The sequence below is a fragment of the Nonomuraea sp. NPDC054003 genome (assembly GCF_055585125.1).
In genome coordinates, this window is record NZ_JBVJKR010000005.1 from 280,770 (window position 1) to 606,307 (window position 325,538).

A 325,538-nucleotide genomic window follows, 5' to 3' on the forward strand; every position below is an offset into this window, starting at 1 on the left:
TACCGGACCGGGGACCGGGTGGTGCTGGACGCGGAAGGCCGGATCGGCTTCATCGGCCGGCTGGACCGGCAGGTGAAGGTCCAGGGGCAGCGGGTGGAGATCGGCGAGATCGAGGTGGTGCTGCGCGCCCACCCCGAGATCCGCCAGGCCGTCGTGGACGCCGGCACCGGAGCGGGCGGGCTGACGGAACTGGTCGCGTACCTGACCCCGCAGGAGGCCCCGGACCTGGAACGGGTGCGCGCCCACTGCCTGGACAGCGTGCCCGCGTACATGGTCCCCACCCGGGTGCTGCGCCTGCCCGCACTCCCGCTGACACCGGCAGGCAAGGTCGACCTGGCCGCCCTGCGCACCCTCGGCGACCAGCACGCCCACCCCTCCGGCCCCGAGGTCACCACGGAGGAATCCGGCCACCGGCTCGCCCACGAGGAAACCACCAGCACCCATCGGACGGCCCCGCCCACGGCCGACCAGCAGACGACTCCTCGCGACGGCGAGCAGGGGGCCGGTTCGTCTGCGGCCCGCGAGAGCGATCACCTGGGCGGGGGTGAGGTGATGGTGCGGGAGGTGGCCGCGGCCTGGGGGGAGGCGTTCGGGGGTGCGGAGCCGCTGGCGGATGACGACTTCTTCGCCCGCGGGGGCCACTCGCTGCTGGCCATGCGGCTGACCGCGCTGCTGCGGACCCGGCTGGGCCGGGAGCTGGCCGTCGAGGACGTGCTGGCGGGCAGGACCGTGGCCGGGATCGCCCGCCGGGCAGCGGCGGCGCCTCCGCTGCGGGAGGAGCCGCCCGGCGACGGACCGGCGGCGCTGTCGGCGGTGCAACGGCGGATGTGGTTCGTGGAGCGGCTGGCCCCCGGCACGCCGGCGCACAACATCGCCATGGCCCAGCGGCTCACCGGCCCGCTGGACGTGGCGGCGCTGCGCCGGGCGCTGGCGTCGGTGGCCGAACGGCACGAGGTGCTGCGCTGGCGGGTGCCCCAGACGGGCGGCGTCCCGTCCGTGACGGTCACGCCGCCCGGCCCGGTGCCCCTGCCCGTCGAGGACGTGACCGACGCGGAGCTGCGCGAACGGCTGCAGGCCGAGGCGCGGCTGGCGTTCGACCTGGCCGAGGGGCCGCTGTGGCGGGCCAGGCTGCTGCGGCTCGCCCGGGACGAGCACGTGGACGAGCACGTGGAGGAGCACGTGCTCGCCGTCACCGTCCACCACCTGGTGTTCGACGGCTGGTCACAGAAGGTGCTGTACGAGGACATCTCGCGCGCGTACCGGCAGGAGGCGTTCCCGCCGCTGCGCGCCACCTACGGCGGGTACGTTGACTGGCTCGGCCGGCGCGACGGCGAGGCGGACCTGGCCTGGTGGAGCGGGCACCTCGACGGCGCGCCCACGGTGCTGGACCTGCCGCGCGACCATCCGCGCCCGCCGGTGCAGACGTTCGACGGCGAGTCCGTCACCGCCGAGGCGGGCGCCGAGGTCAGCGCCGCCGTGCGGGAGCTGGCCGTGCGGCTCGGCGGCACCCCGTACGCGGTGCTGCTCGCTGCCTACGGGCAGGTCCTGCGGCGGCTGTCCGGCCAGCCCGACCTGATCGTGGGCACCCCCGTCGCGGACCGCCGCGACCCGGCGCTCGACCCGGTGGCCGGGTGCCTGGTGCAGGTGCTGCCAGTGCGGCTGCGGGTGGACGACGGCGCGCCGTTCTCCGCGCACGTCACCCGCTGCCAGGAGGCGCTGTCGGGTGCGCTGGCCCACCTGGACGTGCGGCTGGAGCGGCTGGTGGACCGGCTCGGGCCGGGCCGCGACCTGTCGCGCAACCCGCTCGTGCAGGTGCTGTTCAACATGTACGACTTCACCGAGCCGCGGCTGGACCTGCCCGGCGTCGCGGCGGCCCCGCTGCCTCCCGGGCTGCCCGGCTCCTTGTTCGACCTCACCCTGTACGTGGGGGAGCGCGACGGGTGCTATGTGCTGCAGGCCGTCTACAACCCCAGACTGTTCCGCCGGTCGCGCGTCGACGCGCTGCTGCACGGCTACCTGCGCCTCCTCACCGACCTCACCGCCGACCCAGCGCGTCCCGTACGCGAGTCACGCCTGCGCCCCCGTCCTGGACGAGGTGACGAAGGGCCGCTCCCGGACCCGGCTGAGGTCAAGCCGCTGATCCCGGCAGGGGCGGCCAGCGTCGATGGCGTGGCGGCGACGGCGGGGGCCCAGGCCGGGGTGGTGGGCGTCGGTGATGCGGCCGGGACGCCGGGGGCCCCGGACGGGGTGGTGGTGAGCGCCGGTGACGTGACGGGGGTCCCCGCCGGGGTGGTCGTGGGCGGTGACGTGGTCGAAGTGGCCGGAGTCCACGGCGGGGTGGCGAGTGACGTGGCCAAGGTGACAGGAGTCCACGGCGGGGTGGTGGGCGCCGGTGACATGGCTGAAGTCGCCGAGGTTCAGGGCGGCGAGGTCTTCCGCGACGGCGGAGCGTCGGCGGGGGCGCAGGGCGGTCACGGGGTGTGGGGCGGTGCTTCGCCGGATGTGAGTACGGGGCTCATGGACGCATCCGGGGCGGTCCGGCTGCCGGACGGGACTGCGGTGCTGTCCGGATGGGACGGGGCCGGGGTGGTGGAGCGGGTGCTCAAGCAGGTGGCGGGTGGGCCCGAGCGGGTGGCGGTCAGCGGCGAGGACGGCGAGCTGACGTACGCGGACCTCTCCCGGCTGGCCGATGCGGCGGGCGCGGCCGTGCGGGCGGGGGAGACGGTGGCGATCCTCGCCGAGCGTACGCGCGAGCTGCCGGCCCTGATGCTGGGCGTGCTGGCGGCGGGAGCCCGCTGGGCGGTGCTGGACACGGCGCTGCCGCCCGCCCGGCTCGCGGCCCAAGCCCGCGCGGCCGGCGCCACCAGCATCATCGCCTGCCCCGGCATCCAGATCCCGCCCGACCTGGCATGGCTCCCTCCAGCAGGAGAACCCCGCACCCCCGCTAACGGTGAGAAAGGGCCAGCCGCCCTGGCAGCCCGGAATCTGACCGGTGAGGAAGGGACTGCGGGTCCCGACGTCCTGAACGGAAGTGGTGACCGGGCAGTAGCGGCCACGAACGGCAGTGGGGACCGGACAGGGGCGATCCTGGGCGGGAGCAGCGACGGGGCGGAGGTGGGTTCGGGGCAGGGTGGGACGGCCTGTCGGGTGGTGGCGATGGAGGAGCGGGGGTATCTGGCGTTCACGTCGGGGACCACTGGGGAGCCCAAGCCCGTGCGGACGCCGGAGCGCCCGCTGGCCCGGTTCCTCGACTGGTACCCGCGCGCGTACGGCCTCACCGGGGATGACCGGTTCGCGCTCCTGGCCGGGCTGGCGCACGACCCGCTGCTGCGGGACGCGTTCACCCCGCTGGTGCTCGGCGCCACCCTGCACGTGCCGGGCCCGGACCTGGTGCGGGACCCCGCCAAGCTGGCCGGATGGCTGCGCGGGCGAAGGATCACCGTCGCCCACCTCACCCCGCAGCTCGCCGCGCTCATCGCGGCCGCCGGGGTCCGGCTTCCGGATCTGCGGCTGGTGCTGTTCGGCGGCGACCGGCTCACCTACGCCGACGCCGCCCGGTTCCGCCGCGTCGCCCCGGACGCCCGCCTGGTCAACGCCTACGGCACCACCGAGACCCCCCAGGCGCAGGCCGTGCACGAGATCGGCGACCCGCCGGACCACGGCGACCCGGTTCCCGCCGGGCACGGCGTGGACGGCGCCGAGCTGCTCGTCCTCGACGCGGCCGGCGCGCCCGCGGCCGTCGGCGAGCTGGGCGAGGTCGTGGTCAGGAGCCGCCGCCTGGCGGAGTCGTACCTGGACGAGACCCTCACCCGGGAGCGGTTCGCCCGCGAGCGGGACGGCGAGACGGCCCGCTACCGCACCGGCGACCTCGGCCGCTACGACCCGGACGGCCGCGTCGTGCTCGCCGGCCGGGCCGACGGGCAGGTGAAGATCCGCGGCTACCGGGTGGAGCTCGGCGAGGTCGAGGCCGCGCTCCTGGCCCACCCCGGCGTGCGGGCCGCCGCGGCCACGGTCGCCGAGCGGCCGGGCGGCAGGGTGCCGCTCGCGTACGCGGTCACCGACGGGCCCGCCGTCGGCCAGGCCGAGCTGCGCCGCCACCTGGCCGCGAGCCTGCCCGGCTACGCGCTGCCGGCCGAGCTCGTCCTGCTGCCCGCGCTCCCGCTCACCCCCAACGGCAAGGTGGACCGCGCCCGGCTGCCCGCCCCGCCGCCCCGCCCCGCGCCGGCGAGCGGCCAGGAGCCCGCCACCGGCACCGAACGCCTGGTCGCCGGCGTCTGGCGCGAGGTGCTCGGCCTGCCCAGCATCTCCGCCGGCGCGAACTTCTTCGAGATCGGCGGGCACTCGCTGGCCACCGCGCAGGTCCAGGCCCGCCTGGCCGCCTCGCTCGGCCGCGAGGTGCCGATCGTCGACCTCTTCCGCTTCCCGACCGTACGAGATCTGGCCGCGCACCTCGACGGCGAACGCCGTCCGGCCGGCTGGGACCGAGCCGCCCGGCGGGTCGCCGCGCGGCGGGCACGATCCTCACCCCACCGGCCACAGCAGCCCAGACAGGAGAGCAACGAATGAACCACGAAGAAGGCAACGGGGTCGAGCCGATCGCGGTCGTCGGGCTGGCCTGCCGCCTGCCGGGCGCCGAGGACGTGCCCGCGTTCTGGCGCAACCTGGTGGACGGGGTGGAGTCCGTGAAGTTCCACACCCGGGCCGAGCAGGAGGCGATGGGCGTGCCCGCCCACCTGCTCGACGATCCGATGTTCGTCCCGGCGGCCTCCGTCGCCGACGACTACGGCGCGCTGGACGCCGCCTTCTTCGGCATGTCGCCGCGCGAGGCGGAGCTGCGCGACCCGCAGCAGCGCATGTTCCTGGAGCTGGCCAACACCGCGCTGGAGGACGCCGGCTACGACCCGGCGCGCTACCCCGGCGAGATCGGCGTGTACGGGGCGATCGGCTCCGACGAGTACCAGTGGCTGTACGTGCGGCCCAACACCGAGGTGTTCGCCTCCGTGGGCAACCTGGCCGTCTACACCGGCAACCACCCCGACTACCTGGCCACGCTCGTGTCGTACAAGCTCGACCTGCGCGGCCCGTCGCTCACCCTGCACACGGCCTGCTCGTCCTCGCTGGTGGCGCTGCACGTCGCCTGCGAGGCGCTGCGCGCCGGCGAGTGCGACATGGCGCTGACCGGCGGCGCGTCGCTGGAGCTGCCCGCCGAGTGGGGCTACCTGTACCACCAGGACGGCATCTACTCCCCGGACGGGCACTGCCGGGCCTTCGACGCGTCCGCGCAGGGCACGATCTGGGGCGGTGGCGGCGGCATGGCCGTGCTCAAGCGGCTGTCCGACGCGATCGCCGACGGCGACCACGTGCGCGCCGTCGTCATCGGCAACGCGATCAACAACGACGGCGCCACGAAGGTCGGCTTCTCCGCGCCCAGCGCCGAGGGCCAGGCCGCGGCGGTCTCGCAGGCGCTCGGCGTCGCCCAGATCGACCCGCGCACCGTCACCTACGTCGAGGCGCACGGCACCGGGACCTCGCTCGGCGACCCGATCGAGGTCGCCGCCCTGGCCGGCGTGCTCGGCGCGGCCTCGGAGGAGACCGGCTGGTGCGGCATCGGCTCGGTCAAGACCAACATCGGCCACCTCGGACCGGCCGCGGGCATCGCCGGTTTCATCAAGACCGTGCTCGCGCTGGAGCACGGCATGATCCCGCCCAGCCTCAACTACGAGCGGCCCAACCCGCGCATCGACTTCGAGTCCGGGCCGTTCCGGGTCAACGCCACCCTGACCAAGTGGGAGACGAACGGCCACCCGCGCCGCGCCGGCGTCAGCTCCTTCGGCATCGGCGGCACCAACGCGCACGTCGTCGTCGAGCAGGCGCCGCCCGCCCCGCTGCCGACCGCCCGGCCGCGCCCCGCCCACCTGCTGCAGCTGTCGGCCCGCACCCCGGCCGCGCTCGACGCCGCCGTGCGGCGGCTGGCCGGCCACCTGGAGGACCGGGAGGTCTCCCTCGCCGACGTGGCGCACACGCTGCGCACCGGGCGCAAGCAGCACAAGCACCGGGCGGCCGTGGTCGCCGCCGACCCCGCCGACGCGGTCGCCGCCCTGCGCGACTCACGCCGGGTGACCAAGGCCAAGGCGGGCACGCCCCGGGTGGCGTGGCTGTTCTCCGGCCAGGGCGCCCAGTACGCCGGCATGGGCGCCGGTCTCTACCGCACCGAGCCGGTGTTCGCCGCCGCCGTGGACGAGTGCGCCGCGCTGCTCCGCGACGAGCTCGGCCTGGACCTGCGGACGCTGCTGTTCCCCGGCGACGACGAGCGGGAGGCCGCCGACGAGCGGCTGCGCCAGACGGAGCTGGCCCAGCCCGCGCTGTTCACCGTCGAGTGGGCGCTGGCCCGGCTGTGGTCGTCGTGGGGGATCGAACCGGCCGCCATGATCGGCCACAGCATCGGCGAGTACGTGGCCGCCGCCGTCGCCGGCGTCTTCCCGCTGCCGGACGCGCTGCGCCTGGTCGCCACCCGCGGCCGCCTCATGCAGTCGATGCCGCCCGGCTCGATGCTGGCCGTGCGCCAGGACCACGAGGAGGTCCGCCGCACCCTGCCGGACGGGCTGTCCGTCGCCACCGTGAACGGCCCGGGCACCTGCGTCGTCGCCGGCCCGGCCGAGCTGGTCGAGCGGTACGCGGCCACGCTGGACGAGGCCGAGGTCCAGCACACCGCGCTGCGCACGTCGCACGCCTTCCACTCGGCGATGATGGACCCGATCCTGGGCGACTTCCACGCCGCCGTCGCCGCCGCCACCCGCGACGCGCCCAGGATCCCGTTCCTGTCGAACGTCACCGGCGCCTGGATCACGCCCGAGGAGGCCACCGACCCCGGCTACTGGACCCGCCACCTGCGCGAGGCGGTCCGGTTCGGCGACTGCGTGGCCGCGCTCGCCGCGGAGGGCGAGTGGCGGATGCTCGAATGCGGTCCGGGACGCCAGCTCGCCGGCCTGGCCAGGACGCAGCTGCCGCGCACCGCGCCCGCCCCGCTGCCCAGCCTGCCAGGACCCGCCGACACCAAGTCCGACCTCGAGGTCCTGTACGCGGCCGCGGGCACGCTGTGGGCCGCGGGCGCGCCGCTCGACGTCACCGCGATCACCGAGCCCGCGCGGCGCGTCCCGCTGCCCGCCTACCCGTACGAGCGGACCCGCCACTGGGTGCCGACCGCGGTCGACCCCGAGCTGATCTACCCGAGAGCCGCGCGGACCGGGGCGCTGCCGCAGGAGGAGCGCTTCTCGGTGCCCGCCTGGCGGCAGGCCCCCGTCACCCCCGTCCCGGCGGATTCCCTCGCCGGCGCCCGCTGCCTGGTCTTCGCCGGGCCCGGCGGGGTGCCGCTCCTCGACGCCCTGCGCGCCGCCGGCGCCGACGCGGTCCAGGTCGTCCCCGGCACCGCGTACGGGGTCGCCCCCGACGGCACGGTCACCGTCAGGCCCGCCGAGCGCGAGGACTACGAGGCGCTGATCGCGCAGACCGGCGTCCCCGCCAGGATCGTGCACGCCTGGCCGCTCGACGGCACCCCCGCCGAGGGCATCGCCGCCACCGACGCCGCCCAGGACCTGGGATTCTTCAGCCTGCTCGCCCTCGTCCAGGCGCTCGCCCAGGCCGACCGGGACGGCGGCGTCCATCTCGACATCGTCACCAGGGGCACCCAGGGAGTCGTCGGCGGGGACGTCACCAGGCCCGAGCACGCCACCGTCGCCGGCTTCACCGCCGTCGTCCCGCTGGAAGCCCGCTGGCTGACGGCCCGCCACGTCGACCTGGAGGAGGGCCCGTACGACCCGGCCGCCGTGCTCGCCGAGCTGGCCGCCGAGCCCGGCGAGCCGCCCGAGGGCGAGCCGCCGTCGCCGGTCGCGCTGCGCGCCGGCCGCCGCTGGCTGCGCGGGCACACCCGGGTGCCGCTGCCGCCGCAGGCCGACCCGCTGCGCCGGCACGGCGTGTACGTCATCACCGGCGGGCTCGGCGGCATCGGGCTCACCCTCGCCGAGGACCTGGCCGGTCGGGCGCAGGCCCGGCTCGTCCTGCTCGGCCGGTCGGGGCTGCCGCCCCGGGAGGAGTGGGACACCCTCGACGGCGCCCCCGACCGGGTCCGCCGCGCCGTCGCCGCCGTGCGCCGCATGGAGCGGGCCGGCGCCGAGGTGGTCGTGCTGGCCGCCGACGCCGCGGACCCCGGGGCGCTGCGCCGCGCCAGGACCGAGGCGCTCGACCGGTTCGGCCGCATCGACGGCGTGGTGCACGCGGCCGGGGTTCCCGGCGGCGGCATGGCCGAGGTCAAGGAGCGGGCGGCGGCCGAGGCCGTGCTCGCCCCGAAGCTCGCCGGCACGCTGGCGGTCCGCGAGGTCTTCGGCGACCTGCCGCTCGACTTCGTCATGCTGTGCTCGTCGGTCACCGCCGTGGCCGGCGGCTTCGGCCAGGTCGACTACTGCGGCGCCAACGCCTTCATGGACGCCTGCGCGCACGCCTGGCCCGGCCGGGCGGTCTCGGTCAACTGGGGCGCCTGGCTGGAGGTCGGCATGGCGGCCGAGGTCGCGGCCCCGGCCGCGTTCCGGGCGCTGCAGCGCGGCGACCGGGTCACCAGGATCGACCACCCGGTGCTCGGCCACCGCCACGAGAGCGCCGGCCGCCGGCCCTGGTACGCGGCCACGCTCTCCCCGTCCACGCACTGGCTGCTCGACGAGCACCGGGTGGCGGGCGTGCCCGTCATGCCGGGCACCGGCTACCTGGAGACGGCGCGGGCCGCGTTCGAGGCCGCGGTGCCGAGCCCGGGCCCCGGCCACGCGATCGAGCTGCGCGACGTCGCCTTCGTCGCCCCGCTGCCCGTCGCCGACGGCGCCGCCGCCGAGCTTCGGGTGCTGCTCACCCCGGCGGGCGACGGCATGGACTTCGAGGTGGTCAGCGTGACCGGCGGCGAGGCCACGCAGCACGCCCGCGGCTCGGCCGCCTGGGTCGCCGGGGAGCCGCCGCCGTCGGACCTGGCGGGCGCCCGGCAGCGATGCGTGTACGGCGGCGAGGACGGGCCGAGCCCGTTCGCCTCCGCCTCCGGCCTGGTCACTTTCGGCCCCCGCTGGAACAGCCTGCGCTCGGTGAGCCAGGGCGGGGACGAGCGGCTCGCCCGCCTGGAGGCGGGCCCCGACGTGGCCGCCGACCTGGACCGGCTGCCGCTCCACCCCGCGCTGCTGGACGAGGCGACGGCGTTCATCTCTGTCGCGTCAAGCTCCGTCTCCGGCGGCCACAGCTACCTGCCGCTCGGCTACGGCCGCGTCACCGTGCACGCGCCGCTCCCGGCCCGCCTGTGGAGCCACGCCCGCCACCGCGACACCGGCGGCGGCGAGGTGCTCGCCGCGGACCTCACCCTGTACGACGACGCCGGCGAACCGGTGGTCACCATCGCCGACTTCGTGCTGCGCCGCATCGACAAGGACGCCGTCACGCGGACCGTCGGCGAGGGCGCCCGCCGGCAGGCCGAGGACACCGCCGTCGACGAGGAGTCGGCCGCCGCCGGTCAGGCGCTCGACGTGGACGGCGCCAAGCGCGGCATCAGCCCGGCAGAAGGCGCCGAGGCGTTCCGCCGGCTGCTCGCCGCGAACCTCGGCCCGCAGGTCGTGGTCAACGCCACCGACCTGGCCGAGTACGTCGCCGGCGTGCGCGAGCTGACCCAGGACACGGTCGCCGGCGAGCTGGACGCGGCCGCCGCGGCGGGCGGCGCGGACGAGCTCCCCGACGACCACGTCGCGCCGCGCAACGAGCTGGAGAGCACGCTCGCCGGCCTGTGGGGCGAGGTGCTCGGCGCCCGCCGGGTCAGCGTCGAGCAGGACTTCTTCGACCTGGGCGGCAACTCGCTCGTCGCCGTCCAGCTCATCGCCCTCATCAGGAAGAAGGTCGGGGTCCGGCTGCCGATGCGCAGCCTCTTCCAGGTGCCGACCGTGGCCGGCATGGCCGCGCTCGTGGAGGAGCTGCGCGGCAAGCAGCAGGCCCCCGCCACCGGCACCACCACCATCAGCAGGCTCCCCCGGACGGAAAGGCGCTGACATGCGGGACGGCCAGTACAAGGTCGTGGTCAACGACGAGGAGCAGTACTCGATCTGGTTCGCCGGACGCCCCGTCCCCGACGGCTGGCGGGAGACCGGGTTCGAGGGCGCCAAGCAGAGCTGCCTCGACCACATCGAGCAGGTCTGGACCGACATGCGCCCGCGCAGCCTGCGCGAGGCCATGGACCACCACTAGGAGGACACCGGCCGTGACCGGCACCTACGTCTTGCCTGCCTCGTACGCCCAGGAACGCCTGTGGTTCCTCGCCCGGCTCGACCCGGACGCGCCCGCGCACCACGTCAACGCGGTGATCGAGCTGCCCGGCCGCAGCGACCCGGAGCGGTGCCTGGACGCGCTGCGCCAGGTCGTCGGGCGGCACGAGACGCTGCGCACGTCGCTGGCGACCGAGGACGGCGACCTGGTCCAGGTCGTCCAGGTGGACCTGCCGGTCACGCTGCCCTGCACCGACCTGCGCGGCCTGCCGCCCGAGCGGGCCGAACGCGAGTTCCGCGCCCTGGCCCTGGCCGAGGCGCGCAGGCCGTTCGCCCTGGACCGGCCGCCGCTGTGGCGGGCGCGGCTGGTCCGCATGAGCGACGAGCTGCAGCGGATCGTGCTGGTCGTGCACCACGCGGTGTTCGACGCCCGCTCCGGCGTCGTCTTCACCAGTGAGCTGAAGGAGATCCACGACGCGCTCGGCCAGGGCCGCGAGCCGGACCTGCCCGAACTGCCCATCCAGTACGCCGACTACGCCGCCTGGCAGCGCGAGCACCTCGCCGGGGGCGTGCTCGCCGGCCAGCTCGGCTACTGGCGCGAACGCCTGGCCGGGCTGCCCGGCGACACCGGCCTGCCCACCGACAGGCCGCGCCCGGCGACCCGCGGCCACGCCGGCGACGAGTACGCCCGCACCCTGCCCGGGGATCTCGTCGACGCGCTGGAGGAGCTGGCCAGGCGGCGCGGCGCCACCCTGTTCATGGTGCTGCTGGCCGGGTTCAAGGCGCTGCTCGCCCGCTACGGCGGCCAGGACGACGTCGTGGTCGGCTCGCCGGTCGCCGGCCGGGACCTGCCCGAGTTCGAGCCGGTCATCGGCATGTTCGTCAACACGCTGGTGCTGCGCACGGACCTGTCCGGCGACCCGTCCTTCGACGAGCTGCTGGACCGGGTGCGGGGCACCGTTTTGGAAGCGCTGGACCACGCCGACGTGCCGTTCGACCGGCTGGTGGAGGCGCTGCGGCCGGCCCGCGACCCCAGCCGCACCCCGCTGTACCAGGTGGGCTTCAACCTGCTGCCGATGGACTCGCGCGGCCAGTTCCCCAACGGCACCGCCCAGCACGACCTCGGCCTCGACGTGGTCAGGACCCCTTCCGGCGCGGGCCTCTACTTCGAGTACAGCACCGAGCTGTACGACGCGGACACGGTGGCGCGGCTGGCCGCGGCGTACCGGCTCGTCCTGGAGGCCGCCGCCGCCGACCCGGGCATCCGGGTGTCGCGGCTGCCGCTGATGACGCCGGAACGGGAACGGCAGCTGCTCACCGGCTGGAACGCCACCGCCGCACCGTACCCCGTCGAGACCCTGCACGAGCTGGTCGCCGAGCAGGCCGCGCGCACGCCGGACGCGGTCGCGCTCCGCGACCTCGCCGGCGGCACGCTCACCTACGCCGAGCTGGACGAGCGCGTCCGCGCGCTGGCCGGGCGGCTGGCGGCGGCCGGCGTGGGCGCCGAGACCTGCGTGGCGCTGTGCCTGCCCCGCGACGCCGAACTAGTGGTGGCGCTGCTGGCGGTCCTGCGGGCGGGCGGCCACTACCTGCCGCTGGACCCGGCGTACCCGGCGGAACGGCTGTCGTACATCCTGGCCGACTCCGGCGCGCGGCTGCTGATCACCACCTCGCGCCTGGCCGGCGACCTGCCCGCCGACCGGCCGCCGGTGTTCCTGCTGGACCGGCCGCCGGAAGGGCCGTCCGCGACGCCGGTACGGGTGGGTCCGGACAACCTGGCCTACCTGATCTACACCTCCGGCTCGACCGGGCGGCCCAAGGGCGTCGAGGTGCCGCACCGGGGGGTCGTCAACCTGGTCACCGACGTGATCCGCCGGGTCGGCGGCGGCAGCGCGCTGCTCATGACGTCGCTGTCCTTCGACATCGCCGCGCTGGAGATCTTCACGCCGCTGCTGTCCGGCGGCACCCTCGTCGTCGCCCCCGACGACACCTCCCGCGTGCCCCGCCAGGCCGGTCGCGCGGCAGAAGGGGTGGACCTGGTGCAGCTCACCCCCTCGGTGGCCGGCTTGGTCGCCGGGCACCTGCCGCCCGGCCTGCCGCGCCTCATCCTCGGCGGCGAGCCCCTGCCGCCCGACCTGGCGGCGCGGCTGCTGAAGGTGGCCGGGGAGCTGTGGAACTTCTACGGCCCGACGGAGACCACCATCTGGTCCACCGCCTACCGGGTGCCGCGTGACGCCACCACGATCCTCATCGGCACGCCGGTGGCGAACACGTCGGTGTATGTGGTGGATGGGGGGTTGTGTCCGGTTCCGGTGGGGGTGCCGGGTGAGTTGCTGCTGGGTGGGGTGGGGGTTTCTCGGGGTTATCACGGTCGTGCGGGGTTGACGGGGGAGCGGTTTGTTCCGGATCCGTTCGGTGGTGGTGGGGGGCGGTTGTATCGGACGGGGGATTTGGTGCGGTGGTGTGCGTCGGGGGAGTTGGAGTATCTGGGGCGTGTTGATGATCAGGTGAAGGTGCGGGGGGTGCGGGTCGAGCCTGATGAGGTTGCGGCGGTGCTGGGGGAGTGTCCGGGGGTGGGCCGCGCGGTGGTGGTGGTGCGTGACGATGCTCCGGGTGGTCGTGGTCTGGTGGCATATGTCCAGCCTGGTGCGGGTTCGGGGGTTGATCCTGGTTCGTTGAGGGGGTTTCTGCGGGCGCGGTTGCCGGAGGCGATGATCCCGGCGGCGTTCGTGACGGTGGACGGTTTCCCGGTGCTGCCGAGCGGCAAGCTCGACCGCAACGCGCTCCCACCGCCGCACCCCGGCACCGCCCCCGCCTTCGTGCCCCCGCGCACCCCCGCGGAGGAGACGCTGGCCGCCATCTGGTCCGACCTGCTCGGACGGGACCGCGTCGGAGCGCGCGACGACTTCTTCGAGCTGGGCGGCCACTCCCTGCTCGTGGTCCGCCTCATCGCCCGGATCTCCGACGAACTGGGCGTGGAACTGCCGCTGCGCCGCTGCTTCGACGCCACCACCGTCGAGGAGCAGGCGCTGGCCGTACTCGAGCACGCGCTCGGGACCGATCTGGAGCTTCTTGAGGAGGAGCGGTGAGCGACGCCGAAGGGATCCGCGAGCGCCTGGCCGCGCTCAGCCCGGACCAGCGGGCCGCACTCGAGGCCCGCCTCCTCGGCCGCCGCCGGCCGAGCCCGCCCACTCCGGCGATCCCGCACGCCGACCCCCGGCTGGGCGCCCCGCTGACCGAGGCGCAGCGCCGGCTCTGGGTCGTCGACCAGCTCGACCCCGGCAACCCCGCCTACACCCTGTCCTGGGCGTACCGGATCGACGGCCCGCTGGACGCCGCCGCGCTGGCGGCGGCGTTCGACGCGCTCGTGGACCGCCACCCCGTACTCGGGTACGTGGTCACGCTCAAGGACGGCGAGCCCTGGCAGGCGCCCGGCCCCGTCAGGCCCGCGCTCACCGTCGAACACGTCACCCCCGCCGAGGCGGACGCGGCGGCCCTCGGCGAGGCCGGGCACCGGTTCGCCCTGGACACGGGCCCCCTCACCAGGGCCCGCCTGCTCCGGGTCGCCGAGCGGGAACACCGCCTGATCCTGACCCTGCACCACATCCTGGCCGACCGCTGGTCCGTGGCGATCCTGCTGCGCGACCTGCTGGCGCTGCACGCCGGCGACCCGCTCCCTGCGGCGCCGACCGGCTACGCCGCCTACGCCACCTGGCAGCGGTCGCGCCCCGCCGGCGGGGACGGCGACCTCGCCCACTGGCGCGAGACCCTCGCCGGGCTGCCCGACGTGCTCGACCTGCCCGCCGACCGTCCCCGCCCGCCCGTACGCCACAACACGGGCCGCAGGCTGCCGTTCGACCTGGACCGGCCGACCGCCGACGGGGTGCGCGCGCTGGCGGCCGGACACCGGGCCACCCCGTTCATGGTGCTGGCCGCCGCCGTGCAGACGCTGCTGGCCCGCTACACCGGCCAGACCGACATCCCGATCGGCACGCCCGTCTCGGCCCGCCCCGACCCGTCGCTCGACGACACCGTCGGCCTGTTCCTCAACACCGTGGTGCTGCGCGGCGACCTGTCCGGCGACCCGAGCTTCACCGAGCTGGTGGAGCGCACCCGGGAGCGGGCGCTGGGCGCGTTCGAACACGCTGCCCCGCCGTTCGAGACCCTGGTGGAGGAGCTGTCGGCGGGCCGCGACCTGTCCAGGAACCCGCTGTTCCAGGTGATGCTCGCCTACCAGAACACCCCGCCGCTGCCCGGCGGCGCGCGCGGCCTGCGCCTGGAACGGCTGGACGTGCGGCCCGGCACCGCCATGTTCGACCTGGACCTCATCGTCGAGGAACGCCCCGACGGCCGGCTGCTGTGCGTGCTCGACTACCCCACCGACCTGTTCGACGACGACCGGATGGCCCGCCTGGCCGGCCACCTGCGCACCCTGCTGGCAGCCGCCGTCGCCGATCCCGGCCTGCGCCTGTCGGAGCTTCCGCTCATGCCCGCCGACGAACAGGAGCGCACCCTGCGGGCAGGCGACGGCCCGGCTCTCCCGTACCCGGAACGCGGCGTGCACGAGCTGGTCGCCGAGCAGGCCGCCCGCACCCCGGACGCGCCCGCCGTGGCCGACGCGCACGGCCGCGTCCTGACGTACGCGGAGCTGGAGGCGAAGGCGGCCCGCCTGGCCGCGCGGCTGCGGCGGCTCGGCGTCGGCCCCGAGACCCGGGTGGGCGTGTGCCTGCCCCGCACCCCGGACCTGGTCGCCGCCCTGCTCGGGGTGCTCAAGGCTGGCGGCTGCTACGTCCCCCTGGACCCCGGCTACCCGCCGGAGCGGCTCGCCGGGATCCTCGCCGACTCGGGGGCCGCGCTCGCCGTGACCACGGCCGCACTCCAGGCCCGCCTCCCCGACCGGCCCGGCCGCCTGCTGCTCGAAGACCTCCCCGCGGACGGGGAGGAGTTCGGTACGGGCGCGCACCCGGACCAGGCCGCCTACCTGATCTACACCTCCGGCTCGACCGGCCGGGCCAAGGGCGTCGTGGTGCCGCACCGCGGCCTGGTCAGCCTGCTGGGACACGTCCGCGAGGAGCCCGGCCCGGCGGCGGGGGAGCGGTACCTGTTCCTGACGTCGGTGTCGTTCGACATCGCGATGATCGAGATCTTCGGCCCGCTGGTCACCGGCGGGACCGTCGTGGTGGCCTCCTCCGCCGAGATCGAGCGGGTGCACCGGCTGGTCGGGGACGTGCACACCGTCCAGGCCACCCCGTCCATGCTGGAGGGCCTGCTGCCCGCGCTCGCCGCCCGCGTCCCCCGGATCATCTCCACGGGCGAGGCGCTGCCCGCCGGGCTCGCCGCCCGGCTCCTGAAGGTGACGGACGAGCTGTGGGACCTGTACGGGCCGACCGAGACGACCGTGTGGTCCACCGGGCACCGGGTCACGGGCGACGCAGGCGGCTCCATCGGCACGCCGGTGGCGAATACGTCGGTGTATGTGGTGGATGGGGGGTTGTGTCCGGTTCCGGTGGGGGTGCCGGGTGAGTTGCTGCTGGGTGGGGTGGGGGTTTCTCGGGGTTATCACGGTCGTGCGGGGTTGACGGGGGAGCAATTTGTGCCGGATCCGTTCGGTGGTGGTGGGGGGCGGTTGTATCGGACGGGGGATTTGGTGCGGTGGTGTGCGTCGGGGGAGTTGGAGTATCTGGGGCGTGTTGATGATCAGGTGAAGGTGCGGGGGGTGCGGGTCGAGCCGGATGAGGTTGCGGCGGTGCTGGGGGAGTGTCCGGGGGTGGGTCGTGCGGTGGTGGTGGTGCGTGATGACGCTCCGGGTGGTCGTGGTCTGGTGGCGTATGTCCAGCCTGGTGCGGGTTCGGGGGTTGATCCTGGTTCGTTGAGGGGGTTTCTGCGGGCGCGGTTGCCGGAGGCGATGATCCCGGCCGCGTTCGTGACGGTGGAGGGCTTCCCGGTGCTGCCCAGCGGCAAGCTCGACCGCAAGGCCCTCCCGCCGCCCCCGCCGGAAGAGGCCCGCGAGCAGCGGCCGCCGCGCACGCCGGAGGAGCACACCTTGCACGCCGTCTGGACCGGCCTGCTCGGCAGGGACCGGATCGGCGTGGACGACGACTTCTTCACCCTCGGCGGCCACTCCCTGCTGGCGATGCGGCTCGTGGTCAGGATGCGGGAGGAGTTCGGCGCGCGGGTGACGCTGCGCCGCTGCTTCGAGACGCCGACCATCGCCGGGCTGGCCCCCCTGCTGACCTCGGCGCACGCCGCCTCCATCCCCGCCGCCGAAGGGCCGGTGGAGCCGTCGCACGCCCAGGCCCGCCTGTGGTTCCTGGACCAGCTCGATCCCGGCAACCCCGCCTACAACGTGGCCTGGGCCGAACGCCTGACCGGGCCGCTCGACGTCGAGGCGCTGGCCGCCGCCTTCGACGACCTGGTGGACCGGCACGACGCCCTCCGCCTCGTCATCACCGGCGCCGACGGCGAACCGCACCTCCAAGAGGGCACCCGCAGACCCCGCCTGGCCGTCCGCCCCCTCCCCGCTCCCGGCGGGACGGACGAGGACGAGATCGGGCGCCGGGAGGCCCGCCACCGGTTCGACCTCGCCACCGGCCCCCTCGCCAGAGCCGTCCTCGTCAGGCGGAGCCGGGAGGAGCACGACCTGTTCCTGACCCTGCACCACGTGAGCGCCGACCGGTGGAGCCTGTCGATCCTGCTGCGCGACCTCATGGAGCTCTACCGGGCCCGCGTCACCGGCACCCCGCCGGACCTGCCCGCCCTGCCCGCCGGCTATCGCGACTTCGCCGCCTGGCACCGCCGCCGGGCCGGCGAACGTACGGACGATCTCGCGTACTGGAAGGACACCCTCGCCGGGCTGCCCGCCACCCTGGACCTGCCCGCGGACCGGCACCGGCACGGGCCGGCGGGCATGGCGGGCCGCAGGCTGACGTTCGGCATCGACGCGGACACCGTCGCCGCGGTGCGGGAGTTCGCGGCGGAGCGGCAGGCGACGCCGTTCATGGTGCTGCTGGCGGCGCTGCAGGCGGTGCTGGCCCGCTACACCGGACGCGACGACATCCCGATCGGCACGCCGGTGTCCGGCCGGGCGCACCCGGACGTCGAGGAACTGGCCGGACTGTTCCTCAACACGCTGGTGCTGCGCGGCGACCTGTCCGGCGACCCCGGCTTCGGCGAGCTGGTCCGGCGCACCAGGGAACGGGTGCTCGACGCGCACGACCACGCCGAGCTGCCGTTCGAGGTGCTGGTGCGGGAGCTGGCCGAGGAGCGCGACCTGGCCCGCAACCCGCTGTTCCAGGTGATGCTCGCCTACCAGAACGTGCCGCCCGCCCCGCCCGAGGCGGCCGGGGTGTCGCTGCGCACCCTGGACATCGACCCCGGCGTCACCCAGGCGGACCTGCACCTGGTGATCGAGGAGGCCGGTGACGGGCTGACGGGGGTGCTGCACTACGCCACCGACGTGTTCGACCACGACCGGATGGAGCGGTTCGCGGACCACTTCCGCGCCTTCCTCACCCGGGCGGTGGCCGCGCCCGGGCGTCCCGTGAGCGAGGTGCCGCTGCTCACGCCCGGAGAGCTGGAGACGGTCCTGCGGGCCAACGACACCGCCACCCCGTACGAGAGCGCGACGCTCGCCGGCCTGCTGGCGGACCAGGCGGCGCGCACCCCGCACGCCCCCGCCGTGCGCCACGGGGAGGAGTGGCTCACCTACGAGCAGTTCACCGTCCGGGTCGACCGGCTGGCCCGCACGCTGCGCGCGCTCGGCGCCGGACCCGACCGGGTCGTCGGCGTGTGCCTGGAACGCGGGCCGGACCTGGTGGTCGCCGTGCACGCGGTGATCGCCGCCGGCGCCGCCTACCTGCCGCTGGAGCCGGACCACCCGCCGGCCCGGCTCGCCGCCATGCTGTCCGACTCGGGCGCCCGTCTCGCGATCACGAGCACCACCCACCACGCCCTCCTGCCCTCCGGCATCACCCCCGTCCTCCTCGACGCGACCCCCCTCACGGAGCCCGCCCCCGACACGACGCCGGAGGTCGCCGTCCATCCGGACGCGCTCGCGTACGTGATCTTCACGTCGGGGTCGACGGGACGTCCGAAGGGGGTGGGGGTGTCGCACCGGGCGATCGTCAACCGGCTGCGGTGGATGCAGGACGCCTTCCCGCTGACCGGCGAGGACCGGGTGGCGTTCAAGACGCCGTTCTCGTTCGACGTGTCGGTGTGGGAGCTGTTCTGGCCGCTCATCACCGGCGCCGGGATGGTGGTCGCCGATCCCGGCGGGCACGCCGACCCCGGCTACCTGACCCGCCTGTTCGGCGCCGGGGACGTCAGCACCGTCCACTTCGTGCCGTCCATGCTCGACGCCTACCTCGACGAACCCGGCCTGCCGCCGCTGCGGCGGGTCATCTGCTCGGGCGAGGCGCTGCCCCCGGAGCTGGCCGCCCGCTTCCACGAGCGGATGCCCGGCACGGAGCTGCACAACCTGTACGGCCCCACGGAGGCGGCCGTGGACGTCACCCGGCACGCCTGCCAGCCGGGTGAGACCGTGATCCCCATCGGCGGGCCGGTCGCCAACACCCGCCTGGAGATCCTCGACGAGCGCATGAACCGGGTGCCCGTCGGCGTCCCCGGCACGCTGTGGATCGGCGGCGTCCAGCTCGCCCGCGGCTACGTCGGCCGGCCCGCCCTGACCGCCGAACGGTTCGCGCCCGACCCGCACGGCCCGCCCGGCGGCAGGCTGTACGACACCGGCGACCTGGCCAGATGGCGGCCCGACGGCGAGATCGAGTACCTGGGCCGCGCCGACCACCAGGTCAAGATCCGCGGCATGCGGGTCGAACTGGGCGAGATCGACGCCGCGCTGTCGGCGCTGCCCGGCGTCCGCGCCGCCGCCGCGCGGGCCGTCGCCGACGGGGCCGGCCTGCGACTGGCCGGATACGTGGTGCCGGACCCCGGCGAGCACGACCCGGCGCGGTGGCACGCCCTGCTGCGCGAGCGGCTGCCCGGCCACCTGGTCCCCGCCACGCTGACGATCCTGGACGCGCTGCCGCTCAACCGCAGCGGCAAGCTCGACCGCGACGCGCTGCCCGACCCGTCCGCCCCCGACCCGGCCGCCCACGCCGACCCGGAGGGCGACGCTGAACTGGCCGTCGCCGCCGCCTGGCAGGGCGTGCTCGGCCTCGCGCGGGTGTCGGCGCACGACAACTTCTTCGCCGTCGGCGGCGACTCCATCCGCAGCCTCAAGGTGGTCTCCCGGCTGCGCGAGGCGGGCTACGCCGTACGGCTGGAACAGCTGTTCCTGCACCAGACGGTCAGAGAGCTGGCCGCCCGGCTGGAACCGGCCACGCCGGCCGCCGAACCGCGGGCCGCGGCGCCGTTCGGCCTGCTCGACCCCGAGGACCTGGCACGGATGCTGGAAGGCGAGGCGCGATGACTGTCACGACCGGGGCCCGGGGCCTGGAGGACGCCTACCCCCTGGCCGCTCTCCAGGCGGGCATGCTCTACCACAGCGCCTACGAGCCGGACGCGGCCACCTACCACGACCTGACCACGATCACGCTGCGCGGCCGGTTCGACCGGGAAGCGTTCGAGGCCGCCCTGGCCGAGGTGACCGCCCGGCACCCGGTGCTGCGCACCTCGATCGACATGACCGGGTTCAGCGAGCCGCTGCAGTTCGTGCACCGCTCGGCCACACTGCCGTTCGCCGTGACCGACCTGTCGGGCGTCCCGGACGCGGACGAACGGGTGGCGCGCTGGGCGGAGGAGGAGAAACGGCGCCCCTTCGACTGGTCGCGGCCGCCGCTGGCCCGCGCGCACGCGCACCTGCTGCCCGGCGAGCTGTTCGCGTTCAGCCTGAGCTTCCACCACGCCATCCTCGACGGGTGGAGCGTGGCCACGCTCGTCACCGAGCTGTTCCGCCGCTACCACGCCCGCCTGGCCGGGGAGCCGCTGCCGGTGACCCCGCCCGCCGCGGCCTTCCGCGACCTGGTGGCCCGCGAGCGCGCCGTCGTGGCCTGCGCCCAGACCCGTGACTTCTGGCAGGCCCGGGTGGACGACGCGCCGGACACGCGGCTGCCGCGGCTGCCCGAGCACCGGGACGGCGACGGCGTCGAGGTGCTGCGCCTGCCGCTGGAACCCGCCCTGCTCGCCCGCGTGACCGAGGTGGCCCGCGAGCTCGCCGTCCCGGTGCGCACCGTCATGCTGGCCGCCCACCTGCGGGTGCTGGCTCTGGTCACTGGCGAGGACGAGGTGATGACCGGCCTGGTCACGCACAGCCGGCCGGAGAGCGAGGCGGGAGAGGAGGTGCTCGGCCTCTTCCTCAACACGGTGCCGCTGCGCCTCGACACGGCCGCGCCCACCTGGGGTGAGCTGGTGCGCCGGGTGTTCGACGCCGAGGTGGCGCTGCTGCCGCACCGGCAGTTCCCGCTCTTCGAGATCCAGCGGCTGTCCGGGCGCTCGCCGATGCTGGACGCGCTCTTCGACTACCGCGACTTCCACGTCTACCGCGGCATGCCCGGCGCCGAGATCGTCGGCCAGGAGTTCTTCGAGCAGACCGACCTGCCGTTCACCGCCGCGTTCACCCGCTCGCGCGAGCACGGCGGGTTCGACCTGGTCATCACCTACGACCGGGCCCAGTTCGGCGCCGCGCAGATCGCCCGCGTCGGCGGCCATTACCTGACGGCCCTGCGCCTGGCCACCACGAGCGCCGCCGATCCGCGCCGGGCGGACCCGTTCCTGACGGCGGACGCCGGGGAGATCGGCCGGTGGAACGCCACCGCGCGGCCGTACCCGGAGGCGACCCTCCCGGAGCTGTTCGCCGCGCAGGCCGCCCGCACCCCCACCGCGCCGGCCGTCTGCTACGACGGCACCTGGATCACCTACCGCGAGCTGGCCGCCCGCGCCCGCGCCGTCACCGCCCGGCTGGCCGCCGCCGGCACCTGTCCCGGGGACGTGGTCGGGCTCCACCTGGACCGCGGCCCCGGCCTCCTGCCCGCGCTGCTCGGCGTGCTCGGCGCGGGCGCCGCCTACCTCCCGCTGGAGCCCGGCCTGCCACCGGAACGGCTGGCCCACATGATCGAGGACGCCGGCGCCCGCATCGTCCTCACCGACGGCGACCCGCCGTCGTCCGACGCCGGTCTGCCCGCCGGGGTGGTGGTGCTGCCTCTCGACGGTCCCGCCCCCGACACGACGCCGGAGGTCGCCGTCCATCCGGACGCGCTCGCGTACGTGATCTTCACGTCGGGGTCGACGGGACGTCCGAAGGGGGTGGGGGTGTCGCATCGGGCGATCGTCAACCGGCTGCGGTGGATGCAAGAGACCTTCCCGCTGACCGGCGAGGACCGGGTCCTGCACAAGACGCCGCTGTCGTTCGACGTGTCGGTGTGGGAGCTGTTCTGGCCGCTCATCACCGGCGCCGGGATGGTCGTCGCCGAGCCCGGCGCCCACCGCGACAGCGCCCGCCTGGCCGCCCTCGCCGCCGGGCACCGCGCCGGTGTGGCGCATTTCGTGCCGTCGATGCTGGAGGTGTTCCTGGACGAGCCCGAGCTGCCGCCGCTGCGGCGGGTCATCTGCTCGGGCGAGGCGCTCTCCCCGGAGCTGGCCGCGCGTTTCCACGAGCGGATGCCCGGCACGGAGCTGCACAACCTGTACGGCCCGACAGAGGCGGCCGTGGACGTGACCTGGCACGCCTGCCAGCCGGGCGAGACCGTGATCCCCATCGGCGGGCCGGTCGCCAACACCCGCCTGGAGGTGCTCGACGCCGAGGGCCGCCGGGTGCCGGTCGGCACGCCGGGCGAACTGTGCCTGGGCGGCGTCCAGCTCGCCCGCGGCTACGTCAACCGGCCCGCGCTGACCGCCGAACGCTTCGTACCCGACCCGTACGGCCCGCCCGGCACGCGCCTGTACCGCACCGGGGACGTGGCCCGCTGGCTGCCCACCGGCGAGATCCAGTACCTGGGCCGCACCGACTTCCAGGTGAAGATCCGCGGCCAGCGGGTCGAACTGGGCGAGATCGAGTCCCTGCTGACCGCCCACCCGTCCGTACGCGCCGCCGCCGTCGTCCTGCGCGGCGAACGCCTCGTCGGCTACGTCGTCCCCTACACCCCCGCCGACCCCGCGCAGCCCGAGGATCCCGGTGCCGAGCTGGCTGCCGCGTTACGGCGGCACCTGCCCGATCACATGATCCCGTCGGCGTGGGTGCGGCTGGCCGAGCTGCCCGTCACCACCAGCGGCAAGCTCGACCGGGCCGCGCTGCCCGAGCCCGGCGAGGCCGGGCGGCCCCCGTACCTGCCGCCGCGCGACCCGTTCGAGGCCCGGCTGGCCACCGCCTGGGAGGAGACGCTCGGCGTGGACTCCGTCGGCGTGCACGACGACTTCTTCGCCCTCGGCGGACACTCGCTCCTGGCGCTGCGGCTGACCATGCGGCTGCGCAAGGAGCTGGGCCGCGAGGTGCCGCTGCAGGCCGTGCTCACCGCCCCCACCGTGGCCCTGCTGGCCGCCGAGCTGCGCCGCCCGCACGACAACGACGGCGTTCCCGAGCGGATCGTGCCGCTGCGCCCCACCGGCGACCGGATCCCGATCTTCCTGTTCCACGCGCTGGGCGGCCAGGTGTTCCGCTACCTGCCGCTCGCCCGCCACCTCGGCGCCGACCAGCCCGTGCTCGCCGTCCAGGCCGCCGGGCTCGCCCCCGGCGAGGAGCCGCACAAGACGCTGGAGGAGATGGTCGACGACTACACCGAGCACCTGCTGCGGGTCCGCCCTCAGGGCCCGTACGTGCTCGGCGGCTACTGCATCGGCGGCAACATCGCGCTGGAGACCGCCCGCCGGCTGCGCGAGCGCGGCGAGCGGGTGCCGCTGGTGGTGCTGTTCTACTCCGACGCCGCCGAGCCGGTGCTGCGCGCCTCGCTGGAGGACGACGCCGTGCTGCTCACCCACGCCCTGGCGGGCGGCAGGGTCCAGGTCGACCTGGACGAGCTGCACCGGCTGGACCCCGACGAGCGGCTGCTGGCCGTCATCGACGCCGCCGCCCGCGCCGACACTCTCCAGCCCGACGCGGCCGACCTGCGCCAGGCGCGCCGCTTCGTCTCCGTCTTCCGCGCCAACGCGCACGCCGTCGGCTACTACCGGCACGCCCCCTACGACGGTGACGTGCTGCTGTTCTCGCCCGCCGCCGAGGGCGTGCCGCCCGACGACATGGGCTGGCGCGACGTCGTGACCGGGCGGCTGCGCATCTCGCCCATCCACGGCGAGCGCTTCACCGTCATGTACGAGCCGCGGGTCGCGCGGGCGGCCGCCGAGGTAAGGAGCAGCATCGACAATGGCCTCACCGACGACTGACCGCGCCGGCACCCTGTGGCGCAATCCGGACTTCCTGAAGTTATGGGCGGGTGAGAGCCTGTCCCTGGTCGGCTCTCAGGTGACGGTGCTGGCCATGCCCATCGTCGCCTACCTCCTGCTGAACGCCTCCGTCGCCGAGATGGGCGTGCTCGGCGCGCTGGCCCGCCTGCCGATGGTGCTGTTCTTCGTCGTCGGCGTCTGGGTGGACCGGATGCGGCGCCGGCCCGTGCTGATCTGGAGCGACGTGATCCGCGCCGCCATGCTCTGCACCGTGCCGCTGCTGTTCGTGATGGACATGCTCACGCTCTGGTGGCTGTACGTGGTCGTCCTGGTGATGGGCGTGTTCGGCGTGCTGTTCGAGATCGCCTACCGGTCGTACCTGCCGCTGCTGGTGGCGCCCGAGCATCTGGGCGACGGCAACAGCAAGCTGCAGCTGAGCGACTCGGTGTCCAAGGCGGTCGGGCCCAGCCTGGCCGGGGTGCTGCTGGCGGCCCGCTCCGCGCCGCTGATCATCCTGGTCGACGTCATCAGCTACGTCGCCTCGGCGCTGTGCCTGATCTTCATCCGCAAGAAGGAGGACCCGCCCCCGCCGGACAGCGGCGGCAGCATGATCTCGGCGATCCGGGCCGGGTTCGGTTTCGTGATGAGCCAGCCGATCATCCGGCCGCTGGCGATCGCGAGTGCCGTCTACTCCTTCTTCGACATCGGCATCCTGCAGACCCTCTACATCCCGTACGTGCTCGGTGTCGTGGACCTGCCGGCGGCGGTGGTCGGCGGGGTGCTCGCGGTCGGCGGGATCGGCGCGGTGGCCGGGGCGTGGCTGTCGGTGCGGCTGATGAAGGGGTTCGGGCCGGGGCCGACCATGTTCTGGTCCACGGTGATCGGCAACAGCGCGCTCATCCTGGTGCCGCTGGCCGGCGGGCCGCTGTGGCTGGCGCTCGGCACGCTGGGCCTGTCGCAGCTGCTGGTGGGGCTCTGCACGCAGATCTTCGTGGTCAACAACATCACGGTGCTGCAGTCGGCCGCGCCGCGCGAGCTGGTCGGCCGGGTGATCGCCACCATCTGGGCGATGGGGCTGGTGCCGGCGCCGGTGGGCGCGCTGGTGGCCGGGCTGCTCGGGGAGGCGTTCGGGATGCGGCCGGTGGTGCTGGTGGCGGCGGTGATCGGGGCGCTGGTGCCGATGGTGGTGCTGTGGCGGTCGCCGATCCCGAAGATGCGCGAGCTGCCCTCGGCTCCCGCCGGGAGCTGAGGGTCACGCGGCGAGTTCCGCCAGCCAGGCGAGCTGCTCGGCGCGGTCCTCCAGGGTGGGCGCGTTCAGGCCGACGATCAGCCTGGTCGCGCCCGCCTTGCGGTAGGCGGTCAGCCGCTCGCGCACCCGCTCCGGGGTGCCGCACAGGGTGAGGGCGTCGACCAGGTCATCCGGCAGCTCCTCCACGGCCGCACCCAGGTCGCCGTCGAAGTAGGCGTCCTGGACCCGCCCGGCGGCCGGCCCGAAGCCGAGCCGGTGCGCCAGCCGGTTGTAGAAGTTCACCCCGCGCGTGCCCATCCCGCCCAGGTACAGCGCCAGCATGGGCCGCACCATGTCGCGGGCGTAGTCGGCGTCGTCGTCGACCATGGCCATCACCATGGGCGAGACCTCGACGCGGGAGGCGTCGCGCCCGGCGCGGGCCGCCCCGGCACGGACGTGCTCCAGGGTCTCGGCCACGTGCTCCGGCGGGAAGTGGATGGGCAGCCAGCCGTCGGCGATCTCGCCCGCCAGCCCGGCCGCCTTGGGACCCATGGCGGCCAGGTGGATCGGCAGCGGCCGCTGCACCGGCGCCGCCTGCATGGTCAGCTCCTTGCCGCGGCTGCCGGGCAGCGGCAGCGTGATCTCCGGCCCGTCGTGCCGTACGGGGCGGCCGTCGAGCGCGGTGCGGACCACGGCGACGTAGTCGCGCAGGTGGGCCAGCGGGCGCCGGTAGGGGTGGCCGTGCCAGCCCTCGGCCACCTGCGGTCCCGAGGCGCCGAGCCCGAGCAGGAACCGGCCGTCCGACAGGCGGTCCACGGTGGCCGCGGCCATGGCGGCGGCGATGGCGGTGCGGCCGGTCGCCTGGAGCACCCCGGTGCCCAGGCGGATCCGCTCGGTCCCGGCCGCGAGCCAGGCCAGCGTGGTGGCCGGGTCCACCCCGTACCCCTCCGACGCCCACACCGAGTCGTAGCCGAGCCGCTCGGCCTCCCGGACGAGCGAGAGCTGGGCCTCGTGGGTGGCCGCGACGGGCCCGAGGGTGCCGATGCTGAATCCGAGTCGCACAGTCGCCTCCTCCAAGAATGCCGATCTTGCCCCACTTTCTCCCATCCAGGCGGGTGACGCCAGCGCTGCCGGGCGCGTGAACGGACCGCTTCCGGGTACGTACTGATTAGATGTGCCTCTAATTTGACATGTCTCTAAGTTGTCGGCCATCCTGTCGGAGAAGCTACTTCGACAACTGTCAAAACAGCGCGGACCGTCGCGGCCCGCGGAACCATGAGGAGAAGCACCATGAGCGGATGCTGCGGTCCCACCGCCGTCGAACTCCAGCCGAGTGCGCAGGCCGTGCGGTCCGACGACCTGCCCGTCGCGGTCGTCGGCGCGGGCCCGGTCGGGCTGGCCGCGGCGGCCCACCTGGCCGAACGGGGCCTCGATTTCGTGGTGCTGGAGGCCGGTGAGCAGGCGGGCGCCTCGGTGGCCCAGTGGGGACACGTGCGGGTGTTCAGCCCGTGGAAGTACGACATCGACCCAGCCGCCCGCCGCCTGCTGGAAGCCGATGGCTGGAGCGCCCCCGACCCCGAGTGGCTGCCCACCGGGACCGAGCTGATCGACGACTATCTCGCGCCGCTGGCCAAGCTCTTCGGCGACCGGATCCGTACGGGCGCGAAGGTGAGCGCGATCAGCAGACTCGGCTACGACCGGGTCCGCACGGCGGGCCGCGAGCGGGCGCCGTTCCTGATCCGGCTGGCCGGCGGCGGCGAGCTGCACGCCCGTGCGGTCGTCGACGCCTCCGGCACCTACGCCACCCCGAATGTGCTCGGCGCGTCCGGCCTGCCCGCCCACGGCGAGGCCGACGCGGCGGACCTGGTCGACCACGCGCTGCCTGACGTGCTCGGCGCCGATCGCGAACGGTACGCCGGCAAGCATGTCCTGGTGGTCGGCGCCGGGCACTCGGCCGCCACCACGCTGCTCGCGCTCGCCCAGCTCGACGACACCCCGATCACCTGGGCCATCCGCGCAGGCGACGCCGGCCGTACCTACGGCGGCGGCGAGGCGGACGCGCTGCCCGCCCGCGGCGCGCTCGGCACCCGCCTGCACGCCCACGTCACCTCCGGCCGCATCCGCCTGCTGACCGGCTTCTTCACGCACGCCGTCGAACGCGACGGCGCGCGGGCGCGGGTGATCAGCCGCGATCCGTCCGGCGCCGAGCAGGCCGTCACCGCCGACCGGATCGTGGCCGCCACCGGCTACCGTCCCGACCACGCCATCGCGAGCGAGCTGCGCCTGGACCTGGACGCGGTCCTCGGCTCCACCCGGGCGCTGGCGCCGCTGATCGACCCGAACGCGCACTCCTGCGGCACCGTGCCGCCGCACGGCGCCGACGAGCTCGCGCACCCGGAGGACGGCTACTACGCGGTGGGGGTCAAGAGCTACGGCCGCGCCCCCACCTTCCTGCTGGCCACCGGCTATGAGCAGGCCCGCTCGGTCGTCGCCGCGCTGGCCGGCGACTGGGAGGCCGCCCGGGACGTGCGTCTCGACCTGCCCGAGACCGGCGTGTGCTCCTCCAGCCTGGCCGAGGCCCAGGAGCAGCGCCTCGGCCTGGCCACCGGGATCAGCGGCGGCCTGCTAGGCAGTCCGCTGCCGCTGGCGACCGCCGGAGCCTCGCAGGGCGGCGGCTGCTGCGGCTGATCCCCGACGACCGCCTCTTTTCCAAGGAGCGCTTATGCCGGCCGTCGATCCTCTCTCCGCCGCCTCGGCCGGCGGAGAGAGCGGTGCCCGCCCCGCGCCCGGCCGCGGCCTGGGCAGGGGGTGGCCCCTGGTGGCGGCGCTGGCCCTCACCCAGACCCTCGGGTTCGGCGTGCTGTACTACAGCTTCCCGGTGCTGCTCACGCCGATGAGCCGCGACCTGGCCGCCGACCCCTCGCGGGTCTCGCTCGCGCTGACGGTCTCGGTGCTCATCGCGGCGCTGGGCGCGCCGGTGGCGGGCCGCTGGCTGGACGCGCGCGGCGGCCGCGCCCTGATGACGGCGGGCTCGGTGCTGGGCGCCGTCTCGCTGCTGGCCTGGTCGCAGGTGCGGACCGTGGCCCAGTTGTACGCGGTGTTCGTCCTCATCGGCGTCGCCGCGGCCATGGTGCTGTACGAGGCGGCCTTCGCCGTGATCGTCGCCCGCTTCGCCGCCCCGGCCCGCGCCACGGCGCTGCTCGCGGTCACCGTGGTGGCCGGGTTCGCCTCCTCCATCTTCATGCCGGTGACCGGCGCGCTGGTCCAGGCGTACGGCTGGCGCCAGGCCCTGATCATCCTCGGCGTCGTCTACGGCGCGGCGGCCATTCCGCTGCACCTCCTGGCCGTGGGCCGTCCCCGGACGGGGAAGCCTTCTCCGTCGGACGCGAGTGACTCGGCCCAGGCCGGGGCCGGCGAGCGGGCGGCGCTGGTGCGCGCCGCCACCCGCCAGGCGGCCTTCTCGCTGCTGGCCGCCGCCTTCACCCTGCACAGCGCCGGCACGGCCACCATCTCGGTCCTGCTCATCACCTATCTGATCCACCTCGGCCACCCGCCGCTGCTGGCCGCCGGCGTGGCCGGGCTGCTCGGCGTGCTGTCGGTCACCGGACGGCTGATCACCACCGGGCTGCAGCGCCGCCTGCCCGCCGCGCTGATCGCCGCCGCCATCTTCGCCCTGCAAGCCGTGGGCGCCGCCGCGCTGCCGCTGATCGGCGCCACCACCGCGGGCGCCGTCGCCGCGGTGCTGATGTTCGGGCTCGGCTTCGGCGTGGCCACCATCACCAAGCCGCACCTGCTGACCGAACGCTACGGCACCACCGCCTACGCCAGCCTGTCCGGCCGCCTGGCCCTGCCCGCCGCCCTGGCCAAGGCCGTGAGCCCGGCCGCAGCCCTGGCCCTGGCCCAGGCCGCCGGCTACGGATGGGTCATGGCCGGCGTCGCCTTCACCTGCCTGACCGCCGCCGCGGCGCTGACCCTCTACCACCGCCTATCATTTAGACGAACATCGAAACACCAGTCAGGCCCGGAGGCTTCCGCATGACCGCCACCACCCTGCCCCTCGCCCGAAGCAGCCAGGACGCTCAGGCCGGGACGTGCTGCGCGCCGATCGCCCGCCGGCCGCTCAGCGAAGGCGACGCCGCCGAGCTGGCCGTCCTGCTCAAGGCGGTGGCCGATCCGGTCCGCCTGCGCCTGCTGTCCATGATCGGCTCCCACGCCGGCGGCGAAGCCTGCGTGTGCGACCTGACCGACGCCTTCGACCTGACCGCGCCCACCATCAGCCACCACCTGAAGGTGCTGCGCACCGCCGGCCTGATCGGCAGCGAGCGGCGCGGCACCTGGGTCTACTACTGGATCATCCCCGAGACGGTGAACAAGCTGGGCGCCCTTTTCGCCCCGCTGACCGAGCCCGGCTCCCGCTCCGATCGTCCGGCGGACCTCACGGTCACCCCGACCTGAGCCCCCGAGCACCGGCCCTCGCTCGTTGATCAGTTTCCCCCGAGCGGGACGGTGAGTCCTTCCTCGGCCGCGAACACCTCACCGCCGAACTCCTCGCGGGCGGCGGCCACGGCGGCGGCCCGGTCGTTGCCCGGCCAGAAGTGGGTGAGCATCAACCGGCGGGCGGATGCGCGGCGGGCCCACTGACCGGCCTCCGCGGAGGCGAGCAGATTGCGCGTGGGGCGGTCGGCCTCGCCGTCGCGGTCGGTGGCCTCGACGATGAACAGGTCGGCGTCGCGCCCGAGTTCGGCGAGCGCGGGAGTCGGACCGGTGTCGCCGGTGTAGGCCAGGACGACCCCGTCGGCCTCCAGGCGGATGCCGGCGTTGGGCACATAGTGCGGCAGCGACAATCCCGTGAGGGCGAACGGCCCCACCCGGTGACCGCCCGGCAGCGGACGCACATCGAAGACCGCGTGGAGGTCGGCGTCGGGCTCCAGCCCGCCGATCCGGTCGAGCACGCCCGGCGGGCAGTACAACGGCAGCCGTGGGCCACCGGGGTCGCCGTAGAAACGCATCCGGAACAACCCGTGCAGGTCGACGCAGTGGTCGGGGTGCTCGTGGGTGACGACGACCGCGTCAACCGCGCCGTCCGGCCAGTGCGCGAGCAGGCGCGGCAGCGTGGCGTAGCCCAGGTCGAGCAGCAGCCGGTAACCGTCCCAGTCCACCGCGAACCCGCTGCAGGCACGGCCCGGCTCGGGGAACGCACCACAACTGCCGAGGACGGTCACCTGTCGCACCCGTACAGGATGCCAGTCCCCTGTGACGGTCGTGGAACGGCGAAGGCCCCCGCCGGGTCGGCGGGGGCCTTCAGCCATACGTGTGCGTACCGGTGTGCGTGTCGCCTCTCGGCGAAAGGCTCAACGCGGCTCCAGCCGTACGGTAGTCCGCGAAGGCGATAGGTGAGGCCCGGGGACACTGGGCACACCGGCCACGAGTCATGTAACCACGGGGAGGCCGCGGATGTTCCCCGCGCGGCCGGCCGGTGAAGGGTCACCGGTCGACGGCGTAGGTCGACTGGACGACGCCCGCGCCGAGCACCCGCGTGGACCGGTGGGTCAGCGCGACGTCCTCCTCCAGCGGGCCGGACAGCGGCACGCCCGTGCCGATCAGCACCGGCACGGTGGTGATGGTGAGGTTGTCGATCATCCGGCCCGCATGAACGTCCTGATGACCTGGCCGCCGTCGGCGTAGACGCTCTTCGTGCCGTGGGCGGCCAGGCCGCGCACGAGGGAGCCGAGGTCGCGGTAGACGGTGACACGCGGGTCGGCGTCCTGCTCCAGGGTGGTGCTGAGGACGGCGACGCGCATGCCCTCGTACGGCCAGGGGTCGAAGCCCAGCCTGGTCTCGTACGTGCCGCGGCCCATGACGACGGTGTCGACGCCGTCGGTGAACTCCTGGTAGCCGAGGTCGCCGCCGGCGGCCTCGCCCCTGCTGACGAGCCAGTCGAGGTCGCCGTCGGGCCGGGCGATGAACCCGTCGAGGCTGAGTCAAGTGATCTACTTTGTAAAGGCGCCGGGTCAGTGGACCGAGAAGCCGCCGTCGACGTACAGCAGGTGGCCGGTGACGAACGCGGCGGCGTCGCTCGCCAGGAACACCGCGGCGCCCGCGAAGTCCTGGGGGACGCCGTTGCGGCCGGCCATGTGACGGGCGGCCATCTGCTCGATGCGGCCGGGGATGGCCTGGGCGGGCTCGGTCAGCGGGGTGAGGACGAATCCGGGGATGATCGTGTTGACCGACACTCCCTGGGCGGACCATGCCTCGGCCTGGGAGCGGGTGAGGCCGGCGAGCGCGGCCTTGGCGGCGCCGTAGACGCCGCTGTCGCCGAAGGCGCGGACGCTCTGCTGGGAGCCGATGTTGATGACGCGGCCCCAGCCGCGTGCGGCCATGAGCGGCCCGTAGTGCTGCCCGAGCAGGTAGGGGGCGGTCAGGTTGACCGCGATGGTCTGCGCGTAGTCGTCCTCGGTCAGCTCGGCCATGGGCTTGCGGATGTTGTTGGCCGCGTCGTTGACCAGCACGTCGATGTGGCCGGCCTGCTCGCACACGCGGCGCACGGCCTCGCGGTCGCCGAGGTCGGCCACGATCGTGGCGGCGGTGACGCCGTGTCCGCGCAGCCGTTCGGCGGCGCGGTCGAGCCCGGCCTTGCCGCGGGCGACGATCACCACTTCGGCGCCGGCGCGGCCGAGCGCCTCGGCGATGGCGTAGCCGATGCCGGAGCTGCCGCCGGTGACCAGCGCGCGCCGCCCGGCGAGGGAGAACAGGCTCTGCAGGTAGTCAGGCATGATCGGCAAGCTAGCACGCGGCCCGGCGGAGGCGGTCGGCAGGGAGGCGTTGCCGCGCACGCCGACGGGAGGTAAGCTCGACTGCTCGACGCTTAAGGCAGTCTCCACACGTCTCCCGTAAGGAGTATACCACTTGATGGATAATCGTCAAGATGCTCTCGCCGCGGCCCTTGACACCGAACAGCGGGTCGTGTCGGGCCTCTACGGCAGGCTCGACTCCGCCAGGGAGCGGGCGGAGTCGGCGCTGCGCGCCGTGCACGCCCGGGGCGGCGGCACCCGCCAGGCCATGGTCGAGCGCGAGGCGCTGGCCACGTCGCAGGCCCGCCGCCTGGCGCAGCTGAACGGGGTGGAGCGCGGGCTGTGCTTCGGCCGGGTCGACGACCGCGACGGCCGGAGCGTCTACGTCGGCAGGATCGGCCTGCGCGACGAGGAGGGCTCGGCGGTGCTGATCGACTGGCGGGCTCCGGCCGCGCGCGCGTTCTACCTGGCCACCGCCACCGACCCCGGCTCGCTGGTGCGCCGCCGCCACCTGCACCTGCGGGGCCGCACGGTCACGGGGCTGGACGACGAGGTGTTCGACCTGGAGGGGATGAGCGACGGCGAGCGCCGCACGCTGGTGGGGGAGGCGGCGCTGCTGGCGGCGCTGCGCCGGGGCCGCACCGGCCGCATGGGCGACGTGGTGGCCACCATCCAGACCGAGCAGGACCGGGTGATCCGCGCCTCGCTGCAGGGCGCGCTGGTGGTGCAGGGCGGGCCGGGCACCGGCAAGACGGTGGCGGCGCTGCACCGCGCCGCCTACCTGCTCTACACCCACCGCGACACGCTGGAGCGGCGCGGCGTGCTGGTGGTCGGCCCGAACGCGATGTTCCTGCGCTACATCGGCCAGGTGCTGCCGTCGCTGGGGGAGACGCAGGTGGTGATGGCGACGCTCGGCGAGCTGTTCCCGGGGGTGCGTGCGACGGCCGCCGACCCGCCGGCGGCCGCGGTCGTCAAGGGCGACATCCGGATGGCCGGGGTGGTGGCCGCGGCGGTGCGCGATCGCCAGCGGGTGCCGGACGGCGAGCTGGTGGTGGAGCTCGACGGGTTGCGGCTGCGGGTCCCGCACGAGACCTGCGCCCGGCACCGGGCGCGGGCGCGCGCGGTGCGGCTGACGCACAACATGGCACGCAAGCTGTACGTGACGGAGATGCTCAAGGAGCTGGCCAGGGCCGAGGCGCGGGCGCTGGAGGAGGGGCTGCGCCTGGCGGAGATGGAGCTGGAGGACCCGGAGCTGGCCGGGCCGCTGGACCTGGAGTCCGACCTGGACGAGATCGACCTGGCGGTGGCGTCGGAGCGGCTGTGGGCGCAGCCGGAGGTGCGGGAGGCGCTCGACGCGCTGTGGCCGGAGCTGACGCCGTCGCGGCTGATCGGCGAGCTGCTGTCCTCGCCGGAGACGCTGGAGGCGCTGTGCCCGCCGGACCTGGACTGGCGGGCGCTGGTGCGGCCCGCCGGCGCCGCCTGGACGGCCGGTGACGTGCCGCTGCTCGACGAGGCGGCCGAGCTGCTGGGCCAGGACGACTCGGCGGCGCGGGCGGCGGGCCGCCGGGCGGAGGAGGACCTGCGCGAGCGTCACCTGTTCGCCCGGGAGGTGCTGCAGACCACCGGCGTGCTGGAGGAGGGCATCTTCGAACGGGCCGACGTGCTGGCCGAGCGGCACGCCGACGACGGGTCCGAGCTGACGACGGCCGACCGGGCGGCGCGGGACCGCACCTGGGCGTACGGGCACGTGATCGTGGACGAGGCGCAGGAGCTGTCGGCGATGGCCTGGCGGCTGGTGATGCGCCGGGTGCCGGCCAAGTCGCTCACGGTGGTCGGCGACCTCGCGCAGACGGGTTCGGCGGCGGGGGCCCGCTCGTGGGGCGAGGTGCTGGATCCGTACCTGGAGGGCCGCTGGCGGGAGGAGCGGCTGGAGGTGAACTACCGCACCCCGGCCGAGATCATGGAGGTGGCGGCGGACGTGCTGGCGGCGATCGACCCGTCGCTGACGCCGCCGCGCTCGGTGCGCGACGGCGGCGCGCCTCCCCGAGCGGTGCGGGCGGGGCTGGCGGACCTGCCGGAGCTGGCCCGCGAGGAGCTGGCGGCGATCGGCGAGGGCCGGGTGGGCGTGGTGGTCCCGGACACGCTGTACGGGCGGGCGGCGGCGCTGTTCCCCGGGCAGGACCTGGACGCGCCGGTGACGGTGCTGACGGTGACGAGGGCCAAGGGGCTGGAATTCGACGCGGTGATCGTGGCGGATCCCGCCGCGATCCTGGCCCAGTCGCCGAACGGGGCGCAGGACCTGTACGTGGCGATCACGCGGGCGACGCGCCGGCTGACGGTGGCCTGCGAGGGTGAGCTGCCGTCGTCGCTGTCCCGCCTGACCAGCTGATCTACATTGTAAAGGCGCCGGGCGGGGGTCGCGATCTCCCCTACGGAGGAAACCCCCGCTACGACGCCCGATGCAGCTCGGCGGCGGCTTCGTGGAGGCGGACGGTCACGTGGTGCAGGCAGCGGAGCGTCTCGGTGTCGAGGTGGTTCATGATCCGGCGGTACTGCTTGAGGCCGGCGTCGTTGATCTCCTCGATGAGGGTGCGGCCGGCGGGGGTGAGCTCGACCCGGCGCACGCGCCGGTCGTGGGGGTCCTCGTGGCGGCTGACCAGGCCGTGGGCGACCAGGCGGTCGACGAGGCCGGTGACGGTGCCGAGGGTGACGCCGAGGTTGTGGGAGAGGTCCTGGCCGGTGGCCGAGCCGTTGGCGGCGACGAGCATGATGACCTTGAGCTGGCGCATCGTGAGGTTGGAGGAGAACAGCGGCGACTGGTGGCGGGCGAGGGCCCGGCCGAGGTCGCGCTGGATCTGCATGATCTGGTGGATCAGATCGTCGCGTTCGTCGTTCACGTACACCTCTCGCTTTCCTGAGAAGGTTATCAGGAACGTCGTGCGACGTTAAATATTCGTCCAAGGCGAAGTGTTAGTCTGGGGCCGAAATCTTGAAGGGAACCGACTCCATGACCGCACTCGCCCGGTTGAGCCTTGCCAACCGCAGTCTAGTGATCTTGATCGCGGTCGTGCTCAGCGCCTTCGGCCTGTTCACGATCCCGCAGCTGAAGCAGCAGTTGCTGCCGTCGCTGAGCTTTCCCGGCGCCTTCGTGGTGGCGGCTTATCCGGGCGCGTCGCCGGACATCGTGGAAGAACAGGTCACCGAGCCCCTGGAGGACTCCTTCCAGGGGCTCGACGGCATGGAGTCGATGACCTCGACGTCGAAGGAGGGGCTGGCGCAGATCCAGGTCGCCTTCGAGTACGGCACCGACGTCGACGCGTCGATCAGCCGGATGCAGCAGGCGGTCAACCGGATCGGCGGCCAGCTCCCGGCGAACGTGGAGCCGCAGGTCGTGGCGGGCAGCACCGACGACATCCCGGTGCTGGTGCTGGCGGTGGGCGACGGCGGCGACCCGCGGGAGATGGCCGACAAGCTGCGCGGCATCGTGCTGCCGGAGCTGCGGGCCGTCGACGGCGTGCGCGAGGCGCAGGTGACCGGCACCCGCGACGAGGTCGTGACGATCACGCCGGATCTGGGGAAGATGGCGCTGGCCGGGGTGTCGGCGGCGCAGATCCCCGAGGCGCTGCGCGCCAACGGCACGCCGGTCCCGGCCGGTTCGCTGGTGGAGGACGGCACGTCGCTGACCGTCCAGGTCGGCACGCGCGTCGAGTCGGTCGAGGACATCCGCGACCTCTACCTCACGCCCGCCCAGCCGCAGCCCCAGGCCCAGCCGCAGCAGCAGCAGGCTCAGAACGCGCAGCAGCCGCAGGCGCCGCAGCAGGCCGTGCAGCAGCGCGCGCCGAAGCCGGTCAAGCTCGGCGACGTGGCGACCGTGGAGCGCGGCCTGTCCGACGCCACCACGATCACCCGCACCGACGGCCACACGAGCCTGGGCGTGTCGGTCACCATGGTGCCCGACGGCAACGCGGTGGCGATCTCCCACGAGGTGCGCGAGAAGCTGCCCGAGCTGACCCGCGCGCTCGGCGACGGCTCCGACACCGCGATCGAGGTGGTCTTCGACCAGGCCCCGTACGTGGAGGAGTCGATCGAGAACCTCACCACCGAGGGCATCCTCGGCCTGGTGTTCGCGGTGCTGGTCATCCTGGTGTTCCTGCTGTCGGTGCGCTCCACGCTGGTGACGGCGGTGTCGATCCCGCTGTCGGTGGTGATCGCGCTGCTGGTGCTGTGGCTGGGCGACTACTCGCTCAACATGCTGACGCTGGGCGCGCTGACGATCGCGATCGGCCGGGTGGTGGACGACTCGATCGTGGTGCTGGAGAACATCAAGCGGCATCTCAGCTACGGCGAGGCCAGGCGGTCGGCGATCCTGACGGGCGTGCGCGAGGTGGCGGGCGCGGTGACGGCGTCGACGCTGACCACGGTGGCGGTGTTCGCGCCGATCGCGATCGTCGGCGGCATGGTGGGCGAGCTGTTCGCGCCGTTCGCGATCACGGTGACGGTGGCGCTGCTGGCCTCGCTGGTGGTGTCGCTGACGGTGGTGCCGGTGCTGGCCTACTGGTTCCTCGGGACGCGCGGGCTGACGCCGGAGGAGGCCAGGGCGCAGCGGGAGAAGGCGGAGGCCAAGGAGCTGCGCTCGCCGCTGCAGCGCGCCTACCTGCCGGTGCTGCGTTTCGCCACCCGCTTCAAGGTCGTGACGCTGCTGATCGGCGTGGTGGTGTTCGCCGGCACGATGGGGCTGGCGGGCAGCCTGCAGACGAACTTCCTGGACTCCTCGGGCCAGGACACGATCTCGATGAGCCAGCGGATGCCGGTGGGCACCGACCTGAAGACCACCGACAAGGCGGCGGCCAAGGTCGAGGAGGTGCTGGAGCAGGTCGACTCGGTCGAGTCCTACCAGGTGAACGTCGGTGGCGGCAATGCCATGATGGGCGGGACCGGGGGCGGCGCCGACCGTGCCTCCTACTCGATCACGATCAAGGACGGCAGCGACACTCCGGCGGTGGAGCAGGAGCTGCGTGACCGGCTGGCCGAGGTGTCGGGCATCGGCGAGGTGACGGTGGGCGGCGCGTCGGCCGCGGGGTTCTCCTCCGACAGCGTCCAGGTGATCGTGCGCGCTCCCGACATCGGCGCGCTGCGCTCGGCCGCCGACGCGGTGACGGGCGCCATGGGCCAGGTGGAGGGGCTGCGGGACGTGTCCTCGAACCTGGAGACGAGCGCCCCGCGGATCGAGGTGCGGGTGGACCGTGAGAAGGCTGCCGCGCGCGGCCTGACCGAGGCGCAGATCGGGCAGACGGTGGCGCAGGCGTTCCGCGGCGCCCCGCTGGGCCAGCTCACGCTGGACGGCCGGGCGAGCGACCTGGTGCTGCGCGTCGGCGACGCGCCCGACGACGTCAAGGCGGTGCGCGACCTGCGGCTGCCGACGGCGTCCGGGCTGGTGAAGCTGTCGTCGGTGGCCGAGGTGGAGAAGGTGGACGGTCCCACCCAGATCACCCGGATCGACGGTGAGCGTTCGGCCACCGTCTCGGCCAAGGCCACGGCCGCCGACCTGGGCAGCGTCACCGCCGAGCTGACGCGCGAGCTGGACGGGCTGGGCCTGTCGGCCGGCGCCGCGTACGAGATCGGCGGCGCTTCGGCGGACCAGGAGGAGGCGTTCGCGGACCTGGGGATGGCGATGCTGGCGGCGATCGCCATCGTCTTCATGATCATGGTGGCGACGTTCCGCAGCTTCGTGCAGCCGCTGATCCTGCTGGTGTCGATCCCGTTCGCGGCGACCGGCGCGGTGGGGCTGCTGGTGGCCACGGACACGGCGATGGGCGTGCCGGCGCTGATCGGCATGCTGATGCTCATCGGCATCGTGGTGACGAACGCGATCGTGCTGATCGACCTGATCAACCAGTACCGCGCCCAGGGCATGGGGATCGTGGAGGCGGTCGTGGAGGGCGGCCGGCGGCGGTTGCGGCCGATCCTCATGACGGCGGTGGCGACGATCTGCGCGCTGGTGCCGATGGCGCTCGGCGTGACGGGTCACGGCGGGTTCATCTCGCAGCCGCTGGCGATCGTGGTGATCGGCGGTCTGATCAGCTCGACGTTGCTGACGCTGGTGCTGGTGCCGACGCTGTACACGATGGTGGAGCGGGGCAAGGAGCGGATGCGGCGCACCCCGCCGGAGGCGAAGCCGGAGCCGAAGGTGCTGGAGACGGCGGCGCCCTGACGGGCGTGTCCGCCCGTGCGGCCCGGTGCCGTGCGGGCGGACGCCCCCGCTAGCCGCTCGTGGCGATGCGGTCGAGCCAGTCGGCCAGCAGGGCGCGTTCCGGCGCGTTGAGCGCGGTGGTGCGGGGCAGCACCGCGCGCAGCGCGACGGCGGCTGCGACCGGCCCGCCGTCCGGCGTCGCGCCGGGCGGCGGGCCGGTGGTGATGGTGGCGATGACCGAGTCGCGGGCGGTGGCCGACAGGGCCGGGTCGCGCTGCTCCTCGGGCATGGAGATGAGGGTGAGGGTGATCCCGCGGCCGGCGGCGTGCACGAGGAGGGCGGCGCGTTCCTCGGTCATGGCGAGGCGGCCCGCCTCGGCGATGCGGTGGATCATGCCCGAGAGGATCTCCGACGCCTGGCGGGCGGCGGGTGACTCGCCGGGGCGCGGGTCGCCGTAGATGAGGCTGTAGAGGGCGGGGTGCGCCAGGCCGAAGCCGACGTGCAGGTCCCAGCCGCGGCGCAGGTCGGCGACCGGGTCGTCGGTGACGGGGTTGTCCTTCTTGCTGCGCAGGTAGGTCTGGAAGCCGTGGCCGGCCACGGCGTCGAGCAGGCCCTGTTTGTCGCCGAAGACGCGGTAGATCGCCGGGGCCTGCACCCCGGCGGCGGCGCTCACGGCGCGGGTCGAGACCGCGTCGCGCCCGCCCGCGGTGAGCAGGGCCGAGGCGGCTTCGATGATGCGGTCCCGGTGGGTCTTCGCCATGTTTCCGATGGTAACAGGATGATGTTATCGATTTGGCCCGTGCCGGTCAGCGTTCGCTGTCCAGGTGGGCCATCGCCGGGGCGGCGTAGCGCGCGCCGGAGGCGGCGCCGGCGGGCACCGCGCGCTCGATGTCCGCGAGGTCCTGCTCGGTGAGGTGGACGCCGGTGGCGGCGAGGGATTCGGCCAGCCGGGCCCGGGTGCGGGCGCCGACGAGCGGCACGATGTCCTGGCCCTGCCGGCTCACCCAGGCGATCGCGGCCTGGGCGGCGGTCACGCCCTTGCGTTCGGCGACGCCGCGCAGGGCCTCCGCCAGTGCCAGGTTGCGCTCCAGGTTGCCGCCCTGGAAGCGCGGGCTGGCGGTGCGGAAGTCGCCGGCGGCGAGGTTTCTGTCCGGGGTCCAGTGGCCGCTCAGCAGGCCGCGCGACAGCACGCCGTAGGCCGTGACGCCGATGCCGAGCTCTCGCGCGGTGGGCAGGATCTCGGCCTCGATGCCGCGTGACAGCAGTGAGTACTCGATCTGCAGGTCGCTGATCGGGTGCACGGCGGCGGCCCTGCGCAGGGTGTCGGCGCCGACCTCGGACAGGCCGATGTGGCGGATGTATCCGGCCTGGACCAGCTCGGCGAGCGCGCCGACGGTCTCCTCGATGGGCACTTCGGGGTCGAGCCGGGCGGGCCGGTAGACGTCGATGTGGTCGGTGCCGAGCCGCCGCAGGCTGTAGGCGAGGAAGGTCTTGGTCGCGGCCGGGCTGGTGTCGTAGCCGAGCCAGCCGCCGTCGGGGCCGCGCAGCGCGCCGAACTTGACGCTGATCACGACGCGGTCGCGGCCGGCGCCGCGCAGGGCGTCGCGCAGCAGCAGCTCGTTGTGGCCCATGCCGTAGAAGTCGCCGGTGTCCAGCAGTGTGACGCCCGCTTCGAGGGCGGCGTGGATGGTGGCCAGCGACTCCTTCTCGTCGGCGGGGCCGTAGAGGTCGGACATGCCCATCAGGCCGAGCCCGAGCTCGGACACGACCGGCCCGGTGACGCCGAGGGTGCGCGTGTTCATGAGGTGTCTCCCCGAGATGTTTTCACTGTTAACAGAACTGACGATATCACCGCTAAGTTATCGTCGCTACCGTAAGAATGTGATCGCTGATACCGGCCTGTGCGGTACGGGCCGCGCACCTGCCCATACACTTGTCCAACGTGACTTCCAAGCCTCGCATCCCTGACGTCCTGGCAGCCCGTTACGCCTCGCCGGAGCTGGCCCGCCTGTGGTCTCCCGAGCACAAGGTGACCGCCGAGCGGCGGCTGTGGCTGGCGGTGCTGCGCGCGCAGGCCGAGCTCGGCGTGGCGGTGCCCGAGGGCGCGGTCGCCGACTACGAGAAGGTCGTCGACCGGGTCGACCTGGAGTCGATCGCGGCGCGCGAGCGGGTGAGCCGCCACGACGTCAAGGCGCGCATCGAGGAGTTCAACGCGCTGGCCGGGCACGAGCAGGTCCACAAGGGCATGACCTCCCGCGACCTGACCGAGAACGTCGAGCAGCTGCAGATCCGCGACAGCCTCCTGCTGGTGCGCGGCCGCGTGGTGGCGCTGCTGGCCCGCCTGGCCGAGCTCGCCGCCCGTCACGAGGCGACCGTGCTGGCCGGCCGCTCCCACAACGTCGCCGCCCAGGCCACCACCCTCGGCAAGCGCTTCGCCGGCGCCGCCGACGAGCTGATGGTGGCCTACCGGCGGCTGGAGGAGCTGATCGCCCGCTACCCGCTGCGCGGCATCAAGGGCCCGGTCGGCACCGCCCAGGACATGCTCGACCTGCTCGGCGGCGACCACGCCAAGCTGGCGGAGCTGGAGGAGCGCGTCTCGGCCCACCTGGGCTTCGAGCGCCGGCTGACCAGCGTCGGCCAGGTCTACCCGCGCTCGCTGGACTTCGAGGTCGTCACCGCGCTCGTCCAGCTGGCCGCCGCGCCGTCCTCGCTGGCCAGGACGATCCGGCTGATGGCCGGCCACGAGCTGGTCACCGAGGGCTTCAAGGAGGGCCAGGTCGGCTCGTCGGCGATGCCGCACAAGATGAACACCCGCTCGTGCGAGCGGGTCAACGGCCTGGCCGTGGTGCTGCGGGGTTACGCCTCCATGGTGGGGGAGCTGGCCGGCGACCAGTGGAACGAGGGCGACGTGTCCTGCTCGGTGGTGCGCCGGGTGGCGCTGCCGGACGCGTTCTTCGCCTTCGACGGCCTGGTGGAGACGATGCTGACGGTGCTGGAGGAGTTCGGCGCCTTCCCGGCCGTGATCTCCGCCGAGCTCGACCGCTACCTGCCGTTCCTGGCGACGACCAAGATGCTCATGGCGGCGGTCCGGGCCGGGATGGGGCGCGAGCGGGCGCACGAGCTGATCAAGGAGCACGCGGTGGCGTCCGCGCTGGCGATGCGCCGGAGCGGCGGCGCCAACGAGCTGCTCGACCGGCTGGCCGCGGACGAGCGGTTCCCGCTGGACCGGGCGGCGCTGGATGCGCTGCTGGCCGACCGGGTGTCGTTCACCGGCGCCGCCGCCGGCCAGGTGCGGGAGGTCGTCGAGCAGGTGGGCCGTGTGGTGGCCGAGCACCCGGAGGCGGCCGCGTACCGTCCGGGCGCCATCCTGTGATCCACGAGCTGGCCTCGCTCGCCGGGTTGCGGGCCGCGTGCGGTGACGACGACCTGGTGGTGTGGAACGCGCAGGACCTCGGCGGCGGCGGGCCGGCGCGGGCGTGGGCGTCGGGCGGCGCGGTGGTGTCCGCCGCGCCCGGGGTGTCGCGCCACGACCGGCTGGCGGTGTGGGGGGAGGCCGCCGACGCGGTGGAGCTGGTCCGGCACGCGCTGGCCGAGCTGGGGCCCTCCTACCGGCCGTGGGGTGAGCGGGAGCTGCTGGCGCAGGTCGTGGCGAAGCTGGACGGGCTGGAGGTGGGCGGCGCGTTCTCCTGGATGAGCCTGGCCGACCGGCCTGGGCCGGGTTTTCCGTCCGGTCCGGCCTCCGCGACGGAGGTGGGCTGGTTGCCGGCAGAGGCCGAGGGGGAGGTGGCCGCGCTGCTGGCGGTGGACACGCCGGACTCCTACGCGGCTCCCGGGATGCCGGGGGTGCGCCGGTGGGCGGGGGTGCGGGTGGACGGGGTGCTGGCGTCGGTGGCGGCCGACGCCTGGCCGGCTCCGTCGGTGGGCGTGCTGGCGGGGGTGGCGACGGCGGCCGCGTTCCGGGGGCGAGGGCTGGCCGAGCGGGTGTGCGGGTGGGTGTCGGGGGAGCTGGTGGCGTCGTACGGGCGGGCGGCGCTGATGGTGGACGACGACAACGCCACGGCCATCGCCGTGTACGAGCGGCTCGGGTATCGGATCAGGCCGGTGCTGTCCTCGTACATGAAATCTACAATGTAAAGGGCGCGGGTGGGTGCGGAACCACACGTCACCAACCCTTCAACCCTGCGACGGTCAGAAGGGGTAGGTGCGGGGGTCGTCCCGTACGGTGACCCACTGGGTCTCGCAGAACTCCTCGGCGGCGAAGCCGAGGCCGAACCGTCCCCAGCCGCTGTCCTTGACGCCGCCGAAGGGCATCTGCGGTTCGTCGTTGACGGGCTGGTCGTTGACGTGGACGATGCCGGCTTCCAGGGTGGCGGCCAGGCGTAGTCCGCGCCGGCTGTCGCCGGTGATGATGGAGGCGGCGAGGCCGAGGTCGGTGTGGTTGGCGCGGGCGACGGCCTCTTCGGCGGAGTCGACGGTTTCCACGACGACGACGGCGCCGAAGGTCTCGCTCTGGGCGATCTCGGCTTCGTCGGGGACGTCGGTGAGGACGGTGGCGGGGTAGCAGGGGGGTGCGGGTTCGCCGCCTGCCAGGACGCGGGCGCCGAGTCCGACGGCTTCTTTGACGCGCCGGTCGAGCAGGGCGAGGGCCCATTCGTTGATGACGGGGCCGATGACGGTGGCGGGGTCGGCGGGGTCGCCGGTGGGGAGTCGGGCGGCGCGGGCGGCGAAGCGTTCGGTGAAGGCGTCGGCGAGGGGGCGTTCGACGTAGATGCGGCGGGCGCACATGCAGACCTGGCCTTGGTGGATGAAGGCGCCGTAGACGGCGGCGTCGACGGCGTGGGTGAGGTCGGCGTCGGCGGCGACGATGAGGGGGTTCTGGCCGCTGAGTTGCAGGACGACGCGTTTGAGGTGGCGGCCGGCTTTTTCGGCGAGGCGTCTGCCGGTGGGGGTGGAGCCGGTGAAGTTGAGGCGTTTGACGAGGGGGCTGGCGAGGAGGGTGTCGCCGACGGCGCCGGCTTCGCCGGGTGCGTGGGTGATGACGTTGAGTGCTCCGGCGGGGAGTCCGGCTTGGTGGAGGATTTCGGCCCAGAGGGTGCCGCCGGTGTAGGGGGCTTCTTCGGAGGGTTTGAGTACGACGGTGTTGCCGAGGGCGAGGGGGCCGGTGATGGCGCGGCCGGAGAGGGTGAGTGAGGCGTTCCAGGGGGCGATGGCGGCGACGACGCCGACGGGTTTGCGTACGGCCATGGCTTGGGTGCCGTCGGTGTCGGAGGGGAGGAGTTCGCCTGCGGGGCGGTAGGCGAGGTTGGCGGCTTGGCGGAGGAGTTTGACGGCGAAGTCGAGTTGTACGGTGCCGAAGTGGTGGCCGCAGCCGGTTTCTGCGGCGAGGGCGGCGAGGACGTGGGTGGCGCGTTGTTCGAGGAGGTCGGCGGCGTTGAGGAAGACGCGCTGGCGTTCGGCGGGGCGGGTGCGGCTCCAGGTGGGGAAGGCGTGGTGGGCGGCGGTGATGGCGTGTTCGGTGTCTTCGGCGTCTCCGGCTGCGGCGTGGCTGAGGATGTGGCCTGACCAGGGGGATCGGTTGGGGTAGGTGCGGCCGGTGGTTGCGGGTGTCCAGGTGCCGGCGATGAAGTGTGTGGTGTTTGCGGTCCAGGGGTGTGCCGCGGCCATCGAGTCCCCGATCTTCTTGCTCGTTGTTGCCGGCCGTTAGCTTTCCGGTGGTGGGGGCGGGCTGTCCACAGCGGTTCGGATGGTTAGAACGTTGGGGTCGTATTCTGGCACGCGTGGCTGATGATGGTTCTTCGCGTGGTCGTGCGGCGGCTGGTTCTTCGGCGTTCTCGGTGTCTTTGGAGCGGGGGCTGAGTGTGCTGTCGGCGTTCGGTGGTGATCGTTCGGTGCTGGGGATCGCGGATCTGGCGCGGGCGGTGGGGCTGAACAAGAGCACGACGTATCGGTATGTGGCGACGTTGGTGAAGCTGGAGTATCTGCGGCAGGACCCGGAGACGAAGAAGTATTTCCTGGGGCCGCGGGTGGTGGATCTGGGTTTCGCGGCGATCGATTCGATGGAGTTGACGAAGGTGGCGGGGCCGGTGTTGCAGGCGCTGGCCGATGAGACGGGGTTCACGGCGAGCATGGGGCTGTGTGACGGGCCGGACGTGGTGTATGTGGATCGGCGGCGTAGTGCGCGGCGGAGTTCGCTGGCGATGGATCTGAATTTGCATGTGGGGTCGCGGTTGCCGGCGTACTGCACGTCGATGGGGAAGGTGTTGCTGGCTTTCCGGGATCCGGTGGCGTTGCGGCAGACGCTGGATCGGATCGACATGGCGCGGCGGGGTCCGAAGACGATCACGAACAGGGAGCAGTTGGTGGCTGCGCTGGCGAAGGTGCGGCAGAGCGGGTGGGCGGTGAACGACGAGGAGCTGGCGCCGGGGTTGCGGTCGTTCGCGGCGCCGGTGCGTGATCGTTCGGGTGAGGTGGTGGCGGCGGTGAACGTGGCGGTGCATCTGACGATGGCGCCGGCGGCGGTGGAGTCGCTGGCGGGGCGGTTGGAGGGGCCGTTGCGGCGTACGGCGGCGGAGATTTCGCGGCGGTTGGGTTACCGGCCGGAGTAGGGGCGTTCGGGGGAGGCAAATCGCGTTCGGGTGGTTCGAACGCTGTGTTGCTCTGGTGTGGGCGGGACCGTACGGTCGGCTCAACTTCCGCCACCGGAGGTCCGTGCCGTTCCCCGGCCAGCTGGTGGCCGGGTGAGACATCCCCCAGAGCAACTGCGGCGTGTCCAGGTTCAGTGCTGCCTGCGCGCCGTCGAAACGAGGAGTTTGGCGTGAGTGACACCCCCACACGCGGCCTGGATCGGCGTTCTTTCCTGAAGGCGGCGGCGGCTCTCGGCGGTACGTCCTTGGTGGGCGCCTGCGGAGGACTGAAGGGCGCCGGTAGTTCGTCGTCGGATGTGCTGAAGATCGGTTATGTGAGTCCGCAGACGGGTCCGCTGGCGGGGTTCGCCGCCGCGGACAATTTCGTGGTGCAGCAGATTCAGGACGCGTTGCGTAACGGTTTCACCGCCGGTGGGCAGAAGCGCCGGATCGAGATCGTCGTCAAGGACACGCAGTCGAATCCGAACCGGGCGACCGAGGTCACGCGTCAGCTGATCAACAGTGACAAGGTGGATCTGATCGTCGGTTCCTCCACTCCGGACACCACGAATCCGGTCGCCGACCAGTGTGAGGCGAACGGGATCCCGAACGTGACCACGATCGCTCCGTGGGAGGCGTGGTTCAACGGGCGGGGCGGCAAGGATGGTGAGGGGTTCACGTACACGACGCTGTTCTTCTTCGGTATGCGGGAGTTCGCCGACTGTTTCATCCCGATGTGGGAGCGGGTGGATCCGTCGAACAAGAACGTGGCGGCGTTGTGGCCGAACGACACCGATGCGAATGCCTTCCGGCAGGGGCTGGGGGCGATGATGAAGGAGTCCGGTTACACGCCGGTCGACGGTGGCGCCTATCAGAACGGGGCGGCGGACTTCACGGCGCAGATCGCCACGTTCAAGGAGTCGCGGGCGGAGCTGTTCACCTGCACGCCGATCCCGCCGGACTTCCAGACGTTCTGGAAGCAGGCGCGGCAGCAGGGTTTCCGGCCGAAGCTGGCCACGGTGGCCAAGGTGATGTTGTTCCCGTCGGAGGCGGAGGCGCTGGGGCAGCTGGCGGCCAACATCGCCACGGACTTCTGGTGGAGCCCGGCGCATCCGTACACCTCGACGCTGGACGGCAGGAGCGCCAAGCAGCTGGCCGACGACTTCGCGGCGTCGACGGGCAAGCAGTGGACGCAGGCGCTGGGGTCGGTGTATTCGCTGTTCGAGATCGCGGTGCAGGCGTTCAAGGAGGCGAGCGATCCGAAGGATCGTGACGAGGTGGCGTCGAAGCTGCGCGGGATGAAGATCGAGTGCATGAGCGGGAAGCTCGACTTCACGGCGGGGCCGCAGCCGGGCATCGCGATCCAGCATCCGGTGGGCGGGCAGTGGCGCAAGGGTGAGAAGTTCCCGTGGGATGTGGTGATCGTCGACAACACGCCGAACAAGGATGTGCCGGTCGGCGGCGACCTACTGCCCACGAACCAGGGCGACTGATGGCGGCGCCGCTGCTGCGTCTGGACGGCGTCGCCAAGAGCTTCGGTCAGGTGGTCGTCGCCCGTGACCTGAGTTTGTCGGTGGAGCCGGGTGAGGCGCTGGGGATCGTGGGCCCGAACGGGGCCGGCAAGTCGAGCCTGTTCGCCATGATCTCGGGGGATCTGCGCCCGGACGGCGGCACGGTGTGGCTGGACGGGCGGGATGTCACGGGTGCGGCGCCGCATGCGCGCACGCGTGCCGGGATCGGCCGTACGTTTCAGGTGCCGCGGCCGTTCGAGCATCTGACGGTGTTCGAGAACGTGCTGGTGTGCGCGCATCAGGGGGCGGGGCTGCGGGGCAGGCAGGCGCAGGCGCACGCGATGGGCGTGCTGGAGCGCGTCGGCCTGGCCGAGCTGGCGAACACTCCGGCGGGGCGGCTGGCGTTGTTGCAGCGTAAGCGGCTGGAGGTGGCGCGGGCGGTGGGCACCGGGCCGCGGCTGCTGCTGCTGGACGAGGTCGCGGGCGGGCTGACCGAGCCCGAGGTGGCCGAGCTGGTGGCGGTCGTCAGGGAGTTGCACGCCGGCGGGCTCGGCGTGGTGTGGATCGAGCATGTGGTGCACGCGCTGGTCAAGACGGTCGGGCGGATGATCTGCCTGGCCGGGGGTGACGTGGTGGCCGACGGTGAGCCGTTGCGGGTGCTGGCCGACCAGCGGGTGCGTGAGCTCTACCTGGGCGCCGGTCCCGAGGCCGGTGCGGAGGAGGGGTCGTGACGCTGTTGTCGGTCCGGGATCTGACCGTCCATCACGGGCAGCTGCGCGCCGTGGACGGTGTGAGTCTGTCCGTGGACGAGGGTGAGGTGCTGGCGATCATCGGCGCCAACGGCGCGGGCAAGTCGACGTTGCTGCGCGCGCTGGCCGGGCTGAACGCGCCGTCGTCGGGGACGGTGGAGCTGGCGGGGCGTGACATCACCCGGATGCCCGCGCACAGGCGGGTGGTGGCGGGCGTCGCGCTGGTGCCGGAGGGCAGGCGGCTGTTCCGCTCGTTGACGGTGGAGGAGAACCTGCTGGCGGGCGCGTACCGGGGGCGGCCGGGGCCGTGGACGATGACGGCGGTCCTGGAGCTGTTCCCGTGGATGGCCGAGCGGCGCGGGCAGAACGCCGGGCAGTTGTCGGGCGGGGAGCAGCAGGCGGTGGCGATCGGCCGGGCGTTGCTGTCCAATCCTGACCTGCTGCTCATCGACGAGTTGTCGCTGGGGCTGGCGCCGGTGGTGGTGCGCCGCATCTACGAGGTGCTGCCGGGCATCGTCGGCGCGGGCACGACGGCGCTGATCGTCGAGCAGGACGTCTCGCAGGCGATGCGGGTCGCCGATCGGGTGCACTGTCTGCTCGAAGGCCGTTCGGTGCTGCAGGGCCGGCCGGCGGAGCTGACCGGGGAGCAGGTCGAGCACGCGTACTTCGGGATCGGGGCGGCGGAGCCCGCACAGGAGGGACGTCACTGATGGGCTGGGTCAACGCCGTCGTGCAGGGTTTGCTGCTCGGTGGCCTGTATGCGCTGTTCGCCACTGGGTTGTCGTTGATGTTCGGGGTGATGCGGATCGTCAACCTGGCGCACGGCGATCTGGCGGTCGTGGCGTCGTTCCTGGCGCTGGCTCTGGTCAGCGGGACGGGGCTGCCGTTGTGGGTGGTGATCGTGGTGACGGTGCCGTTGTTCGCCGCGCTCGGTTATCTGACGCAGCGGGTGCTGCTGCAGCGGAGCCTGTCGTCGGGGCCGCTGGCCACGCTGCTGGTCACGTTCGGGTTGTCGATCGTGCTGCAGAACGTGCTGCTGGAGGTGTTCTCGGCGGACACGCGCACGCTCGACGCCGGGGCGTTCGCGACCGGGTCGTTCGAGGTGAGCGGCGCGGTCTCGGTCGGTTATCTGTCGCTGACCACGTTCCTGCTGGCGTGCGCGGCGCTGGCAGGCATCCAGCTGTTCCTGTCGCGTACGGGGCTGGGCAGGATGCTGCGCGCCTCCTCCGACGACCCGGAGACGGCGAATCTGATGGGCGCCGACAGCCGGCACGTGTACGGGATCGCGACGGTGATCGCGTTCGCGACGGTGGCGCTGGCCGGGCTGATGTTCGCGATCCGTTCGTCGTTCGACCCGGCGATCGGCCCGTCGCGGCTGATCTTCGCGTTCGAGGCGGTCGTCATCGGCGGGCTGGGCTCGCTGTGGGGGACGCTGCTGGGCGGCATGGTGCTCGGGGTGACGCAGTCGGTGAGCGCGCAGGTCGATCCGGCGCTGACGCTGCTGGCCGGACATCTGATCTTCCTCGCCGTGCTGGCCTTCCGGCCGCAGGGCCTGCTCGCTGGACGGACGGCATGACGATCTCCCATCTTCTGAGCGCGCGGGCGGCGCGGAACGTGCACGTGGTGCGCGCCACCCGTTCTGCCAAGCTGTCGGCCGTGGTGCTGGCGGCCGCCGCGATGGTGCTGGCGGCGCTGCCGTTCCTGGTGTTCAGCACGGTCACCGACACGCTGATCAACCTGTTCGTGCTGATCGCGCTGGCGAGCATGTGGAACCTGCTCGCGGGTTTCGGCGGCCTGGTGTCGGTGGGGCAGCAGGCCTACATCGGGATCGGCGCCTACAGTCTCGTGGCGCTGGCCGACCTCGGGGCGCAGCCCTATCTGGCGGTGCCGCTGGCGGCGCTGACCTGCGCGGTGTTCGCGCTGCCGACGTCGTGGCTGGCGTTCCGGCTGCGCGGCGACTACTTCGCGGTCGGCACCTGGGTGATCGCCGAGGTGTACCGGCTGCTGGTGGTGCGGGTGGACAGTCTGGGCGGGGCCAGCGGCAAGAGCCTTTCGGGGTTGTCGGGGATCGACGCGACGCTGCGCGGCGCGCTGACGTACTGGATCGCGCTGGCGCTGGCGCTGGCCACGATCGCGGGCTGTTATCTGCTGCTGCGCGGCCGGCTGGGGTTGTCGCTGATGGCGGTGCGCGACGAGGAGACGGCGGCCGCCTCGGCGGGGATCGACGTGCGGCGGGCCAAGCTGCTGGTCTACCTGGTCTCGGCGGCCGGGTGCGGCGCCGCGGGCGGGGTGATCACGCTGAGCTCGCTCAGCGTCAACCCGGACTCGATCTTCAGCGTGCAGTGGTCCGCGTACATGATCTTCATTGTGGTGATCGGCGGCATCGGCTTCATCGAGGGGCCGCTGATCGGCGCGCTGATCTTCTTCGCGCTGCAGCAGCTGCTCGCCGACTTCGGCTCGTGGTATCTGGTGCTGCTGGGCGTCGTCGGCATCGTGGCCGCGCTGAGGCTGCCGCGCGGGCTGTGGGGGCTGGTGCCCGGCCCGAGCCTGTTCCCGATCGGCTATCTGGTACGGAGGTCCGATGGCCCCGCGTGACCCGGTCGAGCTGACCGAACGGATGCTGGCCGCGATCGAGGCCACCGAGCCTCACCTGCACGCCTACGCCACGGTGACGGCCGGCCGGGCCCGGGAGCGGGCCGCGGCCCTGGCCAGGGAGCCGGCCCGCGGCCCGCTGCACGGCCTGCCGATCGGCGTCAAGGACCTGATCGACACCGCGGGCGTGGCGACCGGTTACGGGTCGCCGCGGTTCGCCGGGCACGTGCCGGCCCGGGACGCCGCCGCGGTCCGCGCCCTGCTGGACGCGGGCGCGGTGATCCTCGGCAAGCACACCACGCACGAGCTGGCCTGGGGCGGCCGCACCGACAGCCCGCTGCTCGGCCCCACCCGCAACCCCTACCGGCCGGGGCACATCCCGGGCGGCTCGTCCGGCGGGTCGGCGGCGTCCGTCGCGGCGGGCAGCTGCCTGGGCGCGGTCGGCTCCGACACCGCGGGCAGCGTGCGCATCCCGGCCGCGCTGAGCGGCTGCGTCGGTTTCAAGCCGACCCGCGGGCGGATCCCCCTGGACGGGGTCCTGCCGCTGGCGCCGTCCCTGGACCATCTCGGCGTCCTGGCGCCGACGGTGGACGGCGCGGCCGCCCTGACAGCGGCACTGACGGCGGCACTCACGACCGGCCCCGCCGCCGTCCCCGCGTTCGAGCCGGGGGAGCTGCGGGTGGGCTGGCTCGGCGGCTGGTTCGACGCCGTGCTCGCCCCGCCGGTGCGGGCGGCGCTGGCGGCCACCCGCGCCCGGCTGGAGGAGCACGGCGTACGGGTGGACGACGTGATCATCCCTGACGAGCCGCTCATGCCCGGGGCGGTGCTGGCCAGGATCCACGCCGAGGCGAGCCGGTTCCACCGCGACGCCTTCGAACGCGACCCCGAGCTGTTCGGCCCCGACATCGCCGAGCTGATGCGCCTGCCGGCCGCCACCGCCCAGCAGGCAGAACGTGACGAGGCCGCCATCGCCCGCATGACGGCCGCGCTGCGCCGGGCCCTGGCCGGCCACGACGTGCTGGCCGCCGCCACCGTGCCGGTCACCGCACCGCCGATCGGCGACATGACCGTCACCGTCGCAGGCCGGAACTGGCCGATCGAGCTGGTCCTGACCAGGCACACCTCGGTCTTCAACGCCGCCGGGCTGCCCGCCGTGTCGGTGCCGGTGGCCCTGGACCAGGAGAGCGGGCTGCCCGTGGGCCTCCAGCTCGCCGGGGCCGCCATGAGCGACGACACCGTCCTGGGCGCGGCCCGCCTCGTCGAGGCCCTGACCCCGTCGCTGCCCCGTCCCGCCCCCACCCGCTGGAGGAACCCGGCATGAGAGTGACCGCGGCCGTCGTCGACCGGCTCGGCGGCCCCTTCCGTCTCGAGGAGCTGGAACTCGACGAACCCGGCCCCGGCGAGGCGCTGGTGAAGGTGACGGCGTCCGGCGTCTGCCACACCGACGAGATCACCCGCCACGGCGACCTGCCGATGCCGTTCCCGTGCGTGCTCGGCCACGAGGGCGCCGGCGTGGTCGCCGCCACCGGTGCGGGCGTGAGCGGCGTGCGGCCCGGCGACCACGTCGTCATCGGCTGGCCGTCCTGCGGCGCCTGCCGCAACTGCCTGGACGGCGAGCCCCGCTACTGCGCCCGCCTCGGCGAGGCGCTGTGCGGCGGCGGGCGGCTGCTCGGCCCCCTCGCCGGGCGAAGCGCGCTGCGCCGCGACGGCGGCTCGCCCGTGCACAGCCACTTCTTCGGCCAGTCGTCCTTCTCCACCTACGCGCTGACCTGGGCGGACGCGCTGGTCGTGGTGCCGCGCCAGGCGCCGCTGGACCTGCTGGGGCCGCTGGCCTGCGGCATCTCCACCGGCGCCGGCGCGGTGTTCCACACCCTCCAGCCGCGGCCGGGGTCGAGCCTGGTGGTGTACGGGGCCGGCGCCGTCGGGCTGGCGGCCGTCATGGCCGCCCGCCTGTCACCCGCCACCACCATCGTGGCCGTGGACCGGCACCCGTCCAGGCTGGCGCTGGCCACCGAGCTGGGCGCCCCCCACACCGTCGACGCCGGCCGGGCGGGCGCCGACCCGGTGGCGGAGGTCCACCGGATCTGCGGCGGCCCGGCCGACTACGCCCTCGAATGCACCGGCGTGATCCCCGTGGTGCGGCAGGCCGCCGACAGCGTCGGCATGCTCGGCACCTGCGTGCTCGTCGGCGGCGCCCCGGCCGGGGCCGAGTTCGGGCTCGACCATCTGAGCACCCTGTGGGGCAAGCGCGTCGTCGGCGTCCTGGGCGGCGGCGGCCGCAGCCGCGCCCTCATCGGCGCCCTGGCCGAACTCCACCGGCAGGGCCGCTTCCCCTTCGACCGCCTGATCCGCTTCTACGACCTGGCCGACATCGACCGGGCATTGGACGACAGCCGGCGCGGGGAGGTGCTCAAACCCGTCCTGCGCATGAACCACTGACGACGATCGGAAGAGACGACATGGAGAAAGGCGAATCGGCCGTGGCACTGCTCGACACCATCGACTGGCAGGGCAAGATCTTCAAGAACGGCGTGTGGACGGCCGGGCACGGCGGCGACTACGCCGTCGTCGAACCGGCCACCGGCGCCGAACTCGGCCGGATGGGGCTGGCGACCCCCGCCGACGTGGCCGAGGCCGCCGCGAGCGCCGCGGCCGCGCAGCGGGAGTGGGCCGCGCTGCCGCACACCGCCCGCGCCGCCGTCCTGCGCCGGGCGGGCGACCTGTGGCAGCGGCACGCCGAGGAGATCAGCGGCTGGAACGTCCGCGAGGTCGGCGCGGTGCCCGGCATGGCCGGGTTCGCGCTGCACGTGGCGGCCGAGGAATGCTACGAGGCGGCCACGCTGCCCGGCCGCGCGATCGGCGAGGTGCTGCCGTCGGAGCAGCCGCGCCTGTCGATGGCGCGCCGCGTGCCGGCCGGGGTGGTGGCGGTGATCTCGCCGTTCAACGTGCCGATCATCCTCGGCATCCGCTCCGTGGCGCCGGCGCTGGCGCTGGGCAACGCGGTCATCCTCAAGCCCGACCCGCGCACCGCCGTCACCGGCGGCACCCTGATGGCGCGCGTGCTGGAGGAGGCCGGGCTGCCGCCGGGCGTGCTGCAGATGCTGCCCGGCGGCGCGGACGTGGGCGAGGCGCTGATCGCCGACCCGCACGTGCGGGTGATCTCCTTCACCGGCTCCACCCCGGTGGGCCGGCGCATCGGCGAGCTGGCGGGCAGGCACCTCAAGCGCGCCCACCTGGAACTCGGCGGCAACTCGGCGCTGCTCGTGCTGGACGACGCCGACGTGGACGAGGCCGTGAACCTGGCCGCCTGGGGGTCGTTCTTCCACCAGGGGCAGATCTGCATGACCACCGGCCGCCACCTGGTCGCCGACCGGCTCTACGACGCGTTCGTGGAGGGCCTGGCCGCCAAGGCGGGCGCCCTGCCGGTCGGCGACCCGGCCGCCGGCGACGTCGCGCTCGGCCCGGTGATCGACGCCGGGCAGCGCGACAAGATCCACGGCCTGGTCACCGCCAGCGTGGAGCAGGGCGCGCAGCTGGCCTCCGGCGGCACCTACGAGCAGCTGTTCTACCGGCCGACCGTGCTGGCCGGGGTGCCGCTGACCGCGCCGGCCTTCGCCGAGGAGGTCTTCGGCCCGGTCGCGCCGGTGACCCGCGTCTCCTCTGCGGAGGAGGCCGCCGAGCTGGCCGCCGCCGGCGAGTACGGGCTGTCGCTCGGCATCGTCACCCGCGACGTGATGCGCGGCCTGGCCGTCGCCGAGCGGATCCCGACCGGGATCGTGCACATCAACGACCAGACCGTGAACGACGAGGCGAACGCGCCCTTCGGCGGGGTGCGCGCCTCCGGCACCGGCGCCCGGTTCGGCGGGGCCGCGGCCAACATCGAGGCCTTCACCGAGACCCGCTGGATCACGATGCGGGGTGAGCCGCCCCGCTACCCCTTCTGACGGCGCGCGGGCCCCGGCCGGGAGCGGGTTTCCGGCCGGGCGCCGGCCCTGCCGGGGGCGCGGATAATTCGGATGTGGCAGGCGGCGGCGTCAGGCACAGTGGACGGCGTGATGTCCGATTTCATGCCCGGTATCGAGTTGTCCCGCGCCTTCTACGGTGAGGTCGTGGCGCCGCTCGTCGCCGGTGTTCCGCATAGTGCCGCGCTGATCGGTCCCGGGTCGGAGGTGCTGGCGTTCGACACCAGCCGCTCGACCGACCACGACTGGGGGCCGCGCGTGCTGGTCTTCGCGCCCGCGGGGATGGTGACGGAGGTGGAGGCCCGGGTGGCCGCCGGGCTGCCGGAGCGGTTCCGCGGCCAGCCGACCGTGTTCGACTACCTGGGGGAGAGGCGGCCGGGAGTGGTGGTGACCGAGCTGGGGTCGTGGCTGAGCGGCCGGCTCGGGTTCGATCCGCGGCGGGGGGTGACGCTGCTGGACTGGCTGTCGGTGCCGTGGCAGCGGCTGGCGGAGGTGACGCAGGGGGAGGTGTTCCACGACGGGCTGCCGTCCCCGGCGGCGGAGGGCGTGCCGTGGCAGCGCGGCCCGCAGCCGGGGGGCCTGGAGGCGGTGCGCGGGCTGCTGCGCTGGTATCCGCAGGACGTGTGGCGCTACGTGCTGGCCTGCCAGTGGCGGCGGATCGCCGAGGAGGAGGCGTTCGTGGGCCGGTGCGGCGAGGTGGGCGACGAGCTCGGGTCGGCGGTGGAGGGCGCGCGGCTGGTGCGGGAGGTGATGCGGCTGGCGCTGCTGCTGCGGCGGCGCTACCCCCCGTACGCCAAATGGCTGGGCAGCGCGCTGGCGCGGATGCCGGGGTCGGCGGAGCTGGCGGAGGCTCTCGGCGCGGCCCTGGCCGCCCGGTCGTGGCGGCAGCGCCAGGAAGGGCTGTCGGCGGCCTACCGGCGGCTGGCCGCGCTGCAGAACCGGGTCGGCCTGGCGGGCCGGCTCGACGAAGGGGTGCGCGGATACCATGACCGGCCGTTCGAGGTGATCGGCGGGGAGCGCTTCGCGGCGGCGCTGCTGGGGGCGGTGTCGGATCCGGTGGTGCGGAGCCTGCCGGTGGCGGGCTGCGTCGACCAGCTGTCGGATTCGACCGATCTGCTGACGTCGCCGCCCCGGGCGCGCGCCGCGACCGCCGCCGCCCTGGGCCTGTCCGCGCCGCCGGACCGTCTCACCGCCTGACGGCTCACGTCAGGGCTGGGCGTTGCGGGCGGCCGCGATGACGCGGGTGAGGACCTGGTGCAGGTCCTGCAGCTCGTCGAGGTCCATGCCGAGGCGGGCGACGATGGCCGGGGGGATCTTCTCGGCCTCGGCCCGCAGCCGGCGTCCTTCGGGGGTGAGGGTGACGCAGAGGGCGCGCTCGTCCAGGCTGCTGCGCTCGCGGTGGATGTAGCCGAGCGCCTGCAGCCGCTTGAGCAGCGGCGACAGGGTGCCGGCGTCGAGCTGCAGCAGCTCGCCGAGCTCCTTGACCGACAGGGGCTCGTGCTGCCAGAGGGCGAGCATGGCCAGATACTGGGGGTGGGTGAGGCCGAGAGGCCGCAGCAGCGGCCGGTAGAGGGCGATCACTCCGCGTGAGGCGACGCTGAGGGCGAAGCACACCTGCCGGTCGAGGGCGAGCAGGTCTGTCGCCTCTGTCACAGGCTTCACGCGTGCCCACCTCCGGTCGCCCCTGGTAGATTAGTTTGCGTACAAACTATTACTGTACAAAAAGTTGACACGCAAATCTTGGGGACGCCACGTGTTTCACCGCAAGTCGCTGGAGGAGCGCATCGCCGAGCGCCAGGCCAAGCTGCCTCCGCTGAAGGAGGGCAAGCACTTCGAGCACGGCCCGGCCAAGTTCGTGTTCGTCGCCCTGCTGGTCGCCGTGGCGCTCATGCACTTCGTCGGCCTGGCCGTGGTGATGCACTTCTACTGATGGGCGCCTCAGCCGGCGTCGAGCAGGGCCTCGGCCAGCTGCTCCACGCGGGCGCGCCAGGCCGCCAGGGTCGCGGCGTCGCCGGGGCCGGTGAGCGTGAGGCGGGCGCCGTGACCGGTGCCCTCGCCGAGCTCCCAGCGCACGGTGCCGCCGCCGGTCGCGTACTCCAGGATCTTTCCCGGTTCGGCGCGTGAGACCGGCCCCGCCGTCACGCCCGCGGCGGTGAACGGGGCCGGCGGCGGCGACCCGGGCTCGGCGCGCCCGCCCTCCAGGGCGCGCCAGACCTCGTCGGCGGGACGGGTGAGCTGGCGTTCGAGACGGACCGCGCCGCCGGAGAGCTCGCCGGAGGTCAGGCCGAGGATGGCCACGTAGTCCTCGTGCAGCCGGCCCATGTCGCCGGGGCGGGGGAGCGGGCGGCCGTCGAGCAGGGCCGCGAGCGCGGCCATGCAGGTGTGCCAGCCGGAGGCGAAGCTGGCCGCGCCGAACCGGTCACCGAACACGTGGGTGAGGGTCAGCAGGCTGCCGTCGCCGTCGGGGCGGATCTCCCAGCGCAGCTCGTCGTCGCCCCAGCTGTGGGCGAACACCCGGGGCGGGTCCAGCTCCAGCACGCGGCCGTCGGGGCCGAACCCGTAGCGGACGCGGTCGCCGTCGATGACGAGCTCGGCGGGGAACCACTGCTTGAGATGGCCGGGCTCGGTGACGGCCCGCCACACCTTCTCGGGCGGGTGCGGCAGGCGGCGGCTCATGCGCAGCTCGGTGCGGCCGTCGGGACGGATCATCAAGTGGTCGTTCACCGGTCCTCCTCGCGGTGGTCGGGCATGGGATCGGGCGCTGGGTCGGGCATGGTGTCCAGGTGCCGCTCCAGCCGGTCGAGGCTGCCGCTCCACAGGCTGCGGTACGGGGCGAGCCAGGCGTCGATCTCGGCCAGCGGCTGGGGGCGCAGCTCGTACCAGCGGCGCTGCGCTTCCTTGCGTACGGTGACGAGCCCGGCCTCGCGCAGCACCCGCAGGTGCTTGGAGGTGCCGGGCTGGGACAGGCCGAGCTCCGCGGTGAGCTCGGCGACCGGGCGGGGCCGCTCCAGCAGCAGATCGAGGATCCGCCGCCGGGCGGGCTCGGCGAGCACGTCGAAACGCATGCCAGCCAACATACCGCAATGGTTATATACCGGCAACGGCATTAAATCCGGACTTATTAATCTACAAAGTAAATTCGCCCGATTCGTACAGAAATCTACGCACCAGATCGACAAGCATTGGCCACGATGGCCGAACGCAGGAAAGCGGCCAGGCCGGGCGCGAGCGTCTCGTAGGTGGCGGTGAACCGCGGATCCGACACGTACAGCTCGCCGAGCCCGCGGTGGATCTCGAACGTGCACGTGTAGAACCAGCGGCTGATGTGGCCGCGGTGCCGCTCGGCCAGGTCCATGGCGTGCTCGCCGTCCGGGGGCAGGCCGGCCTCGCAGGCGGCGGCGAGGCCCCGGCTGATCGCCTCGGCTTCGGCCTTGAGCTCCAGCCAGTCGGCCCTGGTGTAGGAGGCGACGCGGCGGCGGCTCTGCTCGTAGGCGGCGCTGCCGCCCCAGCGGCGTTCCACCTCGGCGTCGTGGTCCTCGGGGGTGAAGGCGCCGAAGAGTTCGAGGCGTTCTTGGGGGGTGAGGGCGATGCCGCGGGTGCGGGCTTCGATGGCGCGTTCGACGGCGGTGATGACCTCGCGCAGGCGTTCGGTCTTGCGGACGAGGAGTTCGTGCTGGCGGCGCAGCTGGGTGAGCTCGTCGGTGGCGGGGTCGTCGAGGATGACGGCGATCTCGTCGAGGGGGAAGCCGAGTTCGCGGTAGAGGAGGATCTGCTGCAGGCGGACGAGGTCGTCGTCGGTGTAGCGGCGGTAGCCGGCGTGGGTGCGCTCGCCGGGGGTGAGCAGGCCGATCTCGTCGTAGTGGTGCAGGGTGCGCACGGTGATGCCGGCCAGTCTGGCCACGTGTCCGACGGTGAGGCTCATGGGACCAGCCTGAAGCCTCACGCCGGGTGAGGCGCAACCCGCTGGGCTCGCCCCCTCTCGGGAGGGCCCATGCTGGGGGCGTGGACGGTGATCTGCTGCCGATCGGGCAGTTCGCGCGGCTGGGCCGGTTGAGTGTGAAGCAGTTGCGGCATTACGACGAGCTGGGGCTGCTGGTTCCGGCGTGGGTGGATCCGGTGACGGGCTACCGCTATTACCGGGCGTCGCAGGCGCGGGTGGCGTTGTCGATCGGGTTGCTGCGGTCGCTGGACGTGCCGCTGCCGGTGGTGGGGCGGGTGCTGGAGGGGGATTCGGGCGCGCTGGAGGACGTCCGGGCGGGGCTGGAGGCGGAGTTGGCGCGGCGGCGGCGGACGCTGGCGTCGCTGGAGCGGGTGATGGCCGGCGGCCTGCCTGCGCCGGAGGTGTCGGTGGCGCGGCTGCCGGCGCGGCGGGTGCTGGTGGCGCGCGAGGTGGCGGGCGGCCCGGAGGGGATCGGCCGGGCCACCTCGGCGGCGGTGGCGCGGGTGCTGGCCGTCTCGGCGGGGGAGGGGGAGGTGCGGCTGACGGGGGTGTTCCCGGTGGATCTGGACGGGGCGGTGGAGGTGGTGGTGGCGCGGGAGGTGCCGGGCGGGGCGTGGCGCGACGGCGCGGCGACGGAGGCGGGCGCGGGGGTGCTTGCGGGCGGGGTGTTCGCGGCTGCCCGGCATGTGGGCCCGTACGACCAGATCCCGCTGACGGCGAGTGCGGTGCTGGCGTGGTGCGGGGAGCGGCGGCTGGTGGCGCTGGAGGTGCGTGAGGTGTACGTGTCGGATCCGGCGGTGACGGCGCCGGATCGGCTGGTGACGGATGTGCTGGTCCGCTTCGAGGAGGAGTGAGGCCGGCGGCCGTGGGGAGCGGTGGCGGGGCTGCGGCTGGCGGAGGTGACGCAGGGTGTTTCCACGACCGGCTGCCGTCCCCTGCGGCGGAGGGCGTGCCGTGGCAGCGCGGCCCGCAGCCGGGTGGCCTGGAGGCGGTGCGCGGGCTGCGGCTCGCCTCCGAAAGTTCGGCGTAGGACGGCCTGGGGTGATCAGGGTGGGGCCGCGGCGTTCGGCTCGCCTCCGGAGGACGGCGGGGGACGTGCCGGCCTGGGGTGGTCAGGGTTCGGTGAGGATGACGGGGCCGTCGTCGGTGATGGCGATGGTGTGCTCGGCGTGGGCGGCGCGGCTGCCGTCGGTGGTGCGCAGGGTCCAGCCGTCGGCGGCGACGCGGTAGTGGCCGCTGCCGGGGGCGAGCATGGGTTCGATGGCGAGGGTCATGCCGGCGCGCAGGGTCATGCCGCGGCCGGGGCGGCCTCGGTTGCTGACGTGGGGGTCCTCGTGCATGTGGCGGCCGATGCCATGGCCGCCGAAGTCGGCGGGGCCGGCGTAGCGGCCGCGGGCGGCGACGGTCTGGATGGCGTGACCGATGTCGCCGATGCGGTTGCCGGGCACGGCGGCGGCGATGCCGGCGGCGAGGGCCTGGCGGGTGGTGTCGATGAGGGCGCGGTCGGCGGGATGCGCGGTGCCGACGGTGAAGCTGATGGCGGCGTCGCCGGCCCAGCCGTCGAGGTAGGCGCCGCAGTCGACGCTGACCAGGTCGCCGTCGCGCAGGCGGTCTCGGCCGGGTATGCCGTGGACGATGGCGTCGTTGACGGAGACGCAGATGACGGCGGGGTAGGGGGTCGGGGCGAAGTGCGGCTGGTAGCCGAGGAAGGCGGAGGTGGCGGCGGCTTCGCGGATGGTGGTGGCGGCCAGGTCGTCGAGCTCGGCTATGGGGGTGCCGGGGGCGGCGTGGCGGGCGACGGCCTGGAGGGTGCGGGCGACGACGCGGCCGGCTTCACGCATGGCCTGGAGCTCGCCGGTGGTCTTGATCTCAACCATGGCGATAACTATACCGGTATTTCTATTGGGTTATAGACTTGTGGGCATGGTCCGTCCCCCGCTCACTCCCGAAGAACGCCTGCGCGGCGAGCGCCTCGGCACCCTCCTGCGCCAGGCCAGAGGCGAGCGCAGCATCACCGAGGTCGCCACCGCGGCCGGCATGTCCGCCGAGACCCTCCGCAAGATCGAGACCGGCCGCATCGCCACCCCCGCCTTCTTCACCATCGCCGCCCTGACCGACGTCCTCGGCATCTCCCTCGACGACCTCGCCCTCCACACCACCCCCGCCGTCCCCACCTGACCTGCTCCGGCAACCAGCGGGGGAGTGCGGCCCCCGAACCCGTCACGGGGTGTCGGCAAGAAACGTGTCATGAGACCCGAACGGCGTTGATCTTGCTGTGACTTGCCTGCTCATCGCCGCAGGTTCTTCAGACCGTAACTGAGGCCGGCTCACCACGCAGGCGCTTCAGCCCAGCAGCGCGATCACACCAGCGAGGAGTATCGCGGCGACGAGCACGGCCACTACGACCAAGACCGTCGTGCCGAGCCGCCGGCGGATGAATTTCGGGTTGTGGGCCATCGTGATGTCCTTCATGGCTAGGCGTGGCGTCGGATCGCCAGATAGGCGATACCAGTCACCTGGCCGCCGGACGATCGGTCCACCCGCTCGCGCGGGCCGATGTCACGCCCGGACAGCAGTGACTGTGCAGCCGCACGATCCCAGCGGGGGTTGGCCGCGGAGCCGAACCGACCAACGCGGCCCTGGCCCCGGCGGGCACCGCGATGGTGGCCTCGCGCAGCGCCCACCGCTGCCGGTAACGCCTGCCCAGGCCGCTGGTCCGCAGCGCGTTCACCGCTCTTCCCCGCCGGTCAACTCGTGCATGCGGCGCAGCAGCGCTGCGCGCCGGGCATGGGCGCGCAGCGCCAGTGCCAGGGCCACTGCGGCGAACAGGCCCCCGACCGCCAGGGCGAGCCCCGCCCCGGTGCCACGCTGCACGGCTACGACGGTCACGAGTGCCGTGGTGGCCAGCGAGGCGGCCAGGCCGATCCAGGCGGCGATCACCCGATCGGTGGCGAACAGCGGAACCCGGCGCGTCAGCAGCCACCCACCGTAGGCTGCCCAGGCCAGGCAGAGCACGGTGAACAACGCGAACGCCACATGCGTGCGCCCGGGCAGCGGCCCTGGCTCCGACCACCACAACGTGCCCACGAACACCGCGCCGGCTGCACCGGCCAGCAGTGTCGTCACCGCCCGGATCCGGACTCTCAGCGACAGCACCGGAGCCAGGTGCTCGATCATGTCCTGCGCCGACAGGCGTGGTTCGTCCGTCATGGCCCGTATCCCTTCTCCTCCAGGTGTCCACGCAGCAGACGACGGGCGCGGTTGAGCCGGGACTTGACTGTTCCGGCCGGGATCTGGCAGATGTCGGCGCACTCCTCCACCGGCAGGTCCTCCAGGTAGAACAGGACGAGGATCTCCCGCTCCAGCACCGGCAGAGCTGACAGCACGCTCACGAGCGCGGCACGATCCACCATGGCCTCAGCCGGGTCTTCGACGACCATGTCGCCGAATCCGGACGTTTTCTCCTCCTGGGCGTACTCACCGCGCAGCCGGTCAGTGACCGACCGCCGGGCGATCGTGAACAGCCACGGCGCGAACCGGCCGGGTTCCCTGAGCCGGGGCAGGCCGCGGACGACGGCCAGCCAGATCTCCTGCGTAACGTCGTCGGCCCGGTCAGCATCCAGCATGCGGCGCACATAGATCCACACCGGTCTCCGCCACCGAGCCAGCAGTTCGGCCAGCGCCGCACGCTCTCCCAGCTGCGCGCGCACCACCAGCAGCTCATCGGTCATCTCGCCCTCCCGTCATCTTGCACAGTCGGGCGAGAAGCCAAGAAGGTTCACGGTTCCCGGATCACCTATGGAGTACGGTCACCGCAACCGGCAGGTCGACGTCGCGCTCACGGAGTCGCGCGGCCAGGTCGAGCAGATGCCGCAGGGATCGTGCGGCGCGTGACAGGCGAATGACGAAGATGCCGCTGGGCCGGAGGTACTCCAGTCACGTGCCGATGTTCGGCTGCGGGCCCGCGTACGCCTGCACCAGCGACGGCACCTGGGAGGCCGCGTCCAGGCTGTAGGAGTAGAACGAGCCGGGCGTGAACGCCGAACCCCCGGTCTCCTGCCGGCCCGTGCAGCCGGAGCAGACGCTGCCCGACTGCCGCAGCTGGGCCGAGGCATCGCGGTAGTACGGATCCTTCACGTTCTGGAAGTAGCTGTTCTCCAGCACCATCCTGGTGGCGCCGCGCGCGTAGTTGCCGTAGCCCGTGATGTTCTGCAGATAGTTGTTGTACAGGTGCGCATAGGCCACGTTGTCCGTGGACGGGTTACGCGAGGCGTTGTCACGCAGCCAGTTGTGGTGGATGGTCATCCGCGAGGTGACGTTCGGCGTCCAGCCGATGCCGAACGCCTTGCGGCCCTCCGCGATGACGTTCCACGACACCGTCGAAGTCGTAGGTGTCGTCACCGGGGTCGTCCTCGGGCATCAGCGTGTCCCGGATCGTCATGTTGCGGATGATGACGTTCGAGACGCCGTCCAGGAGGAAGCCGCCGCCGGCGAGGGTGCCGTTCCTGCCGACGCCGACGATGGTCTTGTCGGAGGCCACGCGGATCTCGCTGCCCCTGGGCGAGGCGGCCAGGGTGCCGTTGACCCGGATCACGTACGGCTGACTCGCCGTGGCGTAACGGACCAGGTCCGCGTAGGTCGTCACGGTGACCGTCTGGCCCGCGGCGCCGCCCGTGGTGGTGGACAGGCCGCCGCCGCTGGTGGCGGCGAAACCGTCCGCGGTGCCCGGCCGTCAAACGATCCGCAAAGGTCCGATCCCACAGCTCCGGCAGCCCATGTCCGAGAGGGACCCGTCAACCCTGCCCGTCGTGAACGTCCCCGCCCGGCCCCACCCCGTCCCGGACGCGACCGGGACGCGGCTCCTTCAACAGCGGATGAGCCCGCATCGCCACCTCCAGCTCACCCGGCAACTCGTCACGATAACGACCCAGCGTCGACAGATCACCATGCCCCAGCACCCGCCGCACCGCGTCCATGTCGACCGCGTCCGCCAGCAGATGCGTCGCCGTCGTATGACGCAACCCATGAGGCGTGACCGTACGCCGCCGATCCGGATCCACCCGCCGCTGCACCCGATCGATCACCGCCTGCACGTCACCCCGCGCCAGCCGCCGCCCACGCCACGACAACAGCAACGCCTTGTCCGCCGACTCCGAACGGCCCCGCTCCAGATAGGCCTCCAGCACCCGCGCCACATCCGACGGCAACGGCACGTCACGCGTCCGCCCGCCCTTGCCGAAGATCCGCCAATAACGCACACCGTCATTGGTGAAGAAATCCTCCACATTGGCCCGCACCAGCTCCGACACCCGCGGCCCCAGCGTGGCCAGCAACAGCACGATCAACGCGTCACGCAACTCCGTCCGCTGATCACGACGGCCCGGCCCCGACGGCTCCTCACCCAGCCGCCGCGCCGCCCCCACCAGACCCTGCGCCTGCTCACGCGTCAGCGCCCGCCGCTCCGGCCGCAGCCCGCCCCGCTCCCTGGCCGTGATCGTCGCCACCGTCATCGGATTGACCTGCACCCAGCCCACCAGCGCCGCATGCTTGAACAACGCCGAGATCGACCGCCGGAACCGCGCCTGCGACGACGCCGACTGCCGGCCCCGCCCACCAGCCTCCCCGCCGGCGGGCCGGCGGCCGTCGGGCTTGCGGGCGAACGCCAGCAGCACCGCGTCGACATCCTCACCCGTCAGATCGTCGAGCACCCGGCCCGCGCCCGCCAGCTCCACCAACGTCGCGACGTCACGCGCGTACACCTCCGCCGTCGCCGCCGACAACGCCCCCGTCAGCACCCTCGCCCGCACCAGCTCCACGTAGCGGTCCGCCGCCTCCGCCACCGACACCCGGTCGAGCTCCGCAGGCCGCACCCGTGCACCCCTTCTCCCGTCAAGATCCAGCAGAAGGACACGGTAGCGGCCGCCACCGACACTTTCAGATGTCGCGGAAGGTCTCGATCCGCGCCCCCAACGCGTTCAGCCGCTCCGCCAGATCCTCGTAACCACGGTTGATCACGTACACGTTGCGCAGCACCGACGTGCCCTCCGCCGCCATCATCGCCAGCAGCACCACCACCGCGGGCCGCAACGCCGGCGGGCACATCATCTCCGCCGACCGCCACCGCGTCGGCCCCTCCACCAGCACCCGATGCGGATCCAGCAGCTTCACCGAAGCGCCCAGCCGGGTCAGCTCCGTCAAATAGATCGCCCGGTTGTCATACACCCAGTCGTGGATCAGCGTCGACCCCTCCGCCGCCGCCGCGATCGCCGCGAAGAACGGCACGTTGTCGATGTTCAGACCCGGGAACGGCATCGGATGGATCTTGTCGATGGGGGAGACGAGCTTCGACGGCCGCACCGTCAGATCCACCAGCCGGGTACGGCCGTTGGCCGCCGCGTACTCCTCACCCCGGTCATGGTCGAGCCCCATCTCCTCCAGCACCGCCAGCTCGATCTCCAGGAACTCCACCGGCACCCGGCAGATCGTCAGCTCCGACGACGTCACCACCGCGGCGGCCAGCAGGCTCATCGCCTCCACCGGATCCTCCGACGGCGAATAGTCCACATCCCGCTCGATGTCCGGCACCCCGTGCACCGTCAGCGTCGTCGTGCCCACCCCCTCGACCCGGACCCCCAACTCCTCCAGGAAGAAGCACAGATCCTGCACCATGTAGTTGGAGGAGGCGTTACGGATCACCGTCACCCCGTCATGACGGGCCGCGGCCAGCAGCGCGTTCTCCGTCACCGTGTCACCGCGCTCCGTCAGCACGATCGCCCGCTTCGGCGACACCCCCCGCTCCACCTCGGCGTGATAGAACCCACCGGTCGCGGTGATGTGCAGCCCGAAATGCTGCAGCGCCGACATGTGCGGCTGCACCGTACGCGTGCCCAGATCACAACCCCCCGCGTACGGGATCCGGAACACGTCCGTGCGGTGCATCAGCGGACCCAGGAACATGATGACGCTCCGCGTACGCCGCGCCGCCTCGGTGTCCATCGACTCCAGCTCCAGCCGGGCCGGCGGCACGATCTCCAGATCGTTGCCCTCGTTGATCCACCGCGCCCGCACCCCGATCGACGCCAGCACCTCCAGGATCCGGTACACCTCCTCGATCCGCGCCACCTTGCGCAGGATCGTCCGCCCGGAGTTCAGCAACGACGCGCACAGCAACGCCACACACGCGTTCTTCGACGTCTTCACCTCGATGCTGCCCGACAGGCGCCGCCCGCCCACGACCCGCAGGTGCATCGGCCCCGCGTACCCGAGAGAGACGATCTCACTGTCGAGCGCCTCGCCGATCCGGGCGATCATCTCAAGGCTGATGTTCTGGTTGCCGCGCTCGATCCGGTTGATAGCGCTCTGGCTGGTCGCCAGCGCATCCGCCAGCTGGAGCTGCGTCCATCCGCGGTGCTGCCGCGCGTCCCGGATCAGCCGACCGATCCGTACAAGGTAGTCATCTCCCACAACACCTCAACCTATCTCACATATGAGATGCCTCCGCGTCAGGTGCCGGCGACGCGCCGGACCCCCGCCTATGCAGGGCCAGACGCGCCGGCGTGCACGCGGGCCGCCGCCCGTGCACGAACGCCCTCCGGGCCTCCCCGAACCCGCGACGGTCACCGAACACGTCACGACTCAGCTCCGCCAGCTCCTCCGCACGATAAGCCTCCAACGGCTTACGCCGCTCATCGGCCTCCCGCGCCTCCCGCTTGGCCGCCAGCAACCGCTCATAACGCGGGCTGGAAGCGAGCCTGTCAGCGTACTCCAGCACCGCCCCCTCGAACTCCGGCCGCGACCCCGGCACCACCCGATCCGCCAGCCCCAGCTCCACCGCCTCCTGCGCGCCCACCGGCAACGCCCGCCAGGCCAGCCGCCGCGCCTGCCGCGCCCCCACCCGGCGCGGCAGCACGTACGCCCACAACCCGCCCCCCGACAACCCCAACGTCCGGAAATGCGGATTCAGCACCACACCCGAACGCACCATCACCCGATCACCGCCCAGCGCCAGCATCACCCCGCCCGCCCACGCGTCACCACCCACCGACGTCACCACCAGCTGCCCCGTACACGCCACCAGCTCCCGGCACAGCAGACCGAACGCGGTCACGTTCATCCACGCCTCCAGCTCCGGATACCGCGCCGCCTCGATCACCTCCAGATGCACACCCCGGGAGAACACCTCACCACCCCGCACCACCAGCACCCGCGTATCCTGCGCCGCCGCATACCGCAACGCCGCCACCAGCCGCCGGCACTGACCCGCCGACATCGCCCCCTCATAGAAATCGAACCCCACCACACCCACACCGTCACCCCGGTCATAGGTGATCTCGCTGAAGCCCGGCCGCTCCCGCACCCCGTCCAACCGCCCACCCAGCACCGACGCCGCCGGCAACGTCACCGCACCCCGCTCCCCGGCCCGCAACTGGCCCACCCACACCGTCCCGTCACCGGTGTGCACCAGCACCGCACCCTCCCGCCGCCCCGCCACCACACCCGGCGCACCCCCCAACACCGGCCCCCGATACACGTCGAACACCCGCACCGCCAGCCCGCACAACTCCGCCACCACCCCCGGCTCCCCATCAGCCGCCCGCACCCGCCGCACCACCTCCTCCGTCGGCGCCTCCCACGACAACACCCCACCCGGCTCCCGCACCCGCGCCACCGGCCCGCCCGGCACCGGCGGCTCCGGCACGAACCCCGGATCGGCAGCCCTGTCCGCCACCTCCAGCACCAGCTCCGCCGCCGCCTCCGCCACCGGCCCCCGATACAACGCCGACCTGCGCGGCGGCTCAGCAGGCATCGCGAACATCCGATGCCCCCACACCGGCGCCCCCTCCATCTCCCGCCCGGCCTGCAACGCCGTCACACCCCACTCACCCACCCCGCCCGCGATCGCCCGCTCCAGCGGGAAAGGACCCCGATCACCCGGCGGCCCCGGACGGATCACCACCGTCCGCGCCCCCTCCCACAACGGCGCCGGCGCCCGCCCCGCCGCCGACGGGCAGATCACCAGATCCGGCTTCGCCAGCCGGACCGCCTCCATCACCAACCGCTCCGACAGCGCCAGCTCCACGCTGACCTCGTGCCCGGCCCGGCGCAACGCCAGCCAGACACGCTGCACCAGACCGTCGAAGGAGGAACAGACAAGCAGGATACGCACAGGAAGATCATCCTCACCGGTGGGACGTGCCGCCGGAAGGGACGCGTACAGCCCCGCCCGGCCCGTACAGGCAAGCATGCTGACACGTCCACGCAAACGTCGATGACAGATCCCAGCAAAACCCGCCACATCCGGGGGAGTGGAGCCACCCCCACACGACCGTGCCACCATGGGCCCATCACGGCGTGGCACGAGGTCGAACAAGCAGAGCCCGCATTCGCCCGGCGCGTACGAGCGCTGTTCGACGCCCACAGACACAAGACCATCGCCACCCTGCGCACCGACGGATCACCCCGCATCTCCGGCATCGAGGCCGCCTTCGAGGACGGCGAACTCGTCTTCGGCTCCATGCCCAACGCCCGCAAGGGCGCCGACCTGCGCCGCGACCCGCGCTTCGCCCTGCACAGCGCCACCGTCGACCCGGTCGAGGGCTCCGAGGCGCAGTGGCCCGGCGAGGCGAAGATCGCCGGGCGGGCGCTCGCCGGCGGGGGAGGAGCGGACGGTGATCGTTTCCGTGCCGACATCGCCGAGGTCGTGCACACGCATCTCGACGACCAGGCGACGGTGCTCGTCGTCGAGTGGTGGACGCCCGGGCATGGGCTGCGCAGGGTGGAGCGCGCGTAGCCGCGACGGTTTTTCCGCGTTGACTGGTTCCGATCCGATACCGAACAGAATTCAGCTTCTGTTTGGTATCGGGTGGTTTGTCCGGGTTAGAGGCGGTTGACGAGGCGAGTGGCGGCCCGGTGACTCATGCCGGTCTCGCCGCGTACGAGGAAGACCGCCTCCTGGATCTGACCCATCGCCTTCAGCTCGCGGGCCTGGTCGATGATGTCCTGCCGGGGGGAGGGACGGTTGCGGGGCGCCTTGGTCAGGCGGACGGCCAGGATGATCAGGTAGATGATCGCGACGGTGACGACGAAGGTCAGCGCGATCAGACCCCCGGTGGATACGGCCATGAGTCGATCGTACGTAAAGAGATCGCCTCGCGGGAGTCAGAGCGTGCCGACGAAGGTGGCGGCGTCTTCCTCGTTCATGCCGGTTTCTGCGCGTACGAGGCGGACGGCCTGTTCGGTGTGGCCGGCTTCTTTGAGGTGGCGGGCCCGGGTGGCGAGGTCGGGCTGGGCGGGTGTGCCGGTGAGGGCGGTGTAGGCGGGGTGGCTGATGGGGCGGCCCGTGGCGAGGCCGTCGACGGCGTCCTTGGCTTCTCGCAGGCCCATGCCGGTCTGTTCGCGCAGGAGTTTGATGGCGTGGATCATCTTGTTCTGCTGGATGAGGGTGTGGAGCTGGGTGTCGAGCTGGTCTCGTGTGAGCTGGACGCGTGACGGCGCTGGTGTCGTGCGGCCGCGGGTGTTTCTGTTTCTGATGAGGATGGTGGCGCCGGCGGCGAGGATGGCGAGGGTTGTGGCGATGATCAGTAACTCGGTGGTGGGCATGGCTGGGATGGTATCTCGGGCGCTCTTGTGGTTGCTTGATAATGGACATTATGTCAAGTCGTGCTGAGTGGTGCCCTGTTGGCGGTTAGTCAGATTGGGTGGTTTCGGTGGTGCGGGATTTATATGTTGTGACATGCGTTACGTGACGGTGAGTGACGTCGATGTGGCTGTCGGGCGTTATCGATGTGTGATGTGATCTTGTGGTGCCGGTGTTGTCGCTGGTGGCGGGGTGTGACGGGCTGGTGTGGGGGCCTCTCCCCCGGTGGGCGGCGGGTGCGGGCTGGATGCGGTGTGTGGTTGACAGGTGACATGACTTGTCGTTGATTCCTCGCCCTCGGGCAGGGGTGGCCTTTAGGGTGGTCTTCTGCTATCGCGCCGCGAGAGGAGCAGCACGTGGGGAACGAGTCCGTGTTATGTCCGGTGTGTCAGGGGGTTCTTCCCGCTGACGGGCGCGAGGCGTATACGCCGCTGCGTGGGCGGTTGATCCTGACGAACGGTTACTGCCCGGGTGGGTGTGCCGATCGGCGTGCCGCGCATGTGGAGCAGGTGCGGCAGCGCGCGCCTCAGGCGCCTCAGGCGTTGCCTCAGTCCATGGTGCCGTCGATGGGGCAGGGGGTGTCTCAGCCGGTCGCGGGGCCTGGTGGGGAGCTTCCGGTGCGGCGGCCGCAGGCGGCTGTGGTGGGGCCGGGGGTGCGGGTTCCGCGCTGATTGTTCCGGTTGCCGGTGTGCGGGGGTGTGCCGGTGGCGGGGTGTTGTGTACGGCGGGTCCATGGTCTGAGGCGGGTGTGCCGCTGAGGATGGTGGGCTCGCCGTTTTCGTGTGTGCGGGGTCAGGGGTGGTAGGGGCGGGTGCGGGTGACGGCGGTGGTGGGGAGCGGTCCGTACAGGTGGGGGTAGCCGTTCTCGTGGCGGATGTCGAGTCCGGTGGGGTCGATGTCGAGGATGAGCAGGGGTTCGGTCACGTGGCTGTAGTAGGTGGCGTGGACGGTGCGGAGTTGGTCGTGGTCGCGGCTGCAGTGGATGAAGCCTTCTTGGTCGAGGGTGCGGCCGAGGGTGGAGATGCGGTACTCCCCTGTGTTCTGGGCGTGGGTCCAGTCGGTGGCGAGGGCGAGGTGGTGGATCATGGGGTCCATTCGTGGTCGAGCATGGCGTAGATGAGTTCTGAGGACCATTCGCCTTTGACGTGTTCGTTGTCGATGAGGTGGGCTTCGCGGCGCATGCCGAGTTTTTCGAGTACGCGGGCGCTGGCGGTGTTGCGGGCGTCGAGGCGGCCGGTGATGCGGTGGAGGTGGAGGCCGTCGAAGCCGAGGCGGAGCATTTCGCGGGCGGCTTCGGTGGCGTAGCCGTGGCCGTGGTGGTCGGGGTGCAGGACGTAGCCGATTTCGCCTTGGCGGTGGGCTTTGCTGGTCCAGATGAGCAGGCAGTTGCCGATCAGGGTGCCGTCGTGGGTGATGGCGAGGTCGATGGCGTCGCCTTCGTCGAGGAGTGCGGTGCGGGTGGTTTTTTTGTCGAGGAAGGTGCGGGTGGCGTCGCGGTCGCGGGGGTGCCAGTAGAGGTAGCGGGTGACGTCGGGGCGGGATTCGTAGGCGTGGAGGGCGTCGAGGTCGTCGGGGGTGAAGGGGCGGAGGGTGAGGCGCGGGGTGGTGATGGGGTATTGGGGTTTGAGCACGAAGGCATTTTAGGGGGGTTTCAGTGGGTGCCGGCGAGGTTGAGGATGACGACGCCGGTGATGATGAGGAGGATGCCGCCGATTTTGTGCAGGGTGAGGGTTTCGCCCATGAAGGCGGCGCCGATGAGGGCGATGGCGGCGGTGCCGGCTCCGGCCCAGACGGCGTAGGCGGTGCCCATCTCGAGGTGGAGTTTGAGTGCTTGGGCCAGGAGGGCGAAGGAGGCGATGTAGCCGAGGGCGGTGGTGACGGTCCAGCCGGGGTTGGTGAAGCCGTTGCTGAGTTTGAGTGCGGTGGTGGCGGTGACCTCGCAGATGATGGCGAGGGCGAGCAGGAGCCAGGCCATGGTGTTTCTCCCCGGGAGGCGGTGCGGGTGTCCCAGCGTATGGGGGGTGTGCGTCCGGGTGGGGTGGTGGGCCGGGTTGAAAAGGGTGTCGAATGCGTGTTCCACTTGGTCGGTGGGTTGGGACGCGCAGCCTCTGGTGGAGGCGGCCGATGAGCGGCCGCTGATCGAGCGGCGTGCCGTGGTGCGTGACGGTTTCTACGAGCTGCAGGCGCGTGTGGTGATCGAGCGGGTGGCGCGGACGGCGGGGATCGCGCAGCGGTGGGCGGTGTCGCCGTATCGGGGGTGTGTTCACGCGTGCCTGGGTTGTGGTGCGCGTGGGGGGCATCGGCGGCTGGGGCTGGACGCGGGGCGTGATTTCGACTCGCGGGTCGTGGTGAAGCCGAATGTGGTGGCGCGGTTGCGGGCGGAGCTGGCGCGGTGGGGTGGTGAGCCGCTGGCGGTGGGGGTGAGTGGTGATTGTTATCAGCCGGCGGAGGAGACGTACCGGTTGATGCCGGGGGTGGTGACGGCGCTGGCGGAGGCGGGGGTGCCGGCGACGGTTTATACGCGCAGTCCGCTGGTGTTGCGGGATGCGGCGTTGCTGGCGGAGTGCGGGGTGCGGGTGGCGGTGTCGATCGCGTTCGTCGACGAGCGGATCCGGCGGGCGGTGGAGCCGGGTGCGGTGGGGGCGCAGGCGCGGTTGGAGCTGGTGGCGTCGCTGGTGGAGGCGGGGGTGGATTGCCGGGTGCTGATGGGGCCGGTGCTGCCGTTGCTGAGTGATGGTTCTGATCAGCTGGCGGCGACGGTGCGGCGGATCGGGCAGGCGGGGGTGCGGTCGGTGGAGCCGGTGGTGTTGCGGCTGCCGGCGGGGACGCGGTCGTGGTTCGGGGCGTGGCTGGAGCAGGCGCATCCTGGGCTGGTGGCGCGTTATGAGGAGTTGTACGGGCGTGACGGGTTGCCCTCCCCCGCTTATGAGGAGCGGATTCTGGGGCAGATCGCGCAGTTGTGCCGGGTGTACGGGATGCGGTGCGGGCCGGGTGAGCCGGAGCCGCGTGATCCGTGGTTCGGGCAGTTGGCGCTGGTGTGACCGCTCCCCCGCGCGTGGGGTCGTGCGGGGGGTGTCAGGCCGGGCTCAGGTCTGGTTCTTGAGTGCGCTGCCTTGCTTCCACTGTTTGAACGACATCTGCCAGAAGCCCCAGCCGTTGTTCCATTCGAGTTCGCGGTCGGTGCCCTTGATCTCGACGATGTCGCCGCGCTGGAAGTTGTCGTAGTACCACTTGGCCTGGTCGGGGCGGGCGTTGATGCAGCCGTGGCTGACGTTCTGGCGGCCCTGGGCCCAGACGTTGTTCTTGGCGTGGACGTATTCGCCGCTGTTGGAGATGCGGACGGCGTGGTCGACCATGACGTCGTAGTAGCCGGGGTCGCCCTTCTTGCGTCCTGGGGAGATCATGCGGACGGGGTTGACGCGTTCCATGGTGAGGTGGACGCCGCTGGTGGTGGTGTATTCGCGGGTGGTGGCCTTGCCGGCGCTGATGGCCATGGTCTGGACGCGTTTGCCGTTGCGGTAGACGTACATCATGTGCTTGGCGGCGTCGACCTTGCTGATGACCTTGTCGCCGATGTCGATGGCGTAGTCGTAGTTCTTCATGCCCCACAGGTCTTTGCCGGCCTTGACGCCGTCGAGGGCGGCGTTGAAGGTGACGGTCTGGTTGGGGGCCCAGTATTTGGCGGGGCGGTAGATGGCGTAGGAGTCGTCGATCCATCGCCAGGCGCCGTCGACGGGTTTTTCGGCTTCGACCGTCAGGGCGCGTTCGACGGCGGCCTTGTTGGCGACGGGCTGGTTGAACCTGACCATGATCGGCATGCCGATGCCGACGGTTTCGCCCTTGATGTTGGGGGTGACGTCGGTGATCTGCAGGACGCGGTCGGGTTTGCGGGTGGTGAAGGCGCTGGCGGCGGTGGCCGTGCCGGCGGTGGCGGCGACGTTGTAGTCGGTGGCCGGCTTGAGCGCGGTTTTGGAGACCCATTTGGTGCGGTCGGTGTTGAAGGTGCCTTCGAGCTGCTGGCCGCCGGTTTGGACGGTGACGTCGTCGAGGGTGCCGCCTTCGGCGGTGACGACGATGCGTTTGCCGGGGTTGACCTTGGTGCTGCCCTGGGCGGGGGTGATGGTGATGGTGGGGGGTTCGGGGGTGGCGGAGGTGGTGGCCTCGGAGGCTGCCGGGGTGGTGCCGCCGGCGGCGGAGCAGGAGGCGGTCAGGGTCGCGGCGGCGAGCAGGGCGACCCCTGTGGCGGTCTTCCTCCAGGGTGTTGTGATGGTCAAGTGAACCTCTCCCCACTTACATGCACTGCACTAAAAGACCTTAATGCTCCTGCATGTAAGACGAGCGTTGGTTTCGGAGAGTTCAGTCACATTTCGATCACTTCTGGCGGTGAGTCGCTGGTCAGCGCGCCGCCGGGTGGAGGGAAAAACTCGCGGCCGGGCCGTACGGGGTCAGTCGCGGCGGGTGAGGCGGTGGGTGAGGCCGGTGTGGCGGCGGCCGGCGCCGCGGGTGCGGACGGCCTGGGCCAGGGCGCGGCGGGAGCCGACGATGACGACGAGCTTCTTGGCGCGGGTGATGGCGGTGTAGAGGAGGTTGCGCTGCAGCATCATCCAGGCGCTGGTGGCCAGCGGGATGACCACGGCGGGGTATTCGCTGCCCTGGGAGCGGTGGATGGACACGGCGTAGGCGTGGGCGAGCTCGTCGAGTTCGTCGAAGGCGTAGTCGACGCGTTCGTCCTCGTCGGTCAGGACGGTGAGCGCGTGGTCGTCGGGGCGGATGTCGGCGACGACGCCGACGGTGCCGTTGAACACGCCGGCGGCGCCCTTGTCGTAGTTGTTGCGCAGCTGGGTGACCTTGTCGCCGACGCGGAAGACGCGGCCGCCGTGGCGGCGTTCGGGGGCGCCGTCGCGGGCGGGGGTGAGGGCTTCCTGCAGGGCGGCGTTGAGTGCGCCGGCGCCGGCCGCGCCGCGGTGCATCGGGGCCAGGACCTGGATGTCGCGGCGGGGGTCGAGGCCGAAGCGGCGCGGGATGCGGCGGGCGGCCACGTCGACGGTCAGGGCGGCGATGTCGTCGGGTTCCTCGCAGGGGAAGAGGAAGAAGTCGTCGAGGCCGGCGAGCTGGGGCTGCAGGCCGGAGTTGACGCGGTGGGCGTTGACGACGACGCCGGACTCGGCGGCCTGCCGGAACACCTGGGTGAGCCGTACGCGGGGGATGTCGGCGGCGGCGAGCAGGTCTTTGAGGACCTCGCCGGCGCCGACGGACGGCAGCTGGTCGACGTCGCCGACGAACAGCAGGTGGGCGCCGGGGGCGACGGCCTTGACGAGGCGGTTGGCGAGCAGCACGTCCAGCATGGAGGCTTCGTCGACGACGACGAGGTCGGCGTCCAGGGGGTTGTCGCGGTCGTAGGCGGCGTCGCCGCCGGGGCGCAGCTGCAGCAGCCGGTGGACGGTGGTGGCCTCGTGGCCGGTCAGCTCGGACAGGCGTTTGGCGGCGCGGCCGGTGGGGGCGGCGAGGATGACCTTGGCGCGTTTGGCGCGGGCCAGGGTGACGATGGAGCGGACGGTGAAGCTCTTGCCGCAGCCGGGGCCGCCGGTCAGTACGGCGACCTTGTGGGTGAGGGCCAGGCGGACGGCCTGGCGCTGCTCGCCGGCGAGGTCGGCGCCGGTGCGTTCGCGCAGCCAGGTCTCGGCCTTGGCCCAGTCGACGTCGGCGAACGCCTTGAGCCGGTCGTGGCCGTGGTGCAGGAGGGTGAGCAGGGAGCCGGCCAGCGACTGCTCGGCCCGGTGGAAGGGCGGCAGGTAGACGGCGGGGACGTCGTTGTCGCCGGCGGGCACCTGCTCGCGGACGACGCCTTCGGCGGCGGCCAGCTCTTCCAGGCAGGTGGCGGTGAGCGGGGCGGGCACGTCGAGGATCTTGACGGCGTCGGCGGTCAGGTTGGGGGCGGGCAGGTAGCAGTGGCCGTCGTCGGCGGCCTGGGACAGGGTGTAGCGCAGTCCGGCCTTGACGCGTTCGGGGCTGTCGTGCGGGATGCCGACGGCCTGGGCGATGGTGTCGGCGGTCTTGAAGCCGATCCCCCATACGTCGTCGGCCAGCCGGTACGGTTCGGTGCGCACGACTTCGACGCTGCGTTCGCCGTACTGCTTGAAGATGCGCACGGCGATGGAGGTGGAGACGCCGACGCCCTGGAGGAACACCATCACCTCTTTGATGATCTTCTGTTCTTCCCAGGCGTCGGCGATCATGCGGGTGCGTTTGGGGCCGAGGCCGGGCACTTCGGTCAGGCGGGCGGGTTCTTTCTCGATGACGTCGAGGGTGGCGGTGCCGAAGTGGTCGACGATCCGTTCGGCCATTTTGGGGCCGATGCCTTTGATGAGGCCGGAGCCGAGGTAGCGGCGGATGCCCTGGACGGTGGCGGGCAGGACGGTGGTGTAGGACCAGACCTCGAACTGGCGGCCGTAGCGGGGGTGGGAGGTCCAGCGGCCGGTCAGCCGGAGCGACTCCCCCACCTGGGCGCCGAGCAGGGGGCCGACGACGGTGAGCAGTTCGGTGGCGGAGCGGCCGGTGGCGACGCGCGCGATGGTGTAGCCGCTGTCCTCGTCGGCGTAGGTGATGCGTTCGAGCACGGCGTTCAGGTTGGTGCCGCCGTCCCGGCTTCCTTCAGGCCTGCCCACACGGAGGAGACTAGGACAGATCTTCACCGCCGCGACACCTCCCCCGGCGCGGCGGGGGGCGGCTGGTAGCGTGGCGGTGGCTGCCCGCTGCGGGTCACGCCCCGGACGAGCGCGTCGTACCCGGCATGACAAGACGACGTGGACCGTGGTCTGTTCTCCTGCGGAGGTGCGTGTCGTGGCGTGGATCGTGCTGGTCGTGTCCGGGGTGCTGGAAGCGGTGTGGGCGGCGGCTCTGGCTTCGTCGCAGGGGTTGTCGCGGTTGCGTCCCGCGCTGCTGTTCGTGGCGGCGCTGGCGGTCAGCATGGCGGGGCTGGGGTACGCGCTGCGGACGATCCCGGTCGGCACGGGTTACGCGGTGTGGGTGGGGATCGGCGCGGTCTGCACCGCGGTGTACGGGATGGTGTTCCTCGGTGAGGCGGTCACGGCCGCCCGGCTGGTGTGCCTGATGCTGATCGTCGCGGGTGTGGTGGGGCTGAGGCTGGTGTCCTGACGGGATCTCCCGCGGACTGCCTGGGGAGGGCGGGAGGTGCCATGGGCGGAGGGCGGGGCGTCGGCGTGGCGCTGCTGACGGCGATGCTGGTGGTGGTGACGGCCGCTGGCTGTCCCGGCCAGTCGCCGGCGCCAGAGCGGCCGACGGCCGCGCCCACCGCCGCTCCCCCGCCGGACGGCTGCGCGGGCGGGCCGCGGCTCGCGGAGGGGCGGCACACGATCGAGTTCGGCGGGCTGGAGCGGGTGTTCCTGCTGGCGCTGCCCGAGGGGGACGGCCCGCACCCGGTGCTGCTGAACCTGCACGGGCTGGGTTCCAACGCGCGTGAGCAGGCCGCCTACAGCCGGCTGCCGCGGGTGGGCGCCGAGCGCGGCTACGTCGTGGCCACCCCGCAGGTGGCCAAGGGCAGGCTCGCCTGGACGCTGCCGAACGGGTTCGGGCCCGACGACACCGGGTTCCTGGGGGCGCTGCTGGACCGGCTGGAGCAGGAGTTGTGCGTGGACCGGCGGCGCCAGTTCGCCGCGGGGCTGTCGTACGGGGGCGGGATGGCGGCGGCGCTGGCGTGCTCGATGGATGGGCGGCTGGCCGGGGTGGCGGCGGTGGCCGGGCTGAGCCTGGTGCGGCCGTGCCCGGAGCCGCCGCCGGTGACGCTGGTGTCCTTCCACGGCACCGCCGACCGGACCGTCCCGTACGGGGGCGGGCATCCGCTGCGGGACGCCACCGGTGACCTGCGCAAGCTGGCCGACATGGTGAAACTGCCGCCGGTGCGCCGGAGCGCCGAGGGGTGGGCGGAGGCGCTCGGCTGCCCGGAGCCGCGGGTGAGCTCTCCCGTACGGTCGGTCGAGCTGCGTGCGTGGGACGGGTGCGCGGCGGGGGCGGACGTCCGGTTGTACACGGTCGGCGGCGGCGGTCACACCTGGCCGGGGCCCATCGAGGTGCCGCGGCTGGGCGCCACGGCGCGAGGGCTGGACGCCAGCGCGCTGATCCTGGACGCCTTCGACGCCGCCGAGCCGCGCTGACCCCCTAGGCTTGCTGTTCATGACTCAGGTGGGACAGGTGACGGCCCGCGCGCTGATGCGCCGCCTGGCCGTCGAACAGAGCGAGTCGCGGATCCCCTCGATCATGGCGGCGGTGGTGCGTGAGGGGCAGGTGGCCTGGCAGGGCGGTCGCGGCCGGACGGCCGGTCCGCCGGGAGGCGAGCCGACGCCGGGCACGCAGTACCGGCTGGGGTCGATCACCAAGAGCATGGTGGCGGTGGTCGTCATGCGGATGCGTGACGAGGGCCTGCTCGATCTGGCCGATCCGGTCGGCAAGCATCTGCCGGGGGTGCGGGCCGGGGAGGCCACGGTCGCGCAGCTGCTGTCGCACACGGGCGGGCTGACGGCCGAGCCGCCGACCGACTGGTGGGAGCGCACGCCGGGGGTGGAGGCGGGTGAGCTGCTGGGCAGGCTCGGGCCGGCGCATGTCAAGCATCGGCCGGGGCGGCGCTACCACTACTCCAATCTCGGTTACGGGCTGCTCGGCGAGCTGGTCGCCCGGTTGCGGGGGGTGCCGTGGCTGGAGGCGGTGCGGGAGGAGGTGCTGGAGCCGCTCGGCATGGGTGACACGACGCCGCGGCCGCGGCCGCCGCACGCCGTCGGTTACGCCGTCCATCCGTACGCCGACGTGCTGCTGGCCGAGCCGGAGCATGATCATGGGGCGATGGGGCCGGCGGGGCAGCTGTGGTCGACGGCCGGTGATCTGGCGCGGTGGGCGGCGTTCGTGGCCGGTGACACCGGCGGGGTGCTGGCGGAGGGCACGCTGGCGGAGATGCGGGAGCCGGCGACGGTCGACGACGGTGACGCCTGGACCGGCGGTTATGGGCTGGGGCTGCAGCTGACGCGGCATGCCGGGCGCCGGTTGGCCGGGCACACCGGGTCGATGCCGGGGTTCCTGGCGACGGTGTGGGCCGATCCGGCCGCCGCGACGGGGGTGCTGTTCCTGGCCAACGCCACGTCGGGGGTGGGGCGGACGTTGCTGTTCGATCTGCTCGACATCCTGGAGGAGCATGAGCCGCGGATGCCGCGGGAGTGGGTGCCGGGGGCCGCCGACCCGGATCTGCTGGCGCTGACCGGGTTGTGGCACTGGGGTCCGGCGCCGTACACGCTGCGGCTGCTGCCCGATCGGGGGCTGGCGCTGGGGCCGGTGTCCGGTGGCGGGCGGGCGTCGCGGTTCGTGCCGCAGGACGACGGCACGTGGCTGGGGCTGGACGGTTACTACGCGGGCGAGACGTTGCGGGTGGGGCCGGATCATCTGGATCTGAACACGTTCGTGTTCACGCGTGAGCCGTACGATCCGGGGGCGCCGGTGCCGGGTGGTGTCGGGGACTGGCACACCCCCACTACTTGACGTCAGGCGTAAAGTACTTGCTATGGTACGTCAAGTAGTGGCGGGAGGCGGCGTGACCCACGACGAGCAAGGCGCGCTCGAACAGGACATCCTCCGGCTGGTCGGCAGCAGACTGCTCGACCCGCTGGAGATCCTGCTCGGCGACGGCGCGTCGGGGGCCCTGGAAGAGCTGCGCGCGAAGGCGCGGCACGACGCCGCCACCTGGGCGGCCGACCTGCTCGGGCCCGACCGGCCGCGCGCCGTCCACACCGGCGCGCGGCTGATCGCGGTCCTCTACCCCGGCGACGCCGCCTTCGACCCGCCGCTCGAGTGGTGGCGCACCCCTCTGGGCCGGGCGATCGCCCGGCGCGTCGGCCATCCCTCCGCCGACCGCGTCCCGTACGCGGTCGCCGGGGCGATGCTCGGCATCACCCGCCAGGGCGTCCACGACCTGGTGCGGCGCGGGAAGCTCCAGCAGCACCCGGACGGGGGTGTCGCCACGCGCTCGGTCCGCGAACGACTCGACCCCGGAGGGGCGCATGGAGACCATCCTTGACGGCGACATCCCGATCGCCGTCCACGACCACGGCGGCGACGGCCCGCCGCTGCTGCTGCTCCACGGAGCCGGCGGCAACCTGCTCAACTGGCGGCAGGTGGCCCCCCATCTGAGCGGGGTGCGCGCGGTGGCGGTCGACCTGCGCGGCCACGGCCGCTCCGGCGACGGCCCGTGGACGTGGAAGGCCGTCCTGGACGACCTGGAACACGTCGTGGCCGCGCTCGGCCTCGGCGAGCCCGCCGTGGCGGGCCACAGCCTGGGCGGCATGCTCGCCGGCCTGTGGGCCGCCCGCCACCCCGCCTGCCCCGCCGCCGTCAGCCTCGACGGCCACCGCGCCGCCGAGACCCACCCCGCCAACTACGCCGGCCTGGACGCCGGGCAGGTGACGGCCGGCCTGGCCACCCTGCACGAGATGTTCAGCCGGCAGGCCGAGGCCGCGGCCGCGCCGATGACCACCGCGCAGGCCGAGGCCTTCCTCGACGGGCAGCGCGCCTTCGCCGCAGCCCAGAACGCCGACCCCGACGACTGGGAGGAGTCGGTACGGCGCAACCTGCGCCCCCACGACGGCGGCTTCCTGCTGCGGCCCGGCCCCGGCGTCACCTCCGCGCTGCGCGAACTGCCCGAGTTCGCCGACGCGCTGCCCGTCTTCCGCCGCCTCACCAGCCCGTTCCTCATCGTCAACGCCACCCGCAACCCGCCCGTCCCGCCGCCCCTGGTCCCGCTCATGGACGCCTACCGGGCCGGGCTGCGCCGCGACCTCGCCGCCCTGGCCGCCGAACGGCCCACCATCGAGGTCCGCGAGATCGACGCCGGGCACGGCATGGTCGCCGAACGGCCCGCCGAGGTCGCCGCGCTCATCACCGGCTTCGTCCACCGCCACAGCAGGGCCGCCTGACCCGCCGGTCGCCGCCCCTCATGCCGGCCAGGCCCGCTCCGCGGCCACGACGCGGGCGGACTCGGCGCGGGTCGCGTCGCGGACGGTGAGCAGATCGCCGTCCGCGGCCAGGACGGTGACGATCGCCCGGCCCGCAACGGTGACACGGTGGGACGTCCCGGGATCCGGCGGCCGGGAGGCGGCCAGGTCCTGCCTGCGGACGGTGGAGACCGGCGCGCCCGCGGGGTCGAGGTCGTGGCGGATCCGGGTGCGGCACCGGTGCCGGGCGAGGGTCCGCCACGGGTAGGGGTCGCCGGTCACATCGGGCTCGGATCCGTCCCGGGGCGGCGGGGCCGTACGCTCGCGCAGGACGGGCCAGTCCATCGACGGGACGTAACCGGAGGGCAGCGCCGCCGCGTCCTCGCGCAGCCCGGCGGGGCGCGCGTGCAGTGCCGGGTCGAAGACGTCGCGCAGCGGCCAGAACCGTAACAGCACGTGTGCCTGCCGGGGGTCCTCCCAGAAGTCGCCGTCGCCGCCCCTGGCCGGGGGCACGCGATGAGCGCGCACACCGTACAGGAAGCAGGGCGGGCCCAGCACGAGCGCGCCGAGGGAACGCTCGCCCTCGTCGTCGCCCATGGTCACGATGCCGCCGGCGCTCAGGTAGGCGCTCTCCCCCGCCGCCGTCCACGGGGCTGGGGCGGGCGGCGGGTCGGAGTCCCAGATTTCCAGGCGGACGTCCGCTCTGCCGTGGCGGACGCCGCTCTCGACGCGCATCCAGCCGCCCGCGGTGTCCAGGATGCCGTCGGACAGCGACGGGCCTTCCACGACGCCGTACAGGTCGTCGAGCTGGAAACCGCCGTGATAGGTGTCCACGGTGTCCCTGAACGATCGCAGCGTCATGGCCATGGTCTCTCCGCTTCCCGCGGGGATGGGCCCGCGGACAGTGACTCTAGGGACCGCGGCCGACAGTTCCGGCCCATCGGGGAAAAGGTTGGACGGGAGGGTGCCCGGGCTTGTAGTTTGCGGCTGACCGTGACGCCGCCCGAGGAGGTGAGACCCATGAACGCTGTAGCGATGTGGGTGCTCCCCCTTCCCGTCACGGCCGGGCGACCGAGGTAGGGGCCGCCGGGAGCGCCTCGCTGACAAGGCACTCCCGAAAGGCGACACCTATGCACTCTCAGCAGGTCACCGGCGCCGGGCGCGCGCCCCTCACCCACGATGTGATCATCGCCGGGTGCGGGCCGACCGGCGCGATGCTGGCCGCCGAGCTGCGGCTGCACGACGTACGGGTACTCGTCCTGGACAAGAGGACCGAGCCCGCGTCGTTCGTCCGCGTCGTCGGTCTGCACATGCGCAGTCTCGAACTGATGGCGATGCGCGGACTGCTGGACCGCGTCCTCCCGCACGGGCGTCAGCGTCCGGCCGGCGGTTTCTTCGCCGCCATCCCCAAACCCCCGCCCCAGGGCCTGGATTCCGCCTACGCCTATCTGCTGGGCATCCCGCAGCCGGTCATCGAGCGTCTGCTCGAGGAGCACGCGGCCGCACGGGGCGCGCAGGTCCGGCGCGGTCGCGCGGTGGCCGGATTCGAGCAGGACGACGAGGGCGTGACCGTCGAGCTGGCCGGCGGGCAACGGCTGCGTTCGCGCTACCTCGTCGGCTGTGACGGCGCGCGCAGCACGGTGCGCAAACTGCTCGGCGTCGGCTTCCCCGGCGAGCCCTCGCGGACCGAGACGCTGATGGGCGAGATGGAAGTGGGCGTGCCGCGGCAGGAGATCGCCGCCAAGGTGGCCGAAGTCGGCCAGACCCACCGGCCGTTCTGGCTCCGGCCCTTCGGCGAAACCGTCTACAGCGTCGTGGTCCCCGCCGCGGGAGCCGGCGACCGCGCGGAACCGCCCACCCTGGAGGACTTCCGGCAGCAGTTGCGCGCCATCGCCGGAACCGACTTCGGCGTGCACTCCCCGCGCTGGATGTCCCGCTTCGGGGACGCCACCCGGCTGGCCGAACGCTACCGCGTCGGGCGGGTGCTCCTGGCCGGCGACGCCGCGCACATCCATCCGCCCATCGGCGGGCAGGGCCTCAACCTGGGCGTCCAGGACGCGTTCAACCTCGGCTGGAAACTGGCCGCACAGATCCGCGGCTGGGCCCCGGCGACACTGCTGGACACCTACCAGGCCGAACGTCACCCGGTCGCCGCGGACGTGCTGGACAACACCCGCGCCCAGATGGAACTGCTGTCCCCCGAACCGGGCCCGCGGGCCGTGCGCAGGCTGCTCACCGAACTGATGGACTTCGACGAGGTGAACCGCCATCTGACCGAGAAGATCACCGCGATCGGCGTCCGCTACGACTTCGGCGAAGGGCCCGGCCTGCTCGGCCGCCGCCTGCCCGACGTCGAGGTGAAGAACGGCCGCCTCTACGCTCTGCTGCACCACGGCCGCGGCCTGCTGCTGGACCGCACCGGACGCCTGACCGCCGGCGGCTGGGCGGACCGGGTCGATCACCTCGCGGACGCCTCCGCGGGCGTGGACGTCCCATGCGTCCTGCTACGCCCCGACGGCCACGTCGCCTGGATCGGCGACGACCAGCAGGACCTGGACGACCACCTGTCCCGCTGGTTCGGCGAGCCCGCCACCTGAACACCGGCCGGTGGTGAGCCGTCAGGGCCGGGGTCGTCAGGTGAGCAGCCGGGCCAGCCGGCGCAGCGACAACCGGGCCAGCGCGTTCACCACCGGCCGGGCCACCGGCCACAGCAGCCACCCCACCGGCCCCAGCGGCGGCCGCAGCCGCTCGGCCCAGATCACCCGGCTGCCGCCCGGGCACGCCCGCACCCGGATCACCCCGTCGCCGCGCACCAGCCGCCCCACATGCCGCATCTCCACCACGTGGGGCGGCTCCCACCGGGTGATCGTCATCACGTCCAGGAAACCCAGCCGGCCGACCCCGGTGAACGCCTCCACCCGGTCGCCGGCCTCCCACGCCGACGTCAGCACCATCCACTCCCGGTGCCGCGGCCAGTCCGTCACGAGCGCGAACACCCGCTCCGGCGGCGCCGGCACGAACACCCGCGCGGCCGCGTACACGTGACAGGTCACCTCGAAGGTCCTGCCCCGCGCTCACCGGCTCGAACATCCGCGCCGGTTCACCGCCTCGACGACGGGCGCCACGCCGTCCTCCGCCGCGACCCGGACCGACAGGGCCCGGGCCCGCCGCCGGCAGGCCGGGTCGGTGAGCGCGGCGGTGAGCGCGGCGGCCAGCCGTGCGGGCGTCAGACGGCGCCACGGGATCGCGCCCGGCGCCGGCAGCCCGGCGGCCCAGAACGGCTGGTCGTTCACGCTGGACGCCGCCAAGGAGACGAGAGTCCTGTACGGAACGCCACCCTGGTCGGCCACTACACCCCCGAAGAGGTCACCGCGTTGCTCGACTACCACCTGGCGCGGCTCCGCGTGCGGTGACGCCGGCTAGGCGTCCAGCCACTCGCCGTCACGCATGAGGTCGCGGCCCGCCAGCTCGTCCTCCTCCCGCCACGCCTGCACCCAGACCGGGCGGATCCGGAAATACAGGTACGGGGACGAGAGCGCGCGCGGGTCGAAGCCGGTCTTGGCGGCGAACGCGTCCCCCGTCGCCTCCGGCAGCTCCTGCGGCCGGACCGCCTCGGCCGTCCCCTCGATGAGCACCACGTCACGCGTCAGCCCCACGCCGACGCGCACCCGGCCGTCGGCCACCAGGTTGCGCGCCGTCGGAGTCCTCGCCGCCGTGGAGATCAGCAGCGTCTCACCGTCCCACAGGAACGACAGCGGCACCATGCACGGCCCCTCCCCCGCCGTGGCCACCCACGCGTCCACGTCCTTCTCCAGCCGGGACAGGGTGTCCTTCAACCGTTCCGCCGGCGTACGAGGCATTCTCGAGTCCTTTGCTGTCACATGTGGCACTGATGCGGTCACCACCATGACACGCCGCGGAGGGAGAACGTGACGCGCTACCGGCCCACGTAGGCGCGCAGGTGGCGGGCCGTCAGTGTGTCGCCCGAGTCCACCAGGTCGGCGGGCGTGCCCGCGAAGACCACCCGGCCGCCGTCGTGACCGGCGCCCGGCCCCAGGTCGACGATCCAGTCGGCGTGCGCCATCACCGCCTGGTGGTGCTCGATCACGATCACCGTGTTGCCGTCGTCCACCAGCCGGTCCAGCAGGCCCAGCAGATGGTCGACGTCCGCCAGGTGCAGGCCCGTCGTCGGCTCGTCCAGCACGTAGGTGGAGCCGTTCCTGGCCATGTGCACCGCCAGCTTCAGGCGCTGCCGCTCACCGCCCGACAGCGTCGTCAGCGGCTGGCCCAGGCCCAGATAGCCCAGCCCGACCGCCTCCAGCCGGTCCAGGATGACCTTGGCCGGGCCGCTGGTGAAGAACCCGGCCGCCTCGGCCACCGGCATCTCCAGCACCTCGCTGATGTTCTTGCCGCGCAGCCGGTAGGCCAGCACCTGCGGCGTGAACCGCCTGCCCTCGCACTCCTCGCACACCGTCGCCACCCCGGCCATCATCGCCAGGTCGGTGTAGATCAGGCCGATGCCCTTGCACGCCTGGCAGGCCCCCTCGGAATTGGCCGAGAACAGCGCCGGCTTGACCCCGTTGGCCTTGGCGAACGCCGCCCGGATCGGGTCGAGCAGCCCCGTGTACGTGGCCGGATTGCTCCGCCGCGACCCGCGGATCGGCGACTGGTCGGCCACCACCACGCCCTCGCGGCCGGCGACGTAGCCGTGGATGAGCGAGCTCTTGCCCGACCCGGCCACGCCGGTGACCACGGTCAGCACCCCCAGCGGGAGGTCGGCGTCCACACCTTGCAGGTTGTGCAGGGTCGCGCCGCGGATCGGCAGCCACCCGGCCGGCTCGCGCACCTTCTCCCGCAGCGTCACCCGGTGGTCCAGGTAGCGGCCGGTGAGGGTGCCGGAGGCGCGCAGCCCTTCCAGGTCGCCGGCGTAGCAGAGCGTGCCGCCCTGCGCGCCGGCGCCCGGCCCCAGGTCGGCCACGAAGTCGGCGATGGCGATCATCTCCGGCTTGTGCTCCACCACCAGCACGGTGTTGCCCTTGTCGCGCAGTTTGATCAGCAGCTCGTTCATCCGCTGGATGTCGTGCGGGTGCAGCCCGGCGGTCGGCTCGTCGAAGACGTAGGTGGCGTCGCTCAGGCTGGAGTTGAGGTGGCGGACCATCTTGACCCGCTGCGCCTCGCCGCCGGACAGCGTGCCCGACTCCCGGTCCAGGCTCAGATAGCCCAGCCCGATCTCCACCAGCGAGTCGAGCGTGGCCCGCAGGTTGTCCAGCACCGGGCCCACCGCGGGGTCGCCGATGCCGCGCAGGAAGCCGGCCAGGTCGTTGATCTGCATGGCCGAGCACTCGGCGATGTTGCGCCCGCCGATCCGCGCCGAGCGGGCCGCCTCGTTGATCCGGGTGCCGTCGCAGGCCTGGCAGCGCATCAGCTTGACCGCCCGGTCGGCGAACGCGCGGGCCTGCCCCTTCAGCGACTCGCGGTCCTTGCCCAGGTACTGCTTGCGCACCCGGACCACGAGCCCTTCGTAGGTGAGGTTGCTGGAGCCGACCTTCACCTTGGTGGTCGGCTTGTGCAGGAAGTCCTCCCACTGCTGGGGGGTGAAGTCCTTCAGCTTGACCGCCGGGTCGTAGAAGCCCGAGTTCGCCATCACCTGCCAGTACCACGAGTCGACCGGGAACCCGGGCGCCTTGATCGCGCCCTCGTTCAGCGACAGCTCCCGGTCCACCAGCTCGTCCACGTCGATGTCGGTGATCTGGCCCAGGCCCTCGCACTCGGGGCACATGCCCTGCGGGGTGTTGAAGCTGAAGGCGTAGGCCGGGCCCACGTGCGGGGTGCCGATCCGGCTGAAGACGATCCGCAGCATCGTGTACGTGTCGGTCGCGGTGCCGACCGTGGAGCGGGCGTTGGCGCCCATCCGCTCCTGGTCGACGATGATCGCCGCGCTCAGGTTGTGCAGCGCGTCCACGTCCGGCCGGTTCAGCGGCGGCATGAACCCCTGGATGAACGCGGTGTACGTCTCGTTGATCAGCCGCCGCGACTCGGCGGCGATGGTGTCGAAGACCAGCGACGACTTGCCGGAGCCGGACACCCCGGTGAACACGCTGAGCCGCCGCTTCGGGATGTCGAGGGAGATCCCGGCCAGGTTGTTCTCCCGGGCGCCGCGCACCTGGATGTGGTCGTGGCCGTCGGCGGCGCGGTAATCAGACTTTCGTAGATCGTCGGCGATAGTCATGCCATCAAGTCTGTCATTGAAGTTGCAAGTGTAAGGTTTCGCGGCCGTCGCCTGGAGGAAGCGTCGCTAACCTTAAAGTGCGACGTAACCCCTGTTTTTGGAAGGCGGGCGCCCGTGCGGCCCATCGATCTGGCACGCGTCGCGGGCCTGTCGACCCAGCAGATCCGCAACTACGCCGACGACGGCATCCTGCCGCCCACCCCGCGCACGCCCGCCGGCTACCGCCGCTTCGACGCCCGCCACCGGCAGGCGCTGCTCACCTACCGGGCGCTGGCCGCCGGCCACGGCTGGGACGCCGCCCGCCAGATCATGCGGGCCGTGCACGCCGGCGACGTGCCGCGCGCCCTCGAACTCGTCGACGCCGGCCACGCCGAGCTGCACGGACGGCGCGCGGTCCTGGAGTCGGCCGGGCGGGCGCTGGAGACGGCGGGCCACGAGGAAGGCGCCTTCCGGGGCAGCCTGCGCATCGGCGAGGTCGCCGCCCGGCTGGGGGTGCGGACCTCGGCCCTGCGGGTGTGGGAGTCGGCCGGGCTGCTGGCGCCCCGCCGCGATCCCGTCACCGGCTACCGCCTCTACGGCCCTGCCGACGTCCGCGACGCACGGATGATCTTCATGCTGCGGCAGGCCCGCCACCCGTTCCCGCAGATCAGGCCCGTGCTCGACGGGCTGCGCCGCACCGGCAGCAGCGACGCCCTGCGCGCCGCCATCGCCCGCCGCCGCCAGGAGCTGACCGAGCGCGCCACCGCCATGCTGGCGGCGGCCGCACGCCTGCACGAGTATCTCTCCGGCGGTTGAGACCCGGCCTATCGGGACGCGCCGCCGGTGAAAGGCGGCTCGCCCTCCTTCAGCGGGCGGAAACGCAGCGCCGACCACGTCTCGTCCACCGCCACCTGGCCGTTCGGGCGCAGCCCGAACTCGCCCACGATGGGCCAGAGCGTGTCACGGTTGACGTCGGACTTGCCGCCCTTCGGATAGGCGACCCAGAGCACCGGCGGGCCGGTCAGCCGGTCGCGCTGCCCGTCCAGCAGGCTGCGGGCCGAGGCCGCGTCGGCGGCGAAGAACACCCCCACCGCAGCCTCGCCCAGGTCCTCGACGTAGCCCGCGCCCTCGGGGAGCGGGCCGACGAGCGGCCGGTGCTCCCCCGCGGAGATCCACACGGTGCCGCCCGGCTTGACGAGCAGCTTCTCGGCGACGGTCTTGGCGGCCATGGTCAGGCCCTTTCGTAGGTCAGGTCCAGCACGCCGGTGCCGAACGTCTCGGACTTGGTGAGCTTGAGCGGGATGTGCCCCGCGTCCTCCTCGAACAGCCGCTGCCCGCTGCCGACGACCACCGGGTGCACCAGCAGGTGCAGCTCGTCCAGCAGGCCCTCACGCAGCAGCGACACCACCAGGGTGGGGCTGCCGCTCATGCCCAGGTCGCCGCCCGGCCCCTCCTTGAGCGCGGCGACGTCACCGGCGGCGATCACCGTGGTGTTCTGCCAGGCGGGATCGGTGAGCGTGGAGGAGACCACGTACTTGGCGCGCCCGTTCATCATGGCGGCCAAAGGGTCGTCCGCACTCTGGTGGGGCCAGTGGGAGGCGAACGTCTCGTAGGTGTTGCGGCCCAGCAGCATGGCGTCGCAGCGCCGCATGAGCGTGTCGACCGACCGGCCCATGTCCTCGTCGTAGTACGGGAAATGCCACTTCTCCGGCGACTCCACGACGCCGTCGAGCGAGATGAACAGCCCTGCGACGATCTTCCGCATCGTTGACTCCTCGTTTCGGGGTGTGGCTCCACCGTCCCACCGACAAATAAATTTGTCAAGGCGGGCCGCAGGTCACCCCAGGAGGGTGATACGTCCGGAAAAATTCAGGAACCGAGGAAGCGGAGCACCGCCAGCATCCGCCGGCTGTAACCGGTGACGTGCGACAGGTCCAGCTTGTCGAACAGCGCGTTCACGTGCTTCTCCACCGCGCTCTGCGACACGTGCAGCGCCTGCGCGATCGAGGCGTTCGTCAGCCCCTGCGCCATCAGCTCCAGCACCTCGCGCTCCCGCGCCGTCAGCCTGGCCAGCGGATCCACCTGGCTGGTGCGGGCCAGCAACTGGCGCACCACCTCGGGATCGAACGCCGCGCCGCCCGCGCCCACCCGCTCCAGCGCGTCCAGGAAGTCGGCGACCTGCGCCACCCGGTCCTTCAGCAGGTAACCGACGCCCGACACGTCCGAGCTCATCAGCTCGGTCGCGTACCGCTTCTCCACGTACTGCGACAGCACCAGCACCTTCACCCCCGGCCAGCGCCGCCTGATCTCCAGGGCCGCGCGCAGCCCCTCGTCGGTGTGCGTCGGCGGCATCCGCACGTCCACCACCACCGCGTCCGGCAGATGCGCGGCCACCGCCGCCACCAGCGCCTCGCCGTCGCCCACCGCCGCCGGCACCTCGTGCCCCTCCTCCAGCAGCAGCCGGACCAGGCCCTCGCGCAGCAGCGTCGAATCCTCCGCCAGGATCACCCGCACGGCAGCTCCGCCCTGATCACCGTCGGCCCGCCCGGCGGGCTGTCCACCGCGAAACCGCCGTCCAGCGCCGCCACCCGGCGCCGCAGCCCCGACAGCCCGCCACCGGACGCGCCCGCGCCGCCCACCCCGTCGTCACGCACCGACACCACCAGCGCCGCCTCCTCCATCCGCACCGCGACCTCGACGCGACCGGCCCCGGCGTGCTTGTTGGCGTTCGTGACGGCCTCGCTCACCACGAAGTACGCCGCCGTCTCCACCGCGGGCGGCGGCCGCCCCGGCAGGTCACACGACACGGTGACCGGCACCTCGGACCGCTCGGCCACCCCGGCCAGCGCCTCGTCCAGCCCGAGCGCGTCCAGCCCGCTCGGATACACCCGCCAGGCCACCTCGCGCAGCTCGCCCAGCGCCTGCTGCGCCTCGACGTGCGCCTGGTCCATCAGGGCCGGATGGCCGCGCCGCGCCCGGCCGATCAGCATCGACAGCGCCACCAGCCGCTGCTGCAGCCCGTCGTGCAGGTCACGCTCGATCCGGCGCCGCTCGGAGTCGACCGCCGCCACGATGCCGGCCCGGCTCTCCGACAGCTGGGCGATCCGGCGCTCCAGCGCCTCGGTACGGTCGGGGCCCAGCATCCGCGCGGCCAGCCGCCGCTCCATCCCGTGCACCCCCACCAGTCCCATCAGCGCCAGGAACAGCAGCACGCCGGCCAGCGTGAACATGTAGAGACCCAGCGGCACCGAAAACGACATCCCGTCGTACGCCTCGCCCAGGACCCACGCCCAGGCCAGCCGGCCCGCCTGCCAGGCGCCGAACACCAGCAGCACGAGCACCAGCGCGCCGAGCAGCCCCACCGGCACCCGAGCGGCCAGGAACAACCGCGCCCGCGAGCCGTCCCCGCCCCGAGCCGGGGGATCCAGCGTCGCGCGGTCCAGGGCGGCGGGATCGAGCCGCAGGCGGCGCGCCTCCGACCGGGCCAGCCACCGCGCGGCCCCGCTCGTGCCGCCCGCGAACGGCAGCGTCACCAGCAGGAACACCGCCTCCGCCGGCGCGGTCAGCGCACCCAGCACGACCGCGCCGAGCACCCTCGCCCCCTCAGCGGCGAAGCGCATGGCGTCCCTTGCGCCGCTCGCTCAGCCGTACCACCACGAAGACCACCACCGCGAGCAGGACCAGGCCGAGCACCACCTTGGAGGCCACGCCCATGTACGTCTCGACCAGATGCCACTTCTCGCCCAGGTAGTAGCCGGCCAGCACGAAGGTGGTGTTCCAGATGCCGCTGCCGGCCGCCGTGAGCAGCGTGAACTGCAGCACCGGCATCCGCTCCACCCCGGCGGGCACCGAGATCAGACTGCGGAAAATCGGAATGAACCGACCGAAGAACACCGTCGCCTTGCCGTGCTTGAGGAACCACGACTCCGTCTTCTCGATGTCGGAGACCTTCACCAGCGGCATCTTCGCGGCGATCGCCAGCACCCGCTCGCGACCGAGCAGCGCGCCCACCCAGTAGAGGGCCAGCGCGCCGACGATCGAACCGATCGTGGTCCAGACGAGAGCGTCGACCAGGCCCATGTTGCCCCGGCTGGCCGTGAAGCCCGCAAGCGGCAGGATCACCTCGCTCGGAATCGGCGGGAACAGGTTCTCCGCCGCCACCGCCATGCCGGCTCCCGGCGCGCCCAGGAGCTCCATCAACTGCACAACCCAATCAACCATGCGCCAAGGGTACGGAAGATCGGGTGGTCCCGTTGATGAGGCGGGCTTCCGTGTTCAGGTGTGGGAAACCACACCCCCGCGTACCGTACACTGTACGGTCGTGACAGGCGGACAGGATTCGGTACGGAACGCGGTCGTCTTCGAGCCCGGCGAACCACCCAGAGCGGGCCGCATGGCCTTCCTCGGACCGGCGGGCGCGGACACCGTCACCGTCGCCGAACCCTATGACGAGGGCATCCGCGTACGGGAGGCGGCCGCCACGAAGACGCCCGTGGCCGAGGCCGTCGCCGCCCTGGCCAGAGCCCGCACCGACGACTCGGCCCACCCCGCGGCCCGCTTCTGGGGCGCCGCGGCGCTGGTGGCGCTCCAGTTGGTCACCCGCGGCCGCATCCGCCCCACGGTGACGCCGGCCGGCCACGACGCCTGGCGCGCCGGCCCCTTCGACGCCGCCGACGTCCAGCGCATCCGCGAACTCGCCGCCGCCATGCCCGCCTCCGCCCGCGCCGTCCCCCTCGGCGAGCCCCGCCCGGGAGAGCACCACGGCGACGCCGGACCCGTGCTGGCCGACGCCGAGACGCTGGTACGGGCGTTCCTGGACGCCGTGGCCGACGGCATGCCGCGCTCACCCGGCGCCGTCAAGGCGACCGGCGCCACCGCGTTCGCCGCCGTGCGCCCCGTCAAGGTGCCGAAGCTGCGGCACTGGGCCGAGGACGTCTCCGCCGACCTCGACGCCGGGGTGCGGGTGTCGCTGCGGATCGAGGCCGACGACGTGGCGGCGGGCGAGTACCGCGCCGTGGTGCAGGTGCACAGCCTGGCCGGCCCGTCGCTCATGGTGGACGCCGCCGACCTGTGGGAAGGCCGCGACCCCGGATTCGGCGGCCGGGCCAGGATCGAGGCGACCATCGCCCTGCGCCGCGCCGCCCGCGCCTGGCCCCGGCTGACGGCGCTGCTCGACAGCCCCGTCCCCGACGAACTGCCGCTCACCGACGATGACGTCGGCGACCTGCTGGCCGGGGCCGCCGAACGGCTCACCGCCGCCGGGGCCGAGGTCCACTGGCCGCGCTCCCTCGTCCGCGGGCTGAGCGCCCGCGCCGCCATCGGCGAGCGCGACGCGGCCCCGTCCGACCTGCCGTCGTTCCTCGGCGGCCACCACCTGGTCGCCTTCGACTGGCAGCTCGCCCTCGGCGGCGAGCGGCTCACCGCCGCCGAGATGGACCACCTCGCCGAGGCGCACCGGCCCGTCGTGCGGCTGCGCGACCAGTGGGTGCTCATCGACCCCGACCTGGCACGCAAGGCACGCCTGCGCGAGCTCAAGCCGCTGACCGCGCTGGACGCGCTCGCCGCCGCTCTCACCGGCACCGTCGAGGCCGACGGCGAACAGGTGCCGGTCGAACCCGGCGCGTGGCTGCGCGAGCTGCGCGACCGGCTGGCCGAACCGGAGGACCTCGCCCCGCCGCCCGGCCTGGCCGCCACGCTGCGCGACTACCAGCTGCAGGGACTGCGCTGGCTGGCCAGGATGACCTCACTCGGGCTCGGCGCCTGCCTGGCCGACGACATGGGCCTGGGCAAGACCATCACCCTCATCGCCCTGCACCTGCACCGCGGCGGCGGGCCCACGCTCGTCGTGTGCCCGGCCTCGCTGCTGGGCAACTGGGAGCGGGAGATCACCAGGTTCGCCCCCGGCGTGCCGGTGCGCCGCTACCACGGCTCCGCCCGCACCCTGGCCGACGAGGGATTCGTGCTCACCACGTACGCCACCATGCGGCGCGACGCCGCCCGCCTGGCCGCGCACCCGTGGGACCTGCTCGTCGCCGACGAGGCCCAGCACGTCAAGAACCCGGCCTCCGGCACCGCCGGGGCGCTGCGCGAGATCCCCGCCGCCGCCCGCGTCGCCCTCACCGGCACCCCCGTCGAGAACAACCTGTCGGAGCTGTGGGCCATCCTCGACTGGACCACGCCCGGCCTGCTCGGCACGCTGCCCCGGTTCCGCGCCCGCTGGGCCGGCCCGATCGAGTCCGGCGACACCCAGACCGCCGACCGGCTGTCCAGGCTGGTGCGGCCGTTCCTGCTGCGCCGCCGCAAGTCCGACCCCGGCATCGCCCCCGAACTGCCGCCCAAGACCGAGACCGACCGGCCGGTCGCCCTCACCACCGAGCAGGCCGGCCTGTACGAAGCCGTCGTACGCGAGATGATGACGCGGATCGAGGGCGCCGGCGGCATGGCCAGGCGCGGCCTGATCGTCAAGCTGCTCACCGGGCTCAAACAGATCTGCAACCACCCCGCCCAGTACCTGCACGAGACCGCGCCCCGGCTGACCGGCCGCTCCGGCAAGCTCGAACTGCTCGACGAACTGGTCGACACCATCGTCGCCGAGGACGGCGCGGTGCTGGTCTTCACCCAGTACGTGACCATGGCCAGGCTGATCGCGAAACACCTGGACGCCCGCGGCGTGCCCAGCCAGCTGCTGCACGGCGGCACCCCGGTGGCCCGCCGCGAGGAGATGGTCCGCCGCTTCCAGGACGGCGAGACGCCGGTGTTCCTGCTGTCGCTCAAGGCCGCCGGCACCGGGCTCAACCTCACCCGCGCCGACCACGTCATCCACTACGACCGCTGGTGGAACCCCGCCGTCGAGGACCAGGCCACCGACCGCGCCCACCGCATCGGCCAGACCAGGCCCGTCCAGGTCCACCGGCTGATCACCGAAGGCACGATCGAGGACCGGATCGCCCTGATGCTGGCCGCCAAACGCGAACTCGCCGACGCCGTGCTCACCTCCGGCGAAGCGGCCCTGACCGAACTGACCGACGCCGAGCTCGCCACCCTCGTGGAGCTGAGATGACCGCCGCCCGCGGCTTCCCCGCCTTCCCCCGCCAGCGCGCCGGCGCCCGCTTCGCCACCACCTGGTGGGGCCGCGCCTGGCTCAAGGCCCTCGCCGACACCTCGCTCGACCAGGGGCTCCTCCAGCGGGGCCGCGTCTACGCCAAGAGCGGGCAGCTCGGGCCCATCACCGTCAGCCCCGGACGGCTGGCCGCCGTCGCCGAGCACGAGCACGACACGGTCGTGCGCGTCGAACAGCTCTCCGACGCCGCGTGGGACCGCTTCCTGGACCAGGTGGCGGCCAAGGCCGGGCACATCGCCGCCCTGCTCGACCGCGACATGCCGCACGACCTGGTACGGGCCGCCGAGACCGCCGGCGTGCCGCTGCTGCCCGCGGTCGGCGACCTCGAACCGGAGTGCTCATGCCCCGACTGGGCGTGCCGGCACGCGGCCGCGCTCTGCTACCAGGCCTCATGGCTCCTCGACGCCGACCCCTTCGTCCTGCTGCTGCTACGCGGCCGGGGCGAGCAGGAACTGATCGAAGCGCTCCACCGACGAGACATCCCGGGCACGAAGGGCGCGCGGGGCGGGAGCGCTGAGGGCACGGCAGGCACTGGCGGTGCGGCGGGCGCGCGGGGCGCTGAGGGCGTCGGGGATGCGGCGGCCGCGCGGGGCGGGACGGTGCCCGGCACGCCCGCGCGCGAGGCGTTCGCGCGCGGGGTGCCGCCGCTGCCCGAGCCGCCCCCGCTGGACGCCGCCCGCGCGCCGCTCGGGCTGGAGCCCGCCCCCGGCGTGGATGTGGCCGCGCTGGAGGTGCTGGCCGCCTCCGCCGCCTCCCGGGCGCGCGACCTGCTCGTCTCCGGCCGCCTGCCGGCCCTGACCGAACACCAGGACCGGGTACGGATGAGCGCCGCGTTCGGCCTCGACCTCGGCCTCGACGCCCAGGTGGCGGCCTGGCGACACGGCGGACCCGCCGGGCTGGAGGCGCTGGAGACGGCGTGGACCCCCGCCCGGCAGGACCTCGCCAGGGCGCGGGCCATGCTGGACGCCGCCTGGGAGGGCGAGCCACCCGCCGGGGTGGAGTCGGCCCGCAACCGCTGGACCATCGGCGACCGCCAGCTCAGATACGGCAGGGACGGCCGGTGGTACCCCTTCGAGCGGCGCGGCGACACCTGGTGGCCTGCCGGCCCGCCCGCCCGCGACCCGGCCGCGCTGCTCGGCTGACCGTCAGGGCAGGTTGAGCTGCCAGGAGACGCCGAACCGGTCGGCCACCCAGGCGAACTTGGCGCTGAAGCCGTACTGGCCGAGCGGCATCATCGTCCCGCCCTGCTCCGACAGCACCGGGTAGAGCCGGTCGATCTCTTCCTCCGACTCGCACTCCACGAACAGCGACAGCGACGGGGTGAACGTGAAGGCGTGCGACACGAAGCTGTCGTTGCAGAGGAACTCCTGGCCGCAGACCCGCAGGTGGGCGAGCTGGATGGTGCCCTCCGGCCCCGGCTCACCAGGGCCGTAACGGACCACGGAGATCACCTCCGCGTCGTCGAACACCTTCAGGTAGAAGTCGATCGCTTCCTGCGCCCTGCCCTCGAACATGAGGAACGGCGTGATCTTCTTGGGCATCGTGTCACTCCGCGGGGGGTGCGTAGAAGGCGGTGGTCGCGGCGGTCACGGCGGCGGCCAGCTCGGCCGAGGCGCCGGAAGCCCGGAACGCCTCGCCCCAGGACCCGCTGCTGCGGACGATGAACTCCCGTCCCTCGTCGGTCTCGTGGAAGTGCTCCTCGTCCACCTTCTCGCCGCCGGTCAGGTGCAGCGCCAGGCCGAGCAGGCCGAGGTCCCAGCCGACGCCGACCGAGCCGGGACCGAACTGCTCCCAGAACTCGGGCGGCACCACGGCCTCGTGGCGCAGCTCGAAGCGGGTGCGGTCGCCGTCGGCCGCCAGGCGCACCTCCACGTAGGACGCCGGAGCCTCACCCATCACCCACGACACCCTGAACCGGTTCGGCGGCTCGCAGGACAGGACCTCGCCGCCGGCGTTGCCCTTCAGCTGGTAGCTGCCGCCGAGCCGCAGGTCGCCGGTGATCGGCAGGAACCAGCGCGAGATGCGCTCCGCGCTGGTGCAGGCGTCCCAGAGATCCTCCAGTCCGGTGTCGTAGTGGCGGGTGAGCTCGACGACCTTGGCCTCGCCGGTGTCGCGCACCTCGCGATGCGTACGGGTGATCTCGTCGATGATGTCCATCGAAATCAGCTTTCTGTCGGATGGCTGTCGCGGGCACGGCGTTCCCGCTTGCCGCGGGCGATCTCCGTGGACAGCGCGTCGAGGCGCTGCTCCCAGAAGCCGCGGAAGCGGTCCAGCCACTGGTCGACCTCGCGCAGGGGCGCCGGGTTCACGACGTAGAAACGCCGGGTGCCCTGGGCGCGCACGGTGGCGAAGCCGTTGTCGCGCAGCACCTTCAGATGCTGCGACACCGCGGGCTGGGAGATGCCGTGCTCACGCTGGATGACGGCGGTGACCTCACCGGAGCTCAGCTCGCCGCCGGCGAGCAGCTCCAGGATCCGGCGCCGGACCGGATCACCGAGAATGTCGAACGCGTGCACGAACAGAGTGTTTCAGGCAACGCTTATATAAGTCAAATGTGAAATAACTGGGATGTCCGCGCAAGGCGACGGCGGCGCCACGCCGGGCGCCGCCGTCACGAAAGAGCCGTCAGTGCCGCCGGGAACGGAACTTGTCCAGGAAGTGCCTGGCCTTGTGTTGGTTACGGGGGTCGCGGGCCATCCGCTTGGCCGATTCGACCGTCTGCCTGCCTTTCGGGCTGCGCATGTACGCGCGCACCCGGTCCATGAGCGATGCCATGGCCGTCCCCTACCCCACACGGCCGCGGCTACCGCCCGACCCCGTAACGCAAGTAGATCACCCCGTTGCCGAAGCGCCGCTCGTCCAGCAACTCCAGGTCGGCGCGCACCCCGGCGGGGAAGAACGGGACGCCGCCGCCGGCGACCGCCGGCCCGACGAAGAGCTGGAACTCGTCCACCAGCCCCGCCCGGATCGCCTGCGCCGCCAGGTTCGGCCCGTCGACGGTGAGGTCGCGGTCGGAGGCCGCTTTCAGCTCACGCACCCGCTCCGGGTCGAAAGCCCGCTCGATCCGGGTCCGCCCGCTGGACACCTCCTCCAGCGTCGTCGAATAGACGACCTTGTCGGCGGCCTGCCACACCTTCGCGCACTCCAGGATGAACGGCGGCTGGTCCGGCAGCGTGTGCGCGGTCTCCCAGAAGACCATCGTCTCGTACATCCGGCGGCCGTAGAGGTAGGTGCCGATCGACCGCATGTGCTCGTTGACGAACGTGTGCGACTCCTCGTCCGGCGCGCCCCAGCCGTAGTCGCCGTTCTCGTCGCTCACGTAGCCGTCCAGCGAGGTGATCATCGAGTAGATCAGCTTGCCCATCGCGGGCCTCCCGTCCTTCCGTCACTTCCCCGGGCAGACCTCGGGCCGCCCGGAAACTCATCGGGGTCAGCCCTGCCGGGTGGCGATGAGGACGGTGGCGTCCCAGTCGCCGGAGTGGGCGACGCGCGGTGTCAGGCCATGGCGGGCGATCGCCTCGACGGCGTGCGCCGCCTGCCGGCCGCCGGTCTCGAACAGGAGGTGACCGCCGGGGGCCAGCCATCGCCCGGCGGACGCGGCCACCCGGCGCAGCACCTCCAGCCCGTCCCCGCCGCCGTCCAGCGCCACCCGGGCCTCGTGCAGGCGGGCCTCCGCGGGCAGCAGCGGGATCTCGCCGGTGGGCACGTACGGGACGTTGGCCAGCAGCAGGTCCACCCGGCCGCGCAGCCCGGCGGGCAGCGGATCGAACAGATCTCCCTCGTACACCCGGGCGCCCGGCAGGTTGCGGCGGGCGCAGGCGACGGCGGCGGGGTCGATGTCGGAGGCGTGCAACTCGACCTCGCCCAGCGCCGCCACCAGGGCGGCGCCGAGCGCGCCGGACCCGCAGCACAGATCCACCACGACCGCCGCCGGGCCGGGCGCGGCGGCGATCGCCTGCTCGGCCAGGAACTCGGTGCGCGGACGCGGCACGAAGACGCCCGGATCGACCTGGATACGCAGGCCGCGGAAACGGGCCCAGCCCAGGACGTGCTCCAGCGGCTCGCCGGCGGCGCGGCGCTCCACCAGGCGGGCCAGCTCGGCGGGATCGGGGGCGGCGGCGGCCAGCAGGCGTGCCTCGTCCTCGGCGAAGACGCAGCCCGCGGCGCGGAGCCGGGTGACGATGGCGGCAAGGGACATGAGCGCCTTTCGGTATGTCACGGGCGCTCTCCCCCGGCCGGCTAGACCGGGCAGATGTCGTGAGGTGAGAGCACCCGGCGGGTACGTGCGGGAATCGGTCTCACCTCCTCGTCCATCGCTGGGATGGCGACATTAGCCGAGCCGCGTCCCCGCCCGCAAACACCGGGACGGGATTTGACAGCCGTCGAACGGGCGGCGTTGAATGATCGGCAGGTCGCGTGACGCCGCATGGGAGGACTGCGGCGGCATGGAGGCCGCGACGCAAGGGGACGACACCGTGACCACTTCACACGGACGCGCCTGACCTGAACCGCGCCTGCGCGCCGTCCCCGCTTCCCCTTTTTTCCTCCATAGCTCCGCCAGCTATGCGCTTTTCCGCGCGGTCGGCGTGCGGGCTTTCCCACCGATCGGAGAAAGCACCGCATGACCATGGACTTCAACCAGCACGTCATCGAGCAGTTCAGAGCCGGCCAGGGCCGGGTCGGGCCGCCCTTCGAGGACGCCCGCCTGCTCCTGCTGACCACCACCGGCGCCAGGACCGGCACCCGCCACACCACCCCGCTCGGCTACCTGCTCGACGAGGATCCGGGCCGGCTGTACGTCATCGCCTCCGCCGGCGGCTCCCCCCGCCACCCCGCCTGGTTCCACAACCTCCGCAAGAACCCGCGCGTCACCGTCGAAACCGGCGCGTTCACGTACGAGGCCGACGCGCGCATCCTGGAAGGCGCCGAACGCGACCGGATCTTCGCCCGAGCCACCGGGACCGACCCCGGATGGGCACGGTACGAGACCGCGTCCGGCCGCACCCTGCCCGTGGTGGCACTCGACCCCGCGGGACCGCCCGCCCCCGCCGCCGCGCGGCCCGGCGACGGGCTCAAGCTCATCCACGACGCCTTCCGCAAGGAGCTGGCCATCGTCCGCAAGGAGGTCGCCGAGTCCGGCGGCGGCCTGGGCGCGCAACTGCGCATCAACTGCCTGGCCGTCTGCCAGGGGCTGAGCCACCACCACACGATGGAAGACGCCCACATGTTCCCGCACCTCGACGAGCAGTACCCGGAGATCGCCGACGTCATGGCCCGGCTGCGCCGCGAGCACGAGGAGATCGCCCGCCTCCTGGAGGAGCTGCAGCGGCTCGTCGCGGGCGAGCACACCGACCGGGCGGCGGTGTCGGCGGAGGTGGACCGGCTGACCGCGCAGGTGGAGGCACACCTGGACTACGAGGAGGAGAACCTCATCCCGATCCTGAACGCCAACGCCCCATGACGTCTCCGGCCTGAGCTTGACCGCCCGCACCGCCAGAGGCGTCCGGTGGTCAGTGGGGGGATGCGGTGATCCGGACGCCGTCGCTGTCGCCGTCGGACAGGAACGTCGCCAGTTGCTGGCCCTGGTCGGCCACGGCTGTCCGGTCGGCCGGGCTGAGGCGGCGCAGCGGGGTGACCGTCACGGTGCCCGACTCGACGGTCCAGGTCGCGGCGACCCGGCCGTCGACCAGGACGACGCGGGCGCCGGCGACCGACAGGCCACGGTGCGCGTCGTCGATGATCCGGCCCCGGGCGTGGTAACCCAGGATCGCGTTGTCGAACGCCGGCAGGAACCGCACCGGGGCGGGCGTGTCGGGGTCGGGGCGCGGCGCGTCGGGCAGGTCCAGCAGCTCCCGGCCCCGCTCGTCACGGAAGGAGACCAGCTCCTCCCGTACCGCGGCCACCGCACCCGGCAGCCCGGCCAGGCCGGACCAGGCGCGCAGATCGGCCGTGGCGGCCGGGCCGAACGCGGCGAGATAGCGTCGCACCAGCGCCTGGCCGACCGGGTCGGAGCCGTCCTGGGCGTGCGGGTCGATCTCCCGCCCCAGCCAGGACGACAGTAGCACGTTGCGCACCCCCGCCCTCGCGCGCCAAAGCCCGCGCGGGGGCGCCTGCGCCACCGGGACGAGGGCGGAGATCACCATCTCGCCCAGGGCCCGCCGTCCCGGCTCCGGCCAGCGCCCGGCGAGCGCCTCCACGACCTCGGCCATCGAACGCGGCTCGCCGTCGGCCATCACCGCCCGGCCCGCCGCGGCCAGCTCGTCCAGGTCCACCCCGGCGAGCTCGCGACGGTAGACCCCGAGCACGCGCTGGCGCAGCATGGCGTCGTGGCGCGCCCGCCAGGCCAGCACGTCACCGGCGGTGACGAGGTGGACGGTGCGTCGCATCAGATGGACCCGCACCACTCTCCGCCGGACCAGCAGACCGGAGAGCGCCGCCGGGTCGAATGCGCGCAGCCGCGACCAGAGGCCGACGAACGGCTCCTGAGGCTCCTGCGCCTGCAGCCCGCACAGGTGCGCGACGGCGCCGGTGACCGGCAGGTCGGCGCGATCGAGCAGCAACTGCCGGGCGAGCGTCGCGCGGTTCAGCGCCCGCTCACCGAGAACGGTCCGCACCGGGGGCCGCATCGTCATGGTGGTCACTTTCCTCGTCGTGCTTCCGGGGGCGTCGTCGTTTCCGGGAATGTGGTCGTTTCCGGTGTCGTCGTTCTGGGACGTGTCGTCGTTCTGGAGGGTGTGGTCATTCTGGGGTGTCGTCGCGAGAGTGCGGCGTACGCCTGTGGCTCAGCCGCTGTATTCGCTCACCACGTCCAGGACCCAGACGACGCCGAAGCGGTCCGTGAGCATCCCGTAGAGCGGCGCCCATTCCGCGGGCGCCAGCGGCCGCGCGACGGTCGCTCCGGCGGAGAGCTTCTCCCAATAGGCGGTGACCTCCTCGGCGGTCTCACCGCGGAGTGAGACGAAGAACGAGTTCTCACCCCGGTCCCACGGCATCCCGGCGGGCACGTCGTAGGCCATCACGTGGAAGCCGTCGCCGGCGATCACCTGGCCCCACATCACCTGGTCCGCCTCGGCGGGGTTCCGCACGTTCCCGGCGTCCTCGTACGTCACGGCGGTGAGTTCGCCGCCGAAGACGGAACGGTAGAACTCGAGCGCCGGGCGGGCGTCGCCGCGGAAGTTCAGATGAGTCACGGACTTGACGGACATTTCGGCTCCTGACCTCTTCATGGGTTTCGTGGTGTTCCGGGGACAACAGTCGCAGGGGTAGCGGTCAGGTTGTGGCCGCTATTCACGGCAATATGGGGGACATGCCGAAGACCTCAGCACGGCTGCTGGCGTTGCTCTCGCTGCTCCAGGCGCGCCGCGACTGGCCCGGAGCGGTGCTGGCCGAGCGGCTGGACGTCAGCCCGCGCACCGTCCGCCGCGACGTCGACCGCCTGCGCGAGCTCGGCTACCCGATCGTGGCCGCCAAAGGTCCCGACGGCGGGTACCGGCTCGACGCCGGCGCCGACCTGCCCCCGTTGCTGTTCGACGACGAGCAGGCCGTCGCGCTGGCCGTGGCGCTCCAGACCGCCGCCGCCAGCGGCGCCGGCATCGGGGAAGCGGCGGCACGCGCGCTGACCACCGTCCGCCAGGTCATGCCCGCCCGCCTGCGCCACCGGATCGACACCCTCCAGATCACCGCCGTCGAGCGACCCGCCCCCCACCCGCTCCCACAGGTCGGCAGCGACGTACTCGCTGCGCTAGGCGCCGCCGTCCGCGCCCGCGAAGTCCTCCGCTTCGACTACGCCCCCGCCTCCCTGATCATCAGCCCCGCCTCCCGGCCACCAACGGACGATCACGCACCCGCGTCTCCGACTGACGACAACATCCGCCCACCCCGCCGGTACGCCCCCGCATCGCCGACCGACGATCACCCTCCCGCGTCCCAGACGGACGATCACGCCCCAGCGCCGCCAGCGGACGATTACGCTCCCGCGTCCCTGAGGGATGATGACATCCGCCCGCCTCGCCAGCACGCCTCCGCGTCCCCGATGTCCGACTGCGCCCCCGCGCCATCGACGGACGACGGCATCAACCCGCCCCGCCGGTACGCCCCCGCGCCGCCGACCGACGATCACGCTCCCGTGTGTCCGACGGACGACGTGCCCGCGTCACCGACGAATGAGGGCATGCGGCCGCCTCGCAGGGTGGAGCCGCATCATCTTGTCACCTGGGGTGGGCGGTGGTATCTCGTCGCCTGGGATCTTGATCGCGACGACTGGCGGACCTTTCGCGTTGATCGCATCAGCCCGCGTACCCCCAACGGGCCCCGTTTCGCTCCGCGTGAGGTGCCCGGAGGCGATGTGGCCGCGTTCGTGGCAGGCCGGTTCCGCGGTGGTGGCTCCGGTGACTGGCCCTGCCGGGGTGAGGTGGTGCTCCGGCTGCCCGCCGCCACCGTCTCGCGCTATCTCAGCGACGGCGTCGTCGAGGAACTCGGCGCGGACCGCTGCCGGCTCGTCCTGGGCTCCTGGTCGTGGGCCGGACTCGCCGCGAGCGTCGGCAGGTTCGACGCCGACATCGAGGTCGTCGGCCCGCCCGAGCTCAAGGACGCCTTCGCCCAGCTGGCCCGCCGCTTCGCCCAAGCCGCCACCGCCCCTCTGCCGCCACCCTCGCGAGAAGGCGCCTGACCGGCCGTCCCGAGGCTCAGGCGGGGTGGCCGATCCGAAGGGAGGCGGCGGCGTGGCCCGCGCCGAAGCCCTCCGCGCGGGTGACCAGGCGGCCCGACGCGACCCGTACCGCGCTCTCCGTGGCGTCGGCCGGGACGCCCGCGGCCGCCCCGGCGTCGCGCTGGATGATGGGATCATCTGATTTGACCATGGGAGATGACGATGGCCGGCGTTCCGGAGATCCTCCTCGGCGACCCCGAGGTGCTGCGCGACCGCTTCACCGCCTACGGGCGGGCCCGCGAGCAGGCGCCGGTGGCACGTCTCGTCACTCCCGGTCACGGCGCGATGTGGGCGGTGACCAGGTACGACGAGGCCAGGGCGATGCTCGCCGACCGCGTTTCCGGCTGGGCTCCGCCGGCTTCATGCGCCCCCCGGTGCCCGACGAGTACGTCCCCTACATGCGCACCATGCAGGAGATGGACGGCGCCGAGCACGCCCGGCTGCGCAAACTGGTCGCGCCCGCGTTCACGCCACGCCGCGTCGCCGCCTTCGCCCCGCGCATCGAGCGGATCGTCGACGGCCTGCTCGGCGCGCTGCCCTCGGGCGAGCCCGTGGACCTGGTGGCCGACCTGGCCAGGCCGCTGCCGATGGACGTGATCTGCGAGCTGGTCGGCATCCCCGAGGCCGACCGGCCCGCCTGGCGCGAGCACGGCGCCGCCGCCCTCGGCTCGGCCAACCGCGACCCGCGCGCCTTCACCGACCCCGACCGGCTCGATCTGGCCCGCGACGAGGCCGCCCACCTGGGTTACGCGCACGGCCCGCACTTCTGCCTGGGCGCGTGGCCGGCCCGGCTGCAGGTCCGCATTGCGCTGACCGCCCTGCTGCGCCGATCCCCCGGCCTGGCGCCCGCCAAGGCGCCGGAGCGGATGCCCGACCCCGGCACCTGGCGGCTGGCCTCTCTGCCGGTCGTCCTCTGACGCGCGATCAGGAACGCAGGCCGGGCCGGTCCACGATCGCGGCCTCCAACTGCGCGGTCAGGCTCGCCGTGCCCGCCTCGAAGGTCTCCTTGGTGCCGTCGGACCACTCGTAGGTGCGGTCCTTCAACCGCGTCGAGCTGGTGCCCAGATACCGGTAGGTCTCCGGGTCCAGGACGAGGTAGCTGCGGGACTCGGCGTCGGTGAGGCTGAAGGCGACGCCTCGCCGTCCGTCGGCGACGGGCACGTCATGGGTCACGGTGATGCCCTTGATCGTGGGCAGCGCGCGGAAGAGCGCGGCACGCACCTCGGGGGCGAGCCACTGCTCGGAGATGAGCTGGTTGATCTCCATCCAGAGGATCCCCGGCGGGACCTGGCCGTTCAGCTCCTGCGAACCCCTGCGGTCCTCGTCCAGGACGGCCGCCTCGATCTTGGCGAGCACCCCGGCGGGGGTGACAGGCGGCCGGGCCAGCTCGGCCGGGTCGAAGCTCGTGCTTCCCGAGAACGTCAGCTTGCCGTCCTGGTACCAGGCAGACCGCTTGCCGTCCACCCGCGTCCATCGTTCCCAGGTGTCACCCTGGTCCCCTGCGACGCCGGTCAGCCGCAGTTCCTTGGTGTAGAACCACTGGGCGGGGTCCGGGACGGGCGTGGGGTCGTTCTCGGCCGCCCGGGCGGCGTGCTCGCCCAGCTCGGCCACGCCGGCCACCGGCGCCATGTCCGGCCGGCCGCCGAACACCACGGCGGTCCCGCCGACGGCCAGGGCCAGCGCCGCCGCCACCACGATGCGCCGGCCGAGCCCGTGGGTCACGGCTCGCTTCGGTGCGGCTTCCGGCTCGTGGATCGCCGTCATGAGCCGCGCCCTCGCGGCGGCCTCGGCTTCGTCGGTCATGGCCGGGGTGTTCCGGCGAAACTCCCTGATCGCGTTCATGACAGCTCCTCGTCCCCGAGCACGTTCCTGGCCTTCTTCCGTGCGCGGTGCAGCCGTGACCGCACGGTCCCCACCGGGATGTCCAGCGCTCGCGCCGCTTCCTCGTACGACATGTCCTCCCACGCCACCAGCAGCAGCACGTCCCGGTCCCCGCGTGACAGCGACGCCAGCGCCCCCGCCAGCTCGCGATCCCTGCCCTGCGCCGTCACCCGGCGCGTCACGGTGTCGGCCAGCGCCTCGGGCAGCGGGTCCACGCCGGTACGGCTCAGCGCCCGCAGCATCCGCTCCTCCTGCCGCCGATGCCTGGCGATCAGCGTGGTGGCGATCCCGTACAGCCAGGGCCTGGCCAGCGCGAACGACGTGTCGTACGTCCCGCGCCTGCGGAAGGCGGCCAGGAACGTCTCGGCCACGATGTCGTCGGCGGCCTGCGTGCCGAGTCGCCGGGCCGCGTACAGATGGATCTGTCTGGCATAGCGGTCGAACAGCGCCGCGAACTGCTCTGGGTCGTGCGCCGATCGACGGATCAGCTCTCCGTCGTCGATCTCGACCGTCTCAGCACCCAACGCCTCTCCTTCGTGAGTCGGTGTCTCACCGTGCTGTCTCCCGAAGGGCGGCACCGGGTTCACCGCGCGAACCGCACAGTGATCGACAGGCTGCCTTCAGTGCGTGTGCTGGTGGTGAGTGTGGCGTGGTGAGCCTGCGTGACGGCGTTGACGATGGCGAGGCCGAGGCCGTGGCCGTCGCGGCTGCCGTGACGATCGGGCGCCAGCTTCTGGAAGGGATGGAAGAGGCGCTGGATCTGGTCGTCGGTGATGACCGGCCCGCTGTTGGTGACCGTAAGGGCCACCTGCGTGTCAGAGGCCTGAGTGGTGACCTCTACGTGCCCGTCCGCGTGGTTGTGACGGATGGCGTTGTCGACGAGGTTGGCGACGAGGCTTTCGACCAGTCCCAGGTCTCCCGCCATCACCGCGGGCGCCAGGTGGCAGGCGAGGTCGATGCCCTTTTCCGCTGGATCGGCGGCCTCGTCCCAGACGCGTTCGAGCAACTCCTCGGCCGAGATGACCAGCCCGGGCCGGGCGAGCAGGCATTCGAGCAGGGCGAACTCCTTGGGACTCAGCTCAAGGCGCCGCCCGGCCCGGGACGCGACGCGGCGGGCCGGATCGAGGGTGATGTCCCCGCAGGTCAGGGTGGGCGGCAGCGGCGGGGTGGCGCGGCGGGCCAGGGCGCGGACGCGGGCGACCAGTTCGGCGAAGGCGAAGGGCTTGGGCAGGTAGTCGTCCGCACCGAGGCTGAGCCCGTCGACGCGATCCTCGATCGTGCCGGAGGCGGTGAGCATGAGCACCCGGGTCTGGCAGCGGCCCTGGGCGAGTCGCCGGCAGATCTCGTCCCCATGGACGCCGGGCAGGTCGCGGTCGAGGATCACCACGTCGTAGCGGGTGACGGCCAGGCGGTCGAGGGCGGCGGTTCCGTCCAGGACGACGTCGACGGCCATGCCCTCGCGGCGCAGCCCCGTGTCTATGGAGCGGGCGAGGACCTCGAAGTCCTCGACGAGGAGGACCCTCACCGCCGCTCACCGGCGGTCGTCGTGCGGGTGGGGCAGCCGAGCCGGCCACCGGGTCGAGGTGCCATGGGTCAACGATGCCAGAGCCCAGGTTCCGGCCGGGTCGCAGCCGCTGCGACCCGGCCGGAACCCGGTGCCGCGTACAACCGTCGGCATGAATCCATCTACGGCCGGCCGATCCGCCCGACGGGCCGGGCAGGCCGGCTTCCCCCAGGCACTGCACACCGAGTGGGCCAGGTTCCGCTCCTCGCCCGGCTGGATGCTCGCCATGGCGGCCTCCGTGCTGGTCACCGTGTCGCTCGGACTGCTGGTCGCCGGAGGTGCCCGCACCACCTGCGTGACCGGGCAGGGCGAAGGCCCCTGCCCCGCGCCCTTGCTGGGACCCGACGGCACGGCGGTGAACGACAAGTACTTCTTCGTGCACCAGCCGCTCAAGGGGAACGGCGGCATCACCGCCCGCGTGGCGGACATGACCGGGCAGATCCGGCTGCCGGACGCCGTACCCGGGGTCCGCAACGTCCAGGAAGGAGTGGTGCCGTGGGCCAAGGCCGGGCTCCTCGTCAGGCAGAGCCTCCAGCGAGGCACACCGTACGCCGCCGTCATGCTCACCGGAGACCACGGCGTGCGGATGCAGTACAACTACGTCCACGACATGCCCGGCGGTCCCCACAACGGCCCGCGGTGGCTACGGCTGACCAGGTCGGGCGACACCATCAGCGGGTACGAGTCGGACGACGGCAGGACGTGGACCGAGGTCGGCACGGTCAAGCTGACCGGGCTGCCGGAGACGGTCGAGATCGGGCTGTTCGTCACCTCACCAGGCGTTCTGTGGGACATGGCGAAAGCCTTCGCCCAGGCGACCGCCACCTTCGACCAGATCACGCCGCAGGGCGCGAACGGATCGTGGCGGCACGACGACGTCGGCGCCGTCCTGGAGTCCGACGGCAGGACCCCGCATCACCCGGGCGGGGTCGTGGAGTCCGGCGGCAAGCTCATCGTGACCGGCGGCGGTGACATCGGGCCCGCCACGGTGGAGGGCGGTATGCGCGCCGACCTCATGCTGATCGGCGGGGCTTTGGGGCTGATCCCGGTACTCGTGGCGCCGGTGACGTTCTTCACGGCGGACCACCGGCGCGGGCGGATCGGCCTGCCGGCGCGGCGGCTGGCGGCCAAGGCCGCGGTGGTCGGTGCGGTCGCGTTCGTGGCGGGGCTGGTGGCCTCGGGAGTCGTGGTCCCCGCCGGCCGGGCGGTGTTGCGCGCCCATCAGAACCCGATCCAGCCGATCACCCTGGGTACCGAGGTGCGGATGATCGTCGGCTTCGCGGCGCTGACCGCGGCCGCAGCCGTGCTGGCTCTGGGCCTGGCCGCGCTGGTCGAACGGGGCGTCGTCGCCGTCGGACTGGCCGTCGCGCTGGTCGTCGTGCCCTATCTGCTGGCCACCGCCGGTCTGGCGCCATGGCTTCTGGCGGTCACCCCTGCCGCCGGGTTCGCGATCACGCAGAGCGTCGCCACGTTCGCGCATGTGGATGTGGACCGGTCACTGCTCGGCGGCTATTACCCGCTCCCGCCATGGGCAGGCTTGACCGTGACGTGCGGATATGCCGCCCTCGCGCTCGGGGTGGCGATCACCGCCTACCGCAGGAAAGGCCGACCGGGTGCAGCGGTGTCTTAGAGCGTGACGCCCGGGCGTCTGCCGGACATCCACTCGACCGTCAGCACGGTCGCGTCGTCCTGCAGCCGGCCGCGCTGGTAGCGCATGATCGACTGGATGAGCCGGCGCAGCGTCTCCGGCGCCGGCAGGCCGTCGGCCTCCCTGCGGACGATGTAGTCGATGAACCGCTCCAGCCCGAACGGCTCCCCCTCGGGGCTGCGCGCCTCGACGATGCCGTCGGTGTAGAAGAGCAGCCGGTCGCCGGCGTGGAGCTGGTAGTGCTCTACCACGGCGGGCCGGCCCAGCCTGAAGCCCATCGGCGGCGCGGGCTTGGCGCTTCCCAGGGTGGCGGCCAGCTTGCCGTGGCGGACCACCAGGGCCGGGTGGTGGCCGCGGTTCACCCAGGACAGCGTTCCCGTCGACATGTCGAGGTTGGCGATGATGCCGGTGGCGAACCGGCTCAGCTGGAAGTGCTGGGCGATCGCCTCGTCGATGGCCTCGCTGATCGCCACCAGGCCGGCGCCTTTGAGCCGGTTGCTGCGGCAGGAGCCGACCGCGATGCTCGCCGTCAGCCCGGACGCCAGATCGTGCCCCATCGCGTCGAAGATCGACACGTGCAGCTGGTCGTCCTCGATGCCGTACTCGAACACGTCACCCCCCACCTGGTAGGCGGGCTCCAGCGCGGCGGCGATCACCACTTTGTCGTTGGCGAAGCTGCCGTTCGGCAGCAGGTTGTGCAGCACCTCGGCCGACAGCGTCATCGGCTTCTCGCGCACCATCCGCGAGTAGGTGTCGCTGGTCTGGCGCTTGCTCACCACCAGCAGCGACAGCAGCGTCGACAGCCGCTTGAACCGCCACTCGATGACCTCGTCGACCCGTTGCGTGATGCCGCCCACCACGCCGACCCGCTCCGTGCCGTCCAGGAGCGGCGACCACAGGCGCAGCCCGTCCTCCTGCTCGCAGGGCGGGAGGTCCTCGTCGGGCCGGGCGTGCACCAGCTCGACGTTGCGGAACGCGCGACCGGCGATCGTGGTGTCGATGTTCAGCCGCGTGAGCGGCTCGCCCCCGGCGCTGAACTGGTTCGGCAGCGGCACCAGGTACTTCTGCTGCAGGTCGGAGACGTAGACCATGGGGTTGCTGAAGCCCGCCATGGGGGCGTGCTCGTTGAGCAGCGGGACGATGTCCTCGAAGGAGGCGGTGTGGCTGTTGCGCAGCAGGCCGCCCAGCATGAGCTCGCCGTCACTCCGCATGACACCCCTTCCCCCTCCGGCATCAGAGCATCTACCCCGGCGGCGGCGCCTTGCACGTGGGAGGACGCTCAGCCGGAGTGGCCGAGCTGGGCCGACAGCCGGGACGCCGACTCCACGACGAGGGGCGCCTGCTCCTGCATGCGCGGCTTGAAGCGGCTGCTCGGCCCCGCGACGCTGACCGCGGCGATCACCAGCCCGTCGTGGTCGAAGACGGGGGCGGCGATCGACGCCGCGCCCTCCAGGCGTTCCCCGAGCGAGGAGGCGTAGCCGCGCCGCCGGATCGCCGCCAGCTCGGCCCGCAGCCTGACGGCGTCCGTGATCGTCCTGCCGGTGAGGGCGGTGAGCTGGTGCCTGGACAGGAAACCCTCGATCTCCTCCTCGCGCAGGAACGCCAGGATGGCCTTGGAGGAGCTGCCCGCGTGCAGCGGGTAGGGGATGCCCAGCGAGACCTCCATGCGCAGGTCATGGTCGGGCACGACCTGCTCCACGTAGAGGCGGGTGTCGCCGCGCCGCACCGACAGGGTGGCGGTCTCGCCGGACTGGGCCGACAGCCGGCGCAGCTCGGGGCCGGCCATCGCCCGCAGGTCGGTGCGCGCCAGGTAGGCCCGGCCGAGCGCGATGGCGGCGTGGCCCAGCGAGTAGCGCCTGGTGACCGGGTCGACGGCGATGAGGTCGCGGTTGCGCAGCGCGGTGAGGATGCGGTGGACCGCCGCCTTGGTCAGGTCGAGCTCGGTGGCGATCTCGGTGACCCCCAGGTCAGGGCGCGTGCTCCGGCCGAACAGCAGCAGAACGTCCATGGCGCGCTCCACCGCGGCGATGGAACGGCTCTGGTTCTCCGACTCGGCCTGGGCGTGCACCTGACCCCCTCGTAGATCGACGACACGCCCAGTCTATTTCCCTTGGGGAAACGCCGTCACATTGACACGAAAATGGCCGTTCGTTACCTTCAGCGTGACACTGTTTCCATCAATGGAACATATGGAGACCGGTGACTGCAGACGGCGAGTCCTTCCGCGCGGCCATGGCGCAGTGGCCGAGCGGCGTGGTCATCGTGACCACCGGGGCCGCGGGCGCCTGGCACGGCATGACCGCCAGCTCCTTCGCCAGCGTGAGCCTCGACCCGCCGATGGTGCTCATCTGCCTGGCACGCGGCACCAGGACCCACCGGCTGGTGACCGAGCACGGCTTCTTCGCCGTCAGCGTGCTCGGCAAGGACCAGGTCGCGATCGGCCGCAGGTTCGCCGGCCAGGAGCCCGCCGCCGACAGGTTCGCCGGCACCGCCTGGACCCCGGGCCCGAGCGGCTCCCCCGTGCTCGCCGACTCCGTCGCCTGGCTCGACTGCCGGGTCGCGCACGCGTACCCGGGAGGAGACCACACGATCTTCGTCGGCGAGGTGCTCACGAGCGCCACTCCGCGCCGGGTGGCGCCGGTGCTGTTCCACTCGCGCGCCTGGGGCCAGCTCGCCGACCCGCTGCCCGACCACATCGGCGTGGCCGACACCGGGCTGCTCGCCGTGCTCCGCGCCCGCGGCTTCACCGGCGCCCGGATGGGCGGCATCGCCCGCGCCCTGCGCGCCGCCGGCAGCCGCGTACGCCTGTTCGACCCGTACGAGTTCGATCCGTACGCGTTCGCGCGGGACCTCGACCCGGCCACCGCCTCGGCCCTGATCACCGAACCCGCCCAGGTGCGGGCCGTGGCCTCGGCCGGAGCGGGGGTGGCCGAGTTCACCGCCGCGGAACCCGGACCGGCCGCCCGCGTCCTGGAGGCCGCCCGCCGCGCCGGACTGGCCACCGTCGGGCACATCCCCGAGGCCTTCGCCGCGGACCGCGCCGAACAGGTCATGGCCACCGTCGCCCGGCTGGCCGAGCTCGGCTGCGACGAGATCGGGCTGGAAGAGGGCGCCGTCCCCGCGACCCCGGTCCGCGTCCGCGGCCTGCTCCAGGACGCCGCCGCGGCCGCACGACAGGCCACCGTCCGCGTCGGCCTGCGCGAACGCCACGGCATCGGCCTGGTCAACGCGCTGGTCGCGATGAAGAGCGGAGTGCGGCACTTCGACACCACGCTGGGCGGCCTCGACGGCGCGCTGCCCGCCGAGGACGTGCTGTTCCTGGCCGGCCAGCTCGACGTCGACACCGCCGTCGACCGGTCGGTGCTGGTCGCCAGCGCCGCCGAGCTGGAGAGCACCTGGGGGTCCGTGCTGCCCGGACGCACCTACAGATTCGCCAACTAAGGGGAGAACGTGACCCACGATCTGACCGGTGAACGGCTCGTCGACGACATGACCGAGGCCGAACGCGCCCGCGCGGAACGCGTCGAAGCCGTGCTGCCCGCGCTGCGCGCCGCCGCCGTCAAGGCCGACGAGGAGGCCCGCTTCCCGATCGAGCACGTCGCGCTGCTGCGCGACGCCGGGCTGCTCGGCCTCGTGGTGCCGGAGAAGTACGGCGGGCTCGGCGGCACGCTGCGCGACCTCGCCGCCGCGACGTTCGCGATGGGCACCGCCTGCCCGTCCACCGCCCTGGCCTACTTCTTCCACAACACCAGCGCCTCCCGCGGCCTGCTGCCGCTGGAGGCGATCGAGGCCGGCCTGTTCGACGACGGCGAGATCCCCGCCGTACGGGCGTTCGCCGAGAAGGTGCTGACCAGGATGGCCTCCGGCGTCTGGCTGGCCAACTTCGCCTCCGAGTCCGTCAAGAGCTCCACCGCCAACATCACCATCGCCACCACCGCGCGCCGCACCGACGGCGGCTGGCTGCTGGACGGCGAGAAGTCGTTCGGCTGCGCCACCGGCGTCGCCGACTACTACCTGACCACGGCCAAGCTGGAGGGCCACGACACCGCCGAGGGCCTGGTCACGTTCCTGGTGCCGCGCGACGCGGCGGGCGTCTCCACCCGCGCGCCGTGGGACGGGCTCGGCATGCGGGCCACCGCCAACAACGGCATCAGGCTGGAACGGGTGTTCGTCCCCGAGGACGAGGCGCTGACCGTGCCGGGGGCGTTCACCCGGATGCTCAGGATGAGCCGCGGCAGCTTCGTCGGCAACCAGCTCGCCATCGCCGCCGTCTACACCGGCTGCGCCCAGAACGTCTACGACGTCACCGTCGAGCAGCTCACCCGCAAGACCTTCGCCGACACCGGCCGGCCGATCGCCTCCTCGCCCATGCACCAGCAGCTCATCGGCGAGATGACCGTCCAGCTGGAGACCGCCTACCTGTGGCTGCGCCGCCAGCTGCTGCTGGAGACCTCCGAGCCGCCGCTGCGGCCCAAGCCCGAGGTCTTCCGCCAGTGGCGGATGGGCAAGGGGTCGGTCACCGAGGCCTGCTTCCAGGTGGCGCTCGGCGCGTTCAAGGCCTCGGGCACCTCCGGCGCCATGATGGGCGGCACGGCCGGCCGGGCGCTGCGCGACCTGGCGATGGGGCTGGTCATGACGTTCCCGGCCGAACGCGGCAGGCTGGAGGTCGCCCAGCTGGTGACCGAGGCGCAGGAGAACGCGCTGTTCGCCACCGCGGAGCGGCCATGATCGAGCTGCCGGAGACCGCCGACCTCGTCGACGGCCGCTGGGCCCGCTGCACCGAGGACCTCGGCTTCGACCTGGAGAACCCCGCCACCGGCGAGCCCGCCGCCCGCGCCCTCGGCTCCTCCGGCGCGCGCGCCGAGGCGGCGCTCGCGGCCGCCGACCGGGTGGCCGCCGCCTGGGCGGGCACCCCCGCCGAGCGGCGGGCCGACCTGCTCGACGCCGCCGCGGCCGCGCTGCGGGACCGGACCGGCGAGATCACCGCCCTGGAGTCCTTCGCCACCGGCGTGCCGATCCGGCAGACCACCGGGCTCGGGCTGATCGTGCACGGCGCGTTCGCGCTGGCCGCCGCCCAGATCAGGCAAGGGCTGCTGCGCGCCGACCGTGACGGGGTCGAGGTGCACCGCCTGCCCTGGGGCCCCGCCCTGTGCCTGGTGCCGTGGAACGCGCCCGCCCCGATGGCCGCCCACAAGGCCGCGAGCGCGCTGGCGGCGGGGTGCCCCGTCGTGCTCAAGGTCAGCGAGTACGCCCCCTACGGCACCCGGGTGCTGGCCGAGGTCCTCGGCGAGATACTGCCGCCCGGCGTCTTCCAGCTCGTCATGGGCGACGCCCGCACCGGAGCCCTGCTGGCCGCGGACCCGCGGATCCGCGCCGTCTCCTTCACCGGCGGCCTGGCCGGCGGCCGCGCCGTCGCCGCCGCCTGCGCGAGCGCGCTCCGGCCCGCCCAGCTGGAGCTCGGCGGCAACAACCCGCTCGTGGTGCTGCCCGACGCCGGCACCGGCGCCGCCGCCGCGTCCGCCGCCGAGCTGCTCACCTCGCTCAACGGCCAGTGGTGCCGGGCGCTGGGCCGGCTGATCGTGCCCCGCCCGCGCCTGCCCGAGCTGGTGGCGGCCGTCGGCGAGCGGCTCGCCGCGCTGCGCGCCGGCGACCCGCTCGACCCGGAGACCGAGTACGGCCCGCTCGTCCACTCCGCCCACCTCCGGCGGGTACGGGACGCGACGGAGAACGCCGGAGGACAGGCCATCTCGTACGGTGACATGCCCGGCAAAGGCAACTACCTGGCGCCCGCTCTCATCACCGGGGCCGACCTGGCCGACGAGATCTTCGGGCCGGTCGCCGCCGTGGTGCCCTACGACACCGAGGAGGAGGCGGTCGCGCTGGCCAACGCGACACCGTACGGGCTCGAAGGGTATGTCGTCGGCGCCGACGAGGAACGGGCGCTGGACGTCGCCCGGCGGGTGCGCGCCGGCGAGGTCAAGGTCAACGGGTCCAGCGTGCTGAGCCTGCACCTGTTCACGCCGCGACCGGCGTGGGGGCTGTCCGGGCTGGTGGACGAGGGCACGGCGGAGACCATCCGGTTCTTCACCGGCACCCGCGTGGTCGGCGTCGAGCGGGCGCCGTGAGCCGCGTGCTGGTCGCCGGGGCCGGGCCGGTGGGGCTGACCGCGGCGCTCACCCTGGCGCGCGGCGGGGTGCCGGTGACCGTCCTGGAAGCCGGGCCCGGCCTGGCCGCCGAGTCGCGGGCCTCCACCTTCCACCCGCCGACGCTGGAGATGCTCGCCGGGCTCGGCGTGCTGCCGGAGCTGATGGCCCTCGGCCTGGTCGCGCGTACCTTCCAGTACCGCGACCGGCGGGGCGGCGCCATCGCCACCCTCGACATGGGCGTGCTCGCCGCGGACACGCCGTACCCGTACCGGGTGCAGTGCGAGCAGAGCAAGCTGACCCCGATCCTGATGGAGCACCTGGTCCAGCACGGCGGCGAGGTGCTGTTCGGGTCGGCGGTCCGCGAGGTCCTGCCGCGCGGCGGCGGCGTGCTGGTGACCACCGCGGGTGGCGCGCGGTTCGCCGCCGACCGGCTGATCGCCGCCGACGGCGCCCACTCGGCGGTACGGCGGGCGCTCGGGATCCCGTTCGAAGGCATCACGTACCCCGAACGGTTCCTGGTCGCCTCCACGGACGAGGACCTGGACGGGCTGCTGCCGGGCATCGCGCCGATCAACTACGTCTTCGACCCCGAGGAGTGGCTCGTCCTGCTGCGCACGCCCGACCACTGGCGGGTGCTGCTGCCCACCCCCAGCGGTACCTCCGACCAGGCGGAGCTCGCCCGGCTGGCCGGTCGGCTGCGGGCCCTCGCCGACCCCGGGCGTGAGTGGAAGGTCGCGCACGCCTCGCTCTACCGGGTCCACCAGCGGGTGGCCGCCCGATTCCGGCATGGGCCCGTCCTGCTGGCCGGGGACGCGGCCCACGTCAACAACCCGCTGGGCGGGCTCGGCATGAACAGCGGCATCCACGACGCGGTCCTGCTCGCCGGCGCCCTGCTCCAGGACGATCCCGGGGCGGTCGACGCGGTCGCCGCCAGGAGGCGGCAGGTGGCGCTCCAGCACGTGCGCGCGATCAGTCACGGCAACTGGGAGAAGCTGCGCTCGGCCGACCCCGCCGCCCACCACGCCGAACTGCGCGCCCTGGCCGCCGACCCGGAGGCCGCCAGAGCGCACCTGCTGCGCGCCTGCCTGATCACGTCCCTCAGATGACACTCCGCTCCCCGCCGGGGGGCAAGCACCGCTCGGGAGAGAAGCCCGCTCTCAGAGGGGGCGGGCAAGCACCGCCTGGGCACGAGGAACATCCCGCTGGACGGCCGGGTAGCGGGCGGAAAGGAGGCGTGGTGGACGTGATCAGGCGGGAGAACCCCGCACGGGTCGCCGAGGTCGTGGGCCGGGTTCCCGTCACCGATGCGGACGGCGTGGACGCGGCGGTGCGGCGGGCCGGCGAGGCGCGGCGGGAGTGGGCGGCGCGGCCGATCGGGGATCGGGTGGCCGTGCTGCGGGAGGCCGCGGGGGTCATCGACGGCAGGACCGGCGAGCTGGCCATGCTGCTCGCGCGCGAGTCGGGCAAGCCGCTGGCCGACTGCCGGGGCGAGATCTCGTTCGCGCTCACGTACCTGCGCTGGGTGTGCGACAACGCGCCCCGGGTGCTCGCCCCGGCCGAGATCGACGACGCCGCGGGCCGCCTGGTCGTGCGGCGCGCACCGTACGGGGTGGTGGGGTGCGTCACGCCGTGGAACGCCCCGGTCATCCTGGCCATGGTGAAGCTGGCGCCCGCGCTGGCGGCGGGCAACGCGGTGGTGCTCAAGCCGTCGCCGCTGGCGCCGCTGGCCGTGAGCGAGGTGGCCGCGGCGCTGCCCACAGTGGAGGTGGTGCACGGGGGCGCGCCGGCCGGGCGGGCGCTCGTCACCCACCCGGCGGTCCGCAAGGTGGCCTTCACCGGCGGCGACGCGGCCGGGCGGGAGATCGCGGCGGCGGCCGGTTCGATGCTCACGTCTTCGGTCATGGAGCTCGGCGGCAACGACCCGGCGATCTTCCTGCCGGACTTCGCGCTGTCCGGCGACGACTACGAGCGGCTGGTCATGGCGACGTTCGCGACCAGCGGGCAGGTGTGCATGGCCGCCAAACGGCTGTACGTGCCGCGCGCCCGGATGGCGGAGTTCACCGAGGCGTACACGGCGGCGGCGGAGCGGGTCCTGGTCGTCGGCGATCCGCTCACGCCCGGGGTCACCATGGGGCCGGTCATCTCCGGCCCGGCCGCCGACCGGATCCGGGCGCTGGTCGCGGGGTCGCTCTCCCGTGGGGGTACGGCGGTGCCGCTCGGGCGGGCAGTCGGCGGCCTCGAATCCGGATATTTCGTGACCCCAACCCTCGTGACCGGGCTGGACGACCAGGCGCCCCTGGTCACGGAGGAGCAGTTCGGCCCGGCGGTGCCGTTGCTGCCCTACGACACCGAGGAGGAACTGCCGGCCAGGGCCAACGCGGGGGATCTCGGCCTCGCCGCCTCGGTGTGGTCCGCCGACGAGGACCGCGCCTTCGACCTGGCCGCCCGCCTCGAAGCCGGCTACGTCTTCGTCAACACCCACAACCGCACCGGCATGTCCCTGCGCGCCCCCTTCGGCGGTGTCAAGCGCAGCGGCTACGGCCGGGAGTACGGCGAAGAAGGGCTGCTGGAGTACGTCCAGAGCGCGGTCGTCCACGCCCCCGCGGCCTTCCGCGACGGCGGCGCCGGCCTGCCCGCGACCGCCTACCCGGCCTGACGAGCACCGACCCGGTGCTCGTCAGCCTGCCTGGCCGAGCAAGGCTCCGGACAGGTGCCAGGGGCGGCCGTCCACCAGGTCGGTGCCCCGGGAGACGTGCCGGTTGACCGCCTGCTCCGGCCACACCACGGCGTGCACGACCTCGTCCGCGTTCTTCACCGTGGTCACCACGGGGTGGCTGATGCGGCCGGTGAACGGCCCCTCCCAGGCGGTCCAGAGCGTGAAGTCCCGGGGCGCGGCCAGGACGAGCCCCGCCACGCCGTCCGGGCCGTCCTGCCCGGCCACCACCAGGTTGAGCCGGTTCTCCGCCGCCCTCTCCAGCAGGCCGAGCCGCAGCTCCCACGGCTCCCTGGCGGTGTACGGGACCGCGACCACGTCGGCGTCGGCCAGCGCCGCCAGCCGGAACTCCTCCGGATGCCGCGCGTCCTCACCGGCGACGATCGCCAGGCGTCCCCAGGGCAACCGGTGGATCGGGCAGGGGCCGACGCCGGAAGCGTCCCCAGCGGACCCGCCGGGGTCCCCGGCGCTGGGCCCGGGTGGGTCTTCGCGGGGTACCTCGCCGGTGGCGTTCACCAGGGCGCCGGTGCCGGTCACCACATGGGCCGGCGTGTCCCGTACCGCTGCCGAGGCCTCCGCCGCCGACAGTGGGGAGCCTTCCGGCAGGACGATGAGCAGGGCGCCGTCGCGGGCGGCCCGGCGGACGGCGGGGGCGCCGGCGCGGACCACCGCGACCGGGAGGACGGCCGCGCCCGGCGGGGCGGTGCGGCCGCGCGGGGGCCGGGTGATGGCGGCGTAGCGGGCGGGACGGCGGGTGGCGAGGAGGCGGGCGCGGCCGGCGTCGGCGGCGGCCGGGTCGATGTCGGCGACCACCACGGCCTCGCCGGTGCGCGGGGCCCGGGCCACGACGGTGCCGTCCGGGGCGACGATCTGGCTCTCGCCCGCGCCGTGCAGCCAGCCGACCGGCACCCCGAGACCGGCGCCGACCTGCGCCAGCCGGTCGGCGGGGATCAGCGGGCCGACCTTGTTGGCCGCGACGACCCACACCTTGTTCTCGGCCGCGCGGACCGGGACGTGCAGCGAGGCCTCGTCGGTGGCGAACGAGTTCAGGCTGTTGAGCAGGATCTGCGCGCCACGCACCGCCAGCCCTCTGGTGACCTCGTTGATGACGCCTTCCATGCAGGCGTACATGCCGACGCGGCCGGCGGCGGTGTCCACCACCGGGCCGGGAGCCGTCGCCGGGTCGAGGTGGTCGTTCTCGGCGCCCATCAGGATCTGCTTGTCCGCCTCGCCCAGCAGCTCGCCGTCCGGGCCGTAGAGGAGGGACGCGCCGGTGGTGCGGCCGTCGTCGCGGGCCAGGGTGACGCCGATCTTGACGTGGGCGCGGTGCCGGCGGGCGGCGCCGGCGACGGCCGTCAGGAAGGGGTCCCCGTGCCGGCAGGCCATCGCGCGGGCGTGCTCGCGGCTCTCGTACCAGGACAGATGGTTGCAGAACTCGGGTAACACGATCAGCTCGGCGCCCCGGCCGGCGGCCTCGCCGATCATGCGAAGGCTGGTGGCGAGGTTCGCGGCGACGTCCTGGCCGGCCTCGAACTGCACCGCGGCGACGCGCACCACAGCGCCTCCCTGTTACATCTAGAGAAACGGCGTTTCCAATGCCTACAATCTCGCGAAACAGGGCGAGATGTCCAGAGGAGGCAGCCTGTGCTGACCCACGTCGTGCTGATGAAGTTCACCGATCCCGCCGACGCGCCCGAGGCCAAGGAGCGGCTCGAAGCGCTGGCGGGCAGGGTGCCGCAGATCAGGGAGCTCTCCGCGCACCTGGACGTGGTCCACTCGCCCGTCTCCTACGACCTGTGCCTGGTCACCAGGCACGAGTCCGCCGACGAACTGCGTGGCTACCAGGAGCACCCCGACCACCTGGAGCTGGCCGGCTGGCTGCGTCCGAGGCTGGCCGCGCGCGCGGTCGTCGATCACGAGGGATAGCCCGATGTCCTGGACACGGGTCACGCTTTCGGGGGATCCTGCAAAGGAAACACCGTTTCTTTACCGGTAACAGACTGGGGAAGATCAGCTGTGAAGGAAACGCTTCAGCACGTCGAGCAGATGCTCGACGAGTCCCCGGTGGTCGACGTCACCGAGACCTTCGAGCAGATGCGCGGCATCCTCGCCCGGCTCAAAGCCAGGATCGAGGCGAAGTTCGTGCTCACCCGGGACCCGTCGAGCGAGCAGTTCGACAGCTACGGCACCTACCCCGACGGCCCCGGCGGCCGGATCGAGGCCTACACCGGCCCGGAAGTGGACTGGATGGTCCACTCCTGGCTGGGCAACCCCACGGCGAGCTTCGCCAACCTGCACCTGACCGTGTGGCTCGGCCCGCAGATCGACGTGCCGCACCTGGGCATCGCGCTGCTGGTGTGGCCGGAGGGCTGGTTCTACACCGACGCGATCCCCCGGGTGAACCTGACCGAGGACGGCGACTACTACGACCGCTACTACGCGCCGCTCGACGCCGACTGGCTCCGGTTCAAGGAGGAGCACCCGGACTTCACCTGGTTCACCAGCCGCGCCGGGTTCATCCGGGCAGGTCTGTCGCCCGTCGCGCACTGCTACTCCTTCCCCCGCGCCCAGGACAACATCGACCTGGTCGCGAAGCTGCTCGACGACCGCGTGGACCGCTGGCTGACCTGGGTGGACGAGGCCGAGCCCGTACCCGAGGAGCGGCGGCCCGCGCTCGCCGCCACCGACCTGGCCATCCGCCGCAACATCGCCGACCGCGACCCGGCCAACGTCATGGGCGTGCGGTTCTTCGGCGAGGAGCTGACCGGCAAACTCGTCCGCGCCCTGTGGGGCGGCGACCGGGTGCTGCCGAGGCCGTCGTGATCAGGTCGCTGTGGTGGGCCGCGGAGACGGGTGGCGAGCCGCCGTTCGGCACCGCCCATCTCAAGGTCCACTACCCGGCGGCCGCCGAGGGCGACCGTCTGACCGGCACGTTCCCGCCCGACGGCGGACCGTACCCGGTCGTGCTGTTCCTGTCCGGGATCAACGTCGGGCAGGACGCCTACCGCTGGCTCGCGGTCGAGATCGCCGCTGCCGGGTTCGTGTGCGTGACGTTCGACCGGGTGGGCGAGCTGTTCGGCGGCGAGTACGGGCTCACCCCCGGCGTCGACCTGGAGGCCGCCACCCCCGGGCGGTACGGCACCCGCCCGACCTGCCCGGCCATCGGCGCCGTCCTGGCCTCGCTGGCGGAGATCGAGCTGCTCAAGGGCGTGCTCGACCTCGACCGGGTGGCCATCGGCGGCCACTCCGCCGGCGGCACGGTGGCGATGCAGTCGGCCAGGTTCTTCCCCGGCGTCAAGGCGGTCTTCTCCTACGGGGCGCACACCATGGTCGCCACGATGCTGGGCTGGCCCGCGGGCACCGTGGTGCCCGCCCAGGCCGACTGCCCCGTGCTGCTGTCGGTCGGCACCCGCGACGGCGTCATCATGGGCAGCGCCGACCGCTACGGCCAGGACGGGCACGCCACGGACCCCGTCACCCGGACCTTCGAGGAGGCGCTCGGCGACGGGGACCACCTGCTGGCCGTCTTCGACGGCGCCAACCACTTCATGATCGCCGACCCGGTGGATCCGACGGCCGCGCGCGCCTTCCTGGATCTGCCGGCCACCGCCCAGCCCCGGCCCGAACTGGCCCGGCTGGTCACCGCGTTCCTCCGTACCCATCTGCACGACGATCCGGAGGCACGGGCCGTCCTGTCCGGCCTGCCCGTAAGGAGGAAGCATGCTTAAGAACTTCTGGTACGCGATCGAGTTCAGCCACGTCGTCGAGCACCGGCCGCGCAAGGTCACCTGCCTCGGGCAGGACTTCGTGATCTGGCGGCGGCGCGACGGCTCGGTGGCCTGCCTGTCCGACCTGTGCGTGCACCGGGGCGGGGCCCTGTCGCTGGGCACGCTGGCCGAGGACCGCATCGCCTGCCCGTACCACGGCTGGGAGTACGAGTCCGACGGCACCTGCGTGAAGATCCCCGCGAACCCGCCCGGCCGCGGCATCCCGAAGAAGGCCCGGGTCGACGCCTACCCGATCGTCGAGAAGTACGGCCTGGTCTGGGCCTATCTGGGCGACCTGCCCGAGGACAAGCGCCCGCCGATCCCGCACATGGCCGAGCACGACGACCCCTCCTTCCGCGCCGTCTACTGGCAGACCGTCGTCGAGGCGAACTACGAGCGGGCGATGGAGAACGTCGTGGACGCGGCGCACACCCCGTTCGTGCACGGCACCGCCTTCGGCAACCCCGACAAGCCGGAGATCCCGGACTACGAGGTGACGCAGGGCGAATGGCACGCGGAGGCCGACATCCTGCTCAACCCGCCGGCGCCGAAGGGCCTGTGGGGCATGCTGTCCCCCAAGCGCCTCGACCCCGTCGTGGTCACCAACGGCTGGTACCTGCCGAACGTGGTCAAGCTGCACATCCGGCTCCCGTTCGGCGACCTGATCATGTACGACCACAACATCCCGATCTCCCAGGGCCGCACCATGGTGAAGCTCGTCGGCTACCGCAACTTCTTCACCGGCAAGTGGGCCGACCGCAACGCCGTCAAGCGGATCCAGCGGATCTTCGAGCAGGACCGGGTGGTGGTGGAGTCGCAGCGGCCCGAACTGCTGCCCTTCGACCTCGCGGCCGAGCTGCACCTGCGCAGCGACGCCCTGCAGATCGCCTACCGGCGGCGCCGCCAGGAGCTGATCGACGACGGCTGGTGGCTGGGCGGCGACGACATCGTGATGGGGGACGTGCCGCGCCGCGAGGCCACCGTCATCCCTTCGCCGGCCCGCCGGGACAATCCCGAACTCGCCCGTGCGTGGGTGCACAAGACCCGAGGAGACAGCCATGAGCCTGCCCGAAGCGCTGAGTGAGCGCGTCCTGGAGCGGCTGACCGACGCCCTGGAGCTCCGGCCGGCCCGCGACGTGCCGCTCACCTCGCCGATGTCGCCCGACCCGGTCGGCCGCCTGCGGGTGCTGCGCCCCGCGGACGACGCGGTCGTCGACAAGGCGGTCGCGGTCGGCCTGGTGGTGCCGCAGATCGGGCTGGACAGCCACATGATCTTCGTGTTCACCCGGCCGGGCTCCGCGGTGCCGCACTTCACGCTGGATTCGGTCGCCTCCGCCGAGTACCACGCCATGCACCTGGACCTGATCCCGCGGGCCGACCTGGCCGTCAGCCTGGAGTATCTGGACGCCTGCTTCCTGCCGCTCACCGAGCCGCTGGACGGCGCCTGGCAGCTCGACGGCCTCTCCCCCGCCGCCATCGGCCCCCGGCAGCGGGCCATGATGTCGCCCTGGATGCTGGTGTGCCGCGCCACCGAGGACGCCTTCGCCAAGCTCGGCGGCACCGTGGACGCCTACCTGGACCACTGGCTCGCGCTCGTCGCCGACGGCGTGCCCGAGCCCTCCGGTGACCTGGCGGGGCGTGACCACGTCAACCGGGCCAACCTCTTCTCCCCGGCCGTGGACCCCGTCTGGCACCAGGTCACCCGGCTGATCGGCGAGGAGCAGGCCGAGACCGTACGTGAGGAGCTTCTGCGTTGACCGAGCCGAGCGAGTGGCAGCGGCGCATCGAGGGCGAATGGGTCGGCAGGCCGTCCCTGTTCGACGCGACAGGAACGTGGCAGGGGTACGAGGACATCCGCCGCTCCTCCGTCCACGAGGACGGCGTGACCACCTACTACATGGACGGCGGCCTGGAAGGCGGCGGGCCGATGGCGGGCCGGTTCCGGCTGGGCGCGCCGTTCGCCTTCGGGGTGGTCGACTCCGACACCAGCCGGATCTACACCGGCCCCGACTTCTACGGCACCGGCCAGCCGTACGGGACCTTCGTCGACGCGCACTACTACGGCCCCGGCTGGCAGGTGGACCTCAACACCTGGAACCAGGTGATCGGCGACACCCAGGTCTACTCCTCGATGCTCTACCAGGGGCCGGCGGTCGTGGGCTGCTTCAACGGCCTCTACACCCGCGACCCGGCCAGGACCGCCGACTGGCTCGCCGCCGAGACGCGGAACGGGCCGGTCCCGTACATCCTGCCGACCAAGACCGGCGGCGCGTTCGCCGGCGCCTGCGAGCTGTTCGGCGCCGACCAGAAGCCCGCCGGCACGGTCGAGGTCCGGGTCGAGCTGGAGCCGCTCGACCTGCTGAGGACCCGCCGGCGCGTCACCTGGTCGGGCGCGCTGGAGCGGGAGTACGCGGCCGACGTGCGGCGCGACGGCTGCCGTTCCTTCTACGAGGGGCCGGACGCGTGGGGCAACGCCCAGGCGTTCGGCCGGGCCGACTACCCCAGCGTGCACTTCGCGGACGTGTGGAAGCTGAAGGGCCGAGAGTTCATGCTCGACGCCACGCCCGGCATGGGCTCGGGGACGGAACTGGCGGTGGTCTACGAACTGTTCGAGGGCGGCACGCTCGCCGCGGTGATGCACGGGGTGCTGACGTGGTCATCGTCGTGACCGGCGGCAGCCGCGGCATCGGGCGCGGCCTGGTCAGGGAGTTCCTGGCACGCGGCCACCAGGTGGTGACCTGCGGCAGCGCCAAGGCGCCCGAGGACGGGCTCGGCGTCGTCGCCGACGTCACCGACCGGGCACAGGTGCGCGAGCTGTGGGACACGGCCGTCGCCGAGTACGGCCGGGTGGACGTGTGGATCAACAACGCCGGCGTCACCCAGCGGCGCGTGCCGCTGTGGGAGCTGACCGAGCAGGAGACCCGCGCGGTCGTCGACGTCAACCTGAACGGGGTGATCAACGGCTGCGCGGTGGCGCTGGCGGGCATGGCCGGCCAGCGCCACGGCCACGTGTGGAACATGGAGGGCCTGGGCAGCGACGGCCGGGCGGTGCCCGGACTGTCGGTGTACGGGTCCACCAAGCGGGCGCTGAACTACCTGACCAAGGCCCTGGCCAAGGAGGTGCCCGACGGGGTGTCCGTCGGGCTGCTCAGCCCCGGCATGGTCGTCACCGACCTGCTCGTCCGCGACCTGAACCCGAAGTCCCGCAAGGTCTTCGACATCCTGGCCGACCGGGTCGAGACCGTGACCCCGTGGCTGGCCGAGCAGGCGCTCGCCCGGATCGGGAACGGCGCGCACGTCCGCTGGCTGACCAACCGCAAGGTCATGGCCCGCTTCGCCACCGCCCCCTTCACGAGGAGAAAGGTGCTGCCGTGACCGACGCGCTCGGCTGGCGACGCAAGTTCGGCGTGATCGCGCCGTCGACGAACACGATCGTGGAGCCGGACTTCTCTGCGATGACCGTGCCGGGGGTGACCGCGCACTTCGGCAGGATCCACATCAGAGATCAGAACATGTCCGGAAATGAGGGCATGGAACGCCTGCTCGGCCAGATCCGCGACGAGCTCGGCGCCGCCTGCGAACGGGTGATGACCTGCGAGCCCGACTACATGGTCATGGGCATGTCCGCGGAGACCTTCTGGGGCGGCGTCGAGGGCAACCGGCAGTTCGTCGAGCAGATCCACGGCCTCACCGGCCTGCGGGTCGCCACCGGCGCCGAGGCCTGCGAGCGCGCGCTGAAGCTCTTCGGCGCCCGCCGGATCGGCGTCGTCACCCCCTACCAGCCGGTCGGCGACGAGAACGTGGTCCGTTTCTTCTCCGAGATCGGCTTCGAGGTGACCGCGATCAAGGGACTCAAGTGCCCCACCGCCGTGTCGATAGCGCACGTGGGCGAGGCCGAGCTGCGCGACGCGCTGGTGGAGGTGAACTCCGCCGAGGTGGACGTGCTGGTGCAGTGCGGGACGAACCTGTCGATGGTGCGGCTGGCCGACGAGGCCGAGCGCTGGCTGGGCAAGCCCGTCATCGCCATCAACGCCGCCACCTGGTGGATGGCGCTCCGGGACAACGGCATCGAGGACAAGGTGTACGGCGCGGGCTCCCTCCTGCGCGATCACTGAAGGGCCCGGAGGGCGGTCCCCCTGTCGTCCTCCAGGCTCGCCCTGCCCCGGAACGCCAGCAGCGCGCCGGCCAGCAACGGGACGGCGAGGATGGCGTACGCCCAGCGCAGCGATCCGGTGGCGTCGGAGAACGCGCCGACCAGCAGCGGTCCAGCCGATCCCGCCAGGGAGAGGAGGAACTGCAGCAGCGCGAACCCGAGCCCTCGCCGCGCGGCGGGCACCACGTCGGCGGCGGCCGCCGTCAGGTTGGGGATGGCCACCAGGAACCCGCCCGAGGCGACCGCCAGGCAGAGCAGCTGCACCGGCAGCACCAGCAGCAGGGCGACACCCGTCAGGGCCAGCGCCCCGACGAGCAGCCCCCAGGCGCCGACGGTCACCCGCCAGCCCGGCCTGACCAGGTGCCCCCTGTCGCCGAGCCGGGCGCCGAGCACGCTGCCGGTGACCATGCCGAGCAGTCCGACGCCGCCGGCCAGCCCCGAGGCGGCGCCCACGGACAGGTCGAAGGCGCGCTGGTAGAAGGTGGGCAGCCAGAACATCAGCCCGCCCAGCCCGAAGAAGACCGTGCCGAGCCCGACGGCGATGGCGCGCAGGGTCCTGATCCGGAGCAGCTCCCGCATCTCGGCCAGGACCGGGCCGCGGCGTTCCGGCGGGGCGGCGGGCTGCGGCTGCCGGCCCGTCCTGAGCATCTCGATGCGGTCGCCGGTGCCCCGCTCGGGCTCGCGCAGGGTCAGGCAGAGCAGGGCGATCACCATGCCCGGCACCGCCACGAGGAAGAACATGGTCCGCCAGCCGTACGCCTCCGCCAACGCGCCGCCGGCGACGATGCCGACGGGCGGCCCGGCGAAGTAGCCGAACCGCTCCAGCGAGAACGCCCGGGTCCGGCTGCCGCCCGGGAAGTAGTCGGCCAGCAGGCTGGAGGCGGCCGGGTTGTAGAGCAGCCCCGTGCCGCCGAGCAGCACCCGCACGGCGAACAGCATCGCGTACGAGGTCACCAGCCCGCTGCCGAGCGTCAGCAGTGACCAGACGGCCACCACCAGGAACAGCGTCCAGGTCCTGCGGCCGTGGTCGGCCAGCCGCCCGGCGGGGATCAGCAGGATGACGCCGGCCAGCGCGGCGGAGGTCGCGATGGCGCCGCCCGCCGTGTCGCCGAACCCGAGATCCCGCTGGATGTCGGCCAGCGCCCCCGCCATCAGGTTGTACTCCACCCGGTCGACGAAGGCGATCAGCGCGACGCAGATCGCGGGCCACCATCCGAACGGCGCCGCCGCGTCCAGGCGCACCCGCCGGGGGCCCCTGCCCGCGACGGGGATCTCGACGTAGTCGTCAGCGCCCGCCATGCGCACATCGTTATGGAAACACCGTTTCCCGTCAATGGATCTCGTGTCTTACTTGGAAACGACGTTTCCCCAATGGGAGTTGCCATGGAATACCCACTCTCCCTCGCCCTCGTCGACTTCCTGCCGGTCATCGCCATGGCCGTCGGGGTCGCGCTGCTCGTCCCCTACGCCCGCCATCCGGCCGTGGCTGTGGGCGGCTGGCTCACCGTGCTGGGCGGCGCGCTCAAGGCCGTCTGGAAACTGATCATGGCGATCCGCGGGCCGGACCTCGTGTGGCTGGCCGAGGCCCAGTTCTTCCTGCTCGGCATCGGGTTCACGCTGATGGCCTGGGCGCTGCTGGGGACCGGATCCGGCCGGCGGCCGCCGGCGTGGGCGTTCCCCGGCTTCGCCCTGCTGGGCGTCGCCGCGGCGATCGCGGTCATGGACACCTGGCCGATGCTGATCGTGACCACCGTCTCGGCCACCCTCGTGGGCATCCGGCTGCTGCTGCTGTCCCGCCGGGCCGGGGCGGCCGCCGCGGTCTACCTGTTCGGGTTCAACCTTCTCGGCACGTACGTGATGGGCCTGCTGGCCTCGCGGCCCGAGCAGACGATCGCCCTGCAGTGGGTGGAGGAGATCCTCAACACGCTGAACTGGTCGGCCTTCGCCCTGGGCGTCTGGCTCCTGACGCGGACGAAGTCTCCTGTGGCACATTCGCGGAGGTTCACGTGGAGTCGCTGATGCGGCCCATCCGCGGGCCGGTCCTGCTGTCCGTGCTGGGCACGTGGCTCCAGGCCCTGGCCACGACCGCGCTGCTGCTGTTCACCGGCCACGCGATCGGCCAGATCGCCGCGGGCGGGCCGCCTGACGGCGGCGTCGTCACCGGGCTGGCCGTCGCGGCCGTCGCCCGGGCGCTGTGCGCCGCCTGGGTGCCGGCGATCACCGTCAGGGCCGGCGGGCGGCTGGAGCTCGACCTGCGCGACCGGGTCTACCGCCACCTGCTCCGGCTCGGCGCCCCGCTGCGCTCCAGCGAGCAGACCGGCCGCCTGGTCTCCACCGGAACCGAGGCCGTCGAGCTCGTCGCCACCTACTACGCCACCTTCCTCGGCCCGATCCTCGCCTCGATGACCGTGCCGATCCTCGTGCTGGCCGCCATCGCGATCCTCGTCGACCCGTGGACCGCGCTCGTCCTGGCCGTCGCGGTCCCGGCCATCCCGCTCACCGTCGGCGTCTTCCAGCGGGCCTTCGCCAGGGTCAGCGACGGCTACCGCGACACCGCCAACCGGCTGGCCGCCCGCTTCCTGGACGCCCTGCAGGGCCTGACCACGCTCAAGCTCTTCAACCAGGGCACCGCGCACGGCCGGACCCTGGCCAGGGCCTCGGAGGACCTGCGCCAGGCGATCATGCGGCTGCTGGCCGGCAACCAGGTCATCCTCTTCGTGATCGACACGGTCTTCTCACTGGGGATGATCACCGCCGCGACGGTCCTGGCGATGATCCGCTTCCGCGACGGCGCGATCGGCACGGGCGAGGCGGTCGCCCTGGTGCTGCTGGCCACCCAGCTCGTCGAGCCGCTGGACAAGGTCGGCCAGTTCTTCTACGTCGGCATGGGCGGCATGGCCGCCGCCAAGGAGATCAGGACCCTGCTCGCCGAGCGGCCCTCGGTCACCGACGCCGACAACGGGCACCCGGCAAGGACCACCTCCGAGGTGACCTTCGACGCGGTCGGCTTCGGCTACCTGCCGGACACCCCGGTGCTGCGCGAGGTGAGCTTCACCATCGCGCCCGGCGAGAGACTGGCGCTGGTCGGGCCCTCGGGATCGGGCAAGACCACCGTCGCCGCCCTGCTCCAGCGCAACCTGGACGCCGGCGAGGGCACGATCCGCGTCGGCGGTCACGACGTCACCGCGGTGCCCGCCGCCTGGGTGCGCGAGCAGATCAGCGTCGTCGCCCAGACGACCTACCTGTTCACCGGCACGCTCAGGGACAACCTCAAGGTCGCCGCGCCCGACGCCGACGACGACCGGCTGCGCGAGGCGCTCGCCGTGGCCGACCTCGACCTGGACCTCGACACGCCGGTGGGCGAACGCGGCCTGACCCTCTCCGGCGGCCAGGCGCAGCGCGTGTCGATCGCGCGGGCCGCGCTGAAGGACGCGCCCATCCTCGTCCTCGACGAGCCGACCTCCAACGTGGACCTGGAGTCCGAGGCCGCGATCCTGGCCGCGCTGGACCGGCTCACCGCCGGGCGGACCGTGCTGATGATCGCGCACCGGCTGTCCACCGTCCGCGACGCCGACCGGATCGCGGTCCTGGAGGACGGAGCCGTCACCGAGCAGGGCACGCACGAGGAACTGATGACAGGCGACGGCCACTACGCCAGGGCGGTGAGGTCACGATGACCAGGATCCAGATCAGCCGGCGGCTGCTGGCCTTCGGCCGCCCCCTCCTGGTCCCGCTCGCCGTCTCGGTCCTCTTCCGCGTGTTGCAGCAGTGCCTGGGCATCGCCCTGTACGGCGTGGGCGCCTGGGGCGTGGTCAGGGTCGTGTCCGGCGAGCCGGAGGTGATCGGCGAGATCGCCGTGGCCATGGTCGTCATGGCCTTCGCCAAGGGCCTGTTCCGCTACGTCGAGCAGTACTCGGGGCACTTCGTCGCCTTCAAGCTGCTCGCCCTGCTCCGCGACGACTTCTACGAGCGGATCGAGCCGCAGGCGCCCGCCGGGACCGAGGGCGGCCGCTCCGGCGACCTGCTCGCCCGCGTGATGAAGGACATCGACCGCATCGAGGTGTTCTACGCCCACACCATCGCGCCGGCGCTGGCCGCCGCCGTCGTGCCGGTGATCTCCCTGACCGTGCTGGGGACGGTCTTCAGCCCGGTGGTGGCGCTCGTGCTCGCGCCGTTCCTGATCGGGGTGGGCATCGGGGTCCCGTGGCTGAGCCACCGCGCCGCCGCCACCGCCGCCACCGAGCTGCGCCGCTCCCGCGGCGAGGTCTCCCAGCACCTCACCGACGGCGTCCAGGGCATCAGGGAGGTGCTCGCCTTCGGGTACGGGCCGCGCCGCCTGGCCGAGCTGGGCGCGCTCGGCGGCGCCGGCGCGTCGGCCGTCGGCCGGCTCGGCCGCCTGATCGCGCTGCGCCGGGGCCTCAACGAGCTGCTCGTCGCCGCCGGGATGATCGCGGTCCTGTTCACCGGCCACGCGCAGGGCCTCGGCTGGCAGGACATCGCGATCACCGTCGCGATCGGCCTGGCGGCCTTCGGGCCGGTGCTGGGCGTGGAGGAGTTCGTCGCCGACCTGGAGCAGGCGTTCGCCGCCGCCCGCCGCCTCTGGGAGATCACCGACCGGCCACCCCTGGTCGTCGACCCCGGCTCCCCCGAGCCCCGGCCCGCCGGCCGGTCGATCGCCTTCGAGTCGGTGACCTTCACCTACCCGGGCGGACCGGCTCCCGCGCTGCGGGACGTCTCCTTCACCGTCCCCGAGGGCGAGCGGTACGCCGTCGTCGGCGCGTCCGGCTCGGGCAAGTCCACGCTGGTCTCGCTCCTGCTCCGGTTCTGGGACCCGGACTCCGGCAGGGTGCGCGTCGGCGGCGTCCCGGCCGACCGGCTCGGCCTCGGCGACCTGCGCGACCTGGTGGCCGTGGTCGGCCAGCGGACCTACCTGTTCAACGACACCGTGGCCGCCAACCTGAGGCTCGCCCGGCCGGCCGCCACCCAGGACGAGCTGGAGGCCGCCTGCCGCCGCGCCGCCCTGCACGACACGATCACGGCGATGCCCGAGGGCTACGACACCGTGATCGGCGAGATGGGCGAACGGCTGTCCGGCGGCCAGCGGCAGCGGCTGGCGATCGCCCGCGCCCTGCTGAAGGACGCCCCGATCATCGTCCTGGACGAGGCGACCTCCGAGCTCGACACGCACACGGAGGCCGAGATCCAGCGGCAGATCGACGACCTGGCCGAGGGCAGGACCCTCCTGGTCATCGCGCACCGCCTGGCCACGGTGACCGGCGCCGGCCGCATCCTCGTGCTGGACCGCGGCCGCCTGGTGGAGCAGGGCACCCACGAGGAGCTCCTGGCCCGCCAGGACGCCTACGCCCGCCTGTACGCCCGCCAGGCCGACGACCTGGACCGGGCGGCCGGCTGACGATTGTATGCATCGACTCCAGATATCTCCCTTTATGACCTTATACCTGGATTTTTTGCATACATGTTGGTATCCAGGAAGCATGCATCCCCCCGAAGTGAACCTCGTCGAAGTCGGCCCCAGGGACGGGCTCCAGAACGAGTCCGTCCTGGTGGGCACCGATGACAAGGTCGCCTATATCGAGGCCCTGGCCGACGCCGGGCTGACCCGCATCGAGGCGGTCAGCTTCGTCCACCCGCGCCTGGTGCCGCAGATGGCCGACGCCGAGCAGGTGATGGCCCGGGTGCCGAGACGCGACGGGCTCAGCTACATCGGCCTGATCGTCAACGCGCGCGGCCTCGACCGGGCGCTGGACGCCGGAGTCGACGAGGTCAACATGACCGTGGTCGCCACCGAGACCTTCTCCCGGCGCAACCAGGGCATGAGCATCGCCGAGGCGCTCGACTCCTTCGCCGCCGTCTCGGCCCGCGCGCACGCCGCCGGGCTGCCGGTCACCGCGACGGTCGGCGCCTCGTTCGGCTGCCCCTTCGAGGGCGAGGTGTCGCCGGACCACGTGGCCGCGATGGTGCGGCGCTGCGCCGAGGCGGGCGCCGACGAGATCGCGCTCGCCGACACGATCGGCGTCGGCGTGCCCGCCGACGTGCGCCGCCTGGTCGAGGCGGTGCGCGCCGTCACCGGCCTGCCCCTGCGCTTCCACTTCCACAACACCCGCAACACCGGGTACGCCAACGCGCTGGCAGCCGTCGAGGCCGGCGCGAGCGCGCTGGACGCCAGCAGCGGCGGGATCGGCGGCTGCCCGTTCGCCCCGGCCGCCACCGGCAACATCGCCACCGAGGACCTGGCCTACGCCCTGCGCCGGTCGCGCGTCCGTACCGGAGTGGACCTGGGCCGGCTGACCGAGGCCGCGGCCTACATCGGCGAACGGCTGGGCGCGCCGGTGCCCGCCCTGCTCGGCCGCGCCGGCGACTTCCCGGCCTGAGGGCCCCGCCCTGCGACGAGGGCGCGATCCCGAAGTGGTCAGGAATCGAGAAGCGTCGCCCTCCAGGCCGGACCTAGCCTTGCCCGCGTGAACAGCACAGCCACCCCAGCTTCCATGAGCCTCACGCTCGACGTCATCACCCTCGGGACGCCCGAGGTGGAGGCCGCGCGCAGGTTCTACAGCACGACGCTCTCCCCCACCGTCGCCGACGACGATGACTCGGTGAACCTCGACCTGCACGGGACCGGGCGACTCACTCTGTCCGCGGCCGAGAGGCTCGCCACGGGCGCGGAAACGGCGACGCCGGGATTCCGCGGCTACGTGCTGACCTATGTCGTCAACCAGCCCACCGAGGTCAAGACGCTGATGGACGCCGCCGTCCGCGGCGGCGCGGAGGTTCTCAAGCCCGCCAAGAAGGCCCTCTTCGGTTCGTTCTCCGGGGTGTTCCGGGCACCGGACGGCGCCATCTGGAAGCTGGCGGCGGCCACCGGCAAGGACACCGGCCCCGCGGCGGAAAGTCCGCTGCCGACTGAGACCACCCTCATTCTCGGCGTTTCCGCGCCGAAGGCGTCGAAGGCCTTCTACGAGGCCCTGGGCATGTCGGTCGACCGGGACTACGGCAGCAAGTACATCGACTTCCACCCCGCCGCAGGCGCGGCCAGGCTGTGCCTGATGGAAGGCGGGGTCCTGGCCAGGGATGCGGGCACGGCCAAGGACGGCGACGGCTTCCCCTCGATGGTCCTCACCCACAGGGCCGAGTCCCGGGAAGAAGTCGATCTCCTCCTGTCAGCGGCCGCCGCTGCCGGAGGCCGGACCACCGTCGCCGCCACGCGGACTACCGAGGGATATTCCGGTTTTTTCACCGACCCGGACGGCTTCTGGTGGCAAGTGACGCACTGAGCCCCACGAGCCGGTGTCCATCGCGTCGTCGGCCTCCCAAGCGATCTCCGAGACGACGAACTCCACCATCACCAGAACCGCACCTCGGGATAGTCCTTCGACGGCTTGTCCAGCAGGGGCCGGCTCTCGCCCTTCAGGTGCAGGTCGAGGAAGGCGGTCACGTACGCGCGGGTGATCCCGATCGACCGCGCGCCGTCCATCGGCGCCGCGGGCAGGCCGAGCTGGGGCTGGAGCACCGCGTAGTCGGTGAAGCTCGCGTGCTCGGCGCCGGTCACGGTCAGCCAGCGCTTCCAGTCGCCGGTCACGTGCGGCCAGAACGTGTCCCACGAGCCGTCGCTCCCGCCGTGTCCCGGCGCGTGCCGGGGATTGCCGATCATCATGAAGGGCTTGTCCAGCGGCTTGGCCGGGGTGCCGGGGTGGTAGGTGCCGTCGAGGTTGACCGCGGCCTTGATCCGCTTGGAGGAGGGCAGCAGGTGCGCGGCGCTCTGGCCGCCCGCCGAGTGCCCGACCATCGCGATCCGCCTCTCGTCGATCAGCCGGTTCCAGCGCTTGCTCCCGGCCAGCCGGTCCAGCACGAACTCGGTGTCGGCGGCCCGTACCCGGGCCACCTTCGCGCCCGTCTCGGGGGTCTGACCGGCCTTTCCGGCCTCGAAGGTGACGGTCCGGCCGCCGGGGAACGTGGTCGCCAGCGACTCGTAGGTGTGCTCGATCCCCGCCACCAGGTAACCGCGGCTGGCGAACTCCTCGGCCACCGAGGTCATGGTCGCGCGGGGCATCGTCATGCCGGGTGACAGGACCACCAGGGGCCGGCCGCCCTTGCGCGGCAACGCGGGAGCGTCGGCGCGGGCGTGCGTCCTGGTCTTGGCGAGGGTGTCCGCCGGTACGTCCTTGAGCTGCGGCACGCTTCTGATGACCAGTTCTGATTCCCGTGGTGTGAGGTACCGGGAGGGCTTCCCGGTGGCCTTGCGCGCCGGGTACCAGATCGAGACCATCAACTCGCGCGCCTTCCGGCTGGGGACCCAGGGGTCGGGGCGGCTGGAGTCGACCAGGTGCAGGTCCGTCCTGCCGACCGGGTGGTCACCGGTCGGCGCCGGCAGGGCGGTCACGGGCTTCTTCGCCACGGGGACGGCTTCTGCCGGCAGGGCGGCCATGGCCGGGGTGGTGAGTGATGCGGAGAGCGCGAGCGTGGCAACGGTTTTCCTCATGCGTCCCACCGTGCCGGGTGGTCCCGCCGTACCGTCCCCGACGAAAGCTGCGCGGTGTCTGCGACTTTCGTAGGGGATGTCTGGATCGGTGCGCCTTGTAGTCTCTGGCCATGCTTGACCGGGCATCGAGGATCGCCGGACGGATCACCCCCTGGGCATTGGGGCTGACGGTGTTCCTGCTGTCCATGGCCGCGGTCACCGGGTCCATGGGCGTGCGTTCGGCGCTGCCCGCGCCGGTGCTCGTGACCGTGGCGGCGTGCTGCGGTGTGGCCGCCGCCTTCGCCGGGCGGGCGCTGTGGCCGCTCGTCGCGGTGGCGGCCGTGGCCCACCTCTGGCTGGTGATGTGGCCGGCCGCCGTCGTGGCCTCGTACTACGCCGGCATCCGGTTGCGCCGCCGCGACCTGTGGCTCTACGTCGCCGGCGCGGTCGCGGTGCACGCGCTCGCCGGGCTCGTCTCGTACTGGAGCGAGGGTTATCGCGCCCTGGTCGCCGGCACCCCGCTCAACGCGCTGCTCATGGGCGGCGCGATGCTCGGGCTTCCGCTCGTCGCCGGGCTGTGGGTGGGCGCCAGGCGGCAGGTGCTCGACGCCGCCCGCGAGCAGGCCGCGCAGCTGCTGCGCGAGCAGGTGCTCCGCGCCGGGCAGGCGCGGGAGCAGGAGCGGTCGCGCATCGCGCGGGAGATGCACGACGTGGTCGCCCACCGGGTGTCGCTGATGGTCCTGCACGCCGGGGCGCTGGAGGTCAACGCCTCCGACGCCCGCACGGCGGAGGCCGCCGCGCTGATCGGCCAGGTCGGCAGGGAGGCCCTGACGAACCTCAGGGAGGTGCTCGGCGTGCTGCGTTCGCCGGATCCGGTGAGCGGCCCGCAGCCCACGCTGGCCGACCTGGACCGGCTGCTCGACCAGTCCCGGGCCCTGGGCATCGTGGTCAACCGCCACGACGAGGGCGAGGCCCGCCCGCTCCCGCCCACCGCGGAGCGCACCGCGTACCGGGTCGTCCAGGAGGCTCTGACGAACGTGCACAAGCACGCGGGCGACGCCGAGACCGACGTGCACCTGCGGTTCCGGAGCGCCGAGCTGGAGGTCCTCGTCCGCAACCGGCCCGCCACGGCGGCGGACGGCGGCCTGCCCGGCTCCGGCTGGGGGCTGGTCGGGCTGCGCGAACGCGTCGAGCTCCTCGGCGGCAGGCTGGAGGCCGGGCCGCAGGACGAGGGCGGGTTCCGGGTGCTGGCCGGGATTCCCACCGCATGATCCGCGTACTGGTCGTCGACGACGAGGCGCTGGTCCGGTCAGGACTGCGGATGATCCTGGAGGCGTCCGGCGACATCGCGGTGGTCGGCGAGGCGGGCGACGGCGCGGCCGCGGTGACCGCCGCGGCCCGGCTCAGGCCGCACGTCGTGCTGATGGACGTGCGCATGCCGGGCACCGACGGCCTGACCGCCGCCGCCGGCATCCTGGCCCTGCCCGGCCCGCCGAAGCTGATCATGCTCACCACGTTCGACCTCGACGAGTACGTCCACGAGGCGCTCCGGCTCGGCGCCGTCGGCTTCCTGCTCAAGGACACCCCGCCGCGGGACCTGGCCGCCGCGGTCCGCACGGTCGTGGCGGGCCAGGCCATCCTCTCCCCCGCCGTCACCAAGCGGTTGATCAGCTCGTTCGCCGGCAAGGCTCCCTCGCGGGCCGTGTCCGCGCGCGAGCGGCTGGCCGCGCTGACCGCCCGGGAGGAGGACGTGATCAGGGCTGTCGCGCGCGGCCTGTCGAACGCCGAGATCGGCCGCCAGCTCCGGCTGACCGAGGCCACGGTGAAGGCGCATGTCAGCCGGGTGCTGGCCAAGCTGGGCCTGGCCAACCGGGTGCAGGCCGCCATCCTCGTCCACGACGCCGACCTCTAGGGGCGGCTCAGATGGTGATGGCGATCTTGCCGGCGACCTGGCCGGTGGTGAGGTAGGCCAAGGCGTCGGGCGTCCGGGCGAGGGGGTAGGTGCGGTCGAGGGCCGGGGTGAGGGCGCCGGAGTCGATGAGGCCGGTCAGGGTTTCCAGGTCGGCGGCGGACTCGGTGGACATGAGGCCGGTCAGGCGCTGGCCTACGAAGAGCGACAGCAGCATCGCCCGGATCTGGCGGTCGGCGCCCTGGAGCACACGCCCGCCTCCGGGCCCGCCCACGATGACGAGCGCGCCCCGGGGGGCGAGGACGCGGCGCAGCCGGCCCAGGCGGCGGTTGCCTGCCGTGTCGAGGATGAGGTCGTACCGGTCGGCGCCGGTGGTGAAGTCCTCGCGGGTGTGATCGATGACGTGGTCGGCGCCGAGGGAGCGGACCAGGCCGGTCTTCGCGGTGCGGCACACGCCGGTGACGTGGGCGCCGTCGGCCTTGGCGATCTGGACGGCGTAGCTGCCCACGCCGCCGCCCGCGCCGGTGATGAGGACCCGCTGCCCGGCGGCGAGCCGGCCGGCGTCGCGCAGCCCGTGGAGGGCGGCGCAGGCGGAGATGGGCACGGTGGCGGCCTGCGCGAAGCTGAGGGACGCCGGTTTGGGGGCGAGCTTGTCCTGGTGGGCGCGGGCGTACTCGGCGTAGGCGCCGTCGCAGGTGCCGTAGACCTCGTCGCCGGGACGGAACCGGGTGACGTCGGCGCCGACGGCCGCGACGCGGCCGGCCACGTCCATGCCGGGGACGGGGTTCCTGGGCCGGCGCAGCCCGAAACCGGCGGCGCGCACCACGTAGGGCAGGCCGGTGACGACGTGCCACACGCCCTGGTCGACGCCGGCGGCCTCGACGCGGACCAGCACGTCGTCGGCGCCGACGGCCGGGACGTCCATGTCACGCAGCTGGAGCTGCGCCGGTGCGCAGTAGGCGTCGCGGGCGATCGCGGTCATCGTCTTCTTCGTCATGGTCGTCTCGATCCTGGCCGGGGTGGTCATGGGGTGTGGTCAGTCCTGGGAGTCCGGGTACTGGAAGACGTCGTCGAGCGGCACCCCGAACACCCGGGCGATCTGGAACGCCACCTCCAGCGACGGCGAGTAGCGGCCCTGCTCGATGGCGATGACGGTCTGCCTGGTGACCCCGATGCGGTCGGCCAGCTGTGCCTGCGTCATCTCGCCGTGCGCGAACCGCAGGGCTCGGATCGAGTTCGTGACCTTCGTGGGCTTGACCATGGTCAGAAGCCCCGGCGGTACAGGACGATCTTCACGGCCGAGGAGACGACGGTGGCCAGGACGAACGCCAGGTAAAGCGCGTTGGCGATCCAGAAGTGGGCGGCCTCCACCATGGCCAGGGCCAGCGGCACGAGCGCCGCGATGCTCATGACGTAGAAGCCGACGTAATCGCCCAGCCGGTTGATCTGCCGGTCGCGCTCGTCGGTCCGGCCGGCCTCCTTCGGCGAGGCGACGGCGGCCGCGATGTTGGCGACGATGCCCAGGCCGATCCCGGCGGCGATCGCGATGAGCATCGGCCGCACGTAGGCGATCCGCGCGACGTCCGCTCCCGGCACCTGCGACAGGACGACGACGAAGTAGACCGCGTAGACGCCGACGCCGACCACGAGGTAGATCCACGAGCGTTTCTCTTCGGAGGACATGCCCTGCTCCCATGTAAAGAAACTTTTACATGGGCAAAGGTAAAGCAGCGCAGACATGGTGTCAATAATCTTTAACACGAGGCGGCATGCCGAAGCCGGGTGCCGGCCGAGCCGGCCGGCACCCGGCTTCTAGGCGCCCAGGCGCCGGAGTACCGCCTCCTCGTCCCAGATCTCGCCGTACTTGGCGCCGATGTCGAACAGGTTCGCCTCGTGCGGCCCCGGGTCCCGGTCACCGACCGCCTGGCGGACCACGACCGGGACGAAGCCGTGCTGCACCGCGTCCACGGCGCTGGCCCGTACGCACCCGCTGGTGGACACCCCGGCGATGAGCAGCGTGTCCACCCGCAGCGCGGTCAGCGTGGAGGCGAGGGTGGTGCCGAAGAACGCGCTCGCGTACTGCTTGACGATCACCACCTCGCCGTCGGCGGGCGCCACCTCCGGCATCAGCTCGCCCAGCGGGCCGGCCAGGTGCCGCAGCGGCGGCACCTTCCGGTAGAACAGCCCGCCGTCGAGGCCGCCCGCGCCGAACGCGACCCGGGTGTGGACCACCGGCACGCCGGCCGCGCGGGCCGCCGACAGCACCCGGGCGGCGCTGTCGAGGCAGTCGCGCGACCCCATGTAGAGATCCGCCCCGGGCTCGAAGTAGGCCCGCATCAGGTCGATGAGGATGAGCGCGGGACGCTCCCCGAACGGGAGCGTCCCGTCGAACGGGTTCACGCCCTGGCCGGGGGCCGGGGGGCGGGCAGGCCGGTCTCCTCCTCGCACCTGGCCAGGATCTCCGCCATCGGCGGGCCCATGTCGAACACCTTGAGCTCCGGCCTGGTGCCCTCCAGCTCCGCCCGCAGGTCGCGGGTGGCCGCCTCGTCCACCGTGCCGTCGGCCGCGCAGACCACCCCGTACCGGCGGGCGCCGCCGGCCGTCAGCAGGCCGCGCCGCACCTCCAGCCCGACCAGGGCGGGGTCGCGGGCCAGCGGGTCGCCCCAGCCGCCGCCGCCCCAGGTGACGAAGTGCAGCACGTCGCCCGGCCGGACCGGCACGTCGTGCACCTTGCTCGGCAGGATCTCCTTGCCGCCGTCCGCCCGCTCGATCCACTTGCGGCCGCGCGCGCCCGGCTCGCCGCCGTTGACCCCCCACGGGTAGGTCAGCCAGCGGTCGTCGTGGATGGCGATGGTGCCCGGCTTCAGGAACCGGTACGCCACGTCCACGCCGTTGCCGCCCCGGTGCAGGCCCGCTCCCCCGGTGTCGGCGACGGTCTCCCAGCGTTCGATGCGCAGCGGGTAGTACGACTCCAGGAACTCGCACGGGATGTTGGTGAACGACGGCCACAGCGAGTGCCCGTCGGGGCCGTCGCCGATCGGCCTGCCGGGGATGCCGCCGAAGCCGATGGAGTACAGCTGGAACCCCTCGCCCGCGTACATGAAGTGGGGTGAGGAGGAGAAGCCGGCCGCGTTCAGCAGGTCGGGCGTCTTCTGCCCGAGCAGCCCGCCGAACAGGTCGAAGATGCGGCCGATGCCGTGGTTGCGGGCGTTGAGCGCGGCAGGATACTCCGGCTTCCAGAAGCTCTTCTCCGGGATGCGCACGTCGACCAGCGGGTAGAAGCCGTCGTTCCAGAGGATCTGCGGGTCGGCCACCGTGATGAGGTAGATCCCGAAGAACATCCGGGCGAGGTTCTCGTTCAGGTAGTAGTTGATCGGCCCCTCGGCCTGCTCGGAGCTGCCGGTGAAGTCGAGCAGCACCTTGTCGCCGGTCCGCGTCAGCGACAGCGACAGCTCGTACGGGCCGTTGCCGACGCCGTCGTCGCAGATGTAGTCCTTGAAGGTGAGCGTCTCGCCGTCCTCGAACAGCGTGGTGAGCAGGACGCGCATCGCGTCGTGGTTGCGCTGGAGCAGGGCCCGCAGGGCCGAGGTGTAGGTGTCCGCGCCGAAACGGGCGCACAGCTCCTGGATCCGGCGCCCGGCGGTGCGGCAGGCCGCCACGATGCCGTTGAGGTCGGCCCGGTTCCAGTCGGGCCTGCGCACCTGGTTGAGGATGATCCGCAGCGCGTCCTCGTTCAGCACGCCCTTGGAGTAGAGCTTGAAGGGCGGGATGACCACGCCCTCCTCAAAGATGGTGCGCGCGTCGGTGGGCATCGAGCAGGCGGTCTTGCCGCCGACGTCCGACATGTGGCCGAACATCGAGGCCCAGCCGACCACCCGCCCGTCCACGTACACCGGCATGACCACCAGCCAGTCGTTGGCGTGGCTGATCGCGCCGTCGCAGGAGTACGGGTCGGAGGTGAGCAGCACGTCGCCCTCCTCCACCGTCCCGTCGAACCGGTCGAGCAGGGCCGGGATCGACAGGCCGAACTGCCCGGCGACCATCCGCCCCTCGGCGTCGGCGATGAGCGGGAACTCGTCGTGCTGCTCGCGGATGCCTGGCGACAGGGCGGTGCGGAAGAGCACCTCGTCCATCTCGTAGCGGGCGTTGCGCAGCGCGTTCTCGATGATGTCGAGCGTGACGGGGTCGACCTCGGTCTCGGCCAGGGGTCCCGTCGCGGTCTGGATGATCTGGGCCATCATGCCTCCAGTGGCCGGATGAGCAAGCTGCCGCTCTCGTGCACGTCGGCCACGTGGCCGGGCAGGACGAGCGTGGTGGAGTCCATCTCGGTGACGATCGCGGGACCTTCGATCCGGTTGCCCGCGAGCAGGGTGCCGCGGTCGTAGATCGAGGCCTCGGCCCAGCCGCCGTCGATCCAGACCTCGTGCTTGTCGACCGGCTCGGCGGCGGGGCCGCCCTGGTCGAGGCGGACCGGCCGGACGTCGGGGCGCGGCCCGCTCACCGAGGCGCGGGCGCTGACGACCTCGTGCTCGTTGCTCAGCAGGAACGAGAACAGCCGCTCGTGCTCGGCGTCGAACGCCTTGCCCAGCGCCTCCAGCCCGGTGTCCAGGCCGAGGTCGATGGGGATCTCGAAGCCCTGGCCGTGGTAGCGCACGTCGACCTGGTACGTGACGGTCTGGTCGGCGCGGCCCACCCCCTCGGCCTCCAGCGTGGCGGCGGCCCGCTCGGCCAGCTCGGTCAGCATCTGCCGCAGCTCGTCGTCGGTGAGCTGGGAGAAGCGCTTGATGCTGGTCCTGGACGCCTCGTCGCGCAGGCACGTGGTGGCGTCCCCGTACGCGCAGAGCACGCCGGGCGACGGCGGGATGATCACCGGCCACGAGCCGGTCAGCCGGCCCAGCGCGTTGGCGTGCAGCGGCCCGGCCCCGCCGAAGGCGACCAGCGCGAAGTCGCGCGGGTCGAAGCCCTGCTGGACGGAGACGAGGCGGAGCGCGCCGAACATGTTCTCGTTGACGATGTCGACGATGCCCTGCGCGGCGGCCTCGACCGACAGCCCCATCGCGTCCGCGACCTGGGCCACGGCCGCACGGGACCGTTCCCGGTCCAGCACGATCTCGCCGCCGGCCAGCCGCGAGGGCAGGTAGCCGAGCACCACGTTGGCGTCGGTGACGGTGGGATCGGTGCCGCCCTTACCGTAGGCGGCCGGTCCGGGCTCCGCGCCCGCCGACTGCGGGCCGACGCGCAGCGCCCGGGTCAGCTCGGGGACGTGCGCGACCGAGCCGCCGCCCGCGCCGACCGTCCGCACGTCGACCGAGGCCGAGCGGACGGTGAGGTCGCCGACCTTGGTCTCACGGCCGACCCGCGGCCGGGCGTCCTGGACGAGCGCCACGTCGGTGGAGGTGCCGCCCATGTCGAAGGTGAGGAAGTCGGTGAAACCGGCCTGCTCGGCGACCCAGGTCGCGCCCGCGACCCCGCCCGCCGGGCCGGACAGCAGCATGTTGACCGGCGCCGCCTTGGCGCTCGCCTGGGAGGCCAGGCCGCCGTCGCTGCGCAGCGCGTACAGGTCCAGGCCCAGGTTGTCGAGGTACCTGGCCACCCTCGGCTGGACGTAGGCGTTGGCGACCGTGGTGACGGTCCGCTCGTACTCCCGCAGTTCGGGCAGCACCTCGGAGGAGATCGAGACGGGCACGCCCGGCAGCTCCTCGGCCGCCAGCTCGGCGATGCGGCGCTCGTGGCCGTCGAAGGCGAAGGAGTTGATCAGCGAGACGGCCAGCGCCTCCACGCCGCGCAGGGAGCGCAGCTTGGCCCGCAGGTCGTCCTCGTCCAGCGGCGTCACCACCGAGCCGTCGGCGGCGACCCGTTCGACGGCCTCGACGGTGTCCTCCAGCGCGGCCAGCGGCTCCGGCTTCGGCCAGATGATCCAGCCGGCCAGGCCGCCGGGCACGAACGAGCGGGCGATCTGCAGCACCTGGCGGAAGCCCGCCGTGGTGACCAGGCCCACCCTGGCGCCCTTGCCCTCCAGGATGGCGTTGGTGGCGACGGTGGTGCCGTGCAGGATCTCCCCGATCTCGTCCGGGGAGACGCCCGCCACCGCGCACGCCTTCCGGACGCCGGCCAGGACACCGATCGACTGGTCATGGGGAGTGGACGGAGTCTTGGCGCGGTAGGTCTGCCCTGACTCCTGATCGATGAGAAGGATGTCGGTGAACGTCCCTCCGACGTCCACCCCGAGCCGGTAGCGCATGGGGGGTTCCTCGCTTCTAGATGATTCCGGCCGTGGAAAGGCCGGCGATCTCCTGGGGGGAGAGACCGAGCAGTCCTCCGTAGACCTCGTCGTTGTGCTGGCCGAGCGCGGGGCCCGCGCTGCGCACCCGGCCGGGGGTGCCCGACAGCTTCGGCACCACGTTCTGCATGGCCACCTCGCCGAAGTCCGGATGCGGCACCCGCACGATGGCCTCGCGGGCCTCGAAGTGCGGGTCGGCGAACATGTCCTCGGCCGTGTAGATCCGCCCGGCCGGCACGCCGCCGTCGTGCAGCAGGCGGAGCAGCTCGTCGGCCGGATACGTGACGGTCCAGGCCGAGATGAGCTCGTCCAGCTCGGCCATGTGCTCGCCCCGCGCGCCGTGGGTGGCGTACCGCTCGTCGTCCGCCAGCTCCTTGGCGCCCATGACCTGGGCCAGCCGGGTGAAGACGCTGTCCTGGTTGGCGGCGATGAGGATCGCGTCGCCGTCCCGGGTGGGGTAGACGTTGCTGGGCGAGACGTTCGGCAGCACGGGGCCGGTGCGCTCGCGCTGGTAGCCGGCCTGCTGCCACTCCGGCAGCAGCGACTCCATCATCGCCAGCACCGCCTCGTAGATCGCCGAGTCGACCACCTGGCCGCGGCCGCTGCGCTCGCGCTCGTGCAGCGCCACCAGCGTGCCGACGCACGCGTGGGTGGCGGCCAGGGAGTCGCCGATCGAGATCCCGGCCCGCGACGGCGGCAGGCTGGGGTCACCGGTGACGTAGCGGATGCCGCCCATGGCCTCGCCGATCGACCCGTAGCCGGCGCGCGGCGCGTACGGGCCGGTCTGCCCGAACCCGGTCACCCGCGTGATCACCAGCCGGGGGTTGACCGCGTGCAGCTCCTCCGGCGACATGCCCCAGCGCTCCAGCGTGCCGGGGCGGAAGTTCTCCAGCAGCACGTCCGCCTCGGCGACCAGCTTCCTGACCAGGTCCTGGCCCTGCGGGGTGCGCAGGTCGCAGGTGACCGACTTCTTGTTGCGCGCCACGACCGGCCACCACAGCGACTTGCCGTGCGGCTTCTCCCTGCCCCACTGCCGCATCGGGTCGCCGCGGCCCGGGTCCTCGACCTTGATCACTTCCGCGCCGAAGTCGCCGAGCAGCTGCCCGCAGAACGGCCCCGCCAGCAGCTGGCCGAGCTCGATGACCCGGACGTCGTCCAACGGGAGATGTGTCATGCCTGCTTCCTCGGCTTCCTGGGCTTCCTCGGGCCGAGCAGGGACGCGCGGGCCGAGAACAGGTGGGCCCGCATGACGGCCTCCGCCCATTCGGGGTCCCCGGCCCGTACGGCCGCCGCGATCTCGATGTGGTGGTTGACGCTGCGCCGCATCGCCTCCTCGTCGAAGGCGCTGTACGTGCGCAGCAGGACGGGCGAGTGGACCAGGGCGCTGATCGACTGGGCGAGCACGGTGCTGCCGCCCAGGCGCACCAGCTCCTGGTGGAACTCGGCGTTGAGCCGGTAGACCGCGTCGAGCTCCCGCCTGCCGGCGTGCTCGCCGAGCGACACGGCCACCTCGTGCAGCCGCTCGACGTCCTCGTCGGTGGCGGTCGCGGCGGCCTGCCGCGCGGCCAGGCCCTCGATCCTGGCCCGCAGCTCGAAGATGGTCTCCAGGTCCGCCGCCGGATACTCGATGACCCTGGCGCCCTTGTTGGCCGTGACCTCGACCAGGCCCTCCGACTGCAGCTGGCGCAGCGCCTCACGGACGGGGGTGCGGCTCACCTGGAGCAGCTGGGCGAGCTCGACTTCGCCCAGCCGGTCGCCGGGCGCGTAACGGCCGCCGAGTATCAGGGACCGAAGATCATCGATGACGGACATGCATACATCCTCACGCCGAATTCCCCGATTATGGGGAGTGGCGAGGAGTAATGGCAAGGTTTTGCATACATCTGGTTCAGTGGGCGTCGAGGAACGCGGCGATGTCCGCGGCGACCTCCTCGGGGTGCTCGCCGTTGATCGCGTGCGAGGCCTCCGGGTAGACCTTCACCGTGCCGTTCCGCAGCACGCGCCCGGCGACCTCGCGGGAGACGCCGGGGTCGTGCATCACGGACTCGCCGGCCAGGATCGCCAGCACCGGCATCGTCAGGCCGCTCAGCGCCCCTTCGGCGATGAGCGAGGGCTGCGGCAGGCGGAGCGTGTAGTTCTCCATCCCGGACTCGATCATGTCCGCCACCGGCACGTCCTCCACGGGAGCGCCGCCGGCGGTGTAGGAGTTGAACGAGTCGCGCCAGGACTTCGGCAGCCACGGCACGGACGCGGGGATGGCGCGGATCGCGGTGCCGGCCGGGATGCCCGAGAACGTGTACACGGGGTCGAGCAGGGTCAGCGTGGCGACGTGCCGCGGCCGGTGGACGGCGAGGTTGACGGCCGTCCAGCCGCCGATGGACAGCCCCACCAGGTGGAAGGACTCCTCCGGAAGCTGCGCGAGCACCTGGTCGAGCCAGGCCGCCTGGTCGGCGTCGGAGGTGATCGGCGCCTCCTGCACGCTCTTGCCCGGCTCGCCCAGCAGGTCGATGGTGTAGACGTCACCGATCTTGAGCAGGTGCGGCAAATTGTCGGCCCAGACTGGCGACGCGGACGCCCTGCCGGGCAGCAGCACCAGCGGCCCGGCCCGGCCGGAGGCGCCCTGGTAGCGGTGGACCCGCACGAACCCGAAGCCTGTGCGCACGTCGATCGTCTCGGCGGCCCGCGGCATGTCGGCCATCGCCCTGTCGTAGGCGGCCGTGAAGCGGGCGTGGCCCTCGGCGCTGGTCCAGTGTCCCACCGGTGACGGCTGGCGAAAGGCGAAGGCCAGGGCGACGGCCGCCACGGCGACCACGACACCCGCGATCTTCAATCTCCGGCGACGGCGCTTCGGCGGTGTCGTTCCGACGGTCTGCTCGGTCATCCTTCCCTCCCTGCTGAACGAGGGTCAATTTTTTGACCACACGGTCAGAGCATACGCGAGGGGCGGGTACGGTGGTGGCCATGGCAGGAAAGCGAACCGAGGACCGGCCGCTCAGCTTCATCGAGCAGGCGCGGCGCGACCAGCTCGTGGAGGTCACCATCGGCGTGGTGGCCGAGCACGGTCATGCCGCCGCCTCGCTGGCCCGGATCGCGGAGGCGGCGGGGATCACCAAGGGCGCGGTGCTCTACCACTTCGCCTCCAAGGACGCGGTCGTGGCGGCGGCCCACGCGCACGTGCTCGACGCGCTCGTGGCCGACATCGGGGCGGCGGTCGATGCCGCGCCGGCCGACGGGGCGCCGGCCGCGTACGTGCGGCGGATGGTCGGGCACCTGGCCGAGCGGCCGGACCACGCCCGGATGATCATCGAGGCGATGATCCACGACCACCGCCCCGACTCCTCGGCCCGCTGGAAGCCGCTCGCCACCCTCCTGGGTCATGCCCGCGAAGCCCGCGGTCTCGGCCCCGGGCCCGACCTGCGCACGATCGCGATCATCACCGGCGGCGCGATCGACGCGATCGTCGGCGAGCGCCTGCAGGACCCCGCCTATGACGCCGGGGCCGCGGCCGAAGCGCTCGTCACGATGCTGGAGTCGGCGGCCTTCGCCTGAGAGCGGACGCCCCTTTCGATCCTGGCTGAAAGGTCTCGCCGGACTCCCGCGGCGATCCGTAGGTTCCCCTTGTCCGCGGCTCTCGCCGCGAACCGAAACGACTGGGGGAACGATGAAACGCACGCTGCGAGCCGCCGCGGGGGCCGGCTTGACCCTCGCGACGCTCCTCGTCGCGCCCGCGCCGGCCTCGGCCTCGGCGGGGTCCGACGTGAAGGTCCACACGCTTTCTGTCATGCAGTACCCGAAGTGGGGCCCGCCGAAGGCCCAGCTCCAGAACATCCGCGTGACCTGGCGCAGGGACCGCGCCGACCGGCGGGTCTGGGTCACGGTCAGCGGCCGGCTCCGCGACTCCGGCCCCGGTGACGGCTACTGCGCCCGTTTCGGGCTGCACACGTCGATCAACAGCTGGAAGATCGAGGAAACGTCGACCAAGGAGTGCGACGGGGTGTGGCGATCCGCGTCCCTGGCCCTCGAACCCGGCAGCGGGGGAATGGTCTTCCTGGATCTCTACACGAAGCCCGGGGCCGACAGGACTTCGACGCCGCTGCGGGACCCGTGGCGGACGGACCATCACCCGTACTGACCCTTACCGGGCCGCCGGGTCCCCCCGCAGGAGTGACTCGCCCGACGGGGTCAGCGTGTGCAAGACGGCTCCCCCGATCCTGGACGTGCGGATCAGGCCGGCGTTGCGCAGCACGGTGGCGTGCTGGCTGGCGGAGGGGAGGGAGATCCCGACGCGCTCCGCCAGCGCCGTCGTGGTGGCCGGAACGCGCAGGGCGGCCAGGACCGCCGCCCGGGTGCGGCCCAGCAGCGGGCCGAGGGCGTCCGCTGAACCCGACGACTCCTCGCCGCGGCATATCGGGTACACCAGCACCGTGGAGTCGTCGGGCCGGTACGTCAGTACGGGCGACGGCGCGAAGTACGAGGGGATCAGCAGCAGCCCGCGCCCGCACAGCCGGACGTCGTACGTGTGAGCCGAAGGGATGTGCAGGACGGGCGGGTCCCAGCGCCACGTGACGCTGAGCGTGGCGAGCATGGCGTCGAGGCCGCCGCGGAGCATGGTTTCGAGGCGCACCGAGCGGTCGGCGGCGGCGGCCGCCCGCACCGCCGGCCACATGGGCGCCAGCGACGAGGCGAAATAGGCGCGCAGGTCGGTCGTCAGCGTCCGCCGCCCGGCGGCCGACCCGGCGGCCAGCTCCCGTAGCCCCCGGCTCGGGTCGCGGGCGGACAACAGCCCTACTTCGGCGGCGATCCGGTCGGCGGGGATCTGGCCGATCCGCTCCACTGCGGCGGCGAAATCATGGCAGTCCGGCTGCAGCAGGAAGTCCGGCACGAAGCCGTCGGCGCGGACCAGCTCCATGATGACGCCCGACCGGGCCGGTAAGTCGCCGCGGGGCGGGCGTCGTGCGCCGGGCCGCCACCGGCCTCCGCCGCGGGCGCCGGACAGCAGCCGCACGCTGAGCGCCGTCTCGAACACGGCGTTCGGCTCGGGGGCGAAGGTGATCCTGCGCAGATCGGCTTCGGTGAACGTCAGTCTCAGCACGGGGGTTGATTTTCGCACGCCCGCGCGGGCCCCGGGCGTGCCGTCATCGCCGGGCCCGCCGTTCCCGGTAGGCGCGCTGGCGGCAGGCCCTGGAGCAGTACGCGCGCGGCCGGCCGGTCATGGCGCCCGGCAGAGGAGTCCCGCACACACCGCAGGTTTCGTCACACATTTCGTCACCCACGAGCAGCTCGATGGAGTCCAGCAACCGAGCCAGGCCGAACTCGAAAGGGTCGGCCGGCTCGTCCCAGGCGCCCGCCTCCCACAGGGCGGTGACGACCGGGTAGGCGCTCAGGCGCTCGTAGAGCGAGTCCCGCGCGCCCCACCACTCCTCCTCCCCCACGCCGCTGGCCCGCTCGGCCGCGGCGACCTCGACCAGGCGCAACGCCTCGGCGTCCACGAACCTCCCCAGCAGGTCGGCGGCCGCGACCGTCCGGGCGGGGGCGAGGCCGGCGCCGGAGAGTATGCCGAGCAGGCGGTCGTAGACGGCGACGGCGTTCGGTCCGGGAAGGTGCCGGGTGCCCCGGATCTCCGCCAGCCACGGATGCCGCTTGCGCAGCTCCCAGCTCTGCCGCAGGCACCCCTCCAACTCCTCCCGCCAGCCGCCGGCCGCTCGGACGCCCACCCTCTCAGCGGCCTTCGCCGCAACGGTGTCTGCCTTCTCGGCGGACCTCGCCGGAACAGCGTCCGCTCCCTCGTCCGTCTCCTCCCCAGCGGCGCCCGTTCCACCGGCGCGCGACCGAGAGGACAGCGCGGCAGCGCCTGGTGGCGGCGCGAAGGTGCCGAGGGGTGGCGCGGAGGTGGCGGGGGGTGGGAGTGCGCCGATGGCGGCGTCGCGCATGAGGTCGACGAGGTGGTCGCGGCTGGGGACGTGGCGGTAGAGGGACATGGTCGTGAAGCCGAGCCGCTCGGCCACCTTGCGCATGGACAGCCCCGACAGCCCTTCGGCGTCGGCCACCTCGATGCCCGCCCGCACGATCGCGTCCACGCTCAGCCCCTGCCGCGGATCGCCGTCCGCGTCCCGCCACAGCAATTCCACCGGATCTACGTACGCCATGGTTTATGGTATATACCTGTGTACGCCATAAACGACATCTTCGTGTCCCCCACCGGCGACGACGACGCCCCCGGCACCCTCGACCGGCCCTTCGCCACCATCCCCCGCGCGCTCGAGGCCGCCAGGAAGGGCGGCGAGGCCGTCATCCACCTCAGGGCGGGCTCGTATCCGCCGTTCGAGCTCACCGACCAGGACCGCGACCTCACTCTCCAGCCCCACGACCAGGAGGAGGCCGTCATCAGCGGCGGCCGGACGATCACCGGCTGGACCTGGGAGGACGGCGTGTGGGCCGCCGACGCGGGCGATCTCGACACCCGCGGGCTGCACGTCGACGGCCGCAGGGCCGAGCGCGCGGGCATCGAAGGCTTCCCCGGCGACGCCACCCAGACCGTCACGGGTTACGTCACGTCCGAGCCGCTCGCCTGGGAGAACCCGGCCGGCGTCGAGTTCGTCTACCGGGGCGTCTATCCCTGGACCGAGGCCAGATGCCCGGTCGCCGCCGTCACCGCCGGAGGCACCGAGGTCGTCATGGCGCAGCCCGCCTTCGGCTGGGCGCTCGACCTGTACAACTCGGCCTGGGACGGCCAGACCCAGTCAGGCCCCGGCCTGCCCACCAGGATCGAGAACGACCCGTCCTTCCTCACCGAGCCGGGCACGTTCGTCCTCGACCGCTCCCGCCGCAGGCTCCTGTACCGCGGCGAGCGGCCCGGAACGGCCGTCGCCGCGGAAGCCGGGACCGTGCTGCGCGCCACCGGAGCCAGGAACGTCACCGTGCGCGGCCTGACCTTCGCCGACACGACCTGGTCCAGGCCCGGCTCACCGGAGGGCTTCCTGCACTACCACAGCACCGGCTACTACGACGGCGGCCCCGTCGAGAAGGTCGTCGTGGTCGAGGACCAGGCGTGGGTCACCGTACCGGGAGAGTCGAAGAGCATCCCCGCCGCCGTCACCCTCGGCGGCTGCGCGGATGTGACGTTCGAGCGATGCCGGTTCACCCGGATGGGCGCCACCGCGCTCGGCCTGTCCGGTGGCTCCGGCCTGGCGGTGCGGGCCTGCGTCTTCGACGACCTCTCCGCCTCGGCCGTCTCCGCCGACGGCGGCGCGGGCGTCGTCATCGAGGACAACCTGATCGAACGCCCCGGCCTCGACTACCCCGGCTCCCCCGGCATCGCCGTGTCGGGCACCACCGGGTGCACCATCGCGCACAACGAGATCACCGACGCCGCCCACTGCGGCATCGCCGCCGGGCCCGCGAACGGCACCCGGATCCTGCGCAACCTGGTCACCGGCGCGATGCGGGTGCTCGCCGACGGCGGCGGCGTCTACGTCTCCGGCCCCCAGGGCGCGAGCGCGGCCGACGCCGCGCTGATCAGCGGCAACGTCATCACCGACACCCGCACCCCGTACCACTTCGCCCTCTACACCGACTACGGCGCCGCCTGGGTGACGGTCGAGGGGAACGTCGTGGCGCGCGCCGACAACACCGCGGTCCTGCAGGTCTTCCCGCCCTTGGAGAACGTCACGTACCGGGGCAACTTCTGGGACGCCGACCCGGTCGGCAGCGACGCCGTCCCGCCGGGAGTGACGTACGAGGACAACACCACCCTCGCCGGGGAGGCGCTGGAGGACGCCACCGCGCACATCCGGGCGCGGGCGGGCCGCCGCCTCGATCCGCCGGGGCCGCTGGAGGCTCCGGCGATCAGGCCCTAAGCTGATCCGATGCGCCTCGGGGTGAACGTTCCCAACTTCGGACCCGGCACCGATCCCGGCACGCTCGAACGCTGGGCGTTGACCGTCGAAGGGCTCGGCTACGACCTGCTCATGCTCTCCGACCACCTCGTGATCACCCCCGACGTGGCCGGACAGTACCCCGCGCCGTTCTACGAGCCGTTCACCACGCTGGCCTGGCTGGCGGGCGTCACGCGGCGGATCCGGCTCGGCACCACCGTGCTGGTGGTGCCGTACCGGCATCCCCTGCTGACCGCCCGCATGGCCGCCAACCTGCAGCAGCTCAGCGGCGGGCGGCTGGTGCTCGGCGTGGGCGTCGGCTGGGCGCGGCAGGAGTTCGACGCGCTCGGCGTGCCGTTCGGGCGGCGCGGCGCGCTCACCGACGAGTACGTCGAGGCGATGCGGGCGGCCTGGGCCGACGAGGGCGACTACGGGCCCGGCCGCATCCCGATCTGGGTCGGCGGCAACAGCGACGCCGCCCTGCGCCGGGCCGCCCGGCTCGGCGACGCCTGGCACCCGCTGCGCTTCCGGCTCCCCTGGCTGCGCGAGACGCTCGGCCGGGCGGAGGTGCCGGAGCTGGTGCCGCGCATCGCCCTCCGGATGACCGACACCCCCGTCACCGGCCCCGACCGGCTGGCCGGCGAGGGCACCCTCGACCAGATCATCGGCGACCTCGCCGAACTGCGCGACCTCGGCGCCGCCACGGTCGTGCTCGACCCGTTCAACGGCGACCCCGCCGAGACCGCGCACCCCGAGACGGCCTGGCACGCGCTGGCCGCCGTCGCCGCCCGAAGGGAACTCCGGTGAACCACGACGACGAGCGCCGCCTGCGCAGGGCCATCGAGCTGGCCGCCTCCGCCCGCGACGCCGGCAACCCGCCGTTCGGGTCGCTGCTGGTGGGCCCCGACGGCACTGTGCTGGCCGAGGAGCGCAACACCACCGTCGCCGACCGCGACATCACCGCCCACCCGGAGCTGAAGCTGGCCCGCTGGGCCGCGCGCGAGCTCGACCCCGCCACGGCGGCCGGCACCACTATGTACACGAGCTGCCAGCCGTGCGGCATGTGCGCGGGCGCCATCGAGCGCTCCGGCCTCGGCCGCGTCGTGTTCGCCCTCTCCGGAGAGCAGCTCGACGCGATGAAGCCGGGCGGCGGCTTCCCGCCGGTGCCCCAGGAAGGCCCGGCGCTGCCGCAGGAGGCGCGGGCCCCGGTCGAGGGCTACTACAGCCCACATCCGTGATCACTGGCGGCCCGCTCACGGTCTCCATCCTCCACTTCGCCTGACGGCACGCTGACCGCTGCCGGAAAACGGGCCGGCCCGCTGTCGATCCCGGCGGGGGCCGTTCGTATAACGGGTGAGAGAGAGGAAAAGCCGATGAAGCAGTATCTGCTCAGCATCTACCAGCCTGACGGCGACCCGCCGCCGCCCGAGGTCCTGGAGCCGGTCATACGGAAGCTGGACGCGCTCAACGAGGAGATGCGGACGGCCGGCGCGTGGGTGTTCGCCGCCGCCCTGCACCCGCCGAGCACCGCCACCGTACTGCGGGCGAAGGACGGCGACGTGCTGATGACCGACGGCCCGTACACCGAGGGCAAGGAGCACCTGGGCGGCTTCACCGTCATCCAGGCGCCCGACCTCGACGCGGCGCTCGGCTGGGGCGGCAGGCTGGCCGAGGCCGTCGGGCTGCCGATCGAGGTCCGCCCGTTCCGATGACCGACGTCGAACGCGTCTTCACCGAGGAGTACGGCCGGGCCGTGGCCGTGCTCACCCGCGTGCTCGGCGACATCGACCTCGCCGAGGAGGCGGTCCAGGACGCGTTCGCCGTCGCGGTCCGGCGGTGGCCCGAGGAGGGGCCGCCGCCCTCCCCCGCCGGATGGATCATCACCACCGCCCGCAACCGCGCCGTCGACCGGCTGCGCCGCGAGTCCGCGCGGGCCGGCAAGCACGCCCAGGCGGCCCTGCTGCACGCCCGTGACGAACCCGCCGAGGAGGGGCCCGTGCGCGACGACCGGCTGCGCCTGATCTTCACCTGCTGCCATCCGGCCCTGTCCAGGCCCGCCCAGGTGGCGCTGACGCTGCGGCTGCTCGGCGGCCTGGGCACCGCCGAGATCGCGCGTGCCTTCCTGGTGCCGGAGACGACCATGGCGCAGCGGCTGGTGCGCGCCAAGGGCAAGATCCGTGATGCGCGCATCCCGTACCGGATCCCGCGTGAGGCGGACCTGCCGGACCGGCTGCGACCGGTGCTGGCCGTCCTCTACCTGATCTTCAACGAGGGGTACGCGGCCGGGTCCGGCGAGCGGCTGGTGCGCGAGGACCTGTGCGCGGAGGCGATCCGGCTGGGGCGGCTGCTGGCTGAGCTGATGCCGGACGAGCCGGAGGTTCTCGGCCTGCTGGCGCTCATGCTGCTGCTGGAGTCGCGCCGCCCGGCCCGCACCACCCCCGACGGCCGGCTCGTCCGGCTCGCCGACCAGGACCCGCGGCTGTGGAACGATGAGCTGGCCGAGGAGGGGCGAGAGCTGGTGCGCCGCTGCCTGCGGCGCGACCGGCCGGGGCCGTACCAGATCCAGGCGGCGATCAACGCCGTGCACAGCGAGCCGCCGACGGACTGGCGGCAGGTGGTGGCGCTGTACGACCTGCTGATGGCCGTCGCGCCGAGCCCGGTGGCGGCGCTCAACCGCGCGGTCGCGGTCGCCGAGGTGTCCGGCCCGCGAGAGGCTCTCGGCCTGGTCGAGGCCCTCGACCTGGACCGCTACTACCTCTTCCACGCCGTACGCGCCGACCTGCTCAGGCGGCTCGGCCGTACGCGGGAGGCGGCTCGGGCGTACGAGGAGGCGATCGCCTGTACGGAGAACGGGGCGGAACGGGCGTTCCTGAGCCAGGCCCGCGAGGCGCTCACGAACGCGGAGTCCCCCTCCTCAAGGCAGTGATCGACCACGTGCCCGGGGCGACGGCGGGTGTCCCGGGCAGTCCGGTGTCGCAGACGCCGTCCTTGTTACGTGGCCCGCCGGCTCGGCGACGACACGGCCGACGACGTCGTCTCCGAGACGTTCCTCGCCGCGTTCAGGCAGCGCCGCGCCTGCCGTACGCCGCCCTTTCGCCCGTCTGAACCTGCGTCGCCGGTGGTCGGGGGGTTCGTAGTCCATGACGTACGGCCGCTCGACGTCGTCGCGCACGCGTAAGGATCTATCGAAAGGTGGACGACCGGCGGCAGCCCTCTCGGCGAAGCTGAGGGCCATGAAGAAGGCGATCATTGCCGTGCTCGGCACCATGCTGCTTCCCGTGGCGATGGCGACGCCCGCGGTGGCGGATACGGGGCTGTCCTGGCAGGACTGCGGAGACGGCCTGCTATGTAGCCGGATCATCGTGCCCGCCAACTGGGCCGCGCCCCGAGGAAAGCAGATCACGCTGGGGCTCGCCAAGCTTCCCGCACGTGACCCGGCGACCAGGAAGGGCACGCTTGTCCTCAACCTGGGCGGTCCCGCCCAGCAGATCTCGATCCTGCGCCAGGCAAAGGGCACCTTCGCCGACCTGACCCGATGGTTCGACGTGGTGCTCTACGACCCGCGCGGGTTCGAGGCGAGCACCGAGGTGCGCTGCCCCGATCCGGCGCCGTATCCCGCCAACGGGAAGTGGGTGTTCACCAGTCGCGCCGCCTTCGCCCGGTACACGAAGCAGAACCATCGCTTCGCCTCGGGATGCGCCGAAGCCGCCGGCCCGCTCGCGGGCAACCTGGACACCTGGCAAGGGGCCCGCGACCTGGAGGCGGTCCGGGTGGCGCTGGGCGAGCGGAAGCTGAACTACTTCGGCAACTCCTATGGCGGCGTCCTCGGTGTGGCCTACGCCGAGTATTTCCCGTCCCACGTCGGCCGCATGTACCTGGACAGTCTGATCGACCACACCAACCGGTCGTGGGATGAGTGGGTCCTGGTCAGGGCGAAGGTCAAGGAAGACAACCTGCACCGCTTCGCCGATTGGTGCGCCACCGACCGGAGTTGCGCGCTGTACGGTCGCGACGTGCTCAAGGTGTGGGACGAGGTCATGGCCCGCGCCGCCAGGCGGCCCATTCCCGCACCCGGTGTCGGAGCGGGTGCCACGGCCGACGCGGCCCTGATCGCGTCCCGCGCGGCTGTCTCGTTCGATGCGACATGGCCCGGACTGGCCAAGTCCCTGGCCGAGGCGGACGCGGGTGACGCCAGCCGGTTCGCCGAGCCGTTCGCCGGGGCGCCCGACCCGGACCTCAGCAGGATCACGATGTGCGCCGACTTCCCCTTCCCGAGCACATACCGTGAGGTCGAGGCCATGGAGGCGCGGCTGAGAAAGACCACGCCACGCATCGGCTGGACCTCGGCCTGGCCGATGGCCGCCCTGTGCGCCGGACTCCCGAAGAAGACGTCCTACCCGCCCCATCCCATTCGCCCACGCGGCCTGCCGCCGATCCTCATCGCCAACGGCGAGTACGACGACACATCGACGCCCGCGTACGGACGCCGAATCGCCGCGCAGCTCGACGGCGCCCGCTACCTCCCGGCCAAGGGCGGTCACGCGCTCTACTGGAGCGGCAACCTCTGCGTACGCGACCAGGTGCACCGCTACCTGACCACCGGGCAACTCCCGCCGGCGGGCACGACCTGCGGTCCGGCATCATCGTGACATGCACTGGCTGAGGGAGGTTCTGCTCGTCGCCGGTGCCGCGGCCGCCGCGGCGCTGCTGACCGTACTGGAGCGGCGAGTCCCGGTCGACCTGCCGCTCCTGGTCCTCTTCAGCGCCGGGGTAAGCCTCCCTCTGCTGATTCGGCGGGTGCTGCCGCTGACCGCCGCCGCGACATCGGCGGTGATCGCGCTGGTCGGGATGGCGCAACTGCACCGCTGGGAGGGGATGCTGATCGCGATGTCCCTGTTCTGCGCGGCCGTCTACCACCGCCCGCGGCGTCCGGGCCTGGTGCTGACGGTCTCCTCGTGCTGGGTTCTCGGCACCCTGGCGACGATAGGGGGCGAGGGTGTCCCGGAGCTGACCAGCATAGTGATCATGAGCATCGCGCCCGTGGCCACCGGCTACGCGCTGCGACTGCACCGGGATCAGGCCGACCAGTCACTGCGGCGGCAGCGGGCCGAGGCGGAGCGCGTGCTGGCCGAGGAGCGTACCTGGCTGGCCAGGAACGTGCACGACAGCGTCGGCCACCACCTGACCGCGATCCGGCTGCAGGCCGCGGCGGCCCGGCGGGCGCCCGGCGACGCGCCCGCGAAGCAAGCCCTGCGGACGATCTCGAACCTGTCGCAGTCGGCGCTCACCGAGGTACGCGGCCTGCTGCGGACACTCGACGAGCACCCGGCCGCCATCCAGCCCGGCGCCGCCGACCTGGAGCGGCTGGCCGGACGGCTCACCTGCTCAGAGCGGACGATCACCGTGCGCCGCTCCGGGACCGGATACGCGTTACCGCCGGCCGTCGATCACACCGCCTACCGGTTGGTCCAGGAGGCGCTGACAAACGCCGTACGACATGCGGACGCGACCGAGGTCACCGTCCACCTGCGGCAGGACGAACGCGGCCTGCGCATCGAGGTCCTCGACAACGGCGCCCCGGCCGCAGCGCCCCAGGCCGAGGGGCGGGGAATCCGCGGCATGCGCGAACGGGTGCGCCTGCTCGACGGCACCCTGTCGGTGGGACCGGTCGAAACGGGCGGCTGGCGGGTCCGCGCCGACCTGCCCAGGGATAACGCGTGGTGACGATCCGGGTGCTGGTCGCCGATGATCAGGAGGCGGCGCGGGAAGCGTTGCGGCTCATCCTCGACGGCGAACCCGACATCGACGTGATCGCGTCGGCCGCCGACGGCGCCGAGGCGGTGCACCAGACACTGTCGCGCCGGCCGGACGTGGTGGTGATGGACCTGCGGATGCCGGGTATGGACGGCATCGCCGCCATCGACCGCCTCGCCGCCGCCGAATCCGCCCCCCGCGTGCTCGCTCTGACCACGTTCGACCTCGACGAGTACCTGTTCGGCGCGCTGCGCGCCGGGGCCGCCGGTTTCCTGCTGAAGGACAGTGATCCCGACGTGCTCGTCGCGGCGGTCCGCGAGCTGCACCAGGGCAGGGGCTTGATCGACCCGCAGGTGACCGGCCGCCTGATCAACCGCTTCGCCGCGCTGTCCCCGCGCCCCGCCACCCCCGAACTCGACCTACTGACCCCGCGCGAACACCACGTGCTCCGTCTCCTGGCCCGAGGACTGAGCAACGGCGAGATCGCCGCCGCGTGCACCATCGGGGAAGGCACGGTCAAGACACACGTCAACCGAATCCTCACCAAACTCGGCCTCCGGAGCCGCGTGCACGCCGCGATCTATGCCCACGAACACGGCCTTGTCGCCCGCGAAGCTCCTTGACCGCCCGCCGTCTTGAGCCCTGTCCCGTGGGACGAACGTCGGGCCGCCCGGCCCGTACACCCCCGACGGCCGGCCCGTCCGGCTCGGGCGTACGGGCGGAACGGGCGTTCCTGCAGGAGTCCCGCGAGGCGCTCAGCCGCTGACCCCGGCCGCGCTCGCGTAGCGGGCGGCCAGTTCGCGCAGGTGGGCGCGGAGCTCGGGCGGGTCCAGCACCTCGAACCCGACGCCCAGGCTGCCGAGGAAGCCCGCCAGGTAGTGCAGCGAGTCGCCGCCGGTCTCCAGCAGGGCGCCGTCGCCGTCCGCGGTGAGCAGCCCGGCGGCCGGGGTGAGCCGATCCGCCACCACCTCGACGGGGGCGTGCAGGCGGACCCTGGCCTGGTGGCGCCAGGCGGTGGAGCCCGCGCCGCGGACCACGCGGGTCGCCGCGTCCTCGTCGGGCAGCTCGCGGGGGGTGAAGCGGGGGCCGTTGGGGACGCGGAGGGTGAGGCGGTCGGCGCGGAACGTCCGCCAGTCGCCCCGCGCGGTGTCCCAGGCCAGCAGATACCAGCGGCGGCCGGTGTGGACCAGCCGGTGCGGCTGGGCGGCCCGGGTGCTGACGGTCCCGTCATGGCCCCGGTAGTCGAAGCGGAGCGTCTCCCTGGCGCGGACGGCGTCGGCGACGGCGGTCAGTGTCGCCGCATCCACGGTGGGGCCGCGGCCGGTGACCGAGACCGTCGCGTCCCGTACCGCCTCGATGCGGTGGCGCAGCCGCGACGGCAGCAGCTGCCGCAGCTTGGCGAGCGCGCGCAGCGAGGTCTCCTCGATGCCGGTGACCGTGCCGCCGGCGGCCGCGTGCAGGCTGACCGCCACCGCGACGGCCTCCTCGTCGTCGAGCAGCAGCGGCGGCAGCGCGGCCCCCGCCCCCAGCCGGTAGCCGCCCGCGGTGCCGGTGGTCGAGGAGATCTCGTAGCCCAGGAGGCGCAGCCGCTCGACGTCGTTGCGCACGGTGCGGGTGGTCACGCCGAGCCGCCCGGCCAGCTCGGCGCCGGTCCAGCCGGGGCGGGCCTGGAAGAGCGACAGCAGCCGCAGCAGCCGTACCGAGGTTTCCAGCATGACCCGATGATGCCAGCCGTTGAGGAAACGCACGTTCCTCAACGACTCCTAGCGTGGTACCTACCGAACGAAAGGGGCAACACATGTTGCGCGGACTCGCGACGATCAGCTATTGGGCCGACGACCTGGAGGCGGCCAAGCGGTGGTACACCGAACTCCTCGGCGTCGAGCCGTACTTCCACCGGAACGGGCCCGACGGGCGGCTCGGCTACACCGAGTTCCGCATCGGCGACCACGAGGCCGAGCTCGGCCTCGTGGACAGCGCCTGGCGCCCGCACGGCGGGGAACAGGCCGGGGTGGTCGCGTACTGGCACGTCGACGACGTGCGGGCGGCCTACGAGCGGCTGCTGGCGATGGGCGCCAAGGAGCACCATGAGATCACCGAACGGGGCGCGGGCTTCGTGACCGGGTCCGTGGTCGACCCGTTCGGCAACATCCTGGGCGTCATGTACAACCCGCACTACCTGGAGCAGGTGGGCTGATCCGGGCTAGTGGCTGCGGCCCGGCAGCCGCACCACGGTGACGAAGAACTCGTCGATCTGCCGGATCACGGCCATGAACTGGCTCAGGTCGACGGGTTTGGTCACGTAGGCGTTCGCGAACAGCTTGTAGCTGCGCAGGATGTCCTCCTCGGCGGAGGACGTGGTGAGCACCACCACAGGGATGGCCCGCAGCTCAGGGTCGCTCTTGATCTTCTCCAGCACCTGACGGCCGTCGTACTTGGGCAGGTTGAGGTCGAGCAGGATCAGGTCGGGGCGCGGCTTGCCCTCGTAGCCGCCCCGCCGGTAGAGGAAGTCGAGCGCCTCCAGGCCGTCACGGACCACGTGGAGGTTGTTGCCGATCTTGTTGTCCTCGAAGGCCTCCCGGGTGATGAGCTCGTCGCCGGGGTCGTCCTCGACGAGGAGCACTTCGATGGGTTGTCCGATGGAGCTCATGTACGGGATCCTTCTGAGCTGGCTGTGGCGGCCGCGAAGCGGGCCTCCGAGGAGAGCGTGTCAGAACGAAGCGTAAAGCAGATCCGGATTCCGCCGTCCTGATATGCGGTGTCCAGCCAGATTCGTCCGCCGTGATTCTCCACGATCTTCTTGCACATCGCCAGGCCGATCCCGGTGCCGCTGTAGGCCTCGCGGCTGTGGAGACGCTGGAAGATGACGAAGATCTTGTCGGCGAACTCCGGGTCGACGCCGATGCCGTTGTCGGTGAGTGAGAAGCGCCACTCACTCTCCTCCACCTGCTCATGGTCGATCCGGATGACCAGCGGGCGGTCCGGGTGGCGGAACTTGATGGAGTTGCCGATGAGGTTCTGCCAGAGCATGGTCAGCAGCATCGGGTCGCCGGTGATCTCCGGCAGGTCGTCCGGCCGCTCGATCGTCGCGCCCGACTCCTCGATGCCGGTGGCCAGGTTGTCCAGCGCCTTGTCCAGCTTCAGGTTGAGGTTCACCGCCCGGCGCGCGTCGTACAGCCGGCCCACCCGCGAGTAGCTCAGCAGGTCGTTGATCAGGCCCTGCATGCGGGTGGCGCCGTCGACGGCGAAGCGGATGTACTGCCGGCCGCGGTCGTCGAGCGCGTCGGTGTAGCGCTTCTCCAGCAGCTGGCAGAAGGTGGCGATCTTGCGCAGCGGCTCCTGCAGGTCGTGCGAGGCCACGTAGGCGAACTGCTCCAGCTCGGCGTTGGAGCGGCGCAGCTCGACCGCCTGCGCGTCGAGGTCGGCGGCCTGCGTGCTCAGCGTCGCCTCGTGCTCGCGGGAGGTCTCCAGCGCCGCCACGAGCTTGGTACGCATCGCGTCCACGTCCAGCGCGACCTCGCGGATGTCGGCCGGTCCGTGGGCCGGGATCGGGTGGTCGAAGTTGCCCTCGGCCACCTCGCGCGAGGCCATGCGCAGCTCGTCCAGCGGCCGGACCACGGCCCGGCGCAGCAGCACGGCCATCGCCAGCCCGGCCACCAGGAACGTCGTGATCATGGCGACGAACATCCAGTTGCGCAGGGTCTGCGCCTGGATCAGCTCGTCGCGCGCCTGCTGACGGCTCTGCGCCAGGCTGTCGTTCAAGGTCTCGGTCAGCGCCCGGATGCGGTCGAACGCGGGCTTGCCGCTCTCCATCTGCGCGTTGCTGATCGGGCTGGCGGCCTGCCGCTCCGCGACGAGCGGCTCGGCGTAGTCGCGCCGCCAGGCGGCGGACGCCTCACTGATCTGCCGCAGGTGGGAGAGGATGTCCGGCTCGTCGCGGACGAGCTCCTCGACGCGCTCGTACTGGCGCTGCTCGTCGGCCATGCCGCGCTCGTACGGTTCGAGCAGTTGCCGGTTCCCCGTCAGGAGGAACCCGCGGACGCCGGTCTCCTGGTCGAGCAGGGTGCCCTGGAGCTCGGCGGCCTCGATCCGCGCCGGCGAGATGCGGTCGACCAGGTCGTCCGCCAGGTCGGTGGTGCGTTGGAGCATCACCGCGGCGATCACGCCGAAGATCATGACCACGATCATGATCGCGGCGAGCACGAGCAGGAACCACTGATGGACGGTGAGTCGCCGCCACGCGGTGCTGGCGTTCACTGCTCCTCCTTCCAGCGCAGATGGACGACGGCGACGTCGTCGGCGGACGCGTCGGGCGCGGTGGCCTGCTCAGTGCCGGAGATCAACGCGTCCACGAACTCCTCTCCGTTCAGGTGGGCGTGCCTGCGCGCCACCGCGAGCAGGCCCTCCTCGCCCAGCAGTCGCATGCCGTCGCCGGGCAGCCGGCGCTCGAACAGCCCGTCGGTGAACAACGTCAGCCCGCCGCCCGCGGGCAGCTCCAGCTCGGTCGGCTCCCACTCCGACTCCAGCGGCAGCCCCAGCGCCGGGCCGATGCCGGGCTCGGCCCAGGTGACCGAGCTGCCGGAGTGGACCAGCAGCCCCGGATGGCCCGCCCGCCACACACGGACCGTGCGCTGGTCGGACTCCAGCGCGAGCGTCGACATGGTCACGAAGATCTCGTCGCCGCCGCGCTCGGCCCGCAGGACGCGCTCCAGCTGGCGCAGCAGGGCGGTGCCCGTCACGCCGCTGAGCACGAGCGTGCGCCAGGCGATGCGCAGGCACACGCCGAGCGCGGCCTCGTCGGGGCCGTGGCCGCACACGTCTCCGATCATCGCGTGCACGACTTTGTCGTCGTCCTCCACCACGTCGAAGAAGTCGCCGCCGAGCGTGCCCGACACGCGGCTGGCGCGGTAGCGGGTGGCCACCTGGATCGGCATCTGCTGCAGCAGCGGCGTCGGCAGCAGGCCGCGCTCCAGGCGGGCGTTCTCCTCGGCGCGCAGCCGCTCGGCGTGCAGCGCCACCGCCGCCTGCTCGGCCTGCTTGCGCTGCATCGCGTAACGGAGGGTGCGGCCCAGCCACTCGCCTTCGACGCGCCCTTTGACCAGGTAGTCCTGGGCGCCCGCGGTGACCGCGGCGAGGCCCGCCTGCTCCTCGGCCAGCCCGGTCAGCACGACCACCGCGGCGTCGCCGCTCGCCTCCCGCATCGCGGCCAGCGCCGACAGACCGCGCGCGTCGGGCAGGCCCAGGTCGAGCAGCACACACTGGACCCGCTGCCGCGCGAGCAGGTGCCGCGCCTCGTCCAGCGATCGCGCCCATTCCAGCCGCACCGACAGGTCGCCGTCTTCCAGCAGCTCCCGCACGATGAACGCGTCTTGGGGGTCGTCCTCCACCAAAAGCACCAGCGGAAGAGCGGGGGGATCCCCAGCGATCATTCCGGCACCGCCACCCTCTCCAGACAGCGCCGTGTGGCTGTCGTCCTCTTCCGGTCGATGGACAGTGCCCGCAGCAGGGGTCATCACACGTGAACCGCGGGCCCATCCGGTAACGATCTGGACTCAGCATAAGGGCTGTTCGTACCTGTTCATCCTCCTCTGAGCTGCTGACGGTCCCTTGGAGGACGCTCTGGAGCCGGCTGACAGGAGCTTGTGCGTGATCTGACAGCGCGTCCACGCAGCCTCGGAGACGACACCACACCGGGAAGGACAATCATGCTTTTCATCGAGGTCTACGCCCGCCGGGGCGCGTTCGGTCAGGAGGAGCTGCGACAGATCGCCGCCAGGCTGGCGCCCAGCCGGATCTTCGCCGCGACCGAGGGCGACGAGGAGGCCGCCGACCCCGGCGTGCTGGCCCTGTTCGACTCGCTCGGCCACGTGGTGGTGCACGAGCCCGCGATCTGGGTGACCGAAGGTTCGGCGCGGTGCGTGGTGAACGTGTACGCGCCGGCCTGGGCCAAGGAGATGAGCGAGCACCTCGTCTCCGAGGTCACCGCCGCCGTGCCGGGCGGCGACGCGATCGTGCACGTCTTCGGCGTCCCTCAGGGCGGGTACGGCATCGGAGGGCGGGTGCGCCGGTCGTCCGACATGCTCACCATGATCGAGGACGCCAAGCGGGAAGCGCCCGCGGAAGCGCCACCGGGGACCTACGTCGACCCCGTGTGCGGGGCCACGGTGGCGAAGGAGAAGGCGGTCACGCTGGAGCTGGACGGGCAGACGTACGGGTTCTGCTGCCCCCACTGCCGCGGCCACTTCGCCAATCGCCGCCGCGAGGAGGCCGCCACCTGACCGCCGTCGTATGACTCGCTTATGACGCCGCTGAGGACACTGAGGGAAACCCCCTGAGGAGGCGCCATGAAGCGATTACTCATTCCCCTGCTCATGGTCGCGGTGCTGGTCGTGTCGGCGTGTAAGTGGGACGAGTCGTACGTCCTCGTCGGCGGCAAACGCGTCGGGGAGTGGACCCTGCGGTACGGCGACCCGCAGTCATACGACATCACGCTCTACAGGAACGGCAGCGGCCGTTATCTAGGAGTCTCCTCGATCATTCTCGGGCACAACAAGAACCTGCGGGCCCGGGGGCGCTCCGTCGAATCCGCCGCCAGGAAGACCTTGAGCGACATCCTGCGGCCCGCGTGCCGCGACATCCGCAACCAGGCCATCAGGGCCAAGTTGCAACGAGGCGACCGGCGGCGGCCGGTGGTCGGACTTCCGTGGGGCGCTCGTGGACATCGACCACAACAGGGGCGGGTGCCTCACCATTTCCATCCGCGGCAGGACGACACCGAACTGGACCTGGCGTCCCCGTACGGATCGGCACTGCAGGCCCGGCTGAGCGGCCGGCGATCGCCAGGGCCCTCGGCGGCTGGCTGGCGCTCACGGAACGCGCGCACATCGCGGTGTCCGGCGGCGACTTCGCCACCTTGCACAGCGACGCGCCCCGCTGGACCGCGGGCCTGCCGGACCTGCCCGCGGATCCGCTGGCCTGGTACGACCTGGAGCGGCTCAACCTGATGACGGCGGTGCACCAGGCCGCCGCCGCGGGCCTCGACGAGCTGTGCTGGGACCTGGTCGCCAGCGGTTACACGCTCTTCCTCACCCGCGGGCACAACGACGACTGGGAGGAGACGCTCAGGGCGGCGCTGGCGTGCACCCGTCTGGCGGGCAACGCGCGCGGCACGGCGACCATGCTCATGGGGCTCGGGCTGCTGGGCACCTACCGGCACGACTACGCCGGCGCGGCCGAGGCGCTGGAGGAGTCGATGCGCCTCTTCCGCGAGATCGGCGAGCGGCAGGGCCTCGTGTACGCGCTGGGCGTGGCGGCGCACATGGACGGGATGCTCGGCCGCTACGACCACGCGGTCGCGCTGCACGAGGAGGCGCTGGAGGTCCACCGCGCCTCCGGCGACCTCGGCGCCGAGGTCCTGCTGCTGCGCTCGCTCGGGCAGCTCCTGGTGGAGATAGGCCGCCTGGAGCACGCCAGGCCGCATCTGGAGCGGGCGCTCCTGGCCGGACGCGACGGTGACCGGCGGGTGCACGCCGAGGTCCTGTACTGGCTGGGGCAGCTCCACCTCGCCGCCGCGGAGGTGGGACCGGCCGAGTCGGCGTTCAAGGACATGCTCGCGATCGCGGAGGACCTCGCCGACCCGCGCGAGGAGGCCGAGGCCCGCTACGGTCTCGGCCTGGTCCGTCTGAACACCGGGGCGCTCGGCGCCGCGGCCGGCCTCTTCAGGCAGGCCCTGGCGCTGAACCGGCCTCTCGGCGAACCGCTGACCGAGGGCCGGATCCGGACCGCTCTCGGCATCCTGCACTGCCGGAACGGCCAGCCGCGTCAGGCGATCGGCCATCTCACGGAGGCCGCCGGGATCTTCGACGCGATCGGCATCCCGCTGTGGAGCGGGCGGGCGTACCGGGCGCTCGCCGACGCGCGCGAGGCCCACGGCGACCGGACCGCCGCCGACGCCGCCAGGAAGCGCGCCCTCACCCTGTTCACCTCGGTGGGCGCGCCTGAGGCGGCCGACATCGCAGGACCCGACGCCGACCGACCACCCTGAGACCGCCGCCTGATGTGATCATTGGAGCAAACCACCCTACGGTTCTGACGTACTCGGTCTGGTCAGGTGACGGTCTCAGCGGTAGCGTTCGGCGAGCGTGTTGCCGATCGAGGCCAGGTGGTCTCGGACACCCGGAGGGCCGGTCACCTCGAGCCATTCGACCAGCCCGGCGAGCTCGCCGGCGAGCGTGTACTCGTCGTAGCCGCGGATCACGACCTCGATGCGGCCGTCGGTCGTGGAACCTCCCACCTCGAGCCGAGCACCGAGCCCCATCCGGAGTATGCCGATCCCGTGGGGAGCGCAGACCGCCTGGACCTCCACCGGTGTTCGTTTGCGGTCGACCTCGTCGGCGATCTCGCGCCAGCTCTCGGCGAGGTCGAAGTCCTCGGGCCGGCGCACGGGATCGCCGGTCGGGTCGGCGGATGACACGCGGTCGATCCGGAAGGTCCGCCGGCCGGTCTCGGTGGTGGAGACGAGGTACCACGACGGGCCTTTGGCGACGATGCCCAGCGGGTGGACGGTTCTCTCGGTTTCGGCGCCGTCGCGGTCGACGTAGCCGAGCCGCACCTGGACGCCGCGGATCACCGCGTCCTGGAGTTCGTCGAGGAAGCGAGGCGGTCGGCGCTCGACCGGGCTCGACCCCCATCGCTGCGGGTCCATGACCAATGACGACGCTGCCGCCTCGGCCTGCGTCCGGAAGGACTCCGGCAGGGCATGGACGAGCTTGCGCAGAGCCGCTTTCACGGCCGGCGTCGCAGCCGAGGCCGGGCCGGCGACCAGGAACAGGGCGCGGGCCTCGCTCGCGGTCAATCCGGACAGGTCGGTACGGGCGCCGCCCACCAGGCGCCAGCCGCCACCTCGGCCCTGCACCGAGTAGACGGGCACCCCGGCCATGGCCAGGGCGTCGAGGTCGCGGCGGGCGGTGCGCTCAGAGACCTCCAGCTCTCGGGAGACCTCTGCTGCTGTCACCTGCTCGCGCCGCTGCAGCATCAGAAGGATGGCCACCAGCCGGTCGGTTCGCACGCCGACAAAACTCTCACACGAAACCGGTCGTAGGGTGACCGGTTTCGGTCGGCAGGATGGCGATACGACCTCACCGGCGAGGTCGACCGCAAGCGAACACCCGGGCCTGTCAGGGGTGCGCCGGCGCCCGATCATCCGCAAAGACAATGAGGAACACGCGATGCTCGAACCAACCGATTTTCCCGAGCCCACCCTTATTCCGGTCAACGGTGTGGAACTCGAAGTCTTCGAAGCAGGCCGAGAAAACGAGGGAAAGCCTGTCGTGCTTTGCCACGGCTGGCCGGAGCACGCCTTCTCCTGGCGTCACCAGATGCCCGCCCTCGCCGCGGCCGGTTACCACGTCATCGCACCGAACCAGCGGGGTTACGGCAACTCGTCCCGCCCGACGGAGGTGACGGATTACGACATCGAACACCTGTCGGGTGACCTTGTCGCGCTTCTCGACCACTACGGATACCAAGACGCCACCTTCGTCGGCCATGACTGGGGTGCGTTCGTCGTCTGGGGACTGACCCTGTTGCACCCCGGCCGTGTGAACAAGGTGATCAACCTGAGCCTGCCTTACCAGGAGCGCGGAGAAAGGCCGTGGATCGAGTTCATGGAAGACATGCTCGGCGGCGACTTCTACTTCGTCCACTTCAATCGGCGGCCGGGCGTCGCGGACGCCGTATTCGACGACAACACCTTCCGATTCCTCCGCAACTTGTACCGCAAGAACGTGCCCTTCGCGGCCCCTGAGCCGGGCATGGCGCTGATGAATCTCGCCAGGGCGGACACACCCCTCGGCGAGCCCGTCATGAGCGACAGCGAACTGGCCGTCTTCGTCTCGGCATTCGAATCATCGGGATTCACGGGCGGCATCAACTGGTACAGGAACCTCGACCGCAACTGGCGTCTGCTGGCGGACGTGAACCCGATCATCCAACAGCCCGCCCTCATGATCTACGGCGACCGGGACCTGGCGATCCCGAGGTCCGAGAACCTGACAGAGTTCGTGCCCAACGTGGAAGTGGTCGGCCTGGACTGCGGTCACTGGATCCAGCAGGAAAAGCCCGAAGACACGAACCAAGCGATCCTCAAATGGCTGGAACAGCAGGATGTAGTGTCTCGCGACCCGGTTCGGGTCACCGGAAGCTCGTCGCCCTCCAGCACGCATGAGCCTCGGACCCACCATGAGTGAATCTTGACAAGGCCCAGATTTCACGCGAACTGAAGGTGGTCGGCTAGGTCAATCGGTCGTGCCAGCGTGCACGGCGATGATGCGCCAGCCGTGCTCCTCGCCGTACAGCCACGTACGGGTGTAGCGCATCCTGGCCGCGAACGGCGTACCGGAGACGGTCCCTTCGACGGTGCCGAGAAACCACGTCACCCCGGTGTGCCCATCGGCGAGCACGGTCAACTCCTCCTCGGCCACCTTCCTCATCACCTGCGTCCGAGTGCGGTGCAGCTCCAGGTCGTCCGCCTTGGTCGCGACGTTCGCACCGAAGGTGAAGATCAGCCGATCATCCAGAAGCCGATCCAGCGCCTCGACATCTCCAGCGAGCTGCGCGGCCTGGAGTCGGCGCTCGGCGTCCCGCAAGTCCTCCATCATGAGGTCCACCCTCCCAGCCGGCGCCGTACCCGCGCCAGGACGTTCACGCTCGGCTGATCTTCGCAGTCCGATCCAGGGACTCCGATCGTCGGTGAGCGGGTGCCGGGTTCAGAAGGCACCCGCACTGACCCCGGCGCCCGCCTGGGGCGGCCTAGTGCCGGGCGTATTGCGCGGACCACGTGGCGATCTCGGCAAGCGGAGAAGGCGCGAGGGTGTAGATGCGGCGACCGGCGTGCTCGGTGTAGCTCACCAGAGCGGCCCGACGCAGGATGCCCAGGTGTTCTGAGACGGTCGACTGGCAGGTGGTGAAGCTGTTCGCGAGCTCCCCGGCCGTGCGCGGCCGTTCGAAGAGCAGTTCGATGATCTTCCGTCGGGTCGGATCGGCGATCGCTCGAAACGGATCTCCATCAGCCTGTGGTCGCCCCATCCCTCAATGATAGGGTATCGGCGAAACCCGATAGAAGGAGCGCCGTGCAGTTCATCTCCGTCGTGTCGGTGCCGGTCAGCGACCAGGACCGAGCCAAGAGCTTCTACCTCGACAAGCTAGGCTTCGACCTCATCGCCGAGTCCACTTTCGGCGATGAGGTGCGCTGGATTCAGGTCGGCATCCCCGGCGCTCAGACCAGCCTGACCCTCGTGACCTGGTTCGATGAGATGCCGCCCGGGTCGCTGCGCGGCCTGGTCATCGATTGCGAAGATCTTGACAAAGAGTACCGCGCTCTCACCGAGCGCGGCGTTGCGTTCATCGGCCCCCCGAGTCAGCAGCCCGGCGGTGTCTTCGCCATCCTCAGCGACCCCGATGGCAATCTCATCAGCCTCCGGCAGGCCGGCAGCTAAGGCCCCTGACGCCCAGCGGCGATCGAGAGAGTGGTCTGCTACCGCATCGTTCGCCCTCCTGACGATCCGGCACAGGCGGGGATTGTCGGTGTTGCGGTTGCGCCAGGCGATGCAACGGCGGATCATGCTGCCCTGCTCGCGGTGGCCGGCGTGGCCGGTGCCGTTGAGAGTGAACGCCCGCAGCGCGGTGAACTGGGCCTCGATCCGGTTCATCCCCGAGGAATTGATCGGCGTGCAGGCGATCTCGACGTTGTTCGCCTGCGCTCACCCGCCGAGCCGCTCGTCCTTCTTGGTGCTTGTGCGGGCTGAAGTTGTCACAGATGATCGCCATCCGGACGTCGGTCGGGTAGAGGCTGCGCAGGTAGCGGCAGAACTCCAGGAACTCACCGCGCCGCTTGCGCCTCTTGATGTGTCCGTACATCTTGTGGCGGCCCAGGTTCAGGGCGGCGAACAGGTGCCGTACCCCCTCGGTGCGGGTGTAGGTCGCGCGTCGAGATGGCCCGAACCCTGTATGACATCACGGGCGCCGACGGCAAGCGCCGCTACACCGTCGCTCAGATCGCCGAACGGCTCGGCGTCAGCCGCGCCACGCTCTACCGCCAGGCGTCGCTGAGGTGCTCACCACGCAGGGAACGGCGGGCGGGGGCCACGTGGCCTCCGAAAGGATCGAGGGCACACGCTGTGACGCGTCAGGGCACCGGACTCCATCGCGACCCAGATCGCCCCGTCCGGACCGACGGCGAGGCCGTGAGGTTCCGCGCCCTCCAGCGGGAACTCCTCGATCTTCCCGCCGGTCGTGACACGGGCCAGCCTGCTGGCACCCCACTCGGTAAGCCAGAGCGCGCCGTCCGGCCCGGCCACGATGGCGTGCGGCCGGGCGGCGCGGTCGGGCAGCGGGAACTCGATGATCGCGCCCGAGGTGTCGATCCGGCCGACCTGGCCGGCGCCGATCTCCACGAACCACAGCGCGTCATCCGGTCCCGCGGAGATGCCGACCGGTGCCGCGCCCGGTGTGGGCAGTGGGTACGTCGACGCCTCTCCGCCGGTCGTGATGCGGCCGATCGCGTTGCCCTGGTTGAGCGTGAACCACAGCGCGCCGTCCGGCCCTGCGGTGATCGCGGAGGGCATCGCGCCGGTGCCGGGCAGTGGGTACGACGACACCTGCCCGTCTGGGGTGATGCGTCCGATCCGGTCGTCCTGCAGTTGGGTGAACCACATGGCCCCGTCGGGGCCGGCGGCGATGCCGTACGGCGAGGCCACATCGAACGTGGTGACAACGCCGTCCACGGTGATCCGCCTGATCCGGCCGCCGGCGAACTCGGTGAACCACAGCGCGCCGTCCGGTCCCGGGGTGATGACCGTGGGCTGACCGTCGGCCGGATCGAGAGGGAACAGCGTGGGTTCCGCACCCGGCACGACCCGGCCGATGCGGCCCTGATGGACGAGGGTGAACCAGAGCGCGCCGTCGGGGCCGCAGGTGATGCCGTACGGTGAACCGTCGATCAACATGAAAGAGCGATCTCCTTACCGGTGAAGCGACGCCGTAGCGCCCGGTCGTGCGTGACCACCACGAGCGTGCCCTGGTAGTCGCCGAGCGCCTGCTCGAGCTCCTCGACCAGGGTGAGCGAGAGGTGGTTGGTGGGTTCGTCCAGCAGCAGCAGGTCGTGTTCGCCCGCCAGCACTTCGGCCAGCGCCAGTCGCCGCCGCTGGCCCTCGGACAGTGCGCCGACTTTGAGGTGCAGCGCCTCGCGGTGGAACAGGCCCGTCGCGAGCAGGGCTTCTGGGTCGCCGCCGTAGGTCTCCATGACCGTCTTTTCGGGGTCGAAGGTGACTTCCTGCGCGAGGTAACCTGCCCGCCGACCGGCCTGGGCCGCGATAGCCGCCAGCAGCGTCGACTTGCCCGCGCCGTTCGGCCCGGTGATCAGCAACCGGTCGCCCGGTTCGATCCGCAACCTGCCGTGGTCGACGTGCGTGCCGGCGCCCGCGAACCTGCCGCGGAAACACAAAGGCTTGGGCGGTCGCGGTACCGGGTCGGCTTCTAGGCGGCGCAGGCGTTCTGTGGCTTGCCGTACCCGCGAGGCGACCGAGCTTTGCACGCGGCCGGCGTTGCGGTCGTAGGCCATCTTGTTGTTGTCCTTCATCTCGCGGCCCCGCGCGACGCGGCGCGCCGTGGTCGCGGCGAACTCCTTGACCTGCTCAACCTCCTCCCGCCAGGCGGCGTAGGCCTGCTCCCAGCGCTGCCGGGCGGCCGCCTTGTCGGTCAGGAATCCGGTGTAGCCGCCGCCGAACCTGGTGATCGTGCCGCCCTCGACCTCGAGTATCGTCGTGGCCACCCGGTCCAGGAAGGTCCGGTCGTGTGAGATTGCCACCACCGTGCCCTTGTGGGCGCGCAGCCGGTCCTCCAGCCAGGTGAGCGCCGCCTCATCCAGGTGGTTGGTGGGCTCGTCGAGCAGCAGGATCTCTGGTGAGGCGGCCAGCACGCACGCCAGGCCGAGCCGGGCCTGCTCGCCGCCTGACAGGGTCGACAGCTCGCGTGAGCGCTCGATCTGGGCCAGGCCGAGCCCGTGCATGGCCTTGTCGACACGGGCGTCGGCCTCGTATCCGTCACGGGCCTCGAAGGCGGTGAGCAGCTCGCCGTACAGGGTCAGGTCCTGCTCCTCGGCGGCGCGCTGCATGTCGCGCTCGAGTGCGCGCAGCTCGGCCAGCGCGGCGTCGACGGCCTGCTGGACGGTGTGGTCGTCGGGCAGGTTGAGGGTCTGGCCCAGGTAGCCGACGCCGCCGGCGGCCGCTACCGTCACCTCACCGTCGTCTGGCTGGTCCACCCCGGCGATGATCTTGAGCAGCGTGGACTTGCCGGAGCCGTTCTCGCCGACGACTCCGGCGCGCTCGCCGGGCCGGATGCTGAAGGTGAGCTGGTCAAGGACGCGGTGCTCGCCGTAGGACTTCGAGACTCCCCGGAGGGAAAGCTGTGTAGGCAGAGGTACTCCAATCGCAACTACTGTTGCTTTAAGCTAGCATAGAGATCCCTCCTAACGCAACTGGAGTAGACTTTGGACAAACGTCCCGGCGGTCGCAGCGCCCGCGTGCGCGACGCCGTACGACAGGCGACCCTCACCGAGCTGGCCGAGCACGGCTACAGCGGGTTGACGGTGGAGAACGTGGCGATCCGCTCGGGCGTGCACAAGACCACCGTGTACCGGCGATGGGGCAGCGCGGAGGGCCTGATCGCCGACGCGCTCGAACTGGCCAGGGAGGAGCCGTGGCCGCTGCCCGACACCGGCTCACTCCGCGAGGACCTGCGGGAGATCGCCGGGCTGGTGCGAAGCGGGTTCGCCGATCCGGTCGCCGGGCCGATCTCCGCCGCATTCGTGTCGGCCGCCGTACAGAGCACCGGGCCCGCGCAGGCGCTGCACGACTTCTTCGCCGCCCGCCACGAACAGGCAGCCGAAGTGGTGCGGCGGGCGGTCGCGCGGGGCGAGCTCCCTGCGGACACTGACGTGGCAGACGTGATCAGAACGGCCGTCGCGCCCATCTACTACCGGCTGTTCATCACCCACGAACCGGTCACCGAACGCGACGCTGAACGTGCGGCGGATGCTGCCCTCGCCGCCGCCCGCGCCGGCATTCTGCACTCCTGACGCCCGATACGCAGGGGGTGGAGAAGCTTCAGGGGTGGAAAGGAAGCCGCAACGGCGGCCGTTGCGCGTCCGGACAGGCTCGCATGCGTGGCGAACACGCGGCACTCACCGGGCCCCTCCCTGGTCAGTCGCTGCGCATCGACGAAGCAGCGGCCCTTCCCTCACCGCCGGTCGTGTTGTCCGGCCGACTGATAGCGGTACTACGGCCGGGCCTCCTGGCAGCTACCCTGGCCGGACTTCCACCGGCGAGCGACGACGAGCTCACGAACAACCGGATCCACCACTACGTCACGGTTTCACCTCCTGCTCTGCTGGGCGCACGGAAAAGCCTCGCTGATCGTGGTGCGACGTGGTGAGCTGACCGACAAGGCGTGGTCGCGACTGACCACCAAGCTGCATCTGCTCGTCGAAGCCCGCGTCCGCCACACCGAATTGTCAGGCACTCCCTAGGGGGCCGGGCGCCCGCCCGGGTCGTCGGAGGCTTCCGTCGTGCGCGGGACACGGATCAGCTCCTCCACCCTGGCGCTGATCAGCGCGAGCGCCTCGTCCGGGGTGCGGCCGCGGGCGTAGGCGGTCTCGTACCGCCGCGCGCCGAGGGCGGCGCGGAGTTCGGGGGCGAGGCGTACGAGGTCGTGGTCGAGCGCTTCGAGGGCGCCGATCAGGACGTGGGCGGCGCCGAGCAGCTCAGCCGCCTCGATCCGGCGGCCCTGGAACGCCAGGAGGTGTGCCAGGTGGGCGGCGGTGATGGCGGCCAGTGACGGCTCTCCCGCGCAGGCGTCGAAGGCCCGGGCGAAGCGCTCCCCGGCCCGCACCGGGTCGTCCCGCTCCATGGCCAGTCTGGCCCGCGCGCACGCGAGCGTGACGGCGAAGACGGGGTCCTCGGAGGGCTGGAGACGCGCTTCGGCCTGCTCGTAATGGGCCTCCGCGCCCGCCAGGTCGCCGTCGCGGCGGGCCAGGTCGCCGAGCGTGACCCGGATGTAGACCGGCAGGCCGTCGGGAACGCCCGGCAGCGCGGCCAGCGTTTCGAGCTCGGCGCGGGCGGTCGCCGTGTCGCCCGCACGGGCCCGGGCCTCGGCCAGCCACACCCGCTGGGACGCGGCCTCGTCGGACGGGTCCAGCTCCCGCAGCAGCCGCACCGCCTCCTCCAGCGCGGCCACCGCCTCCCCGTACGCGCCCCCGTTCGTCCGCACGTCGGCCAGCGACGTCAGCGCCCACGCCAGCCCGGCCCGCTCCCCACCGGCGCGGAACCCGGCGACCGCCACCTCCAAATCGTGGCCCATGCCCCCGGCGTCGCCCGCATTTCCCCGCAGAACGGCTCTGACGAGCCGCAGCATCGCCCTCGTCCAGGCGTCGGGATGCGACAGCCGCCGCTCGATCGCGTCCAGCGCCGCCGCCTCGTCCCCGCACGCGGCAGCCAGCACCGGCTCGACCAGGACGACGAGCGGATGCCCCGAAAACGACCCGGACTCGGCTCCAGAACCCCGCTCCCCCTGCTCCGGAATCAGGCCGGGTTCCGGGTGGCCGGGTGCTTCCTCCGGCAGCAGGTGGCGGACGTGGGCGGCGTCCCGCGCGTCCAGCTCCAGGCCCGCCCAGGTGGTGGCCGCCAGCAGGTGGAGAGCGGCCGTCACGGCCCTGGACTCGGCGGGGGCGCGGCCGGGGGTGTCCAGGGCCAGGCGCGTCCAGGATTCCATGGCCGCCCGGTCGCCTCGTACCAGCCAGAACACCCCCAGCGCCGCGCAGAGCCGCAGCGCTCCCGCGGCGTCGCCGGTCTCATGCGCGAAGCGGAGCGCGGCGAGCAGGTTGCCGCGTTCGGCGGCGAGCCGGGTGATCCACCGGAGCTGCCCGGCCTCGCGCAGCTCCGGTTCGGCGCGGGCGGCCAGGCCGGAGAAGTAGGCGGCGTGCGCGGCGCGCACCCGGGCGAGCTCCCCGGACTCGACCAGTTCGCGCAGCCCGTACTCCCTGATCGTCTCCAGCATCCGGTAGCGCTCGCCGTCGAACCGCAGCAGCGACCGGTCGGCGAGGGCCGCCAGCAGGTCAGGGCGGGCGGCGGCGACCGCCTCCGCGCTCTCCACGGTGATGCCGCCGGGGAAGGCCGCCAGCCTGCGGGCCAGCCGCCGCTCGTCCTCGTCCAGCAGGTCCCACGTCCAGGCGACCACCGCGCGCAGCGTACGGTGCCTCGGCTCGGCGGCCCTGCTGACCCCCGAGAGCAGGGCGAACCGGTCGTCCAGCCGGGCCGCCAGCTCGTCCAGCGGGAACGAGCGGAGCCGGGCCGCGGCCAGCTCGATCGCCAGCGGGAGGCCGTCCAGCCGCCGGCACACCTCGTCCACCAGTCCCGGGTCCCGCACCGTGAACCCCGGCCGCGCGGCCGCCGCCCGCTCGGCGAACAGCCGCGCCGCCGCCTCCGGCTCCAGCGGCGGCACCTGCAGCACGGTCTCCCCCGGCACGCCCAGCGGCTCCCGGCTGGTGGCGAGCACGCGCAGCCCCGGCGCGCGGCCCAGCAGGTACGTGACCGCCCGGGCCACCTCGCCGGCCACCCGCTCACAACCGTCGAGCACCAGCAGCGACCCCGACAACGCCTCGGCCACCCGATCGAGCAACCGCCCCCCGCCGAACGCCCCCTCACGCACCCCGGCCACCCGCGCGAGAGCGACCACGACCCCGCCCTCCCCAGCATCCGGGAAGGGCCCCGCACGCCCCCGCTCGGGTGGAGGCGAAGCACCAGCGGATCCGGCAGCGCTGCTCCCGTGGGACCGAAGAGCCTCGCGGGCCTGAGACGGAGAGCTCTCGGCCGCGAGGTCCCCCACGGATCGAGGGGCGCCCCCGGCCGCGCTGCTCTCTCTGGGCTGAGGGGTGTCATGGGACGGGAAGCCGCCGGCCGCGCCGGGCTCGGGGGTGCCGCGGAAGCCGTCGTGGGGCGGAGAGCCGCCCGCTGCGGGCCGGGCGAGGTCAGGGGAGCCCGCTGTGCCGGGCTCGGAAGCAGCCGCGGGTCCGCGTTCCGGGGCGGTGGGGTCGCTCGTCGGCTCGCCCAGTGGGGACAGCTCGACCAGCCAGGCCGTGGGCGTGTGGCCGGCGACCTCGATGGCCAGGCGGGTCTTGCCGACGCCGCCCGGCCCCGTGAGCGTCACCAGCCGCCCGGCACGCAGCGCCTCGGCCGTCGCCGCCGCGTCGTCCTCCCGCCCCACCAGGGACGTGAGCGGGGAGGGCAGGTTGCCGGAGCGCGGACGCGGCTCGTCGCGCAGCAGCTCCAGATGGATCTCGCGCAGCTCGGGCCCGGGGTCGGTGCCCAGCTCGTCGGCCAGGAGCCGGCGGACGTCCTCGTACGCGGACAGGGCCTCGGCCCGCCTGCCCTCCGCGTGCAGAGCCCTGATGAGCAGACCGCGCAGCCTCTCCCGCAGCGGGTGCGCCGCCGCGAGCGCTTCCAGCTCCGCCACCAGCCCTTCGGCCCGTCCGACGGCGAGCGACGCCTGCGCGTGATCCTCGCGGGCCGCCAGCCGCAGCTCCTCCAGCCGCCGCCGCACCGGCTCGGGCACCTCGCCGGGCAGGTCGCCCCGCCACAGCCCGAGCCCCTCCCCCAGCAGCCGCAGCGCCGCCTCCGGCCGGCCGCCGGTCAGGGCCCGCCGCCCCTCTCCCGCGAGCCGCTCGAACCGGCGCGCGTCCACCGCGTCCGCCTCGACGTCGAGCCGGTACCCGCCGTCCGCCGACACCAGCAGCCCGGCGGGCAGCGCCCGCCGCAGCCGGGACACCAGCGAGTGCAGCGAGTTGACCGGATCGCCCGGCGCCCCTTCGGGCCACAGCGCCTCGGCGAGCGCCCCCGCCGTCACGGTGCGCCCGGCGTCGAGCGCGAGCCGGGCCAGCAGCGTACGCAGCCGTCCACCGCCGACGGGCACCCGCTCCCCGCCGGCCACGACCTCGACCGGCCCGAGAATGTGCACCCGCATGCCCTCCAACGTAGTGCCCTGGCGCCCGGTAAAACTTCCGAGAAGGATGTGTCCGGACGGGGCGGGCGGCTCCGACGTCTCCGGTGAAAGGCATCGAGAGAAGGAGAAACCCGTGAAGTACATGATCATGCTGTACGGCTCGCAGCGGGACTACGACATGCTCACCGGCAAGGCCGTCGACGGCAGGCCCGCCTGGACGCAGGAGGAGATCGGCGCCCTGCACGCGTTCATGGGCAAGTGGAACGGAGACCTGGTCGAGTCCGGCGAGTTCGTCGACGCCCAGGGGCTGAACTCCCCGATGCTCACCCGGCGGGTGCGGCTGAAGGACGGGGTCCCGGTCGTCACCGACGGCCCGTACGCCGAGACGCAGGAGGTCCTGGCCGGTTACACGATCGTGGAGTGCGACAGCTTCGACCGGGCGACGGAGGTCGCCGCGAGGCTGGCCGGCGCGCCGTACCCCTACGCCGCGCTCGACTCCGAGTGGCATGTGGACGTGCGGCCCATCCACGGCGGGGTGGACGAGATCGAGTGACTCCAGGCGGGGTCGAGGACCTGCTGCGCGAGCTGGCGCCGCAGGTCCTCGGCGCGCTCGTGCGCCGCTACGGCCACTTCGACACGGCCGAGGACGCCGTCCAGGAGGCGCTGCTCGCGGCGTCCCGGCAGTGGCCGGCGGAGGGCGTGCCGGACAGTCCGCGCGGCTGGCTGATCACCGTGGCCGCGCGCAGGCTCACCGACCTGCTCCGGGCCGAGCAGGCGCGGCGGCGCCGCGAGGACGTCGTGGCCGCGTGGCGGCTGCCCGAGGAGTGGCTGGCCCCGCCGGCCGACCGGCCGCCGCAGAGTGCCGACGACACGCTGGTGCTGCTGTTCATGTGCTGCCACCCGTCGCTGTCGCCGGCCTCGCAGATCGCGCTGACCCTGCGCGCGGTGGGCGGCCTGACCACGGCGGAGATCGCCCGGGCGTTCCTGGTGCCGGAGCCGACCATGACCAGGCGCATCACCCGGGCCAAGCGGCAGATCAGGGAGAGCGGCATCCCGTTCGGCCTGCCGCCCGCCGCCGAACGGGCCGAGCGGCTGCGGGCGGTGCTGCACGTGCTCTACCTGATCTTCAACGAGGGGTACGCGAGCACGTCGGGCCCCCGGCTGCGGCGGGACGAGCTGTCGGCGGAGGCCATCCGGCTGACCCGCGTCGTGCGCCGGCTGGTGCCGGACGATCCGGAGGTGACCGGGCTGCTGGCGCTCATGCTGCTCACCGACGCCCGCCGCCCGGCCCGTACCTCTCCCGACGGGGCGCTGGTCCCGATGGCCGAGCAGGACCGCGGCCGGTGGGACGCCGGGCTGGTCGCCGAGGGCGTGGCGCTGGTCTCCGAGGCGCTGCCGCGCGGCCCGACCGGCCCGTACCAGCTCCAGGCGGCGATCGCCGCCGTGCACGACGAGGCGCCCAGCGCCGCGGAGACCGACTGGCCGCAGATCGTGGCCCTGTACGAGGTGCTGCTGCGGATCTCCGACACCCCGGTCGTCAGGCTCAACCACGCGGTCGCCGTCGCCATGGCCCGCGGCCCGCACGAGGGGCTGGAACTGCTCGGCGAGCTGGCCGCCGACGAGCGCATCGCCGGCGACCACCGGACGCACGCCGTCCGCGCCCACCTGCTGGAAATGGCGGGTGACCGGAAGGCGGCGCGCGAGGCGTACGAGGAGGCGGCGCGCCGCGCCGGCAGTCTGCCCCAGCAGCGGTACCTGAACGGGCGCGCTGCCCGGCTTGAGTGAATGACTTCAATTGCGAATGTTCGCAATTGCTGAGGTACCCTTCCTCATGTCGGACGTAGATATGGGGTGAGATGTGAGCGGGCCTTTCGCCGCCGCCATCAGGGAACGGGCACGCCAGGCGCACGCGGCGCTGGAGACGGCGCGCGCCGAAGACGACCCGGAGGCGCTGATCGTCGCCGAGGGCGAGTGGGACGACGTGAGGCGGATGGCCCGCGAGCACGACATCGAGCTCGGCCCGGAAGGCACGGTGGCCGAGTGAGGTCGGTGCCGCTCTACGAGGCCAAGGCGGAGCTGTTCCGCCTCCTCGGTCATCCCGTGCGAATCCGCGTCCTGGAGCTGCTGCAGGAGCGCCCCATGCCGGTGCGCGACCTGCTGGCCGCCATCGAGGTCGAGCCGACCGGGCTCTCGCAGCACCTGGCCGTGCTGCGCCGCTCCGGCATGGTGACCGCCCAGCGCGACGGCTCTACTGTCGTCTACTCCCTGGCCGGCGGTGACGTGGCGGAGCTGCTGCGGGCCGCCCGCCAGCTGCTGACCCAGCTGCTCACCGGGCAGCACGAGCTGCTGAGCGAGCTGTTGCAGGCGGAGACCAAGACCCGGTGAACCAGTTCTTCTCCTCGGTGCGTTCTCTCCTGCCCGCCCGCGCCGACCTGGTCGCGATGACGCGCCGCCCGCGACGCGACCTGCTCGCCGGGCTCACCGTCGCGATCGTGGCGCTGCCGCTGGCGCTCGGCTTCGGCATCTCGTCCGGCATGGGCGCGGAGGCGGGCCTGGCGACCGCGGTGGTCGCCGGCGCGCTGGCGGCCGTGTTCGGCGGCTCGGGGCTGCAGGTGTCCGGGCCGACCGGGGCGATGACCGTGGTGCTGGTGCCGATCATGGCCCAGCACGGCGCGTCCGGCGTGCTGACCGTCGGCGTGCTGGCCGGCCTCATGCTCATCGCGCTCGCGCTGGCCAAGGCCGGCAAGTACATGGCGCTGGTGCCCGCCCCCGTGGTCGAGGGCTTCACCATCGGCATCGCCTGCGTGATCGGGCTCCAGCAGGTGCCCGCCGCGCTGGGCGTGCCCACGCCGGAGGGCGAGAAGGTCGTCGTCGTCGCCTGGGAGGCCGTGCGGGACTTCGCGGCCCGGCCGCAGTGGTGGGCCGTCGGCATCGCGCTGGCCGTCGCCGCGATCATGATCGTGGGGGCGCGGTGGCGGCCGACGGTGCCGTTCTCGCTGCTGGCCGTGGCCGCCGCCACCGTCGCCGTCGCGCTGGTGGACCTGCCGGTGTCGACGATCGGCGAGCTGCCCGCCGGGCTGCCCGCGCCGTCGATCGGCTTCATCGACCCGGCCGCACTGTCGTCCCTGATCGCCCCGGCGATCGCGGTCGCCGCGCTGGCCGGGCTGGAGTCGCTGCTGTCGGCGGCGGTGGCCGACGGCATGAGCGTCAACCATAAGCACGACCCGGACCGCGAGCTGTTCGGGCAGGGCCTGGCCAACCTGGTCTCACCCATGTTCGGCGGCGTCCCGGCCACCGGCGCCATCGCCCGCACGGCGGTGAACGTCCGCTCCGGCGCCTCCTCCCGGCTGGCGTCCCTGGCGCACGCCGGCATCCTGGCCGTGATCGTCTACACGGCGGCCGGGCTGGTGGCGAAGATCCCGCTGGCCGCGCTGGCCGGGGTGCTGCTGGCCACGGCCGTGCGGATGGTCGAGGTCGGCTCCGTCAAGGCGATGGTCCGCTCGACCCGCGGCGACGCGGTGGTGCTGGTGCTGACCGCGATCGCCACGCTGGCGCTCGACCTGGTCCAGGCCGTCATCCTCGGCCTGCTCGTGGCCGGGGCCCTGGCACTGCGGTCGATCGCGCGCAACGTCCGCCTGGACGCGATGCCGATCCACGACGACCTGACCGGCGACCACACCGACCAGGAGCTCGACCTGCTGGCCGAGCACATCGTCGCCTACCGGCTGGACGGGCCGCTGTTCTTCGCCGCCGCGCACCGCTTCCTGCTGGAGCTGTCAGAGGTGGCCCACGTGTCGGTGGTGATCCTGCGCATGTCCCGCGTCACCACCATCGACGCCAGCGGCGCGCTCGTCCTCGGCGACGCCATCGCGCGCCTGCGGCACCGCGGCATCACCGTGTACGTCTCCGGCATCAGGAACGGGCACCACAAGCCGCTGCGCGCGCTGGGCGTGATCGAACGGCTGGCGGAGGAGGGCCGCGTGTTCGCCACCACCCCGGAGGCCATCGCCGCCGCCCGCGACCACCTCCACCACAAGGGCGTCATCCCCGCCACCACCGGCTGAGGCCCCACGGGTTGCCGTTATGGCAAAGATGTTTGCGATCAGGTGGGGCGCGGGCAGACCATTTCCCCGGAAGGGGAGGTGTCATGAGTCGTACGTACGAGGTGGTCGTGGTCGGCGGTGGGGTCGCCGGGCTGAGCGGGGCGGTCACGCTGGCCAGGGCGCGGCGGACGGTGCTGGTGGTGGACTCGGGCCGGTCGCGCGAGGAGCCCGCGATCCCGGGCGTGGGGCGGGAAGAGGTGGCGCGGTACGGGGGCGAGGTCGTCGACGGGACGGTCACCGAGGTCGGGCGGGTGGACGGCGGCTTCCGTGTCGCGCTGGCCGGCGGTTCCTCGGTGGTGGCGCGGCAGCTGCTGGTGGCCACCGGGGTGAGCGAGGAGCTGCCCGGCGTGCCCGGCCTGGCCGGGCGGTGGGGGCGGGACGTCGTGCACTGCCCGGACCGCCACGGCTGGGAGATGCGCGACCGGCGCGTCGCCGTGCTCGCCACCGGCCCGATCGCGGCGCACCAGGCGCTGACGTGGCGGCAGTGGAGCGCGGACGTCACGCTGTTCCTGCACACCGCGCCCGAGCCTGCGGGCGAGGAGTACGAGCGGCTGGCCGCCCGTGACATCGCCCTGGTCAACGGGAAGGTCACCGGCCTGGAGGTGACCGGAGACGCGCTCACCGGCGTCACCATGGCCGACGGGCGGGTCATCGCCTGCGAGGTGCTGGTGGTCGCCCCGCGCGCCTCCGCCCGGGCCGGCTTCCTCGCCGGGCTCGGCCTGGAGACCGAGGAGCAGCGGGTGGCCGGCGTCCCGGCCGGCGTGCGGCTGGCCGCCGACGCCGCGGGCGCGACCGGCGTGCCGGGGGTGTGGGCGGCGGGCGGCGTCACCGACGTGACCGAGACCGCGCTCGGCGCCGCCGCCGCGGGCGCCCGCGCGGCCCGTGCGGTCAACGCCGACCTGATCGCCGAGGAGGCCCGCCACGCGGCCGAGACCCGTCCCGTCCCGTTCTCCGCCGAGGCGGAGCGCGGGGTCTCCGAAGGCGTGCAGAAGCGGCGCCTGCACAACAGGTACGCGGCGGACCAGGAGATGTCCGGTCAGCAGTGGTGGGACGCCCGCTACAGCGGGAGCACCCGGGTCTGGAGCGGCCGGCCGAACATGATCCTTTCCAGGGAGGTCCCGGCGCTGACCCCGGGCACCGCGCTCGACCTGGGGTGCGGTGAGGGCGGCGACGCGATCTGGCTCGCCGGTCAGGGCTGGCGCGTCACCGCGGCCGACATCTCGGGCGTGGCGCTGGAGCGCGCGGCCCGGTTCGCCGCCGAGGCCGGGGTGGCCGATGCGATCGACTTCCAGCGGCACGACTTCGGCGCGTCCTTCCCCGCCGGCACCTACGACCTGGTCTCGGCGCACTACCTGCACTCGTACCAGGATCTGCCGCGCGAGCGGATCCTGCGCGCGGCAGCCGGTGCGGTCGCGCCCGGCGGTGTGCTGCTGATCGTCGGCCACGCGGGGTGGCCGTCCTGGCAGGACGACCACCCGGACGTGCACCTTCCCTCCGCGCGGGAGGTGCTGGACTCGCTGGAGCTGGCGGAGGGCGAGTGGGAGGTGGAGCTGTGCGAGGAGTTCGAGCGCGCCCAGGACGCGCCCGACGGCACCCCCGGCACCCGCACCGACAACGTGCTCAAGATCCGCCGACTGGACCCGGGCCGATGATCACGCGACCATGAGATGTGCTCACATCGTTCTGGTACGCCAATCCCGCCGCCCGCCACTGGAGCTGCGCGCTCCCGTCGGACCAGGCCAGGAAACTCCACGCCAAGCTGCCCGGCTACTCCCCCACCCCCCTCACCGAGCTGCCCGCGCTGGCCGGAGACCTGGGCGTGGGGCGGGTGCTGGTCAAGGACGAGTCGTCACGGCTGGGGCTGCCGGCGTTCAAGGCGCTGGGGGCGTCCTGGGCGATCCACCGCATCCTGGAACGGCGGGAGGGGCCGCTGACGCTGGTCACCGCCACCGACGGCAACCACGGCAGGGCCGTCGCCCGGATGGCCCGGCTGCTCGGGCAGCGGGCGCGGGTGTTCACCCCCGGTGGCGTGCACCCCGAGGCCGTGGCGGCCATCGCTGCCGAGGGCGCCGAGGTGACCGAGGTGGGCGGCAGCTACGACGAGGCGGTGCGGCGGGCGGCGTCGGCCGCCGGGGAGCCGGGCGCGGTGCTCGTGCAGGACACGGCCTGGGCCGGGTACGAGGAGACGCCCGGCTGGATCGTGGAAGGGTACGCGACCCTCTTCGCGGAGCTGGACGAGCAGCTCGGGGAGGCTCCCGGGCTGGTGGCGGTCCCGGCGGGCGTCGGCTCCCTGGCCCAGGCGGCGGTCGCCCACTACCGGGCCCGGCCGGGCGGCACCGCCGTCATGACCGTGGAGCCGGAGACCGCCGCGTGCGTGCTGGCCAGCCTGCTGGAGCGGCGGCCGGTGCGCGTCGAGACCGGCGACACCATCATGGCGGGGCTCAACTGCGGCACCCCGTCCAGCCTGGCCTGGCCGTACCTGCGTGACGGCCTGGACGCGGCCGTCGCCGTCGGGGACGCCGACAGCACCCGCGCCGCGAGAGAGCTCCTGGCTCTGGGCGTCGACGCGGGACCGTGCGGCGCGGCCTCGCTGGCCGGGGTCCGGGCCGCCCTGGACTCGGCCGAGCGCCGCGCGTCGCTCGGCGTGCGGCCGGGCTCCACGGTGGTGCTGCTCAACACGGAGGGGACCACGGCGAACCCGGCGCTCTGCCCCGCGGGCAAGGACTGACCGCGGCTTTCAGCGGACTCTCAGACAGTGCCGGTATCCAGGAGGCCATGGACGCGAAGGTGCTGGTCGTCGACGACGAGCCGAACATCCGCGAGCTGCTCTCCGAGGCGCTGCTGCTCAACGGCTTCACCGTGACCACCGCGTCCAGCGGGTGGCGCGCGATGGACGCGGTGGCGCGGGAGAGGCCGGACATCGTGGTGCTCGACGTGATGCTCCCCGATCTGGACGGGTTCGCGGTCGCCCGGCGGCTGCGGGAACGCGGCGAAAGGCCGATGGTGCTGTTCCTGACCGCCAAGGACGCGGTGTCCGACCGGATCGCCGGGCTCACCGCGGGCGGCGACGACTACGTGACGAAGCCGTTCAGCCTGGAGGAGGTGGTGCTGCGGGTCCGGGCGATCCTGCGCCGCGCCCGCCCGCCGGAGGACCGCGCGGGCGACGGCGTGCTCCGCTACGCGGACCTGGAGCTGGACGAGGAGGCGCACCAGGTGCGGCGGGCGGGCCGGGCCATCCACCTGTCGCCGACCGAGTTCAGCCTGCTCCGCTACCTGATGGTCAACGCCGAGCGGGTGGTGTCGAAGGGGCAGATCCTCGAAAGCGTGTGGGACTACGACTTCGACGGCGACAGCCGGATCGTCGAGTCGTACATCAGCTACCTGCGGCGCAAGATCGACGTGCTCGGCCCGCCGCTGATCCACACGCTGCGCGGCGTCGGCTACCGGTTGCGGGACCCGTCATGAGACGGGTCGTGAACCGGCCGTGGCCGCTGCGGCACCGGTTGCTGGCGGCGCTGGTCGGCCTGTCCGCCGCCGGGCTGGCGATCTTCGCGGTGTCCGGGGTGCTGCTGCTGGACCGTTCGCTGATGGCGCGGGCGGACGGCCAGCTCGCCGAGTTCGCCGACCGGGTCGGCAGGCGCCCGCCGCCGATCGCGCCGCCGCCGCGCCCTGACGAGGTGCGGGTGCCCACCCGGTTCGACGTGGACGTCTACAGCCCGGCGGGGACGCTGCTGGAGGACGTCCCCACCGGCGCCCAGGACGGCCCGGCCGTGCCCGCCGAGCTCGTCGCCGGGCCGCCGCGCGGCCCCTTCACCGTGCCGGGCGAGGACGGCACGGGCGATTGGCGGGTGCTCGTCGTCCCGCTGCCGGACGGCAACCGGGCGGCGGTGTCGATGTCGCTGGAGTCCGACGACTCCACCGTGCGGGAGCTGCTGGTCATCCAGCTCGCGGCGGGCGGGCTGGTGCTGGGCCTCCTCGCCGCCGCCGCCCTGGCGGTGGTGCGGCTCGGGCTGCGCCCGCTCACCCGGATGGAGCGTACGGCCGAGGCCATCGCGGCCGGCGACATCGACCGCAGGGTCGCCGACAGCGACCCGCGCACCGAGACGGGCCGGCTCGGCACGGCGCTCAACGTGATGCTCGAACGCCTGGCCCGCGCGCTGCGCGAGCGCGAGCGCTCCGAGCGGCGGCTGCGCCACTTCGTCGCCGACGCCTCGCACGAGCTGCGCACGCCGCTCACCTCCATCCGCGGCTTCGCCGAGCTCTACCAGCACGGCGACGCGCCCAGGGACCCGGCGGCGGAGCGGCTGCTGCGCCGCATCGGGAGCGAGGCCGAGCGGATGGGCGTGCTGGTGGAGGACCTGCTGCTGCTCGCGCGCCTCGACCAGGAGCCCGCGCTGGAGCTGACCACGGCAGACCTGCACGTGCTGGCCGGTGACGTGGTGCACGCCGCGCACGCCCGCGACCGCGACCGTCCGGTCCGCCTGACGCTGTCCGACCGGCCGGTGCGGGTGAGGGGCGACGAGCACCGGCTGCACCAGGTCATCGCCAACCTCGTCGGCAACGCGCTCACCCACACCGCGCCCGGCACCCCGGTGCGGGTGACGGTCGGGCACGCCCGTGTCGGCACGCCCGAGGGCGTGCACGCCGGGCCGGGACCGGCTCCGGGCACCGAGGCCGCGCTGGTGGAGGTGGCCGACGAGGGTTCGGGCATCGACGCCGAGCACCTGCCGTACGTGTTCGACCGGTTCTACCGCGCCGATCCGAACCGCTCCCGCGACCAGGGCGGCACCGGCCTGGGGCTGGCCATCGCCGCCGCGCTCGTCAGCGCCCACGGCGGCCGGATCGAGGTTTCCAGCTCCGGGCGGGGGACCCGTTTCCGCGTTCTGCTCCCGTCCGCCTGACCTTCACGGCGGGTTCACACACTATTCCCAGGTTCGTCGGGTCACATATCGGCATGCTGCGCCTTTTCAACCGGTACGAGATCAAGTACCTGATGGACGCGGGCCTCGTGGACGAGCTGCGCGCGGAGCTGGAGCGGCGGCTCGACCGGGACCGGCACTGCCCGGACGAGGGCTACGCCATCTGGAGCGCCTACTACGACACCCGGCACCTCCGGTTCTACTGGGAGAAGATCGAGGGCCTGAGGTTCCGCCGCAAGCTGCGCATCCGCCACTACGGCGACCGGTCCTCCGCCGCCGGGGACACGCCCGTGTTCGTGGAGATCAAACAGCGGGTCAACCGGGTCACCCAGAAGCGGCGGGTACGCGTGCCGTACCTCGACGCGCTGCGGCTGTGCGACGGCCGCGAGATGATCGCCCACGAGCCGTCCCAGCGCGCCTTCCTCGAAGAGGTGCTGGACCTGGTCTGCCGCCTGGACCTGCGGGCCACCGCCATGACCGGCTACACCCGCCACGCCTACCTGGGCAGGGACGCCGACACCGGGCTGCGGGTGACGTTCGACCGGCGGGTGCGGGGCCGCGACCGCGACTTCGGCTTCGGCACCGACGCGCGGAACCGCTTCATCGTCCCGCCGCACAAGGCGATCATGGAGGTCAAGGCGAACGAGCGCGTCCCGTACTGGCTGACCGACCTGACCGCCAAGCGGAACCTGCAGGTCGTGCGGGTCTCCAAGTACTGCCAGAGCATCGAGGCGCACGGGCTGGCCCCGCGCTCCGTCTTCCACGTCCCCGATCATGATCTCTCGGAGGCATGACCCCCATGGACTTCTCGTTCCAGGATCTCTCGGGCACGTTCAGCGTGGCCGACGTCGCCATCGCGATGACGCTGTCGTTCGTGCTCAGCGCCATGATCGGCTGGGTGTACCGGGCGACGCACCGCAACGTCTCCTACAGCCAGTCGTACGTGCAGACGCTGGTCGTCCTCGGCATGCTCATCTCCCTGATCATGCTGGTCGTCGGCTCGAACATCGCCCGCGCGTTCGCCCTGGTCGGCGCCCTGTCGGTGGTACGGTTCCGCAACGCCATCAAGGAGACCCGTGACGTCGGGTTCATCTTCCTGGTGATGGGCGTGGGCATGGCCGTCGGCACCCGCTTCTACCTGCTGGCGGTCGTCGCCGCGGTGACGATCTCGCTGATCGTCGTGGTGATGCACCGGTTCGACTGGTTCCAGCTGAACGTGCGCCGCCAGGTGGTGAAGGTGCAGGTGCCCGCCGACGAGGACCACACCCACGCCATCCAGGACGTGCTGATCCGCCACACCGACGAGTTCGAGCTGGTCAGCATGGAGTCGATCAGGGGCGGGGCGCTCACCGAGCTGATGTACACGGTGAAGATCAAGAAGGGTGGCGAGCCGGCCGACCTGATGGCGGCCCTGCGCGAGCGCAACCACGGCCAGTCGGTCACCGTCCTGACCGGCTACGACCAGACCGACCTTTGACATCCTCCCCGTGCTGAAGCACGGGGATTCCAACCGCAACTACCCCACGAGGAGGAGGTCGTGTTGAGGTTCGCGGTGCACCGGCCCGGCAACCCGTGGCCCTTCCCGCGCAGACACGGCATGCCCTGCCGCGTATGCGATGTTCCTGGCCGCGTTCACATCGGCGTTGCCGGCGTATCCGCAGGACCGGCACCGGTAACGCGTTTGGCTCTCACGCGCTTGCCGGTCCACGATCCCGCACGCCGAGCACCGCTGACTCGTGTACGCGGGGCTGACCTTCACCATCCGCCCGGGCGCCTTGTCCTCCAGGCGTCGGACGAGACGACCCCATCAGGCGGCCAAGATCGACCGATTCAGCCCCGCCTTGGCCCGGACATTACGGCCCGGCACCTCGACGGTGCCGCGCGCCGACCGGGCCATGGCACCGATCTTCAGGTCCTCGACGGCGATCACGTCGAACCGCCGGGCCAGGCCCGTACTGACCTTCTCCACCCAGTCTTTACGCCGGTCGCTCTCGCGTGCCTTCACCCGGGCGATGGCGGCCTTGACCTCGGCACGCCGGTTAGATCCGCGCCTGGCCCTGGCGAGCTTGCGCAACAGCCGCCGAAGGCGCGCCTTCTCCGCCTCACGCAGCCCGGGAGCATGCAGCATCTCCCCGCTCGACAGGGCGGCCGACACAGCCACACCCCGGTCCACACCGACGACCTCGCCCGTACCCGGCGCCGGGACGGGGTCAGGGACGGCGGCGAACGCCACATGCCACCGCCCGGCACGGTCGCGGGTGACCCGATACGACTTCACCCCGTCAGGGACGGCGCGCGACCAGCGGAAACGGATCCATCCCACCTTCGGAACCCTCACCTCGCCCACGTGCCGCGACAGGCGGCGCACATCACCCGCTCTGACGGCGACGATCCGGAACCCCTCACCCCGCCCGCGCCTGCGCCACGTCGGACGCCTGTGGGTTCCGCCGAAGAAGTTCGCCATGGCTTGCGCGAAGTCCTTCAGCGCCTGCTGCTGAACGATGATCGACCCGGTGCGCAGCCACGCGAACTCCGCCCGCGCCTCGGTCAACTGGCGGCACTGCTCGGCGAACCCCGGCGCGCTCCCGCGGCCCGGCTTCCAGCAAGCGTGCTGCTCAACCGCGAGATTCCACACATACCGGGCGTGCCCGCAATGCTCCAGCAGCGCCTGCTCCTGGGCAGGCGACGGCTGGAGCCGGTAGCGGGACACGCCGATCAAACTACCGACCACCACCGACAGAACCGGGAGACCACAGTGTCCGGCCGTTCCGGCTTTCCTCCCCGCCCTGAAGGACGGTGCCTCCAGCCTGTAGGTATCCGGTGACCAGGCTCAGGCGCCGGCTGCCGGTCAGGCTCCGGCAGAACGGGAAGCTCCTCGCCGCCTGCGCGGCCTTCCTGGGCGTGTGCTGGGGGGTGTTCGGCAGCGGCACGGTCCGCCCGTACGCGGTCTCGGTGTCCGGCGCCTCGGCCGTCGTCACCCAGGACGTCACGGGCACGAAGGACCTGTTCGACACCTCGGTCGCGCACCAGATCACGCTCACGTTCCGGGACGAAAGCTACCAGGACATGCTGACCGCGTACCTCAAGGACGGCGAGAAGGAGTACGTCGAAGCGGACCTGACCGTCGACGGCACCACGATCCCGAGCGTCGGCATCCGGCTCAAGGGCAACTCGACGCTGGCGGGGCTCACCTGGAAGGGGCAGAGCGCCGGCCGCCGGCCGGCCGGGAGACCCGGCGGCGAGCGCCCCGAGGGCTTCCGGCCGCCCGACGGTTTCCAGCCTCCTCGCGAGGGCGGCCGGGGGCGCGGCGGCACGGGCGGCTTCGGCGCCGCGCTGAAGGCGGAGGAGCCGGAGACCCTGCCCTGGCTGATCAGCTTCGACGAGTTCGCAGAGGGCCGCCGCTACCAGGGCCACTCGCAGGTCGCCGTCCGCCCCGTGACCGGCCGGGCCCCGACGATGCTCAACGAGGCGCTCGCCATCTCCACCGTCGGCGCCGCGGGCGAACCCACCCAGAGCTTCGCCTACAGCGCGTTCACCGTGAACGGCCGCACCTCGGCGCCCCGCCTGGTGGTCGAGTACCTCGACGAGGGCTACGCCGAGCACCTGGGCGACGGCGTACTCTACAAGTCGCTCGCCACCGGCTCCTTCACCTACAAGGGCGAGGACCAGACCCGGTACACCTCCGACTTCAAACAGGTGAACAAGGTCGGCGGCACCGACCTGCAGCCCGTGATCAACCTGATCCGGTGGGTGGACGAGGCGTCCGACGAGGAGTTCGCGGCCGGGCTGCCCGCACGCCTGGAGGTGGAGTCGTTCGCCCGTTACGTGGCGCTGCAGGAGCTCATGCTCAACTTCGACGACATGAGCGGGCCTGGCAGGAACTACTACCTCTGGTACGACCTGGGCACCCGCAGGTTCCGGGTCGTCACGTGGGACCTCAACTTCGCCTACAGCGGCGACGCGTTCGGCGGCGGGCGGACGGGCGGCCACAAGCTGAAGGAACGCTTCCTGGCGACCCCCGCCTTCAAGAAGCTGTACGAGGAGCAGTACGCCGCACTCCACCGGAAACTCATGGCCGGCGGCATCCTGTCGGGCCTGCTCGACGACATCGTCCGCGGCTACAAGCTCAACGCCGGAGCCGGCGCGGTCGACGCCGACGCCGAGACGCTCCGCGCCCTCCTGCGCGAGCGCGCCGAGGCGACGAGCGCCGGCTGAACCTGCCTCATACTTCAGGACCAACGGCGAATGAGCTCTCCAGCGGGATTCGGGTCAGGGGCGGCGGTTCCTAGGTTCTCCTCATGCCATCCCTGGTCGAACTCGTCCACCGGATCGACACCGCCACCCCGCCGGGCCGTGACCGCGCCGTCGACGGGCTGCGCGCGCTGGCGATCGCCGGCGTCGTGCTGGGCCACTGGCTGGTGACCGCCCTGGTGGCCGGCGGCGACACGCTGCGCGCCGGCAGCCCGCTGCGGGTCATGCCGGAGCTGGCGCCGGTGTCCTGGGTGCTCCAGACGCTGGCGGTGTTCTTCCTGGTGGGCGGGCTGGTGAACGGCCGCCGCCGCGGCCCGTACGGCGCGTGGCTGAAGGCACGGACGGCGCGGCTGTTCCGGCCGGTCGGCGCGCTCGCGGGGGTGTGGGCGGTGGCCGCGGGCGCGATGTTCGTGTCCGGGGCCGAGCTGGAGACGGTGCGCACGCTGGGCACGCTGGTGGTGTCGCCGCTCTGGTTCCTGCTGGTGTTCGCGCTGCTCACCGCCGCCACGCCGCTGGTGTCGCGGCTGCACCCGGCGTGGCCGCTCGCCGCCGTCGCCTGCGCCGACCTCGTCCGGTACGGGCTGGGCGGGCCTTCCTGGGCGGGCTGGGTGAACGTGGTGGCCGGCTGGCTGGTGCCGTACTGCCTGGGCCTGACCTGGGCCGCGCGCGGCCTGCCGGGGAGGGCGGCCGGGTGGGGGCTGGTGGCCGGTGGCGGGCTGGCGGCGATCGGGCTGGTGGCGTGGGGCGGGTACCCGGCGGCCATGGTCGGGGTGCCGGGCGCGCCGGTGTCCAACCTCGACCCGCCGACCCTGGCCGCCGTCGCCTTCGGGCTCGCCCAGTGCGGGGCGGCGGCCCTGCTGGCCGGCCCGCTGCGGCGGCTGCTGGCCAGGCCCGCGGCGTGGGCGGCGGTGGCCGCGGTCAACCTGGCGGCGATGACCGTCTTCCTCTGGCACCAGACCGCCATGATCGCCGTCACCGTCGCCGGCCTGCACGCCGGTGGCCGCCTGCCCGGCCTGCACACGGCGCCCGACGGGCTCGGCTGGGTGGCGGCCCGGCTGGCCTGGCTGCCGGCGTTCGCGGTCGCGCTGGCCCTGTGCTGCCTGCTCTTCCACACCTACGAGCGATCTTCCGTACGGGCTCCGCGCCGTAGGGTGGAGCCGTGATCGGGACCCTGCGGTCGGACCTGTGGACGGCGGCGGCCGATCCGCTCCCCCGCATGCGCGGCCCGCGCCCGCTGGCGCGGCTGCCGCACGTCCTGGTGGTGCTGTACGCGGTCGTCATGGTCGATGCCGCGGGCGGCCACGGCGACCCCACCTATTCGCCGCTGGCGATCGGGCAGGCGGCGGCGGTGGTGCTGGCCCTGTTCCGCCCGGTCCCGGCCTGGTGGGTGTCGCTCCTGGTGATGGCGGTCGGCTCGCAGACCGGCCTGCCGGTGCGGGAGCACCCGATCTACCTGTCGCCCGGCACGCCGTTCTCGTGGTCCGGTTTCGCGGCCGCGCTGCAGGCCATGCTGTTCCTGCTGGTGGCGTTGCGGGTCAGGCCGAGAGTGCTGGCCGAGATGGTGGCGATCACCGTGCTGGTGGCGCTGGCGTTCCTGGTCGGCGAGCCGTGGGGCCACCACACGGGCGCGGCGGCGGTGTGGCTGGTCATCGTCCTGGCGGCGGCGGTCATCGGGGCCGCGCTGCGCGGCGCCCGGGTGGCCCGCACGCAGCTCGTCGTGCAGGAGGAGGTCACCGCCGAGGAGCGGGCGCGGCGGGCGGTGCTGGAGGCGCGCAACCGGATCGCGCGCGAGCTGCACGACGTGGTCGCCCATCACATGTCGGTGATCTCCATTCAGGCGCAGGTGGCCCCGCACCTGGTGGAGAACCCGTCGCAGGAGCTGAAGGACAATTTGGCGGGCATCCGGCAGAACGCGGTGGAGGCGCTCGCCGAGCTGCGGCGCGTCCTCGGCGTGCTCCGCTCGGCCGACGGACCGGCGGACGACGCCCCGCAGCCGACGCTGGACCAGGTCGACGAGCTGATCGCCAAGGTCCGGGCTGCCGGGCTCACCGTCACCGCCACGACCACCGGCGAGCCGAGGCCGCTGTCGCCCGGCATCGAGCTGTCGGCCTTCCGCATCCTGCAGGAGGCGCTCAGCAACGCCATGCGGCACGCCCCCGGCGCCTCCGTACGGGTCGAGATCGCGTACCGGCCCGGAACGCTCGCGCTCACCGTGCGCAACACCGCGCCGCGGCGGCCGGCCCCGCCCTCGCACGGGGCCGGGCTCGGCCTGCTCGGCATGCGCGAACGCGCCCACATGCTGGGCGGCGAGCTGGCCGCGGGTCCCACCCCCGACGGCGGCTACGAGGTCACCGCCGCGCTCCCCGCCGAGGACACCGCATGATCCGCGTGCTCGTCGCCGACGACCAGACGATGGTCCGCCAGGGCTTCACCGTGCTGCTGAACGCCGAGCCCGGCATCGAGGTCGTCGGGCAGGCGGTGGACGGACTGGACGCCGTCGCCAAGGTCGCCGAGCTCTCCCCCGACGTGGTGCTCATGGACATCCGCATGCCCGGGCTGAGCGGCATCGAGGCGACCCGCCGGGTCAGCGGCGCCGTCAAGGTGCTGGTGCTGACGACGTTCGACCTGGACGAGTACGTGTACGAGGCGCTGCGGGCGGGCGCCTCCGGGTTCCTGCTGAAGGACGCCTCGGCGGCGGAGCTGGCGCACGCGGTGCGGGTGGTGGCCGCCGGTGACGCCCTGCTGGCGCCGGGGGTGACCAGGCGGCTCATCACCGAGTTCTCCCGGATGGCCGGGCCCCGGCAGCGCATGGACCGCCTCTCCGGCCTGACCGAGCGCGAGACCGAGGTGCTGGCGCGGATCGCGCAGGGCCTGTCGAACGCGGAGATCGCCGAGCGGCTGGTGCTCGCCGAGCAGACGGTCAAGACCCACGTGAGCCGCATCCTGGTCAAGCTCGGCCTGCGCGACCGCACCCAGGCCGCCGTGTTCGCCTACGAGACAGGGTTGGTCCGCCCGCCGAACCCGTAGGGATTTCCTGCCGAACAGCGATCAGGGTGGCGTCAGACAGGCGCGTACTGAGCGGCCAGGGCTTACGGCTTCTTAACATCCATACTCCTAAAGTACTAGGAGACTAGATGAATGGAGAAGCTGTTGATCGAGTTCTACCTCGACAGCCGGTCCGGCGTCTCGCCCTATCAGCAGCTGGTCCAGCAGGTGCGGCACGCGCTGCGGCTGGGGCTGCTGCGCGTGGGTGACCAGCTTCCGACGGTCAAGGACGTGGTGGCGGGGCTGGCGATCAACCCCAACACGGTGCTCAAGGCCTACCGGGAGCTTGAGCACGAGGGCCTGGTGGCCGCCCGGCCGGGGGTCGGCACGTTCGTGACCGCGACGCTGGCCGGCGCCTCGCTGGCCGCGCACGGCCCGCTCCGCGCGGATCTGCGGCGCTGGCTGGAGAAGGCACGCAGGGCCGGGCTCGACGACGAGAGCATCGAGGCCCTTTTCATGACCACCTTTCGGACCGCCTCCCAGGAGGAAATAGCGTGACTTCTGTCCTGCAAGCCCAGGAACTGGGCAAGAAGTACGGCAAACGCTGGGCGTTACGCGAGTGCACCGTCGACATCCCGGCCGGGCACGTGGTCGGCCTGGTGGGCCCGAACGGGGCGGGCAAGACCACACTGCTGAAGCTGGCCGCCGGCCAGCTCGAACCGACGGCGGGCGCCATCACCGTGCTGGGCGGCCGGCCGGCCGGCGGCCCGGCGCAGCTGGCCAAGGTCGGGTTCGTCGCCCAGGACACCCCGGTCTACTCGGGGCTGACCGTCGCCGAGCACCTGCGCCTGGGCACCCGGCTCAACCCCCGCTGGGACGCCGGCCTCGCGCGGGAACGGATCACGCGGCTCGGCCTCCCCTCAGGCCACCGGGCGGGGAAGCTGTCCGGCGGCCAGCGCGCCCAGCTCGCCCTCACCCTGGGCCTGGCCAAGCGGCCCGAGCTGCTGATCCTGGACGAGCCGGTCGCCTCGCTCGACCCGCTCGCCCGCCGCGAGTTCCTGCAGGGGCTGATGGAGGCCACCGTCGAGCACGAGTTCAGCGTGGTGCTCTCCTCCCACCTGGTCGCCGACCTGGAACGGGTCTGCGACTTCCTGATCGTGCTCGTCGACTCGCGCGTGCAGGTGGCGGGAGAGGTCGACCGGCTGCTGTCCACCCATCACCGGCTCACCGGCCCCCGCCGCGACCCCGCCCGGCTCCCCGCCGGCCAGCAGGTGATCTCCGCACGCCACACCGACCGGCAGAGCACGTACGTGATCCGCACCGACGCCCCGATCCACGACCCCGCCTGGACGGTCACCCGGCTCGACCTGGAGGACCTGGTCCTGGCCTACATGGACAGGTACGTCGCCGATGACCGGCGGCCCGTGCTGGAGGTGCGGCGATGATCTGGCTGACCTGGCGGCAGTTCCGCGGCTCGGCCGTGATGATGGCCGCCGTTCTCGGCGTGCTCGCCGCCGTGCTGGCCGTGACCGGCCCCGGCCTGGCCTCCGGTTACGCCTCCGGGATCGCCGCCTGCGCCCAGGACGGCAGCTGCGGCCGCTTCTACGACCGCTTCTTCGACACGTACCAGCTCCCGTTCATGGCCCTGACCCTCGTCGTGCTGCTCCTGCCGGCCCTGGCGGGGCTCTTCTGGGGGGCGCCGCTGATCACCCGCGAGCTGGAGGCCGGCACGCACCTGCTGGTGTGGAACCAGAGCATCACCCGCGCCCGCTGGCTGACGGTCAAGCTCGGGCTCGTCGGCCTGGTCACGGTGGCCGCCGCCGGCCTGTGCGGCCTCATGGTGACCTGGTGGTCCGACCCTCTGGACAAGTCGGCCGCCGACGGGCTGGGCCTGATGGCTCCCCTGGTGTTCGGCGCGCGCGGCATCGCCCCGATGGGGTACGCGGCCTTCGCCTTCGTCCTCGGGGTGACCGTGGGCATGCTCGTGCGCCGCATGCTGCCCGCCATGGCCCTCACGCTGGCCCTGTTCGCCGTGGTCCAGCTCGCGATGCCGATGCTGGTCCGGCCCCATCTGATGTCCCCGGTCACGGCGTCCTTCGAGCTCGGCCAGGCGAACGTGGACGGCATCGGCATGGACCGCGACGAGGGCGGCGCCGTGCACGTCATGCTGAGGTCGGCCGTTCCCGGTCACGCCGGCGCTTGGGTCCTGTCCAGCGAACTCGTCGACCCGTCCGGGCGCACTGCCGGCGCGGAAGGCACCATCGGCGTCTCCACCACGTCGGGACCCTGCGCGCCGTCCGGAGGCATGGACACGTGCGTGGCCGAGATCAACCGCCTCGGCTACCGGCAGCAGGCGACCTACCACCCCCTCGACCGTTTCTGGCCCTTCCAGTGGATCGAGACCGGGATCTACGCCCTGCTCACCGCCGGCCTGGCGTGGTTCTGCTTCTGGTGGACCAGGAGGCGTCTGTCATGACCGCCGCCAGGATCGCGGCGGCCGGGATCGCGCTCCTCCTGGCGGCGGCCTGCGCCGCGCCGACGCCACCGCGCGGCGAGGCGGGCACGGCGGCCGGCACGGTCTGCGCGCGGCCCCAGAGTCCGCCCGGTGCGGAGACGGCCACCACGATCGACGTCATCGAGCAGGCGTACTTCTGCATCCTCGGCAACTACTACGGCGGCGCCACGCTGGACGCCCGCACGCTGCTGCTCACCGGATTCGCCGCCCTGACGCAGGAACTCAACCGCAACGGCCGCGACGTGCCCGAGGCGGCCATGCCGGCGCTGACCGGTGACAGGAAAGCCGACTGGACGGCTTTCGAGACCGTCTACCGGAAGACCACCGACCAGGTGCCCGGCCTGCGCGACGAGCTGGCCGTGGTCACCCTGGAGGCCATGGTGGCGGCGCTCGGCGACAACCACGCCCGCTGGGCGCACGGCGTCGAACGGCACCCCGACGCCTACGACGGCGACGGCTACGGCCTCGGACTCCAGGCGAACGTCGACGGCCCGCAGGCGACGGGCAACCCCGGCACGGCCCTGCCCCCGCTGTTCGTCACCGCCGTGGAGGGCGGCGCGGCGCACGCCGCCGGTCTGCGCCCCGGCGACGTCATCGAGTCGATCGACGACTCGGCGCCCTTCCTCGACGGGAAGGCCACCGCCGCGATCGCCGCCCTCTACCCGCGCTACCCGCAGGCCCGCCCGGTCCGGCTGCGGCTGCTGCGGGAGAGCACCGGCCGCCGCTGGAGCGTGACGCTCAAGCCCGGCCTCTACCAGCGGGACCTGGCCACCTTGCAGGCGGTGCGGTCGAAGCTGCTGGACGACGTCGCCTACGTGCGGTTGCGGGGGTTCGGTTCCGACGCCGCGAACAGGGTTCTCAAGGCGGTCGCGCGGCTGCGTACCGGACGGACGCTCTCCGGCGTCGTGCTGGACCTGCGCGGCAACGGCGGCGGCAGCCCCGTCGAGGCGGTCCGGCTGGTGAGCGCGTTCGCCCACGGCGAGGTCACCGCCTACCAGTGCACCGCGGAAGGCGACTGCGAGGCCATGCGGACCGACGACACCGTCGAACTGGTCGGCCTGCCGCTGGTGGTGCTCACCGACCGCGGCTGCGCCTCGGCGTGCGAGCACTTCAGCTCCGCGATCAAGGACCTGGGCGCCGGCCGGCTGGTCGGCACCAGGACCGCCGGGGTCGTCTCCGGCCCGGCGCAGCCGTACCTGCTGAGCGACAACACCCTGCTGAGCCTCCCCTCCAGGCACCACCTCGGTCCCGATCGCGAGGTGATCGACCGGATCGGCGTGCCGCCCGACCACCACGTGGCCCCGGCCCCGCGCGACGCGGCCGCCGGGCGCGACCCCGCGCTGGCCAAGGCCCTGACCTTGCTGCGGAAGTGAAGGGACCCTGCGATGAGACACCTCCTGGCGGTCCTGGCCGTCCTGGCCGTGTCGGCCTGCGCCGCGCCGACGCCGCCCCGCTCCGCCGCCCCGTCGCCCACGCCGACGGGCCCGGCCGTCCTGCCCGAGCCCTCCGGCGCCCATCCGGTCGGCACCACCGTCCTGCACCTGAAGGACACCTCCCGCCCCGACCCCTGGGACCTCGACGCCGAAGCCAGGGAGCTCAAGGTCACCCTGTGGTACCCGACCAGGCAGCGCGACGGGGAACGCGCGCCGTACATGACGCCGCGGGAATCGGAGCTGTTCCTCAAGGGCTCCAGGATCACGGGCGTTCCGTACGACGCGCTCAGCCGGACCCGCACCAACGCCGTCGAAGACGCCGAACCCGCGGGGCGGGACCTTCCGCTGGTCGTGCTGTCCCCCGGCTTCACCAAGCCGTTGAGCACGCTCACGTCCCTGGCCGAGGACCTGGCCAGCCGGGGGTACGTGGTGGCGGGGATCGACCACACCCACGAGAGCTACGCCACGACCCTGGCCGACGGCCGGGTGGCGGAGTGCCTCGCGTGTGACAGCGACGCCGATCCGGGCTTCGGCGCGGGGGTGGTCCAGGTCCGGGCGGCCGACGTCTCCTTCGTGCTCGACCAGCTGCCGTCCCGGTGGGACGGCGCCGGGCTGATCGACCGCTCCAGGATCGCGATGGCCGGCCAGTCGATCGGCGGGGCGAGCTCGGTGGCCGTCATGGTGAAGGACTCCCGGGTACGCGCCGGCATCGACATGGACGGCACCACCTACGCCCGGATCCCAGAAGGCGGGTTCTCCAGGCCGTTCATGTTCATCGGCTCGCCGGAGCACGTCCCCGGCGGCCGGGACACCACCTGGGAGCGCGACTGGAAGCTGCTGACCGGGTGGAAGCGGTGGATCGTCATGAAGGGCGGGGACCACCAGTCCTTCACCGACCTCCCGGTGCTGGCGGGCGCCCTCGGCATCGGACCCGCCGGCCCCGAACTGGCGGCGGCGCGCGCCGCCGAGCTCACCCGGACGTATGTGGCGGCCTTCCTCGACCAGCATCTGAAGGCGGAACGCCAGCCCCTGCTGGACAAGCCGTCGGCTCGGTATCCCGAGGTCGCGCACTGCGCCCCGGGCGGCGGGGCCTGCCTCTAGCCGCACGTCCCGCCCGGCGCTCGGCGAGGTTCGCCCCGGCTCAGGCGGCCGGGGCGAACCTGGCGGCGTGGTCGCGGGCGAAGTCGGCGACGTCGCGCGGCGGGCGGCCGAGCAGGCCGGCGACCGCGTCGGTGGTGAAGTCGCCCCAGCCGGAGACGTACGCCCGCGCGTACTCCTCCAGCATGTCGGCGATCCATTCAGGGACACCGTGGCCGAGCAGCGTCTTGTGCTTGGCCTCGTCGCTGACCGGCAGATAGGCGACCGGCCTGCCGAGGACGCGGCCCAGCTCGGCCGCCACCTCGTCGAAGGTCAGCGAGCGCGGGCCGGTGAGCGTGTACGTCCGGCCGTGGTGACGGTCGGGGGCGTCGAGGAGCACGCGGGCGGCGCATTCGGCGATGTCGCGCACGTCGATCATGCCGACCCTGGACGAGGCGACGTTCAGCGAGAACGTGCCGGTGGCCGCGATGTCGCCCGTCTCGTTCAGCAGGTTCTGCATGAACCAGTGCGGGCGCAGGATCGTCCAGCGCAGACCGGACCGTTCGAGCTCCTGGTCCGACAGCGCGTGCAGCCTGCCGCTGCGGTTCGGCGCGTCGTGCGCCGCGCCGATCACGGACAGGCGCACGACGCGCTCCACGCCGGCCTGGCGTGCCGCCCACACGGCGTTCATGCTGTTCTCCGGAGCGCGCGGGCTGTTCGGGGTGAGCAGCCACAGGTCCTGCACGCCCTCGAAGGCGGGCGCCAGCGACCGGGGGTCGCCGAGGTCGCCGACGACGACCTCGGCCCTGTCCCTCAGCCCGTCCGCCCTGGACGCGTCGCGGACGAGGGCGCGCAGGCGGACGTCGGCCCCTTCCAGCGCGTCGATCAGCGCGGTGGACACGGTTCCGGTGGCTCCGGTGATCAGTACGGTGCGTGACATGTTCGTTCTCCTCGTGACTAGTTGGCAGACCCGGCGGTCGCCGGGTGGGCGGCGGGCTGCGGGGGTTTCCCGGCGGCCCGGCCGGTGGTGAGGCGCTCCAGGACCCAGAGCACGACGGTCCCGGCGGACAGGACGGCGCCCAGGACGCACACGGCGGTCCAGCCGCCGTGCACCCAGACCACCGAGGTCAGCGCGGAGCCCACCGCGCCGCCGACGAAGAAGGAGGTCATGAAGGCGGAGTTGATCCGGTTGCGGGCCTCGGGCCGCAGCGCGTAGATGACGTTCTGGCTGCTGTTGAGCACCGCCTGGTGCGCCAGGTCCAGCACGACCACGCCGGCGAGCAGCCAGATCAGGGAGCGTGTCCCGGCGGCGAGCGCCAGCCAGGACGCCGCCAGCAGGACCGTGCCCGCGCCGGTCACGATCTGCACGAGGCCGCGGTCGGCCAGCCGTCCCGCGACCGTGGCGGTCAGCGCGCCCACGACGCCGACCAGGCCGAACAGGCCGATGCCCGACTCCGACCACTCGTACGGCGCCCCGGCCAGCAGGAAGGTCAGCGCCGTCCACAGCACGCTGAACGAGGCCAGGCTGAGGGCGCCGATGGCCGCCCGCCACCGCAGCAGCGGCTCGTACCGGAACATCGCCATCGTGGAGCGCAGCAGCTTCGGGTACGACAGGCGCCCGCCGTCGCCGCCGAGCCGGGGCAGGAAGACCCGCAGCAGCACGGCCGTCAGCGCCATCAGGGCGGCGTTCACCCAGTAGACCGTCCGCCAGCCGCCCAGCTCCGACAGCGTGCCGGAGGCGGTGCGCGCCAGCAGCAGGCCGAGCATCAGCCCGGTCATCACCGTGCCGACCACCCGGCCGCGTTCGGCGGGTGCCGCCAGCGTCGCCGCGAACGGCACCACGACCTGCGCGCCGACCGAGGCCAGGCCGGTCAGTGCCGTGCTGACCAGGAGCACCGTGCCGTCGGCCGCGGTGGCCGACACCAGCAGGAACACCGCGGTCGCCGCGTAGAGCGACACGGCGAGCCGCCGCCGCTCCACCAGGTCGCCGAGCGGCACCAGCAGGATCAGCCCGAGCGCGTACCCGGCCTGCGCGGCCGTCACCGTGAGCGCCGCCATCGAGGGTCCGAGGCCGAGTTCCCTGCCGATCAGGTCGAGCAGCGGCTGCGCGAAGTAGTTGCCCGCGACCGCCAGCCCGGTCGCCACCGACATGAGCAGGAGCAGCCCGTGCGACAGGCCGCCCTCAGGATGGGGTCTTGGCGTCATGCGTCCCAGCCTGAGGCATGAGCGATCAATGAGTCCAACGCATGTTTGTCATCTCAACGATCGTGAATCACGATTGATCCATGGAGCTTCAGCAGATGCGCTACGTCGTCGCCGTCGCGGAGACGGCCAACTTCACCCGCGCCGCCGAGCAGTGCCTGGTCGTCCAGTCGGCGCTGAGCCACCAGATCGCGCGGCTGGAGCGCGAGCTGGGCGCCAAGCTGTTCGACCGCACGAGCCGCAGCGTCCGGCTGACCCCGGCGGGCGAGGCGTTCCTCCCCGCCGCCCGCCAGGCTCTCGACGCCGCCGAGCGGGCCAGGGCCGAGGTGGCGGCCGCCGCCGGCGAGATCCGCGGCCGGCTCGCCATCGGCGCCATCCCCACCGTCACGGCGGTCGATCTGCCGGTCGCGCTACGACGCTTCCACCTGCGCCACCGGGAGGTACGCATCAGCCTGCGCTCCGGCGCGAGCGAGGAGTTCGTCGAACGGGTGCGGCAGGGCACGCTCGACGTCGCCTTCCTGGGGCTTCCCCTGGGCGTCCGGCCCAAGGGCGTCCGCGGCCGTGAGCTGGCACGCGGCGACCTCGTCGCCGTGGTCGCGCCCGGCCACCCGCTGGCCGACAAGGAGCACGTGAAGCTGGACCGGCTGGCGGACGAGCGGTTCGTCGACTTCCCCGCGGGCAGCGCCGGGCGGATCCAGTCCGACGAGGCCTTCGCGGCGGCCGGGGTGCGGCGCGAGGTCGCCTTCGAAGTGTCGACCCCCGATTTCATGGCTCGCCTGATCCGGCAGGGCCTGGGCGTCGGGATGCTGCCGGCGGCCTTCGTGTCCCAGCTCCCCGACCTGCCCGTGGTCCGGCTCAGCGACGCTCCGGCCCGCGTGGAGCATCTCATCTGGAGCCGGCACCGGCCCTCCCCCGCCGCCGCCGCGTTCCTGTCGGCGCTGGGCGTCCAGGTGTCCGAATCCGGCGCGTGAGACGCGCCGGGCGGCTCACCCCCGGTCGTTCCCGTGGAGCGCCTTGCGGAGCAGGGTGGCCAGCTGGTCCTGCTCGCGGGCGCTCAGGTTGGAGACGGCGGAGCGGGCGAACGCGAAGGACTCCTCGAAGGCGGCGTAGAGGCCGGCGCCCTCGGGGGTGCGGACGATCTGCCGGGAGCGGCGGTCGTCGGGGTGGGGCTGACGGCGGACGAGGTCGCGCGCCTCCAGCCTGCGGATGATCTGGGTGATGTTGGAGGCGTCGCATCCGAGCTCGTCGGCCAGCTCGCCCATGCCGCGCTCCCGGGTCAGGCGCCCCAGCACGCAGGCCTGCGCCACGCTCAGCCCGTGTCGCAGGGCGGCGGTCTCGAAGGCGCGGTCGTAGGCGTCGACGAAGTCGAACATCGCGCGTTCGGCGTCGGTCGACGCGGTGACGGGCCCTGTGGGTAGCGCCATGGCACCACCCTACCAAGAACTTGACGCACTCAAGCATGTGTGCCAGGTTGAATGCTTGATTGACTCAAGCATCTACGAGAGGCATGCCGATGACGGTTACCAGCAAGGGACGGGCCCGGGAGTGGCACCTGGCCCGACGGCCGCGAGCACAGGCGTCGGCCGACGACTTCACGCTGGTCGAAGCCCCGATTCCCGACCTGCGGCCCGGTGAGGTCCTGGTCGCCAACACCCACCTGTCGGTCGACCCGTACATGCGTGGCCGGATGGACGACCGTCCGTCCTACATCCCGCCGTTCCCGCTGAACGCGCCGCTGGAGGGAGGAGCGGTCGGCGTGGTCGTCGAGTCCCGCGCCGACGGTGTCAAGCCGGGCCAGGTGGTCGAGCACTTCCTGGGGCTGCGCGAGGCCGCCGTGGTCGACGCGGCCGGGGTCTCCCCGATCGACACCGGCGATCTGCCCGCCGAGAGCTATCTCGGCGTGCTCGGCACGACGGGCCTGAGCGCGTGGCTGGGCATCACCCGGATGGCGGAGGTACGGCCCGGCGACACGGTGTTCGTCACCGGAGCGGCGGGGGCGGTCGGGAGCGTCGCCGGTCAGATCGCCAGGCTGCGGGGAGCCGGGCGGGTGATCGGCAGCGCGGGATCGCCGGCCAAGGTGCGCCATCTGGTGGACGACCTCGGTTTCGACGCCGCCTTCGACTATCACGACGGCGCGGCCGACGAGCTCCTCGCGCAGGCCGCGCCGGACGGCGTCGACGTGGTCTTCGACAACGTCGGCGGCGTCCAGTTGGAGGCCGCGATCGGCCGCCTGCGGGTCGGCGCCCGCCTGGCCCTGTGCGGGATGGCCAGCCAGTACGACGGCCGCGAACCGCACGGCGTGCGCAACCTGTACGAGCTGGTCACCAAGCGGGCGACCGCACGCGGCTTCCTGGTCGCCGACCACCGGGACCAGATGCCCGCCTTCCGGGCCGAGGTGGGTTCCTGGGTGCGCTCAGGCGAGATCGTGCACCGGCAGACGGTGCTCGACGGCATCGAGCGGGTGCCCGAAGCCCTGCTGGGCCTGCTGCACGGCGGAACGTCCACGATCGGCAAGGTCGTCGTCCGGCTCGGGGAGCGGGCATGACCCGCACGGTGCTGGTGACCGGGGCCCGGGGCAAGACCGGGAGCGAGGTGACGGCCCGGCTGCGCCGCTCCGGGACCCTCGTCCGGGCCGGGTCGTCGCGGCCCGCCGCCGATCAGGTCCGCTTCGACTGGCACGACCCGGCGACCTGGCGCGAGGCGGCGGACGTGGACGCGATCTACCTGGTGCGCCCCGACCTGCCCGCCGCTCCCGACCTCATGGCCGGCCTGGTCGAGGTGAACCCGGACGCCCATGTCGTCCTGGTGTCCGAGCAGGGAGCCGAATCGCTCGCGCCGGACCACTGGGCTCGCCGGGCCGAGGACGCGGTCGTCACCCGGGCCGCCTCCTGGACGCTGCTGCGCCCGTCCTGGTTCCATCAGGTCCTGACCGACCCCCGCTTCTACCGGGACGCCATCCGTGACGACCGCGTCCTGAGCCTGCCCTCGGGCGGCGGCCCGATCGCGTGGGTGGACGCGCGCGACATCGCCGACGTGGCCGTGGCCGCGCTCGGCGCGCCGGAGGATCACCGTGGCCGGGCGCACACGATCACCGGTCCGGAGGCGGTTCCGGTCGCGTCCGTCGCGCGGGAGCTCTCCGCGCGCCTGGGCCACCGGATCCGCGCCGAGGACCCGCCCCCGCACGAGACCCTGCACGGCCTCGACCCCTGGACGGCGGGCATCCTCGACGACCTCTACCACCGCGTCCGGCACGGCGGCTTCGCCGAGCTCTCGCCGGCCGTGAAGCGGATAACCGGGCGTGAGCCCACCTCGATGCGGGAGTTCATCGACGCCCACCTGGACGAATGGAGGACGAGCGCGTAGCGCTCAGCCGGCCGCCGCGCCGAACCACCGGGACAGCCCGCTGGTCAGCTCCCGCTGGTCGTCGCCGGCCCACGCCACGTGGCCGTCCGGCCGCAGCAGCGCCGCGGGCACGTCCAGCTCCTCGCTGCCGTCGACGACGTGGTCGACCCGATCGGCCCACCCCTCCACCGAGAGCCGGCCGGTCCGGTCGAGCAGCAGCCCGCGGCCGCCGCGCATCAGCTCGTAGAGGCGGCCGTTCTTCAGCGGCACGTCCCGCATCCGCCGGCCGAGCAGTTCGTGACCCTCGCCGAGGTCGTAGCGGATCCCGATCGCGACGATCTTCTCGATCAGGTGGCGGTTCACGTCCTCGAAGTCCATCAGCTCCGACAGCAGCCGGCGCACCGCCTGCGGGCCGGGCTCGGTGGACATCAGCTCCGCCTGCGCGCGGGTGTTGTCGAGCACGTCGGCCGCCACCGGGTGCCGTTCGGCGTGGTAGCTGTCCAGCAGCCCCTCCGGCGCCCAGCCGGCGACCTCGGCGGCCAGCTTCCAGCCGAGGTTGAACGCGTCCTGGATGCCCAGGTTGAGCCCCTGCCCGCCCATCGGCGGGTGGACGTGCGCGGCGTCGCCGGCCAGCAGCACCCGGCCGGTCCGGTACCGTTCGGCCAGCCGGGTGGCGTCGCCGAAGCGGGACAGCCAGCGGGGTGAGTGCACGCCGAAGTCGGTGCCGGCGACCTTCCGCAACTGCCGCCTGAACTCCTCAAGGCCAGGCGGGACCGAGCGGTCCTCGGCCACCCCCTCGGCCGGCACGACGACCCGATACAGGCCGCCTTCGCCGAAGGGCCCGACGCCGAACCTCAGCTGGGTCCTGCGGACCTCGGCCACCACGGCGGCCACCGTCTCCTGCGGCACCCCCACCTCCATCTCGCCCAGCAGCGTGTCGGCCCTGGAAGGCTCGCCGGGGAAGCCGACGCCGAGCAGTTTGCGCACCGTGCTGCGGCCGCCGTCGCAGCCGACGAGGTAGCGCGCGCGCAGCCGCGAGCCGTCGGCCAGCTCGGCGGTCACCCCGTGCTCGTCCTGGCTCAGCCCGGTCAGCTCGCGGCCGCGCCGGACGTCGGCGCCGAGCTCGGCGGCGCGCTCGGCCAGCAGGCGGTCGGTGACGGGCTGCGGGATGCCGAGGACGTACGGGTGGGTGGTGTCCAGCAGGCCGGGCGACGGCTTGGCGATGCCGGCGAAGAACCCGCCGAGCGGGTGCTTCCGGCCCTCCGCCAGGAAGCGTTCCAGCAGGCCGCGCTGGTCCATCACCTCGATGCTGCGCACGTGCAGGCCGAGGGAACGGACGTTCGGCGTCGGTTCGGTCTCCTTCTCCAGCACGACCACGCGCACGCCGTGCAGCCTCAGCTCGGCGGCCAGCATCATGCCGGTCGGCCCGCCACCGGCGATGATCACGTCAATCATGGAAATCCCCCATTGTCGAGCTCGCGTGTCGGCCGACGATTCTGCGGTACGACCCGGGTCTTGCCGCAAGCCCCCCTGTCCGCTATACGTTGAGAGTGGCAAGAGGTGGGTGATCCCTCTTTGTCACGCCCTCCCCCCGTACCGTGCGCCGTTCGGCGCGTGATCCGTGCGGGATGTGCGACGGATGGCGGCTGATCCGCGGGAGTGGCGGCCGGGAGGATGCTCTGCATGGCTCCCGAACTCGCAACGAGGCAGCGGTCCGCGCCACCACCGGTGGGGCTGTTACGCCCTTACCTGGGAAGTTTCGCCGCCGTGGTCGTCCTGCAGGTGATCGGCTCGGTCGCGGGCCTGGCGCCGCTGCTGGCGGTCGCCGAACTGGGCCGCGCCCTGCTCTCGCCCGGCCCGCTCGATCACGGCCACGTCCGGATCGTGGTGATCGCGGGCGCGGCCGGCCTGCTCGTCCGGCTGGTGTTCACCGCGGCGTCGTCCGGCATCGGACATCTGCTCGACGACCGGGTGCAGCTGGCGTTCCGCCGGCGGCTGGCCGAGCGGCTGGGACGTGTGCCGATCGGCTGGTTCTCCCGGCGCCGTACGGGCGAGCTGGCGAAGGTCGTCGGCGACGACGTGAGCGCCGTGCACCCGTTCGTCGCCCACGCCCCCGGCGAGCTCGTCGCCGCCTTCGTGGTGCCGCTGGTGTCGCTGCTCTACCTGTTCGCCGTCGACTGGCGGCTCACCCTGATCACGCTGGTCCCGGTGGTGCTGGCGGTGGCGCTGGTGCCCTTGATGATGACCCCGGCCCGGCTGCGCGAGCAGAAGGCGTTCGACGCGGCCATGGGGCGCGTCGCGAACACGGTGGTCGAGTTCGTGCGGGGCATCGCGGTGGTCAAGGCGTTCGGCACGGGCGAGCGCGCCCACCGGAGGTTCGTGACGGCCGTGGACGAGTTCGTCGCCGTCTTCTTCCGCTGGGTGCGCGGCATGTCGGTGATCGCCGCGGGCATGCAGCTGGCGCTGTCGCCGCCGTTCGTGCTGCTGGCCGTGCTGGCCGGCGGCGCGGCCCTGATCACCTCCGGTGACCTGCCCCCGGCAGACCTGCTGCCCTTCCTGCTGCTCGGGCTGGGCCTGACCGCCCCGGTGGCGGCTCTGGGCCACGGCTTCGACGACATGCAGGCCGCCCGGCGCGCGGTCGGCCGCATCAAGGAAGTGCTCGCGGTGCCGCCGCTGCCCGAGCCCGTCCACCCGGCCGCACCCCGGGGGCACCGCGTGGAGCTGCGTGACGTCCGCTTCGGCTACGAAGCCGGCCGCGAGGTGCTGCGCGGGATCGACCTGGTGCTGGAGCCCGGCACGGTCACCGCGGTCGTCGGGCCGTCGGGAAGCGGGAAGTCCACGCTGGTCCAGCTGCTGCCCCGGTTCTACGACCCGACCGGCGGGTCGGTCACCCTCGGCGGCGTCGATCTGCGCGAGATCGGCAGCCGGGACCTCTACCGGATGGTGTCCTTCGTCTTCCAGGACGTCCGGCTGCTGCGCGCCTCGGTGGCGGACAACATCGCGCTGGCGGTCCCGCAGGCCGGCTTCGACGACGTGGTCCGCGCCGCCCGGCTGGCGGACATCCACGACCGGATCCTCGAGCTGCCTCGCGGATACGACACGGTCATCGGCGAGGAGGCCGGGCTGTCGGGCGGCGAGGCCCAGCGGATCTCGATCGCCCGCGCGCTGCTCGCCGACGCGCCCGTCCTGGTGCTCGACGAGGCGACCGCCTTCGCCGACCCGAGGACCGAACAGGCGGTGCGCCGGGCGCTGGCGACCCTGAAGGACGACCGGACGATCCTGGTCATCGCCCACCGCCTGGAGACCATCGCCGACGCCGACACGATCGTGATGCTGGACGACGGGGTGATCGTCGAGCGGGGAAGCCCCGCCGAGCTGCTGGCACGGGACGGGGAGTTCGCCGCGTTCTCGCGGACCTACCGGTCGGCGACCGCCCTGACGCGAGGAGGAGAGCCTCGATGATCCGCATGCTGATGCGCGTGCTGGGACCCGAGTACGCCGGGCCGGTGCGCCGCACCGTGGCCCTGATGACGGTGACCGCGATGGTGGAGGGCCTGTCCTACGGGCTGCTCGTCCCGGTGCTGCGCGCCCTGTTCGGCGGCGATCCGGGCGGGGCCCGGCCCTGGCTGGTCGCGTTCGGGGCCGCGGTCGCCGTCTACGCCGTGCTGCGCTACCTCAGCGACCTGTCCGGCATGCGCGGCGCGACCGTGCTGCTGCGCGGCATGTTCCACCGGCTCGGCGACCACCTGGCCCGGCTGCCCATCGGCTGGTACGGCGGCGCCCGCGTCGGCGAGGTGCCGGTGCTGGCCAGCCGCGGCGTCCTGGAGGCGATGGGGGTGCTCGCGCACCTGCTGGCGCCGTACGTCTCGGCCTGTGTGACCCCGCTGACGATCATCGTGGTGATGCTCGGCTTCGACTGGCGGCTGGGGCTGGCCGCGCTGGCCGCCGCCCCGGTCGTGGCGGCGATCCAGGTCTGGACGGGACGCTCGATGGCCGCGTCCGACGCCGAGCGGCACGAACGCGGCCACCAGGCCACCGGGCGCGTCATCGAGTATCTCCAGGCCCAGCCGGTGCTGCGGGCCGGCGGCCGGACCGGCGAACGCTTCCGGCTGCTGGACGACTCGCTGCGTGAACTCCAGCGCGCCTCCCGCCGCACCGTGCTGTCGGCGCTGCCGGGCGTGCTGGGGCTGACGCTCACGGTCCAGGCGGTGTTCACCGCGCTGCTGGCCCTGGGCGCCTACCTCGCGCTCGGCGGGGACATCGGCGCCGCCGAGCTCCTGGCGATCCTGGTGCTCGCCGCCCGCTGCGCCGATCCGCTGCTGTCGCTGTCGGACCTCGGCGGCAAGCTCCGCGCGGCGCGCGCCGAACTGGGCAGGCTCGACGCGGTGCTGAGCACCGAGCCGCTGCCGGAGGCCTCCGACCCGGTCCGGCCGGCGCACCATGGCCTGGAGTTCGACTCCGTCACTTTCCGCCAGGACGGCCGCACGGTGATCGACGACCTGTCCCTCTCCGTACCGGAAGGACAGCGGCTCGCCGTCGTCGGGCCGTCGGGCGCGGGCAAGAGCACCCTGCTGCAGCTGATCGCGCGGTTCCACGACGTGGACGCGGGCGCGGTGCGGGTGGGAGGCGCCGACGTGCGCGACGTCGGCACCGAGGTGCTGACGTCGCGGATCGCCATCGTCTTCCAGGACGTCTACCTCTTCGACGGCACGATCGAGGAGAACGTACGGCTCGGCCGTCCCGACGCCGGCGAGGCCGAGCTGCGGGCGGCGGCGACGGCGGCGCGGCTGGACGAGGTGATCGAGCGGCTGCCCGGCGGCTGGGCGGCGAAGGTCGGCGAGGGCGGCGCGCTGCTGTCGGGCGGCGAGCGTCAGCGGGTCTCGATCGCGCGCGCCCTGCTGAAGGACGCGCCGATCGTGCTGCTGGACGAGGTGACCTCGGCGCTGGACCCGGTCAACGAGGCGGCCGTGCACGAGGGCGTCGAACGCCTGATGGCGGGCCGCACGGTGGTGATGGTGGCGCATCGGCTGCGTACCGTCCAGCGGGCCGACCGCGTCGTCTTCCTGGACGGCGGCCGGATCGTGGAGGAAGGCGGCCACGACGAACTGCTGCGCCGCGGCGGCCGCTACGCCGGCTTCTGGCACGGCTCCACCGCGCCGGATATTCGTTGGCGTCACGGTCGCCGGGCGGGTTAGCGTTGCCGCCGTCACGCGTCGGCGGATTGGAGACACCGGATGCCTTCCCAGCTCATCGCGCTCTGCTTCGATGCGCACGACCCGCGAGGTCTCGCACGCTTCTGGGCCCAGATCCTGGGCTGGGAGACGCACGACGGCGTCACGCTCCTGCCGAACGACGACACCGGGTTCCAGATCCGGTGTCTTCCGTCCCAGGAGAAGAAGACCACCGAGAACCAGATCCACTTCGACCTGACGAGCCAGTCCTCCGAGGAGCAGGAGCGGACGGTGGCCAGGGCGCTCGAGCTCGGCGGCCGCCACATCGACATCGGGCAGAGCCCGGACGACGGTCACGTGGTGCTCGCCGACCCCGAGGGCAACGAGTTCTGCGTCATCGAGCCGGGCAACAAGTTCCTGGCCGACTGCGGGTTCATCGGTGCGCTCGCGTGCGACGGCTCGCAGGAGGTCGGATACTTCTGGAGCGCGGCGCTGGACTGGCCGCTGGTCTGGGACCAGGACCAGGAGACCGCGATCCGCTCGCCGCACGGCGGCCCCAAGATCACCTGGGGCGGTCCGCCGGTCGCGCCGAAGAACGGGAAGAACAGGCTCCACTTCGACCTCGCTCCGCCCGCGGACGGGGATCAGCTCGCCGAGGTCGACCGTCTCGTCTCCCTCGGAGCGACCCGGCTCGACGCCGGCCGGCCCGAAGGCGGCCGGGTGCTGATGGCCGACCCCGACGGCAACGAGTTCTGCCTGCTGACCCCCCGCTAGCGGCGCGGACCTCTCACGGCCGCACGCCGCCGGGAAAGCCGGTCCAGCGCAGGTCGGGCGGAAGATGGCTCATGTCGTTGAACATCACGACCGTGGGCGGAAGCCCGGTCCGATACTCGATGACCGTCAGCGCGGTGTTGGCGCTGTTGAGCCCGAGCCACCGCGACGGCGGCGCGTCCAGCGCGTGCCGCACCAGCCAGGCGATCTGGTAGGCATGCGTCACCAGGACCTCGTGGGTGTCGGGCTGAGCCTTCTCGGGCGCCTTCGCGAACCGGGCGACCAGCGCCTCGGCCAGCCGGTGGCCCGAGGCCGCCTCGCTCTCGTCGTAGCCGTCGAAGAAGCCGGCCCAGGACGGCGGTGTCTCGGCCGGGGCGGGCACGTAGGGCACGTGGTCGACGAGTTCGGCGGCCTCGGCCACGGGCACGTCCGGCAGATGCCGGGAGAGTTCGTGCGCGCTCGCCGCGGCGCGTGACAGCGGAGAGTGCCACACGGCGCCGACCGGGAGGCCGGCGAGCCGTTCGCCCAGCAGTTCCACCTGCCGGCGGCCGATGCCGGTGAGTTCCCCGAACGCGTCGGCCGCGCCGTGGCGTGCCAGATAAAGGTGTCGTGTCGGCATGTTCAGGCGCGGGCGCGCGGCCCGCTTCCCCTTTCTCTGTGGTGGAAGGTCCTGTCACGCGTCCGTCGCCGTGACGGTGCCGCCGGTGCCGTCGACGGTGATGACGGCGCCGTCGCGCAGGCTGCCCGTCGCGTCCCGGACGCCGAGGACGGCGGGGATGGCGTGCTCGCGGGCGACGATCGCCGCGTGCGAGAGCACGCCGCCGGTCTCGGTGACGACACCGGCGGCGATGCGCAGCAGCGGTGTCCAGGCGGGGTCGGTGAAGGGGCAGACGAGGATGTCGCCCGGCCGTACCCGCGCGAAGTCGCCGGGGCCGCGGACGACCCTCGCGGTGCCGGTCACGGTCCCGTGGCTGCCCGGGGTCCCGGTGAGCGCGCCGGCCGGGGCGCCGGAAGACGCCGGTGGCGGGGGCGTCGCGGTGACCGGCCGCGCCTGCAGAACCCAGACGCGGCCGCCGGCGATCGCCCACTCGACGTCCTGCGGCCCGCCGAGTACGGCGGCGATCTCCTTGCCGAGCTCGGCCAGCCGGGTGGCGGTCGCGTCGTCGATCGCCGGTCGATCCCGCGTACGGGCGGGCACGTCGCGGGTGACGAGCCGCGCGCCGCGCCGGTCGAGGCGCGTGCGTTTGTCCGCGACGGTGCGGGTGACCGGTCCGTCCGCGGCGACGCGGTAGGAGTCGGGGGTGACCGTGCCCCCGACGACGCTCGGGCCGAGGCCGAAGGCCGCCTCGATCTCGGTCGCGCCGTCCGGGTCCGCAGGGGTGAACATGACCCCGGCCACCTCGGCGTCCAGATGACGTTGCACGATGACGGCCATGGCCAGATCACCGGGCGGCTCGGCGGCGGACCGGTAGCCGATGGCGCGGGCCGAGAACAGCGAGGCCCAGCAGGCACGTACGGCATCGCCGGCGTCGCCGGCCCCGCGCACGGCGAGAAAGCTCTCGTGCTGACCGGCCGCCGACGCCTGCCCGGTGTCCTCGCCCGCCGCCGACGACCGCACCGCCACGGGCGGATCGCCCAGCTCGCCGAGCCCGTGTCCCAGCGCGTCGATCACGCTCGCGTGGACGGGACGCGCCTCGATCGCCCGCCGGGCCGCGTCGCCGTCCAGGCGGCCGAGGCCCAGGTCGTGGACGGCGGCGCGGTAGACGGCGAACGGGACGACGAAGCCGTCGGGAACCGGCCGGCCCGCGCGGAGCAACGCGCCGAGCGCGCCGGCCTTGCCCCCGCAGGTCTCGGCGACGGCCTCCTTGAGGGGTACGATCATCAGCGCCCTTTCAACGAAAAGTTGACAACATTTCGTTGAGTGTGGAGCATGAGGCGCATGTCACGCAACCACGACCCCGGTAGCGGCGCGCACGACGACCACGCCCAGGCGCGCCGCGAGCAGGACGCGCGGGAGCATCTTCAGAGCCTGGGGGCGGACGCGATCGGCGCCCGCCCGTGGCGGCCCGCACCCGTCCCTCCGTCGGCGGTCGACCTCGCGCAGTTCGCCCTCTGGCGCTCCGCCGACCTGGGGCCGGAGGGCATCCTGAGCGCGCTCGCCCTCCTGCCCGCCGCCCGCGCCGAGGTCGAAGGACTCGAATCGGGCCTGTTGTTCACGGCCCGCGCCGCGGGGCTGACCTGGGCGCAGATGGCGCACGCGATGGGATTCAACTCCCCGCAGGCGTGCCAGCAGCGATACATCCGCCTGACGACCCGACAGGACTCCGACTCATGACACCCGACTCCTCGCCGGACCTCCTGGTCCTGCACGCCGTGCGCATCACCGGGTTCGCCGACACGCCGGTGCTCGCCCGGCGGTACGGGCTGGACCCGGCCGAGACGAAAGAGGCGCTGCTCGACGCCGAGGCACGCGGCTGGGTCGCGCACACCTCCTTCGCCGGCGACGGAGGCTGGTCGCTGACCGAGCGGGGCCGCGCCGAGAACGAGCGCCTGCTCGCGGCCGAGCTCGCCCGCGTCGGCGGCGCCGAGGAGGTCCAGGCCGTCTACCGCGCGTTCCTCCCGCTGAACGGCCGCCTCCGTCAAGCCTGCACCGACTGGCAGCTCCGGCCCGCCGCCGGCGACCGGCTCGCGACCAACGACCACTCCGACCCCGCCTGGGACGCCGCGGTGCTGCGCGAGCTCGCCGCCGTCGGCCACGCGCTCACGCCGCTCGCCGACCGGCTCGGGAACGTCCTGACGCGTCTGCGCGGATACGACACCCGCTTCACCGCCGCGCTCACCCGCGCCCGGGCCGGGGACGGAGCCTGGGTCGACCGCACCGACGTCGACTCCTGCCATCGTGTCTGGTTCGAGCTCCACGAAGACCTCATCGCCACACTCGGCCTCGACCGGAACGCGCACCCCTGACCCAGTCCGTACGCGCGATGGATGAGCGATGCTCGCCGACGTGCGCGACCCGCTCATCGCCCGCCATCCGGAGCCTGATCCGGCCCGTGCCGGGATGCGCGAGCGCAGCACCCTCGCGGCCGGACCGGCCGCTGATCACCTTCACCAACTGAGGCCGCGAAGGTCGTGGACGGCCTGGCCACCGTGATCGCCGCCGGGATGGCGTCCTCAAGACGGATGGAAAACATGACATAGGACGTCGGGTTTGAGACCAATCATGGGTTCACCGGTCGGCACCGACGTGGGCGCGGGCCGAGCACCACGGACAGACAAGGACCGCAATGCGCGAAACACCAGAAGATCTCAAGGAGCTTCAGGCCCTCCTGGACGCCTCGCTCTCCCGCTCCACCTCGCACCTGCGCTCGATCGTCACTACCGAGCGCACCCTGACGGCGGAGCAGCTCACCCAGGTCCTCACCGGCATGTGCACCCTCGCGCTCTCGACCGTGACGGCGAAGGGCGAGCCGCGGATCAGCGGTGTGGACGGGCACTTCCTGCACGGAAAGTGGCACTTCGGCACGGCGCCCGGCGCCGCCAAGGCGCGCCACCTCGCCGCCCGTCCCGCCGTCAGCGCCGCGCACATGCGCGGGGAGGATCTGGGCGTGTTCACCCACGGCACGGTGGAGATCCTCAACCCCCGGCACGGCGAACGGGACGCGGGCTGGCCGGACCTGCTCGCCTACCTCAAGAGCTTCTACGGCGACGATTCCTTCGACTGGGACAACGACGTGGTCTACTACCGGCTGCGTCCGCACTGGATGACCGTCTACGCCCCCGACGCCGACAAGCTCACCGCGGCGTCCCGGTCCTGATACGCGGCACGGGCGGCATCGAGACCGGCCAGGTGCTGAGAGACCTGGTGAAGCGGCCGCTCAGTGCCATGGTGACGAGCGCCGCCATGCAGTGGCGTGATCGGTTTGTTCGGCATGGGTGGGGTGCGTGCCCGCCCATGCTCTGCTGTGTCGCGAGAGGATGGACGAAGGTTGACTGCGTTCGTACGGGACGTCGTGAGTGTGGACGGCGAAGCCATCAAGGTGGTGGGGGCTCGTACCAACAATCTGCGGGACGTGTCGGTGAGCATACCCAAGGGGCGGCTCATCGCCTTCACCGGAGTGAGCGGCAGCGGCAAGACCTCGCTGGCCATCGACACCCTGCACAACGAGGCCCAGCTGCGGTATCTGGAGGGACTTTCGCCGTTCGTGCGGCAGTACATCACCCAGCGCAATCGGCCGAAGGTCGACCGCATCCTGGGACTCGGCGCGACGCTCGCGGTCGACCAGCGCCGTCTGAACCGCAACCCCCGGTCCACGGTCGCCACGATCACCGGCATCGACGGGCATCTGGGACTGCTGTACTCGCGCCTTCCCGCGATCGGCGCCGACCCGGCGGAACACGGGAACGGGCCTCTGACGACCGCTCATTTCGACCGCAATACGCCGGAAGGGAGCTGTTCGGACTGCCACGGGGTGGGCGGGCGCTGGCAGGCGCAGGAGGACCTGGTCATCACCCATCCGGAGCTTCCGCTCTTCGAGGGGGCCTCCCCTTGGTACGCGAAGTGGCGGTCGGGGGAACACGCGTTCGTGCCCGCCCTCGCCGAGAAGCGGGGAGTGGACCTCGGCCGGCCATGGCAGTCGCTGCCTGAGGAGTTCCGTCGCTGTGTGCTGTACGGCACGGGAGAGGAGAAGATCGAGGCCACCGTCGACATGACGAACAAGAACGAGACGGCCCAGGTGACCTACACCTCCAGCCAGCCGCTGCGGGGCGCGCTCGCCGAGGTGGAGCGGGTGTTCGTGAACGCCCAGACCTCCAGCGCCAAGGAGCGCTACCTGCCGTACATGCGCAAGCAGCCGTGCGGCACCTGCGGTGGCAGCGGGTACGACCAGGTGGCCCGGTCCGTGCGGCTCGGCGGGTTCACCTATCCCGACCTGATCGAGGTAGAGGTCCGGGAGGTGCGCAGCTGGGCGAGGCGCGTGGCGGACGACCTGGACGCCCGGCGGCGCGAGGTGGGTGAGCCGCTGCTGCAGGACCTGGGCCGCAGGCTGGGGATCCTCGACCGGCTCGGCCTGGCCCATCTCCAGCTGTCGCGGAGTGCGGCGACGCTGTCCGGGGGTGAGTTGCAGCGAACCCGGCTCGCCGCTCAGCTCAGTACCGAGCTGAGCGGCCTCGTCTTCGTCCTGGACGAGCCCGGGACCGGGCTGCATCCGGCGGACAAGGCGCACCTGCTCGACATCGCCCTGGAGCTGCGCAAGGCCGGCAACACGGTGCTCCTGGTCGAGCACGACCCCGAACTGATCGCCCGGACCGACTGGGTGATCGATATGGGGCCCGGTGCCGGCCGCCTCGGCGGTGAGATCCTGGTGTCGGGACCTCCCGCCGACGTGGCCGCCCACCCGGCGTCGCTGACCGGACGCTATCTGGCCGGTGAGGGGCCGCGGCTGCGTCGGACCCGCCGTCCGATCGGTGACGGAACCCGCTGGGTGGAGCTGCACGGCCTGCGCGCCCACAATCTGACCGCCGACCTGGTGCGTATCCCCGCCGGTCGGCTCACCTGCCTGACCGGGGTGAGCGGCAGCGGCAAGAGCAGCCTGCTCGGCGCGCTCGCGGTGAGTGTGGAGGCCGCCCTGAACGGGACGATGACCGACACGGTGCAGCAGGTGATCGGCCTGGAAGGGTTCGACTGGGTCGCCGTCGTCGATCAGGAACCACTCGGGCGGACGCCGCGCTCCAACCCGGCCACCTACAGCAAGGCGTTCGACCTGGTCCGCAAGCTGTTCGCCGAGACCGACGTGGCGCGCGGACGCGGCGTCAATGCCTCCTGGTTCAGCTTCAACACCGCGGGCGGCGGCCGTTGCGAAACCTGCACCGGTTATGGCCGCAAGCTGGTCGACATGCACTTCCTGCCGGATGTGTGGGTGGTCTGCGACGCGTGCGAGGGCCGACGCTACAAGCCGGAGGCTCTGGAGATCAGGTATCAAGGGCTGGCCATCGATCAGGTGCTGGAGCTGACCGTCGCCGAGGCTGTGGAGCGGTTCTCCCAGCCCCGGCAACTCGCGGAGACCCTGGGAGCCTTGAACCAGGTCGGACTCGGCTATCTCCAGCTCGGCCAGAGCGCCACAGAGCTGTCCGGCGGTGAGGCGCAGCGGCTGAGGCTGGCCTCCGCTATCCAGCGCGGCGCCGCAGGCCGCAAGGCGGGCCTCGTCGTCCTCGACGAACCCGTCTCGGGCCTGCACCCGTCCGACATCCAGCGGGTGGTGGACGCGCTCGACGTGCTGCTCGACTCGGGCAACACCGTCGTCGTGGCCGAACACGACATCCCCGTCGCCGCGTCCGCGGACTGGGTGATCGACCTGGGGCCGGGAGCCGGTCCAGATGGGGGCGCGGTGATCGCGGAGGGCACCCCGGACGCCGTCGCGACCGCGGACACCCCGACCGCCGGTTTCTTCCGTCGGTACGCGGCGGGCCTGCCGCTCCTGGAAGTGCAAGAAGACGCGCGCTGCTGAGGGGCGAGGCGCGGTGCGGCCGCTGGTGGTGGAGCGGCACCCCCAAGGGGGTTTCCCGTCCGGCGGCGTGCACCTGGACCTCACCCAGCTTGTTGATCCGCCGATGCACGTCCTGCCGCTGCCGGTAGCCTTAGGCGTCCCGTCCACGCGTGCCCATACGCCGTATCCAGCCGCTCGCCGTACCTCTTGACCTGCGACCTCAGCTGCTCGGCCAGATAGTCCACCACCGGCCACGGCACCGCTATCGGAAGCCCTTTGTACCGGATCGTCCAGATCTGGACGGCCACGCCCAGGCGATGGGAGTCCTGGCGCGATTCGGCGATCACGCCGAGCCGCTCGGGCTCATGGCAGTGGCCCGGCTCCTGGCGGCGAAGACGCTCTCAGCCGAGCCGCAGCTCCGCCGCGACCGCCCGTTCCCGCAACTGCGCGGCCTCGGCGCGGGCCGCCTCCAGCTCGGCACGCACGTCCTCCAGCCTCGACCGCTCCACCCGCAGCTCCAGCAGCGCCTGGTCACGCTGCCGCACCGCGGCGGCGGCCTCCTTCTCGACCCGCTCCCGCTCCCGCCGCACACTCTTCTCGACCTTGGCCGTCTCCGTCTCCGCGGCCTTGCGCGCCCGCGCCACCTCGACGTCCGCCGTCGCGCGCGCCTGCTCGGCCGCCTGCCTGGCAACGGCGGCCTCGTTCAGGGCGATGGCCCGCTCCCGCTCGGCCGCCGCGGCCGAGCGCTCGGCGCTCTCGGCACGCGCGACGGCCCGGTCACGCTCCTGCCCCGCCGCCTCCGCCCGGGCCAGCGCCCCCGCGACGTCCCGTTCGGCCTGCTCACGGGCGCGCACGGCCGCCGCCGTCTCCTCACGGGCGCGATCACGCTCCGCCACCGCCCGCTCGACGTCCTGACCGGCCCGTACGGTCTGCGCCCGCGCCTCCTCAGCCCTGACCTCGGCCGCCTCCACCCGCTCGGCCAGCTCCTGAACCGCCTGGTCGCGGGCCCGCTCGGTCATCTCGACCCGGCGGAGCGCCTCCTCGGCCCGCTGATCGGCCGCCTCCGCGCGCCGGCCCGCCTCCTCGGCCGCCTGGAGCGCCTGGCGTTCGGTGCTCGCCGCTTCCCGCAACGCGGCCAGCGCCTGCTCGCGCGCCCGCTCGGCGTCGGCGAGCGCGGTGTCGCGCTCGGCCTCGGCCTCCTCCGTGCGCGCCCGCATCTCCTGGGCCTGCCGCCGCGCATGCTCGGCCGCCTCACGGGCCAGCCGCACCTGCTCGAACGCCTGCTCCCTCTCGGTACGCGCGATGGCCACCCGGGTGTGGGCCTCGGCCTGAACGGCACTGATCCGCGCCTCGACCCCCGCCGGGCTCAGCTCGTCGGCCAGCGCCCTGGCCAGCGGCTCGATGGCCGCCGACAGACCGCTCTCCATACGCTCGTACAACTGCTCGGCCCTGGCCAGCGCCCCTTCCAGCCCGGGCGTGGCCCGCCGCAACTCCCGCTCCCGTTTCGCGGCGGCCTGGCAGTCACCGTCGGGACAGTATTCCTTCGGCCTCCCTCTCCCCCGCCTCTGCTCGATCGGCGCCCCGCAGTGCTTGCACGGCGTCACCACCACGTCGGTTTCCGTCACGCCAGCATCCTAGCATTATTGATTTTCTGGAAAACAGTATTCATAAAATCGGTTCTGTTGCGTACGAGACGAGCACAGGTTACTTGCGAGAAGGCAACATTCCCGCAAGTAACTATCCGAGACTCCCTCCATGGCCAATACATCTTCAGATGCATCGCCACAGTGGGACCTGGGACCAGCCACTTAAATTTCATGGACGTTCGCCACACCCTTTCAGAGGACGATCCGTGAGCCTATGCCCGTGATGTCGTAGTGTGATCGAGTGAATCTGTAGCGTTACGCCCGGCTGGTGAGCGTGGACGTGCTGAGATAGCCGGGTGAGTGAACGCAAGCCGTACGCGACGGACTTATCCGATGAGCGGTGGGCCCTGATCGAGCCGGTGATCACGGCGTGGAAGGCCGCGCACCCTCGGTCAGCGGCCACCAGGGCAAATACCAGATGCGGGAGATCGTCAACGCGATCCTGTACCAGAGCCGGACCGGCTGCCAGTGGAACTTGCTGCCCCATGACCTGCCACCGCGCAGCGCGGTCATGTACTACTACACCGCCTGGCGGAAAGACGGCACCGACAAGACCATCCACGACCTGCTGCGCTTCCAGGTACGGGAGAACAACCGGCGATTAGCCGACCCCAGCCTGGTCGTGCTCGACACCCAAAGCGTGCGCGCCGCGGCCGGCGTCCCGAAAGCCACCACCGGCCGGGACGCGGCCAAGAAGGTACCGGGTCGCAAGCGCGGGCTGGCCGTGGACGTGCTCGGCCTGGTCATCGCGGTGGTGGTCGCGGCAGCTTCGATCCACGACAACGCCATCGGCACCGCGCTGCTGGACCGGGTCGCCGCCGCCACCCCGCCCGGCAGCGTCCGCACCGCCCTGGTCGACCAGGGATTCAAGAACGCGGTGGTCGCCCACGGCGCCACCCACGGCATCAACGTGAAGATCGTCGAGCGGAATCCCGCCGATGCCGGGTTCGTCCCCCAGCCCAAGCGGTGGGTGGTGGAGCAGGTGCGCCGTGAGGCGCTTGTTGATCGAGTGGAGGTGAAAGACCTGCACCAACCCGCTGTCGCAGCAGTGGGGTTGAAGCTGAGGGCAGCCTGACCCGGGAGGTGCCGGGGAGGGTGAGAAGCAGCCCTGACAAAGCCGGGGCGGGGCCAGTACTGCCAGATGGCCGTGTGCCCGGCGAGCGTGACGGAGAGGTGTACGCGAGAAACCGGTGTGTGAAGCCTCGTAACGAATCCCACCAGCTCGAACCTGGCGGATCTGGGCTGGGAGTGGTGCACGCTCGCCTCGTTCTCGGGCGAGCGACTTGCGCGGTGGTCTTGTTCGCTGCCGTGCAAGGCCACGGTGAAGGCCTGCGGCGTAGCCGTGGCGATGCCGCCGGGGCATAGCCGGGCGCCTCCTCCGACAAGCGATCACAAGTGAACACGGGAACCGTCCCGGTTCCGCCACGGGCCGCGCATCCGGCGCGGAGATTCGGGCTGGGCCCACCGTCGGCCGACCGGGCCGGGACGGGGCGGAGCCGCCGTAGTAGTCCGAGCGCGGGAAAGCCGCGCACATGGCGAAGGGCGGCAGCGGGTTACGAGTAGAAGGGGACTGCAATGCTCGAAGACGCCGGGGTGGAGATCCCGGCCGCGCAGTGCGACGCGCCGCTGGTGCGTCCGCTGCGGGTACGGGAGATGCAGACCAAACTGCACCGCTGGGCGGTGGCCGATCCCGGCTACCGCTTCGATGATCTATACCACCTGGTATGCGACCGCAGGTTCCTCGCGATGGCGTGGGACCGGGTCGCCGGCAACACCGGTGCCCGCACTGCCGGGATGGACCGGGCTACGGTCCGCTCCATCGCCGAGCAGGTGGGCGTGGATGCGTTCCTGGACGAGATGCGTGAGCAGTTGCGGCAGCAGAGGTTCCGTCCGCTGCCGGTGCGCGAGCGGACGATTCCCAAGCACGGCGGGAAGCTGAGGAGTCTCGGCATCCCGACCGTGGCCGACCGCGTGGTCCAAGCAGCGCTGAAACTGGTGCTGGAACCCATCTTCGAGGCTGACTTCGAGTCTGTCTCCTACGGGTTTCGGCCTGGCCGGAGGGCACACGACGCGATCGCCGAGATCCACTTCTGGGGCACTCAAGGCTACCGCCAGGTCCTGGACGCGGATATCGAGGCGTGCTTCGACTCGATCGACCACAGGGCCCTGATGGCCCGGGTGCGCGCACGGGTCAAGGACAACCGCGTGCTTGCCCTGGTCAAGGCGTTCCTGAAGGCCGGGATCTTGCGGGAGACCGGACTGATGGAGCCGTCCGCGACCGGCACCCCGCAAGGCGGAATCCTTTCCCCGCTGCTGGCTAACATCGCTCTGTCCGTGCTCGACGAGCACATGATGGGACCGTGGAAGCCGGGCGGGACGATGTCCAGCGACTCCCGACGCTTCACGCGGGTGGCCAAGAACCTGCCCAACTGGCGGATCGTGCGCTACGCGGACGACTTCGTCGTGCTGGTCAGGGGTGAACGCCACCATGTCGAGGCGTTGCGGACGGAGATCAACGAGGTTCTTGCCCCGCTCGGGCTGCGCTTGTCGCCGTCCAAGACACGCGTGGTGCATATGGCCGACGGGTTCGACTTCCTCGGCTTCCACATCAAGTGGATGCTCAAACGAGGAACGGACAAGTGCTACGTCTACACCTTCATCGCAGACAAGCCGGTCCGCGAGCTGAAACGAAAGATCAGAGCACTGACCCACAGGAGGTCGCAGGTCCCGTTCGCCGCCGTGCTGTCGAGGATCAACCAGATCCTGCGCGGCTGGGCCAACTACTTCAAGCACGCCGTCGCCAAGCACACGTTCAACGCCTTGCGTTCGTTCGTGTGGTGGCGAGTGGTCAACATGATCACCTATCGGCGGCGCATGACGTGGACGGCCTTGCGTCGACAGTTCAAAGGCCCTCAGAGCTGGCGGCAGATCGCTCTGGACGGAGTCGAGTTGTTCAACATCGCCGCAGTGGCGGTCACCCGCTACCGCTGGCGCGGGCTGAACATCTCGACACCCTGGGCTGCATAAGATCATCGATCCAGCGGCAGCAACCCGTGGAGAGCCGGATGCGGTGAGAGTCGCACGTCCGGTTCGGCGAGCGGCTTGAGGAAACGGGGTCAGAGAAATCTGAACACCGCGCCTCAAGCCGACTCGACACCTACGGCACGATGTCCCTGCACCGGCGCCTGGTACGCGACTACGAACACGATCAGGCCAGCTCCGAGTCACGGGTGTACTGGGCGATGACCGACGTGATGAGCCGCCGGCTGACCGGCCCTTCCACTCCCGCCTGGCGAACCACGTGAGCGCCCCGGACCCCGGCGCGTGGCTGCTCAGCAGGATCGACGCGCGCGAGGCGGCCCTGACCGGCGAGGCCGAGCAGACCCGCAGCTTGATCAACGACCTCACCGCGCGCCTCCGCGAACTCGATGAAGCTCTCGATCATCTGCGGATCACCCGCAAGACCCTGCTGTCCCTCGCAGACGAGCCGGACGCCACGGCGGCCGCACCGCCTGCCGAACTGCCTGGCCATCCCGTCTACCAGCAGATTCTCGCCATCTTCGCCGATGTCGCCCAGCCCATGCGGGCCCGTGATCTCTGCCTGGCGCTGGACCTGCCCATCGTGGCCAAGAACATCGAGAACGTCCGGTCCAAGCTCAAGCGTCTGGTCAGCAAGGGCGTCCTCGTCGAATCCGAGCCGGGGTTGTTCGCTCAGCCGCGTCCGTAGCTCCGCTACGAGTCACTTGACCAGCCCGCCTCACCCGATCGCAACGGCGAAAGGGGCATCAACTATCGAACCGCCCTCTCAGCTCCGGGTTTGACGTAGCGCATGGCGGTGCGGGGGTTCTTGTGCCGGGTCTTGCCTATGATGAGCTGGAGCGGGACTGGCGAGCGTCGCGTGTTGCGAGGTGCGGGTGGTGCGGCGGTCGGCGATGAGGATGAGCAGCAGGCCGGCCAAGACCCTAGGCAGCCAGGGCGGGGGCACCGGCTCCGGCGCGGTCGAAGAAGCTGTCGGCACGGGCCAAGCTGCTGGAGGCACCGGGGGGCAGGAGCTGGCCGAGGATGGCTCAGCCGGTGGGTAGCCAGTAGGAGGCCGCATACCGGACAGCGGGTCTCCTATCAGCACCGCTGTGCTGATAGGAGGTGAGGTTGGCCAGGTAAGTCGGCCGCTCCTTCAGCAGCTCGCCCAGCGGAGCGCGGCGCCTTCAGTAAAGCACCAGCTGCGTGGTGACGGTCGCGAAGAGCGCGCGGCTGAACGCCACGCCCCGCGTGAGGTCTGTCACCGGCGCTTCCTCTGCCGTTTCTTCGTTCTCGGCCTGTTTTCACATCGAGCTCCTCCGGATCGGCGTGCCTCGAGCTGGGCGTATCAATGGAGACATCTGACCAGATACGAACCTATGCCCTGGAATTCGAGGGAATGAGTTGAGCTGGGTTCGCCTCGCTTACCGGCACTGGGCCCGCACTGCCGCCGACCAACGTATCCACTGCACCGCCCGCCGCACATGAGTGCACGCCAGCCCGCGGGCACCTGGCAAACCAATCAAGGGGGAACAGCATGAAAGCACTGGTCTACAACGGGGTCCGCGACGTGGTGGTCAAGGACGTGCCGGACGCCCGCATCGAACGGCCGACCGACGTCCTGGTCCACGTCACCACGACCAACATCTGCGGCTCCGACCTGCACATGTACGAAGGGCGCACCGACCTGGAGCCCGGCCGGGTGCTCGGCCACGAGAACCTCGGCGAGGTCGTCGAGGTCGGGTCGGCGGTCGACCGGATCAAGGTCGGCGACATGGTCTGCCTGCCGTTCAACATCTCCTGCGGGCACTGCAAGAACTGCGAGGCCGGGCTGACCGCCTTCTGCCTTACCCTCAACCCTGACGCGGTCGGCGCCGCGTACGGATTCGCCGGCATGGGGCCCTACAACGGCGGCCAGGCCGAACTACTGCGCGTGCCCTACGGCGACTTCAACTGCCTGCGGCTGCCGGAGGACGCCCGGGAGAAGGAAACCGACTACGTGATGCTGTCGGACATCTTCCCCACTGGCTGGCACTGCACCGAACTTTCCGGCATGCGGCCGGGCGAGTCGGTCGTCGTCTACGGCGCCGGCCCGGTCGGCCAGATGGCCGCCTACTCGGCGATGATCAAGGGCGCCAGCCAGGTCTTCGTCGTCGACCGCCACCCCGACCGGCTCCGGCTCGCGGAGTCGATCGGCGCGATCGCGATCGACGACTCCAAGGGCTCGCCCGTCGACCAGGTGCTGGAACAGACCCGTGGCGAAGGTGCCGACCGGGGTTGTGAGTGCGTGGGCTACCAGGCACACGACCCGCAGGGCACCGAGCACCCCAACATGACGATGAACAACCTGGTCAAGTCGGTACGGCCGACCGGCGGCATCGGCGTGGTCGGCCTGTTCCTGCCCCATGACCCCGGCGCCCCCGACGACATGGCCAAGAAGGGCGAGATCCCCTTCGACATGGGACTGTTCTGGTTCAAAGGCCAGAAGATCGGCACCGGCCAGGCCAACGTCAAAGCCTACAATCGGCAGCTGCGCAACCTCATCCACACCGGTCGCGCCACGCCGTCGTTCGTCGTCTCACACAAGTTGCCGCTGGAGCAGGCCCCGGAAGGCTACCGGAACTTCGACGCCCGCGAGGAGGGCTGGACCAAGATCGTCCTGCACCCCAACGGCCACAGGCGCTGACACCCGCCGAGCCGGGGGGGGAAGAGAGGTCACATGACAGCCACCCACACTGTCGCACTGCCGTCGGGCGTCCTGGTTCCGGCACTCGGCCAGGGAACCTGGCATATGGGCGAGGATCCGGCCCGGCGTAGCGAGGAGATGGACGCGCTGCGCGCCGGCCTGGACTTCGGCCTGACCCTGATCGACACCGCCGAGATGTACGGCGACGGCGGCGCCGAAAGCCTGGTCGGCGCGGCGATCTCGGGTCGCCGTGACGAGGTCTTCCTGATCAGCAAGGTGTTGCCGAGCCACGCCGACCATGACGGGGTGCGGGCCGCCTGCCATGAGAGCCTGCGCCGGCTCGGCACCGACCACATCGACCTCTACCTGCTGCACTGGCCGGGAAGTGTGCCGCTGGCCGAGACCATAGGGGGATTCGACTCCCTCGTAAGCGACGGCGCGATCGGCTCGTGGGGAGTCAGCAACTTCGACGTCGGCGACCTGGCCGCACTTCCCGCCGGGACGACCCCCCAAACTGATCAGATCCTCTACAACCTCAGCCGCCGCGGGCCCGAGGTGGATCTGCTGCCCGAGTGCCGGCGGCGCTCGATGCCCGTCATGGCGTACTCGCCCATCGAGCAGGGACGCCTGCTCGGCTCCACCGCACTGCGCGAGGTCGCGGCCGCACACCGCGCGACGCCCGCGCAGGTGGCGCTCGCCTGGGTCCTGCGCGACGACCCGATGATCGCCATACCCAAAGCCGCCACCCGTGACCACGTCCGGGAGAACGCGGCGGCCCTGGACCTGCGGCTGACGGCCGACGACCTCGCGACGCTGGACCGCGCCTTCCCCGCGCCCGACCACAAGGTGCCGCTCGACATGCTGTGATCGCCCTGCCGAGCCCGTCTTGCAGGAGGCTGGACCCGCCTGTCGCCCTCCTCTGCCGAAAAGCGGACAACGACTCCGCCTCTGGAGCTTGTCACGTCCATAAGGGGCGGGGACAGGACAAGGCGCCGCACGGCGCACTGCCAGCGGGCGGCGCACTGCACAATCTGAGGCGCGCGGGCGCCGGACGCGTACGCGGTTGAGCCATCCCGGCGGATGAGCTGGACTCGGAATGCTGTTGCAGCCAGTGGGCGAAGGTGGCGCGCCGAGCCGATCGGGCGGCACACCGTCCCGCCGGAGGTCCGCTCACGCCGCGGTGAGGTCGAGCCGGGTCTCCATGTCCAACGGAACCGGGAGTGTCCAGTGAAGACCGTACAGTCCCTGGCGGGGTCTCGCGTCCACCGTTGACGTCCACGTCATCGGGGTGCGTTGCCACGAATTGCCGGTAGGTTTCCAGCCGGGCGAGCGACAGCCCGGCCACGTCAGCTACTAAAGCGCCGTCTATGCCGGCGCTCAGCAGCTCGACGATCCAGGTGGCGCGTAGCCGCCGGGCAGATAGCGCGGGCAGGGCGCCGAGCGGGCGTCGGGTGGTCCCCGAACGGGTGGTGTGCGCTGTGGTACGGCGCGGGCGGTAAGGACGTCGGTTGCCGGCACGGCCGGCGATGTCAGCCAGATACTCCTGCCAGGCCGCTCGGGCAAACGATCACCCTCCCCAGGTGGATGGCGTCGAAGACCGCCATGCCGTTGTCCAGTATGCGGATCTCATCACCGCGGATCTTCTCCAGTTCCTCCTGTCGTAGCCCGCCCCCATACGCGAGGGCCATGAGCGTGAGGCAGTCGTCGCGCGCGCGATCGCGCTCGTCGTGCTGGGCGATCGGCTCCTTGCTCGCCCGGGCCCTGGCCGAGCACCACCTCGCCGCGGGCGAGACCTCTGTGGGAGTGATCACCCCGTACCGCCAGGAATCCGATCTGATCACCGCCGTGTTCACCGACACCGACACCGACACCGACGCCCGGGCCGAGGCCGGCACCATCTACCGCTTCCAAGGCTGGGAGTTCGACACGGCAATCGTCGATCTGGTGGAGGACGGCTGGAGCCGGATCGCCAGGAACCTGCCCGGAGCACGGCAGACCGTCAACGTGGCCGTCACCCGGGCCCGCCGGCTGCTCTACCTCATCGCCCCCGGCGCCGCCGTCGCCCGAGCCGGGGCCGGACCGCTACGTGTCCTGGGCGACCTGTGCCGGGAGCGCCGTGTCACGATCGTCTCCGCATGTGACCTTCTCGGCCTCGAGCACGCCCCCGAGCCGTCGGGGGCCCGGCGCACCGTGTGGGAAGCGCTGCGTGGCCATGTCAAGGTCACCGGCCTGTACGACGAGGAGGTCCTGCCGGCCGAGCTGTGCGCGGCCATCGACGCGGCCGAGCGCAGCGTGTGGATGTGGAGTCCCTGGGTCGGCCAGCGCGTCTACGACATCCTGCCCGCGCTGCAGGCCGCCGCGCAGCGCGGCGTCGTCGTCCGGGCGGTCGTGCTGCCGCCGCGCGAGAAGGAAGAACGCTACAAGCCCTACGTCCAGGCGCTGCGCCAGGCCGTCCAGCATGTGGTGTTCCTGCAGGAGGAGCATCAAAACTCGCCGTGATCGACGACAGCCTCACCTTCCTCGGCAGCATGAACATGCTGTCGCACCAGCGGGTCGGCGGACGACGGGAAGTCATGGCCGTGATGCGCAGCCGGCACTTCGCCGCTCACATCCTGCGGCACGAACGTGCCGATGAGTTCGACCGTCCACCGACCTGCCCGGCCTGCCGGCAGCAACGCCAGGCCGCCCTGCGCGGCAGCGGCTCGAAAAGACGCCTGCACTGGCTGTGCCCGCCGCCCTGCCGGCACCCCATCAGCCCGTTCCCGGACATCGACGGCGGACGCAATCAGCGACGTGCACCTCGCCGGCCCCGGCCGTGATCCCCGACCGTGACATTTCCCTTCATCTTCCGGCAGGACAATCAAGCATCCAGCTCGATAGCCAGAAGGCGTTCGGCGAACGATCCTCACCATGGCATCCGCTCAAGCCCTGACGGCGAGGGGACGACGTGTTGTTTTCCAGGTGGCGCCAACGTGACGACATCCATCGTTGGGCTCGCAAACTGCTCGCCTCCCTCGAACACGACCGGCAGGCAGGCCACCTTCTCCTCCAGGACGCCACCGCCGAGGTGCATCGCTACCGGCGCGCGATGCGTGATGACAAGGTCGGGACCCGGCTCGGCCTGCTTCCGGTCGGGAAGCTGGACTATGACGGTCCCAAAGTCCCGGCGGGGGTCCTGCAGGCCACCGGACTGCACACCGCGGCCGACATCCAGCGCCATCGGCAGCACCTGACGCGCTTCGACAGAATCGGGCCGAGACACGCCGACAAGCTCCGGCAAGGCCTCGCCAATGCTCTTCGGCTCCGCAGCGACGACCTGCGGCCCGCGCTGGATGAGCGCGCTTGGCACCGCTACGAGGTGGACCTGGCCAGAGCCCTGTACACGCTGCAGGTCGCCAGGAAGCTGTCGCAGGCGGCAGTCTGACAGAGAGGGGCGTGTGTCACGGGTTGCTCCTCTCTTACCCGCACCGAGCGGGATCGGAGAGGAGGACCGAGCCGGGAGCGCAGACAATACGCGCCGTCGCCTTTCCGACAGAGTTTCCGTTGGGGGCAGAAGATCAGCATCTGGGGCAGATGGCCTCGCGCCGGACGCGCCAGGTGAAGGTGGTGCTTGCCTGGCCGCCGCCGACGGCCGTGACCGTGACGTTGTAGATTCCTATCGAGGGCGTGCCGGTGATCAAGCCGGTCGTCGTGTCGATGGTCAGCCCGGGCGGCAGATCGGTCGCCGACCAGGTGTAGGACCCGCTCCCGCCGGTGGCCTGCATCTGCAGCATCACGCTGTCCGCCGGGAGGCGCGTGCTCTGGGTGCCCGGGTTGACGACCGTCATCGCCGGCGGGGGCGTGGGGATATCCGGCGGCGGGCAGTCGAGCCATACCGGATCAGACCCCGTCGATCCGGTGATGAACTCCGGAGACCCCGACAGGTATTGGACCGTGGCGGTCGCCCGGCCCGAGTAATAGCCGGATTCGCACAACTCGCCCGGGGTGGGGGCGCCGAGGCCGAACAGGGGGACCAGGGTGGTGTACTGCCAAACGTCGGTGCGGCCGTTCACGGTTACGCCGGGGCCGGCGACCAGCCCGTGGTAGAGCAGCTCCACGGTGAGGTCGATGCGGCGCACTGGGCCGTCGCACTGGACCGTCGCGCTGTAGTTGACGGTCTTGGCGTCGGTCTTGCTCGGTGGGCTGCCCGGCGAGACCCACCAGCAGACGTGGCCGTCGGGAAGGTCGGCGGATGCCGGGGTGGCGTCGATGCGGCGCGCTGGACCGTCGCACTGGACCGTCGCGCTGTAGTTGACGGTCTTGTTGTCGGTCTTGCTCGGTGGGCTGCCCGGCGAGACCCACCAGCAGTTGTGGCCGTCGGGAACGGTGGCGGATGCCGGGGTGGCCAGGCCCAGGGATGCGATGGAGAAGGCAGCTGCGACCAGGGCCAGGAGGATGCGGGATAAATTGCGATACCACAGATTCACACGCATCGCTGGATGTTCTCACGGGACATCAGCGTCGACAATGGGTGAGCCCGGGACCGGGAGGTGGGCCGGGGCGTGCACTCGAAGACAACCTGCTCACGCACAACTGCGGCGGGGTGGGAGATCCCCGGCGGGACCGACCTACTGGCATTTCCGTGTCGCGACGTACCGACGCTCTCGGCCCCGGGAGTACTGCGGGACCGAGGGCAGTGCCACGGATCCCGGCCAGGATGGGGTGTCGCGGAGGGGACGCCGAAGATTGCTCCTGATAATCCTTCTCAGGAGTGACAATCCATGATCAAAAGGGAGTCCCGGTGACTGCCCTCGCCCTCAGACCCGGCGCGCCCGGCGCGGCTCCTGTGGCGGCCGCGCACACCGCTGCGGACTTTGCGCTGAGTGCCGCGACGCTGACCACGCTGACCGAGGCGGTGCCAGCCTCGACCTGGCGCGCATACGTGGCGGACATGGCCGCGTTCACCGCCTGGTGCTCCAGACAGGACCGGACGGTGCTCCGGCCACTGCCAACAACCGCGTCAGGCACCGCAGCCTTCCATGATCATGCGCCAGGTGATCTGAGACATTCGACCTGCCACGCCATGATTCTGGGACCGCCATGACTCCGGATGTCTTAGTCGACTTGGCGTCCACCAGGTCACACCTTGTCGCGCACGCCAACTCAATTGAGAAGGGACAGCATCATTCACGATTGCGCTGCGAACAGCTGCGACAGCCTCTCGCTGAGCTGGTCGTAAGGGCCTTCGGCGGCGACGCGTCCCTCCTCCAGCAGCACGATGTGGTCGGCCTGCCGGATGGTGGACAGCCGGTGCGCGATGACCAGCGTGGCCCGGCCCGCGGCTGCTCGCTGGAGCTCCTCGGTGAGGCGGGCCTCGTTGTCGGGGTCGAGGTTGGCCACCGCCTCGTCCAGGACGAGCACCGGCGCCCGCGTGGCCAGCGCCCGGGCGACTGCCACCCTGGCGCGCTGGCCGCCGGACAGGGTGACGCCTCGTTCCCCGACGGGAAGCTCCGGGTCGATGGTGAGCTGGGCGGCACGTAGGGCACCGGCCACGTCAGCGTCGGGAGCGCCGAGTCGTACGTTCTGCCCGATCGTGCCGGCGAACAGGTGTACGTCCTGTGGCACCACGGTGACGTGCCGGTGCGGCTCGGCGATGTTCGGCAGTGGCACGCCGCCCACCAGGATGCGGCCGTCATCCGGATCCCAGTGGCGCAGCAGCAGTGACACGCAGGTGGACTTGCCCGCTCCTGAGGCGCCGACCAGGGCGACGGTCCTGCCGTACGGGATGCGGAAGGACACCCCGCGCAGCACGTCCGGCCCGTCCCGCGTGTAGCGGAAACGTACATCCTCGAAGATCACGTCCGGCTGGGTGGCCACCTCGCGGGCGTCTCGTGGCGGGGGCACGTTCGCGGGCGCGGTGACCAGCGTGCGCACCCGGTCGGCGGCGGCGCGCAGTGTGCCGTACTCCTTGAGCAGCAGCGCCACCTGGGCCGCCGGGCCAAGTGAGCCGGCGGCCAGCACCATGGCCACGGGGGCGTCGGCAGGGGTCCGGATGACCGTGACGACCAGGAGCAACGTCCCCGCCGCCGCGACGGCGAGAAGCAGGTCGGTGAGGGCCGCCTCCAGCCCGCCGCGGGCGGCGTTCGCCGCGTGGGCGCGGGCCAGCCTGCGGGTCTTGCGCGCGAGCAGGTCCCGCCGGCGTTCGAGCGCGCGGAAGGCGGCGAGCTCGCGCATGCCCTGGACGGTGTCGACCACGTCGGCGGTCAGTTCGGCGGTGGCGGCACGCAGTTCGTCACCGTGCCGCCGCGACGCCTTGCGCAGCCACAGGGGAACGGCCAGCACACATGCGGCCAGCGGGAGCGAGACGGTCAGCAACAGGGGGTCGATCATCGCCGCGGCCACGCTTCCGGCCGTCAGCACCGTGCCCGCCGTGATGAGCTGTGCAAGGGTGTGCGCGAACAGCCATTCCAGGGTTTCGATGTCCGACAGCGCGGCCGCCGACAGGTCGCCGCTGCGGCGGCCCAGCAGGCGGGCCGGGGTGATCCTGGCGACCGCGTCGTACACCTGTCCCCTGAGTCCGGCCAGCACCAGGTACGCCAGGTCGTGCGCGACGTAGGTCTCCCACCAGGCGGCCAGCGTGGCCACCACGACCAGCGAGCCGAGCAAGGCGCCGGCCAGGTCGAGGGGCGCGACGTGGCCGGCGATCGCCCGGCCGGCCAGCCAGGCGCCGGTCACGGCCGCCCCGAGCGCGGCCAGCTGGCCGAGCAGGTTCGCGGCCAGGGTGGAGACGAAGGCCCGGCGATGCGCGCCGACGGCTCCCGCGGGCCAGCGGATGGACGGGTTCATGCCACTGCCTCCAGGACGGTTCCGTTCTCCAGGGTCACCACGTGGTCGGCCTGCCGAATGGTGTCGGGGCGGTGGGCGATCATCAGGCAGGTACGGCCCCGCCGCACCTGGGACAGGGCCTGCTCGGTGCGCGGGTCCACGTGCGAGGTGGCCTCGTCGAGCACCAGGACGGGCGCGTCTGCCAGCAGCGCCCGCGCGATGGCCAGGCGCTGCCGCTGCCCGCCCGAAAGCGTCGCGCCGCGCTCCCCCAGTGGCGTGTCGTAGCCGCCGGGCAGCTCGGTGATGAAGTCGTGGGCGGCGGCCAGGCGGGCGGCGGCGATCAGTTGCTCGTCGCCGGCGTCCGGCCTGGCCAGGCGCAGGTTCTCGGCCACGGTGCCGTGGAAGAGGTAGGTGTCCTGGGCGACGATCGCGACGCCGCCGCGCAGGGCGTCCAGGGAAAGGTCGCGTACGTCGACGCCGCCGATGCTGACCCGCCCCTCGTCGGGGTCGTGGTGACGTTGCAGGAGAGCTGCCAGCGTGCTCTTGCCCGCGCCCGACGGGCCGACCAGGGCGACGGTGCGGCCCGGCTCGACGGTGAAGCTGACCTCGCGGACGGCGGGCCGCTCGGAGCCCGGATAGGCGAAGGTGACGCCCTCGAACGTGATGGCAGGTGGCGTGGGGAAGTCGTGCCGCGTTCCCCGATCCGCGACAGCAGGGGACGCCGCCAGCAGGACCTCGATGCCATCGACCGCCGTTATCCCGAGATATCCGGCATGCCAGGCGTCGGAGAGATTCTTCACAGGGCGGAAGCACTCGACGGCGATCACCAGGACCGCGAACACCTCCCACGCACTGCCCGAGGTCGTCGCGGCGAGAACGGCCCCGGCAGTGCCCGCCTGCACGAAGAACGCGCTGACCCCGGTCTCGACAAGGGAGACCCTGAGCTGACGCATCGTGGTCAGGTAGAGATCATGGGCTCGCCCGGCCAGCCGCGTCCCCAGGGTGCCGACCGCGCCGAAGGCCCGCAGCGTCGCCATGCCCTGCATCGCCTCCAGGTAGTCCGAGGCCAGCGCGGCGAACGCGGCCCAGCGGCCCCGTCCCCGCCGCAGCAGGGTCGCGTCCCAGAACCTGGGGATGATCAGGACACCGGCCACGGCGACGGCCAGGACGGCGGCCGCTGCCGCGTTGACCGTGAACAGCCAGCCGACCAGCGCCACCGGCACGCAGAAGGTGACCACGACCTGCGGAAGGTAGCGGCTGAAGTACGGGTCGAGCCCTTCCACGCCATCCACCAGCGTGGTCTGCACATTGCCCGTGCGGGTGCCGGTCAGGTGGGCGGGGCCCAGCCGTCCCAGGTGGACGATCAGCCGGTCGCGCAATCTGGCTTTGATCAGCCCGCCCGCCCACACGGTCACCGCCTCTCTGGTCCACAAGAGCGCCGACCGCACCGCGATCACCGCGAATCCCCAGGCCAGCAGGCGCACCGCGGCCGGGGTGTCACCGCGGATCAGGGCTGCCAGGGCCGCGGTGAGCAGGACCGCCTGGGTGACGTACGCGGCGCTGACCGCCAGGCCAAGCGCCACACAGGCCGCGATCGGCCCCCGCACGCTCCCGGCCAGCTGCAGCAGCCGGCGATGAATGATCAACGCGCTGTCCTTCCGAGTCCCTGAAGCACACGATGTGCCGACTTGATGCGAAGCGAGAGTAAATGATAACTATTTTCATTGTCCATTTCGACGATGATTTTCACTACCGGAGGCCCCATGCGCTACGGCGCTTTCTCCATCGGCGGATACCACGCCCGGCCTGCGCTGAGGCGATGCCTCCTCGCCCTGATACCGCTCGTCCTGGTGGCGTCCTGTAGTCAGAGCGCCCCCCAAGCCGGCACCACGGCCACGGCACCTCCACCGGCCGCCACCGCGACCGCTGCCCCGGTCTCCCCGGTCAGCGCGGCCTTGACCATCACCGACCCGCACGGCAAGACGTTCACACTGAAGAAGAAGCCCGAACGCGTCGTCTGCCTGACCGGCCTGTGCGACGACGCCCTAGTCGAGCTGGGCCTGACCCCTGTGGCCACGACCACGCCCGGCCTGCTCTCCCACTCCGCCTACCTGGGCGCGAAGGGTTCCGACGTCCCGGTCATCCCCGGCAGTTTCGGCGGCGAGGACGTCGCCAGGATCGCCGAGGCGAAACCGGACCTGGTGATCGGCCTCGCCGGTGTGCACGACCAGCTCAGAACCGCCGTGGAGAAGTTCGCGCCGCTGTGGGTGGTCCAGGTCAAGTCGTACGACGACTCCATCGGGTACCTGCGCGCGCTCGCCCAGCTCACCGACCGCGGGCAACAGCAGGCCGAGGCCGAGACCCGCTTCCGCGCCAAGCTCGCCGACGGAACGACCCGGTCCAAGGCGGCCGGGCTGGACAAGACGCCGGTCCTGGCGATGTACGGGGGTACCTCCGTGGGCGTCAACACGACCGAAGACGTGCTGGGGCACTTCATGTCGCAGTTCTTCGCCTACCCCTGGCCCAGCAAGGGCGGCGGCTTCGAGACCGCGCAGGCCTACAGCATCGAGGAGATCCTGGCCAAGGCCCCTCAGATCATCTTCATCCAGTCTTTCGGCACCAAGGTCAGCGACCACTACAAGGACAACCCGGTGTGGAAGCGCGTTCCCGCCGTATCGGCCGGCAAGGTGTTCGAGGTGCCGACCGAACTGTGGGCGTCCGGCCGGGGCACCAGGGCGTTCGGCGTCATCCTGGACGAAGCGCTCGCCAAGGCCGCCGGGTGAGCGCTGCGCTCGGCGGGCGTCCGGTCGCGCCTTGGGCGGCCGGCCTCGGCCTCGCCGTCGCGGCACTGGCCGGCCTCTGCCTCGGCACGCCGTTCGTGGCTCCGCAGGACCTCCTCGCGATGGCTCCCGAGTCGATCGCGCACCTCGTGGTGTGGGAACTGCGCGTGCCCCGCGTGCTGATCGGCCTGGCGGGCGGCGCGGCGATCGGCACGGCCGGGCTCCTGCTGCAGGAGTCCCTCAGGAATCGGCTGGCCATGCCTGAGATGCTCGGCGTCTCGACCGGGGCCGCGCTAGCGGTGAGCGTATGCGTGATCTGGACGCTGCCCGTGCCGCCCTCGCTCTACCCGCTGGCGGGCCTGTCCGGCGCCGCCCTCGGCGGGCTCGTCACGCTGGCCGCGGCCCGTTCGGGCCGCAGCGCCGGAGGCGTCCTGCTGATCGGCGCCGCCGTCTCGACCGGCATCCAGGCGCTGCTGCTGGCCGTGATGGCTACCGCCGACCGCCTCCAGTACGACATGCTCTTCCGCTATCTCGTCGGCAGCCTGTCCGGTCTGATGTGGGAGCAGGCCTCGGAGACACTGCCGTGGTTCGCCGTCGCACTCCCCCTCGTCGTGCTGTGCGTCCCCGCGCTCAGCCTGCTGCGCCTCGGTGACGACGCGGCCGCCTCGCTCGGCAGCCGGGTGAACCTCGCCCGTCTCGGGGTGCTCGCGGTGGCCACCCTGCTGATCGGCGCCGTGACCGGGCCGTGCGGCCCGATCGCGTGGGTGGGTTTCCTGGCGCCGGTGCTGGCCAGGCGGTTGCGCCCGCACGCCGGAGCCCGGTGCTGGCTTCCATGGTCGGCCGCGCTCGGGGCTCTGGTCACCGTGACGGCCGACCTGGCCGCCCGGCTGGCCTTCGATCCGGTGGAGACGCCTCTCGGGGCGTGGACGGCGCTGACCGGCGTGCTGGTGGGGGCCGTACTGCTGCGCCGGCGGGCGACCTCATGACGTCGGCGAGGCCCGCTCGGGGTGTCGCGGCGGCGGCCCTGCTCCTGGCGGTCGCGGCTGTGCACCTGCTCGCCTCCGGTCAGCCGCTCGGCGCGATCACCGGCCTGCTCGACGGCGCCGCGGACGGCCAGGCGGAGAAGATCGTGTGGGAGCTGAGCGTGCCGAGGCTGCTCACCGCCCTGCTCACCGGCGCCGCCCTGGGCGTCGCCGGATACGTGCTGCAGGCCACGCTGCGCAACACGCTGGCCGCGCCCGAGTTCTCCGGCGTGAACCCCGGCGCGGTGCTCGGCATCCTCGGCGGGCTCACCCTCGGCCTGTTCCCCGCCGACTCCGCGGCGGGGGCGCTGCTCGCCGCCCTCGCCGGGGGCGCGCTGGGCGGCGGGCTCACCTGGCTGCTGTCGGCGGGCCGAGACCCGGCCGGCCTGGTGGTGCACGGCCTGCTCGGCAGCGCGCTGCTGGCCGGGCTGACCACGATGCTGCTCGCCTACCAGCCGAGCAGGTTCGGCAACGCGCTGCGCTGGCTGATCGGCTCGGTGGAGGGAAGGGTGTGGGAGCACCTGGCCCTCACCTCCTGGTGGATCGCCGGCGGCATCGCCGTGGCCTGGGCGTGCTCGGGCATGCTGGCCGTCCTGTCGCCCAGCGACGACCACGCCGCCTCGCTCGGTGTGCACCCCGGCCTCGGACGGGCCGTCGCGCTGACCGTGGCGATCATGCTGACCGCCGGCGCGGCCAGCCTGGCGGGGGCGATCGCCTTCGTCGGCCTGGCCGCCCCGCATGTCGCGCGCAGACTGGGCGGCCGCGTCCTCACCGTCGCCGTCGTCGGCGCCATCGCGCTCGCGGGCGCTGACAGCCTCGCCCAGCTCGCCGGGCAACTCCTCGACGGCACGCACCGGCTCGGCATCCCGACCGGCGTGATCACCGCACTGGCCGGCGCCGCCGTCCTCATCAAACTGGGAAGATCACAATGAGCGTCAAGGTCGAGGACCTGCACTTCTCGTACACCACCCGCCCGGTCCTGACCGGCATCGACCTCACCGTCGAGCCCGGCGAGTTCGTGGCCCTGGTCGGCGTCAACGGCTGCGGCAAAAGCACGCTGCTGCGCCTTGTCGCCGGCCTGCTCAGACCGTCGTCCGGCAGGATCCTGCTCGGCGGGGCGGAGCTGACGTCGCTGTCGCGGCGGCAGGTGGCGCGGCGGCTGGCGGTCCTGCACCAGAGCCTGCCCCCCGTCCCCGCGATGACCGTGCGCCAACTCGTCCGCCAGGGCCGCTACCCCCACCAGGGACCGTTCGGCCTGCTGCGGGAGTCGGACTCCATGGACGAGGCGCTGGAGCTGGCCGGGGTCGCCCATCTCGCCGACCGCGTCCTCGACACGCTGTCCGGCGGTGAGCGTCAGCGCGTCCGGCTGGCGCTCGCCGTGGCCCAGAACACCGGCATCCTGCTCCTGGACGAGCCGACCGCCCATCTGGACATCCGCCATCAGCTCGAGGTCCTGGAACTGGTGCGCGCCCTGCGTGAGATCCGCGGACTCACGGTCGTGACCGTCCTGCACGAGCTGGACCATGCGGCTCGCTTCGCCGAACGCATCGTCGCTCTCCACGAGGGACGGGTCTGGGCCGACGGCGCACCGAAGCACGTGATCACGCCGGAACTCCTGGCTGACGTGTTCGGCGTGGCCGGACGGGTGGTCACGGACGAACTGCACGGGTCACCCCGCTGCCTGCTCGACGCCGCCCTGTAGCCGCTGCCGAGACCGCGTATTCGCAGACCAGGTGGATCTTGCTGGTCAGCCCGCCGCGGGATCGGCCGAGGGCGTGATCTGCCGGCGAGCCTGTGACGAGCCTCCTTTACGGGCACCGGCGGCGTGCTGGTGCGCACGCACGATGGTCGAGTCCACCGCCACCAGCCCATCGATGTCACCGTGCGCATCGGCCCGGGCCTGCACCGCATGCGGCATCGCGGTGAACGTGCCGTCCCTGGCCCAGCTGGACAAGATCTCTCCGGAGCCGGGTATCGGCTCCCGTACGGATCTGGCGCGGCCAGTAGTTCTACAGAAGGCGCCCGTAGCCGGGGACGGCATGCTCTGAGACATGCAGAACGTGGACATCTGGAGTGAAGAGTTCGGCGCCGCGACGGACACGCCGATCCTGCTGATCATGGGTTCGATGTCGCAGGGCGTCCTGTGGCCGGACGAGTTCGTCGGTCGCCTGACCGCCGGCGGCCGCCGGGTGATCCGGTACGATCACCGCGACACCGGCATGTCCGGCACGGTCGACTTCGCAGCCGAGCCGTACACGTGGGACGACATCAAGAGCGACGTCTACCGCGTGATGGACGCCCACGGCTTGGAGAGCGCCCACCTGGTCGGGCACTCGGCCGGCGGCCTGCTCGGCCAGCTCATCGCCGTGGAACGGCCCGAGCGGGTCCGTTCGCTGACCGTCATCGCCTCCTCGCCGCTCTGCGGCGGCGAGGGCCAGGTGCTCGTGCGGGCACTGACGGGACAGCCGCAGCCCGAGGGCAGCCTGCCGGAGCCGGCGCCGGAGTTCGTGGACTTCTTCCGCGCCCTGGTGGCCGCCCCACCGCCGCAGGACCGCCGGGCGCTCATCGACGGCATGATCGCCGAGCAGCGGGTCCTGCACGGCACCGGACTGCCGTTCGACGAGGACGAGGCCCGCCGGTTGCAGGAGCGCGTCCACGACCGGGCTCGCGACCTGTCGGCTGTGGCCAACCACCGGCTGGCCGCGGCGGCCGACCCCGGCTTCGAGCCGGTGGGCGTACTGGACCAGGTGAAGACGCCCACGCTGGTCATCGAGGGCAGCCACGAGCCGGTCAAGCCGGGTCACGGCGCGATCATCGCCGAGCGGATCCCAGGGGCACGGCTGATGATCGTTGCGGGCATGGGGCACACGCTGCCACCGGAGACCCACCAGGAGCTGGCCGACGCGATCCTCGCCCACACGGCCGAGTGAGGAAGTCTGTTGAACGATCCCTGCGCCCCCGCTATCGAAGTACTGGACCTGACTCAGCGCTTCGGCACCGTGCTCGCCGTCGACCGGCTCAGCCTCAGCATCCCGGCGGGGATGTTCTACGGCATCGTGGGCCCCAACGGGGCCGGCAAGACCACCACGTTGACGGCCATGTGCGGGTTGCGGGAGCCGACCGCGGGCACGATCCGGGTCGCCGGTCATGACCTGCGCACCGCGCGAGAGGCCGCGCTCGCGCAGCTCGGCGTCATGATGGACGGATTGTCCCTGCCCGAACGGCTGACCGCCGCCGAGGTCCTGCGCTACAGCGCCGGACTGCGCGGCCTGGACGACGGCTGGCGGGCACGGGCCGGCGATCTGCTGGAGATCCTCGGACTCGACGCGGTTCTGCGCACACTGATCGTGGAGTACTCCACCGGCATGCGCAAGAAGATCAATCTTGCGCTGGCGCTGCTGCACCGGCCCCGGGTGCTCGTGCTGGACGAGCCGTTCGAGGCGATCGACCCGGTCTCGGCCCGCTCCATCGAGCAGGTGCTCAAGCAGTACGTCGACGCCGGCGGCACGGTGGTCCTGTCGAGCCACATCATGGACTTCGTCGAGCGTAACTGCCGTCGGGTGGCGGTGGTGGCCGGCGGCCGGGTGCTGGTTGAAGGGCCGGTGGCGGAGGTGGCCGCGGGCTCGACGCTGAACGAACGGTTCGTCGACCTGGTGGGCGCCGATCCGGTGCGGCCGCTGGAGTGGCTGTCATGACCCGGGCCTTGCTCGCGCTCAAGCTGCGCCTGCTGCGCAACGGCCCGCACAACGAGCGCGCCTTCAGCCTGGTCGCCGGGCTCGTCCTGGCCGCCCTGGTGATCGCGGGCGCGTCATCGACCGCCGATGGCGTGATCCACGAGGGCTGGATCGCCATGGCGCTCACGGTATGGGGCGGCATGTGGCTGTTCGGGCCGCTGGCCCAGCCTCGCCATGATCCGTCGGTCATCTCCCGCGAGTGGTTGCGCGGTTATCCGCTGCGGTCGTGGCGGCTGGCGCGGGCCCTGTCGTGGACCGAACTGCTGGGCGTCGGCCCGCTGATCACGGTGGCGTGCCTGTCGTCGCTGGCGGTACTGGCCGCGCCGGGTGGCACGGCGGCGGCCGCGACCGCCATCGCCGCGGTCGCGACCCAGCTGTATCTCCTCACCTGGGCGGGCAAGACGGTGGCGGCGCTGGCGTCCTGGCTGCTGCAGACCCGGGCCGGGATGACGCTGGCCGCCGTACAGACCGCGATCATGCTCGCGCTGTCGTTCGCCGGATGGGTGCCGGTCGCGGCCTGGCTGCTGCCGCGTCTCGGCGAGGGGGACACCGCCCTGGTCACCCCCACGGCCGGGAAACTGCCCGAGCCGGTGATCGACGTACTCGCCACCTTGCCCACCGGCTGGGGGTATAGCGCGGCGCTCGCCGCCCGCGACGACGCCGGGACGGGAGCGGTCCTGCTGCCACTGGCGGCGCTGCTGACCTCGGGCGCCCTGTTGCACCTGTGCTGGATCGCGCTGACGGCTCGCGCCCTGCGCCGGCCGCCTCACCGGGCGAGCTCGCGGCGGCCGGCCGTACTGGCGCGTGGGCTGTCCTTGCCGTTCGCGACACCGCGGGTGGCCGCGGTCGTCTCGCGAGAGCTGGTCACCTGGCTACGTGACCCGGCGCGCGGCGTCGAGCTGCGCAGCGCCTGGCTGACACCGCTGCTGATGGCGCTCATCATCGCCTTCACCGACTGGAGCTGGGCGCTGCCCCTGGTAGGCACAGCAGCCGCCGTGTTCGGCGCGATGGTCGCGATCAACACCTATGCCCTGGACGGCACGGCCCTGTGGCAGCTCCTCACCACACCGGGCGCCCTCAAGGCCGACGTGCACGGACGGATGGCGGCGTGGGCGCTGCTGTTCGGCCTGCCGGCCATCGCGCTGGCGGCCGTGCTGTGGGCCGCGACCGGCTCACCCTTGGGAGGTGCCGCCCTCGGCGGCGCCATCACCGCGGCCGCGGCGGGTTGCGCCGGGGCGCCGTTGCTCGCGCTCGTGATGCCGGCCGTGGGCACCGACGCCCGCGACCGCATCTACCCGGGACAGCGAGCGGGCGATCCGACGGGCGGACAAATGACGATCTTCCCCGTGGTCCTGCTGGCCGCCATCCTGCCCGGCGTCATCGGCGGTTCGTGGTGGGGGAGCGTCCTGGTCGCCGTCCTGGTGTCCACCGTTCTGGGCGCGACACCCGCGCTCACCGTGCGCCTGCTCCAGCGGCGCGGCACGGGCCTGCTGGAGGCGATGACCACCCGCGACACCGGGCTCCTGCGCGCAGCCGCCCGCATGAAGAGCTGACCTACCCGGCCGCTCCATGATCCCTTCACCGGTCACCGGCGTCCGCTCAGGCCACGGAGAGGTCGAGCCGGGTTTCCATGTCCAGCCGGAACCGGCCGTTGAGTTCGAGACAGTCGTCAGCACTGAGCGGCGCTGCGGCGTCAATAGCAACGCATGTCCAACCAGGTGCCGTCGTACATGCCGTCCAGGTGGAGAATCATGGAGTTCGTGGCGGAGGTGCCATCCACAGGGGTGCCGGACTCGTCGAATGGTGTGTAGGCGACCAGCTCGTAGTCGCCGAGGTCTCCGTCGGGGTCCTCGATCTTCGCCTGGCGGTAGTGGTTCAGCACCTCCTGGATGGGCCGGTCGGTGGAGAGCTCGAAACGGATGGTGTACCAGCAGTCGCCGGAGTCGCCGCTCACCTCGACGTGCCGGTCGAAGTACCCGAGGTCCGCTCCCGCCGGCGGAGGATACTCCTGGATCCGGTCCACCATGCGCGCCAGCCGGTGGTCATCGATCCATGCCGGCGCCTTGACGATCGCCGCGAGCAGCAGGAGCGGCACTAACGCCACGGCCAGGCAGCCGATTCGGCGGGCCGTTCGTGACCGTCTGGACTCTGGCGGTGGTGCGGGTGCGGGCGGGTCCGGGGGGATCGACATGGATCACATGATCGCGTATCCCGTTCCCCCTCTCGCATGAGTCCCGCTCTGCTCGGCGACGGCTATCGCATCGACCGCCGTCGCGCAGGCGCTCCTGCGCGACCAGCACACCCGACGCGCAGCTGATCAGATCGACATCGAGGGGCCGTCCGGCAGCACGACACCACCACCAGAAGGGAATGGGTATAGCCGGCCGGACTCTTCTTCCTGCCTGCCACTCAGCCGAGGCAGAACTCGTTGCCCTCGACGTCTTGCATGACCAGGCACGACTCGTTCTCCTCATCGGCAGGCAGGAGCCGTACGCGTACCGCGCCGAGCGGGATCAGCCGAGCGCATTCGGCCTCAAGGGCCGCCAGGCGCTCCTCCCCCACCAGCCCGGTGCCGACCCGCACGTCAAGGTGCAGCCGGTTCTTGACGACCTTGCCTTCGGGAACGCGCTGAAAGTACAGCCGCGGCCCCACGCCCGAGGGGTCACTGCATGCGAACCATGAATCCCGCTGCTCAGGCGGCAGCGTGCGATTGAAGTCGTCCCAACTGGCGAACCCCTCCGGTGGCGGCGGCGGGACGTACCCCAGCACCTCACACCAGAAACGAGCAACGCGCTCAGGTGATGCGCAGTCGAAGGTGACTTGAATCTGCCTCACTGATGCTCCCACGGACCAATCCTCCCATGGGTTGCCATACGTCCCGCGATCACCCACTCAGAAGACCGGAGGGACCACGCGAGGGCCGGATCTGATCAAGAGCGACTGTCCTTGATCGCGCTTGCGTGGAGCATCGATATGGAGGGCGTGTGGAACCGCTGGAGCTTTTGGAGTGCAGCCCGCCGCTAACCCGCGAGCCGCTGGACGCCGCGCAGGCGGCCGGGGTGGCGCGGGCGTTCAAAGCGCTGGGGGATCCGGTGCGGCTGCGCATCCTGTCGATCGTGGCCAGCCGCGCCGACGGCGAGGTGTGCGTGTGGGACATCCTCTCCCAAGCCGCACTGCAGGTGTCGGCCTTCGACATCGCCTTCTACCTTGGGAATGCCCGGCGACCACAACGTGGAGACAAGCCCGAATCGATGATCCTTCAGCGGCCCGTGACCGCCTCCAGGGCCGACTTGGCCTGCTGCAACGCGCGGGCGGCGTCGACGCCAAGCTGCCGCGCCTGGACGGCGAACACCTGCGCCGCCTCCGCCAGGCGCTGCTCAGCGTCCACGCCGAGGGCGGAACCGGGAGTTTCGCGGACGTAGGTCCCGTGCCGCCCGCGGGTCTCGATGACGCCGTCACGCTCGAGCTCGCGGAAGGCTCGCGCGACCGTCGCCGTGGCCAGTCCCAGGTCCCGGGCGAGCTGCCGGATGCTGGGCAGGCGGGTCAGCGGCGGCAGCACGCCGGTGGCGGCCATAGTGGCGATCTGCGCCCGCAACTGCTCGTACGGAGGAAGCGGTGAGGCGGGGTCGAGATGGAGGATCATGTCGCCGTCCGGTCGGCTGTGTCCATCGGCGAGGCCGCCTCACCTGACGTGTGGCGCCTGACCGGCCACACGCGCGGATGCCCGACGCGCTGCCAGCTCAGAGGGGCGCCCACGAACACGCACGCCACCCCTGCCCACGGCAGGATGATCCGCAGGGCCTGGCCCTCGATGCCGCCCCCGATGGAGAAGAGCTCGTATCCGAGGAACAGGAACATCATGCCGAGACCGGCACCGGCCATCCGGTGGATCGTCGTGGAGCGCAGGGCATCGTCCAGCCTCATCTGTGACTCGGATCCCACGGGCTGACGCCGGTGCACGATGAACCAGAGCGATGCCTCCATCAACACCAGCACGACCGCCGCCGTCACCGCCGGTACGGGCCCGAACCCGAACCCGGCGCGGAGGTGGCCGGCGAGGAACCAATGACCGATCACGCCCACGGCGATGGTGGCCAGGCCCACGACACGGATGAGGACCAGCGCCGGGCGCCCGATGTAGTCGGCCACCCGCCTGGGCACGAGGGCGGCCGCCTTCTGGGTACGTGGACGGGTCCAGGTCACCTCGGCCAGGACCGCCCCGAGCAGGTACCCCACCAGCCAGGACGGCGACCCCAGCAAGTCGAACGGGAAGGGCGGGGACGGCTGGGTGTAGACCAGCGCCCAGACGATGCTCGTCGTACCTCCCAAGAAAAGGGGGATGACGAACCCGACAGTGCGCAGACACCGGCTGCGGTCGAGGTAACGGCTCGCCTCGTCCCAGTCAAGGCCGGTGGCGGGCAGGCCATGGCCGGCGGCCCACTCGACCACTTGGGCGCGGCGGTGGGGACGGAAAGCCCGGTACAGCAGCAGCACCACGATGGCCAGGAAGATCGCGATCCACAGACTCCAGCCGACCATGGCCACCCCAAATGTACTAATGATGCAGCACATTAGCACGCAACTCGGAACCTCGGGGTTGCCTGAACGGTGACTTCGGTGTTGCGTTGCAGACCCGGAGAATCGGCGCCCGCCGTTCACACGGTCGACGATGATGAACCCGTGTCCTGGATCCAGGCCCGGTGTAAGCGGCTTCACCGATCAGAAATCCTCCGCCACGTCGTCAGTTCTGTAAGCCCTCTCGTACCGGTGGAAGGATTGACGACCATGACCGACGCCACACTGCAAGGCGCCGACGAGGCCACATTCATCGCGGCGGCCCGCTCAGGCGACACGGCGCGGTTCGCACTCATCACGGAGCGCCACCGGCGTGAGTTGCAGGTGCACTGCTACCGGATGCTCGCGAACTACGAGGACGCCCAGGACATGACGCAGGAGACGTTCCTGCGAGCATGGAACAAGCGAGAGTCGTTCAAGGGCCACGCGGCCCTGCGGACCTGGCTGTACCGGATCGCGACGAACGCCTGCCTCGACTTCCTGGAGAAGCGCAACGACCGCACACCCGTACCGTCCGAGCTGCCGGACCCCGGCTCCGAGATGCTGTACCTGCAGCCGTACCCCGACCAGATGCTCCCCGAGGACCCACAGGAATCGGTGGTGGCACGGGAGACGATCGAGCTGGCGTTCATCGTCGCCGTCCAGCACCTGCCTCCGCGGCAACGGGCGGTGTTCATCCTGCGCGACGTCCTCGGCTGGCCGGCGTCGAAAGCCGCCGACGCCCTCGAACTGACCGTCGCATCGGTGACCAGCGCACTGCAGCGGGCCCGTGTGACGATGCGCGAGCAACTGCCCGACCGCCGCCTCGACTGGCGAAGCCCCGCCACCCACGAGCTGTCGGATGACGAGCGCGGCGTGGTGAAGTCGTACATGGACGCCCATGAACGCAACGACCTCGACAGGCTGATGGCCCTGCTGCGCGACGACCTGCGCTTCACGATGCTGCCCGATCCGGGCACCCTGGTCGTCACAGCCAAGGACGCGGCGGACGGCTGGGTCTCCAGCGGGCTCTTCCAGCGCGGCTACGACGACTGGCGCTGTACCGCCACGACGGTCAACCGCATGCCCGCCGCCGCGCTGTACCTCCGCACCCCCGACAACCCGGAATACCGGCTGTTCAACATCGCGGTCCTGCACATCGTCGACGGGAAGATCGCCGAGCTCACCGGATTCGACGCCACCGACAAACCATGGCTGGACCTGCCCCCGACACTGTGATCAGACGAGCCCAGCGCACGGGCCGCCCCGCCGACGTTGCCGGCGGGGCGGCCCGTGCTCATCGCCTCGTCTCGTATCGGGTCAACACCAGGCCGCCGGAAAACGTCCGCGTCTCCACCAGGTTCAGGTTCACCCAACTGTCCAGGGCCGTGAAGAAAGGCGTGCCACCGCCCAGCAAGACCGGTGCGGTGACCAGCACATACTCGTCGATCAGCCCGGCCCGCATGGCCGCTGCGGCAAGTGTGGCGCCAACGATGTCCATCGGGCCGCCGTCCTCGGACTTGAGCCGGGTGATCTCGGTGACCGCGTCGCCGGTGACCAGACGGGTGTTCCAGTCGACCTTGTCGATCGTCGAGGAGAACACCACCTTGGGCATGTCCCGCCAGCGGCGGGCGTACTCGATGTGCGCCGGTGTGGCGCCGGGCTGCTGGTCGGCGGTCGGCCAGTGGGAGCTCATCGCCTCCCACAGTTTGCGCCCGTACAGCGCCAGGCCGGTCGCCCCCACCCGGTCGGACCACCACTGGAACAGCTCGTCGCTCGGCACGCTCCAGCCGAGGTCCTCACCGGGCGCGGCGACGTAGCCGTCCAGGCTCAGGTTCATGCCGTAGGTCAGTTTCCGCATCATGTCAGCCTTCCGTGAGTCGATCTCACACGTACAGACGGGCACGATGCGGAAACCTCATCGGTGCGCGATCCGAGTCCGCAGGTAGCCCTGGCGTTCCGAACTCAGCACGGCACACTCGGGCGCTACCGACCAGATCTCGATTCCACCCTCACAAACGCCCGGTCAAACAGCTACAGAGCCGGACCCTGTCACCGCGCTGGAGATCGCCAAGCAATTCCCGGCGGTGCCCGATGCCGCGAACCGCCGTATCGCCGGGAAACCGGGTCGGCGCGATGAGGAGCGAGCACCGCCACTGTTGCCTGGCCCGGTAACAGTGGCGTTCTCATTGATCCGCGGCGAGCTCGCCATCTGGCGCGGTTTTGTTGTTGTGGTTGTCAGGTATGAGAGCAGGATCTTCACCAACCCAGGCCCTTTACAATGTAGATTTCTAAGCTGGCTCCGCTCCACAACCACATCGGTGATCACGTGCTGTTGTCCTCGACACCCAGTGCACAATCCGCGTAAGCCAGCACCTTGCATCGCTCCCCTGCCCCTCGTCGTGCAGCAGCAATACGGTCCCGCTCCCCCACCCTGCACACCACTCCGTTGCGGCCCAAGTTCGGCCGCCACATCGGGCGCAGGCGGACGACCTCCCCGACCGCACCCCCGCCTGCCGCCGACCCCAGCGCGCTGCTCCCTGCAGATCCGCCCGGCACATACGGCGTTCGGATGGTCGCGCGGTTATCGGGCTTCTTACGCAGAGGAGGCGTTCACGGCCTCTGGGCCGGCGGAGTCCCAGGTCACGTGAGGCGAGCCCGTCAGCGCAGTGGTGTCGAGGTATTTAGGTTCGAGGACGCGCTCGGTGAACTTCCAGCCATCCGGGGTGCGCTGGTAACGGTCATGGAACAGGCCGTACATGACGACCGACCTGCCGTCGCGCTGGCGACCTATCTCGAAGACGGATTCCCGGCCGGTCGCGGTGTCGCCATCGAGTTGGATCGTGCCCGGGTGCACGGTCTGCACCCAGAACTCCCACGCATCCTGCAGCCGTTCGATACCGGCGCGAATCTCTTTCCGCCCGGTGAACTCGACGTCGGCGGGAGGGATCCGCCACACCGCGTCCCTGGTGAACAGCGACGCGAAACGGTCGTAGTCGCCGTTCATCGCCGCGTCGACGTGTTCGCCCCGCAGCGCCTCGATCTCGACGCGGTCGGCGACAGTCTGCAGATCTTTCATCGGTTTCCTCTCTCCTGCGAACATGATGGATGACGACATCGGGCTCTTGCCGGAGGGTGCGTCCGCACCAGCAGCGCTTCACTGAACGTCTAGGTCTGAGGGCTGTATCTGAAAACTTCTTGCCGCGGTGGCGGGTACGGATCATTGACGAATGAGTCCGGCGCGTCAGGACGGCCGGCGAACGTGATAGGGCTCACACTGCAGTGGCGAATCGGCGCGGCGGCGTGCCCTCTTTGCCACACCTGACCAACACCCACTCCGCGGCAGCTCCGCTCCGCAACCCTGATGAGCCAGATGAGGACGTTCTCCAAGCCGTCCAGACTCGAGGCGTCGCGGACGAACTGATCTCGGTTGGGACCGGAACTCAGTAGTAGGCCACGTTCACGACCAAGGCGGCCGCCACCAGTGCGAAGAACACGGACCAGGCGCCGAAGTGGTGGTCACGAGCCCGCAGATGAACGCAGAACGCGCCGAGGAAGTACAACACGAGGCCGGCGGCGGCGAGCAGGCCCAGCACCGGAACGGCGAACCCGGCCAGCAGTCCCAGCGAACCCGCCGCCAGCATCAAGCCCAGCGGGAGCGTCCAGGAACGCGGCACGCGAAGCTGGTCCGCCTGCTTCTTGGGGTAGTCATGGCCGATGAGGTTGGCGATTGCGGCCAGCCCGACGACGGCCGAGGCGAGAGAAGTGATAACGAGGTAGACGGCGAACACGCTGATCCCCTTGTCCATGTGAGTGACAGGCCGGTCGCTCACCACGCGGACGAGATGAGCTGCCGAGACCCACCCGACCTCGGAGGGACCGGCAGGCTCAGAGCTGTTCGAGGCGCCGGGTCAGAAACCGCCGCTCGGGGGTCGAGTCGGCCAGCTCAAGGGCGCGCCGGTAGGCCGTCCGGGCCTCGGCGTCACGGCCCAGACGCCGCAGCAACTCCCCGCGCGTCGAGTGGAAATACAGGTAGCCGTCCAGGTCGAGGCCATCGACGGCACGCAACGCCGCGGCGGGATCGCCTGCCTGGGCGACCGCCACAGCACGGTTGAGCTCGACCACCGCCGAGCCGGTCAGGTCGGCCAGCCGCCGGTACAGCTCGGCGACCTGCGGCCAGTCGATCCGCTCACGCGCCTGGAGCGAGGCGATGGCGGCCTGCACGACGTACGGGCCGCGCCCGCCCAGCGCCATCGCCCGATCCAGCGCCGCCCGGCCCGCCGCGATCTGTCGCAGGTCCCACAACGACCGATCCTGATCGTCGAGCAGTACGAGATCGTCACCGGAGAACCGGGCCCGCCGCCGCGCGTGGTGGATCATCATCAGCGCCAGCAGCCCGTGTGCCTCTGGCTCTCGCGGCATCAGCCCGGCCAGCACCTGCCCCAGCCGGATGGCCTCGGCGCCGAAATCGACCCGGCCGCTGTAGCCCTCGTTGTAGATCAGATAGATGACCGCCAGCACCGCGTCGAGCCGTTCGGGCAGCAGATGCGCGCCCGGGACCGCGAACGGGATCCCGGTTGCCTTGATCTTGGCCTTCGCGCGGGTCAGGCGCCGCTTCATGGTCTCCTCCGAGACCACGAACGCTCGGGCGATCTCCGCGGTCTGGAGGCCGCCGAGTGCACGCAGCGTGAGCGCCACCTGCCCCTCCAGCGGCAGCGCCGGATGACAGCAGGTGAAGATCAGCTCAAGCCGCTCGTCCTTGATCAGCGTGTCGTCGAATTCGTCCATGATGGCCTCCGGCGCCGCCAGCAGGATCTTCTGGGCCAGGGTGCGCTCCCGGCGGATCCGGTCGATCGCCCGGTTCCTGGCCGTCGTCACCAGCCATGCGCCCGGAGCGGCCGGCACGCCTGAAGCCGGCCAGCGCTCCGCCGCGATGGCGAAGGCCTCCTGCGCCGCCTCCTCAGCCCGGTCGAAGTCACCGAGGAACCCGACCAGCGAGGCCAGCACCCGGCCCCACTGGTCGCGGAACACCTCCTCCAGCACGCTCAGAGCCGCACCACCGGCCTGACCTCCACGGTGCCGCCGAACCGCAGGGCCGGGACGCGCGCCGCCCATTCGAGCGCTTCGTCCAGGTCGGCGGCCTCTATCAGGCAGAAGCCACCCAGCACCTCTTTGGTGTCGGCGAACGGGCCGTCGGTCATCAGCGTCCGGCCGCCGGACAGCCGCACGCAGGTCGCCGTCTCCGCGGGCTGCAACTGCGCGGCACTGACGTAGCGGTCGTCGTCGGCCATCGCGAAATACTCCGCGTACGCCGCCTCACGCTCCTCATCCGACGACGTCTCCAGGTAGCCGGGCTCGGCATAGATCAGCAGGGCGTACTGCATCGCGACCTCCAAGGCAGTGGGCTCTCATCAGTACGACGAACGAGCGGCCGCGCAGGGGACACCACCCGTATTTTGCCAAGGTAACGATTTCCCGCCCGCCCCCTGACTCGGTCGCGCTTGCGGCCCCAGCATCGTGATCAGGTGGACGGGGGCGAGGCCCTGACGGCCCTGTTCCAGGCCAGCAGTACCGGCACTCCCGCGATCAGCCCGGCGGCGCCGGCTATCGCCAGGCCGTACTCCGGTCCGGCCGCTTCGACGAGAAGGCCGCCGAGCAGGATGCCCAGCCCCTGGGCGGCGACCATGCCGGAGGAGGCCAGGCCGACCGCCTGTCCCCTGCTCTCCGGCGGAGCGATCCTCACGTACTCCGCGTTGGCCGCCACGTGGTAGCCGGTGAGCACCCCGCACGCCGTCCACAGGAGCAGCAAGGGCACGTAGCCGGGGTCCGCCGCGCTGGCCACCAGCGGCACGCCGGCCAGCACCGCCATGGGGGCCATCAGCGCCATCCGCCGCGATTCGGTGAGGAATCTGGACAGCACGAACACGCCGATGACGTTGCCCGCGGGCAGGGCGGCCATGAGGAGCCCGGCTTGCGTGGTGCCCAGGCCCAACGAGGCGGCGTACGGCACCGCGATCGCCTCGGGGATGACGTGGAAGCCCGACAACATGGCCAGGCCCAGCAGGCTGCGCAACGCGCGATGCCCGGCCACCAGCCGCAGCCCGCCGAGGAGGGAGACCGGCTGCTTTCCCGCGGCCGCCGGGCGCCGGCGCCCTGTGGCCAGGGTGAGTGACGCGGCGGCGGCGAACGTGGCCGCGTTGATCAGGATGGCCGTTTCCGCGCCGACCAGCGCCACCACGATGCCGCCGCCGGCGAAGCCGAGCAGCGTCACGACCTGGTCGCTCAGCTGGTGGACCGCCACTCCGGTCTGGTAGAGCTCGCGGGGCACCACTTCGGGCGTCAGCGAGACGCGTGCCGCCCTGCTCGGCGAGTCGAGCAGTTGGGAGGCGAAGACCAGGGCGCACAACACGGGCAGCGGGAGGCCGGGCAGCGCGACGAATCCGATGAGGACGGTCCTGATCACATCGCAGGCGATCACGACCTCGCGCCGCGGGTAGCGGTCGGCCAGCCAGCCCAGCGCGGGCCCTCCGATCAGCGCGGGCACGAACGTCATCGCGTAGACGAGCGTGGTGACGGCGGCCGAGCCGCTGCGCTCGTAGGTGACGACGGCCAGCGCGACGCGCGCCAGCTGGCTGCCCGCTCGCGACAGTAACCCGCCCAGCCATAATCCGCGAAACTCGCCTATCGCGAGCACTTTGGCGTACGACGATTCCGTCCGGTCCTCCTCGGCTGTCCTCGACGAACCAGCACCGCGGCAGGTCCTGTCATGTTTCCGGCAACCCGCGCGGGCAGGCGCCGGCTCACCGCGGTGGGTGGTGACCCGCCTGTTTCGTCGCAGACATCACCACCCCACCGCGGGATCACCTCGTCAGGTCCAGACGGGGTCGCGTCGCATCGGCCGCACCTCCTTTCAGGACAGGACGCCGTCCGCCGGTTACGGAAGGCACAGATCCCGGCTCGTACGTCCGCGCGCGTTGGAGCGGTCACCCAAGTACCGGACGCCCATGCCTGCCTAGGGCGGTCACCCGGCGTAGGGGCCGAACCGGCCCCAGGCGACGAGCGCGGCGAGCGCGAAGAGGATGACGGTGACCAGCAGCCCGGACGGCTCCTTGCGGCGGATGTGCCCTGGGTGCCTCACCCTCGGCTGTCGATCTGGAGACCGACGTCGATGCCGCGCGGAAGGCCGGAGTAGTTGTCGCTCATATCCAGGCGACGAACAGGCGGCCTCCCGGGGGACACCTCGGACCTCAGGGAATTCAGAGCTGTTCGAGCCAGTGGGTCAGGAACCGCCGCCGCGGGGGGCGGGGAAGTAGAGGTAACCGTCCAGGTCGAGGTGGTCCACGACGCGTAGCGCCGCGCCGGGGTCGCAAGCCTGGACGACCGCCACGGCGGTGCAGCTCAACCGCCGGCAAGCCAGCGAGGCCGGCCGGCCGCCGGTACAGCTCGGCGAACTGTGGTCAGTCGATCCACCCGCGGGCCTGCGACGACGCGATCGCGGCCTGGACTGCACCATCGCCCGTGCGGCCGCGGCGTACGAACTCCCGGTCGTACTCACGACGAGACGGGGGTTGACGCCGGCACGATCGAGGAGCTTCGCTGCCGGCCGTCGAATCCCGGCGGCACGGTCACCGGGTCGAGGGTCAGGTCGGTCATGCCACCTAGTCGTCGGCCCTGGACGGTGCCGAATTGTAGAGCAGGTCGCGGTACTCGGGGTGATTGCGCAGCCAACTGAGGATGAAGGGGCAGATCACCAGCGCTTTCAGTCCTCGTTCGCGGATGTCGTCGAGCGCGGCGCGGGCCAGGGCGCCGCCGATTCCTCGACCCTCGAAGGTCGGGTCGACCTCGGTGTGAGCCAGGACGATCATCTCGCTGGTCTCCTGGTAGTCGATGAATCCGGCGACCGTCGTCTCGCCGACGGAGGCTTCGTAGCGCCGCCGGTCCGGATTCCTGGTCACGTTGACGTCGATGGACATTGTTCGTTGAGCCTCCTGTTTCGGTGCTGTGACAAATCGTCATCTCCGGTCCGCCGGGGGTTGACCGGCGGCCAGACGAACCAGATCGGTAGCGCTCCCCGCTCGCCGCGTGGAAGGTCGGATTCGCGCAGCAGACGCTACTTCGCGTCAGGGAGAATTGCCTAACCCGGTCGACCCAAACCCGGTGCCTGACCGTGGTCTGCCTGTCTGGTCAGGGAAGCGGCAGTTCTCTGAGCTGCCGGCGGGAGGCGATGCCCAGCGGAGGCGGGCTTCAACCGTGCGTGGACTGAGGAACAGGTGCGCAGCGACCTCCCGGGGAGGTCGCCCCGGTGGCCACCAGCCGTGCGATGTGCGGCTCGTGGGCGGTCAGGGAGCCGGTCGGCTGGGCGGTCCGTTTGCGGGGATGCTCACCGGTGGCGCGCAACTCGCGGGCGGCGCGCTGCCCTCGGGCGGATAGCCGCCTCTGATCACCTGTGCTCCTGGCGGTCGGGGGACGCGGAGGCCGGCGATCGGGGCGGTGCAGCGCCGGGCGGCAGGAGCCGTGTTCGAAGCTCCGGTTTGAGGATCTTGCCTGAGCCGGTTCTCGGCAGTGTGTCCACGATGTCGAAATAGACGGGGATCTTGTACTTTGCGAGCCGGGAACGGAGGAAGTCCGCCAGCTCTGCCGCGGTGAGGGCGACGCCGTCACGGGGGACGACGAAGGCCCGGCCGACCTCGCCCCATTTCTCGTCGGGCACCCCGACCACGGCGGCCTCCGCCACGGCCGGATGCCCGAAGAGCACACCCTCCACCTCGGCCGGATAGACATTCTCCCCGCCGGAGATGTACATGTCCTTCAGCCGGTCGACGATGTGAAGGTGCCCCTCGTCGTCGAGGGTGGCGATGTCCCCGGAGCGGAACCAGCCTCCTTCGGTCAGCGCGGCGGCGGTCGCCTCCGGGTTCCGCCAGTAGCCGAGGGTGACGTTGGGCCCCTGGATGTGCACTTCGCCCGCCTCGCCGGCCTCGGCCTCCGTGCCGTCGGGCCGGACCACGCGTATGTTGGCGAAGAAGACCGGCACGCCGGCCGACCCCACCTTGCGCACGCTTTCACCCGCCTCAAGGAAGGTGGCGCCCGGCGAGGTCTCCGTCAGTCCGTAGCCCTGGCAGAAGACCAAGCCCCGCTGCTGGTATGTGCGGATCAACGCGACCGGGATCGCCGCTCCCCCTGACATCAGGGTCCGCAGCGAGGACAGGTCGGCGTCGGCCCACCGCGACGACCGCGCGAGGGCGGCGAACATCGCGGTGACCCCGAACATCCAGGTGACGCGGTGCTTCTCGATGAGGTCGTAGCAGGAGTCCACGTCCCAGAACGGCATGATCAGCGAGGTGCCGCCCTTGAGGAAGGTCGGCAGCAACGTCTGGTTCAGCGCCGCGACGTGGAAGAGCGGCGCGCTGATCAGCGTCACCTCGGTGCTCGCCACGTCGACCCCGACCATGATGTTGAAGCAGTTCCACACCAGGTTGGCGTGACTGAGCATCGCCCCCTTGGGACGCCCGGTCGTGCCCGAGGTGTAGAGGATGAGAGCGATGTCGTCGAGTGCGACCGGGGTGTCGATCGGCGTGGCATCGCCTCCCGACAGAAAGGTCTCGTACTCCCGCTCCCCCGGTGCCGGCGACTCCAGCGCCACGGCCGTGCGCAGTCCCGGGAGTCCCGGAAGATCGCGTACGACCGTGGCGCACTCCGGCGCGTAGACGAGGACGGAGGCGCCGGAGTCCTCCACCATGTAGGCGATCTCCGATGCGGTCAGCCGGAAGTTCAGCGGGACGAAGATCCCTCCGAGCAGGTGCGTGGCGAACATGGTCTCGGCGAAGGCGACGTGGTTGGGGCCGAGGTAGGCGACCCGGTCCCCGGTCCGAACCCCGGCGCCGCGCAGACTCGATGCGAGCCTTGTCGTCCGCTCGTGCACCCAGGCGTAGGTGAGCGCCCGGCCGTCGAAGACGAAAGCGGTGCGGTTCGGACTCATCCGCGCCCGGCGGGCCGGCCAGCCGCCCAGTCCGGCGTTACGCATCGGCGACTCCTGTCAGGTGGAGGACGGTTCGGCCGGGTCGGTCGCGCGCGCCGCCGGGGCGACGGCGGTCAGGTCGCGGCGGCTGGTCTCGCCCAGGGCCAGGAGGCAGACCACCGTCAGCAGGCAGGAGGCGGCGATGATCACCGAGATCATCATCGTCCCTCCCCCGCCGGTGGACGCGTCGAGCTGGGCGAACAGCAGCGGGGCCAGGCCGGCGCCGAGCCCGGCGAGCTGGTAGCCCATCGAGGCTCCGGTGTAGCGGCTCCTGGTGGCGAAGACCTCGGTGTACAGCGCCGCGAGCGGGCCGTACATCATCGGGTGGATGACCGCCTGGCCCAGCACGAGCGCGACGGTGAGGACGGCGACGCTGCCGGCGTCCACCATCGGGAAGAGGACGAAGCCGAACACGGCCATGAGCAGTGCGCCGGCCAGCACGACCGGGCGGCGTCCCACCCTGTCCGACAGCGCCGACCACCCGATGATGCTCAGGACGGCCAGCGCCGAGGAGAGCGTGAGCCCGTTCAGCACGTCCGGCCGGGGGAAGCCGGCCCGCACGCCGTAGGCGATGAGATAGGTGGTCAGCGTGCCCTGGGCCACGAAGGCGGACAGACCGACGCCCACACCGAGCAGGAGAGTCCTCGGGTGATGGCGGAGCACGTCCAGCAGCGGCGCTCGGGAGCCATGGTCCGCGGCGGCCTTGAACACCGGGGTCTCCTCGACCCGCAGCCGGACGAACAGGCCGACCGCCAGCAGGACGACGCTGATCAGGAACGGCACCCGCCAGCCCCAGCTGAGGAACTCCTCCTCGCCCAGGACGGCGGCCGTGCCGCCGAGCGCCGCGGTGGACAGCACCATGCCGAAGGGGGCTCCGGCGTTGGTGAAGCTCGCCCACAGTCCGCGACGGCTGGTCGCGTGCTCGGCGGACATCAGCACGGCTCCGCCCCATTCACCGCCGACCGCGACGCCCTGCAGGATCCGGAGTACGACGAGCGCGATGGGCGCGAGGACGCCGATCTGCGCGTAGGTGGGGAGCAGGCCGATGAGGAAGCTGGCGACGCCCATCAGGGTCATGCTCAGCACCAGCATGCGCTTGCGGCCCAGCCGGTCGCCGAAGTGGCCGAAGATCGCTCCGCCGAGCGGCCTGGCGAGGTAGCCCGTGGCGAAGGTGCCGAAGCTGGCGACCGTCGCCGTGAGCGGGTCGAGAGAGGAGAAGAAGACCTTGCTGAAGACCACGGCCGAGGCGGTGGCGTACAGCAGGAAGTCGTAGTACTCGATGACGCTGCCCAGGAAGCTTGAGGCGACCGCGCGTCGGAGTTGGATCCGGTTGGGGGATGTGACTGGCAGGTTCGGCATGACCGAGCTCCTCGTCCGGGAGCGAGCTAAGACTCTCGCTTGCTTGTCCCGGAGGTTAGGCAGATCCATAACGGACGTCAATACTTTGCCCAATATGGGCGGGGGGTGGGGTGCGCCGCGCTCGCCGCGCCGGGCGCGGGCCGTACGTTTCGCCCGGTCAGGCGTAGTGACGGTAGATCACGCGCGCGACGCAGGCGGGCTTGGCGGAGCCGTCGATCTCTACGGTGAAGTCGAGGAGCATCTGGACGCCGTCACCGGGGACGTCGTCCACCGACGCCACGGCGGCGGCGAGGCGGATCTTGGCGCCGACCTTGACGGGACTGGGGAAGCGGGCCTTCTCCAGTCCGTAGTTGACGCTCATCGTCACGCCCCGGATGTCGAGCAACTCGGTGAAAAGCGGGATGACCAGGGACAGGGTCAGATAGCCGTGGGCGATCGGACCGCCGAACGGCCCCTCCTTCGCCCGCTCGGGATCGACGTGGATCCACTGGTGGTCGTCGGTGGCGTCGGCGAAGGTGTTCACCCGCTCCTGGGTGATCTCCAGCCATTCGCTGTGGCCGAGGTCCGCCCCGGCAAGCGCCTTGATCTCGCCGAGTCCGTGCACCGTCGTGGTCATGACCGTGTCGTCCCTTCCTGCGCACCCAGCCCGAGCAGGCGCGCGGCATTGTCCTTGAGGATGCGGGAGCGGACCTCCGGCTTGATCTCGAGCTTGCCGAAGTCGGCGAGCCAGCGGTCCGGGGTGATCACCGGATAGTCGGATCCGAAGAGCACCTTGTCCTTCAGCAGCGTGTTCGCGTACCGGACGAGCTGCGGCGGGAAGTACTTGGGCGACCACCCGGACAGGTCGATGTAGACCTGGGGCTTGTGCGTGGCGACGGCCAGCGCCTCGTCCTGCCAGGGGAACGACGGATGGGCCAGCACGATCTTCAGGTCGGGGAAGTCCACGGCGACGTCGTCCACCAGCATGGGGTTGGAGTACTTCAACCGGATCCCGCCCCCGCCCCGGACGCCCGCGCCGATACCCGTCTGGCCCGTGTGGAACAGGGCGATCGCGCCGGACTCCTGGATCACCTCGTAGAGGGGATAGGCCATGCGGTCGTCGGGCGCGAAGCCCTGGATGCTGGGGTGAAACTTGAAGCCGCGCACGCCGTGCTCCTCGACGAGCCGGCGCGCCTCGCGGACGCCCGCCCGGCCCTTCCACGGATCGACACTGGCGAACGGGATCAGCACATCGGCATGCTCGGCACAGCTCTCGGCGACCTCCTCGTTCGAGATGCGAGGGTGGCCGGTGGCGTGCTCCGCGTCGACGGTGAACACCACCGCGGCCATCTTGCGCTCCCGGTAGTAGGCGGCCATCTCGGGGATGGTCGGCCTGGGGTGCTCCTTGAAGTACTTCTCCGAGGCGCCGAACAGCTCCGCGCTCAGCGAGACGTGTCCGCCGGCGGAGACCTCGGCGTGCGTGTGCACGTCGATCGCGACCAGTTCGCCGACGTTCATCCGCGGCATCTCAGCTCTCCGCCGTCTTCTGTTCGGGGACCTTGGGCGCGGGCACGCCGTACGTCTCGGGATCGGCGCCGACGCCCGTCCGCCATGAGGCGGCGATCGCGTCGGCCGTCCAGCCGCCGTCGGCGTAGGCCACCGCCTTCTCGCCGGGGTGGGACCAGAGCGCCAGCCGGTCGCCGCCGATGCCGATGGCCTGGCCCGTCACCTCCGCGGAGGCGTCGGACGCGAGGAAGACGACGAGCGGGGCGACGTCCCCGACCGTGCCCAGGCCCTCGCCCCTGCGCAGCCATTCCGGGAACGGCCGCCCGGTCCGCTCCGACTCCTCGATGACCGGGGCGAAGGCCGGGATCGTCTTGGTCATCTCCGTCGCCGCGACCGGGACGATCGCGTTCACCGTGATGTTCGCCCTGGCCAGCTCCATCGCCCAGGTCCGGGCCATGGCGACGATGCCCGCCTTGGCGGCGGCGTAGTTGGTCTGGCCGAAGTTCCCGCGCTGACCGGCGGGCGACGAGACGAGGATCAGCCGTCCGCCCGTCCCCTGCTCGCGCATCCGCACCGCCGCCGCCCGGGCGCAGGTGAACGTGCCCCGCAGGTGCACGTCGATCACCGCGTCGAAGTCCTCGTCGGACATCTTCCACAGGACCCGGTCCCGCAGAATGCCCGCGTTCGTGACCATCACGTCCAGCCGGCCGAACTCCTTGACGGCCGTGGCGACCAGCCGCTCGGCGGCCTCGGCGGAGCCGACCGGGGCGACGACGGCCGCGGCCCTGCCCCCCGCCGCGATGATCCCGCCGGCGACTCCGGCCGCCGAGTCGCCGTCCAGGTCGTTCACGATGACCGCCGCCCCGGCCGCCGCCAGCGCCTCGGCGTAGGCCCGCCCGAGGCCACGACCCGCGCCCGTGACGACGGCCACCTTGCCCGACAGATCCATGCACCTCACCTTTCGCCGGGAAGCCTGACATCGCCGAATCTATGGCACTTATGTGACTGCCGTCAAAGATTTGCCTGACGTTGAGAACCGTCTACCCTTTGGCTGTGACCTTCGGTGGCGAAGACGACCTGACAGCGCAGTTCCGGCGCCCGCAGTCCCTGATGTTCAGCTTTCTCGGCATCTACGTGCTGGACCGCGGCGTGGCCGTCTACTCCGGCAGCGTCATAGACGTGTTCGCCCGCCTCAACGTCTCCGAGGAGGCCGTACGGTCGACGCTCGCGCGCATGGTCAAGCGCAACCTGCTGATCCGGCACCGACGGGGACGAAAGGTGTACTTCGGGCTCGCCCCGCACGCCGCGGAGGTGCTGAAGGATGGGCGCAGACGGGTGTGGGAGACCGGCGCGGTGAACCGCGACTGGGACGGCACCTGGACGGTCGTCGGGTTCTCACTACCGGACAGCCGGCGCAGCACCCGGAACGACCTGCGTTCTCAGCTGATCTGGAACGGCTTCGGCCTGCTGCAGAACGGGCTGTGGATAGCGCCGGGCGAGAAGGACGTCACGGACATCATCGCCTCGCTGGAGCTGGGCGACCACGTCACCGTGCTGACCGCCCGCGCCTTCAACCCGACCGAGGCCGCCGACCTCGTCAGGAAGGCCTTCGACATCGAGCGGATCGCCGGACGCTACCGAGCGTTTCTCACCCAGTGGGACGTCCCCCGGCCGCTCCCCGGCGCGCCGGACGACCTCGCCCGCCAGTTGCTGCTGCACACCGACTGGCTGCAACTCGTCCGCCAGGATCCCCACCTGCCGGCCGAGCACCTGCCCCCGGACTGGCCGGCCATCCGGGCCGAACAGCTCTTCCAGGTGCTCGCGCGGGAGTACGAAAGACGCGCTGCCGAGCAGGCCGCCGCCATCCTGGACGAGCTTCCCGTGTGACGGCCGGCACCGCCGTCGATCATCGTCGTCCGCCGAACTCCCAGTGGTGGACTTCGATGTCGGCATAGCGGTCCGAGGTCAGGACGGTACGGGCCGTGTCCCGATCCCCCGCCCGGATCAAGGCCGCCGTGCCCAGCCAGGTGGCGCCGTCGTCGGACAGCAGCGACCCGTAGGCGATCAGGTCGTCCTGCCGGTCGGGCGGTGGAAGGAGGTCGGCGGCCTGGCCCGTGCCGAGGCCGAGAACGAGATAGCGGCTGCCGCCTTCGCGGCCACCGGGGAAGTCCCACATGGTGCGGCCCAGGAGGTGGGGCCGCGGGCGATCAGCAGCGCATCGTAGCGGTCCATCAGATCTAGCGAGGGGACTGCCGGGTTCACCCGGCAGGGGAATCGCTTCCCTGTTATGGTTTCTTTGTTCGAAACGGGCAGGGCTTGTCCGTCGCCTACCTCAGCAGGGGGAAAGCGAGAAGCCGCTTCCTTCAGGAAGTGGAGGAGTCACGTAGGACCAGTGCTCCTCGGCGGGCTTCTCACGCAGCGCTGCGGAGCCGGGCCGGTCACGGTGGTAACGGAAGAATTCCATGTGGAGCCTGTCTATCGCAGGTGGGTGCACAGTAAGTCGCCCTCCGCGCCGGGGCTTGTAGGTGACGATCGCAACTTGTAGGTTGCCATTGATGGCAACCTACAAGTTGCGAAACAGGGTGGCATGGATTCGGACGCGATCGAACGTGTGGTGGTGCTGCGGCACCCCGTCGAGCGGGTGTGGGCCGCGCTGACCACTGCGGAAGGGCTCTCGCGGTGGTTCGGCTCGGTGGCGGAGATAGATCTGCGGCCCGGTGGGCGCGCGTTCTTCCGCTGGGACGATCTCGGCGACGAATCCGTCGCCACCATCGTGGTGGTCGACCCACCACGCCGTTTCGCGTTCAGGTGGGCGATCGAGGGCCTGCCGGAGGACGACACACCCCGGACGCTTGTGGACTTCACCCTGGAACCGATACCGGACGGCACCCGGTTGCGCCTGGTGGAGAGCGGGTTCGCCCAGGCCGCCGTCGACGTGGCCCGCTCCGCCCACCAGGCCAACAGTCAGGGATGGGACGCCGAGCTCGCCGACCTGGAGACCTACCTCGATGCGGCCGCCTGATGCGGAACGGCAGGCCGTCGCGGTGTTCGCGGCGCTCACCGATCCGACGCGGCGCGCACTGCTGGAGGAGCTCGCCCGCGCCGGGCCCGCGACCGTCACGGACCTGGCGCGACGGCTGCCGATCAGCCGCCAGGCGATCGCCAAGCACCTCGGCCAGCTCGCCGAAGCGGGCCTGATCAGCCCAGGAGAACCGGCCGGCCGTCGCCATCCCTACCGGCTGGAATCAGCCCCCATTCGCACGGCGCAGGTGTGGCTGGCCATGCTCGCCAACCGGTGGGACGACCGGCTGACCGCGCTGGAGCTCGCACTGGACGCCACCGACACGAAGGAGTCGAGCGACAATGAACAAGCCTGAATTCACCGCCGGCCTGAACATCGCCATGAAGATCCCCAAGGCCCAGTACGAAGCCACCGTGGCCTTCTACCGCGACACCCTGGGCTTCGAGGTCAAAGAGGAGGATGTCTCGTACGCTCCGACCGTCTCGAGAACTCATTCGGTACGGTTCGGACCCAATACGCTGTGGCTCGACTGCGTCGACAACTACAGCCGGCCCGACTTGTGGCTGCAGCTGCACACGGATGACCTGGACGCGGCAGCGGCCAGACTGGCCGGCAGTGGCATCCACCCGTGTGACGAGGTCGAGCCCTTGGAGGGCCTTGACTCCAGAACCCACTGGATCAAGAACCCGGCCGGTGTCGTGCACCTGCTCGCGGAGTCCCGCTGATCCCGCGGCCGTACGGTCACCGGACGGCTCGTCGCAGGACGGCCTGGATGTGATCAGGGTCGGCGGGGGCGTTGTCGAGGAGGATCGCGGTGCACAGTCCGTCGGAGGCCGCGACGAGGGCGGCGATCGCCGCAGGGTCGTCGGTCAGCGTGGTGGCGAGCTCGGCGATGTTCTCCCGCCAGCGTCGTGCCACGGGTCGTAGCGCGGGGCGGCGGGCGGCCAGGGTCGCCAGCTCGCGTTCGGCCAGGGCGCGTTCACGTCCGGGACCGGCGGACTCGGCGATGAGGTGGGCCAGGCCGGTGAGTTTGTCGCCGGGGCTGTCGATGATGTCGCGGATGCGGGCGGTGTAGGCGTCGGCGACACTCGTGAGGGCGGCGACGAGCAGGTCGTCGAGGGTCGCGAAGTAGTAGGTGCTCAGGGACGTCGTGGTGCCGGCCTGTTTGGCGACCGTGCGGTGGGTGACGCCTGCCGCGCCGTCGCGCGTGACCACGGCGAGGGTGGCCTCGATGATCTCCGCGCGTCGTCTCTCGCCACGCGCGCGGCGGCCGTCGATGTGCTCGCTGTCGTCGGTGGTGTCGCCCATGCCGCTCCTCGGTCCGACCCGAAAGGATAGTCGGACCATCGTTCAAACGTCGGTGTCGCGGCTCCGCGCCTCCCCGAGTGTGGGCACGTGCCGCAGCATCCCGAGGCACAGCACCGCGGCAACGGCGATGGCGATCCCCGCGACCAGGGAAGCGAGGTTGAGTCCGCTGGTGAAGGCCTGCTGGGCCGCCTCTACGGTCCCGGGCGGAAGGCTCTCGCTGATCGCCAGGGTCGCGTTCAGGCTGTCGGTGAGGGCGCCGGAGGTCTCCGACGTCAGATCTCCGGGCACCGTCACCCGAGCGCGGTAGACGGCGGTGGTGAGACTGCCGAGCAGGGCGACGCCGACGGCGATGCCGAGCTCCTGGACCGTCTCGGAGATCGACGCCGCCGACCCGGATCGCGCCGCCGGCACCGCGCCCACCACCATGTCGGTGCCCAGGGCGGCGAGGGCGCCCAGCCCGAGATAGACGAACGTGAAGCCGGCCGCCACAGGGACCTCGTCGTCGAGTCCCGCAGTGGCGAGCAGCGCGTAGCCGGCGAGGGACGCCCCGAGGGCGGCGCCCATGACCGAGCCGGGGCGGAAACGCCGGGCGACCAGAGGAGCGCCGATGGCGGCGGCGAACATCGCCAGCGCCGGTGGTCCCATCCAGAGCCCCGCGTCGAAGGGCGTGAGCCCTTGGACGAGCTGGAGGTACTGCGTGACCAGGTACATCGAGCCACCGACTCCGACCAGGCCGATGAGCAGCACGCTCAAGGCCACGGTGAAGGCCCGGTCGCCGAACAGCGTCACGTCCAGCAGCGGGTCGGGGAGGCGGCGTTGGCGGCGTACGAACACGATCCCGGCCAGAACGCCCGCCAGGGCGTAGACGAGGGTGGCGCCGCCGGGGCCGTCGGAGGCGATGCGCTTGACGGCGTAGACGACCGGGAGGATCGCCGCCAGGGACAGGCCCACGCTGATCAGGTCCAGCCGGCCGGTGGACGGGGCCGCGTACTCCGGAAGCAGGGCGCGTGCCCCGGCCAGGACGACGAGGGCGATGGGTACCGCCGTCAGGAACGGCGCTCCCCACCAGAAGGAGTCCACCAGGGCTCCGCCCGCGATCGGCCCGGCGGCCATCCCGAGCGCGAACATCGTGGCCCAGACCCCGATGGCGACCGCGCGCTGACGCGCGTCGGGGAACATGTTCGAGATCAGCGACAGCGTGGAGGGCATGAGCGTCGCCCCGGCCACCCCCAGCAGGGCTCGCGCGAGGATCAACAGCTCGGCCGTGGGGGCGAACGCGGCGAACACCGAGGCCGCGGCGAAGGCGACCATCCCGATCTCCAGCAACCTGCGCCGCCCGATCCGGTCGCCCAGCGTGCCCATGGTCACGAGGAACCCGGCGACGAGGAACCCGTACGCGTCCATGATCCACAGCAGTTGGGTGGCCGACGGGGACAGGTCGGCCGCCATGCTCGGCGCCACCAGGTACAGGACGGTCACGTCCAGTCCCAGCAGCACCGTCGGCATGGCCAGCAGGCCCAGGCCCGCCCACTGGCGCGCCCCTGCCCGCGTGAACTGTTGGCGCGTCATCACGTCCCTTTCGCTCTCATCATGTTTGAACGTTAGTCCAATTAGTACGATCGTTCAAACTGATGAGATCGGGCGCGAAGCGGGCCGGCCGCGATTCCCAATCGCCGGAGTCAGCGATCGCCGGTGAAGGTGGCGCCGATCTCCGCCATCCGCCCGGCCGCGTAGCCGGGGTCGATCAACGCCTCGGGGGTATGGAGGCCGGGCGGCACAGGGGCGCCGCGCAGGCCGAGCAGCCGTTCGACGCCGAGGGCGACACCGAGCGCCGTCAGGGGGCGCAGCCCCTCCGGGTGGAAGAGGTAGCGGCTCGTCCTGAGTGGCGCGCCCGCGCGGTCCACGCCTTCGAGGTCGATCCTGACCTCCGCGGACGGGGGCCCGCCGCGCCGTCTGCCCGCCGATTCGCCGATGGCGAACGCGAAGCGGACGTTGGGCGCGCCCGTCGCGAGGGCCAGGCTCGGCACGTCGAGGATGGGGACGATCCGGCCGGGCAGCACGGCGCCGTCGACGCCGGTGACCTCCACCTCCGCATCGGGGCCATCAACCCAGTGGAAGACGCCGTCTCGGCGGACCTGCCCCGCCGAGGTGGCGGCCAGCAGGCGTTCCATGTCCGCCACGGCCGCGGGCCCGCCGCTGTCCTGTTCGTCCAGCACGCCGCCGACCTCGATGGTGTCGAGCCGGTCGAACTCCCCGGCGAGGCCGAGCACCGCGAGGACGACGAGTCCCGCGTACCAGTGGCCGGCCAGCAGGACCGGCGTCGCGCCGGCTCGCAGGCCGGCGGCGACCACCTCGGGCCCGATGTCGACCAGGCCGCTGGAGATGCTGACGTACGGCAGGCCGCGGTCCTGTGCGTAACGCAGTCCATTCAGGTGGCTGTCCCACACCGTTGCCACGACCGCCGAGTAGCCGTCGGTTTCCTGGAGGCCGAGGTCGCCCCGCCGCAGGTCGATGGTCGCGGCTGTCGCGCCGCCGAGCTCGTCGGCGACCCGCCGGGCGCGGCCGAGATCGCGGCCCGCGATCGTCAGCGGCAGCTCCGGGTACCACCGGCGCAGGAGGGTCGCGGTCCCCGCGCCCGCCTGGCCGGATCCGCCCGTGATCAGTACGGAGTGCTCCACTACCGACAGCCTCACGCTGCTCAGCCTGGCGGAGGCCGCCGGAGTGAGCAGGCCAGTCGTCTACGACCACTTCGGCACCCGCCCCGGCCTGCTGATCGCGCTCTACCGGCGGCTCGACGAGCGGCACCGGGCCGCCGCGGAGGCGGCCCTGCGTGACGCCCCGGCCGTCCCCCGCGAGATCGCCCGCGTCCTGAGCGCCGCCTACTTCGCCTGCGCCACCGACATGCCGGAGTGGACCGCCATCTCGGCCGCGCTCAAGGGGAACCAGGAGATGGAGGCGATCGAGCGCGAGCTGCTCGACGGCTACACGGACCTGATGGCCCGCGCCCTGCGGCCGTACGCCGAGCTCACGCAGGAAGCCCTCCGGCTCCGCTGCGTCGGCGTGCTGGGCGCGGCCGAGGCGATCGCCGCGGAGCTGAACCGGGGGCGTGCCACCGCCGCCGCGGCCATCGCGGCGCTGACGGACCTGACCGTCGACGGCATCGCCGCCGGTTCCCTTGGTGATCAGAATTGAGAACCGGGACGATTAAGAGCCCTTCAGAACGCGATCAAGTGCGGCCCGGCCCGCAGGTCCCCAGTTCGGCTTGCCGCCGGGAAGGCCCCGGTCTCCGTTCTGGCCCATGAGCATCAGGAAGAGGCTCTTCATGGCGGCCAGCCCGCGGGCGCGCCGGATCGTCGCCTCGTCCGCATGCCCGTACGTGTCGAAGAACCGTGCGGCTGTGCCCGTCGGGAGCAGCACCCACGCGGCGGCGAGGTCCCACGCGGGATCGCCGGCGAACAAGGCACCGAAATCGATGACGCCCGAGATCGTCCCGTCCGTGACGACGACATTCGCGGGATGGAGGTCGCCGTGCACCCACACCGGCGGGCCCTCCCACTCGGGAGCCGCGACGGCGTCGTCCCAGACGGCCCGGACGGCGCGGACATCGCCGACGGCGTCGACGGCCTGCAAGAACTGCTCGAAGCCGCCCGTGCACCCCTTGGGGTGAGCGCCGAGGTCCGAACTGGCCGGGGCCTCGGCGGGCGCCTCCACGTGCAGCGCCCTGAGGAAGCCCGCCAGCGTGTCGGCCGCGTGGGCGCCGCGGCTGATCGAGCCGTGGTCCAGCGGCTCGCCGGGAACCCACGTCATCACGGTCCAGTGCTTGGGGAAGCGCTCGGACGGTTCGCCGGACCGCACCGGGGTCGGCACCGGAAGCGGCAGGCGCGGAGCCAGCACAGGGAGCCACCGCCGCTCCTTGAGCTGGAGCTCCGGGGTGGGGTCCATGCGCTGCATGCGCACGGCCAGCTCGTCCCCGAGGCGCCACATCTGGTTGCCCCAGCCGCCCGCCACCTCGCGGACCGCCAGCCCCGCAAGGTCCGGATGTTGCTCCTGCAGCAGGTCGCGTACCAGGTCTGCGGTGATCTCGATCTCGGTCATGCGAAGTCACGGTACTGAGGCGTGGGGCGGAGCGGCTCTCCACCCCGGCCTGAAGGCCGGAGCACTGCGGCCGACCCAGGTAGCACGCCGGCTAAGCGGACCTTGGCATGTCGAAGGAGAGGGCTCGATACCTTGCCTTCGGTGCCTCGACCGCGTGACCGGAGGAGTCGATGCCGGGGATGACGGCAGGGCGACCGGTGCCCACGCAGGACGACGTGCTCGGATACTTCGACACGCTGTCGAACTGGGGACGGTGGGGCGACGACGACGAGCTCGGCACGCTGAACCACATCACCGACGACGTCCGGCTGGCGGCGGCGCGGGCCGTGCGCCACGGCAGGAGCGTGTCATGCGCATGGGAGGTCGCCGTACCGGAGGACATGGAGCGGTCGACGACGACCTGCCCGTGCGCCGACGCCGCGACGGGCTCGGCGTGGGCGGCCGTCACGGCGGCGGCGAACGGGATCGTCACGCGGGGTGTCCTGCTGGACGTCGCGAGCGCGCGGGATGTGCCGTGGCTGGAACCGGGGCAGGGGGTGTTCCCCGACGATCTGGATGAGGCCGAGCGTCGCCAGGGTGTGCGGGTGCGATCCGGCGATGCGGTGCTCCTGCGGACCGGCTACGGCCGCGTCCGCCACGAGACCGGTCCGGTCAGCGGTTTCACCCAGGCCGGGTGGCACGCGTCCTGCCTGCCGTGGCTGCACGAACGGGAGGTCGCGCTGATCGGCGCCGACACCCCGCAGGACGTTCTGCCATCGGGTTACGAAGGCGTGCTGATGCCGGTCCACGCCGTGAGCCTCGTCGCGATGGGTCTGTGGATGCTCGACAACTGCGACCTTGAGGCGTGCGCGACGACGGCTGCCGAGCTCGGCCAGTGGGACTTCCACCCCTGCCGGGCGGTGGTGTCCCGCACGGCGCCGGAAGAGGATGGTCGGTCATGCGGCGATGTGCTCTGGACGGACGCCCATGCCGATGAAACGACCCAGGAGGTGGCGCAGCGGCGGCAGCGTACGGAACGCTGTGAAGATCGGGGGCACGTGCCGCGTCGTGTCGTCGCCCAGGTCCTTGGGATAGAGGTCGCGCAGGATGCCGAGCTGGAAGGCCTGGGTGATCCTCGCGGCGCGGTCTCTGCGTGACTGCACCCGGCCCAGGTCGGCGTCATGTGGTGTGCCGCCTCGGGCGAGAAGCGGGCCCAACAGGTTGGCGGTGGCCACTGCGTCCTGCACGGCCAGGTTGATGCCCACGCCGCCCGCGGGCGACATGGCGTGGGCGGCGTCACCGATGCACAGCAGTCCTGACCGGTGCCAGCGTGGCAGCCGGTCCACCCGGACGCTCAGATGGTGCACCGCCTCCCAGTCGTGGATCTCCTCCACGCGGTCGCGCAGCGCGGGCGCCAGGTGCGCCACCCGGTCCCGGAACGCCGGCAGCCCGGCGGTCTTGAGCTCCTCGAAAGCGGCCGCCGGGATGGTGTAGGCGATCTGCCAGAAGTCCCCGCGGTCGATGGAGATCAGTGCCCCCTTGCCGCCCTGGAAGAAGGGCACCTGGTCCTGCGGGCGGCGGGGCAGGCGGAACCACAGCACGTCCATGGGGGGCGAGGTGCTCACCGGGGCGAGGCCGGCGCGGGCCCGTACGGTGGAGTGGCGGCCGTCGGCGCCGATCACCAGGTCGGCCCGCACTTCCACGGGGCCGTCGGCGGTGTCGGCCAGGACGCCGGTCACCCGTCCCTGATCGGTGAGCAGTTGCGTGACCTGGGCGCGACGCAGGAGGCGGAAGGAGGGGTAGGCCGCGGCCTTGCCGGCCAGGAAGTCCAGCACGTCCCATTGCGGCATGAACGCGATGTAGGGGCAGCGGACGTTCAACCGGCTGAAGTCGGCGAAGGTGACGTCCCGGCCGCCCATGTTGACCGTCACCTGCGGCATCTTGGTGTGCGGAAGATCCAGGAACTCTTCGATCCAGCCCAGTTCGGCGATCAGTTGCAGGGTGGAGGGGTGGACGGTGTCGCCGCGGAAGTCGCGCAGGAAGTCCGCGTGTTTCTCCAGCACGATCACCTCCACGCCCTGACGGGCCAGGAGCAGCCCGGCCATCATGCCCGCGGGGCCGCCCCCGACGACACAGCACTGTGCGCGCATCTCATCCTTCTTCCGGAAACAGCAGCCCGACCAGGGCTGCGATGTCAATCGGGGTGCCCAGCCGCCGGTTGACGGCGACAGTGGCGAACAGGGTCCTCGCGGCCGTGACCGTGTCGTGCGGGCGCAGCTCGCCGGCATCGATGCGTTCGAGCAGGAAGTCGCCGATGAGTCGCTGGCCCTCACCCGCCAGGGTCGCCAGCGGCACGCGGGCCTGGGCGGCGCTGAAGAACACGGCCATCAGTTCGGCGTTGTCGGCCAACAGCCGGTCGAACGCCTCCAGCAACTCGGTCAGCACCACGGCAGCCGGCCGGGTGTCGTGGTGCTGTGTCCGTAGCTCCCGCAGGCGGGGAAGGAAGCCCCGCTCCGACAGGAGCGTCTCCACCATCGCCTCCTTGCTTTCGAAGTAGCGATACAGCAGGCCGGGGGTCACCTCGGCGGCCTGAGCCACGTCCTTGACCGTGGCCCCGTCCACGCCCTTGTCGGCGAACACGCGCAAGGCCGCGTCCAGCAGTTGCTCCCGGCGCCATGCCGCCTGCGCACTTCGCGTCCTGGACATACCCACCTCGTTGAGTAAATGTTTATTCAACATAGCACGCACATGGTCCAGGTTGCACGGTGCTGAACGAGGTCACCATCTCGGGCGCGGCCCCCCGCGACTGATCAGCCCGTAAGCGTGGCCAGCAGTCCGCGGGCGGAACGGGCGGCCGCCGCGGCGACCCCGGGGATGCCCGAGGTGATGAACGAACCGCCGCCGGCCAGGTCGCCCACCACGTGCAGGCGCGGATCGGCGGGGACCAGCCCGCCCGACGGGTGCAGCACGGCCAGCCCGTCGGTGAGCAGGGACGTGACCAGCGGCTCGGCGGCGCGGGGCACCGCCTGGGGCGGCGGGTTCACGGCGTTGACGACGACGTCGGCGTTCAGGTCGCCGCCGTCGCCCCGGACCCGGAACCCGCTCTCCGCCGCCTCGATCTTGCGTACGCCTGCCACCATGGTGAGCTGCCCGGCCTCGAACAGCCGCAGCAGCGCGGCGGCGTTCACCGGCACCATGGGCGAAGCCAGACCGGCGACCTGGCGGTCATCGTCGCCCAGGCGTACGGGCTGACGCCCCGGGAGTTCGAGGTCGCCCAGTTCGTGGCACGGGGCCTGTCCACTGCCGAGATCGCCACGGCCCTGTTCATCTCTCCCCACACCGTTCGCGGGCACCTCAAGGCCGTCTTCGGCAAGGCGGGGATCTCCAGCCGCGGTGAGCTCGTCGCGCACCTGTTCGCCGGACCCTACCGGCCGTAGGCGCCACCATCAGTGGCCGGTCGCGCACCCTGCCCGGGTTCGCACGCCGCGGCGTCACCGCCACGGACGGACTCACCTCAAGACGATCCGTCGCGCCCTGGCGAGGTTGGCGATCAGTTCGGCACGGGTCTGGTGCTCGTGCGCGGCCCACGCGGGTTGACCGGGACCGCTGCGCCACGACTCGCTGAGCGGGCTGTTGTCCACGGTGTCGAACCCGAACTGGTCGTACAGTCGCGTCACGAGTTCCACGGCTTCGGGAAAGTCGCTCGAGGCCGACAGCGCCAGACGGCCGGGAGTGCCCGCCGCCGTGCCCGCGGTGGTGATGCGGGGGGCCTGGATGTGGGTGAAGGCCTTGACGACCTTGGATCGCGGAAGGTGCTCCTGGCGCAGCTCGTGAACGGTCTTCTCACCCGAGTCGACGACCGGGATATGGCCGTCGCGCCAGACCATGTAGTTGTTCGTGTCGAGCACGATTTTGCCTGCCAGTTCCTCCTCGGGCATGTCGTTGACCACCTTGAGAGGGACCGCCACGACCGCGAAGTCACCGGCGGCGGCGGCGCCGGCGGCGGTCGCGGCACGCGCCGACGGGCCGAGCTCGTCGATGAGGTCCCGCAAGGTCTCGGGTCCTCGTGAGTTGGCGATGACGACGTCGTAGCCGTTCGCGATCGCCGCACGCGCGATCTGGCTGCCAACCTCGCCCGCGCCGATGATGCCGATTACTGTCATGGTCTTTGACCTCAATCTCTAGTGAGACTGCCGGGGGTTTCGCACTCAGATCTGGTTCAGGCCGCCGTCGACGTACAGGCTCGAACCGGTGATGAAGCTGCTCTGCCCGGAGGCGAGGAAGGCCACGGCGGCGGCGATCTCCTCCGGGCGCCCGAGCCGGCCCAGCGGCACGTGCGCGGCCAGTTGCCGCCTGAAGCCGGCGGCCTGCTCGCCGAAGAGGGTGTCGAAGTGCTCCTCGGAGATCTGCTCAAGCGGCACGAACTCGGCGACCGAGGCGTTCGCGAACAGTACGTCCAGGCCCTGTCCCCTGCTGCGGATCGTCTCGTAGAGCCTGTCCAGGTCGGCCAGGTTCGAGAGGTCGCCGGCGGGGCTGAAGCAGGTCAGACGCCGAACGCCGCCGGGTAGCGGATGACGCCGCTGGGGACCGGTCGTTCAGGGTCGAGGGCGAGCGCCATCATGTACTTGTCCTCGACGTCGAAGGGCGGGCGGATGCCGTACCCGGAGGCCGGGGTGAAGCCGAAGCGCGGGTAGTACTCGGCGTGGCCGAGCACGACCACCAGGTTCTCGCCCTGCTCGCGGGCGGCTCGCAGGGCGGCGCGGATCGCGGCGGAACCGGCGCCCCGCCGCTGGTGTCCGGGCTTGACGGCGCACGGGCCCAGGGCGAGTGCGGGTGAGTCGCCGACGTGACAGCGGGTGAGCAGCGCGTATCCGATGAGCTCGCCGCCGGGGGCCTCGGTCAGCCAGGACAGGCCGGGCAGCCACGCCTGCGCGTCGGCCCGCAGCGCCTCGACGAGGTCGGCCTCGTGCGGAGTGGGGAAGGCGGCAAGGTTGACGTCGCGGATGGCGGCGACGTCGCCGGCGCTCTCGGGACGGGTGGTCCAAGTAGGGGTCATGGTCGGGTGCGTCTCCTCGTCCTCTCGCGGGCCGGTGAACCATCCTGCCGGAAGCCGAGGGACGACGGCCTCGAAGAGCGTTCATGAACGGCCCGGCGATCGGCCGCCGCCCGCGTTGCGAGGGTCAGGAGTAGAGAGGCTGCGAGAGGGAGGATCCCTGCTGCTGAAGGTATTCGCGCATGGTCGTGCTCAGGCGGCGGCCCCGTTGCTCCAGCTCGGAGGCGGGCACGACGACGCTGGAAAGGCTCACGGCGTAGTAGTCGCCGTTGAACGCGAATGCCGTGCCGGTGCACACGTAGCCGGGTTGCCACTCCTCCTGCTCGATGCTGAAGCCGCGCTCCGCGCACCGGGCGATATCGGCGGCGAGCCATTCCATGTCGATAATGGTGTCGCGGGTGAACCGGGCGAGGGGCGGCTTGACCCCGGCCTCGGCGAGACGGTCGGGCCAGAACAGGGACAGGACCGCCTTGCCCATCCCGCTGCAGTGGAGAGGCATCCGGGTGCCCAGCAGCGAATAGCGGACGAATCCGTCGGGCGAGTCGATTTTGTCGATGACCGTGATCATCCCGTCCCGGAGCAGCCCGATGTGCGCGGTCACCCTGAACTCCTCGGTGAGGCCGCGCACCAGTGGACGGATGAGGGACACGATGTCGATCCGCCCGAGCGCCAGAGTGCCGAGTTCGGCGAGCCGGAGGCCGAGGAGATAGTGCTTGCCGTCAGCGGAGCGCCGGACGAATCCGTTGCGCTCCATCACCCTCATCGTCCGCAGGCAGGTCGTCGTATTGATGTCACACTTGTCGCACACCTCCGTCAGAGTCGCCTGCTCGACCGTCGCGAGGTATCCCAGGATTTCGAGGGCCCGTTCCAAGCTGCGTAGCTCGTATGCCATGTGCTCAGCCCCTTATCCACCGGTTGCGGCATCGACGATTATGTCAAAGTTGACCTCAGAGCCGCTGTAATCCTGGACCAGACGACCCGCGCGCAGGACCACGACCCGGTCCGCGATCTCGCAGGCCAGCCGCAGCTCCTGCTCCACGAGCAGGACCGTCGTCTCGGCGGCGGCCGACATCCGCGCGATGGTGGCGTAGAGCTGGGCCACGATCGACGGCGCGAGGCCCAGCGACGGTTCGTCGATCACCAGCAGCCTCACGGGGCGGAGCATGGTGCGGCCCAGCGCCACCATCTGCTGCTCGCCGCCCGACAGGTTGGTGACCGGCTGGTTCCGTCGCTCGGCCAGGACCGGGAACGCGTCGAAGACCTCGTCGAGCCGGCGCAGCGCCGCGTAGTCGACGCCGAGGGTGAGGTTGTCGAGCACGCTCAGACCGGTGATCAGACCACGTCCTTCGTGCACGACGGCGATGCCCCCGTCGCGCACCCGCCGGTGGCAGGGCAGCGCGTCGATGCGCCGGCCCTCCCAGCGGATCTCGCCGCGGGACTTCACCAGGCCCAGCACCGAACGCAGCAGCGTCGTCTTGCCGGCGCCGTTGGTGCCCGCGATCGCGAGCTTCTGGCCCGCCGGAACGGTGAGGTCGATGTCGAACAGGACCTGTGTGGAGCCGTACCAGGCCCCCACCGATTGAAGATCAAGCATCGTTACGTCCGAAGTAGGCGCGGAGAACGGCAGGGTCGGCGAGGACCTCGGCCGGCGTGCCGCGGGCGAGGACCTCTCCGTTGCTGAGGACGACGGACTCGCCGCACGCCCTCCTGACCAGGTCAACGTCGTGCTCGACGAGCATGACGGTGGCTCCGGTGGTGCGTTGCGCCTGTTTGATCGCGTCGAGCAGCAACCGGCGGCTGGTGACGTCCAGCCCGGCCGCGGGCTCGTCGAGCAGGAGCAGGTCGGGCTCGGCGGCGAAGGCGCGGCCGACGTCGACCAGCCGCCGCACCCCGAAGGGCAGGTCCTGGACGTCCCGGTGCAGCAGATCGGACAGCCCGAGGACCGCCGCCACCTGCTCGGCCGCCGCCAGGTCGCGACGTGCCTGGCGGCGGCCGGTGCGGCTGCCGCCGATCTGGCGCAGCAGCCCGACGGTGCGGAAGCGCTCCCGGCCGAGCAGCAGGTTGTCGAGCACGGTCAGGTCTTCGAGCAGGCGCACCTGCTGGAAGCTGCGCAGGATGCCCGCCCGTACCCGGGCCACGGTTCCCATGCCGGTCAGCTCCTTGCCGCGGAAGCGCACCGAGCCGTGCTGGGGTGTGATCACTGCGGAGATGACGTTCATGATCGTCGTCTTGCCGGCTCCGTTGGGCCCGATCAGGCCGAACAGCGAGCCTTCGGGCACGTCGAACGACACGCCGCCCAGGGCCCGAACGCCGTTCACCGTGACTCGCACGTCACGTACTTCCAGCACGGCCGGGGGCGGGCCGGCCTGGTCGGTGGCCATCACGACGAGCTCCGTTCAGCGACCGGGGTGAGGGGAGGTGGAGGTGCGGCGCCGCGGCGTCCCATCCGGTCGCGGATCCCGTCCAGCACGCTGGCGATGCCACCGGGGAGCACGACCAGCAGCAGCATCAGCACCGCCCCGTTGACGATCGGGTAGGCGTTGGGCATGCCCAGGCGGGCGAACAGCTCGGGCATGAGCACGACGTACGCGGCTCCCAGCCACGCGCCGTGCGCCCGGCCCGTGCCGCCCAGGATGAGCGCGACGAGCAGATTGAGTGAGGAGAACACCGTGAAGCCGGCGGGCGTGACGCTCCCGGCCACGTGCGCGAGCACCACGCCGGCGAGCCCGCCCAGCATCCCGCTGAGCATGAAGGCGATCAGCTTGGTGCGGACGGTCGACACACCGGCCGACTCCGCGAGCAGGTTGGAGTTCTTCACCGCCGCCATCGCGCGGCCGATGGGGTTGCGCTGCAGGCGGATCACGAGCCAGGTCGCCAGCAGCGCGATCACGGCCGCGAGCCCGTAGCCGACCAACGGGTCGGCGGTGGTGATCGCCCCGAACCCGCCGGGGTTCACCAGGAGCCCCTGGGTCCCGCCGGTGACCGAGGCGAAGGTGGTCAGGCCCCACTGGAAGAGCTCGACGAACGCGAAGGTCAGGATCGCCAGGCGCAGCCCGGACACGCGCAGCGCCGGGAGCCCCACCAGGATGGCGGCGAAGCCGGCGATCACCGCGGCGGCGATCAGTTCGACGCCGATCGACACCGAGGTCGTGCGCGACATCCAGGCCGCGGTGTACGCGCCGATGCCGATGAAGACCGCCTGGGCGACCGACAGCACGCCCGCGCGCCCGAACACGATGTCCAATCCGATGATCGCGGTCACGTAGACCAGGATCATCGTCGCCTGGTACAGGCTGAAGGAGTCGAGCAGCAGCGGGAGCGCCGCCAGCAGCGCGAGCAGGAGGACCGGGCGCAGCGCGCGGACGGGTGATCGTCGGTCAGGCACGGGCTTCCCGCCCTTCGGAGAGGTAGCTCCGCGGCGCGAAGGCGAGCACCACGATGATCAGCGTGAACACGGCGGGGGTCACGGCCTGCGCCCCGAGCAGATAGACGACGAACGCCTCGTAGACACCGAGCCCGAAGGCGAACGCCAGCGGGAGACCGAACCGGTTGAGCCCGCCGAGAATCCCCGCGATGAACGCCTTCATCGCGAAGGGCGTCATGTAGTACGCGTCGACGCTGGTCCGGCTGGCGACCAGGATGCCCGCGACCGAGGCGAGGATCGCGGCGAGCGCCCAGGTGGCCACCCGCACGCGGGCGGACGGGATGCCCAGCGACTCCGCCACGGCCCGGTTCTCGGCGACGGCGTTCAGCATCGCGCCGACCCGGGTGCGCCGACGCACGAGCGACAGGCCCAGCACCGACAGCAGGGCCACGACGATCGTCACCAGGTCGCTCAGGTTCAGGGCGAGCCCGCCGAGGTCGAAGACCGTCCGGCTGCCGAGGGTGAGGTAGGACTGGGTCCGTCCGCCGAGCACGTTCTCGGCGACGGCCGTGGCCAGCAGGAGCAGGCCGAGCGTCGCCACCAGGTCGGAGCCGACCTGCCGGTCCGACGCCCGCTGCAGGACGAGCGCGTCGAACAGGACGGCGACGACCACCGCCGTGAGGACCGCCAGCACGATGGCGACCAGGGGGTTCACGCCCAGCTGCTGGTAGAGGTACCAGCTGAAGAAGGCCGCGATCATGCCGAACTGGCCGTGCCCGAAGTTGACGGCCTTGCTGACCTGGTAGATCAGCAGGATGCCGGCGAGGAGGAGCGCGTAGACCCCTCCGGTGGCGGCCCCGCCGATCAGCAACGACAGTTCGGACATCAGCGGCCGACCGTCCGGGAAGCCGGCCTGACCGGGCGGACCGCCCGGTCAGGCCGATCGGTGACGCGCATGTCAGCGCCCGATCGCCGTGAACGGCTGCTCGGTCACCGTGCCGTTGTCCTTGATCGCCTCGATCCCGGCGGCGCGGACGCCCTGCCGTTCCTGGGGACCGAAGGTGATCGCCGGGATGACGCCGGTCTCGAAGTCCTTCATCTTCTGCAGCGACGCCTCGAAGCACGACCGGGTGAGGGCCTCGGCCTGCTTCAGGGCCTCGGTCGTCACCAGCGCCTGGACGTACCCGACCGTGTTCCAACTGGTCGGCGCCTTGCCGCCGTGGGCGGATGTCCAGTCGGTGACGAACTGCTTCACCTTCGGGTCGTCGGACTTCTCCAGGTTCGCCAGCTTGCTGGGGGCCAGGAGTCCCTGAGCGACCGGCCCGAACGCCTCGATCCATCCGGTGTCGAGCATGTCAGACTGCGCGCCGATGCCGGGCTTGTAGCCGATCTTCTGCATGGCCGTGATCGCGTTGCCGACGTCGGGCGGGGTCGCGAGGAACAGCACGTATTCGGCGCCGGCCTGCTTGAGCTGCTCGGCGATCGGACGGTAGTCGGTGGTGTTCGGCTCACTGCGGACCACCGTCTTGAACTCGAGTCCCTCGGCGTCGAGCACCTTCTTCGCGCCGGCCAGGGCGTCGTCACCGACGTCGCCGTTCATCGCCATGATCGAGAAGCTCTTCACGTTCCGCTCGCCGACCAGGAACCGGGTCAGCGCCTCGAACTCGTCGGAGAAGTTCGTCCAGAGCATGTAGACGTACGGGTTCTGCATGGTGCCGATCTGGTTGGACGGCGCGTACGGCGCGACGGCGGGGATCTTCGCCTGGTTGATGTAGGGCAGCCCGCCGACGAAGTTCTGGGTCCCGACGCCGCCGGAGATGGCGAACACCTTCTCCTGGTCGACCAGCCGCCGCACGTTCTGCAGGGCCACGTTGGGCTGGTACTGGTCGTCAAGGACGGTCAGCTTGATCTTGCGGCCCTGGATCCCGCCGTCAGCGTTGATCTTGTCGAAGTACCACTGCTGGCCCTCCAGCGCCGGCTTGGCGGCGGAGGCGCTCGGCCCGCTCAGGCCGGAGGTGATCCCGAGGTTGATCTCGGATTCGGTCACCCCCGGGCTCTTCTCACTGGTGTCGCAGGTGCTCGGCGCCGCGCTGGCGGCCTCACCGCCCGCGCTCTCACGCTCCACGCCGCAGCCGGTCACCATCAGCAACAGCGACGTCGCGGTGACCGTCAACCCGGTCAGGCGTCGGTCTCGTCGGGGCACGATTCCTCCTCGAATCTGGTTGTACTCGGCCGGGTTGGCGTGGCCTGCGGCCTCCGAACGGCCGTCACAGGGTGATCTCGCTCCCGTGGACGGGTGCGGGCTGGGGGAGCCATCCGAAACGCCGCTCGTAGGTCTCGGCGATCGCGATCAGCCGGTGGTCGCTGAAGTGCGGGCCGACCAGCATCACGCCGACGGGCAGACCGTCGGCCTCGGCCGCGGGAATGGACAAGGCCGGATGGCCGGTGGCGTTGTGCAGCGGGGTGTTGTCCAGCATCGTCCAGCCGCGCAACGCCTTGGCGAAGTCGTCGGCGCCGGGATCGACGCGATGCGCGTAGTGGCTCGCCGTCGGCATGGCGAGCACGTCGACCTGGGCCAGGGCGTGGTCGTAGGCGGTCCGCAGAGCGGGGATGCTGCTCTGCGCGGTCGCGTAGATCGCCCCGAAGTAGCGATCGCGCAGATACTCGCCTATCGCCGCGACGGCTTTGAAGGATCCGGGCATCTCGTCGCCGTAGGCCGCCACGCCCTTGCCGAACGCCTCGCGCTGCTCGGGCGCGTAGCGGCCGGAGAAGTGGTATCCCTCCCCGTTGCCGTAGACGGTGGCCGCGACGCCTTCCAGCAGGGCGGCGAACATGATCGACCCGGCCACCTCGTGCTCGGGAACGGAGATCTCGATGAGTTCGGCCCCGAGTTCGGCGAACCGTTCCCACACCTGCTCCATCGCCGCGAGGGTCTCGGCCCTGCCCTCGTGACCGTCGTCGGGAAACCGCGTCCCCTCCGTCAGGATGCCGATCCGCAGGCCGCGAAGGTCGTCGCCGGCCGTCCTGACCGCCTCGGCGAACGGCAGCTCCGGCACCGGCCCGGCCTGCCGGGGGTCGGACGGGTGCGCGCCCGACACGGCGGCCATGGCGATCGCCATGTCGGACGCCGTCCGGGTGAGCGGGCCGACGTGGTCGAACGTACGGTCCAGCGAGGCGAGCCCGGTGTAGGGGACCAGCGAGAAGGTCGGCTTGAGACCGAGCACGCCGCACCAGGACGCCGGCAGCCGGATCGATCCGCCCTGGTCGGTGCCGAACGCGATGTCGACGTGCGGGTGGAAGAGCACCGAGGCCGAGCCGCCCGAGGATCCCGAGGCCGTCCGGCCCAGGTCGAAGGGGTTGCGGATCGGGCCGAAGGAGCTGGTCTCGCCGCCGCCGGAGAACGCCAGCGCCTCCAGGTTGGTCATCGCCACGATGCGTCCGCCGGAACGCAGCACGCGCTCGGTGAGCACGGCGTCCGACTGGGGCGTGCTGTTCTGCATCACGCGTGAGCCCACCGTCATGGGCACTCCCGCGACGGCGATGAGGTCCTTGAGCGCGATGCGCTTCCCGGCGAGCAGGTCGCTGGTGCGCTCGGCCTCGTCCGCGCGGACGTCGACCCAGCGCAGCACCGCGTTGCAGGGGTCTTCCCCCGGTAGAGGAGGGCGGCCGGTGTTCCTCGGCCCGGCGACCATGCTGGGCGGCGGCACCAGGGGGCCGACCAGTTGCTGGAACCGTTCCACGCGCGAGAGGACGTCGCGGGCCAGTGCGTGGAACCCGTCCAGTTCTTCCTCGCCCACGGTGAAACCGACACGTTCGGCATACCGGTTGATCTCTTCGCGCCGAATGTCTCGAATCATCGCCTCGGCCTTCACATTGTGAAACTCGCATTCGATTGATGGCATTGAAGAGGCGCCGGTCTCCTACTGTCAAGAGGAAGACCGGGAAAACCTTTCCTTGCAGGTCCCGACGCTGATCTGCGAAGTCGGCGGTCAGGAGGACCACGTTCGGGCATCGGGCGATTGCTGTCGGCTACACCCTTGACGTGCTCTGAGCCGGCCCCTCATTCTTTACTCACTCATTTTGAATCGACATTTCACATAGCGAAAGTAGGGCGAGATGAGCGTCGATACCCCGGCCGACGAAGGGGGCCGGCCGAGCAGCGGCAGCCTTGAGGGGTTGCGGGTCGTGGAGGTCGCCACGATGCTGGCGGCGCCGTTCTCCGGGATGCTGCTCGCCGATCACGGCGCCGACGTGGTGAAGGTGGAGATGCCGGAGGTCGGCGACGGCATCCGGCAGTGGGGGCACAGGAAGGGCGACGTCGCCCTGTACTGGAAGGTCCTGGCGCGGAACAAGCGCACGGTGACCCTCGACCTGCACGAAGAAGCCGGCCGTGAGCGGCTCAGGCACCTCCTCGCCGACGCCGACGTCCTCATCGAGAACTTCAGGCCGGGCACGCTGGAGCGCTGGGGCCTGTCGCCCGACGGACTGCGGGCCGCCAACGAACGACTGGTGGTGCTGCGGGTCTCAGGATGGGGCCAGGACGGGCCGTACGCCGACCGTCCCGGGTTCGGCACCCTCGTCGAGGCGTTCAGCGGATTCGCCCACATCAACGGCTGGCCGGACCGGCCCCCCACCCTGCCGCCGTTCGGCCTCGCCGACTCCATGGCCGGCATGATCGGCGCGTTCGGCATCCTGTGCGCCCTGCGGGAACGGGACCGGAGCGGCCGCGGGCAGGTGATCGATCTCGCCCTCTACGAGCCCATGCTCGCCGCCCTCGGCTCGCTGGTCATCGACTACGACCAGCAGGGCATCGTCCAGGACCGGATGGGCAACCGCACGCCCTTCAGCGCCCCGCGCAACGCCTACCAGGGCAAGGACGGCGGCTGGTTCGCGATCTCGGCGAGCAACCAGAACACCGCCACCCGGCTGCTCACCACCATCGGCCGCCCCGAACTGCTCGACGATCCCCGCTTCGCCACCAACACCGTACGGACGGCGCACCAGGACGAACTCGACCAGGTGATCTCGGCGTGGGCCGCGCTCCGTACCCGCGACGAGGCCATCGCGGACCTCAACGCGGGCGGGGTGCCGGTCGCGCCGGTGAACTCGGTCGCGGACATCGTCGGCAACGAGCACGTCGTGGCGCGGGGATCGCTGATCCGGGTCTCCGACGACGAACTCGGCGAGGCACTGGTGCAGGCGCCCGTGCCCCGGCTGAGCGACACGCCCGGCCAGGTACGGTTCCTCGGCCGCCCGCTGGGCTCCGACGACGACCAGTGGACCGGCGGCCTGTGGAGATGACACGCCGGATCTTCGTCACCCGCCCCCTCCCCGACCACCTCGCCGACTCTCTGCGCGCCCGGGGCGTGACCGTGGAGACCTACGACGGGGAACTGCCCGTGCCCCGGACGGACCTGGTACGAGCGGTCCGCACCTCCGACGCGGTGATCGTCACGATCTCCGAGCGGGTCGACGCCGACCTCATCGCCCAGGCGCCGGCGGACGGGCCGCTGCGCGTGCTCGGCACCATCTCGACCGGCACCGACCACATCGACCTCGGCGCCGCGTCCCGCCGGGGCCTGCAGGTACGGCGTGTGCCCCCGGCGATCACCGCGGTCGCCACCGCGGAGCTCACCCTGGCCCTGACGCTGGTCACCGCCCGCCGGTTGATCGAGGCGTGGCACGACCTGCGCGCCGGGTCCTGGAACTCGTGGATGCCCTACCAGTGGACGGGCGGTCTGCTCGCCGGCCGGTCGCTCGGCGTCCTCGGACTGGGCGCCATCGGCGGGCTGGTCGCCGGCTACGGCCATGCCCTCGGCATGCGGGTCAGGTTCACCGCCCGCTCCCCGCGCGAGGATCTCCCGCCCTGGCTGGAGCAGGTCCCCCTCGACACGTTGCTGGCCACGTCCGACGTGCTGAGCGTGCACGTTCCGCTGACGGACGAGACGGCCGGCCTCGTCGGCAAGCGTGAGCTCGGCCTGATGCCGCGGGGCGCGCTGCTGATCAACACCTCGCGTGGCGGTGTCGTCGACGAGGACGCGCTCCTCGCCGCCCTCGACGGCGGGCGGCTGGCCGGGGCGGGCCTGGACGTCTTCGGACGCGAACCCGTGGACCCGCGGCATCCGCTGGTCCGGCACCCCCGGGTCGTCGCCCTCCCGCACGTCGGCAGCGCGACGACCTCGACGCGCGACGACATGATGCGCAGCGCCGTCGAAAGCGGCCTGCGTGTGCTCGACGGGCTCTCGCCGGCGGACGAGACAGTGCCGCCAGGCTTCGATCGAACGGTGGACAGGAGGCCCGCCAAGTGACGAACAGCACCGATCCCACGACCGAGCACGAGATCGTCGTAGCCGCGGACATCGGCGGCACGTTCACCGACATCGTCGCGGTCCGCGGGGAGCGCATGCTCGTCGGCAAGTTCCCCACCGACTACGACGATCTCAGCCGGCCGGTCCGGGACGGCGTGGACCTGGCCCGCCGCTCGCTCGGCGGCCCGGACGCCAGGGTCGGCACGGTCATCCACGCGACCACGGTGGCCACCAACGCGGTGCTCGAACGCCGCGGCGCCAAGGTCGGCATGCTGATCACGAAGGGTTTCGCCGATCTGCTCCAGATCGGCAGGCTCCGGCGCGCGGACCCCTACACTCTCGACCATCGCAAGCCGACGCTGCTGGTGGACGTCGATCTCGTCGCCGAGATCGACGAGCGGATCGACGCGGCGGGCAAGGTGGTCACACCGCTGGACGAGGCTCAGGTGGAGGAGGCGGCCCGCCGCATGGCGGACGCCGGGGCCGAGGCGGTGGTGGTCGGCTTCCTGCACTCCTATCTCGATCCCGCCCACGAGCGCCGCGCCGCCGCGGCCGTCGCCAGGATCGCCCCCGGCCTTCCGGTGGTGACCTCGGCGGAGATCATCCCCGAGGCCCGCGAGTACGAGCGGATCAGCACGGCGGTGATCGCCGCCTACCTCGGGCCGGTGGTGCGGCACTACCTGCGCCGGCTGGCGGACCGCCTCCGCGACGAACCTCCCGTCGACCAGTTGTGGGTCATGAAGTCCAGCGGCGGGCTGGCCACCGCCGACCACGCCATCACCCACCCGGAGGAACTGGTGGAGTCCGGTCCCGCGGCCGGAGTCATCGCCGCGGCGTGGGCGGCGCGCCGCGCCGGCGTGCGGACCGCCGTCGGGTTCGACATGGGCGGAACGACGACGAAGGCCGCCCTGATCATGGACGGCACCCCCCGGATCAACCATGACTACGAGATCGGCGGGGCGGCGCACTCGGGCGACTTCCTGCGCAAGGGCACCGGGCATCCGCTGCGCTCCCCGGTCATCGACCTCGCCGAGATCGGGACCGGCGGCGGCAGCATCGCGTGGCTCGACGCGACCGGCGCCCTGCGGGTCGGGCCGCGCAGCGCGTCGTCCACACCGGGACCCGCCTGCTACGGACGCGGCGGCGACCTGCCCACCGTCACCGACGCCGACCTCGTGCTCGGCTACCTCGACTCGGCCCCTGCCGAGGAGGCCGGCGGTCTCGGCGTGCTCCGGCGTGACCTCGCGGAGGCGGCGCTGAGCACGCTCGTCACCGCCGGCGCCGCCCGATCGGTGGTCCACGCCGCCTCCGGCGTGTTCGAGCTGGCGGTCGCGCAGATGGCCGGGGCCGTCCGGCTCGTCTCGCTCGCCAAGGGGGTCGATCCGCGCGAGCTGACCCTGATCCCCAGCGGCGGAGCGGGCCCGGTGCACGCGTGGGCGATCGCCCGCGAACTGGGGACGAGCACGCTGCTGTTCCCCGCCTTCCCCGGGGTCGCGTCGGCTCTCGGGCTGCTCCAGTCGGAGGTACGCGTCGACCTGGCCGTCGGGGTCCGCGCGCGGCCGGTGAACGAGGCGGACCGCGACCTGCTCGCGGCCCACCTGGCCCGCCTGACGTCCGAGGCGGCCGGACAGGCACGCGAACAGGCGCCGGGCCGTGAGCTGAGCTCACTCACGGCGCAGCTCGACATGCGCTACGCCGGGCAGACCTACACGATCCCCGTCGACCTCGACGGCACCGTGCTGCCGGCCACCGACGACCTTCTCGCGCGCTTCGGCGCCGCCCATCGGGCCGCCTACCACCACGAGACCCCGTCGCGGGAAGTCGAGGTCACGACCGTCCGCGTCACCGCCACCGCGCCGTCGGGCACCGTCGAGACCACCCCGCGGTGGGCGGCCGTGCCGACCCCGACGGAACGTACGGTGATCTTCGACGGAGTGGCCCACCGCGTGCCCGTGGTCCAGCGCGCCGACGTCGACGCGGCCGGACTGACGGGTCCGGCGCTCGTGATCCAGGTGGACACCACCATCGTCGTCCCGCCGGGCGCGCGCGTCCGGGCCGTCGGCGACGGCTCGCTGCTGGAGATGAGGCTGCCGTCCGCCGACGGCCCGGACAAGGAGGAGACCAGATGACCGGCTCGGCGAAGTCCGCCGTCACCCTTCAGGTTTTCGGCAACGCGCTGCACGGCCTGGCCAACGAGCTCCAGGTGTCCATGATCAGGGCCGCCTACTCCCCCATCATCAAGGAGATGTTCGACTGCTCGGCCGGGCTGATCTCCCCCGACGGCGAATACCTCGCCCTCGCCGACGGGATCCCGCTGCAGCTCGGAGTGCTGTCGACCGTGGCCCGCGAGCTGGCGCCCTTCGCCGCCGACCTCGGGCCCGGCGACGTCCTCGTCACCAACGACCCGGCCACCGGCTCGCCGCATCTCAACGACTACCTCACCGTGGCCCCCGTCCTCGTGGACGGATACCTGGCCGGCTACGTCTCCACCCTCATGCACCACGCCGACGTCGGCGGCAAGACGCCGGGCAGCATGCCCGCCGACGCGACCGAGATGTTCGCCGAGGGCATGCGCTGTCCTCCCGTACGACTCGTACGGGCGGGCCAGGTCAACGAGGAGCTCATGAGCGTCCTGCTGGCCAACAGCCGGCTCCCCGGCAGCATGCGGGGCGACCTCGACGCACAGATCGCGGGCACCCTCGTCGGCGTCGAGCGGATGACCCAGCTGGTCCGCCGCTACGGCACCGCGACCTTCGACCGGCTGCGGCGGGAGTATCTGGACTACTCCGAGGCCCTGGTGCGCGCCGAGCTGAAGGAGTTCCGCCCCGGGACCTACGCCGCCGCGCGCACCCTTGAGCTGCACCACGACCCGGGCAGCGCGCCCGAGCTCGTACGCGTGCACGCCGAGGTCGGCGTCGCCGGCGACGGCACACTCGCGATCGACCTGTCCGGCTCCGACCCGCAGATCGCCCTGCCGTTCAACGTCGTGCTGTCCAACAGCCGATCGGCCGCGCTGGTCGCCCTGCGCTGCTTCCTGTCCGACGAGCTGCCCATGAACGCCGGGATAGAGCGGTGCGTGCGCGTCACCTGCCTGCCGGGACGGGTCACCAACCCCGAACTGCCGGCGCCGGTCGGCGCCCGCGCGGCCCTCGCCGCCCTGGTGAACGAGGCCATGCTCGACGCGATGGGACAGGCCCACAGCAGCGTCCGGGCGGCCGGCAGCAGCGGCGGCACGACGATGCCGTACGTGTGGGCCCATGCGAACGGCATCCTCATCGACAACTCGACGACCGGCGGGATGGGCGCGACCTCCCGGCGGGATGGCGCGAGCGTCGTGGACAACTGTGTGACCAACGCGATGAGCTATCCCAACGAGGTCCTCGAACAGGACCACCCCGTCCTGATCGAGGAAGTCCGCTTGCGCCGCGGTTCCGGTGGCCCGGGCCACCACGACGGCGGCGACGGGCTCGTCCGCCGGGTGCGGTTCCTCGCCGACGGCGTGCTGTCACTGCGGGGCTACCGCACGCTCAGCGGTCCGCCCGGCGCCGACGGCGGCGCCGACGGGGCGGTGTCCCGATGGACCCTCATAAGGGACGGCCACGAACGGCCGCTCGCCCCCCAGCAGACCGGGATCACGACCCTGCCCGGCGACGTGCTGCTGATCGAGACGCCCGGCGGCGGAGGCTTCGGCCCGGCGGAGAGGACCTCCGATGGAGCCTGACCGCGATCGGCTGTGCCGGGCGCAGTCGCTGCTCTTCGTGCCCGGGGACCGTCCGGACCGGTTCGGCAAGGCCCTGGCCGCCGGGGCCGACGCCGTCATCGTCGATCTCGAGGACGCGGTGCGGCCCGCCGACCGTCCGCGGGCCCGCGGCCACCTCGCCGACCTGCTCCAGCGGCCCCACGCCGCGCCGGTCCCCGTCCTGGTCCGGGTGAACGACGTCGGCACCGGCGAGCTGGCCGCCGACGTCGACAGCGTCGTCCGCGCCGGGCTCGGCGGCCTCGTCGTGCCCAAGCTCGACCCCGAATCGGCGGCGGACACCGACCGGCTGATCAGCGAGGCCGAACAGGCCCGAGGTCTGGCACCGGGCTCGATCCCGGTGCTCGGCATCGTCGAGACGGCGGCGGGACTGCTGCGGCTCGCCACCCTGCCGCGGCTGCCCGCGCGGGTCGTGCGGCTCGCTTTCGGGGCAGGCGACTTCTCCGCCGACACCGGCGCCACCTGGCTCCCCGGCTCCCCGTCGCTGCTCGCGGCGAAGTCGATGATCGTGTGGATCTCCACGGCGCTGGGCCTCGCCCCGCCCGTCGACACCGCGTTCCCCTGGGTGAGCGACCTCGACGGGCTGCGTACCGAGTCCGACCAGGCCGCGGCCGTCGGCTACCTCGGGAAGTTCTGCATCCACCCCGCGCAGATCGAGACCGTGCACGCCGCGCTGCGGCCGTCGGACGACCAGGTGCGGCGGGCCGAGGCGGTCGTCGAGGCGCTGTCCGCCTCCGGCGCGGCCGGGGCGCAACTGCTGGACGGTCAGCTCATCGACGAAGCCGTGGTGAAGTGGGCACGACGTGTGCTTGCGATCGGCGGCCGGCCGCCCCACGCTTGACAGAGATCACCACTACCCCCGGCCCGTCGGGCCACAGGAGAGAACCGTGTCGGCCATTCCCGAATACAGCGCCTCGTCCATGGACGAGGACCCGGCCCCGGACGAAGTGCTCCTCGACCAGGTCGCGCAGAAGGTGCTCTGGCTCGCCACCTCCATGGTGCACCACGCGAACCGGGTCAGGGCGAACCCGAGCGGCATCAAGGTCGGCGGCCACCAGGCGTCGTCGGCTTCCATGGTGAGCCTGATGACCGCCCTGTGGTTCGACGGGCTCACGGCGGAGGACCGGGTCTCGGTGAAGCCCCATGCGTCACCCGTCCTGCACGCGATCAACTACCTGCTGGGACGCCTGGACATCAGCTACCTGACCCGTCTGCGCGAGTACGGCGGGCTCCAGCCGTACCCGTCCCGCACCAAGGACCCGGACCACCCTGACTACTCCACCGGCAGCGTCGGCATCGGCGCGACCGCACCCGTCTGGGGCGCGATCGCGCGGCGCTATCTCGCGGCCCGGCTCGGCACCGAGGCCGGTGGCCGCCAGATCTCGCTGCTCGGCGACGCCGAGCTGGACGAGGGCGCGATCTGGGAGTGCGTGGCCGACCCCATGATCTCTCAGCTGGGGGAGGTCCTCTGGGTCGTGGACCTCAACCGCCAGTCGCTCGACCGGGTCGTGCCGGACATCGCCATCGGACGGTGGTCCGGCATGTTCGCCGCCGCCGGCTGGGACGTCGTCGAGGTGAAGTACGGCCGTCAGCTGCACCGCATGTTCACCCGGGCCGGCGGACAGGCCCTGCGCCGTCGCATCGACGAGATGAGCAACGAGGAGTACCAGTGGCTCCTGCGCACCCCGGCCCAGGACCTGCGCGAACGGCTCGTCGGCGGCGGCCCCGACGCCGGCGCGCTGCGACGGGTGCTGCGCGACAGCGATGACGCCGAGCTCGCGGCGCTGATCCGCGACCTCGGCGGGCACGACATGGTGGAGCTGTCGCGGGCCTTCGCCACGGCGGACCCCTCCCGCCCCACGGTCGTGTTCGCGTACACGATCAAGGGCTGGAACCTGCCGATCGAGGGCCACCCGGGTAACCATTCGGCGCTGCTGTCCGACGCCCAGTACAGGCAGCTCGCCGAGCGGATCGGCGCCGATCCGGAGGATCCGTGGCGTCCCTTTGAGGCGGGCTCCGCCGCCGAGCGGCTCTGCGCCCAGGTCGCCGACCGCCTGCGGCGTGGGGAGTCCCCGCGCAACGAGCCGCCCCCGGTGCCCACCGAGCTCGGCCGGCGCTACCGAGGACGTCAGTCGACGCAGGCGACCCTGGGGCGCGTCCTCGGCGACCTCGCCCGGGACGCGCCGGACGTCGCGGCGCGGGTGGTGACCGTCTCCCCCGACGTCGCGAGCTCCACCAACGCCGGCGGCTGGATCAACCGCGTCGGCGTGTGGTCGCCCCGCGAACGCCACGACTGGTTCGCGGAGGACGGCGACCGCCTCATCCGGTGGCGTGAGTCGCCGCGGAGCCAGCACATCGAGCTGGGCATCGCCGAGGTCAACCTGATGGGCCTGCTCGGCGAACTCGGCGCGACCTGGCTGACCGTGGGCGAGCCGCTCCTCCCGATCGGCACGATCTACGACCCGTTCGTGGGGCGGGCGCTGGAGCCGTGGTCGTTCGGCACGTACGCCGGCGGGCGGTCCATCCTGGTCGGCACCCCGTCGGGGGTCACGCTCGCCGCGGAGGGCGGCGCGCACCAGAGTGTCGTCACCCCCACGGTCGGCCTGCAGCAGCCCGGTGTCACCACCTACGAACCGGCCTTCGCCCTTGAGGCCGAATGGTGCCTGCTGCACGCGCTGTCCCGGCTCGGCCGGGCCGACGGCGAGTCGGCCTACCTGCGCCTCACCACGCGGCCGATCGACCAGGAACTGGCCGCCGTGCCTGACGACGCCTTCGGCCGGGAGCGGCGACGGCGTGCCGTGCTGAACGGCGGATACCGCCTGCGGGCCATGCCCGGGGTCCCCGACGTCACCCTCGCCGCCGCCGGCGCTCTGGTGCCGGAGGCGATCGAGGCGGCCGAGCGGCTGGAGGAGGCCGGCGTCGCCTGCGACGTGGTCGTCATCACCTCCTACGACCTGTTGTGGCGGGCCATGACAGCGGGACCGTCCGGCGACGGGACGTGGATCCTGGAGGAGATCTTCCCGGCCGCCCGCCGCTCGCCGTTGGTGACCGTGCTGGACGGACACCCGCACACCCTCGCCTTTCTCGGCGCGTTCACCGGGAGCCCGGTGTCCTGCCTGGGTGTGTCGAGCTTCGGACAGGGCGGCTCACTGGAGGACGTCTACCGCAGCCACCGGATCGACGCGCCGTCCATCGAGGAGGCCGCGCTGGGACTGCTCCGCCGCACCTCCTGAGGGACGGCCGGCTCGTCCGGGCCTGGTCGGGCACGGTGTCAGAGGCTGCCGAGGAATTCCAGGAGGAGGCGGTTGACGTCGTCGGGGCGTTCCTGCTGGATCCAGTGACCGCAGTCCAGAAGGTGGCTGCCGGTCAGGCCGGGGAGGGTGCGGGGGTAGGCGTCGACGGCGTCGGACAGCCACATGGTGGAGGCGTCGCGCCTGCCGCCGATGAACAGGGACGGCTGCTTGATCGGGGCCCCGGCGTAGGGGGCCAGGTCTTCCCAGTCGCGGTCCATGTTGCGGTAGCGGTTGAGCGCTCCGGTCAGGCCGGTCCGCTCGAACTCCGCGGCGTAGAAGCCGAGCTCCTCCTCCGACAGCCAGGACGGCAGGGCCCCGGCGGGGAACCGCTCGCGCAGGGTGCCACCGTCGCGGGTGACGAAGTGCGGGTCGGGTCCGGCCATGGTGTCGCCGGACAGAGCGCGGTAGAACCCGGCGAGCCAGCCGCGCACGTCGGGCTCGATCTCGGATTCGGCCCGTCCGGGCTCCTGGAAGTAGGACACGTAGAACTCCTCCTCCCCGCCCATCTGCGCGAACACCTCGCTCGGCCGGGGTCCGCCCGGCGGCGTGTAGGGCACGCTCAAGATGCCGACCGCGTGGAACACCTCGGGCGCGACCAGCGCGGAGTGCGCGGCGATCGTCGCCCCCCAGTCGTGGCCGATGATCGCCGCCGAGGTCTCGCCGAGCGCCCGCACGACCGCGACGTTGTCCTGGACCAGGTCGAGCATCCGGTAGGCGGCCGGGTCCCGCGGCTTGGACGAGCGTCCGTATCCCCGCACGTCAAGTGCGACGGCCCGGTAGCCCGCCTGTGCCAGGACGGGCATCTGCCGCCGCCACGAATACCAGGACTCGGGGAACCCGTGCACCAGCAGCACCAGCGGCCCGCTGCCCTGCTCCACCGTGTGGATGCGTACCGCGCCCGCTTCCAGGATCCTGTGCTGGACCGTCATCGCGCCCTCCCCCGACCTGCGACCTCGTGATCGCGTCGACCATAGGTCGGCGGCTTCCGGCGGCCCAAGATTCGTTGCCGGGTCGGCAACTCGCCGACGCCGAGACAGTCACTCGCTCGCCGGGCCCTCTTCGTCGGCCGGCTCAGCAGCAGGTCCGCCAGCTTCGACCGGCCGTACGCACCGGCCGGGTCATAACCGCGCCGCCAGTTCAGGCCGTCGAAGTCGATCGTGCCGCGGGCGGCCATGCCGCTGCTCATGGTCACCACACGCGCGGCGGGCGCCTGCAGCGGCAGCGGCAGCAGCCGCACGGTCAGCGCGAACGGGCCGAGGAAGTTGCCGCCCAGCTGCAGCTCGAACCCGTCGGCGGTCTCGTGCCGCACCGGCGGGAACATCACCCCGGCGTTGTTGAGCAGCATGTCGAGCGGCCGCCCGCCGGCAATGAGCGCGTCGGCGAACTCCTGGACCGAGGCCAGGTCGGCCAGGTCGATCCGCCGTACCTCCATCTGCGCCGCCGGATGGGCCCTGAGGATCTCCGCCCGCGCCTGCTCGCTCTTGGCGACGGTGCGCACCGCCAGGATCACCCCCGTGCGCCGGAGGCGGCGAGCTTGGTCGCGGCAGCCTGGCCGGTGCCGCTGTTCGCGCCGGTCACCACGGCGAGCTTGCCGCTCTGGTCAGGTACTTGGTACATGACGGATCTCCCTAAAAAACTGCTGGTCTGCAACCCCTCCAAACACAACAGACCGATGGGCTCTTAATAAGAGACCGACGGTATGCATCATGGGAACGTGAACTTCAAGCGCGCCCGCACCGAGGAGCAGCGGACCGAACGACGACGCCAGATCTTGCGGACCGCGGCCGCGATGCTCACCGAGATGCCGGTCGCCAAGCTCAGCCTCAACGAGCTGAGTCGCCGCATCGGCCTGGCCAAGTCCAACGTGCTGCGCTATTTCGACTCCCGCGAGGCCGTCCTGCTCGACCTGCTGGACACCGAGATCCAGGACTGGCTCGCCGGCCTGGAACACTCCCACCGGCCCGGTGAGGGCACACCCCGGCAGCGCGGCGACCGGCTGGCCGAGATCCTGGCCACCTCACTGACGCGGCGGCCGGTACTGTGCGACCTGCTCAGCGCCCAGACCGCCGTGCTGGAGCACAACATCTCCACCGAGGTCGCCGTCCGGCACAAGCACGCCGCCAACCACTCCATGCAGACCCTGGTCCGGCTGGTGCTACGGCATGTGCCCGAACTCGGCGATCAGGGCGCGTCCCGGGTGGTGGAGGTCACCCTGCTGATGGCCGCCGCGGCCTGGCCCTGCGACCGGCCCTCGGAGGCCATGCTGGCCGCCTACGCCTCCGACCCGGAGCTGGCCGCCATGCGCCTCGACTTCACCGACGTGATGCGCCGCACGGTGAAGGTGACCATCTCCGGGGTGCTGGCCCGCCAGGAAGAAGCGGCAAAGGCGAGCGCGGCCCCCTGAACCAGGACCGCGCCCGCCATGGCCCCGACCCTGGCGGCCTGGGCGTGGGCCGATCAACCAGATCGCTTGTCGGGCGCCTCAGCACTGCAGCCTGCCGTACACGCCGACTGGTGTGCCGCACCCCGAGTGATGCAGCGACAAGTGAGAGGGAAGTGCCATGGAACTGGATTACGTCCTTGCCGGCTATCGGGTGGCTACACGCACTGATCGGCAGGATTGGCAGGAGGCCGGCCTGCCTGGCCCTAGTCTGCTGTCGCTGAGCGACTGCGTGGTGGACTTGGTGCCAGTGGATTCCAGTGGTTGGGATCACTGGTTCGCCAGTCCCCAGGAGGCTGAGATCGCTCGGAATCAGGCCGGAGACTCGGGGTTGCACGTGCTCGGAGTCGGATTCGCTGCCGCCGATGTTCGGGGGCTGCAGGCTGATATGGCCGACGATGGCTGCGACGGCAGCCTCCAGGAGCGACTGATCCGGCATGAGCAGTTCCCCGGCCCCGGCGAGCGGCGGCTGGGTTTCGAACTGGTCGGCTTCGACATCGGAAACTGGCATACCTGGACCTGCATGGGGGACCTCGTCACCGACGTTCACCAAGCCACCGGCATCCAGCCGGACCTCAATGGGCTGATCCAGGACGAGCAAGACGCGCGTCGGGCCGCTCAATGGCTCACCGACTCAGGCCTCGGCGATCCCAAGGTATTTCTCTGGGCGGCCGCACTGCTCACGGAGCCACCGCGAGCGACCCTCCGAACCGAGGAATAGCGCAGGAACGGAACAGCACCCCTCCCGGCGCTTCGAGAAGCTTGCCCGCCAAGCGGTCTGGGCGGCCTCGGGGCTGTACAGCTCGATCGCGCCGATGTTCTTCATCCGGGGCAGCTATGAGGGCTCGGCCGTCGGCTGGCCGGGTGCTCCCGGATGCCGCCCTGACGGCATCCCGGGCATGCCGGGCGCTTCCGGGAAGCAGGGCGTGCCCTGCTGTCCGAACCACTGGACCAGGTATCGCCGCATCAGGCGCACCTCGGCCCACTGGTCGTCGCGTACCGTTCGGGCGAAGCCGGCTACCTCGGCATGCTCCGCCTCACCGTGCATGAGCATCTGCTGCGACATCATGATCGCCATCATGTGGTGCGGGATCATGTACTGCAGGAACGTCCTGTCGAGCTGATCTCCCGAAAGCCCCGACAGGTCGGGCATCGTGGTCACGCTGGGGCTCGGCGCCGGACTCCGCGGGTACCACTGCTCCAGCCACCCTCTCATCCTGCCGATCTCGGCAGTCTGCGTCGTGACGATCGACTGCCCGAGCCGCCGCATGTCGGGCCGCTCGGACCGCTGCAGTTGCCGCGCGGCGGTGACGGCCTCCTCGTGGTGGGGCACCATCTGCGCCAGGTAGTCGTATTCGCTGGTGATGGGGTACATCGGCCCCAGACCCGGGCACGTCGGCCGCGGATCCGCAGGAGAAGGACTCGGGGGCGCTGTCGGTACGGCCGCAGCGGCGGTCCCGAAACCCGTGGTGACGGCGGCCAGGAGTGCCCCGGCGGCGGCAGCGGTCCTCACAGCGCGTCGCTTCATGCGTCCCCCAACGCCGATTCGACACCTCCACCCACTGTAACGTCACCGCCCTGACCATGGCGCTCCGCCGGTGTTCAGGGCCGGGGTCAGGCCGGCGTCTCCCGGAAGCGGAAGCGGACGATGCGGGTGGACCGTTTCATGCCCGGCACCAGGTTCATCACGCGGTACAGACAGCGGATGCGCGCGGGGGCCTTGGCCCTCAGGATCGGCGCGTCGTACATCGGCGCCTCGTCGACGTACTCCAGTCGTGGGTGCCACGCGGCCAGCGCGGCGGGGACGTCGAAGCCGCAGTGGAACCGAGCGTCGTACTTGCGCAGCGTCGGGTCCCACTTCGAGGTGCGCCAGGCCCAGACCGGCACCGTGTCGATCTGGATCTGCCCTGTGGGGAAGGCGTCGACGACGCCCGTCAGCAGCCGGTGGACATCCTTCTCGGTCAGGTACGGCACCAGCCCCTCGGCGATCATCAGCACCGGCCTGCCGCGCGGGACGCGGTCCAGCCAGGTCAGGTCGGTGACGTCGGCGCCGACGAGCGTGCAGTGGTCGCGTGGCGGCAGGAATCGCCGCCGCAGCTCGATGACGGCGGGGTAGTCCACGTCGTACCAGTCGACGGTGGCGGGCGGGTCGATCCGGTGGACCCGGGCGTCGAGGCCGCAGCCCAGGTGCAGGACCACCGTGTCGGGATGATCGGAGAGGAAGCTCCGGGCCCAGTCGTCGTGGGCGAGGGAGCGGACCACGGCGGCCAGGCCGGTCTGGCTCCTGCCGAATCCGCGCCGGTCGTAGCCGGGGTCGAGGCGGCGCATCACCCGCTCGGCGTAGGCGTCGCCGAGGATCGGGGCCGGCAGCAGGTTGTCCAGTGCCTTGGCCTTGAGAACAGGAGTGAGGGTCTTCTGCACTCCGAGGAGTCCGGTGTCCGTCACGACGACAACGCTACTCTTGTTCCACAAAATTCGTGAAGTTTCTGAAATGTACTAAAATATGACGACACGACGACGGTAACGTCTCGACGGAGGAAGGAGCTGCTGCGGTGACGCGAGCAGGCGAGGGCGCCATCGCGGACTTCCGGGAACGGTTCGCGCAGATCCTGGTCGAGTCCGGCATGCCGCGGATGGCCGCACGCGTGTACGCCGCGCTGCTGGTCACCGACTCCGGCAGGCTGTCGGCGGCCGAGCTGGCCGAGCAGCTGGGTGTCGGCGCCTCGGCGATCTCCGGGGCGGTCAAGTACCTGGTGCGGGTGCGGCTGGTCGAGCGTGGGCGCGAGCCCGGCAGCCGGCACGACTTCTGCCGCGTCCACGAGCACACCTGGAGCCACTTCATCAGTCAGTCCGTCCCGATGCTGGTCCAGGTGCAGACCGGCGCCGAGCAGGGCGCCACGCTCCTGGGCCTCGACTCCACGGCCGGGCAGCGGCTGGACGAGACCCGCCGGTTCTTCGCGTTCATGCGCGAGGAGATCGAGCGGTCGATGGCCAAGTGGCGGCGGCAGACGGGCGAGCCCGCCGACGACTGAACGTGGCGGCACAGCCCGCACTGCGGCGAACCTCAGTGCCCCATGACCCGGCCGGCGCGGGGTTCGCCGTGCTCGCGGCTGGATGAGGGCTTCCAGTCCAGGTCAGCGCCACGGCGTCCGCGCCTGGCCGTCGAGTGGACGTGTCTGTCCGCGTCTGTCCGCAGCCCTGTTGGACACCTCCACCACAAGGCTTCGCTGGTTCTCAAGCACGACCGACGGTCATCCGGGACCTCGGTCCTCCAGAGAACAGGAATCACCATGCGTGCTCAGATGAAGACGGCCTTCTGCGGTCTCGCCCTCGGTCTCGCCGCCCTCGCCGCGCCGGCCGCCGCGCAGCCGACCGGCATGCGGGCGACCGCCATCATGGACGATCCGTGCGGCCACTTCACCCAGAACGGAACGGAGTACTACCGCAACTGCAAGGACACGAGCGAAAAGATCTGGGTCACCTACAGGATCTCCGCCCACAACCAGCATTTCTGTGTCCCGGCACAGAAAAAGGTAGAACTCGGCTACTACCTGAACGTCTACGGCGTCTATCACGACAGCTGGAACTGCTGACCTTCAGGCCGCCCGGGCTGGGCCAGGACGCCTGGTCCACGCCCGGGTGGCCGTCGCTCCGAGCCGCTCCCGCTGAACGGCCCCGGCGTCAGGTCTCCATCAGGGCCGCGGCCTCCTCGTCCGACAACGCGTCGATCTCGGCCGCCAGCCGCTCCTCCACCGCCGCCGCCAGCCCGCGGACGGTACGGGTCAGGAAGAGGATGTTGAGCGGCAGCTCGATCTCCACCTCCGAGCAGATCCTGGCGACGACCCGGGTGCCGAGCATGGAGTGCCCGCCCAGGTCGAAGAAGTCCTCCTCCACGCCGAACCCGTCCCGGTGCAGCACCTCGCTCCAGATCTCGTACACCAGCTCCTCCGCGGCCGTCCGCGGCGGGAGGGCTTCGGCGGCGGGCGCGGGGACGGGGGCGGGCAGGGCGGAGCGGTCGAGCTTGCCGTTGGGCAGCCTGGGGAAGGAGCCGACTGCCAGGTAGAGGCTGGGGACCATGGTGGAGGGCAGCCGGTCCTGCAGGTAGGCGCGCAGCTCGGCCACGGGCGCGTGCTCGTCCACGTACGCCACCAGGGCGCGGCCGCCCGGCGCGTCATCGCGGACGGCGGCGACGGCGCGGGTGACCCCAGGATGCGCGGTCAGGGCGGCCTCGACCTCGCCGAGCTCCAGGCGCACGCCGCGCACCTTCACCTGGTCGTCCACCCGGCCGACGAACTCCACGGCGCCGTCGGCCAGGCGCCGCACCAGGTCGCCGGTCCGGTAGAGGCGGGCGCCGGGCGGGCCGAAGGGGTCGGGGACGAACCGTTCGGCGGTCAGGGACGGCCGCCGGTGGTAGCCGCGGGCCAGCCCGTCGCCGCCCAGCCAGAGCTCTCCCACCACGCCGGGCGGCACCGGCTCCAGGACCTCGCTCAGCACGTATGCGGTGGTGTTGGCGACCGGGCGGCCGATGGGGACGGTCTGCTCCCCCGGCCGCGTCAGGTGGGTGAGCGACCAGATGGTGGTCTCCGTCGGGCCGTACATGTTGTGCACCTCGCCGGCCACCTCACGCAGCCGCCGGGCGAACGCGGGACCGAGCGGTTCGCCGCCGCTCAGCACCCGGGGCAGGCCGACCGGCAGCTCCTCGGCGATCTCCTCCAGCACGGACGGCGGAGCCTGCACGGTGCGCACGTCCGCCTCGGCCAGGACCGCGCCCAGCTTGCTGTCGGGCGGCGCCACCACCACGGCGCCGCCCGACAGCAGCGGTCCGAAGAGTTCGAGCGCGGCGATGTCGAAGGACATCGGGGTGAGCAGGAGCATGCGTTCGGCCGCGGTGAAGGCCAGGCTCGTGACCAGGTTGACCACCCCCCGGTGCGGCACCATGACACCTTTGGGCACCCCGGTGGAGCCGGAGGTGTAGATCACGTACGCCAGATGGCCGGGCGAGACCCGGGGCAGCGGCCGGTCGTCCGGCGGGTTCTGCGCCAGGTCGGTGAGCGCGGGCACGCCGAGCAACCGTCCGGCCAGCTCCGGCGTGGTCAGGGCGAGCGCGGCCCCCGAGTCCGCCAGCATGAAGCGCAGCCGTTCGGCGGGGTAGCGCGGGTCGAGCGGCACGTAGCAGGCGCCCGCCTTGAGCACCGCGAGCAGCGCGACCACCAGGTCACCGCCGGGCGGAAGGCAGACCGCCACCGGCGACTCCACCCGGACGCCGCGCGAGACGAGCACCCGGGCCAGCGCCGCGGCCCGCTCGTCGAGCTCGCCGTAGGTGAGCGTGCGGCCCTCGTGCGGGACGACGACGGCGGGCGCGCCCGGCGTGGCGGCCGCGTGCCCGGCCACGAGCTCGTGCAACGGCATGGAGGGGTACGGCAGCCGCGGCCCGTGCCAGGAGGTCACCGTCTCCTCCCGCCTCCCGGCGGGCATCAGCGGCAGCCGCGACAGCGGGAGGGCGGGGTCGCCGGTCGCGGCGTCGAGCAGGGCGAGGAACCCCTCGGCCAGCCGCGCGATCGTGGCGGGGTCGTACAGGTCGGTGGCGTACTCCAGCCAGCCGCTCAGATCGCCCTCGGCGTTCTGGATCTCCAAGGTCAGGTCGGTCTTGGTGGTGCCGGTGCCGATCTGGCCGCGCACGTCGTACGGCAGCTGGTTGAAGGCGACCTGGTAGAGCGGGGTGCGGGAGGGGTCGCGCGGCGGGTTCAGCTCGCTGACGATGCGGGCGAAGGGCACGTCCTGGTGGTCGAGGGCGTCCACGACGGTGGTCCGCACCCGTTCCAGCGCCTCGGCGAAGGACGGGTCGCCGCTCAGGTCGGTGCGGAGCGGGAGGGTGTTGACGAACATGCCGATGAGGGGGCCGAGCTCGGGCTGGTCGCGTCCGGCGACGGGCGAGCCGATCACCACGTCGGTCTGCCCGCTCCAGCGGGCGAGCAGGGCGGCGAACGCGGTGAGCAGCACCATGAAGGAGGTGCTGCCGGTGCTTCTGGCCAGGGCGGTCACCCGCTCGGTCAGCGCGGCGGGGACGGTGAAGGGGTGGTTGGCGCCCGCGTAGCCGAGCTCGGCCGGCCGCGGCCGGTCGGGGGGCAGTTCCAGCGGCACCGATCCGGCCAGGCGCTCGCGCCAGTAGGCCAGGGACGCCTCGAAGCCCTGCTCGCGCTGCCAGACGGCGTAGTCGGCGTACTGCACGGCCAGTTCGGCGTACCGGGGCGCCCGGTTCTCGCGCAGCGCGTGGTACGCCTCGGCGAGGTCCTCGGTGAAGATCCGCATCGACCAGGCGTCGAAGACGGCGTGGTGGGCGACGAGCACGAGCCGCCACTGCCCGCCGCCGAGCCGTACCAGCCGGGCCCGCCACAGGGGCGCGTCGTCGAGGGCGAACAGCTCGGCGGCGTCGGCCGCCGCCAGGGCGGCGAGGTCACCGGGACGGACCCGCTCGGGGCGGCCGGACAGGTCGGTGCAGGCCAGCCGCACCGTCGCCTCGGGGGCGATCAGCTGCACGACCTCCTCGCCGCGCGGCTCCAGGCGGGTCCGCAGCGGCTCGTGCCGTTCGGCCAGCATCCGCAGTGCCCGCTCGACCAGGCCGGGCTCGACCTCGCCGAGCCGTTCCAGCCGGGAGACGCCGGCGATGTTGTAGAGCGGCACGTCAGGCAGCAGGCTGGTGAGGAACCAGACGCGTTCCTGCGCGTACGAGGCGGCGAAGGCGTCTTCGGTCACAGGCATGCGCGTATCTCCCGGGTGATCGGCTCCAGCGCGCTGACCTCGCCGATCGTGGCCAGCCAGTGCCACTGGTCGAGGGCGTGGTAGAGCCGGTAGAACGCCAGCCGCTCGGCCCAGTCGGCGGGCAGGTCGCCGTACCCCTCGTAGAGGGCGCGGCGGCGGAGCGGGTCGTCGCGGACGGCGAAGTAGTCGGTGCGGGCCAGGTCCATCAGCGGGTCGCCGCCGAGCGCGTTCTCGACGTCGATGAGGCCGGTCAGCTCCCACCGGCCGGCGCGTTCGGCGACCATGACGTTGCGTTCGTGGAAGTCGTGGTGCAGCAGCACCGGCGTGGCGCGGCGGGCCAGCAGGTGGCGGTCGGCGCGCAGGCGGGCGAGCAGCGCCGCGTGCAGGCCGGGGTCGCCGCCGAACTCGGCGAAGTGGGCGGCCTTGAGCTCGAACTGGCCGCCCACGTAGGCGTCGTTGGTGGGTTCCTGTACGCCGTCGAGCGGGCCGAAGGCGGGCACCGTGACGCCGTGCACAGTGCGCAGCAGGCGGCCCATGTCGCGGTAGAGCCGCTCGACGGTCGTCCGGTCGAGGCCGGCGGAGACCTGGGACAGCGGCCGGCCCGCCACCTTGGTCATGACCAGGTACGCCTGGGGCAGGTCGCGCCTGGAGTCGTCGGCCCGGACCACGGTGGGCGCGGCCGCGCCGGTTCGGCCGAGCAGTTCGTAGACGTGCAGCTCCTTGCGCATGCGTTCGGTGAACAACCCCGGGTAGAGCTTGAAGATCAGCTGACGGTCGCCGGTCTTGACCTCGTAGACGGCGCTGATCTCGCCGCCGGTGCGCAGCAGCACCTTCTCGACCGGCTCCCCGAGCAGCTCAGCCGCCTTGGCCGCGCTGAGCGGCATGGTGAGCGCCTTGGCGAAGGCGGGAGCACTCCAGGCGAGGCTGACGACGTTGCCCGCCCGGTCCCGCAGCGCCCGCGCGCCGACCAGGTCGTCCGGGTCCGCCTCCGGCACCGCCTCGTCGAACCCGGCCAGCACCGGGATCCGCATGGCCACCAGCGCCAGGACGGCGATGCCCAGGCCCAGCAGGACGTACATGAACGCGATGCCGCGCCCCTGGCCCACGCCGATCACCACGCCGACGGTGTCGGCCAGCGCGCCGCCGGGCAGGAGCAGCGGCTCCAGCAGGCGTTCCCCGAGCGGGGCGACCACGGCCATGCCGACCGGCAGCGTCGACCAGGAGATCATCTGGTTGAACGCCATCACCCGGCCGTGGAACCGCTGCGGCACCTTCACGTGGATGATCGTCATGAAGACGCCGTTGACCACGGACAGGCTGCACCACAGCCCGAAAGCGCCCAGGCCCACGGTCAGCGGCGAGGCGTACACCCCGGTGACGACGGCGAACAGGCTGAGCAGCAGCGTGCCGAGCAGCACGGCGCGCATCCGGCGGCGGCGCGGCCCGCCCCACAGCGCGACGATCACGCCGCCGAACGTGGCGCCCAGGCCCCCGACGAACGAGATGCGGCCGGCGGTGTCCAGGTCGGCGAACGACAGCACCAGCGGCGAGATCGACATCAGCACCGCGGCCAGCATGACGTTCAGCACCGCGAAGTAGAGCAGCGCGGCCCGCAGGTGGCGGTTGCCCAGCGACATGCGGAACCCGCCGGCCAGCTCGGCGGCCAGCGTCTCGCGCCGCTCCAGCGCCATCGTGGCAGGGAAGCGGATGAGCGCCAGCGCGGCCAGCACCACGGCGAAGCTGATCACGTCGATCACCAGGATGCCGCCGAGGCCGATCCCGGCCAGCAGCGCGACGGCCAGCAGCGGGGCGACGAACTGGGAGGTGCCCGCGAGCAGTTGCACCACGCCGGCGGCGTGCCCCAGATACCGCTTCGGCACCAGTTGCGGCAGCGCCGCGGTGTAGGCGAGCCGCTGGAAGACCAGCGTGATCGAGAGCAGGGTGACCAGCGGATAGATGTGCCAGGTGGCCAGGTCGCCGGTCCACAGCAGCACGCCGAACACCAGCTGCACGCCGCCTGCCAGGCAGTTGCCCAGCGCCATCATGGCTCTCTTGCCGTGCCGGTCGACGAGCGCGCCGATCAGCGGGGCGGCCAGCACGCCCGGCATGATCGCGAGCGCGACCAGCAGGGCGAAGTTCAGCAGGGAGCCGGTGGTGGTGTAGACCCAGATCGGGATGGCGAAGTCGGTCACCGCGGTGCCGACCATGGACAGGAGCTGGAACGCCGAGACGGCGAGGAACCGGCGCATGCCGGGCTCGGGCGCCCGCTTCCTGGCCTGCGGAGCCTCCTGACCGTCCGGGGCCGACGTCTCCTCGACCCACCATCCGGCGGCCGGGCCGCGGGCCTGGCGGCTCAGCTCGGCGGCCGAGCCGTACTCCATGGCGATGTGCGTGTTGGTGAGGACCTGGGCCAGGTCGTCGGCGCGGTACTTCAGGTAGTAGTGGCCGGCCTCGTCGAGGACGACCAGCGCCGTGGTCTCGGACAGGAAGTGCCACTCCCGGTAGCGCTCCCGGTAGTAGTCGGTGGCCGGATCCTGCTCCCCCACGACCGCGATGACCGGGGCGCGCAAGGGCTCGGCCCGCTCCGCCAGCATGCGGGTGAAGGCCTCCTCCGCGATCAGCGTGTCCCGCCGCTGGTTGCGGACCATGAACTTGACCTGCTCCTCGTCCAGGCCGGAGATGTCGTTGCCCATGGCCTTCATGCGGTTCTCGTACGAGCGGTCGCCCCGCAGGCGGTCGGTGCGCAGCAGCCTGCCCAGCGGCCCGGCGATCCGCCCTTCCGGACGGGCGAACGGGAAGATCGCGCCGATGTAGACCGCGGCCGGTTCGCGGCCCCGGGCCTCCAGCCGGCGGGCGACCTCTGCGGTGACGGCGCCGCCGATGCCGCAGTGACCGTACAGGGCGATGGGGCCGTCGATGCCGTCGATGATCTCGCGTACGGCCTGCTCGATGACCTCCTCCAGCGGCATCACCGGCTCGTCGGGGCGGCCGGGGTCGTGGCCGGGGAAGGCCATCGAGTACAGCGCGCACTCCTCGGGCAGGGCGTCGGCCAGCGGCTGGTAGACCAGGGCGTTGCCGCCGCCGTACGGGAAGCAGACGAGGGTGAGCGCGGGGGTGACGCGTGAGCGGGTGAGGCGGTGCAGCAGCGCGCGCGGCCTGTCCTCGGCCGGGGCCGGCCCTTCGATGAGCTGGGCCAGGCCGCGCACCGTGGGGTGCTGGAACAGGTCCATGACGCCCACCGAGCGGCCTTCTGCCGGGGCCAGCAGCTTGCGGATCCGGGCCACCACCTGGATGGCGACCAGCGAGTGCCCGCCGAGGTCGAAGAAGTCGTCGTCGGCCCGGATGCCGGGCACGCCCAGCAGCTCGCTCCAGATGCCGGCGACGGCGATCTCGGCGGGGGTGACCGGCAGGGCCCCGTCGCCGCTCGACCGGGTGGGGGCGGGCAGCGCGGACCGGTCCACCTTGCCGTTGGGGCTGAGGGGCATGGCGTCCAGCCGCACGTAGGCGGTGGGGACCATGTGGTCGGGCAGCAGTTCCTTGAGCCGGGCGCGCAACCCGGCCGCCTCGGCATCGGTGACGACGTAGGCCACCAGGCCGTCCGCGTCCGCCACGACCAGCGCGTCACGCACGCCCGGTTGCTCGCGGAGCACGGCCTCGACCTCGCCCGGCTCGACCCGCTGGCCGCGGATCTTGATCTGGTCGTCGGCCCGGCCGAGGAACTCCACGGCGCCGTCGCGGTGCGTCCGCGCCAGGTCGCCGGTGCGGTAAAGACGTGAACCCGCGGGCCCGTACGGGTCGGCCAGGAAACGTTCGGCGGTCAGGCCGGGCCGGTCGTGGTAGCCCAGGGCGACCTGGACGCCGCCGATGTACAGCTCGCCGGTCACGCCGGGCGGCACCGGCCGCAGCCGCGCGTCGAGGACGTGGACGCGGGTGTTCTGCACCGGATGGCCGATCGGGATCCGGCTCGCGCCCGGCACGCAGCGCCAGGCCGTCACGTCGACGGCGGCCTCGGTCGGCCCGTAGAGGTTGTGCAGCTCCACCTCCGGCAGCCGTTCGAAGAACCGGGCGGCGACGGCGACCGGCAGCTCCTCCCCGCTGCAGACCACCCTCTTCAGCGACACGCAGCGCTCGACGTCCTCTTCTTCCAGGAAGGCGGCGAGCATCGACGGCACGAAGTGCATGGTCGTCACGCCGGAGGAGACGATCAGGTCGCGCAGGTAGGCGGTGTCGCGGTGGCCGCCGGGCGCGGCGACGACCAGGCGGGCGCCGGTGATGATGGGCCAGAAGAACTCCCAGACCGACACGTCGAACCCGGCGGGCGTCTTCTGCATCACCGCGTCGGCGCCGGTCAGGCCGAAGCGGCGCTGCATCCAGTCCAGGCGGTTGACGATGGCGGCGTGGGAGTTCGGCACGCCCTTCGGGCGTCCGGTCGAGCCGGAGGTGTAGATCATGTACGCGGGACAGGCGGGGGTCAGCGGCGTGTCCGGCACGTCCTCGCGCTGGAGTACGGTCTCCTCGGGCAGCAGGATCGCGGCTCGCGCGTCCCGCAGCATGAAGTCCAGGCGTTCGCGCGGATAGTCGGGGTCGAGCGGCACGTACGCGGCGCCGGACCGGACCACCGCCAGCAGACTCACGACCAGGTCGAGGGAGCGCTCCATGGCGACCGCGACCCTGACGCCCGGCCGCGCACCCAGGTCGCGTAATCGCCGGGCCAGCTCGCCGGAGCGCCGCTCCAGCTCGGCGTAGGTGAGCCGCCGCCCGCCGAACTCCAGGGCGACGGCACCGGGCGTGCGGGCGGCCTGCTCCTCGAACAGCTCTCCCAGCGTCCGGTCCGCCGGGTACGGCACGCTCGGCCCGGCCGAGAGGGCCAGCACGCGCTCGCGCTCCGGCCCGGTCAGCAGCTCCAGGTCCGACACCCGCCGGTCCGGCCCGGCGAGCGCGGCGCGCAGGAGCGTCCCGAACCGGGCGCCGAGCTCCTCGACCGTGGCCTTGGCCAGCAGGTTCCGGTTGTAGACGAACAGCCCGTCGAGCCCGCCGCCGCGCTCGGTCAGGAACAGCTCCAGCTCGAAGGGGGCGGCCCCGGCCGTCAGCGGGTACGGCTCCGCCGTGAGGCCCGGCCAGGCGGCGGTGTCCTCCTCGTAGCTGCGCAGCGCCAGCGCCACCTGGAACACCGCGGTACGCGAGACGTCCCGGGCCAGGCCGAGTTCGCCGACGAGCTGCTCGAAGGGCAGCCGCTGGTGCGCGAAGGCGTCCAGCGTGCTCCGCCTGACCCGGGCGAGCAGCTCGGCGAAGGTGGGGTCGCCCTCCAGGTCGGCGCGCATGGCCAGCATGTTGACGAACATGCCGATGAGCGGTTCGAGCTCGCTGCGCGGGCGCCCGCCCACCGGCGTGCCGATCGCGAAGTCGGACCGGCCGCTGTGGCGGGCGAGCAGCACCTGGTAGACGGCGAGGACGACCATGAAGAGCGTCGCGTCGTGCTCGCGGGCCAGCCTGCTGGCCGCGGCCAGCACGTCGGGGCCGAGCCTGAAGGTGTGGGAGTCGCCCTCGAAGGTGGCCACCGCGCCGCGCCTGCCGTCCAGGGGCAGCTCGATGGGCGGCACTCCGGCCAGCCGCTCGCGCCAGTAGGCCAGATCCGCCTCGTCCGCCGGGCGGCCGCGCTGCCACACGGCGAAGTCGCCGTACTGCAGGGCGAGCGCGGGCGGCTCCTCCCCCGCGTACAGAGCACGGAGCTCCCCCGCCAGGATCTCCAGCGACCAGCCGTCACCGGCGATGTGGTGCAGGGCCACCAGCAGGACGTGGTCGTCGCCGGCCAGCCGCACGAGCAGGGCGCGCACGGGCGGTTCTGCGGCGAGATCGAAGGGCCTGGCCAGCTCGGCGCTCAGAAGCTCACGGGCCGCCGCCTCGTCCGGGGCGCTCACGCGGCGCAGCTCCACCTGCCCGGTGCCGGCCACCTCGACGCGAGGGCGGCCGTCGGGGTCGGCGCAGAATCGGGTACGCAGGATCTCGTGCCGGTCCACGACCGCTTCGAGTGCTCGGCGCAGCCGTGCGGCGTCGAGGTCCCCGCGCAGGCGCACCACGAGGGGGATGGTGTAGGCGGCCGTGCCGGGGGCGAACTGCTCCATGAACCACAGGCCCTCCTGGGCGTGGGTCAGGGGGATGTCCGCGCCGGCGGGGCGGCGTGGGATCGCGGTCGGCTTGCCGTTCGACCTGCGGCGCAGGCGTTGCTCCAGCAAAGCTCGCTTGGTGTCTGAGAGGTGGGCTCCGCCTGAGGCCGGCTCCGTCGAGGTCGCCAACGACCGCCTCACTTTCAGTGGTGAACGTCACATTAACGGGATTTGCTCACACCGCGCCGGTGAGGTCAAGCGGGTGACGCCATGAGCTGTACGACGCCAGAAAGGTCGCCGCCGCGTCGTCCGGTTGGCAGAATCCCGGCCATGGGTGCTGCCGGGAGCCGCATGGCCGTGCGAGCCTTTCTCCGAGACGTCGATGAGGCCGTGTCCGATCCGCCCCGCCCAGGGCCATGCGGGGAGCGGTTGCTCGCGGCGGCTCAGCGTCAGCTGAAGGCTCTCGGCACGTCGAGGTGGGCGCCTGTCGGCTCGGCCAGTTGCGCGACCAGCGTCGCGGGCTTCAGCGACGTCGACATGCTCGCCGTCTTCGCTGATCCGATCCGTCACGGCGCGGCCGACACGGTCCTGCCGTACTCGATCGAACAGCTCCTGGAGGCCATGGCGGCGGACCGGCCGCCGCCAGGGCCCATCAGGCCGCGGAAAGCCTACGACCTGTTCGCCGACCGCCTGGAGGCCATGGGCCCGATGTCCGGCTTCGGCCCGCTGAGACGCGCCTTCCCCGCGGTCCACTTCCCTTCGCTCACCGCTGAGCCGTCCATGGAACTGGTCCCTGGTTGCGAGGCCGACTTCCTGTGGGACTCTCCGGTGACCGCGCCCAGCTCCGGCCTGGTCGAGGTGGCGTTCCCGGCCACGGAGGATCGCTGGCTGGGCACCTCACCGGCACTGCACGAGCGCACACTCGACGCCAGTCCCGGCGGCGTCGACTACACCTGCAGGGAGGCCATCCGCATCATCAAGCTGATCAAGTACCGGCGGTCGATCCCCGCCCTGTCCTACTTCCTTGAGCTGTTCGCGCTGAGGTGGCTGGAAGGATCGCACGCGTTCGACGCCGAGAGCATCAGCCAGATCGTCGAGCAGGCCGACCTCGGCTGGCACACCAGACTTCCGGTGGGCCACCTGATCGACGACATCCCGGCGCTGCTGTCCGCGCTCGCCGGCCAGTTGGGCCGTGCGGCCGCGCAGGGCCGTCAGCTGCGGATGATCGACCTGACCACCCCGGAGCGGGAAGGGACCGTCGAAGCCTGCGACGCGACCCACGCGGTGGGCGCGGCGGAATCGTTCGAGGCCGCCGCCACGCTGGCGCACCGGGCGCGTGCCGCGGCAGACCGTGGCGACCAGGCGGCCGCGCTGTCCGCATGGAGAGAACTGCTCCGGCAGGGTGGCGTCTCCGCTTCCGGGGACGAGCCCGGTCGTTCCGGGTGAGCGTCACGCCGATGATCCCCCGCTAAGGGCTCGCCGGTTCGGCCAGGCGGCGCCGATGTCCTTCGGCCGTATCCGCGAAGTCCCGTTCGTCGTTGCCGCGGTAGTGCCGGTAGAACCACTCGGGGACGCGGCTGATGTCCTGCCGGGTGCGCAGGATCCCGTCCTGGATGTCGCGGGCCAGTTCACGCAGCCTCCGCCATTCGGCCTCGTCGATCTTCCCGGGACGTGCTTTCCGCAGTTCCGCGGTGACGAGCTTGAGCAGCCGCTCGCGCTCGGTGGCCAGGCGTTCCTGGCTGTACCAGGTTTCCAGGGCCAGTTGGTAAGCGGCCAGGGAGGGGACGAAATAGCTGACGACCACGTCCGTCATCGTGACCCCGGCGACGATCCCGGCCAGGACGCCGATGACGCACCACACGATCGCCGCCGCGAGCACGAGGCGGCCGTAGCGGCGGCGCAGCCGCGCGTCCCAGGCGAGGTTCTGCTCCTGGGCGATCAACACGTCATACGGATGGTGCACGCGATCCGTGGGGTCGTACCAGCCATCGGTGACCCGCCGATCCTTCGTGCTGCCCGGTTTGAGCTTGCGTGCCAGGCGCGAGACGTCGGGATCCGCGATCGGCTCGCCGGCGACCGCGCCGCGCCAGGGCAGGTGGAACAGGGCGGTGTCGAACATCTCCTGCAGCAACGCCCCCTGGTTGGCAAGCGAGGCCACCACCAGCCGCAGCGGGATGACGGAAATGAGAAACCACAGGAATCCGACGATCGCCACAGGGGTACGGCCGATCCCCGTCAGCGTGGTGACCACCCCTCCGGCCGCCATGGCGGCCGCCATCACCGCGCGCAGCGCCTCAGCCAACTGCCCGCGCTGGTGGCTGGCCGCGGCCGCGCGCTGTAGGCGCACCATGTCCTGGTCGAGCTGGCGCTGGTCGATCGCCCGCGCAGGCACGCCCCGCGGCGGGTTCTGGGGGCTGGCGGAAGAGCGCGTCATTCGACCGTCCGATCGCCGGAGCCGCCGCGGTGTGGAGCAGGCATGCGCCCATTGTCGGCAACCGGCGAGACGCTTCCAAGTGACGAGGGCATGGCCGCTCTCACCGGTGCGCAGCCGCTCCGGCCGCCCGTGGCGTCGCCCCATCCATCGCTCAGGGAGGCGATCCGGTGAAGTGCGGCAGGACCAGCTCGGTCAGTGTGGTGACGTCGTCGTCGGCCATCGGCTCGCCGGTCATGCCCATCCTGTGGAGCAGGGTTCCGACGACGACGTCGATGAAGAACAGGACCCGGTTCTCCGGCTCGCCGAGCGCCTCTTGGAGGGCGATCCGGTAGGGGTCCTGCAGTCGGGTGGACAGGATTTCGCGCAGGGCCGGATCGCTGACGGCGTCGCTGAAGACGCCGGCGAACGCGTCGCCCACGCCGGGTTCGGCGATCTTCGCAGCGATCCAGCGGATGGCCGAGGACATGAGCTCGGCGCGACCGGCGCCTTCCAGTGGAATCGGGCCGAACGCGTCAAGGAGGCAGTCCACGATCAGCGCGCCCTTGGTCGGCCAGCGACGGTAGATCGTCGTCTTGGCGATGCCGGCCGCGGCGGCGATGCGGTCGACGGTGGCCCGCGCGTAGCCGAGTTCGTGGACGGTGCTCAGCGTGGCGGCGAAGACCACGGCGTGGACGCCGGAGCGTGGGCGACCGGGCGGTCTGGCGGTCATGGCTCCCAGGATAGTCATTTGCGCTACCGTTAGTATCGATACTTCAGGTAGCGAAACACCAAGGAGCTAACATTGAGCGAGATCACCGGTACGGAGCGGCCGCCGCTGGGCATCCGGTTGCTGCGTGCCCTGGGAAGGGAGCCGGACTGGCCGGCCATCACGGACGAGGAACTGGTCGCCTACCGCGAGGCGGAGAACCGCAAGCGGGCATCCCGCCTGGCACGGGTGATCACCGGCTTTCCCGACCGTGGCGCCGGCATCCGGTGGCAGGAGGTGGCGCTGCCCGGCCGTGACGTCCCGGTCCGGATCTACCGGCCGGTGGGCGCCGACCGGGCCGACCTGCCCCTGGTGCTCCACGTGCACGGAGGCGGGTTCGTGGGCACGGCGGCGCAGTGCGACTGGGTGAACAGTCACCTTGCCGCGCGCCTGCCCGCGATCGTCGTCTCGGTCGAGCACCGCCTCCTCGACCCGCGGACACCGCTGGCGGCAGCCGTCGACGACGGCTGGGACGTGCTCCGGCACGTGCTGGAGCACGCCGCCCGATGGGGGGTCGACCCGGCGCGGACCGCCGTCTTCGGGGAGAGCACCGGCGCGATGGTCGCCGCCCTGGCCGCGATCCGGGCCCGGGAGTCCGGGCTGGTCCTGAGGGCGCAAGTGCTGGTCAACCCCGCTGTCGACCTGACCTCGACCATGTTCGACCACGCCTCGATCACCCGGCATGCCCACAGCCCGACCCTCAGCCTGCCGCAACTGCGGTTGCTCCACCGGTTCGCCGTTCCGCCGGGAACCGATCCTCGTGCGCTGTCGCCGCTGTACGCCGATGATCTGGGCGGACTGGCCCCAGCGCTCGTGGTGGTGCCGACCCTTGACCCACTGGCCGATCACGGCCGCGCTTACGCCGAAAGACTGCGAGCCGCTGGGACACCCGTGCGGCTCACCGAACATCCCGGGGCGACACACGCGTTCCTCAGCATGCCGGGCGTGGTGCCGCAGGCCAAGGCCGCACGGGCGGAGATCGCCGGGTTCCTCCGGGACTCCCTCGTCCGATGACCGGCACTTGGCAGAGGACGGCCACGCTGGAGCCGGGCCGGCTGGCCTTCACCGGCGACGTCGGAACCACCGAACCGCACGCGCACGCCGCCCTCCAACTCGCCCTCAACGAGGGCCACCGCTTCCACCACCTCAAAGAGGCCGGCGTCGGCGACGTCAACTTCGGGCTGTTCACCCTGGTCTGGGACCACTTGCTCGGCACCTTCTTCTACGACCCCGACCGCCGCTTCGCCTCCGGCCAGCTCGCCGAACCCTTCCGAGCCTCCGGTGCGTGCCACACCGAACCGACACCGCCGGAGCGGACGGCGACGTAGGACGGGGGTCCCGGCATCAACCGATCGGTTGATGCCGGAATCCACCATCTCGCTTCCCGCCCGGACGATCCGTCGCCCCGGCCGCCGCGCGATTCTCGATGCATGCCAACACACCAGGAGCCCGCACTCCGCACCGCCGGACTCCGCAAAGTCTTCGGCGACCACGTGGCGGTCGACGACATCGACCTCACCGTCCCGGCCGGCTCCTTCTACGGCCTGGTCGGCCCCAACGGCGCCGGCAAGACCACCACCCTGGCCATGGCCGTCGGCCTGCTCCGTCCCGACGCCGGCAGCGCCGAGATCTTCGGCGTGGACGTCTGGCGTGACACCGTCCAGGCCAAGGCGCTGATCGGCGTGCTGCCCGACGGGAACGCCATGCCGGAACGGCTCACCGGCCGCGAAGCCCTCACCTACCTCGGCCTGCTGCGCGGCCTGCCCCCCGCCGTGGTCGCCGAGCGCACCGACGAGCTCCTCCAGGTCCTCGAACTGGACTCCGCCGAGCGGACGCTGATCATCGAGTACTCGACCGGCATGCGCAAGAAGATCGGCCTGGCCGTCGCCCTGCTGCACGCCCCCCGCCTACTCGTCCTGGACGAGCCCTTCGAGGCCGTCGACCCCATCTCCGCGGCCACGATCAGGACCATTCTGCGCAGGTTCGCGGGCAACGGCGGCTCAGTGATCATCTCCAGCCACGTGATGGCTCTCGTCGAGCAGATCTGCGACCACGTGGGCGTCATCTCCGACGGCCGGGTCGTCGCCGCCGGGCCGCTCGCCGACGTGCGCGGCGCCGCGACCCTGGAAGACGCCTTCGTCGGCCTCGTCGGCGCCCGCACCGGCGGAACGGAGGGGCTGGTATGGCTCACCTCCTGACCCCCGGCCCGGCCGCCATGGCGCAGCACATGATCCGCATGCGGCTGGCACTCATGCGCAACTCCCTGCGCGGCGACGACGCCACCAACCTGTACGCCGGCGTCTCGTTCGGGCTGCTCCTGGCCCTCGGCACGATCGCCGTCGCCGTGCTGTGGCCCGCCTACCTGCCCCTCGCCCTGGCCGTGTGGCTCTCCGGCTGGATCTTCGGCCCCATCTTCATCGGGGGCGGCAACGAGGCCCTGCGCCCCGAATACTTCTCCATGCTCCCGGCCAGGCCGGGCCGGATCGCCGCCGCCCTGCTCGCCGGCGCTTTCGCGGGCCCCGCGCCCGCGGTCAATCTCATCGCCCTGCTGTCGCTGCCCGTGTACGGGTGGCGCTTCGGCCCGGCCGGAGTGCTCGTCGGCCTGGTGGCGGCCGTCACCACGCTCGTCACGATGGTGATGATCTCCCGCGTCGTCGTGGCGCTCATCGGCCTGTTCGTCAGATCCCGTGCCACCGCGGCCGCCGTCGGCATCGTGACCGGCACCGCCATCGCCCTGTGCAGCAACGGCTGGGCACCCGTCGTAGCCATGGGCGTCACCGACACCGACGCCTGGTCCGAGGTGTTCGTCCGCGTCCTGCCCTCCGGATGGGGCGTGGCCGCCATCGAGGCCTCCTGGCCCCTCGCCATCGCCATCCTGGTCGCCAACACGGGCGTGATCGCCCTCCTCCTGGCCGCCTGGGCGGTCCTGCTGTCGCGGCGCGTCGTCTCGGCCGCACGCGGCGGTGTGCCGCCCCGCCGCGGCACGCCCCGCCCCTTCCCGGCCACCAGCGGCGCCCGCGCCGTCGCCGCCAAGGAGCTGCGCGCCTGGTGGCGCGACCTCGTCCGCATCCAGCTCCTCGCCACCGCCTTCTCCTACGCCATCGTCACCCCTCTCCTGCTCATCACCATCGACGTCTGGGTCATGGTCCCCTTCGCGGGGCTCATCGCGATCGTGATGGCGGCCGCGTCCTCGGCCAACCTCTACGGCGCCGACGGGACGGCCCTGTGGCTCACCCTCATGACCCCCGGCGCGGAACGCGCCGACGTACGCGGCCGCCAGCTGGCCTGGCTGCTCATCGTCGGCCCGGCCGCCGTCGCCCTCTCCCTGGCCGGAACCCTCGTCAGCGGCGAGACGTGGGCCTGGCCGTGGGTGCTCGGCCTGCTTCCCGCCCTCCTCGGCGGCGGCGCCGGGATCATCGTCCTGCTCGCCGTCACCTCGCTCGTCCCCGGCACCGACCCGCACAAGCGCGGCGGCAACCCGCTCAGCACCGGCGCCGACGAGACCGCCGAGACCAGCCTGGCCTGGCTCGTGCTCTGCGCGGTCCCCGCGACCGCCCTTCCCGCGGCCGGCGCCATCCTCCTCAACCCCTGGGCCGGCGTCGCCACCGGTGTGCTGACCGGAGCCCTCGGCGCCTGGGGACTCGGCAGGATCGCCTACCGCAGACTCGAGAACCACGGGATCGACCTGCTCAACCTCATGAAGCACGGCCCGGCGCCCCAGGCCGACAAACCCACCACCGCGGACCTCCCCATCCAGCACCGCATCGGTGTCATGATCTGCTACACCATCGCCTGGCTCCCCCTGTTCCCCCAGGGACTCGTGCCCATGGTCATGAAGATCTTCGGCATCGACAACCCCGTATGGTTCCTGGCCCTGCACCTCCCGCCGATCTGGCAATGGCCCGTGATCATCTTCATGATCGCCCTGGGGCTGCTCATGTACGGCTACGCCATCCTCATCCCCATGCGCCTAAGCTCGTCCTCGTCGGTCACCAGCGGCTGAGCCGCACCCGTACCCGAGAGGAGGGCATCGCCCCGGATGAACGACCCCTTCCCGCCCTCCACCTGGGAGCGGCGCTTCGAGCGCGCCGTGGAGGTCATCCCCTACGTCACCCTCGCCGTCTCCCTCGTCATCAGCCTGGCCTCACCCGACCAGCCCGAAGGCGGGATCCCCCGCACCTTCGCGCTCACCGCCCTGGCCCTCGCCTGGATTCTCGGCGTCCGCACCCTCCTTCCCGCCGCCGTGCGCGGACGGAGGGTGGCCGTCACCGTTCACTTCGCCGGCGTCCTGTCCACGGCCGCGCTGCTGGCCTTCCACGACCCCATCTTCGTCATCTACTGCATCTCCGGCTTCTTCCTGGCGGCCAACTTCGCCCCCTCCAAGTGGACCTTCGCCGCCGTCGCCGCCACCTCCGTCGTCCTGTACGGTTCGACGCTCGACTGGACCCAGGCCACCGTCCAGCTCATCGCCTTCCACGTGGCGATCGTCGCCGTGCAGACCGTCGCCATCGGCGGCGGCCACATCCTCGGCATCAGGATCGAGGACCGGCAGCGCAAATACCGCCAAGCAGTCAGCGACCTTCAGACCGCCCTGGAGGAGAACGCCGACCTGCACGCCCAGCTCCTCACCCAGGCCCACCAGGCCGGCATCCTCGACGAACGCCAGCGCATGGCACGCGAGATCCACGACACCCTCGCCCAAGGACTGACCGGCATCATCACCCAGCTGCGCGCCGCCCAGCGCGTCAAGGACTCCGACACCCACCTCGAACTCGCGCTCGACCTCGCCCAGGACAGCCTCACCGAGGCCCGCCGCTCCGTCGCCGCCCTCCAGCCCCGCGAGCTCGAGGAAGCCCACCTCCCGGAGGCGATGGCGACCCTGGCCCGCAACTGGACCCAGACCACCGGCGTCGACCTGCACGTCGAGGTGACCGGCGACCGCGTCCCCCTCAGCCCCGCCATCGAGGTCACCCTCTTCCGCGTCGCCCAGGAAGCCCTCGCCAACGTGGCCAAACACGCGGGCGCCACCCGCGCCGGCCTCACCCTCTCCTACACCGGCCCGGTCGTCCTGCTCGACATCCGCGATGACGGCACCGGCATCCACGACCCCGGCAGCAGAGGGTTCGGTCTCAGCAGCATGCGTCAGCGCCTGCGCGGCGTCGGCGGCTCCCTCGAGATCGAGAGCACGCCCGGCGAGGGCACCGCCGTCAGCGCCACCGTCCCCGCGCTCCAAGGAAACGTGCTGTGATCCGCCTCCTCATCGTCGACGACCACCCCATCGTCCGCGACGGCCTGCGCGCCGCCTTCGAAGCCGAGCCCGACATCGAGGTGGCCGGCGAGGCCGCCAACGGCCGCGAAGGCATCGACCGAGCCGCCGCGCTCGGGGTCGACATCGTCCTCATGGACCTGCGCATGCCCGAGATGGACGGCGTCACCGCCATCACCGCCCTGCGCCGTTCCCATCCGCACATCAAGACCCTGGTCCTGACGACGTTCGACGGCGACTCCGACGTCCTGCCCGCCATCGAAGCCGGCGCCACCGGCTATCTCCTCAAGGACGCCCCCACCGACGAGCTCCTGCGCGCGGTCCGCGCCACGGCCGCCGGCGAGCCGGTCCTGTCGCCCTCCGTCGCGGGCCGTCTGATGGGCCAGGTGCGCAGACCGGTCAAGGCTGCCCTTTCCGACCGCGAACTTCAGGTCCTCGCCCTCGTCGCCGACGGCGCCTCCAATCGCCAGGCGGCCGCCAAGCTCTTCATCAGCGAGGCGAGCATCAAGACCCACCTGCTGCACATCTACGACAAACTCGGCGTCCGCGACCGCGCCGCCGCCGTCGGCGAGGGTTACCGGCGAGGTCTGCTCAGTTAGCGGCGGGCTCGTCGTCGGTGAAGACGGGAAGCACGGGCGGGGCGTAGCGGGCGCCGGCCTCCGGGTCGCCGGTCGACTGGGTCAGCAGCAGCCGCGTCGTCCCCAGGAGATGATCGCGCATGGCCTGGGCCGCCCCCTGCTCGTCCCGGGCCTGGATGGCCTCGAGAATGCGCTCGTGAACCCGCCAGATGTCCCACAGAGTCCGCGTCTTGGTCGTGGACAGGCCGCGCGCGGCCATCTGCGCCCGCATCGTCGCGACGGACTGGGTCACCCGCGTGTTGCCCGCGGCCTCCAGGATCATCTCGTGGAAGGCCACGTCCTCTTCCTGGAAGAGCCGCTCGTCCCCGCTCTCGCAGGCCTGCCGCATCCGTTCGAGCGCCTTGGAGAAGGACGCCATCTGGTCGTCGGTCATCATGGTCGCGGCGCGGTAGGCCGAGGGGACTTCGAGCAGGTAGCGCAGCGTGTAGATCTCTTCGATGTCGCGCGTGGCTATCTCGAGGATCCGGACGCCCCGGCTCCGCTCGAACCGGACCACGCCGTGCGTGGCGAGCTGCAGCAGGGCCTCACGGACGGGCGTCCGCGAGACCCCCAGCTGGGCGGCGATCTCCACGACGGAGTGCAGCGTGCCAGGTGCCAGCTCACCCGTGACGATGGCCCGGCGGACCGCTTCGAAGGTCTGGGCCGCCAGCGACGTCTGGTCCGTCGAGATCTGCTCCATATGGACATGGCTCCCGGTCAGTCGGTCCGCGCAGCGCCAGAACGCCGTGGTCGGCCGAGACGATATCACTCAGGACGAAGATGTGGCATGCGGCATGCAACGCCGCCGGTCAGAGGAACGACAGGTCCGCTCCCTCGCTGGCCGGCAGGACCGTCTGCGCGTACAGTCTGCGCCATCCCCGTGCGGGCAGCTCGGGCGGGACGAAGTCCGCGCGCCGGCGCTCCAGCTCGTCCTCGTCCACGAGGAGGTCGAGCCGCCGCGCCGCGACGTCCAGCCTGATGAGGTCGCCGTCGCGGACGAGCGCGATCGGTCCTCCGGCGGCGCTCTCCGGGTCGCAGTGCAGCACCACGGTGCCGTAGGAGGTGCCGCTCATCCGCGCGTCGGAGACCCGCACCATGTCCCTGATCCCGGCCTGGGCCAGCTTGGCGGGGATGGGCAGGGCGCCCGCCTCGGGCATGCCCGCCGCGATCGGCCCCGCGTTGCGCAGCACCAGGACGTGGTCCGGGGTGACGTCCAGGTCCGGGTCGTCCAGGATCCGCTGGGCGTCCTGCGCCGAGTCGATGACCAGGGCCGGCCCGGTGTGGTTCATCAGGTGCGGGCTCGCGGCCGCCGACTTGATGACCGCTCCCCTCGGCGCGAGCGTGCCCTGGAGCACCGCCAGGCTGCCCGCCGCGCCGAGCGGGTCCTCCAGCGGGCGGATCGTCGTCTGCCAGTCCTCGCGCGCCGGGCTCTCGTCGATCAGCGAGCCGAGCGGCTTGCCGGAGACGCCGACGGTCTCCCGTTCGAGCAGCGGTTCGAGGACCTTGAGCAGGGCCGGCAGGCCGCCCGACCGGTGGAAGTCCTCCAGGTATCCCGATCCGGCGGGCTTGCAGTCGACCAGGAACGGCACGTCGGCGCCGATCACGTCGAAGTCCTTGAGCGTGAGGTCCACTCCGGCCCGCCGCGCGACGGCGATCAGGTGGACCAGCGCGTTCGTCGACCCGCTCATCGCCGAGAGCACCCGGACGGCGTTGCGGAAGGCGGCCGGGGTGAGGATCTCGCGGGGTACGGGGCCTCCCGACCGGGCCAGTTCGACGGCCCGGCGGCCGGTCGCGGCGCCGTGCCGCAGGCGGGCGCCGGTGGCGGCCGGAGGGGTGGCGCCGCCGGGCAGCATCATGCCGAGGGTCTCGGTGATGCAGGCCATGGTGGACGCGGTGCCCATGACCGCGCACGTGCCCGCGGTCGACACGAGCTCGTTGCGGACGCCGGTGATCTCGGACTCGTCGAGCTCGCCGCCCCGGTGCCTGCCCCAGAAGCGGCGGCAGTCGGTGCAGGCGCCGAGGCGCTCGCCCTGCCAGCTGCCGGTCATCATCGGCCCGACCACTTCGAGCAGGACCGGCTTGTCGGAGGAGGCGGCGGCCATGAGCTGGGCCGGCACCGTCTTGTCGCACCCGCCGAGGAGGACCGCGGCGTCCATCGGCAGGGCGCGGATCATCTCCTCGGTGTCCATCGCGAGCAGGTTGCGGAACAGCATCGTCGTCGGGGAGGTGAGGATCTCCCCGAGAGAGATGGTCGGGAAGTCCATGGGCAGGCCGCCGGCCTCCAGGACGCCGCGTCTGACGGCCTCCAGCAGGGCCGGCATGTCGCGATGGCAGGTGTTGTAGTCGGACTTGGTCACCGCGATGCCGATGATCGGCCGGTCGAGCGCCTCGTCGTCGTACCCGCTGGAGGCCAGGAAAGCACGCCGTAGATAGGTGCTGAAACCGTCGTCGCCGTACGACGTACGGCTCCGGTCGATGGCCGACTCAGTCGGTCGGGCGGGCATGGGGACCTCCGGGGGTCTGGCAGGTTCGGGAGAAGGGGGCCGGCAGGGTCACGGGCGCAGCGGCATGGCGAGCGGGCGCATCGGGGCGCCGGTCGCGCCGCGCAGCTTCATGGCGGCGGCGACGAAGGCGAACTCGTAGAGCCGTTCGGCCGAGATCTGCTCGCAGTCGACGACCTCCATGATGGGGACGCCCGCCTCCCCCAGGAGATAGGTGTGGACGACCTGCCAGTTCTCCTCGTCCGCGCCGGGCATCTGCTCCAGGGCGAGGGTGTCGCCGCCGATGACGGAGGCGCCCATCCGGGCGAGGAACTCGGCCCCTTCCAGGTTCAGCCCTGGGCTGTTGTCGATGTAGGCGTCGATCGCGGGCCAGGCGCGCATCCGGCCGGTGCGGATCAGCGCCACGTCGCCCGGCCGGAACTCGACGTTCTGCCGCCGCATGGCCTCGCGCAGGTCGTCCGCGCCGATCCCGTGGTTGTCGGGCAGGATGTCGGTGTCGTACAGGGCGGCGATGTCGAACAGCACCCCGCGGGCGATGATCGGAGGGATCTTCTCCGCGCCGCACTTGGTCCAGTGCCGGGAGCTGATGTGCTCCTCGGCGGAGAACCCGTTCCAGATCTTGCCGTTGTAGCCGAAGTGGTTCAGGGTGTCGATGTGCGTCCCGCAGTGGGTGTACATCGAGATGGCGTCGCCCGAGTAGGAGACCAGCTCGTTCTGCTCGCGGCCCACCCCGGTGATGTCGTCGAGGACCGTGCCGGCGGGGGTGTGCGTCATCCACTGCTGGAAGTTCGGGTCGCCGGCCTTCGTCCACGAGGGCATGCCGACGAAGTAGTCCACCGACAGGTCGATGACGCTGCCGCCGTCCGCCCGGCTCAGCACCTCACGCGACGCCTCGGGGGTGATCAGGTTGAGCATGCCGATCTCGTCGTCGGGACCGAAGGGGCTGCGGGTGACCTCGCGGAACTCCGCACAGTACGCCGCGATCTTGTTCCTGGTCGCTTCGCTGATGAGCGCTGGTCCACACATGGTGATGTCGGCCTTCCTGTTCGATCCGGTTACTGGCCCGAGGCCATCGGGCGGGTGAGCTCGCCGTACATCTCGGGGCGGCGCCCGGCGAACACCGGCAGCTCGAACTCGCCCGGCTTCTTGATCAGCCGTTTCGTACGGGCGGCCCGGACGTCGATCGACGCCCCGAACAGCCCTTCGTCCTGGCCCGCGTCGGCCAGCACCTCTCCGGAGGGGGCGATGATCTGGCTTCTGCCCATGAAGCGGGTGCCGGCCTCGGCGTCGGCGCGGTCGGCGACCGCGAGATAGACGAGGTTCTCCAGCGCGCGCACCCGCGTCATGTGGTCGGCGAGCATGTCCGACCCCGTGGGCCAGTTGGTGGGCATCGCGATGAGGTCGGCGCCCTGGAGCGCGAGCTCGCGGGCCGACTCGGGGAAGCGCAGGTCGAAGCAGATCATCACGCCGACCCGGCCGAAGGGGGTGTCGGCCACCCGGGGCGCGGCGTCGGCGCCCGGGTCGACGAACCGGTCCGCGCCGAGGTAGGGCAGGTGCTGCTTGCGGTAGCGGCCGATGATCCCGGAGGGTCCGAGCACCAGGGCCGAGTTGTAGACCCGCCCGTCCGCCTCCTCCAGCAGGCCCACCACCGCGTGCACGGAGGTCTCCGCGCAGGCTCGCACGATGCGGGCGATCCTGGGGTCGGCGGCGCCGATCGCGGCGGCGCGCGTCTCGGCGCGGGAGTCGAACAGGTAGCCGGTCAGCACGCACTCGGGGAAGACCACGAGCTGGTGCCCGCCCGCCGCGGCGGCCCGCAGGGTCTCGATGACCCGCTCGACGTTGGCGGCCACGTCTGTCCGGTCGACGCTGATCTGAGCGACCCCGACCTGGACGCCGCTTGCGGTAGGTGAGCCGGTCAACGTGCCATCCCTCGGGTCCGGTGGTGAGTGAATACCCGGCAGAGTGGCATGCAGCATGCAGCACGTCAAGTCGTTGACATGCTGCACGCTGCATGCAATGGTGACCCGACGAATCGGACATTCCGCGGGAGAGGGGCTGAGTTGTGCCAGAAGTAGTGATCGTCAGCGGTGCCGGAGGCGGCATCGGCGCCGCCACAGCGCGCGAGTGCGCGGCGGCCGGCGCGTCCGTTCTCCTGACGGATCAACGCGTCGAACCCGTGGAACGGCTCGCCGCCGAACTCCGTTCCAGCGGACACGACGCCCTGGCACACGGGCTGGACGTCACCGACGAGGACGCGGTCGCCGAAGCCGTCAAGATCGCCACCGACCGGTGGGGACGCCTCGACGGCCTGGTCAACTGCGCCGCCACGATCGTGGCCAAACCCCTGGTCGACACCACCCTCGACGACTGGAACCGGGTCATGACGGTCAACGCGACCGGCACCTTCCTGCTGTCCAGGCACGCGGTGGCCGCGATGCTCGCCCAGGGGACCCCCGGGTCGATCGTCAACCTCTCCTCGATCTCCGGCACGGTCGGCCTGCCCGGCCAGGCCGCCTACTGCGCCTCCAAGGGAGCGGTACTGCAGCTGTCGCGCCAGATCGCCGTCGACTACGCCGCCGCCGGGATCCGCTGCAACGTCGTCAGCCCCGGATCGGTCGCCACCGAGCAGCTGGCCACCTACCTCGGCTCCCAGCCCGATCCCGACTCCGCACGGCAGCGGCTCATCGCCGGCCACCCGATCGCCCGCCTGGCGGACCCCCACGAGGTGGCCAAGGTGGTCACCTTCCTGCTGAGCTCCGCCGCCAGCTTCGTGACCGGCGCGGACGTGGCCGTAGACGGCGGCTACACCGCCATCTGAGCACGGACCCGCGGTCCCTGCAGATTTCCAGAGAGGTACTCGTAAATGTCTCGGCGTACGACCTCGCCGCCGGCCAAGCGCGCCGGACCTGGTGGACTGATCGATCTGCGTCGCCTCAGGGCCGGTCGCTTCTCCTCCATCTGGCTGATCACGCTGCTGCTCTTCGCCGCCAGCCCGCTCATCTCACCCGGCAGCCTGTCCGGATCCGCGGTACTGTCCATGCTGCCGTTCGCGGCGGTGATGGCGATCGCCGCGCTCGGTCAGACCCTCGTCGTCGCCCACGGCGGCATCGACCTGTCGGTGCCCGGCGGGATGGCGCTGGCCGCGGTGCTCGCCACCAAACTCCCCGCCGCGTCCGGAGTCCCCGTCTGGGCGGCCGTCGGGCTCGCCCTGGTCGCGGGCGCGCTGGGCGGGCTGATCATCGGTTTCGCCGTGGTCCGGTTGTCCATCGCGGCGTTCGTGGCGTCCCTGGCGGTCAACTCCATCCTCATCGGCGTGGTCCTGCAGGTCTCCAGCGGCTTCCCCGCCTCCGCCAGCGCCGCCCTCAGCGCGTTCGCCGTCGGATCGGTCGCCGGCATCCCGAACCTGCTGCTGGTCGCGGTCGTCGTGGTCGGGCTCGCGCACTGGATCATCCGCCACACGGTGCTCGGCCGGCGCTTCATCGCCGTCGGCGCCGGACGGCCCGCGGCCCGGCTGCTCGGCCTGCCCACCGGCTCCTACGAGATGGGCGCGTACGTGGCGGCGGGCATCTGCTACTCGCTGGCCGGAGTCCTGCTCGCCGGCTACCTGCGCACGCCGGACATCCTGCTTGGCAACACCTACCTGCTCCCCACCATCGCGGCCGTCGTCCTCGGCGGAAGCCTGCTGTCCGGCGGCATCACCAACCTGGCCGCCACCGCCGTCGCCGCGCTCTTCCTCACCCAGCTGGACCAGGTGGTGCTCGCCGCCGGCGCGTCCACCGCCACCCAGCTCCTCGTCCAGGCCGCCGTACTCGCGCTGAGCGTGGTGGCCCGCGGCGTGCCGTGGAGCGCCGTCCGCGCGCGGCTGACCACCCGCGCCCCCGACCCCGCCTCCACGCTGCCATCGCGCTAGCCGACCAGGCACCCCTCACCAGTGTCCCCCAGACAGGAGAACCCCATGACCTCCACCAGAGCCCGCTTCCGGGCCCGCGGCTCGGCCGCCGTCCTGGCCCTCGCCCTCGGCGTGTCGGCCTGCGCCGGCGGGCCGGGCGCCGCGGACAACGCCACCGAGGGCGGCGTCGAGGCCGTCTACGACAACGCGGCCAAGATCGGCGACGTCTCCCAGCTGCGCCCCATGTCCGACTTCTGCGGCACCAAGCCGGTCAAGGTCGCGCTCGCGGACGGCACCGGCGACAACGCCTTCCGCAAGACGGCCCGCGCCGAGTTCGAGGACGAGGCCGCCAAGTGCCCCAACATCACCGTGCTGCCCTACGCCGACGGCCAGAACAACCCGCAGAAGGCGATCAGCGACATCAAGGCCCTGGTCGCCCAGGGCGTCGAAGCCCTCGTGGTCTTCCCCGACGCCGGCGAGGCGCTGCTGCCGACCCTGCGTGAGGCGTACAAGGCCGGCGTGCAGGTGGTGCCCTGGACGGCGAACCCCGGCGGCAAGCCGGGCGTGGACTACACCACGTTCGTCGGCCACAACACGGTCAACGACGGCGTGACCTGGACCCGCTGGATGTGCGACGCGCTCGGCGACAAGGGCGGCAACGTCGTCTTCCTCGGCGGCACCCCGGGCAACACGCAGAGCATCACCGAGATGATCGGCATCGAGAAGGAGCTCAAGGAGAACTCCGCCTGCGGGAACGTCAAGCTGCTGAACGAGCCGGGCAAGCCGGTCGACACCAACTGGAACCCCGCCCAGATGCAGAAGGTCGTGGCCGGGCTGCTCACCAAGTACCCGACCATCGACGGCGTGATCACCGACTCGGGCGACGCCTCTCTGGGCGGCATCCGCGCCTTCCTCCAGGCCGGCCGGCCGCTGCCGAAGTGGACCGCCAACGACAACAACGGCTTCGCCTGCGCCTGGGAGGAGAACGCCGACAAGCACCCGACCTTCCAGAGCGTGACCGTGTCGGCGCGTACCTGGATCATCCGTCTCGCGCTGCGCAAGGCCGTCGCCGCACACCAGGGGATCGAGAACGACGAGCCGGAGATCATCAACATCCCGATCTTCGAGGACACGCTCGACGAGACGAAGCCCCCGAAGTGTGACCCCGACCTTCCCGCCAGCGCTGTCCTGTCCTCCGAGCTCACGCCGGAGCAGCTCAAGCAGGCCTACAGCTGATCACTTGTCGCCTTCCGCCGGGCACCCGCCCGGCGGAAGCGATGAGCCGAGTGAGGAGTGATCCTTCACATGGTCGATTCGACAGCCGGACTGGTCCTCCGCGGGGTGACCAAACGCTTCCCCGGCGTCGTCGCGCTCGACGCGGTCGACTTCGAGGTGCGCCCCGGCGAGATACACGCCCTGGTGGGAGGTAACGGCGCCGGGAAGTCCACCCTCATGGCGGTGGCGTCCGGAGCGCTGGCACCCGACGCGGGCACCATCGAGATCGCGGGCGAGCCGATGCGGCACCTGTCCCCGATCGCCGCCCGGGAGCAGGGCCTGGCCATCGCCTTCCAGCACCCGGCGCTTCTCCCCGACCTCACCGTCACCGAGAACCTCCTGCTGAGCGTGCCCAAACGGCTGCGGCCGTCGTTCGGCGACGCCCAGGACTGGGCCAGGGAACGGCTGCTCCCCATGGGCATGGACATCGACCCGGCCGCCGTGGCCGGCCGGTTGACCCTGGCCGAGAAGCAGGCGCTGGAGATCTGCGGGGCCCTGGCCTGCGAGCCCAGCGTCCTGATCCTCGACGAGCCCACCGAGCCGTTCATGGTGGCCGAGATCGACAGGCTGTTCGAGCAGGTACGCAAGGCCGCCGCCGGCGGCATGGCCGTCGTCTACATCAGCCACCGGCTGCCCGACGTGATGGCCCTGTCCGACCGTCTCACCGTGCTGCGCGACGGCCAGATCCGCGGCACCTTCCTCGCCTCGGAGGTGACCGAGGAGGAGATCATCACCCGCATCGCGGGCCGGGAGATCGACGCGCTGTTCCCGCCGCGGCCCTCCTCCGTCGGCGACGTCGTCATGGAAGTACGCGATCTGCGCTCGGACCGGCTCCGCGGGATCACCACCACCCTCGCCCGCAACGAGGTCCTCGGCCTGGCCGGCGTGGAAGGCAACGGCCAGCGCGAGTTCATCCGCGCGCTCGGCGGAGCCGACCCCGTCACCGGCGGCCGCGTCACCGTCGCCGGCCGGCCCGTGGAGCTCGGCAGCCCCCGCCGCGCCCGCCGGGCCGGCGTGGTCCTCATGCCCCAGGAACGGCACGTCGAAGGCGTCGCGACCGTCCTGTCGGTCAAGGAGAACCTCGGCGTCGCCGCCACGAACCAGACCGCCTCAGCCGGGGTCGTCAAGGGATCGGCCGAGAACGCGCTGGTGGCCGAGGAGATCCGCCAGCTCGGCATCAAGGTGGCCTCGCCCGACTCCGCCGTGGAGCACCTGTCGGGCGGGAACCAGCAGAAGGTGGTGCTCGGCCGCTCCCTGCTGTCGGACCCCAAAGTGCTGCTGTGCGACGAACCCACCCAGGGGATCGACGTCGGCGTACGGTCCGACATCTACCACCGGCTCCGCTCCACCGCCGAGTCGGGGACGCCGGTCGTCGTGCTCAGCTCCGACAACGTCGAACTCGCCGGGCTGTGCGACCGCGTGCTCGTGTTCTCCCGAGGGCGGGTCGTCCGCGAGCTGACCGGCGACGAGATCTCCGAGCACGCCATCACCGAGGCGTCCCTCACGGCGGCGACCTCGGCCCAGAGCGAGGAGGCCGCCGGACCGGCCCGGCGCAAGGGCCCGCTCGACAGGTTCCGCCGCCTGCTCTCCAGCGAGCAGGCGCCCAGCCTGTTCCTGGCGGCCGCGATCGTCCTGCTGGCCCTGGTGAGCGCCACCAGGAGCGAGCGCTTCCTGTCCGAGTTCAACATCGCCAGCATGCTCGGCCTGGCGGCGCCCGTGCTCTTCCTCGCCGCCGGGCAGCTCATCGTCATGCTCACCGGAGGAATCGACCTGTCGGTCGGCCCCCTGAGCGGGACCCTCGTGGTCATCGCCTCGTTCTACGTGCTCGACGGGTACGGAGCCGGGTGGTGGATCCTCGGATTCGTGCTGATGTTCCTCGCGGCGGCCGCCGTGGGACTGGGCAACGGGATGATGGTCAGATACGCGAGGGTGACACCGGTGGTCGCCACCTTGGTCACCTACACCGCGCTCCAGGGATTCTCCCTGGTCATGCGCGACTCGCCCGGCGGATCGATCTCCAGCACCGTCACCGAGGCGCTCGGCGCGCGCATCGGCCCGATCCCCTACGCGGTCATCGTCGGCGCGGCCGTCCTCATCGCGCTGGAAGTGATGTCCCGGCGTTCGATGATGGGCCTGCGCCTGCGGGGCGCCGGCTCGTCGGAGCACGCCGCGCGCAACCGGGGAATCCCGGTGACCCGCGTCCACCTCGTCGTCTACGTCGCCAGCGCGCTGCTCACCATGCTCGGCGCCCTGCTGCTGATGGCGCAGATCGGCGTGGGCGACCCCACCGCCGGCGTCAGCTACACGATGGCCAGCATCACCGCCGTCGTCCTCGGCGGAGCCTCCATCTTCGGCGGCCGGGGCAGCTTCATCGGCGTCCTGTTCGGCGTCGTACTCCTGCAGGTCATCCAGAACACCACCGTGTTCCTCGGCCTGTCGCAGGCATGGCAGTACTGGATGCTCGGCCTCATGGCGCTGGCCGCGACGGCCATCTACTCCCAGGTCCGAGCGGCCCGGGCGTAAGGAGGATCGTCCCGTTCTCCCCCTCCGGGGGCTTGCTGACCTGCTTCTCGTGTGACCTCTGAAAGGACGAGTGTGATCATGGCTGGGACTTCGGACGCCGCGCTCCGCGAACGGGCGCGCCGGGTCATTCCAGGCGGGATGTACGGACATCAGCGGGCGGGCCTGTTCCCGGAGAACTTCCCGCAGTACCTCTCCCACGGCGAAGGGGCCCTGATCCGCGACGTCGACGGCCGTGAGTTCGTCGACCTGCTCTGCGGATACGGGCCCATCGTCCTGGGCTACCAGCACGCCGGGGTCGAGGCCGCCGCCGCGGCCCAGCGGCGGCGGGCCGACTGCCAGAACGCCCCCTCGGCCAGAATGGTGGAACTGGCCGAACTGCTGGTGGACGTCGTCGACCACGCCGACTGGGCCTACCTGGCCAAGAACGGCACCGACGCGACGACCACCTGCCTGACCATCGCCCGGGCCGCCACCGGCAGATCCGTCATCCTGGTCGCCCGGGGCAGCTACCACGGAGCCGCCCCCTGGTGCACCCCCGGACTGGCCGGGGTGCTCCCGTCGGACCGCGCCGCCCTGCGGTACTTCGAGTACAACGACCACGCGAGCCTGCGGGCCGCCGTGGACGAGGCGGGCGACGACCTGGCCGGCATCATCGTCACCCCCTTCAAGCACAACGACGGCGAGGACCAGGAACTGGTCGACCCGGCGTTCGCCCGTGAACTCCGCCAGGTGTGCGACTCCAGGAACGCGGTGCTCATCCTGGACGACGTCCGCTGCGGATTCCGGCTGAACTTCGGCGGCAGCTGGGAGTCCCTGGGGATCCAGCCCGACCTCAGCGCCTGGGGCAAGGCGGTCAGCAACGGCTACACCGTCTCGGCGGTCCTCGGCGTCGAAGCCCTGCGCGACGCCGCCACCAGCATCTTCAGCACGGGCACCTACTGGTTCGCGGCGGTGCCCATGGCCGCCGCCATCGCCACGATCAACGCCATCCGCGACGAGGACGGCATCGCCAGGATGGAACGCGCGGGCGAACTGCTCAGAAGCGGCATCGTGGAGCAGGCCAAGGCGCACGACCTCGCCATCTCCTACACCGGGCCCGCGCAGATGCCCTACTTCCGGTTCCTGGCCGATCAGGACTTCGAACGGATGATGCACTTCTCCCGCGTCGCGCTCGACAACGGCGTCTACATCCACCCGAGGCACAACTGGTTCGTCAGCGTGTCGCACACCGACGAGATGGTGGCCCGGGCGCTCTCCGGCACCGAGGCCGCCTTCCGCGCGGTCCGCGACCGGTTCGGCGACGGGTGAGCCCTCCGGGGCTCGCGGGCGTCAGGCGGGCCGGCCCGCCTGGCCCGTCTCGCGCAGCATCAGCAGGCCGGTGACGGCCACCAGCGCCGAGGTCAGGCCGTGGATGCCGAACGCGGCGGCCACCGAGCCGTGGTGGGCCAGCACGTTGGCCATGTCGCCGAACGGGATGACGGCCATCGTCACCAGGACCCAGCCCAGGGCCCGGCGCTGGCCCGTCACCAGCAGGACGCCCAGGACCAGGCCCGACCCGATGTCCCGGATGCCCTTCAGGATCAGGAAGCCGCCGCCGTCGCCCGAAGGCCAGTCCGGCAGGCCGAAGGTCGGGGCGGACGTCTCGGGGGTCAGGACGTAGGACACCCCGATGTAGAGGATGAACAGGGCACCGGCGGCGGCCAGGACGGTGTTGACGTTCTTCAGCGACATGGTTCTTCTCCTTTGACGTGCCGACGCGTCCAGGCTGCTCCCGGGTGTTTGGAGGGTGCTTGGAGCCGGTTTGGAAGCCTCCTCGTACGATGTACGGATCATGGTGTTCATTCGGGTGCTGGGCGAGTTCGCGACCGAGGTGAACGGTGAGCCCGTCCACCCCGGCGGGCCGCGGCAGCGGGGCGTGCTGGCGCTGCTGGTCGCGGCGCGCGGGCAGGTCGTGCCGGTCGACCGGATGATCGAGGACCTGTGGCGCGGCGAGCCGCCCGCGCGGGCGCTGATGTCCTTGCAGGCGTACGTGTCCAACCTGCGCCGGCTGCTGGAGCCGGGGCGCCCGCCGCGCGCGCCGGCCCGGCTCCTCGTGAGCACGCCGCCCGGCTACGCCCTGCGGCTCCCGCCTGACTCGGTCGACGCGTGGCGGTTCGAGGACCTGCTCGGCCAGGCCCGCACGGTCACCGACCCGCGCGCCGCCCGGGCACGGCTCGCCGAGGCGCTGGAGCTGTGGCGGGGACCGGCGTTCGCCGAGGTCGCCGACGAGCCGTGGGCCGCCGCCGAGACGGCCAGGCTGGACGAGCTGCGCCTGGTCGCCGCCGAACTGCACGTCGCGGCGGGCCTGCGGACCGGCGACCCCGCGACGGTGGTGCCCGAGGCCGAGCGGCTCACCCGCGACGAGCCCCTGCGCGAGGAGGGCTGGCGGCTGCACGCCCTGGCCCTGTGGAGCAGCGGCCGCCAGGCCGACGCCCTGGCCACGCTCCGCCGCGCCCGCGGCCTGTTCGCCGAGGAGCTCGGGCTCGATCCCGGCCCTGACCTGACGGCACTGGAGGAGGCCATCCTCACCGGGCGCACCGACGTCCTGCGCGCGACCGTACCCCTGCCACCGCAGTCGCCTCCCCCACCGGAGATGTCTTCGTCACCGCAGATGCTTCCGCCACTGTTGACTGCCCGGCCATTGTTGACCGCCCCGCTTCCGCCGACGGTCACCCTCCCCGGGACGGCCCCGATCGCCGAGGCGCCGTTCGTCGGGCGTGAGGCGGAGCTGTCAGCGCTGGTCACGGCCGCCGAACAGGCCGCAGCCGACGGAGCCCGCGTCGCCCTCGTCACCGGCGAGGCCGGGCTCGGCAAGTCGACGCTCCTGGAACACCTCGGCAGGCGGCTGGAACGTACCGGATGGCTGGTCGCCGCCGGTCACTGCCCCGAGGCCGCCGGCGCGCCGCCCGCGTGGGCGTGGACCGAGGCGCTGAGAGCCGTCGCCGCGGCCACCTCCCCGGGCGAGCACGCGGACGACCTCGCGCCGCTGCTCACCGACACCGCGCCGGTGGACGCCGACGCCACCGCCGGCCGGTTCCGCCTGCGCCGGGCCGTGTGGCGATGGCTCGCGGCGGTCGCCGCGAAACGCCCGGTCGCCGTCGTGCTGGACGACCTGCACTGGGCGGACGCCGCCACGCTGGAGCTGCTCGGCGGCGGCCTCGGCACGCGGGCCCCCATCCTGGTCGTCGCGGCCTACCGGGCGGAGGAGAGCGGCCATCTCACCGACACGCTGGCCGCCCTCGCCCGCGCCGCACCCCTGCGGCTCGCCCTGCCCGGCCTGGACGACGTGGCCGTGGCCCAGCTCGTACGCAACGAGTGCGAGGCCGACGACGAGACCGTCGCCGGCATCGCCGAGCGCACCGGCGGCAACCCGTTCTACGTGCGCGAGAGCGCGCGGCTGCTGAACGGAGAAGGCGCGCTGGTCGCCCTCTCGGAGGTCCCGCAGGGCGTACGGGACGTGCTGCGGCGCCGCCTGGCACGGCTGCCCGGGCAAGGCGTGGCCGTGCTGCGGCTGGCCGCGGTCGCGGGCCGGGAAAGCTCCGTGGACGTGCTGGTCGACGCCGCAGGCACCGACGCCGACAGCGTGCTGGACGCGCTGGACGCGGGCGTGATCGCCGGACTGCTGAGCGAGCCCGCGCCCGGACGGGTCCGGTTCGTCCACGCCCTCGTCCGCGACACCCTCCTGGCCGACGTCAGCCGCCTGCGGGCGGCCCGCATGCACGCCCGCGTCGCCGCCGCCCTGGAACCCACCGGCGACATCACGGCGCTCGCGCACCACTACGCCCGTGCCGGATCCCCCAAGGCCGTCGGCTACTGCGTCCGGGCCGCCGAACTGGCCGAGGCCCGCTACGCCCACGACGTCGCGGCCGATCTCCTCGCCGACGCCGTCGCGAACTCGACCAGTCCGGAGGAACGCGTCGCCCTGCACGGCAGGCTGCTGCGCGCGCAGATCCGGGCCGGCGCCGTGGCCGCCGCCCGGACGACCCGCCGGCAGGCCGTCGAGTACGCGGAGTCCCTGGGACGCGACGACCTGATGATCGCCGCCTTCACCGCCTGGACCGAGCCGACGCCCTGGCAGTCCCGCCCGTACGGCACGGTGGACCGGCCCGTCGTGGACCGGCTGAGCCGCCTGCTCGAACGCACCGACCTCACTGCGGAGGTACGCGGCCGCCTCCTCGTCTCCTACGCCGAGGAGCTGGCCGGCGAGGACGACCCCACTGTCACGGCGGCGGCCCGCGAGGCGCTCGGCCTGGCCACCGGGCCCCGCCTGCGGGCGGCGGCGCTCCGGATCCTGACCCGCGGCCACACCGGATCGGCCGGCAGCGACGAGCTCTGCCGCGAGCTGGTGGCGCTCGGCACCGAGCACGACCTGCCCGTCTACCGCGTCACCGGGCTGCTCAACCACGCCGCCGTCGCCGCAGGGGCCGGCGACCCGGCCACCATGCGCCGGGTGACCGCCGAGGCCCTCGACCTCGCGCGTACCTACCGGATGCCCGAGGCGATCGGCGTCGCCGAGGTGACGCTGGCGACCCTGGCCCTCATCGAGGGCCGGTTCGCCGACGCGGAACGGCTCTACACCGAGGCCGCCGGCGGCATGCGGCGCGCCGGATCGCTGCACGCCCCCGGCTTCCTCGGCCTCGCGCTGGCCGCGACCTGGGTGAACGACGGCACCCCCGGCGAGCACCTGGACGAGGTGCGCGCCCTCCACGAGGCGACCGGCCCGATCGCCGCCGACCTGCTGGCCCTCGCCCTGCACGCCAGCGGCCTGACCGCCGAGGCCCGCCGGGTGCGCGCATCGGACCCGATCCGGCCCGACTACTTCTTCACCTTCCTCACCACCGCCCGCGCGATGGCCGTCATCGCCCTGGACGACCGCGCCGCCGCCGAGGAGACCTACGCGGCGCTGCTCCCTCACCGCAACGGCCCTCCGGCGGGCGTCACGAGCCTGGCGGTGGCGCTGCGCCCGGTCGCCCACACCCTCGGCGAGCTGGCCGTCTTCCTCGGCCGCGATCAGGAGGCCGCCGACCACTTCGCCCGGGCCGCCGTCATCGCCGACCGGTGGAACGCGCCCCACTGGGCCGCCGAGGCCCGGTCACGCCGGGACATGGCCGCCACGAAAGCGAACCCGCGGGTGTCCTACGCACCTTGAAGTGCCTGCTTCCCCATGGGGAGTTACCTCACCAGACTGGAGCAAGTTTCCGAAAGACTCTTGCTCACCCTTGAAAGGCAGAGGCATGACGACGTTCCCCGCTTCGCTTCCCGGCGGCACCTGGGCCCTGGGCGACCTGACCGTCACCCGGTTCGGCTACGGTGCCATGCAGCTCGCCGGTCCCGGGGTGATGGGTCCGCCGGCCGACCGCGACAGCGCACTCGCCGTCCTCCGCGAGGTCGCCGACCTCGGGATCACCCATATCGACACCAGCGACGCCTACGGACCGCGCGTCACCAACCAGCTGATCCGCGAGGCGCTGCACCCGTACCCCGAAGCGCTGCACATCGTGACCAAGGTCGGCGCGACCCGCGACGAGCAGGGTGGCTGGCCCCCCGCGCGGCGGCCGGAAGACGTGCGCCGCGCCGTCCACGACAACCTCGAAGCCCTCGGTCTCGAGGTGCTCGACCTGGTCAACCTCCGGCTCGGCGACGCCAGCGGACCTCGGCCCGGCTCACTCGCCGAACCGTACGAGGCTCTCGCCGAACTCCAGCGGCAGGGGCTGATCCGGCACCTCGGCGTGAGCAACGCGACGCCGGAACAGGTCGCCGAGGCGCGGACCATCGCGCCCATCGTGTGCGTGCAGAACATGTACAACCTCGCCCACCGGCACGACGACGAACTGATCGACGAGCTCGCGCGGGAGGGCATCGCCTACGTGCCCTTCTTCCCGCTCGGCGGCTTCAGCCCGCTCCAGTCCTCGGCGCTCTCGGCGGTGGCCGCCCGGCTGGAGGCGACGCCGATGTCCGTCGCCCTGGCCTGGTTGCTGCGCCGGTCGCCGAACATCCTGCTCATTCCCGGCACCTCGTCGGTGGCGCACCTGCGCGAGAACGCCGCCGGCGCCGGCCTGCCGCTCTCCGGCGAGGACCTCGCCGAGCTGGACAAGATCGGCCGCTAGGCAGGCCCGCGACCGGTATGGATCAAGGGCTCGGCGGTCGTCCAGACCGTCGACCACGCCCTGCGTTTCCCGCCGGAAGGAGACCTCGCCCACCTGCTTCCGAGGGAGTTCGTGAACATGGCGTGGATGCCCGGGCTGATCGCCGGGACGGGCCTGACCGTGTGGCGCTACGCCGGCCTGCACGCCCTGCGAAGGACGCGTCCGTGACCCACCCCACCGGACGCCTGAGCGACGTCGTCCACCAGCGCCACCGCCTCGGCATCCTCGCCATCGCCGACGAGGCGGCCAGGGTGGAGTTCACCTACCTCCACCAGGTGCTCGAACTGACCCGGGGAAACCTCAACCGGCACCTCTCCGTCCTGGAAGAAGCCGGCCTGATCGTGCTGGAGAAGGGGTACGACGGGCGGCGCCCGAAGACCTGGGTCGTCATCACCGGCGAAGGCCGGGCCGCCCTGTCGGCCGAACTCGCCGCACTCCAGGAGCTCATCCGCCGCCACGGCGACCGTACGCACCGGTGACGGACCGGCTCAGCTGGTGGCCCCCCAGGTCAGAGAGAGGCCGGTGGCGGCGCGTTCGGTGCGGATCTCCATCATGCTGCCGAGGATCGTGGCATGGTCGGACACCACCGGCGTGGCGTCGAGCGCGTAGGTGATCCGGGAGCTGACGAGCACCGGGCTGCCCTGCGGCTCGTGCAGGTGACGGGCGGCGGCGGCGTCGAGCAGACCGGGCCGGACCACCTCCGCCGCCCGGGAGACCGTCACCCCCGCGTCGGCCAGAGCCGTGTAGAGGGAGACTGCGGTGAAGTCGCGGTCGCGGATCCGGTCGGCCACCGGCCGCCGGACCCAGGACACCTGGTGCACGGCGGGACGCCCGGCGAACTCACGGACCCGCTCCAGCCGCAGGGCGGTGTCGCCGGGACGCAGCCGCAGCTCCGCGGCGATCCGCGCCGGGGCCCGGCGCACCGCCCGCCCGGCCACCGCGGTCCGCACGTCATGGCCCTGTTCACGCAGGTCGTCGGCCAGGCTGCGGAGCGAGTCGAGCTGGTACGCCAGGTGCGGCGGGGCGACGAACGTGCCCCTGCCGGGCCGCTGCACGATCAGCCTCTCGTCGCTCAGCTCCCGCAACGCCTGGCGCAGCGTCATGAGAGTCACCCCGTAGGAGGCGCTCAGCTCACGCTGCGGCGGCAGCGCCTCACCGGGGGCGTAGCGCCCCGACCGGATCTTCGCGGCGAGGTCGGCGGCGATGGCGCGGTATCTCGCCTCGTGCCCGGCGTCGGAGGTCATCGTGGTCGGTCACACTCCTGGTCGAGGGCCAGGCGCAGGGTCGCCAGGAAGGCCCGCAGGTCGTCCGGCCCGGCCCCGTCGAGCACCCGCCGCATGACCGCGGCGCCGACCACCACGCCGTCGGCGTGCCGGCGGGCTTCGCGTGCCTGGTCCGGGGTGGAAATGCCAAATCCTAGCAAGACCGGCCGGTCGGTGACGCGCCTGATCCGCCCGGTGAGCTCCGCCGCCGAAGCGGCGAGGGCGGTCCGCTCGCCGGTGGTGCCCATCAGCGACACCGCGTACACGAACCCGCGGCTGCGGCCCGCGATCTCCGCCAGCCGCGGCTGCGGCGTCGCCGGCGAGGCCAGCAGGGCCGGCTCGATCCCGGCGGCTTCGGCCGCGTCCGTCAGCTCGTCCGCCTCGTGCACCGGCAGGTCGGGCACGATCAGGCCGCCGGCGCCGGCCCGGCGCAGCGCGGCGCAGAACGCCTCCGGGCCGTCGTTCAGCACCAGGTTGTAGTAGGTGCTGACGACCAGCGGCACGCCCAGGTCACCGACCTCGGCCAGGTCGGCGAGGATCCGGCGGGTGCTCGCCCCCCGGGCCAGCGCCGTGTCACTGGCCTGCTGGATGGTGACGCCGTCCAGCGTGGGATCGGAGAAGGGCAGCCCGACCTCGATCGCGTCCGCCCCGGCGGCGGCGAACGCCCGCAGGTAGTCCGTCCAGCCGGGCGTGATCCCCCCGGTGACGTACGGCATGAGCAGGCCGCGGCCGGCGTCCCGGCGGGCACGCAGGTGGCGTTCGACCGCGCCGGCGGTCAGGGCGTTCGTCACAGCAGCTCCTTCAGGGTCGAGACGTCCTTGTCGCCCCGGCCGGACAACGTCATCAGCACCGTCGACCCCGCGGGCAGGTCGCCGTCGCCCGCCGCGCGGATCACCCATGCCAGGGCGTGCGCCGACTCGAGCGCCGGGACGATCCCCTCGGTGCGTGCCAGCCGCAGCGCCGCGCCGACCGCCTCGCCGTCGGTCACCGTGACGTACCGGGCCCGGCCCAGGTCGCGCAGATGGGCGTGCTCCGGGCCGACGCCCGGGTAGTCGAGCCCGGCCGCGATGGAGTGCGCCTGGATGATCTGCCCGTCGTCGTCCTGCAGGAACAGCGAACGGCAGCCGTGCAGGACACCCAGCCGGCCGCGGGCCGCCCCCGCTCCGCCGTCCGCCTCCACACCGACCAGACGCGCCGGGGTGTCGGCGAACCCGGCGAACGTGCCGGCCGCGTTCGAGCCGCCGCCGACACACGCCACCACATGGTCCGGGACGCCCGTCCGCAGCTCGGCGGCGCACTGCCCGCGCGCCTCGTCGCCGATCACCCGCTGGAACTCCCTGACCATCCACGGGTACGGATCCGGCCCGACGACCGAGCCGACGCAGTAGTGGGAGTCGCCGGTCGCGCCCACCCAGTGCCGCATGGCCTCGCTGGTCGCGTCCTTGAGCGTACGGCTGCCCGTGGTCACCGGGACCACCTCGGCGCCCAGCATGCGCATCCGGAAGACGTTCAGCGCCTGCCGCTCGATGTCGCGCTCGCCCATGAACACGGTGGCCTCCAGCCCGAGCAGCGCGGCGGCGGTCGCGGTGGCCACCCCGTGCTGGCCCGCCCCCGTCTCGGCGATCAGCCTGCGCCGCCCCATCCGGATGGCCAGCAGAGCCTGGCCAAGCACATTGTTGATCTTGTGGGATCCGGTGTGGGTGAGATCCTCCCGCTTGAGATACAGCTCCACACCCAGCGCCTCCGACAGTCGGCGGGCCGGCGTGAGCGGCGTCGGCCGCCCGGCGTGCACGGCCAGCAGCCGCGCCAGCGCGCCGCGGAACCCCGGATCCGCCCACGCCTCCCGGAACGACTCCTCCACCTCGCGGCACGCCTCCACCAGCGACTCCGGCGCGTACCGCCCGCCATACCCGCCGAACCGGCCCCGCGCCCGGGGCTCGCCCATCGTCCCGTCCGGCGCGACCGCCTCACGCCACGGCAGCACGTCTCGCATGCCACCCTCCCATCGTTCTATAACTCTTCAGAGAGTTCTATAACAGTGAGTGTGGCACAGGCAGCACGGACACGCCACCACCCCCGGGCACAGCCGACCGCATCAGTCGAGTGACAGCCCCGCGACCGGAGCCACCCGGGCGGCGCCACCGAGAGCCCGCTCCACGAGCGTCTCGCAACCCACCCAGGTGAACCCGCCGGAAGAGGCGCGGACCCAGACGGCATGCGGCTCAGAGGAACCAGTCAACGGCGCCGACGTCTCCGGCGCGACCACCCCCACCGGGCCCGTACCGACAGCGACCCGCAACCGGGCCCACCGATCACCGGAACGCACCGTGACCCAGTCACCGGCCCGCACTCCGAAAGCCCCCGTATCAGTCCTGATCCTCCCCTTTGTCCCGAGAGCCCCTTCCCACGCGATCAGGCGAGCGACCGACCGAAGTACCCGCCGGCCGCCACTGCCAGGAGGAGGAAGGCCACCGGGAAGCCGAGGTTGTGAAACACGCGCGCACGGACATGGGCGAGGACGGCTCCGACGAAGAACAGCACGAGCCCCAAGGCAGCGGCCAGGCCGAAGAGAGGCCGGCCGAGCAGCCCGAGCACGAGCCCTACGACCCCGGAGCCCTCAACGACCGCGAGGTAGGGGATCCACCGCGGATCGAGGCCGACCTCGGCAGAGTTACGCACCACGAACCGAGCCGAGACCGCCTTCGCGATCACCTCGAAGGCGTTGGCCAGGATGCAGGCGAGAGTCGCGATGAACAGCCCGACGTCGAGTGCCGCGGTCAACGGGCATACCGCCCCAGCAGCGTCACTGGTCGCGGGGGGGGGGGGGGGGGCGGGCCCCCCCCCCCCCCCCGCGCGCGGGGGGGGGGGGGGGCGGCCTATGGAGAGGGGGGTTTGTGTGGGGGCGGGGCCGGGGGTGTGACTCGAGGGCTAGCCAGCCG

At 72.1% G+C, this 325,538-nt stretch carries 297 protein-coding genes, 6 pseudogenes and 1 riboswitch (1 of these 304 only partly in view); of the genes and pseudogenes, 158 read left to right on the forward strand and 145 right to left on the reverse strand.

Annotation, left to right across the window (positions count from 1 at the left end; all coding sequences use genetic code 11):
• The 7 genes in view from ACZ6YG_RS15030 to ACZ6YG_RS15060 are tightly spaced (at most 13 nt apart) and all read left to right on the forward strand, a layout consistent with a single transcriptional unit that may run on beyond the window.
• Nucleotides 1-4,566: the 3' portion of an amino acid adenylation domain-containing protein gene (locus ACZ6YG_RS15030; protein WP_466018293.1), read on the forward strand. Its footprint begins 1,116 nt before the window's first position; 4,566 of the gene's 5,682 nt are visible here — the last part of the coding sequence; its start codon lies off the left edge, out of view; its stop codon occupies nucleotides 4,564-4,566.
• Nucleotides 4,563-10,061, forward strand: a complete 5,499-nt coding sequence (locus ACZ6YG_RS15035) for a type I polyketide synthase (RefSeq protein WP_466018294.1) — start codon at nucleotides 4,563-4,565, stop codon at nucleotides 10,059-10,061. The genes ACZ6YG_RS15030 and ACZ6YG_RS15035 overlap by 4 nt, the downstream gene beginning before the upstream one ends.
• Nucleotide 10,062: 1 nt before the next feature.
• Nucleotides 10,063-10,257 carry an MbtH family protein gene (locus ACZ6YG_RS15040; RefSeq protein WP_148031534.1) on the forward strand — a complete coding sequence of 65 codons (195 nt, stop codon included), beginning with the start codon at nucleotides 10,063-10,065 and terminating at the stop codon, nucleotides 10,255-10,257.
• Nucleotides 10,258-10,270: 13 nt separating this feature from the next.
• Entirely contained in the window at nucleotides 10,271-13,363 is a 3,093-nt protein-coding gene (locus ACZ6YG_RS15045) for a non-ribosomal peptide synthetase (protein ID WP_466018295.1), read from the forward strand.
• Entirely contained in the window at nucleotides 13,360-19,701 is a 6,342-nt protein-coding gene (locus ACZ6YG_RS15050; protein ID WP_466018296.1) for an amino acid adenylation domain-containing protein, read from the forward strand. The genes ACZ6YG_RS15045 and ACZ6YG_RS15050 overlap by 4 nt, the downstream gene beginning before the upstream one ends.
• Entirely contained in the window at nucleotides 19,698-23,603 is a 3,906-nt protein-coding gene (locus ACZ6YG_RS15055) for an amino acid adenylation domain-containing protein (protein ID WP_466018297.1), read from the forward strand. The genes ACZ6YG_RS15050 and ACZ6YG_RS15055 overlap by 4 nt, the downstream gene beginning before the upstream one ends.
• Complete coding sequence (locus ACZ6YG_RS15060; protein ID WP_148031538.1) at nucleotides 23,584-24,852, forward strand: MFS transporter; 1,269 nt, start codon at nucleotides 23,584-23,586, stop codon at nucleotides 24,850-24,852. The genes ACZ6YG_RS15055 and ACZ6YG_RS15060 overlap by 20 nt, the downstream gene beginning before the upstream one ends.
• 3 nt (nucleotides 24,853-24,855) lie before the next feature.
• On the opposite strand, the gene ACZ6YG_RS15065 is transcribed toward ACZ6YG_RS15060, so the two are convergent.
• Nucleotides 24,856-25,893, reverse strand: coding sequence for an LLM class flavin-dependent oxidoreductase (locus ACZ6YG_RS15065; RefSeq protein ID WP_148031539.1), 1,038 nt, complete (start codon nucleotides 25,891-25,893; stop codon nucleotides 24,856-24,858).
• A 228-nt stretch (nucleotides 25,894-26,121) separates the two neighbouring features.
• Here ACZ6YG_RS15065 and ACZ6YG_RS15070 point away from each other — a divergent pair, with 228 nt between their 5' ends.
• Genes ACZ6YG_RS15070 through ACZ6YG_RS15080 form a run of 3 tightly spaced genes read left to right on the forward strand, consistent with a single transcriptional unit; the run spans nucleotide 26,122 to nucleotide 29,286 of the window.
• On the forward strand, nucleotides 26,122-27,519 hold the full coding sequence (locus ACZ6YG_RS15070; protein ID WP_466018298.1) for an FAD-dependent oxidoreductase: 1,398 nt from the start codon (nucleotides 26,122-26,124) through the stop codon (nucleotides 27,517-27,519).
• 34 nt (nucleotides 27,520-27,553) lie between these two features.
• A complete protein-coding gene (locus ACZ6YG_RS15075; RefSeq protein ID WP_466018299.1) occupies nucleotides 27,554-28,870 on the forward strand; it encodes an MFS transporter in 1,317 nt (438 codons plus the stop codon).
• Nucleotides 28,867-29,286 (forward strand): metalloregulator ArsR/SmtB family transcription factor, encoded by a 420-nt coding sequence (locus ACZ6YG_RS15080; RefSeq protein ID WP_466018300.1) that lies wholly within the window; start codon nucleotides 28,867-28,869, stop codon nucleotides 29,284-29,286. The genes ACZ6YG_RS15075 and ACZ6YG_RS15080 overlap by 4 nt, the downstream gene beginning before the upstream one ends.
• A 29-nt stretch (nucleotides 29,287-29,315) precedes the next feature.
• Here the strand turns inward: ACZ6YG_RS15080 and ACZ6YG_RS15085 are convergent, their stop codons facing one another.
• The 4 genes from ACZ6YG_RS15085 to ACZ6YG_RS15100 form a co-directional block, all read right to left on the reverse strand.
• On the reverse strand, nucleotides 29,316-30,062 hold the full coding sequence (locus ACZ6YG_RS15085) for an MBL fold metallo-hydrolase (RefSeq protein ID WP_466018301.1): 747 nt from the start codon (nucleotides 30,060-30,062) through the stop codon (nucleotides 29,316-29,318).
• Between the two features lie 253 nt (nucleotides 30,063-30,315).
• Nucleotides 30,316-30,471, reverse strand: a complete 156-nt coding sequence (locus tag ACZ6YG_RS15090; RefSeq protein ID WP_271279459.1) for a hypothetical protein — start codon at nucleotides 30,469-30,471, stop codon at nucleotides 30,316-30,318.
• The gene (locus tag ACZ6YG_RS15095; protein ID WP_466018480.1) at nucleotides 30,468-30,794 is read right to left on the reverse strand and encodes a dihydrofolate reductase family protein; all 327 of its coding nucleotides are present in this window, start codon (nucleotides 30,792-30,794) and stop codon (nucleotides 30,468-30,470) included. The genes ACZ6YG_RS15090 and ACZ6YG_RS15095 overlap by 4 nt, the downstream gene beginning before the upstream one ends.
• 48 nt (nucleotides 30,795-30,842) lie before the next feature.
• Complete coding sequence (locus ACZ6YG_RS15100; protein WP_466018302.1) at nucleotides 30,843-31,604, reverse strand: SDR family NAD(P)-dependent oxidoreductase; 762 nt, start codon at nucleotides 31,602-31,604, stop codon at nucleotides 30,843-30,845.
• 136 nt (nucleotides 31,605-31,740) lie between these two features.
• Between ACZ6YG_RS15100 and ACZ6YG_RS15105 the strand changes: the two genes are divergently transcribed.
• Nucleotides 31,741-34,011: a HelD family protein gene (locus ACZ6YG_RS15105; protein ID WP_466018303.1), complete on the forward strand. Its 2,271-nt coding sequence runs from the start codon at nucleotides 31,741-31,743 to the stop codon at nucleotides 34,009-34,011.
• Nucleotides 34,012-34,069: 58 nt separating this feature from the next.
• Here the strand turns inward: ACZ6YG_RS15105 and ACZ6YG_RS15110 are convergent, their stop codons facing one another.
• Nucleotides 34,070-34,519 (reverse strand): MarR family winged helix-turn-helix transcriptional regulator, encoded by a 450-nt coding sequence (locus ACZ6YG_RS15110; RefSeq protein ID WP_271279456.1) that lies wholly within the window; start codon nucleotides 34,517-34,519, stop codon nucleotides 34,070-34,072.
• A gap of 110 nt (nucleotides 34,520-34,629) precedes the next feature.
• Here ACZ6YG_RS15110 and ACZ6YG_RS15115 point away from each other — a divergent pair, with 110 nt between their 5' ends.
• Nucleotides 34,630-37,833, forward strand: a complete 3,204-nt coding sequence (locus ACZ6YG_RS15115) for an efflux RND transporter permease subunit (protein ID WP_466018304.1) — start codon at nucleotides 34,630-34,632, stop codon at nucleotides 37,831-37,833.
• Between the two features lie 49 nt (nucleotides 37,834-37,882).
• On the opposite strand, the gene ACZ6YG_RS15120 is transcribed toward ACZ6YG_RS15115, so the two are convergent.
• Nucleotides 37,883-38,572: a TetR/AcrR family transcriptional regulator gene (locus tag ACZ6YG_RS15120; protein ID WP_466018305.1), complete on the reverse strand. Its 690-nt coding sequence runs from the start codon at nucleotides 38,570-38,572 to the stop codon at nucleotides 37,883-37,885.
• A 46-nt stretch (nucleotides 38,573-38,618) separates the two neighbouring features.
• Entirely contained in the window at nucleotides 38,619-39,614 is a 996-nt protein-coding gene (locus tag ACZ6YG_RS15125) for an aldo/keto reductase (RefSeq protein ID WP_219552441.1), read from the reverse strand.
• Nucleotides 39,615-39,754: 140 nt separating this feature from the next.
• On the opposite strand from ACZ6YG_RS15125, the gene purB reads away from it, so the two are divergent.
• Together purB and ACZ6YG_RS15135 are read left to right on the forward strand one after the other, a co-directional pair.
• The gene (gene purB / locus ACZ6YG_RS15130) at nucleotides 39,755-41,185 is read left to right on the forward strand and encodes an adenylosuccinate lyase (protein ID WP_466018306.1); all 1,431 of its coding nucleotides are present in this window, start codon (nucleotides 39,755-39,757) and stop codon (nucleotides 41,183-41,185) included.
• Entirely contained in the window at nucleotides 41,182-41,946 is a 765-nt protein-coding gene (locus ACZ6YG_RS15135; RefSeq protein ID WP_466018307.1) for a GNAT family N-acetyltransferase, read from the forward strand. Before purB ends, ACZ6YG_RS15135 begins: the two co-directional genes overlap by 4 nt.
• Nucleotides 41,947-42,000: 54 nt before the next feature.
• Here ACZ6YG_RS15135 and ACZ6YG_RS15140 read toward each other — a convergent pair whose 3' ends face one another.
• Entirely contained in the window at nucleotides 42,001-43,476 is a 1,476-nt protein-coding gene (locus ACZ6YG_RS15140; protein ID WP_466018308.1) for an aldehyde dehydrogenase family protein, read from the reverse strand.
• 113 nt (nucleotides 43,477-43,589) lie between these two features.
• On the opposite strand from ACZ6YG_RS15140, the gene ACZ6YG_RS15145 reads away from it, so the two are divergent.
• From ACZ6YG_RS15145 to ACZ6YG_RS15190, 10 genes and pseudogenes are all read left to right on the forward strand, one after another.
• Nucleotides 43,590-44,417: an IclR family transcriptional regulator gene (locus ACZ6YG_RS15145; RefSeq protein ID WP_261808545.1), complete on the forward strand. Its 828-nt coding sequence runs from the start codon at nucleotides 43,590-43,592 to the stop codon at nucleotides 44,415-44,417.
• Nucleotides 44,418-44,626: 209 nt separating this feature from the next.
• A complete protein-coding gene (locus ACZ6YG_RS15150) occupies nucleotides 44,627-45,928 on the forward strand; it encodes an ABC transporter substrate-binding protein (RefSeq protein WP_187281157.1) in 1,302 nt (433 codons plus the stop codon).
• A 71-nt stretch (nucleotides 45,929-45,999) separates the two neighbouring features.
• Nucleotides 46,000-46,677 (forward strand): annotated as a pseudogene (locus tag ACZ6YG_RS15155) (ABC transporter ATP-binding protein); the annotation flags it as partial.
• Nucleotides 46,674-47,405, forward strand: a complete 732-nt coding sequence (locus ACZ6YG_RS15160; protein ID WP_148031554.1) for an ABC transporter ATP-binding protein — start codon at nucleotides 46,674-46,676, stop codon at nucleotides 47,403-47,405. The pseudogene ACZ6YG_RS15155 and the gene ACZ6YG_RS15160, both read left to right, overlap by 4 nt.
• Nucleotides 47,405-48,271 (forward strand): branched-chain amino acid ABC transporter permease, encoded by an 867-nt coding sequence (locus ACZ6YG_RS15165; RefSeq protein ID WP_148031555.1) that lies wholly within the window; start codon nucleotides 47,405-47,407, stop codon nucleotides 48,269-48,271. Before ACZ6YG_RS15160 ends, ACZ6YG_RS15165 begins: the two co-directional genes overlap by 1 nt.
• The gene (locus tag ACZ6YG_RS15170; protein ID WP_466018309.1) at nucleotides 48,268-49,290 is read left to right on the forward strand and encodes a branched-chain amino acid ABC transporter permease; all 1,023 of its coding nucleotides are present in this window, start codon (nucleotides 48,268-48,270) and stop codon (nucleotides 49,288-49,290) included. Before ACZ6YG_RS15165 ends, ACZ6YG_RS15170 begins: the two co-directional genes overlap by 4 nt.
• Nucleotides 49,277-50,608 (forward strand): amidase, encoded by a 1,332-nt coding sequence (locus tag ACZ6YG_RS15175; RefSeq protein WP_466018310.1) that lies wholly within the window; start codon nucleotides 49,277-49,279, stop codon nucleotides 50,606-50,608. The genes ACZ6YG_RS15170 and ACZ6YG_RS15175 overlap by 14 nt, the downstream gene beginning before the upstream one ends.
• Nucleotides 50,605-51,726 carry an NAD(P)-dependent alcohol dehydrogenase gene (locus ACZ6YG_RS15180; protein WP_466018311.1) on the forward strand — a complete coding sequence of 374 codons (1,122 nt, stop codon included), beginning with the start codon at nucleotides 50,605-50,607 and terminating at the stop codon, nucleotides 51,724-51,726. Before ACZ6YG_RS15175 ends, ACZ6YG_RS15180 begins: the two co-directional genes overlap by 4 nt.
• A 41-nt stretch (nucleotides 51,727-51,767) precedes the next feature.
• Nucleotides 51,768-53,231 (forward strand): aldehyde dehydrogenase family protein, encoded by a 1,464-nt coding sequence (locus ACZ6YG_RS15185; RefSeq protein ID WP_466018481.1) that lies wholly within the window; start codon nucleotides 51,768-51,770, stop codon nucleotides 53,229-53,231.
• A gap of 111 nt (nucleotides 53,232-53,342) precedes the next feature.
• Nucleotides 53,343-54,446 carry a DUF4037 domain-containing protein gene (locus ACZ6YG_RS15190; protein WP_148034573.1) on the forward strand — a complete coding sequence of 368 codons (1,104 nt, stop codon included), beginning with the start codon at nucleotides 53,343-53,345 and terminating at the stop codon, nucleotides 54,444-54,446.
• A 9-nt stretch (nucleotides 54,447-54,455) separates the two neighbouring features.
• Here ACZ6YG_RS15190 and ACZ6YG_RS15195 read toward each other — a convergent pair whose 3' ends face one another.
• A complete protein-coding gene (locus ACZ6YG_RS15195) occupies nucleotides 54,456-54,902 on the reverse strand; it encodes a MarR family winged helix-turn-helix transcriptional regulator (protein WP_271277570.1) in 447 nt (148 codons plus the stop codon).
• Between the two features lie 100 nt (nucleotides 54,903-55,002).
• Here ACZ6YG_RS15195 and ACZ6YG_RS15200 point away from each other — a divergent pair, with 100 nt between their 5' ends.
• Entirely contained in the window at nucleotides 55,003-55,179 is a 177-nt protein-coding gene (locus ACZ6YG_RS15200; RefSeq protein ID WP_187281158.1) for a hypothetical protein, read from the forward strand.
• Nucleotides 55,180-55,187: 8 nt separating this feature from the next.
• On the opposite strand, the gene ACZ6YG_RS15205 is transcribed toward ACZ6YG_RS15200, so the two are convergent.
• The 3 genes from ACZ6YG_RS15205 to ACZ6YG_RS15215 form a co-directional block, all read right to left on the reverse strand.
• Complete coding sequence (locus tag ACZ6YG_RS15205; RefSeq protein ID WP_466018312.1) at nucleotides 55,188-55,973, reverse strand: SRPBCC family protein; 786 nt, start codon at nucleotides 55,971-55,973, stop codon at nucleotides 55,188-55,190.
• Nucleotides 55,970-56,314: an ArsR/SmtB family transcription factor gene (locus ACZ6YG_RS15210; RefSeq protein ID WP_466018313.1), complete on the reverse strand. Its 345-nt coding sequence runs from the start codon at nucleotides 56,312-56,314 to the stop codon at nucleotides 55,970-55,972. The genes ACZ6YG_RS15205 and ACZ6YG_RS15210 overlap by 4 nt, the downstream gene beginning before the upstream one ends.
• A gap of 95 nt (nucleotides 56,315-56,409) precedes the next feature.
• Nucleotides 56,410-57,171: a MerR family transcriptional regulator gene (locus ACZ6YG_RS15215; protein WP_466018314.1), complete on the reverse strand. Its 762-nt coding sequence runs from the start codon at nucleotides 57,169-57,171 to the stop codon at nucleotides 56,410-56,412.
• Nucleotides 57,172-57,251: 80 nt separating this feature from the next.
• Here ACZ6YG_RS15215 and ACZ6YG_RS15220 point away from each other — a divergent pair, with 80 nt between their 5' ends.
• On the forward strand, nucleotides 57,252-58,043 hold the full coding sequence (locus ACZ6YG_RS15220) for a MerR family transcriptional regulator (RefSeq protein WP_466018315.1): 792 nt from the start codon (nucleotides 57,252-57,254) through the stop codon (nucleotides 58,041-58,043).
• Between the two features lie 258 nt (nucleotides 58,044-58,301).
• On the opposite strand, the gene map is transcribed toward ACZ6YG_RS15220, so the two are convergent.
• The gene (map, locus tag ACZ6YG_RS15225; RefSeq protein WP_397198945.1) at nucleotides 58,302-59,066 is read right to left on the reverse strand and encodes a type I methionyl aminopeptidase; all 765 of its coding nucleotides are present in this window, start codon (nucleotides 59,064-59,066) and stop codon (nucleotides 58,302-58,304) included.
• Nucleotides 59,067-59,112: 46 nt separating this feature from the next.
• Here map and ACZ6YG_RS15230 point away from each other — a divergent pair, with 46 nt between their 5' ends.
• Nucleotides 59,113-59,367: a helix-turn-helix domain-containing protein gene (locus ACZ6YG_RS15230; RefSeq protein ID WP_148031563.1), complete on the forward strand. Its 255-nt coding sequence runs from the start codon at nucleotides 59,113-59,115 to the stop codon at nucleotides 59,365-59,367.
• Between the two features lie 165 nt (nucleotides 59,368-59,532).
• Here ACZ6YG_RS15230 and ACZ6YG_RS15235 read toward each other — a convergent pair whose 3' ends face one another.
• From ACZ6YG_RS15235 to ACZ6YG_RS15275, 9 genes and pseudogenes are all read right to left on the reverse strand, one after another.
• Entirely contained in the window at nucleotides 59,533-59,661 is a 129-nt protein-coding gene (locus tag ACZ6YG_RS15235) for a hypothetical protein (protein ID WP_466018316.1), read from the reverse strand.
• 40 nt (nucleotides 59,662-59,701) lie between these two features.
• Entirely contained in the window at nucleotides 59,702-59,920 is a 219-nt protein-coding gene (locus tag ACZ6YG_RS15240; protein WP_466018317.1) for a hypothetical protein, read from the reverse strand.
• A complete protein-coding gene (locus ACZ6YG_RS15245; protein WP_148031564.1) occupies nucleotides 59,917-60,399 on the reverse strand; it encodes a hypothetical protein in 483 nt (160 codons plus the stop codon). The genes ACZ6YG_RS15240 and ACZ6YG_RS15245 overlap by 4 nt, the downstream gene beginning before the upstream one ends.
• Complete coding sequence (locus tag ACZ6YG_RS15250; protein ID WP_271277547.1) at nucleotides 60,396-60,920, reverse strand: RNA polymerase sigma factor; 525 nt, start codon at nucleotides 60,918-60,920, stop codon at nucleotides 60,396-60,398. The genes ACZ6YG_RS15245 and ACZ6YG_RS15250 overlap by 4 nt, the downstream gene beginning before the upstream one ends.
• Before the next feature lie 205 nt (nucleotides 60,921-61,125).
• Entirely contained in the window at nucleotides 61,126-61,566 is a 441-nt protein-coding gene (locus tag ACZ6YG_RS15255) for a pectate lyase family protein (protein ID WP_466018318.1), read from the reverse strand.
• Nucleotides 61,466-61,897, reverse strand: a pseudogene (locus ACZ6YG_RS15260) (pectate lyase family protein); the annotation flags it as partial. The gene ACZ6YG_RS15255 and the pseudogene ACZ6YG_RS15260, both read right to left, overlap by 101 nt.
• An 85-nt stretch (nucleotides 61,898-61,982) precedes the next feature.
• A complete protein-coding gene (locus ACZ6YG_RS15265) occupies nucleotides 61,983-63,059 on the reverse strand; it encodes a tyrosine-type recombinase/integrase (protein ID WP_397198942.1) in 1,077 nt (358 codons plus the stop codon).
• A 64-nt stretch (nucleotides 63,060-63,123) separates the two neighbouring features.
• Nucleotides 63,124-64,653: a helix-turn-helix domain-containing protein gene (locus ACZ6YG_RS15270; protein ID WP_148031568.1), complete on the reverse strand. Its 1,530-nt coding sequence runs from the start codon at nucleotides 64,651-64,653 to the stop codon at nucleotides 63,124-63,126.
• 16 nt (nucleotides 64,654-64,669) lie between these two features.
• Nucleotides 64,670-66,355 (reverse strand): enoyl-CoA hydratase-related protein, encoded by a 1,686-nt coding sequence (locus ACZ6YG_RS15275; RefSeq protein ID WP_466018319.1) that lies wholly within the window; start codon nucleotides 66,353-66,355, stop codon nucleotides 64,670-64,672.
• 102 nt (nucleotides 66,356-66,457) lie between these two features.
• On the opposite strand from ACZ6YG_RS15275, the gene ACZ6YG_RS15280 reads away from it, so the two are divergent.
• Complete coding sequence (locus tag ACZ6YG_RS15280; RefSeq protein WP_466018320.1) at nucleotides 66,458-66,979, forward strand: pyridoxamine 5'-phosphate oxidase family protein; 522 nt, start codon at nucleotides 66,458-66,460, stop codon at nucleotides 66,977-66,979.
• 86 nt (nucleotides 66,980-67,065) lie between these two features.
• On the opposite strand, the gene ACZ6YG_RS15285 is transcribed toward ACZ6YG_RS15280, so the two are convergent.
• From ACZ6YG_RS15285 to ACZ6YG_RS15305, 5 genes are all read right to left on the reverse strand, one after another.
• The gene (locus tag ACZ6YG_RS15285) at nucleotides 67,066-67,311 is read right to left on the reverse strand and encodes a hypothetical protein (protein ID WP_219546391.1); all 246 of its coding nucleotides are present in this window, start codon (nucleotides 67,309-67,311) and stop codon (nucleotides 67,066-67,068) included.
• A gap of 36 nt (nucleotides 67,312-67,347) precedes the next feature.
• Nucleotides 67,348-67,788 carry a ribosomal protein L7/L12 gene (locus ACZ6YG_RS15290; RefSeq protein ID WP_466018321.1) on the reverse strand — a complete coding sequence of 147 codons (441 nt, stop codon included), beginning with the start codon at nucleotides 67,786-67,788 and terminating at the stop codon, nucleotides 67,348-67,350.
• An 829-nt stretch (nucleotides 67,789-68,617) separates the two neighbouring features.
• Nucleotides 68,618-68,920: a DUF952 domain-containing protein gene (locus ACZ6YG_RS15295; RefSeq protein WP_219546390.1), complete on the reverse strand. Its 303-nt coding sequence runs from the start codon at nucleotides 68,918-68,920 to the stop codon at nucleotides 68,618-68,620.
• Complete coding sequence (locus ACZ6YG_RS15300; RefSeq protein ID WP_148031574.1) at nucleotides 68,908-69,456, reverse strand: GNAT family N-acetyltransferase; 549 nt, start codon at nucleotides 69,454-69,456, stop codon at nucleotides 68,908-68,910. Before ACZ6YG_RS15300 ends, ACZ6YG_RS15295 begins: the two co-directional genes overlap by 13 nt.
• A gap of 20 nt (nucleotides 69,457-69,476) precedes the next feature.
• A complete protein-coding gene (locus tag ACZ6YG_RS15305) occupies nucleotides 69,477-69,800 on the reverse strand; it encodes a DMT family transporter (RefSeq protein WP_148031575.1) in 324 nt (107 codons plus the stop codon).
• Nucleotides 69,801-69,912: 112 nt separating this feature from the next.
• Between ACZ6YG_RS15305 and ACZ6YG_RS15310 the strand changes: the two genes are divergently transcribed.
• A complete protein-coding gene (locus tag ACZ6YG_RS15310; RefSeq protein ID WP_271277554.1) occupies nucleotides 69,913-70,866 on the forward strand; it encodes a radical SAM protein in 954 nt (317 codons plus the stop codon).
• Between the two features lie 45 nt (nucleotides 70,867-70,911).
• Here the strand turns inward: ACZ6YG_RS15310 and ACZ6YG_RS15315 are convergent, their stop codons facing one another.
• Complete coding sequence (locus ACZ6YG_RS15315; protein WP_466018322.1) at nucleotides 70,912-72,099, reverse strand: L,D-transpeptidase; 1,188 nt, start codon at nucleotides 72,097-72,099, stop codon at nucleotides 70,912-70,914.
• Nucleotides 72,100-72,270: 171 nt separating this feature from the next.
• Complete coding sequence (recD2, locus tag ACZ6YG_RS15320) at nucleotides 72,271-74,490, reverse strand: SF1B family DNA helicase RecD2 (protein WP_219546387.1); 2,220 nt, start codon at nucleotides 74,488-74,490, stop codon at nucleotides 72,271-72,273.
• Nucleotides 74,491-74,567: 77 nt separating this feature from the next.
• A riboswitch (guanidine-III (ykkC-III) riboswitch) is annotated at nucleotides 74,568-74,633 on the forward strand.
• A gap of 32 nt (nucleotides 74,634-74,665) precedes the next feature.
• Between recD2 and ACZ6YG_RS15325 the strand changes: the two genes are divergently transcribed.
• Genes ACZ6YG_RS15325 through ACZ6YG_RS15345 form a run of 5 tightly spaced genes read left to right on the forward strand, consistent with a single transcriptional unit; the run spans nucleotide 74,666 to nucleotide 78,795 of the window.
• Nucleotides 74,666-74,980 (forward strand): DMT family transporter, encoded by a 315-nt coding sequence (locus ACZ6YG_RS15325; RefSeq protein WP_219546386.1) that lies wholly within the window; start codon nucleotides 74,666-74,668, stop codon nucleotides 74,978-74,980.
• A gap of 41 nt (nucleotides 74,981-75,021) precedes the next feature.
• Nucleotides 75,022-75,996: a CE1 family esterase gene (locus tag ACZ6YG_RS15330; RefSeq protein ID WP_466018323.1), complete on the forward strand. Its 975-nt coding sequence runs from the start codon at nucleotides 75,022-75,024 to the stop codon at nucleotides 75,994-75,996.
• Between the two features lie 19 nt (nucleotides 75,997-76,015).
• A complete protein-coding gene (locus ACZ6YG_RS15335; protein ID WP_364235958.1) occupies nucleotides 76,016-77,365 on the forward strand; it encodes a serine hydrolase domain-containing protein in 1,350 nt (449 codons plus the stop codon).
• A gap of 22 nt (nucleotides 77,366-77,387) precedes the next feature.
• The gene (locus ACZ6YG_RS15340) at nucleotides 77,388-77,900 is read left to right on the forward strand and encodes a hypothetical protein (protein ID WP_345483057.1); all 513 of its coding nucleotides are present in this window, start codon (nucleotides 77,388-77,390) and stop codon (nucleotides 77,898-77,900) included.
• A complete protein-coding gene (locus ACZ6YG_RS15345) occupies nucleotides 77,884-78,795 on the forward strand; it encodes an alpha/beta fold hydrolase (protein WP_466018324.1) in 912 nt (303 codons plus the stop codon). The genes ACZ6YG_RS15340 and ACZ6YG_RS15345 overlap by 17 nt, the downstream gene beginning before the upstream one ends.
• A gap of 18 nt (nucleotides 78,796-78,813) precedes the next feature.
• Here ACZ6YG_RS15345 and ACZ6YG_RS15350 read toward each other — a convergent pair whose 3' ends face one another.
• Nucleotides 78,814-79,680: a hypothetical protein gene (locus ACZ6YG_RS15350; RefSeq protein WP_466018325.1), complete on the reverse strand. Its 867-nt coding sequence runs from the start codon at nucleotides 79,678-79,680 to the stop codon at nucleotides 78,814-78,816.
• Nucleotides 79,681-79,943: 263 nt separating this feature from the next.
• Here ACZ6YG_RS15350 and rox (ACZ6YG_RS15355) point away from each other — a divergent pair, with 263 nt between their 5' ends.
• Nucleotides 79,944-81,410 (forward strand): rifampin monooxygenase, encoded by a 1,467-nt coding sequence (gene rox, locus ACZ6YG_RS15355; RefSeq protein WP_466018326.1) that lies wholly within the window; start codon nucleotides 79,944-79,946, stop codon nucleotides 81,408-81,410.
• A 36-nt stretch (nucleotides 81,411-81,446) separates the two neighbouring features.
• On the opposite strand, the gene ACZ6YG_RS15360 is transcribed toward rox (ACZ6YG_RS15355), so the two are convergent.
• The 4 genes from ACZ6YG_RS15360 to ACZ6YG_RS15375 form a co-directional block, all read right to left on the reverse strand.
• A complete protein-coding gene (locus ACZ6YG_RS15360) occupies nucleotides 81,447-81,866 on the reverse strand; it encodes an SRPBCC family protein (protein WP_219546379.1) in 420 nt (139 codons plus the stop codon).
• Between the two features lie 21 nt (nucleotides 81,867-81,887).
• The gene (locus ACZ6YG_RS15365; protein ID WP_466018327.1) at nucleotides 81,888-82,121 is read right to left on the reverse strand and encodes a hypothetical protein; all 234 of its coding nucleotides are present in this window, start codon (nucleotides 82,119-82,121) and stop codon (nucleotides 81,888-81,890) included.
• Nucleotides 82,122-82,232: 111 nt separating this feature from the next.
• Complete coding sequence (locus ACZ6YG_RS15370; RefSeq protein ID WP_219546377.1) at nucleotides 82,233-82,673, reverse strand: pyridoxamine 5'-phosphate oxidase family protein; 441 nt, start codon at nucleotides 82,671-82,673, stop codon at nucleotides 82,233-82,235.
• Between the two features lie 77 nt (nucleotides 82,674-82,750).
• Nucleotides 82,751-85,042 (reverse strand): ATP-binding cassette domain-containing protein, encoded by a 2,292-nt coding sequence (locus tag ACZ6YG_RS15375; protein ID WP_466018328.1) that lies wholly within the window; start codon nucleotides 85,040-85,042, stop codon nucleotides 82,751-82,753.
• Between the two features lie 114 nt (nucleotides 85,043-85,156).
• Between ACZ6YG_RS15375 and ACZ6YG_RS15380 the strand changes: the two genes are divergently transcribed.
• Nucleotides 85,157-85,837 carry a MerR family transcriptional regulator gene (locus tag ACZ6YG_RS15380; RefSeq protein WP_466018329.1) on the forward strand — a complete coding sequence of 227 codons (681 nt, stop codon included), beginning with the start codon at nucleotides 85,157-85,159 and terminating at the stop codon, nucleotides 85,835-85,837.
• 8 nt (nucleotides 85,838-85,845) lie between these two features.
• Here ACZ6YG_RS15380 and ACZ6YG_RS15385 read toward each other — a convergent pair whose 3' ends face one another.
• From ACZ6YG_RS15385 to ACZ6YG_RS15405, 5 genes are all read right to left on the reverse strand, one after another.
• Nucleotides 85,846-86,250, reverse strand: coding sequence for a hypothetical protein (locus ACZ6YG_RS15385; protein ID WP_466018330.1), 405 nt, complete (start codon nucleotides 86,248-86,250; stop codon nucleotides 85,846-85,848).
• Between the two features lie 2 nt (nucleotides 86,251-86,252).
• Nucleotides 86,253-86,786, reverse strand: a complete 534-nt coding sequence (locus ACZ6YG_RS15390) for a dihydrofolate reductase family protein (RefSeq protein WP_466018331.1) — start codon at nucleotides 86,784-86,786, stop codon at nucleotides 86,253-86,255.
• A gap of 104 nt (nucleotides 86,787-86,890) precedes the next feature.
• Complete coding sequence (locus tag ACZ6YG_RS15395) at nucleotides 86,891-87,535, reverse strand: response regulator (protein WP_148031591.1); 645 nt, start codon at nucleotides 87,533-87,535, stop codon at nucleotides 86,891-86,893.
• Nucleotides 87,526-88,641, reverse strand: a complete 1,116-nt coding sequence (locus ACZ6YG_RS15400; RefSeq protein WP_466018332.1) for a sensor histidine kinase — start codon at nucleotides 88,639-88,641, stop codon at nucleotides 87,526-87,528. The genes ACZ6YG_RS15395 and ACZ6YG_RS15400 overlap by 10 nt, the downstream gene beginning before the upstream one ends.
• A complete protein-coding gene (locus ACZ6YG_RS15405; RefSeq protein ID WP_219546370.1) occupies nucleotides 88,625-89,242 on the reverse strand; it encodes a DedA family protein in 618 nt (205 codons plus the stop codon). The genes ACZ6YG_RS15400 and ACZ6YG_RS15405 overlap by 17 nt, the downstream gene beginning before the upstream one ends.
• Before the next feature lie 100 nt (nucleotides 89,243-89,342).
• On the opposite strand from ACZ6YG_RS15405, the gene ACZ6YG_RS15410 reads away from it, so the two are divergent.
• Both ACZ6YG_RS15410 and ACZ6YG_RS15415 read left to right on the forward strand, forming a co-directional pair.
• Nucleotides 89,343-92,081: a DEAD/DEAH box helicase gene (locus ACZ6YG_RS15410; RefSeq protein ID WP_466018333.1), complete on the forward strand. Its 2,739-nt coding sequence runs from the start codon at nucleotides 89,343-89,345 to the stop codon at nucleotides 92,079-92,081.
• Nucleotides 92,078-93,283 carry an SWIM zinc finger family protein gene (locus ACZ6YG_RS15415; protein WP_466018334.1) on the forward strand — a complete coding sequence of 402 codons (1,206 nt, stop codon included), beginning with the start codon at nucleotides 92,078-92,080 and terminating at the stop codon, nucleotides 93,281-93,283. The genes ACZ6YG_RS15410 and ACZ6YG_RS15415 overlap by 4 nt, the downstream gene beginning before the upstream one ends.
• 3 nt (nucleotides 93,284-93,286) lie before the next feature.
• On the opposite strand, the gene ACZ6YG_RS15420 is transcribed toward ACZ6YG_RS15415, so the two are convergent.
• The 6 genes from ACZ6YG_RS15420 to ACZ6YG_RS15445 form a co-directional block, all read right to left on the reverse strand.
• Nucleotides 93,287-93,682, reverse strand: a complete 396-nt coding sequence (locus ACZ6YG_RS15420) for a VOC family protein (protein ID WP_466018335.1) — start codon at nucleotides 93,680-93,682, stop codon at nucleotides 93,287-93,289.
• A gap of 4 nt (nucleotides 93,683-93,686) precedes the next feature.
• On the reverse strand, nucleotides 93,687-94,298 hold the full coding sequence (locus ACZ6YG_RS15425; RefSeq protein ID WP_466018336.1) for an SRPBCC domain-containing protein: 612 nt from the start codon (nucleotides 94,296-94,298) through the stop codon (nucleotides 93,687-93,689).
• Nucleotides 94,299-94,303: 5 nt separating this feature from the next.
• Nucleotides 94,304-94,657: an ArsR/SmtB family transcription factor gene (locus ACZ6YG_RS15430; RefSeq protein WP_148031596.1), complete on the reverse strand. Its 354-nt coding sequence runs from the start codon at nucleotides 94,655-94,657 to the stop codon at nucleotides 94,304-94,306.
• A 109-nt stretch (nucleotides 94,658-94,766) separates the two neighbouring features.
• Nucleotides 94,767-94,916: a hypothetical protein gene (locus ACZ6YG_RS15435; protein WP_187281160.1), complete on the reverse strand. Its 150-nt coding sequence runs from the start codon at nucleotides 94,914-94,916 to the stop codon at nucleotides 94,767-94,769.
• Nucleotides 94,917-94,944: 28 nt separating this feature from the next.
• Nucleotides 94,945-95,505 carry a dihydrofolate reductase family protein gene (locus ACZ6YG_RS15440; RefSeq protein WP_466018337.1) on the reverse strand — a complete coding sequence of 187 codons (561 nt, stop codon included), beginning with the start codon at nucleotides 95,503-95,505 and terminating at the stop codon, nucleotides 94,945-94,947.
• Between the two features lie 66 nt (nucleotides 95,506-95,571).
• The gene (locus ACZ6YG_RS15445) at nucleotides 95,572-96,339 is read right to left on the reverse strand and encodes a putative protein N(5)-glutamine methyltransferase (RefSeq protein ID WP_219546417.1); all 768 of its coding nucleotides are present in this window, start codon (nucleotides 96,337-96,339) and stop codon (nucleotides 95,572-95,574) included.
• A 423-nt stretch (nucleotides 96,340-96,762) separates the two neighbouring features.
• Here ACZ6YG_RS15445 and ACZ6YG_RS15450 point away from each other — a divergent pair, with 423 nt between their 5' ends.
• Nucleotides 96,763-97,602 carry a nitroreductase/quinone reductase family protein gene (locus ACZ6YG_RS15450; RefSeq protein WP_397198923.1) on the forward strand — a complete coding sequence of 280 codons (840 nt, stop codon included), beginning with the start codon at nucleotides 96,763-96,765 and terminating at the stop codon, nucleotides 97,600-97,602.
• Nucleotides 97,603-97,651: 49 nt separating this feature from the next.
• Here the strand turns inward: ACZ6YG_RS15450 and ACZ6YG_RS15455 are convergent, their stop codons facing one another.
• Together ACZ6YG_RS15455 and ACZ6YG_RS15460 are read right to left on the reverse strand one after the other, a co-directional pair.
• A complete protein-coding gene (locus tag ACZ6YG_RS15455) occupies nucleotides 97,652-98,773 on the reverse strand; it encodes a winged helix DNA-binding domain-containing protein (RefSeq protein ID WP_466018338.1) in 1,122 nt (373 codons plus the stop codon).
• Between the two features lie 150 nt (nucleotides 98,774-98,923).
• Nucleotides 98,924-99,346, reverse strand: coding sequence for a VOC family protein (locus ACZ6YG_RS15460; RefSeq protein WP_466018339.1), 423 nt, complete (start codon nucleotides 99,344-99,346; stop codon nucleotides 98,924-98,926).
• Between the two features lie 101 nt (nucleotides 99,347-99,447).
• Between ACZ6YG_RS15460 and ACZ6YG_RS15465 the strand changes: the two genes are divergently transcribed.
• A complete protein-coding gene (locus ACZ6YG_RS15465) occupies nucleotides 99,448-100,809 on the forward strand; it encodes a helix-turn-helix transcriptional regulator (RefSeq protein ID WP_466018340.1) in 1,362 nt (453 codons plus the stop codon).
• A 16-nt stretch (nucleotides 100,810-100,825) separates the two neighbouring features.
• Here the strand turns inward: ACZ6YG_RS15465 and ACZ6YG_RS15470 are convergent, their stop codons facing one another.
• Nucleotides 100,826-100,999, reverse strand: coding sequence for a hypothetical protein (locus ACZ6YG_RS15470; protein WP_466018341.1), 174 nt, complete (start codon nucleotides 100,997-100,999; stop codon nucleotides 100,826-100,828).
• Between the two features lie 211 nt (nucleotides 101,000-101,210).
• Between ACZ6YG_RS15470 and ACZ6YG_RS15475 the strand changes: the two genes are divergently transcribed.
• Complete coding sequence (locus ACZ6YG_RS15475) at nucleotides 101,211-101,765, forward strand: cytochrome P450 family protein (protein WP_466018342.1); 555 nt, start codon at nucleotides 101,211-101,213, stop codon at nucleotides 101,763-101,765.
• A 7-nt stretch (nucleotides 101,766-101,772) separates the two neighbouring features.
• On the opposite strand, the gene ACZ6YG_RS15480 is transcribed toward ACZ6YG_RS15475, so the two are convergent.
• The 4 genes and pseudogenes from ACZ6YG_RS15480 to ACZ6YG_RS15495 all read right to left on the reverse strand — a co-directional run.
• Nucleotides 101,773-102,690, reverse strand: a complete 918-nt coding sequence (locus ACZ6YG_RS15480) for a CU044_5270 family protein (protein WP_397198916.1) — start codon at nucleotides 102,688-102,690, stop codon at nucleotides 101,773-101,775.
• Nucleotides 102,687-103,253: an RNA polymerase sigma factor gene (locus ACZ6YG_RS15485; protein WP_148031602.1), complete on the reverse strand. Its 567-nt coding sequence runs from the start codon at nucleotides 103,251-103,253 to the stop codon at nucleotides 102,687-102,689. Before ACZ6YG_RS15485 ends, ACZ6YG_RS15480 begins: the two co-directional genes overlap by 4 nt.
• 59 nt (nucleotides 103,254-103,312) lie before the next feature.
• Entirely contained in the window at nucleotides 103,313-103,654 is a 342-nt protein-coding gene (locus tag ACZ6YG_RS15490; RefSeq protein WP_466018482.1) for a sensor histidine kinase, read from the reverse strand.
• Between the two features lie 45 nt (nucleotides 103,655-103,699).
• A pseudogene (locus tag ACZ6YG_RS15495) lies at nucleotides 103,700-104,254 on the reverse strand (response regulator transcription factor); the annotation flags it as partial.
• A 151-nt stretch (nucleotides 104,255-104,405) separates the two neighbouring features.
• On the opposite strand from ACZ6YG_RS15495, the gene ACZ6YG_RS15500 reads away from it, so the two are divergent.
• Nucleotides 104,406-105,923: a hypothetical protein gene (locus ACZ6YG_RS15500; protein ID WP_466018343.1), complete on the forward strand. Its 1,518-nt coding sequence runs from the start codon at nucleotides 104,406-104,408 to the stop codon at nucleotides 105,921-105,923.
• Here ACZ6YG_RS15500 and ACZ6YG_RS15505 read toward each other — a convergent pair.
• Nucleotides 105,920-107,152: a PP2C family protein-serine/threonine phosphatase gene (locus ACZ6YG_RS15505; RefSeq protein ID WP_466018344.1), complete on the reverse strand. Its 1,233-nt coding sequence runs from the start codon at nucleotides 107,150-107,152 to the stop codon at nucleotides 105,920-105,922. The two genes, ACZ6YG_RS15500 and ACZ6YG_RS15505, sit on opposite strands and share 4 nt — an antisense overlap.
• Before the next feature lie 68 nt (nucleotides 107,153-107,220).
• Nucleotides 107,221-108,009: an IclR family transcriptional regulator gene (locus ACZ6YG_RS15510; protein WP_261808552.1), complete on the reverse strand. Its 789-nt coding sequence runs from the start codon at nucleotides 108,007-108,009 to the stop codon at nucleotides 107,221-107,223.
• Between the two features lie 131 nt (nucleotides 108,010-108,140).
• Here ACZ6YG_RS15510 and ACZ6YG_RS15515 point away from each other — a divergent pair, with 131 nt between their 5' ends.
• The 5 genes from ACZ6YG_RS15515 (at nucleotide 108,141) to ACZ6YG_RS15535 (ending at nucleotide 114,743) form a co-directional block, all read left to right on the forward strand.
• Nucleotides 108,141-109,382, forward strand: a complete 1,242-nt coding sequence (locus tag ACZ6YG_RS15515; RefSeq protein WP_466018345.1) for a flavin reductase — start codon at nucleotides 108,141-108,143, stop codon at nucleotides 109,380-109,382.
• Between the two features lie 9 nt (nucleotides 109,383-109,391).
• A complete protein-coding gene (locus tag ACZ6YG_RS15520) occupies nucleotides 109,392-110,669 on the forward strand; it encodes an acyl-CoA dehydrogenase family protein (RefSeq protein ID WP_271279439.1) in 1,278 nt (425 codons plus the stop codon).
• The gene (locus ACZ6YG_RS15525; protein WP_466018346.1) at nucleotides 110,666-112,066 is read left to right on the forward strand and encodes an aldehyde dehydrogenase family protein; all 1,401 of its coding nucleotides are present in this window, start codon (nucleotides 110,666-110,668) and stop codon (nucleotides 112,064-112,066) included. Before ACZ6YG_RS15520 ends, ACZ6YG_RS15525 begins: the two co-directional genes overlap by 4 nt.
• Nucleotides 112,063-113,193 carry an FAD-dependent oxidoreductase gene (locus tag ACZ6YG_RS15530; protein WP_466018347.1) on the forward strand — a complete coding sequence of 377 codons (1,131 nt, stop codon included), beginning with the start codon at nucleotides 112,063-112,065 and terminating at the stop codon, nucleotides 113,191-113,193. The genes ACZ6YG_RS15525 and ACZ6YG_RS15530 overlap by 4 nt, the downstream gene beginning before the upstream one ends.
• A gap of 131 nt (nucleotides 113,194-113,324) precedes the next feature.
• Nucleotides 113,325-114,743, forward strand: coding sequence for an aldehyde dehydrogenase family protein (locus ACZ6YG_RS15535; protein ID WP_466018348.1), 1,419 nt, complete (start codon nucleotides 113,325-113,327; stop codon nucleotides 114,741-114,743).
• 21 nt (nucleotides 114,744-114,764) lie between these two features.
• On the opposite strand, the gene ACZ6YG_RS15540 is transcribed toward ACZ6YG_RS15535, so the two are convergent.
• On the reverse strand, nucleotides 114,765-116,357 hold the full coding sequence (locus ACZ6YG_RS15540) for a carbon-nitrogen hydrolase family protein (RefSeq protein ID WP_466018349.1): 1,593 nt from the start codon (nucleotides 116,355-116,357) through the stop codon (nucleotides 114,765-114,767).
• An 87-nt stretch (nucleotides 116,358-116,444) separates the two neighbouring features.
• On the opposite strand from ACZ6YG_RS15540, the gene ACZ6YG_RS15545 reads away from it, so the two are divergent.
• The 8 genes from ACZ6YG_RS15545 (at nucleotide 116,445) to ACZ6YG_RS15580 (ending at nucleotide 122,682) form a co-directional block, all read left to right on the forward strand.
• Nucleotides 116,445-116,726: a Dabb family protein gene (locus ACZ6YG_RS15545; RefSeq protein ID WP_148031610.1), complete on the forward strand. Its 282-nt coding sequence runs from the start codon at nucleotides 116,445-116,447 to the stop codon at nucleotides 116,724-116,726.
• Nucleotides 116,727-116,816: 90 nt separating this feature from the next.
• Nucleotides 116,817-117,623, forward strand: coding sequence for an oxidoreductase (locus ACZ6YG_RS15550; RefSeq protein ID WP_271279351.1), 807 nt, complete (start codon nucleotides 116,817-116,819; stop codon nucleotides 117,621-117,623).
• Entirely contained in the window at nucleotides 117,620-118,528 is a 909-nt protein-coding gene (locus ACZ6YG_RS15555) for an alpha/beta hydrolase family protein (RefSeq protein WP_466018350.1), read from the forward strand. The genes ACZ6YG_RS15550 and ACZ6YG_RS15555 overlap by 4 nt, the downstream gene beginning before the upstream one ends.
• Nucleotides 118,521-119,651 (forward strand): aromatic ring-hydroxylating dioxygenase subunit alpha, encoded by a 1,131-nt coding sequence (locus ACZ6YG_RS15560; protein ID WP_466018351.1) that lies wholly within the window; start codon nucleotides 118,521-118,523, stop codon nucleotides 119,649-119,651. Before ACZ6YG_RS15555 ends, ACZ6YG_RS15560 begins: the two co-directional genes overlap by 8 nt.
• Complete coding sequence (locus ACZ6YG_RS15565; RefSeq protein WP_466018352.1) at nucleotides 119,626-120,324, forward strand: hypothetical protein; 699 nt, start codon at nucleotides 119,626-119,628, stop codon at nucleotides 120,322-120,324. The genes ACZ6YG_RS15560 and ACZ6YG_RS15565 overlap by 26 nt, the downstream gene beginning before the upstream one ends.
• Nucleotides 120,321-121,235: a hypothetical protein gene (locus tag ACZ6YG_RS15570; protein WP_466018353.1), complete on the forward strand. Its 915-nt coding sequence runs from the start codon at nucleotides 120,321-120,323 to the stop codon at nucleotides 121,233-121,235. The genes ACZ6YG_RS15565 and ACZ6YG_RS15570 overlap by 4 nt, the downstream gene beginning before the upstream one ends.
• Entirely contained in the window at nucleotides 121,220-121,942 is a 723-nt protein-coding gene (locus ACZ6YG_RS15575) for an SDR family oxidoreductase (RefSeq protein WP_466018354.1), read from the forward strand. The genes ACZ6YG_RS15570 and ACZ6YG_RS15575 overlap by 16 nt, the downstream gene beginning before the upstream one ends.
• On the forward strand, nucleotides 121,939-122,682 hold the full coding sequence (locus tag ACZ6YG_RS15580) for a maleate cis-trans isomerase family protein (protein ID WP_271279346.1): 744 nt from the start codon (nucleotides 121,939-121,941) through the stop codon (nucleotides 122,680-122,682). The genes ACZ6YG_RS15575 and ACZ6YG_RS15580 overlap by 4 nt, the downstream gene beginning before the upstream one ends.
• Here ACZ6YG_RS15580 and ACZ6YG_RS15585 read toward each other — a convergent pair.
• Nucleotides 122,676-124,019, reverse strand: coding sequence for an MFS transporter (locus ACZ6YG_RS15585; protein WP_219546350.1), 1,344 nt, complete (start codon nucleotides 124,017-124,019; stop codon nucleotides 122,676-122,678). The genes ACZ6YG_RS15580 and ACZ6YG_RS15585 overlap by 7 nt on opposite strands.
• 84 nt (nucleotides 124,020-124,103) lie before the next feature.
• On the opposite strand from ACZ6YG_RS15585, the gene ACZ6YG_RS15590 reads away from it, so the two are divergent.
• From ACZ6YG_RS15590 to ACZ6YG_RS15610, 5 genes are all read left to right on the forward strand, one after another.
• Nucleotides 124,104-124,739 carry a hypothetical protein gene (locus tag ACZ6YG_RS15590; RefSeq protein ID WP_466018355.1) on the forward strand — a complete coding sequence of 212 codons (636 nt, stop codon included), beginning with the start codon at nucleotides 124,104-124,106 and terminating at the stop codon, nucleotides 124,737-124,739.
• Entirely contained in the window at nucleotides 124,739-126,397 is a 1,659-nt protein-coding gene (locus tag ACZ6YG_RS15595; protein WP_466018356.1) for an ABC transporter ATP-binding protein/permease, read from the forward strand. Before ACZ6YG_RS15590 ends, ACZ6YG_RS15595 begins: the two co-directional genes overlap by 1 nt.
• Nucleotides 126,394-128,133, forward strand: a complete 1,740-nt coding sequence (cydC, locus tag ACZ6YG_RS15600) for a thiol reductant ABC exporter subunit CydC (RefSeq protein ID WP_466018357.1) — start codon at nucleotides 126,394-126,396, stop codon at nucleotides 128,131-128,133. Before ACZ6YG_RS15595 ends, cydC begins: the two co-directional genes overlap by 4 nt.
• An 82-nt stretch (nucleotides 128,134-128,215) precedes the next feature.
• The gene (locus ACZ6YG_RS15605; protein WP_148031622.1) at nucleotides 128,216-129,112 is read left to right on the forward strand and encodes a hydroxymethylglutaryl-CoA lyase; all 897 of its coding nucleotides are present in this window, start codon (nucleotides 128,216-128,218) and stop codon (nucleotides 129,110-129,112) included.
• A 114-nt stretch (nucleotides 129,113-129,226) separates the two neighbouring features.
• Complete coding sequence (locus ACZ6YG_RS15610; RefSeq protein WP_466018358.1) at nucleotides 129,227-130,012, forward strand: VOC family protein; 786 nt, start codon at nucleotides 129,227-129,229, stop codon at nucleotides 130,010-130,012.
• Between the two features lie 68 nt (nucleotides 130,013-130,080).
• On the opposite strand, the gene ACZ6YG_RS15615 is transcribed toward ACZ6YG_RS15610, so the two are convergent.
• A complete protein-coding gene (locus ACZ6YG_RS15615) occupies nucleotides 130,081-131,217 on the reverse strand; it encodes an alpha/beta hydrolase family protein (RefSeq protein ID WP_466018359.1) in 1,137 nt (378 codons plus the stop codon).
• A 110-nt stretch (nucleotides 131,218-131,327) separates the two neighbouring features.
• On the opposite strand from ACZ6YG_RS15615, the gene ACZ6YG_RS15620 reads away from it, so the two are divergent.
• Nucleotides 131,328-132,467: a sensor histidine kinase gene (locus ACZ6YG_RS15620; RefSeq protein WP_466018360.1), complete on the forward strand. Its 1,140-nt coding sequence runs from the start codon at nucleotides 131,328-131,330 to the stop codon at nucleotides 132,465-132,467.
• The gene (locus ACZ6YG_RS15625; protein WP_466018361.1) at nucleotides 132,464-133,108 is read left to right on the forward strand and encodes a response regulator; all 645 of its coding nucleotides are present in this window, start codon (nucleotides 132,464-132,466) and stop codon (nucleotides 133,106-133,108) included. The genes ACZ6YG_RS15620 and ACZ6YG_RS15625 overlap by 4 nt, the downstream gene beginning before the upstream one ends.
• 7 nt (nucleotides 133,109-133,115) lie before the next feature.
• Here ACZ6YG_RS15625 and ACZ6YG_RS15630 read toward each other — a convergent pair whose 3' ends face one another.
• The 9 genes from ACZ6YG_RS15630 to ACZ6YG_RS15670 all read right to left on the reverse strand — a co-directional run bounded on the left by ACZ6YG_RS15630 (nucleotide 133,116) and on the right by ACZ6YG_RS15670 (nucleotide 142,266).
• Nucleotides 133,116-134,132 (reverse strand): NAD(P)-dependent alcohol dehydrogenase, encoded by a 1,017-nt coding sequence (locus ACZ6YG_RS15630; protein WP_466018362.1) that lies wholly within the window; start codon nucleotides 134,130-134,132, stop codon nucleotides 133,116-133,118.
• Nucleotides 134,133-134,141: 9 nt separating this feature from the next.
• Nucleotides 134,142-134,366 (reverse strand): helix-turn-helix transcriptional regulator, encoded by a 225-nt coding sequence (locus tag ACZ6YG_RS15635; protein ID WP_466018363.1) that lies wholly within the window; start codon nucleotides 134,364-134,366, stop codon nucleotides 134,142-134,144.
• A gap of 2 nt (nucleotides 134,367-134,368) precedes the next feature.
• Nucleotides 134,369-134,788, reverse strand: a complete 420-nt coding sequence (locus tag ACZ6YG_RS15640; RefSeq protein WP_466018364.1) for a hypothetical protein — start codon at nucleotides 134,786-134,788, stop codon at nucleotides 134,369-134,371.
• Nucleotides 134,789-134,917: 129 nt separating this feature from the next.
• Nucleotides 134,918-135,505 (reverse strand): isochorismatase family protein, encoded by a 588-nt coding sequence (locus tag ACZ6YG_RS15645; RefSeq protein ID WP_345483051.1) that lies wholly within the window; start codon nucleotides 135,503-135,505, stop codon nucleotides 134,918-134,920.
• Complete coding sequence (locus ACZ6YG_RS15650; protein WP_246640292.1) at nucleotides 135,502-137,346, reverse strand: hydantoinase B/oxoprolinase family protein; 1,845 nt, start codon at nucleotides 137,344-137,346, stop codon at nucleotides 135,502-135,504. The genes ACZ6YG_RS15645 and ACZ6YG_RS15650 overlap by 4 nt, the downstream gene beginning before the upstream one ends.
• Complete coding sequence (locus ACZ6YG_RS15655; protein ID WP_466018365.1) at nucleotides 137,343-139,346, reverse strand: hydantoinase/oxoprolinase family protein; 2,004 nt, start codon at nucleotides 139,344-139,346, stop codon at nucleotides 137,343-137,345. The genes ACZ6YG_RS15650 and ACZ6YG_RS15655 overlap by 4 nt, the downstream gene beginning before the upstream one ends.
• A 16-nt stretch (nucleotides 139,347-139,362) precedes the next feature.
• Nucleotides 139,363-140,559, reverse strand: coding sequence for a CaiB/BaiF CoA transferase family protein (locus ACZ6YG_RS15660; RefSeq protein ID WP_466018366.1), 1,197 nt, complete (start codon nucleotides 140,557-140,559; stop codon nucleotides 139,363-139,365).
• Nucleotides 140,556-141,197: a GntR family transcriptional regulator gene (locus tag ACZ6YG_RS15665; RefSeq protein ID WP_148031631.1), complete on the reverse strand. Its 642-nt coding sequence runs from the start codon at nucleotides 141,195-141,197 to the stop codon at nucleotides 140,556-140,558. The genes ACZ6YG_RS15660 and ACZ6YG_RS15665 overlap by 4 nt, the downstream gene beginning before the upstream one ends.
• Before the next feature lie 76 nt (nucleotides 141,198-141,273).
• Nucleotides 141,274-142,266 (reverse strand): alpha/beta fold hydrolase, encoded by a 993-nt coding sequence (locus ACZ6YG_RS15670; protein WP_466018367.1) that lies wholly within the window; start codon nucleotides 142,264-142,266, stop codon nucleotides 141,274-141,276.
• Nucleotides 142,267-142,346: 80 nt separating this feature from the next.
• Here ACZ6YG_RS15670 and ACZ6YG_RS15675 point away from each other — a divergent pair, with 80 nt between their 5' ends.
• Nucleotides 142,347-142,934: a TetR/AcrR family transcriptional regulator gene (locus tag ACZ6YG_RS15675; RefSeq protein WP_466018368.1), complete on the forward strand. Its 588-nt coding sequence runs from the start codon at nucleotides 142,347-142,349 to the stop codon at nucleotides 142,932-142,934.
• 112 nt (nucleotides 142,935-143,046) lie between these two features.
• Nucleotides 143,047-143,517 carry a hypothetical protein gene (locus ACZ6YG_RS15680; protein ID WP_466018369.1) on the forward strand — a complete coding sequence of 157 codons (471 nt, stop codon included), beginning with the start codon at nucleotides 143,047-143,049 and terminating at the stop codon, nucleotides 143,515-143,517.
• Between the two features lie 3 nt (nucleotides 143,518-143,520).
• Here the strand turns inward: ACZ6YG_RS15680 and ACZ6YG_RS15685 are convergent, their stop codons facing one another.
• Together ACZ6YG_RS15685 and ACZ6YG_RS15690 are read right to left on the reverse strand one after the other, a co-directional pair.
• Nucleotides 143,521-144,477, reverse strand: a complete 957-nt coding sequence (locus tag ACZ6YG_RS15685) for an ArsR/SmtB family transcription factor (protein ID WP_466018370.1) — start codon at nucleotides 144,475-144,477, stop codon at nucleotides 143,521-143,523.
• Nucleotides 144,478-144,520: 43 nt separating this feature from the next.
• The gene (locus ACZ6YG_RS15690; protein WP_466018371.1) at nucleotides 144,521-145,531 is read right to left on the reverse strand and encodes a TetR/AcrR family transcriptional regulator; all 1,011 of its coding nucleotides are present in this window, start codon (nucleotides 145,529-145,531) and stop codon (nucleotides 144,521-144,523) included.
• A gap of 18 nt (nucleotides 145,532-145,549) precedes the next feature.
• Here ACZ6YG_RS15690 and ACZ6YG_RS15695 point away from each other — a divergent pair, with 18 nt between their 5' ends.
• From ACZ6YG_RS15695 to ACZ6YG_RS15730, 8 genes are all read left to right on the forward strand, one after another.
• Nucleotides 145,550-147,241, forward strand: a complete 1,692-nt coding sequence (locus tag ACZ6YG_RS15695; protein ID WP_466018372.1) for a right-handed parallel beta-helix repeat-containing protein — start codon at nucleotides 145,550-145,552, stop codon at nucleotides 147,239-147,241.
• Nucleotides 147,242-147,250: 9 nt separating this feature from the next.
• Nucleotides 147,251-148,066, forward strand: coding sequence for an LLM class flavin-dependent oxidoreductase (locus ACZ6YG_RS15700; RefSeq protein ID WP_271280243.1), 816 nt, complete (start codon nucleotides 147,251-147,253; stop codon nucleotides 148,064-148,066).
• Entirely contained in the window at nucleotides 148,063-148,497 is a 435-nt protein-coding gene (locus tag ACZ6YG_RS15705; RefSeq protein ID WP_271280244.1) for a nucleoside deaminase, read from the forward strand. The genes ACZ6YG_RS15700 and ACZ6YG_RS15705 overlap by 4 nt, the downstream gene beginning before the upstream one ends.
• Nucleotides 148,498-148,632: 135 nt before the next feature.
• Nucleotides 148,633-148,971, forward strand: a complete 339-nt coding sequence (locus ACZ6YG_RS15710; protein WP_148031639.1) for a YciI family protein — start codon at nucleotides 148,633-148,635, stop codon at nucleotides 148,969-148,971.
• The gene (locus ACZ6YG_RS15715) at nucleotides 148,968-150,185 is read left to right on the forward strand and encodes an RNA polymerase sigma factor (protein WP_466018373.1); all 1,218 of its coding nucleotides are present in this window, start codon (nucleotides 148,968-148,970) and stop codon (nucleotides 150,183-150,185) included. Before ACZ6YG_RS15710 ends, ACZ6YG_RS15715 begins: the two co-directional genes overlap by 4 nt.
• Nucleotides 150,186-150,492: 307 nt before the next feature.
• Nucleotides 150,493-151,908 carry an alpha/beta fold hydrolase gene (locus ACZ6YG_RS15720; protein ID WP_466018374.1) on the forward strand — a complete coding sequence of 472 codons (1,416 nt, stop codon included), beginning with the start codon at nucleotides 150,493-150,495 and terminating at the stop codon, nucleotides 151,906-151,908.
• Between the two features lies 1 nt (nucleotide 151,909).
• Nucleotides 151,910-152,983, forward strand: a complete 1,074-nt coding sequence (locus tag ACZ6YG_RS15725) for a sensor histidine kinase (RefSeq protein ID WP_397198888.1) — start codon at nucleotides 151,910-151,912, stop codon at nucleotides 152,981-152,983.
• Complete coding sequence (locus ACZ6YG_RS15730; RefSeq protein ID WP_466018375.1) at nucleotides 152,977-153,636, forward strand: response regulator; 660 nt, start codon at nucleotides 152,977-152,979, stop codon at nucleotides 153,634-153,636. The genes ACZ6YG_RS15725 and ACZ6YG_RS15730 overlap by 7 nt, the downstream gene beginning before the upstream one ends.
• 132 nt (nucleotides 153,637-153,768) lie before the next feature.
• Here the strand turns inward: ACZ6YG_RS15730 and ACZ6YG_RS15735 are convergent, their stop codons facing one another.
• Nucleotides 153,769-154,728, reverse strand: coding sequence for a helix-turn-helix transcriptional regulator (locus ACZ6YG_RS15735; protein WP_466018376.1), 960 nt, complete (start codon nucleotides 154,726-154,728; stop codon nucleotides 153,769-153,771).
• Nucleotides 154,729-154,811: 83 nt separating this feature from the next.
• On the opposite strand from ACZ6YG_RS15735, the gene ACZ6YG_RS15740 reads away from it, so the two are divergent.
• Complete coding sequence (locus ACZ6YG_RS15740) at nucleotides 154,812-155,210, forward strand: VOC family protein (protein ID WP_148031642.1); 399 nt, start codon at nucleotides 154,812-154,814, stop codon at nucleotides 155,208-155,210.
• A 6-nt stretch (nucleotides 155,211-155,216) separates the two neighbouring features.
• On the opposite strand, the gene ACZ6YG_RS15745 is transcribed toward ACZ6YG_RS15740, so the two are convergent.
• From ACZ6YG_RS15745 to ACZ6YG_RS15755, 3 genes are read right to left on the reverse strand one after another with little or no spacing between them, the layout of a single operon-like run.
• Nucleotides 155,217-155,663 carry a response regulator gene (locus ACZ6YG_RS15745; protein WP_397198886.1) on the reverse strand — a complete coding sequence of 149 codons (447 nt, stop codon included), beginning with the start codon at nucleotides 155,661-155,663 and terminating at the stop codon, nucleotides 155,217-155,219.
• Complete coding sequence (locus tag ACZ6YG_RS15750; RefSeq protein WP_466018377.1) at nucleotides 155,660-157,270, reverse strand: sensor histidine kinase; 1,611 nt, start codon at nucleotides 157,268-157,270, stop codon at nucleotides 155,660-155,662. Before ACZ6YG_RS15750 ends, ACZ6YG_RS15745 begins: the two co-directional genes overlap by 4 nt.
• The gene (locus ACZ6YG_RS15755) at nucleotides 157,267-158,400 is read right to left on the reverse strand and encodes a PP2C family protein-serine/threonine phosphatase (protein WP_261808556.1); all 1,134 of its coding nucleotides are present in this window, start codon (nucleotides 158,398-158,400) and stop codon (nucleotides 157,267-157,269) included. The genes ACZ6YG_RS15750 and ACZ6YG_RS15755 overlap by 4 nt, the downstream gene beginning before the upstream one ends.
• 318 nt (nucleotides 158,401-158,718) lie before the next feature.
• Here ACZ6YG_RS15755 and ACZ6YG_RS15760 point away from each other — a divergent pair, with 318 nt between their 5' ends.
• Entirely contained in the window at nucleotides 158,719-159,291 is a 573-nt protein-coding gene (locus ACZ6YG_RS15760; protein ID WP_466018378.1) for a YHS domain-containing protein, read from the forward strand.
• Nucleotides 159,292-159,902: 611 nt separating this feature from the next.
• Complete coding sequence (locus ACZ6YG_RS15765) at nucleotides 159,903-161,057, forward strand: tetratricopeptide repeat protein (RefSeq protein ID WP_466018379.1); 1,155 nt, start codon at nucleotides 159,903-159,905, stop codon at nucleotides 161,055-161,057.
• Nucleotides 161,058-161,132: 75 nt separating this feature from the next.
• Here ACZ6YG_RS15765 and ACZ6YG_RS15770 read toward each other — a convergent pair whose 3' ends face one another.
• Entirely contained in the window at nucleotides 161,133-162,080 is a 948-nt protein-coding gene (locus ACZ6YG_RS15770) for a helix-turn-helix transcriptional regulator (protein WP_466018380.1), read from the reverse strand.
• Here ACZ6YG_RS15770 and ACZ6YG_RS15775 point away from each other — a divergent pair.
• Nucleotides 162,055-163,260, forward strand: coding sequence for an alpha/beta fold hydrolase (locus tag ACZ6YG_RS15775; RefSeq protein WP_466018381.1), 1,206 nt, complete (start codon nucleotides 162,055-162,057; stop codon nucleotides 163,258-163,260). The two genes, ACZ6YG_RS15770 and ACZ6YG_RS15775, sit on opposite strands and share 26 nt — an antisense overlap.
• 48 nt (nucleotides 163,261-163,308) lie before the next feature.
• Here ACZ6YG_RS15775 and ACZ6YG_RS15780 read toward each other — a convergent pair whose 3' ends face one another.
• Nucleotides 163,309-163,668 (reverse strand): nuclear transport factor 2 family protein, encoded by a 360-nt coding sequence (locus ACZ6YG_RS15780; RefSeq protein WP_466018483.1) that lies wholly within the window; start codon nucleotides 163,666-163,668, stop codon nucleotides 163,309-163,311.
• 154 nt (nucleotides 163,669-163,822) lie between these two features.
• A complete protein-coding gene (locus ACZ6YG_RS15785) occupies nucleotides 163,823-164,098 on the reverse strand; it encodes an ArsR/SmtB family transcription factor (protein WP_148031648.1) in 276 nt (91 codons plus the stop codon).
• Nucleotides 164,099-164,142: 44 nt separating this feature from the next.
• Between ACZ6YG_RS15785 and ACZ6YG_RS15790 the strand changes: the two genes are divergently transcribed.
• Both ACZ6YG_RS15790 and ACZ6YG_RS15795 read left to right on the forward strand, forming a co-directional pair.
• Nucleotides 164,143-164,508, forward strand: a complete 366-nt coding sequence (locus tag ACZ6YG_RS15790; RefSeq protein ID WP_466018382.1) for a VOC family protein — start codon at nucleotides 164,143-164,145, stop codon at nucleotides 164,506-164,508.
• Nucleotides 164,509-164,538: 30 nt separating this feature from the next.
• Complete coding sequence (locus ACZ6YG_RS15795; protein ID WP_466018383.1) at nucleotides 164,539-164,817, forward strand: hypothetical protein; 279 nt, start codon at nucleotides 164,539-164,541, stop codon at nucleotides 164,815-164,817.
• A 309-nt stretch (nucleotides 164,818-165,126) separates the two neighbouring features.
• Here ACZ6YG_RS15795 and ACZ6YG_RS15800 read toward each other — a convergent pair whose 3' ends face one another.
• Both ACZ6YG_RS15800 and ACZ6YG_RS15805 read right to left on the reverse strand, forming a co-directional pair.
• Nucleotides 165,127-166,017, reverse strand: coding sequence for a Vgb family protein (locus tag ACZ6YG_RS15800; protein ID WP_466018384.1), 891 nt, complete (start codon nucleotides 166,015-166,017; stop codon nucleotides 165,127-165,129).
• A complete protein-coding gene (locus ACZ6YG_RS15805; protein ID WP_246640305.1) occupies nucleotides 166,011-167,486 on the reverse strand; it encodes an ABC-F family ATP-binding cassette domain-containing protein in 1,476 nt (491 codons plus the stop codon). Before ACZ6YG_RS15805 ends, ACZ6YG_RS15800 begins: the two co-directional genes overlap by 7 nt.
• A gap of 72 nt (nucleotides 167,487-167,558) precedes the next feature.
• Here ACZ6YG_RS15805 and ACZ6YG_RS15810 point away from each other — a divergent pair, with 72 nt between their 5' ends.
• A complete protein-coding gene (locus ACZ6YG_RS15810; RefSeq protein ID WP_246640290.1) occupies nucleotides 167,559-168,146 on the forward strand; it encodes a TetR/AcrR family transcriptional regulator in 588 nt (195 codons plus the stop codon).
• Between the two features lie 446 nt (nucleotides 168,147-168,592).
• On the opposite strand, the gene ACZ6YG_RS15815 is transcribed toward ACZ6YG_RS15810, so the two are convergent.
• Nucleotides 168,593-172,084, reverse strand: a complete 3,492-nt coding sequence (locus ACZ6YG_RS15815; RefSeq protein ID WP_466018385.1) for a BTAD domain-containing putative transcriptional regulator — start codon at nucleotides 172,082-172,084, stop codon at nucleotides 168,593-168,595.
• Between the two features lie 121 nt (nucleotides 172,085-172,205).
• Here ACZ6YG_RS15815 and ACZ6YG_RS15820 point away from each other — a divergent pair, with 121 nt between their 5' ends.
• The 11 genes from ACZ6YG_RS15820 (at nucleotide 172,206) to ACZ6YG_RS15870 (ending at nucleotide 182,562) form a co-directional block, all read left to right on the forward strand.
• Nucleotides 172,206-172,616 (forward strand): YciI family protein, encoded by a 411-nt coding sequence (locus tag ACZ6YG_RS15820; protein WP_246640304.1) that lies wholly within the window; start codon nucleotides 172,206-172,208, stop codon nucleotides 172,614-172,616.
• A complete protein-coding gene (locus tag ACZ6YG_RS15825) occupies nucleotides 172,613-173,848 on the forward strand; it encodes an RNA polymerase sigma factor (protein WP_271276528.1) in 1,236 nt (411 codons plus the stop codon). Before ACZ6YG_RS15820 ends, ACZ6YG_RS15825 begins: the two co-directional genes overlap by 4 nt.
• A 73-nt stretch (nucleotides 173,849-173,921) precedes the next feature.
• Complete coding sequence (locus ACZ6YG_RS15830) at nucleotides 173,922-174,107, forward strand: hypothetical protein (RefSeq protein WP_148031653.1); 186 nt, start codon at nucleotides 173,922-173,924, stop codon at nucleotides 174,105-174,107.
• Complete coding sequence (locus tag ACZ6YG_RS15835) at nucleotides 174,104-174,448, forward strand: ArsR/SmtB family transcription factor (RefSeq protein WP_148031654.1); 345 nt, start codon at nucleotides 174,104-174,106, stop codon at nucleotides 174,446-174,448. Before ACZ6YG_RS15830 ends, ACZ6YG_RS15835 begins: the two co-directional genes overlap by 4 nt.
• A gap of 56 nt (nucleotides 174,449-174,504) precedes the next feature.
• Nucleotides 174,505-176,127 carry a SulP family inorganic anion transporter gene (locus ACZ6YG_RS15840; RefSeq protein ID WP_466018484.1) on the forward strand — a complete coding sequence of 541 codons (1,623 nt, stop codon included), beginning with the start codon at nucleotides 174,505-174,507 and terminating at the stop codon, nucleotides 176,125-176,127.
• Nucleotides 176,128-176,210: 83 nt separating this feature from the next.
• Entirely contained in the window at nucleotides 176,211-177,818 is a 1,608-nt protein-coding gene (locus ACZ6YG_RS15845; protein ID WP_466018386.1) for an FAD-dependent oxidoreductase, read from the forward strand.
• A gap of 17 nt (nucleotides 177,819-177,835) precedes the next feature.
• Complete coding sequence (locus tag ACZ6YG_RS15850; RefSeq protein WP_466018387.1) at nucleotides 177,836-178,894, forward strand: pyridoxal-phosphate dependent enzyme; 1,059 nt, start codon at nucleotides 177,836-177,838, stop codon at nucleotides 178,892-178,894.
• 47 nt (nucleotides 178,895-178,941) lie between these two features.
• A complete protein-coding gene (locus tag ACZ6YG_RS15855; protein ID WP_148031657.1) occupies nucleotides 178,942-179,631 on the forward strand; it encodes a response regulator transcription factor in 690 nt (229 codons plus the stop codon).
• The gene (locus ACZ6YG_RS15860; protein ID WP_466018388.1) at nucleotides 179,628-181,067 is read left to right on the forward strand and encodes a sensor histidine kinase; all 1,440 of its coding nucleotides are present in this window, start codon (nucleotides 179,628-179,630) and stop codon (nucleotides 181,065-181,067) included. The genes ACZ6YG_RS15855 and ACZ6YG_RS15860 overlap by 4 nt, the downstream gene beginning before the upstream one ends.
• A gap of 53 nt (nucleotides 181,068-181,120) precedes the next feature.
• Complete coding sequence (locus ACZ6YG_RS15865) at nucleotides 181,121-181,879, forward strand: VTC domain-containing protein (RefSeq protein WP_466018389.1); 759 nt, start codon at nucleotides 181,121-181,123, stop codon at nucleotides 181,877-181,879.
• Nucleotides 181,876-182,562, forward strand: a complete 687-nt coding sequence (locus ACZ6YG_RS15870) for a DUF4956 domain-containing protein (RefSeq protein ID WP_246640289.1) — start codon at nucleotides 181,876-181,878, stop codon at nucleotides 182,560-182,562. The genes ACZ6YG_RS15865 and ACZ6YG_RS15870 overlap by 4 nt, the downstream gene beginning before the upstream one ends.
• Before the next feature lie 39 nt (nucleotides 182,563-182,601).
• Here ACZ6YG_RS15870 and ACZ6YG_RS15875 read toward each other — a convergent pair.
• Nucleotides 182,602-182,880: pseudogene (locus ACZ6YG_RS15875) on the reverse strand (zinc ribbon domain-containing protein); the annotation flags it as partial.
• Between the two features lie 12 nt (nucleotides 182,881-182,892).
• Entirely contained in the window at nucleotides 182,893-183,795 is a 903-nt protein-coding gene (locus tag ACZ6YG_RS15880; protein WP_466018390.1) for an RNA-guided endonuclease InsQ/TnpB family protein, read from the reverse strand.
• Between the two features lie 110 nt (nucleotides 183,796-183,905).
• Here ACZ6YG_RS15880 and ACZ6YG_RS15885 point away from each other — a divergent pair, with 110 nt between their 5' ends.
• The 9 genes from ACZ6YG_RS15885 (at nucleotide 183,906) to ACZ6YG_RS15925 (ending at nucleotide 193,370) form a co-directional block, all read left to right on the forward strand.
• A complete protein-coding gene (locus tag ACZ6YG_RS15885; protein ID WP_466018391.1) occupies nucleotides 183,906-185,300 on the forward strand; it encodes a CotH kinase family protein in 1,395 nt (464 codons plus the stop codon).
• 83 nt (nucleotides 185,301-185,383) lie between these two features.
• Nucleotides 185,384-186,499, forward strand: a complete 1,116-nt coding sequence (locus ACZ6YG_RS15890) for an acyltransferase family protein (protein WP_271276522.1) — start codon at nucleotides 185,384-185,386, stop codon at nucleotides 186,497-186,499.
• Nucleotides 186,496-187,719: a sensor histidine kinase gene (locus ACZ6YG_RS15895; protein WP_466018392.1), complete on the forward strand. Its 1,224-nt coding sequence runs from the start codon at nucleotides 186,496-186,498 to the stop codon at nucleotides 187,717-187,719. Before ACZ6YG_RS15890 ends, ACZ6YG_RS15895 begins: the two co-directional genes overlap by 4 nt.
• Nucleotides 187,716-188,363 (forward strand): response regulator, encoded by a 648-nt coding sequence (locus ACZ6YG_RS15900; protein WP_271276520.1) that lies wholly within the window; start codon nucleotides 187,716-187,718, stop codon nucleotides 188,361-188,363. Before ACZ6YG_RS15895 ends, ACZ6YG_RS15900 begins: the two co-directional genes overlap by 4 nt.
• Before the next feature lie 111 nt (nucleotides 188,364-188,474).
• The gene (locus ACZ6YG_RS15905; RefSeq protein ID WP_148031663.1) at nucleotides 188,475-188,879 is read left to right on the forward strand and encodes a GntR family transcriptional regulator; all 405 of its coding nucleotides are present in this window, start codon (nucleotides 188,475-188,477) and stop codon (nucleotides 188,877-188,879) included.
• On the forward strand, nucleotides 188,876-189,766 hold the full coding sequence (locus tag ACZ6YG_RS15910) for an ABC transporter ATP-binding protein (RefSeq protein WP_466018393.1): 891 nt from the start codon (nucleotides 188,876-188,878) through the stop codon (nucleotides 189,764-189,766). Before ACZ6YG_RS15905 ends, ACZ6YG_RS15910 begins: the two co-directional genes overlap by 4 nt.
• Nucleotides 189,763-190,797, forward strand: coding sequence for an ABC-2 transporter permease (locus tag ACZ6YG_RS15915; protein ID WP_466018394.1), 1,035 nt, complete (start codon nucleotides 189,763-189,765; stop codon nucleotides 190,795-190,797). The genes ACZ6YG_RS15910 and ACZ6YG_RS15915 overlap by 4 nt, the downstream gene beginning before the upstream one ends.
• Nucleotides 190,794-192,209, forward strand: coding sequence for a S41 family peptidase (locus tag ACZ6YG_RS15920; RefSeq protein ID WP_466018395.1), 1,416 nt, complete (start codon nucleotides 190,794-190,796; stop codon nucleotides 192,207-192,209). Before ACZ6YG_RS15915 ends, ACZ6YG_RS15920 begins: the two co-directional genes overlap by 4 nt.
• 12 nt (nucleotides 192,210-192,221) lie before the next feature.
• Nucleotides 192,222-193,370, forward strand: a complete 1,149-nt coding sequence (locus ACZ6YG_RS15925) for an alpha/beta hydrolase family protein (RefSeq protein WP_466018396.1) — start codon at nucleotides 192,222-192,224, stop codon at nucleotides 193,368-193,370.
• A 40-nt stretch (nucleotides 193,371-193,410) separates the two neighbouring features.
• On the opposite strand, the gene ACZ6YG_RS15930 is transcribed toward ACZ6YG_RS15925, so the two are convergent.
• Nucleotides 193,411-194,286, reverse strand: coding sequence for an SDR family oxidoreductase (locus ACZ6YG_RS15930; protein ID WP_466018397.1), 876 nt, complete (start codon nucleotides 194,284-194,286; stop codon nucleotides 193,411-193,413).
• Nucleotides 194,287-194,303: 17 nt separating this feature from the next.
• Nucleotides 194,304-195,551 carry an MFS transporter gene (locus ACZ6YG_RS15935; RefSeq protein WP_466018398.1) on the reverse strand — a complete coding sequence of 416 codons (1,248 nt, stop codon included), beginning with the start codon at nucleotides 195,549-195,551 and terminating at the stop codon, nucleotides 194,304-194,306.
• Nucleotides 195,552-195,631: 80 nt separating this feature from the next.
• On the opposite strand from ACZ6YG_RS15935, the gene ACZ6YG_RS15940 reads away from it, so the two are divergent.
• Entirely contained in the window at nucleotides 195,632-196,519 is an 888-nt protein-coding gene (locus ACZ6YG_RS15940) for a LysR substrate-binding domain-containing protein (protein ID WP_397198875.1), read from the forward strand.
• 15 nt (nucleotides 196,520-196,534) lie between these two features.
• On the opposite strand, the gene ACZ6YG_RS15945 is transcribed toward ACZ6YG_RS15940, so the two are convergent.
• Complete coding sequence (locus tag ACZ6YG_RS15945) at nucleotides 196,535-196,972, reverse strand: MarR family winged helix-turn-helix transcriptional regulator (protein WP_397198874.1); 438 nt, start codon at nucleotides 196,970-196,972, stop codon at nucleotides 196,535-196,537.
• 83 nt (nucleotides 196,973-197,055) lie between these two features.
• On the opposite strand from ACZ6YG_RS15945, the gene ACZ6YG_RS15950 reads away from it, so the two are divergent.
• Entirely contained in the window at nucleotides 197,056-198,093 is a 1,038-nt protein-coding gene (locus ACZ6YG_RS15950; RefSeq protein WP_466018399.1) for an NADP-dependent oxidoreductase, read from the forward strand.
• Entirely contained in the window at nucleotides 198,090-198,911 is an 822-nt protein-coding gene (locus tag ACZ6YG_RS15955) for a Rossmann-fold NAD(P)-binding domain-containing protein (protein ID WP_466018400.1), read from the forward strand. Before ACZ6YG_RS15950 ends, ACZ6YG_RS15955 begins: the two co-directional genes overlap by 4 nt.
• Nucleotides 198,912-198,914: 3 nt before the next feature.
• Here ACZ6YG_RS15955 and rox (ACZ6YG_RS15960) read toward each other — a convergent pair whose 3' ends face one another.
• Nucleotides 198,915-200,345 carry a rifampin monooxygenase gene (gene rox / locus ACZ6YG_RS15960; RefSeq protein ID WP_466018401.1) on the reverse strand — a complete coding sequence of 477 codons (1,431 nt, stop codon included), beginning with the start codon at nucleotides 200,343-200,345 and terminating at the stop codon, nucleotides 198,915-198,917.
• 228 nt (nucleotides 200,346-200,573) lie between these two features.
• On the opposite strand from rox (ACZ6YG_RS15960), the gene ACZ6YG_RS15965 reads away from it, so the two are divergent.
• The 3 genes from ACZ6YG_RS15965 to ACZ6YG_RS15975 are packed head-to-tail and all read left to right on the forward strand — an operon-like array spanning nucleotide 200,574 to nucleotide 204,835.
• Nucleotides 200,574-202,352 carry an ABC transporter ATP-binding protein gene (locus ACZ6YG_RS15965; protein WP_466018402.1) on the forward strand — a complete coding sequence of 593 codons (1,779 nt, stop codon included), beginning with the start codon at nucleotides 200,574-200,576 and terminating at the stop codon, nucleotides 202,350-202,352.
• Nucleotides 202,349-204,085 (forward strand): ABC transporter ATP-binding protein, encoded by a 1,737-nt coding sequence (locus ACZ6YG_RS15970; RefSeq protein WP_466018403.1) that lies wholly within the window; start codon nucleotides 202,349-202,351, stop codon nucleotides 204,083-204,085. Before ACZ6YG_RS15965 ends, ACZ6YG_RS15970 begins: the two co-directional genes overlap by 4 nt.
• A 39-nt stretch (nucleotides 204,086-204,124) precedes the next feature.
• A complete protein-coding gene (locus ACZ6YG_RS15975; protein WP_466018404.1) occupies nucleotides 204,125-204,835 on the forward strand; it encodes a VOC family protein in 711 nt (236 codons plus the stop codon).
• A 13-nt stretch (nucleotides 204,836-204,848) separates the two neighbouring features.
• On the opposite strand, the gene ACZ6YG_RS15980 is transcribed toward ACZ6YG_RS15975, so the two are convergent.
• Both ACZ6YG_RS15980 and ACZ6YG_RS15985 read right to left on the reverse strand, forming a co-directional pair.
• Nucleotides 204,849-205,451 carry a histidine phosphatase family protein gene (locus ACZ6YG_RS15980; RefSeq protein WP_466018405.1) on the reverse strand — a complete coding sequence of 201 codons (603 nt, stop codon included), beginning with the start codon at nucleotides 205,449-205,451 and terminating at the stop codon, nucleotides 204,849-204,851.
• Nucleotides 205,452-205,505: 54 nt separating this feature from the next.
• Nucleotides 205,506-206,714 carry a PEP/pyruvate-binding domain-containing protein gene (locus ACZ6YG_RS15985; protein WP_466018406.1) on the reverse strand — a complete coding sequence of 403 codons (1,209 nt, stop codon included), beginning with the start codon at nucleotides 206,712-206,714 and terminating at the stop codon, nucleotides 205,506-205,508.
• A gap of 57 nt (nucleotides 206,715-206,771) precedes the next feature.
• Here ACZ6YG_RS15985 and ACZ6YG_RS15990 point away from each other — a divergent pair, with 57 nt between their 5' ends.
• The 4 genes from ACZ6YG_RS15990 (at nucleotide 206,772) to ACZ6YG_RS16005 (ending at nucleotide 211,338) form a co-directional block, all read left to right on the forward strand.
• Nucleotides 206,772-207,167: a DNA-binding protein gene (locus ACZ6YG_RS15990; RefSeq protein ID WP_364236167.1), complete on the forward strand. Its 396-nt coding sequence runs from the start codon at nucleotides 206,772-206,774 to the stop codon at nucleotides 207,165-207,167.
• Entirely contained in the window at nucleotides 207,164-207,799 is a 636-nt protein-coding gene (locus ACZ6YG_RS15995; RefSeq protein ID WP_364236169.1) for a transcriptional regulator, read from the forward strand. The genes ACZ6YG_RS15990 and ACZ6YG_RS15995 overlap by 4 nt, the downstream gene beginning before the upstream one ends.
• A 320-nt stretch (nucleotides 207,800-208,119) precedes the next feature.
• On the forward strand, nucleotides 208,120-208,650 hold the full coding sequence (locus ACZ6YG_RS16000) for a pyridoxamine 5'-phosphate oxidase family protein (RefSeq protein WP_466018407.1): 531 nt from the start codon (nucleotides 208,120-208,122) through the stop codon (nucleotides 208,648-208,650).
• Between the two features lie 171 nt (nucleotides 208,651-208,821).
• Nucleotides 208,822-211,338 carry an excinuclease ABC subunit UvrA gene (locus ACZ6YG_RS16005; RefSeq protein WP_466018408.1) on the forward strand — a complete coding sequence of 839 codons (2,517 nt, stop codon included), beginning with the start codon at nucleotides 208,822-208,824 and terminating at the stop codon, nucleotides 211,336-211,338.
• Nucleotides 211,339-211,418: 80 nt separating this feature from the next.
• Here the strand turns inward: ACZ6YG_RS16005 and ACZ6YG_RS16010 are convergent, their stop codons facing one another.
• Nucleotides 211,419-211,664 carry a DUF4158 domain-containing protein gene (locus tag ACZ6YG_RS16010; protein ID WP_466018409.1) on the reverse strand — a complete coding sequence of 82 codons (246 nt, stop codon included), beginning with the start codon at nucleotides 211,662-211,664 and terminating at the stop codon, nucleotides 211,419-211,421.
• 54 nt (nucleotides 211,665-211,718) lie between these two features.
• Nucleotides 211,719-212,942 (reverse strand): coiled-coil domain-containing protein, encoded by a 1,224-nt coding sequence (locus ACZ6YG_RS16015; protein WP_148031683.1) that lies wholly within the window; start codon nucleotides 212,940-212,942, stop codon nucleotides 211,719-211,721.
• Between the two features lie 391 nt (nucleotides 212,943-213,333).
• Between ACZ6YG_RS16015 and ACZ6YG_RS16020 the strand changes: the two genes are divergently transcribed.
• The 9 genes from ACZ6YG_RS16020 (at nucleotide 213,334) to ACZ6YG_RS16060 (ending at nucleotide 222,091) form a co-directional block, all read left to right on the forward strand.
• Entirely contained in the window at nucleotides 213,334-214,038 is a 705-nt protein-coding gene (locus tag ACZ6YG_RS16020) for an IS5 family transposase (RefSeq protein WP_466018410.1), read from the forward strand.
• A gap of 500 nt (nucleotides 214,039-214,538) precedes the next feature.
• Nucleotides 214,539-215,990 carry a group II intron reverse transcriptase/maturase gene (gene ltrA, locus ACZ6YG_RS16025; RefSeq protein ID WP_466018411.1) on the forward strand — a complete coding sequence of 484 codons (1,452 nt, stop codon included), beginning with the start codon at nucleotides 214,539-214,541 and terminating at the stop codon, nucleotides 215,988-215,990.
• 140 nt (nucleotides 215,991-216,130) lie between these two features.
• The gene (locus ACZ6YG_RS16030) at nucleotides 216,131-216,268 is read left to right on the forward strand and encodes a hypothetical protein (protein ID WP_222708946.1); all 138 of its coding nucleotides are present in this window, start codon (nucleotides 216,131-216,133) and stop codon (nucleotides 216,266-216,268) included.
• The gene (locus ACZ6YG_RS16035) at nucleotides 216,265-216,690 is read left to right on the forward strand and encodes a hypothetical protein (protein ID WP_466018412.1); all 426 of its coding nucleotides are present in this window, start codon (nucleotides 216,265-216,267) and stop codon (nucleotides 216,688-216,690) included. The genes ACZ6YG_RS16030 and ACZ6YG_RS16035 overlap by 4 nt, the downstream gene beginning before the upstream one ends.
• An 828-nt stretch (nucleotides 216,691-217,518) precedes the next feature.
• Entirely contained in the window at nucleotides 217,519-218,667 is a 1,149-nt protein-coding gene (locus tag ACZ6YG_RS16040) for a glutathione-independent formaldehyde dehydrogenase (protein WP_466018413.1), read from the forward strand.
• A gap of 33 nt (nucleotides 218,668-218,700) precedes the next feature.
• A complete protein-coding gene (locus ACZ6YG_RS16045; protein WP_466018414.1) occupies nucleotides 218,701-219,534 on the forward strand; it encodes an aldo/keto reductase in 834 nt (277 codons plus the stop codon).
• Between the two features lie 819 nt (nucleotides 219,535-220,353).
• A complete protein-coding gene (locus ACZ6YG_RS16050) occupies nucleotides 220,354-221,166 on the forward strand; it encodes an AAA domain-containing protein (protein ID WP_466018415.1) in 813 nt (270 codons plus the stop codon).
• On the forward strand, nucleotides 221,163-221,486 hold the full coding sequence (locus tag ACZ6YG_RS16055; RefSeq protein ID WP_466018416.1) for a hypothetical protein: 324 nt from the start codon (nucleotides 221,163-221,165) through the stop codon (nucleotides 221,484-221,486). Before ACZ6YG_RS16050 ends, ACZ6YG_RS16055 begins: the two co-directional genes overlap by 4 nt.
• A 128-nt stretch (nucleotides 221,487-221,614) precedes the next feature.
• A complete protein-coding gene (locus ACZ6YG_RS16060; protein WP_466018417.1) occupies nucleotides 221,615-222,091 on the forward strand; it encodes a hypothetical protein in 477 nt (158 codons plus the stop codon).
• A 133-nt stretch (nucleotides 222,092-222,224) separates the two neighbouring features.
• Here ACZ6YG_RS16060 and ACZ6YG_RS16065 read toward each other — a convergent pair whose 3' ends face one another.
• The 3 genes from ACZ6YG_RS16065 to ACZ6YG_RS16075 form a co-directional block, all read right to left on the reverse strand.
• Nucleotides 222,225-223,139, reverse strand: coding sequence for an Ig domain-containing protein (locus ACZ6YG_RS16065; RefSeq protein ID WP_222708947.1), 915 nt, complete (start codon nucleotides 223,137-223,139; stop codon nucleotides 222,225-222,227).
• A gap of 694 nt (nucleotides 223,140-223,833) precedes the next feature.
• Nucleotides 223,834-225,492 (reverse strand): ABC transporter ATP-binding protein, encoded by a 1,659-nt coding sequence (locus ACZ6YG_RS16070; protein WP_466018418.1) that lies wholly within the window; start codon nucleotides 225,490-225,492, stop codon nucleotides 223,834-223,836.
• On the reverse strand, nucleotides 225,489-227,117 hold the full coding sequence (locus ACZ6YG_RS16075; RefSeq protein ID WP_466018419.1) for an ABC transporter ATP-binding protein/permease: 1,629 nt from the start codon (nucleotides 227,115-227,117) through the stop codon (nucleotides 225,489-225,491). Before ACZ6YG_RS16075 ends, ACZ6YG_RS16070 begins: the two co-directional genes overlap by 4 nt.
• Before the next feature lie 117 nt (nucleotides 227,118-227,234).
• On the opposite strand from ACZ6YG_RS16075, the gene ACZ6YG_RS16080 reads away from it, so the two are divergent.
• The 4 genes from ACZ6YG_RS16080 to ACZ6YG_RS16095 are packed head-to-tail and all read left to right on the forward strand — an operon-like array spanning nucleotide 227,235 to nucleotide 230,975.
• The gene (locus ACZ6YG_RS16080; RefSeq protein WP_466018420.1) at nucleotides 227,235-228,254 is read left to right on the forward strand and encodes an ABC transporter substrate-binding protein; all 1,020 of its coding nucleotides are present in this window, start codon (nucleotides 227,235-227,237) and stop codon (nucleotides 228,252-228,254) included.
• Nucleotides 228,251-229,237, forward strand: a complete 987-nt coding sequence (locus tag ACZ6YG_RS16085) for a FecCD family ABC transporter permease (protein ID WP_466018421.1) — start codon at nucleotides 228,251-228,253, stop codon at nucleotides 229,235-229,237. The genes ACZ6YG_RS16080 and ACZ6YG_RS16085 overlap by 4 nt, the downstream gene beginning before the upstream one ends.
• The gene (locus tag ACZ6YG_RS16090; RefSeq protein WP_466018422.1) at nucleotides 229,234-230,205 is read left to right on the forward strand and encodes a FecCD family ABC transporter permease; all 972 of its coding nucleotides are present in this window, start codon (nucleotides 229,234-229,236) and stop codon (nucleotides 230,203-230,205) included. Before ACZ6YG_RS16085 ends, ACZ6YG_RS16090 begins: the two co-directional genes overlap by 4 nt.
• Nucleotides 230,202-230,975: an ABC transporter ATP-binding protein gene (locus tag ACZ6YG_RS16095; protein WP_466018423.1), complete on the forward strand. Its 774-nt coding sequence runs from the start codon at nucleotides 230,202-230,204 to the stop codon at nucleotides 230,973-230,975. Before ACZ6YG_RS16090 ends, ACZ6YG_RS16095 begins: the two co-directional genes overlap by 4 nt.
• A 19-nt stretch (nucleotides 230,976-230,994) precedes the next feature.
• On the opposite strand, the pseudogene ACZ6YG_RS16100 reads toward ACZ6YG_RS16095, so the two are convergent.
• Nucleotides 230,995-231,218, reverse strand: a pseudogene (locus tag ACZ6YG_RS16100) (hypothetical protein); the annotation flags it as partial.
• Between the two features lie 106 nt (nucleotides 231,219-231,324).
• Here ACZ6YG_RS16100 and ACZ6YG_RS16105 point away from each other — a divergent pair.
• From ACZ6YG_RS16105 to ACZ6YG_RS16115, 3 genes are read left to right on the forward strand one after another with little or no spacing between them, the layout of a single operon-like run.
• On the forward strand, nucleotides 231,325-232,203 hold the full coding sequence (locus ACZ6YG_RS16105; protein WP_466018424.1) for an alpha/beta fold hydrolase: 879 nt from the start codon (nucleotides 231,325-231,327) through the stop codon (nucleotides 232,201-232,203).
• A gap of 6 nt (nucleotides 232,204-232,209) precedes the next feature.
• Nucleotides 232,210-232,968 carry an ABC transporter ATP-binding protein gene (locus ACZ6YG_RS16110; RefSeq protein WP_466018485.1) on the forward strand — a complete coding sequence of 253 codons (759 nt, stop codon included), beginning with the start codon at nucleotides 232,210-232,212 and terminating at the stop codon, nucleotides 232,966-232,968.
• Nucleotides 232,965-234,560, forward strand: a complete 1,596-nt coding sequence (locus ACZ6YG_RS16115) for a hypothetical protein (protein WP_466018425.1) — start codon at nucleotides 232,965-232,967, stop codon at nucleotides 234,558-234,560. The genes ACZ6YG_RS16110 and ACZ6YG_RS16115 overlap by 4 nt, the downstream gene beginning before the upstream one ends.
• A 140-nt stretch (nucleotides 234,561-234,700) precedes the next feature.
• Here the strand turns inward: ACZ6YG_RS16115 and ACZ6YG_RS16120 are convergent, their stop codons facing one another.
• The 4 genes from ACZ6YG_RS16120 to ACZ6YG_RS16135 all read right to left on the reverse strand — a co-directional run bounded on the left by ACZ6YG_RS16120 (nucleotide 234,701) and on the right by ACZ6YG_RS16135 (nucleotide 237,546).
• Entirely contained in the window at nucleotides 234,701-235,111 is a 411-nt protein-coding gene (locus ACZ6YG_RS16120; RefSeq protein ID WP_148031697.1) for a hypothetical protein, read from the reverse strand.
• A 305-nt stretch (nucleotides 235,112-235,416) separates the two neighbouring features.
• On the reverse strand, nucleotides 235,417-235,842 hold the full coding sequence (locus tag ACZ6YG_RS16125) for a VOC family protein (RefSeq protein WP_397199713.1): 426 nt from the start codon (nucleotides 235,840-235,842) through the stop codon (nucleotides 235,417-235,419).
• Nucleotides 235,843-236,266: 424 nt separating this feature from the next.
• Nucleotides 236,267-236,650 carry a GntR family transcriptional regulator gene (locus ACZ6YG_RS16130; RefSeq protein WP_466018426.1) on the reverse strand — a complete coding sequence of 128 codons (384 nt, stop codon included), beginning with the start codon at nucleotides 236,648-236,650 and terminating at the stop codon, nucleotides 236,267-236,269.
• Nucleotides 236,647-237,546 (reverse strand): hypothetical protein, encoded by a 900-nt coding sequence (locus ACZ6YG_RS16135; protein WP_466018427.1) that lies wholly within the window; start codon nucleotides 237,544-237,546, stop codon nucleotides 236,647-236,649. The genes ACZ6YG_RS16130 and ACZ6YG_RS16135 overlap by 4 nt, the downstream gene beginning before the upstream one ends.
• A gap of 246 nt (nucleotides 237,547-237,792) precedes the next feature.
• Here ACZ6YG_RS16135 and ACZ6YG_RS16140 point away from each other — a divergent pair, with 246 nt between their 5' ends.
• Nucleotides 237,793-238,800: an RNA polymerase subunit sigma-70 gene (locus ACZ6YG_RS16140; protein ID WP_466018428.1), complete on the forward strand. Its 1,008-nt coding sequence runs from the start codon at nucleotides 237,793-237,795 to the stop codon at nucleotides 238,798-238,800.
• A 58-nt stretch (nucleotides 238,801-238,858) separates the two neighbouring features.
• Here ACZ6YG_RS16140 and ACZ6YG_RS16145 read toward each other — a convergent pair whose 3' ends face one another.
• The 13 genes from ACZ6YG_RS16145 to ACZ6YG_RS16205 form a co-directional block, all read right to left on the reverse strand.
• Nucleotides 238,859-239,422 carry a dihydrofolate reductase family protein gene (locus ACZ6YG_RS16145; protein WP_345483282.1) on the reverse strand — a complete coding sequence of 188 codons (564 nt, stop codon included), beginning with the start codon at nucleotides 239,420-239,422 and terminating at the stop codon, nucleotides 238,859-238,861.
• A 735-nt stretch (nucleotides 239,423-240,157) separates the two neighbouring features.
• Entirely contained in the window at nucleotides 240,158-240,664 is a 507-nt protein-coding gene (locus tag ACZ6YG_RS16150) for a nuclear transport factor 2 family protein (RefSeq protein ID WP_466018429.1), read from the reverse strand.
• 340 nt (nucleotides 240,665-241,004) lie between these two features.
• Nucleotides 241,005-241,370, reverse strand: a complete 366-nt coding sequence (locus ACZ6YG_RS16155; protein WP_271280393.1) for a DoxX family protein — start codon at nucleotides 241,368-241,370, stop codon at nucleotides 241,005-241,007.
• Between the two features lie 79 nt (nucleotides 241,371-241,449).
• Complete coding sequence (locus tag ACZ6YG_RS16160; RefSeq protein WP_466018430.1) at nucleotides 241,450-242,604, reverse strand: RNA polymerase sigma factor; 1,155 nt, start codon at nucleotides 242,602-242,604, stop codon at nucleotides 241,450-241,452.
• Between the two features lie 2 nt (nucleotides 242,605-242,606).
• Nucleotides 242,607-242,945: a YciI family protein gene (locus tag ACZ6YG_RS16165; protein ID WP_271280395.1), complete on the reverse strand. Its 339-nt coding sequence runs from the start codon at nucleotides 242,943-242,945 to the stop codon at nucleotides 242,607-242,609.
• A 137-nt stretch (nucleotides 242,946-243,082) separates the two neighbouring features.
• Nucleotides 243,083-244,255 (reverse strand): MFS transporter, encoded by a 1,173-nt coding sequence (locus ACZ6YG_RS16170; RefSeq protein ID WP_466018431.1) that lies wholly within the window; start codon nucleotides 244,253-244,255, stop codon nucleotides 243,083-243,085.
• Nucleotides 244,256-244,840: 585 nt separating this feature from the next.
• Nucleotides 244,841-244,963 carry a hypothetical protein gene (locus tag ACZ6YG_RS16175; RefSeq protein WP_466018432.1) on the reverse strand — a complete coding sequence of 41 codons (123 nt, stop codon included), beginning with the start codon at nucleotides 244,961-244,963 and terminating at the stop codon, nucleotides 244,841-244,843.
• 256 nt (nucleotides 244,964-245,219) lie between these two features.
• A complete protein-coding gene (locus ACZ6YG_RS16180) occupies nucleotides 245,220-245,534 on the reverse strand; it encodes a GNAT family N-acetyltransferase (RefSeq protein ID WP_466018433.1) in 315 nt (104 codons plus the stop codon).
• Between the two features lie 467 nt (nucleotides 245,535-246,001).
• A complete protein-coding gene (locus ACZ6YG_RS16185; protein ID WP_466018434.1) occupies nucleotides 246,002-247,582 on the reverse strand; it encodes an acyl-CoA synthetase in 1,581 nt (526 codons plus the stop codon).
• A 12-nt stretch (nucleotides 247,583-247,594) separates the two neighbouring features.
• Nucleotides 247,595-248,935 carry an MFS transporter gene (locus tag ACZ6YG_RS16190; RefSeq protein ID WP_148031708.1) on the reverse strand — a complete coding sequence of 447 codons (1,341 nt, stop codon included), beginning with the start codon at nucleotides 248,933-248,935 and terminating at the stop codon, nucleotides 247,595-247,597.
• Between the two features lie 157 nt (nucleotides 248,936-249,092).
• Nucleotides 249,093-249,551 carry a MaoC family dehydratase gene (locus ACZ6YG_RS16195; protein WP_148031709.1) on the reverse strand — a complete coding sequence of 153 codons (459 nt, stop codon included), beginning with the start codon at nucleotides 249,549-249,551 and terminating at the stop codon, nucleotides 249,093-249,095.
• Nucleotides 249,548-250,432 (reverse strand): amidohydrolase family protein, encoded by an 885-nt coding sequence (locus tag ACZ6YG_RS16200; RefSeq protein WP_397199703.1) that lies wholly within the window; start codon nucleotides 250,430-250,432, stop codon nucleotides 249,548-249,550. The genes ACZ6YG_RS16195 and ACZ6YG_RS16200 overlap by 4 nt, the downstream gene beginning before the upstream one ends.
• Before the next feature lie 10 nt (nucleotides 250,433-250,442).
• Nucleotides 250,443-251,369 carry an SDR family oxidoreductase gene (locus ACZ6YG_RS16205; protein ID WP_271278747.1) on the reverse strand — a complete coding sequence of 309 codons (927 nt, stop codon included), beginning with the start codon at nucleotides 251,367-251,369 and terminating at the stop codon, nucleotides 250,443-250,445.
• Nucleotides 251,370-251,473: 104 nt separating this feature from the next.
• On the opposite strand from ACZ6YG_RS16205, the gene ACZ6YG_RS16210 reads away from it, so the two are divergent.
• On the forward strand, nucleotides 251,474-252,307 hold the full coding sequence (locus ACZ6YG_RS16210; protein ID WP_261808567.1) for a PaaX family transcriptional regulator: 834 nt from the start codon (nucleotides 251,474-251,476) through the stop codon (nucleotides 252,305-252,307).
• 19 nt (nucleotides 252,308-252,326) lie between these two features.
• On the opposite strand, the gene ACZ6YG_RS16215 is transcribed toward ACZ6YG_RS16210, so the two are convergent.
• The gene (locus ACZ6YG_RS16215) at nucleotides 252,327-252,596 is read right to left on the reverse strand and encodes a hypothetical protein (protein WP_261808568.1); all 270 of its coding nucleotides are present in this window, start codon (nucleotides 252,594-252,596) and stop codon (nucleotides 252,327-252,329) included.
• Nucleotides 252,597-253,007: 411 nt separating this feature from the next.
• On the opposite strand from ACZ6YG_RS16215, the gene ACZ6YG_RS16220 reads away from it, so the two are divergent.
• The 3 genes from ACZ6YG_RS16220 to ACZ6YG_RS16230 are packed head-to-tail and all read left to right on the forward strand — an operon-like array spanning nucleotide 253,008 to nucleotide 254,167.
• Nucleotides 253,008-253,442, forward strand: coding sequence for an SRPBCC domain-containing protein (locus ACZ6YG_RS16220; RefSeq protein WP_148031712.1), 435 nt, complete (start codon nucleotides 253,008-253,010; stop codon nucleotides 253,440-253,442).
• Nucleotides 253,429-253,797 carry an ArsR/SmtB family transcription factor gene (locus ACZ6YG_RS16225; RefSeq protein WP_148031713.1) on the forward strand — a complete coding sequence of 123 codons (369 nt, stop codon included), beginning with the start codon at nucleotides 253,429-253,431 and terminating at the stop codon, nucleotides 253,795-253,797. The genes ACZ6YG_RS16220 and ACZ6YG_RS16225 overlap by 14 nt, the downstream gene beginning before the upstream one ends.
• Entirely contained in the window at nucleotides 253,784-254,167 is a 384-nt protein-coding gene (locus ACZ6YG_RS16230; RefSeq protein WP_466018435.1) for a VOC family protein, read from the forward strand. The genes ACZ6YG_RS16225 and ACZ6YG_RS16230 overlap by 14 nt, the downstream gene beginning before the upstream one ends.
• Before the next feature lie 16 nt (nucleotides 254,168-254,183).
• Here ACZ6YG_RS16230 and ACZ6YG_RS16235 read toward each other — a convergent pair whose 3' ends face one another.
• From ACZ6YG_RS16235 to ACZ6YG_RS16245, 3 genes are all read right to left on the reverse strand, one after another.
• Nucleotides 254,184-254,750 (reverse strand): TetR/AcrR family transcriptional regulator, encoded by a 567-nt coding sequence (locus ACZ6YG_RS16235; RefSeq protein WP_466018436.1) that lies wholly within the window; start codon nucleotides 254,748-254,750, stop codon nucleotides 254,184-254,186.
• Between the two features lie 42 nt (nucleotides 254,751-254,792).
• The gene (locus ACZ6YG_RS16240; protein WP_466018437.1) at nucleotides 254,793-256,319 is read right to left on the reverse strand and encodes an MFS transporter; all 1,527 of its coding nucleotides are present in this window, start codon (nucleotides 256,317-256,319) and stop codon (nucleotides 254,793-254,795) included.
• A gap of 110 nt (nucleotides 256,320-256,429) precedes the next feature.
• Nucleotides 256,430-257,443, reverse strand: coding sequence for a saccharopine dehydrogenase family protein (locus ACZ6YG_RS16245; protein ID WP_466018438.1), 1,014 nt, complete (start codon nucleotides 257,441-257,443; stop codon nucleotides 256,430-256,432).
• Between the two features lie 28 nt (nucleotides 257,444-257,471).
• On the opposite strand from ACZ6YG_RS16245, the gene ACZ6YG_RS16250 reads away from it, so the two are divergent.
• Nucleotides 257,472-257,942, forward strand: a complete 471-nt coding sequence (locus tag ACZ6YG_RS16250) for a hypothetical protein (protein WP_466018439.1) — start codon at nucleotides 257,472-257,474, stop codon at nucleotides 257,940-257,942.
• A 12-nt stretch (nucleotides 257,943-257,954) separates the two neighbouring features.
• On the opposite strand, the gene ACZ6YG_RS16255 is transcribed toward ACZ6YG_RS16250, so the two are convergent.
• Entirely contained in the window at nucleotides 257,955-258,845 is an 891-nt protein-coding gene (locus ACZ6YG_RS16255; protein WP_148031717.1) for an aminoglycoside phosphotransferase family protein, read from the reverse strand.
• Between the two features lie 380 nt (nucleotides 258,846-259,225).
• Between ACZ6YG_RS16255 and ACZ6YG_RS16260 the strand changes: the two are divergent.
• A pseudogene (locus ACZ6YG_RS16260) lies at nucleotides 259,226-259,573 on the forward strand (cyclase family protein); the annotation flags it as partial.
• A gap of 207 nt (nucleotides 259,574-259,780) precedes the next feature.
• Here ACZ6YG_RS16260 and ACZ6YG_RS16265 read toward each other — a convergent pair.
• From ACZ6YG_RS16265 to ACZ6YG_RS16275, 3 genes are all read right to left on the reverse strand, one after another.
• Nucleotides 259,781-260,974, reverse strand: coding sequence for an FAD-dependent oxidoreductase (locus ACZ6YG_RS16265; RefSeq protein ID WP_466018440.1), 1,194 nt, complete (start codon nucleotides 260,972-260,974; stop codon nucleotides 259,781-259,783).
• A gap of 1 nt (nucleotide 260,975) precedes the next feature.
• A complete protein-coding gene (locus ACZ6YG_RS16270) occupies nucleotides 260,976-261,530 on the reverse strand; it encodes a TetR/AcrR family transcriptional regulator (RefSeq protein WP_466018441.1) in 555 nt (184 codons plus the stop codon).
• A gap of 104 nt (nucleotides 261,531-261,634) precedes the next feature.
• Entirely contained in the window at nucleotides 261,635-262,021 is a 387-nt protein-coding gene (locus ACZ6YG_RS16275) for a hypothetical protein (protein WP_466018487.1), read from the reverse strand.
• Nucleotides 262,022-262,072: 51 nt separating this feature from the next.
• On the opposite strand from ACZ6YG_RS16275, the gene ACZ6YG_RS16280 reads away from it, so the two are divergent.
• Nucleotides 262,073-262,261 carry a response regulator transcription factor gene (locus tag ACZ6YG_RS16280; RefSeq protein ID WP_466018486.1) on the forward strand — a complete coding sequence of 63 codons (189 nt, stop codon included), beginning with the start codon at nucleotides 262,073-262,075 and terminating at the stop codon, nucleotides 262,259-262,261.
• 72 nt (nucleotides 262,262-262,333) lie between these two features.
• Here ACZ6YG_RS16280 and ACZ6YG_RS16285 read toward each other — a convergent pair whose 3' ends face one another.
• From ACZ6YG_RS16285 to ACZ6YG_RS16330, 10 genes are all read right to left on the reverse strand, one after another.
• Nucleotides 262,334-262,987, reverse strand: coding sequence for an NADPH-dependent F420 reductase (locus ACZ6YG_RS16285; RefSeq protein ID WP_466018442.1), 654 nt, complete (start codon nucleotides 262,985-262,987; stop codon nucleotides 262,334-262,336).
• A gap of 45 nt (nucleotides 262,988-263,032) precedes the next feature.
• On the reverse strand, nucleotides 263,033-263,245 hold the full coding sequence (locus tag ACZ6YG_RS16290) for an SDR family oxidoreductase (protein ID WP_466018443.1): 213 nt from the start codon (nucleotides 263,243-263,245) through the stop codon (nucleotides 263,033-263,035).
• A 122-nt stretch (nucleotides 263,246-263,367) separates the two neighbouring features.
• Complete coding sequence (locus tag ACZ6YG_RS16295) at nucleotides 263,368-263,880, reverse strand: GNAT family N-acetyltransferase (protein ID WP_466018444.1); 513 nt, start codon at nucleotides 263,878-263,880, stop codon at nucleotides 263,368-263,370.
• Between the two features lie 124 nt (nucleotides 263,881-264,004).
• On the reverse strand, nucleotides 264,005-264,769 hold the full coding sequence (locus tag ACZ6YG_RS16300; protein WP_271278728.1) for an IclR family transcriptional regulator: 765 nt from the start codon (nucleotides 264,767-264,769) through the stop codon (nucleotides 264,005-264,007).
• 12 nt (nucleotides 264,770-264,781) lie between these two features.
• Nucleotides 264,782-265,471, reverse strand: coding sequence for an ABC transporter ATP-binding protein (locus ACZ6YG_RS16305; protein WP_466018445.1), 690 nt, complete (start codon nucleotides 265,469-265,471; stop codon nucleotides 264,782-264,784).
• On the reverse strand, nucleotides 265,464-266,258 hold the full coding sequence (locus ACZ6YG_RS16310; protein WP_271278751.1) for an ABC transporter ATP-binding protein: 795 nt from the start codon (nucleotides 266,256-266,258) through the stop codon (nucleotides 265,464-265,466). The genes ACZ6YG_RS16305 and ACZ6YG_RS16310 overlap by 8 nt, the downstream gene beginning before the upstream one ends.
• The gene (locus tag ACZ6YG_RS16315) at nucleotides 266,258-267,262 is read right to left on the reverse strand and encodes a branched-chain amino acid ABC transporter permease (RefSeq protein WP_271278726.1); all 1,005 of its coding nucleotides are present in this window, start codon (nucleotides 267,260-267,262) and stop codon (nucleotides 266,258-266,260) included. The genes ACZ6YG_RS16310 and ACZ6YG_RS16315 overlap by 1 nt, the downstream gene beginning before the upstream one ends.
• Nucleotides 267,255-268,127, reverse strand: a complete 873-nt coding sequence (locus ACZ6YG_RS16320; RefSeq protein ID WP_466018446.1) for a branched-chain amino acid ABC transporter permease — start codon at nucleotides 268,125-268,127, stop codon at nucleotides 267,255-267,257. The genes ACZ6YG_RS16315 and ACZ6YG_RS16320 overlap by 8 nt, the downstream gene beginning before the upstream one ends.
• 72 nt (nucleotides 268,128-268,199) lie before the next feature.
• Nucleotides 268,200-269,444 carry an ABC transporter substrate-binding protein gene (locus ACZ6YG_RS16325; protein WP_364235835.1) on the reverse strand — a complete coding sequence of 415 codons (1,245 nt, stop codon included), beginning with the start codon at nucleotides 269,442-269,444 and terminating at the stop codon, nucleotides 268,200-268,202.
• A 64-nt stretch (nucleotides 269,445-269,508) separates the two neighbouring features.
• Entirely contained in the window at nucleotides 269,509-271,098 is a 1,590-nt protein-coding gene (locus ACZ6YG_RS16330; protein WP_466018447.1) for an amidase family protein, read from the reverse strand.
• 259 nt (nucleotides 271,099-271,357) lie between these two features.
• Here ACZ6YG_RS16330 and ACZ6YG_RS16335 point away from each other — a divergent pair, with 259 nt between their 5' ends.
• The 6 genes from ACZ6YG_RS16335 to ACZ6YG_RS16360 are packed head-to-tail and all read left to right on the forward strand — an operon-like array spanning nucleotide 271,358 to nucleotide 280,539.
• Nucleotides 271,358-272,542, forward strand: coding sequence for a CaiB/BaiF CoA transferase family protein (locus tag ACZ6YG_RS16335; protein WP_271279851.1), 1,185 nt, complete (start codon nucleotides 271,358-271,360; stop codon nucleotides 272,540-272,542).
• Nucleotides 272,539-273,549, forward strand: a complete 1,011-nt coding sequence (locus tag ACZ6YG_RS16340; RefSeq protein WP_466018448.1) for a 2-hydroxyacid dehydrogenase — start codon at nucleotides 272,539-272,541, stop codon at nucleotides 273,547-273,549. Before ACZ6YG_RS16335 ends, ACZ6YG_RS16340 begins: the two co-directional genes overlap by 4 nt.
• Nucleotides 273,546-275,678: a hydantoinase/oxoprolinase family protein gene (locus ACZ6YG_RS16345; protein WP_466018449.1), complete on the forward strand. Its 2,133-nt coding sequence runs from the start codon at nucleotides 273,546-273,548 to the stop codon at nucleotides 275,676-275,678. The genes ACZ6YG_RS16340 and ACZ6YG_RS16345 overlap by 4 nt, the downstream gene beginning before the upstream one ends.
• On the forward strand, nucleotides 275,675-277,270 hold the full coding sequence (locus tag ACZ6YG_RS16350; RefSeq protein WP_466018450.1) for a hydantoinase B/oxoprolinase family protein: 1,596 nt from the start codon (nucleotides 275,675-275,677) through the stop codon (nucleotides 277,268-277,270). Before ACZ6YG_RS16345 ends, ACZ6YG_RS16350 begins: the two co-directional genes overlap by 4 nt.
• The gene (locus tag ACZ6YG_RS16355; RefSeq protein WP_466018451.1) at nucleotides 277,260-278,147 is read left to right on the forward strand and encodes an HpcH/HpaI aldolase/citrate lyase family protein; all 888 of its coding nucleotides are present in this window, start codon (nucleotides 277,260-277,262) and stop codon (nucleotides 278,145-278,147) included. Before ACZ6YG_RS16350 ends, ACZ6YG_RS16355 begins: the two co-directional genes overlap by 11 nt.
• Nucleotides 278,148-278,193: 46 nt before the next feature.
• Nucleotides 278,194-280,539: a transketolase-like TK C-terminal-containing protein gene (locus ACZ6YG_RS16360; protein WP_466018452.1), complete on the forward strand. Its 2,346-nt coding sequence runs from the start codon at nucleotides 278,194-278,196 to the stop codon at nucleotides 280,537-280,539.
• A gap of 38 nt (nucleotides 280,540-280,577) precedes the next feature.
• On the opposite strand, the gene ACZ6YG_RS16365 is transcribed toward ACZ6YG_RS16360, so the two are convergent.
• Nucleotides 280,578-281,528 (reverse strand): alpha/beta fold hydrolase, encoded by a 951-nt coding sequence (locus tag ACZ6YG_RS16365; RefSeq protein ID WP_466018453.1) that lies wholly within the window; start codon nucleotides 281,526-281,528, stop codon nucleotides 280,578-280,580.
• Nucleotides 281,525-282,097 carry an SDR family NAD(P)-dependent oxidoreductase gene (locus tag ACZ6YG_RS16370; RefSeq protein ID WP_466018454.1) on the reverse strand — a complete coding sequence of 191 codons (573 nt, stop codon included), beginning with the start codon at nucleotides 282,095-282,097 and terminating at the stop codon, nucleotides 281,525-281,527. The genes ACZ6YG_RS16365 and ACZ6YG_RS16370 overlap by 4 nt, the downstream gene beginning before the upstream one ends.
• A gap of 216 nt (nucleotides 282,098-282,313) precedes the next feature.
• Between ACZ6YG_RS16370 and ACZ6YG_RS16375 the strand changes: the two genes are divergently transcribed.
• Complete coding sequence (locus ACZ6YG_RS16375; protein ID WP_466018455.1) at nucleotides 282,314-283,003, forward strand: TetR/AcrR family transcriptional regulator; 690 nt, start codon at nucleotides 282,314-282,316, stop codon at nucleotides 283,001-283,003.
• Between the two features lie 157 nt (nucleotides 283,004-283,160).
• Nucleotides 283,161-283,760 carry a hypothetical protein gene (locus ACZ6YG_RS16380; RefSeq protein ID WP_397199687.1) on the forward strand — a complete coding sequence of 200 codons (600 nt, stop codon included), beginning with the start codon at nucleotides 283,161-283,163 and terminating at the stop codon, nucleotides 283,758-283,760.
• A gap of 114 nt (nucleotides 283,761-283,874) precedes the next feature.
• Here ACZ6YG_RS16380 and ACZ6YG_RS16385 read toward each other — a convergent pair whose 3' ends face one another.
• Both ACZ6YG_RS16385 and ACZ6YG_RS16390 read right to left on the reverse strand, forming a co-directional pair.
• Nucleotides 283,875-284,414: a DUF305 domain-containing protein gene (locus ACZ6YG_RS16385; protein WP_466018456.1), complete on the reverse strand. Its 540-nt coding sequence runs from the start codon at nucleotides 284,412-284,414 to the stop codon at nucleotides 283,875-283,877.
• A gap of 239 nt (nucleotides 284,415-284,653) precedes the next feature.
• Entirely contained in the window at nucleotides 284,654-285,484 is an 831-nt protein-coding gene (locus ACZ6YG_RS16390) for a class I SAM-dependent methyltransferase (RefSeq protein WP_466018457.1), read from the reverse strand.
• A gap of 107 nt (nucleotides 285,485-285,591) precedes the next feature.
• Here ACZ6YG_RS16390 and ACZ6YG_RS16395 point away from each other — a divergent pair, with 107 nt between their 5' ends.
• Nucleotides 285,592-286,071, forward strand: a complete 480-nt coding sequence (locus ACZ6YG_RS16395) for a GbsR/MarR family transcriptional regulator (RefSeq protein ID WP_397199685.1) — start codon at nucleotides 285,592-285,594, stop codon at nucleotides 286,069-286,071.
• Between the two features lie 258 nt (nucleotides 286,072-286,329).
• Complete coding sequence (locus ACZ6YG_RS16400) at nucleotides 286,330-286,632, forward strand: hypothetical protein (RefSeq protein WP_397199684.1); 303 nt, start codon at nucleotides 286,330-286,332, stop codon at nucleotides 286,630-286,632.
• Nucleotides 286,633-286,720: 88 nt separating this feature from the next.
• Here ACZ6YG_RS16400 and ACZ6YG_RS16405 read toward each other — a convergent pair whose 3' ends face one another.
• Nucleotides 286,721-289,798, reverse strand: a complete 3,078-nt coding sequence (locus ACZ6YG_RS16405) for a non-ribosomal peptide synthetase (RefSeq protein ID WP_466018458.1) — start codon at nucleotides 289,796-289,798, stop codon at nucleotides 286,721-286,723.
• Nucleotides 289,789-296,031, reverse strand: a complete 6,243-nt coding sequence (locus tag ACZ6YG_RS16410; RefSeq protein ID WP_466018459.1) for an amino acid adenylation domain-containing protein — start codon at nucleotides 296,029-296,031, stop codon at nucleotides 289,789-289,791. The genes ACZ6YG_RS16405 and ACZ6YG_RS16410 overlap by 10 nt, the downstream gene beginning before the upstream one ends.
• Nucleotides 296,032-296,439: 408 nt before the next feature.
• Between ACZ6YG_RS16410 and ACZ6YG_RS16415 the strand changes: the two genes are divergently transcribed.
• The gene (locus tag ACZ6YG_RS16415; RefSeq protein WP_466018460.1) at nucleotides 296,440-297,348 is read left to right on the forward strand and encodes a hypothetical protein; all 909 of its coding nucleotides are present in this window, start codon (nucleotides 296,440-296,442) and stop codon (nucleotides 297,346-297,348) included.
• Between the two features lie 22 nt (nucleotides 297,349-297,370).
• Here the strand turns inward: ACZ6YG_RS16415 and ACZ6YG_RS16420 are convergent, their stop codons facing one another.
• Both ACZ6YG_RS16420 and ACZ6YG_RS16425 read right to left on the reverse strand, forming a co-directional pair.
• Nucleotides 297,371-298,336 carry an S-4TM family putative pore-forming effector gene (locus ACZ6YG_RS16420; protein ID WP_219547426.1) on the reverse strand — a complete coding sequence of 322 codons (966 nt, stop codon included), beginning with the start codon at nucleotides 298,334-298,336 and terminating at the stop codon, nucleotides 297,371-297,373.
• Between the two features lie 151 nt (nucleotides 298,337-298,487).
• A complete protein-coding gene (locus ACZ6YG_RS16425) occupies nucleotides 298,488-299,045 on the reverse strand; it encodes a TetR/AcrR family transcriptional regulator (protein WP_466018461.1) in 558 nt (185 codons plus the stop codon).
• A gap of 72 nt (nucleotides 299,046-299,117) precedes the next feature.
• Here ACZ6YG_RS16425 and ACZ6YG_RS16430 point away from each other — a divergent pair, with 72 nt between their 5' ends.
• The 6 genes from ACZ6YG_RS16430 (at nucleotide 299,118) to ACZ6YG_RS16455 (ending at nucleotide 304,946) form a co-directional block, all read left to right on the forward strand.
• A complete protein-coding gene (locus tag ACZ6YG_RS16430; protein WP_466018462.1) occupies nucleotides 299,118-300,095 on the forward strand; it encodes an alpha/beta hydrolase in 978 nt (325 codons plus the stop codon).
• Nucleotides 300,092-300,409, forward strand: a complete 318-nt coding sequence (locus ACZ6YG_RS16435; RefSeq protein ID WP_466018463.1) for a sterol desaturase family protein — start codon at nucleotides 300,092-300,094, stop codon at nucleotides 300,407-300,409. Before ACZ6YG_RS16430 ends, ACZ6YG_RS16435 begins: the two co-directional genes overlap by 4 nt.
• A 102-nt stretch (nucleotides 300,410-300,511) precedes the next feature.
• Entirely contained in the window at nucleotides 300,512-301,279 is a 768-nt protein-coding gene (locus tag ACZ6YG_RS16440) for an ABC transporter ATP-binding protein (protein ID WP_466018464.1), read from the forward strand.
• A complete protein-coding gene (locus ACZ6YG_RS16445; RefSeq protein WP_466018465.1) occupies nucleotides 301,264-303,084 on the forward strand; it encodes a hypothetical protein in 1,821 nt (606 codons plus the stop codon). Before ACZ6YG_RS16440 ends, ACZ6YG_RS16445 begins: the two co-directional genes overlap by 16 nt.
• 36 nt (nucleotides 303,085-303,120) lie before the next feature.
• Nucleotides 303,121-304,329 carry a sensor histidine kinase gene (locus ACZ6YG_RS16450; protein ID WP_466018466.1) on the forward strand — a complete coding sequence of 403 codons (1,209 nt, stop codon included), beginning with the start codon at nucleotides 303,121-303,123 and terminating at the stop codon, nucleotides 304,327-304,329.
• A complete protein-coding gene (locus ACZ6YG_RS16455) occupies nucleotides 304,326-304,946 on the forward strand; it encodes a response regulator (RefSeq protein ID WP_148031737.1) in 621 nt (206 codons plus the stop codon). Before ACZ6YG_RS16450 ends, ACZ6YG_RS16455 begins: the two co-directional genes overlap by 4 nt.
• On the opposite strand, the gene ACZ6YG_RS16460 is transcribed toward ACZ6YG_RS16455, so the two are convergent.
• The 4 genes from ACZ6YG_RS16460 to ACZ6YG_RS16475 all read right to left on the reverse strand — a co-directional run bounded on the left by ACZ6YG_RS16460 (nucleotide 304,939) and on the right by ACZ6YG_RS16475 (nucleotide 309,384).
• Nucleotides 304,939-305,664, reverse strand: a complete 726-nt coding sequence (locus ACZ6YG_RS16460; protein ID WP_466018467.1) for a GntR family transcriptional regulator — start codon at nucleotides 305,662-305,664, stop codon at nucleotides 304,939-304,941. The genes ACZ6YG_RS16455 and ACZ6YG_RS16460 overlap by 8 nt on opposite strands.
• Nucleotides 305,665-305,773: 109 nt before the next feature.
• The gene (locus tag ACZ6YG_RS16465) at nucleotides 305,774-307,468 is read right to left on the reverse strand and encodes a dihydroxy-acid dehydratase (RefSeq protein WP_466018468.1); all 1,695 of its coding nucleotides are present in this window, start codon (nucleotides 307,466-307,468) and stop codon (nucleotides 305,774-305,776) included.
• A gap of 48 nt (nucleotides 307,469-307,516) precedes the next feature.
• The gene (locus ACZ6YG_RS16470) at nucleotides 307,517-308,491 is read right to left on the reverse strand and encodes a cyclase family protein (protein WP_466018469.1); all 975 of its coding nucleotides are present in this window, start codon (nucleotides 308,489-308,491) and stop codon (nucleotides 307,517-307,519) included.
• A gap of 29 nt (nucleotides 308,492-308,520) precedes the next feature.
• Nucleotides 308,521-309,384, reverse strand: coding sequence for a carbon-nitrogen hydrolase family protein (locus ACZ6YG_RS16475; RefSeq protein WP_466018470.1), 864 nt, complete (start codon nucleotides 309,382-309,384; stop codon nucleotides 308,521-308,523).
• 143 nt (nucleotides 309,385-309,527) lie between these two features.
• Between ACZ6YG_RS16475 and ACZ6YG_RS16480 the strand changes: the two genes are divergently transcribed.
• The 5 genes from ACZ6YG_RS16480 to ACZ6YG_RS16500 all read left to right on the forward strand — a co-directional run bounded on the left by ACZ6YG_RS16480 (nucleotide 309,528) and on the right by ACZ6YG_RS16500 (nucleotide 316,460).
• Entirely contained in the window at nucleotides 309,528-310,283 is a 756-nt protein-coding gene (locus ACZ6YG_RS16480) for an SDR family NAD(P)-dependent oxidoreductase (RefSeq protein ID WP_466018471.1), read from the forward strand.
• A 45-nt stretch (nucleotides 310,284-310,328) separates the two neighbouring features.
• Nucleotides 310,329-311,375: an ABC transporter permease gene (locus ACZ6YG_RS16485; protein ID WP_148031743.1), complete on the forward strand. Its 1,047-nt coding sequence runs from the start codon at nucleotides 310,329-310,331 to the stop codon at nucleotides 311,373-311,375.
• A gap of 45 nt (nucleotides 311,376-311,420) precedes the next feature.
• Nucleotides 311,421-312,590 (forward strand): substrate-binding domain-containing protein, encoded by a 1,170-nt coding sequence (locus ACZ6YG_RS16490; protein ID WP_466018472.1) that lies wholly within the window; start codon nucleotides 311,421-311,423, stop codon nucleotides 312,588-312,590.
• Nucleotides 312,591-312,659: 69 nt separating this feature from the next.
• Entirely contained in the window at nucleotides 312,660-315,152 is a 2,493-nt protein-coding gene (locus ACZ6YG_RS16495) for an ATP-binding cassette domain-containing protein (RefSeq protein ID WP_271276743.1), read from the forward strand.
• Nucleotides 315,153-315,230: 78 nt separating this feature from the next.
• Complete coding sequence (locus ACZ6YG_RS16500; protein ID WP_466018473.1) at nucleotides 315,231-316,460, forward strand: aminotransferase class III-fold pyridoxal phosphate-dependent enzyme; 1,230 nt, start codon at nucleotides 315,231-315,233, stop codon at nucleotides 316,458-316,460.
• A 21-nt stretch (nucleotides 316,461-316,481) separates the two neighbouring features.
• Here ACZ6YG_RS16500 and ACZ6YG_RS16505 read toward each other — a convergent pair whose 3' ends face one another.
• Complete coding sequence (locus tag ACZ6YG_RS16505) at nucleotides 316,482-316,883, reverse strand: DUF4267 domain-containing protein (RefSeq protein ID WP_466018474.1); 402 nt, start codon at nucleotides 316,881-316,883, stop codon at nucleotides 316,482-316,484.
• 100 nt (nucleotides 316,884-316,983) lie between these two features.
• Between ACZ6YG_RS16505 and ACZ6YG_RS16510 the strand changes: the two genes are divergently transcribed.
• The 3 genes from ACZ6YG_RS16510 (at nucleotide 316,984) to ACZ6YG_RS16520 (ending at nucleotide 321,816) form a co-directional block, all read left to right on the forward strand.
• Nucleotides 316,984-320,340: a BTAD domain-containing putative transcriptional regulator gene (locus tag ACZ6YG_RS16510; protein ID WP_466018475.1), complete on the forward strand. Its 3,357-nt coding sequence runs from the start codon at nucleotides 316,984-316,986 to the stop codon at nucleotides 320,338-320,340.
• An 85-nt stretch (nucleotides 320,341-320,425) separates the two neighbouring features.
• Complete coding sequence (locus tag ACZ6YG_RS16515) at nucleotides 320,426-321,298, forward strand: aldo/keto reductase family oxidoreductase (RefSeq protein WP_466018476.1); 873 nt, start codon at nucleotides 320,426-320,428, stop codon at nucleotides 321,296-321,298.
• Between the two features lie 203 nt (nucleotides 321,299-321,501).
• On the forward strand, nucleotides 321,502-321,816 hold the full coding sequence (locus ACZ6YG_RS16520) for a transcriptional regulator (protein ID WP_466018477.1): 315 nt from the start codon (nucleotides 321,502-321,504) through the stop codon (nucleotides 321,814-321,816).
• 9 nt (nucleotides 321,817-321,825) lie between these two features.
• Here ACZ6YG_RS16520 and ACZ6YG_RS16525 read toward each other — a convergent pair whose 3' ends face one another.
• The 4 genes from ACZ6YG_RS16525 to ACZ6YG_RS16540 all read right to left on the reverse strand — a co-directional run bounded on the left by ACZ6YG_RS16525 (nucleotide 321,826) and on the right by ACZ6YG_RS16540 (nucleotide 325,380).
• The gene (locus ACZ6YG_RS16525) at nucleotides 321,826-322,581 is read right to left on the reverse strand and encodes a GntR family transcriptional regulator (RefSeq protein ID WP_397199670.1); all 756 of its coding nucleotides are present in this window, start codon (nucleotides 322,579-322,581) and stop codon (nucleotides 321,826-321,828) included.
• Nucleotides 322,578-323,390, reverse strand: a complete 813-nt coding sequence (trpA, locus tag ACZ6YG_RS16530) for a tryptophan synthase subunit alpha (RefSeq protein ID WP_219547457.1) — start codon at nucleotides 323,388-323,390, stop codon at nucleotides 322,578-322,580. Before trpA ends, ACZ6YG_RS16525 begins: the two co-directional genes overlap by 4 nt.
• Nucleotides 323,387-324,592 carry a tryptophan synthase subunit beta gene (gene trpB / locus ACZ6YG_RS16535; RefSeq protein ID WP_246640594.1) on the reverse strand — a complete coding sequence of 402 codons (1,206 nt, stop codon included), beginning with the start codon at nucleotides 324,590-324,592 and terminating at the stop codon, nucleotides 323,387-323,389. The genes trpA and trpB overlap by 4 nt, the downstream gene beginning before the upstream one ends.
• A 419-nt stretch (nucleotides 324,593-325,011) precedes the next feature.
• Nucleotides 325,012-325,380 (reverse strand): DoxX family protein, encoded by a 369-nt coding sequence (locus ACZ6YG_RS16540; protein WP_148031753.1) that lies wholly within the window; start codon nucleotides 325,378-325,380, stop codon nucleotides 325,012-325,014.
• Between the last annotated feature and the right edge of the window lie 158 nt (nucleotides 325,381-325,538).

Coding starts and splice junctions, on each gene's coding strand:
- ACZ6YG_RS15035 (WP_466018294.1), top strand. CDS start 4,563: ATGAACCACGAAGAAGGCAACGGGGTCGAGCCGATCGCGGTCGTCGGG.
- ACZ6YG_RS15040 (WP_148031534.1), top strand. CDS start 10,063: ATGCGGGACGGCCAGTACAAGGTCGTGGTCAACGACGAGGAGCAGTAC.
- ACZ6YG_RS15055 (WP_466018297.1), top strand. CDS start 19,698: ATGACTGTCACGACCGGGGCCCGGGGCCTGGAGGACGCCTACCCCCTG.
- ACZ6YG_RS15060 (WP_148031538.1), top strand. CDS start 23,584: ATGGCCTCACCGACGACTGACCGCGCCGGCACCCTGTGGCGCAATCCG.
- ACZ6YG_RS15070 (WP_466018298.1), top strand. CDS start 26,122: ATGAGCGGATGCTGCGGTCCCACCGCCGTCGAACTCCAGCCGAGTGCG.
- ACZ6YG_RS15075 (WP_466018299.1), top strand. CDS start 27,554: ATGCCGGCCGTCGATCCTCTCTCCGCCGCCTCGGCCGGCGGAGAGAGC.
- ACZ6YG_RS15080 (WP_466018300.1), top strand. CDS start 28,867: ATGACCGCCACCACCCTGCCCCTCGCCCGAAGCAGCCAGGACGCTCAG.
- ACZ6YG_RS15090 (WP_271279459.1), bottom strand. CDS start 30,471: ATGATCGACAACCTCACCATCACCACCGTGCCGGTGCTGATCGGCACG.
- ACZ6YG_RS15100 (WP_466018302.1), bottom strand. CDS start 31,604: ATGCCTGACTACCTGCAGAGCCTGTTCTCCCTCGCCGGGCGGCGCGCG.
- ACZ6YG_RS15105 (WP_466018303.1), top strand. CDS start 31,741: ATGGATAATCGTCAAGATGCTCTCGCCGCGGCCCTTGACACCGAACAG.
- ACZ6YG_RS15115 (WP_466018304.1), top strand. CDS start 34,630: ATGACCGCACTCGCCCGGTTGAGCCTTGCCAACCGCAGTCTAGTGATC.
- ACZ6YG_RS15120 (WP_466018305.1), bottom strand. CDS start 38,572: ATGGCGAAGACCCACCGGGACCGCATCATCGAAGCCGCCTCGGCCCTG.
- ACZ6YG_RS15125 (WP_219552441.1), bottom strand. CDS start 39,614: ATGAACACGCGCACCCTCGGCGTCACCGGGCCGGTCGTGTCCGAGCTC.
- ACZ6YG_RS15140 (WP_466018308.1), bottom strand. CDS start 43,476: ATGGCCGCGGCACACCCCTGGACCGCAAACACCACACACTTCATCGCC.
- ACZ6YG_RS15165 (WP_148031555.1), top strand. CDS start 47,405: ATGGGCTGGGTCAACGCCGTCGTGCAGGGTTTGCTGCTCGGTGGCCTG.
- ACZ6YG_RS15170 (WP_466018309.1), top strand. CDS start 48,268: ATGACGATCTCCCATCTTCTGAGCGCGCGGGCGGCGCGGAACGTGCAC.
- ACZ6YG_RS15175 (WP_466018310.1), top strand. CDS start 49,277: ATGGCCCCGCGTGACCCGGTCGAGCTGACCGAACGGATGCTGGCCGCG.
- ACZ6YG_RS15180 (WP_466018311.1), top strand. CDS start 50,605: ATGAGAGTGACCGCGGCCGTCGTCGACCGGCTCGGCGGCCCCTTCCGT.
- ACZ6YG_RS15190 (WP_148034573.1), top strand. CDS start 53,343: ATGTCCGATTTCATGCCCGGTATCGAGTTGTCCCGCGCCTTCTACGGT.
- ACZ6YG_RS15210 (WP_466018313.1), bottom strand. CDS start 56,314: ATGCGTTTCGACGTGCTCGCCGAGCCCGCCCGGCGGCGGATCCTCGAT.
- ACZ6YG_RS15215 (WP_466018314.1), bottom strand. CDS start 57,171: ATGAGCCTCACCGTCGGACACGTGGCCAGACTGGCCGGCATCACCGTG.
- map (WP_397198945.1), bottom strand. CDS start 59,066: ATGGTTGAGATCAAGACCACCGGCGAGCTCCAGGCCATGCGTGAAGCC.
- ACZ6YG_RS15230 (WP_148031563.1), top strand. CDS start 59,113: ATGGTCCGTCCCCCGCTCACTCCCGAAGAACGCCTGCGCGGCGAGCGC.
- ACZ6YG_RS15235 (WP_466018316.1), bottom strand. CDS start 59,661: ATGAAGGACATCACGATGGCCCACAACCCGAAATTCATCCGCCGGCGG.
- ACZ6YG_RS15245 (WP_148031564.1), bottom strand. CDS start 60,399: ATGACGGACGAACCACGCCTGTCGGCGCAGGACATGATCGAGCACCTG.
- ACZ6YG_RS15250 (WP_271277547.1), bottom strand. CDS start 60,920: ATGACCGATGAGCTGCTGGTGGTGCGCGCGCAGCTGGGAGAGCGTGCG.
- ACZ6YG_RS15280 (WP_466018320.1), top strand. CDS start 66,458: ATGACAGATCCCAGCAAAACCCGCCACATCCGGGGGAGTGGAGCCACC.
- ACZ6YG_RS15285 (WP_219546391.1), bottom strand. CDS start 67,311: ATGGCCGTATCCACCGGGGGTCTGATCGCGCTGACCTTCGTCGTCACC.
- ACZ6YG_RS15290 (WP_466018321.1), bottom strand. CDS start 67,788: ATGCCCACCACCGAGTTACTGATCATCGCCACAACCCTCGCCATCCTC.
- ACZ6YG_RS15295 (WP_219546390.1), bottom strand. CDS start 68,920: ATGGACCCCATGATCCACCACCTCGCCCTCGCCACCGACTGGACCCAC.
- ACZ6YG_RS15305 (WP_148031575.1), bottom strand. CDS start 69,800: ATGGCCTGGCTCCTGCTCGCCCTCGCCATCATCTGCGAGGTCACCGCC.
- ACZ6YG_RS15330 (WP_466018323.1), top strand. CDS start 75,022: ATGGGCGGAGGGCGGGGCGTCGGCGTGGCGCTGCTGACGGCGATGCTG.
- ACZ6YG_RS15335 (WP_364235958.1), top strand. CDS start 76,016: ATGACTCAGGTGGGACAGGTGACGGCCCGCGCGCTGATGCGCCGCCTG.
- ACZ6YG_RS15340 (WP_345483057.1), top strand. CDS start 77,388: ATGGTACGTCAAGTAGTGGCGGGAGGCGGCGTGACCCACGACGAGCAA.
- ACZ6YG_RS15345 (WP_466018324.1), top strand. CDS start 77,884: ATGGAGACCATCCTTGACGGCGACATCCCGATCGCCGTCCACGACCAC.
- ACZ6YG_RS15350 (WP_466018325.1), bottom strand. CDS start 79,680: ATGGCCATGACGCTGCGATCGTTCAGGGACACCGTGGACACCTATCAC.
- rox (WP_466018326.1), top strand. CDS start 79,944: ATGCACTCTCAGCAGGTCACCGGCGCCGGGCGCGCGCCCCTCACCCAC.
- ACZ6YG_RS15370 (WP_219546377.1), bottom strand. CDS start 82,673: ATGCCTCGTACGCCGGCGGAACGGTTGAAGGACACCCTGTCCCGGCTG.
- ACZ6YG_RS15375 (WP_466018328.1), bottom strand. CDS start 85,042: ATGACTATCGCCGACGATCTACGAAAGTCTGATTACCGCGCCGCCGAC.
- ACZ6YG_RS15385 (WP_466018330.1), bottom strand. CDS start 86,250: ATGGCCGCCAAGACCGTCGCCGAGAAGCTGCTCGTCAAGCCGGGCGGC.
- ACZ6YG_RS15390 (WP_466018331.1), bottom strand. CDS start 86,786: ATGCGGAAGATCGTCGCAGGGCTGTTCATCTCGCTCGACGGCGTCGTG.
- ACZ6YG_RS15400 (WP_466018332.1), bottom strand. CDS start 88,641: ATGCGCTTCGCCGCTGAGGGGGCGAGGGTGCTCGGCGCGGTCGTGCTG.
- ACZ6YG_RS15405 (WP_219546370.1), bottom strand. CDS start 89,242: ATGGTTGATTGGGTTGTGCAGTTGATGGAGCTCCTGGGCGCGCCGGGA.
- ACZ6YG_RS15415 (WP_466018334.1), top strand. CDS start 92,078: ATGACCGCCGCCCGCGGCTTCCCCGCCTTCCCCCGCCAGCGCGCCGGC.
- ACZ6YG_RS15420 (WP_466018335.1), bottom strand. CDS start 93,682: ATGCCCAAGAAGATCACGCCGTTCCTCATGTTCGAGGGCAGGGCGCAG.
- ACZ6YG_RS15425 (WP_466018336.1), bottom strand. CDS start 94,298: ATGGACATCATCGACGAGATCACCCGTACGCATCGCGAGGTGCGCGAC.
- ACZ6YG_RS15435 (WP_187281160.1), bottom strand. CDS start 94,916: ATGGCATCGCTCATGGACCGGGTGCGCGCGTACATGCGCAGCCCGAAA.
- ACZ6YG_RS15440 (WP_466018337.1), bottom strand. CDS start 95,505: ATGGGCAAGCTGATCTACTCGATGATCACCTCGCTGGACGGCTACGTG.
- ACZ6YG_RS15445 (WP_219546417.1), bottom strand. CDS start 96,339: ATGTCCCTTGCCGCCATCGTCACCCGGCTCCGCGCCGCGGGCTGCGTC.
- ACZ6YG_RS15450 (WP_397198923.1), top strand. CDS start 96,763: ATGACCATGGACTTCAACCAGCACGTCATCGAGCAGTTCAGAGCCGGC.
- ACZ6YG_RS15455 (WP_466018338.1), bottom strand. CDS start 98,773: ATGACGATGCGGCCCCCGGTGCGGACCGTTCTCGGTGAGCGGGCGCTG.
- ACZ6YG_RS15460 (WP_466018339.1), bottom strand. CDS start 99,346: ATGTCCGTCAAGTCCGTGACTCATCTGAACTTCCGCGGCGACGCCCGC.
- ACZ6YG_RS15465 (WP_466018340.1), top strand. CDS start 99,448: ATGCCGAAGACCTCAGCACGGCTGCTGGCGTTGCTCTCGCTGCTCCAG.
- ACZ6YG_RS15470 (WP_466018341.1), bottom strand. CDS start 100,999: ATGGTCAAATCAGATGATCCCATCATCCAGCGCGACGCCGGGGCGGCC.
- ACZ6YG_RS15475 (WP_466018342.1), top strand. CDS start 101,211: ATGCGCCCCCCGGTGCCCGACGAGTACGTCCCCTACATGCGCACCATG.
- ACZ6YG_RS15480 (WP_397198916.1), bottom strand. CDS start 102,690: ATGAACGCGATCAGGGAGTTTCGCCGGAACACCCCGGCCATGACCGAC.
- ACZ6YG_RS15490 (WP_466018482.1), bottom strand. CDS start 103,654: ATGGCGGGAGACCTGGGACTGGTCGAAAGCCTCGTCGCCAACCTCGTC.
- ACZ6YG_RS15500 (WP_466018343.1), top strand. CDS start 104,406: ATGAATCCATCTACGGCCGGCCGATCCGCCCGACGGGCCGGGCAGGCC.
- ACZ6YG_RS15505 (WP_466018344.1), bottom strand. CDS start 107,152: ATGCGGAGTGACGGCGAGCTCATGCTGGGCGGCCTGCTGCGCAACAGC.
- ACZ6YG_RS15525 (WP_466018346.1), top strand. CDS start 110,666: ATGATCGAGCTGCCGGAGACCGCCGACCTCGTCGACGGCCGCTGGGCC.
- ACZ6YG_RS15560 (WP_466018351.1), top strand. CDS start 118,521: ATGCTTAAGAACTTCTGGTACGCGATCGAGTTCAGCCACGTCGTCGAG.
- ACZ6YG_RS15565 (WP_466018352.1), top strand. CDS start 119,626: ATGAGCCTGCCCGAAGCGCTGAGTGAGCGCGTCCTGGAGCGGCTGACC.
- ACZ6YG_RS15585 (WP_219546350.1), bottom strand. CDS start 124,019: ATGGCGGGCGCTGACGACTACGTCGAGATCCCCGTCGCGGGCAGGGGC.
- ACZ6YG_RS15590 (WP_466018355.1), top strand. CDS start 124,104: ATGGAATACCCACTCTCCCTCGCCCTCGTCGACTTCCTGCCGGTCATC.
- ACZ6YG_RS15595 (WP_466018356.1), top strand. CDS start 124,739: ATGCGGCCCATCCGCGGGCCGGTCCTGCTGTCCGTGCTGGGCACGTGG.
- cydC (WP_466018357.1), top strand. CDS start 126,394: ATGACCAGGATCCAGATCAGCCGGCGGCTGCTGGCCTTCGGCCGCCCC.
- ACZ6YG_RS15605 (WP_148031622.1), top strand. CDS start 128,216: ATGCATCCCCCCGAAGTGAACCTCGTCGAAGTCGGCCCCAGGGACGGG.
- ACZ6YG_RS15610 (WP_466018358.1), top strand. CDS start 129,227: ATGAGCCTCACGCTCGACGTCATCACCCTCGGGACGCCCGAGGTGGAG.
- ACZ6YG_RS15615 (WP_466018359.1), bottom strand. CDS start 131,217: ATGAGGAAAACCGTTGCCACGCTCGCGCTCTCCGCATCACTCACCACC.
- ACZ6YG_RS15620 (WP_466018360.1), top strand. CDS start 131,328: ATGCTTGACCGGGCATCGAGGATCGCCGGACGGATCACCCCCTGGGCA.
- ACZ6YG_RS15625 (WP_466018361.1), top strand. CDS start 132,464: ATGATCCGCGTACTGGTCGTCGACGACGAGGCGCTGGTCCGGTCAGGA.
- ACZ6YG_RS15630 (WP_466018362.1), bottom strand. CDS start 134,132: ATGACCACCCCGGCCAGGATCGAGACGACCATGACGAAGAAGACGATG.
- ACZ6YG_RS15635 (WP_466018363.1), bottom strand. CDS start 134,366: ATGGTCAAGCCCACGAAGGTCACGAACTCGATCCGAGCCCTGCGGTTC.
- ACZ6YG_RS15640 (WP_466018364.1), bottom strand. CDS start 134,788: ATGTCCTCCGAAGAGAAACGCTCGTGGATCTACCTCGTGGTCGGCGTC.
- ACZ6YG_RS15650 (WP_246640292.1), bottom strand. CDS start 137,346: ATGATGGCCCAGATCATCCAGACCGCGACGGGACCCCTGGCCGAGACC.
- ACZ6YG_RS15655 (WP_466018365.1), bottom strand. CDS start 139,346: ATGCGCTACCGGCTCGGGGTGGACGTCGGAGGGACGTTCACCGACATC.
- ACZ6YG_RS15660 (WP_466018366.1), bottom strand. CDS start 140,559: ATGACACATCTCCCGTTGGACGACGTCCGGGTCATCGAGCTCGGCCAG.
- ACZ6YG_RS15665 (WP_148031631.1), bottom strand. CDS start 141,197: ATGTCCGTCATCGATGATCTTCGGTCCCTGATACTCGGCGGCCGTTAC.
- ACZ6YG_RS15670 (WP_466018367.1), bottom strand. CDS start 142,266: ATGACCGAGCAGACCGTCGGAACGACACCGCCGAAGCGCCGTCGCCGG.
- ACZ6YG_RS15675 (WP_466018368.1), top strand. CDS start 142,347: ATGGCAGGAAAGCGAACCGAGGACCGGCCGCTCAGCTTCATCGAGCAG.
- ACZ6YG_RS15680 (WP_466018369.1), top strand. CDS start 143,047: ATGAAACGCACGCTGCGAGCCGCCGCGGGGGCCGGCTTGACCCTCGCG.
- ACZ6YG_RS15690 (WP_466018371.1), bottom strand. CDS start 145,531: ATGGCGTACGTAGATCCGGTGGAATTGCTGTGGCGGGACGCGGACGGC.
- ACZ6YG_RS15700 (WP_271280243.1), top strand. CDS start 147,251: ATGCGCCTCGGGGTGAACGTTCCCAACTTCGGACCCGGCACCGATCCC.
- ACZ6YG_RS15710 (WP_148031639.1), top strand. CDS start 148,633: ATGAAGCAGTATCTGCTCAGCATCTACCAGCCTGACGGCGACCCGCCG.
- ACZ6YG_RS15715 (WP_466018373.1), top strand. CDS start 148,968: ATGACCGACGTCGAACGCGTCTTCACCGAGGAGTACGGCCGGGCCGTG.
- ACZ6YG_RS15720 (WP_466018374.1), top strand. CDS start 150,493: ATGAAGAAGGCGATCATTGCCGTGCTCGGCACCATGCTGCTTCCCGTG.
- ACZ6YG_RS15725 (WP_397198888.1), top strand. CDS start 151,910: ATGCACTGGCTGAGGGAGGTTCTGCTCGTCGCCGGTGCCGCGGCCGCC.
- ACZ6YG_RS15735 (WP_466018376.1), bottom strand. CDS start 154,728: ATGCTGGAAACCTCGGTACGGCTGCTGCGGCTGCTGTCGCTCTTCCAG.
- ACZ6YG_RS15740 (WP_148031642.1), top strand. CDS start 154,812: ATGTTGCGCGGACTCGCGACGATCAGCTATTGGGCCGACGACCTGGAG.
- ACZ6YG_RS15745 (WP_397198886.1), bottom strand. CDS start 155,663: ATGAGCTCCATCGGACAACCCATCGAAGTGCTCCTCGTCGAGGACGAC.
- ACZ6YG_RS15760 (WP_466018378.1), top strand. CDS start 158,719: ATGCTTTTCATCGAGGTCTACGCCCGCCGGGGCGCGTTCGGTCAGGAG.
- ACZ6YG_RS15775 (WP_466018381.1), top strand. CDS start 162,055: ATGGCCACCAGCCGGTCGGTTCGCACGCCGACAAAACTCTCACACGAA.
- ACZ6YG_RS15780 (WP_466018483.1), bottom strand. CDS start 163,668: ATGGAGGACTTGCGGGACGCCGAGCGCCGACTCCAGGCCGCGCAGCTC.
- ACZ6YG_RS15785 (WP_148031648.1), bottom strand. CDS start 164,098: ATGGGGCGACCACAGGCTGATGGAGATCCGTTTCGAGCGATCGCCGAT.
- ACZ6YG_RS15800 (WP_466018384.1), bottom strand. CDS start 166,017: ATGTTGATCGACGGTTCACCGTACGGCATCACCTGCGGCCCCGACGGC.
- ACZ6YG_RS15815 (WP_466018385.1), bottom strand. CDS start 172,084: ATGCGGGTGCACATTCTCGGGCCGGTCGAGGTCGTGGCCGGCGGGGAG.
- ACZ6YG_RS15820 (WP_246640304.1), top strand. CDS start 172,206: ATGATCATGCTGTACGGCTCGCAGCGGGACTACGACATGCTCACCGGC.
- ACZ6YG_RS15840 (WP_466018484.1), top strand. CDS start 174,505: ATGACGCGCCGCCCGCGACGCGACCTGCTCGCCGGGCTCACCGTCGCG.
- ACZ6YG_RS15845 (WP_466018386.1), top strand. CDS start 176,211: ATGAGTCGTACGTACGAGGTGGTCGTGGTCGGCGGTGGGGTCGCCGGG.
- ACZ6YG_RS15855 (WP_148031657.1), top strand. CDS start 178,942: ATGGACGCGAAGGTGCTGGTCGTCGACGACGAGCCGAACATCCGCGAG.
- ACZ6YG_RS15860 (WP_466018388.1), top strand. CDS start 179,628: ATGAGACGGGTCGTGAACCGGCCGTGGCCGCTGCGGCACCGGTTGCTG.
- ACZ6YG_RS15865 (WP_466018389.1), top strand. CDS start 181,121: ATGCTGCGCCTTTTCAACCGGTACGAGATCAAGTACCTGATGGACGCG.
- ACZ6YG_RS15870 (WP_246640289.1), top strand. CDS start 181,876: ATGACCCCCATGGACTTCTCGTTCCAGGATCTCTCGGGCACGTTCAGC.
- ACZ6YG_RS15890 (WP_271276522.1), top strand. CDS start 185,384: ATGCCATCCCTGGTCGAACTCGTCCACCGGATCGACACCGCCACCCCG.
- ACZ6YG_RS15900 (WP_271276520.1), top strand. CDS start 187,716: ATGATCCGCGTGCTCGTCGCCGACGACCAGACGATGGTCCGCCAGGGC.
- ACZ6YG_RS15905 (WP_148031663.1), top strand. CDS start 188,475: ATGGAGAAGCTGTTGATCGAGTTCTACCTCGACAGCCGGTCCGGCGTC.
- ACZ6YG_RS15915 (WP_466018394.1), top strand. CDS start 189,763: ATGATCTGGCTGACCTGGCGGCAGTTCCGCGGCTCGGCCGTGATGATG.
- ACZ6YG_RS15920 (WP_466018395.1), top strand. CDS start 190,794: ATGACCGCCGCCAGGATCGCGGCGGCCGGGATCGCGCTCCTCCTGGCG.
- ACZ6YG_RS15925 (WP_466018396.1), top strand. CDS start 192,222: ATGAGACACCTCCTGGCGGTCCTGGCCGTCCTGGCCGTGTCGGCCTGC.
- ACZ6YG_RS15930 (WP_466018397.1), bottom strand. CDS start 194,286: ATGTCACGCACCGTACTGATCACCGGAGCCACCGGAACCGTGTCCACC.
- ACZ6YG_RS15935 (WP_466018398.1), bottom strand. CDS start 195,551: ATGACGCCAAGACCCCATCCTGAGGGCGGCCTGTCGCACGGGCTGCTC.
- ACZ6YG_RS15940 (WP_397198875.1), top strand. CDS start 195,632: ATGGAGCTTCAGCAGATGCGCTACGTCGTCGCCGTCGCGGAGACGGCC.
- ACZ6YG_RS15945 (WP_397198874.1), bottom strand. CDS start 196,972: ATGGCGCTACCCACAGGGCCCGTCACCGCGTCGACCGACGCCGAACGC.
- ACZ6YG_RS15950 (WP_466018399.1), top strand. CDS start 197,056: ATGCCGATGACGGTTACCAGCAAGGGACGGGCCCGGGAGTGGCACCTG.
- ACZ6YG_RS15955 (WP_466018400.1), top strand. CDS start 198,090: ATGACCCGCACGGTGCTGGTGACCGGGGCCCGGGGCAAGACCGGGAGC.
- rox (WP_466018401.1), bottom strand. CDS start 200,345: ATGATTGACGTGATCATCGCCGGTGGCGGGCCGACCGGCATGATGCTG.
- ACZ6YG_RS15965 (WP_466018402.1), top strand. CDS start 200,574: ATGGCTCCCGAACTCGCAACGAGGCAGCGGTCCGCGCCACCACCGGTG.
- ACZ6YG_RS15970 (WP_466018403.1), top strand. CDS start 202,349: ATGATCCGCATGCTGATGCGCGTGCTGGGACCCGAGTACGCCGGGCCG.
- ACZ6YG_RS15975 (WP_466018404.1), top strand. CDS start 204,125: ATGCCTTCCCAGCTCATCGCGCTCTGCTTCGATGCGCACGACCCGCGA.
- ACZ6YG_RS15980 (WP_466018405.1), bottom strand. CDS start 205,451: ATGCCGACACGACACCTTTATCTGGCACGCCACGGCGCGGCCGACGCG.
- ACZ6YG_RS15985 (WP_466018406.1), bottom strand. CDS start 206,714: ATGATCGTACCCCTCAAGGAGGCCGTCGCCGAGACCTGCGGGGGCAAG.
- ACZ6YG_RS15990 (WP_364236167.1), top strand. CDS start 206,772: ATGTCACGCAACCACGACCCCGGTAGCGGCGCGCACGACGACCACGCC.
- ACZ6YG_RS15995 (WP_364236169.1), top strand. CDS start 207,164: ATGACACCCGACTCCTCGCCGGACCTCCTGGTCCTGCACGCCGTGCGC.
- ACZ6YG_RS16000 (WP_466018407.1), top strand. CDS start 208,120: ATGCGCGAAACACCAGAAGATCTCAAGGAGCTTCAGGCCCTCCTGGAC.
- ltrA (WP_466018411.1), top strand. CDS start 214,539: ATGCTCGAAGACGCCGGGGTGGAGATCCCGGCCGCGCAGTGCGACGCG.
- ACZ6YG_RS16030 (WP_222708946.1), top strand. CDS start 216,131: ATGTCCCTGCACCGGCGCCTGGTACGCGACTACGAACACGATCAGGCC.
- ACZ6YG_RS16040 (WP_466018413.1), top strand. CDS start 217,519: ATGAAAGCACTGGTCTACAACGGGGTCCGCGACGTGGTGGTCAAGGAC.
- ACZ6YG_RS16045 (WP_466018414.1), top strand. CDS start 218,701: ATGACAGCCACCCACACTGTCGCACTGCCGTCGGGCGTCCTGGTTCCG.
- ACZ6YG_RS16050 (WP_466018415.1), top strand. CDS start 220,354: ATGAGCGTGAGGCAGTCGTCGCGCGCGCGATCGCGCTCGTCGTGCTGG.
- ACZ6YG_RS16065 (WP_222708947.1), bottom strand. CDS start 223,139: ATGCGTGTGAATCTGTGGTATCGCAATTTATCCCGCATCCTCCTGGCC.
- ACZ6YG_RS16070 (WP_466018418.1), bottom strand. CDS start 225,492: ATGAACCCGTCCATCCGCTGGCCCGCGGGAGCCGTCGGCGCGCATCGC.
- ACZ6YG_RS16080 (WP_466018420.1), top strand. CDS start 227,235: ATGCGCTACGGCGCTTTCTCCATCGGCGGATACCACGCCCGGCCTGCG.
- ACZ6YG_RS16090 (WP_466018422.1), top strand. CDS start 229,234: ATGACGTCGGCGAGGCCCGCTCGGGGTGTCGCGGCGGCGGCCCTGCTC.
- ACZ6YG_RS16095 (WP_466018423.1), top strand. CDS start 230,202: ATGAGCGTCAAGGTCGAGGACCTGCACTTCTCGTACACCACCCGCCCG.
- ACZ6YG_RS16105 (WP_466018424.1), top strand. CDS start 231,325: ATGCAGAACGTGGACATCTGGAGTGAAGAGTTCGGCGCCGCGACGGAC.
- ACZ6YG_RS16115 (WP_466018425.1), top strand. CDS start 232,965: ATGACCCGGGCCTTGCTCGCGCTCAAGCTGCGCCTGCTGCGCAACGGC.
- ACZ6YG_RS16130 (WP_466018426.1), bottom strand. CDS start 236,650: ATGATCCTCCATCTCGACCCCGCCTCACCGCTTCCTCCGTACGAGCAG.
- ACZ6YG_RS16135 (WP_466018427.1), bottom strand. CDS start 237,546: ATGGTCGGCTGGAGTCTGTGGATCGCGATCTTCCTGGCCATCGTGGTG.
- ACZ6YG_RS16140 (WP_466018428.1), top strand. CDS start 237,793: ATGACCGACGCCACACTGCAAGGCGCCGACGAGGCCACATTCATCGCG.
- ACZ6YG_RS16145 (WP_345483282.1), bottom strand. CDS start 239,422: ATGCGGAAACTGACCTACGGCATGAACCTGAGCCTGGACGGCTACGTC.
- ACZ6YG_RS16150 (WP_466018429.1), bottom strand. CDS start 240,664: ATGTTCGCAGGAGAGAGGAAACCGATGAAAGATCTGCAGACTGTCGCC.
- ACZ6YG_RS16155 (WP_271280393.1), bottom strand. CDS start 241,370: ATGGACAAGGGGATCAGCGTGTTCGCCGTCTACCTCGTTATCACTTCT.
- ACZ6YG_RS16165 (WP_271280395.1), bottom strand. CDS start 242,945: ATGCAGTACGCCCTGCTGATCTATGCCGAGCCCGGCTACCTGGAGACG.
- ACZ6YG_RS16180 (WP_466018433.1), bottom strand. CDS start 245,534: ATGTCCATCGACGTCAACGTGACCAGGAATCCGGACCGGCGGCGCTAC.
- ACZ6YG_RS16185 (WP_466018434.1), bottom strand. CDS start 247,582: ATGCGTAACGCCGGACTGGGCGGCTGGCCGGCCCGCCGGGCGCGGATG.
- ACZ6YG_RS16190 (WP_148031708.1), bottom strand. CDS start 248,935: ATGCCGAACCTGCCAGTCACATCCCCCAACCGGATCCAACTCCGACGC.
- ACZ6YG_RS16195 (WP_148031709.1), bottom strand. CDS start 249,551: ATGACCACGACGGTGCACGGACTCGGCGAGATCAAGGCGCTTGCCGGG.
- ACZ6YG_RS16200 (WP_397199703.1), bottom strand. CDS start 250,432: ATGAACGTCGGCGAACTGGTCGCGATCGACGTGCACACGCACGCCGAG.
- ACZ6YG_RS16205 (WP_271278747.1), bottom strand. CDS start 251,369: ATGGATCTGTCGGGCAAGGTGGCCGTCGTCACGGGCGCGGGTCGTGGC.
- ACZ6YG_RS16215 (WP_261808568.1), bottom strand. CDS start 252,596: ATGTGGGACTTCCCCGGTGGCCGCGAAGGCGGCAGCCGCTATCTCGTT.
- ACZ6YG_RS16220 (WP_148031712.1), top strand. CDS start 253,008: ATGGATTCGGACGCGATCGAACGTGTGGTGGTGCTGCGGCACCCCGTC.
- ACZ6YG_RS16225 (WP_148031713.1), top strand. CDS start 253,429: ATGCGGCCGCCTGATGCGGAACGGCAGGCCGTCGCGGTGTTCGCGGCG.
- ACZ6YG_RS16230 (WP_466018435.1), top strand. CDS start 253,784: ATGAACAAGCCTGAATTCACCGCCGGCCTGAACATCGCCATGAAGATC.
- ACZ6YG_RS16235 (WP_466018436.1), bottom strand. CDS start 254,750: ATGGGCGACACCACCGACGACAGCGAGCACATCGACGGCCGCCGCGCG.
- ACZ6YG_RS16240 (WP_466018437.1), bottom strand. CDS start 256,319: ATGACGCGCCAACAGTTCACGCGGGCAGGGGCGCGCCAGTGGGCGGGC.
- ACZ6YG_RS16255 (WP_148031717.1), bottom strand. CDS start 258,845: ATGACCGAGATCGAGATCACCGCAGACCTGGTACGCGACCTGCTGCAG.
- ACZ6YG_RS16265 (WP_466018440.1), bottom strand. CDS start 260,974: ATGCGCGCACAGTGCTGTGTCGTCGGGGGCGGCCCCGCGGGCATGATG.
- ACZ6YG_RS16270 (WP_466018441.1), bottom strand. CDS start 261,530: ATGTCCAGGACGCGAAGTGCGCAGGCGGCATGGCGCCGGGAGCAACTG.
- ACZ6YG_RS16275 (WP_466018487.1), bottom strand. CDS start 262,021: ATGGTGCCGGTGAACGCCGCCGCGCTGCTGCGGCTGTTCGAGGCCGGG.
- ACZ6YG_RS16285 (WP_466018442.1), bottom strand. CDS start 262,987: ATGACAGTAATCGGCATCATCGGCGCGGGCGAGGTTGGCAGCCAGATC.
- ACZ6YG_RS16295 (WP_466018444.1), bottom strand. CDS start 263,880: ATGACCCCTACTTGGACCACCCGTCCCGAGAGCGCCGGCGACGTCGCC.
- ACZ6YG_RS16300 (WP_271278728.1), bottom strand. CDS start 264,769: ATGGCATACGAGCTACGCAGCTTGGAACGGGCCCTCGAAATCCTGGGA.
- ACZ6YG_RS16305 (WP_466018445.1), bottom strand. CDS start 265,471: ATGCTTGATCTTCAATCGGTGGGGGCCTGGTACGGCTCCACACAGGTC.
- ACZ6YG_RS16310 (WP_271278751.1), bottom strand. CDS start 266,258: ATGGCCACCGACCAGGCCGGCCCGCCCCCGGCCGTGCTGGAAGTACGT.
- ACZ6YG_RS16320 (WP_466018446.1), bottom strand. CDS start 268,127: ATGTCCGAACTGTCGTTGCTGATCGGCGGGGCCGCCACCGGAGGGGTC.
- ACZ6YG_RS16330 (WP_466018447.1), bottom strand. CDS start 271,098: ATGATTCGAGACATTCGGCGCGAAGAGATCAACCGGTATGCCGAACGT.
- ACZ6YG_RS16335 (WP_271279851.1), top strand. CDS start 271,358: ATGAGCGTCGATACCCCGGCCGACGAAGGGGGCCGGCCGAGCAGCGGC.
- ACZ6YG_RS16340 (WP_466018448.1), top strand. CDS start 272,539: ATGACACGCCGGATCTTCGTCACCCGCCCCCTCCCCGACCACCTCGCC.
- ACZ6YG_RS16350 (WP_466018450.1), top strand. CDS start 275,675: ATGACCGGCTCGGCGAAGTCCGCCGTCACCCTTCAGGTTTTCGGCAAC.
- ACZ6YG_RS16355 (WP_466018451.1), top strand. CDS start 277,260: ATGGAGCCTGACCGCGATCGGCTGTGCCGGGCGCAGTCGCTGCTCTTC.
- ACZ6YG_RS16365 (WP_466018453.1), bottom strand. CDS start 281,528: ATGACGGTCCAGCACAGGATCCTGGAAGCGGGCGCGGTACGCATCCAC.
- ACZ6YG_RS16380 (WP_397199687.1), top strand. CDS start 283,161: ATGGAACTGGATTACGTCCTTGCCGGCTATCGGGTGGCTACACGCACT.
- ACZ6YG_RS16385 (WP_466018456.1), bottom strand. CDS start 284,414: ATGTACCCCATCACCAGCGAATACGACTACCTGGCGCAGATGGTGCCC.
- ACZ6YG_RS16400 (WP_397199684.1), top strand. CDS start 286,330: ATGCGTGCTCAGATGAAGACGGCCTTCTGCGGTCTCGCCCTCGGTCTC.
- ACZ6YG_RS16405 (WP_466018458.1), bottom strand. CDS start 289,798: ATGCCTGTGACCGAAGACGCCTTCGCCGCCTCGTACGCGCAGGAACGC.
- ACZ6YG_RS16415 (WP_466018460.1), top strand. CDS start 296,440: ATGCTCGCCGTCTTCGCTGATCCGATCCGTCACGGCGCGGCCGACACG.
- ACZ6YG_RS16420 (WP_219547426.1), bottom strand. CDS start 298,336: ATGACGCGCTCTTCCGCCAGCCCCCAGAACCCGCCGCGGGGCGTGCCT.
- ACZ6YG_RS16425 (WP_466018461.1), bottom strand. CDS start 299,045: ATGACCGCCAGACCGCCCGGTCGCCCACGCTCCGGCGTCCACGCCGTG.
- ACZ6YG_RS16435 (WP_466018463.1), top strand. CDS start 300,092: ATGACCGGCACTTGGCAGAGGACGGCCACGCTGGAGCCGGGCCGGCTG.
- ACZ6YG_RS16440 (WP_466018464.1), top strand. CDS start 300,512: ATGCCAACACACCAGGAGCCCGCACTCCGCACCGCCGGACTCCGCAAA.
- ACZ6YG_RS16445 (WP_466018465.1), top strand. CDS start 301,264: ATGGCTCACCTCCTGACCCCCGGCCCGGCCGCCATGGCGCAGCACATG.
- ACZ6YG_RS16450 (WP_466018466.1), top strand. CDS start 303,121: ATGAACGACCCCTTCCCGCCCTCCACCTGGGAGCGGCGCTTCGAGCGC.
- ACZ6YG_RS16460 (WP_466018467.1), bottom strand. CDS start 305,664: ATGGAGCAGATCTCGACGGACCAGACGTCGCTGGCGGCCCAGACCTTC.
- ACZ6YG_RS16465 (WP_466018468.1), bottom strand. CDS start 307,468: ATGCCCGCCCGACCGACTGAGTCGGCCATCGACCGGAGCCGTACGTCG.
- ACZ6YG_RS16470 (WP_466018469.1), bottom strand. CDS start 308,491: ATGTGTGGACCAGCGCTCATCAGCGAAGCGACCAGGAACAAGATCGCG.
- ACZ6YG_RS16485 (WP_148031743.1), top strand. CDS start 310,329: ATGTCTCGGCGTACGACCTCGCCGCCGGCCAAGCGCGCCGGACCTGGT.
- ACZ6YG_RS16490 (WP_466018472.1), top strand. CDS start 311,421: ATGACCTCCACCAGAGCCCGCTTCCGGGCCCGCGGCTCGGCCGCCGTC.
- ACZ6YG_RS16495 (WP_271276743.1), top strand. CDS start 312,660: ATGGTCGATTCGACAGCCGGACTGGTCCTCCGCGGGGTGACCAAACGC.
- ACZ6YG_RS16500 (WP_466018473.1), top strand. CDS start 315,231: ATGGCTGGGACTTCGGACGCCGCGCTCCGCGAACGGGCGCGCCGGGTC.
- ACZ6YG_RS16505 (WP_466018474.1), bottom strand. CDS start 316,883: ATGTCGCTGAAGAACGTCAACACCGTCCTGGCCGCCGCCGGTGCCCTG.
- ACZ6YG_RS16510 (WP_466018475.1), top strand. CDS start 316,984: ATGGTGTTCATTCGGGTGCTGGGCGAGTTCGCGACCGAGGTGAACGGT.
- ACZ6YG_RS16515 (WP_466018476.1), top strand. CDS start 320,426: ATGACGACGTTCCCCGCTTCGCTTCCCGGCGGCACCTGGGCCCTGGGC.
- ACZ6YG_RS16525 (WP_397199670.1), bottom strand. CDS start 322,581: ATGACCTCCGACGCCGGGCACGAGGCGAGATACCGCGCCATCGCCGCC.
- trpB (WP_246640594.1), bottom strand. CDS start 324,592: ATGCGAGACGTGCTGCCGTGGCGTGAGGCGGTCGCGCCGGACGGGACG.